The following is a 461,373-nucleotide window of genomic DNA, read 5'->3' as shown; positions in this document are numbered from 1 at the left end:
GGGACGACCCGGATGTCGGCGACCGCACACAACGGCGTCGTCGACGATCGATGCCGGGTCCACGGAACCGACAACCTCTTCGTCATCGGCAGCTCGACGTTCCCGACGGTTGGCTATGCAAATCCGACCCTGACGATCATCGCGTTGGCGCTTCGTCTCGCCGACGATCTCTCGAGGAACTGAGCTCGTACCGAGAAGATCAGGAGTCGTCGAGCGCAGCAAGGAGCAGATCGACGACTCTCTTCGAATTCACATCACCGTCGAAGTGCCGTTCGGCATGACGACGGGCCGCAGCCGACATCTGAGCTCGGAGTTCGTGGTCGTCGACGAGATCGGCAAGCCGACTCGCCAGCGCATCAGCATCGGCGGGGGGCACGACGAATCCGGTTTCCCCCTCGACGATCATCTCCCCCATCGCCCCGACATCGCTGACCACACACGGCAGGCCGGACGCGCTCGCCTCGACGATGACGTTGGGAAATGCCTCGGCCATACTCGCCAACACGAAGATGTCGCATTCGGCATAGAGGCGTCTGAGCTCGGGGCTGTTCGGCCCGAGTCCGCGATGAACCCGCACACCCTCCTGAGGTTCGACTTCCGATCGTGTCACGATGTCCAGTTCCGCTCGACCGCGAAGCTCGTCGAAGGCGTCGATCAACAACGGACCACCCTTGCGCTCGAAGTCGCCGCCCACGAACAAGATCCTCGGCATCGCTCCAGGAACCGCCTCGCCGACGGTCCATTCGTCGAGATCGAGACCGGTGGCGATCACGACGATTCGGTCGTCGGCGACGCCGTAGTCATCGATCAGCGACCGGCGCGCCCAATCAGACATCGGAACGACCGCGTGTGCACCTCGAAGGCCCCGAATGTTGGCGCGGTGCTTCCATGCGGCGATCGGTCCACCGCGATCGGCGTTCTCGCCATAGTGCACCGCCATGTCGTCGTACAAGCGGGGGGTGTCGTCGACCATGACGACGTACGGCCGACGCCGGGCCAGCCGACCACCGAGTGCCACTGGGGTCTGGGTCAGGAAGAGGTGAGCGTCGGCGTCGCTCCGTAGCGATCGGCGCACCTCGGCGCGCCCCCGGAGCGATCCGAGAACCGATTCCGGAACCATACGCAGTCGATCGAAACGCGTCGACCCGACCCGATACTCGATGGGGTGAAACGTCGACTGAATGCGGTCGTCTACGACGACGAACCGTTCGAGATTGTCGGAATACGTCCGCAATCCCACTTGACGCTCGGTGACGAATCCGACCGAGGGGCTCGGTGGTGAGAAGCACAACGAGTCTCGTGACGACTGCCGAGTCAGCCCGATGCCGACGCCTCGTGTCAGATAGACGGCTCGCCCGAGCACTCTCGGGATCTTGCGTCGTCGAAGGCTTCGGCCCACATCGGCGAGGACGAGATTCCAGTACAGGCGACACAGGAACGGAACCATTCGACGAGGCCGACGTCGGGCCAGTTTGCCGGCCATGGCGCCGAGCCCCCGCGCGGCGTGGCGCGTGAGCGTCCGGAACTCCTCTGGCGTACGAGCGCCGTGGTGGTCGACGCCGGTCGAAATCAGACGACGAACCGGATGCCCGGCGAGCAGGATCCGGAGGGCCAGATCGGTGTCTTCGGCGTTGCGCAGCTCACTCCCGGGGCCGAGGTCGACATCGAAGCCGCCGACTTCATGAGCGACGGAGCGGCGCACGGCCATCGATGCTCCGATGCCGACGTTCACGCCGTCGGACGAGGAGCGCCAGTCACGAACATCGCGAAGCAGCACATCGGCATCAGCGACGCTCTCGGGGACGTAGCCCCCGTCAGGATCCGGCATGCCTCGCACGTCGGCGTACACAACGCCCGGACGAGCGTCGTCCTCGAGCGCGCGCACATTCTCCTCGATCCAGTTGGCATCGACTGCGCAGTCGTCGTCGGTCGAGAGGACGAACTCACTCCGGGCCAGTCGGAGTCCGCGGTTTCGTGACCGGCTGACGCCTGCATCGCTCACGCGGACGAAGCGGATCCTGTCGTCGGAGAAGCGGTCGGCGACGACGTGCTGAGTCTCGTCGGACGAACTCTGATCGATGATGATCAGCTCGAAGTTGCGATGCGTGCTCGCGAGGATCGATGCGATCGTTCCGACGATGCTGTCGCCGCGGTCGCGAGTGCACACGATCACCGAAGCAAAGGTTTCGTCGAGTGCGGCACTCACGGGAATATGACCCTAACGCAGATTTTCGCACCGACCGATTCCGACGAGGCGAGGGCGTCGAGCAGCAACTCAGCCGACGTCGCGTGACCAGATGGTGGCGTCACGCACGTGCCAGTCCCCGCCGTACCAGTCCGCACCTCTGACGTCGACTCGCGTCGTGCCGGCCGGGATCGGAGTCCAGTACGAAGCGAAGTGTTCTTCTTTGACCGCGTCTTTCGTCGGTTGTGCGAGGGCCGGCTGCCACGGCCCGCCGTCGTAGCTGACCTCGAGGTCGTGCCCGATGCCAGAGAACCTCAAGTGAGCGTCGGCGGGGGCTGGTGCCGGGAAGTTGAACGACGGCACATTCTCACCGACACCGCGTTCCGCCGCCTTGATGATGGTGAATGGGATGGCCGGTGAGATCGAGATGTTGTCCCAGTGCCATGTCGTCGGCAGACACTCGGTGACCGGCGGAACCGGGTTGTTGGCGACGTTGCAGTCTTTGGTCGGGTTGTACGAGTGATGCCCGAACTGAACGACGCCGACGTTCCAGTCGAGCGTGGGGATCGCTGTGTCGATCCACCAGAAGTCGTAGGCGGGCATCCCGACCCGAAGATGATCGGTCGACAACTCGATGACGAACGTGTCGCGACGCTTGGCGTCCGGCTCGAGGAAGGTCTCGTACCCCGTGAACGTGTCACCCGTGACCTGCCCATTCGGCCAATCGGGAAACTGGACATTCTCGAAGTCGTCGTAGATCTCCGCCAGCATCTGATTCTCACTTCCCAGCCCGACTCGGATGGAATCGCGCGGCGGGCCTGCCAGGTCGGCTGACGCATCGAGATCCAGTGGGAGTTGCGAATGCTCGTCGTACGGCGTGATCCAGACGTCCCACCAGTCGCGCACCGAGGTTCGCAGCGTCGAGATGTCGAGCGAGATGGTCGCCGTACCGTCGGAGAAGTCGACGAGTTGATTGGGCGTGAGATAGATCAAGCCGTAGGCGTCTCCGCGGATCGCTGTCATCATGTGGTTCTTGCACGAGAACACCGTGTGGTCGTAGGCGACCACCGGGTGCGACTCCGGCGGCGGCTCGCAGTTGGGCCCGTGAGCCGCGTCGACCTTGTCGAGCTCGAGCCACGTCTCCGGGTCACGGGAATGCACCGTGACGTCCCAGTTCTCTGCTGACCACGGGGTCGGCACCAGCGGATCGTCGTCGAAGGCGGCGATGAACGTTCGATCGTCGACGACACCCTCGTACGGCCCTGACGGGATTCGCAGGTTGTCCACATCGCCCTCCCCACCGGTTGTCTCGCTGCCGGCTCGCTGATCCTCGCCGGGCGATTGCGGATGAGCCGACGGCGCGGCGTCACCGCCCGGGTTCTCGATTGACGGTTGCTCGGCTCCACCGGCAGGGATCCGGCGGAGGGACACGCTCGCGAGCGCGACTCCAGCGATCAGTGCCACGACCCCCGTGAGGGCGGCCCATCTCGCGGTTCGACCGCTCGGCACCAACGCCATGATGGAAACGTACCGGCTCGACATGTTCGGCGATCGGCAGCGGCGACAAATCTCGCTCGCGACAGTCGCAACGTTTGGATCGTCTCTGCGCCGGTCGCCAACCGCCGCGAGCCAAGTGCGCTGCGCCACCCTCCGCGCTAGTTCTCGGCGGTCGCGCGACGTCGCGTCGGCAAGGAATATTCAAGAAATCGGCGGCTCTACCGATGATAGAGAGTCGCTCGATGGCGAATCGACGATCTAGTTGCGGAGGAGGAGGTTCGATGGCGGAGACGGCAGCACATGGCTCGGAAACACCCAACGAACGCTTCCGACTCGTCCAGACCGAGATCCCAAACGTCGAGAACGGCCAGGCCGAAGGTCTGGAGCGCTCGCCATCGCCGATGACCCCGTCGGTGATCCGGCGGCGCTTGATGCTGGCCGATGCATCGACCCTGCTCTTCGCCATCGCTCTGGCTTTCGTGTTCCAGGCGATCGCCAAACCGGTGCCCTGGTTCATCGTGACCGACCACCTCCTACTCGTCGTCGTCAGTCTGCCCGCCTTCGCACTCGGTGCCGGTTTCAACCACCTGTACCAGGCAAGAGCGAATGAGCGCCGCCTCGAAGAGGCCAGCAACATCTTGAAGGCCCTGGGCTTCGGCATCAGCGTGATTCTGATCATCGCGTTCGGCGTCCAGTTCGGCGAACTCTCCCGGCTGTGGATCGCCGCCCTCGCCGTCAGCGTGACGTCCTGCATGCTGATCGAACGTCGCATCGTCCGTTTCATCTTCCGGCGTCTCCGCCGCGAAGGATCGCTGCTGCGGCGGATCGTGATCGTCGGAACCGACGATCACGCCATCGCGTTGAAGGACTCGTACGAGCGCAATCCGACGCTCGGCTACGAGGTCGTTGGATTCGCCGGCGTCGTCGGCCACGAGCAGGGCGCCGCATCGGTACTCGGCTCGGTCGAAGACCTCATCCACGTTCTCGAGAAGCACGACGCAGTCGGCGTCGTCGTGTCGCTGGCATCCATCGCGTCGGATGCCGTCAACCGCCTCACGAGGCAGCTCACCGACCACGGCTATCACGTTGCGCTCTCGTCCTCCCTGCGTGACATCGACCTCGGTCGTCTTCGCCCGCAAACCCTCGACGGCCAGACGATGATCTACGTCGAACCGACGGTTCGCAACGGTTGGCGATCCAGCGCGAAACGAGTTCTCGATGTCGGGCTCGCGTCCGTGCTGATGCTCGTGACGCTGCCGCTACAGATCATCGCGGCACTCGCGGTAGCTGTGACGTCGAAGGGTCCGGTCTTCTTCAGACAGATCCGCGTCGGCAAGGACGGAGAGCTGTTCGAGTTGTTGAAGTTCCGGACGATGCGCGTCGACGCCGAAGATCGTAAGGCGGGCCTCATGGACCAGAACGAAGCGGATGGTCCGTTGTTCAAGATCCAGGACGATCCGAGAATCACTCCCGTCGGACGTCTGCTGCGCAAGTTCTCCATCGACGAACTTCCGCAACTGTTCTGTGTCTTGATCGGTTCGATGAGCATGGTCGGGCCTCGACCGGCCCTGCCGACAGAGGTCGAACAATGGGACCACGAGGTCCGAGAACGCCTTCGCGTGCTTCCGGGCCTGACCGGCATGTGGCAGGTGAGTGGGCGGTCCGACAGTTCGTTCGAGGTCTACAAACGAATGGACCTGTACTACGTCGACAACTGGTCGCTACTCCACGATCTCAAGATCTGCGCCCGAACGGTCAAGGTCGTTCTGACCGGCCGCGGCGCAGCCTGAGCACGGACGTCGACGCACGTCCGGTCGCGGGCCGCCGACCAAGAGCGCGACGCAGCGCGGTCACGTACGCGCGTAACGCATCGAAATGGAGAAATCTTCGACGCAAACCCATAATTCTCATGACAGCGGCATGCCACAGGTGTAGAACGGTTAGTCAAGGCGAGGGATGGGTATGAAAAGCGGACTACACCGAGCGGACAATCCGACAAGCGGCGATCGAAAACGGTCGAAGCGCGTCGCGATCATCAGGCGACCGGAACGATATGCAAAGTTACCGGCCGGACCGACATCGAGCGCGGATGGTGGCGATGTGCCGTCGGCCACGGGTGACGACGCCCCCACGACGCTGACGTCTCGTCAACTCAAGTCCCGACTCGTGGTTGCCGACGCCGTGGCGATGGCGGTCGGAGTGGTCGCTGCGTTCGCCATCCAGGCGATTCTCAGACCGGTCCCGCGCTTCGTCATGTCGAGCCATCTCATGTTGGTGGTCGCGAGCCTCCCATTCTTCGCGGTCGGTGCGGGTTTCAATCGGCTCTACAAGGGACGTGCCAACGAGCGACGCATGGAGGAAGCCAGCAACATCCTCAAGGCTGTCGGCGTTGGAATGAGCGGATTGTTGCTGATCTCGCTGGCATCGCAGTACAACGAACTCTCGCGACTGTGGGTCTTGCTCCTGGCGTTCAGCATCTCGACGGCGCTGCTGCTGGAGCGCCGATTCGCCCGTTCGCTGTTCGCACGGATGCGCAGCCAGGGTCGCCTGCAACGCCGGATCATCATCGTCGGCACCGACGCCCACGCGATCGGGCTCATGCATGCGTATGAACGCAACCCCTCCCTCGGCTACAAGGTCGTGGGGTTCGCCGGCGACGACGATCTCGGCGAACGCGGCGGCGTTGCCGTGCTCGGCACGATCGACAACATCTGTCACGTGCTCGACGAGCACGACGCTGTCGGAGTCGTCGTCTCTCTGTCGTCGGTAGATTCCGACGAGGTCAACGTCCTCACGCGCCGCCTGACCGATGCGGGATACCACGTCGCGTTGTCGTCGAGCCTTCGTGACATCGACATCGCTCGAATCCGTCCCCAGACGCTCGACGGCCGAACCATGATCTACGTCGAACCCGTGATGCGCAACGGTTGGCAGGAATCGGCCAAGCGAACATTCGACGTGTGCCTTGCGCTGACCATCCTCGTCGTCACGTTGCCGATTCAGATCATCGCCGGGCTGTTGATCGCCTTCACCTCGCGTGGGCCGGTCTTCTTCCGGCAGATCCGAATCGGCAAAGACGGTGAACTGTTCGAGGTACTGAAGTTCCGCACGATGGAACACAACGCAGAGCAACGCAAACACGAATTCTTCGACCAGAACGAGGCCGATGGACCGCTGTTCAAGATTCGCAAGGATCCGCGCATCACGAAGGTCGGCGGCGTGCTTCGAAAGTTGTCGATCGACGAGCTTCCACAGTTGTTCTGTGTACTGATCGGGTCGATGAGCATGGTGGGCCCTCGGCCGGCGCTCCCGAGCGAGTTCGAGCAGTGGGACGATTCGGTTCGGGAACGGCTTCGAGTGCTGCCGGGCCTCACCGGCATGTGGCAGGTGTCGGGCCGCTCCGATGCGTCATTCGAGACCTACAAGCGACTCGACCTCTACTACGTCGACAACTGGTCGCTGCTCCACGATCTGAAGATCTGCGCTCGGACGATCGGCGTCGTCCTCACCGGACGCGGCGCTGCCTGATACACGAGTCGCCCGCCGAACGAAGCGGCGTCAGGTGAGGGCGTTGATGGCGTCGGCGGTGGCGAGGGTGCGGCGGGCGTTGTCGACGTGGAGGTTCTCGATCATGCGACCGTCGACCGTGACGACACCCTTGCCCTCGGCGACCGCTTCGTCGAACGCGGCGATCACGCGTTGCGCGTAGTCGATCTCGTCGGCCGACGGCGCCCACATGTCGTTGGCCGGCTCGACCTGGCTCGGGTGGATCAGCGTCTTGCCGTCGAAGCCCATCTCCATGCCCTGACGACACTCGGCGGCGAACCCGTCGGGGTTCTTCACGTCGTTGTAGACACCGTCGATGGCGACCTTGCTGGCCTCGCGAGCGGCGAGCAGCGCCGTGGCGAGATGCGGCACGAGCGGATGACGGCCCTCGACGAGTGGTGAACGCAGTTCCTTCGCGAGGTCGTTGGTGCCCATGATCAGCACGGCGACGCGAGGATGCGCCGCGATCTCGCGAACGTTGAAGATCGCCGACGGCGTCTCGATCATCGGCCAGATCTTCAGGCCGGCGGGTGCGTGAGCGGCATCGAGCAGGGCCGACACGTCGTCGACCATCGACACCGAGTCGACCTTCGGGATCACCACGGCCGACGGTGCTGCCGCTCCGGCGGCGGCGACATCGGCAGCACCCCACTCGGTGTCGAGTCCGTTGCAACGGATGGTGAGCTCGCGGTTGCCGTACTCCCCCGACCGGACGGCGTCGACCGCACTGTTGCGGGCCGCCGACTTCGCGTCGGGAGCGACGGCGTCTTCGAGGTCGAAGATGATGGCGTCGGCCGGAATCGACTTCGCCTTCTCGAGCGCTCGCTCGTTGGCCGCGGGCATGTAGAGCACCGAGCGGCGGGGACGAAGGTCTTCGGACATGGTGATGGTTCTTTCGTGTGATCGTGCGAACAGGGGGCGGGGCGTTCAGAAGCCGTAGGTGGCGGCGAGTTCGGGGTCGCGTTCGCTGAGACGCTTGGCGAGTTCGACCACGACGTGACACTGCTTGACCGACGCGTCGTCTTCCATCTTGCCGTCGAGCATCAGCGCGCCCGTGCCGTCGCCCATCGCCTCGATCACGCGCTGTGCGTGTGCGACATCGGCGGGATCGGGGCTGAAGACCTTCTTGGCGACGTCGATCTGCACCGGGTGCAGGCTCCAGGCGCCGACACAGCCGAGCAGGTACGCGTTGCGGAACTGGTCTTCACACGCGACCGTGTCCTTGATGTCGCCGAACGGTCCGTAGAACGGGAGGATGCCGTGCGTGACGCAGGCGTCGACCATCCGAGCGATCGTGTAGTGCCACAGGTCCTGTTGGTGCGTCGCGCGGGTCGCGTCGATCACCGTCTCGCCGTCGTCGCCGACGGGCGGGTCTTCTCGCACCAGGTAGCCCGGGTGACCGCCGCCGACGCGGGTGGTCTTCATGCGGCGGTTGGCCGCGAGATCGGCAGGCCCCAGCGAGAGCCCCTGCATGCGCGGAGACGCCGCACAGATCTCCTCCACGTTGGCGACGCCGCGAGCCGTCTCCAAGATCGCGTGCACGAGTAGCGGCCGCGTGCGACCCGACTTGGCTTCGAGTTGCGCCAGCAGTCGGTCGACGTAGTGGATGTCTTCGGGACCCTCGACCTTCGGGATCATGATGACGTCGAGCGCTTCACCGCATTCGAGGACGGCGGCGGTGATGTCGTCGAGCGCCCAGGGCGAATCGAGGCTGTTGACTCGCGTCCAGAACTGCGTCTGACCGAAGTCGACGGTCTGCGCCACCTCGACGAGTCCGGCTCGCGCTGCTTCCTTCTGATCGGCGGGCACGCCGTCTTCGAGGTTGGCGAGCAGGATGTCGACGGTCGGCGCGATCGCCGGCACCTTCGAGCGCATCTTCTCGTTGGCGGCCGGGAAGAAGTGGATCATCCGGCTCGGTGGGAAGGGCACCTCCCTGATGGGTTCGGGCGCACCGACGGCGAGTGGACGGAAGAAGTCTTTTGCTGGACGCATCGGATGAAACGCTAGAGCGAAGTGACGACCGAGAGGTAATCGGCGGGCTCGAAGCGCGAACTCAGTGCGGCAGCCGGAGTCGGTCACCGACCGTCTCGACCAGTCCGTCGGCGAGCAGGCCGTGCACGATGCGCTCGTCGAAGGCGTCGGTCGGTCGTGGCCCGGCGGCGAGCGAGGCCAGCACGCGGCCGCGAGCCTGGCGGTCGCTCCCTTCGAAGCGGGCCTGCTTGGTGCTGACGCCTGCGGATCCGACCGCCGGGTCGGGGCTCGGCTTCCCGGCCTGCTGCCATGCGCACTCCGCTGAAATCGGACAGTCACCGCACGACGGCGTCGGACGGCAGACCATCGCGCCGAGGTCCATCAGGACCTGGTTCCAGATCCACCCGTCGCCTGCCGGGACGAGCGCGTCGGCCGCAGCCTGCGCTCGTTTCGGCGTCAACCGCTCCCCCGTACTGCGCGCGAGGATGCGCGCGATGTTGGTGTCGACGACGGCGACGTCACGCTCGAACGCGAACGCGAGCACCGCTCGCGCCGTGTACGGGCCGATGCCGGGCAACGCCAACAGGTCGTCGAGATCGTCGGGAAGCCGCCCGTCGTGTTCCTCGACCACCTGCTGGGCCGTGCGATGCAGGTTGCGCGCTCGACGCGGATACCCGAGCCCCTGCCAGAGCCGGAGCAGGTCGCCGACGGAGGCGTCGGCGCACACCGACGGCGTCGGGTACGCGTCGAGGAACGCGAGCCACTTCGGGATCACACGCTCCGCTTGGGTCTGCTGCAACATCACCTCCGCGACGAGGATCCGCCACGGATCGCGCTCGGCCCGCCACGGCAGTTCTCGCAGACGGGGGATGCCCCATGCCAGCACCGCGCCCGAGTCGAACGGCGGCTCGTCGGCCGTGACCCCGTTCGGAACGTCGTCAGGCCGCGGTGCGGGCATCGGGCCGTCGACTCACGACGATTCGTCGCTCCACACCTCGACGCCGTCGTATGGGCGCTTCCGGTCGGGTGCGGCATCCTTCTTCCAGATGAGCACCTTGCGCTTGAAGTAGCACACCTCTTTGCCGTCCTGGTTGAAGCCCTTGGTCTCGACGGTGACGATGCCGCGGTCGGGCTTCGACTTCGACTCCTTCACCTCGAGCACGCGCGTCTCGGCGTGGATGGTGTCGCCGTGGAACGTGGGGAACTTGTGCTGCAGGGTCTCGATCTCGAGGTTGGCGATCGCCGCACCCGACACGTCGGGGACGCTCATGCCGAGCACGAGCGAGTAGACGAGGTTGCCGACGACCACGTTGCGGCCTTGCACCGACTCGGCGGCGAACCAGTCGTTGGTGTGCAACGGATGGTGGTTCATCGTGATCATGCAGAACAGATGATCGTCGTACTCGGTGATCGTCTTGCCGGGCCAGTGCCGGAGGATGTCGCCGGGCGTGAAGTCTTCGAGGTATCGCCCGAACGGGCGCTCATGCGTCGTCATGGATCGCAACGTATCCGCGACGCCTGCACCGCTACCAACCCGTCGTGGAGGTGCGACTCGCTCCCGGTCAGGCCTCGTCGGCCCCGTGGCCCATCTCGGCGGCGTCGGCGACCGGCTCGTCGGGGGGTTCGGTGACGCGACGGCCGAATCGCAACGCGAAGTCGATCTTCGACTCGCCGGTGTTCGAGCCGTCGCGGGCGAGCTCTCGGAGGCGCGCCAGCCGATCACGCTTCTCGATCTTCCACGGACCGATCCTGAGCGTGGCGTACGCGATGGCGCCGAGGAAGATCGGGAAGAAGAACTGCGCGAACCGGTACGCCGCGAAGCCGAGCGTTGCGACGTTCTCGGTGAGGCCGAAACCGACCAGCGTCACGACGTACACGGCGTCGACGTAGCCGAGTCCGCCCGGCGTGATCGGAATCGCTGCGAGGAGATTGCCGAGCCCGAACGCCACGATCAACGCGTCGATGTCGAGACTGCCGCCGAACGCACGGATGAACACCCACAGCGCTGCCGCGTCGACCAGCCAGTTGGCCAACGCGAAGAACACGACGCGACGCAGGAGCGCCGGGTCGCTCATGAGCTCTTCGAGACGCGTGCCGATCTGTCGCAGCGCGTTGGCCATCTTGTCTTCGTCGGTTCGCATCTTGCGCGCGATCCACCGCACGAACTTCTCCGCACGCCCCTGCCCTTCCATGATCCCGACGACCAGAAAAGCGGCGATACCGATGACGATGATGCCCATCAGCGCGGCCGACCCGTAGACCGGGTTCACGCCGCGGCGCGGGACCGACACGATCAGTCCGAGCCAGAACACGAGGTTGAGCACCACCGCCGACCCGATGCCGGCGGTGGCGAGTGCGAAGCCCGCGTCGGGGCCACGGATCCCCGACAGCGTGAGCAACCGGTACCCGAGCGCGGAGCCGGCTGCGTTGCCACCGGGCACGACGTTGGTCAGCGCCTTGGTGCTCAGCTGGATGCGGAACATGCGCATCGGCGAGAGCGGGTCGGCGGCCTCGCCGAGCGCTGCGCGAGTGAGCAGGGAGTAGAAGAACAGCGCGACGAGTTCGAGCGCGAAGCCGACGCCGATCAGCACCGGGTTGAGGTCGGTGAGTTCGCTCGCCGCTTCTCGGAACTTCGGAAGCAGCGCGATCGAGTAGTAGACGACGAGCGCGAAGACCGCCATCTTGATGCCGAAACGAACCGGCCGGATCCGTGGCTTGACCGCCGGCGTGACGCGCGGGAGCACCGGGAGTTCCCCCGTCGGGAACTCATCGCGTGCCATCTCGTAGGTGGCGTCGAAGTCATCCCCTTCTGGGGTCGTGCTCACTCCTACTTCCTAGCAAGTTCGTGCACCTTCCCAACGCCATCGGGTCGTCGCGCGGAGTGCCGGCCCGGTGACGGCGAGCGACCGAAACCGGACGCGAACGGCCGAGTCAGAGCAAGGAGTCGATGATGCGCGCCAGTCGCATCCGCAGACCCGGGGCGTGTGCGGTGTCGGTCTTGCCGAGGTGCGTCACGACGAGCTGGGATTGGGGGACGACCACGACGTACTGCCCTTCGTACCCGTGGCACGCGTAGCTGCCGGGAAACGCCGGCCACAGCCACCAGTGGCGGCCGTAGTCGAGGCCAGAGTCGTCGTGGGCAGTCCACTCGCTGGCGTGGTCGACCCAGCCGGTGGGCAGCACCCGTCGGCCGTCGACACTCACGCCGTCACGGGCGTACAACTCGCCGAAGCGGGTGAAGTCGCGAGCCGTGGCGTACACGTACGACGAGCCGACGAAGTCGCCGACCTCGTCGAACTTCGGAATCGCCGAGGTCATGCCGGCCGGCGCGAACACCCGCTCGTGCAGGAAGTCGGTCACCGCGCGCTCGCGCTCCGATGGAGCCGCGTCGACGGCGAGCCCGGCGCGACGACACACGACGTCGCCGACGATGCGCGACACGATGTTGGTCGTGCCCGACGAGTAGTTGAACACGGTGCCCGGGGTGGAGGTGAGCGGCAGATCGGCCGCGTACTGTGCGAAGCTCGGCGCCGTACCGGAGAACAGCATCTCGATGCAGTTCGAGGTCTCGCCGTCGACGTAGTCCTCCACGAACGCGAGCCCCGGACGCATCTCGAGCAGATGGTTCAGCGTGATCTGTTCCTTGTCGGTGCCGGCCCACGACGGCACGGCGGCGGGAGCGTCGACGTCGAGGACGCCGTCGCCGACGAGGACGCCGACGGCTGCGTGTGTGATCGACTTCGCCATGCTCCACGACAGCAGCGTCGACGATGCCGAGATCGTCTGCGCTTCCTGGAACTCGTTGCTCGGTTGCACGCCGTACCGCTCGGCGACGATCGCGCCGTGGCGGGTGGCGACGAGCGCGAGTGACACGCCCTGTTCGCTCGGACGGTGGAACAACTCCTCCAGCAGTTCGTCGGTCGGGACCGGCATGTCAGTGCGCCTCTCCTCGGCGGTCGGCGGGGTCGACGAGCCGATCGCTCAGGCCGACGAGTCCGGGAATGTCGTGGATGTCGACGTCGAGCAGTGGCAGTTCGATCAGTTCGGCATGTCCGCTGAGCCGTTCGAGCTCGGCGATCTGAGATCGTTCGGCCTCCGCGAGTCTGGTCAGTTCGCGGTGCCACTCGAGGTGGTCGACCAGTGGCCCTTCGCCCATGTCGGCGAGTTCGGCTTCGACGGCCTCGCCGAGCGGTTCGGGTAGCGGATGGATCAGGTTGACGACCACGCCGGCCAGCGGGAAGTGCTTCTCGTCGATGGCGTCGAGGAGGTGTTCGGCCTCACCGACAGCTTCGGACCGCGGACTCGACACGACGATGAACGCGGTCGCGTCGGAACGCAGCAGCTTCGACACCTCCTTGGCTCGGTCGCGCAGGCCACCTTCGATGTTCGCGAGCGAGCGGAAGAACTGCACGGTGTCTTCGACGATCTGCGGCCCGGCGAGGCGTTTGACCGCCCAGAGAAACATCGACGATGCCGCATCGGTGATCTTGGCGAACGTGCGCTGACCGACCGTGAGCGCGCGATACACCGGATGGCTGAGGAATCCGACGAGTCGATCGGGTGCGTCGAGCAGGTCGATCGCGTGACGCGACGGCGGCGTGTCGACGATGACGAGATCCCAGTCGCCACTGGTGTGCAACTGATGCAGCCGTTCGATCGCCATGTACTCCTGCGCGCCCGACAACGACCCGGAAATCGCCTGGTAGACGGGGTTGTTGAGGATGGCGTCGGCTTGTTTGCGGCTGCCCGCCTGGTCGCGGACGAGCCGGTCGAAGGTCTGCTCGGCGTCGAGCATCAGCGCGAAGAGTTCGCCGTCGGTCGATCGCTTGGTGACCCCGGCGACCTTGTGTGGCTCGTCGGCAGCTGCCCCGGCTTCGAGCCCGAGGGCGTCGGCGAGCCGGCGAGCCGGGTCGACGGTGACCACCACCGTGCGTCGACCGGCGCGAGCTGCGGCCACGCCCAGCGCTGCGGCGGTGGTGGTCTTGCCCACCCCACCGGGTCCGCAGGTGAGAATCAGCTCGGAGCGGGCGATGGCACCGGCGACGGTGAGTTCGGCTGCGGTGCTCGATCGCTTGCTCATTTCGCCGTCTCCGTCGTGAGATTGACCGGGTCGATCAGCGCATCGGCCAACTCGACGATCTCGTCGAGGCCGAGGGTCGGCGTCGGCAGCCGAGGCAGCGTGATGACCGGTTCGTCGCGAGCTGCCCGCAGCCGATCGAGTTGCTCGTGTTGCTGTTCGAGCCGACTTCGGCCGAACGCCGCAGCCGACTCGAGCGCTCGCTTCGCGTCGCCCGACAGTTTGAGCTTGTGCGTCCGCGCTGCCATCGCCGGCGACTTGGCGAGGCCGGGTCGGTCGGGCCAGCAACCGTTGACGACGAGCGGGTGCAGCGCCAGGCCGAGGTCGTCGCCGAGGTCGCGGGCGAGTTCGATCAGTTCGGTGATCGGTGTCTCTTCGGGGAGCGCGACGAGCAGGGCTCGACAACGTTCGACGTCGGCGAGCATCTCCGACACCTCTCGCGCCTGGTCGAGGACCGGACCGGATTTGACCACGTCGGAGAGCCCCGACGCCGACCGCAGGAACGGTGCCGCGTGGCCGGCGGGTGGGGCGTCGACGACGACGAGGTCTGCCTCACGGTTGCGTTCGATCTCCTTGATCTTTCCGAGCACGAGCAGGTGTTCGAGGCCGGGGGTGGCCGCGGCGATCATCGGGAGCGATGCGGCCGAGGCCGCACGACGAAGGAGCCCGCCGACGCCTTTGAGTTCGAGGTAGTCGCCGAACGCCTGGTCGGCGGGGATCGTGCGGGCTCGGATCTTGCCGCCGCCGTCGAAGCGTTGCAGGGTCTGCTCTCGGTCGTTGATCTCGCGTCCGCCGAGCAGCGTGCCCATGCCGGGTCTCCCGTCGACCGAGATGAACATGACGTCGGCGCCGTCGCGAGCCGCTGCCCACGCAGCGGCTGCCGCCACGGTCGACGATCCGACGCCGCCCTTGCCGGCGACCACCATGACCCGGGCCGCCGTCAACCAATCCGTCCCCGAGTCGCTCATCGGTGCTCACCGTAGCGACGTGGGCCTCGATCTGCGGTCACCCCGACGGTCGGGCCCGGCCGTGGGCGCACCGGGTCAGGCGAACCGTGGGCCGGCGATGCCCACCGCGCTCGCGACCGGACGGCCGACGGCGTCGCAGGCCAAGCGGGCTGCGTCGACCAGTCGGTCGATCGAGAGTCCGGTGTCGATGCCCATGCCGTCGAGGCCGTGAGCGAGGTCTTCGATGGCCACGTTGCCACTCGCACCGGGAGCGAACGGGCAACCGCCGAGTCCGCCGACCGCTGCATCGAGGCGTGTGGCACCGTGTTCGAGCGCGGCGAGTCCGTTGGCGATGGCGAGCCCACGCGTGTCGTGGAGGTGCGCGCCGATCGAGGCGTCGTCGCCGACGGCGTCGGCCACGGCCTGCGTGAGCGCTGCGACCTCGGTCGGAACGGCCACGCCGATGGTGTCGGCGAGTCCGATCGAGGTGGCGCCGGCGGCGGCGACACGACGGGCGACGTCGACGACGCGAGCCGGGTCGATGCGCTGCTCGTACGGGCAGCCGAACGCCGTCGACAGTGTCATCTCGACCGTGGCGCCGGCATCGATGGCCGGGACTGCAGCGGCTTCGAACGCAGCGATCGCGTCGTCGGTGCCGGCGCCGGCGTTGTGCCGGCTGTGGGTGTCGCTGACCGAGATGACGTACTGCAGATGGGTGAGGCCAGCGGCGAGCGCCCGTTCGGCGCCGCGTCGGTTGAGTACGAGCCCCCACCGGATCACGTCGGCGCCGTCGGTCGCCGCGCACAGCGCGTCGGCGTCAGCCATCGCCGGCACCCGATCCGGCCGCACGAAACTCGTGAGCTCGAGCTCACGGATGCCCGCCGCCACCAGCGCCTCGAACAACGCCAACTTCACCTCAGTCGAAACCGGAGCCTCGTCCTGCAACCCATCTCTGAGCGAAACATCCCGAAGCAGCACAGAACGAGGAAACGTCATGGCGACAGTCTGCCCCAGTCAAATGATCAGCGAGAACCAAGCAAGCGGAGCGCTCCAACCAACGGCCTGCCACCGAAGGGTCGAGCCGAAGGCGAGCGCAAGCGAGGAAGGGAGCGAAGCGACCGGCCTCCGAGCGCCCGAAGCCTAGAAGTCTTCGTCGAAGCTGACGTCGCCTTCGATACCGGTCTGGTAGCTCGACACGGTGCGTTCGAAGAAGTTCGACAGGCCCTGCACGTCTTGGAGTTCCATGAAGCTGAACGGGTTCTTCGACCCGAACTCCGAGGCGTAACCGAGGAGGTGCAGACGGGTGTCGGCGACGTACTGGAGGTACTCGCGAGTGTCGGGCAGGCTCATGCCCGGCACGCCTTCGCCGAGGACGTCGGCAGCGAACTGGTACTCGCAGTCGACGGCGTCACGCAACATCTCGCGGATGTCGGCTTCGAGGCGATCGTCGAACAGTTCGGGCTCTTCGGCCCGCACGGTGTTGACGACTTCGAGTGCGAAGTTCATGTGGCACGACTCGTCGCGGAACACCCAGTTGGTGCCGTCGGCGAGACCGTTGAGCAGACCCTTCGAACGCAGGAAGTAGACGTACGCGAACGCCGCGAAGAAGAACAGGCCTTCGATGCACGTCGCGAAGCAGATGAGGTTCATCAGGAACTTGCGACGTTCCTCCTGCGTGGTGATGGCGTCGAGATGATGCACCTCGTCCATCCACTTGAAGCAGAACTCGGCCTTGGCCTTGATCGACGGGATGTTCTCGACCGCGGCGAACGCAGCTTCGCGCTCTTTCATGTCGGGGATGTAGTTGTCGAGCAGCGTCAAGTAGAACTGGACGTGCAACGCCTCTTCGTACAGCTGGCGAGACAGGTACATCCGAGCTTCGGGAGCGTTGATGTGCTGGTACAGGTTGAGCACCAGGTTGTTCGCCACGATCGAGTCACCGGTCGCGAAGAACGCCACCAGTCGTGACACGAGGTGCTTCTCGGCCGGCATCAGCTTGCGGTCGAGGTCGACGAGGTCGTCGGAGAAGTCGATCTCGTCGACGGTCCACGTGTTCTTGATCGCATCGCGGTACATGTCGAAGAACTGCGGGTAGCGCATGGGCCGCAGCGTCAGGTCGAAGCCCGGGTCGAGAATGTGCTTCGGTCGTGCGTTGCCCACCGGAACGGTGGTGGACATGTTCTCCGGGATGTACTCGTCGGGGGTGATCGGGTCGATCAATGCCATCAGTCGCAGGCCTCACATGCTTCGGGGTTCTCCAACGAGCAGGCGATCGCCTCGTCGTCGGTGAACGTCTTCTTCTCGGTCGGGGCGGGAGCACCGCCATCGGTGGGTGCCGTCGGCGTCGGTGCAGCTCCGCCGGTCGTGCTCTTGTTGATCTTGGTGGCCGCACGGCTGCGCAGGTAGTAGGTGGTCTTGAGACCGGCCTTCCACGCATGCAGGTACATCGACGACAGCTTGCCGATCGTCGGGGTCTCCATGAAGAGGTTGAGCGACTGGCTCTGGTCGATGAAGGCGCCACGGTCGGCGGCCATGTCGATCAGCTGACGCTGCGGGATCTCCCACGCGGTGCGGTAGATCTCCTGCAGTTCGGCCGGGATACGGTCGACGCCCTGGATCGAGCCTTCGGCCTTCTTGATGTCGGAGATCATCTTCTCGTCCCACAGGCCTCGTGCCTGGAGTTCACGCACGAGGTAGCGGTTGATCTGCATGAACTCGCCGGAGAGCGTCTCACGCTTGAACAGGTTCGACACCTGCGGCTCGATGCACTCGTAGCAACCGGCGATCGACGCGATCGTGGCGGTCGGCGCAATGGCGATGAGCAGCGAGTTGCGCAGACCGTGTTCGGAGATGCGACCACGCAGCTCGGCCCAGTCGAGATCGGTCGGGACGTTGACGGTCTTGCCGTCGCGCATCCACATGTCGAACTGCAGCTCACCCTTGGCCGCACGAGTGCCATCGAAGGCTTCGTGCGGGCCGCTGACTTCGGCGAGTTCGGTCGACGCCCACAGTGCGTGGAAGTAGATGTGTGCCGAGATCTGCTCGCTGAGCGCCTTGGCTTCGTTGGAGTCGAACGCCAAGCCCTTCTTGAAGAAGACGTCTTGCAGACCCATGAGGCCGAGGCCAACCGGGCGCCACTTGTTGTTCGAGAACTCGGCTTCGGGCGTCGGGTAGTAGTTGATGTCGATGACCCGGTCGAGGAACGGCACGACCTGGCGCACGACCCGCCCGAGACGGGCGAAGTCGAACACGGTGTCGCCCTGCGCGTTGGTGTCGACGTACGAGCCGAGGTTGAGCGAGCCCAGGTTGCAGACCGCCGTGTTGTCCTGGTCGGTGACCTCGAGGATCTCGGTGCAGAGGTTCGAGAGGTGCACGACACGGGGCGAACCGTCGTCGTTCGTCGAACCGGTCTGATTGCACTTGGTGTTCGACGCGTCCTTGAAGGTCATCCAGCCGTTGCCGGTCTGCGCGAGCGTGCGCATCATGCGGCTGTAGAGCTGGCGGGCCGGGATCTGCTTCTCGAAGAGCCCGTCGGTCTCGGCCTTCTCGTACTCACGACGGAAGTCGTCGCCGTACAGATCGGTGAGCTGCGGGACCTTCTTCGGATCGAACAGGCTCCACTGCCAGTCCTTCTCGACGCGCTCCATGAAGAGGTCGGGGACCCAGTTGGCGATGTTGAGGTTGTGGGTACGGCGAGCGTGGTCGCCGGTGTTGTCGCGCAGTTCGAGAAAGTCTTCGATGTCGGCGTGCCACGACTCGAGGTACACACAGGCGGCACCCTTGCGGCGCCCGCCCTGGTTGACGGCGGCGACCGACGAGTCGAGCGTGCGCAGCCACGGCACGATGCCGTTGGAGAGGCCGTTGGTGCCCGTGATGAGGCTGCCCTTCGAACGGATGCGGTGCCAGGCGACACCGATGCCGCCGGCGAACTTCGACAGCTTGGCGATGTCGGTGTAGCGCTTGTAGATGCCTTCGAGGCTGTCGGGCGGCGAGTCGAGCAGGTAGCAGCTCGACATCTGGCTGTGCGTGGTGCCGGAGTTGAACAGCGTCGGGCTCGACGGCAGGTACGCCAGCGACGACATGAGGTCGTAGAACTTCACCGCTTCGGTGACGTCGCCGGTGAACTCGCCGCGGTCGTTGCCGGCCACGAGGCCGCAGGCGACGCGCAGGAAGAAGTACTGCGGCGTCTCGATGACGTCGCGTCGCTCCGGGTGACGCAGGAGGTAGCGGTCGTACACCGTGCGGAGACCGAAGAACTCGAAGTGACGGTCGCGGTCGGAGTTGATGGCGGCGTTGAGTTCGGGAGCGTTCGCTTCGACGAAGTCGTACACCTCCTGCGACACGATGCCTTCGTCGTAGCCGACCTTGACCGACTCGGAGAACCACGGGATGTTCTGGTTGCGGACCTCTTTGTCGATGATCGTGGCGAGCAGCCGCGACGCGAGCTTCGAGTAGTTCGGCTCGTCGACGATGAGCCCTGCCGCCGTGCGGATCGAGAGTTCGTCGAGCTCACGGGTGGTGGCACCGTCGGCGAGCGCCGAGATGGTGCGGGTGGCCACACGCATCGGGTCGACACCGAGCAGCCCTTCGGAGGCACGGGCGATGGCGTTGACGATCTTGTTCAGGTCGACCGGTTCGACACCGCCGTTGCGCTTGGTGACACGCATTCCGGTCGGGCCTGCGTCGACCGACCCGTCGTTGACCGGCGTACGTGCCGCATCGGTCAGGGTCGGCGCTGCGGGCGTTCCGGGTTCGATTCCGTCTTCGATCAGTGTCACTGTCACTCCTCGTGCTTCTTCTTCGTTGTGTCGTGCAGACGTGGTGTCGAGACTCGACATCCACTGCGCACATGTGCCCTGAGCAACAGTTCGAACCATCTGGCCCCAACCACCACATCTGGTGTTCGCTTCGGTCGTTTCCCCCGTGCCGACACCACATGCTGTGATGACGGAGGAGTAATTACAGCAGCGTCATTCGACGCGCGCAAGCCTATCTGTCGACTTTCGGGCGATATTTTTTCGACCTTCGCGAAAGAGCAGGTCACAGCCTCGCGAGACCATTTCGGCGCGGCGCTCGCCGCATCATCGGACCGTCGCGATGCATCCGCACCTCGGCCAGATCGGCCTCGGCACGCAGCCGCGACCACGCCTTTGCGAGGGTCGAACCGCTCGCTGCGACCACCTGGGTGACCCCGTCGCGGCCGACACGCTCGGCCTCGGCCCGCCACACGACGTGGAGCTGTTCGAGCCGGCCGTCGCGACCCCGGACGTGATTCTCCTGGTAGTCGAGCGTCGTGCGCCATCCGGATCGCTCGAGCTCACACCGATCGAACTGTTGCACGCTGCCGTGCTGACGACGACGAAAACCGGTCACGCCGAACGTCTGACGGCGCGCCACCGGCCGGGAAGCGCTGTTCCGGGGTGAGTTGGTGTCGGCGGGCATGACCCCATCGTGAACGACCCACCCTGTGGGGCGCTAGTGCCGCAACCATGTGAATTGCGCGGTGACCAGCTGTGCGCGTCCTGTGGACAACCCGCGCCGACTGTGGACGAACCGTGATGTTTAGAGCGAACCTTGCAGCTCGAGGAGGACGTCGGTGCAGGCGAGGGCGGCTGCGGCGAACGCCGGGTCGGTCGGGTCGAGGCTCTCGGCCAACAACTCCCCCGCCGGGTCGGCGAGCACGTCGGCCGTCGAGATCTCGGGAACGTCGGCCCCGTTGTCTCGCAGACAGTCGAACAGCGAGATCACCAACCCCACCTCCGACTCCGCCATCGGCACGAAGAAGTCGGCGTCGGCGTTGTCGGAACACGACGAGCCGTCGTCGGGAACCACCAGATCGACGAGATATGCGGTGACGTCGGCCTCGACACACTCGATCGTGCCGTAGGCCGTGTGGCCCTCGGCCTCGACCGTGTACAACGTGGCCGACGACAGCACCTCGGCCAACTCGACCGACCACTCGTACGGCGTCGCCGGGTCACCCGTGTTGCCGATCACCAGGATCGGTGCGGCACCGTCGGCCGACCCGAGCGCGAGCGGCTCGGCCGACTCGGGGAATCCGAGACATCCCGTCGACGCACGAAGCGCATCGGCGAAGAACTCCGACTGCGCGGCGACCTCGGCGGCCCCGGCCACGATCGCGTCCCGATCGATCCGGTCGGCGTCGTCGGCACAGTTGATGAACGTGTTCGCCACCTGCGAGTTGTCGTAGGTGCCGTCGGGTCGCCGACCCGAGTAGGCGTCGGCGAGTACCTGCAGGATGGTGCCGTCCTGTTCGGCCTCGGCGGTGAACAGTCCCTGCGCGAGGAACGGCCACGTGTCTTTGCTGTACAGCGACGCGATGACGGCGAGGTCGAACTCGCCGGCGGTGAGCATCCGATCGGGATCGTCGACCGGGAACGAGCCGACCTCGGCGATCTCGGAGCGCAGGCCGTCGAGCACCTCGAGGGTCGGGCCGACGTCGTGCAGCAGGCAGTCGGTGTCGGCGTCGCAGGCCGCGGCGAAGTTGCGCAGCGCCTGGTCGAACCCGGCGGCCTGACCGAGTGCCAGCTCCTGCGGATCGGTGGACGGTTTGACCGCGGCGTCGAGCACGAGCGCCCGGACGTTGTCGGGGAACAGTTCGGCGTACACCGCGCCGAGGCGAGTGCCGTACGAGTACCCGACGTAGGTGAGTCCGTCGTCGCCGAGCGCAGCGCGCAGGAGGTCGAGGTCGCGGGCTGCGTTGAGCGTGCCGAGGTGCGGGGCGAGTGCCATGGTCTGCTCGGTGCAGCTCGCGAGGTCGGCAGCTTGCGTCGCGAACAGCTCGTCGACGGCCGCCATGTCTACCTCGGCGATCAGCACCACGCTGTCGTCGACCTCGACGTCGCACTCGACCGCCGTGCTCGCCCCCACACCTCGCGGGTCGAAGCCGACCAGGTCGAACGCCGACGACACCTCGGTCGGCATGATCGCTGCCGCCTGCAGCAAGAAGTCGACGCCCGAGCCGCCGGGACCGCCCGGGTTGAACACGATCGAACCGATCTGCTCGGCATCGCCGGCCGTGTCGGCGCGCGACACGGCGATCTCGATCTGCTCCCCGTCGGGGTCGGCGTGGTCGAGTGGCACGACGAGCGTGGCGCACTCGGTCTCGACCAGCGGGTTGGGTGTGTCGCACGGCCCCCAGTCGAGCGCCGACGCGTCGCCGTCCGTCTCGGTCGGCACGGAGCCGGAGACCGGCGCGGTGTCGGAGACCGTCACGGTGTCGGAGACCGACTCGTCGGAGTTCGCCACGTCGGGCGAGGCCGAGTCGGAACCGCTGCACGACGCGACGACGATCGCCATGGCGACGACCACAGAGAGGTGTTTCATGGGCACGACGCTAACCAGGCCGGGCGCCGTCGGTCAGTCGACCCACTTCGGCGAGTAGGCGGTCGGCGGCGAAGTGGCGAGCGCGACCGCTGCGGCCGGATCGACGGTGCGCTGCGCGAGTCCGCCGTGCTCGGGCTTCATGAACCCGGCGTCGACCACGCGACCGACGAAGTCGAACAACGACTCGAAGTACCCGTCGACGTCGAGGAACACCACCGGCAACGAGACGATGCCGAGCTGGTTCCACGTGAGGATCTCGAACGTCTCGTCGAGGGTCCCGAAGCCGCCGGGCAACACGATGACGCCGTCGGCCAACTCCGCCATGCGGGCCTTGCGGGTGTGCATCGTCGCCTCGACCTCGAGCAGGCTGAGCGTCGAGTGCGCGACCTCCAACGACTTCAACTGTTCGGTGATCACACCCGTGACCTCTCCGCCGGCGCTCAGCACACCGTCGGCGACCGCCCCCATCAGACCGACGTGCCCGCCGCCGTACACGAGCCGGTGTCGGGCATTCGCGATCTCGGTGCCCAGGCGCTCCGCCATCTGGCGGAAGGCCCCGTCGCCGCCCGAACTCGACCCGCAGAAGACCGTGATGTTTGCCATGAGTCACATGGTGCCAGGGAGAGCCAGATATCACTCGCCCGGATACCGATCGGTAATCTCGCCAGTCATGACTGCCCCAGACCTTCCCGCAGCCGCCGACGTCATCGATCTGGCCGACCGAGTCGTCGGCAAGGCGGTACGCCGACTCGCATCGCTCGACGGCGGTCCCGACGAGCACCAGGTGCTCGCGTACGACATCGCTCACGCTGCATCGGCGGTCGCCACGGCGAAGTCGCTCGTCGACTACGGCAACAAGGGTGACGTCGAAGCGAAGATCACGTGCGCCTACGCCGCCGACATGGCGCACGATCTCACCTCGAAGATCCTGGGCCGCGAGGCCGACTGGGGCGTCGAACGAGACGCGATGGCCGATGCGCACGCCTTCATGGCGACGTACCGCGCTCCCGAGTTCCTCGCTTCGCTGGCCGACACGCCCGGCCCGTCGCACCTCAGCAGCGACATGGAGATGGTCGCCGACACGTTCGACTCCTTCGCGCAGAACGTCATTGCGCCGCACGCCGAGCACGTGCACCGAACCAACGCCGACGTGCCCGAGGAGATCGTCAGCGGCATGGCCGAACTCGGCGCGTTCGGGCTGAGCGTCCCGGCCGAGTACGGCGGCTACAGCGAGGGCGGCGACGAGGAGTACATCGCGATGGTCGCCGCCACCGAGGCGCTGTCGAAGGCGAGCCTCGGCATCGGCGGTTCGCTCATCACGCGTCCCGAGATCCTCACCCGTGCGCTCGTCAAGGGTGGCACCGAGGAGCAGAAGCAGAAGTGGCTGCCGCTCCTCGCCACCGCCGAGGTCATGCCCGCCGTTGCGGTCACCGAGCCCGACTACGGCTCCGACGTCGCCGGCATCAAGGTCACCGCCACCCCGAAGGACGGCCCCAACGGTGAAGCCGGTTGGGTGATCAACGGTGTGAAGACCTGGTGCACGTTCGGTGCCCGCGCCGACGCACTCACCCTGCTCGCCCGCACCGACCCCGACCGGACGAAGACGCACCGCGGGCTCAGCCTGTTCATCGTCCCCAAGCCGCGCGGCGACGCGCACGGTTTCGATCTGCGTCAGGAGATCGACGGACCCGACGGCCCGGTGTCGACCGGCGGTCGCATGGAGGGCAGCCCGATCGACACGATCGGCTACCGCGGCATGCACAGCTACGAGATCTCCCTCGAGGACTGGTGGGTCCCCGCCGAGAACCAGGTCGGCGGCGAAGAAGGACTCGGCAAGGGCTTCTACTACCAGATGGCCGGTTTCGAGAACGGCCGTCTGCAAACGGCTGCACGCGCCGTCGGGGTCATGCAGGCTGCGTACGAGCAGGCGCTCGACTACGCCGAGAACCGCAAGGTCTTCGGCACGGCGATCCTCGACTACCAGCTCACCCGCGCCAAGCTCGGCCGTATCGCCGTGCTCACCCAAGCCGGTCGCCAGTTCGCGCTCGCCGTCGCCACGCTCATGGCCAAGGGCCAGGGAGCGATGGAGGCGTCGATGGTGAAGGCGTACGTCTGCAAGGCCGCCGAATGGGTCACCCGTGAAGCGATGCAGATCCACGGCGGCATGGGCTACGCCGAGGAGTTCCCGGTCAGTCGGCTCTTCGTCGACGCTCGCGTGCTGTCGATCTTCGAAGGCGCCGACGAGACGCTGTGTCTCAAGGTGATCGCCCGGCAGCTCATCGCTGCCAGCAACGCCGACTGAGCCGAAACTCCCCATCGTCGACCGCGCGTGACGACCGGCGCACCCCGCCGACCGTGCGTCGAAGTTATGGTTCGACCAGGAGGTTCCCGTGTTGCTCGCAGCGAACGAACTGATGGCGGCCAGATACCAGATGGCCCTGTCACTGGGTTTCCACATCATCCTCTCGTGCTTCGGCGTCGCCCTCCCGGCCCTGATCTACGTCCTGCATCGCCGTGGCCTGAAGCACGACGACCACGACGCGCTCGTCCTCGCGAAGAAGTGGGCGAAGGTGTCGGCCGTGCTGTTCGCGGTCGGAGCCGTGTCGGGCACGATCCTGAGTTTCGAGATGGGCCTGCTCTGGCCCGGCCTCATGTCGACGTACGGCGACGTGATCGGCCTCCCCTTCGCGCTCGAAGGCATCGCGTTCTTCCTCGAAGCGATCTTCATCGGCATCTACCTGTACGGCTGGGACCGGCTCCCGCCTCGGCTCCATCTCAACACGCTGATCCCGATCATCGCGTCGGGCGCGTTCGGGACGTTCTGCATCATCGCGGTCAACGCCTGGATGAACAATCCCGCCGGGTTCTCGATCGACCCGGAGACCGGCGACGTCGTCGACATCGATCCACTCGCCGCGATGTTCAACAATGCGGTGTGGGGGCAGGCGGCGCACATGTTCGTGGCCACGTACGCGGTCACCGGCTTCCTGGTCGCGTCGGTCTACGCGATCGGCATGCTGAAGGGCCGCCGAGACCGTGCGCACCGCCTGGGATTCACCGTGGCGATGGTGTTCGCGTCGATCGCTGCGATCACCCAGCCTGCGATCGGGCACTTCACCGGCCAGCGACTGGCCGAAGACCAGCCGGCGAAGCTCGCCGCGTTCGAACTCAGCGCCGAGGCCGAGGATCGCGCGCCGCTCACCGTGGGCGGCTTGTGGATCGACGGTGAGAAGCGCTTCGCGATCGAGATCCCCTGGCTCGGCTCGATCGCCTCGGGCAACTCGCTCAACCAGGTCGTGCCGGGCCTTGACGACATCCCGCTCGACGAGCAACCGCCGATCAACGTCACCCACCTCGCGTTCCAGGCGATGGTCGCCGCCGGCACGGCGATGGCCGGGATCGTCGCCGTGTACTGGTGGCGTCGACGACGCGTCGGTGACGCCGTGTTCGAGCGGCGTTGGCTCATGTGGTCGGTGGTCGCCGGTGGTGGCCTCTCGGTGCTCGCGCTCGAAGCGGGGTGGACCGCGACCGAGGTCGGCCGCCAGCCGTGGATCGCCTACGGGGTGATGCGCACCGAAGACGCCGTCACCGACAACAGCGGTATCTGGTTCAGTCTCGTCGCGATGATCGTGGTCTACGCCTCGATGGGTGCGCTCGCCACGCGGGTGATCCGCGGCATGACCCGCCGCTGGAGAGAGTCCGACGACGTCGACCTGCCGACGCCGTACGGCCCGAGCCGGGAGCTCGAATCCGTCGGCGCCTCGACAGCGGCGATCGACGGAGGCGACGGAGGTGACGGAGGTGAAGCCTGATGGGCCTGAGTGACATCGTGGCCGGCCTGATGTTCGTCGGCGTGGTCGCCTACGCGCTGTTCGGTGGAGCCGACTTCGGGTCGGGCGTCTGGGACCTCACGGCGGGTGACGCGGAGAGCGGCGCCCCGCTGCGCTCGCAGATCGACCGCAGCATCGGGCCGGTCTGGGAGGCCAACCACGTGTGGCTGATCTACATCCTCGTGTTCCTCTGGACCGGCTTCCCCACCGCGTTCGCCGCGATCATGAACACGCTGTTCATCCCGTGGCTCCTCGTCGGCCTCGGCATCGTCCTGCGCGGCGGTGCGTTCGCGTTCCGAAAGTTCGCGTCGACCCTGCGCGAAGCGCAGATCCACGGAGCCGTCTTCGCCGCGTCGTCGCTGATCACCCCGTTCTTCCTCGGCATGATCGCCGGTGCCATCGCCAGCGGGCGGGTCCCCCTCGACGGATCGGGCGACGTGTGGACGAGCTGGACGGGACCGACCTCGTGGGTCGGCGGAGCGTTGGCCGTGCTGACCTGCACGTTCCTCGCCGGAACCTTCCTGGCCGCCGACGCTCACCGTGCCGGCAACACCGAGCTCGCCGAGCGGGTCGGAACGACCGCGCTGTTCGTCGGCGCGATCACCGGCGGGGCGGCGCTCGTCGCCGCGGTGACGCTCGAGATCGATGCCGAGCATCTCGCCAGTGGGCTGCACGGCCGAGGCCTGCCGCTGATCGCCATCTCCGCCGTCGCCGGGTCGTTCAGTCTGCTGCGTCTCCGTCAGCAGCGCTGGGACCGCGCCCGGGTGGGTGCCACGATCGCCGTCGCCTCCATCGTCGTCGGCTGGGGTGTCGGCCAGTATCCGGCGATCCTCGTCGATCACGCCGACATCGACGACGTGATCGGCGCTCGCCCGACGCAGGTCGGCCTGCTCGTCGTGTTCGGCCTGGCTGCGGTCACCGTCGTCCCGGCGCTCGCCTGGCTCTACGTGCTCGTCAACGGCAAGCGCTGGGCGCGCACCCACTGATCGGCACGGCGGCCTCGCGTCGGCTCAGCCGCAGAGCTCGTCGGCGAGTTCGCCGACCGAGCGAATGCGTTCGAACTCGGCCCCGACGTGATCGTCGTACGGGTCGATCAGGATCGGGTGCAATCCGGCCGCCGACGACGCCGCGATGTCCATCGTGACCGAGTCGCCGACGTACGCGATCCGCGAGCGCTCGAACTCGGCGAACGACGGCAGCGCGAAGTCGAAGATCCGCTGGTCGGGCTTGGCGACACCCACGACGTGACTGTCGACGATCACCCGCATCTCGACATGCGCGCCCGGCCCCACCTGGCAGATCGAGCGGGCCAGCATCGCTTCGATCTGTCCCGATGCGTTCGACACGACCCCCATCGGCACGCCCGCCGCAGCGAGTCGCCCGAGCGCGGTTCGGGACTCGTCGATGACGTAGCGCCACGTCGCGTGATAGCGGGTCCGGTCGAGCACCTCGACCGCCTCGTCGACGTCGGCGGTGTCGACGCCGACCGTGTGTACGTACGCCCGGTTGTAGACCTCCCACGACGTCTCCCCCGACCCGGCGTCGGACTTGGCCTTCATCCCCGCGTAGTGCGCACGGACGTGGTCGGCGACGTCGGCCGATCCGCCGTAGTACGCGAGCAGCGGCCCGAGCACCAGTGGGTCGGGCAGCACCAGCACGCCACCCGCGTCGAACAGAACGGCGTCGAACCGTGCGGCGGTCACCCGAGATGCTCGTGCAGGAACGCCGTGGCGCGTGGCCAGATCTCGTCGTAGAGCGCCTGGTTCTGCGTGCCGAGCGCGTTGTGCGGTGCCATGAATGCGTGTCCGCTGCCGGGGTGCACGGTGAGGGTCACCGACTTGCCGAGGGCCTTGAGCGTGCTCTCGAGCTCGGCCGCCGCGGCGGGCGGGAAGAAGTCGTCGTGCTCGGCCATGTGCCCTTGGATCGCCGCTTCGATCTTCGAGTAGTCGGGCTGGGCGTCGCCCTGTGGGAAGCCGTAGAACGGAACGACCGCCTTGATCTTGTCGGGACGGTCGGCGGCGAGGACGAAGCTGAGCATGCCGCCCATGCAGAATCCCATCACGCCGATCGCGTCGCCGGTCGTGGCCTCGTGGGCGTCGAGGAAGTCGACGGCGCCGCTCATGTCGCGGGCGGCCCGGTCGGCCGGCAACGCCGTCATCAACTCGCCGGCCTTGTCCATCTCGTCGTGGGCGGCGAGTTCGCCGTGGTACAGGTCGGGCGCCAACGCCACGAACCCGGCGGTGGCGAGGCGGTCGGCCATCTCCTTGATGCCCGAGTCGAGTCCCCACCACTCCTGCACCACGATGACACCCGGACCTGATCCGGTGTCGGGAAGTGCCAGGTAGCCCTGGGCATCGATGCCGTTGCTCGCGAATTCGACCATGGTTGCCATGACGTCAAACGTAGTGCGACGCGACGGAGCCCCGAGGATCGTCCTCGGGGCTCCGCTGCATTCACCGGTGGGTGATCTTGTGGATCACTCGCCGTTGGGGTTGAGGGTGACCTCGATCGGTGCGTAGTCGGCACCGACCAGGTCGACCGAGTCGCCGAGGAGCGCCATGGCTTCGGTGGCGATGTCGGTCGTGTAAGCGCCGTCGGTCGGCGGTGCGGTGAGCACCGTCGCGCCGTCGAGGTTCGGCGTGCTCTGGCTGATCTCGACCGTGCGGTCCCAGGCGGCCTGATCGAGCATGCCGGCACCGTTCTCGGCGGGCCAGATGAGCTTGTTGACCTCGTTCATCATCCACTGCTGGTGGCTGGCGCCGAGCGTCGAGCCGGCGTCGGTCACGATGGTGGCGCACTCTTCGACGTTGTCACGGCAGTACGCCCAGCCCTGGAGCGAGGCGGCGACGAAGCGAACGGCTTGGTCGCGGTAGTCCGCGTCGTCGGCGAGCTTGGCCGCATCGGCCCAGATGCTGTCCTGCAGCATGCCGACGCCGACCTCTTCGTAGTTGATGACGTTGAAGTCTTCGGGCTGGTACAGCTCACCGGTGTCGGGGTTGACGGCTTCGAGGACCTGCGCGTACTCGTTGTAGGTCATCGCTTCGGCGGCGTCGATCTCGCCTTCGAGCAGTGCGATCATGTCGAACTGCTGACCGACGAGCGTGACGTCGCTCGCCGGGTCGAGACCGGCCTGGCCGATGGCGGCGAACACTTCGTACTCGTTGCCGAAGCCCCAGTTGCCGATCGTGCGTCCGGCGAAGTCGTCGGGCGACGTGATGCCGCTGTCGGCGAAGCTGACCTGCAGCGTGCCCGAGCGGCCGAAGACCTGTGCGATGTTGACGATGTCGGCACCGGCTTCACGGGTCTGGAGTGCCTTGGGCACCCAGGCGATCGCGAAGTCGGCGTTGCCGTTCGCGAGTTCGGTCTGCGGCACGATCTCGACGGCGCCTTCCTTGATCTCGACGTCGAGGCACTGGTCGGCGTAGAAGCCCTTGTCGACGGCGGCGTAGTAGCCGGCGAACTGCGCCTGCGTGAACCACTGGAGCTGCAAGCTGACCGAGTCGGTCGTCTCACAGTCGCCGTCGGCTGCGGGCTCTTCGGCCGGTGCCTCCTCGTCGGCAGGCTCCTCGGCCGGAGCTTCTTCTTCGGCCGGTGCCGGTTCGGCTGCCGGCTCGTCGTCGCTGCCGCACGCTGCGGCCACGAGCGAGAGTACGGAGACCCCCGCCACGATGGTGCTGAGTCGTTTGTTCATGGTGTTGTGCTCCCCCGGGAAAGCTCCCGATGTGTAGTTGACGGTGATGTCATTGTCTGCCTGGTGTCCTCACTGCTGGCCCGCAGCTCTCGCTGCGTGGCGTCCCCACTGGACCCGTTCGAGTCCGATGGAGATCAAGTAGAACGTCAGCCCCAACGCCGACGCTCCGATCACATACGCCCACGTGACGTCCTTGCTGCCGTTGAGGCTGTTGCGGACGCCCGTGGCGAGCCCGTTCTGCACCCCGCCGAAGTACTCGGCGACGAACGCCGTGATGACGGCGAGCGGCGCCGCGATGCGCAACGCGGTGAACAGGTAGCTCATGGCGTTGGGCACCCGCACCTTCAGCAGGATGTCGGTCGACGATGCCGCGTACGACCGCATCAGCTCGAGGTGCGTCGCCGACACCTGACGAAGCCCCTTGCTGACGTTGACGAACACGACGAAGAACACGATCAGCGCCACCATGAGCCGTCGCGGCACCTGGCTGGTGGTGCCGAACAGCATGTTGTTCAGGATCGGCACGATCACGACGATGGGCACCGCGTTGAGCGCGACGGCCAGCGGCGTCAGCAGCTCTTCGAGCAGGCGGAAGCGAACGGTGACGAGGCTCATGACCACGCCGAAGAGCAGGCCGACCAACAGACCGATCAGCGCGTTGGTGCCGGTGACCATGGTCTGCTCGAACACGTCGTCGAAGCGTTCGATGAATGCCGACCAGATCGCCGTGGGCGCCGGGAGCGTGAACGGTTTGATGTCGAACGCAGCGACCGCAGCCTCCCAGACGGCCAGGATGCCGACGCCGAACGCCAGCGGAGGCCACACGGCCGCGAGCACGCTCTTGCCACGCGACGACGCGCTGGCCGCCGTGCCCGCCGATGCGGTACTCATCGGTCTTCGATCCCCCGAGCGCCGTCGCCGAGTTCGGCGCCGCGCAGGGCTTCACGAACCTCGGTGATCTTCTTGTAGAAGGTGTCGTCTTCGCGAGTGTCTTCGTCTCGGTGCTGGCCCAGGTCGACGTCGATGATGTCGGTGATGCGCCCCGGGCCCGGCGACATGACCACCACCCGGTTCGAGAGGTACACCGCTTCGGGGATCGAGTGCGTCACGAACACCACGGTGGTCGACGTGGCCGCGCAGATCTGGAGGAGTTCGGCCTGCATGTGCTCGCGGGTCATCTCGTCGAGCGCACCGAACGGTTCGTCCATCAGGAGCAGCGGTGGATGCGCGGCGAGCGCTCTGGCGATCGCGATGCGCTGCTGCTGGCCGCCCGACAACTGCCACGGCATGTGGTTGCCACGATCGGGAAGCTTGACGAGTTCGAGCATCTCGGCGGCTCGCTCGGCGCGCCGCTTCTTGTCCCACCCCTTGAGTTCGAGCGGCAGTTCGATGTTCTTCGACACCGTGCGCCAGTCGAACAGCCCCGACTTCTGGAAGGCCATGCCGTAGTCCTGGTCGAGGCGTGCCTGGTCGGCGGGCTTGCCGTTGACCGACACCGTGCCGGCGGTCGGATCGAGCAGGTTGGCGACGAGCCGGAGCAGCGTCGACTTGCCGCAGCCCGACGGGCCGATCAGCGAGACGAACTCGCCGGGGTCGACGGTGAGGTCGACATCGGACAGGGCCGCCACTTCGCTCGTGGTACCGGCGTTGAACACCATCGAGGCGTTGCTCACCTGGACCGCGTGATCGACGTGGGGATTCGTGCTGTTCATCAGATCGCCTCTTTCGGACGCTTGCGCATGACGAGGCTCTCGGAGGCGACCACGAGGCCGAACATCACGAGGCCGAGCGCCGCTGCTGCGAAGACCGCGGCGTAGACGGAGGCCGGTTGGGCGGTGACCTTCTGGCTGTAGTCGATCGTGGCGAACCCGACGCCGCGGAGGCCACCGAGCGTGATCTCGGTGACGATGACGCCGATGACCGCCGCGGTCGCGGCCAGCTTCATGCCGGGCACCATGTACGGCACCGCGACCGGGAAACGCAGCTTGCGCAACGTGGTCCACCATCCGGCCGCGTAACTGTCCATCAACTCGAGCGACGCAGCGGGTGCTGCTTGGAGCCCGCGCAGGGTCGCCACCGTGACGGGGAAGAACGACAGGAACGCAGCGAGCGCCACGGCCGAGGTCCACTGCGGCCAGTCGAGGCTGCCGCGAATGGCCGTGACCTGCGGGGCCAGCGCGATCAGCGGGATCGTCTGCGAGATCACGACGTAGGGCAGCAGGCCGCGTTCGACCACGCGGAAACGCGCCATCAGCACGGCCAGACCGATGCCGATCGCGGCGCCGACCGCCAGGCCGGCGATCGACATCTGGAACGTGTACCAGGCATAACCGAGCAGCACCTGCCAGACCTTCTGGTCACGGCTGCCGATCGCGGGGTCGAACAACTCCGACACCATCTCCCACGTGTGTGGCATCACCCGGTCGTTGGTCTTCGGGATGATGCGCCAGCCGAACACATCGCCGCCTTGCGCAGGCCCGATCCACTTGTAGAACTCCCACGCCGCGACGGCGAGGCCCAGGGCGACGACGAAGAGCAGCGCCCGGCGCAGCGCCTGCGCCAGCCCGTCGTGTCGACTCACCGCTTGGCCAGTTCCTGTTCCGTGAGCGCCGGGATGATGTGCTCGCCGTACTGCTGGAGCGTGTGGTCTTTGCCGTCGTGCTGCAGGTAGATCGCGAACTGGTCGACACCGAGCGCACGGAGCGCCTCGAGTTTCTCCAACTGCGCCTCGACCGGGCCCAGGATGCAGAACCGGTCGACGATCTCGTCGGGGACGAACGTCGTGTGCGTGTTGCCCGACTGACCGTGTTCGTTGTAGTCGTACTCCTGGCGGCCCTTGATGTAGTCGGTGAGCGCCTGGGGCACGGGAGCCGAGTCGCCGTAGCGGGCGACGATGTCGGCGACGTGGTTGCCGACCATGCCACCGAACCAGCGGCACTGATCACGCATGTACGCGATGTCGGATTCGGGTCCGACGTAGGCCGGCGCCGCGATGCACATCGTGATGTCGTCGGGGTTGCGCCCGGCATCGCTCGCCGCTGTGCGCACGGCGTTGATCATCCACTCGGTGATCGACAGGTCGGCCAACTGCAGGATGAAGCCGTCGCAGGTCTCACCGATGAGCTTGAGTGCCTTGGGTCCGTATCCGGCGCCCCACACTTCGAGTTCGCTCTTCGACGCCCACGGCAGCGTGATCGTGGAGCCGTTGTACTCGACGCTTCGACCGTTGCCGAGTTCGCGGATCACGTCGATCGATTCGCGCATGGTGGCGAGCGTGGTCGGCTTGCCGTTGGTGACGCGAACCGCCGAATCACCACGGCCGATGCCGCACACCGTGCGGTTGCCGTACATCTCGTTGAGTGTGGCGTACGTCGAGGCCGTGACCGTCCAGTCGCGCGTGGCCGGGTTGGTCACCATGGGTCCGACGACGACGTTGCGCGTCTCGGCCAGGATCTGGGAGTAGATGACGTACGGCTCTTCCCACAGGATGTGCGAGTCGAACGTCCAGACGTGGCTGAACCCGTAGGTCTCGGCTCGCTTGGCGAGGTCGATCACCCGTGCTGCTGGTGGTGTTGCTTGTAAGACGACGCCGATGTCCATGGCTTCATTTCTCCATTTCAGATTGACGAGGATTCTCGCGCCCGAGGCCCCGACGACCAAAGACGAAACCGGTGGCCGCTAACGCGTTTCGGGGAAGCCGAGGTCGATCGAACTCGTGGCCGGATCGGGCCATCGACTGGTGACGACCTTGGCCTGCGTGTAGAAGTTGATGCCCTCGGGGCCGTACATGTGCGTGTCGCCGAAGAGGCTCGCCTTCCAGCCGCCGAAGCTGTAGTAGCTGACCGGTACGGGCACCGGGACGTTGACGCCGACCATGCCGACCTCGACGTCGAACTGGAACTGGCGCGCGGCCCCGCCGTCACGGGTGAAGATCGCCGTGCCGTTGGCGAACGGGCTCGCGTTGATCGTGTCGAGACCGTCTTGGTATCCGGCGACTCGCTTGATGCTGAGCACGGGGCCGAAGATCTCGTCGTCGTAACAGGCCATGCCCGGTTCGACGTTGTCGAGGAGCGTGGGCTTGAGGAAGTAGCCCTCGCCCGGAGCGCCTTCGCGCCCGTCGACGACCATGGTGGCGCCGTCGGCGGTGGCCCGGTCGATGTAGCCGGCGACCTTGTCGCGGTGCTCGCCGGTGATGAGGGGGCCCATCTCGCTGTCGGGGTCGTCGCCGGCGCCGACCTGGATCGCCGGGATCCGGTTGGCGATCTTGGCGACGAGGTCGTCGGCGATCTCGTCGGCGGCGAGCACGACGCTGATCGCCATGCACCGCTCCCCTGCTGATCCGTAGGCGGCACTCACCGCGGCGTCGGCGGCCATGTCGAGGTCGGCGTCGTTGAGCACGAGCATGTGGTTCTTGGCCCCGCCGAGCGCCTGGACGCGCTTGCCCTGCTTGGTGCCGGTCTCGTAGATGTACTTCGCGATCGGCGTCGAACCGACGAAGCTCACGGCGGCGACGTCGTCGTGTTCGAGGATCGCGTCGACGGCGACCTTGTCGCCCTGCACGATGTTGAAGCAGCCGGCGGGAAGGCCGGCCTGCGCGAGCAGTTCGGCGACGAACATGTTGACCGACGGGTCCTTCTCGCTCGGCTTGAGCACGAAGGTGTTGCCGCACGCGAGCGCGTTGGCGAACATCCACATCGGCACCATGGCCGGGAAGTTGAACGGCGTGATGCCGGCGACGACGCCGAGCGGTTGGCGGATCGAGTACACGTCGACGCCACTCGATGCCTGCTCGGAGTACTCGCCCTTGATGAGCTGCGGAACCCCACAGGCGTACTCGATGTTCTCGAGGCCGCGAGCGACCTCACCGAGCGAGTCGGACAGGACCTTGCCGTGCTCGGCGGTGAGCAGCCGGGCGATCTCCTTGCGGTTGGCGTCGACCAGTTCGCGCAGCCGGAACATGATCTCGGCGCGTCGCGACAGCGACGTGGCCCGCCACTCGGGGAACGCCGCCTTGGCCGCGGCGACCGCCGTGGCGACCTCGTCGACCGACGCGAGGTCGACCGCGCCGGTCTGTTCGCCGGTGGCCGGGTTGTACACCGGTGCCGATCGGCCCGACGTCGACTCGACGACCTGACCATCGATCCAATGAGAGATGCGATTCATGTGTTCGAGACTGCTTTCAGTGGAGGTACTGGTTGAGGCCGCGCTTGACGAACTTGCCGTGGCCCTTGGCGCCGACGTAGGTGTCGTTCTCCACGATGACCCGCCCGCGCGACAGGACCGTGTCGACCTTGCCGTCGACCTGGAATCCCTCGTACGACGAGTGGTCCATCGCCATGTGATGCTTGTCGTCGATGCCGATCTTGGTGGTGCCGTTGGGGTCCCACACGAGCACGTCGGCATCGGCGCCGGGCTCGAGCACCCCTTTCTTCTCCAGGCCGAACATGCGCGCCGGCGTGGTGCAGCAGGTCTCGACCCACCGTTCGAGCGTCATCTCGCCCATCACCACACCCTGGTAGATCAGCTCCATGCGGTGCTCGACACCACCCATCCCGTTCGGGATCTTCGAGAAGTCGCCGAGGCCGAGCTCTTTCTGGTCCTTCATGCAGAACGGGCAGTGGTCGGTCGACACCACGGCGAGTTCGTTCATTCGCAGACCCTTCCAGAGGTCCTTGTGGTGGTGCTCGTGCTTGGAGCGCAGCGGGGTGGAGCACACCCACTTCGCACCTTCGAATCCCGGCTGGGCGAGGTGGTCCTCGATCGAGAGGTAGAGGTACTGCGGGCAGGTCTCGGCGAAGACGTTGAGACCCATGTGCTGAGCGCGAGACACCTCTTCGAGCGCTTCGGACGCCGACATGTGCACGATGTAGAGCGGCACGTTGCCGGCCACGCGAGCGAGCTTGATCGCCCGGTGCGTCGCTTCGGACTCGAGCTCTTCGGGCCGGGTGTACGAGTGGTACTTCGGGTCGGTGTCGCCGTTGGCGAGCGACTGCGCGACCAGCACGTCGATGGCGATGCCGTTCTCGGCGTGCATCATCATCAGCGCGCCCGATTCGGAGGCGTTCTGCATCGCCCGCAGGATCTGCCCGTCGTCGGAGTAGAACACGCCGGGGTAGGCCATGAACATCTTGAAGCTGGTGACGCCTTCGTGCTCGACGAGGTGGGTCATCGCTTCGAGCGAGGTCTCGTTGACGTCACCGATGATCTGGTGGAACGCGTAGTCGACGTGGCACTCGCCTTCGGCTTCGACGTGTCGGGCGGCCAGGGTCTCGCGGACGTCGAGTCCGACCGTCTGCGACGCGAAGTCGACGATGGTGGTGACGCCTCCCCAGGCGGCGGCGCGCGAGCCGGTGTCGAAGTCGTCGGCCGACACCGTGCCACCGAAGGGCAGCGACATGTGCACGTGGGCGTCGACACCGCCGGGCACGACGTACTTGCCGGTGGCGTCGATCACCCGGTCGGCGACGATGCCGTACGCACCGGCGTGACCGGGAGCCAGGATCGCCGCGATCGACTCGCCGTCGATCAGGACATCGGCCTCGCGCCGCCCGATCGCCGAGATGACCGTGCCGCCTTGGATCAGTGTGGTGCTCATGTCGACTCCTCTCAGCCTTCGACCAGTTCGCCGTACGCCTCGGGGCGGCGGTCGCGGTAGAACGCCCAGCCGTCTCGGACTTCCTTGATGAGGTCCATGTCGAGGTCGCGGATGATCAGTTCGGGGTTGTGCGCATCGCCCTTGTCGCCGACGTACTGGCCGCGCGGGTTGACGAAGTAGCTCTGCCCGTAGAAGTCGTTCTCACCGAGTTCTTCGATGCCGGTGCGGTTGATCGCGCCGACGTAGTACATGTTGGCGCAGGCCGCCGCCGGCTGCTCGATGCTCCACAGGTACTCGCTGAGCCCACGGTGCGTCGCCGACGGGTTGAACACGATCTCGGCGCCGTTGAGTCCCAGCGCCCGCCAGCCTTCGGGGAAGTGCCGGTCGTAGCAGATGTACACGCCGACCTTGCCGACGGCCGTGTCGAAGATCGGGTACCCGCCGTTGCCGGGCTTGAAGTAGAACTTCTCCCAGAAGCCCTTGACCTGCGGGATGTGCTGCTTGCGGTACTTGCCGAGGTAGGTGCCGTCGGCGTCGATCACCGCCGCGGTGTTGTAGTACACGCCGGGCTGCTCGATCTCGTACATCGGCAGCACCATCACCATGTTCAGTTCGGCGGCGAGCTTCTGGAACCGCTGCGTGGTGGGGCCGTCGGGGATGTACTCGGTGTACTCGTAGTACTGCGGGTCTTGGACCTGGCAGAAGTACGGGCCGTAGAACAGTTCTTGGAAGCAGATGATCTGAGCGCCTTCGGCTGCCGCGTCACGAGCGGCCTGCTCGTGCTTGACGATCATCGACTCCTTGTCGCCGGTCCAGTCGGTCTGCAGCAGGGCTGCTTTGATGATGTTGCTCATGGTTCCCCCAGATGTCGGTGAATCGGTCGGTCAGTGTGGTGTTCGTTTGTTTCGTGAGCGTCACGGGTTCGTGACGGGATGGCTCGTCAGGCGATCGCCTCGATGGTGGCGACGAGCGCCGCCACGCCTTCGTCGATCTCGCTCTCGGTGCTGTTGAGCATCGGCGCCATGCGGACCACGTTGCCATAGAGGCCGCCCTTGCCCACCAGCAGTCCGCGTGCTTTGCATCCTTCGGCGATGGCGAGGGCCTTCGACGGGTCGGGATGCAGTGAATCGTCGTGCACGGTCTCGATCGCCAGCATCAGGCCGCGGCCGCGCACCTCCCCGATCCAGGGCACGTCGCCGATGCCGGCGTGGAGTCCGTTGCGCAGCCGCTCGCCCATGCGCTTCGCGTTGGTCTGCAGGTCGTTGGCGCGCACGTGTCGGAGTGTGGCGAGCCCGGCTGCTGCGGCGAGCGGGTTGCCACCGAACGTGGAGAACGACGCAACCTTGATCGTGTCCATCACGTCGGCGCGAGCCACCACCCCGGCGAGTCCGGCACCGTTGCCGACGCCCTTGGCGAAGGTGAGGATGTCGGGCGTGACGCCGTGGGCCTGGTAGCCCCAGAAGTGCTCGCCGGTGCGGCCCCAGCCCGTCTGCACCTCGTCGCTGATGAACAGGATGTCGCGGTTCTGCAGGATCTTCTGGAACTGGCCGAAGAACCCGTCGGGCGGGATCGCGAAACCGCCGACGCCCTGGATCGGCTCGGCGATGAGCGCGGCGACCGAGCCGGCGCTGGTCATGTCGAGGATCTGTTCGAGGTCGTCACAGCAGGCCTGGGTGAACGCGTCGTCGTCGAGGTCGCGGAACGGGCTGCGAAGCCGGTAGCCGCCCTGCACGAAGTGCACGTCGAGACCCGACGTGCTCGTCGACGACCACGACGAGTGCGACGTGATCGCCTGCGTGGTGAACGAACGGCCGTGATAGCTGTTGCGCATCGCCAGCACCTGGTTCGACTTGCGGTACGACGTGGCGAGCAGCAGCGCCGTGTCGTTGGCCTCACTGCCCGACGCGGTGAAGAAGACACGAGCGTCGGGGATGCCCGACACCTCGGCGATCTCCTCGGCCAACTCGATCATCGGCTGGTTGAGATACAGCGTCGAGGTGTGCATGACCTTGGCGGCCTGCGCCTGGACGGCGGCGGTCACGTCGGGCTGGTTGTGCCCGATCATGGTGGTGAGCACCCCGCCGAAGAAGTCGAGGTAGCGCTCGCCTTCGAGGTCCCAGACGTAGCTGCCTTCGCCGCGCTCGATCGAGATCGGCTCGGCGTAGAGCGGCGACAGCCACGACGGGAAGACCGAGCGATAGCGCTCGTCGAGATCGTTCGTCATCGTCATACCCGCCCGACAGTATTTGCCCGCATCGAGTCGACACAAGGTCCTCTTTGTTGTATACAAAGAATCCGCATGACCGACGCGTCGATCAGCCCGCCTCCGATTCCGGTCGCTTCGTCGCCGACGTCGAGCGACGCCTGTGCGTTGATCGCCGACGCGTGCGTCGACCGGACCTCGACCGGTGTGGCCGAAGCGATCGGCGGCCTCGTGCGTCGCGGTGCGCTCGCACCCGGCGACCGGCTCCCGACCGTGCGCACGCTGGCCCGGTTCCTCGACGTGAGCTCGAGCACCGTTGCCGAAGCGTGGCGGATCCTCGGCCGCCACGGGCTCATCGACACGGCACGACGCAACGGCACCACCGTCCGGGCGGGGCGCGCCGAGATGAGCGGGCGGTTCTGGAAGGTGCCAGCGTCGGCCGGCACCGCCATCCTCGATCTGAGCACCGGTACGCCCGACACGGCCCTGCTCCCCTCGCTCGACGCGATGCTGCGCACGTTGCCGACCGACATCACCATCTCGTCGTACATGGACCGCCCGGTGCTCGCCGACCTCGAAGATCTCCTGCTCGCCCGGTGGGCGTTCGACGCCGAGGCGCTCACGATCGTCGACGGGGCACTCGACGCCATCGACCGACTGATCTCGGCAACCGTCTCGTTCGGCGACGTGGTCGTGGTCGAGGACCCGACGTTTCCACCGATCCTCGACATGCTCGAACGCGCCGGCGCACGGGTGATCGGCGTCCCCGTCGATGCGCACGGCATCCGCCCCGATCTCCTCGACCACGCGTTGCTGAGCGAACCGGCGATCGCGATCATCCAACCGTTGGCGCACAACCCGACCGGCGTGTCGATGACCCCGGAGCGCGTCGACGAAGTCGCCGACGTGTTCGCTCGGCACGCGCAACACACCTGGGTGATCGAAGACCATCACGCCGGCGACCTCGTCACCCGTCCGGGCATCACGCTCGGCACGCGTCTGCCCGGCCGCGTGGTGCGGGTCCACAGCTATTCGAAGTCGCACGGACCCGACCTGCGCATCGCTGCCATCGGCGGTGCTGCCGACCCGATCGCCGCCGTGGTCGATCGACGCCGCCTCGGTCCGTCGTGGACGAGCCGGCTGGTGCAACACATCCTGTTCACGCTGTTGACCGACACCGCGGTCGACGAGCTCGTCCAACGCGCCGCCGACGTCTATCGCTCGCGTCGGCGGGCACTGGTCGACGGGCTGCGCGCGAACGACATCGAGGTCGTCGACGGCGAAGGCCTCAACATCTGGATTCCCGTCGCCGACGAGCAGCGTGCCGTGGTCGCCCTCGCGCTGCACGGCATCGGCGTGGCGCCGGGCGCACCGTTCGGCGTCGACGTCGGTGATCGCTCCAACCACATCCGGGTGAGTGTCGGCAACGCCCGCGACGACATCGCCGACCTGGTCGACGCGCTCGTCGCCGCCGCCGCACCGGTCTGACCGATTGACTGTGGCGATGGGACTTCGCGACGAATGGAAGGCAGCGGTCGACTGGCTCCTCGGTCGCGACGAGCCCAAACCGCCCGATCCCGATCGGACGGTCGAGGCCGCGTGGCTCCCGCTGTGGCAGTCGCAGATGGTGACCGACGAGCTCGTGGCCCAGGGGGTGCCGGCCGTGGTGACCGACGACTACAGCATCAACCCGATGATGACGACCCGGGAGCCGATGGCCCGCATCTTCGTCACCGAAGACCGGCGCGAGGAAGCCGAGGAGATCATCGCTGCGCTTCTCGGCCACGAGCCGCGCCACCGCGGCCTGTAGCAGGGTTCACATCGGAGGGCGACGGAGCAACTCGGCGGCGAACGTGCACTCGGGCTGCGCGGCAGGCGGGCCCATCGGCATCTTGCCGAGCGGTCCGATCACGTCGGTGACGAGTCGGGTCGGCAGCACTTCGACGTCGATCGTCCAGTCGTCGACCTCGTCGGCCAAGCGGGCACGCTGCTCGACCATCGCGTCGACGAAACCCTCCGGCAGTCGGCGTCCGACCCCGGCGACCAGCCAGACCGGCGTCTCCCAGGCGGCCGCTGCGGCAGCGATCGTCGACGAACCCGACGGGACGATGACTCGCTCGGCGTCCATCGCCAGCGCCTCGACGAGCACGACGTCGGCGACGCGAGTCGCTGCGCCGGCGGCCCCGGCCTCGACCGGTTCGTAGTCGACGTCGTAGCGCTCGAGGAGGCGGACGAACGAGGTCGCCGAGTGGTCGATGTCGAGGGCCAGAACCCGTACATCGCCACGGCGAGCGAGCCCCTGACCGATCACGCTGGGGTCGCCGATCGTGACGACCTGGCCGTCGTCGGGCAACTCCGCCGCCAACTCGGACGCGGTGCGGTCGCTGCGGATCCGGTCGGCGAGTTCCCACACCGCCTCGAACGGTTCGGACGACGTGGCGACGTTGGCACACAACCACCACAGCGGCCCGGTGAACGGGTGTCGCTCGACGATCCGTCGGGCGGCGACCACGAGTCCGGCCGGGTCGAAATGCATCGAGCCGAGCGCGTGAGCGGTCTCCTCGACGAGGGCGGCCGGGTCGACGCCATGGGCTCGGGCCACGTATCGCAGATGTTCGATCGGATGCACAACCGCGAACGTAGCCCGCGTCACGGCGGTGAGATGGGGCGAGCTCGCTGTTGTGACGTATCCTCTCCCTGTGGCCGATACCGAAGTGAAACTGCCAACCGACCTCGTCCTCACGCCGTTGCAGAACGGCGCGCTGGGCAAGGGCCGCCCGGTGATGGAGTGGCTCACCACCTTCCACCTCGCCTCGGTCGTGCTCGACCCGTACACGAACGAGAGCTCGTGGATCCTCCGTACGGCTACCCGGGTGCTCGAGGAGTTCCGCGGTTGCGACGTGCGGATCAACCTGATCGTCACGGCAGGCGCCGCCGACGCCGCGGCGTTCCTCGGTCCGCTCACCGAGAAGTTCCTCGTCTTCTGTGACCCCGACCGCTCGGCGGTCAAGGCGCTCGGACTCACCGAACTGCCGGCCTTCGTCCTCACCCAGGTCGACGGGGTGGTCGGCGCCAAGGCCGAAGGCTGGAACCCCGAAGAATGGGAAAAGGTCGCCGACGCGATCGCTGCCATCACGAAGTGGTCGTCGATCGAGCTTCCCGGGGCCGGTGACCCGGTTCCGTTCCGCGGTTCTCCCGCACTCGGCTGACCCGGCGAGCCGATGGCTCGGCGCCACCCGCTTCCCGACCTCCCGGTCGTCGAGGCCATTCCCGCCGTCGAGGCGGCGCTCGTCGAGCAACGGCGAGCGATCCTGGTCGCGCCGCCCGGCGCCGGCAAGACCACCGTCGTGCCCATCGCGCTGCTCGACGCACCGTGGCTGGGCGACCAACGCATCGTCATGCTCGAACCGCGTCGCCTCGCCACACGAGCGGCGGCTCAGCGCATGGCGTCGATCACCGGAACCCGCGTCGGTGACCTGGTCGGCTATCAGACGCGCGACGAGCGCAAGATCGGCCGAGACACCCGCATCGAGGTCGTGACCGAAGGCATTCTCACCCGCCGCCTGCAGCGCGACCCCGAACTCCCCGGCGTGGGGGCGATCGTGTTCGACGAGGTCCACGAACGGAACCTGCCGACCGACATCGGGCTGGCGTTGGCGCTCGACGTCGCCAACTCGATCCGACCCGACCTGCGCCTCTTGGCCATGTCGGCAACGCCCGACACCGAGGGCCTGGTGCGAGCGCTCGATGCCCCGATCATCACGAGCGAGGGCCGCACGTTCGAGATCGAGATGAACTGGATCGGCACCGCGTCGCGCACGAAGGCACAGGCGCCACGCGGTGGCGGCCGCAAGGGCCGCGCGCCGCAACGGTCGCAGAACGACCGCATCGAACCGCAGGTCGCTGCTGCGGTGATGCAGGCACTCGGCGAGCACGACGGCGACGTGTTGGTGTTCCTGCCGGGGATCGGTGAGATCCGTCGGGTCGAACGCCTGCTGCGAGAATCGCTCGGGCCGGGGATCGCGGTGCATCCGCTCGCCGGAGCCCTGTCGCAGAGCGAGCAGGACGCCGCGCTCGAACCCTCGCCCTCGGGGAGTCGGCGCGTGGTGCTCAGCACCGACATCGCCGAGACCTCGCTCACCGTCGCCGGCGTGAAGATCGTGGTCGACGCCGGCCTCGCACGCGAGCCTCGCTTCGACGCCGGCACCGGCATGACGAGGCTCACGACCGTCGCCACGAGTCGCGCCTCGGCGGAGCAACGAGCGGGGCGAGCCGGCCGCACCGAGCCCGGGGCGGCCTATCGGCTGTGGAGCAAGCTCGAACACGGCACACGCCCGAAGCACCGCACTCCCGAGATCATGCAGGCCGATCTCGCGGGGTTCGCGCTCGAACTGGCGTCGTGGGGTGTCGGCAACGACCCGGAACGACCGACCGGCGACCTCGTCTTCATCGACGAACCGCCGCGCGCGGCGATGCGCCAGGCCCGCGAACTCCTGACCGACCTCCGCGCGCTCGACGCCTCCGGGTCGCTCACCTCGCTCGGTCGAGAGATGTTGAACCTGCCGGTGCACCCGCGACTCGCCCGCATGGTGGCCATCGACAAGTCGCCGCTCGCCTGCGTGATCGCATCGTTGATCGACGAACGAGACATCTTCCGCGGTCGCCCCGACGAACTGCCGGTCGATCTCGCGTTGCGCGTCGCGGTGGTCTCGGGTGCCGCCGGGCACGACCGAGCCGACCGTGGCGCCGTGCACCGGTTGCGCGACCGTTCGGAAGAGCTGGCACGCCGGGTCGGCATCGCCTTCGATCGGCGCCGGGTCGACCACGACCGATGCGGCGAACTGCTCCTGCTCGCGTTTCCCGATCGCCTCGCCGGCAGGCGACGGCCGGGCCAGTTCACGTTGCGCAGCGGCAGTGGTGCGTTCATCACCGACACCGATCCGCTCGCCGACGAGCCGTTCGTGGTCGCCGCCGATCTCGACGGCAGGCGCGACCGAGCACGCATCCGGCTGGCTGCGGCCGTCGACGCCGACGTCGTCGTCGCCGAAGCCGGCGACGAGGTGAAGGAGCAGCGCACGCTCGCGTGGAACACCGATCGCGACGAGTTGATGGAGACCGTCGAACGGCGTCTCGGCGCGATCCGACTCGGCAGCGTCACTCGGCGCCCCATGGCCGGCGACGACACGACCGCCGCGCTGATGCAGCGCGTACGCGACACGGGGCTCGCCGTGCTGGGTTGGTCGAAGGCCGCGATGCAACTGCGTCAACGCGTCGACTTCCTCCACCGTCAGCAGGGCGACCCGTGGCCCGACTGGTCGGTCGAAACGTTGGTGGCGACCGTCGACGACTGGCTCGCTCCGTACCTGCCCGGGGCCACCGGACGTGCCGATCTCGACCGACTCGACGTGGCCATGGTGCTGCGTTCGCAACTGCCGTGGCCCGCGGGTGCCGATCTCGACACGGTGGCTCCGACGTCGCTCGACCTCCCGACCGGGCGAAGCGTCACCGTCGACTACTCCGGCGAGCAGCCGACCGCATCGGTCCGCGTCCAGGATCTGTTCGGGGTGACCGAGCACCCGCTCGCTGGCACCGAGCCCATCCGCCTCGAACTGCTCTCCCCCGCCGACCGTCCGATCCAGGTGACCGCCGACCTCCCCGGGTTCTGGGCCGGCACCTGGGCCGACGTGAAGAAGGACATGGCGGGCCGCTATCCGAAGCACCAGTGGCCCGACGACCCCGCCAACGCCGCGCCCAAGCGCATGAAGGATCGCTAGACGTTCTCTGCACTGATACTCGCCATGACTTCCCGGTGTGTCGGGTGACGTGGCAGCATCTGCGGATGCGCCGACTCACTCCTCTGCTCGTCTCGATCGCCGTCGTCTCGGCGGCATGCGCAGGAAGCGACAGCGCCGAGCCCGCCACCGACGACTCGGTTGCGCCCGTCACCGAGCCGGCCCCAGCGACCGACCAACCCCCCACCGATCCGCCGGCCACCGATCCACCCGCGACCGATCCGCCTGCAACCGATCCGCCGGCGACCGATCCACCCGCGACCGACCCGCCTGCGACCGACCCACCCGTTACCGAGGCCCCTGCTGAAGAACTCGCTGCCTTCACGCCGATCGGCGACGGCCCGTACGCCGTCGGCGTCCAGACGATCACGATCACCGATGTCGAACGCGACCGCCCGCTCACCGTCGACGTGACCTTCCCGCTCGCCGAAGGAGCGACCGGCGAGCCGCAGCGCTACACGTTCATCACCGGCGACTACTACGAATCGCCGCGAGCCGTCGCCGCGACCGCCGACCAGATCTCGCCCGACGGTCCGTTCCCGTTGGTCGTCTACACGCACGGTTCTGGCGGCCTGCGCTACATCCACTCCGACTACACCGAGACGATCGCCAGCCACGGCTACGTCGTGGTCGCCGCCGATCACACCGGCAACACGGCGGTCGATCAGTTCCTCGAACAGCAGGACGACGGCGCGACGATCGCGTACAACCGGCCGCGCGACGTGCAGGTCGTCATCGACGAGATGTTCAACCCGGAGAGCCTCGAAACCGTCGGCTTCGTGGCGTCGGTCGATCCCGAAAAGATCGCCGTCACCGGTCACTCGCTCGGCGGCTACGCCACCTACGCCGTCGCATCGGGCATGTCGAACGCTGCCGGCACCGTCGAGGCCGACCCGCGCATCGACGCGTTGATCCCGCTCGCTCCAGCTCTCGGCAGCGGCGACCCCGACACGTCGCTGCTCACCGACGAGCAACTCGCTCAGGTCGACGTGCCGACGCTGGTGATGGTCGGCACCGACGACACCTCCACCCCGCCGAGCCCGAACGTCGACCGCGCCGTCGAGTTCACGCAGAGCAGCCCGCTGTACCGCGTCGAACTCGTCGCCGCCGAGCACCAGTCCTTCACCGACGTGTGCGACTACCTCGAGTTCTTCCCGACGCTCGAGAACCCGACGCAGGCCGTGCTCGACACGATCGAGGAGTCGGCCGCTGAGGGGTGCAGCGAGGGCGACATGCCGATCGAACGGGTGAAGGACATCACGAACACGTTCGCCGTGTCGTTCCTCGACTCCATCTTCCGAGACGGCGAGATGGTGACCGACGACAACACCGAGATCCCCGACGACGTGATCTTCGCCGCCAAGTAGCGGCGGGAAGCGGCGCTGGCGGGCCGGGTCAGGCCAGGAGGCTGGCGACCGCAGCGAAGTGCAGGGCCGCAGCGACGACCACGAAGCTGTGCCAGATCTCGTGATAGCCGAACACCGTCGGCCACGGATCGGGTCGCTTGCGGACGAGCACCGGGATCCCCATCGTGTACAGCAGGCCGCCGGCCACGACGAGCGAGAACTGCACGCCGGTCAGGCTGTCGAACAGCACCGGGCCGGCGATGACGATCGCCCAGCCCATCGCCGGGTACAGCGCATAGGTGAGCCAGCTGATCCGGTCGAACGCCACCAGTTTGAGCACGACACCGACGACCGCAGCACCGGCGACCACGGCGAGCACGGGAATCCCCCAACTCGACGGCATCGCCACCATCGTCATCGGTACGTAGGTGCCCGCGATCAGCACGTAGATGCCGGCGTGATCGAGCCGCTGCATCCAGCGCCGAGCGCCGTCGGACTTGGCGAGGCGGTGATAGGCCGCCGACATGCCGAACATGATGAGCAGCGACGCCGCGTAGATCGCAGCCGGCGTTCGTGCCGCGGCGCGATCGGCATTGGCGACGAGGAAGATGCCCGCGGGAATCGACACCGCAAAGGCTGCTGCGTGCATACGACCCCGCCAGACGGGGCGGTCACCGGGTTCTGAACTCGACGTCATCACCATCAACAGTACCGCTCGGCGCAGGTCGGGGTTCCCCGCGCCGTGACACATTCGCGCGGAGTTCATCTGACAGGGCTGCCCGCGTAGGCTCGACGCATGGCCGATGACACCAGCAACTCGACGGGCACGGCGCCCGACTTCGACTACACCGAGATGTTCCCGCTCGGACCCGACCCGACCGAGTACCGGCTGGTCTCGACCGACGGCGTCTCGACCTTCGACACCCCCGAGGGCACGTTCCTCAAGGTCGAGCCCGAGGCGATCCGCCACCTGACGGCCACTGCGATGCGCGACATCGCGCACTATCTCCGACCAGGGCATCTGCAGCAGTTGCGCAGCATCCTCGACGACCCCGAAGCGTCCGACAACGACCGGTTCGTCGCGCTCGACCTGCTGAAGAACGCGTCGATCGCGGCCGGCGGCGTGCTGCCGATGTGCCAAGACACGGGCACGGCGATCGTGAAGGGCAAGAAGGGACAGTTCGTGTTCACCGGCGGCGGCGACGAGGAGCAGATCGCGTACGGCATCGCCGACACGTACCACACGTCGAACCTGCGCTACTCCCAGATGGCGCCGCTCGACATGTACACCGAGAAGAACACCGGAACGAACCTGCCCGCCGAGATCAAGATCAGCGCCACCGACGGCGACGCCTACAAGTTCTTGTTCATGGCCAAGGGCGGCGGTTCGGCCAACAAGAGCTTCCTGTTCCAGGAGACCAAGGCCCTGCTCAACGAAGCCACGCTGCTCCCCTGGATCTTCGACAAGATCCAGTCGATCGGTACCTCGGCCTGCCCGCCGTATCACCTCGGCATCGTCATCGGCGGTACGTCGGCCGAACTCGCCGTCGAGACCGCCAAACTCGCCACGGCCCGCTACCTCGACGAACTCCCCACCACCGGGTCGCCCTCGGGCCACGCGTTCCGCGATCTCGAACTCGAGGCAAAGGTGCTCGAACTCGCGCAGAACACCGGCGTCGGCGCCCAGTTCGGCGGCAAGTACTTCTGCCACGACGTCCGGATCATCCGGCTCCCACGTCACGGCGCGTCGTGCCCGGTCGGCATGGCCGTCTCGTGTTCGGCCGATCGCCAGGCGAAAGGCAAGATCACCGCCGACGGGGTGTTCCTCGAGCAACTCGAGACCGATCCGGCTCGCTTCCTTCCGGCGATCGAAGCGAGCGATCTGCTCGACGCCGAGCCCGTGCACATCGACCTCAACCAGCCGATGGACGAGATCCGCTCGACGCTGGCGGCGCTGCCGGTCACGACCCAGGTGATGTTGACCGGCCCGATGATCGTCGCGCGCGACATCGCGCACGCCAAGATCCAAGAGCGTCTCGACGCCGGCGAGGAGATGCCGCAGTACTGGAAGGACCACGCGGTCTACTACGCCGGTCCGGCGAAGACTCCCGAGGGCTACGCGTCCGGTTCGTTCGGGCCGACCACTGCCGGCCGGATGGATTCGTACGTGCCCGAGTTCCAAGCCGCTGGCGGCTCCATGGTGATGCTCGCCAAGGGCAACCGCTCGCAGCAGGTGACCGACTCGTGCAAGGCGAACGGTGGCTTCTACCTCGGCTCGATCGGCGGCCCGGCCGCCCGTCTGGCGCTCGACAACATCACCAAGGTCGATGTGCTCGAATACCCCGAGCTCGGCATGGAGGCGATCTGGAAGATCGAGGTCGAGAACTTCCCGGCGTTCGTCGTCGTCGACGACAAGGGCAACGACTTCTACGCCAAGGTCCGCGCCGAAGCGTCGATGCCCGTCGAGCTCCGCTGAGCCTGCCGACGGACGGTCAACAGCGCGCTTCGGCGGCGGCGAGGGTGACCTCGGCGACGTCGCTCGTGACGTCGAGCACGACGTGCGACACGAGCCGGTCGTCGACTCGATCGTCACCGGGCTCGTCGGCGCCGAGCACACCGTTCGCGAGGCAGCTCACCTCACCGTCGACGCGGCCGTGGAACTCGATCGCGTCTTCGAGCCACGACACCGCTTCGGCCCGGTCGAAACCGAACAGACCGTCGGCGAGTTCGACGTCGTCGGTGATGCCTTCGACCATGGTGCATCGTGTTCCGTCGGGCGGAACGGCCTCGCCGACGAACTGTGCCGTGACCGCGTCGTCGATGCAGTCGGTCCAGCCCGGAAACGCGGTGTGGCCGACGCCGTCCCAGATCATGTGCGACGCCTCGCCGAGCGCTGCGGCGAACTCGGGTGCATGCTTGCCGGGTGTGAGCGGGTCGTACTCGGTGCCGATCACCAGCATCGGACGATCGATGTCGACCGGTGTGACCGGCCCGAGCGCCTCGACGTTGGCGGGCATGGCGTCGCAGAACGACCATCGGGTGATCAGCGGTCCGAAGTCGGCGCAGTAGATCATGTAGTTGGCGTCGGAGAAGTTGTCGGGCAGCGCGCCGTCATCTTCAGGGCCGGCATCTTCAGGGCTGTCGTCATCAGGGCCGTCGGTCGGCTGGTCGCCGTCGAGGAGCGCTGCGTCGTCGGCGATGAGCGCGGCGAGCGCCGAACCGTCGCCGCCGTCGGCGTCATCGAGCGCGGTCGCGAGCAGCTCCCAGTCCCCTGCGTAGGTCAGGCTCGTGTCGACGAACACGCGGAAGTCCTCCTCGTCGACCGTGGTCGGTTCACCCGCGAAGTCGTCGGTGGTCAGCGCGTCGACGCGCGCCGACACGTCGTCGAGCACCGCCGGCGCCGAGCGTCCCGGGAGGCACCGGTCGGTCGCATCACACAACTCGAGCAGTCGATCGAGCGCGGCGGGTCGACCGTCGTCGGCGAACATCGCGAACCCGTCCTCGAACGGACCTTCCGACGAACCGGCGAGCGGGCTCGTGACGCCGTCGAGCACGAACGCTCCGACCGACTCCGGGAACCGCTCGGCGTAGGTGGCTCCGAGCAGCGAGCCGTAGCTGTATCCGAGATAGTCCAGCCGGTCCTCTCCCAGCGCGAGGCGTACCGCTTCCATGTCGGCGGCGCTGTAGGGCGCCGACAGGTAGGCGCTCAGCTCACCGGTCGCCTCCACGCACCGTTCGATGAAATCGTCGGCGAACGAGTCGGCACCGTCGCACGTGATGCGAGGCGTCGACTGACCGATGCCTCGCGGGTCCCACGAGACGATGTCGAACCCCCGCAGCAGTTCGGTCGGCATGCTGGGGCGCACGCCCCAAGCGGTCGGGAGTCCGGCCGCTCCGGGTCCGCCCGGATTGACGACGATGGCGCCCTGTCGATCGCCGGTCGCCCGATGCCGCGTCAGCGCGAGTTCGACCGGTGCGAGACCGTCGGTGCTCGCGTAGCCGTCCATCTCGACGGCGAGTCGTGCGCACTCCCAGCCCGATGTCGACGCCGTCGCCCAGCTCGGAATGCCGTACTCGTCACACGACGCCCAGTCGAGCGACGTCGCTGGCGCCGGCGACCCAGCCGTTCCGGTGTCGGTGTCGGTGTCGGGGAAACTCGCCTGGCCGTCGGGACGTAACGGCCCCGAGCTGGCGTTTGCTTCTTCGACCTCCACCGCCGGCGTCGCAGCGCACGCCGCGCCGATCACGGCGATCGCGACCAGTGCTGCCGATCGGGCGACCCGGTTCATGTGTCGGCGATCTCACCGGCGAGTTCGCCGAGCCGGCGCTCACCTTCGGCGGTCTGGCCGCCCAGTTCGAGAAAGCGCCGCATCGCCTGCTGCGAGCGCTCCTCGCCCAACGTCCGGTTGAAGGCGGCCCCTTCGTCGAGGAGGTCGCGCTCGACGCCCGACTCGGCACGCACCACGCTCGCTTTGGCCTCGGCGACGGCGTGCGCCGGGAAGCCGGCGATGCGATCAGCCAGCCGGTCGACGAACGAGGTGATCTCGTCGGCAGGCAACACCCGGTTGACCCAGCCCCAGTCGGCGGCGGTCCGTGCGTCGATGTCGTCACAGCCGAGAATCGCCTCGAGGGCTCGGCTCCGGCCGATCAGCCGCGGCAGACGGACCGTGCCGCTTCCGCCGGGAATGATGCCGAGCGCCACCTCGGGTTGGTTGAGGATCGCCGACGGCGTGGCGAACCGCATGTCGCAACTGAGCGCGAACTCCGAGCCTCCTCCACCCACGCGCCCGTCGATCTGTGCGATCGTCGGCTTCGGCATGGTTCGCAACATCTCGCACATCGCGTGGAACGTGTTGAGCTCGGTGGGAGTGGGTTGATCGGCCGGGAACCCGAGGATCGCCTCGACGTCGAAGTGAGCGATGAACCAGTCGGGCTGCGCCGAGCGGAACACGACCGCCCGCACTGCCTCGTCGTGCGCGAGGTCGTCGACCAGATCGGCGAGTTCGAGGAACACCGGCACGGTCATCAGGTTGACCGGCTCGTTGCTGATCGTGACGACGGCGACGCCACGCGGCGTCGTGTCGACCGAGAGCGCGGTCACAGGAGCTGCTTGATCGCGTCTCGCGTCGCAGCAGCTTCGTCGGGGTTCCCGGGGAACTCGACGGTCGCGAAGTCGGTGACGCCGATGTCGGCGAGCTTGCCGATCCGGTCGACGACTTGGTCGGCGGTTCCGGTGATGGCGATGTCTTCCGGGCCCGCTGCGCCCTCACGGTCGAGCATCGCCCGGTAGCTCGGCAGGCTGCCGTAGATCTCGAACACCTGGGCGGCCCGTGCCTTGGCGGCTTCGAAGTCGTCGGTGACGCAGACCGGCAGTGCGGCGATGACGCGCGGCGTCGGACGCTCGGCGGCCTCAGCTGCGGCGTTGATCGTCGGGACGATGTGTTCGGCGAGCGTGATCGGGCCGGTACACCACGTGAGCGTGCCGTCGGCCATCTCGCCCGCGACCTTCAACATCTGCGGACCCAGCGCTGCGATGACGGTGCCGAACGGCTTCATGCCGGGCGCCGTGAGCGAGAGATGGGTCGTGTAGTCCTCGCCCGCGTAGTGCGTCGCTTCGAGGCGCGACAGCGGCCCGAGGATGCTCATGTAGTCACGGATGTGGCGGATCGGCTTGCCGTAGCTCATCCCGAGCATGTCTTCGATGACGACCTTGTGGCTCAACCCGATGCCGAGCGTGAGGCGCCCGTCGGAAACTGCGTTGACCGTGTGGCACTGCTGGGCGATCGCCGACGGGTGGCGCGGGTAGGTCGGAACGACGGAGGTGCCCAGCTCGATGCGCGGCACCTCGCGGCCCACGATGGCCAGCGCGGTCAGCGCGTCGTGGCCGAAGATGTTGGGCGCCCAGTAGGAGGCGAAACCGTCGGCCTCGACCTGGCGCGCTTCGGCGACCACGTCGTCGATCGTGCCGTCGTTGACTCTTCCACCGAAGTATCCGATCTGCATACGGCGACCGTAGCCGGACCGTGGGTGACCCGACCGTTCGTGTGGCGGTCAGATCGCCTTGGCGCGGCCGAAGAGCCACCCGGCGCCGGCGATGACCGCGACGACCACGGCGGCCCAGAATGCCAGCTTCAGCACGAAGCCGAGGACGGCGACGGCGACGATGGCGAGCAGGACGAGGAGGGCGATGGCGAACAGTGACATGGTGAGGGAGTACCCAGATTCCGCCAGACGTACCATTCGCGAGACGTGACGCTTGCCCGCCGAGCGATGTGACGTCAGGCCATCTCGACGAGCTCGAGCCACTCTTCGGAGAAGTAGTCGAGGTCGCCGTCGGGCATCAGCAGCACCTTCGTCGGTTCGAGTTCTTTGACGAACTCGGTGTCGTGGCTGACGAAGATGATCGCGCCCGGCCAGTCGATCAGCGCGTTGGCGATCGCCTCGCGTGACGGCGGATCGAGGTTGTTGGTCGGTTCGTCGAGCAGCAGCAGGTTGTTCTTGCCGGTCATCAGCATCGCGAGCGCGAGCTTCGTCTTCTCGCCGCCCGACAGCGTTCCGGAGTCCTGGAACACCTTGTCGCCCGACAGGCCGAACATGCCGAGCAGCCCGCGGAGGTGCGAGTCGTCCATCTCGACGCCTCGGGGCACCGAGTCGCGGATGTTGGTCAGCAGGCTCTCGTTCACCCGCAGGTTGTCGTGCTCCTGGGCGTAGTAGCCCGACTGCACCTGGTATCCGAACTCGAAGTCGCCGAGGTCGGCTTCGGTCTCACCAGCGAGGATGCGCAGCAGGCTCGTCTTGCCGGCGCCGTTGAGTCCGAGCACGAGCAGGCGTTCGCCACGCCCGAGGTCGAAGTCGATGTCTTCGAACACGGCGCGGCCGTTGTATCCCTTGCACAGCGACGTGCCGGTGATGACGGTCTCGCCGCATGGCGGCGGCGGCGGAAAGCGAACGTTGAACGTCTTCTGGTTGCGAGGAGCGTTGACCCGCGTCGTCTCGAGACGAGCGATCTTCTTCTCCATCGAGTGAGCCATCGCGGCCTTGGTGGCCTTGGCGCCGAACCGGTCGACGACGCCCTGCATCCGGGCGATCTCCTTCGACTGCTGTGCGGCCTTCTTGGTGAGGCGTGCTTCGTCTTCGGCGCGGGCTCGCTTGTACTGCGAGTAGGTGCCCTTGTATTCGAAGATCTCGCCGACCGCGTTCTCGTCGGGACGGTCGAGGTGGATGACCCGGGTGATCGCTTCGTCGAGCAGGTCGAGGTCGTGGCTGATCACGAGCATCGCGCCCTTGTACTGGCGCATGTATTGGAGCAGCCAGTTCTTCGCGTCGGCGTCGAGGTGGTTGGTCGGTTCGTCGAGACACAGCACGTCGGTGCCGGCGAACAGGATGCGCGACAGTTCGACACGTCGACGCTCGCCGCCCGACAGGACTTCGAGCGGCAGGTCGAGTCGGTCTTGCGGGAGTCCGAGGCCGACGGCCATCGCCCGCGCCTCGCTCTCGGCGGAGTAACCGCCGGTGGTGCGGAACATCTCCTCGGCCTTGATGTAGCGCGAGACGTTGCGCTCGTCGGGGTTCTCCTCCATGGCGATGCGCAGCTTCTCCATGCGCATCATCTCGTCGTCGATGCCCTTGCCCGAGAGGATGTGGGTGACGCAGGTGCGACCGTCGAGTGCGGTGTCGATCTTCGGGTCCTGCGGGAGGTAGCCGAAGCCGCCCTTGCGCAGCACGTGTCCGGCGGCGGGCTCGTTCTCGCCGCCGAGCACCTTGAACAGGCTCGTCTTGCCGGCGCCGTTTCGCCCGACGATGCCGACCTTGTCACGGGCCATGACGGTGAAGCTGGCGCGCTCGACGAGGAGCTTGCCACCCACTTCCACCGAGATCGCCTGTGCCTGAAGCATCGCAACAGGCTACGAAGCCGTGAGCCGGTTCGATGATGACATGTGACCAGCGTGCTGCCGGTCGAGTGGGCTCGCGATCAGCCCGTCGTGCCGGTGCCGTCGGCGCCGGTGGTACCGGTGGTGCCCGACGTGCCGGTGGTGCCGGTCGTACCCGTGGTGCCGCCGGTGGTACCGGAGGAGCTGGACGTGCCGCCCGTCGTTCCGGTCGTGCCCGTCGTGCCGCCGGTGGAGCCCGACGTGCTGGTGTCGGAGGCACCCGTCGTGCCGCCCGTGGTGCCCGAACCGCTGGTCGACCCCGTCGTCCCGGTGGTGCCCGTGTCGGTGCCGCCACCGGTGGTGCCGCTGCCGCTCGTCGTGCCACCGGTCGTACCCGTCGTGTCGGTGCCACCCGTCGTGCCCGTCGAGTCGGTACCGCCGGTCGTGTCGGTGCCGCCCGTCGTGTCGGTGCCGCCGGTCGTACCGGTCGTGTCGGTGCCGCCGGTCGTGTTGCCGCCGGTGGTGTCGGTCGTGGTGCCGGTGTCACCGCCGGTCGTGTCGCCGCCCGTGGTGTCGGTCGTGCCGCCCGTCCCCCCGGTGGTCGAGGTCCCGCCCGGCAACGTGGTGGTGCCCCCGGTGCCACTGCTCGACGAACCGCCAGACGTCGAACTGCTCGACGAACCACCGGACGAGGAACTGCTCGACGAACCGCCCGACGAAGAACTGCTCGACGAACCGCCCGACGAGGAACTGCTGGACGAGGAACTGCTCGAACTCGAGCCGTTCGGGGTTCCGCCGCCCTGACCGATCGCGGAGTCGTCGGTGAACGACGATCGGAGACACTCGCCATCCGGTCCGTCGAACACGCCGAGTCCGAGCGACGTCAGTCCGACGAGCACGTCTTCCCCGGCGTCGCCCGGGTGCAGTCCGTCACCGCTCAGCACGCCCGGCGAGCGAGCAGCGAACTCCCAGTCGATGAGGGTCACGTTCTCGAACAGTTCGGCCATCTCGCGGATGACCTCGTTGACCTCGCTCCACTGGGCGCGGTACTCGGTGACCGTGAACAGCAGCGTGGGCCGTGGTGCGAGCTGATACAGGATCTGCGTCATCGCTTCGCGGTACTCGTCCTGATCGAGCCGGTAGTTGCTGCCGAGGTGGACGACGGCGGCGTCCCAGTCCTCGTCGGGGTCCGGGTCGAGCCCTTCGGGCAGGCGGCGATCGAGCACCTTCAGCCCGAAGTCGACGAACCGACCTGGTTCGGCATCGACCTCGACGGTCCACCCGTTGGGGTTGAGGGTGTCGCACATCTCGCGGCCGAATCGCGTCGCGGTCGACGCCATGATCGAGTCGCCGATCACCAGGACACGGTTGCCGTCGACGAGATCGGCGACGAGTTCGACCTCGGAGCCGTCTGCCGATTCCAACGGGCGGGTCTCGACCACCAGTGGTTCGGTGGTGGTGCTCGATGTCGGCGCCACCGTGGGCAACGTGTCGGGCAGTTCCCCGACCCCGGCCACGGTCGGCGTGGGCGTCGAGATCGTGTCGGACTCCTGCTCGGCGCCGGCGTCGCTGCCGCAGGCGGCCAGCACGAGGCCCAGAGCAAGGAGCAGCCGACGATTCATCTTGGCCATTGAATCGCGTCAGGCCCTCGCGCGGACGTCAGGCGGCCGATTCCCCCGAATCGGCCGCCTCGACGAACCTCAGTTGTTGGCTTTGAGCTGGTCGCGGATCTCGGTGAGGAGATCGACCTCGCTCGGACCGGACTCCTCTTCCTCTTCTTCCTTGACCATCTTGTTGTAGGCCTTGACGATGAGGAAGCAGACGAAGCCGACGATCACGAACGTGATCAGCGCCGTGATGACCTTGCCGAACTCGAGATAGGTCGCCGGGTCGATCGGCAGCCCGGTGTCGGGGTCGATCGAGATGTCGCCGTCGCCGTCGGAGATCTTGATCCGGGCCACTTCGTCGAAGTTCGGCTTGCCGAAGATCGCCGCGACGAGGTTGAGGATCACGCCGTCGACGATGGCCGTGATGACCGGCGCGAAGAACGTTGCGAGGACGACCGCGATCGCGAGATCGATGAGATTGCCCTTCGTGATGAAGTCTTTGAATTCTTGCAGCACTCGAGTGCCTCCTGAGGTTGTGTATTGAGGTCGTGGGTTTGTGACAGCACGATAGTCAAGCACACCGGCACAAGTTGGGATGACATACCCCGGCTACTCTCGGCCGTGATGAACGACGAGCACGAGGCACTCATCGTCACCGGCGACGTCGACGACCCGCACGCCGGGGTCGACGAGCCGCTCCTGTTCGATCGGATCGACGCCTTGCGCGTGCTGCGTGCATCGTCGAACGAGGAGAAGGGCGCGCTCCTCGAGGAGATCGGCGGGTCGGGCAAGGTCGAGCAGGAGATCGTCGACCAGCTGTCGAAGGTGAAGCCGCTCTGGCAGCCCGACGAGTTCCCGGAAGCACACCGAATGGCCATGCGGTCACTCGAAGTGCTCGACCGCAACGGGTCGCGCAACGCCAAGTTGCCACCGATGGGGCCGCTCAAACCGATCGCCCAGTACATCGTCCAGCAACTGACCCGCTGGATCGTCAAGGGGTACGTCAACGGGCTCGTCACGAACCTGCGCAAGTTGTACGAACGGCGAGAAGCGAACTCGATCTGGGGTTCACCGGCCCAGGTCCTGCTCCGGCGAGCGCGCATCAACGCCGAACAGGTCGAGCAGGGCTTCAAGGGCAATCCGGTCGGTGTCCCGACGTTCCTGCTCGGCGGCGCGATCCTCTCGACCATCCTGTCGACCATCGTCAGCCTGATCAGCGCCGCACTCGACACGACCTTGGGCGTCGTGATCGCCGGTGTCGTGGTGGTGCTGTTGCTCGGCTCGTTGAGCTGGGCAGCGCTCTACGCGGCCGCGGTCGCCAGGCGACGAATCCGGCTGACGACCGATCAGCCGATCCAGGCGCTGTACGACACGATCGGAGCGGCTGGCGACCCGCCGCGCGACCAGTCGTACAACTTCGCGGTCATCGCCATCGTGCTGCTGGTGTTGGCCGTGGTGGTGATCCCGCCGCTCGCGTACCTGGTCTACGACAACGCCACGTCGTGACCCTGCCGGTTCGTCTCAGCGAGCCGTCCAGCCGCCGTCGACGAGGAGGGAATGGCCGGTCATGAAGCCACCCGAGTCGCTCGCGAGCAGCAGCAGCGCCCCGTCGAGTTCGTGAGCGTGGCCCATGCGAGCGAGCGGCGTGTTGGCCTTGACGAAGTTCTGGCTCGCCTCGTCGGTCGCCATGTTGCCCGTCATCTCCGAGCGGAACCAGCCGGGGCTGAGCGCGTTGACGCGCAGGCCCTTGCGGCTCCACTGCAGCGCCAGTTCACGTGTGAGGTTGATGACCGCGCCTTTGCTGGCGCAGTAGTGCGCCTGCTTGACGGGCGTGGCACCGACGTGCCCGAGCATCGAGGCGATGTTGACGATCGACCCGTTGCCGCGTTCGATCATCGACGGCGAGCACAGCTTCGACAGGTGCCAGATGGCGGTGACGTTGACCTCCATGGCGAAGCGGAACTGGTCGAGCGTCTCGTCCTCGACGGAGGTCTTCTGACCGATGCCGGCGTTGTTGACCAAGATGTCGACGCCGCCGAAGTGCTCGAGAGTGGCTGCGACCACTCGCTCGCGGTCGGCCTCGATCGACAGGTCGGCCGGAGCGACCAACGAGTTCTCGAGTTCGGCGCTCAGCGCTTCGAGCCGATCCGCACGCCGGGCCACGAGCACGACCTTCGCCCCGACGGCGTGCAGCACGCGAGCGAAGCGCTCGCCGAGCCCCGACGAGGCACCGGTGACGATCGCGACGCGCCCGTCGAGGCGGAACATCGACAGCGGATCGAGAGCGGTCTGGGCGTCGGTGGGCTGCTCGTTGTCAGGCATGGAACGAGACACTACGAAGCGAGAACCACTGATCGGGAATCCACGCCGCCCGGGCCGCCCAAATGACACGGTCACGAATCAGGCGGGGTTCCGTCATGTGTCCGCAACACCGACACGACATGGTTTCGCGCGATTCCGCGCCAAATGTGACGCATGCATGACAGTTCGCGTGCAAAGTGCAATTCCGACGGTTCGGAATCCTCTGGAAGGGCATGATCGAAAACATGGAAATCAGCCGCCGCACATGGACCGCCGCTCTCAAGCTCGCCGTCGTGCTGTCGGTCGTCGCGGCGTTGGTCGCCGTTGCTGCGAGCACGCTCGCCGACGTACCGCAGGTCGCCATCGTGCTGCCGGTGATCGTCGTCGCCTTCGTCACCAGTTGGATCCAGACCGGCCGAGTGCGCCGCTCCGCCATCCACGACCTCCTCGCCATCCCGACGTCACACTGACCCGGCTGGCCAGACTGGCCGGCATCGACCCGGCCCCGCCGATGTCGGCGGTGTTCGCGTGGCGTGACACGATGGGCCGGTGACCTCGAACAGCGATTCCACTCGCCCTGCCGACGCCGCGCGACCAGCCACGGTCGTTCTCGTGCACGGTGCCTGGCACGGCGCCTGGTGCTGGGCCACGTTCCAAGCCGAACTCGATCGGCGCGGCATACCGTCGCTGGCCATCGACCTTCCCGGCCACGGCGCGTCGACCCAGCCGCTGACCGGTCTGCACGGTGACGCCGCCCTCGTCGGCGACGTCCTCGACCGGCTCGCCGACAGCGGACACGGCGACGTGGTGCTGGTGGGCCACAGCTATGGCGGAGCGGTCGTCACCGAAGCCGCCACCGGCCGGTCCGACATCGCCCACCTCGTCTACGTGACCGCTTTCGCGCTCGACGCCGGCGAATCGGTGATGGGAGCACTCGGATCGTTCGAACGCCACGAGGTCGATCTCGCCGGTGCGATGGTCGTCGCCGACGATGGCCAGTCGAGCACGTTGAACCCCGAGCTCGCCGCCGGAGCGCTGTACGCGTCGTGCTCGCCCGAGGCGATCGCCGCAGCGCTCCCCCGCCTGAGCCCGCAGTCGATGTCGTCGATGCTCGAAGACGCCACCGGTTCCCCGCGCGATCACATCGAGTCGACCTACGTGTTCTGCGCTCGAGACCGTGCGATCCATCCGGTCCACCAGGCCGAACTCGCGAAGCGCTGCACCCATCGAGTCGATCTCGACACCGACCATTCGCCGTTCGTGAGCGCGGTGACCGAGCTCACCGACATCATCGCTCCGCTCGCCGTGACGGCAGCCGAATCGTGAAGGTACGCATCGGCTTCGGGCTCGGCACGCGAACGCGACTGCACGACGAGACCTACGGAGCGGTCGTCGACGCTCTCGAAGCCCACGAGTTCGACTCGCTCTGGTTGTCGGAGAAGATCAGCGGCGAGGCGCCCGACCCGCTCGTGGCAATGGCGTACGGCGCCGGCCGCACGACGAAGCTCAAGTTCGGCATGTCGGTGATGGTGCTGCCCGGCCGGAACCCGGTCGTGCTCGCCAAAGAACTCGCCACGCTCGCAACGATGTCGGGCGGCCGCCTCCTGCCGGCGTTCGGTCTCGGCGCGGTCGACCCGGTCGAACAGCAGGCGTTCGGCGTCGAACGCAAGGAACGAGCGGCGATCTTCGACGAGACGCTCGCGGTGATGCGCAAGTGTTGGACGGGCGAGCCGTTCAGTCATGCCGGCGAAAGGTTCTCCTACGACGGGGTCGTGGTGCAGCCGGCTCCGAAACGCATGGACGTGTGGCTCGGCGGCTATGCACCATCCGAGCTGAAGCGGATCGGCCGGCTCGCCGACGGCTGGCTGCCGTCATTCGTGCTGCCGAGCGATGCCGAGGCCGGGCGAGCGGTCATCGAGCAGGTCGCCGCCGAACACGATCGCGAGATCGAGGACGATCACTACGGCGTGCTGATCCCGTACGCGTTCGGGCCCGTGCCCGACGTGCTCACCAAGCTGCTGCAGAAGCGCCGCCCCGACCTCGACGACGTCACGCAACTCGTGCCCGATTCGTGGGACGCACTGCAGAAGATGGTGCAGCGCTTCGTCGACGTCGGCACGACCAAGTTCGTCGCACTGCCGATCGCCGAGCCCGGCGATGCCGACGCGTGGGTCGCTCATCTGGCCGAGGCCGCCGACGCACTCAAGCCGCTCGAGGTGGGCTGAGCCGTGGGATCATCCGCATCTCCATCCGCATCGCCGGTCCTGTTCCTCCCGGGCCACTCACCCGTCGCCGACGCCGAGCGCTGGACGCCGACCGAGCACACGCGCGGCCCCTGGAACCCCGACCACTGTCACGGCGGACCGCCGTCGGCGCTGCTCGCCCGCGCCTGCGAGCGGGTGTCCGACGAACGATCCGACCCGACCGTCGAGTGGCAGCTCTCGCGTCTCACGGTCGAGTTGACCCGCGCCGTGCCGGTCGGCCAACCGCTCGACGTGATCAGCCGCGTGGTTCGCCCGGGGCGCAAGGTGTCGCTGGTCGAGGCCGAACTGCGGCACGGTGACGTCGAGGTCGCCCGTGCCCGCGCACTCCGCATCCGCCACCAGAGCATTCCCCTGCCCGATCACGCTCGCCTGCCCGACGACTTCGTCGGAGAGCCCGGCGACGGCGAGGTGATCGAGTCGACGTGGTCACTCGACACCAGCGAGATCGCGTTCCATCGGTCGTCGTGCGAACACCGCTTCGTCGAAGGGAGCTGGGACAGTACCGGTCCGTGCAAGGTGTGGATCCGCCTGCTCGTCGACCTGGTTCCCGGCGAATCTCCCACCGGCGTACAACGCGCCGTCACCGCGGCCGACTTCGGCAACGGCGTGAGTTCGGCGATCGCCCCCGAGACGGCGACCTACATCAACCCCGATCTCACCGTGCACATCGCTCGCCCGCCACGCGGCGAGTGGATCGGCCTGGCGAGCCACTCGGTGTACGGCACCGCCACCGAGTCGAGCGGCGCGGGCTTCGCGGAGTCGTCGCTGCACGACGAAGCGGGCCGGTTCGGGCGCAGCGTGCAGTCGCTGTTGATCCAGCCCGGCTGAGTCGTTGTCTCGGCCGTGCCCGCGGGTTCAGGCCGGGAAGAACGCGCGGAGGCTGTCGGCGAAGAACTGGGCGCGGGCGGCGAGCCCGGCGCTGTTGGGGTGGATGCCGTCGGAGGTGAACCAGGCGTTCTGGCTCGCCAGCGAGTCCCAGTCGGCGAGCCCGATGTTGCCGCGACCGGCGAGCAGCGCGGCGAGGTCGTTGTTCCACTGCACGGTGTTGTTGCGCGCCCAGTGTCCGCTGGTGGTGATCGTCGACGCGTTGATCCAGAGCGTGCGACCGCCGCCGGTTGCGTCGACGATGCGGTCGACTCGATTGGCCGCACTCGCGTTCGATCCGGCCGCGATGTTGGCCGCGTCGTTGGTGCCGAGCGCGATGATCCAGCATCCGTCGAAGCCGGTCGAGCGGAGCGCGGTGATCGCCTCGGCGCCGTTGGTCTGCCCGGGCAGGGTCTCGACGATCGAGCGGCCGCCGCTGATGTCGAGTCGGACGTCCGAGACGCCGATCGCGGCGAGTGTGTTCACGATGCCGGCATCGGACGAGATGGCCCCGGTCGACCCGTCGATGCCGACTGCGGTCGAGTCGCCGATCACGGCCACCGACGTGCAGGCGGTCGACTGAGCGCCAGGTGTCGGCGCCGCCACGACGACCGGCTCGACCACCGGCTCGGTCGTCGTGGTCGTGGTCGTGGTCGTGGTGGTGCTGGTGGTCGTGCTGGTGCTGGTCGAGGTGGTGCTGCTGGTCGTGGTGGCGGGCAGCGTCACCGCGGGTTCGATCGCGTCGGTCTCGGGCTCGGTCGCGGTCTCGGCGCCGGACTGGCTCGCGGGTTCGGCGGCGCGGACGTCGGCCGACCCGGTCAGCGGCTCGTCGGGCGCGACTGCCGCGTCGGCGGTCACGGTCGTCGTGACGTCGGGGAGTTGCGTGATGACCGGCCCACTCGCGCCGTCGTCGTCGGTGCCGCATGCCGCACCGACGACCAACAGCAGCGCCACGACCAGCCGCACGATCAGCCCTTGCGTTTCTGGATGTTCGCCCACTCGTCGCGCAGGCCGACGGTGCGATGGAACAGCATCGACTGTTCCGGGTCGTGCGCGAAGTAGCCGAGCCGTTCGAACTGGACGACGTCGCCGGGGGCGGTGTCGGCGAGTGCCGGTTCGACCTTGCAGCCGGTGAGCAGTTCACGTGAGTTCGCGTCGAGGTCGTCCATGACGTCGCCGGTCGCCTCGCCAGGCACTTCGGCGCTGAACAGGCGCTCGTAGAGCGCGACCGACGCATCGACGGCGTGTGCGGTCGACACCCAGTGCATGGTCGACTTCACCTTGCGTCCGTCGGGCGAGTTGCCACCCTTGGTCTCGGGGTCGTAGGTGACGTTGACCTGGGTGACGTTGCCGTCGGCGTCGGTGTCGAAGCTCTCGCAGGTGACGAAGTACGCGCCGCGCAGGCGGACCTCACGGCCCGGGGTGAGGCGGTAGTACTTCGGCGGCGGGTCGGCGTTGAAGTCGTCCTGCTCGATCCAGAACTCGCCGGAGAACGGCACCTGGCGCGTGCCGTCGTCGGCGTTCTCCGGGTTGTTCACCAGCTCCATGTGCTCGACATGCATGCTCCCGTCGTCGTTGCTGGGCCAGTTGGTGATGACGACCTTGAGCGGGCGCAGCACCGCCATCCGTCGTTGCGTGATGGCGTTGAGGCGGCGGCGCACGAACGATTCGAGCAGCTCGATCTCGTTGCGGCTGTTGGTGCGCGACACGCCGATGAACTCGAAGAACTCACGGATCGACTCGGCCGGGTAGCCACGCTTGCGCAGGCCGCGCAGGGTCGGCAGTCTCGGGTCGTCCCAACCGTCGACGATGCCGTCGTCGATCAGCTGCTTGAGCTTGCGCTTCGACGTGACCGTGTGGGTCAGCTCCAAACGGGCGAACTCGGTCTGGCGAGGCTGTTCGTACGGCAGGCCGTCGAGCTCGCGAATGCGATCGAGGTACCAGTCGTAGAGCGCGCGGTGGCTGTCGAACTCGAGCGTGCACAGCGAGTGGGTGACCCCTTCGATCGCGTCGCTCTGGCCGTGGGCCCAGTCGTAGGTCGGGTAGATCTTCCACGCGTCACCGGTGCGGTGGTGCTCGGCGTTGCGGATCCGGTACATGATCGGGTCGCGCAGCTGCATGTTCTCGTGCTGCATGTCGATCTTCGCTCGGAGCACCGGGCCGCCGTCGTCGAAGTCGCCGGCTCGCATGCGGCGGAACAGGTCGAGGCTCTCGGCGACCGGGCGGTTACGGAACGGGCTCTCGATGCCGGGGTTGCCGTAGCCGCCGCGCTGCTCCGAGATGGTGTCGCCGTCTTGTTCGTCGACGTAGGCCAGGTCGTTCTCGATGAACATGACCGCCCAGGTGTAGAGCTGCTCGAAGTAGTCGCTGGCGTAGAGCGCCTTGTCGACCGGGTAGCCGAGCCAGGCGAGGTCGTCGATGATCGCGTCGACGTACGTCGTGTCTTCCGATTCGGGGTTGGTGTCGTCGAAGCGCAGGTTGCACACGCCGTCGAATTCGCGAGCCAGCTCGAAGTCGATCGTGATCGCCTTGCCGTGCCCGATGTGCAAGTAGCCGTTGGGCTCGGGCGGGAAGCGGGTCTGCACACGTCCGCCGAACGTCTGCTGCTCACCATCAGCAATCACGAGTTCGCGAACGAAGTTCGCCGCTGCCGGATGGTCGTCGTTGCCGCTCATAGTCGCCGTCAAGTATGGCGGCAGACTGCCCACACCACGTGGACACGCCGACACGCGAGCGATGTTCGCTCGAGCCGCCGCGAGCCGACAGAATGTGATGCCATGTTTGCGATGAAGCCTGAACGCGTCAGAGAATGGGTGGCAAGCGAGTTCCCGGGCGACACCTTCGAGACCCATCTCAACGCCAGCCTGAACTCGCCGCAGTACTCCGCTCCGGGGAGTCACACGATCTCCTCGGGCGACTTCGGTGACAGCGGCCGAGCCGCGTTCATCGAGTCACTCGAGCTCGACCCCGACAAGCAGGTCGGCTTCATGGTCACGCACACCGTCTACGCGCTCACCGATCGCCGACTGTGCATCGCTACCACCGGAGGTCTGCGCCCACGCCCCAAAGAACTCCTTCATGCCGGGCCACGCGAGGGGCTCACCGTTCACTGGTACGACGGCCGGGCCGAAGCCGGCAATCAGTTTCGACACTTCGTGTTCGTGTTCGCCGACGGCGCGTGGCGCGGCGACCGGACCGGGATCAAGATCCTGGGCCGGACGCCCAAAGCCAACCTCGCCCACCGCTTCATCGAGGCCTTGGGCCCCGCCGCTTTCGAGGTGCGCTGACCCTCCAGCGCTCAAGAGGTCGGGGTGGCGGCGTGCCGGGCAGCCCACGCCTTCGCCTGGCGGGTGAAGGGGGCGAGGCGTGCGGGATGTACGAAGCTCACGTAGTTCATGTCGAGCCGCTCGCAGAGCGGAGGGTGGTACTCGCTCGTCGGCGCAGGTGGCGGGCCCTCCGGGGGCTCGGGTCTCGGCCCGTCGTTCGCCATGTTCACCCCGTGCTGATTGCGGAACACGATGGTGCCGAGGTCGGCGTTTCCGCTGATCTCGAGTCGCCCTCGATGATGTGATCGGTGGTGGTGCGTGCACAACGCCACCAGGTTCCAGGTGTCGGACGGGCCACCGTCTGACCAGTGCACGATGTGATGCACGTCGAGATGGCGAGTCGCCCCGCAGCCGGGAACCGCACAACCACCGTCACGCAGCAGCACCGCCTTGCGGGTACGGGCCGGAACGATGTGCTGAGTACGCCCGACCGAGATCGGCACCCCGTTGCGGTGGAACACCGGCGTGAGCATGCCGTCGCAGGTGATGTGCTCGACGATCGCCGCCGGCAGTGGCGCGCCGAGATGATCGGTCGCGCGCCCGTCGGTGTTCAGCCTCGGACACGAAGTTCGCGGTGTCACGGAAGATGCGGTCCCGAGCCTCGTCGACCGCGTTCTGGATGGTGAGACCGACCTCGGGGGTGGTCTCGAGGCGCAGCCGCCACCGGCCATCGTCGCCGACCCCCATCCAGCACCGATCGGGCACCTCGACCGGCCGTGGCGATGGCGTCTCGGTCGGTTGCGTCTCGTTGCGCTCGGCATCGGAGATGATCAGGTCTTCCGAGATGATCGAGTCGTCGGGCAGTCCCGACCGTTCAAAGTTGTACTTGTTGATGACCGCGTTGATCTGGCCGACCGTGAGCCGCTTCGACAACGACAGCACCTGGTCGTCTGCCCACGCGGGCACACGCCGCACGATCGGCATCAACTGATCGAGCGACAACTCCCCCGACCTGAGCGCGTCGACCGATGCCGGGAGTTCGTCGGCACGCCGCGCCACGTCGACATAGCGGCGACCAGCAGCCACGCCGATACCGAACCGGAACGCCAGGAACTGCTCGGGCTTGTGCAACCCGGTACCACGCCACTCGTCGTGCGTGAGCAACCAAACCGCCACGTCGACGATCCGCCCATCGAGCGCATTGCGAAACCCAGCGATCTCGTTGACCGCAGCCCGCACGTCAGCCAACCCACCGAACCCTTCCTTGGCGTCATCCCTGGCTGACATAGCTTTATCGTACACTTGTTCGATCCAAGACGCAAGAGCAATTCGTCAGCTGCTTCGACCCGCGCTTGCCTCGCAGACGGACTGCATGCATACTGCAAGCATGCCGAATGTGTTGATTCGAGATCTTCCGGCCGATGTTCATGCACGCCTGCAACAACGCGCCGAAGCAGCAGGGCAATCGCTCCAGCAATACCTCACCGGCGAACTCTCACGAATCGCGCACACGCCGACGCTCCCCGACGTGCTCGCACGAATCGAACAGCGCTCAGGCGGTCGAGTCGGCTTCGACGACGCCGTCGACGACCTCGCTGAGGAACGCGCGACGCGGTGATCGTCGTGGACGCTTCGGTGCTGGCCAACGTCGTCGGTGACGACGAGTCGGCCGGCACCCTCGCTCGTCGCCGGCTCCAGATCGCCGGCGCCGCATCGGCCCCCGATCTCGTCGATGTCGAGACGGTGTCGGTACTACGCCGACGCTGGCTGAAGGGCGATCTCACGGACGAACGATTTCGCAGTGCCGTCGACGATCTGCTGGCACTGCCGATCACTCGTTTCCCCACGGCGGTGTTCATGCCGAGAGCGTTCGAACTCCGAGCGAACGTCACCGCCTACGACGCGTGCTACGTCGCGCTCGCCGAGGCCCTGGACTGCACACTCGTCACGGCCGATCGGCGACTGGCGAGCGCGCCGACCATCAGCTGTGCGACCGAGGTCCTTCGAGGACCGGAGTAGATCAGAGCGACGGGAGCAGGTTGACGAGGATGTTGGAGCCGTCGATCTGCACCGCAGCGCCGACGAGCGACGCGTCGGTCGCCGTGAGCATCGAGGAATTCATCTTGATACGAGCTTCGGGCGAGTACAGCGCACCCGACACGTTGATGAGGCTCGCACTGAACTGGATGCCGGACTTGTTGCACCGGTCCTCACCGGCGAACAGTGTCGGCATGTCGGGCGAGTACGGCGACAGGCTGACCGAGTTCGAGTTGATCTTGATGCTGCCGGTCGCCACGATCGTCACGCCGTTGAGGTGCGTCGTGCCCGTGGCGAAGTGCACGTCGCCATCGACGTAGTGCAGCCCGGCCGGGATGTCGGCCGCGTTGCCGGTCACCCGCCAAGTGCCGGAGTGTGACGTGTAGTCGTCGCCGGCTGCGAGCGCCATCGCCCCACCCGGAGCGAAGTCGGCGAGCGACCAGCCGAACGGGTCGGCCTGGACGCCGGCTTCCTGCTCGACGCCGCCGAGCATCTGGGCGCCCCAGCCGATCTGGGCGGAGTCGGCGTACGACACCGCTCCGAGGAAGGTCATGAGGCCACCGTTGACGGAGAAGTCGTCGTTCGAGCGAATCCTGGTGCCGACCACGATCTCGGAGCCGTTGAGCGTCACCTCTCCCCTGCAGCTGTCGTCGGCGATCGCGAACATCGAGTACGACAGGTCCACCGGGCTCGGTCCGGGATCGGGCAGTTCACACAGGTTCTGCGAGCCGGGCGTGCCGAGGTCGCCGTTGCCCTGGTCGGTCACGGCAGCGCACCAGTTGGCGCCCACGGCGTTGTTGAGGTCGGCGGAGCGCAGCGACATCGTCGCACCCGACACCTTCGGGAAACCGTTGGTCGCCGTCCAGGCGACCCGATCGATCACCGCGAGGTCGTCGTCGAGCAGCACGACCTCGTCGGCCGTGTTGAAGTGGATGAACTCGACGCCGTACTGCACGTCGATCTCGATGCCACCGTTGAGTTCTTCGGTGTTGCGACCGGCGACGAGGTAACCGCCCGCCGGCACGACGACCGGGTTGTCGGTGTCGAACACGAACGTGTCGACGTCGTCGTCACGCAACGTCCAGCCGCTGATGTCGATGTCGACATCGCCGGAGTTGTGCAGTTCGATCCACTCACCCTGGGCATCAGGCGTCGCCTTCGGGTCACGGTGGATCTCGTTGATCACGATCGCGTGGTTCGGAGCGACCACACAGTCGTTGGCGGCGCCCGGCGTACCGCGATCGCCGTCGCCGTACTGGGTGCTGGTCGCACACCAGCCGCTGGCGTCGTCACCCGGTGCGAGCGCCGACAGCGAGGCGTCGGTGCGAGCGATGCTTCCGCCGTTCGGGCGGGGGAACAGGTCGCTGTTGGTCCAGCTGAACGAGTCGACGAACTGCCCATACCGGTCGTTGATCACCACGGTGTCGCCGGAGTTGAGCAGCACCATGGCCGAACCGGTGGCGTAGTCGGCGGCGACGCCACCGTTCACGGCCGGGTCGGCGTTGCGGGCGATCACGGCGTAGCCACCGGGCTCGATCTCGATCGACTCGGTGATGACGTGATACTCCGAGCTCTCGTCACCGATGCTCCAGTTGAGGAGGTCGACGGCGTCGGCGGTCGGGTTGTGGATCTCGAGCCATTCGCCGACGATGTCGCTCACCGCTGCCGGGTTGCGCATGATCTCGCTGATGACCAGCGACGGAGCCGGCGCCGGCTCGTCACACGAGCCGGCGGTGCCGGGCGTACCGAAGTCGCCGTCGCCGTACCGGTCGGTGGCAGCGCACCAGTTGGGGCCGAGGAGGTTGTCGACATCAGCGCCGCGCACCTCCATCGAGTGGCCCTTGCCGAACGGGAAGCCGAGGCTCGCCGTCCAGCGAACCCGGTCGAGCAGCGTCCCGTCGGGAGCCACCACTTCGAGCGTCGAGGTCGTGTTGTAGAGCGGAAGATCGCCTCCGACGACGTAATCGGCCGAAACCCCGCCGTTCTCGGCGACATCGCCGTCGGAGGCGACGACGACACGAGCACCAGGCTCGATCGTCAGATCACCGATGGTGTGCTGGGTCGAGTAGGTGCGCAGCACGAAGCCGTCGAGCACCGCCGTCTCGGACCCGTTGTTCATGAGCTCGAACCATTCACCGGCACGTTCGGGCGAGGTGCGCTCCGGATCGAACATCACCTCGGTGATGACGATGTCGGGGTACTCGGTCGGCGTGCAGTTGCCCGCCACACCAGGCGAGCCGAAGTCGCCGGTCGCCCAGCGCCGCGCCGAGGTGCACCAGTTCTCGCCGTTCGAGTTGTCGCTCGCACCGCTCTGGAGGTGCATCGATGCACCGTTCGGGTCGGGGAAGGTGCGGCCGTCGTCCCAGCGGACGGCGTCGACCTCGATGCCGAGCGTGTCGACGATGACGAGTTCGTCGAACGAGTTGTGCAGGCGCATCGCGTCGCCGTAGGCGATGTCGACGTCGACGCCGCCGTTGCGGGCCGGGTCGTCGAGCACGCCGGCGATGGCGCGCTCGCCCGGCTCGACCACGACCGAGTGGTCGACGGTGAACCAGTCGCGATCGTCGTCCTTGATGCCGAACCCGTTCAGGTCGACGGTGGTGTTTCCGGTGTTGTGGATCTCGAACCACTCGCCGGTGAAGTCGGAGGTGCGACCCGGGTTGTTGAGGATCTCGGTGATCTCGAGCGAGGCGCGCGACTGGCCGCACTGGTTGGCAGCACCGGGCGACGCGTGGTCGCCGTTGACGAGCGGCGTGGTCGATACGCACCAGTTGTCACCGTCGGCGTTGTCGGCCGAGATGTCGACCAGCGAGATCGAGCTGCCGACGGGGTCGGGGAACTCGTCGAGGCTGTAGTCGACCACGTCGACGACGAAGCCGAGCGAGTCACGCAGCACGATCTGGTCGCCGACGTTGAAGAGCAGCACCGAGTCGCCGTACACGTAGTCGGCAGCCACGCCGCCGTTGCGGTCGAACTCGCCGAAGCGAGCCAACACGGCGTAGTCGCCCGGGGCGATCGTCAGCGAGCTGATCGTGTGCTTGTCGTAGATCTCGTCGCCGAAGGTCCACCCCGACAGGTCGAGCGGGAGCAGACCGTCGTTGTAGATCTCGAAGAACTCGCCGCGCGAGTCGTAGACCGCCGACGGGTTGTAGTGGACCTCGGTGATGACGACGTCGAACAGCGAGCCGACCGGCAGCGTCGGCAGGAAGTCGGGCGCCGGGGTCGTCGACACGCGGCGAGCCTGAGCCATGTCGTCGTCATCGGCCGGCGGAGCAGCCGGCGGCGTGAACGGCACATCGCTGATCTGCCCGGCGGTCACGATCTCGGTCGGCCGCGGGAACAGCAGCGGTGGAGCGGTCTCGACATCGGTGGCGCCACGATCGGCGGTCGGCGACTCGGTGTCTGGGTCGGGCTCGGGTGCCGGCTCCGCCGGCTTCTCGGTCGACACCTCGTCGTCCGGTGACGGATCGTCGCTCGGCGCGCCGAGTGCGGTGGTCGCGAGGGCCATGACGACCGCGGTCGAGGTCAGCACGGAGAGAGGAAGTCGGGCAGCACGATGCATGAGAGATCGTTTCTGTCTTCGGTCGCGCTGAGCAGGGGCTAAACCGAATTTCTCAACCTTGACCAAGCATTGAGAAACGAAGCGTCCGGACCGCCGATTTCGTCGGCGCGCCTCAAGATTGCCTCTCGACATGTCGAAGAAGGGATGTGCCTCTCATAGTGATCGCTGGCGTTCTCGTCAGTGTCACGCTGATTCTCCGTTGGAGACTCGAAACACTCGCGCATCGTCGACTCGTCGACGGACTCGACTGGCGTATCCACGTCAACGGGATCCGTGGCAAGTCGACCGTCGCCCGCATCATCGCGGGGATGCTCCGTGAACACGGTCTCGTCACCGTCGCCAAGTCGACGGGGACCTTCGCTGCGGTGATCAACCGTGACGGAATCGACGAACCCATCAACCGAAAAGGTCCTCCGACCATCCTCGAGCAGATCGAGATTGCACGCGCCTACGTGACCGAGGACGTCGACGCCCTGGTGATCGAGTGCATGGCACTCAAGCCCGAGTACCAGGAAGTGTCGGAACGGATGATCGTCCGGTCGAACATCGGCGTGCTCACCAACGTCCGCGAAGACCACCAGGACGTCATGGGCGAGACGCTTCCCGAGATCGCCCGCTCACTGCTCAGCACCTGCCCACGCGACGGCATCCTCGTCACCTCCGAGCAGAACCCCGAGATCGTCGAGATCATGCGCGAGGTCGCCGAGAGCAAAGGCACCAAGCTCGTCGTCGCCGACCCCGACGAGGTGACCGACGAGGAGAACAGCGCGTTCGACTTCATCTCCTTCAAGGAGAACGTCACGATCGCGCTCGCCATCGCCGACATCATCGGCATCCCTCGCGACGTGGCCGTGCGCGGCATGGCCAAGGCCGAGCCGGATCCCGGGGTGCTGCGCATGAAAGAACTCCGGATCGGCACGGGTCCGATCGCTCGTGAGCCCGGCGGCACCAAGAAGGTCACGTGGGCGAACCTGTTCGCGGTCAACGACCGCGAGTCGATGATCGCCGCCATGCAGAAGCTCGACCCGTTCATGACCGCCGACACCACCGTCGTCGGCATCTTGAACAACCGCGACGATCGCGAACGCCGGGCGGTGCAGTTCGCCGACGTCGGCGTGAACGACCTCGACTTCGACCGCCTCGTCACGTTCGGCGCCTACGAGGGACTCGTCACCGACCGCCTGAAGCAGAACGGCTACGACCCCGCGAACATCCTCAACCTTGGCGACGAGCACTCGTTCACGCAGACCGAGATCATCGATCAGATGATCAGCCAGCAACCGACCGCCCACGTGCTGGTCGTGGGGTTCGTCAACATCCACACGCACCAAGCCGAGGAGATGCTCGAGTACTTCGAGGAAGAAGCCGAGCCGTGGCTCCCCCACTTCGACGACGAGTTCGACGCCGTCCTCGCCGGTCTCCCGGCCGCCAACGGATCGGAGCAGCCGGCCTGACCGCCGGACCCTGCTCATGCATGACTATCTGCTCTCGGCCGAGTGGATCCGCTTCGCGTTCGTGCTGGGCGTCGCCGTGTCGATGGTCATGTACGAGAAGCGACACCTCACGACCGGCTCGATCGTCGTGCCCGGCTACATCGCCGTCTTCATCATCCACCCACTGGTCATCCTCGCGACCTTCATCAACGCGTTCATCACCTACGCGTTCGTCAACCTGTTCCTCCGGCGCTACTTCCTGCTGTACGGCCGGACGAAGTTCACGATCCTCGCCGTCACCTCCACCACCATCCAGTTCGGCATGCTGCGCATCACCCCGTCGGGCCAATGGCTGTGGGAGCGGGACATTCCGCTCTTCATCGGCGTCGGGTACATCGTCCCGGCGCTGATCGCCCACGACATGGCGCGCCAAGGCGTGTGGAAGACGACCAAGTCGGTCCTCATGGCCGGTTGCATCGTCGCCACGCCGATCGCCGCGGCCCTCATCCTCGACCTCCCCGGCGTCAACGATCTGTCGCCGGTGAGCGGCTTCGGCAACATCGCGATCAGCCTCGAGTGGTTGCCCTTCGCCGTCGCCCTGTCGGTCGGCGCCTCGTGGGCCGTTGCGCACAACTACAACCTGCGCAGCGGCGGGTTCGTCGGCGCCGCGTTCACCGGCATGTTCATGGCCGATCCGTGGCAGGTCGTCGTGGCGCTCACCATCGCCCTCGCCACCTGGCTCATCGTCGCCAAGGTGCTGATGAACCACATGATCCTGTTCGGACGCCGCAAGTTCTCGTCGATGCTCCTCGTGTCCTCGGCGATCGCCTGGTCGGGACTGTGGGTCGGCGACCGATTCCTCGACGCCAACTGGCAGGAGCATCTCGGCGTCGGTTCGCTCGCGCTCACCCCGCTGCTCCTCCCCGGACTGATCGCCAACGACGCGCAGCGGACCTCACCCTTGCGGGTGATGATCGGCCTCGTCCTCGCCGGATCGTTCTCGGTCACCGCCACCTGGTGGGTGCAGTCGGGCGTGATCGGCGAGCCGCTGCATCCGGGATGGAAGCTCGTGGCCACGGTGACGTTCTGCATCATGTTCGCCAAGCAGTTCAGCGGCATCGTGCTCCTCACCGGCTCGCGGCTGCTCGCCGCACCCAAGACCGTCATCGCCTTCGTTCGCTCGATCCCGTCGCAGGCACCGGCTGCGCCCGGACTGGCCCTCGCCCATGCCACCGCCGACACCGGTACCGAGGCCGGAGCGTGGGACACGCCCTGGGACGCCTGGGCTCGCCGCCACCCGGCCTTCGCCGCCGACGCCGAGGAGTGGGTCACGGCACAGATCGCCCGATTCTCGAAGCGTCCCGTGGGCGACACCGCCTCGTCGACCACCGGGTACATCGACGACGTCACCACCTCCGTGCTCGAGACCGCGCTCGAAGAGCAGCGCGGCATGCGACGCGTCCCGCGTCGGCCTGCCGAGCGCCACCAGATCTCAGAGACATCCGATGCAGCAACCAGGGAGGCACAACCCGCTGCATCGGATGTCTCTGGAGCAACCGACCCGACCACCCCCTTGGAGCAGCCACTGATCGACTTCTGAGCGCCACCGCGATTCAAGAACCCGGCAAGCCCTGCCGATTGACCACACGTATGCATCACCGGATCACGCGCCTGCTCGGCTGCGTCACGAGCCTCGCCGTGCTCACCGCCGCCTGCGCTTACGGCCCGCAGGCCGAACCTCGCGACGTCGAGGAACCCGCCGTGATCCCCATGGTGGTCCGCAACGAACAAGGCGCCCCGGTCGCCGATGCGCAGATCGCGATCGCCGACGACGTGATCACCACCGACGCGAACGGTCGAGCCGAGATCAGCATCACCGCGCCGGTCGTCGCGCGCGTGTCGACTCGAGACACCCTGGTCGAACCGGTGGTGCTCGACCCCTCCGACGGCGTGACGACGGTGCACCTCTGGGACCGGCTCGCCGACGACGGAACCGAGCGAGTGTCGATGCACTTCGGCGGCGACGTCATGCTCGGTCGTCGCTACCTCGACCCCGAAGCGAGCGGCCCGCTCGTGACCGACGCCGACTCCGCGCGAGCCGTCGTCGACGACCTCGGCCCGCTGTCGAGCGCGGCCGACTGGACCGTCGTCAACCTCGAGACCGTCGTCGGCGAACTGCCCGACGAGCAAGCCCTCGTCGCGAAACGATTCCTCCTCCAGTCGACGCCGTACATCACCGAGGCGCTCGACGAGATGGGGGTCGACCTCGTCACGCTCGGCAACAACCACGCCTACGACTGGGGCGACGTCGGCACCGAGAGCACGCTCTCGATTCTCGACGACGCCGGGATGGCCCATGTCGGAGCAGGCCACACCCGCGAAGAAGCCGTCCGCGGCACACTGAGTCGCGTCGGCGAGCACACCGTCGGAACCATCTCGTTCACCACCGTCAACGGCAGCTTCGTCAACGACCAGCTCCCCGACGGCGACGACGAGATCCCGATCGATCTGCCCGAATCGGAAGCCTGGCAGTACGAGCTGCGCAGTTTCGGCTACACCGAGACCGCGCTCGAGAACGACGACGGCGACCCCCTCGTCGTCAAGGTCGACGAACGGCGCATCGGCGACGTGTGGACGATCTACGACGAGTGGGAGGACGAGCTCGGCGAGGCCGTCCTCGGCGACTTCTGGAGCGCCGTCATCGGCGTCTATCCGGAGCTGCAGGACTGGGTCGCCCGACGCGACCACGGTGGCGCAGCCCCCTACTCACGCTCGGAGATGGAGTCGGAGATCGCTCGACTCCGCGCCGACGGCGCCGACACCGTCACCGTCCAGGTGCACGGTGGCTACCAGTTCGCCGACGTCCCCAGCTCGTTCGTGCGCACCATCGCCCACCGAGCGATCGACGCCGGCGCCGACATCGTCATCGCCCATCATCCACACGTCCTGCAGGGCGTCGAGTGGTACGACGGCAAGCTCATCGCGTACAGCCTCGGCAACCTCGTCTTCGACCAGGACTTCCTCGCCACCTTCCCGAGCGCCATGCTCCGCATCATCAGCGATGGCACCAGCGTGCTCGAGGCGCGCATCCTGCCCGTGATGCTCGACCGGTATCGCCCGGTTCCCGTCGGCGGTCGCGTCGCACAGCAGATCATCCGCATGATCGACCACCGCTCGGCGATCGACGCGACCAGCAAGCGTGTCGACGGCCTCCGCGTCGGCAGTGTGTTCGAACCCGCCGACCCCGACGCCGACGGCAACGGCAACGTCGATCTGGGCAACAACCGCACGCAGGAAGCAGCATTCATCGTCGAACACAACTCCGGGCTCATCACCACGTCGCGGGTGAGCTCGAACGTGCGCATCATCGACAGCGGAATCGGCCCGACCGCGCTCCCCCCGTGCACGCTCGTCCGCAGCGACCTGCTCCCGGCCGGGACCCAGATCGGTACCGATCTCTTCGACTGGGGGCACTTCGACAATGCGTCGGCCGACGGTCTGCGGCGTCGTCCGATGCACTGGAAGGTCTCGACCGTGCGCGAACGCTGGGATCTCGTCAGCGGAGCGAGTGGCGAGGACTACGACGACGCGTTCTCGCTCTTCACCGACCCGAACGCGCAGACCTCGACGCAGATCGCCGCTCGTTTCGACGTGCGCAGCCACCGCCTCTTCGACGCCGATGCGAAGCCGCTCGACACCGAGGCCCTGTACGAGATCATCCTCGACGTCAAACGGAATCGCGGCGAGATTCCCAGCATCCGCCTCGTCTCGTTCCACTTCGACGACACCAACCCGACGGCTGACCCCGAATCGGCTCGGCTCAACGAGGTCTCGCTCCCGATCGATGCGCCCGCCGACGACGAATGGCACCACGTCACCATCCAGGTGCCCGACGAACTCTTCGCACCCGGCCCCGACGGCACCACACCGAACTCGGCGACACTGCTCGTCGACGTGCCCGCCGCACTTCGTGGTGCACTCACCATCGACAACGTCCAGGTCGTCGAATGGCGCGGCCCCACGCCGTCGGAGTCAGCGGTGTGGGTCGAAGGCGATCTCGCCCGGTCCGAGTCGCCCGGAGCGTTCGACATCGTCACGTCGGGCTGCTGACCCCTCTCTCTCCCCCCCCGGTTCCGCCGGTCCCGGTGCCCATCGTTCGACCGAACGCGACAGGTTTTCTCGCGAGAGCGGTCAAGTTGTCTGCCACATGAGTCGAAGAAGGACCATGAGTTCACGAACCGTGACGCAGCACCACTATGAGGGAGGGCTGTTGACCGGCGTACTCAACAGTTCACACGACGGGATCATGGCCTTCGAAACCGTCCGCGACGATCGCGACCAGATCGTCGACTTCCGATGGAGCGTTCTCAATCCTGCAGCAGCGCAGATCATCGAGCGCACCGCGATCGACGTGATCGGTCGACGGGTACGCGAGGAGATGCCGTGCACCGAGGAGGTGTTCGAGCGCTACGTCGACGTGGTCGAGTCGGGCGAGCCGGCGACCATCGAGTACCACGTCGAGAAGCAGGGTGACGACCACTGGTTCCTCCAGACGTCGGTGAGCCTCGGCGACGGGCTCGCGGTCACGTTCCGCGACATCACCGAGCAACGACGACTCCAGCGCTCGCTCGAACACCAGGCGATGCACGACCAACTCACGTCGCTCCCCAACCGCATCCTGATCGAGCAGCGGATCGCCGACGCGCTGATCGAACTGGCAGCCGAACCCTCGACCGTCACGGTGCTGTTCATCGACATCGACCGGTTCAAGCTGATCAACGACGGTCTGGGGCACGCAGCCGGCGACGCCCTGCTCGTGCAGTTCGCCGAGCGTCTGCGCTCCGTGCTCCGTCCCGCCGACTCGATCGCCCGGCTGAGCGGCGACGAGTTCGTCGTGCTGCTGGGCGACGGCGAGATCGACGCCGACGGCAGCGTGATCGAGCGCGTTCTCGAAGCGTGCCGCGCCCCGTACCGAGTCCTCGATCGAGAGGTCTTCGCCTCGGCCACGATCGGCGTGGCTCGCGCCGACACCCCCGACGTCGTCGCGTCGGACCTGATCGCCACCGCCGACCGGGCGATGTACGGCGCCAAGGTGCTCGGCGGTGATCGCATCGCCTACGCCTGCCGGTCGGAGCACGCCGACTGCGCCAGCCGGATCGCACTCGAAGCCGATCTGCACCACGCGATCGACAACGACGAACTGCGACTCGTGTACCAGCCGATCGTGAGCTGCGAGAGCGGCGACGTCGTCGGCGCCGAGGCACTCATTCGATGGCAGCATCCCGAACGCGGCCTCGTGAACCCCGGCGAGTTCCTGCCGATCGCCGAAGTCACCGGCCTGATCCGTCCGATCGGCGTGTGGGCGCTGGGAGCAGCCACCCGGCAACTCGTCCGTTGGATCGAAGCGTTTCCCGAGACCGCGCCAGACACCGTCAGCGTCAACGTAGCCGCCCAGCAGTTGGTCGAAGCGGGCTTCGCCGACACCGTGCGCGCCGCGCTCACCGAAGCCGGGCTCGCACCCGACCGGCTGTGCATCGAGGTCACCGAGACCGCCCTGATCCACGAGCCCAAGGCGGCGGGCGAAACGCTCAGAGAACTCGCCGACCTCGGCTGCGAGATCGCACTCGACGACTTCGGCACCGGGTACTCGCCGCTGAGCTACCTCCGGCAGTTCCCGGTCGACGCGATCAAGATCGACCGATCGTTCGTCAGCGGCGAGGGCGCGACCACGAGCAACGAGGAACTGCTGCAGGCGCTGATCCAGTTCGCGACGATGCTCGGCAAACAGATCACCGCCGAAGGTGTCGAAGACGCCGCCCAGCTCGCCCTCGTCCGCAACGCTCATCGCTATCAGGGCTTCCACTTCTCACGTCCGCTCGTGCCCGACGACTTCAGTGCGCTCCTCGACCGCTGATCCGTCGATCGAAACATTCCCGAGATTCAGGTCGACCTGAAACGACGCCGAGGTACGACGTCGATACGTTCTGGTCCATGTTGTTGCAGCGGACGGCCGCGGTGCTCGCGGGCCTCACGATCACCGCGACCGCGTGCGCGTCGTCGCAGACGAACAATGCTGCCCTCCCCGTGCCCGGCGACGCCACCGCGCAGGTCGAACCCGACACCAGCACGCGTCCCGGCACCGGCACCGCCGTGACGGCCCCGAGCACCACGCCGTCCACGACCACCGACGACGACACCACGAGCACCGACGACGACGCAACGACCACGTCGACCAGCGCGCCCGCCACCACCAGCACGACGACCACCACGACGGTGCCCGGCCTCGACGTCTACGACCCCGACTGCGTGGTCGAAGTGCAATCCGGCGATTCGCTCGGCCTCATCGCCGACGCCTTCGACGACCCCACGGTCACCATCGCCACCATCAAGGCCGAGAACGAGATCGAGACCGACGTCATCTACGCCGGCCAGGTCCTCGACGTGTGCGTCGACAACGGTCTCGACGACATCACCGGGTCGGAGCGAGCACCGAACCAGGCGCTCGTCGAAGCCGCCCGCACCGACGCCGTGAAACGGCAGCAGGAGAAGCTCAACGAGCTGTTCGACGGGTCCGGCATGCGGGAACTCCTCGTCGACGGGATCTCGGGGCCGGTCACCCAGCAGCGGCTGTGTGCGGCACGCCTCGCCCTCGGCCTCGACGTCACCCGCGCCGACATGGAGGCCGGCAGCGAGGAGGAACAACTGCTGATGGAGACCGACGAACTCCGCCAGCCCTTCACCACGGCGCTCCTCTCCGAGCGATGGATCCTGATCGACCGCACCTGTCAGGTCATGTTCACCGGCGAGGGCGACAACGGCATCACCAACATCTTCTCCACCTCGACCGGATCGGAAGGGTACGAGACCCGCGACCAGGATCGCAGCCGGGCCTTCCGGTTCGACCCGGCACTCGACAACGGCGGCTGGCACAACAGCACCGACTACCCCGTCCCCGAAGACAACCCGCTCAACGGCAACATGTACAAGCCGTTGTACTTCGACGGCGGTCAGGCGATCCACGGTGCCAACAACGTGCCGACCACGCCGCAGAGCAAGGGCTGCGCTCGGCTCCGCGTCGACGACCAGGAGACACTCATCGCGTGGCTCGGTCTCGACGAACTGGGCGGCGCCACCTACAACGAGCGCCTCATCAACGTCACCGTCAACGTGCAGGGTTCGTACGCGACCCCAGACGCGGCCCCGGCCGACGACGCCTGACACGCCGCACGCGACCGACGTCGGGTACAACGGAGCGATGGATCGCACCGACGCCCCGACACCCGAACGCCGTCTGGGCGGAGCCCTCGAACCGGTGATCGGTCAGGTCTTCTTCTCCCCGGAGGCGCACGCGGCGTATGCCGACCTCGGCTTCCAGCCATCGGCGCACGAGGCCAACGGCGTCGCGCTCCCCGACGGTCCGGCGTACTTCACGAGCCGAGGGTCGTTGATGGGCCAGGTCCGCGGTTCGGTGGTCGCCTCCGCCTTCGCCGTGTTCAACCCCACCGCGGTGATCCCCTCGGTCGACTACGGCTGGTCGATCACCGACGCCCCCACGATCTGCGCGGCCCGCGATGCCGGCGCGCTCGGACAACTCGAACGGTTGCTCGGCCCGACACCCACCGGTCACGAGCGGGTCGCCGAACTGCTCGTCCGTGCGACCGACGATCTCTCGGTCGAAGGGCGACCCCTCGCCGCCGGCGTGGCCGGGCTGCCCGACCCCGACGCACCGCTCGGCACGATCTTCCGCCGCGGCGAGATCCTGCGCGAGTACCGAGGCGACAACCACACGGCGGCATGGATCGGCGCCGGGCTCGACGCGGTCGAGATCAGCCTGCTGACCGAGCAGTACTGGGGCCTCGCACCACGAACTTATGCACGCACGCGAGCCTGGTCCGACGACGACTTCGATCGCGCCGCCGAGTCGCTGCGCAGCCGCGGACTCGTCGACGCCGATGGCGGCTTCACGCCCGACGGCCGAGCGTTCCGCGAACAGATCGAAGTCGACACCGACGCGATGACGGCCCCGGTGATGGCACGCCTCGGCGACGACCTCGACGAGCTGATCGAGTTGCTCACCCCGTGGGGCGCCACGGTCCGGGCCGGCAAGGGGTACCTGTCGTCCGGCCCGCACGATCTCGCCGGCTGAGGGTTCTCGTCGCAGCGACTCGGAATGCGAGAGTAGGACCATGAGCGACGTTGACCTGGTCCTGAGATCCGATGCCGACGGAGTTGCCACGCTGACGCTCAATCGTCCCGACAAGCTCAACGCGCTCACGCCGGGCTCGTTCGTCGCGCTGCGCGCCCACCTCGATGCGTTGGCCGACGACACCAATGTCAAGTGTGTCGTGCTCGCCGGGGCGGGGCGGTCGTTCTGCGCCGGGCACGATCTCCAGGCGATCGCCACCGGTGAGCACGCCCCCAGCAAGCACTACGAACCCGAGACGGTCGATGCGCTCGAGCGCCTTCCGCAGCCGACGATCGCTCGGCTGCACGGCCACTGCTTCACCGGTGGCCTCGAACTCGCGTTGGCGTGCGATCTCCTGGTCGCCGCCGAATCCACGAAGCTCGGCGACACCCACGGGCAGTGGGGGCTCGTCCCGATCTGGGGCATGTCGGTCCGGCTCCCCGAACGTGTCGGACGATCGACGGCAAAAGAACTCATGTACACCAGCCGCCGGATCACCGGGACGGAAGCCGCCGAGATCGGACTCGTCGACCGAGTCGTCGCCGACGACGAACTCGGACAAGCGGTCACCGACCTCGCGAACGAGATCTGCCAGAACTCGGCGGGCACCAACCGCCGTGTGAAGAAGCTGATCGCCGCGCACGACGACATGACGCGCACCATGGCGCTCGTCCACGAACGCGAGCTGCCGTTCGGCATGCCCGAAGACATGCGGGAGCGAATGGGGTCGTGACCGCAGCGCCGCTCAGCGCGGGCTCTGCCCGTCGTCGACCTTGATCACCGTGCCCGTGACCGCATCGGAGGCCGGTGAGCAGAGATAGAGCAGCGTCGAGTCGAGCTGGTCGGGGCGACCCAACCGCTTGCGTGGCATCGCGCCCGAGAAGTCACCCATCCGTTCGAGCATGCCGTCCATCATCTCGGAGTGGAATCCGCCGGGGGCGATGCCGGTGACGTTGATGTGGTTGCGTGACCACTCGACGGCGAGCACCTCGGTCATGCGGATGATGCCCGCCTTGGTGATCGAGTAGAGCGCCGCACCGTGACCGTCGTAGTGCGTCGCCGAGATCGAGGCGATGTTGACCTGGCGACCGGGCAGCTTCTGCTCGATGAGTCGGCGCGCCATCTCGACCGACAGCACGTAGGGCCCGCGCAGGTTGGTGTCGAACACGTTGTCGATCAACTCGATCGACATCTTGTGGGCTCGCTCTGCGTCGGGGATGCCGGCGTTGTTGACCAGGATCGTGATCGTGCCGAACGCCGCCTCGGCCTCGTCGAAGCCGCTCAGGATGCTGGCGGTATCGGTCATGTCCATCACGACGCCGATCGCCGTGCCGCCGTCGGCGGTGATCTCGGCGACCATCTCGTCGAGACGTTCCTTTCGACGCCCGGTCCCGATGACCTTGGCACCGGCCGCGGCGAGGACACGGGCGAACCGTCGCCCCAGACCGGAGGTGGCTCCGGTGACCAGTGCGACCTGCCCCGTCAGGTCGTGGGAGACGTTGGGCAGCGGTCGCTCGTCAGACATCGTTCTCTCCGTCGTTGCGCACGACCCCGACGTTACCCTCGGTCCACATCACCTCGAGGTCTCGATGCGAGATGCGCCAGCCGTCGTCGGTTCGAACCAGACGATCGACGTAGCGGCCGGCGACCACGTAGTGCGGGCCACCCTGAGCAGCGCGACGAATGTGCTGAGCGTGCAGATAGCACCGGTGCGTCGCCGAGTCACCGTCGATGGTGACCTGATGGTTCGACACGATGTGCTGACTGTCGTCGAGCGGCGTCAACGCCGAGGTGACGCGTGCGACGATCGCCTCGCGCCCCTCGAGCAGATCGGGGTTGCCGAGGCGCGCGGTCGCGTCGGGGAGGAACACCTCGTCGAGACGACCCCAGTCGTTCTCGTCGAGTGCCCAGCAGTACCGGATGGCCACGTCGGAGATCGCCTGCTGGTCGATCACGTCGTGGAGGCGGTCGGGTTGGATCGTCATGCTTCGTACTCCTTCATGAACCGGAGCGTCGCCGCGAACAGCGTCCGTGCGCGCTCCGTGGGATCGGGGTGATCGTCTCGCAGCGCCTTCGATCGCACTTCCATCGACAGCGGCGTGTCGTCGGGCAGCGCGTCGAGCACCTCGGCGACCGGGAGCCCACCCTCGCCAGGGGCGAGCCGGCCGTCGAGCGCTTCGGTCACCACGTCGGCGATCGAGTCGGCCGCGAGGTCAGCAGGCGCATCACACAGCTGCGCATAGGGCAACCACGCCGGGTCGAGCGCCCGCAACTCGTCGGGGGCCGAACCGGTCCGAGCAAGATGCAGATTGTCGACGAGGATGCCCGCGTTGGGCCGGTCGATCGATCCCACGACGTCCACGGCCGAGGCGAGATCGGTGGTCGACATGAAGGCCATGAACTCGATCACGCAGTTGATGCCCGCCGGCGCCGCCCGGTCGCACAGCTGCGCGAGTCGTTCGGCGAACGGACCCGGCTCGGCACCTCTGGCGACCACGAGCACGTTACGCGCTCCGATCTCGGCGGCCGCGTCGATGACTCGGTCGCCCACGTCGACAGTGCTCCCGTCGTCGCCGACGGAGACGAACACCGGCTCGATGTCGAGCGCGACGAGGCCGGTGTCGTCGAGGCGCCGACGCACGTCGGCAGCGACCGCGTCGCTCCAGGTGTCGGGGTCGAACCAGATGCCGCACGCGGGCCAACCGGCCGCCGCAGCAGACGTGACGAAGTCGGCCGGCCCCACGTCGGGGCTCACTCCCGCGGCGATCGACAGGAGTCGACTCATCGACCGAGCACGACGATCAGACGACGGTCCAGCCGCCGTCGACGGCGATGTTCTGGCCGGTCACGTAGCTCGCCGCCGAGCTGGCGAGGAAGAGCACGACGTTGGCGATCTCGTCGGGCGTGCCCTTGCGGCCGAGTGGGACGTTGTCGGAACGCTGCGTGGTGATCGGGCCCATGAGCCCACTCGTCGATGCGTCCTTCGGCCAGAAGTGCTCGATCTCCCCCGCCGCCATGCGGGCCAGCGTCGGAACCGGCACCACGCCGGGGCTCACCGAGTTGACCCGGATCTCGTGCGGTCCGACGTCGAGCGCCAGGCTCTTGGTGAAGTGGATGACTCCGGCCTTCGCCGTGTCGTAGCCGGTGCCGAGGCAGGGCAGCATCCCGTCGACCGATGCGATGTTGACGATCGCTCCCCCGTCGCCCTGGGCGACCATGCGCGTCGCGGCCGGCTTCGAACAGTTGAAGACGCTCGCCAGGTTGATGTCGATCGACCGCTGCCACGACTCGACCGACTGGTCGAGAATGCTGCCGGCATCGTGGTACGAACCGGCGTTGTTGACGAGGATGTCGAGGCGATCGCCGATCGACGAGAGCACGTCGTGGCACAGCGCGGGATTGGTGACATCGAGATGCACCGCCTCGCCGCCGATGTCGGCCGCGACCCGTTCGGCGCCCTCGACGTCGATGTCGCCGACGACGACGTGTGCGCCGGCCGCAGCCAGCGTGCGAGCGATGCCTTCACCGATGCCGGTGGCGGCGCCGGTGACGACCGCGGTCTTGCCGGTCAGGTCGAGCAACTGCGTCGGGTGGATGGCGGGAGTGTTGGTCATGCTGGTCACACCTCGATGAACTGCTGGGCGTCGTGGTCGAAGATCGCGTCCTGGATTCGGTCGATGACCGTGTTCCAGAGTGCCATCGCACGCTCGCTCGACGAGTCGAGCGAGCCGACGGCGAACACCGGGATGACCCAGCCGTAGACCACCGCGAGTCGGTAGTCGTCGAAGAACTGGTCGTACTCGTAGCCGGTGACGCCATTGGCGACGAGCGTCTCGTGGTAGCGATGGAGCAGGTCGGCTTCGTGTGCTCGCCGGTCGTCGGTCGAGAGGTTCTGCCCGAGGAAGTACCCGACATCGGCGGCGCCTCCGCCGACCGAGATCGACTGCCAGTCGATGACGACGACGTCGCCGGTCGAGCCGTCGGCAGCGGTCTCGAAGAACAGGTTGTCGGCGCGGAAGTCGAAGTGGACGAGCGTGTGCGGCATCGCCGCGAACCGATCGAGCATCTTCGGATGGTTGCGGCCATACGCGTCGGCAACGGGCACCATCTCGGGTCGCAGGACGCTGCCGAACACCTCCTTGAAGCCCGGGAGCGAGGCGTCGTAGATCGACTGACCCGCCTTGTTGAGCGGACCGTTGATCACCGGGATGTACGGAGCGTTTTCGAGACCCGCCCCGTTCCAGAAGCGAGCGTGGTGCGCCGCCAACCCCACGAGCGCCGCCTCGGCCTGCTCGGGTGACACCCCGGCAAGCTGGTCGCCGAGTGTGAGCTCGCCGAGGTCTTCCATGAGGAGCATGTAGCACTCGTCATTCGGCTCAGCGGCCACGTCGCACGTGACGTGATAGATGTCGGGTGTCCGCACCGGGGAGTCGCTGCTGATGTTCGCGTAGAAGCGGTGCTCACGTTCGAACACACGCGTCGGATGCATCATCGCCTTGATCTCGGGCGACTGCGTGGCGAACTTCGCGACCATCGACGTGGGCGCCGAGCCGGCCTCGCCCTCGTACGTGAGGGTCAACTCGCCGACCTCGCCCATGAACCCGACGCCGCCGGCCTGCGGGTCGACCGAGACACTCGCGACCGTGACGTCCGGACCGATGGTCGACGACTCACGAAGCGCTTCGGTGAGCCACTCGCTGGTGATCTCCGATGTGGTGGTGGGCAATCGGTCTGTCATGACGAGAACCGTACGAATGCGGTGGTCGGCGGCACGAACCGGAGCTCGACCAGGGCCGACGGGTCAGCGGGTGCGGAGCATGCCGCCGCCACCGAGGTCGTCTCGATCGTCGACCGTGGTGCTCGCCAAGCGAACGCTGACGCCGGTTTCGGACTCGTCGACCTCGTAGTGCGGCACGCCTTCCCACGCTGGTGGTCCCGAGTGCGAGCCGTCGGTGACGTCGAACTGCGCGCCGTGGAGCGGACACGTGATCTTCGTGCCCCGAAACCGTCCCTCGCTCAGCGGCGTGTCGGCGTGACTGCAGTTGTCTTCGAGCGCATGCAGTTGCCCGGCAACGCGACACACGACGATGCCGTACTTGCCGACGTCTTCGAAGCAGCGCATCTCACCATCGGAGAGATCGCTCAGGTCACCCAGGTCGGCCGTTTCGACGGCGTCGCTCATGTGAGCGGACCCATGGCGAGGTGGCGGTCGATCTGATCGTGGAAGAACTTGATACGACGCTCCTGCCACGGCATGTACTCGCCGCGGAAGCCGCGCGATCGCAGCCCTTGCTGCTGCGTCGACCAGATCGAGACGTCTTGATCGATGCCGGGACCACACGACACTTCGCCGGCGACGCCGGTCTGGTGCTCGGCCTGATGGTCGATCGACACCCAGTCACGCATCGAGTTCGACCAGTACTCCTTCGAACCCTTCGGGAACAGCGTGAGGTACCACATGTCGAAGATGCACTTCTGCGGATCGGTCGGGTGCGGCGTGCCGCGCAGCCAGATGCAGCCGTCGGGCTTCATCGAGAACGAGATGCTCGGGAACACCGTGTAGTGGTAGTTGTCGGTGAGTTGCTCGTCGGAGTAGGCCGAGAAGTCGAATCCCTTCGACTCGCCGAGTTTGCGCTTCGCCTGCTGCAACGCGATCCGCAGTTGGCTCGGATCGTCGGCGTACGGCTCCGGGTCGACCTTCCAGAACTCGAGGTCGGGCTTGAGCGACTGGAAGGCGCGCTCCGGACGGCCGGAGTAGTGCGGCCCCGGGCCGCCGCCCGGCATGATCATGCGAGCGTGCCCCGAGTCGTACATGTCGAACTGGGAACCGGAGTGGTGCTCGTTCATCGCCGGCAGGGTCTGCGGGTGCACGAACGGGAGGTGGTAGCTCTCGTTGAAGTTGTCTTGCACGCACTTCCAGTTCCAGTCACCGACGATGGTGACCCAGTGGGTGCGCCGCATGTTCTCCATCTGGTACACGTCGAGGTGCTCGGCGACCGGCGACAACCACTCGCGCAGCGGTGCCGCGTTGTCGTCCATGTTGAACCAGATGAACCCGGCCCACGTGTCGCTCTTGATCTCGATGAGGTTGCGCTTGCCGCACGGCGAGTCGCCCTGGAAGTCGGCATGGAAGTCGTCTTCGTCGGGGACCCAGTTGAGGCGGCCGTCGTCGCCGAAGCGCCACCCGTGGTAGGCGCAGGCGAATTCGCCGCCGGCCAGCGACCCGACCTCGGCGGTCACCAATCGGTTGCCGCGGTGCTGACACACGTTGTAGAAGACGCGGATCTTCTCGTCTTCGCCGCGCACCGCGAGCACCGAATCGCGGCCGATGTCGTAGGTGACGTAGTCGCCGGGCTCGGGAATCTGCTCGACGCGTCCGGCCACCTGCCACACGCGCGGGAAGAGCGCCTCCCACTCCTGGCGAGCGAACTCGGGGGTCCAATAGCGGTCACCGTTGTTCCGGGTGCTCGAGAACTCGGGCTCGGGAGCCTTGTCTCGCGGCGTTCCGGCAACGTTGACTCGGGTCGTCTCGATCGTCGTCATGTGCCTAACATAATCCGCGTTCAGTAAGTCGGTCGTGCCGGACCGGCCCACCGTCCAGATTCATCGATTCGACCAGGGGGCAACATGTCGCACATCGGCCAGCGAGCACGGTTCATCACGAGCGGGCCGAGCGCCACATGATCCGCGGCATCCACCACGTCGCGATCTCCACTCCCGACATCGATCGGCTCGCCGCCTTCTACCGCGACGGGCTCGGGTTCGAGGAGGTCATGTCGACGAGTTGGGCCGACCGTCCGATGATCGACCAGCTCATCAACGTGCCTGGTTCGGCGGCTCGCCAACTCATGCTGCGCGCCGCCAACTGCTACATCGAACTGTTCGAGTACAGCGCGCCGACGCCGGTGCCGCAGGACCCGGCGTACCCGCCGAGCAATCACGGCATCACTCACTTCTGCTTCGACATCGTCGACATCGACGCCGAGTACGAACGACTCACCGGACTCGGCATGACCTTCCACCGGGCACCGCCGACGAGCGAAGAACTCGGGTCGGCGAGCCCGCTCCGGGCGATCTACGGACGCGATCCCGACGGCAACATCATCGAACTGCAAGAGGTGCTCGACCCGTCGATCCCCTTCTCGCTCGAGCAGACCGAACTGGCCGGACCCACGCTCCGCGATCGGAGCTGACGGGCGGCTACCGTCGGCACCATGCCGAAGCTCACCGTTCACCCGCCCGAATGGATCGATTCCGCGCCCGCCGTGGCCGAGTCGAGCGTCGCCATCGATGCTCCTCCCGCGGCGGTCTGGGCGCGCATCGCCGACCACGAGTCGTGGCCCGAGTGGTTCACCGATCTCAAAAAGGTCGAACGGGTCGGCACCGGCGTGGGTGTCGGCAGCGGCCGCAAGGTCGGCATCGCGCTCATCACCATCGACGAGGAGTTCACGGCCTGGACCGAGAACGAGCACTTCGCGTTCGCCGTCACCAAGACACCGGTGCCGGTGCTGACCGCACTGGTCGAGTCGGTACGCATCGAGGAGACCGAGGCCGGCTGCACCGTCACCTACCGACAAGGAGTCGCCGGTCGCACCGGGTTCGGCTGGCTGGCCAAGCGGATCGCGGCGCAACTGCAGGGGCAGACGGGCGACGCCCTGCAGAACCTGAAGCGACTCGTCGAGGCCTGAGCGATGGCCGACGAAGCGAACCTCGCGCTGCTGTTCCTCCGAGTCGTGATCGGACTCACGATGGCGGCCCACGGCTACAACAAGGCGAAGAACCTCGCCGGCACCGCGGGCTGGTTCGACAGCATCGGCATGAAGCCGGGCAAGCTGCACGCTCGCTTCGCGTCGGGCGGCGAGATGCTTGCCGGACTCTTCCTCGCAGCCGGTCTGCTCACGTCGTTCGCGGCCCTCGGTTTCGTCGGGCTGATGACCGTCGCCTGGTACACGTCGCATCGTGACAGCGGCTTCTTCATCATCAAGGAGGGCTGGGAGTACGTGATGGTCCTCGGCGTCGTCGCCGTCACCATCGCCATGCTCGGGCCGGGCGACTGGTCGGTCGACGAGGCGATCGGCATCGCCACCGACCTCGACGGCTACGTCGGCCTCGCCATCTCCGCGGGCGGAGGCCTGGCCGCCGCGGGCGCCTTGCTGGCCGTGTTCTTCCGGCCACCCTCATGACAGTGATGTGACGCTTGACACGTCCTGCCGCGGAACGTGGCAGGATGGACACATGTCGATCTCGGCCGACTCGATCATGTTCGACCTCTGGTCGGCGTCGTACGACCGCCCCGGCCTGCAACAGACCACGTACCGGCCGGTCCACGACGCAATCCTCGAACGCATCTCGGGGCTCGACCCGGCGGTCGTCGTCGACCTCGGATGCGGCACCGGCCAACTCACCCGACGTCTGGTCGACGCGTTCCCGTCGGCCACCATCGTCGGTGCCGACCTGTCGGCCGGGATGCTCGAACGGGCACTGGCAGCCGAGACCGACGCCGGCCAGCCCCTCGTCGCCAACTACACCCGCGCGAACGCCGAACGGCTTCCGCTCGCCGAAGCATCGGCAGACATCGTGGTCTGCACCGAGTCGTTTCACTGGTACGACGACCAGCCCGCGGCGCTCGCAGGCCTCCACCGCATCATCCGCCCGGGTGGCCGACTCCTGATCGCGTCGGTGGCAGCGCTCACCGGGCTCGGCGAGGACGCACTCCGCCAGACCTCGTCGCTCGCCGGGCGACCCATCAGAGCGGTGCCGAAACGCAAGATGAAGCGGATGATCGAAGACGCTGGCTTCGAGGTCACCGATCAGGGTCGGATACTACGACTGGGGTTCGTACCGTGGCCCGTGCTCACCGAAGCCGTTCGGCACTGACACGGCCTCCACGGTCACCTCCGCTGCCGGCTCCTCGTCGATCAGCTCTTCCTCCTGCACCGCCAGCAGCACCATCGCTCCGACGTAGAGGGCGAGGAGCACCACACCGCGCGGCCGGTCGATCGAACCACCGATCGAGAGCAGGAACGACACCGCCGCCACCGCCAGCATCGCCGCCAGGCCGTACGTGGTGAGCGAATCGTCGCCGATGAGACCCGGGCCGATCAGGCCCATGCCACCGCCGACCGCCAGGGCGTTGAAGATGTTCGAGCCGAACAGGTTGCCGACGATCAGGCCGGTCTCGCCTCGACGCGCGGCAGCGACCGTGGTGACCAGTTCGGGAAGCGAGGTGCCGAGCGCCACCAGCGAGAAGCCGATGAACCCGCCGGTCACGCCGAGCTCTTCGGCGATGTCGGTCGCGCCCCACACGACGAGTTGCGCCCCGAGCACGGTGCCGATCAGGCCGATGATGGTACGACCGGCCTCGCGGCCCTTCGACAGTGGTTCGACCTCGTCGCCGATGATGTCGTCGAGCACTTCGGCCCGTCCCGAACGGATCAGCAGCAGGATCACACCGATCAGCAAGCCGACGAGGACCGCACCCTCCCACCGGGCGATGCGACCATCGACGACGAACGCCGAGAACACCAGTGCGGCACCGATGGCCAGCGGCGCCTCGCGCCGGAGCACCGCTCGCTGAATCGGCATGCGGGTGACGAACGCCGCCGTGCCGAGCACCAGTGTGAGGTTGGCGACGTTGGAGCCGACGATGTTGCCGACACCGAGATCGCGATCTCCGCTCGCCGCGGCCAGCGACGACACCAGCAGCTCGGGCGCCGAGGTGCCGAAGCCCATCACGACCGCACCGATCACCACCGGCGGGAGCGACAGCAACAGACCGAGCCTCGACGAACCGAGCACGAATTGGTCGGCCGACCAGACGAGCGCGGTGAGTCCCGCGATCAGAAAGACGATGTCGAGCAACACAGTGTCGGGAGGCTACCGAGCATCGACCACCGAGCCTTCGCCAGCGACGATCAGTCGTCGAGTCGCCTGACCGTTGCCGGGAGGCCGGTCGTGCCGTGTGCCATCCCGGTCATGCGGTGCAGGTTCTGTGTGCCGCTGAGCTTGCCGAACAGTCGGGTGCCCGCGGCGGTGATCGCTCCGTCGACGGTGATCGACTCGCCGCTGACGAACCGACTGTCGGGTCCCGCCAGCCACAACGCCGCACCGGCGATGTCGGACCCCTCGCCGCGCTCGGGCCACGGCTGCAGCTCGCGCATCAGCCCTTCGGCGTGCGCTTCGTCGCCCGCATGCATCAGCGGCGTGAAGATCAGCCCCGGGCAGATCGCGTTGACCCGGATGTGATGCGCAGCGAGTTCGAGCGCCGTGGTCTGCGAGAGGTTGATGACGGCTGCCTTGGCCGCTGAGTAGGCCTGCGGGCCGTTGCCGCCACTCTGTCCGGCGACCGACGCCGTGTTGATGATCGAGCCGCCGTCGCCCTGTTCGATCATGACCCGCGCGGCGTACTTCGTGCCGAGGAAGACACTGCGGACGAGCACACCGAACGTGGCGTCCCAGTCGTCGACGTCGATCTCGGTGATCGGACCGAACGCTCCCCCGATCCCGGCGTTGTTGAACATCACGTCGAGACGACCGAACGCCTCGACCGCGAGCGACACCGTGGACGCGACGTCGGCTTCGACCGACACGTCGCAGCGGATGAACCGGGCCGCCGAGCCGAGTTCGGCGACCGCTCGCTCCCCCGCCTCGACATTGAGGTCGGCGATCACCACGCGCGCGTCCTCTGCGACGAAGCGCTGCGCCGAGGCGAGCCCCATTCCGCTCGCTCCACCGGTGATCACGGCGACGGTGCCGTCGAGTTGTCCCATCACGCCATCCTGGCAGTGCGTCAGAGGTCGGCGAGAAACCCGTCGACGCGCGACGTCCACGTGGCGAGTTCGTCCATCGTCGACGCAATCGAGACCTCGGTGTTCGGCATCACGTCGGCGAGCCGGTCGGCGGTCGACACCGGGTGACCCGGGTCGCCCGACCACGCGAGGATCAGCGTCGGGACCGCGATCGCCGCGACCGCATCCTCGGGAGGAAAGTCGGCGCCCGTCGCTCCACGGAACACGGCGGCGAGGCGAGTCGGGTCGGTGGCTCGCAACGACTCGGCACGCCGCGCCTTGAACGTGGCTGTGTCGGCGACGAACGGGTCGGGCGGCGCGATGCTCGCCGACCCGGCGATCAACGGTTCGACGCCCTTCGTCTCGACGATCGCCGCCATCGTCTCGTACATCCGGGCCTGTTCCTGGCGCGTCTCCCAGGCGGTGGGAGGAATCACCAGGACGAGTCCGGCGAGTCGGTCACCGAGCAGCGCCGCCGAGTGCAACGCCGTGGCGGTTCCCATCGACGCCCCGCCGACCGCCACCCGGTCGAGACCGAGCGCATCGATCAACTCGACCTGGTCGAGGGCGAGGCGATCCCAGCGCCCGTCGTCGGACGACTCGAGGTCGCCCGACCGTCCGTGGCCACGAGCGTCGTAGCGGACCACCCGGCGTGCGCTTCGCAGCACGCTCGTGTCGACCAGCGGGAACTCGTCTTCCGAGGCCATGCTCGACGACAGCCCGTGCCCCCACACGAACGGCACCGGCCCGTCGGGCCCCGCATCGTCATACGCGAGCTCGCAGTTCCGAATCGTCATGGTCGCCATCGCGCCAGTCTGGCGCAGACGAGGTGACGGAAGGGCGGTGGAGCCAGCCGAGCGCTTCGGTCGCTGCGCCGAGCATGGCAACGGTGACGAGGATGATCGCAGGATCGTGGATCACCTCGGCGGGATGCACGGTGTCGACGAACGGCAGCATCGCGATCGCCACACCGACCTTGGCGCCGACACTGGACGGGTTCGGCCGACGCGGTCGACCGCCGATCACCCCGAGCGCCAGCGCTGCGAGCAGCGACAGTTCGATCACGAGGTAGAACACCGACGGATCGACCGCCCCCATCGCGACGAACACCACGTTGAGCGTGATCGCAGCCCAGAGCGCCGGCCGCAACCATCGCGTGGTGACGAAGCAGACGCCGATCGCCAGTTGGCCGATCATCACCGCCACCGCGATCACCCCGGCGAGAGGAGCGAACAGGTCGTCGATCAACGGCCCCATGAACGGCAGCGCCGTCTCCCGCTGCACGTCGAGGAACTGTCGGAGCTTGTCACCGGTCCACCAGTCGGCGTCGATGAACTTCTCGATACCCGCTCGCAACCAACCGAAACCGAGGAAGATGCGAATCGGGAAGAGCAGGATCGCTCCGCGTAGTGCGTCGGATGCGCGGTGCAGAACGGGACGTTCGAGGAGTTGTTGAACCATGGCCCGATGCTGCGGACCGCAGGTGAAGGCGCCGATCAGGCCGCCACAGGATCAGCGAAAGAAGCCAGCCCCAAACCGGTGCGTCAGCGGTTGCCGCCGTTGACCAGCAGCGTCTGACCGGTGACCCACGAAGCCGCGTCTGATGCGAGGTACACGACGGCGTTGGCGACGTCTTCGGGTCTGCCGAGGCGACCGAGCGGAATCCCGAGCTTCTTGCCGAGGCCCGGGATGTCTTCCTCGGAAGCACCGAAGAACTCCATGAACACCTCGGTCGGCACCGGGCCCGGGGCCACGCCGTTGACCCGGATGCCACGCGACGCGAGCTCCGACGACATCGTGCGGGTCAGGCTGTCGACGCCCGCCTTCGCGACGGCGTACGGACCGTTGTTGGGCGACGGCTTGAGCGCCGCACCCGACGAGATGTTGATGATCGATCCGCCTTCTTCGAGCACGGCTGCTGCGGCTCGCGCTCCGGTGAACACGGCGCGCAGGTTGAGATCCATCTGGTAGTCCCACTGGCGGTCGGGCATGTCGGCCAGGTGGCGCGGCGTGCGGTCGTCGGCGCCGCCGGCGTTGCTCACCCAGAGCGTGACCTTCCCCATCTCATCCTTGGCCTGCTTGGCGAGCGACTCGACGAACTCACCGTCGGTGATGTCGCCCGGAATCGCGAGCGCCCGGCGCCCGAGCGCCCGCACCTTGTCGGCGACCGCGTTGATCTCGTTCTCGCGTCGAGCGGTGAGGACGACGTCACATCCCGCCTCGGCGAGTCCGATCGCGATCCCCTCTCCGATGCCACGGCCGGCGCCGGTGACCACGGCGACGCCGTCGGTGAGTGCGAATCGGTCGAGGATGCTGTCTGCCATCCTCCGAGCCTGTCAGCCACCCCCGGACGCGAACGAGCCGGACGCTTTGTCTCTGAGACAAAGCGTCCGGCTGGTGCGGATCAGTAGATCTCGATGAGGCCGGCAGCGCCCTGGCCGCCACCGATGCACATCGTGACGACGCCCCACTTGGCGCCGCGACGCTTGCCCTCTTGCAGGATGTGCCCGGCGCAACGCGTGCCGGTCATGCCGAAGGGGTGGCCGATGGCGATCGAGCCACCGTTGACGTTGTACTTCTCGGGGTCGATGCCGAGCGTGTCGCGCGAGTAGAGGCACTGGCTGGCGAACGCCTCGTTGAGCTCCCACAGATCGATGTCGTCGACGGTGAGACCGTGGCGCTTGAGCAGCTTCGGCACGGCGTAGATCGGGCCGATGCCCATCTCGTCGGGCTCGCAACCGGCGACGGCCCAGCCCTTGAAGGCGCCCATCGGCTCGATGTCACGCCGCGACGCTTCTTCGTCGGACATCATCACCACGGCGGCCGCACCGTCGGAGAGCTGCGACGCGTTGCCGGCGGTGATGTAGTTGCCTTCACCGCGGACCGGGCCGAGCTTGGCGAGGCCTTCGAGGGTGGTCTGCGGGCGGTTGCACTCGTCGCGGTCGACGACGTAGTCGACGATCGACTCTTCCTTCGTCTCGCGGTCGACGAGCTTCATCTTCGTCTCCATCGGGACGATCTCGTCGACGAACAGTTCGTTCTCCTGGGCACGCGCCATGCGCTGCTGTGACTCGAGCGAGTACTCGTCCTGGTACTCACGCGACACGTTGTAGCGCTCGGCCACGATGTCGGCGGTCTCGATCATCGCCATGAAGATGGCCGGGTACTGGTCGGTCAGCGCCGGGTCGACGCCACCGAGGCTGTCGATGCCGCCACCCGGCATCGTGATCGATTCGACGCCACCGGCCACGGCGACGTCGACGCCGTCGAGCTTGATGTGGTTGGCGGCGACAGCGATCGAGTTGAGACCCGACGAGCAGTGACGCTGAATGGTGTTGCCACCGGTCGTGACGGGCAGGCCGGCGAGCAGACCGGCGAGGCGACCGAGGTTGCCGGCACCGTGCGCACCGTTGCCGAGGGCGACGTCTTCGACGGCTTCGGGCTCGACGCCCGACTTGGCCACGGCGTGCTTGATGGCATGCGCTGCCATCGACATCGCCGGGGTCATGTTGAATCCGCCTCGGCCAGCTTTGGCGAGACCGGTACGGGCGTAGGAAACGAAGACTGCTTCGCGCATGGGAACTCCTGTTGGATCGGGTGCCGGACGGCGACCGCCAGACGATGGATAGCACGGTCACGCTACTCCTCATTCGGATCGTCCTCCCAGACGCCGGCCGCCGACAGCGCCCGTTCGATCGCGGCAGGTGGTCGAAAATCTGGGAACCTGAGCCGATGAGGTACACCAAATTCGGCAACACCGGCCTCGACGTCTCGGAGATCTGCCTCGGCTGCATGAGCTACGGAGCGTCGGATCAGGGGACGCATCCGTGGTCGCTCGACGAGGAGACGTCGCGTGGATTCATCCGCGATGCGCTCGACGCGGGCATCAACTTCTTCGACACGGCGAACGTCTACTCGGCGGGCACCAGCGAGGAATACGTCGGCCGGGCGCTCGCCGACATGGGCAACCGCGACGAACTGGTGATCGCCACGAAGGTCTTCGGCCCGATGCGCAAGGGTCGCAACGCCGCCGGGCTGTCACGCAAGGCGATCATGACCGAGGTCGACGCGAGCCTGCGCCGCCTCGGCACCGACTACATCGACCTCTATCAGATCCATCGGTTCGACCCGCGGACGCCGATCGAGGAGACCATGGAGGCGCTCCACGACGTCGTGAAGGCGGGCAAGGTCCGCTACATCGGCGCGTCGTCGATGTGGGCCTGGCAGTTCCTGAAGATGCTCCACGTCGCCGACACGCACGGCTGGACCAGGTTCGTCAGCATGCAGAACCACTACAACCTGCTCAACCGCGAGGAGGAGCGCGAGATGCTCCCGCTCTGCGACGACCAGAACATCGCCGTGATCCCGTGGAGCCCGATGGCGCGCGGCAAGTTGACCCGCGAATGGGACACCGAGACGAACCGCACCGAGACCGACGAGTTCGGCAAGCTGCTCTACGACACGTCGGCATCCGACCGGGTCATCGTCGACCGCGTCGGCGAGGTCGCCGAACGCCACGGCGTCTCGCGGGCGCAGGTCGCGCTGGCCTGGATGCTGCGCAAGCCGAACATCACCGCGCCGATCATCGGCGCGACGAAGCCGCACCACCTCACCGATGCGGTGGCCGCACTCGATCTCGAACTGACCGACGACGACGTCACCTCGCTCGAAGAGCCCTACACGCCGCATCCCGTGGTCGGGTTCGCCTGATGGGTCGCCTCGAGAACAAGATCGCGCTCATCACGGGCGGCGCCCGTGGCCAGGGCGCTGCCGAAGCCGAACGCTTCGCCGCGGAAGGCGCCACCGTCTACATCACCGACGTCCGCGACGACGAAGGCCAGGCGACCGCCGAACGACTCGGTGAACAGGTCCGCTTCATGCACCACGACGTCACCTCCGAGTCGGATTGGATCGCCGTCACCACGAGCATCGTCGAGCAGGAAGGCCGCATCGACGTGCTCGTCAACAACGCCGGCATCTTCCAGATCGCCCGCTCGCTCGACACCTCACTCGACGACTGGAACCGCATGGTCGCCATCAACCAGACCGGGGTGTTCCTCGGCATCCGTGAAGCCGGGCGGATCATGAAGGCCCAGGGCAGCGGCAGCATCGTCAACATCTCGTCGGTCGCCGGTCTCGGCGGCGTCGGCGTCTCGCACGCCTACTCGGCGACCAAGTGGGCGGTGCGGGGCATGACCAAGTCGGCGGCGCTCGAGTTCGCCAGGTCGGGAGTCCGGGTCAACTCCGTTCATCCGGGGATCATCGCGACCGACATGATGCACGAGGCCGACACCGACATCGACGCGATGACCGCGGGCATCCCGATGGGGCGCACCGCGACCGCCGACGAGGTCGCCAACGTCGTGCTGTTCGTCGCCTCCGACGAGGCGTCGTACTGCACCGGCCACGAGTTCGTCGTCGACGGGGCGATGAAGGCATGAGCTTGCTTCCGAGCGAACTCCTCGACATCGGCGCCGAGTGCGGCCGTCTCCTGAAAGCGCGTGGCGAGACCGTCGCCACCGGCGAAGGCAGCTGTGGCGGCTTGGCCTCCACCGCGTTGCTCGCGGTGCCCGGTGCGTCGGCGTACTACCTCGGCGGCAGCGTCGTCTACACCCGCAACGCGCTCGACGGCATGCTCACCGGCCCGGTCGAGCGGCCGCGCAAGCTGCGCGGCGCGTCCGAGCCGTGGGCCACACACCTGGCGCGGGCATCACGGACGCATCTGCGGGCGACGTGGGGCATCGGCGAAGGCGGCGCGACCGGCCCGACCGGCAACCCGTACGGCGATCCGGCCGGCCACGCCTGGGTCGCGGTGTCGGGCCCGAGCGAGGCGGCGCGTCACGTGCTCACCGGCAGCGACGACCGCCTCGCCAACATGGTGGCGTTCGCGACCGCGGCCCTCGAACTGTTCGCCGAGGAACTCGCTCGCTAGCCCGCGAGTTCGTCGTAGAGCTCGGCGAGGCTCAGCGCGGCGCCGCGTCCGGCGAGTCGTCCGTACTCGGCGGGGCCCAACCGCTCGCGCGTCTCCGCTTCGACGCGCGCAGCCATCTCGCGAGTCGCCACCACCGGCAGCTGGCCGGTCCGGTCGAGATAGTCGAGGTACCACCCCAGCGCGAGCGCCGCTCGTTTCGGATCATCGCGTTCGAGTGCAATGGCGGCGACGATCGTCGGCGCCGCTCGCTGAGTGAACAGGTCGAAGGGGCGAAGCGTCGACCGGATGGCGTCGAGGGCATACTGCTCGGCGAGGTCGAGTGCGTCGGAACGATGGGCGACGACCGCAGCGGCGACCTCCGCCTGGCACACACTCGACGGGTCACCCAACCGAGTCGCCGCCGCGAGCCCCCGCTCCACCAGGCGCCAGGCACGATCGAGCTCGCCCGTCTCGGCGTGCACCATGGCCTCGAAGCGCAGCGACAGCGCGACGCTGTTCGAGCTGCCGACCGATTCGGCGGTGCGACGCAGATCGCGGTACGCCTCGATGGACTCGTCGAACTGCCCGGCATACCAGAGCGCATTTCCGAAGAGCCACATGACGAGCAGCTTCGGGCCGGTCGGCTCGGGATGATGCGTGATGAGTTCGCGATAGGCCGCCACCGCGTCGTCGTACCGGCCCGAGTTGAAGGCGGCCGAGCCTTCGATGTTGAGCCGGACGTTGGGCACCAGCTCGGCCATGCCTTCGCTGCCCATCTCGTCGAGCAGTGCGCTGGTCTTGCGCACGTCACCGGCCGCGTAGCTGACGAACGATGCCACGCCGGCGACGAGTCGATACAGCACGGGCGGCGCCGTCGCCTTGTGCGTGCGCAGAGCTCGCTCGATCAACTCGAGCCCTTCGACGTTGCGACCCTGTGTGGGCCACCACAGTGCGGCGCATCCGGCGAGCACCAGTTCGCGACCGTCGCCCGCTGCATGAAGAATGTCGTGCGCCCGAGCCAGTTCGCCCGCCACCTGCCCCACCCGGAGTACCGACGGCGAGTTGAACATCTCGGCCTGCGCGGTTTCGAGCACCGCCTCGGCGAGCCACATCTCGTGCTCGGCGACCGACTCACCCGGATCGCTCGCGTCACCGAGTATCGCCGAACGAACGGTGTCGAGCACGCGGTACTCGCTGCGATCGTCGAGGTCGACGCGTACGACGAGCGATCGGCTGACGAGGTCGGCGAGCCCCTGCTCCACCGCGGTGTCGTCGAGTGGCGCAGACGACCAGATGTGGCAGGCCGTGGCGAGATCGAAGGCACCGCGATGCGTCGCCAACCGTCGCAGCAGCACGCGGGTCGTCGAATCGAGCTGCGCGATGCTCCACGCAGCCGCGGCAGCCGTACTGCGGTGGCGAAGCGGTCGACCGTCGTCGGGGGCGAGCAACTCGCCGCGTCGTTCGAGCGAGGCGAGCGTGTCGGTCACGCCGAGATCGCCGACTCGCGCCGCCGCGATCTCGAGCGCGAGCGGAATCCCGTCGAGCCGGTCGACGAGACGCTCGAGCTGTTCGGGGTCGTGGCGACCTGGTTGTTCGAGCTGCGACGTCACCATCGCCGAGGCATCGGCTGCCTGCAACGGTCCGAGCCGCATCACCGACGCCTCCGCGACGTCGAGTCCGACCTGTGAGGTCACGAGGCACGTGCCACGCCGATCGGCGGCGAGCCGGCCGACCACGGCACCGACAGCACCGATCGCCACCTCGGCGGTGTCGATGACGACGGTGGCATCGGTGCGGCGAACGTTGTCGACGACGCTCGCCGCCAGATCGACGTGTGGTTGCTCGCCGACGCCGAGCTCGTCGGCGAGCGCGCGCCAGATCGATGGTTCGTCGGCCACTGCGAGTTCGGCGACGTCGACGGCGGCCACCGTGTCGACGCCGACCTGGTCGACGAACGCCAACGCGAGCGCGGTCTTGCCGACACCGCTCGGCCCCACGATCGTGACGGCGGGGCTCGACTCGACGGCATCGCGGAGTCGGGCGAGGTCGTCGGCCCGGCCGACGAGGTCGACGCGGGATCGCCGAACCCGAGCCGGCGCCGACGACGGAGCAGCCGCTCCACCCGCCAGCGCCCCACCCGCCAGCACGTCGATCTCGTCCTCGGCGTGTTCGAGCACCGCGTGCTCGAGGGCCGTGATCGACGGGCCGGGCTCGAGTCCGAGGTCGGCACGCATGCGCGTCGTGTACTCGCGGCACGCGCTCAGTGCGCCGCGCTGGTCGCCCGACCGGTACAGCGCGATCACGAGCTGCTCGACGAGACGCTCTCGATACGGATGCGTCGACACCGCGTCACGCAACAGGTCGACGAGTCGCGCTCCCCCGCCCTGTGCCAACTCGATGTCGGCCCGACGTTCGACGACACGGGCGTGCGCCTCGCGCACGCGCACCGAGGCGGCGACGAGATCGGGATGGTCACCGAGTTCGGCGAACGGTTCACCCCACCCGTCGAGCAGTCGATCGAGCGTCGCCGCACCGACATCGGCCGCCGACGCAGCCTGTTCGAGATCGAGCGAGTCGAGACGCCAGCCGGCACCGACTCGCAACCGGTACCCGGTGGATTCGGTGGCGATCACCGAACCCGTCGATCGCCGCGGGCGATCGGGCTCGAAGAGGTCGCGCAGCTCCGACACATAGGTCTGCAGCGCGGTACGAGCCGACTTGGGTGGGTCGTTCGGCCAGATCGCCTCGATCAGCGCATCCTCGGCGATCGTGCGCCCGGCACGAGCCGCCAACAGCGCCAGGATCAGCCGGTGTCGACCGCCGCCGACTGGGCGTGCGTGCGACACCGTGTCGTGGGAGACCGCAACGTCGCCGAGCACCTGGATACGCACACCGCCGATAGTACGTGACCAGGCGTAACGGCGCATCGGCGACGCGTTGCCAACTCGACCGCTCGGGTCGGAACGGTCGCGGCGTATCCTCGGAGACATGCCCCAGTCGTCCGGTTCCGCTCACGTCGCGCTCGTGCCGGCGTGATGCCGACCACGACACCACCGATCCTCGGCGGCGCCACCATCATCGGAGGTTGGCGCGGCGTCGACTCCCCCGCGTTCGCCGACGCCGAGATCACCAGCGCGATCGAAGCGTTTCGTTCGCCGTCGTTCGTGGTGATCGATCCGCAGACCGGTCGGCGCGGCATCGCCACCGGCGGCTCTCTGGTCGACGCCGACACGCCAGGAGCGTGGCCGGTGAGCGCCGCGCTCCCCGCCATGTACCCCGAGTGGCTCGGCGATCGGAGTTTCAACGAGACACACGGCGCCCGGTTCCCGTACGTCACCGGGGCCATGGCCAACGGCATCGCCACCACCCGACTCGTGATCGAGATCGCTCGCGCCGGCGGCCTCGGATTCTTCGGTGCTGCCGGGCTGAGCCGTGACGTGGTGAGCACAGCGATCGACGAGCTCGTCGCCGCGCTCGGCCACGACGACCTCCCGTGGGGCTGCAACCTCATCCACTCGCCACAGGAACCGGCACTCGAGGCGGCGGTCGCCGACCTCTACATCACTCGCGGTGTGCGCCGCGTCTCCGCGGCCGCCTACATGTCGCTCACGCCTGCGATCGTGCGCTACGCCTACCACGGCGTGCACGTCGACGCCGCCGGCGTCGTCCGCCGCCCCAACGCCGTGTTCGCGAAGATCTCGCGGCCGGAGGTGGCCCGCCACTTCGTGCACCCGGCGCCGCCGGCCATGCTCGACGCGCTCGTCGCCGAGGGGTTGCTGACCCGCGACGAGGCGCAACTCGCCGCCCGCCTGCCGGTCGCCGAAGACATCACCGTCGAGAGCGACAGCGGCGGCCACACCGACAACCGACCCCTCGGACCGTTGTTCTCGTCGATCCAGGCCGTCCGTGACGAAGCCGTCGCCGCGCACGGCTACACCCGCCCGATCCGCCTGGGTGCCGCCGGCGGCATCGGGACCCCACAGGCGGCGGCCGCCGCGTTCGGTCTCGGCGCGGCATACGTACTCACCGGCACGGTCAACGAAGCGTGCGTCGAATCGGGCCTCTCGACCGAGGGCAAGCAGATGCTCGCCGCCGCCGACATCGCCGACGTCGCCATGGCGCCCGCGGCCGACATGTTCGAACTCGGCGTCGACCTCCAGGTCCTGAAGCGCGGCACGATGTTCGCACCGAGAGCCCGCCGGCTGCACGACCTGTACACCACCTACGCATCGCTCGACGAGATCCCCCGCCACGAACTCGACGAACTCGAACAGAAGATCCTCGGTGCCTCGGTCGACGAGTCGTGGCGGACCACGCGCGAGTTCTGGAACGAGCGAGACCCCGAGCAGGTCGCCGAGGCCGAACGAAACCCGCGCCACAAGATGGCGCTCACGTTCCGCAGCTACCTGGGCCTGTCGAGCCGATGGTCGATCGACGGTGCGACCGAGCGCCGCCTCGACTTCCAGATCTGGTGCGGCCCGGCGATGGGCGCGTTCAACGCCTGGGTGTCGGGCTCGTTCCTCGACGACCCCGCCAACCGGACGGTCGCCCAGGTCGCGAAGAACCTGCTCGAAGGGGCCGCCGTCACGACCCGCGCCCACCAGTTCCGCACCTACGGCGTGCCGGTTCCCGCACCGGCGTTCCGCTACCACCCACGCCCGCTCGACTGAACGACCGCCTCCGAAGGACCCGATGACCATCACTTCGACCGTCACCTCGCAAACGACTCGACCGCCCATCGCGGTGGTCGGCGTGTCGGCGCTGTTCCCCGGCTCGATCGACTCCACCGGCTTCTGGAACGACATCCTCTCGGGTGCCGACCGGATGACCGACGTGCCCTCGACGCACTGGCTGATCGACGATCACTACGATCCCGACCCGTCGGTCCCCGACAAGACCTACGGTCGGCGTGGCGGCTTCCTCGACCCCATCGACTTCGACGCGCTGGGATTCGGTGTGCCGCCGAGCGTCATGCCGTCCACCGACACGGCGCAGTTGCTGGCGCTCATCGTCGCCCAGCGCGTGCTCGATGACGCAACCCGCGGCCAGTTCAGCGAACTCGACCGCAGCCGCGCGTCGGTGATCCTCGGTGTCACCTCGGGTCAAGAGTTGTTCGGTGCGATGGCCAGCCGGATGAACCGCCCCATGTGGCTCCAGGGCATGCGCCGAGCCGGCATCCCCGAAAACGCCGCGCAGGCGGCGTGCGATCAGATCCTGGCGCTGCACCCCGAGTGGACCGAGAGCACGTTCCCCGGGCTGCTCGGCAACGTGGTCGCCGGCCGGATCGCCAACCGGCTCGACTTCGGCGGCACCAACTGCGTCACCGACGCCGCGTGCGCATCGTCGTTCTCGGCGATCTCGATGGGCGTCAACGAGCTGTACCTCGGCGACAGCGACCTCGTCATCGCCGGCGGCGTCGACACCATGAACGACATCTTCATGTACATGTGCTTCTCGAAGACACCGGCGCTGTCGAAGTCCGAAGACATCCGTCCGTTCTCCGACCAGGCCGACGGCACCATGCTCGGCGAGGGCATCGGGATGGTCGCACTGAAGCGCCTCGACGACGCCGAACGCGACGGCAACGACATCTACTGCGTGGTCAACGGCGTGGGCGCGAGCTCCGACGGCAAGTCGAAGAGCGTGTACGCCCCCGTGTCGTCGGGTCAGGCCCGAGCGCTCACCAACGCCTACTCCAAAGCGGACTACGGGCCCGACACCGTCGAACTGGTCGAAGCGCACGGCACCGGCACCGTCGCCGGCGATGCCGCCGAGTTCGGCGGCCTCGAGCTCGCGTTCGACGCGAGCGGTCGCACCGATCGTCAGTGGTGCGCGCTCGGCTCGGTGAAGAGCCAGATCGGTCACACCAAAGCCGCTGCAGGCGCCGCCGGGTTGTTCAAGGTCGTCATGGCGCTGCACCACAAGGTCCTGCCGCAGACCGCCAAGATCGATGCTCCGAACCCGATTCTCGACCTCGAGAACTCCCCGTTCCACCTCAACACCACCACCCGTCCGTGGGTGCGCAGCTCCGATCACGAGCGACGCGGCTCGGTCAGCTCGTTCGGCTTCGGCGGATCGAACTTCCACATCACCCTGTCGGAGTACACCGGTGATGGGCCGCGCGCCCCGCGGCTGCGCACGGCCGACGTCGAACTCGTCGTGCTGTGCGGAAACGACCCGGCCGACCTGATGCACCAGGCACGCGAGCATGCCGACGCCGCCACCCTCGGCGGCTACCTCGCTCATCTCGCGCAGACCAGCCAACGCGCGTATCGCGCCGAGGCGGCCGTCCGCCTCGCCATCACCGCCACCGACGAGGCCGACCTCGCCGCCAAGCTCGATCAGGCGATCGCCTGGATCGCGAGCGACCCGGCGCAGTCGATGTCGACCCCGGCCGGCATCCACTACGGCACCGGGCAAGCGACCGGCGACGTCGCGTTCGTCTTCCCCGGCCAGGGAAGCCAGTACCTGCACATGGGGTCCGGCCTCGCGATCAACTCCGGGGCAGCGATCAGCGCCTGGGACCTCGCCGCCGACATGGACTGGGACGACCGGTCACTGCACGAGGTGGTTTTTCCGATCACGTCGTTCGAGTCGGGTGCCGACACCGCAAACCAGTCGTTGCTCACCGCCACACACTGGGCGCAACCAGCGATCGGCGCGACGAGTCTCGCCATGCTCCGAGTCCTCGAGTCGATCGGCCTTCGAGCCGATCACGTCGGCGGACACAGCTTCGGTGAGATCACCGCGCTGCACGCGTCGGGTGCGTTGACGGCCGCCGACATGCTCCGCGTCGCCAAGCAACGCGGCGTGCTCATGGCCGAGGCCGCACAGATCTCGGGGTCGATGACCGCCGTGACCGGCACGATCGACGCGGTTCGCTCCATCGTCGACCAGTCGAGTGCCGAGGTCGTCGTGGCCAACCACAACAGCCACCGCCAGGTGGTGTTGTCGGGGCCGACCGACGCGATCGAACAGATCGAGGCCGAACTCGCTGCCGCCGGTGTGGCGGCCAAGCGTCTTCCGGTCGCCACCGCCTTCCATTCGCCGGTCGTGAGCGGTGCGAGCGATGCGTTCGCGTCGTTCCTCGACGGCGTCGACTTCGCTGCGCCCACCGTGCCGGTGCACGCCAACGAGACCGCTGCGCCGTATCCGGCCGACACGGGTGAGATCAGAGCTCAGCTCGCCCGACAGTTGTCGAACCCGGTGCGCTTCGTCGAGATGATCGAGTCGATGTACGAGCGGGGTGCCCGGACCTTCGTCGAGGTGGGCCCGTCGACGATCCTGACCGGTCTCATCGGCAACATCCTCGACGGACGCGAGCACCAGGCGATCCCGCTCGACAAGAAGGGTCGCGGCGGACTCGCCGCCTTCTCCAACGGCCTCGGCCGACTCGCGGCGGCAGGCATCGACATGGATTTCGGTGCGCTGTGGGACGAGTACGGCGACCTGCCGAACCCGCACGACGCCGAGGCCCCGAAGTTGGCCATCGCCATCGCCGGTTCCAACCACGACAGCCCCTATCCGCCCCACGATCTCACCGAACTCGCCGAGGCCAACCCCGTGACCGCTCCCGTCCCACCCACACCCGCACCCGCCACGCCGGCACCAGCGACGGCTGCACCAGCCCCGGCACCGGCACCGGCACCGGCACCGGCGGCTCCCGACGCCGCCGTGCTCGCGGCGTATCAGAACGCGCAGCAACAGACCGCTGCCGCGCACACGGCGTACCTGAACACGATGGCGCAGGCCCACAGCGCGTTCCTCGACGCCGCCCAACAGGGCATCGCCGTCCTCGGCCAACTCGCGGGAGCCGAGGTGAGCGACATCGCGCCACCAGCACCCGCAGCACCCGTACCGGCGCCACGCGTCGCCGCACCAGCTCCAGCGCCCGCGCCAGCCCCGGCACCCGCACCAGCCCCAGCCCCAGCCCCGGCACCGGCACCGGCACCGGTGGCAGCAGCGGCCGACGCACCCGACATGACCGCACTACTCCTCGGCGTCGTCTCCGACCGCACCGGCTACCCCACCGACATGCTCGACCGCGACATGGAACTCGAATCCGACCTCGGCATCGACTCCATCAAACGCGTCGAGATCCTCAGCGCCATGCAAGACCTCGTCCCCGACCTCCCCGACGTCGACCTCAGCGTCATGGCCGGACTCGCCACCCTCGGCCAGATCACCGACTACCTCACCGACCAACTCGACACCGCACCGACACCCGCACCAGCCCCCGCACCCGCACCCGCACCCGCACCCGCACCGGTGGCAGCAGCGCCCGCCGCGCCCGACATGACCGCACTGCTCCTCGGCGTCGTCTCCGACCGCACCGGCTACCCCACCGACATGCTCGACCGCGACATGGAACTCGAATCCGACCTCGGCATCGACTCCATCAAACGCGTCGAGATCCTCAGCGCCATGCAAGACCTCATCCCCGACCTCCCCGACGTCGACCTCAGCGTCATGGCCGGACTCGCCACCCTCGGCCAGATCACCGACTACCTCACCGACCAACTCGACACCGCGCCGGCACCGGCACCGGTGGCAGCAGCGGCCGACGCGCCCGACATGACCGCACTGCTCCTCGGCGTCGTCTCCGACCGCACCGGCTACCCCACCGACATGCTCGACCGCGACATGGAACTCGAATCCGACCTCGGCATCGACTCCATCAAACGCGTCGAGATCCTCAGCGCCATGCAAGACCTCGTCCCCGACCTCCCCGACGTCGACCTCAGCGTCATGGCCGGACTCGCCACCCTCGGCCAGATCACCGACTACCTCACCGACCAACTCGACACCGCGCCAACACCGTCGTTCGGGCGATTCGTCGTGCGCGCTGAGGCGGCCCCGATGGCCAACGCCCCGACACCCGGCCTGTCCGACGGCACGATCGCCATCACCGACGACGGCGGCGGGGTCGCACCCGCGCTGGCCTCCCTGCTCGGTGACCAGGGCGTGCGAACCGTCGTCGTCCCGACCGACGACCCGCTCACGCACAGCGGTGTGATCCACCTCGGCAATCTCCGGCCCGTCGACGACGCCGCCGCAGCCGCCACCCGCAACCGCGAGGCGTTCCAGACCGCGCAGGCGTTCGCAGCGAACGCCGCCGACGGTGGACTCCTCGTCCTCGTCGACGGCCAGGACGGCGCCTTCGGCACGTCCGCCGCCGCACACCCGACCGACGTCTGGTCGAGCGGCCTCGCCGCGCTGGCCAGAACCGCAGCCCTCGAGTGGCCGGACGTGACGGTGCGAGCGATCGACATCGAGCGCGGCCAGCGGAGCCCGGAAGCCATCGCCGCATCGATCGCCGTCGAACTCCTCGGTGGCGGACCCACGCCCGAGGTCGGCATCGCCGCCGACGGCAGCCGAGCGGTGCTCAGCGCAGTACCGATCGACGTCGAGCCCGGCACGCTGCCGCTCGACTCGTCCGACGTGGTGGTCGTGTCGGGCGGTGGGCGCGGCGTCACCGCGGCCACCATGATCGAGCTGGCCCGGAGTTCCTCGGCCACCTTCGTGCTGCTGGGCCGCTCACGACTCGGCGACGAACCCGAGCACTTCCGTGCCGCCATCGACGACGCCGAACTCAAGCGGGCGGCGCTCGACGCGGCGACCGCTGCCGGCGACACCGTGACCCCTGCAGAACTCGACCGAGTGGTCGGCCAGGTGACGGCCAACCGTGAGATCCGAGCGACGATCGCAGCGATCGAACACGCCGGTGGCGCCGCGCACTACCGCGCCGTCGACATCACCGACCTCGCCGCCGTGGAGCAGACGCTGGCAGCGATCCGCAACGAGATCGGGGCGATCACCGCGGTGGTCCACGGTGCCGGTGTGCTCGCCGACAAGTTGATCGTCGAGAAGACGACCGACCAGTTCGACCGCGTGTTCGACACGAAGGTGGTCGGGCTCCGCAACCTGCTCTCGGCGACCGCTGCCGACGACCTGAAGGTGTTGTGCCTCTTCTCGTCGGTCGCAGCGCGGACCGGCAACGTCGGACAGGCCGACTACGCGATGGCCAACGACGTGCTCAACAAGGTCGCCATCAGCGAACGAGCGCGACGGGGCGACCGATGCCTCGTCAAGTCGCTCGGCTGGGGCCCCTGGGCCGGAGGCATGGTCACGCCCACACTGAAGCGGCACTTCGAGGCGCTGGGCGTCGAACTGATCGACCTGCAGGTCGGAGCGCAGATGCTCGTCGACGAGTTGTCGAGCCCGCAGTCCGACCAGGTCGAGGTGGTACTCGGTGGCGGGGTGCTCACCACCTCGGTGACCACTGCGGCGCCGCTCGCCCAGGTCAGTGCATGACCTCGGTCTGCCGGTGAGGGCTCACCGATGAGCCGATTCGCGCCGATCGCAATTGTCGGTCGCGCCTGCGTGCTGCCCGGTGCGCTGTCGCCGACCGCGCTCTGGGATCGTGTGGCCGCCGGCGACGATCTGATCTCACGCGTCCCCGCCGACCGGTGGAAAATGGACCCCGCCGACGTCATGTGCGACGCCACCGGTACCGACAGCACCGACCGGACCTGGTCGGATCGAGGCGGCTACGTCCACGACTTCGACGCGGTCTTCGATCCCACCGGATTCGAGATCCCGGCCGACGAGATCCGCTCGCTCGACCCCGTGTTCCAGTGGACGTTCCACACAGCGCGCGAAGCGCTGCGCGACGCGGGGCACGACGGGCTCGATCCGGCTCGCTTCGGCGCGATCTTCGGCAACCTGTCGTTCCCGTCGGCGGGCATGGCCGACTTCGTCGAAGCCGTGACGCTCCGCGACCTCGGCGTCGCATCGCGCGATGGCGCCATCGACCTCGCCGGTGCCCGGAATCGCTTCACGTCGGGCCTGCCCGCCCTGTTGCTCGAACGAGCCCTCGGATTGGGGCGAGGCGCGTTCGCCCTGGATGCGGCATGTGCGAGCAGCCTGTACGCGATCAAGCTGGCCTGTGACCGCCTCCACCACGGCACCGCTGATCTCATGCTCGCCGGAGCGGTCAACTGCGCCGACGACCTGTTCATCCACGAGGGATTCACGGCGCTCAACGCGTTGAGCCGCACCGGTCGGTCGCGGCCGTTCCATCCCGATGCCGACGGGCTCGTCCCCGCCGAAGGCTGCGGATTCGTCACGCTGCGCCGCCTCGACGACGCCGTCGCCGACGGTGACACGATCCACGGCATCATCCGCGGTGTCGGCTTGTCGAACGACGGGCGAGGCCGCGGGATGTTGGTGCCGTCGAGCGACGGCCAGGTCCGAGCGATGAGCGAAGCGTTCGAGGTGGCCGGCCTCGACCCGACCGATGTGACGCTGCTCGAATGTCACGCCACAGGCACCCCGATCGGTGACGCCACCGAACTCGAGTCGAGCGCACAGGTCTACGGCGAGTGCCGCGACGTGCCGATCGGATCGCTGAAGTCGAACACCGGACACCTCATCACCGCCGCAGGTGTCGCCGGCGTGATCAAGGTGATCGAGGCGATGCGCCACCAGGTTCGGCCACCGACGCTGCACGTCGAGCAGACCATCGACGCGCTCGACCGATCGCCGTTCCGCGTGCTCCGCGACGCCGAGCCCTGGAACCGCGACGACAGCCCCGACGGCGTGTTGCGGGCCGGCGTGTCGGCGTTCGGCTTCGGCGGCAACAACGCGCACCTCGTCATCGAAGAACCCGCGTCGGCGGCGGCGCTCGTCGGACGAGTCGCCGACGAACCCCGGGCTGCGTGCCCGATCGCGATCGTCGGCATCGGCATCACTGCCGCATCGGCCGTCGGACGCGAGGCGTTCACCGACGCGATCATCGATGCCACATCGTGCCTCGACGACGACGGGCTCGGCCGCATGCCCGACATCGAACTGCGCCTCGCCGCACAGAAGTTCCCGCCCAACGACCTGAAGGCTGCGCTCGCGCAGCAGCTCGCGATGCTCCAGGTCGCCGACGAGGCGCTCGACGAGTCGGGGACGCTCCCCCGCGACCGGACCGGGGTGTACGTCGGCATGGGCACCGACCCGCAAGCGGCGCGCTTCGGAATCCGCTGGCGTGTCGCCACGCTGGCTCGGAAGCTCGGTCACGACGCCGACTGGGTCGCCGAGGCGCGCGACGCGATCGGACCCGCGCTCGGCGCTCCCGGCGTGCTCGGCACGATGCCGAACCTCGTGGCCAACCGGCTCAACAGTCAGTTCGACGTCGCCGGCCCCAGCTTCACGGTCAGCGCCGAGGAGCACAGCGGACTCGACGCGCTCGGGCTCGCCGTCCGGTCCCTTCGAGTCGGCGACATCGACGCGGCACTCGTCGGCGCAGTCGACCTCTCCTGCGACCCCGCCCATCGCGCCGCTACCGACCTGATCGACGACGTGTCCCGACCTCCCGGTGACGCTGCCGTGATGCTGGTCGTCAAACGACTCGACGATGCCGAACGCGACGGCAACACGATCCATGCCGTGATCTGCGACGACCAGGTCGACACCACCGGCGACCTGCGCCTCGACGCCCACGTGACCGATCTGTTCGGACACGCGCACGCAGCGTCGGGCCTGGTACACGTCGCTGCCGCTGCCGTGGCGCTTCGACATCGGACCACCGTCGGAGGCGCACCGTTGCTCGCCTCGAACCCGGAATCGGGCAGCGGGCTCCCCGACGGTGCCGGACCGAGAACCGTGTCGGTCGAGACCGCCGCCATCGACGGGATCGTGCCGCGCTCGATCCTGCTGGCCGAGGCGAGCGACCACCGTGCGCCCAGCCGCACCGCACCACCGAAGCTGCACGTGTTCTCCGGAACCGATGCTGCGTCCGTGCTGGCGGCACTCGACAGCGGCCGAGCATCCGATGTGGGCCCCGCTCGACTCGTGATCGTCGCCGACAGCGAGGAGCAGTTCGCCGAGCGTGCCGAGCGTGCCCGCCGGCACATCGCCGACGGCCGTCCCGCCGGCTCGGGGATCAGCTACCGCTCGACTCCGCTCGACGGCGAGATGGCGTTCGTGTTCACCGCCGGCGGAGCGGCCTATCACGGCATGGGCACACAGCTGCTCCGTGCGCTTCCCGAGTTGGCCACGCCGATCTCCACGCACTTCCCGCTCGGCGACGTGTCGCGGTGGGTCCACGACCCCGCCCACGAGCCGCTCCCCGCCGACTACCTGTGGGGCACCGCACTGCTCAGCCAGGCGCACGCTCAGCTGACGCTCGGGCTGCTCGGGCTGCGTCCGACGGCCGCCATCGGCTACTCGTCGGGCGAGACCAACTCGCTGTACGCATTCGGTGTCTGGACCGACATGGACGCCATGCGTCGCGAAATCGTCGACACCGGCATGCTCGACCGCGAGATCGGTGTCGAGTTCGCGGCCGTCGCCCGAGCGTGGGAGGTCGACCACGTCGACTGGGCGGTGTGGAACATCCTCGCGCCGGTCGACGACGTGCGCGCCGCGATCGCCGACGAGCCGCACGTGCACCTGATGCTCATCAACACGGCACGCGACGTCGTGATCAGCGGCGACGCCGGGTTGTGTCGACGACTCGTCGAGGAGTTCGGAACGCAGCGCTGCCGACCGGTCGGCTACAACCTGGCCTGCCACGTTCCGGAGGTGCGCGCCGCGTTCCACGAACCCTGGCTCGCGGTACACACCCGGCAGGTCACGCCTGCCGAGGGCGTCCGGTTCTACTCGAACGGCGTCGGCGGCGCCTACGACGTGAGCACCGAGGCCTGCGCCGAGGCGATCACGGCACAAGCGGAGAACACCGTCGACTTCCCTGCGACCATTCGCGCCGCGTACGACGACGGAGTCCGGGTCTTCGTCGAACACGGCCCGTCGAGCGCCTGCAGCAACTTCATCAACGAGATCCTCGACGGCCACGACGTGCTGGCCGTACATCTCGACCGACGCGACAGCGACATCGAGCAGATCTTCGAAGTGTGTGCCGCCCTCGTCGCCGCCGGCATCGCTGTCGACCACGAGGCGCTCACCGAACGTCTTCGACCCGCCGAGCCGTCGGAGGTCACGCACGACGGCCCGGTGATGTCGTTCCCGGCCCATCCCGAACCGGCCCGCCTCCCGGCGCCACCCGCGCAGCAGCTGCAGCCGATGCCACCGGCGCCCACGCTCCCGTCGGTCTTCGCCACGGTCACACCGCCGCCGACCGCCGAGCCGACCGGTGCGGCAGCGACACTCCTCGCGCAGATCACGGCGATGACCGAACTGCACGATGCGTTCGTGGCCCAGCAAGCGGCGATGCACGAGCGCTTCCTGGCCACCCGCGGCAACTCGCTCGCCCTCCTCACGCACAACGGCCTGAGGATCGCGGTCGACGAGCCGCCCCCACCAGCCGCGCCACCTCCGCCAGCCGTGCCGACGCTGCCCGGACCGAAGTGGGACAAAACCCAGCTGCAGATCCACTCGTCGGGCCGGATCTCCGAGCTGTTCGGACCGATGTTCGAGCCGCAGGACCAGTACGCCATCCAGTGCCGCATGCCGGAACCGCCGCTGCTCCTCGCCGACCGGGTCACCGGCCTCGATGCCGAGCCGGGCGTGCTCGGCACTGGCACCATCTGGACCGAGACCGACGTCGAACGCGATGCCTGGTATCTCAACGGCGGCTACATGCCCGCCGGGTTCATGATCGAATCGGGCCAAGCCGACCTGCTGCTGATCAGCTACATGGGCATCGACTTGCTCAATCAGGGCGAGCGCGCCTACCGACTCCTCGGTTGCACCCTCGTGTACCACGGCGACCTGCCGACGGCCGGCGACACGCTCGAGTACGAGATCCGCATCACCGGGCACGCGAAGCACGGCGACATCCGGCTCTTCTTCTTCGAGTACGACTGCATCGTCGACGGGGCACGACGGCTGACCGTCCGCGACGCGCAGGCCGGGTTCTTCACCGGCCAGGAACTCCGAGACGCCCAGGGCGCGCTCTGGACTCCCGAGTCCGGGGCGTCAGCACTTCGAGCCGATGCTCGCGTCGATCCTCCGGTCATCGACGGCACGAAGCGGTCGTTCGGGCGCGACGAGGTGCGTGCCTTCAGCGAAGGCCGCGTCGTCGACTGCTTCGGACCGGGTTTCGAATGGGCCCACACCCACACCCGCACCCCCACCATCCAGGCCGGCGACCAACTGTTCATCGACGAGGTCACCGAGTTCGATCCGCGAGGCGGGCCGTGGGGGCGTGGGTTCATGCGCTGCGAGACCACCGTGGCCGACGACGCCTGGTTCTTCGATGGACACTTCAAGAACGACCCGTGCATGCCCGGCAACTTCATGGTCGAAGCGTGCATCGAGGCGATGTCGTTCTATCTCGCAGCAACCGGCCACACCGCCCGCGCCGACGGGTGGCGCTTCCAGCCGTTGCCCGAGCAGCCCTTCGAGCTGAAGTGTCGTGGTGAGATCAACCCGCAGACCGAGCAGATGGCGTACGAGCTGTACGTCGAGGAGATCTGGGACGGGCCGCATCCGACGATCATCTGCGACGTGCTCGGTTTCGTCGATGGCAAGCCGGCGTTCCACGCGCATCGGATCGGCGTCGAGCTCGTTCCGGGCTGGCCGCTCACCACGATGCCCGAGGTCGCCGAACGACCTGTCGCCGCGCCCGCCACCGAGGTGGTCGTCGCCACCGACGCCCACGGCTTCCCGTTCGACTGGAAGGCGATGATCTCGTGTGCGTGGGGCAAGCCGTCGGACGCGTTCGGGTCGATGTATGCCGACTTCGACCCGACCAGGCGCTCGCCGCGCCTGCCGGGCGAGCCGTACCACTTCATCAGTCGCGTGACGAGCATCGACGGCGAACTCGACGACTGCAGAGCCGGCATGAAGATCGTCTGCGACTACGACATCCCCGACGACGCCTGGTACTTCGACGAGAACGGTGCGGAAGTCATGCCGTACGCGGTGCTGCTCGAAGCCGCGTTGCAACCGTGTGGCTGGGTGGCGTCGGCCGTCGGGTCGGTCACCGACAGCACCGACGACATGCTGTTCCGCAACCTCGACGGCACCGGCACGCTCGTGAGCGAACTCACCCGCACCTCCGGCACTCTCACCACCCGAGTCGAACTCACCAGCGTGTCACGCGCCGGCGGCATGATCGTCGAAGGATTCGAGGTGGAGTGCTCGCTCGGCGATCGCGTCGTCTACACGATGTCCACGGTGTTCGGGTTCTTCCCGCCTGCAGCGTTCGAAGACCAGGTCGGCCTGCCGATCACCGACGCTCACCGAGCCACGCTCGCGCTGGCCGATGGCAGCGACAGCACCACGACCGATCTGACGTTGCGACCGGAACGGTACTGCTCGGGTTCTGCTCGCCTCGCCGGCGACATGCTGCTGATGCTCGATCGCGCCACGCATCTCCGAGGTGCTGGGGCAGATGGTCTGGGTGTGGTCGTCGGCGAGAAGGACGTCGACGTCTCCGAGTGGTTCTTCAAGGCCCACTTCTTCCAGGATCCGGTGCAGCCCGGCTCGCTCGGCATCGAAGCGCTGCTCCAGCTGCTGCAGTTCTTCATGCTCGACACCGACATGGACGCGGGCCTCACCGACGCCCGTTTCGAGCCGATCCTGCTCGGCGCACCGATGACGTGGACCTACCGCGGCCAGGTCACCCCGAAGAACTCGGCGATCACCACGGTGATGGAGATCACCGAGGTCGGCGTCGACGACCATGGTCCGTTCGTGATCGGCGCCGGATCGCTGTGGTGCGACGGCCTGCGCATCTACGAGGTGTCGAACATGGGCATGCGGCTGGTCACCGACACGCTCGAGATCCCGCTCGCGATCACGGTCGACCGTGAGCGGTACCCGCAGCTCGTCGACCACGCGATCGACGGCACGCCCGTCGTACCGGTGGTGCTGGTGCTCGAATGGTTCACCCGGTTGGCGAACGCACAGGCCAGCGGGCTGCATCTCGCACGGTTGACCGACCTCCGAGTCCTCAGCGGCCTCGTCGTCGACGGGTATGACACCGGCGGCCACCTCGACCTCGGGGCATCGGTCCGAACGTCGACCGAGACCGCCGACGGCCGCACGCTCGCGCTCGAACTCACCGACGCGGCGACCGGCCGAGTCCACTACCGGTGCAACGCCGAACTCACCCCCGAGCCGCCTCGCCATGCCGCGTTCGAGCCGGCGGCGGAGTCCGAGCCCGGTGAGACCTGGACCGGTGAGATCTATGGCGGCGAGATCCTGTTCCACGGTCCGGCCTTCCAGGTCATCGAGAACGTCTCGTCGGTCTCGGCAACCGGCCTCGACGCCGAACTCTCCGGACTCCACGAAGCCGGGTGGCCCGACGAGCCGTGGGCGACCGATCCGGCCCTCCTCGACGGCGCGCTGCAACTCGCCCTGCTCTGGACCGACCGGCAACTCGGTGGCCCTTCGCTCCCCACTGCCATCGGTAGCGTCCGCGTGTTCGATGCCCCCGGCCGGGGTCCGTACGCCGCCACGGTCACCGGACGGCGTGCCACCGCCACCATGGTCGCCTGCGACATCTCGATCCGATCGGCAACCGGCTCACTTGTCGCACTGCTCGAAGGCGTCGAAACGCACAAGCTCCCGCCGACGGCATAGCGAGCTATCGCTCCGAGGCGACCAGACGGAGCCGGTTGCGGGCGGCTTCTTCCATGACTCGGGTCTCTTCCGCGTCGCAACTCGTACCGGCGTCGTCGGGATCGTCGTCAGATGGAAACGTGGGCGGCCGGCATCCGACGGGCAAGATGATGGTGCCGTCTGGTCGTGAGGTGTGCATGAGCCCGCGCCGGTCGCGTCGGGTTCTTCGTTTCGAACGACTCTTCTCCCGATTGTGGAAACCACATCGGAGCCCGGCATTCGCCTGATCGGTCGAGCCGAGCAGCTGCCATTCGACCGAGTGATCGACCTGACACAGCGCGGCCGGAAGGTCGCAGCCAGGGTGTTCGCACCACGGCACCAGCAGCTTCGCCGCCGCCCGGGCCGGCCCGGCGAAGACCCGCCTCGACCGACCGAGATCGACCGGAACACGATCACCGTCGAGCACCATGCGTCGCATGTGACCGGACATCACGGCACGGAGCACATCGGCCGGCTTCAACATGATGCCGGTGTCGGTTTCGCAGCGCCGATCGAGCAGCGTGTCGACATCGCCGAGCAGATCGTCGAGGAACTCGGAGGGTCGAGCGAGGCCGGTGAACGGATCGATCGACTCACCGCTCAGCGAGGTCGATGCACCAAGACCGGAGTGGGCGATGATCCACGCCATGGTCTGCTGATCGACGAGGACCGACACGAGCGGCTCGGCGGGGTTGATCATGCCCTCGTGTGCCGCGCCGGCTCGAGCCATGGCGAGGAGGGCGTCGTGCGTTCGCTGAGCGCGTGAACGAAGCGGCGGGAACACGACGTCGCCGTTGGCGACCGCCTCCTCCATGTCGTGACGGACCTGCTGGTCGTGGCGGAATTCGGCCTCGACGAATCGCTCGACGATGGCAATGAACTCGGCGGCTTCGAGCGGGTCGCCGCCGTTCGCCCGCACGTGCAGGCATCCGGCGACGTCGGTGACGGTCGCACTCCGTTGCTCGACGTCTGGACGGGTGTCGAACGCTCCGTCCTGGTCGGCCAGAGTGGCGAACCTGGCGGCGACGACCTCGAAGTCGGCGAGCGGGAGCGTCTCGGCATGCACCACCAGTTGATCGATGGCCTCGCCGAGTCGTTCGTTGACACGTCGGTTCCGGTGGAGCTTCGACAGCGTGCTCACCTGAATCTCACCGATGCGCCCGTGGATCCACGCATCACCGACCACCGAGTGGGTGTTGACGAGGTGTGCGGCCGAGCGGAACCGGGCAGCCTGTGCCTTCGACCAGTTGCACGTTGCTCGCAGATAGGCGCTCATCGAACGGTGACCATCGACAGCGTTGAGCGTGCGATGTTCGGCGACCGCAATCGTCGCAGCCATCTCCGCGTCGAGGCGACGGCGCTGCGACTCGAGTTCACGAATCTGCGCATCCAAACCCGAATCATCCAGCTCCAAGAGCTCCGCGATCCGGTGGTCGAACATGATTTCATCCTACTCGAACATATGTTCGATCACAAGTTCTACTCTCTGGATTCAATGAGCTTCTCGCCGGGCACTGGAGCGGTTGTCCGGGTTTCTCACGACAGCGGGTTCTAAGCGACCGCTACTGTCGGCGGCCATGAGGACCGGACGCTGCCGACACGCGCCGGGCCGACGGTTGCTGCGCCATGCCGCCCCGCTGGCGGTCGCGCTCCTCGCCGCCTCGTGTGGCGGCAGCGGCGATCCGGCAACACTCGACACCACCACTGAGCCCGAATCGACGACGACCACGGCCGAGTCCACCACCACGACGACAGCCCCACCGGTCGGAACAGTCGACGACGTCGCTCCTGCGACCGTGAAGCTGATCACGGAGGGCTCGCCCCTCGAACCGTTCTCGACCGATGCCGAACTGGTTGGCAAGATCGGCTCGGGTTTCATCGTGCACTCCGACGGTCTCGTCGTCGCCACGCTGCACTCCATGGCGCAGTACGACAACGTCACCGCCTACCTCCTCGACTCCGACGAGCCGATCGATGCCACGGTCGTCGGCGTCTCCGAATGCAACGATCTCGTGCTGCTCGACCTCGCCGGGGACGGGTACTCGGCTCTCGACTGGCGGACTGAGCCGTTCAACCCTGGGCTGAAGGTGTTCGCAGCCGGTTACCCGCTCAACCTCGACACCGACCCGCTCGACGCCGACTACACGCTCACGGCCGGCATCGTGAACACCGCCGGGCGAACGGCCAGCGACGTGTGGGTCGCCGTCGACGGCGTGATCGAGCACGACGCACGGATCCGAGGCGGAAGCTCGGGTGGACCGCTGGTCGACGAGCAGGGTGACGTGGTCGGCGTCAACTTCGCGGGCGACGACGACAACGACATCAACTCAGCGATCGCCGCGTCGGTGGCCGCCGACATCGTCGATCGACTCATGGACGGTGATGTCGAGTCGATCGGCATCGACGGCGAGGCGGCGTCAGACGACACGGTCGGTGGCGTCTGGGTCTCCGGTGTGCGGCCAGGCACGCCGGCCGAGTCGGCGGGCGTGCAGGCAGGCGATCTGATCACGTCGCTCGGCGGCGAGGCCCTGGGCCTCGACCCGACGCTGCAGACCTACTGCGACGTGCTGCGTTCAGCCGGTTCAGCCGACGGACTCGATCTCGAGGTGCTGCGGACCGCCACCGGCGAGGTGCTCACCGGTGCACTCGGCGGCGAAGCGCTCAGCGTCGATCCGACGGCGACAGGCGACGATGCTGCTGGCGGCGAGGCCTACGAGTTCGTCGCCGACGACTCGGAGTCGATCGGGGTCGAGATCCCGGCCAGCTGGGAAGAGCGGGACGGCAGCCCGAATCAACGCCTCGGCCCGAACCTCGCGGTCTCCCCCGACCTCGATGGATTTCTGACGACGTGGGACGTTCCCGGGTTGATCCTCGACCTCGACCCCGACCGCGGCATCGACCACCTCGACACCGCGCTCGACGACCTGCTGAGCGATCAGTGCTCGTCGCTGGGCCGGGTCGACTTCGCTACCGACGACGGCGCATTCATCGGCCGTTCCGAGACGCTCGGCGAGTGCGGTGGCACCACCACCCAACTGCTCAACATCGCGGCGACCCGTCCCGACGGACGGTCGCTGGTCCTGCTCCAGATCCAAGTGGTCGACGACGCCGACTTCGTGATCGCCGAGCGAGCGATCGCCACCTTCGACGCGGCGCTCCCCGACTGACTGCGAATGGCTTCAGCCCGACAGCCAGCGGATCACCTGTTCCGGCGGGCGTCGTCCGACAGGAATCGCAGGGACGCCGGGTGGCGGGTCGCCGGGCCAGCCGATCGCGACCGCTGTTCGAGTACTCACGGTGTCGGGCGCGCCGACGATCCGTTGCACGGCTTGTTCGGCCGTCGCCGGAAAGAAGGTGACCGGGCAAGAACCGAGCCCCCGGTCAGCGCACGACCGCAGCAGTGTCTGCACGAGTCGTCCACCGTCGAGTTCGGTGTCGGCGCCGCCGCGGTGATGATCGAGGCCTACCACGACCACGACGGGAGCGTTGGCGAGATGCGCCCCATACGGAGCGTGGGAGGCGAGCGCCGAGCGCATGTCCGGTGCCGTGACGACGAAGAGTTGCCACGGTTGGCGATTGCGAGCAGACCCACACCACCGAGCCTCGTCGAGGAGCTCCGCCACCAAACTCCTCGACGGCGATTCAGCCGAGAACGTTCGTGTCGCTTGGAGACGAAGATCCGACATGCTCCGGATTCTTGCAGCTCGACCGGGTGATATTGCCGAGCACGATCTGCGGCGGTCTCCTACGGTGCGCACATGACCTCACGAACTCGTCCCGCCCTCGCGCTCGTCGCCCTCCTCGCATCGACCGGCTCGATCGCCGCCTGTGCGGGAAGCGACGACGCCGGATCCGACGACTCGATCGGCGCCGAGGCCCCTGCCGCCGAGCCTGCCGAGGAGCCTGCCGAGGAGAGCGGCGGTGCCGAGCAGGAAGCCGACGAGGTCCGCGACATCATCACCAACATTCGTGAGAGCTTCGACAACGTCGTCGAGGCCACCTCCGATGATGGCGTGCTCGTCGCAGCTGGGCTCAGCTGCCCCGAAGGCGGCGACCCGTTCATGCTCATCGGAGCACGCGGCCTGACCGGCGATGCCGACTACGTCGCCGAGGTCGTACCCCCACTGAGCTACGAACTCCGCTCGGTCGCGCAACCCGACGGCACCTTCAGGATGCAGTCGGACGCCGACCCGGCCGTCAGCGCCTACACGATCACGTTGCCCACCATCGGCAGCGGCGTCACCCTCGAAGTCCCGGGCTGCGCGAGCTGACGCTTCGCCACGACGCCGTTGGCACGGCGAAAACTGCAAGACAGTGTCGTGCGGACCCTCTGGACTGATGTCGGGGGAATCCGCTCCCTCGCACTGAGAGGATCATCATGTTCAACAAGTTCGTTCTCGCAACCGCACTCGTCGGCTCCGTGCTCGCCACCGGGGCGAGCGCTTCGGCAGCCGAGTTCTCATCGACCCCGCCCACATCACCGCCGGAGCGGGTCACCCCGATCGGCGACTTCTCCGGCAAAGAAGCTCCCGGCTACTCCGCCTACACACTCGTCTGTTCTGGTCGAGTGGTGTGCGAGAGCCTCCAACGATTCTGCGCCAAGGAAGGTGGCAACTACTACGACGTCTCCGATCGCAATGGTGGCGTCGGAGTGTGCATCAACAACTGATCGTCAGGCGTGGAGGGCTGAGTCGTCGACCCAGGTGCCGTGGAAACCGAAGGGCACACGCTGCGGGAGATGGATTCGAGCGACCGGCTCGCTGCCGGGAGCTGACGCATCGAGGATGACGAGATCGGAGGAGTCATCGGACGCGTTGTACACGAACCCGATCGCCCAGCCCTCGTCTTCGGCGGCAGCGTCATCGTCTTGCACGAAGACGAACTCACTCGGGAACGCGTCGGGTCCGAGGTCGTAGTTGGCTTGGGTCCCGGTGACGACATCCCACCTCACGACGACTCCGGGTTCACGAAGCGTCGTTTCGCTGCCGTCGCGGTGGCTCACACCCCAGCCGTACCGATGCTTCAGGCCGACGACTCGGTCATCGACACGCGAGAAGGCGTGCGTCAACTCGTCGAGCCGCTGTTCGTTGACGGCACCCGTCGTCAGGTCGAACGTCCAACGGTGCAGGTGTGCCGGAGGGGTGTAGACCTCCGGTTGCATCGACATCGACGCGTGGCGACCCACATCGCAGACGACCACATCGTCCTCCACGTAGGCGTTGAGCGGGTGGAACACGTAGCACGGGTCGATCTCGAACCAACGGATGTCGGCGTTGGTGCCCATGCGCGGCATGATGCCGATGCGCGCGCCGTAGGTGTCGTCCCAGCCGATCGGCGACTCCATGTTCGTGAGATCGAACACGATCGGCAGATCCATGAAGATGGCGTGGTCGCGCGTGATCATGAAGTCGTGCATCATCGTGCCCTTCGGCACCTCGATCTCGGTGGAATGCACGAGCGCTCCGTTGGCATCGAGCACGTGATAGGTCAGGAAGGGCGGCAGCGGGGAGTAGCCGAAGAAGTGCAGCTCGCCGGTCTCGGGACACAGTTTGGGGTGGGCGGTGAACGCCGTGGTGAGCTTGCCGCCGAAGTCGTCGCTGCCGATCGTGTCGAGTTCGGGGCTCAACTCGTACGGAAGGTGCAGTTCTTCGAGCGCCCAGATCCGTCCGGCATGCGCCTGCACGCTCGTGTTCGCCGAACTCGCTGTCGGGTCGAGCATCACCTCCGGATCGCTCGCATCCAACCCCCGCTGGAGCTTGGTGGTCTGCACGTACCGGTTGCGATACCAGACGGCCTTGCCGGCCTCGATACGCACGCCGTGCACCATGCCGTCGCCGGCGAACCAGTGGCTCGACATCCCCGAGGGCGGGTTGGACCCGGTGCGCAGGTAACGCCCCGACAACGATGGCGGGATCGAACCCGTGACTCGCAGGTCGAGGTCGGTGACCTCGTCGAAGACGGGCCCGAAGTTCCCGTCGACGTACCACGGAACATGCCCCTGCTCCGGACGGGCGTCGATGTCGGTGTCTGTCATTTCCACATCCTGACAGAACGCCATCCGAGCGGGCGGCCCGGAAGGAGCGGACCGGCCGGGCCCGAAAACCAGCAGAGCCACTCTTCCAGCGGAAGAGTGGCTCTGATTGCTTGGCATCCCGTACGGGATTCGAACCCGTGCTGCCACCTTGAGAGGGTGGAGTCCTAGGCCTCTAGACGAACGGGACCTGCTGCGGGGAACGACGATATCGCCCGGTCGACACGTTCGCACGCGCCGAATCCGACGTTGCTACTGCAGCAGCGGTCGGTAACATTGAGCGTCGCACCGGTCACCGGTTCGTGAGAGCGAACCAGCGTCCACAGCACCTTGGGGTGTGGTGTAATTGGCAACACGACAGTTTCTGGTTCTGTTATTAGGGGTTCGATTCCCTTCACCCCAACCATCGAACGGCCGACCTCCGGGTCGGCCGTTTGGGTTTTCAGTCGACGAGATCGGCGAGCCGTTCGAAGCCGATGATCCGGCCGATCGCCACGCCCGCCGCTTCCTCGAGATGCCGTCCGACCGCATCGCTGCCTCCCACCACCGAGGTGTCGGTCGACGACACCCGTGCGGTCAGTCCCAGCTCCTCGGCGGTCTCTCGGCTGCGCAGTGCGTGGTACGGGTCGGTCACGATCAACACTTCGTCGAGGCCTCGCTCGGCCAGCATCGCTGCGGTCGCCTCCAGTGACTCGAAGGAGTTCGAACCCTCGTCTTCACGCAGGATCGACGCGTCGGGCACGCCCCGTTCGATCAGGTACGCCGCAGACGCGGACGCTTCGGTGAACCGGTCGCCGGGAATGTTGCCCCCGGTCACCACGACGAGCGGGGCGAGCCCCTCGGGCCACAGCTCGACCACGTGATCGAGTCGCGCCGCCAACTGCGGCGACGGACGACCGTCGTACTGCGCGGCCCCCATGACCACGATGGCGTCGACCGGTTGCTGCTGATCGGCGCGGCCCACCGACCACACCTGGTACAGCGAGATCAGGTAGTAGACGACCGACAGAGCGAACAGGGCGAAGCCCGCCTGCAGCACCCGCAGCCACACACGCCGTCGCACCACGGCGAGCGAACCCGACGGCGTGTGATCGTAGGAACCATCGCCACGATGCGCATCGGCGTCGAGCACCTCGTGGGGAATCCCGGGTGGGTGCGACGGCGTCGGATCGACGGTCGACACCTCGCCGATCGTGCGATGCGACTCGACCTCGTCGTGGAGCTCGGCCGAACCGCGATCACCGGGTCGGCGCTGCGCTCCCGATTCCGACGGCGATGACATGGCTCATCATTCTGCTTCGGGTGGAGCGACCGCGCGTGTCACCGCGCCCCGCATTCTCCGAATCGTCTCCGACTTGCCCAGGACCTCGAGCGCTTCGAACAACGGCGGCCCGACCGAGCGCCCGGTCGTGGCGACACGAACCGGAGCCTGCGCCTTGCCAAGCTTGATCTCGTAGCGCTCCATGATCGACTCGATCGTCGACTTGAGCGCGTCGGTGGTCCAGTCCGACTCGTCGAGCGCGTCGTACGCCTCGGTCACGTCGCTCAAGAGCGCCGCCGCCCACTCGGGTTTCATCGCCTTGGCCCACGAGTCGGCGTCGAGTTCGGGATCGACGCCGTCGCCCAGGAACAAGAAGTCGACGACGCCAGGAGCGTCGCCGAGACGTTCGAGGCGCTCCATGATGTGCGGCGCGATCTGGCGGAATCGAGCCCGGTCCCAGTCGGCGGGCAGGTCGGCGTCGACCGCCTCGCAGAACGCGTCGACGCCCATGTTCTTGATGTAGTTCTTGTTGAACGAGATCAGCTTCTTCACGTCGAAGAACGCCGGCGACAGCGTCACGTCGTCGAGCCGGAACGCCGCCTCCATCTCGCTCCACGGGAAGATCTCGGACCCGGCCTCCTCCGAGCCCGGCATCGTCCAACCGAGCGTCATCAGGTAGTTGACCATCGCATCGGCCAGGATGCCTTCGTCTCGGTACTGCTCGAGGGCGACCTTGTCACGCCGCTTCGACAGCTTCTTGCGCTGTTCGTTGACCAGCACCGGGATGTGCGCCCACACCGGCGGGTCGACGCCGAGGGCATTCCACAGCATCTGCTGTTTGGGCGTGTTCGGAAGGTGCTCCTCGCCGCGCACGACGTTGGTGATCTTCATCTCGATGTCGTCGACGACGTTGGCGAGCAGGAACATCGGCGACCCGTTGCCGCGCAGCAGCACGAAGTCCTCGATCGTCGAGTTGTCGAAGGTGACCTGTCCGCGGACGGCGTCGTCGACGACGGTCGACCCCTCGGGAACCCTGAATCGCAGCACGCGCCCGGGTGCGGGCTCGAGGCCGCGATCACGCGAGTAGCCGTCGTAGCCGGTGATGCCGAGCTCCTTCGCCCGGTCTTGGACCTCCTGGCCGGTGAGGTCGCAGTAGTAGGCGGCCCCCGACTCGTACAGGCGCTGCGCGGCCGCGACGTGCAACTCGGCGTTGGCGCTCTGGAAGTGAGGGCCTTCGAAGTGTGGATCGTCGGCCGAGATGCCGAGCCAGGCGAGCGCGTCGATGATGCCCTGGGTCCACTCCGGGTTGTTCCGCGCTTCGTCGGTGTCTTCGATCCGGAGGACGAACGTGCCGCCGCTCTGGCGGGCCAGCGCCCAGTTGTGCAGTGCCGAGCGGGCACCGCCGACGTGGAACATGCCGGTGGGTGACGGGGCGAATCGGAAGCGCGGGCCAGTAGTCATCGTGCTCAGACGCTATCCGTCGGCCCGGCTCGACGGCCGCGGAGCGCAGCGGACTTCCTCAAGAACCCTTCAACCTTTTCCCTGTGGGTCAAGCGCCTCCGAATCGGGACCGATGCGGTGTGAGTACCGATTATGGCCATCGTCTTCCGCACTCTGATCGTTGGCTTCTCGACAGCCTGCGCCACCCTCACCTCCGTCTCGACCACTGTGGCGAGCGTCACGCCACCCAACGTGATCGAAATCGACGTCCCGTGGGTCGACTCGTTGCTCCCGACCGACGCCGAGATCGAACTCCTCCTGTCGGACGACGACTTCGAATTCGTGAAGGGTGCCGTGCTCGTCAGCGAGCCCCCGGCGGCACCCCGCCTCCTCCCCGACATCGACATCGACATCGGCGACGGACCGTCACGCGGCGACGCCGGCTCGACGATCGACCGAGAGCACGCCTTCAGCCTCCACTCCAACCCGGGCGCCGAGAAGGTCATCTTCCTCGACTTCGACGGTCACGTCGCCCAGGGCACCGCCTGGAACGACGAGCCCGGCTCGACCCTCGTACTCGGCGAGTACTCGCGTGAGATCGTCGGCCACGAGATCGACGGGTTCACCCAGCGCGAACTCGACGGGATCTTCGAGATCTGGCAGCGCGTCGCCGACGACTTCGCTCCCTGGCCGGTCGACGTCACCACCGAAGATCCCGGCGACGCCGCCCTCTACTCGGTCGACCGATCGGTCGACACGCGATACGGCGCCCACGTCGTCATCACCCACGACAGCGACTGGTACGGCGGATCGGGCGGGGTCGCCTACATCGGTACCATCGGCCAGCGCTACTACTCGCCGGCCTTCGTGTTCTCCGACAATCTGCCCGAGTACGCCGGCCTCGTGTACGGCGGCTCCCCGAAGCTCGTCGCCGAAGCCGCGTCCCACGAGGTCGGCCACAACCTGGGGCTCAGTCACGACGGAGCGCACGACTCCGACCCGCACGACAGCACCAACGACGGCACCCCGTACTTCGGCGGCCATCGCGACAGCGAGTGGGCTCCGATCATGGGCGTCGGCTACGACAAGGCGATCACCCAGTGGTCGAAGGGTGACTACCCCAACGCCAACCAGCCCGAAGACGACATCGCCGTCATCGATGCCCACCTCCACGGGCGCGGGACCGGATCGACCACCTCGTCGGCGAGTCTCGGCCCCGGCGACACGACCGTGGTGGCAACGCTGTCGGATGGCGGGGCGGTCGACTCGTACCAGCTCGTGGTCACCGAAGGCCCCGTCGACGTCGCCCTCTCGAAGACACACGCGTGGGGCAACCTGCTCGCCGAGCTCGTCGTCACCGACGTCGGCGCCGGCACGTCGACGCTCGTCACCCCCGACGACCCGACCGAGTGGGCTCATCACGTCGACGGACTCGCCCCCGGGACGTACACCGTCGACGTCCGCAGCATCGGCTGGGACGACCCCGCGGTCGATGGCGACGACTTCCCGGCCTACGGCTCGATGGGCCAGTACGTGCTCAGTGTCGATGCACCCGACGACGTGCCGGCCGTCACCCCCACCACCACCGCACCGACGACCACCACCCCGACGACGACCCCCACGACGGTCGCTCCGACGACGACGGTGCCGACGACACCCCCGCCGCCGGCCGAAGCCGACGCCAACCGGCTCGCGGCGATCGATCCGGTCCGCCTGCTCGACACGCGTTCGCCCGGCGCGGTGAGCGACCGCATCGAGGCGGGCGAGAACATCCGCATTCCGCTCGCCGGCGTGAACGGCATCTCGTCCGACACTCGCGCCGCCGTCGTCAACGTCGTCGCCGTGCGCCCGAGTGGCAACGGCTACCTCAGCGTCACCCCGTGCACCGACGTGTCGGTGGACGAGCGGACCTCGTCGCTCAACTACGTCGCCGGCAGCAACATCGCCAACTCGACGATCGCGACGCTGTCGGACGACGGCAGCATCTGCATCTACTCGTCGGCGTCGACGCACGTGGTGCTCGACGTGACCGGAGCGATCGGGCCGTCGGGTGCAGCCGAGCTGAGCGACACCACGGTCCGGCGCATCGTCGACACCCGCATCGGTGACGACATCCCACGTCGGCTCGACGCCGGTGAGATCGCCGTCGTCTCGCTCGATGGCGACGTCGCCCACGACACCACGGCGATCTCGGTCAACGTCACCGCCGTCGGACCGGCGACCGGTGGCTACCTGAGCATCGACAACTGCGCAGCCCGCGACGTCACAGCGTCGCTGAACTTCTCCACCGGCGAGACCCGCGGCAACAACGGGATCTTCGCACTCGGCGCCGACCAGACCCTGTGCGTCCAGGCGAGCACCGCTGTCGACGTCATCATCGACCTGACCGGCGAGTTCGGCGACGACGGGTACACCTACCTCCCGGCCGAGCCGGTGCGCCTCCTCGACACGCGAGCCTCCGCCGCGCTCACGCCTGGTTCGAGCACCAGCTTCGAAGTACCCACCCCCGCCGACGGGGTCACCCCGGTCGCGGCGAGCATCAACATCGCGTCGGCCGGACACCCCCGAAGTGGCTTCATCACGTCGTGGAACTGCGGATCGCTGAGCACGAGTTCGGCACTCAACCCGGTCGCCGGGCAGGTCACGGCGAACGGAGCGCTCGCACCGCTCAACCCGGGCCAACGCTCGTGCCTCTTCCACCAGGCGGGCGGCAACCTCGTCGTCGACCTCAACGGTTGGTGGGTCTGAGTGGCATCATGACGCCATGCAGCAGATGAACGTCCTCCGCGAAGACCTCATGCCGTGCTCGTACGACCCGATGACCGGCTACTACCGCACCGGTTGCTGCGAGAACCGTGGCGACGACCCCGGCATGCACACCGTGTGTTGTCGAGTGACCGACGAGTTCCTGGCGTTCTCGAAGGAGCACGGCAACGACCTGTCGACGCCGATGCCGCAGTACGGATTCGCCGGGCTGCAGGCTGGCGACCAGTGGTGCCTGTGTGCGATGCGTTGGAAAGAAGCGTTCGACGCCGGCCACGCGTGCGACGTGATCCTCGAGTCGACGCACGTGTCGACGCTCGAGTACGTCGACCTCGCCGACCTACGCCGTCACGCCGTCAACCGCTGACGGCCCACGCCACCGCGTTGCCGAGCACGGTGCGGAAGGTCGGGTCGGCATAGGTGACCGGTCCGTCGCCGAACTGCAGATATGCCAACCGGCCGCCCTCGACGTCGCGGGTCCACGCGACGAGATCGCTGCCCGGCGGATGCGACCAGCCGCGATCGCTGTTGCGCTCACCACGGATCGCCAGGTCGGCGGAGTAGAAGCCGGGTCCGTCGACGTCGTACGTGGTGCGCATGAGCGGCGTGACCGAGTCGTCGAACACCGGGAAGCGATACAGCTCGTCGGTCAGTTCGAACGACGCCGGTAGACCGGCACAGATCGGATGCTCGGCGTCGAGCACCTCGACGGTGTGGGTGATGTCGAACGCGTAGCCCGAGTCGGGGTACGCCGTGCCGCGCAGCGAGCCCGGCTGATAGTGGAACCGTCCGCCCACGAGTTCGGCGAACTCCTCGCTCGCCGGCCAACTCGCCACCGCGTGGTGCATGAACACCATGCCGATGCCGTCGCGCAACATCTGGCGCAGACCGTCGAGAAAGCCGCCGGGTGGCGCCGTGAGTTCGAGCGGCGCCGACGGGTCGCCGGTGAAGGTCAGCCCCGGCATGTCGTAGAACACGACGGCATCGATGTGCTCTGCGCCGGGCGTGATCCGGTCGAGTGCGTCGGGCTGCGGAACGTGCTCGACGTCGAAACCCCCGTCGGCCGCCACCGCGTCCCACAGTTCGACCCACGGGCCCGCCTGGAACGGATGCCCGCCAGTGACCACCAGGACGCTCATCAGATCGGCAGGTCGCCCGTGGCGCGGCGAGTCGACTTGTGGTCGGTGTACGCGGCGATCGTGCGCTGCGCGATGCGCATCTGGTGCACCTCGTCGGCGCCGTCGGCGAAGCGAGCCCAGCGAGCGTGCTGGTACATGTGGGCGAGCGGCGTGTCGGTCGAGTAGCCGAGCGCTCCGTGGACTTGGATCGCCCGGTCGATCACGCGTCCGAGCATGTTCGCCACGAAGTGCTTCGCCATCGACACCTCGCCCTTGAAGTCGACCCTCTCGTCGGCCGGGGTGTCGTCACCCTGCTTGTGGGCGGCGTCGATCTTCGACGCCGCGTGCAACACCATCAGCTTCGCCTGGTACAGCTCCATCGACGAGTCGGCGATCATCCACTGGATACCCTGCTTCTCGGCGAGGAGTGAGCCGTGCGAGAACCGGTTGAGCGAGCGGTCGACCATCATGTCGAGTGCCGTCTCGGCCTGCGCGATCCAGCGCATGCAGTGCGCCAGTCGGGCGGGTCCGAGCCGGTACTGGCCGAGCAGGTGGCCCTGTCCACGGCCGCCGAGCATCTGGTCGTTGTGCACGCGGAGGTCTTCGATCAGGATCTCGGAGTGGCCGGTGCCGCCGTGCATCGTCTCGACCTCGCGCACGTCGTTCCACCCTTCCGAGGGCAGGTCGATGATGAACGCGGAGTTCGCCGCCTGCGGAATGTCGGGGTTGTCCTCGGTGCGGCAGACGAGAATCGCGAACTCGGCGCGCCGGGCGCCCGAGATGAACCACTTGTGACCGTTGATCACCCATTCATCACCGTCTTGGTAGGCGCGAGTCTGGATGAGCGTCGGATCGGACCCGGCGACCTCCGGCTCGGTCATGGCGAAGCACGACCCGCGGGTGTTGCCTTCGCACAGCGGCTTCAGGTACTTCTCCTTCTGCGCGTCGGTCCCCCAGTGCAACAGCGTGTGCATGTTGCCCTCGTCGGGCGCCTGGCAGTTGAAGACCCACGGCCCGTAGTACGACTTGGCCGCCTCGGCCTGCACCATCGCCAACTCCACGTGACCGAGGCCCATGCCGCCCCACTCCTCGGGCATGTGCGGCAACCAGATCCCTGCCTCCTTCGCCTGCTTGCGCATTCCGAAGAGCGCACGCAGCCGATCGCGACCGGCAAGCGGTTCACCGTCTCCCCCGCCTTCCAACTCGCGTTCGCCCGGTTTGATCACGTCGTCGACGAACGCGCGAATCCGCATCCGCAACGCTTCGAGTTCGGGAGACAGGGTGAAGTCGATGGCCATGCCCCACTTTCTCAGATTCCGTCGCGCTCAGACGAAGCCCCCGCACCCCGAGCGATGCCAGACTGGCCGAGTGCGTCGACGACACCTCGGACTGATGACGGTGACGCTGCTCGTGTCGGGGTGCGCGTCAGCGGGTGACGGCGACGCGATCAGCACCCCGACCGTCGAGTCGTCGGCGGCCACCACGCCCGCAACCACGACCGGCGAGGTCTTCGCCCCCGCCCCGAGCGAAGGCCGCGCCAGCCTCCCCGCGCCGGCCACCACCACGACCGTCCCACCGACCACCACCATCACCACGACGACCACCACCACGACGACCACGACCACGATCCCACCGACGACGACCACCACCACCACGACGGTCGCGCCGCAGCCCGGTCCGGCGGCGGGGACGTTCGACTTCACCGCCACCGACGTCCTGGTCGGCACGTCGGTCGAAGGGCGCCCGATCATCGCCGAGCGCCACGGCACCATCGGCGGGCGCCGAGTGCTGGTGATCGGTGTGATCCACGGCAACGAGGACGCCGGCGTGGCCGTGATCGACGAACTCCGCCGCCGGTCGATCCTCGGCACCGTCCCCGACGACGTCGAACTGTGGCTGGTGGAGTCGATGAACCCCGATGGCCAGGCGGCGCAGATCCGGCAGAACGCGAACCAGGTCGATCTCAATCGCAACTTCCCGCACGAATGGGGACCCATCGGTCAGCCCGGCGTGAGCCAGTACGCCGGTACCGGCCCCGCCAGCGAACCCGAGACCCAGGCGATGGTCGCGTTCATCTCGCAACTCGCGCCCGACATCGCGATCTGGTATCACCAAGACGCCAACCTGATCATTCCGTCGACCGGTCGACAGGGTCGCATCCGCAGTCGCTACGCCGAGCTCACCGGGCTGCCGCTCGCCGAGTGCTGCTCGGGTGGCGGTGTGTTCACCGGCATCGCTGCCACCTGGGCACGGGTCGAGCTGAGCGAGCAGGAGGCCGTGCCGTTCATCGTCGAGCTTCCCGGTGGTGACCTCTCCCCCGAGCAGGTCGAGCAGCACAGCACCGCCGTGCTGACCATCGCCACCGAAGGCTGAGCGCCGTCAGGCGCGAGTGGCGACGTAGATCGTGCTGCTGGTGTCGATGCCGGTCAGCACGTTGGGAAACGTCACGACCTCGGCGACCGCCGTGTCGAACGCCGACGTGAGCACGGCGAGGTACTCGTCGTCGGGCGGGTCGTTCGACCAGAGCGAGTACACGCCGCCCGGCCTGATGCTCTGCACCAGCAGTTCAGTGCCGGCCGGTTCGTAGAACGCCGCGTTCTTCGGGTCGAGCAGATGCCGAGGCGAATGGTCGATGTCGAGCAGCACGGCATCGAACGTGGCCGGAGCTCCGTCGTCGAGCGGGAATCCTCGGGCGGCGAGATCGAAGAAGTCACCGAGCACGAACTCGCACCGGTCGTCGGTGTCGAGCGACTCGCTGAGCGGCGCGAGGTGACGGTTGTGCCAGTCGATCACCGGCGCCAGCGCGTCGACGACGCGCAGCGAACGCACGCGGGTGTCGAGCAGCGCCGTGTGCGCGGTGTAGCCGAGGCCGAGACCGCCGACGAGTACATCGAGGTCGTCGTTCGACGTGGCGGCCAGGCCCAGCGTCGACACCGCCTCCTCGCCGTCGGTGATGAGGCTCGACATGAGTCCGTCCTCGCCGATCTTCACCTCGAACACATCGATCTGCAGCGTCGGTTCGAGCCGACGGCGAAGACTGATCTCGCCGATCGCCGTCGCCTGTCGGTCGAGTTCTTCGAACAGTCGGCTCATCAGGCCACGCACACTACGCCGACCCGGCGCGCGTCAGTAACTGCGCGGGAGGCCGAGCACCTTCTGGGCGATGAAGTTGCAGGTCATCTCCTGGCTCACGGGAGCGAGACGCTGCAGCCTGGCCTCACGCCAGTACCGCTCGACGTGGTACTCCTCGGCGTAGCCCAAGCCGCCGAGCGTCTGCATCGCCTGGTCGGCCGCTCGGAAGCTCGCCTCTGCTGCGAGGTACTTGGCGGTGTTCGCCTGCTCGGCGCAGTCGAGGCCGTTGTCGTAGCGCCACGCCGCGTGCATCATCATCGTCTTCGCCGCCGCCAGCTCCATGTGCGCCTGCGCCAACGGGTGCGCGATGGCCTGGTTCGCGCCGATCGGGCGACCGAACACCTCACGCTCCTTCGCGTAGCGAACCGCTCGGTCGACCGCGACTTCACCGAGGCCACACGCCATACCGGCGAGCAGGATGCGCTCGGGGTTGAGACCGTGGAGGATGTGGCGAAAGCCATTCCCGCGTTCGCCGACCAGGCGCCAGCCTTCGACCGGGAGGCCGTCGTAGGCGACCTCGCACGAGGCGACCGCGTTCCGGCCGACCTTCGGAATCGGCGCGATGTCGACGTAACGCTCGTCGAGATCGACGAGGAAGAGCGACAGCCCCTCGAACGAACCGGGCTCACCGTCGGTCCGAGCGAGCAGCAGGCACACCTCCGATTCGAGGGCCTTGGTGGTCCAGATCTTGCGACCGGTCACGACGAAGCCGCCGCGGCCATCGTCGGCGGCGCGGGTTGCGATGCGGCTCGTGTCGGTGCCCGCATCGGGCTCGGTCACGCCGAACGCGACGTGCAGGTCGCCGACGGCTGCTCGGGGCAGAAACGCATCCTTGAGCTGGTCGCTGCCGAACTTGACGACCGGGTTGAGTCCGAACATGGTGAGGTGCACTGCCGACGAGCCGTTCATCCCGGCGCCGGACGCGGCGATGCGATTCAGGACGAGCGCCGCTTCGGTGATGCCCTGCCCTCCCCCGCCGTACTGCTCCGGGATGGCGATGCCGACCCAGCCACCCGCGGCCATCTCTTCGTAGAACTCCCACGGAAACCGGTGCTCGCGGTCGCAGGCCAACCAGTAGTTGTCGTCGAACTGGGCGCACACGGCGTCAACAGCCTCGACGATTGCCTCGTGGTCGGGGTTCGCCGAGAACTCCATCACGCCCAGAACTTCATCAGTCGGCGTGCGGGTCTTGATCTTCGGCGTTGGTGTAGTCGCGCCATGTCTCGGCGACGTTGCCGCCGACCGGGAACCCGCCCTGCTCCTTGAGCATCTTCGCCGTGTGCATCAGGTTCCAGGTCATGATCGTGGCGTTCTTGTTCGTGAACTCACTGTCGAACCCGGCGGGCACGTCGGCCCCGTCGGGCGTGTCGCCGTAGCTCGGACCCGGACCGATCTCGCCGAGCCAGCCACAATCGGCCTGCGGCGGGATCGTGTAACCGATGTGGCTCAGGGCGTACAGCGTCTCCATCGAGCACGCCTTCACCCCGTCTTCGTTGCCGGTCACCACACAGCCACCGACCTTGCCGTAGTAGAGGTACTGGCCGTGCTCGTTGGTCTCGCCGCTGTAGGCGTAGAGGCGCTCGATCGCGAGGGTTGCCACGCTCGACTTCACGCCCAACCAGATCGGCGTGCCGATCACGAGGATGTCGGCGTCCATGATCTTGGCGTGGATGCCGGGCCAGTCGTCGCGTTCGTCGCCGAGGCTCGTCGTGTCGGTGACCATGCCGAACCCGACGCGATGCTCGAGCATGTGGATGATCTCGACCTCGACGCCTTCGGTGCGCATGATGCCCGCGACGCGGTTGAGCAGGAGTCGCGTGTGCGATTCCTTCGCCTCGTGCTGCAGCGAGCAGTTGAGAATGACGGCTGTGAGTCCTGAGAATTGAGCCATGACCGCAACGTAGTGGCTACGAGATCACCGTGTTGCCGCGCACCCAGACCTCCGCGATGTCGGTCGGTCCGGCGAGTCGGACGATCTTCTCGAAGGTTCGGGCGTCGTCGTCGACGCCCTCCCATCGGCGCAAGCCCGACGTCCCCGCGTCGAGATCGACCGCCACCGCGTCGAACTGCCGACCGACTTCGAGCAGGCCGCACGGGACGCCCAGCAGGTCGGCACCGCCGAGGGTGGCCATCCAGAACGCTTCGGTGATCGAGATCCGTGAACCGGTCACGCCGCGCTCGCTCGGCTCGACGCGAGCGTCGACACCTTCGTCGAGCATCCGCGACATGGTCACGGCGTCGCCGCACTGGCTCAACACACCGGGCCGTGCCCCGCCGGCGACGTCGGTGCCGAGCCCGAGCCGCACCCCGGCATCGAGCGCTCGGCGGGCCGGGAACACGGCGTTGGCGAAGTACGCGTTCGACAGCGGGCAGTGCGCCACGCCGGCACCGCGCCGCGTGATCAACTCGAAGTCGGCGTCGCCGAGATGGTCGCCGTGTGCCAGCACCGAATGGTCGGCGATCAGCCCGAACCCGTCGAGAGCCTCGGTGTCGGAGCGACCGAACCGCTCGAACGCGTAGCCGTGCTCCCAGTCGCTCTCCGAGCAGTGGGTCTGGCTGATCGTCGACGTCGAGCGTGCGAGTTCGCCGAGGCCTTCGAGCAGCGCGTCGGTGCACGCCGGGGCGAAGCGAGGGGTCACGATCGGTCGGACGAGTGGCGAACCGAGCTGTGAGATCTGCTCGATCGAGGCCATCGATGCATCGACACCCGCCACCGCGGACGCGTCTCGATACCACTCGGGTGTTCCATCCGGATGGTCCATGCCGACGCGGCCGACGAAGGCTCGCTGGCCGAGTTCGGCGCAGACCGCGGCGAGCATCGTGGTCGTCTCGACGCTGATCGTCGCGTAGTAGACGGCCGTGGTCGTCCCGTGGCGGAGCAACGTGTCGACCATGTCGGGCCACACGACCGCGGCGAAGGCCGGGTCGGTCAGCTTCGCTTCGAGCGGGAACGTGTTGTCGAACAGCCACTGTTCGAGCGGCAGGTCGAGACCCGTGCCCAACTGCGGCCATTGCGGCGCGTGGATGTGCGCATCGATGAGCCCCGGGACCACGACCACCGACGAGCCGAGATCGCGGTCGACGGCGATGCCGGCGTCGCCGTCGTCGATCGCAGTGATCGTGCCGCTCTCGTCGATCGTGATGACGACGTCACGCAGCACCTCCAGGGTGTCGGGGGACGGCGTCTGCATGACGGTGCAACGAATCGTGGTCACCCCGGCACAGTAGGTTGACGAGGTGAGCGACGAGCAGTTCTTTCCGTATCGGCGCGATCGACGCTGGGCTCCGATGTTCACGGTGCTGCGACTGAGCGACGACGACGGCGTCACCGTCACCGACGACACGTTCCGCGCCACGTTCGGACGCTGGAAGGTCGAGACACCGCGGTCCAACGTGGTGGGCACCGAGGTGACCGGACCGCATCGTTGGTGGACCGCGGTGGGACTGCGCCTCAGCTTCGCCGACGACGGCATCACGTTCGGCACCAACCACGAACGCGGGGTGTGCATCGAGTTCGCCGAGAAGGTCCCGAAGGTCATCGGCTTCCGACCTCACTCGAGCCTCTGGGTGAGCGTCGCCGACCCCGACGCGCTCGCTGCCGCGCTCGCCTGAGCGACGCTCCAATCACCGAGAGCGTTCACCACGCCGAAACACAGCGAAAACACGTGATCTCTACCTTGAGGTCATGGGAAACCGGCCTCGATGGGGGCGACCGCGACGATGATCGACCTGGTCGATCCGTTCATCGGCAGCGCGCCGGCCGACCTGCCGCCGCCCGAAGGACTCGCGTCGACCTGGTGGTGGCCGAAACCGCCCATCGGCAACACCCATCCCGGGGCGACCCACCCGTTCGGCATGGTGTCGGCGTGCTCGTTCTCGGGCGCCTACCCGACCGGGTACGGCGTCTACGACCGCTCGACCGAGGGGGTGCCGACCGCCCTCTTCGATCGCCTGCAAGCGTCGGGTTTCACGCACTTCCAGCAGTCGGGCACGGGCGCGATCCGGAAGTACTACAACTACCTCCGGGTGACCCCGATGATGTCGCCGCTCGACGACCTCGGCGAGTCGTGGACCCTGAGCGACGAGGTCGCCGAGCCCGGCTACTACGCCGCCACGCTGGGCAACGGCGTGCGCTGCGAGATCACGGTCGGCCCGAAGAGCGCCGTGCACCGCTACACGTTCCCCGAGCATCGAGACGCGCGCATCGTCATCGACGCCTCCCACGGCGGGCTGGCAATCGACCGAGGTGAGACCGTGCCATTGCGTGCGTCGCTCGACTCGATCGCTCCCGGTGTCGCCGCCGGCCACGTGGTGATGGAGGGCGTGCCGGTCAGCTTCCACGTCGAGTGCGACACCCCCGACTGGCGCCAGATGCTCTGGTACGACCGACGCCTCATGGCAGGCGGCAGCACGCTGCGTTTCGACTCGATCCGGCCGACCACCCTCCGCCCGTTCGGCTTTCTCTGGGCGGGCCCGGTCCAGACGGGCGGTGTCGTCGAAGTGCGCATCGGGTTCTCGCTGCGCAGTACCGAGCAGGCCCGCCGCAATCTCCACGACGACGTCGCGGTCTCGTCGCTCGCCGACGACGCCATCGCCAGCCTCGTGGCGCCGACCACGCACGCGTTCGAACGGCGGCGGGGCGCCACCCGATCGACCTGGGCCGACCACGTCGGCGCGATCCGCGTCGAGTCCGACGACTCGGAGCGCAAGCAGGTGTTCGCCACGGCGCTCTACCACTCGCTGATCAAGCCGTGCTTCGCTCCCGACGAGAGCCCGTTCTGGCCGATCGACGGCCCCTTCGTCTTCGACCTGTGCACGATGTGGGACGTCTATCGCACGCAACTTCCGCTGGTCACGGCCCTGTTCCCCGATCGTGCCGTGGAGTTGGCGAACGCGCTGCTCCACATCGCCGAGGAGGAAGGAAACCTGCCGATCGGCTACCGCATGGCGCGTGGCGCCGACCGGTTCTCGCGCCAGGGCAGCGCGCTGGCGCACACGTTCCTCGCCGACGTGTGCGCACTCGGTCTGCCCGGCGTCGACTGGGACTGGGCGCTGTGCCACATGGACGCCGACCTCCGGCGCCAGTACGGCGAGGAGTTCGTCGAGCACGGCGTGGCGCATCCGATCACCCATACGCTCGACCTGGCATTCGGCTATCACTGCACAGCGCTCGTGGCTCGCCACGTCGGCGACGACACGCTCGCCGACCAGTTCGACGGGTTCGCCTCGCGTTGGGTCAACGCCTACGACCCGGCCACGGGCCTGATCCTCGATTCGAGCTTCTACGAAGGCGGCAAGTGGAACTACTCGTTCCGCCTCGGTCACGACATGGCCGGGCGGATCGCGCTCGCCGGCGGCGACGACGCCTACATCGCTCTGCTCGACCGGTTCTTCGGCGTCGACGCCGACCCGGTGAAACAACTCGGCGAGTCACCCTCGATCGGTGAGATCGCCGCCGGGTACGAACTCGATCGGTTCGAAGGGCTCAACAACGAGCCCGACATGGAAGCTCCGTGGTCGTATCACTGGGTCGGCCGACCCGACCGCACCGCCGAGATCGTGCACGCGATCGTGATGAACCAGTTCGGCACCGGACCGGGCGGCCTGCCCGGCAACGACGACTCGGGCGGGATCAGCTCGTGGTACGTCTGGGCATCGCTCGGCCTGTTCCCCGTCGCCGGGCAGCAGATCGTGCTGCTCAACGCACCGTCGTTCGCACGCTCGCGGCTGCGCCTCGGCGACCGCCACCTCGTCATCGACACCACCGGCTTCGTCGAGCCGTCTGCCGACGCACCGGCCCAGTACGTCCAAGGCGTGACGGTCGACGGCCGTCCGCTCGACCGGTCGTGGATGCCGATGGCCGACCTCGTCACGAGTTCTCGGATCACGATCGACCTCGGGCCCGAACCATCGGCCTGGGCCACTGCGACCGTTCACCGACCCCCGTCCCACCCAGAGCCGGAGCACACACCATGACCATGCTGTACGAGCACATCGAAACGACCGAGCCGGGGCACCCGTCGCTCGAGTCGGAGCCGCCGCCGAGCAATCCCACGAAGCGGCTCGTCATCGTGGTCCGCGCCGATCCGGTGATCTGCGGTCACTCGGGAGAGGCCCGCAACCTCGCCGAGGCGGCACTCACTCGCGGCTACGACGACGTCCGCATCGTCACCTGGACCATTCCGACGCTGCAGGCGGCCGGCCTCCCACTCAAGCCGCTCGACTCGGTGCTGCCCTACTCCCCTGGCATCACCGTCGAGCGCCCGGAGCCGGTCGGCGACTACAAGGTGCCCGACGGCCGCGACCTCTCCGGCATCGTCGGCCGTCTCGTCGAACTGTTCACCGAAGGCGTTCCGACCACGGCCATGTCGCTGTATCTCACTCCGCACGACACCGCGATCGCGACGGCGGCGACGATCGCCCGCTCGACCGGGATGTGTGCCCCGTTGACGACGATCGCCGAGGCCGTGGGTTCCGACATCACGAACGTGGTCCGCACCGCCGTCGACGAGGGTCGGTTCGGCGCCGCTGCGCAGGTGCTGTCGACGTATCTCGGCAACGACCTCTGCGTCGCCGTGTCGGACTACACCAAGAAGCTGATCGTCGATGCGGCAAGCGAAGTCGACGAGCGGTGGGGCACGTCGTTCGCCCCGGCGTGTCGCGACCGGGTGAAGATCTCCTACCCGGCGATCGACGCCTCGACCTACACGACGCTCGACCCGGCGGTGACCGATCAGGTACTCGCCGACCGCGGGCTGGAACGCGACGGGTACGTGATGTTCCTGTCGCGGCTCACGAAGGCGAAGGGTGTCGACGATCTGATCAACGGCTTCACGATGAGCGCCGCGTCGGCGCGCACGAAGCTGGTGATCTGCGGCAACGGACCCGAGGCTCGCAATCTCCGGGCGCTCGCGGCGTCGACGCCGTGCGCCGATCGGATCGTGTTCTTCGACGACATCGACGACGCCGTGAAGCCACACCTGATGGCGGGCTCTGCCGCCTACGCGCTGCCGAGCAAACCTCGTCCGGAGTTCGTCGAGACGTTCGGCATCGCGCTGGTCGAGAAGATGCTCGCCGGGGGCGGCCCGATCATCACGTGTGACACCGGCGGTATCAGCGAAGCGGTGGGACCCCACGCGAAGATCGTGCCGACGTCGTATCCGTATGCGATCGCCAACGCGCTCAACGAGATCGTCCTCGGCCTGTCGCCGGGCGAACGCACCCGCTGGGGCGCCGCTGCACGCGACTACGCGATGCAGTTCGACCGCGCCAACGTGTTCGATCGCCTCTTCGACCGCCTCGACGCCCGTGAGGAAGTCGCAGCAGCCTGAATCAGCGCACGGGGCATCACCCGACGGGGTGACCGTCGGCATCGAGGACGACCCAGTCGCCGGCGGCGTCTCGGTGGGTGGAGAATCGGGCGTTCTCCTTGAGCAGATTGTGCCGTTTGCACATCGGCCCGCCGTTGCCCGGGTCGGTCGCCCCGTGCTGTCGCCAGGTGACCGCGTGGTCGACTTCGCAGTTGCGGCTCGGCCGATCGCACCCTGGCCACAGGCAACGCATCGAGAGCAACAGTGCCGCTTCTCGCGCTGAGCCGGTGAACAACCGTCGGCGGCGCCCGAGATCGATGACGACGCCGGCACCATCGTGCACCACCCGCCGGACGTCGGCCCACAGCGCCATGGCCGCCGCCTCGGTGATGTCGACCGGATCGCCGGCCTGCGTCCGACACACCATGCTGGCGTATGCGGCCGGATCGGGATCGTGGCCGAGAATTGCACCTCGCAGTGTCGACTCGTCGATGAGGACGTTGAGCGAGGGGAGCGGCGGCTTGCCTGGCCCGGGCGCAGCAGCAGCGGCTTGCAGCGCAGCCGACAGTGCATCGGCACGGCGCTGCGATTCGGATCGGCGAAGATCACGGGTACCCGGCTCGCCGCCACCTTCGGCGGCAGCGCGCTCACGGGCTTCGGCGAGATCGGACTGCCACTCGGCCTCGATGAAGTGGGCGAAGATCTCGTTGAGTCGCGCACCTTCGAGCGAGCCAAATCGCGCCGCGAGCCGCCACGACCCGTCGATCTGGATCTTCATGGTGGCGTCACGACGCTCGTTCGCCGCCTCGGCCGATGCTCGGGCGTCGGCGGGGTCGGCTGCCCGCTCGAAGTTGCGGAGCAGACGCTCGAACTCGTCGAAGGGCAGCCGAATCGCGTCGTGGAGGAGGGCGTCGATGTTCGCGATCAGGTCGAGCGCGATCCGTGGGTTGGCGGCGACCCGCGCCATCAACAGCGTCTGATCGCTCCCCACTCGGCCCGCTCGGGCTGCGGTGGCCCAGCTTGGCAGCAGTGCGAACATCCGCATGGTCTGCGTGCGGGCGAGCGCCGTCGGACCGGACAACTGCAACCGATGCTTGATGCACGACCGCGTGGAGAAGAACCCGGCGGCCCGCTCGTGACCGCGCCCGTCGACCAGTGCTGCTGCATCGACATCGAGCGCAGCGGCGCGCCGTGCGAGCTCGTCGACCGACGAGACCAGCGGCATCGCCGCCGGCTCGGGGACCGACGACAAGCCGACCGCGTTCAGCTTGTCGATGACGGCATGGCCGAGCGCCAGCAACTCGAACGGATCATCAGGCAACCATGACTCGACCAACTCGGGCGCAGGGCTCCCCGAAGCGTCGACCGGCACATCCACCGGACCACCCCACGCCTCGATCAGAGTCATGCCCCCATCATGACGAAGGGGTGCTACACAGTTACGAGAACCCCGCCGCCCGCCAGAGATTCAGATCTCCGACAGCCGGGTCGTAGTGGCGGTTGTTGAGGTAACCGATACTCGTGGCCGCCTGGTTCGTCGCTCAGTGAGTCGTGATCGTGTCACGGTTGATCTCGACGAAGTCGGCCTGCTCGAACGCTTTCGCTATCGACTGTTCCGTCACCACGAACAGAGCGAGCAAGTCATCATTCTGAATGTTCCCGGTTGAAACCAGCAGAAGCTTCGCTGGCGACTCGGCGAGCAGATGCCCGTCGACGAAGTCCTGGTCCTTGGTGATCACGATCCGTCTCTCGCCATCAGCGAACGACGAAATCACGGAATCAGGCGTCCGGTTGCCGAGCGGCAACGAGGAAGTGTGGATGACGTCGTGGCCCATGTCGCCGAGCAACTCAGCGAGACGAACCGGCAATTGTGCGTCGACGAGGAGCTTCACGCAGCCGAGATCGGAACCGATGACCGTGTGCGGGTGACAAGCGCCGCGTACTCCAACGCAGCGAGGACGTCGTTGCGCTCGAGATCGGCGTAGTCAGCAAGCACCTCATCGACGCTCATCCCCGACGCCAACAGCCCAACGAGCATCTCGACCGGGTAACGCAAACCGCGAACTGTCGGAGCGCCATGACAGACGTCAGGGTCGACGGTGATCCGTTCCAACAAGCTCACACCCGAAACATATCATTCGCCTTCTCACCGTGAGCTTGAGGCGACGAGTTCGCTCAATCCATCCCGGGCCCGCCTCAGACCGGCGTGACGTCGACCGTCAGCGGGTGAGGTCGGCCCAGGTGAGGAAGTTGCGGATCAGTTGCTCGCCGTCGGGGTGCTCGTCAGTCCAGTACTCGGGGTGGAACTGGGTGCCGACGATTCGTCGCTGCTCGTTCACCGCCATCTGCACCTTCGTGATCGACGTGGACGCGAGGAGATCGAAGCCGGCCGGCGGCTGTTTCACCTCGAGGTAGTGAGCGTGGCGCATGATCGGCTCGGCGTCGAGACCGGCGAGCAGCGGATGGTCGGCGAGGAGCTCGACCGGCCCGTAACCGATCTCGCCGAGACGGCCGTCGGGAAACGGGCGCAACCGCTCGGCGTCGGGCGAGTCGGCGGCGACGTCGAGCGGCGACACTTCGGCACCGAGCGCATCGGCGAGAAACTGGAAGCCGCCACAGAACCCGAAGATCGGACGCCGACCACTGCGGACGATCTCGGCGAGCGGTTCGAGGCTCGCCGGGTCGTAGCGCGACGGGTCGGTGCCGTTGCCGCTGATGAACACCGCTCGAGCATCGAGGCGATCGAGGAGCTCGGGGGTGACGTGGTCGTAGCGGACGAGCATGCAGTTGTCGCCCGACAGGTCTTCGAGCCGGTACGTGATGCGGGCGCGTGCAGCGAGCATCTTCTCGCCCCACGAGCTGGCATGGCCCTCGGCGTGCTCGTAGTCGACGAAGACGATCATGTAGCAGCAGTTCTAGACGAACTTGGCGAACACGTCGAGCGGTTCGCGCTCGGACTCGACGCTGTTGATGGGATGGTCGGTGTCGGCCTTGCCGATCGCCATGCCGCAGAAGATCCGCTCTTCGTCCGGCGCGCCGACGAACTCGCTCACCGCTTCTTCGTGAACAGCCCACGCTTCCTGGGCACAGGTGTCGAGTCCGGCTTCCTGGGCGAGCAGCATGAACGTCTGCAGGAACATGCCGAGGTCGGACCACTGCGGCGGGCCCATCTTGCGGTCGATGAAACAGAAGAACGCGGCGGGAGCTCCGAAGAAGTCGAGGTTCTTCGCGAACTGGCCGAGGCGGCCGGCCTTGTCGTCGCGCTCGATGCCGATGGACGCGTACATCTGCTCGCCGATCTTGAACCGGGACGACCGGTACGGCTCGTGCAGGCTCGGTGGGTAGATGTCGTACGCGGGCGCGCCGGGCTGACGTTGGGAGATGAAGTCGCGGAACCGGGTCATCGACTCGCCGTTGACCACGTAGATGCGCCATGGCTGCACGTTGCCGCCCGACGGTGAGCGTGACGCCGTGCTGAGCAGGGTGCGCAGCGTGTCGTCGCTGACGGGTTCGTCGGTGAACGCTCGGATCGACTTACGACGGTTGACAGCTTCGGTGACGTTCATGTCGACGAGTCTTGCGAATGGCCTCCCCCACTCACCAATCCGCAGAGCCGAACACTCCCCGTCCCTCGCACCACACGACCGCCCCGAACGCCCGCGCCGGGAGCGCCAGCGACCAAGCATGGCTCGACGCTCGCACCTCCCGATCGCAGTCGCACGTGCCAGCGGGCGTCGAAAAGCGTTACGGCGTGATGAGGGCTTTGTCGCCGGTGGCCATCTTGGCGTAGCGCTTGGCTTGTTCGGGGTCGACGGCGTCGTCGAGGGTGAGGCGCATGCCGTACTGGCTGGCGAAGGTGGTGGTGATCTCGTCGGCGACGCGCGTGCGGAGTTCGTCGGACTTGGCCTGGCCGGCCTTCATGAGGAACGGGGTGAGCAGCCAGCCGCCGATAGACCACGACATGCCGAAGTTGCGGTTGAGCGTGGTGGGGCTGCGGTCGAGCCCGCCGTAGATGTAGACCTGCTTGTGGGTGTCGGATCCGTAGCGGCTGAACTCGTCTCCTTCGCTGGCGACCTTCTCCATCGCGGCGAGGATCGTCCCGGCGAGTTCGCCGCCGCCGATCGCGTCGAAGGCGATGGTGGCGCCGGTGGCGCGGAGCGCGTCGACGAGGTCGTCGTTGAAGCTGTCGGCACTGGAGTCGACGACGTGCTTTGCTCCCTGGCCCGTCAACAGTTCGACGTGGGCGGCTTTGCGGACGATGTTGACGAGCGGGACGTCGTCGGCGAGGCAGATCCGGTTGAGCATCTGGCCGAGGTTGGAGGCGCCGACGGTGTGGACGAGCCCGGTGTGGCCTTCGGCGCGCATCGTCTCGACCATGCCGAGTGCGGTGAGCGGGTTGACGAAGCAGGCGGCGGCGTCTTCGGGGTCGGTGCCGTCGTGCATCGGCAGGCAACTGGCGACGTTGAGGGTGCGGTACTCGGCGTACGAGCTGCCCGAGATGAAGCCGACGACCTTGCCGAGCAGCGCCTGCGCCGCCTCGGACTCACCGGCGGCGACGACGGTGCCGCCACCCTCGTTGCCGGTCGGCATCGGGATGCCGACGCGACCGCCGAGGCCGGCGGTGCCGCTCGGAATCGTGGCGGTGACGGCCGGAAGCTCGGCCGTTCCGGATGCGGTTGCCGTCGACATGTCGGCGCCGGCGAACAGCATGCCGAGGTCGGACGGGTTGATCGGTGCGGCCTGAATGCGCACGACGACCTCGTCGGGGCCGGGTGCGGCGACCTCGGCTTCGGAGACGGCGAGCGTGACAGCACCGTCGTCGGTCACGGTGGATCGAAGCTCTCTGGTGGTCGAGGGGACAGCGGTGGAGTCGTTGGACATGCGTTCATCTTTGCCGATCGCGGCGGATGGGCCATCATGAGGGGGTGTCCACCACCGACGTCGAGTTGATGCACCACGCAATCGGGGCCGCGGCGGCCGTTCGCGCGTCGACCGCGCCCAACCCCTGGGTCGGCGCTGCCGTGCTCACGCCCGACGGCGAGGTGCACACGGGCGCCACGAGCCCTCCGGGTGGGCCGCATGCCGAGGTCAACGCGATCGCGGCGGCCGGCGACGTGCGCGGTGCCGTTCTGGCCACGACGTTGGAGCCGTGCAACCACACCGGCCGAACAGGCCCGTGCGCCGAAGCGATCATCGAGGCGGGGATCCGTCGAGTGCTCGTCGGCATCCAGGACCCTGACGAGCAGGTCGCAGGGTGCGGAATCCAGCGGTTGCGCGACGCGGGCATCGACGTGGAGGTCGGGGTCTGCGCCGACGAGATCACTGCGCAGCTCGCCCCGTATCTGCACCACCGCCGGACGGGTCGCCCGTACGTGCTGGTCAAGATCGCCATGACGGCCGACGGTCGTACGGCGGCGCCCGATCTGTCGAGTCAGTGGATCACCGACGAGCCGGCTCGCACCGATTCACACACGTTGCGCGCCGAGAGCCAGGCGATCCTGGTGGGGGCGGGCACGATTCGCGCCGACGATCCGTCGCTCACGACTCGCTTCGTCGAGGGCCCGAGCCCGCAGCGCGTCGTGCTGGGCTCGGCTCCGGTCGGCGCGAAGGTTCATCCGTGCCTCGAGTGGCGTGGTGAGCTCGGCGACCTCCTCGACCACCTGGGTGGCGAAGGGGTGCTGCAGTTGATGGTCGAAGGCGGATCGAGCACGATCGCCCAGTTCTACGCCGAGGGGCTCATCGACCAGTTCGCGATCTACGTCGCACCGGCGATGTTCGGCGGCGACGACGGGCATCCGGTGTTCGTCGGATCGGGAGCGCCGACGATGGCTGATCTGCGTCGCGGGCGCTTCGTCGGCGTCCGCCAGGTGGGCCGCGACGTCCGCCTCGACATCGTCCTCGACTGACAGCGCCGCCCGTTCAGAGAACGTGGCCGAGCCGCTCGCCCTTGGTGCGCAGGTACGCCTCGCTCTCGGGGTGGAGCGGCACGATCACCGGCACCAACTCGTCGACGGCCACGCCGTGCTCGACGAGTCCCGCCGCCTTGGCGGGGTTGTTCGACATGAGCCGCACCGATTCGACGCCGAGGTCGACGAGGATCGCCGCCGCCACGTCGTACTGGCGAGCGTCGACGGGCAGCCCCTGTGCGGTGTTGGCGTCGACCGTGTCGAGCCCGGCGTCTTGGAGTTCGTACGCCTTGATCTTGTTGGCCAAGCCGATGCCGCGACCTTCGTGGCCCCGCAAGTACACGACCACGCCACGACCCGCGTTGCTGATCTCGTCGAGCGCATGTGCGAGTTGATCGCCGCAGTCGCACTTGCGCGAGCCGAGCACATCGCCGGTGAGACACTCGCTGTGCAGCCTGCCGAGCACGCCGCGCCCGGCGGGATCACCTTCGACGATGGCCACGTGCTCGTGACCGTCGACGGCCCGATACGACACGATTCGGAAGTCGCCATGTGCCGTCGGCAGCCGAGCATCGCCGACGCGTTCGACGAGCGGCGTGGAGGTGGCGGTCACACCGCCTCCACCCGGCCGTAGCTGGTGGTGCGCTGCTCGATCGGGCGACCGACCGACTCGGCGAAGTCGTGGAAGCTCTGGATCGTCATCGACTGGCCGTGGCTGGCGCCGGCGGCCCGCGAGATATTCTCGTCCATCAGCGTGCCGCCGAGGTCGTTGCAACCGGCGTTGATCATCTGCGACGTGCCGACGAGGCCGACCTTCACCCAGCTGGCCTGGATGTTCGGGATCAACTCGCCATAGGCGAGGCGGGCGATCGAGTGGATCATCAGGTTCTCGCGGAACGTCGGGCCACGGCGGGCTCGACGCTGCAGGTAGATCGGCGACGCCATGTGCACGAACGGCAGACCGACGAACTCGGTGAACCCGACCTGGCCGAGCTTCACGTTCTCCTTCTGCAGATCGCGCGTCTTGACGAGGTGCCGCGCCCAGTGGATCGGCTCTTCGACGGCGCCGTACATCATCGTGACGTTGGAGTGCAGCCCGACCGCATGAGCAGCCCGGTGCGCTTCGAGCCACTCTTCGGTGTTGACCTTGTCGGGGCAGAGGATGGCGCGGACCTCGTCGTCGAGGATCTCGGCGGCGGTGCCGGGCAGCGAGGCGAGACCGGCTTCCTTCAGCCGCAGGAGGTAGGTCTGCAGGTCTTCGCCGAGCCGCTTGGCACCCTCGGTCACCTCGAGCGCGGTGAAGCCGTGAACGTGCATGTCGGGGACCGCGTCCTTCACGGCCCGTGTGACGTCGATGTAGTAGTCGCCGTCGAAGTCGGGATGGATCCCGCCCTGCAGCGTGACCTCGGTGGCGCCGAGGTCCCACCCTTCCTTCGCCCGCTGGGCGATGTCGTCGAGGGTCAGCAGGTACGGCGTGCCACGCAGGTTGAGCGACAGCGGGCCCTTGGAGAAGCCGCAGAACTTGCACTTGAACGTGCACACGTTGGTGTAGTTGATGTTGCGGTTGTTGACCCAGGTCAACGTGTCGCCGACCAACTCGCGGCGCATCTCGTCGGCTGCCGCAGCCACGGCCACCACTTCGGGGCCGCGAGCGTGGAACAGCGTCTCGATCTGGTCGACGTCGGGTTCTTGCCCGTCGGCGATGCCATCGAGCACTTCGGCCACGGCTCCGCGGATCGGCTTCGGTTCGGCGGGAACGAGGGTGGGCGGAGCGCTGTCGGCACCGGAGTACCAGGTGGTCGAGCGATGGCCCACGAGCACGAACTCGGCGCCGTCGGCGACGGTGTCGGCGGCCGTGGTCTTCTCGGGCCAGATCTGGCCCGGGTCGTCGCGGCCCAACCATTCGGAGTCGGCGCGGTCGATCACCGGGAAGTGCAGCGCCGGGTCGAGCCAGCGCTCACGATCGCGGACGAACTCCGGGTACACGGTGAGGCGGGGCGCCAACGTGTGCCCACGTGCCTCGGTCACCTCGCGCAACCGATCGAGGTCGGGCCACGGGCGTTCGGGGTTGACGTGATCGGCCGTGACCGGCGAGACGCCGCCCCAGTCGTCGATGCCTGCATCGAGCAGCGCACCGAAATCGTCGGACAGATTCGGCGGCGCCTGGAGGTGGACCTCGGGCGGCAGGATCAGGCGAGCAGCCGCCAGGATCCACAGGTAGTCGTCGCTCGGGCAGGCGCGCACGCCCTTCATGGCGGTGCGCAGCTTCGGCAGGAAGTTCTGCACGATCACTTCCTGCACATGGCCGTGCTGCTGGTGACTGGCGGCGATGGCTTCGAGGCCCGCCAACTGGTCGGCCCGTGTGTCACCGATGCCGATCAGGATCCCCGTGGTGAACGGGATCTGCAGCTCACCGGCGGCGTCGAGGGTGGCGAGGCGACGAGCCGGCACCTTGTCGGGCGCGCCCCGATGCGCTTCGAGGTCGGGAGCGATCGACTCGATCATCATCCCCTGGCTCGGGCTGACCGGCCGGAGTTGCGCCAACTCGTCGAGCGACAGCGCCCCGGCGTTGGCGTGCGGCAGCAGACCGGTCTCGCGCAGCACCAGTTCGGCCATGGCGGCGACGTAGTGCACCGTCGAGTCGTAGCCCCGCTCGCGCAGCCACTCGCGAGCCACCTCGTAGCGGTCTTCGGGCCGCTCGCCGAGCGTGAACAACGCTTCGTGGCACCCGTTGCGAGCGCCCTGCTTGGCGATCTTGAGCACGTCTTCGGGGTCGAGGTACGGCTTCTCGACCCGCGCCGGCGGCTGCGCGAAGGTGCAGTAGCCGCACGAGTCGTTGCACAGGAACGTCAACGGGATGAAGACCTTCGGGCTGTACGTGATGCGAGTTCCGAAGGTCTCGTCACGGCGAGCCGTTGCGAGCGCCATCAGGTCGGCGAGCGACTCGCCGAGCAGCGGATGGTCAGGTGTGTGGTCGGTGGTCATGAGTGCTCCCCGTGCGCTCGAAGTTGGATTCAGTGTGCGATCGCGCCAGGGCCGGGTCGGCTGGCGATGTCGTGTGGCGTGAAGGTCTCGTCGCAGTGCCAGCAGACGAACTGCTGGTCGATCGGTTGTCCGCAGGTGTCGTGGACGAGCACGGTCGGTGCGCCGTCGGCCGACAGCCACTGATCGCCCCAGCGCATCAGCGCCACGAGCGCCGGCGACAGCGCCATGCCCATCTCGGTGAGGCGGTACTCGTAGCGCGGCGGGCGCTCGCAGTAGAGATGCCGGGCGAGCACACCGCGCTCGACCAACCGCTTGAGCCGATCGGTGAGCACCGGGCGGGCGATGTCGAGATCCTTGCGGAAGTCGTCGAATCGCCGAACCCCTCGGAACGCGTCTCGCAGGATCAGGATCGTCCACCGATCACCGAGGATGTCGAGGCTCGCCTGGATCGAGCAGGTCGGGGCCGCCTGGGCCTCGTCGCTGGTCTCGATGGCGTCGCTCACGGCCACCACCATAGGTGAGTTCGGAATCAGAACCAAGTCGGTGAGAAAAACGAACCGACTCCCCCAGGGCTCATCACACGGCGGGCTGTACCGTGTCGGCCATGTCCGACGGGGCGATCGAGCACGATCACGACCACAGCCACTCCCACCGCCAGCCGTACATGGTGCACCGCCACCGCGACGTCACCGGCGGCACGGCCCGCGCTGCGGTCTTCGGCGTCAGCGACGGCCTCGTGTCGAACGTGGCGCTGATCCTGGGCGTCGCCGCCGCAGCAGCCGAGCGCGAGAGCGTGCTCGTGGCCGGGGCAGCGGGTCTCCTCGCGGGCGCCGCATCCATGGCAGCGGGCGAGTACGTATCGATGAAGGCCCAGGCCGAACTCATCGAGCGCGAACTCAAGATCGAGCGCATCTCACTCGAGCAGCAACCGGCCGCCGAAACGAACGAACTCGCTGCGATCTACCAGCACCGCGGCCTCGATGCCGACCAGGCACACACGATGGCCGAAGCCGTCATGGAAGACCCGGAGGTCGCACTCGAGGTCCACGCCCGCGAAGAACTCGGCGTCGACCCCGACGAGACCGGCAACCCGACCGCCGCGGCGATCAGCTCGTTCATCGCCTTCGCGGTCGGCGCGCTGATCCCCCTGTTCCCGTGGTTCTTCGCCGAGGGCAACGGAGCCGTCATCGCCTCCGCCCTGCTGGGCCTCGTCGCGGCAACGGGCGTCGGCATCGCACTGGCCACCTTCACCGAGCGTTCGAAGGTCCGCACCGCCGCCCGCCAGGTCGGTTGGGCGGTGGCCGCATGCACGGCCACCTGGCTCATCGGCACCTGGCTCGGCGAGGTCGTCTAGCGGCGACGAGCGCTCAGTCGGGGAGCATCGGCACCCCGAAATCGGCGTCGTGGCCCAGCGTCACCGCCCGCGTCAGGCTGGCGGCGCCGAAGCGGTCGCGCACCGCGTCGAGTGCGTCGTCGAGCTGATCGGCCTCGGCCCGTTCGAACGGCAACGCCAACTGCACCGCGTCGACACCGTCGAGGTTGCCGATCGACAGCCCGAGCAGGGTCAACCCCTTCTCGTCGAGCATCCCCCAGTTCGCGTCGAGCAGCGCCGAGCCGGTCGCGTACAGCGGCGCGGTGGCGGCGGTCGGCGACGGCAGCGAGGCCGACCTGGTGGCGCGCGTGAAGTCGTCGAAGCGGAAACGAAGCGTCACGGTGCGGCCCACGCGGTCGGCCGCACGCATGCGCCGCGTCACTCGGTCGACGAGACCGCGCAGGATCACATCGAGATCCGCCCGAGTGCGGCGCTGACGTCGCATCGCCTGCTGCGAGCCGATCGACCCGCGCCGCTTGCCGACCTCGACACGACGCACGTCGACGTTGTGCGCCAGCGCATGCAACTGCCGGCCACCGGCCTTCCCGACGATCGCCGTGAGCGCCGCCGCGTCGAGCCCGGCGACATCGCCCACGGTGAAGATGCCACGCGCTTCGAGCTTGGCGGCGGTGACCCGCCCCACACCCCACAACCTGTCGACCGCGAGCGGATGCAGAAACTCGAGTTCTCGATCGGGCGCCACCACGAGCAATCCGTCGGGCTTGCCGACTCCGCTCGCGACCTTGGCGAGGAACTTGGTGCGGGCGACCCCCACGGTGATCGGCAGGCCGACCTCGTCGCGCACCCGGGCGCGCAGCGCCACGGCGATCTCGGTGGGCGACCCGGCGATGCGACGCAGGCCCGACACGTCGATGAACGCCTCGTCGATCGAGATGCCCTCGACGATCGGCGACACGTCGTGGAAGATCTCGAACACCGCCTTGCTGGCCGCGCTGTACTCACCGAACCGCGCTGGAACGACGACGAGATCGGGACACAGGCGTCGCGCCATCGCCTCGGGCATCGCCGTCCGCACGCCGAAGCGCTTCGCTTCGTAGGTCGCCGCGAGCACGACGCCCATCCCGGCCACCACCGGCCGGCCGCGGAGCGACGGGTCGTCGCGCACCTCGACCGACGCATAGAACGAGTCGAGGTCGGCATGGAGGATCGTCGCCTCCCCCACCACAGCCCTGCTCCCCACGCTCGTCACGAACACATGTTCGCAGTCGCGCACCGGATGCGCAAGAGCTCAGCTGCGGCGCTGAGCGATCCAAGCGGCGACGCCGTCGAGGCTCGACGGGTCGGCGAGCGAGTCTCGACTCGCGGCGTCGTCGGCTGCCACGCCCGAGAGCATCCGCTTCACGGGCACTTCCAGCTTCTTGCCCGACAGCGTGCGCGGCACCGCGGGCACGACGTCGATCACGTCGGGCACGTGGCGCGGGCTCAGCTCGGTACGCAGCGACCGCTCGATGGCCGCGCGCAGATCGTCGTCGAACGTCGCCGCAGCCGCCAACTGGAGCAGCAGGATCAGCTCCCCCGGCCCGCCCTCGTCGTCGTCGAGATGCACGACGAGCGAGTCGGCCACCTCGGCGAACCCCTCGACCACCGTGTAGAAGTCACTCGTTCCGAGCCGCACTCCCCCGCGGTTGAGCGTGGCGTCGGAGCGACCGGTGATCACGCAACTGCCGCGCTCGTCGAACGTGATCCAGTCGCCGTGATGCCACACCCCCGGGAACTCGGCGAAGTACGCATCGCGGTATCGCGATCCGTCGTCGCCCCAGAAGCCCACCGGCATCGACGGCATCGGCTGCACGATGACCAGTTCGCCGGTCTCGCCCGGATCGCAACGCGACCCGTCGGGGCGGACGGCCTGCACGTCGCAGCCCAGCATGCACGACGAGATCTCGCCCGTGCGCGTCGGCAGGGTCGGAGCGGTGCCGACGAACGCGCTGCACACGTCGGTGCCACCGCTCATCGAGCCGATCTGGACGTGCTCGCCGACGGCGGCGTGGATCCACTCGAAGCCCTCGGGCGGCAGGGGCGCCCCCGTCGACCCGAGATGGCGCAGGCGCGACAAGTCGAGATCGTCAGCCGGCCGAAGCCCCGCCTTGCGGCAGGCCATGACGAACGGCGCGCTCACCCCGAACACATCGACGTCTTCGTCGGCGGCGAGTCGCCACAGTGTCGACAGGTCGGGTGCACCCGGATCACCGTCGAACAACACGGCGGTCGCTCCCACCAACGTCGCCGACGCGAGGAAGTTCCACATCATCCAGCCGGTGGTGGTGAACCAACTGAAGCGATCACCCGGCCGCAGGTCGTAGTGCAACGCGAGCGCCTTGCCGTGCTCGAGCGTGATGCCGCCGTGGCCATGGACGATCGGCTTCGGGAGCCCGGTGGTACCCGACGAGAACAGCACGTAGAGCGGGTGGTCGAAGGGAATCGACTCGAACTCGAGGTCGCGCTCGGGGGCCGCCAGCAGCGCCGACCATCCGTCCTCCCCCGCCGGATCGAGGTACGGCAGCCGGACCACGTGCTGCAGCGTCGGCAGCGCGGCGATGATCTCGTCGACGTGGCCGCTCCGGCTGATCGCCTTGTCGCCGTACACGTAGCCGTCGACCGTGAGCAGCACGCTGGGTTCGATCTGCTGCCACCGGTCGGTCACGGCGCGAACGCCGAACTCCGGCGCGCACGACGACCAGATCGCACCGAGGCTCGCCGTGGCGAGGAACGCAACGATCGTCTCGGGGATGTTCGGCAGGAACGCCACCACTCGGTCGCCCCGCCCGACACCGCGTTCGATCAGACCTGAGCGGCAACGGGCGACCTGGTCGCGCAACTCGGCCCACGTCAGTTCGATCCGGTCACGGGTCTGCGAGACGCCGACCAGCGCCACCGCCTCGGGGGTGAGCGTCGCCTGCCGCAGTGCCGCCTCGGCATGATTGAGCGTGCCGTCGGGAAACCAGCGCGCCCCCGGCATCGACCGCGACGCCAGCACGCTCGTCGGCGGCGTGTGCCACGCGATGTCGAGCCAGTCGGCAACACCGCCCCAGAAGGCGGCGGGTTCGTCGAGTGACCAGGCGAGCAACGACTCGTAGTCACCACAGCTCGGACCCGCCCCAGCAGCCTCGACGTGTGCGGCGAAGTCGGCGAGCCGACTGGCCTGCCACGCGTCGGCGGGCGGCTCCCAGATGATCCGTGCCACCTCGGCGTTCGCTGCGTCGTTCACCGCGGCAATGGTGCCAGACTCCGAACATGACCGGAAGGCCCCGACCCGCAATCACCGATCTCCCCGCCTACAAGCCCGGGCGCTCCGCCGCCGCCGCCGAAGCCGACCACGGCATCCGCGACGCCATCAAACTCGCCTCCAACGAGCTTCCGTTCGGCCCGCTGCCGACCGTTGCCGGAGCCATCAGCAGCGGCATCGAACAGATCCACCTCTACGCCGACCACGGCGCCGGACAACTGCGCAGCGACCTCGCTCGGTTCCTCGACGTCGACGTCGCGCAGGTCACCGTCGGCGCCGGTTCGGCGGGCATCCTGCAGCAGATCTGCCTGTCGTACTGCTCACCCGGCGACGAGATCGCGATGTGCTGGCCCTCGTTCGAGGCCTATCCGGTGTTCGCCCTGCTCGTCGAAGCCGAGCAGATCCGCGTGCCGCTCCGCGACGAGACCTTCGACCTCTCGGCCCTCGCCGCCGCGATCACGCCTGCGACGAAGGTCGCCTTCGTCACCAACCCCAACAACCCGACCGGCACGGTCGTCGGCACCGACGAGATCGTCGCCTTCCTCGATGCCGTGCCGTCGACCTGTCTCGTCGTCCTCGACGAGGCCTACAACGAGTTCGTCGACGACCCTCGCGTCACCGACTCGACCCGCCTGCTCGACGACCACTCCAACCTGGTCATCACCCGCACGTTCAGCAAGGCGCACGGGCTCGCCGGACTCCGCGTGGGCTACGCGGTCGGCCATCCCGACGTCATCTCGATGATCGATCGCACCCTCGTCCCGTTCGCGGTCAACGCTCTCGCCCAGCGGGCGGCGGTCGCGTCGCTGGCCGCGGTCGACGAGATGCGCGAGCGAGTGGCCACGGTCGTCGCCGAACGCGCCCGCGTCCGCGACGCACTCCGCACTCGCGGTTGGACCACGCCCGACCCGCAGGCGAACTTCGTGTGGCTCCCGGTGACCGACGCAGCCGCCGAACTCGGCGTGGCCCTCGAACGTCAGGGCGTGGTGACGCGAGCGTTCCCCGACGTCGGCGTCCGCGTCACCATCTCCGACACCGCCGGCAACGACCGATTGCTCGCCGCGCTCGACGCCAGCGGCGTCACGCCCCGCTGACGCGGCGACGCACACCCCTCAGAGCAACTGCGTCGCGTCGAGCGCGTACAGCCGATCGCTGGTGGAGAGCACTGCCGGGAGCAACCCGTTGACCGTCGGCAGGATCTGCTCGCCGAAGAACGCGGCGCTCTCGCGCTTCGCCGCGAGGAAGCCGGCGTCGTAGCCCTCGGCGTCGGTCGTGGCGATCGCCGCCTTGGCGAGGAGCCCGGCGCACACGGTCGTGCCGATCAGGCGCAGGTACGGGGTCGAGGATCCGAGCAGCGACCGCGGATCGGTGCCGGCGATCGAGAGCAGATGCTCGGTGGCCGTGCGAGCGGTGGCAACCGCTGCGCTGAGCTGCGTCGAGAAGCCGCCGAGCCCGTCGATGTCGGCGAGCGTTGCAGCCCGCTGGTCGAAGGTGTCGAGCAATTCGGTGAGCACAGCGCCGTTGCGCATCGCCAGCTTGCGACCGACGAGGTCGGCGGCCTGAATGCCGTTGGTTCCCTCGTAGATCGCCGCGATGCGAGCATCGCGGTAGTGCTGTGCCGCACCCGTCTCTTCGACGAACCCCATGCCACCGTGGATCTGCAGTGCCAGCGAGGTCATCTCGTTGCACACGTCGGTGCAGATGCCCTTCGACAGCGGGATCATCAGGTCTGCCAGCTCGCGCCAGGCACGACTCTCGTCGGCGTCGGCGGCGGCATCGGAGCGGTCGAGGGCCGCGGCGTTGGTGTAGACGAGACACCGCATCGCGTCGATCCAGGCCCGCTGCGTCATGAGCATGCGCCGGACGTCGGGATGCTCGATGATCGGGCTCGACGTGCCCTTCGGTGCACCGATCGCCGAACCCTGCTCACGATCCTGCGCGTACTGGAGCGAGCGCTGATACGCCCGATCGCTCACGGACAGGCCTTGCAGTCCGACGCTGAGGCGTGCGTTGTTCATCATCGTGAACATGTTGCGCATGCCGTCGTGTTCGTTGCCGACGAGCCACCCGGTGGCCTCCTCGAACTGCATCACACACGTGGGCGAGCCGTGAATGCCGAGCTTGTGCTCGATCGACGAACAGGTCGCCGCGTTGCGCTCGCCAGGGTTGCCGTCGGCGTCGAGCACGAACTTCGGCACGAGGAACATCGAGATGCCCTTGGTGCCGGGAGGCGACCCCGGGGTGCGGGCGAGGACGAGGTGGATGATCTGCTCGGCCAGATCGTGCTCACCGAAGGTGATGAAGATCTTGGAGCCGGTGATCTTCCACGAGCCGTCACCGTTGGGCTCGGCCTTGGTGGTGACCGCGCCGACGTCGGAGCCGGCGTGCGGCTCGGTCAGGTTCATGGTCCCGGTCCACTCGGACGTGAGCATCTTCGGCAGGTACGTGGCCCGCTGCTCGTCGGAGCCGTGTGCGTGGATGGCGTCGATGGCCCCCTGGGTCAGCAGCGGGCACAGCGACAGCGCCATGTTCGACGTGGTGAACAGCTCTTGCACTGCGATCGCCGAGATCCACGGGAAGTCGGCGCCGCCGAACTCGCTGTCGAACGGCATCGCACCGAAGCCCGAGGCGACCCAGCCCTGGAACGCGGTGTGGAAGCTCTCGGGCATCGTGACCGACCCGTCGTCGTGCCACTGCGCGCCGATCCGGTCGCCGTCGACGTTGGTGGGAGCGACGACGTCGACCATGAACCGCCCGACCTCGGCGACGATGTCGTGGATCGTGTCGGCGTCGACGTGCCCGAAGCGCTCGGTCGCGAGCAGGTCGCCGAGGTCGGCCACCTCGTTCATCACGAATCGAATGTCGTCCACGGGCGGTGTGTAGTCACTCATCGCCGTCAAGGTTACCGCTCGACGTTTGGGGCGAGTCTGGGTCGCGTGGCACGCCACGCAGGTGTTCAGACGGCGAGCAACGAGCGCCAGTCGGCGCGGTAGGCCTGCTCGACGGCAGCCGGGGTCATCTCGAGCGTCGAGGCCGGCACGGCGTCGACCACCTGGCGCGACTCGGTGTAGTGATGGCCGACGTGACGCAGTCCTTCGAACATCGCCGAACGAATCGCGACCAGTTCGTCGGCGGGCGCCTCGTCGTAGAAACCCCACACGGTGAACGCGATCGTCAGGTCGTGCACCACGGGCGCACGGGAGAACATCGAAGCGCGTCGCAGCGCCACCCCGAGGCACCCGCGAACGACGTCGTCGGCGTTCTCGCCCGCCTGCAGGTGCAGCTTCGGACGCAGCGAGTTGGCGATCTTGATGGCGAACCCCTGATCGGGGCCCGGCGCGCCGAGGCGATCGCCCTTGGGCTGGAATCCGGTGATGTCACCGGGTCGGGTCGGCACCCAGGCGTCGGGCACGTGATCGGGAGACTCGTAGTAGCGAATCGCGTCGCGAGGGGCGACAGGACTGAACTTCGGCGCGGCCATGGCGGGAGCCTACTGACCTGCAGCTCAGTCAGCCGAGCGAGCGCGAAAACGACCGAGATTGAGCGTGAGCTGATCGATCAACACCGCACGAACGTCATCGTGGCGACCGTGCAGCGACGTGTGCAGGAACTCGAAGGCCTCGAACTGGAACGCGAGCGTCGCGATCGTGGTCGCTCGGGTCCGATCGAGTGGCGAGAGGTCACCCAGCTCGGCGTCGAAGTGATCGACGAACTGCTGGCGCAACATCATCGAACCGATCTCGAAGAGTTCGGCGACGACCGGGTCGGAGGCGGCACCGCGCGCCGCCGTGAGCGCCACCGAACCGAACTCCTCGTAGAGGGCGAGGCGGTGGTCGACGAACCGTTCGACACGCTCGGCGAACGGGCCGATACCGAGCGTGGTGAACTCGAGGAGTGGTGCCGCGTGCTCGATGAGTCGGGTGATGCCCGCTCGGATGAGCGCGTCTCGATCCTCGAAGTATCGATAGATCGAGCGAACCGACAGACCGGCATGCGCGGCCACCTCGTCGACGGTCGGCACGCCGGCCCCGGCCGCGAAGAGATCGATCAGCGAATCGAGCGCCGCGTCACGGTTGCGGACGCGTCGCTGCGACCGCCCGTCGGAAGCGGCCGCAGGCGTCGCGTTCACGACACGGTCGTACGGAAGCGCCCGATGCTGAGCGTGAGCTGGTCGATCAGGAGATTGCGCATCTCCTCGCGGACACCGTTGGTCGAGGCGGCGAGGAACTCGAACGACTCGAACTGGAACGGCAACTCGGCTGCGATCACGGCCGCGGTCTGCTCGTTCGGCGCAAGCGGCCCGAGTTCGGGGCCGAAATGGTTGAGGAACTGCTGTCGCAGCATCAAACGCGCCATCTCGAACTGCTCGGCGATCAGCGGTTCGGTCGCCGATGCCAGTTTGGCCGCTCGCGTGATCGATGCCGTGCGGTCGTAGATCGACAACCGATGGTCGACGAACCGGCGAACCCGCTCGTCGAACGAGTCGCTGGTGTTGACCTCGAGCATCAGATCGGGGCCGAGCCGCGCCATGGAATGGCTCATCGCCGTACGGATCAGGTGGTCTCGATCGGTGAAGTACCGATAGATCGACCGGTTCGAGACGCCGGCGCGCATCGCGACGTCGTCGATCGACGGGTCGAGGGTCCCCTCGTCGAAAATCGCCAGCACGGCATCGAGGACCGCCTCTCGATTTCGCGTACGGCGCATCGTGCGCCCGTCGGTCTGATTGTGTCCTGCCATCGCTCCCATCAGAACATCCTTACACTTCTGAGGGGTCGAAAAGGCTCCTCACGAAGAAAAAGTCGGGAGTACCGCCACAACCAGGGGCGCGGCTCCGACGGATCAGGACTCGCGAGGCAACAATCCGTAGACGAGGCTGTCTTCGAGCGCTCGCCACGAGGCTTCGATGATGTTCGGGCTCACGCCGATGGTGGTCCAGTCACGGGTGCCGTCGGTCGCCGACAGCAGCACGCGTGTGGTGGCACCGGTGGCGCTCCCGCCGTCGAGGATCCGGACCTTGTAGTCGGTGAGGTGGATACCGGCGACCCGCGGGACCGCCCGCTCGATGGCCTTGCGCAGCGCACCGTCGATCGCGTTGACCGGACCGTTGCCCTCGGCGATCGACACGTGCCGCTCGGCGTCGTCGCCGTCGGGACCGTTGGGGCCGACCCACACCTTGACCGTGGCCTCGGTGCTGAACGCTCCCCCAGCGATACCTCCGGGCAGTTCGTCGGTGATGACCCGCATCGACTCGACGCGGAAGAACTCGGGCACCGAGCCGACCGCTCGCCGCATGAGCAACTCGAGCGACGCGTCGGCGGCTTCGAACTGGTAGCCCTCGTGTTCGAGTCGCTTGAGGTCGTCGATGACCTGGTTGATCTGCTGTCCGTCGATGTCGATGCCGATCTCGTCGGCCTTCATCTGGATGGTCGCTCGGCCGGCCATCTCCGACACCACGAACCGGGTGCCGTTGCCGACCGCCTCGGGCGCGACGTGCTCGTAGGCGTCTTTGGCCCGGGCGATCGCCGACACGTGCAGCCCCGCCTTGTGGGCGAACGCCGACGACCCGACGTACGGGGCCTGCGGGTCGACCGCTCGATTGAGCGTCTCGGCGACGTGATGGCTCACGGCGGTGAGCCGCTCGATGCGACCATCGGGCAGGCACGTGTAGCCCATCTTGAGCTGCAGGTTCGGGATGACGGTGGTGAGGTTCGTGTTGCCGGTGCGCTCACCCAACCCGTTGAGGGTGCCCTGGATGTGACCGGCCCCGGCCTCGACCGCGGCGATCGAGTTGGCCACGGCGCACCCGGTGTCGTCGTGACAGTGGATGCCGATGATCGCGTCGTCGCCCACGTGCGACTTGACGTCGGCCACGATCCGGGCGACCTCGTGCGGGAGCGTGCCACCGTTGGTGTCGCACAGCACGAGGTGACTCGCGCCCTGGACGACGGCGGCCTCGATCGCCCGCAGCGAGAACTCGGGATTCTGCTTGTAGCCGTCGAAGAAGTGCTCCATGTCGACCAGCACCGTGCGTCCGGCCGATCGGAGGAACTCGACGGAGTCGGCGATCATCGCCGCGCCTTCGTCGAGGGTGGTCTGCAACGCTTCGACCACGTGGTACTCGGCGCTCTTCGCCACGATGCAGACCGCCGAGGTGTTGGCCTCGAGCAGGTTGCGAAGCGTGGCGTCGTCGTCGGTCTTGCCCCGTGGCCGGCGGGTCGAACCGAAGGCCACCAACGTCGACGTCGAGAGCGACAGCTCGGTCTGCGCTCGGGCGAAGAACTCGATGTCTTTCGGATTCGCTCCGGGCCAACCACCTTCGATGTAGTGCACACCGAGGTGGTCGAGCTGCTCGGCGATCCGCAGCTTGTCGTCGACCGTGGCGGTCACGCCTTCGACCTGCAGGCCGTCGCGGAGGGTCGTGTCGAACACTTCGACGAGTCGCATGACGTCAAGTCTGCCCGAAACGACCCCGTTCCGAACCGTCGAAACGCCCGCCGGCGCTAATCACACGCTTGCAAGATGTGCACGACCCTGTGTGCAGTGGGCTCGACGTGGTGGACAGTCGGTGGACGACAGGTGTACTCCTGGGGAGAACCAAAAAGTTCTGTGGAGAACCCTGTGTCTTGCGAGATACCTCTTGACCTGGGCTTTTGTGGGGAGTTGACTGGTTCTTGTTCCGAAGAGCGCACGGCTGGTTCGCCAGCCGCAGCGGAGTCGGAGCAGGGACGAAGAAGCCAGAAACGAAGCAACCGATGCCACCCCAACTGGCTGACGAAGCGACGTTTCGGGTCGGCGCCAGGAGCAACGACACGGGCAACCGGGTCAGCGTGAACCAGTGCCGACAAACGGACATCGCCCGCCGCGCGACCCCTTGGGGAAGCGAGACGGGCGATGTGAACAGGTCGAGATGAAGGCTAACGCCCGAAGAACGATCGATGGTGGATACGTCCCACCTGAGAGCCCCGGAATGGTGCGCCGACCTCGGTCTGGCAGCGCCGCCGGGGCTCTCCTCGTTTTCAGACGGCCAGTTCGTTCCAGTGCTTGTAGCGATCGTCCTTGCCGGTGACGGTGTTCATGTACGTCTCGGCGATGGCCTTGGTCATCGGACCGGGGCACGGGATCGAGCGGTCGTCGACCGAATTGACCGAACTCACCTCGGCCGCGGTGCCACACACGAAGGCCTCCTCGGCGATGTACAGGTCGCTGCGCGCGATGTTGTCGACGACGGCTTCGAAACCGAGATCCTTCGCGATCGTCATCACGGTGTTCTGGGTGATGCCTTCGAGCGCACCGGCCGACAGCGGCGGCGTGATGAGTTGACCCTTGCGAGCCACGAAGATGTTCTCACCCGAGCACTCGGCGATGAGGCCGTTCGGCGCGAGCATGATCGCCTCGTCGTAGCCGGCCTTGAGCGCTTCGACCTTGGCGAGCGACGAGTTGACGTAGTTGCCGGTGGTCTTGGCAGCGGGCGGCATCGTGTTGTGGTCGTGGCGCGTCCACGACGAGATCTTCATTCGCACGCCCTTGGTGACGGCGTCGTCGCCGAGGTAGGCGCCCCACGGCCAGCAGGCGATCGACACGTCGACCTTGCACGGCAGCGTGTTGAGCCCCATCTCGCCGTATCCGAGATAGGCGAGCGGCCGGATGTAGCACGACGGCAGTCCGTTGACGGCCACGACTTCCTTGGTCGCGTCGATGAGTTCCTGCACCGTGTACGGGATCTCCATGCCGAGGATCTTCGCCGAGTTGAAGAGCCGTTCGATGTGTTCGGTGAGCCGGAAGATCGCCGGCCCCTCGGCGGTCTCGTAGGCACGGATGCCTTCGAAGACGCCACTGCCGTAGTGCAGGCCGTGCGTGAGGACGTGGACCTGCGCCTTGTCCCAGTCGACGAGCTCGCCGTTCATCCAGATCTTGTCGGTGGGTGTGATGGGCATGGATCTATCCTCGCACGCGGGCAGCGATGGCGTCACCAACGTCTGTGGTGCTGCCAGTGACAGGTTCGGCGCACGCCGCGCGAATGCGGGCGGCGGCGTCGGTCTCGCCGAGGAAGTCGAGCATCAGCGCTGCCGACAGGATGGCTGCGGTCGGGTTGGCCTTGTTCTGCCCGGCGATGTCGGGGGCCGAGCCGTGGACCGGTTCGAACATCGACGGCGCGGTGCGGTCGGGGTTGAGGTTGGCCGACGACGCCAAGCCGATCCCGCCCGACACGGCACCGCCGAGGTCGGTGAGGATGTCGCCGAACAGGTTGTCGGTGACGATGACGTCGTAGCGATGCGGGTCGGTGACGAAGAAGATGCAGGCTGCGTCGACGTGGTTGTAGGCGGTGTCGACGTCGGGGAACTCGGCGGCGACCTCGTTGAAGGTGCGCTCCCACAGGCTCCCGGCGAACTGCAGGACGTTGGTCTTGTGCACGAGCGTGAGGTGCTTGCGGGGGCGGCTCTGCGCCAGTTCGAACGCGTAGCGGATGCACCGCTCGACGCCGTGACGGGTGTTGAACGATCCCTGCGTGGCGACCTCGTGCGGCGTGCCGGTGCGCAACGACCCGCCTTCGCCCACGTACGGACCCTCGGTGTTCTCGCGGATCACGACGAAGTCGTGGGGCTCGGAACCACCGGGGGCCGTGCCGACGAAGGGCCGCTGGTTGATGTAGAGGTCGAGGTCGAAGCGCATCTTGAGCAGCAGGCCGCGCTCGATCACGCCGGGTGGCACGTCGGGCGTGCCGACGGCGCCGAGGAGGATGCAGTCGAACGCACGGAGCTGATCGAGTGTCTCGTCGGAGAGGATCTCACCGTCGCGGAGGTACCGCTGTCCGCCGAGGTCGAAGTCGGTCGTCGAGATCTCGACTCCGGCGGCCTCGATGACCTTGATTGCTTCCGCTGTCACGTCGGGGCCGATTCCGTCGCCACCGATCACTGCAATGTTGTGCGCCATAGGTTCGACAGCCTAGGGAGCGCAGTCGGCCGCGACGAAGTGCGTCGGGTCAGGGGTCGTCGACCGCGTCGAGCGGCGCCGCCGTGGTGCTCGGAGCGACGGTGGTCGGCGCCACGGTACTGGTCGTACTGGTCGTGCTGGTCGCCGTCGTGGTGGTGGGCGCGACGGTCGTCGTCGCAGCCACGGTCGTCGGTGCCGCGGTCGTCGGCGGCACCGTCGTGGTCGTGCTGGTCGTCGTGGTCGTCGACGGACGGGTCGTGGTCGGCGGCAGCGTCGTGGTCGACGTGGTCGTGGTCGTCGTCGTAGTGGTCGTGGTGGTGGTCGTGGTCGGCGGCGGCGGTGTCTGGAACAGCGAGGTGAAGACGACGGGCCGGTAGCGCGCCGGGTTGGGCCACGCGTCGCGCAACATGTCGCGGGCGTTGTTCGACACCGACACGACGAAGTTGCCGAACTCGTCGAGCGACGGGTGCAAGTGGGCGTGATATGTGTTCATCTTCGGGTCGAAACCGCGCGGGAGCAGCGCTCGCCGCTCGACGGTGGTCCAGGGGCCCCATGGCGCGGGCGCGACGTCGACTTCGTACTCCTCTCCCCAGTACCCGTTGACCGCCGTCGTCGCCGCCCACTGTCCGCCGATGTACCGCGGCTGCATCGGGAACTCGGCCCAGTGCCGTTTGAGGAACGGTTGGGCTCCGGCGGGGTTGCGATCCCACCCTTCGACGCGCCAGTACTCGGGAGCGCTGAACAGCTGTCCGCGTGGCACCCGCGCCAGGAACATCAACGTGGCGCTGTGTGGGCCGTTGAACCAGCCGCCTTCGCGCGTCATGTTCTGCTCGAACGTGTTGCCGAACAGGTAGGTGTGGGTGTCGTCGCTCGCCACGGCGTAGCCGTAGATGGGCGTGGCTCCCGAGTTGGGCGCGCGGCGGAAGTCGAGACGGGCGAGGGTGACCGGGTCGTACGTGGCGATGTGTGTCGCGACCGGATGCCAACCCAGTCCGTCGGGCGGGAGCGGGTCGACGACGTCTTTGACCATCTCGGCCCAGAAGACGTACAGCTGCCCGTTGTGCATCTCGCCGCCCATCGGCCAGAACCACGTCTGCAACGTCGTGGTCCCCGTGCCCAACTCGAACGGGGTCGGCCGACTCGGGGTGCCGCGGTGGAGCAGCCGGAAGCAGGCGCCGTCCTGCACCATGGCCGAGTTGTGCACGAAGCTGGCCTTGTCGAGCGTCTGTGCCGTGCCCGACTGGTCGACGAAGGTGTCTTGGAACAGCCAGAGTTGACGACCGCCGCCGAGGTCGTACACGTGCTGGTAGTCCCAGCCCAGCACGGGCCCCACCCGCTGAGCGAGGAACGCGTCGATCGCTGCCGCCGACGTGTCGGTGGCGCACCCGACGTCGGTCGACACGTGCCCGCCGACCGTGGTCGTACGCGTCGCCGCCCACGGGGGTGGCGGCGCTTCCGGCGGCGGGTCGGGCGGCTCGACCGGCACGGGGCGTGCCACGACAGCCGGGTCGGCGTCGCTCTGTTCGGGCGCTGCGGCCTCGGAGCCGTCGTCGTCGGCCACGTCGGCGATCTCGTCGGCGGCCGCCGATTCGTCGATCACCTCGGTGGTGGTCGGACGGGTCGTCGACGTGCTCGTGGACGTGGCCACGACCGGCGACAGCACCGACGTCTCCGTCTCGGTCTCGGCGGTGGTGCTGGTGGTGATCGCCGCCGAGGTGGCCGCATCAGGTGCGGTCGACTCGTCGCCCAGCCCGAGCAAGCCGTACGCCGCCACACCGACCAGCACGGCGGCAGCGGTCGCGACGCCGATGCCGGCCAGGAGCCGACCGCGAGTGGGCGTCGCGGCGAGTTCGGGGCCGTCGATCGGGTCGCCGGTGGGAGGCTCCCAACCGTTGGTCGACGACGCGGAACCGCCGACTTCACCCGCATCGTTCACGACACCAGCCTAGAAGTCGGTCGACGCACCCTCGGCTCATCCGACGGGTCCCGATGACTGTTGAGTATCCTCCCGACTCATGGCGAACCCGCAGCTCTCCCAGTCGGCCTACGACAAATTGCAGGCCGAGTTCACCGACCTCACGACCCGTGGCCGCATCGAAGTGGCCAACAAGATCGAAGTCGCCCGAGAAGAAGGCGACCTCAAGGAGAACGCCGGCTATCACGCGGCGAAAGACGAGCAGGGCCACATGGAAGGTCGCATCCGGCAACTCGAGCACCTGCTCGAGAACGCCGAGATCGTCGAGGCCAGCCTGATCTACACCATCGTGTACGACGGCGATTCCGACGACATGGCCGAGCGCTACATGATCGGCAACATGGAGGAAGACGCTCCCGACGCCGACGTCATCAGCTCGACCTCGCCGCTCGGCGCCGCACTCGACGGCGCATCCGAAGGTGATGTCGTCACCTACGACGCACCCAACGGATCGCTCACCGTCAAGGTCCTGAAGGTCGAAACACACTGAACGCACACGTCGACGACGCCGGCACGGCCGATTCCGACCTCGACGATCCGGTCACGCCCGACGACGAGGTCGTCACCCCCGACCTCCCGCTCGGGCAACTGGTCGAGATCGGCGACCTCGGCACGATCGGCGTGCGCGACTTCGGTCGTCGAGACGGCCCGGTCGTCATCCTCCTCCACGGGTGGACCGCCACCGCCGACCTCAACTGGTTCAAGTGCTACGACGCGCTCGCCGAGCACTATCGGGTCATCGCGTACGACCACCGGGGGCACGGTGGCGGCCTGCGCACGAAGAAGCGGTTCCGGCTCGAGGACTGCGCCGACGATGCGGTGCTGGTCGCCGATGCGCTCGGCGTCGAGCGGTTCATCGCCGTCGGGTACTCGATGGGCGGCCCGATCGCCCAGCTCACCTGGCGACGCCATCCCGAGCGCGTCGACGGGCTCGTGCTGTGCGCCACCGCTCCCGTGTTCAACGGTGAACGCGTCGAGCGCTGGGGGTTCGCCGGGCTCACCGGGCTCGCCGCGCTCGCTCGCGTCACCCCCGAGCAGGCCCGTTCGTGGCTCACCGACCAGCTGTACCTGAACCGCAAGGCCGATCAGTGGGAGCCGTGGGCGATCCGTGAGGCCTCCCGCCACGACTGGCGGATGCTGCTCGAAGCGGGCAAGGCGATCGGCAGTTTCACGTCCGAAGACTGGATCGGTTCGCTCGACGTGCCGGCATCGCTCGTCGTCACCATGCACGACCGGGTCGTGAGCCGTCGGCGCCAGACCCGCCTGTTCGAGCTGATCTCCGATGCCGACGTGTACCGCATCGACGGCGACCACGACGCCTGTGTCGCCGAAGCCGACCAGTTCGTTCCGTCACTCCTGCGCTCGTTGCAGTCGGTTCGGGCGAGACTCTCGTGATGCGCGGCGCGATGACGAAGACCTTGATCGTCGGCGGCGTGGCGATCGGTGCCGGTCTGGTGGCCCGTCGGCTCGCCACCTCGGAGCAGGTGCAACGCACGTGGTTCGCGCGCAGCGCCAAGCTGGCACGGATGGGCGCAAGGGTCGGCGGCACCTACGCCTCCACCGCGGCCCGCAAGACGTTCGCGTCGGCGGAGCGGCGTGACGAACTCGACCGCGAGCGCGAGTTCCGCACCGCCGAGCAGGTCGCCGCCGAGCTCGGCCAGATGAAGGGCGCGCTGATGAAGCTCGGCCAGATGGCCAGCTACCTCGACGACGGACTGCCCGAACCGTTGCGTCTCGCACTCGCACAGTTGCAGTCCGACGCACCCCCGATGTCGACCGACCTCGCCCGTGCCACGGTCGAAGCCGAACTGGGCAGGCCGATCGACGAACTGTTCGTCGAGTTCGACGACGAGCCGATCGCCGCCGCATCGATCGGCCAGGTGCACCGGGCGATCATCCGCAGCCGTGACGCCGACGGCGACGCGGTCGAGCGGGCCGTGGCGGTCAAGGTCCAGTACCCCGGCGTGGGTGACGCGATCGCCTCCGATCTGCGCAACGCCGACATGCTCGGTGTGCTGCTCAAACAGAGCTTCGGCGGGCTCGACCCGTCGGAGATGGTCGACGAGATCAAGATCCGCCTCGCCGACGAGGTCGACTACGAACTCGAGGCCACCAACCAGCAACTGTTCGCCGACTTCTATCGCGATCATCCCTTCATCCGCATCCCCGAGGTTGTCCCCCACTACTCGACCAAGCGCGTGCTCACCACCGAACTGGCGCACGGGCACCGCTGGGCCGACATGTTGCAGTGGGATCAGGCTGCACGCGATCGGGTCGGCGAGATCATCTTCCGGTTCGTGTTCCGGTCGCTGTACCGCTTCGGCGCGTTCAACGGCGATCCGCATCCGGGCAACTATCTCTTCCACGACGACGGCACCGTCACGTTCCTCGACTTCGGACTGGTGAAGCACTTCACCGACGACGAACTCGACACGTTCGGGTCGATGGTCAAGGCGGCCGCCGTCGATCACGACGCTCCCGAGTTCCGTCGCATCCTCGAGCAGATCGGCATGCTGCAACCCGGCGCGCCGGTCGACACCGACGAGGTCGGCGAGTACTTCTCGCTCTTCTACGACACGGTCCGCACCGACGCCGAGATGACCTGGACACGCGAGTACGCCAACTCGGTGGTGCGCCACACGTTCGACCGGTCGAGCCCGATCAGCCAGTACGCGACCGTTCCCCGAGCGTTCGTGTTCATCCAGCGGATCAACCTCGGGCTCTACGCGCTGCTCGGCGAGCTCGGTGCGACCGGCAACTATCGCCGCATCGCCTCCGAACTCTGGACGTGGATCGACGGACCACCCAGCACCGAGCTCGGCCGCGCCGAAGCGGAGTGGCTCGCGTCACGCCCCGTTTCCGTCGCCGACTGACGCCGCACGCCGCGAGGCCCGCTGTAGCGTCGGAGCAATGCGTCGGACAGCAATGATCACCACCGCCGGACTTCTCGTGCTCAGCGCCTGTGGCAGCGGAAGCTCCGGCGACACCGCCGAGTCACCCTCGACCGACCCGGTCACCACCGAGGCCGACGCCGACACGACCGACGAGACCACGAGCACCGACCCGGCCGACGACGCGACGACCGACGAACCGGCCGACGTCGACACCACGCCGACCAACCCCGACAAGCCCGTCGTCGAGATTCCCGACGAGGCCCCGACCGAACTCGTCCGCACCGTGCTCGACGAGGGCACCGGCGAGCCGGCCGTCGTCGGCGACACGCTGATCGTCGACTACGTCGGCGTCCGCACCGTCGACGGCGTCGAGTTCGACAACAGCTACGACCGTGAGCCGTTCCCGATCACCCTCGGCGCCGGCAGCGTCATCCAGGGCTGGGAAGACGGCCTGCTCGGCACCAAGCAGGGCGAGCGTGTGCAGCTCGACATCCCCAGCGAACTCGGCTACGGGGAGGCCGCACGCTCCGAGGTCATCCGCGAGAACGAAGACCTCACGTTCGTGATCGACGTGCTCGCGCTCGTCACCGCCGCCGACCCGGCCGATGCCCCCACCGAGCCCGGCGTGCCGCTGTCGGAAGGTGCCGAGGCCACCACGTTCGACGACCTCGTCGTGGGTGAGGGTGATCCGCTCGAACCCGGCATGACCGCACTCATCCGCTACGTCAACTTCCGTGGCGACAACGGGGTCGCCATCGAGTCGAACTGGACGGCCGATCCGCTGCAGATTCCGTACAGCGCCGATCAGCTCTTCCCCGGCCTGTTCCTCGGCATGGAGGGCATGAACATCGGCGGTCGGCGTGCGATCACGATCCCGCCGGACGACGGCTTCGGTCCCGACGGCAACCCGCAGGGTGGGCTGCCGGCCGGCACCGACATGATCTTCGTCATCGAACTGCTCGGCGCCTACTGACGCCGGCGGCGTCAGCCGTCGAGTACTTCGCGCAGATCGAGGCCGAGGTCGAGCACCCGCGCCGAGTGGGTCAGTTCGCCGACGGCGATCAGGTCGACCCCGGTCTCACCGACGGCGCGGGCGGTGTCGAGTGTGAGCCCGCCGCTCGCCTCCAGGCGCACAGCAGGGTTCATCTCGTTGCGGATGGCGACCGCCTCGCGCATCTGGTCGGGAGCGAAGTTGTCGATCAGCACCTCGTCGGCGCCGGCGGTGATCGCGGCTCGCAGACCGTCGAGCGTGTCGACTTCGATCTCGACGGGGATGGTGGCGGCGAGCGCACGCACACGCTCGTAGGCCTCGGCGACGCCACCTGCCGCAGCGACGTGGTTGTCTTTGACGAGCGCCATGTCGGAGAGGCCCATCCGGTGGTTGGCTCCCCCGCCGCAGCGCACGGCGTACTTCTCGACCGCCCGCAGACCGGGCGTGGTCTTGCGGGTGTCGCGCACCGTCGCCGGTGTTCCGTCGAGCGCGTCTGCCCAACGCCGAGTGAGCGACGCCACACCCGACAGATGGCAGAGCAGGTTGAGCCCTGTGCGTTCGGCGGTGAGCAGGAGCCGCGTCGGCGCGGTGACGCGGGCGACGTCGGTTCCGGGCTCGACGCGCGACCCGTCGGCGACGAGGTACTCGAACTCGCTCGCCGCGCCACCGCACACGGTGTCGATGACGGCGGCGACGATCGGCAGCCCGGCCACCACGCCCTGCTCGCGCGCTCCGAATGTGGCGACGCTGCGCTGATCGGCCGGGATGGTGGCGGTCGAGGTGACGTCGATGCCACCCATGAGGTCTTCTTGCACCGCATGGCGCACGAGCGCCGAAAGCGCATCGGGGTCGAGGCCCGCACCGATCAGTCGATCGCGTGTGGCCGTCGAGAGCGGGTGGAACACGAACATGCGTCGAGCCTACGAGGCGGGTGCGCCGTGGATCATCGTTCGGGTCGCACGTCGATGGCGCCGACGGCGTCGAGCACGGTTTCGAGGTGGCGCACCCACGCGTCGTCCTGCTCGGGGTGATCGGAGCGTCGATGCGCCCCTCGGCTCTCGGTGCGAGCGAGCGCCGACGACACGACCGCCGACGCGATCGTGAGCAGGTTGGTCGCCTCCCACGAACGCCGACTCGGCTCGACGCCACCGTCGGTCCGCTGCTGCATGTGGCGAGCGAGCGAACCGAGTGCGCCGAGCGCCGAACTGAGCGACGACGCCGACCGCACCACGCCGACGTGGCGTGACATCGCGGCCTTCACCTCGCGCAGGCGTACGGGGTCGAACAGTGGCGGTGCGAGCGGGTCGTCGGTCGGGTCGACGACGACCCGGGCCGGGCCGGGCAACTCCCACGCGAGGTCGCGCCCGACGCGCGTCCCGGCGACGATCGACTCCGTCAGGCTGTTCGAGGCGAGACGGTTGGCGCCGTGCACGCCGGTCGAACTGACCTCACCGACGGCGTACAGACCGCGCAGCGCGGTCGATCCGTCGAGCGCTGCGGTGATCCCGCCACACGAGTAGTGCGCTGCGGGTGCGACGGGGATGCGCTCGGTGGCCGGGTCGAGTCCGATCTCTCGGCAGGCGGCCGTGATCGACGGGAACCGTTCGTAGAAGCGCTCGCCCAGATGCGTCGCATCGAGGTACACGTGGTCGTCGACGCCGCCCGGCGCTTCGGCCATGCGACGGCTCACGGCAGCCGACACGACGTCGCGCGGTGCGAGGTCCTCCTGCGGGTGCACGCCCAGCATGATCCGTTCACCGGCGGCGTCGTAGAGCTTGGCGCCTTCGCCGCGCACCGCTTCCGACACGAGCGCCTGCTGACCTCGGGCGTCGGGGCCACGCCACATCACGGTGGGGTGGAACTGCACGAACTCCATGTCACGCACCGGCAGTCCGGCACGCAGTGCCATCGCGATGCCGTCGCCGGTGACGGCCGGCGGATTGGAGGTGGAGGCGAACACCTGGCCGTAGCCGCCACACGCGATGACCACGGCGCGAGCGTTGACGGTGCCGACCGACTGGACCACGCCGTTGCGATCGGTGCGCGCCACGCTCACCCCGGCGCACTGTTCGGCGCCGTCGACGCCCACGCCCATGACGAGGTCGAGGGCGAACGTGTGGTTCATCACGTCGACGCCCGCCCCCAGCGCCGATTCGTCGAGGGTGCGCTGCACCTCGGCACCCGAACGGTCGCCGCCGGAGTGGACGATGCGGTCGTGGCTGTGCCCGCCTTCGCGAGTGAGGGCGATGTCGAGGTCGAACCCCGGCCGCGGTTCGGGGTCGTGACTCGGGTCGAACGCCGCGCCGAGACGCATCAGGTAGCGGATCGACTTCGGCGCTTCGTCGACCAACTCACGCACCACGGCTTCGTCGCAGAGCCCGGCACCGGCGGCGAGCGTGTCGCGAACGTGGTTCTCGGCCGAGTCGGCAGGGTCGAGCACGCCGGCCAGGCCGCCTTGCGCCCACTGCGTCGATCCGGCTTCGAGCACGTCCTTGGTCACGACGAGCACGCTGCGCACCGGGCGCAGCGCGAGTGCTGCCGAGAGCCCGGCGGCACCCGATCCGAGCACCACGACGTCGACGTCGCGCTCCCAGGTCGGTGCGGGAGCGCGGAGACGGCGAGGGAGCGACATCAGCTGCGAACCGTCCGGGTCACTCGGCGGTCGCCGACGGGGTGCCGATGGCGACCATCCGCTCGACCGACTGACGAGCAGCGTCGGCGATGTCGCGATCGAGCGTCACCTCGTCGGTGCCGGTCTTCAGCGAGCGAAGCAGCTTCGACGGGGTGATCATCTTCATGTACTTGCACACCGCCGCCCGGTTGACCGGTTCGAAGTTGACCTCGGGTGCGGCTTTCTCGAGCTGGTGGATCATGCCGGTCTCGGTCGCCACCAGCACGGTGCTCGCCGACGTCTCCCGTGCCGCGGCGATCATGCCGCCGGTGGAGAGGATCTTGGTGCGGGCCTCGGGAACCACACCGGCACCGACGAGGTAGAGGGCACTCGTGGCACAGCCGCACTCGGGGTGGACGAACAGCTCGGCGTCGGGTTCGGCCTCGACACGATCTTTGAGGTCGGCGCCGTTGATCCCGGCGTGGACGTGACACTCCCCCATCCAGATGTGCATGTTCTCGCGACCGGTGAGGCGCTGCACGTGCGCACCGAGGAACTGGTCGGGGCAGAACAGGATCTCCTGGTCGGCCGGGATCGACTGCACCACCTCGACCGCGTTCGACGAGGTGCAACAGATGTCGGTCTCGGCCTTGACCGCGGCGGTGGTGTTGACGTACGACACGACCGCGGCGCCCGGGTGTTCGGCCTTCCACGCTCGGAGCTGGTCGGCCGTGATCGTTTCGGCGAGCGAGCATCCGGCCCGCTCGTCGGGGATCAGGATCGTCTTGTCGTAGCTGAGGATCTTGGCCGACTCGGCCATGAAGTGCACGCCGCAGAACACGATCGTCGAGGCGTCGACCTCGGCAGCGACACGCGACAGACCGAGCGAATCGCCGGTGTGGTGCGCGATGTCTTGGATTTCGGGGAGCTGGTAGTTGTGCGCCAGGATGACCGCGTCCTTCTCCTCGGCGAGCTGGAGGACCTGCTCGCGCCAGTCGGAGGGGAGCACGTCGATGTCGACCGGATCAGCCATGGAGGCAGCGTAGACCGGTGCACCCTGAGCCACCCACGCACGATCTGAGTAGTTGTTACTCATGCGCCGAGTGGCGCTCTCTTGAGACGATCGAGCCATGTCTGCACGCATGCTCGCTCTGATGCTCGCCGCCACCTCGATCACCGTGGTCTCCACGTCGTCCCCGGCGCAGGCGACCACCTTGACGGCATCGAACGGCGCCGGGTTGCGCGCCGCGATCGACCAGGCCAACTCCGATTCGACCGTCGACCTCATCGAGGTCACCGCGACCAATGTCGTCCTCGGTGCCGGCGGCGATGTCTGCAACGACCCGCCGTTCGGTATCGACCTCGACGATGCCAACGCCAGTGGCGACCTCGACTTCACCGGCTCCCAAGACCTCACGATCCGCGGCACGGCGTCCGACCGCTCGTACCTCATCCAGAACTGTGCCGATCGTGTGATCGACCACCACGGGAGCGGCACGTTGACGCTCGAGCACCTTCGCATGGAAGGGACGATTCCCTCGGTTCCGATCGGGTCGGGCGCCGACCCGGCCGACTACTCCGGTGGCAGTGTGCGCAGCGTCGGCGGTTCGCTCGACATCGTCGACTCGCTGTTCCAGAACAGCGCTGCCGGGTCGGCGGACGCCTCCATCTCCGGCTTCGGCAGCGCGCAGACACCTGGCAGCGGCGGTGCGATCCACGCCGAGGGTGACATCACCGTCTCCGACTCCGAGTTCATCGACAACGTCGCCGGACGCGGCGGAGACGGCGACGCGAGCATTGCGGCAACTCACGGCGGCAGTGGTGGGGCGATCCACGCTCCCGTCGGCACGCTGACCGTGACCGACACGTCGTTCTCGGGCAACCAAGCGGGCAACGGCGGCAACTCCGACGACCTACCGGCCGCGCACGGAGGACCCGGTGGGGCCATCCACGGCAACATCGTGATGCTGGACGGCGTGTCGTTCTACTTGGAACGGGCGGGAACGGGCGGCGACTCCGACGACAACCGTGGCGGCGACGGCGGTGGCGGCGGTGCCGTTCGCGCCGAGACTTCCGTCTCGGCGACCCGCACGAGCTTCAACACGGTGCTCGCCGGATACGGCGGAACCGGCAACGCCGACGGTGGAGCGGTCACCCCCGGGTCACAGGGCGTCGGCGGGCCCGGTGGCAACGGTGGCGCGATCAGCGCACCCCATGTCGACCTCGACGCGTCGTTCATCACCGAGGGGTACGCGGGTTTTGGTGGAACCAGCACCAGCGACCAAGGGGGCGAAGGCGGCGACGGCGGTGGGATCTTCGCGGTCTCGGTGTCGGTGACCGACTCCGAGATCGAGGGGAGCTTCGCGGGAGACGGCGGCTACAACGCTCCTGCCTCACCGACCGCCAACGGCGGCAATGGGGGCGATGGCGGTGCCGTCGCCGCCCAGGTGAGCATCGCGTCGTCGGGTTCGTACTTCGAGTCGAACGAGGCAGGCATCGGCGGTACGGGCACCAGCGGTGGTCTCGGCGGCGACGGCGGCGCCTTCGCCGGCGCCTCGGGGAGCACGGTCACGATGACGATCGTCGACTCGGTGTTCGACGACAACGGGAGCGGAAGCGGAGGTGTCGGTTCGGGTGATGTGCGCAACGCTGCCGGCCGCGGCGGCGCCGTGTTCAACAACAACAACGCGAATCGAGCGGTCGACGTGACCAACTCGACCTTCGTCCGCAACCGGATCGGCGACGGGCCCGACAGCGTGTCGACCGGCAGTGCGATCGCGGCGAACAACATGACGCTGACGCTGACGACGGTCACCGACAACGTCGGAACGCACGCGCTGGAGTGGACCGGCACGGGGCTCGCCGGCTTCGACTTCATCACGGCCAGCGTCATCGGCGACAACGTCGGGGGCAACTGTGCGCCGTCGACGGCACCTCGACAGTTCTTCACCCAGTCGGGCGGCTACAACGTCGAAGACGGCGACTCGTGCGGGTTCGACGCGGCGACCGATCTCGTCGACCAGGCCGACCTCGGTCTCGACCCGATCTCCGCCGGTCCGTCGCCGATCGTCGATCCCGGCCTCGATCCCGACGGGGTCGGCCGCGTTCCCACGGTCGACGGCCTCCTCGACGGCCTCATCCCCGTAGCGACGTGCATCTCGGGGTTCCGCCTCGACGTCGTCACCACCGATCAATGGGCGAATCTGCGACCGGGCGGCGCTGGCTGCGAGCCAGGAGCGCTGGAGATCGGCGTGCCGGCCGACCCAGACCCAGACCCCGACCCGGATCCCGCCGGTCAACTCGACGACGCGGCGCGGTTCGTCCCCGTGGCACCGGTCCGCTTGTTCGACACCCGCGACGACGAGCCTGCGGCTGGTCCGAAGGGTCTCGTCGCTCCCGACTCGTCGATCGATGTTCAGATCACCGGCGTCGGCGGCGTGCCGAACGACGCGGTCGCCGTCGTGATGAACGTCGCGGCGATCAACGCCACCAACGGCGGCTTCGTGACGATCTGGGCGACCGGACAGCCGCAGCCGCTCGCGGCCACACACAATCTCACCGCCCCGGGCCAGACGAGACCGAACCTCGTGACGGTGCCGATCGGTGCCGGCGGCAAGGTCTCGATCTACACCCAGCGCGGAGCTCACTTCGCGGGTGACGTGGCCGGGTACTACGACGACGTCGACGTCGCGACCTCCGCTGGTCGCGTCGTGTCGGTCCAGCCGGCCCGATTGTTCGACACCCGACCGACCGAGACCGAGTCGCCGGGCCCGAAGGGCGTGCTCGGCGCCGGCGACACGATCGACGTGCAGGTGACCGGCGTGGCGGGTGTGCCGCCGACCGGCGTGTCGGCCGTCGTGATGAACCTCGCCGGCATCAACGCCACCGGCAAGGGCTTCGTCACGGCATTCCCCGCCGGTGATGACCGTCCGCTCGCCGCCGTGCTCAACCTCAACGCGGCCGGCGAGACCAACTCCAACCTCGTCATGCTCCCCGTCGGCGCCGATGGCAAGGTCAGCCTGTACTCCAGCGGCGGCACCCACCTGTCGGGCGACGTGACGGCCTACGTCACCGACAGCTCAGCGGGTGCCGGAACGCTCGGCCTGTTCGTGCCGCTCGATCCGACTCGGGCGTTCGACACCCGCCCGTCCGAGACCGACTCGGCGGGACCGAAGGGGTTCGTGGCCGCCGACTCCTCGATCGACGGCGGGCTCGGGATCGAGGTCGGTATCCCGTCGACGGCGAGTGGCGCCGTGCTCAACGTCGCCGGCGTCGCTGCCGCCGGGAAGGGCTTCGTCACCGGCTACCCGGCCGGGACCGAGCGACCGTTGAGTGCCACACTCAACCTCGCCGGCGCCGGCGACGTCCGCCCGAATGCGGCGATCCTGCCGATCGGAACGGGCGACGACATCTCGTTCTACTCGCAGTCGGGCACGCACCTCGTCGTCGACACGTCCGGCTACTTCCTGGGCTGATTCTGCTTGACTGGGCCGATGGCTCGCCGATCGACACTCGCCGCCGCAGCGTTCTTCACGGGGGCCGGAACGATGCACTTCGTGCGTCCCGACTTCTTCGAGTCGGTGGTGCCCGACTGGTTTCCCGACAAGAAGCTCGCGAACCTCGGCAGCGGTGCCGTCGAGGTCGTGCTGGGCGTGGGGCTGCTGTCGCCTCGGACGCGCAAGTTGTCGGCGCTCGGGCTGATCGCGCTGCTGATCGGCGTCTTCCCGGCCAACGTCGATTCGGCGCTCAACGACGTCCAGATCAAGCCCGGCGACGACGGCAGGATGACGCGCTCGGTCGGCACTGCCGCGGGCCCGGCCCGCATCGCCAACTGGGTTCGCCTCCCGTTGCAGCTCCCGCTGATCTGGTGGATGTGGCGCGTGGCCAAGACCGCCGATCCACGCTCCGGGTCGAAGGTGTCGAACGACTCGACCGCCTGACAGAACGTCTCGGCGACGACGGCGTCGGCGAGGTCACCCCTTCTGCAACCGACCCGACCATGGGACCGCTGTGACCGGAATTGACAACCTGGGTTGTCGGGTCGACAACCCAAGTTGTCAACTACGTGGATCAGGCCATCGGGCCCTGTTGCCGAGCGCGTGGCGATCAGCTGGCGTTGTTCGGCGCGTTGTGCTGGGCGGCGAGGTTCGTGAGCAGTTCGCGGGTCTGGGCGCGGGCGTCGGCGTCGAGGCCGAACTCGGATGCGGCGAAGTCGGTGACGCCGCACTCGGCGAGGTGCGCGATCCGTTCGGTCACCTCGTCGGCCGAGCCGAAGAGTCCGAGCTCACCGGTCGACGACACGCCTTCGCGTTCGAACATCGCCTGATACGACGGAAGCTCCATGTACATCTGTGTGTTGGCGGTCAGCACCTCGCGAGCGGCCGCCGGATCGTCGGTGACGCCGACGGGCAGCGTGGCGATCACGCGAGGGGACGGCCGGTCGGCCTGTTCGGCTGCGTCGGTGATCGTCGGGACGATGTGGTCGCGGATCGTCAACGGCCCGACCCACGCCAGGTTCGTTCCCGACGCCAGCCGACCGGCGACGCGCAGCGCCTGCGGGCCGAGTGCGGCCACGACGACCTCGACCGGTTCGGTCACCGGATAGATCGCCGCCGCTCGGCCGGTGAGGGTTTCGCCGTCGGCGTCGACACGCCCGTCGGTGACCAGCGGCATCAGCACCTCGAGGTACTCACGAAGGTGGCGGATCGGCTTGTCGTCGGCGAGACCGAGTTCGGCCATCATCACCTGGTGCGACAGCCCGATGCCGAGTGACAGCTTCGAGCGGATCGAGCCCTGCACGGTGAGTGCCTGGCCGGCGAGCATCACCGGATGCCGGGGGAACGTCGGCACGACCGCGGTACCGATCTCCATCTGTTCGACCGACTGACCGATGACCGCGAGCGCCGTCAGCGCGTCGAACCCGCCGGTCGGCAGCTCAGCGAGCCACCAGCCCGAGAAGCCTGCCGATTCTGCTGCGGCGGCATGCGCCGCCATGTCGGCGACGGAGGCTCGACCGAGCAGCGTGGTTGCGTTGAGACCGATCTTCATCGCACCGAACCTACAAGTCGGTAGTTCCCCGCCGGGAGCCGACGGTCGGCCGCGTCAGCGAGCGACGACGCGTGCCAGGTCGGCCGCGGCCGCGAGGACGGCGGTGCCGAATCGAGCGCCCGGCTGCTCGGTGAGTCGTTCGATCGGGCCGCTCACCGAGAGCGCGGCGATGATCGTCCCGTCGGGCGCCGCCACCTTGGCGCTGACCGAGGCCACGCCGGCTTCGCGCTCGCCGACACTCTCGATCCAGCCGGTGTCGGAGGTCTCGCCCGTGAGCACCCGTCCGGCAGAGCCGGCTTCGAGCGGAAACACCGACCCTTCCGGCACGATCCAGCGGAGTCCGTGCGGCGTCTCGAGCGACACGACGCAGCGGCGATGACTACCCTCCTGCACGAACAATTGCGTGCTCTCACCGGTCTCGTCACGCAACGTCGACAGGATCGGACGCGCGAGATCGTCGAGCGGGAAGCGTTCGTCCGCCGCCTGACCCAGCGAGATCAGCGCATGACCGAGTTCGAAGCGGCCGTCGCCGTCGCGGCGCAGGATCGCATGCGCTTCGAGCGCCGCCGCCAACCGATGCGCCGTCGCTCTCGGGAGGCCGGTCGACTCCTGCAGCTCGTTGAGCGACCGAGCTTCGACCGCGACGGAGCGCAACACCGTCATCGCCTTGTCGAGCACGCCCACACCCGTTACGATGTCCATATTCAGAGAATCGTATCCCAAAGTATGGGACATAGACAACAGGAGCGTCCGCGCTGATGAGCGAGACACCGAGCCGACCGAAGACACTGCCAGAGAAGGTGTGGGAGCGCCACCTCGTGCAATCGGGCGACGGCGAACCCGATCTGCTCTACATCGACCTGCACCTCGTCCACGAAGTGACGAGCCCACAGGCGTTCGACGGGCTGCGGCTCAGCGGCCGCTCCGTGCGCCGTCCCGAACTGACGATCGCCACCGAAGACCACAACGTCCCGACCGCCGACATCGACCAGCCGATCGCCGACCCGATCTCGGCCAAGCAGGTCGACACCCTGCGCGCCAACACCGCCGAGTTCGGCATCACCAACTTCCCGATGGGCGACCCCAATCAGGGCATCGTCCACGTGATCGGTCCCGAACAGGGTCGCACCATGCCGGGCATGACCATCGTCTGCGGCGACTCGCACACGGCCACGCACGGAGCGTTCGGCGCGCTCGCATTCGGCATCGGCACGAGCGAGGTCGAGCACGTGCTCGCCACGCAGACACTCCCCCAAGAGCGCCCGAAGTGGATGTCGGTCACCGTCGACGGTGACCTGCAACCCGGTGTCACCGCCAAGGACGTGATCCTCGCGATCCTCGGCGAGATCGGCACGTCGGGCGGCATCGGCCACGTCATCGAGTACCGCGGTTCGGCGATCACCTCGCTGTCGATGGAAGGCCGCATGACGGTCTGCAACATGTCGATCGAGGCCGGCGCCAAGGCCGGACTCATCGCCCCCGACCAGACGACGTTCGACTACCTCGAAGGCCGCGAGCAAGCACCGAAGGGCGCCGACTGGGACGCCGCCGTCGCCGACTGGAAGACCCTCTACACCGACGAGGGCGCCGTGTGGGACAAGGAGGTCGTGCTCGACGCGGCATCGATCGCGCCGCACGTCAGTTGGGGCACCAACCCGGGCCAGGTCATCTCGATCGACTCGCTCATCCCCGACCCGGCGAGCTTCGACAACCCGACCACGCGCGAAACCGTCGAACGGGCGCTCGAGTACATGGGCCTCGAAGGCGGCACCTCGATGCGTGACGTCTCGGTCGACACCGTCTTCATCGGCTCGTGCACCAACAGCCGCATCGAAGACCTGCGGGCCGCCGCAGCGGTCATGGAAGGTCGCACCGTCACCGTGCCGCGCGTGATGATCGTGCCCGGCAGTCACGCCGTGAAACAGCAGGCGCTCGAAGAGGGACTCGACCAGGTGTTCATCGCCGCCGGCGCCGACTGGCGCGAGCCCGGCTGCTCGATGTGCCTCGCCATGAACCCCGACAAGCTCCAGCCCCGCGAGCGGGCGGCGAGCACGTCCAACCGCAACTTCGAAGGCCGTCAGGGCCCCGGCGGGCGCACCCACCTCGTCTCCCCGGCCATCGCCGCCGCCACAGCGGTCAACGGCACGTTCTGTACACCCGCCGACCTGGAGGTGCGGTCATGAAGGAAGTCCACGTCATCACCGGAACCGGCGTGCCGCTCAAGCGCAGCGACGTCGACACCGACCAGATCATCCCGGCGGTCTGGCTCAAGCAGGTCGAGCGCACCGGCTTCGAGAAGGGCCTCTTCTCGGCCTGGCGCGACGAGCAGGACTTCGTCCTGAACGACGAGCGCTACGCCGGTGCCAACATCCTCGTGGCCGGCCCGGCGTTCGGCGTCGGCTCGTCGCGTGAGCACGCCGTGTGGGCGATCCAGCAGTACGGCTTCGACGCCGTCATCGCGCCGAGCTACTCCGACATCTTCTTCAACAACTGCACGAAGAACGGCCTGGTGCCGGTCACGCTTCCCGAGACGACCGTCGAAGCGATCTGGGCGGCCATCGAAGCCGACCCGCAGACGTCGATCGTCGTCGACGTCGAGCGACTCGCCGTCGAGGTTCCCGCAGCAGGGATCGATGCCGGGTTCCCGATGCCGTCCGACGTCCAACACCGTTTCCTCAACGGGCTCGACGACATCGGCATCACCCTCGGCAAAGCCGCCGCGATCGACTCGTATGAAGCGAACCGTCCCGCCTACCTCCGCTGACGCAAACCCTGCGGTACGGTGCGACCATGCCGTTGAGTGGAGAGTACGAACCGAGCACGTGGGACTGGGTCGCCGAACAGGTCGAGACCTATGAACGAACCGGAGGCGCCGAGGCCAACACCCTCCGCGACACCGGCATCCCGATCATCATCGTCACCTGCCTGGGCGCCAGCTCGGGCAAGCTCCGCAAGTTCGCGCTGATGCGCGTCGAGCACGACGGCGAGTACGCACTCATCGCGTCGAAGGGCGGCGCCCCGGAACATCCCGGTTGGTACAACAACCTCGTCGCCGAGCCGATGGTCGAGATCCAAGACGGTCCCGAGCCACACGACTACACGACCGAGATCATCACCGGCGATGAGCGTCAGACCTGGTGGGATCGCGGCGTGGCCGTCTACCCGCCGTATGCCGAGTACCAGGAGAAGACCGACCGCGAGATTCCGGTCTTCCTCGCTCGTCGCATCGACTGACCGACGCGCTCAGCAGGTGAACGCCGTGACCAGCTGCTTCACCAGCAGCGGGACGAGCTGTTGGCGACGCTCCCCGAACCGGGTCATGAGATCGTCGATCGCGAGATCGGACACGAGGGTGTTGACCATCGCCAGGCGCACCACCCGCTCGTCGGGCTCCATGGCGTCGAGTTCGGGAGCGAACCGCTCGGGAACCTGGGCCTCGACGACCGCACGACCGAACTCGTAGCTCTTCGCATCACGCTCGCTGAACGCTCGGCGCGCCGACGTGGCGCGAACCAAGCCGCCGACCTGGTCGTAGAGGGCCAGTCGCGCCATGACGAGACTGAGACAGCGCTCCTCGAGCGACGCACCATCGAGCACGCGACCCGACGCGTTCGACACGAGTCCGGCGACGTAGCGCTCCGTCTCGACCGCCCACTCCTCGCGAGCTTCCTCCACCGTGCCGAAGTGGCGGTACACCGAGCGGGTCGACACCCCCGCTTCGTCGGCGACCTCCTCGAGCGACGGACTGGCCACGCCCCGCTGCAGCAGGCTGCCGAGCGCGTCGAGGATGGCCTTGCGGTTGCGCAGACGCCGCCTGATCCGGCCGTCGCCTTCGCATGAGCAGGACGATTCCTCGACCCCGGCGCACGTCTGACCGCGCGAGGGGCGTTCGGTCGTCGGTTCTCTCACGTCATGAGTCATCATGCAGCCTTCCGTTGCTGAGCACAGGCACCACCTCTGACACATCCGACCGTAGTCGGCGACACCGGCGCCGCCCGTGTCGGTCAGCGTCGAGCGTGCGCGTCGAGGACGTGAGCGATCGCCATCGTCAGCCGACGGGCGGTCGGAACGTGGAGATACTCGTTCGGGCCGTGCGCGTTGGCGTCGGGTCCGAGCACGCCGGTGATGACGAACTGAGCCTCGGGGAACTTCTCCCCGAGCATGCCCATGAACGGGATCGTGCCGCCTTCACCGAACGTGCGCGCCGGTGCACCGAACGACGCCAACGACGCTGCCTCGAGCGCTTCGTCGAGCCACGGTGCGGTGGCCGGTGCGTTCCAGCCGGGAACCGCGTCGGCGTCGTGGAACGACACGCGAGCCCCGTAGGGCGGGTCGGACTCGAGTGCAGCGGCGATGGCGGCGTGCGCGGCTGCGGGGTCGGCCGTCGGCGGCAGGCGGAACGAGAGCTTGAGCGACGTCGACGGCCGCAGGACGTTGCCGGCCCGCGAGGTCGGCGGGAGCCCGTCGGCACCCACCACGCTCAGCGTGGTCTTCCACGTGCGCGCCAGCAGTTGCTCGGCCGGGTCGGCGGTGGTCGGCCCGGCGCCGTCGACGAAGGGATAGTGATCGGCGATCGCGCCGATCTCGGCTGCGGTGGCCGACGCCTCGGCGAGTCGACCTTCCGGGATCTCGACGACGAGTTCTGGAAGCAACGCCTCGCCCGTGACCGCATCTTCGACGCGATCGAGGAGTTGACGGGCGATGCGGAACGACGACGGCACCATGCCAGATGCGTCGCCCGAGTGGAGCCCTTCGGTGACGATGTCGACCGTGAGGGTGCCGAACACGCCGCCGCGAAGCGACGTGGTGACCCACATGCGGTCGTAGTCGATGCATCCCGAGTCGAGGCACACCACGAGGTTCGGCGTACCGATGCGATCGGACAGTGCCTCGACGTAGGCCGGCAGGTCGATCGACCCCGATTCCTCGCTCGCTTCGATCAGCACCACGCAACGAGCGTGGGCGAGCCCGGCGGCGTGCACCGCCTCGATCGCGGTGAGGCTGGCGAACGCCGAATAGCCGTCGTCGGCGCCGCCTCGGCCGTACAGGCGGTCACCTTCGAGGACCGGCTTCCACGGCCCGAGATCGTCGCGCCAGCCTTCCATCTCCGGCTGTTTGTCGAGGTGTCCGTACAGCACGACGGTGTCGTCGCCGGTCGCGTCGGGGTCGGTCGCCGGGATCTCCATCAGGATCACCGGCGTGCGGCCGGGCAGTTCGACGACCTCGACGGTGAGCCCGGGAATGGGCCGATCGCGGCACCATCCGGCGATCAGGTCGACGGCTTGCTGCATGTAGCCGTGCTCACGCCACTGCGGGTCGAACACGACCGACACATTGGGGATGGCGATGTAGTCGTGGAGGACCGGGACGATGCCGTCCCACACCTCGTCGCACCGCTCGCGGATCACATCGGCAGCTGAAGATTCGGTCGTCGTCACCTCGGCAACGGTACCCGTTCAGGTCAGGAGCAGCCGCTCGATACGCCGCGCCGCGATCACCGTCCCGACGATCGTCAACGCCACGAGCACGCCGGCGTGCGCCAGGATCGACACGTCCCACTCCCCCAGGTTCGCGGCACGCACGAGTTCGACGCCGTGGTACAGCGGGCTGAACTGCACCGCCCAGGCGAAGTCGCCGTATTGCGACAGCGGGTAGAACGTCGCCGAGAACAAGAACAGTGGCAGCGTGAGCGCTGGGACGTACTCGAAGTCCTCCCACGAGCGCATGTACGTGGTGAGCGCCATGCCGAGCGAGGCGAAGGCGAAGCCGATGAGCACGCACGCCGGCACCGAGAGCACGATCCACGGTGAGCTGACCATGCCGAGCGCCCACATCGTGAGCATGAACGCGGTGGAGTAGAGCGCGCCGCGGATCACGGCGAACGTGATCTCGCCGACGGCGACATCGCCAGCCGACAGCGGCGTGGCCAACACGGCGTCGTAGAGCCGAGAATGCTTGATCTTGAAGAAGACGTTCATCGTCGAGTCGAACACCGCACCGTTCATCGCCGAGGCGGCCATGAGGCCGGGGGCGACGAACTCGTCGTAGGGCACGAGCCGCCCGCCCGTCTCCACGTCGCCGATGAGTGCCGACAGACCGATGCGGATCGACAACAGGTAGAACAGCGGCTCGAAGAACCCGCTGACCAGGATCATCCACGACCGGCGATAGACGAACGCGCTGCGCTCGATCATCCGCTGCGGGCGCTTGACGTCGAACACGACCGCCGGAACGATGCGGGTGACCGCCGCCGGATTGGTGAGCACGCTCATACGCGCAACCGTTTCGTGAAGGTCACCGAGGCGGCGACGAGTCCGGCCGTGACGAAGCCGATGAGCGCAGCGAGGTGGACGACCGCCATGCCGCCGCCGAGCCCGCCGAGCACCGCCCCGCGGCACAGTTCGATGCCGTGCCACAGCGGGGTGATCCAGGCGACCGGTTCGAGCCAGTCGGGCAACTGCTCGACCGGATAGAACGCTCCGCCGAAGAGGAACATCGGGATGATCCCGAAGCGCATGATCGCCGGGAACGACGAGTCGGTCTCGCGCGTCGCCGTCCACGCCGCGAACGGCATCGCGAAGGCCCAACCGGTCAACACGCCCACCGGCAGGGTGAGGAGCAGACCGGGGTTTCTCGTGTCGGCGAAGAAGGTCAACACCACGACCACCCCCGCCGTCGACAGCAGCGACCGGAGGCCGTAGTGCAGCATCAGGCCGAGCGCGACATCGGTGGGTTCGATGGGCGTGGACGTCTGCGCTCGGTAGGCGTACGACCACGAGAATCCGTCCATGGTTGGCCAGAGCGCTTCCTGTCCCGCCACGAACATCGCCGTGGTGGCGATGACCGCCGTGGCGTAGAAGGCGGCGTACGACACACCGCCCAGCAGTTCGGCCGAATCGGCGCCACGGTCGACGAGGCTGCCCACGCCGAGCCCGACGCCGAGCAGGTACATCATGGGTTGCAGCACGGAGCCGATCAGCACCGACTTCCAGATGCGCTTGAAGTAGGTCCAGTCACGTGCGAACACGCGAATCGCCGCGGGCGTGCTCACTCGACGAGCGTCCTTCCCGTGAGCTTCAGGAACACGTCCTCGAGGCTGCTGCGCCGGACGAGTGCGCTCTCGGGCACCACTTCTCGACGGTGCAGTTCGTTGAGCGCACCGTCGCCGTCGTCGTCGTAGATCAGCAGGCGGTCGGGCAGCACCTCGATGCGGGCCCCGACGCCGTCGAGACGAGGGAGTTGCTCCTCGTTGCGGCCGTACCCGAAACGAACTTCGAGCACTTCGCGTCGAACGTGTTCGGCGATGAGCCCTTGCGGCGATCCTTCGGCGACGATCACCCCGCCGTCCATCACCACGAGGCGATCGCACAACTGCTCGGCCTCGTCCATGAAGTGCGTGGTGATGACCTGCGTGGCTCCGAGTTCCTTGAGCTGATAGAGCCGGTCCCAGAGGACGTGACGGGCCTGCGGGTCGAGCCCGGTCGTCGGCTCGTCGAGCAGGAGCAGGTCGGGATCGTTGATGAGCGACCGGGCGATCGACACGCGCCGCTTCTGGCCGCCCGAGAGCGGCTCGACCTTGCTGTCGGACTTCTCGGTGAGCTGCACGAACTCGAGCAGGTCGCGGGCCTTCGCCGCCGCTGCCTTGCGCGACAGGTCGAAGTACCGGCCGTAGATGACGAGGTTCTCGAGCACGGTCAGTTCGTTGTCGAGCTGGTCGAGTTGCGGGACGACGCCCATGCGGGCACGGATCTTGCGACCCTCGGTGGCGGCGTCGAGGCCGAAGATCCGCAGCTCGCCGTCGCTCACCGGGGACACGCACCCGATCATCCGCATCGTGGAGGTTTTGCCGGCGCCGTTGGGGCCGAGGAAGCCGAACGCCTCCCCCGGTGCGACCTCGATGTCGATGCCGTTGACCGCCGTGAACGCCTCGGGGCCCGAACCGAACCGTTTGACGAGCGAACGCGCCGAGATGAGGGGTGCACCGGACATCGTCGCAGTTTCACACAGCACGACCGCCCGACGACGGTTCGATTTCGGCGTCAATGCGATCGGTCGCCGACTCCGCTCGTCAGCCGAGCAGTGTGCGGCGGAGGTGGTCGCCGATGGCGCCCATGGTGGGATTGTCGGCTGAGTGCAGCGTGTAGATCACCGCGAAGTGCAGTGCCCACGCCTCGGCCCGCTGCCAGGTGGCGTCGTCGACGGCGTGTTCGCCCCGGCTCGCCGCCTCCCTGAACACGTCGCGATCGCGCTCACCGAACAGCGACCAGGCGATCGACAGGTCGGTGGCCGGGTCGCCGGCGCACACGTCACCGAAGTCGATCACACCGCTGATCTCACCGTCGTCGACCAGCAGGTTCGCCCCGTGCAGGTCTCCGTGGATCCACGTCGGCTCGTGCGGCCACGGCTCCACGTCGACGAGTTCGCCCCATCGCTCCAGCATCGAGTCGCCCCAGTCGAGCTGCGCGGCGCGTTCGACGTTGATGTCGGTGTTCCGCCCGACGAAGTGGCCCCGGTGGGGATTCGACGGCGCGTCGACGGGTGCGGTGGTATGCAGCGCCGCCATGAACGCACCGAGGCGTTGCGCCTCTCGACTCGGGTCGGCGAACGGGGTGACCGCCGCGATGGTGCCGGGGATCCACGGATTGATGCTCCACGACCATGGGTAGTCGAACTCGGGCCGGCCGATGCGCACCGGCACCGGGATCGCGATCGGTAGTCGTGCACCGAGTGCGGGCAGCACCGCCTGCTCGTGTTCGACCAGACGCGCCGCCATCGCGCGGCGCGGCAGCCGGATGCTCAGCGCGTCGCCGAGCCGGAAGATCACATTGTCCCAACCGTTCGCCGCCTCGCGCAGCGGCAGCGAGGCGAGATCGGGATGTTGGGATTCGAGTAGCGCCCGCACGAGCGACGCCGACGTGTCGACCTCCGCTGCTGGCATGTTGGACGTCATCGTCCGAGTCTGTCAGCGACGAGTCAGACCTTCATGTTGCTGGGGTGCTGCGCCGACGTCTTGACGTCGTCGCCGAACTCCTCGAGGCGGAGCAGGCGTTGGTCGTTGGAGAACACTTCGACCGGCTTGCTCGGCTCCATGCTGAGCATGCGCTGCAGGATGCGGACCTGCGTGGTCTGGTTGTACTCGGCGAACGTGATCGCCCAGCCGTCGCGCCCGGCGCGAGCCGTGCGGCCCGAGCGGTGCAGGTAGTCCTTGACGTCCTTGGCCGGCTCGTAGTGGATGACCGCACCGATGTCGTCGATGTCGATCCCGCGGGCGGCCACGTCGGTGGCCACCAGGATCTGCAGCTTGCTCTCGGCGAACATCCGCATCACACGCTCACGCGTCTTCTGCTGGAGGTCGCCGTGGATGGCCATGGCGTCGAGACCGAGGTCTTGCAGCTTCTCGGTGGCCCGGTCGCACTGCCGTTTCGTCTGGCAGAACACGATGATCTTCGGGATGCCCTTGGCGATCGAGCCGATGACCTTGTCACGGTCCATGTGGTGGATGCCGAGGAACAGGTGGCTCATGTTGCCGACCGTGTCGGTCGCTTCGTCGATCGCCACGGTCTCGGGGTCGGTCTGATACGCCCGGATGAGGTGGCCGACATCGCCGTCGAGCGTTGCCGAGAACAGCATCGTCTGGTTGCGGTTGCCGGTGTGGCGCAGGATCCACTCGACCTGGGGCGTGAAGCCGTCGTCGGCCATGCGGTCGGCCTCGTCGAGGGTGACGATCTGGATGTCGTCGAGGTTGATCTCGTCGGACTTGATGAGGTCGATGAGGCGCAGCGGGGTGGCCACGACGATCTCGACGCCCTTGGCCATCTCGTCGACCTGATGGTGACGCGAGGCGCCGCCGTAGACGGGCAGCACCTTCATGCCGGCATGGTTGGCAACGGGTTGCAGCACTTCGGCGACCTGCACGGCCAGCTCACGCGTCGGCACGAGCACGAGCCCGAGCGGGCGCATCGGCTTGGCTTCGTCGGTGATGCGGGCGAGCATCGGCACGCCGAACGCAAGCGTCTTGCCCGAGCCGGTCTTGGCGCGGCCGCAGACGTCTTTGCCCTGCATGGCGACCGGAATCGCCTCGGTCTGGATGTTGAACGGTTGTGCGAAGCCGCATGCGGCGAGCCCGTCGTCGATGCGGGCCGGAACGCCGAGGTCGAAGAACCCCGTCGGCGCTTCGACTGCCGGAAGCGCGTTGATGGAAGTGAGGTTCGACGTGTTCACGTGGTCGCGATCGTTGGCCTCCGAAGGTCGCGTACGTCGACGGCGGGGCGCTCCCCGTCGGGAATTGTCATGTGTCATGTGGCGCCAAGCGTACCGTCACCACGGCTGCGACGACGGGAACCCAGCAGCAGAGCGAGTCCGACGACGAGCGCTCCGATCGAGATCGGGACGATCCGCTCGATGGTGGAGGTGCCCGTGAGGGGCAGATCGGGTGAGATCGCGAGCAGCACTGCCTCGGCCGAGTTGTTGTCGGGGCTGCGGTCTTCGATGTCGGAGCTCACCGTGACCTCGTTGATGAAGTTGCCCTCGACCAGCACGACGACCCGGAGATCCATCGTGGCGGTGGCACCGTCGGCGAGGTCACCGATGTTCCACACACCGGTGCCCGGGTCGTAGGTGCCGACCGACGGCGACGACGAGACGTAGCGGAGCCCGTTGGGCAGTTGCTCTCGCAACACGGTTCCGATCGCCGTGTCGGGGCCGTCGTTGGTGACGGTGATCGTGTAGGTCACGGCGAAGCCCGGCTTGGTGATGGCCCGGAACACGGTCTTGGTCACGCCCAGGTCGGCGTGACGGTCGACGTCGACCACGGCAGGGTCGCTGGTGATGGTGGCGACGATGCACTCGCACTCGAGCGTCGCCGTGTTCGTGACCGTTCCGTCGCCGGTGGCGTCGGCGACGATCGTGATCGTGACGGTGCCGCCGTCGGCCGCGACCGTCAGCGGTTCACACACCACCTGCGATCCATCGGCCGACACTGTGCACGAACCGTCGGTGCTCGACGCCGCGGTGGCTTCGAGGCCGGCGGGCAGGTCGTCGGTGACGGTGGCGCCGATCGCCGGGGTGCGACCGTCGTTGGTGACCGTGATCGTGAAGGTGACCTCGTCGCCGAATGCGACGACCTGGGCGCTCGCCTCCTTGACGATCGAGAGGTCGACGTCGTTGATCACGTCGATCGACAGCGTTGCGGCGTCGTTGCTCGTGTCGTTCTGCGTGGTGGCCGTGGAGCCCGTGGCGGTGATCGGGAGCGGCCCGGCCGGCTGGTCGATCGAGACGTCGCCGTCGAAGGTGATCGTGACCGGCGTGCCCGGCGGAAGGTCACCGATGTCGACGGTGATGACGCCGTCGACGACCGTGACGGTCGCCCCCGGGAACCCGACCACGGTCGGGGTGCCGACGATGGTCATCGACGCCGGGATCGGGATGGTGACGACGGTGTCGGCGGCGTCGGACGGACCGTTGTTGACGATCTCGAACTCGTACCCGGTCGTGGTCCCGGCCGGAACGCTCGTCGGGGTGACCGTTCCGGTGACGACGATGTCGGCGAGCGGGGCGTTGTCGTTGGTGGCCGAGTCGGAGTTGTTCGAGGTGTCGGGGTCGGCCGTGCTCGAGGCGACGGTGGCGACGTTGTCGAGGGACGCACCGGTGAAGTCGGTGCGCAGCGTGCCGTCGATCGTGATCGTCGCGGTGGCGCCGTCGGCCATGGTGCTCAGGTCGCACGAGAGCGACAGCCCGGTGAGGGTGCACGTCGCTCCCCCGTCGCCGATGACGATCGACGCCGGATCGAGCGCCGCCGGGAGGTCGTCGGTGACGATGACGTCGGCAGCATCGGACGGCCCGTCGTTGACCACGATGAGCGTCCACGACACGGCGGTGCCGGCCACGACGTCACTGGTCGGCCCGACCTTGGTGATGCGCACATCGGCCGCCGGGGCGATCGGGTTCGTCGCGGTGGACGAGTCGTCGGTGTTGTCGTCGTCGGGCGTCGACGAGGTCGTCGTGGCCGTGTTCGAGATCGACGTGGCGGTCACGTCGGCCGGGAGGTCGGCGTCGATCGTGATCGTGGCCGACCCGCCTGCCGGGATCGTCCCGAGGAGACAGGAGAAGGCGGTGCAACCACCCTGGCTCGACGAGATCGTGGTGTTGGTGACGGCTGCCGGGACCGTGTCGGCGACCGACACGTCTCGGGCGTCGGACGGGCCGGCGTTGGTGACGGTGATCGTCCAGCGCAGCGGCCCACCGGGCACCGCGGTCGGCGTCGAGAGTTCCTTCACGGTGGTCAGACGGGCGAGCGTGTCGAGCGCGACGTCCTCCGTCGATTCGTTGTTGCCGGGCGTGCTGTCGGGCGTGTCGGCGGTGACGTCGGCGGTGTTGGTGCCGACGGCGAGCAGGTCGGAGCCGACGAGCGCCTCGACGGTGACCGTGGCCGACCCGCCGTCGGGGATCGTGTTCAGCGAGCACGGAAGCGACGAACACGCGCCCTGCGACGAGAACACGTTGACGGCGGTGAGGCCGGCGGGCAGCGTGTCGGTGACCACCACGCCGGTCGCGTCGGACGGGCCTGCGTTGGAGACCGTGATCAGGTACGTGACCACCTCGCCGGCGATGACCGGGTCGGGCGTCGCGTCCTTGGTGCTCGACAGGTCGGCGTCGGGCTCGGCCGGGGCGGTTGCGGTGGCGGTGTTCGGAGCGGCGTCGGGGCCTTGCGACGTCGACGTCGACACGTTGACGACGTTGCTGAACGAGCCCGTGTACGACGAGGCCAGGTCGCCGGTGACCACGATCGACACCGCGTTGCCCGCACCGGGAGCCAGTGTGTCGATCGAGCAACCGAGCAGTTGGCCGCTGATCGAGCAGTCGGGTGCGGTGGTCGCCAACCCGGTCATCGACGCGTCGATGTTGTCGCTGACCAGGACGTTCGCTGCGTCGGACGGCCCGTTGTTGGTGACGGTGATCGTGAACTGCATCGGCTCACCGGGGACGAGCGGGGTCGTGTCGATCACCTTGGTGACCGTGATGTCGGCCTCGGGGGCAACCGGCGTGAAGGCGCTGCCGGTGTCGTTGGTGGCGTCGGGGTCGTCGGTGGTCGTGCTGACGGTCGCCGAGTTGACGAGCGTCGTGGTCTGATCGGCGGGCACGGTTCCGGTGATGGTGATGGTCGCCGTACCGACGGGGAGATCGCCGATGGCGCAGTTGATCGTGGCGTCGCAGGAGCCACTGGCCGCGCCGTTGACCCACGTTCCCGACGCGCCGGTGAGGATGCTCGGCGCGTCGTCGTCGGTCAGTTCGACGGCACGGGCGACCGACGGGCCGGCGTTGGTGACGACGATGGTGTAGGTGATCGGTTGGCCGGGCACGGCGGGTGACGGGTCGGCCGTCTTGACGACCGAGAGGTCGGCCGACGTGTCGACCGGGGTCACGACGCCGTTGGTGTTCGGACTCGGGTCGACCGCCGGTTCGGGCGTGTTGCTCGAGACCTCAGCCGTGTTGTTGATCGGCCCGAGTTGATCGGCGTCGACGGTGACGGTGAACGTGATGGTCCGCTCGGCGGTGGGCGCCAGGTCGCCGAGTTCGCACTCGACGTCGCCGGAAGCCAACGTGCACCCGGTGGGCAGGGAGGCCACCAAGACGGTGAGGCCGGTGGGGATGTCGTCGGACACCAGCACGTCACGAGCCACCGACGGGCCGTTGTTGCGGACGAGGATCGAGTACTCGAGGTCGGAGCCTGCCACTGCGGTGGTCGGGTCGGCGATCTTCGACACCAGTTCGAGGTCGGCTTCGGTGTCGACCCCGACGGTTTCGCTGTCGGTGACCGGACCGTTGTTCGGCGTGGGCGAGTCGGCCGACGCGTTGTTCGTGACCGTTGTGCCGGTGAAGCCGGCGTCGACGGTGACCGTGTACGTGACGGTGGCGTCGTCGCCGGGGAGGATCTCACCGAACGAGCAGGTGAGGATGCCGCCCGGCGTGGTGCACGAACCCTGGCTCGCCGTGATGGAGGCGACGTCGATCGTCACCCCGGCCGGGAGGGCGTCGCCGACGACCGAACCCTCGGCCGAGGACGGGCCGGCGTTGTCGACGGTGATCTCGTAGTCGATCTCCTCACCGGCGACCACGTCGGCGGGCGGCGTGGGCGACACGACGACCTTGTCCAGGTCGAGCGTGGCGAAGCGTTCGACGGCGATCTGGTCGGTGGCGGTGTTGCTCGACGGGTTGCGGTCGGGGGTCGACGAGGTGACCGTGGCCGTGTTGGTGACCGGGCCGGCGCCGAGCGACGGGTCGACGTCTGCGGTCACGGTGATGGTGACCGACGCCCCGTTGGCGATCGTGCCCATGGTGCAGGTGGTCGTGTCGTCGGCGGCGTTGGTGGTGGAGGTGACGCACGTGCCGTCGGCGCTGACCGCCGACACGATCTCGAATCCGGCCGGCAGCACGTCGGTGACGCTGACGGCGAGCGCATCGGACGGACCGGCGTTGCTGACGATCAGGTCGAACACGGTGTCGTCGCCGGCGACGACCGAATCGTCGTCGAACACCTTGACGAGCGACAGGTCGGCGTTGGTCGCGAGGTCGCTCTCGGCCGTGGCGCTGTTGTTGGCGAGGTCGGGGTCTTCGTCGCCGGTGGCGACGGTGGCCGTGTTGTCATCGAATGCAGCGGCTCCCGAGTCGACGGTGCCGGCGACGGTGACGGTGATCGTCTCGCCCACGGCGAGGTCGTCGGTGATGTCACAGTCGACGGTCGCGCTCGGCGCCCCCGGCGTGACCGCGCACGACCCGCTGCCACCCGACGAGATGACGTAGTCGGCCGTGATCGGCAGCGCTTGGTCGACCTGTGGCGGCAGCACGTCGTCGATGTCGATCTGTGCGAGTGCGTCGGACGGGCCGTTGTTCTTCACGACGATCTGGTACGTGAACGGATCACCGGCGACGAGTTCACTCTGCACGAGCGTCTTGGTGATCTGGAGGTCGGGGACGATCCGGATCGTGTCGCTCGTGGAGCTGGTGTCGTTGGCGGCGACCGGGTCGGTGATCGGGCTGCTGACCGAGGCCGAGTTGGCGAGTTGACCAGACGTGTCGTCGACGATGTCGATGTCGATCGTGATCGTCACCGATGCCTGGTCGGGCAGGGTGCCGAGGTCGCAGTCGACGACGCCGCCGGTGGCCGAGCCGTCGTGGACGCACGCGCCGACGGGCGTGGAGGTCGACACGAACACGGTGCCTGCCGGCAGGGTGTCGAGCACCTCGACGAGCGTGGCGGGCGCGGGGCCGTCGTTGGTGACGACCAGCTGGTAGCGCACCTGCTGTCCGGCGACCACGTCGGCGGCCGGCGTGAGCAGCGTCTTGGCGACGCCGAGGTCGGCGAACGGGGTGACGTCGGTGGTCTCGGTGACCGTGTTGTCGGATGGGTCGGGGTCGGTGGTGTCGCTCGCAACCGTGGCGACGTTGTCGAACGAGCCGAGCGCCCGGTCGCTGACCGTGCCGGTGACGGTGACCTCGACGGAGGTTCCGGCCGCGACGGTCGGGAACGTGCAGGTGACCGCACCCTGGTCGCAGGTGGCGCCGACCACGGCGGTCGAGATCGCAGTGAGCGTGATCTCGGTGGGCAGCGTGTCGCCGACCACCACGTTCTGGGCGTCGGACGGGCCGGCGTTGGCCACGGTGATCGTGTAGCTGATCGGAGCGCTCGGGTCGATCGGTTCGGTGAACCCGGTCGTGAGCGCCTTCGTCACGCTGAGGTCGGCCGACGCGGTGACGTCGGTGGTCGAGGTCGAGGAGTTGTCCGACCCGTCCGGGTCGGGCGTGTCGGAGGTGACCACGGCGGTGTTGTCGACCGAGGCGTCGGTGACGTCGGCGAGCACGGTGCCGGTGATCTCGACGACGTAGGAGTCGCCGTCGAGCAGCGTCGCTTGCCGGCAGGTGACGAGGCTGCCGGCCACCGGATCACAGGTGGCGGCGCCGCTGGTGACGTTGGTGGTGATCGTGGCCGGGTCGATCGAGGCGGGCACCGTGTCGGTGAACTCGACGTTCTGCGCATCGGACGGTCCGTCGTTGGTGACGGTCACGACGAACGTGGCGGGCTGACCCGGCACGAGGTCAGAGGTGGGGCCGACCTTCTCGATGCTGACGTCGGCCGACGGCACGATCGGGTTCGAGGCCGTGCCGGTGTCGTTGGTGAGGTCGTCGTCGGGCGTCGTCGAGGTGGTGACCGCGACGTTGTCGAGCGTTCCGGCCGGCGTGTCGGCGGGCAGGTCGCCCTCGATCGTGATGGTGGCGGAGCCGCCGGGTTCGACGGTGCCGAGTAGGCAGTCGAACGCCGAACAGGCCCCTTGCGACGATGTGACGGTGACGCCGGTGAGTACTGCCGGCACGGTGTCGGCCACCGACACGTCGAGCGCGTCGGAGGGTCCGTCGTTGTCGACCGTGATGGTCCACGACACTCGGGTGCCGGGCACAGCGGTCGGAGTGGAGAGTTCTTTCGTGGTGCTCAGGCGGGCGAGCGTGTCGACGACCGGATCTGCGGTGTCGTTGTTGTTCGAGAGGTCGGAGTCGGGTGTGGTCGACGAGGTGGTCGCACTGTTCGGGGCGAGATCGGTCACGTCCGCGTCGACCTGCGCCACGACGGTGACGGTCGCGGACGCGCCGTCGACCAGGTCGCCGAGGTCGCACGGGAGGCTGGTGCAACCGCCCTGCGACGAGCTGACGTCGTCGACGGTGAGCCCGGCCGGCAATGCGTCGTCGACCTGCACGCCGATCGCGGTCGACGGCCCGTCGTTGCGCACGGTGATCGTGTAGGTGACGAGTTCACCGGCGATGACGGGGTCGGGAGCGGCGGTCTTGGTCAGGACGAGGTCGGCGTCGGGAGCAGCCGTCTCGTCGACCGATGCCGTGTCGGGGCTGGTGTTCGCACCCTGATCGGTCGTCGTGGTGACCGTTGCGGAGTTGGCCAGGTCGCCGGTGAACCCTTCGTCGAGCACGCCGGTGACGACGATGACGAAGTCGCCGGGCGGCAACGTGCCGACGGCACAGGCGAGGTCTTGCCCGGTGAACTGACACTGCGCCTGATCGACCAGGAGGCCGGTGACCGCAGGGTCGATCGAGTCGACGACGGCGACCGACTGGGCGTCGGACGGCCCCGGGTTGGTGACGGTGATCGTGTACTGCACCGGGCCGCCGGGAACGAGCGGGCTGGTGTCGAGCGTCTTGGTGATCGAGAGGTCGGTGACCGGAGCGACCGGCGTGATGATCGTGACCTCGTCGGGTGTCGGGTCGGTCGGCGAGGTCACGCCAGCCGTGTTGGAGATGTCGGTGGTGAGATCGGCGGCCACCGTGCCGGTGATGGTGACGGTCACCGCGTTGGCGGCACCCGGTGCGACCGTGCCGACGGCACACGACACGGTGAGGTCGCAGTTCCCCTGGCTCGCCGAGGACGAGATGGTGCCGGCCTGGAACATCGAGAGCGTCGTGTCGTCGACGACGACGGAGGCGGCGTCGGATGGTCCGTCGTTGGTGACGGTGATCGTGTACGTCAGCGACTCGCCCGGCACCGCCGGGTCGGGGCCAGCGACCTTGGTGATGGAGAGGGCGGCGACCGTGTCGACGGTGACCGGCACCGACGCCGTGTCGTTGCCGGCGTTCGGGTCGGGCTCGGTTGCGCTGATCGACGCATCGTTGGTGATCGCCGATCCGTCGGGTTCGTCGGCATCGACTCGCGCGGTGAACGTGATGGTCTCGACCTGGCCGACGGTCAGCGTGCCGAGGTCACACGACAGGTCACCGGCCACGTCGCTGCATCCGGCGGGCAACGGCGCCTCGAGGGTCAGCCCGGCCGGGAGCTCGTCGATCACCGTGGTGTTCGTCGAGATCGACGGGCCGTTGTTGCGTGCGGTGATGGTGTATTCGACCGTTTCACCGGCAATGACCGGGTCGGGGGTGACCGTCTTCGACACCAGCTCGACGTCGGCGGTGCGGACGACGTCGACGTCGGTGTCGGCGGTGGCCGGGCCGCCGGTGAGCGGGGTGATCGAATCGGCCTGCGCTGCGTTGTTGATCGTGGTTCCGTCGACGATCGCCGGGTCGAAGGTGACCGTGTACTCGATCTGCACCGGAGCGGCGCCGGGCAGGATCTCGCCGAGGTCGCACGTGAGCACGTTGCCGGGCGCCGTACAGGTGCCCTGGGTGGTGGTGATCGACGGCTCGACGATGGTGAGCGCGGGGTCGAGCGGGTCACCGACGACGGTGGCTTCGGCCGACGATGGGCCGGTGTTGCCGACGGTGAGGGTGTAGGTGATCTGGTTGCCGGCGACGACCGTCGGCGACGACGAGGTCTTGGCGATCGTGAGGTCGGCGAGCCGGGTCACCGTGATCCCGTCGGTGGAGGTGTTGTTCGACGGGTTGCGATCATCGGTGGTCGACGTGACGCCGGCGGTGTTGTTGACGGGGTTCGCCGGTTGGCTCGCGTCGACGAGGGCGGTGACGTCGACCGAGATGGTGGCGCCCACCGGCAGCGAGGTGTTCGAACAGGTCACGGTGGTTGCGGTGTTGGAGCACAGACCTCCGGTGGCGTTCGCCAACGAGAGCACGGTGAAGCCCGCCGGGAGTGCGTCGGTCAACTCGACGTCGGCGGCGTCGGACGGGCCGTTGTTGGTGACCGAGATCGTGAACGTGGTGTCTTGCCCGGCGATGACGCTGGAGTCGGCGAACGACTTCGCGACCTGCAGGTCGGCGTTGGTGACGAGCGTGGCCTCGGCAGTGCCCGAGCTGTTGGCCGGGTTCGGATCGGCGTCGGTGGTCGTGACCGTGGCGGTGTTGTCGGCGACGCCGATCAGCGCATCGGTGCGGATGAACCCGCTCACCGTGAGTTGGATCGAGTCACCCACGGCCAGATCGTCGGAGAAGGTGCAGTCGATCTGGTTCGTGGCGTCGTCGTAGGTGCAGTCGGCCGGATTCGCGATGCCGCTCAGCGTCACGACGCGCGGGGTGACTTCGGCGGGCACGGCATCGCTCACCTCGGGTGGCAGCGTGTCGGCGAGTGTGATGTCGGCGACTGCCGTCGACGGGCCGTCGTTGAAGATCTCGATCAGGTACTCGAACGGTTCACCGGCGACGAGATCGGGATCGGCCGGATCGGCCGAGACGAGCGACTTCTGCACGCGCAGGTCGGGGGCGGTGACCATCGGGTCGGAGGTGGCGCCGTTCGGATTGGTGGCGTCGTTGTTCGTGGCGTCGGGATCATCGGTCGTGCTCGTGGCCGTGACCGAGTTGTCGAGGGTGCCCGAGGCGTCGGGCTCGACGATGACGTCGACGTCGATCTGGATGCTGGTGGTCGCGCCGAGCGTGCCCAGTTCACAGGTGAGCGTGCCGCCGAGTGCCGGTCCGGTCTTGGTGCAGGTGCCGACCGGAGTGCTCGCGTTGACGAACGTGGCGTTGGCCGGAAGGAGGTCGACGACGTCGACGTTCTCGGCGGGGGCCGGGCCGTTGTTGACGATCACGACGGCGTAGCGCACGGTCGTGCCGGCGACGACCGGGTCGGTGATGGTGGTCTTGGTGACCTGGATGTCGGCTTCGGGGACGACGTCGGTCTCGATCGTCGTCGAGTCGTTGCCGGCGACGGGGTCGGGGGTGTCGGTGGCGGTGATGGTCGCCGTGTTCTCGATCGTGTCGACAGCGGACGTGGCAACCGTGCCGTCGATCTCGATCGTGGCGCTGCCACCGGCAGCGATGGCCGGGACGAGGCACACCGCCGTCGCCTGGTTGCACTGCGCGAGCGGGCGCACTTCGTCGATCGTGAGTTCGGCCGGGACGAGATCGGTGACCTCGACGTTGACGGCGTCGGACGGTCCGGCGTTGCTGACGGTGATCGTGTACGTGATCGGCTCGCCGGGCTCGACCGGGTCGGGGCTGGCCGACTTGGCGATCGAGAGGTCGGCCGACGGGGCGACCGGCGTGTCGAGGTCGTCGCTGTTGCCCAGCACGTCGGCGCCCTGGTTCGACGTGGTGCTGATGGTGGCCGAGTTGGCGAGGTCGGCGGTGGCGTCGGCGAGGACGGTGCCGGTGATCTCGACGTCGAAGGTGCCCACCGGGAAGTCGGCGAGCGTGCAGTTGACGGTGGCATCACAGGCCACGCCGCCGGGTGCACCCACGAGCGCGGTCGACACGGACCCGGGCTCGAAGATGGAGGAGATGTCGTCGTCGATCACGACGGTGGACGCCGACGACGGGCCGGCGTTGACGACGGTGAGCGTGTAGGTCAGCGGCTCACCGGGCACGGCGGTGGCGAGATCGGCCGTCTTGGTGATGCCGACGTCGGCGACCACGGCGACCAGCGTCGTCTCGGGCGGGTTGCTGTCGTTGCCCGGCGTGCCGTCGGGCGTGTCGCTTCCCGCCGTCGCCGTGTTCTCGATGACGGTGCCATCGGGGGTGGCCGGGTCGACGATGACGTCGAACGAGATCGTCTCGTTCTGTCCCGCGGTCATGAGTCCGAGATCGCAGGTGATGGTCTCGCCGGCGGCGACGCCGGTGAACGAACATCCGAGCGGCAGCGAACTCGGCACCAGCGTGGTGTTGACCGGAACGGTGTCGGTCAACTCGGCGTTGCGGGCGGTGGAGGGGCCGTCGTTGGCCACGACGATCGTGTAGGTGATCGTCGCTCCGGCCGACACCGGGTCGGGAGCCGAGTCCTTCGACACGATCCGCATGTCGGCGTCACGGGTGACCGGCGTGGTGATCGTCGAGGAGTCGTTGCCCGGGGTCTTGTCGTCGGCGTTCGAGACCGTTGCGGTGTTCTCGATCGACGCGATGTCGCTGTCGGCGCCGACGGTCGCGTCGATCGTGACCGTGACGGTGTCACCCGCCGCGATCGACGCGATCGAGCACGGCAGTGCGACGCAGCCGGCGGTGCCTGCGACCGCTCCGAACGTCACCCCGGCGGGGGCGACGTCGTCGACGTCGGTGGCGACGGCATCTGACGGACCGTTGTTGGTGATCGAGAGGGTGTACGTGCCGGTCTCGCCGGCGACGAAGCCGGTGGGTCCGGATTTGACCACTGCGACGTCGCTCTCACGAGTCACGTCGGTCGATGCCGACGACGTGTCGTTGGCCGGAGTCGGGTCGGCGGTGGCGGAGTCGATCGTGGCGGTGTTCGACAAGGCGGCCGCGCCGACCGTCGCGTCGGGCAGGGCGTCGACCTGGACGACGACGGTGATCAACGCACCGACGGGGAGATCGCCGAAGGAGCAGTCGATCGTGCCGCTGTTGTTGGCACAGGCCGGCGACGGCGTGACCGTGGCGTTGGCGGCGTCGAGTTGTGCTGCGTCGAGCACGTCGGTGAGCGTCACCGCTTCGGCGACCGACGGGCCGGCGTTCTGGACGGCGATGTTGTACTGCACCGCGTCACCCGCATTGACGGTGACGGGTCCGGACTTGGCCACCGACACGTCGGCCGACGTGGTGATCGCGACGTCGGCGGTGGCGACACTCGGCCCGCCCGGATCGGTCGGCGAGGTCACGGTCGCTTCGTTCGTGACCGTGCCCGCCGCGGCGGTGCTCGGGAAGTAACCGACATAGGTGATGGTGGCCGGGGCGGCACCCGCCACGACGGTGCCGAGCTCACAACTCGTGTCGGACGAGCACGAACCCTGGCTCGGCGTGACCGAGTCGACGACGAAGCCGGCGGGCAGCGAGTCGGTGACCACCGTCGACATCGCATCGGAGGGCCCGTTGTTCGACACGGCGACCACGAAGGTGACGTTGCCGCCACCTGCGGCGATCGTCGTGGGGCTCGCCGACTTCGAGATCTGCAGGTCGGCAGCGGGCGCGGTGGCGACGGTGACCGTGCCGACGTCGTCGCCAGTGTTGATCAACGTGGTGGTCGACGCGACGGCGCCGGTGGTGTTGGTGAGGTTGCCCGTGATGCCGGAGGCCACGTCGCCGGTGATCGTGATGACCGCGGTGGCGCCGGCTTCGAGCGTGCCGATCGTGCAGTCGACGGTGAGGTCGCAGGAGCCGATCGTCGAGGCCGCCGAGGTCGGGGTGAACCCGACAGGCGGCGGGTCGGCAATCGTGACGCCCTGAGCGTCGGACGGCCCGTCGTTGTCGACCGTGATCGTGTAGGTGAGGGTGCCGCCGGGCGTGGCCGGATCGGCCGACGCCGTCTTCGTGACGATCAGGTCGGCCTCGGCGGCCACCGTGACGACTTCGTCGACGGTCGCCGGCGTGGGGTCGGGGTCGGGCGACGAGGCGGTCGCCGTGTTGGTCAGCGGAGTGCCGTCGGCGACGCTCGGGTCGATCACGGCGGTGTAGACGATGGTGACAGCGTTCGCGGCGCCCGGCTGCACGACCCCCAGGTCGCACGAGAGCGACCCGGCGTTGTCGGAACACAGCGGGCTCGGGAACGTGCTCAACGTCATGCCGACCGGCAGCGCGTCGCCGACGAACGTGGCGTTGGCGGTCGAGGGACCGTCGTTGGTGACGACCACGGTGAACTCGACGCTCTCGCCGGCAACCGGCGACGTGTCGGTGGCGACCTTGGTGACCCCGAGGTCGGCGAGACGGACGATGTCGATGCCATCGACGTCGGTGTTGTTCGACGGGTTGCGGTCGTTGGCGGTGCTCGCCACGGTCGCGGTGTTGTTGAGTTGCCCCGCAGCGAGATCGGCGGGCACGTCGACGTCGACGGTGATCGTGAGCGAGGCGCCGGGGGCCATCGGAAGATCGGCGGAACACGACACCGAACCGGTGCCCGGTGGGTTGCAGGAGACCCCGGTGCCGGATGCGTCCGTCACGGTCATCCCGCCCGGCAGGACGTCGGTGATGCTGACGTCGGGTGCGATCGACGGGCCGGAGTTGGTGACGACGAGGGTGAAGGTCGCTGGGCCGCCGGCTGTCGCCGTGGCGGTGGTCCACTCCTTGTCGATGCGCACGTCGGCTTCGAGTGCGAGTTCGGTGGTGGCGTCGGCGTCGTTGTTCGCCGGGTCGGGGTCGGTCGGGTACGAGACCGACGCATCGTTGACCGCGAGTCCGGGAGGCGAGCCGGCCGGCGCTGTACCGGAGATCGTGAGCGGCGCGGTCCCGCCGACCGGGATCGGCGTGGTGCGGGTGCAGGTGACGTCCTGCCCGGAGATGTTGCACGTCCAACCGCTGCCTGCTGCTGCAGTCGGTGTGCCGAGGACCACCGGGATCGTGTCGGTGACGGTGACCGTGCCGCTGGTCTCGGACGGGCCGTCGTTGATGGTCGTGAGCGTGTACGTGTACGCCGCGCCTGCCGCCAGCGTCGACTCGTCGATCTCCTTGTTGAGGCGGAGGTCGGCCGAGTTGAGCACGGTGTCGTTGGCGGTGCTCTCGTTGTTGCCAGGCGTCGTGTCGGTCGGGCTCGCAACCGTTGCGGTGTTGGCGAGTGCTGCACCGGTCGCGGTGTCGGCCACGTCGGCGACGACGGTCACCGTGACGGAGCCGCCGGCGCCGATCGACCCGAAGTTGCAGGTGACCGGCCCGGTACCGGGACACGCCCCCTGGGTGGTGGCGGCACTGACGAAGCTGAGGCCGGCCGGGAGCGGGTCGGACAACGTGACGTTTGCGGCTGCCGACGGCCCGGCGTTCGACACGACGATGCTGTAGGTCACCTGTTCACCGGCGACGACCGGCGCGTCGACGGTCGTCTTGACCACCGAGACGTCGGCGACCGGGGTGACGGTGGTCGTTTCGAGGTCGGTGTTGTCGCCGGGGGTCGGGTCGGTGGTCGACGAGGTGACCGTGCCGCGGTTCTCGATCGTGGCGGAGGCGTCACCGTCGACGGTGGCCGACACGTTCATCGTGACCGAGTCGCCGGGAGCGAGCGGGTCGTCGAGTGCACACGATCGCGTGGCGACCGAGCAGGTGCCGGCAACGCCCCCGGCCAACGACACCGAGGTGACCGCGAACTGGCCGTCGGTCTGGTCGGAGATCACGACGTCGGCGGCATCGGACGGGCCGGCGTTCGTGACCGTCAACGTGTAGTCGACGGTTGCACCAGCTGCGACCGGGTCGGCGACGTCGGCCTTGACGATCGTGAGGTCGGCTTCGGTGTCGATGGCGACCTGTGCCGACGCCGAGTTGTCGCTGAGATCGTCGTCGTCCTGCGCGGCGTCGACCGTGACGGTGTCGGACGCGCTCGAACCGGGAGCGAGCGCCGGGTCGGTCGCAGCCACGAGCGTGACCGTGCTGCTCGAGCCCGCCGGGATGTCGGCGAGTGTGCAACCGAGCGTGGTGTCGCCTGCGCTCGCCCCGGCGCAGGTCGCGCCGCTGACCGAGACGAACGTGTTCCCGACGAGCACGTCGTCGAGGGTGACGCCGGTGGCCGTGTTCGGGCCCGCGTTGGCCACCTCGATCGTCCAGGTGACGTTCTCACCGGCGACGACGGGGTCGGGTGACCCCGACTTCGTCACGCTGAGCCGCGCCCGCGGCGGCACCGGCGTGTCGACCTGGTTGCTGTCGAACTGGAAGTCCTGCCCGATCGTGCGAGCCCGATAGTCGAGCGTCGCCACGTTCTCGATCGTGGTCCCCGATGCGGCGTCGTCGATCGTGACCTGGAACGAGACCTCGACCGAGTCGCCCGGAGCGATCGTTCCACCGAAGAGCGGAGTGGCGCCGGTTCCGACGCGGGCGACGACCTCGGAGCCGGTGAACTCGGCTTCGTCGTTGCCCGGCGTGTCGGACTTGGCCACGCCACCGATCTGGATCGAGCCGGGCACGTAGGTGGTGCCGGCCGGTATGACATCGCTGACGACGCTGTTGTCGGCGAAGTCGTTGCCGGTGTTCTCGAACACGACGTCGTACTCGAGCACGTCGCCCGGCACCGCGTCGCCGCCGTTGAGGTCGACGACCGTCTTGTTGACCTCGGGGAACTGTGGGACGAACAGGTCGATCGCGGTGGTGAGCACACCGGGGTACCACCAGTCGCCGACCGTCTGGAAGCGGATGGTCGTGTCGGTCTGCGAATTCGCGAGGGTGTTGACCGTGGCGAACTCGTCGATGTCGACGTTGAGGTTGTTGACGTCGACCGGGAGGCCGGTGGCGGTGGGAATGCCGGCATCGGTGATGGTGCCGTTGCCGAAGTTCGTCGTCGGGTTCGACGCGTCGGTCAGGTTGGCGAACGTGGTGACCGGGCCGGGGTTGGTGTCGATGAGCACCTGGTCGCCGGTGATGTTGCGGTCGCCTTCGTACGCGACGATGCCGATCTCGGCGTTGACGGCACCGAGCGGCGGCGTGAGGAACCCGCTGATCGGCACGTCGAGCACGTTGTCGTTGGTCTGACTGGTGACACGCCCGAAGCCGTCGAACACGGTGAGGTTGCGCACCGGCAACCCACCGTTCTCGTAGACGACGACCATCGACCAGCCGGCGTACTGTCCACCGCCCTGCGTTCGCTGGATGTTGCCGGCCCAGTAGTCGCCCGGTCCGGCCGCTTGCACGATCGAGGTGATGTCGGCCGAGGTCTGGTACAGGCTGCCGAGGTTGGCCACGGTGCCCGTGATCGTCTGATAATTCGTCGCACCGGGTGGCAACAGACTGAGCCGGTTGCGCGCCGAACTGTTGGAGTTCGCACTCCAGTGGAGACTGGCGTAGAGCACGGTGCTGCCGGCCGGGGGCGCGTAGACGGCCATCGACGAGTTCGTGGTCTGTCCGGACTGCGCTGCGGTGAGCACACCGTCGTCGGCGTCGAGGTCGATCATGGTGAACGATCCGTTGCCGCTGTTGCGCGTACCGTTGAGGGTGTTGATGCAGTTGGTGCTGGTGCCACAGGTCATCAGCCCGTTGCCGATGATGTCGATCGCACCCGTCGTGTTGGTCGTGTACGCCGGCGGGGTGAAGCTCTGGATCAACGCCGCGTCGGCGTCACTTCCTCTGAACCCGCCATCGACCCCCACCTGCAGCATCGTCAACGTGAGCAGGAACGCCCCGGCCACCCGGCCGAGACGATGACGGGCGCGACGTTCAGACATCATCAGTGACGAGTATTCCACGCTCCGTGACCCGATCCGTCGTCATTCTGCGTTCCTTCACCCAGACATGACGCTCCGGTGACATGAAAGGTCGCGGCGGAAACCGAACCTGGTGCTACCCTGGAGCTCGTGATCGATCTCGCACCGACGCTGCTTCTCCTTATGTAGGGCGAACGCCGTCTTTTTGCGTTCGCCCGTTTGCCCCCGCCGCCCAGGTCGGGGGCTCTTTCATTTTTCACCCGCCGTACGTCCCAACCCCGCTCGAAGAATCCGGAGAATCCGATGCCCCCGCAACCCGCTCAACCGACCCCGATGCCGTTCGACAAGTACGCACCGTTCGTGCCGATCGTGCTCGACGACCGCACGTGGCCCAACGTCACGATCGATGCAGCACCGATCTGGTGCTCGGTCGACCTCCGCGACGGCAACCAGGCCCTCATCGACCCGATGGACCCTGCCCGCAAGCTGCGGATGTTCACCGAACTCGTCGCCATGGGCTTCAAGGAGATCGAGATCGGCTTCCCGTCGGCCAGCCAGCCCGACTTCGACTTCCTGCGCCAGCTCATCGACGACGACCTGATCCCCGACGACGTCTGGATCCAGGTGCTGGTCCAGTGCCGCCCCGAACTCATCGAACGCACCTACGAAGGGCTCGCCGGCGCCCCACGGGCGATCGTCCACTTCTACAACTCGACCAACCCGCTGCAGCGCGAGGTCGTGTTCAACCTCGACAAGGCCGGTATCAAGGACGTCGCCGTCAACGGGGCGACGATGTGCAAGGCCGCCGAGGCCGACCTGCCGGTACTCCCCGACGGCAGCCGCACGCAGATCCGCTACGAGTACAGCCCCGAGAGCTTCACGTTGACCGAGCCGGAGTACGCCATCGAGGTGTGCGAAGCCGTCATGGGCGTCATCGCCCCCACTCCCGACGAGCCGATCATCCTGAACCTTCCAGCAACGGTCGAGTGTTACTCCCCCAACGTCTACGGCGACGTGATCGAGTGGTTCGGCCGCACGATTCCGCAGCGTGACGCGGTGATCGTGTCGCTGCACCCGCACAATGATCGAGGCTGCGCCGTCGCCGCAGCGGAGTTCGGCGTGATGGCGGGCGCCGATCGCGTGGAGGGCACCTTGTTCGGCAACGGCGAGCGCACCGGCAACGTCGACGTCGTCAACCTCGCCATGAACCTGTTCATGAACGGCGTCGACCCACGCTTGGACGTGTCGGACATCGACAAACTGCGTCGTGTCGCCGAGTACTGCAACCGCCTGCCCGTCTCGCCACGCCATCCGTACGTCGGCGACCTCGTCTACACGGCGTTCTCCGGCAGCCACCAGGACGCGATCAAGAAGGGTCTCGACGCGCTCGATGCCAAGCGTGACCCCGCCACCGGCGAGTACGACATGTTCGCCGTGCCGTACCTGCCGATCGATCCGAAGCACGTCGGACGCAGCTACGAGGCCGTGATCCGGGTCAACAGCCAGTCGGGCAAGGGCGGCGTCGCCTACGTGATGAAGACCGAGCACGGGTTCGACCTGCCGCGCCGCCTCCAGATCGAGTTCTCGAAGACGATCCAGCACATCACCGAAGACACCGGCACCGAGATCAGCCCGGGACTCATGTGGGACCAGTTCCAGAGTGAGTACCTGCCGTCGGAGCCGCGATTCGTCTTGAAGTCGCACGAGCTCAACACCAGCTCGTCCGAACACAGTGGTCGGACCGTGATTCAAGCTCAAGTCGAGGTCGATGGTGCGCCACGGTCGATCCGTGGAGAAGGCGACGGGCCGGTCGAAGCATTCGTCGCCGCGCTGTTGCTCGAGTTCGGTGAGCGGGTGAGCGGTGAGTTCGACGTGCTCGACTACTCGGAGCACGCGATCGGGCAGGGTGCCAACACCAGCGCGGTCGCCTACATCGAGACGGTGCGCGGCGGTGGAGACATCCGTTGGGGTGTCGGCAAGAGTGCGAACATCACCACGGCGTCGCTGCGAGCGGTTCTCGCAGCGTTCGAACGCCAGCTGTAACCTGCACACATGACGCTGCTCGTTGCGATGGTCCGCCGCTCGCTCTGGGTCGTGCTGATCGCCGCAGCGGGCGGTGCGGCGTACTCGTGGTGGCGCGACCAGCGCGACGTCGATGCGCTCGACCCGCCCGAGTGGCCGCCACTCGCGCCGGTGACGCCGGCCAGCCCCACGGCTGACGCACCGGCACCCACGGGTTGGGTCGACGCGCTCGACGACGGATCGTGTCCGATCTCGCATCCGATCAAGGCCAACGACAAGTCCGGCATCTTCCACGTACCCGGCGGCCGCTTCTACGACCGCACCAAGCCGGAGCGTTGCTACACCGATGCCGAGGCGGCCACCGCCGACGGCTACCGTCAGGCCAAGAACTGAACACACCGTCACCGATCACCAGCCTCTTGGGGGAAACATCATGAAGGTCTCTGTCGACTTCGATCTCTGCGCATCCACCGGCGCCTGCATGCAGGTCTGCCCCGAGGTCTTCGAGGTCCGCAGTGACGGCTACCTCTACGTGCTCCAGGAGGAGCCGGGTGCCGAGTTGGCCGACAAGGTCAACGAGGCGGCCGACATGTGTCCGACCGCCGCGATCACGGTCACCTGAGCACCTGCCGGGGAACCCGGCGCCCGGTTCGAACGTCTGAACCGACATGAAGCGTGTCATCTCGATCGTCGTGGGCCTGGCGCTGCTCGCCGCGGCGTGCACCGGGTCTGGCGAGTCGACCGCCCCGTCGACGACCACGTCGCTCGCTCCGAGCACGACCACCGCACCGACGACCGTGCCCGACGGTGCGCCGCTCGTCGACCCCGCCTCGCGCACCGCCGACCGGCTTCGTACCGTCGCCGACTACGACGCGCTCGCCCGTGACGGCCTCGGCGACCAGTCGGTCGTGAAGTTCTCGATCACCGAGTTCAGCACCGACCCCGGGATCGTCTGGCTCGACAGCGGCTTCTACACCCTCCACGACGAGTGGTACTGGTTCCAGCTCGTCAACGGCCTGACCGTCCGCGGCTTCGACACCGCGCCCGTCGACGGCCTGTCGTTCGACTCCGTCGCCGAGCTCTACGCGTGGGCCGACGAACACCGCGACCGGCTCCCACTCGACCTCCGGTTCACCACGCTCGATCGCCTCTACTCCCCCGCCTTCTACGCCAGCGCGCTCGACGCGTCAGCCGATCGCCGGATCGGTCTCGGTGCGCTCATCCGCACCCCCGACCCCGACACCGGCACGGACCGCTGGGTGATCGAACTCGAGTACAGCGACGAGGTCACGCTCGAGCAGATGGAGACCTACTTCGACGTCATCGGCGCATCGGTGCCCGACGAGATCGCCGAACGGCTCCAATGGGTCCCGCGTTCGCGTCCACAGGAGATCACCGCTGCGGCGATCGAACGCGCCGACGGCCCCGATCGAGATCGCATCGTCGGCTACGACGAGCTCTCGAATCCCGGCGACACTCAGGTCTACTCGTCAGGCGTCGCCGCCGGACGGCTCCTCGTGGTGACCGACGGCGGCCGATGGTCGCTCGGCGACGCCGGGCCCGACGACATCGTCGCGATCGACGTCGCCCCCGACGACCTCCCGCCCGGCAACGGGCTCATCACCGGCACACCGCAGACCCCACTCGCCCACGTCAACGTCCTCGCCCTCAACCGAGGGATTCCCAACGCGTTCCTCGCCGGGCTCGCCGACGACCCGACCCTCGATCAACTCGGCCGCGTCCGGGCACCCGTACTCGTCAGCGCGACCGACGACGGCACCCTCGAGATCATCCCGCTCACCGACGACGAGTACGCCGGCTGGCAGGCCGCTCAGGGCCTCGCTCCGATCTCGGTACCGGCGGTCGACCTGACGACCGCCCCGTACACGCGACGCATCGACGACATCGACACCACGCTCGACGCCGCCACGCTCGGATCGCTCCGCCCCCTGATCGGCGGAAAGGCGGTCGGGTTCGTCGAGTTGGCCACACCCGGCACCGTCACGATGCCCACCGATGCGCTGGCGATCACCGTTCGTTCGTACCGCGAGCACGAAGCGCAGTTCGCCGACGAGATCGACGCCGTGCTCCAGCACGCAGCGGGCGACTCGTCGGTGCGCAGCCGGTTCCTCCTCCTCGAAGGACGCGACGAGTACGACGAGCGCTTCCCGTCCGATGCCGATGCGTCGTTCGCCGACGACTTCACCGACGCCAACGCCGACACACCGCTCGGGGACGTGTTGGCCGGCGACGGCTTGGTCCGGCTCGTTCGAAGCCGCCCGATCGACCCGACCACGCTGTCGCTGCTGACCGCCGAGATCCGGGCCGGCTTCGCCGACCTCTCCCCGACCCAGGGGCTGCGCTTTCGATCTTCGAGCAGCGTCGAAGACATCGAGGGATTCAACGGTGCGGGCCTCTACGACTCGAACACCGGCTTCGTCGACCCCGAACTGCTCGCCGACAGCGACGACCACCATCGCACCATCGAACGAGCGATCCTGCGCACCTGGAGTTCGTACTGGAGCTCGATCGCCTTCGAGGAGCGTCGCCGCGAGAACGTCGACCACGCCAGCGGGGCGATGGCCGTGTTGGTCCACCCTCGCTTCGACGACGAACTCGAACTGAACAACGGCGTCGCGACGCTCACGATCCGCCCCGAGCCGGGCACCGCTGCGGTGATGGAGGTCAACGTCCAGGCCGGCGCGGTGAGCGTGACCAACGCGACGGTCGACGACGACGCGTCGCCCGAGATCGTCCGCGTGGTCCGACAGACCGCCGGCGGCGACCTCGCCATCGAGCGCGTCGCCACGTCGTCGATCGCCGACTCCGACGAAGTGCTCGACGACAAAGCGCTCACCGAGCTGTTCGATCAGTTGCTCGACGTCGCCACGACCTGGCTCGCACGGGCCAACGAGGCGCTCACCGTCGAGCAGCGGAGCAGCTCGATCACCCTCGACTTCGAGTTCCGGACGATGGACGCCGGCTGGCCGGCGCGCCTCGACGGCACCGTCGAGCCGACGCGGCTCGTGGTGAAGCAAGCCCGCTCGCTCGACCCCGGTATCCGCCACGTGCCGGCGTCGCTGCTCGACCGACCGATCCCGCGCGACGTGCTGGCCCATGCGGTCCGCATCGTCGAACTGAGCTGTCCGGACGACGTGCGTGGCGTGAGTGTCACCACCGATCCGTTGGCGCGAGTCGACCTCGGCCACAGCGACCGGCCACTGGTCGTGTGGGCCGACGGCGCTGCGCCCGCCGACGCCGACGCCTGCGCCGCCTCCGAACTGCTCACGACGCCTCGCCAGTATCTGCTCGACCTGCTCGGCGACCGGTAGGTTCGGCGGCGTGGGATTCCATGCGCAACTCGAACGTTCCTGGACCGCTGCCGGATCGATGCTCTGCGTCGGTCTCGACCCCGACCCGGCCCGCTATCCATCGGTGTTCGACGGTGCTCCCGATGCGACCGAGCGCTTCTGCCGGGCGATCATCGACGCCACCGCCGACATCGCCTGCGCATTCAAACCGCAGATCGCCTACTTCGCCAGCCAGCGTGGTGAGCAGGCGCTCGAGAACATCTGCACGTACATCCGCGAGAACCACCCCGATGTCACGCTGATCCTCGACGCGAAACGCGGCGACATCGGTTCCACCGCCGATCACTATGCGCACGAGGCGTTCGGCCGATACGGAGCGCACGCCGTCACGGTCAACCCGTACCTCGGCACCGACTCGATCGAACCGTTCTTCTCCGAGAAGAACAACAGCGACGGGTCGGGCATCATCCTGCTCTGCCGTACCAGCAACCCGGGTGGCGACGACTTCCAGTCGATCGTGTCGTCGGCCGAGCACGGCGGCAAGCCGCTGTACGTGCACGTCGCCGAACGCGTCGCCGACCAGTGGTCGCAGCTCGGCGAGTGTGGGCTCGTGGTGGGCGCGACGTATCCGACCGAACTCGCCGACGTGCGCACGATCGTCGGCGATCTCCCGCTGCTCGTCCCCGGTGTCGGCGCGCAGGGGGGCGACGCCGCCACCGTGATGGAACACGGGGCGTCCGCTGCGGGACGCGGCCTGATCGTGAGCTCGTCGCGAGCGATCCTCTACGCCAGCGCGGGCGACGACTTCGCCGAAGCGGCCCGCGCCGAAGCCGAGAAGACCGCCGCCAGCCTCAGGTCGAGAGCGTGATGACGCTGATGATGCCGGGGGCCTGACGCAGGTCGTCGAGCACCTCGGCCGGCACCGTCTTGGTCGGTGCGATCAGCATCACGGCCGTCGAGTCGTCGGTGCGGCTCACGTCCATGTCGGCGATGTTGACCTCGGCCGAACCGAGCAACGTTCCCACGGTGCCGATGACGCCGGGGCGGTCGTCGTTGGTGATGACGACCATGTTGTCGACCGGCGGCACGTCGAACGGCACGTCGTCGATGTTGACGACGCGCTGCTCGGCCTTCGGGCCGCTCAGCGTGCCGCTGATCTTGTGGCCGCCGCCCTGGATCGTGAGCAGGTTGACGTAGTCGGCCGACGTGGCGCAGTTGACCTCACGCACTTCGAGCCCGCGGTCCTTCGCCAGCTGCGGAGCGTTGACGTAGGTGACCGGGTCGGAGGTGATCGAGCCGAAGTAGCCCTTCAGCACGGCGAGCTCGAGGATGCGGGTGTCGTATCCGGCGATCTCGCCTTCGACACAGACCTCGAGCACGTCGGGGGTGGCACCGACGAGCGACTGGAACAGGCTGCCGAGACGCTCGGCGAGCGGCAGGTACGGCCGGATGGTCTCGTTGGCCTCGGCGGCGTTGACGTTGACCGCGAACGGCACGAAGTCTCCGGCGAGCGCCAGCTCGACCATCGTGGCGATCGTGTCGCCGGCCTTGTCCTGTGCTTCACGGGTGCTGGCACCGAGGTGCGGGGTGACCACCACGGACGGGATCGAGAAGAGCGGCGACTCGGTCATCGGCTCGGTCGAGAACACGTCGAGTGCCGCACCGGCGACGATGCCGTCGTTGAGGCACTCGGCGAGGTCGGCCTCGTCGACGATGCCACCGCGAGCCACGTTGATGATGCGCAGCGACGGCTTGGCCTTGACGAGCAGGTCACGGTTGATGAGGCCCAACGTCTCGGGGGTCTTCGGCAGGTGCACGGTGAGGAAATCGGACTCCGCAACGAGCTGATCGAGTTCGAGCAGCTCGACGCCCATCTGACGGGCGCGGTCTTCGGAGACGAAGGGGTCGTAGGCGACGAGGCGCATGCCGAAGCCCTTGGCTCGGTCGGCGACGAGCTTGCCGATGCGGCCGAGGCCGACGACGCCGAGCGTCTTGTCGACGAGTTCGACGCCTTCCCACTTGCTGCGCTCCCAGCGGCCCTCGACGAGTGCGGCGTGGGCCTGGGGCACGTTGCGCGCCGAAGCGAGCAGGAGCGCCATCGTGTGTTCGGCAGCCGACACGATGTTCGACTGCGGGGCGTTGACCACCATGACGCCGCGAGCGGTCGCCGACGGGACGTCGACGTTGTCGAGCCCGATACCGGCGCGACCGACGACCATCAGGTCGGTTGCGGCGGCGAGCACCTCGTCGGTGACCTGGGTCGCCGAGCGAATGATCAGCGCCGAGGCACCGGGAATGGTCGAGACCAGCTCGTCAGGCGACAGCCCGACCTGGACGTCGACGTCGTGACCGATCGCTCGGAGGCGGTCGAGGCCGCCTTCTGCGATTTCTTCCGTGACGAGAATGCGTGCCATACGACGACATGCCTATCGGCGCAACGGCCACCGTGCACCCAATTTGACGAACCGTTCAGTGTGAATGATGGCGAGTAGGTTCAGCAGCGTGACCGACCCAGCGGAACGCGCGACCGACGCGGTCGACCACGACCTGATCGAGATCGAGCGATGGTTCGTCGGTCGCGGCGTGCCGCACTTCGTCGAGCGCAAGACCGACGGCTCGATTCTCGATGCGTGGACCCGCGCGCTGCCGCTGCTGGTGGTCGCCTATCTGCTGCTCGGATTCAACGCGCTCGACCTCTACGAATGGTCGCTCGCCGAGAACCTCGCCGCCGCGGCGCTGGTCGTGGTGATGCTCGCCGCGGCGTGGGCGATCAGCAACCGGCTGCGCGGCGTGGCCACGTTCGCCCGACCGACCGACATCGACCCGCCCGAGCTGGCGCTGTTCGTGCTCGGGCCGCCGCTCCCGGTGTTGCTGTTCGGCCAGGTCGAAGATGCCATCGAGAACGTCGTCGTCGCGCTCGTCCTGCTCGCCGTCATCTATCTCTGGTCGGCCTACGGCGTCGGTCCGCTGCTCAAGTGGGCCTCCCGACGAGGCGCGCAGCAGCTCTCGAGCCTCGGCTCCCTCGTCGCCAGGGCGCTTCCGTTGCTGCTGCTGTTCAACACGTTCTTGTTCATCAACGCGGAGGTGTGGGAGCTGGCCGGCACCCTCTACGGGCTGCCGTACCTGGTGGTGATCTTCACGTTCTTCGGGTTGGGAGCGACGTTCGCGCTGAGCCGGGTGCCGAGCGTGATCCGAGACGTGAACACGTTCGCGAGCTGGGACGACGTTCGGGCTCACCTCGACGACACGCCCGCCGCTCACCTCGCCGTCCCCGACAGCGACGCACATCCCACCGACCCGCTCCGGATCCGACAGCGCCTCAACATCGGCCTCGTCGTGCTGTTCGGACAGGCGCTGCAGATCACCCTGGTCACGTTGGCGCTCACCGTGTTCTTCGTCGGCTTCGGCTTCTTCTCGGTCACCGAGCCGACCGCACTGGCCTGGACTCGCCTCGACGACATCAACGTGCTCGTCTCCACCGGGCTCGGCGGGCGCACGTTGATCCTCTCCGAAGCACTCCTGCGGGTGTCGATCTTCCTCGGCGCGTTCTCCGGCATGTACTTCACCGTCGTGCTCACCACCGACGACACGTATCGCTCCGAGTTCAGCGACGACGTCGGCCCCGAGATTCGTGAGGCGCTGGCGGTGCGCAGCGCGTACCGTATTGCCCGCGGCACGTTCGACGCTGCGCCGCACCAGCACACGACCACCGCCAGCGACAACGGAGTTGCATGAGCACCATCGAGACATCAGGAACCGACGACACGATCGACGACGGCGGTCTGCATCCGCCCGACGGCATCGAGATCCGCACACTGCACCGCGCCGACGAGATGGTCGGCCTCGTCGAGGTCTTCCGCCAGGTGTGGGGCTCGGTCACCGAGCTCGTCACGATCGAGATGCTGATGGCCGTGTCGCACTCGAACGGCTACGTCAGCGCCGCCTACGACTCCCGCGGAGGCGAAGAGCGCATCCTGGGAGCGTCGGTCGCGATCCTGGCGCGCCACCTCGACCAGCCGGCGCTGCACAGCCACATCACCGGCTTGCTGCCGGGCGCCCGCAAGACCGGGCTCGGGCGGGCGATGAAGCTCCACCAGCAGGCGTGGGCCGCCGACCAGGGCATCGACTGGATCGTGTGGACGTACGACCCGCTCGTGCGGCGCAACGCGTGGTTCAACATCGCCGTGCTCGGCGCCGAGGTCCACGAGTACCTGCCGTCGTTCTACGGCGAGATGAGCGACGCGATCAACCAGGGCGACGAGTCCGACCGACTGCTCGTCGCATGGAGCGTCGCGACCGACCCGAACGCGCCGCTCCGCGACGGTTCGGAGCTGATCGCCTCGGGCGCCGACCACCTGCTGGTTCCGACGCCCGACGACATCGTCACGCTGCGCCGCACCGACCCGAACGACGTGAAGCAGTGGCGTCAGCGATCGCGCGCCGCGCTGAGCGAGGCGATCGAGCGCGGCGACCGCATCGTCGGCTTCACCCGCAACGGCGAGTACGTCATCGAGGTGGGCTCGTGAGCGGCTTGGAGCCGGGTCGCGTCGAGCGGGTCGAACTGCGCCGGATCGCGCTGCCGCTGGTGTCGCCGTTCCGGACCAGTTTCGGCGTCGAGCGCGAGCGCGACATTCTGCTGGTGCGGGTCGACTGGCGCTCGACCGACGGCAGCTCCACCGAAGGGTGGGGTGAGTGCGTGGCGCTGACCGAACCGACCTACTCCCCCGAGTACGTCGACGGGGCGCAGCACGTCATCACCGAGCATCTGCTCGGTCGGCTGCTTACCGGCGACGACCTCCACGCGTCCGACGTGGCCACCCGGCTCGCCACGCTGCACGGCCATCCCATGGCCAAGGGAGCGCTCGAGATGGCGCTGCTCGACGCACAGCTCCGGGCGGCCGGCGTGTCGTTCGGTGACCACATCGGCGCCACGGCCACCACCATCCCCAGCGGCGTGAGCGTCGGGATCCACGACGACGTCGACGATCTGCTCGCCACCGTCCAGCGGTACGTCGACGACGGCTACGTCCGCATCAAGCTCAAGATCGAACCGGGAGCCGACATCGAGCACGTCGCTGCCGTGCGCGAGCTGATCGGCCCCGACATGCCGCTGCAGGTCGACGCCAACACGGCGTACACCCGCACCGACGGACGCCACCTGGCGAGGCTCGACGAGTTCGACATGTTGCTCATCGAGCAGCCACTGCCCGAACACGACATCATCGGCCACGCCCGTCTCGCCGACGAGGTCGAGACGCCGATCTGCCTCGACGAGTCACTGGTCTCGGCGAGCGGCACGGCCGACGCCATCGAGCTCGGCGCCTGCGAGATCGCCAACATCAAGCCGGGCCGCGTCGGCGGCTACCTGGAGGCGGTTCGCATCCACGATCTGTGCGTCGACCGCGGCGTGCCGGTCTGGTGCGGCGGCATGCTCGAGACCGGCATCGGCCGCGCCGCCAACGCCATGCTCGCGGCGCTTCCCGGCTTCACGTTGCCCGGCGACATCAGCGCGTCGACCCGATTCTACGAGCGTGACATCGTCGTCGACCCGATCACCATCACCGACGGCCACGTGACCGTGCCGCGCTCGCCGGGGTTCGGGTTCGAGATCGACCACGCGTTCCTCGACTCGGTCACCACATCGACCGCGACGATCACGCGCGACTGAACTCGCGTCAGCCGCAGACGTCGAAGTTGTTCGGCAGACCCGACAGACCCGCCGCCTCGGCGTTGCGCTGGATCTCGACGAACTCGGGGTAGTCGTCGAAGAACGCCATCTTCTCGCCGAGGCTGTCGGGAACGTCGATGTCGAACACGTAGGCCGAGAACGACTCGGCGAAGTCCTCTTCGGGATGGGTTGCCGCATACGAGCCGAGGAAGGTCGGTTCGGCGTCGCACAGGTCGGCGGCCGTGTCGTCGTCGTTGGGCGCACCGTCGGCCGGGAGTTCGTCGAGCAGGTCGTCGGACCAGAACTCCTCGATCCACGCAGCCATGTACGAGTCGTCGGTGAAGCAGCCCGTGCCGTTGAAGTACGTGTCGCACGAGTCGGGGTCGACGTCGAGATCGAGTTGGGAACCGGGCTTCTGGTTGAACACGTGGGTGAGCTCGTGTTGCATCGTGAGCAGGAGTTCGTTCGGGTCGTCGTCGCCCGACACGACGTCGACCGCCATGAGGAAGAACGACGACTCCTCGTCGAGTGCGGAGACGAACGCGAGCGTGTCGCAGTCGCTGCAGGGTTCGAACCCGGCGAGGAGGCTCACGTCGGAGACGAGTTCGCTCGGGGTGATCGAGGTGAGCCCGTCCCACGCGGCGAGCAGCCGCTGGTCGTCGAGCCCACCGTCGGCATAGCACGGCGCCTGGATCTGGCCCTGCACGACGAAGTGCATGGCGGTGACCAGGCCGAGGTCGTCGACGTCGGCGGGGTCGCAGAATCCGGCGTCGGTCAGCTCGGCGAGGATCTCGTCGACCTCGTCGATGTCGAGCCCGACCGGTGACTCCAGCGGTTCGACGTCGTCGGAGCCACAGGATGCGAGCACGAGTGCTCCCACGATGCCGACGGCCAGACGGCGATGCAGCGCAGCGGTCACCCTTCGGTGATGTCCTTGATCTCCTGAGCGATCTTCTCGGAGAACTCGTTGGACGGGAGCGCCGTCTGCATGGCCATGAGCTTCATCATGTCGCCCTGGACCTTGACCTTGCCGTTCATGAACGCTTGCATGGCGATCGCCGGGTCCTGGTCGACGAAGAGCGCTCGAGCGGTGTCGTAGTCGGTGGTGATCGTCACGTCGGGTTCGTCGAGCGAGCCGAGTTCCATCACGACCTTGCCCGACGAGGTGTCGAGGTAGCTCTCGACCTCACCGTCGCCGAACGGAACCTCTTGGATCACCTGGTTGATGCGCAGGTCGGCCTCGACCTCGGGCACCTGGTCGGCGTACTTCTCACGGATGGCGCGTGCTGCGCTCATCCATTCTTCGGAGAGAAACGGGTAGGACATGGCGATGACGATAGTGCCTGCTCAGCTGGCATTCGCGGCGTCGGGATCGGCGAGCGGGGCCAACGCCTCGGCCAGCCCTTCGACCGTCCATCGTTCGGACTGCTCGACCGAATCCGACATCATCCACGACTCGACTCGCTTGACGGCGCCACCCTGGACGAAGAACGTCTCGCCGTTGAACGCACACTGCTCGGTGCTCAGGTAGGCGACGAGCGGCGAGATGTTGGCCGGGTCCCACACGTCGAAGCCGGGACCGTCGGGCGACATGATCTCTTCGAGTCCTGGGGTGGCCAGGGTGAGCCGGGTGCGAGCGCCGGGAGCGATGCAGTTGCTCACCACGCCGTAGCGCTCGAGTTCTTTTGCCGCGATCTGGCTGAACGTGGCGATGCCCGACTTCGCAGCCCCGTAGTTGGCCTGGCCCGGGTTGGAGAACAGACCCGACGTGCTCGACGTGTTGACGAGGTTGCGGCGCTTCGAACGTCCGGCCTTGTGCTCGGCGCGCCAGTAGACGGCCGCGTGACGGGTCGGAACGAAGTGGCCTTTCATGTGGACGGCGACGACGTCGTCCCACTCGGCCTCGGTCATGTTGACGATCGTGCGATCGCGCAGGATCCCGGCGTTGTTGACGAGGATGTCGAGGTCGCCGTACGCGTCGATGGCCGTCTGCACCATCTGCTCCGCACCGGTCCAGTCGGCGACGTTGTCGTGGTTGGCGATCGCTTCGCCGCCGGCGGCGCGGATCTCGGCCGCGACCTCCTCGGCGGGAGTGTCGTCGGACCCGGCGCCGTCGTTGGCGCCACCGAGGTCGTTGACGACGACGCGAGCTCCCTGCGACGCGAAGTAGAGCGCGTGCTCTCGTCCGATCCCCCGGCCAGCGCCGGTGATGATTGCGACTCGGCCATCGAGTGACGTCATTCCAGAACCGTAGTGAACGACGAGTCGTCGGGGCGAAAGGACGGTTACAGGAAGATGACGTCGACGACCTGGCCGCGGCGGTACTCGGTACCGACCGCCACCTCCTCGCCGTCGATCGTCAACTGCACGAACGTGCCGTCGGTGGTGCCGAGCAGCGTTCCGATCTCGAAGCCGGTCGAGAGCAGGAGCTCCTCGGCTTCTCGATAGCCGAGGCCATCGAGGTCGGGCAGCGCGATGAAGTCGGGGCCCTTCGAGACCTGCACGGTGACGACGCCGCCCCGTTCGATCTGCTCGCCCACGGCGGGTGACTGCGCCACGATGCGGCCGATCTCGACCTCGTCACTGAACACTTCGTCGCCGACGGCGATCTCGAGTTGCAGCTCGGCGAGTGCCGCGGTGGCCTCGTCGAGCGTCGACCCCGCCACATCGGGCGTTTGTCGTGGCTCCGGGCCCTTCGACACGGTGAGCTCCACCGCGTCGCCGGGCAGCACGTTGGCACCCGCTTCGAGGGTGGCGTTGCCGACGACCTGCCATGCGATGACCGTCCCGGCGGGTACGTCTTCGGAGAACTCCCGTTCGGGTGCCTCGGTGACGACCAGCAGCAGATCTTCGAGCTGCGCTCGCGCCGCCTCGGCCGTGAGGTTCGTGACATCGGGAAGCGCCCGGAACTCGAACCCGTCGGACAGCACCAGCGTGATCGCCTCGCCTTCTTCGAGGTCGACCCCGGGACCGGGCTCGGTGCGGATGACCGTGCCGGGCTCGGGGAACGTGTCGCTGCGCTCGCGTTCGATCGAGATCTCCCAACCGTTGCCTTCGATCTGGTTGCGGGCAGGGCCTTCGGCGGTGCCGGCGAGGACGGGGACCTCGAACGACTTGGTCTGGAGCAGCAACGATCCGGCGTAGGCCAGCCCACCGAGGCCGGCGAGCAGGAGCAGCACGAGCAGGACGATCGGACCTTTGCGTCGTCGGCGAGGCCGGTCGTCGTAGATCTCGCCGGTGCCGTCGCGCGGTTCGACGAAGTCGGGATCGTCGAAGATCGGTGACGCTGCCGGTGCCGGAATCGCCGGCTCGACGATCTCGTCGGGTTCGGTGATGCCAAGCGCTGTGGTCGGCGACGTGGCGGCCAGCGCGGAGTCGGCGACCGCGGCGGGCATCTGTTCGGTGCCGTTCGGGCCGGTGTCGGAGATCAGCCGCAGGTCGTCGGCAGGTGCGGCATCATCGGTCGGCTCGGCATCATCGGTCGGCTCGGCATCATCGGCAGGTGCGGCATCGTCGGGCGTTTCGGCATCGTCGGTCGGGGGCGCGTCCGCGGCATCGTCGGCGGCGGGCGATTCCGGCTCGGGCACCGCGACCGGCTCGGGCACGGTGTCGGGCTCGGGCGTCTCGGGCTCCGGCGTGTCGGACTCGGTCTCGGGCTCGGGCGCCTCGGGCGGGCGTTCGACGCCGCCGGTGGGGTCGGACGGGCGACGCATCGTGGTCGTGTCGAACAGGCCGGTGGCGATGATCGGGATCGGTTCGGGCTTGGGCAGCTTGCCGGCGGCCTGCACCAGTGCACGACCGAACTCCGCAGCCGTGAACCGGTCGGCGGATTCGGGGCGACCGGCGCGTTCGAGCACCGCAGCGAGCGAACCGAGGTCGGCCGACACCGGGAGCAGCTTGTCGATCCGGCTGGCGAGCGTGGCCTGGGTGGAGTCGCCGGCGAACGGCACAGCTCCCGTGACCGACTCGACGAGCACCAGCGACAGGGCGTAGACGTCGGTCTTCGCGTCGATGTTGAGGCCGAGCGCCTGCTCGGGTGAGGCGTAGCGAGCCACGTGGGTGGGCACGTTGGCCACGTCGCTCCACACGGTCTCGCCGAGCAGTCGGGCCATGCCGAAATCGATCACGCGCAAGCGGCGGTCGGCGCCGAACACCATCTTCGACGGGGTGAGTTCGGTGTGGAACATGCCCTTCTGGTGGGCGGCGTCGAGCGCTCGGCACGCCTCGAGGCCGACGACCAACGCCTGGCCCGGTTCGAGCAGCCGGCCACGATCGAGCAGATCGCGGAGGCTTCCTCCACCGAGGGCCTCGACGGTCCAGAACACGGTCGACTCGCCCTCGTACTCGACTTCGCCCCAGTCGAGCACTGAGGCGATGTTCGGATGCGTCAGCGCGTTCGACAGCTCGGCGAGGCGTCGGAACTTGCGGCGGAACTCGTCGTCGGCGGCGAACTCCGGCAGCACGATCTTGACCGTGACCGGGCGATCGGCCTGCAGGTCGATGGCATCGGCGATGACCGAGTTCGCACCGGGTCGACCGGCGCGAACGACCTGGTACCGGTCGGCCAGTACGCGGCCGTCGAGGCCATTGTCAGCTTGTTCAGATCCCATGTTCGCCACCAGACGCAAAACGCTACCGCCTGCGCGATCGGCGACGGTGCCAGGCACACTGGTTGTGTGAGTGACGCTCCCGACGACCTCGACGTCGCCGCCGAGATCGAGCCGATCGAGTCGGCCGACGACGGCGACACCGGTGCCGCCGCGCCCCGAAAGCGCGTCGACAAGGGCCTGCTCGCAGCATGTTTCGTCATCGCTGCCGGGCTGGCGCTCATCGCCTGGGGAGTCGGGTCAGCACTGACCGGCACCGACGGCATCGACCGACCCGACGAGATCGAGGAGATCTCACCGGTCGAGAACGCGATCCAGGTGCTCCAGCAGGGGAACATCATGGTCGACCTCGAGTTCGGCTACGAGGCCGTGCTCGTCATCGACGGGATCGAACTCGAGACGAGTCGCCTCGGCGAGGTGCGCGACGACATCGAGCCCGGCCAGCAGCAGACCACAGACCCGACCACGGCGGTGTTCGATCCGGGCAACGCACGGATCAGCTTCCAACCGTCGGAGGGCGCCCCCATCGAAGAGTTCACCGAAGGGCGCCACAACGCGCAGGTGATCTACTGGCGGATCGAAGACGGTCGCGAGAACGGCGCTCGCTCGTACCGCTGGTCGTTCGACGTCATCTGACCGGCTACCTCCGACCGGCTACTTGCCGGCCGCCTGCGCCGCCCGGCGCTTGTCGCCCTGCGCCATGAGGAACGCCCGGTTCTCGTCGGTCACCGGCATGAACGCGTCCCGCCAGTCGTCGTTGCCCCAGTGCACCGGAGCCTGCACCGTCGTGCGCGGCAGGATCGCCGATTCGAGCACGTCGAGCGCGGTCGACACGATGAACCGGTGGTCGTCGGCGTCGTCGGGCTTGCCCGTCGGGTTGCCCAACGGGTAGTCGACGAACAGGAAGCGAGCGACCCCGCACTCTTCGACGATGTCACGGGCGCTGCCGACGACGATCGTGGCGATGCCCTGCGCTTCGAGATGGCGTGCGACCAGACTCACGGTCTGGTGACAGACCGGTCAAAGCGGGACGAGCAGCGCGACGTCGACACCGTCGTCGGCGCACCACTCGCCGATCTGTTCGGCGTCGAGACCCGTCTTGCGCTGGCTGTACTCGGTCGGCACGCCGAAGAACCGGTCGTTGACGCGGCCGATCCGGCCGTCGTCGGCGAGGCGCTGCAGCGTCCGGAGCGGGAGGAACGACTCGGTGTCGTTCGTGTGGGTCTCGCCCTTGTCCCACGACAGGTCGTCGGTGAACATCCGGTCGGGGACGTCGGCGACCGGGTACGAGTAGACCTGCTTGTCGGTTGCCGGCGCGCCGAAGTGGGAGTCGTGGTGATGGAGGAACGACGTGGTGACGACCGCGACGTTCGACTCGGCGAGCGGTCTGGTCAGCGGAGCGAACGGCACCTCGTCGAAGGCGGCCCACCGGTAGGGCTGCTCGTAGCCGTGCGCTGCGTAGTACTCGCGCGACTTGTCGATGTAGGAGACGAAGCTCCGATGCGACACCTGACGATCCGACCGTTCAGCCATCGTCCGAACCTAGTTCGCCGGTGGCGAGCAGGTGCTCGAAGCCGGCTTCGTCGATGATCGGGACGCCGAGCGATTCGGCCTTGGTGAGTTTGCTGGCACCCGCCGATTCGCCGACCACCAGCGCGAAGGTCTTCTTGCTGACGCTGCCGGGGTTCTTGCCCCCACGCGACGTGATCGCCTCGCCGGCCTCCTCGCGGTTGTAGGCGGCGAGCGTGCCGGTGACGACGACCGCCTTGCCCTCGAGCGTCTGCGGCACGCTTGCCTTCGCCTCGGCGGCGAGGCGAGCGGCGTCGGGGTCGCCGAAGTCGACGCCTGCGGCGCGGAACTTCTCGATGTAGGCCCGGTTGGCCTCCTGTTCGAACCAGGTCTTGACCGTGTTGGCGATGACCTCGCCGACACCGTCGACGGCGGCGAGTTCTTCGACCGACTTCGACATGATCTCGTCGACGGTGTGGAACTCCGCGACGAGCGCCTTGGTGGCGGCGGGGCCGAAGTGGCGCACGCCGAGTGCGGTGAGGAACTTCGGGAGCGGGCGAGTCTTCGACTTCTCGATCTCGTCGACCAGGTTCTGTGCGCTGGTCTGGCCGATCCGGTCGAGTTCGATCAACTGCTCGACGGTGATGCTGTAGAGGTCGGCAGGGTCTCTGATCAGCTCGGCGTCGGTGAGCTTCTCGACCATCTGCTCGCCGAGTCCTTCGATGTCCATCGCCCCGCGCGAGGCGAAGTAGGCGATCTTCTGGTTGCGCTGCGCCGGGCAGTCGGGCGCGACACAGCGAGTGTCGGCTTCGCCTTCGGGGCGGACGAGCGGCGTGTCGCAGACCGGGCAGTTGGTCGGGAACACCCACGGCTCGGGGCGCTCGACGCCCTCGGTGATGACCGGGCCGACGACCTCGGGGATGACGTCGCCGGCCTTGCGAACGATGACCGTGTCGCCCGGGCGGACGTCTTTGACGGCGACCTGGTCTTGGTTGTGCAACGTGGCCATGCTCACCGTCGACCCGCCGACGAAGACCGGGTCGAGCACGGCGAAGGGTGTGGCTCGACCGGTGCGTCCGACCGACACCTGGATGTCGAGCAGCGTGGTGGTGCGTTCTTCGGGCGGGAACTTGTACGCGATCGCCCAGCGAGGAGCGCGGGAGGTGAAGCCGAGCAGTTCGCGCTGCTTGGCGTCGTCGACCTTGACGACCACGCCGTCGATCTCGAAGTCGAGGTCGTGGCGATGCTCCTGCCAGTGCAGACACGTCGCGGCCACCGCGTCGATCGAATCGACGGACGACGAATGCGAGTCGACCGGGAATCCGAGCGACTCGATGTAGCGCAGCTCGTCGGAGTGGCTGTGCAACTCGGGCACCGGTCCGTCGCCGTGGCGGAGTTCGCCGAGCTGATAGCTCCAGAACGAGAGCTCGCGTTCGGCCGTCTTGGCGGCGTCTTTCTGCCGCAGGCTGCCCGCCGCCGAGTTGCGCGGGTTGACGAAGGGCTTGTCGCCGGCTGCGGCTGCTCGCTCGTTGAGTCGCTCGAACGCCGACGTGCTCATGTAGACCTCGCCGCGCACTTCGATCACTGCCGGCGCGGGTGTCGACGCCGAACCGATCGTGTCGGGCACATCGGCGATCGTGGCCACGTTGGCCGTGACGTCTTCGCCGACGCGACCGTCGCCACGCGTCGCCGCTCGGACGAACCGGCCGTCTTCGTAGCGCAGGCTCATGGCGAGGCCGTCGAACTTCAACTCGCACACGAACGTCGGCACCTGACCGTCGAGCCCCTTGACCACACGATCGGCCCACGCGACGAGCTCGTCGCGGTCCATCGCGTTGTCGAGGCTCATCATCGGCACGGCGTGTTCGACCGGCTCGAAACTGGCGTTGATGGCACCGCCGACCTGCTGCGTCGGCGAATCGGGGGTGATCAGGTCGGGATGCTCCGCTTCGAGCGCCCGGAGTTCGCGGGCCAGCGCGTCGAAGTCGGCGTCGCTGATCTCCGGGTCGTCGAGGCTGTGATAGCGCTCGTTGTGATGAGCGACCAGCTCGCGGAGTTCGGACAACCGCTCCGCTGGGTCACGATCGGGGGCGGTCGTCTCGGCCATCGGAACAGACCGTAGCGAAGCCGTACCTCAGTCGCCTACGACCGGGTTCGACACGCCACGCGGCCGACTTCGCCGCTGACGCGCACGAGGCGGCGCGCCACCGACACCTGATGGCCGACGAGCCCGCAGACCGGAGACACGAGGCTCTGTTCTCGAAGGGCATCGGCATCGACGCCGCGCTCGACCAGTTCGGTCCACAGCGCCTCGAGGATGCGCGTCTGACGGCTCGCCGAGGTGATCGCCGGGCCGTCGGTCGGGACGACGCCCCACGCGATGATGCCGCCGTCGCGGAGGAACCGAGCGAGGTAGCCGGCGTAGTCGAGGAGCTGATCGGTGACCGCGACCGAGATCACACACGGCCCCGTGGCCAACATCGTCGCCACGTCGCACGGGCCGCAGCAGTGCAGCCCGACCGTCGACGTGCTCTCGACCGCGGCCATCGCGGTGGAGATGAGGTCGACGGCCTCGCCGGGCGGAATCGGGAAGTCGGGCGACATCAGCTCGACGAGCCACGGTTCGTCGAGCATCACCAGTTGCGGGCTCGTCGGGAGCACGTCGGTGATCATCTCGGAGATGTGCTGGACGTGTTGACGGACGGCGGCGGCGGCGATCGAGAACGCCGCCGTGGTCCGCAGCCCCGCTCGTTGGAGGGCCACGCCGAGCGTGACCGGACCGACGAACTGCCACTTGATCGGGCGACCGTCGAGCTTGATGGCCGTGGCGAGGTCGAGGAAGGCCCGCAGGCCGACGTAGGCGTCGCCAGAGAGGTCGGTCTCGATCGGCACGTCGTCGGCGAGCCGGGTCGGGTCGACCGCGAGGCTGCCGTACTGTCCGAGCGACACGCCCGGGAGCCCGACGATCGCCTGGGCCACCATCCCCTCGGCGGGCGACCGCTTGGGCAGGGTGGGGACGGTCGCGATGTCGAACTCACCGATCGAGAACGCAGCAGCTGCCTTCTCGTCGCGGTGCGGCAGGCTGCCGATCCCGATGAGCTGGCCCTTCGAGAACGGTGACTCGGGTCGTGGCGCGTTCACGTCGTCGGCCGGAGGCGGCGACGTGATGAGCTCCATCGACGTACGTTGGTCGGTGGTCGCCCTCGTCGGCAAATCGGTCGGACGCAGCGATACTGGACGACGATGGCTGACACCGACCCGACAACCGCGCTGAGCCGGGCGTTTCCGTGGATCGCTCGCATCGCCTGGCTGGCCGTGCCGGCGGGTGGTGGTGCGATCGACGCAGCGGTCGACGGCCGCTCGAGCGGCGTCAGCTGGGTCGCTGCGGTCGGCGGCTGGACGGTGTGGGGGTCGGTCGTCGCGGCACTGCTCATCCCGTCGACGCTGTCGTTGGCCTGGATCCGCGTGGTCGGACCGCTGTCGCTGGTGGCCGTGGTCGCCACGATCGTCGGCGGTGCACCGGCGACCGACGTGGCGTTGCTCGCCGTGCCGTCGCTCGTCGCCGTCGCGGTGTTCATGACCCCCGACGTCGGACGCTGGATGGTGCAGCAGTCGGCCTACGGCGACGAGGACCGTCTGCTCCTGCGAGCTCCGGTGGCCGCAGGGGCCGCAGCGATCGTCACGTGGGTGGTCTGGGCGGCAGCGATCGTGATCGGCCCGTTGGCGCTCGGTGCGTCGAACCTCGCCGTCGGTCTCCCGCTCACCGTCATCGCGATCGCACTCACGGCGTACGTCGGCCCTCGCTGGCTGCTGATGGCGCAGCGGTGGCTCGTCCTGGTGCCCGCCGGTCTGGTCGTGCACGACCCGATCGTCCTGGCCGACACGCTGATGGTCAAGACCAACCAGCTCGGCTCGATCCGGCTCGCGCCGGCCGACACGCAGGCCGCCGACCTCACCGGGCCGGCGAGTGGCTACGCGATCGAGATCTCGACGACCGAGAGCGTGTCGACGGTGTTCTCGTTCACACCGCAGGAACCCAACGGCAAGGCGATCCACATGACGGCGTTCCTGGTGGCCCCAAGCCGCCCCGGCGCCGCCCTCCTCCGAGCCAACGCCCGAGGCCTCCCCGTCCGCTAGCCCGTTGCGACGCCTCCGCCCAAGACGCGGAGGTTGGCGAGGTCGTAGAAGACGACGCTCTGCCCGGGGGCGATGCGGCGTTGGGGGTCGTGCCACACCACCGACACGTCGGTGCCGGCGGTGGCGATGGTGGCGGGCATCGGGGTGCCGTGGGCGCTGCACTGAACGAGCACGTCACCGTCGACCGGTGCGTCGATCCAGGTCGTGGCCACCACGTCGACACCGGCTCGGAGCAGGTCGGCGTCGTCGCCGACCGTGACCACCTGGTTGGGGACGTTGACGTCGACGACGTACCGCTTCGGCCCGCCGCCCGGGAGTCCGAGCCCCTTGCGCTGGCCGACGGTGACCATCTCGACCGATTCGACGCGTCCGACCGTGGCACCGGTCGTGTCGACGACCGTGGCCGGCCGGAACTCGATGCGGTCGCCGAGGAACGTCGTGCGTCCGCCCGTGGAGGTGATGAAGCACACGTCTTGGCTGTCGGGCTTGTCGGCGGTGCGCAGGTCGATCTCGGCGGCGCGAGCGCGGACGTCGGTCTTGTCCATGCCACCGACCGGGAACATGGTGCGAGCGAGCTGCGCCTGGTCGAGCATGTGCACGACGTAGCTCTGGTCCTTCTTGTCGTCGTGTCCGCGCTCGAGCGTGAGGCGGCCGTCGGCGGTGCGACCGATGTTGGCGTGGTGCCCGGTGGCGACGGCGTCGAACCCGAGCAGGTCGGCGCGCTCGGCGAGGCGGGCGAACTTGACCGACCGGTTGCACTCGATGCACGGGTTGGGCGTGACCCCTGCCGCGTGAGCCTGCACGTACGGGTCGACGACGTGCTCGTTGAAGTCGTCACCGAAGTTGAACACGAGGTGGTCGATGTCGAGTTGCTGTGCGACACGGCGTGCGTCGTCGACGTCCGACACCGAGCAGCATCCGGTGTCGGAGTCACCGCCCCACAGCTTCATCGTGACGCCGACGACCTCGTGGCCGGCTTCCTTCAGCAGGAGCGCGGCGACGGAGGAGTCGACTCCACCCGACATCGCGCACATCACCTTCACGCCCGCAAGGCTATGACAGTTCAGCGACGGAGACGCGTGACCGAGGCAATGATCACATCGAGCGCGCGGTCGACGTCGGCGTCGGTGGTCTCGTGGCCGAGGCTGAGACGGAGCGCGCCGACGGCGAGTCGCGGGTCGACGCCCATCGCAGCGAGGACGTGCGACGGCTCCATCGCTCCACTCGCGCACGCGGATGCCGCCGAGGCACACAGCTCGGCTTCGTCGAGGAGGAACAGCAGCGACTCGGACTCGATGCCGCCGATGCAGACATGGGCGCTGCCCGCGACCTTGTCGGCTCGGGGCACGGTCTCGATGATGTCGTCGAGACCCGCGAGCAAGCCGTCGAGGAGCCGGTCGCGCAGCGCCGAGATCCGGGTGAGTTCGCCATCGCGGTCGCGGTCGGTCGCCTCGAGCGCCGTGGCGAGCGCCACGATGCCGGCCACGTTGTGGGTGCCGCTGCGCCGCTCGCGTTCTTGCCCGCCGCCGATGATGAGTGGGTCGACCTTCGGTCCGCCTCGTTCGACGAGCACACCGACACCTTTCGGTCCACCGAACTTGTGCCCCGACAGGGCAAGGAGGTCGACGTGCGGGGTGACCGTGCGCAGGTCGAGCCACGAGGCTGCCTGCACCGCGTCGGTGTGGAGCAGCGCGCCCGTCGCGTGCCGCCGGACGATCCGGGCGACGGCGTCGAGATCGTTGACCGAGCCGACCTCGTTGTTGACGGTCATGACGCTCACGATCGCCACACCGGTGCTGTCGGCCGCGAGTTCGTCGAGGGTGGCGGCGAGCTCGTCGAGGTCGACCCGCCCCACCGCGTCGACGCCGACCACACGGCCGCCCGAATGCTCGACGACTTCGAGCACGGCGTGGTGTTCGACCGCCGAACAGACCGCCGTGCCACCCGAGCGGGCCAAGGCGCCGGTGATGGCCATGTTGTCGCTCTCGGTTCCGCAGCCGGTGAACACGACCTCGTTGGGCTTGCAGCCGAGCACGGCGGCGACACGGTCTCGCGACTCGTCGATCGCTCGTCGCGCCTGACGAGCGAAACGGTGCGACCCCGACGGGTTGGCGTAGACCTCGGAGTAGAACGGCAGCATCGCCTCGATCGCTTCGGGGCGCATCGGCGTCGAGGCCGCGTGGTCGAGGTAGGTGATGCTCACGGCGCTCAGGATACGGCGACGCTGTTGGCACGCCCGGGGCCGAACCTTCGCTGGTAACGAGCCATGGCACAGATCAGGAAGTACTCGGGCTGGACGGCGCGATGGTTCTGGTGGCGGATCGTGGCGGCCAACCGGTCGGCGAAGTCGGTGGCGAGCGCGTAGCGGATCTCGGGAGACAGCGTCGCTCCCCGAGTGAGGAACGAGCGGATCACCGTGTACTGCTCGACGGTGATCGCGGTCGGGTCGATCGACTCGGCGAACGTCTCCAGGCCGGCGGGTGCGCTGAACCAGAGTGCGGGTGACGGCACGAACTTCACCGGGTCGCGGATGACGATCGTGCCGGCGATGAGATCACCGACGCGCTGGTTGCGCGGGGTGATCGTGACGAAGATCGCGCCGGTGATCCCGCCGGGAGGGAGCAGTCGGTCGACGATGCCGCCCATCGCCCGCAGCGTGGCTTCGCGGAGGCGGATCGGTGCCCCGTCGATCGTGACGGCGCGCAGCCCGAGTGCCACCTTGCCGGGGGTTCGGCCGCGCATGAACGTCTCGAACAGGATCGGATAGCCGAAGATCAACGCGAAGAAGGTGAAGGCGAACACGGTCTGCGACGTCGAATCGCCGCCGCCGAGGATGATCGAGACGATGCCACCGACGAGTGCCATCGAGATGACGATCGCCGCCATGTCGATCACCCCGGCGAGGATCCGTGACGCGAAGCCCGCCGTCTCGACATCGAGGACCACCGCCTCGGGCGTGATGATCCCGGTGTGTTCGGTGGTTGTCATCGCACACCCGATGTCGAGCTCATGTGGCGTCTACCGTAGAGGACCGATGGACATCGATGCGTTCGTTGCGACGCACCAGTACTCGTGGGCCCGCCTCGGCGACCTCACCGAGCGGGCCCGCAAGTTGAAGCAGATGTCTCCGCACGAGCTCGACGAGTTGGTCGGGCTGTACCAGCGCACCGGCAGCCACCTCGCGCACGCCCGGGTCGCGTACGGCGGCGACGAGGCGATCGTCGGTCGGCTCACGTTCCTCGTCGCCGAGGCGCACGGCATCCTGTACGCGCAGCGCGAGACCGACGTTCGGCGGGCGGTCACCCGGTTCCTGGTCGTGACGTTCCCGGCCGCCACGTGGTCGATCCGGCGGTTCATCCTCGTGTCGGCCTTGCTGACGCTGGTCCCGTGGCTCGTGTTCCAGGTGTGGATCGGGGTGTCGCCCGACGCGTTCGACCTGACCGGCGACGAAGCGGTCACACAGGCGTACATCGACAACGACTTCGAGAGCTACTACTCGAGTCAGCCGGCTCAGAACTTCGCGAGTCAGGTGTTCTTGAACAACGTGCGCGTCGCCGTACTCGCCTTCGCCGCGGGAATCCTGCTCTGCGTGTTCACCGTGTTCATCCTGGCGTACAACGGCGCCAACGTCGGCGTGGCGGGCGGCCTGTTCACCCACGTCGGCGAGTGGGAGCGGTTCTGGGGGTTGATCCTGCCGCACGGGCTGCTCGAGATCTCGGCGGTGATCGTGGCGGGGGCTGCCGGACTCCGGCTCGGATGGTCGGTCATCGCGCCCGGCGACATGACCCGATGGGACGCGGTCACCGCGCAGGGCCGGGCGGTCGGCAACGTCGTGATCGGACTCGTCATCGCTTTCGCGGTCGCCGGACTCATCGAAGGCTTCGTCACTGGCCGACCGTGGCCGACGTCGCTGCGGGTCGGCATCGGTGTGATCGCGTTCGTCGCGTTCTGGGGGTGGACCCTCGTCTACGGCAAACGCGCTGCGGCCGTCCTCGACGCCGAGATGAGATGATGAACCGATGACCGAGCGCAAGCCGACCGGCGCGAGTTGGCGATCGTGGATCGAACACCAGATCACCGAAGGTCAGAGGGGTGGAGCGTTCGACGACCTCGTCGGAGCGGGCAAGCCGATCGCCGACATCGGCGTCGTGCACGACGAGATGTGGTGGGTGAAGGCCAAACTTCGAGACGAAGAGATCGACTGGCTGCCGCCCACCATCGCAATCCGGGCTGAACGCGAGGCGGCGATCGATGCCGCTCTGGCCGCCCCCGACGAGACCACCGTCCGTCTCGTGATCGACGATCTCAATCGCCGGATCCGCTACGTCAACAGTCATGCGACAGCCGGCCCGCCGTCGTCGGTGGTCGTCGTCGACGTCGAGACGATCCTCGAACGCTGGCGAGTCGCCCACCCGGCACCCGAGCCGACACCTCCCTCTCCCAGTCCAGCGTCCGCCCCTGAGCCCGCGCCGCGCCGACGCTGGTGGCGTCGCACCCGCCGAGCCTGAGCCACGCGCTGACGCTCCCCCGCCATCCGCGACAATGCGGGTCATGAGCGAACGTCGCATCCTGATCACCGGAGTGGGCCGCGGGCTCGGTCTCGAACTCGCAACACGCTTCGTCGAGCGCGGGCACACGGTCCACGGCACGACGCGAAGCGGTGAGGCACCGATCGATCTCGCTGGCTGCGTGCGCCTCGACCTGCGCGACGAGTCGAGCATCGTCGACGCCCTCGCGACGTTGGGCTCGACGGTCGACGGCATCGACCTGCTGGTCAACTGTGCCGGCGCCGACGCTCGGATGTTCGGCGCCGGTGACGATGCTCGGGGGCCGTTCGACTTCGACGCCGAGACGTTCAACGCCGTGCTCGACGCCAACGTGACCGGACCGATGGTGGTGACGCGCGAGGCGCTGCCGCTGCTCCGGCGCGGTCGGCGTCCGATGATCGTCAACGTCAGCTCGCAGCTCGGCTCGATGCAGGTCGCGGCGCGGAAGGGACGCGACACGGCCTACTGCGTGTCGAAGGCCGCGCTGAACATGCTCGGCGTGAAGTCAGCCGCGGCGCTCGAACCCGATGGCATCGGCGTGGTGATGATGCATCCCGGTTGGGTCGCGACCGACATGGGCGGGCCGGCAGCAGACCTCTCGGTCGACGAGGCAGGCGCGGCGATCGTGGCCACGATCGAGTCGCTCACCTTCGCCGACACCGGCCGATTCATCCGCTGGGACGGCCACGACCACCCCTGGTGAGCTCAGGCGTCGTGAGCGCCTTTCTGCGACGACATGCAGCGATCAGATTGCCGGTTCTGCTCGCCAGGAGCGCCGTACTGGCGATGTCAATACCGGGTGCACAGCGGCGACGTGGCCAGTCCTCTCCTCGGCATGGTCGGTCTGGTCCGTCTCATTGATCGCTCTCGCCCGGCAGTCCAGGGGCGGTGTGTCGGTCGATGACGTCTCTCTCGTGGATCAGGGGTCGAGGTCGAAGAGGATGCTCTGGAGCTGATCGGGTGTGGGCAGTGGTCCGTCGTCAGCTCCTCGCTCGGCGGTGACTTCGAATAGCCATCCGTTATTGCTGAGGATCTGTCCCTGGACCATCTGATCGGTCTGCTCCAAGAGGGTGATTGGAACCCGTGAGTGGTCCTCGGGCTGGATGAGCTCGCCCGGCGTCATGCGGACCGTGATCACTCGGTTGTCGGTCGTCGATCCGATCGTCACGGTCGCCGGTCCACCGATGGGCATGTCCGTGCCGGTGATCTCGTACCCAAGCGCCTCGAGCGTTCCCTCTCCAGCAAGGAAGTCGATGCGATACTCGAACCACGCCGTCAGCTCGTCAGGCGCCGTTGATGGTGGATCCGATGTCGTCTGAGCCTGAGAAGTGTCGTCGAAGAACTGTTCCCATTCGTTGCTGGTGGCGGGTCGAAGCAGGTTGGCGTACTCGATGATGGTGTCGTCGTCGAAGCCGTTGCTGCCGAGGAGATAGGTGATGCCGTTCTCGGACCAGGTGACACCTCGGTATTCGGGTTGGTAGTCGCCGAGGGAGGTGAGATAGGCGGGTTGGCCGTGCACGGTGGTGTCGGTGACGGTGGCGTAGCCGAGCCGCTGGAGCGGCAGCAACGCGGGGTCTTCGGTGAGGGCCGACACCCAGACGTTCGTGTCGGCGGTGTCCCAGTGGGTTTGGGGGATGGGGTGTTCGAATGCTTGGCGGCTGATGAAGAACGTCTCGATCATCGTGCCCGCTCCGCGCTCGGTCAGTCCGTCGGCGAGTCCGGCCGGGTCGATGACGGCGCCGTAGCCGTCGTCGGCAAGTCGGACGTGCTCGGCGGCCAAGAGCAAGTCGCCGTCGGTCAGGTGGCCGGCGGTGAGGACGTAGGTGGCCTCATCGACCGCGAACTCGAGAGACGTCCCTGTCGTGACGGGTGTGGAGTAGATGTGGCCGTCGACGCCCTGCACGGTGATCTGTTCGGCGTCAGGCGGGACGTCGGGTGACATCTGATCGGCGGGGTACGAGTCGACGGCGATCCACGGGGACAACTCGGGCTGTGCTGCGTCGCCGGTGTACCAGCGGCGGACCAGTTCGGGCACGTCGGTGGTGCCTGCGAGGTCCCCCGCTGTTGCCGGTTCGAACCGATTGCCCGCGGAGAACGTGGCGTTCTGCAGCGCGGCGGGTGTCTCGTCGAACACGAGCGGGCTGCCAGGTGCGAGGTCGGCGACCGCGGCCGGAGGTTGTGTCGCCGGCGCAACGTCGGGGGTATCTGGTCCCGGGCGTTGGACAGCGACGAGTGCGCCTACGCCGACCACGACGATCGCCGCGGCGGCGACCGCGAGCCAGCGGCGGCCCTGATGGGAAGGACCGGGGTCGAGGTGCACGACGTCGCCGGTCGGCGTCGGTCCGATGTCTGGGGTGTGGGCGACGATGTCGTCGAACACAGCCTTGACGTGGGGATCGAGTTGCATGTTCATGTCAATGCCTTTCGGAGCGCGATGCGGGCTCGTGCGAGTGTTCGGTGGACGGTGCTGCGAGCGATGTCGAGTGTCTCGGCGATCTCGGCTTCGGTCATGTCGTGCCAGTAGGCGAGGAACACGACCGATCGTTGCTGCACGCTGAGCGACGCGACCGCTCGGAGCAGATCGACATCAGGGAGCGGATCGGTGGTCGCCTCGGGTCGTACCGCGAGGAGGTCTCGTTGCCAGCGTCGTCGGCGTTGCCGGTAGAGGTCTTGTGCTTGGTTGCGGACGGCGCGGATCAGGTAGCGGTCGAAGTGTTCGATGTCGGTCCAATCGGGCTGCTGGGTGACGCGCAGGAACGCGGTCGTGGTCACGTCGTGGGCGTCGATCGGTCCGACGACCGCGGTGGCGAACCGCATCGCTGCTGGCGCGTGGGTGCGCCAGGCGACGTCGAGTTGTTCGTCGGCGGCGTCTTGCTCGGGGGTTCGGTGTTGATGCATCAGATCCATCTCGACAGGTAGACGCCGCCGAGGCCCCGTGTGCGCGACTGTCGGACCAAGAAAGGCTGGCACACCCTTGATCGTTGAGGCCGCCGACGCGGCCGCGGTCATGGACGCTGCAACAGGCGCGTGCGGTTCGGGCAAGTATCTGTTGTGAGGTCGCCGATTGGCATCGAGGAGCCGCGTGTGAACAACATCAGTGACGCGCCGAACGGGCTCCGGTGGCGAGTCGTGTACTCGGAGCACGCTGATGGCCTGTTCGTCTATTTGGCTCGGCGGGTGGGCCGGGACCTCGCCGAGGACCTGCTGGCAGACACGTTCGTCGAGGCGATGGCGTCCGTAAGCTCGTTCGATCCCGAGCGCGGTTCGATGCGTACGTGGTTGTTCGGCATCGCCTCGAACCTGGTTCGGCGCCATTGGCGCACCGAAGAACGCAGAATTCGCGCACTTGCCCGCGACGCGGCCTCGCCTGTCACCGGCATCGATCCGCTGTTGACGATGACCGGAGTTGTCGACCGCGTCGACGCAGCGACCGAGGCCGAAGCGTTGATCGACGAATTGGGTCGCCTCGAGGAGATCGACCGGGAATTGCTGGCTTTGACCGGTTGGGAATCGATGAGTAGCGCCGAGGCGGGCGCCGTTATCGGGATGAACGCAGCCACGGTCAGGTCGCGGGTACGCCGAGCACGTGCCCGACTCCGGGCGGCCACCGAACAGGAACGAGGAGGACCATCATGAACGATCTCTACGACCGAATCCGTCCCGCCGACGAGCACCTCGACCCGGCGACCGCGCAGCGGGTATGGGCACGGATCAGCAACGAACCCGCCGGCCCACCGATGGCCGACCCACACCTGGCGGCCAGTCCGGACCTTAAACTCGCGACCGCACCCGAACGCGAACACCCCAGACGTGTTCAACGTGCGGCGACATGGGCCGCAGCAGCCGCAGCGGTCGTTGGACTCGCAGGAATCGCGATCGTCGCAGGACGCCCGGGTTCGGAGACGCCCGCCGACACGCCAGCCCAGTCCAATCCCACCAACACGACCCAGAACACGGAACCCGATCTTCAGGTCCCAGCGGACGAGAACGTCGATGCCACCGACGGTTCGGGTCCTTTCATCATCGCAAATGGGACCCGGTTCGCGGTGGTCGACGTGGTTCCTGAGGGATGGAACGTCGTCGGGGTCGACGCGGGCCCTGGCGGTTCGCTGTTCGGGTCTCAACAGTGGGCGCTGCTCGACGAGGCTGGAGAGGTCAATGGTGTGGTGGACGTCCGACCGCCTCGGCCCGTCCCGGCCGACGAAGCCAACCTCGCCGACGACGAGTTCGATTCGACAGTGCGTGGGGTGCCGGCCGATGAGTGGACCGACGATCCGGCGGCCAGCGGTTCCCCCACCCCGCGAGCCGGGATCACGTGGTTCGAGAACTCGTATCAGATGCAGGTGTCCGCCACCGGTGCTGCCCAGGAGTTGGTGCGGCCGATAGCGGAGTCCCTCGTCGTCGACGTCCAAGCGCGCACGGTCACGATCCCCGACGACTTTGGGCTCATCCCGACCGGCGAGCTCGGCCTGACCGATCCCGCAGCGGTGACCACCTCGATCCGCCTGGCGCCGTCGTGGACCGGCCCCGGGCTGATCGTGTACAGCGAACCGAACCGGTTCGGCTACGACCTCGACCAGCTCGTCGGCACCGGCTACGACTGGGAACCGATCCAGATCGACGGCCGCTCGGCAGTCGCCACCCGCAACACCAGCGGCGCAATCGCGATCATCTCCTGGCTGGACGACGACAGGCAGGTCACGATGAGCTCCACGCTCGCCATGGCCAGCGACGCCAGCGCATTGTCAGACGAGGAGCTGCTGGATGTCGCCCGCGGGGTCCGGTTCGCCGACTCGGCCGAGTTCATCGACGTTTCCGCCACGGTCGCCAAGGGAGTCAACAACGAGGTGGCCGGATGGGCGGTCTACGACCAGGCGAGCATGAGCGACGGCATCGAGGCGTCGGTGCGTACGAGCCCCGACCACGACGACGGCCACGCCCTGTGTCTTGACGCGCCCGTCTTCGACTGCATCCTGGTCGACGACGACGGTGGCTTCGACGAGGCGCACGCCGCGAAGGGCTTCGATCTCGGCGACCGCCGGATCGGGGTCGTGTGGATCTCCACGAGCATCGACGCCCAGACCGGCGACCCGACGTTGCGCCCCTCGGACCATCTCAACCCGGCCGACGGCTACACAGACGGAACCACCGCCACGATCATCTCCGACACCACGACCGACCACGGCAGGTTCGTCATCGTGACCATCCCCGATGGTGAGCGCCCACCCACGGTCGGGTTCATTTCCGACGATGGGCCGAGCCCCCGCGTCGAGCTCACCCCGAACCTCGACCAGCAGACAGACCTCGTCGAGCTGTAGGCCGCTCGGGCCGTCCGTTCGAGCTGTTCGACAGGTTCGTGTGAACAGGGTGGCCGTCGGCGGGCAAGTGTTGGTGTGATGCCTGACGTGGACGTGCCCGCCATGCGATCCGACCCCGCCACTGAGGTGGTGGCGGACTGGTTCGACCAGCATGCCCGCGCGCTCGCCGGCTACGCCACGCGACGAGTCGGCGCGAACCTGGCCCGCGACATCGTGGCGGACACGTTCCGCATCGCGTTGCAGCAACTCGACGGCTACGAACCCGGCCGGGGCGGCGAACGGGCATGGCTGTTCGGGATCGCCTCGAACCTGATCCGTCGGCACTGGCGCACCGAGGAACGACGGCTCCGGATCCAAGCACGCTCCGCACGCGCCGACGTCCAGCCAGTCGACCCGCTGCTGCGCGTCGACGAACGCCTCGACGCCAGCGCCCACTACCAACGCGTCGTCGACGCCGTCGCCACCCTCGACCCCGACGACCGCGACCTGCTGATCCTGATCGCCTGGGAACAGTTCACCAGCCGAGAGGCCGCCGCCGCGCTCGGAATACCGCCAGGCACGGTTCGATCCCGCCTGACGCGGATCCGCGCCCAACTCGCACAGATCGTCCGACAAGGAGAGACCGATGGATGAGATCACCATGTTCGCCGAGCTTCGACCCAGCGACGCAATGACCGACGCCGAGCTCGCCGACATCCGCGCCGAGTTGTTCCCCCACCTTGAACCCCAACCCGATGCGCGTCCCGCAGCCGCCCGGCAGGAGGAAGTCGACCTGACGGTGCGCACGCTCCCCATCGGCGACGCCGAGTCCCAGCGACCCCAACGAAGGAGCCGAACCGTCGCCAGCGCAGCTGCGGCGGTCGCCGTGCTCGGGCTCGGTGGGCTCTGGGCCGCCGCCAACCGCGACGACGGGGCCGCACCCGCGCCGGCGGCCCAACCCGCTGGCGCCACGACAGCGCCAGACGTCTCGCGTCCGCCCGACAACAGCGCAGCGTCGACCTCCTCGTCGTTGCCGCTGTGCACCGACGCCGGCTGCGACGGCTTCGACCCGCTCCCAGTCAACGACGGTGCCACCGACTTCTACCTCGGCCCCGAAAGCCTCGGTGAGCCCGTCGTGCACACCGACTGGTTCGACACCCTGACCCGCTGTGTCACCCTCTCCGCCGATCTCGGGTCGTGCGACAAGATCGAAGGCATCGCCGGCGTCAACCTCGTCAGCTATCCCCTCGACACCGGTGAACCAGCGGCCACCGACGACGCCCAATCGGGCCCCGAGATCTCCATCGGCACCACCTTCACCGACCTCGACCCCGCCACCTACGCCACCCGCTGGGGCCCAACCCAAGGCGACGGCCCACAAACCAACACCACCGTGCGCGGCCACCCCGCCATCAACTACCTCAACGAAACCGACCCCGCCGTCATCTGGCAAGAACGCCCCGGCGTCCTCGTATGGGTCGCCGTCCCCCCCGCACGGGAAGACGATCTGATGGACATCGCCGAAGCCATACGCGTCACGGACGGACCGGCGACCATCCCCAACCGGGTCATCATCACCGACCTCGCCGAACCCTGGGACGCATGGGACAACGACGGTGACGGACTCATCGTCGCCACCTCGGACGGACAAGAATGCGTCGGCCTCAACTACATCGACACCTGCGGCAGCGACATCAGCCAACGAACCATCGTCAGAATCCACTCCGACGGCACCGCCACCATCGCCGGCTCGACGACCGCCAACGCGACAAGCATTCGCATCACCACCACCGGCAACGACCCGATCGAGATCAACACGATCCCCTTCGCCAACTACCCCAGCCGCTACTACTCCACCACCGTCCCCGCCGGCGTCGTTGAGACCATCATCTGGCTCGATAGCACCGGCACCGAACTCGACCGCTACACCCCACAGCTCACCGCCCCGGACTCATCCGACGGCGTTCAGCTCTACACCACGATCGACGGTGACACCCTCGCAACGATTGCCGAGCAGTTCGGGTTCTCGCCCGACGACACAGCACCAATCGCCGCCCACAACGGCTGGACCGGCATCGGACCAGACGACCCCCTCGACGCCGGCACCGTCGTCATGATTCCCCCAACCACAATCCGTCCGACGACGACCATGGTGCCTGAGCCGACCTGCGCCGATGGCGACCAGACAGCAATCCCGAGTGTCGCAGGCATGGCATACCCCGCAGCAGTCGACAAGCTGCTCGCCAGCGGGCTCAGCTTCGAAGTCATGCGCGAGGCACCGCCCGAGGGTGAGACCGCCACCGACAACGACTATGCGGTCGTGGACCAAGGCACCACACCGGGGGACACCGTTGCCTGTGGTGCCGAGGTGCGGATCACGGCCGCCTGGCGGCCCGGCAAGCTCCACCCCATCGAACCCGGCGAGACGTGGGAGTCGATCGCCGCTACCCAAGACATCCCGGTCGTAGAACTCCTCGGATTCAACGGCTTCACCGTCGCCGAACTCGAAGCCGCGGGTGAATCCACCACATCGCCGCTCGAGGTCGGGCGAGCGATCTCGCTCAGCATCCGCCAGCCCACGCTCAACACCGTCCCAGCACCGACCGGCTGACGACCTGACAGCCGCCCATAACACTCCAACCCACGCTCTGCCCCGACCGCACAATCCGGCACGTCGGTGCTCGGTCGGGTGCGCGATATCAGCGGTCGCCAGCCACGCACGTCCGGGCCCATGGCCCGTTGAGAGGCGATCAGGCGCTGCGCGTTCTCGCTCCACCGGTCGCCGTACCTGGCTTGAAGCTCTTGAAGGCGCCAGTCGTTGCCGGTCACCACGCCACGGCAGTGTTTCGTGCCACAACGGCATCGCATCGACCACTCGTGCAGCGTGGAGAAGGTTGCGTAGTCAACCGTGATCTCATCGCCGCCCGTCAGGGTGTCGGCGTGCGACGAGCGAGAAGGAGACATCGAGCCACACCGTTGGGTCGCAGGAGTGGTTGCCGAAACGTGCGAGGGAATCGTCGAGCACAAGGTGTTGGTCGGCGCTCACTCCACTGGAGTCGACGTAGCCGTCAGTTGAGACGGCCTGAGCGAGCAGATGATGGAGTTCGTCGTCGGTACGACGTTCCCGCCGAAGTGAACAACGACGTCGCCGATGTCGAGGTCGGTGGTGGCGAACAAGCCACGGCCCTCGATCGATGATTCGGCGACAACGACTCTCGCACTCACCCACGACGACTGTGGCGGACGATCCGACATCCATCCATCCTGGCCGCTCGTACGAACCCCTCGCAGCACACCGACGCGGATGTGGCTCTGACGCGCTCGGAAACGCGCCCCGCAGAACGCCGTCTACCTGCGTGCGATCGGATCCAACTGCGCGTTGCTACACCGGCTACATGCATGGTGCTGGACTCAGGAACGGCGTCGTTGTCTGCGCAGGAGGGAGCGGAGTGTCTCGGCATTTGCGTAGCCGACCCGCAGGGCGATCTCGGCGGAGTTGAGGTCGGTGGTTGCCGAGAGATGCCGAGCCCGTTCGATGCGTAGACGTTGGACGAAGCCGAGCGGAGTGAGGTTGAGCGCCGAACGGAGTCGTCGTTCGAGGGTGCGCCGGCTCGTGCCGAGCGACTGCGCGACGAACGCGACGTCGAGCGGTTCGTCGAGGCGGGCGCGCACGAAGCGTTCGAACTCGACGACGATCGGGTCATCGTGCCGGAGGTGTTCGTAGGCGACGAAGGCCGCCTGCGACGGGCGCTCGTCGATGAGGAGCAGCTTGGCGACGTGCTGGGCCAGGTCGGGGCTGACCGATCGCACGATTGAGAGTGCGAGGTCGATGTGGGCGAAGGCGGCGCCGGCGGTGACGAGGTTTCCGTCGACCACGACCATGGTGTCGAGATCGAGGTCGACGGTCGGATAGCGCTTTCGGAACTCCGGCCCCAGGAACCAGCTGGTCGTTGCCCGCCGGTGGTGCATCCGTCCGGTCTCGGCGACGGTGAACACACCGGTGCACGCTGCTGCGATCTGGGTGGTCGCGTCGTCGAGACGCGCGAGTGACTCGATGACCAAACGGGCACCTCGGCTCTGCAGCGCGTCGTTGGTGGCGGCGGCAGTGAGGGTCCCAAGCGCAGGGACGACGACCACGTCGAAGTCGCCGGACTCCGACAGAGGATGGTCCACCGACAGGGTCATTGATGTCGTCGTGGTCACCCGCCGCTTTGGTCCGACGATGGCGAGCTCGATCGGGTCGATACGCGGGTCGACATCGCTGCGGGCTCCGTCCGCCACCCGCAAGATGTCGATCACCGATGCGACCGCCGAGCCGAAGCAACCGTCGAGCGCGATCAGTCCGATACGCATGGCGTGAACGGTAGCAATGCTGCCGCATGCGCCACTCGTCATCGACCCTCGCTCGTCGTAGGTTGGACTTCTCACACGAACAACCCCAATCAAGGAGACCACCATGTCGACACCCGCGTCACTCCCGTATGCCTTCGTCGCCAAGATCGTCGCGGCCGATGGACAGCACGACGCGCTCGGCGATCTGCTCGCCAGCGCTGTCGAACTCGCCAACGAAGAGGAAGGAACGATCGTCTGGTTCGCGGTCAGGACCCACCCCGACACCTTCTGGATCTTCGACGCGTTTCCCGACGAGGCCGCTCGCGACGCCCACGCCAACGGCGCAATCGTCGAAGCCCTGATGGCGAACCAGCATCTCCTCGGCGCAGCGCCCGAGATCCTGCCCGCCGACGTCCTCGCTTCCAAACTCCCGTAGTTCGCCACCACTCGAGAGGGTCGAGCCCCGCCGAGCGGCAGGGTCCAATCGCCGACCTGCTCGTGAATGTTCGGTTTGACCAGCGAGGCAGCCTTTGTTGGTGCCCCTCCGTTGCGGGCCGCATGATGCGAGACTCGTTGCATGAGTCCGCCACAGCGGTTGGCCGATCTTCAGCCGTCATCGGAGCGCCTCGGTCTGACCGAACGTCTGGACGAAGAACGTCGAGCGGTCGTCTCCCAAGCGTCCGACCTGACACCCGATGAGCTGCACACTCGCCGCTCCCGGCAACGAACCTTACGACCGGCCGGTTGGTCAAGCACCTCTCGTTCACCGAGGATCGATGGTTCCAGCACAAGCTGCTCGGTCTCGAGCTCCCCGTACCGAGGCGTTCGGTCGACGACAGAGATGCGCACGAGTGGTCGTTCCACTCAGCCGACAACGACAGCGCCGAGGAACTCCTCGGCCTGTACGTCGCAGCGCGCGAGCTGAGCCGAACCGCCACGGCAGCGTGCGCGTCGATGGACACGCTGGCGGCGTTGCTGTCGTTCGACAAGAAGCCGGTCAATCTCCGTTGGCTCCTTGCAGACATGATCGATGAGACCGCACGGCACTCCGGGCACGCCGACCTGATTCGAGACGCGCTCGGGCGGCCTCCAGTTCGCTGAAGCACTGGCGACAAAGGCGCTCGATATCACCGGGCTGCCCGAGCGGCATGCAGCGTCCGGGAACGGCACATGAGTGCGGTGGAAACCGATCAGATCATGCAGACGAGGCCACGGGGTTCCGCCGGGCGCCAGCGCGCCGCGGAGGTAGTTTTGGCCGTGTCATGGAGTCGTCGTTGATTGTTGCGGGGTGCGTGTTTCCAATACCCGACCCAGAGATGCAGCGACAGTGGCTCGCAGCGGTCCACACCGCAGCCCGTTGTTGTTCTGCCGAGGTCGTCGGAGCAGTTGCTCCGGTCACGGTCGGCCGCAGTTTTGCTCGGGTCCTGGTGAGGGGTTCTGGCGGCGATTCGACCACGGTCATGCTCAACCCAGCCATCAGGCTTGTCGGAGCGGTGAGTGGCGATCATTCCCTTGTCGCGACTGCTGAATTCGTGACCGTGGCTGGAGCCGAGGTGTTTCTGGCCAACGGGTTCGCGATTGCTGACCCGCTCGATCTGGCTACTTCGCTCACCGAAGGTCACCTGCTGCCATTGAAGGACGAGGAAGCCGAGCAGGTCCGATATCACCAACCCGACCGTGTCGGTGATGTGGTCTTCAATTGGTTCGACTGACGAGAAGAACGCTCAGAACAACACCGCACGCAACTACCCCAACCTGCGCGAGAACGGCACATCCGATCGGACGACCCCGTCCAGATCGTGCGGGTGCTCGCCGCTGGTCAAGATGTTGCGAGGCCGAGGAACACGACGACCGATCGTGCGAGTCTGGCCATGTCGTCGTCGGATAGTCGGCCGATCCGTTCGCCAAGTTTCGCACGAGGAACGGTCGTGATCTTGTCGATCATGAGCCGGCTCGGTTGGCGGATTCCGGTCGCCTCGTCGGCGGCGACAGGTATTCGAAACAGTGGAGCATCGGTGTCGTCAGTGGTGAACGCGCAGACCGTGACCGACGCAGTCGCGTCGAAAAGATCGTCTTGGATGATGACGACCGGTCGCGGTTTGCCGGCGTACCCGCTCCCGGCGGCAGCGGTCCAGATCTCGCCGCGCCTCACTCTTCGTCGCCGAGGGCGTCGATGAACGCTTGATCATCAGACTCCTGGCCGCTCGTGGCAACGGCGAGCGATTGATCGTGGGCTTGCTGTGCGAACTGGGGTGATCGGACGTCGGGCACCCAGAATTGAACTGGCCGCAAGCCCTGCGCGCGGAGCCGGTCGCGATGAGCGCGCACGCGGACCGCACTTGCCGAAGTCGAACGTTGACGAGCCATACCAGGACGTTACATGTAACGCTCCTCTCAACGCAACAGGTCGCATGACATCTTCAAAGAGCGCGCCCAGAATGTCCCGGGCCGCAACCGCCTCACGCCGCTCCTGATCGGCACATACGATCGGCCGAGGCCACCCAGGAATGCGTCGCCTCACACTCGATGCAACGATTGGACGGGTAGATCATCACCCGTCTCGTTGCTGTAGTCCGCGGCACACACCGCGAACGCGACCGTCTTGCCGGAGACCCAACTCGCCGGTTCATGTCGAAATACGCCTCCGGGCCACATCGAAACCTGGGCGGACCCACTCTGGGGGCTTGGCCGAGCGACTCGAACAAGACTGCAAGAGCACCGACGACGGCCGCGAGTTCCGATGGGCCGATCGTGCCGACACGGTTCGCTGGATGTCGTTCGTGTCGTTCGCTGCACTGAAATCGACACTCCTCATCTCGGGGCTGGTCGCCGACTCCACAACAACGCGAATCCTTGCAGCAATCGCTTTGATCGTTGCGTTCATCGCAGAGGAGCTCAGCGCCAACCGTGTGGTCGTTGCCGCGAAATCAGCGAACGGCCGAACCTGCCAGTGACCAGCCGCTAACGACCACTACGCCGACCCTGAGCTCATCGCGTCGCCGGCGCGCTCTTCGGGCTGCCTCGACCCGACGGCGCGCTCTCGCCCACCTCCAACGAGGGCGGCCACGCCACGGCTCGGCCGCCGCGTTCGACGCGGTTCGTGCTCGGCGGCACCCACCGACTGGACCGCGAGATCCACGACGGCCAACACGCCGTCACTGCGCTCCGCGTCGACCAGGCCCGTCGCTGAACACTGAATAACCTGCTGACAACAGGTTGCGTATCGAACACTTGTTCGGTACAGTGGTTCCCATGTTGGCCACCGAAGTCGAAGCACGCCAGGTCGTGGCGAGGCTCGCGGAGGCCATCGACGCACTCGATCGGCTCGACCTGGATGCGGTCGACCCGGCGACCGCATCGACAGTGCTGGTCGAACTCAGCACGCAGTCCGACCGACTGCGCGGCGAGATCGCGCGGGTCGCTGCCGTCGTCGCCGACTCCGAGGCGTGGCGCGCCTCGGGAGCCGCGTCCATGGCCGCGTTCTTCTCGAACGCAACCGGTGTCGCTTGGGGGCAGGCGCGAGCCACCGTCGAGCTCGGCGAGGTCATGGCACAGCACGAGGCCATCGACCGCGCTGTCCGCAGCGGCGACCTGTCGCCTGCGGCAGCGCTCCAACTCGCGGTCGCTGTGGACGATGTCGGTTTCGACGCGGTCGAAGGCGAACTCGTCGACGAACTGGCCGGGCTCACGCCGACCAAGGCCGCACAGGCGGTCAAGACGTGGCGCGCCGTCGCCAATCCGGTCGACGACGCAGCGCGCCGGACGACCGCCAACGCTGCTCGGTGCCTGTCGTTCCGGCCGGCGGGCGATGGCATGACTCAGGTCGACGGGATGCTCCCGAATCGAATCGCTCAGAGTCTTCGACGCACGCTCAGCCACCTGGCCGAACAACAACGAACCGACAACTCCGGGCGCAGCGCCACGCAGCGCCGGGTCGATGCTCTGGGCGACCTGTGTGCCGCATACGAGCGCGGCGAGGTCACCGGCGGGCGCAACCTGCCTCGCGTGATCGCCACGATGACGATCGCCGACCTCGAGCAACGCTCGGGCGTTGCCACCGGCACGTTCGGAGAAACGCTCACGTCCGACGAGGTCGATGAGATCTGCTGCGACGCAGTGATCCACCGCTACGTCGCAGATCAGACCGGCGCCACGATCAACTTCGGCCGTGGCCGGCGAACGATCTCACCGCAGCAATACCTGGCCCTCGTCGCACGAGACGGCGGGTGCCGACACCCTGGCTGCGATCGGCCACCGGAGTGGTGCGAAGGCCATCACATCAACGAATTCGCAGCCCGGGGCGGGCTCACCGATCTCGACGAACTGGTCTTGCTCTGCCATCACCACCATCACGACATCCACGACCGATCGTGGCGATTGACCGGAACGGCACAACACCTCTGCTTCATCGGCCCTGACGGCCGACGGCTGCCCTCATCGCTCGACACCGTTCACCAGCAGGTGGCGTGACCCACGAACTCCCCCGACCGGCCACGACGAACGCCCGACGTTCCACTCACGGCCGGCCGCCGAACCGACAGCTCCTTGACAACCGAACGGCCCGGGCCTCTGGATCAGAGGCGACCCTTGGCCTTGAGTTCGAGGTACTGGTCGACCACGGCGGTGGCCAGTTCACCGGGTCGGGCGTCGACGACGATCGCTCCGGCGGCCGACAGTTTCGCCACGGCCCGGTCACGGGCGGTGAGCGATGCGACCGCCGCGGCCGATCGGTACGCCTCGGCCGGGCCGTCGTCGGGCCGCTCCCCTGCCCCGGTCGCCCAGTCGGCCACGTCGGGGTCGCGGACGGCGGCGATCATCACCAGGTGGGTCTTCGTCAGCGCAGCCATGGCGGGGAGCAGCGACTCGACCACGACGGTCTCGACGAGGTCGGTGTAGACGACGAACAGCGATCGTCGCCGGAATCTCGACGCCGCCGTGGTGAACGCCACTCGGTAGGCGCTCTCGCCGTACGACGTGTCGAGCAGGTACATCGCCTCGGCGATCCGGCTGAACTGCGCCTTGCTGTTGGAGACGGGCACGATGCCGCGCACCTGCTGATCGAAGGTGACCAGGCCGACGTTGTCGCCGAGCTTCGACGCCACCTGCGTCAGGCCGAGCACGGCGTCCATCGCATGCTCGACTCGTGGCACTCCGCCGACCGTGCCGGCCATCACCCGACCGTTGTCGAGCAGCGACACGACGTGCTGGTTGCGTTCGGCCCGGTACTCGCGGACGATCGCCTTCTGCTGACGAGCCGTGGCCGCCCAGTCGACGCGGCGGATGTCGTCACCCGGCCGGTACTCACGGAGTTGGTCGAAGTCGGTGCCGGTCCCGCGCTGGCGAACGCTGCGCAGTCCCGACTCGAGCGGAATGCGCATCCGGGTCGCCATCAGGTCGCGAGACGGGTACGCCGGGAGCACGGCAAGCGTTCCGGGAACGTGTCGGGTCTGCTGACGATGCATCATCCGCAACGGCCCCGTGGTGCGAATCGTGATCGCGCCGAACGGGAACCGACCGCGACGGCTCGGTTCGATGGTCGCACCGAAGCGGTGCTGGCGGCGTCCGGGGAGATCGAACGTCGACGAACGTCGTGTTGCGGCGAGGCTCGGCCAGATCGCGTCGGCGACCGCCACCGGTGTCGATCGCTCCGAGCGATTCTTCACGATCCACGCGAGTCGGGCCTGCTCGCCGACGGTGAGCAGCGACGGGAACTCCCGCTCCACCTCGATCTCGTTCGGCGACAGCGCCGCGAAGAAGTCGATCATCGCGGCCACGGCGACCAGCGCGAGCGCCACCACGACGAGCGCCCACCGGTCGGAGCGAACGACCGCGAGCGGCACAGCGACGAGCAAGACGACGAGCGCGAGCCATCCCGTCGGGATGGGAGCGCTGCGTCGGGTGGCCATGATGCGGGTCGTCGAGCGTGTGTCAGCGCGGCGTCGGGACGGTGGCGAGCAACCCGTCGATCACCGTGTCGGCAGCCGTGCCTTCGAGTTCGAGTTCGGGCCGCACGAGCACCCGGTGCCGTAGTGTCGGCTTCGCGACGGCCTTCACCTCGTCGGGGGTCACGAACGCCCGACCCGACATCCACGCCCACGCCTTCGACGCGTGCAGGAGCCACGTCATACCGCGCGGCGACACACCGAGCTGCAGCGACGGCGACTCGCGAGTCGACCGGCACAGCTGCACGATGTAGTGGAGCACGGCCGGCTCCACGGTGATCTGACCGATCTCGCGTCGGGCCTGTGCGAGGTCGGCGGCTGACGCGACCGCTCGGACGAGGCCCGGCGCGTGCGGGTCCATACCGGCGTGGTGGCGCACGAGCATGTCGTGTTCCTGCCGCTCGGTCGGATATCCGACGACCAGCTTGAACAGGAAGCGGTCGAGCTGTGCCTCAGGCAGCGGGAACGTGCCTTCGTACTCGATCGGGTTCTGCGTGGCGATCACCAGAAACGGTTCGGGGAGTCGATGGGTGGTGCCCTCGATCGACACCTGACGCTCCTCCATCGCCTCGAGCAGCGCAGCTTGTGTCTTGGGCGGCGTGCGGTTGATCTCGTCGGCGAGCAGCAGGTTGGTGAACACCGGCCCTTCCCGGAACCGGAAGGTCGGAGTCTGCCCCGGCGCCTGATCGAGCACCGACAGGCCCACCACATCCGACGGCATCAGGTCGGGGGTGAACTGGACCCGGGTGAACTCCATGTCGAACGCCGCAGCGAGGGTCTTGGCGAGGAGCGTCTTGGCCACGCCCGGCACCCCTTCGAGCAAGACGTGCCCGTTGACGAGCAGCGCCGAGATCACCCCGCTGAGCACACCCTCCTGTCCGACGATCACCTTGCCGACCTCGTCGCGCACGTTCATGATCGCCTGGCGGGCACTCGACGACGCCGGGTCGGTGGCCGGTGGAGCGGGCTGCGATGTCGGTGATCCGATGGGCTGATCGAACGGTTGGGTCATGTCGGCACGCTTTCTGGTTCGGGTTCGCGCTCGGCTTCGAGCACTCGTCGGCGGAGACGGTTGGCGGATCGGGAGATGTCGAGCAGCGACGCGTCGTCGGTCGCAGACCGACCGAGCAACTGTGCCACCTCGCCGGGCGCGGTTCCGGCACCGTCGCTGACGGCGTGGTCGAGCACGTCGAGCGGGGCGGACTGGTCGACGTTGAACGCATGGCTGAGGTCGCGGTGGAGTCGGCTCAGCACACGCCAGCCGGCTCGCTGGGCATGACCGGCCCGCGCCATGAGATTGCCGGTCGCCGACACGAGTTCGCTGCCGGCGATCGGCACCGCGACCGGCTCCGAGACGATGCGCCCGAGGCGCGCACTCCGGGAGATGGCGAACACGACGAACGACAGCGCGCCCAGCGCGAGGGCCATCCACACCCATGTCGGCACCAGATCGAACAACGTGTCGTCGCCCGAACCGAGGTCGGCCACGGTCGGCGACGCGCCGTTGCCGACGAGGACGGTCACCGAGCCTCCGGGATCGGGGATCAACAGCGCAGCAGCCAACGCCGCGTTGTCGGCCCGCCGGAGGTGTCGATTGACGAAGACCTCGTTGTCGCCGAGACCGATGATCGTCCCCTCGCCGATCGAGCGTTCGACGATGAACGAGTTGCTGCCGCGGGTGAAGCACTGCGGCTCGGTGGGTCCGACCGGGAAGAGCACGCCCTCGGGCACCAGGATCCCCCGCGAGCCGAGCAGTGTCGGATACGTGCAGGTACCGACCGTGAGGTTGGCCTCCCGAGCGGCGTCGAACCGCTGCTCGGGAAGATCGGGCCCGACGATCTCCACCGCTCCCCCGTCGAGTCCGGCGCCGCCGTGCAACGAACTCATCGGATCGGCGACGACCACCACGCCGCCCGCCTCGGCGAACTCGACGAGACGCACTCGCTGCTCGTCGTCGAGTCGGTCGTCGAGGACGATCACCGTCGTGTCGGATCCGTCGACCGGCACGTCACGCGTGTCGTCGACCACTGCGCCGAGACGCTCGAGGGTCAACACCAGGCCGCGCGCGCCGTCGGGTCGACCCGAGCGCGGATCGAACGGCTCCGGCGCCGGGCGAGCACGCACGAGGAGCAGCACCACCACCGCCATGACCAGCACGAACAGCATCGAGCCGACCACCTTCACCCCGGAGGAGGTGCCCTCGGCTCGGACCGCAGTGCGACTCATCGGACGCGCACCGATCCGAGGACGGCCGTCGACGCGGTCACGAAGCGTTCGTCGTGCTCGGCGACCACGGCGTCGTCGTTGAACCACGCCTGGTCGAACAGGTCGGCGGCCGTACCGAAGTCGTGGAGCACGTGCGGTGCGAGCTCGGCGATCTGGGCTCGCTCCTCTCCCGAGGTTCGCCCCGGGATCTCGTCGACGAACCCGGCGCGGGCCAGATCGCCGACGAGACCGCGGTACTCGCAGCGGATGGCGTCGCGAAACCGCCCGGCTGCCCGATGCTCGGCGGCCGAACGGCGCCACCGGTCGGGCGGCGTCTCGTGGTCGATGATCCGCTCCGCCACCTCCTCGTCGAGATCCTCGTCGAGATCGTCATGGCCGGAATCACCGTCGTCGTTCGCCGTCGACCGCCCGGCAAACCACGCCCTGACGAGCCAGACGAGCCCCGCGACGACCACCGCGACCAGCAGCACGACGAGCACGATCCCGCCACCTCCACCTCCACCGCCGCCGACGCTCGGCGGGTCGAAGTCGACCGGCTCGATGTCGCGCGGCGCGGCCGTTTCGCACACGTCGCTCCCCGCGGTGACCGAGCATGCGACGTCACGCACCTCGTCGGGGTCGAGACTCACCGAACCGCTCCGAACGCGGCGTCGGCCTCGATCACCAGGTCGAGCCCTTCGGCGTCGAGACGCACCTCGACGTACATCTGCGCGGTGGCCAGCGCGACCAGCGGCACCACCGCGAGCACCCCGATCTGCACCAACACACCCTGGACGAGCCAGGTCAGGCCACCGAAGCGGACGAAACCGCTCACTTCGAGCAGCGGCGCGAGCGTGGCGAGGCCGACGAGGAACGCCGACGCCAACAGCGTGGCCAACACGACGAACATCATGCACGCGCCGAACCGGAGCCGAGCCAGTCGGAACGCCCGTTTCGCTGCGGCGAACGCGCCGATGCGTTCGCCGACCATGGCCGGCACGGCGAGCAGCGTGAACGTCGACGCGAAGAGCGCGAACACCGCGTACATGAAGATCAGGCCGCCCACGTCGGCATCCTGCGAGCTGACGATCACGAGCGTGAACACCGGCACCCACCAGTGCGTGAGCAGCCACAACCACGCCACTGCCGGAAATCGCTTGAGGGTCTGGGTCATCGCCCGCCGCATCGTCACGACCGTGCCGAATCGCTGCCCGAGGAGGATCTGCGCAGCGAAGGCCCCGACGAGGGTCGTCACGAACGACACGAACCAGATCGCCATCCACGCCGACACGTCCTCGACGCCCGAGCCGGTCGTGCCGCCCGCGAACGACGGCAGCAGCGCGTCGTCGGAATCGAACCGGTCGAACGCCACCACGGTCATCCACAGATTGAGCGCGATCGCCGGGACAAGAATGATCGCCGAGCCGACCAGCACGTCGCGCAGACGCGCTTGCAGCAACGCACCCCCTCGATCGAGCGCTCCGACGGCCGGGTGACGGCTGCGACGCAACGTCGACGGTGCGCGGCGGTCGCTCATCGCTGCCATCCTGCCACGACGGCGCCGTATCGTGGCGGCGATGCGCGGCTACGACTCGACCTCCTACGGGGACGGATTCGCCGACGTGTACGACGACTGGTACGCCGAGGTCACCGACGTCGACGCCACGACCGCACGGGTCGTCGCCACGCTGGGCAGCGACGCCGGCCGAGTGCTCGAACTCGGCGTCGGCACCGGCAGGCTCGCCCTCCCCCTCGCCGACCGCAACATCGACGTCGTCGGTGTCGATTCGAGCCAGGCGATGCTCGACCGTCTCGCCGACCGGCAGCGAGATCGACCGCATCGGGTCACGGCGGTCTGCGGCGACATGGCCACCGAACTCCCCGACGGCCCGTTCGACGTGGCGCTCGTCGCGTACAACACGCTGTTCAACCTCCTCGGCGACGGTGAGCAGCAAGCGTGCTTCCATGCGGTGGCCGAGCGGCTCGCCCCCGGCGGCGCGTTCATCGTCGAAGCGGTCGTTCCCGACGAGACCGCGCAGGCCGGCAGCGACGTGTCGGTGCGGTCGATGGCCGTCGACCGGGTGGTGCTGTCGGTGTCGGATCATCGCCCCGACCAACGTCGCACCAGCGGTCAGTTCGTCGAGTTCACCGAGTCGGGCGGCGTACGACTGCGTCCGTGGTCGATCAGGTGGGCCTCGGTCGACGACCTCGACGCCATGGCGGCCAGCGCCGGTCTGGCCCTCGACACCCGCTTCGCCAACATGGCCGGCGACGAGTTCGACGAGCACAGCACCCAGCACGTTTCGGTGTATCGCGCGCCCCGCTGAACCCCGGTCGCCGAATCGGGATAGCGTCCCAAGCGTGCTGTTGGAGAGTGTTCGAGGACCAGAGGACCTGCGGGGCCTCTCCTACGACCAACTGAACGACCTCGGAGGCGAGATCCGCGATTTCATCGTCTCGGCGGTGTCGGAAGTGGGCGGTCACCTCGGCTCCAACCTCGGCGCCGTCGAACTGACGCTCGCCCTCCACCGCGTGTTCGACTCGCCGACCGACGCGATCCTCTGGGACACCGGCCACCAGGCCTACGTCCACAAGATCGTCACCGGCCGGCAGAAGGCGTTCGAGACGCTGCGCCAGGCCGGCGGCCTCTCGGGCTATCCGTCGCGCGAGGAGTCCGAGCACGACGTCATCGAGAACAGCCACGCCTCGACGGTGCTGTCGTACGCCGACGGGCTCGCCGTCGCCCGCGAACTGGGCACCAACGACCGCCGCCACATCGTCGCCGTGATCGGCGACGGCGCGATGACCGGTGGCATGGCCTACGAAGCGCTCAACAACCTCGGACACCATTCACGACGCGTCATCGTCGTACTCAACGACAACGGCCGCTCGTACGCACCCACGATCTCCAACCTGTCGGCCAACTCCCAGGGCACCGACGAGCGCTCCCATCACCCGTCGGTCACCGATCGCATCACCGGTCGCCTCTCGCACGCGCTCACCGACATCCGCCAGAATCCCGTGTACGTCCGACGCCAGCGCCGCATCGAGGAGTTCCTCGGCGGTCTGCCCGTCGTCGGCAACCAGGCGGGTTCGGCCATGGATGCGTTCAAGGCCGGCGTCCGCGAGTTCTTGCAACCGCCCTCGTTCTTCGAGGCGCTCGGTGCTCGCTACATCGGCCCGTTCGACGGTCACAACATCGAAGAGATGGAGCACGCGCTCCTCAACGCGATCGAACTCTCCGACGAAGGCCCGATCGTGGTGCACATGCTCACGCAGAAGGGCCGCGGCTACTCGCCGGCCGAAGACGACGACGAGAAGAACCTGCACGACGCTCCGGTGTTCGACTTGGCCGTCGGCCCACCCAAAGCCGTCACCACCGGCTACACACAGGCCTTCGCCGACTCGATCATCAAGGAGGCCGAGGCCGACCCGCGCCTGTGCACGATCACCGCGGCCATGCCCGGCCCGACCGGGCTCCTGCCGTTCCAGGCTCGATTCCCCGATCGCTGCTTCGACGTCGGCATCGCCGAGCAGCACGCCGTCACGTTGGCCGCCGGCATGGCGATGGGCGGGCTCCGCCCCGTGGTCGCCGTGTACGCCACCTTCCTCAACCGAGCGTGGGACCAGGTCGTGTACGACGTCGCCATGCACCGCCTTCCGGTCATCTTCTGCCTCGACCGCGCCGGGGTCACCGGCCCCGACGGCGCGAGTCACCACGGTGTGTACGACATGGCGCTGCTGTCGAAGGTGCCCGGCATGCGCGTGTTCGCCCCCTCGTCGGCGCAAGACCTCGCACAGATGCTGCACGACGCGACCTCCCTCACCGACGCCGGGCCCGTCGCCATCCGCTACGCCCGCGGTGCCGCCCGCCAGGTGAGCGAACACGAGGTCGGCGTCGGGATGCACGCACGCAAGGTCGTCGAGGCCGACGACCCGTCCGCGTCGGTGTGTGTCATCGCGGTCGGCAAGATGCTCGAGACCGCGGAGAAGGCCGCCGCGAAGCTGGCCGACTCCAACACGAACGTGGCGGTGTGGGATGCGCGCTGTGTGGCACCGCTCGACCCCGACATGATCGCCGACGCGGCCCGCCACGCTCGCGTCGTCACCATCGAAGACGGCATCCGCGCCGGCGGCATCGGCATGACGATCGCCGACCAGATCACCGACATCGATCCGACCAGACAGGTCGACGTGCTCGGTCTTCCCACGACCTTCATGCCGCACGATCCGAAGCCGGGCAACATCCACGCTCGTTTCGGCCTCGACGTCGCGTCGCTGGTCGACGTCATCCGCGGCTGACGACTCTCAAGTCTCTGTCAAAGGCGCGCCGCTGACCTTGAGTTGTGTCTGGCCCCAGCCGAATACGTTCGTGTGAAGGTGTTGTCAAGCGAGGAACTTCTCGCACGAGCTCGAAGCAAGGCCTTCGGCCACGATTCGGAGCTCAACGACCTCATCACCGCGGCGCTCGACGCGACCGACGACTCCCACGAGATCGGGCGACTCCTCGTCGCCCGGGCGCTCTCGCTCCAGGGACGCGGTGACGCGACCGAGCCGGCCCTCGCCGCGCAGGCCGCAGCGACGCACAGCCGGGCCGCCGGCGACCTCCCCATCGCCGCGTTCGCCTCGTCGATGGCCGCCGTCTTCCTCGATCAGACCGGCGAGCTCCACAATGCGATGGAGCACGCGGTCGACGCGCTGATCATGCTCAGCGACGTCGAGGTCGACGAAGTCGAAGCGGTTCGCGCCTCGCTCGCGGTCTCGGGTTTCTTCATGCGTCTCGGCGCCTTCGACCTGGCGGTGGAGGTCGGCCGCCGCGCCTTCGACGGCGCCTGCCTGGTCGAGGGTGTCCCGGCCGATCTGGTCGCCTTCTCGTTCGGGTACATCGCCGCCGAAGGCGGGCATGTCACCACCGACGAACAGGTGCGCCGCTTCCGTCTCGATCACGCCACCGACGCAGCCAGCCACCTCCGCGACCGCGGCTGCGATCCCGTCGCCCGCGACCTACTCGCCAGTGGCCTGTTCGGCGAGATCGACCTCGCCAACGGCGTGCTCCCCGACTCGGCGGGCCTCGCCGCGTCCGAACCGCTCTACGACGATGCCGCACCCGACCTCGTCGCCTGGCACCGCTCCGTGCGCGGGATGGCCGCCTTGAGCAACGGCGACCCGATGCTCGCCATCGAACTCCTCGACGTCGCGATTCCCGGGCTCGAGGCCAGCTCCGACAATCACTGTCTCGTCCGGGCGATCGAACAGCGAGGCCGGGCGCACGCCGCGCTGGGCGCGTTCGACGATGCATACGCCGACGCGTCGCGACTCGCGACGATGACGCGCCATTGGCACCTCGACCAGATCGGTGAACTCGCCGGCCAGGTGGCTCGCCGCGCCGAACTCGAACGGGCCAGCTCGGCATGGCAGCACACCGCTCAGAAGCTCGCCGACGACATCGACTCCGATCCGACGACCGGTGTCCGGTCGCGCCGCTGGCTCGACCGAGTGCTCGACGAGATCGAGCGCGAGGACGGCACCGCCTGGGCGCTCATGTTCGACCTCGACCGGTTCAAGATCATCAACGACACCTACGGTCATCACGTCGGCGACGAGGTCCTCGCGCGTTTCGGCACGTTGCTCCATGCCGCTGCCGGCACGTCGACCGCCATCGCCAGGTTCGGCGGCGAAGAGTTCGTCGTCATCATCCGGTCGGTCGCCGGCGACGTCGAGGCCGGCACCAACTTCGCCGAACAGATCCGGCTCAGCACCGCGACGCACGACTGGGAGAGCATCGCCCCCGGCATCGACCTCACCGTGAGCTGCGGCGTGGCGAGCGGGCCGCGCTCCGAGATCAAACAACTGCTCGTGAGCGCCGACGATGCGCTCCTCGATGCGAAGCGACTCGGCCGCAACCGCGTGTCACACGCAGCCGACACGCTCGACCGCGCCGAGATCCGCTGGCCGGCACCCGCGCCGACGTGACATGTGCGACGTGTCGCGATTTCGCTGAGATCCTCACCTACCGTGGTTTTGCTGCCGATACGTGATGTCGAACAGCTGAATTCGTGGCCCACCCATCGCAGACGGTGGTCCGGAACGTCCGAGACCTCTGGAAGATGACGGTGGAACGAACATGACTGATGCGGCAACGCTCACTCGCCCCTCGCGTAGCGAGTCCCTCAAGATGGCCTGGTGGTCGAACCCGAAGACCGACCTGCTGTCGGGCCTCGTCGTCGCACTCGCACTGATCCCGGAAGCGATCTCGTTCTCGATCATCGCCGGCGTCGATCCGAAGGTCGGCCTGTACGCGTCGTTCTCGATCGCCATCATCATCTCGATGGCCGGCGGCCGCATGGGCATGATCTCGGCGGCAACCGGTGCGATGGCACTCGTCATCGTCGACCTCGTCGAGGAATACGGCGTCGGCTACCTGTTCGCCGCCACGATCCTCGCCGGTCTGCTGCAGATCGGTTTCGGCTATCTCGGCGTCGGCGCACTGATGCGGTTCGTCCCACGCACCGTGATGCTCGGCTTCGTCAACGCGCTGGCCATCCTCATCTTCCTGGCACAGGTGCCGCACATCCTCCTCTCCGACGAGACCTCGGCCGTGCGCGACAGCCAGTTGATGCTGAACCTGCTGTTCATCGCCATCGGCCTGGCCGTGATCTACGGACTCCCGCGCATCACGAAGGCGATTCCGTCGCCGCTGGTCGCCATCGCAGCGATCGCCGCGTACGCCATCGCCTTCGACCTGCAGCTCCCGACCGTCGGTGACATGGGCGAACTGCCCGACACGCTGCCGTTCCTGGCGCTGCCCGACGTCCCGTTCACCTTCGAGATGCTCGGCATCATCCTCCCCTACTCGCTCACGCTGGCATTCGTCGGCCTGCTCGAATCGCTGCTCACCGCGCAGCTGCTCGACGACCTGACCGACACCGATTCCGACAAGAACCGCGAGTCGCGCGGTCAGGGCATCGCCAACGTCGCCACCGGGTTCCTCGGCGGCATGGCCGGTTGCGCCATGATCGGCCAGTCGATGATCAACCACCGATCGGGGGGCCGCACTCGCCTGTCGACGCTGGCGTCGGGCGTGTTCCTGCTCATCTTGATCCTCACGCTCGGCGACCTCGTCGCCCAGATCCCGATGGCCGCGCTGGTCGCGGTGATGATCATGGTCTCGGTCGGCACGTTCAGCTGGAGCTCGATCAAGCCGTCGACGCTGAAGCTCATGCCGAAGACCGAGACGGCCGTGATGATCACGACCGTGGCGATCGTCGTGGTCACCCACAACCTCGCCTACGGCGTCGCCGCCGGCGTGCTCCTCTCGGCGGTGTTCTTCGTGCGCCACGTGTCGCACCTCGTCAACGTCACCAGCGTCGTCGACCCCGACAACCACGCACGGCTCTACGCGGTCACGGGGCAGCTGTTCTTCGCCTCGACCAACGACCTCGTCCACGCGTTCGACTACGACGCCGTCAAGGTGCCCCGGGTCGAGATCGACTGCACCGACGCCCGCATCTGGGACACCTCCGCGATCGTCGCGCTCGACACCGTCGTCGCGAAGTTCGCGGAGCGCGGCATCGAAGCCGAGTTGATCGGCCTGAACCGCCACGCCGAGAAGCTGCACAGCGACACCTCCGGCCGCGTCGGCGCAGGGCACTGAGCTGCCGCCGGCCTGGCGGTTAGTCTCGGCTCGGTGAGCGACGACCGATACCGAGAGTACGACCGCCTGCGATTCGAGCGTCCCGACGGCACCGACGGTGTGCTGCTCATCAAGCTCGACGACCCCGACAAGATGAATGCAACGGGTGCCGACATGCACCTGCAGCTGTCACGGGTGTTCCGCACGATCGGCGACGACGATTCGGTGCGCGCCGTCGTGGTCACCGGCGCCGGGCGAGCGTTCTCGGCCGGTGGCGACCTCGACTGGATCGCCGAACAGGTCGGCGACTACGCGCAGACCATGCGGGTGATGAAGGAGGCGGGCGACATCGTGCGCACGATGATCGACTGCGACACGCCCATCGTGTCGGCGATCAACGGCGTCGCCGTGGGTGCCGGACTCGCCGTCGCGCTGATGGCCGACGTCAGCATCATCAACGAAGACGCGAAGCTCACCGACGGTCACATCCGGCTCGGCGTCGGCGCCGGCGACCACGCCGTGGCGATCTGGCCGCTGCTGTGCGGCATGGCCAAAGCGAAGTACTACCTGCTCACCGCCGACTTCCTCGACGGACGCGAGGCCGAACGGATCGGGCTCGTGTCGAAGGCCGTGCCGAAGGACGACGTGCTGTCGACGGCGTTGGGCGTGGCCGAGAAGCTGGCGGCCGGCCCGGTGCACGCCACGCAGATGACGAAGCGGGCGCTCAATCACTGGCTGCGCCAGGCCCTCCCGAACTTCGAGGCATCGCTCGCCTACGAGATGCTCAACTTCCTCGGGCCCGACGCCGCCGAAGGGCTCGCAGCCCTGCAGGAGAAGCGCAGCCCCGACTTCCAGCCGCCCGCATGACCATGTCCGACACGCCGCTCGAACTCGCCGCCGAGCTCGCCCTCGCCCTCGAGGTGGCCGATGCCGCCGACGCCTACACGCTTCCGCACTTCGTCGATCGCGACTTCAGCGTCGACTGGAAGACGAACGCCACCGAAGTGACCGAGATCGATCGAGGCGCCGAGTCGCTCATCGTCGAGGCGCTCGTCGCCGCTCGGCCGGGTCACGGTGTCTTCGGCGAGGAGCACGGACTCGCCGGCGACCACGACGCGCCGTGGCGTTGGGTCATCGATCCGATCGACGGCACCTCCGGGTTCGTACGCGGGATCCCGGTCTGGGCCACGCTGATCGCGCTCACGTACCAGGGCGACGCCGTGATGGGCGTGGTGTCGGCCCCGGCGATCGGCACGCGATGGTGGGGCGGCGTCGGCCTCGGCGCGCACATGCGCTCACCGATCGTCGAGCGCGAACTCGGCGTGTCGACCGTCGACGATCTCGCCGAAGCGCAGGTCAGCGTGACCCACAGTCCCGGATGGGACGACGTGGGCCGCACGCCGAACCTGGTCGCCCTCCAACAGCGCGCCCGCCGCAGCCGCGGCATGGGCGACTTCTGGCAACACATGCTCGTCGCCGAAGGCTCGATGGACGTGGCGGTCGACGCCATCGGCGTCGCGCCGTACGACCTGGCCGCGGTCAAGCCGATCGTCGAAGCAGCGGGCGGCACGTTCACCGATCGGTTCGGCGAGGTGACGCACCAACACGACTCGGCGGTCAGCTCCAACGGTCGCTTGCACCGCACGGTCATCGACCTGCTCGCCTGACACGACCGCAACCCGGTCACACCATCACCGCTGCATCGAACGAGCTTCGGGCAGGTCTCGCAACACGTGATCGGTGGGCGTGGTGAACGGGCGCGGCGGGCGAGCCAGTCGTCGCAGTTGTGCAACGACGCGTCGCGGCGACGGACGCCGTCGCCTGGCAGCGAGGCGTGTGCGCCGTGTGGGTCGTGTGGGGCGGGTGGCGGCGAACTGGATCGTGGTCATGACTCCACCATGCGCCCATCGCGACCATGGCACAAGCAACACAATTCGGTGCTTTTCATGTCGAACCGTCATGCTCGGTCGGTCGGGTTCGGTCTACGGTGGGCTCGTGCTGCACCTCGACGTCGAATCGCTCCGCACACTGATCGCCGTGCTCGACCACGGCGGGATGACCCGCGCTGCCGAGCACCTCCACCTGTCGCAGTCCGCCGTCAGCTGGAAGATCAAACGACTCGAGGAGCGAGTGGGCCGGCCGCTGCTCATCCGCGACGGACACCGCCTGCGACCCACGCGCGACACGCGAGCGCTGCTCGACGACGCGCGGACCATCGTCGACCTCCACGATCGCGCTGCGGCACGGCTCGCCAGCAGCGAACTGACCGGCACGGTCAAGCTCGGGTCCAACGAGGAGGTCGACGCGTCGCGCATGGCGGCCGTGCTCGGCCGGTTCAAGCGCACGCACCCCGGCGCGGTCATCGAATTCGTCATCGACCACTCCGCTCACCTCGACGACGCGCTCGCCTCGGGCGCGATCGACCTCGCGATCATCCAGGTGAGCGATGACCAACTCCTCGACACCGACACGGTCCTCTGGAGTGACCAACTGCGCTGGGTCGCGTGCTGCGAATCGACGTTCTCCACCGACGATGTCGTCCCGCTGATCTCCTTCGGCGAACACTGCTTCTACCGGACGCTGAGCGAACCGCTCCTCGACGACGCCGACATCGGCCACGCCGTCGCCTTCTCCGCATCGTCGATGAACGGCGTACGTGCGGCCGTCGAGGCCGGCCTCGGCGTGGGCGTGCTCGGTTCGCGATACCTCGACGACACGATCATCGCCTGGCTGCCCGGCGACGCCCTCCCCCCACTTCCGATCGTCCACCAGATCGTCCGCACCGTTCCCGGCGAGACCCCCGAGGTGGCCGCTGCACTCATCGACGCGATCACGTCCGAGCTGATCGACCCTGCTGCGACGCAGCACGTGTCGACGTCGTCAAGACGTGCAGAAACACAAACCACGAATTGTTGACCCCTGAGGTCGGGTATCGTGCTGCGTCGTGACCGACGATCAGCACTCCCCTTCGACCCGGGCCATCACCGCCGGCCGCGCCGCCTCCGGACGGTCGCTCGCTCCGGCACTGTGGGCGTCGTCGACCTGGGAGTCGGAATCGCTCGACGATGCCAACCGGCGGGCCACGTCGATCCGGCAGGGCGACTTCTACAGCCGCTACTGCAACCCGACGGTGCGGTCGTTCGAAGAAGCGATCCGCGACCTCGAAGGCGCCGAGGAGTCGCTCGCCTTCGCGTCGGGCATGGGGGCCATCGCCTCGACCGTGCTCGCGTTGTGTTCGTCCGGAAGCCACGTCGTCGCGCAGCGCCAGCTCTACGCCGGCACGCTCGCATTCCTGCAAGGTCCGTGCGCACGCCTGGGCATCGAGACCACGTTCGTCGACGTGGCCGAGCCCGGAGCGTTCGCGGCCGCGGTGCAACCCGGCAGAACGATGGTGGTGCTCGCCGAGACCCCGTCGAACCCGCGGCTCGAACTCGCCGACCTCGACGAACTCGGAGCGATCAAGGGACCCTTCACCGTCGTCGACTCCACGTTCGCCACGCCGCTCGGGCAACGTCCACTCGACCACGGCGTCGACATCTCGCTGCATTCGGCCACCAAGGGCATCGCCGGCCACAACGACGCGACGCTCGGCGTCATCTCGGGCGATGCCGATCTGCTCGCCGAGATCTGGGCGTACTCCGTCCTCCACGGCGCCACGCCGTCACCGTTCGACGCGCTCAACGCGCTCCGCGGCGTGCGCACTCTCGCCGTGCGCACCCGCCAGCAGAACGAGTCGGCCCGTTCGATCGCGGTGCTGCTCGCCGATCACCACGCGGTGAGCGCCACGCACTATCCCGGCCTCAACGAGCACCCGCAGTACGACATCGCCGCGCGTCAACTCCTGCAGTACGGCACCACGTTGTCGTTCGACCTCGGCACACGCGAGGCCGTGTCGGAGTTCTTCGAGCGCGTGACGGTGTGCCGCGTGGCGACCTCGCTCGGCGGACCCGAGACCCTCGTGTGCCATCCGGCCACGTCGACGCACGCCAGCCTCACCGCCGCGGAGATGGATGCGGCAGGCGTGACCGACGGGCTCGTCCGCATGTCGGTCGGGTTGGAGGAGACCACCGACCTCTTGGCCGACATCGAGCAGGCCCTCAGTCGAGACGACTCCCGACGATCGACACGAAGCTGACGCACGACCCGGGCGACCCGCCGAGGTTGTGCGTGAGCGCCTTGGTCTTGCCCGGCGCACCGTCGAGGCCGATCGACGAGATCTGCCGATCGCCCGCCTCACCGCGCAGTTGCAGCCATGCTTCGAACAGCATCCGGAGGCCGGACGCCCCGATCGGGTGACCGAACGACTTGAGACCCCCATCGGGGTTGACGGGCAGTTCGCCGTCGAGGTCGAAGGTGCCGGCGAGCACTTCCTTCCACCCCATGCCGCGTTCGGCGAAACCGAGGTCTTCCATCAGCACGAGTTCGGTCGGGGTGAAGCAGTCGTGCACCTCGGCCATCGCGAGCTCGTCGCGCGGGTGCTCGATCCCGGCCTGGCGGTACGCATCGGTCGCGGAGTGCACCACCTCGGTGAACGACGTGTAGTCGTAGTCGGGGTCGACCGTTCCGGTCGCCGGGCCCGCCACGAACGACAGCGCCTTCACGAAGATCGGATGATCGGTGTAGTCGTAGGCGTCTTCGGCGCGGACGATGATCGCCGCCGCCGACCCGTCGCTCACACCCGAACAGTCGAAGATGCCGAGCGGCCCGGCGATGAGCGGCGCGCACTCGATGGTCTCCTTCGAGACCTCCTTCTGGAACTGCGCTCTCGGGTTGAGCGCACCGTTCTTGTGGTTCTTCCAGGCGATGCGCGTCATCACGTCTTTCATCTCCTGGCTGTCGACCCCGTACTTCTCGCCGTATGCCGGGGCGAGGAAGCTGAACGCAGCGGGGGCCGTGAGCTGGGCCGACGAACCGTCGTGCGCGACGTTGGGGACGACGAGGCCCGAGTATCCCGAGTCCTTCAGCTTCTCGACGCCGATCGCCATCGCCACGTCGTACGCGCCCGACGCCACCGCGTAGCACGCATTGCGGAACGCCTCCGAGCCGGTGGCGCAGTAGTTCTCGACGTGGGTGACCGGCTTGTGGTCGACCTTGAGCGGACGGCTGAGCGTGAGACCCGACAGCCCCGACCCCATGGTGCCGAGCCAGAACGCGTCGACGTCGTCGAGGTCGACGCCCGCCGAGGCCGTGGCCGCCGACGACGATTCGACGAGCATGTCGTCGACGCTCTTGTCCCAGTGCTCGCCGAACGGGGTGCAGCCCATTCCGACGATCGCCACCTGATCTCTGATGCCATGACTTGCCATGATGTGTTCCCTCTCGAATCCTTCGCTGTTCAGGACCTGACCGGTCGCGCTTTCCAGAAGTGGTTGTGGATGCCGTCGACGGTGTAGAGCCGTCGAAAGGTCATCTCGACTCGATCGCCGATCTTCACCTCGGCCGGGTCGACGTCGGTGAGTTCGACCTGCATGCGCCCACCGCCGTCGAAGTCGACGATCGCCGCCACGACGGGCGGAGCGAGGCTGTACGCCAGCCGGTCGATGGTGAACGTCGCGATCGTCGCCCGGCGGTCGGCCATCGGCACCGGCGTCATCTCGTCGATCGCGCCCGATTCGACGCTGACCCGCCCGGGTGGCAGGTGGATGAAGCCACCGTCGTCCTGCCCGCCGACGAAGCCGTACTTCCACGCGTTGCCGCGCAGACTCGGTGGCGATGCGGGCCGGTCGGGCTCGGGGCGTCGCGGCGGCTCGCGCTCGAGAAATCCGCGCCAGGTCATGAACGACGAGTAGTCGAGCTCGGTGGTCGTCGCGGCGAGCTGCTCGGCGGCGGTCGAGCGCTGGCGCTCGCGGAACGCCACGATCTCGTCGGTGACGCGCAGCAACGACGCGTCGCATCCGTCGGCGAGATGCGCGACGAGGACCAGGTCACCGGGTGACGCCTGGTCGAGCACGTTGGCGAGCATGAGCGCCCAGTGCGCGGTGCCGGTGTTGCCGATCGTGTCCAGCAGATCGTCGGCGAGTCGCTCGGGAGCGCACCCCAACTGCTTCGACACCGCCTTGACCGACCGAGTGTGCAGCCCGGCGACGATCGCGTGATCGACATCGCCGATCTGTACATCGGCTTGCTTGAGCACGTCGCCGACCGCCTGGGTCGCGAGCGGAACGTACGCGTGCTCGCCGAAGCGTTCCTCCCACTGCCGCGAGTACGACTCCCCCGGCACGCGCCACCGGTCGACGAACTCGGCGGTGACCGGCGCGTAGCCGACCGGCTCGGCGATGACGGCGTCGTCGCCGAAGATCAGCGCGACCGCGGCGTCCCCACCAGCGGCCTCGTCGGCCGAACCCGGTCGGCCCGTCCGCACGTCGGAGAGCACGGCGATCCCGCCGTTGTGCGCCATGATCGTCGCTGCCGTGCCCGACTTCGCGGCGCCGCCCACGTCGAAGGCCGGTACGCAGTCGTCGAGGCGCAGCGCAGCGTGGATCGCGGTGGCATTGGTCTTGTCGAGGTAGCCGGGCGCAGTGGTGGCGTAGGCCAGGATGCCGGGACCGCCGTAGCCGGGAGCCGCGGCGGCGAGTGCTCGCCGCCCGGCTTCGACGCCCATCGACGTGGCGTCTTCGTCGAACGAGGCGACGCTGCGCGTGCCGCGCCCGCCACCCTGGCCGAGCGTCTGCGTGATCTTCGACCGGTCGAGTCGCCAGTAGGGAAGGTGGACGCCGTACGAAACGATCCCGTTCATCCGTCCAGCGTTGCAGACGGCCCAGCCCGCCGACGCCTCGAAGCCGGACGCTTTGTCTCTGAGACAAACCGTCCGGGGCGGATCAGAGGGGCATCGTGGCGATCACCATGGTGAGCACCACGAGCGCGACGCCGAACAACACCAGTCGTCGTTGCATTTCCCGTGACATCGCCGTCAGCGTAGAGCACCGGCGTCGGCACAGCCGTGCTCACACTCGACCTGCAACGTCAGGTGTTCGATCCCGAGCGTCGTCTCGACCGCGACCGACAGTTCACCGCTGATCTCCTGCGACCGGTGTGCCGACACGGCACCGTCGACCACGACGTGCGCAGACGCGGCATGTCGACCGCCGCCCAACGAGCGGATGTGGACGTGGTGGGCGTCGTCGACATCGGGATGCCCGATCAACAACATCGACAGGTCGGATGCGCCGATGCCGCTCGGTCGACGGTCGAGCAGGACGTCGACGGCGGCACCGAGCAGATGCCAGGTCGACCACAGCACAGCGAGCGACACGAGCAGCGACGCGGTGGGGTCGAGCCATGCCGCATCGGTGACGACCAGCAGCACGCCGGTGACGACCACCACGACCGAGCCGGCGAGATCGGCCAGCAGATGCAGCCGGGCGGCGCGCATCGAGATCGCCTCGTCGCCGTGCGAGTGGCCGACGAGCAGCACCCCCGCGCCGTTGACCGCGATCGCGATGAGTCCGATCAGGACCACACCGCCACCTTCGACCGCTTCGGGTTCGACGAGTCGACGAATCGATTCGACGACGATCCACACGACCGAACCCACGAGGAAGATCCCCGACATGAACCCGCCGAGCGCATCGGCCTTGCCCAGCCCGTACGACCAGTCGTCGGATGCCGGACGACGGGCGATGCGCAGCGCGATCCACGCGGTGATCAGCCCGAGCGCGTCGACGGCCTGGTGCGCGGCATCGGCGAGCACCACGACGGAGCCGATGGCGATGCCGACGACCACTTGCACCACGGCGAACGCGGTGTTGGCGGCCGCAGCGACGCCGAGGCGCGCACCGCTGGACCGGTGCTGATGCTCGCGCTCGCGCTCGCCGTGATTCTCACTCATTGAGAATGAGGGTAGCGGGTTCGGTAGACTGTTGCCATGGCCGATCCAGAACTCACCGTCGTCGACGTCCCGGACGACGGGCGCTACGAACTCCGACTCGACGGCGACACCGTCGGACTCGCGACGTATCGCCTCGCCGACGGCGTCATCACCATCCCCCACGTCGAGACGTCACCCAAACACCGCGGCAAGGGTTTCGCCGACACGTTGATGCGCGGCATCCTCGACGACGTGCGCCAGCGACAACTCCTCGTGCGTCCGCTGTGCCCGTTCGCCGCGGCACACATGGACGCCGACCCGGCACACCACGATCTGCTCGCCGGCTGATCATGTGCCGCAACATCACGACGTTGCGAGGCCTCGAGCCGGCCGCAACGGCAGAAGAGATCGAGGCCGGGGCTCGTCAGTACGTCCGCAAGATCAGCGGTGTGCAGAAGACGTCGGCGGCGACCGAGGAGGCCTTCGAGCGAGCCGTCGCCGAGATCACCGCGATCTCCACACGCCTGCTCGCCGAACTCCCGCCCCGCAAACAACCACCCAAGACCGAACCACCGCTGCGTCGCCTCGCCAAGAGGTGATGTTCGGCCAGCCCAGAATTCGCCCTCGCCGACTCACGCTCGGCTCGTCAGTTCAGCTTGCTGACGGCGATCAGGGGCGTCGCTCGCAAGGCGCGAGAGACTGACTAGCGAACATCTGGGTTCCGGCAGAGAATGACACTGATACCGTTCGATCGTGACCGGCGAGATGTTCGAGTACGACGGGCCAAGGGCGGCGGAGTTGCTCGATCTGTTCGCTATGCAGTCCGACCTGATTGAGAGCCACGGCTGTTTTCGATGGCTGGAGTCATGCGAAGCCCTCGACGCCGAATGGCCCGACGGGCTACCGGGACTCGATCGCGAACTGCTCGTCGGCTCCATCTGGACAAGCGGACTCATTAGATATCGCCGATCGTTCACTTCCGGGAAAGCGGCTACGGGAACGGGACAACGCGCTCGGCTCCACGATCTACTCGACGGCTGGGACTACGGGTCCGATGCGATGCACCAGGAACTCCTTCGCCACGCGAGCAGGCGGATCGCTCACCGTGCCGACCACGATGGCTTCGGCGGAGAGGTGAACATCCTGCTCTCGGGACGGTCAGATTCTGAACCCGTCGTAGTCAGTCTTTCCACCCTCGAAGAGCTCCCGCCGACGGGCATAGCTCTGACCCCCGTCGTCGATCACTTGGAGAGTCTTCTTGAACGCACCGAAGCCAGCCTCGCCGAGAAGGAATCCGAGCTCAAGATCGACTTGCAAAGCCGACTCGATTGGTGTCAGGAGCAGGTCCGTTCCCAAGGTTCGGTCAAGAGGTAAAACCCGGCCGGTCCAGAACTCCCCCTCGACAACTCACCCGCGACGACTCACGCTCGGCGCGTCGGTTCAGCTTGCTGACGGCGATCAGGGGCGTCGCTCGCAAGGAGCGTTGCGAGGGAGAGTGACTGGGCGTCAGCGACGAGCACACGGAACGCAGCGAGCGGCGTTCCTGGTCGTCGTCACGAATAGAAGGGGGATTCGCCGGTGGAGTGATCGGTGAGGTCTTTGACTCGTTCGATCGCTTCGATGGCGTCGACGAGCATGGTCTGCACGCCGTCGAGCATGGTCATCTTGCTCATCGAGCAGCCGTGGCAGCCGCCGCCCATGGTGAGGTAGGCGGTGCCTTCGCCGTCGTGGCCGACGTAGGTGACGAACCCGCCGTGCGCGGCGAGCGCCGGGTTGACCTCGGTCGAGACGAGCGCTTCGACTTCGGCCGAGAGTTCGTCGTCGCTGGTGAGACCTTCGACGCTCGGGGCGGAGGGACGGTTCGGGTTGCGGATGACCAGACCCTGCGCCGTGGAGTAGTCGAGCGTGGCGCCGGTGAGCAGTTCGACGTCGTCACCAGGAATGATGATCTTCATGCCGTCGTGCGTGCGGACCTCGTCGGTGAACGCCGCTTTGAGGAATTCTTCGAACGACAGGTCGTAGCGGAAGTCTTCGCCGGGCTTCGAGGCGATCGCGAGACGCAGGCCGAGCTGGTCGCCGTCGGGCTCGTCGTCACGGAGTTCGCGCAGGTTCTCGATGGCCTCGGGCGTGACCGAGATGATCGGCTCACTCTGGTTGGAGTCACCAGATTCCGCCGCCAATGCTTCGAGAGGACTCATGGTGAAAAGGCTACCGTCGCGAACTGTGAACCCTGATGTGTCCCCCGCCGAGTACGTCGCCGCGCTTCGTGACGACGTCGATCGGCTCGCTGCCTGCGCCGAATCCGGCCCGCTCGATGCACCGATCACGGCGTGCCCCGACTGGGATCTGCGCGCGCTGCTGGTGCACACCGGCGGCGTGCATCGGTGGGCCACGCAGGCGATTCGACACGCTGCTCCCCCGACCTCGCTCGACGGCCCGAAACCGCAACCCGATGCGTCGGGCGACGACCTGGCAGCCTGGCTGCGAGACGGTGCCGACGCCCTGGCCGAGGCGGTCGGGGCGACGAAGCCCGACGACGACACGTGGCATCCGTTCCCCGCCGAACAACAGGCGTGGGTGTGGCCTCGACGTCTGGCCATCGAGACGATGATCCACCGCTGGGACGCCGAAGTCGCCACGGCGGGCGAGTCGTCGCTCGACCCGACGCTCGCCACGGCGGGCCTCGGTGAGTTCTTCGAGATGATGCTGCCGCGGGTGTTGATCCGCGAGCAGGCGACGGTCCCGGACGTCAGCCTGCACCTGCACTGCACCAACGACGACGTCCCGGGTGGCGCCGGTGAGTGGATCGTGTGGGGCGAAGGCGGCGAGTACCGCATGGAGGCGGTGCACCGCCACGGCGACGCCGCACTGCGGGGGACGTCGAGCGATCTGCTGCTCGTGATGATGGGACGCGCCGACGTGTCCACCGTCGACCTGCGCGGCGATCAGGGCGCGGTCGACGCCTGGTTCGCACTCCCCGGCCTTTGAGCCGGTCGAGACCAGCGGCGGGGGCGAGCCCGGCGCCGGTGGGTGTCGTGGCAATCGCCGCGGCCATCGTCAGCTTCGCGTTGAGCACACCGATCGTGAAGTGGTCGGGCGAGCCGGGCGTGGTCATCGCGTTCTGGCGCATGTGGTTCGCGCTCGGACTCTGGTGGGTCGTCATGGTCGCCACGCGGCGCCCGTTTCCCGACGCTCGCACCTGGAAGCTCGTCGCGCCGGCCGGCCTGCTGTTCGGGCTCAACATCTCGACGCTGTTCACCGCGGTCACGCGCACGAGCATCGCTCACCTCGAGTTCATCTCGTCGCTGACGCCGCTCGTCGCGGTGCCCGCGAGTGCCCTGCTGTTCAAGGAGCGGCCCGATTTCGCACCGATGAAGTTCGGGGTGATCTCGCTCGTCGGCGTCGCGCTCGTTTTGTTCTTCGGCCCGTCGTCGGGCACCTCGTCGTTGAGCGGCGACCTGCTCGTCCTCCTCGTCGTCGGCATCTGGACCTGCTACCTCATGTTCACGAAACGCGCTCGTGCCCGAGGCGTCGACACGGTCACGTTCATGGCGTGCATGGTGCCCGCCGGGTTGCTCACCACCGTGCCGATGGCAGTGGTGCTCGAAGGCGATCAGATCTTCTCGCTGCAGCCGCGCGGCTGGATGGTGGCCGCGCTGCTCGCGGTGCTGACCGGCATGGTCGCGCACGGCTGCATCGCGTTCGCCCAGCAACACCTGCCGATCCAGACCATCACCGTCATGCAGACCGCACAACCGGCACTGGCCGTTCTGTTCGCGTTCTTCCTCCTCAGCGAGCAGGTTCGCTGGCCGCAGGTGATCGGCATGGCGCTGGTGACCATCGGCATCACGCTCTTCACGTTGGCGAGCCAACGAAATCGATCGCCTCGTCCGTGACGTCGCCGTGGCACGATGAGCCGATGACGATCGAGATCCGCGATGCGGCGCACGACGACCTCGAGAAGATCACCGACATCTTCAATCAGGCGATCCCGGCGGGCAACGCCGAGTGGACCGAGCAACTGCACTCGGTCGACGAGCGACTCGACTGGTGGCGAGGCCGCGTCGCATCCGGTCGTCCGGTGTTCGTGGCCGTCCGCACCGACGGCACGACGCCCGAGGTGATCGGCGTCGCGAGCTACGGCGACTTCCGCGACAGCACGTGCCGCGAGGGCTTCCGCTTCACGGCCGAGCACTCCGTTTACCTCGACGAGTCGGCGAAGGGATCGGGCGCCGCCGACCTCTTGATGGACGCGTTGGAGGCGCACGCGCGCCACGCGGGGATCCGCATGATGCTCGCCACGATCGACGGCACGAACGAGCCATCGATCCGTTTCCACGCTCGCCGTGGCTATGTGGAAACCGGCCGTTTACCCGCCGTTGGCTACACGTTCAGCCAGTGGCGAGATTTTGTCATCATGCAGCTCGATCTCGGTCACGAACTGTCGATTTGACGCGACGAACTGGCAGGATGCGCTCATGCGGATTCTGGTGACCAACGACGACGGCATCGACTCGGTGGGGCTCCACGTCCTGGTCCGAGCCATGTGCGACCTGCGCGGCGATCACGAGATCGTGGTCGTCGCCCCCGACACCGAGTACTCCGGTGCGGGCGCGGCGCTCGGTGCGCTGTTCCAGATCCAGCCCGAGATCGTGCGGGCCTCGATCCCCGACTGCGACGCCGAAGCGTGGACCGTCAACGGCCCGCCCGGACTCTGCGTCATGTTCTCGCGTCTCGGCGCGTTCGGCGGTCCGTTCGACCTGATCGTGTCGGGTATCAACCCGGGGGCGAACGTGGGCCGAGCGGTGTACCACTCGGGCACGATCGGCGCCTGCCTCACCGGCCGCAACGGTCACGTGTCGGGCATCGCCGTGAGCCAGGCGGTGAGCGGCTGGGGCGTCGAGGGCCAGGCGTGGTCCGACCTCATCTTGAACCAGCAGTGGGAGTCGGCCGCCGAGTGCGCCAAGGTCATGGCGCAGTCGCTGGTCGACGACATGCCGTCCGAGACCGTGATCGTCAACCTCAACGTGCCCGACCTGCCGATCGACGAGATCAAGGGATGGCGTCACGCGGAGATCGGGCTGCAACCGCCGCGCTCGGTCGCCACCGCCGAACTCGAACCGATCGAGGGTCGCGTCGGTGCCTTCAAGGTCACGATGCAGTGGGGCGAGAAGCTCGACCTGCCGTCGGAGACCGACGCCGGGACGGTCGAAGAGGGCTTCGTGTCGGTGAGCTACCTGTCGCGCATCGAGCACGAGGATCGCCCCGACGTCGCCCACGCCGACAAGGCGTTGGCCGCGCTGCTCGACTGATTCAGACGTCCGACTCAGGCGTCGCGATCGTCGTCGTCGACGTCGGTGTCGTGACCGCCGGCTGGTCGGTGCCGCCGGTGCTCACCACGGTGGCTGCGCCGAAGCCCAGCACCGTCAGCAGCCCGACGATCGTCACCAGTCGCCTCCGGCCACGATGATGACCTGCGCCGGCGGCGGCATCGGGCAGGTGATCGTCTCGCCACCATTCGGTGTCGTCGACTTCGGGGTCCCAGTCGGTCGATGTGTCGTCGTGAGTCACAGCACCGCCATTGGAACACACGCGCGGGCACCGGATACGGTCACGATCGATGTACACCCCGATCAACGTCGCCACCGGATACCTCGAAGCGTTCACTCGGAGCGACCCCGACGAGATCGCCGGCTTCGTCGCCGAAGGCTTCCGCAACGAGCACATGAGCGAACTCGGATCGGGCTGCTGCGGACGTGAGGAGTACCGGCGGCGACTCCCCCACTTCATGGCGACGTTCACCGATCGGAAGTACTCGGTGCAAGACATCGTCGAGATGAAGCGCCAGGCCACGACCGAGGTCGTCGTGAAGTACCAGTTCCAGGCGACCCACGCCGACACCGACTGCCGCATCGAGATCCCCGGCACCATGTGGTTCAGCATCGCCGACGGTCAGATTTTGCAGCGCACCGACACCTGGGACTCGCTCACGTTCCTGCGCCAGATCGGCGCCGACCCGACCGCCTGACATCACCTGGCCCCGCCGCCCGGCCCCGGCCGGTCACCGTTCCCACAGGAGCGTGTCGGGATGGAACTGGCTCCACGCGAACCAGAAGGCCTCGTGGGCAGCGATCGGCTCACCGCTGTCGGCGTCGACGGCGACGAGCCCGCCGCCCGATGACCGGAGTGCGACCCCCGCGAGCACGACGTCGTCGCCCTCGTCGAGCGCCGCCTTGGCAGCACTCGACGAGAACGCGAGCGGGGTTCCGTCGGCGGTGATCACGCCGACGACGAGTTCTTGCAGGTCGAGGCGAGCGTCGGCATCGCCGATCGGGAAGATCGGTCCGTCGTCGTCGCGTCCGCCGAGCGGGTCGAGTTGGTAGCTGCGACCGATCCCGCCGTCCTCGGCGATGATGCGCGTGTCGGGATGCTCGGCACGCCAGTCGTCCCAGGTGGTGCGCACCACCGTGGTCTCCTCCAGCATCACGTCGGCCTCTTGCAAGGGGCCAGACACCGCATCTCCGGTGAACGTGTCGAAGACCGACTGGGTGGTGAGTTCGTACATCACCTTGTTCGACCGGACGAGGAGGCCGGAGGTGCGCAGCACCCCCGGCTCGTCGAGCGTGTCGATCGTGTCGGTGAAGTACGCCTGTGCCGACCCGCACAGCGTGCAGTACGGGATGCCGAGTCGACGCCCGCCGAGCGTGAGGTTGAACATCTCGTGGATCTCGGCGATGTTGAGCGGGATCGCGAGCGCGTCACCGTCGAGTTCGATGCCGAAGACGATGCGCTCGCCGGGGTACCAGCTTCCGCCGGCGGCGTCGGTGGTCGCCGGGTCGTCGAGCGCCGGGATGCACCCTCCCGGGCAGTTGTTGTTCGCGCCGAGCGGGCGATCGTCGATGAACACGCCGCCCCAGCTCAGGTGCCGCCAGTCGATCTCGGCGTCGGCATCGTCGAAGAACGGCTCCCAGCCCTCCTCCAGCAGCGTGAACACGCCGCCCTTGTCGGCCTGGTAGCGGGGATAGTCGGGCGTGTCCCAGGCGATGAGATGGTTGGTGACGCTCATCCAGGGGCTGCGGGCAGCGTCGGGGTCGTCGTCGATCGCAACACCGGTCAGGGTCTCGAACGAGTCGACCAGCACCTCGGCGTCGTCACCTCCGAAGAAACGCAGCAGGTCGGCGACGAACCACGCGTACCGCGCATCGCCGACGCCGTTCAGTTCGGTGACGCCACCGGCGTCGAAGAAGCCGTTCTCCACGCCCTCGACGAGGCGAGCGATGGCGGCGTCGGCCTCGGGGTTGGGTTCGGTGGCAACGGGCGTCGCCGGCGGGTCGGGGTAGACGAATCGACTCGGCGCCGCAGCGACCGTCGTGTCGATGGGTTGTACCGCCGTGTCGGTGACGGTGTTGTCGCTGGTGGAGCCGCCTCCCGACGTGCATGCGGTCACGGTCATCGATGCGGCGAGCGTGACGGAAGCAACGGAGCGTCTCATGGCTGCGAGCGTACGAATCGGTCGATAGCCGCCTGCGAACACCCCGCACAACAACCCCGAAACACGAGCGAAGGGCCGTCGACTGCGGCAAGCTGTATCCATGAGTGACACGAGCATCCCCACCGACGCCGAGCTCCGCGAGCGCCTCACCCCCGAGCAGTACGAAGTGACCCAGAACGCCGGCACCGAACGACCGTTCACCGGCATCTACCACGACACCAAAGAGCAGGGGATGTATCACTGCATCGTCTGTGACGAGGTGCTGTTCTCCTCCGACACCAAGTACGACTCGGGTTCGGGTTGGCCGTCGTTCACCGATGCCGTCGACCCCGAGAAGGTCACGGTCCGCGAAGACCGCTCGCACGGCATGGTGCGCACCGAAGCGGTGTGTGCGAACTGCGGCGCGCACCTCGGTCACGTCTTCCCCGACGGGCCCGGTCCGTCGGGAACTCGGTTCTGCATGAACTCAGCGAGCCTCGACCTGAAGCAGGACGACGCCGACGCCTGACCGTGGTGCGGTGGTGGCGTGGCGGCGTGGTGGCGTCGACACCCGATTTCCGCCAGACACGCTGACCGAGCGGGAGTAGACACGGGGGCATGACTCGTGCTTCCGACCTCCGCTCCCGGTTCCTCGAACTGCATCATGCCGACGAGATCCTCGTCATGCCGAACCCGTTCGACGTCGGGTCGGCGAAGTTGCTGGCCGAGGTGGGCGCCCGGGCACTCGCCACGACCAGCTCGGGTCACGCCGCCACGATGGGTCGCCTCGACCAGCACGTCACCCGAGACGAAGTGCTCGCGCACGCCGAGGTGATGGCGGCGGCCACCGGTCTGCCGCTGAACGTCGACAGCGAGGACTGTTTCGCCGACACGCCCGATGGCGTCGCCGACACGGCACGGTTGCTGGCGCACACCGACGCGGCCGGCTTCTCGATCGAGGACTACGACCCGCGCGTGGCTCGCGTTCGTCCGGTCGCCGACGCTGCCGAGCGAGTCGCCGCGGCGAAGTCGGGCGGTGCCGATCTGGTCCTCACCGCGCGTGCCGAGAACCACCTGTACGGGGCCGGCGATCTCGACGACACGATCGCTCGCCTCGTCGCGTATCGCGACGCCGGTGCCGATGTGCTGTACGCCCCCGGCCTGATGACGCCCGGCGAGATCGAGCGGGTGGTCGCGGCGGTCGAGGCGCCGGTCAACGTGCTCGCGTTGCCGGGCACGCCGACGATTCCAGAGCTTGCGGCACTCGGTGTGGCGCGGGTCTCGGTCGGCAGCCTGACGGCGTGGGCGGCCTACGGCGCGGTCGTCGACATGGCGACCGAACTGTTCGGTGCCGGCACGAGCACGTATGCCGAACGAGCCCTGCCGGGGTCGATCCGCGACGCCGCGTTCGGTTGAGCGAACTCAGTTCGCGAGTTCGAGGTCGCCGGTGAGTTCGTCGGTCGTGATTCCCGGCAGCGTGATCGAGACCGCATCGGCCGTTCGACCGCTGGTGAAGATCAGGTCGTAGGGCTCGGCGTCGGTTCCTTCGAGGTTCAACTCGACACCGAACGAGCAGGTGATCGCTGCCACACGGCCCTCGTCATCGAGCACGATCTCGTCGACCACGCCCGGCCCGGTGAGACTCTCGATGAGTTCTTGCTCCTCCCGGAAGAGGTCGACCCGTGAGCTCTCGACGGCGGTGCCGGCGCCCTGGTCGCCGCCGCACAGCGAGCCGACTCGCGTGTCTTCGGTGATGAAGAACGGCGACTCGTTCAGCGTCACGACCATTGTGACGTCGGTGGTTCCGTTCGGGCCAACGGCTTCGACGGCCGGAGGTTCGGTGGTGGCGACGGTCGTGTCGCTGGCGTCGGAACCGCCGCTGCACCCGGCGAGTGCGGCGATCGTGAGCGCGCAGGCGATCGCCGAGCGTCGGCGGGCGCGTGCAGGGGGCGTGGGTTGCATGTCTCGATTATCGGCCGAATCGCGTCGCGACTGAAGGCATGGTCGGAATCGGCGTGTCGTCGCGCTGGCGTTCGGTGCGCCAGACTCGATGGCGTGATCGCAGACTGGGGCGCCGACGAACGCAGACTGACCAATGACATCAGCGTGCTCGTGGGGGCGAACAAGGGCGGGTATCCGTCCGGCAACTCGTTGCTGATCCGTGGGGCCGGCGAAACGGTTCTGATCGACCCGTCGATCGACGTCGTGGCTCGGGGCGGGGCGCCGGTGCCGATCGATGCGGTGATCAACAGCCACAGCCACGAAGACCATGTGGCGGGCAACGGCTTCTTCGCCGACGCTCGGGTGCACGTGCATCACGACGACCTTCCCGGCGTCACGTCGATGGACGGGCTGATGGCGGTCTACGGGCTCGACGGCGAGGCTCGGCGCGTGTTCGAACAGCAGGTCTACGACGAGTTCCACTACACGCCCCGGCCGGATGCCCAGGGCTTCGGTGACGGTCACGTCTTCGATCTCGGTGGCGGGACGACGGTGGAGGCGGTGCATCTGCCGGGTCACACTCGTGGCCACAGCGGGTTCAGGATGAACGGGGTGTTCTTCCTCTCCGACATCGATCTGACCGGGTTCGGCCCGTACTACGGCGACGTGTGGAGCGACCTCGAACAGTTCGAGGAGAGCCTGGTGCGCGTGCGGGAGGAGGAAGCGGAGTTCTACGTCACGTTCCACCACAAGGGTGTGATCGAGGGTCGCGAGACGTTTCTCCAGATGCTCGACGGGTTCCACGCGGTGATCGGTCGGCGCCATGCCGCGATGCTCGATTTCTTGAGCGAACCGCGTTCGATCGCCGAGATGGCCGAGCACCGGTTCATCTACCGTCCGCACGTCGAAATGCCGTTCCTGGTGTCGGTCGAGACCCGCAGCGCCGAGATGCACGTCGCCCGCATGCTCCACCGAGGCGAAGCCCAAGAAGTCGCCCCCGCCCGATACCAAGCCACCTGAACCGCGGTCGATCACATCGCTCCCGGAGCCACCTCACCAACGTCAAAGAGTCAGCTTGCTGAGGCTGCTCAGGGGCGCCGAGGGCAAGGCGCGTGACGAGGACGTGTACTGGGCCGTACACGACGAGTTCACGGAACGCAGCCATCGGCGTTCCTGTGCGGCCTCAGGTGAGGAGGTCGGTGGCGGTGTGGAGCCAGAGGCGGGTGGTGAGGGCGAGCGACTCGACGTCGATGCGTTCGTTGTGGCCGTGGAAGCGGCTGCCGAACTCCCCGGCGTCGAGTGACGGGCTGAACAGCCCGGCCCCGTAGGCCACGGCGCCCATCTCGCGGTAGATGCGCGCGTCGGTGAACCCGACGACCAATTGCGGGGTGAGGCGGGCGGTGGGGAACGGCACGTTGACGGCCTTGGCGATCGAGTCCCACAGCGGCGTGTCGACGCGGCTCGTCGATGCCGGGTCGTCGATGATGATCTCGACCTCGACGTGGTCGGCGAGGTCGCCGAGTGCATCACGCAGGTGGGCGTCGACCTCCTCGGGGCCGTCGCCGGGGAGCGTGCGGATGTCGACGTTGATCTCGACGTGGTCGGGGATCACGTTGGTCTTCATGTGTCCGCCGTCGAGGAGGTTGGGCGAGAACGTGGTGTGCGTGCAGGCGTGCAGGTGCGCGGCAGCGGGCGCCGACGGCAGGTCGTCGAGGAACTGGTCGATGGCCGATTCGTCGAGCAGGAGCTGCTTCATGTCGTCGGGCAGGCCGAGCGTGTCGACCCGAGTTCGCCAGAGTTCGGTGAAGCGCGGTGCCGGGCGGTAGTCGGCGAGACGCTGCACGACGCCTGCTGCCTTGATCAGTGCGTTGTCTTTGCGGAACGGCATGGAGCCGTGGCCGGGTTCGCCGCGCACGGTGAGCTTGCGCCAGGCGACGCCCTTCTCGGCGACGTTGACCCCGACGTACGGGGCGTCGGACGGACCGGAGTGGAGGCCGCCGTTCTCGGTGAGCACGTAGTCGGCGCGGATCGCGTCGGGATGGTTGTCGGCCATCCAGCGGGCCCCGTGCGCGCTCCCCGACTCCTCATCGGCGACACCGAAGTAGACGAGATCGCCGGTCGGTCGGAATCGCCCGGCTGCGGCCTCGCGGGCCAGTTCGCGGAACGCAACGGCCATCGACGCGGTGAGGTTGAGCATGTCGACCGCGCCGCGCCCCCACACCTCACCGTCGATGAGTTCGCCACCGAACGGGTCGTTGACCCATCCCTCCGGGTGGACCGGCACCACGTCGGTGTGCCCCATCAGGCACAGGCTCGGTGCGTCGGGATCGGACCCGGCGATGCGGCCGACGATCGACGCTCGACCCTCGACGGGCTCGAAGCGTTCGACGTCGACGCCGGGCACGGAGATGATCTGCTGCAACACGTCGGCGTTGCGTGATTCGAAGCCGGACTCGCGAGTGCCGTCGTTGACGCACTCGTTGCGGATCATCGTCTGGAGGAGCTCGACGGTCTCGTCGGTGAGTCGACCGAGCTGGGTGTCGTCCATCGACCCAGCTTCGCACAACGGCGTTTTACCCCTGGAAGCGGTCACCGGTGACGGATCTGCGGGGCAAAACGAGTCAGCGGTTGGTGGCGCGGCGGAGTGCCGTGACGTAGCCGGCGATGGCGTGGTCGGAGAAGTGGTCGAACTTGCGTTGCTTCAACCCCGCCCAGAAGCCGGCCGATCGGTCGGCGGCGCGCTTGCTCTTCGACATGCGGTTCACCTCGCCGTGACGGTCGATGTAGTGCAGCACGCCGGTGTGCCGGTACCGCAGCCATCGGGGCGGCACCCGGGTGACGACGTCGTTGTTGTTGACCCAGCGGACGTGGCGGACGTTGGCGTGCTGGATGTAGCGCTTGGTGCCGACTCGTGGGCTCCCGAACGTGGTGACCGAGCGGGGCACGGCGGCGATGTCGGACAGTTGGCACCGTCCGGCACAGATCTGGGCCATGGCCCCGCCGAGCGAGTGGCCGCAGAACCACACGTCACGCGATTCGTCGCGCAGCGTCTCTTCGAGCGTGGGCCAGATGTCGTCGACCTCTCGCTTGAAGCCGCGGTGCACGCGACCGACCGTTTCGGCGAGGTCGGTGAAGGCGTTGGCATCGGCCTTGATGTCGTTCCACTCGTTGGGTTCGGTGCCCCGGCAGGCGACGACCACATCGGTCTCGGTCGAGAGTTCGTAGGCCTGGGAGCCGTCTTTCTCGATGTAGCGAACGTCGGTGAAGCCGACCTTCTCGAAGACGGGCGTCGCCTCGGAATCGGGCAGGTAGGCCAGCATCGAGATCTCGGCAAACAGCAGTGACTGCTCGATGGGGCTCAGCCGATGGATCGCCGAGTCGATCTTCGACGCGATGTCGATCTCGGACGCGACCTTGAGTGAGATCGGATCCGGGTTGCGGACGCCGGTGCGCTTGCTCATCAGGCCCCGATCGTAGCGAGACGTTGGGCGACCTTCTTGGGGCTGACCTTGCCGCGCGTCCCGACCGGTTGGGCGAAGATCTGTACCCGCAGTTCCTCGAGCAGCCAGCGCACTTCGGCGACCTCGGCGGTCGCTGCACCGGGTGGCAATCGGTCGACGAACGAGGCGAATCGTTGCTCCAGCGGCAGGATCTCGAGCATGCGCTGCTGATCGCGCGCCGCGGCGCCGGCGAGGTGTTCGAGGCGATACGAGATCGCCCGGACGTATCGCTCGACGTCGTCGAGGCGGTCGACGCCGTGCGCCGAGACGAAGCCGGGTCGTACGAGGCGACCGACGTGCATGTTGGCATCGTCGACCGACGATCGGACGGCGGGGGCGCGCAGATCGGCGAGTCGCTGGCTCACCGTGTTGGCGGCGGCCACCACGGCGACGGCCTTGCCGAGTGCCACACCGGCGCGGTTGGCCGCCTTGGCCTTGACCTCGGCTCGGAGTTCGCGGAAACCCGACTCGGTGAACGGCACGACGCCGTGCTCGGCCATGAGCTGATCGACGGCCGCGGCGATGCAGTCGTCGACGAGTGTCGACACGTCGATGTCGGCACCGGTGAGCGCGAACCGACCGGCCGTGGTCACGAGCCGTTCGATCGACGCACGGGTCGGCGCTCCGTCGAGCAGCAGGAGTCGTCGGACGCCGCCCTTCATCGCCCGCTCCTGGAGTTCGGGCGTGGTGACGACGCGCAGCGCCACGCTGTCGCCCACGTCGAGCAACGTCGGATAGGCCCGAACGTCGAAGCCGCGGTCGCTCGACTCCACCACCCGAGGGATGTCGCCGACATCCCAGGAGGTGATGCCCCGCCGTTCCTCGATCGGCGCGGCTGCGGCGACCGACTCCCGGGTGGCGCTGACGAGACGGGCCTTGATCGCGGCCAGGTCGGTGCCGACGTCGTGGACCTCGCCGGCGTCGTCGGACACGACGATGTTGAGCCGGAGGTGCGGGTCGAGCACCGTGGGGTCGAAATCGGCACCGCTGACGCGCACGTCGGAGATCTCGCTGACGATCTCGGCGAGCCGATCGACGAGGCGGCCGTTCGGCGCGCCGAGTCGGTCGAGGACCAGGTCGACGGTGTCGTTGAACGGCACCAGTTCGCGTCGGATCGGCTTGGGCAGTGACCGCATGAGCTGTTCGACGACGTCGTCACGATTGCCCGGCACGTGCCAGTCGAAGCCGTCGTCGGTGATCTGGTTGAGCCCGGAGAGTGGCAGGTGCACGGTGACGCCGTCGAGCGGTTCGCCCGGTGCGTACCGGTACGTCAGCGGCAGTTCGATGTCGCCCTGTCGCCACACGTCGGGGAACGACTCGGTCACGCCCAGCGCGCCGCCGGCTCCGCCACTGCCGGAGAGCAGTCGTGCGAGCGCTCGGTCGGTGAGGTCGAGCAGCTTGCCGTCCTTCTGGCGTTCCTGCTTCCACCACCGGTCGAAGTGCTGTGCGCTCGTGACGTCGTCGTCGATGCGTTCGTCGTAGAAGTCGAACAGCGTCTGGTCGTCGAGGAGTTCGACACCGCGCATGCGAGCGCTCATCGAACTGACGCGGCGCCTGACCCCGTCGTTGAACTCGAAGAAGCGATGCTTGTTCGACCAGTGTTCGGCCACGTCACCTTCGACGAACGCCTTCGTGATGAACCAGGCCCGCGCCGCGTCGGGGTCGACGCGATCGAGTCCGATCAGGCGGTCGCTCACGAGCGGCAGCCCGTAGAGCGTCACCTGTTCGGTCACCACCGCTCGGCCGCCCTTCGGGTCCCAACGCGGCTCGCCGTACGAGCGCTTGACGAGGTGCGCGCCTGCTTTCTCGGCCCAGCGCGGATCGATCTCGGCGACTCGGCGGGCGTAGATCTGGTTGGTCTCGACGAGCTCGGCGGCCATCACCCAGTCGGGCGGCTTCTTCGTGAGCACCGAGCCGGGGGCGATGACGAACTCGGCCTGCCGTGCGCCCTTGAACGCCCGGCGGTCGCGGTCTCGCATGCCGACGTGGGAGAGCAGCCCGGCGAGCAGCGCCTGATGGATGTGGTCGGGATGCGCTTCGGCGTTCTTGATCTTCACACCGGCGGCGCGTTTGAGTTGGCTGTGCAGGTCCATCCACTCGCGGAGACGCAGGAAGTGGATGAACTCGCTGCGGCACATCCGCCGGAACTGGTTGCCCGACAGTTCGCGCTGCTTCTCTCGCGTGTAGTCCCAGAGTTTCACCAGCGACAGCAGGTCGGAGCCCTTGACCTTGAAGCGGTTGTGCATCTCGGCGGCCTGTTCGCGCTTGTCGTCGGGGCGCTCGCGGACGTCTTGGATCGACAACGCCGACACGATGATGAGCACCTCGCGAACGCAGTTGAGGCGCTCCGCCTCGATGACCATGCGCGCCAACCGCGGGTCGACGGGGAGCCGAGCGAGCCGCTGCCCGATCTTGGTCAGCCGCACCGTGTTGCCGTCACCGGACGGCGACGGGCGGGTGCGGATCGCGCCGAGTTCGTCGAGCAGCATCTCGCCGTCACGGATCGAACGATGGTCGGGCGGCTCGACGAACGGGAACCGTGCGATGTCGCCGAGGCCGATGTTGGCCATCTGCAAGATGACCGAGCCGAGGTTGGTGCGCAGGATCTCGGGTTCGGTGAAGTCGGGGCGTTCCTCGAAGTTCTCCTCCGAGTAGAGCCGGATGCAGATGCCGGGGGCGACGCGACCGCAACGCCCGGCGCGCTGGTTGGCCGACGCCTTCGACACCTCCTCGATCGGGAGTCGCTGCACCTTGAGGCGCCGCGAGTACCGCGAGATACGTGCGGTGCCGGCATCGATCACGTAGCGCACGCCGGGCACCGTGATCGAGGTCTCGGCGACGTTGGTGGAGAGCACGATGCGTCGACCGGCGTGCGGCTTCCAGATGCGCTGTTGCTCCTGCGACGAGAGCCGGGCGTACAACGGGAGGACTTCGAGGCTCGGCTCGTCGAGACGTTTGAGCGCATCGGCGGCGTCGTGGATCTCCCGCTCCCCCGACAGGAACACGAGCACGTCGCCGTCGCCTTCCGACTTCAGTTCCTTGCACGCGTCGACGATCGCGTCGACCTGGTCGCGCCGGTCGTGCTCGTCGTCGGGGTTGTCGGCGCCGAACGGGCGGTAGCGCGTTTCGACGGGGAAGGTGCGTCCCGACACCGTGACGATGGGGGCGGGTTCACCGTCGTCGCTCGCGAAGTGCTCGGCGAACCGCTCGGTGTCGATGGTCGCCGAGGTCACGATCACCTTGAGGTCGCGCCGGCGCGGCAGCAACTGCTTCAGGTAGCCGAGGATGAAGTCGATGTTGAGGCTGCGCTCGTGCGCCTCGTCGATGATCAAGGTGTCGTAGCGGCTCAACATCCGGTCGCGTTGGATCTCGGCGAGCAGGATGCCGTCGGTCATGACTCTGACGAGCGTGCCGTCGCTGATGTTGTCGTTGAACCGGACGGAGTAGCCGACGTCGGCGCCGAGTTCGGAGCCGATCTCGTCGGCGATGCGTTCGGCGATGGTCCGCGCCGCGACGCGTCGGGGTTGGGTGTGGCCGATCACGCCGTCGGCACCGCGTCCCGCCTCGATGCAGAGCTTCGGGATCTGGGTGCTCTTTCCCGAGCCGGTCTCGCCGGCGACGATCACGACCTGGTGATCTCGGATGATCTCGAGGAGTTCGTCGTGTCGCTCGGTGATCGGAAGCGACTCGGGGTAGCGCAAGCGACCCGTGTCGAGGATCGCCGCAGCAGCGGCAGCGCGTTCGGTGGTCTCCATTCCGCTCAACAGGATGGCGGCCGCCGCGTGGTTTGCGTCAGTCGGTTTCGTTCAACGCGTCACCAGCGCATGTTGCTACGGCGTCGAGCGGCCATCATCGCCCCGGCGCCGAGCACGAGCAGTGCAGCGGCCCACCAGACGACCGATCGGTTCTCGGAACCCGTGGCCGGCAACTGGGTGACCGGCGCCGCGGTCGTCGGCGCAGCGGTCGTCGGCGCAACCGTCGTCGTCGTGGTGGTGGTGGTGGTCGTGGTGGTCGTTGTGGTGGTCGTGGTGGGCGGCGCGGTCTGGGCGGCGATGAGCGTCGCGTTCACGGTGGCTGCCTGCTCGAGCACGAACGACGCGTCGGCGGGATCGAGCGCTTCGCCGGCAACGACGATCGAGATGTCGATCGTGTACTCGTAGCCGTCGGGACCCGACACGCCGAACACGTAGTTGCCAACCGGCAACGTGAACGACGCCGGCGATGCTGCCGACGCCACGAGGGCACCCGGCGTGTCACCGTCGAGTTCGTACACCTCGATGACGAAGTCGCTCGCCTCGGCGTCACCGCCGAACGCGTTGTCGACGGTCAGCGACGCACCGATCGACTGCTCGACATAGGTGAACTCGAGCGCGCAGAGCGTCGCCGGCTCGCTGTAGAGGTCGCTGTCGGGAAGCGGGTGGCTGAGCACGCCGGACCCGTCGATGATCTCGTTGTCGTCGACCTCGATGTCGTAGTCGAGCGGGATGCAATCGACACCGGTCGGGACGTAGCCGTAGTCGGGCACGCTGGCGCCGAGCTGGTAGTCGCCGTCGGGCAGCGCCACGCCGGCGCACGACGACGGGTCGAACGAGAGCAACGGGATGGGGAACGGATCGGGGTACTCGGTCGCGGCCTCGCACAGCGACTCGTCGGGGTCGGTCGCGCTCGCGAGCAGCGATCCGGCGTCGGTGAACACCTCGAGTTCGAAGTCGCTCGGCGATGCGGTGCCGCCGTTGACGATCGCGTCGAGATACAAGGTGGGCGGCGCATCGAGGAAGATGCCGCACCACGCCCCGTACGGATCGCCGAGCTCGGTGGGGGCGACGTCGATCTCGAAGTAGGGGTCGCCTTCGTCGATCACCTCGTCGAAGCCGAACAACACGTTCCAGTTGCGGGGCTGGCAGAACGCTTCGCCGATCTCGTACCCGTCCGGTACCCCGTCGGCTCCGAGGAGATATTCACCCTCGTCGATCTCGCAGTCGAACGACGTGGTCGTCGAGGCGAGTTGCTCGCCACCGAAGAAGAACAACGACCCGCCGACCACGGTCGATCGGTCGGCACAGCTCGCGTCGTCGAGGACGTTCTCGCCGACGATGGTCTCCTCGAACGTGCTCAGGTCCTCCCACGCCTCGATCGACATCTCCGCCTGCGCGTCGAGATGTCCCACTCCGTAGCTGAAGATGTCGACGGTGAGCGGTGCGTCGTCGTACATCTGGACGAAGCAGGTGACCTCCGGATCCTCGCCACTCATCGTGAAATCGGGCTCGGAGAACGGCGACGGCGTCAGGATCTCCGCACCGCCGAACGAGGCGGAACCGGCCAACTCGGCCAACTCGACGCCTCCGCCACCGAACGGACCGAAGAACGGGAAGAACCCGAACTCGTCGGTGCACGCCACCTCGACCTCGACGCCATCGGGGACGCCCGTCAACCCGAGCCGGTACGAGCCGCTGACCAGTTCGCACCCTTCGAACGAGATCGCCAGGGACCCGGACAACGACGAGTCACGCCGGAAGCAGTCGTCGGTCAGCGCCGACCTCATCTCCGAGCCGTACGCATCGGGCGCGACGAGGGGGTACAACTCGAAGTCGACTCCCTCGAGGACGTCGAGCGCGTCGGCCCCGATCATCTGGCTCACCACGATGAACGTGCCCGTGGGCGACTCCTCACCTGCCTCGGCCGGCGAGCCGACACTCAGCGCCACACCGCTCATCGCCATCAACGTCGCGAGTACGACTCGCCTCACCGCTCCACCCATCAACATGCCTCCCGTGCTTGTCGGGACACACCGTAGGCGATCACCAGCGCAGATTCCTGCGATGCCGAACGTAGGCCACGACCGCGGCCACGACCACGACGAGTGACATCGCCGACCACACCAACACCGAACCCGTCATGCGTCCCTCCCAGAACTCGTCGTGATCGACAGTAGCGTCTCGTTAGTGCCGATCGCCTACAAGTACCGCGTCATGGCGGTGTACATCGTCGGACTCGTGATGACCATCATCGACGGCACGATCGTCAACGTGGCCCTGCCCACGCTGGCCCGGGAGTTCGACGTGCCGTCGACCGACATCGAGTGGGTGTCGATCTCGTACCTCCTCGCGCTCGCCTCGGTCATCCCCGTCGCCGGATGGCTCGGCGATCGTTTCGGCACGAAGCGCATGTTCGTGATCTCGCTGGTGTTCTTCGTGTTCGGGTCGCTGCTGTGCGGCATCTCGCAGAGCCTCGAGACGTTGATCGTGTTCCGCGTGGTGCAGGGCATCGGCGGCGGACTCATCACTCCGATCGGCAGCGCGATGCTGTTCCGCGCGTTTCCACTCGAGGAGCGTTCGACGGCGAGCGTCGGCGTGCTCAGCGTGGCGATCGTGGCCCCGGCGGTCGGCCCGGTCCTCGGCGGTGTCATCGTCGACAACATCTCGTGGCACTGGATCTTCCTCGTCAACCTGCCGATCGGCGCCATCGCCCTCCTGCTCGCCCTGCTGTGGCTGAACGAGGAGTCGCAGCCGGCCGCCGGTCGGTTCGACGTCGCCGGTTTCGTCCTGTCGGCGACCGGCGTGTCGCTGCTGATCTACGCGTTGTCGACCGGACCGGAGAAGGGCTGGCTGTCGGGCTCGACGCTGACCGCCGCTGCGATCGGCGCGTGTTCGTTCATCGCGATGGTCGTCGTCGAGCTGCGGGTGCGCGAGCCGATGCTCAAGCTGCGGCTCTACCGCGACCGCCTGTTCCGCTCGGTCAACATCGCGTCGTCGATGATCTACATGGGCTTCTTCGGATGGATCTTCGTCCTGCCGCTCTACATGCAGACGCTGCGCGGGTTCACCGCCACCGAGTCGGGGCTGGCGCAGGCGCCTCAGGCCGCCGCCGTGTTCGTCGTGTCGAACCTGCTCGGCAAGCGGTTGTACCGGGCGGTCGGCCCACGCCGCCTGATGATCGTCGGCTCGGCCGCCACCGCGTTGTTCACGGGGTCGTCGGCACTGTTCGACCTCGACACGCCGATCGGCGTCATCGCCGCCACGGCGTTCATGCGCGGCGCCTCCATCGGCATGGTGTTCGTGTCGATCCAGACCGCCGTCTACGCCACGGTGTCGAACGCCGACACCGGCCGAGCCACCTCGGTGTTCAACACGCAACGCCAGATCTCGTTCGCCACGGGCGTCGCGCTCGCGGCCAGCGTCATCGCCGCCAAGGTGTCGTCGGTCGGGGGTGACGCCGCACCGGCGATCGACCGACTGCCCGCCTACCAGTGGGGCTTCCTGGCGATGGGCATCGTGATGCTGCCCGCCGCGTTCGCCAGCTGGTTCGTCAACGACGACGACGTCGCCGCCACCCGCGGCCTCGCTCCCGCCGCCGGCTAGCCCGACGACGTTCTAGGTCGACTGGCCGGCGAACTGAGCGTTGTGGAGGCGGGCGTATGCGCCGTCGAGCGCGAGCAGTTCGGCGTGGCTGCCCTGCTCGACGATCTTGCCGTCTTCCATCACCAGGATCACGTCGGCGCCACGGATGGTGGAGAGGCGGTGGGCGATGACGAAGCTCGTGCGGTGCGCACGCAGCGCGTTCATCGCCTCCTGGATGAGCACTTCGGTTCGCGTGTCGACCGAGCTCGTCGCTTCGTCGAGGATGAGGATCGACGGGTCGGCGAGGAACGCTCGGGCGATGGTGATGAGCTGCTTCTCCCCCACCGAGATGTTGTCGCCCTCGTCGTTGATGACCGTGTCGTAGCCGTCGGGCAACGAGCGCACGAAACGATCGACGAACGTGACCCGTGCGGCTTCCATGATCTGTTCGTCGGTGGCCGACGGGTTGCCGTAGGCGAGGTTGTCGCGGATGGTGCCGCCGAACAGCCAGGTGTCCTGCAGCACCATGCCGACGCGCCGACGTAGTTCTCGGCGGGGGAACGACGCGATGTCACGACCGTCGAGCAGGATCGCACCCGAATCCAGGTCGTAGAACCGCATGAGCAGGTTGACGAGCGTGGTCTTGCCGGCACCGGTCGGCCCGACGATGGCGATGGTCTGGCCCGGCTCGGCCACCACGTCGAGGCCTTCGATGAGCGGCTTGTCGGGTGAGTACGAGAAGTGGACGTCGTCGAACACGATCCGGCCGCGGATCGGCGGCGGGTCGACGGTGTCGGCCTGTTCGACCGATTCCTCGTCGGCGTCGAGGAGTTCGAGCACCCGTTCGAGCGAGGCGATGCCCGACTGGAACGTGGCGGCCATCGACGCCAGGTGCGTCAACGGGCCGGAGAACTGGCGGGCGTACTGGATCAGTGCCTGCATCTCGCCGATCGACAGTGCTCCACTCGAGATCCGCAGTCCACCGACGACCGCGATGAGCAGGTACTGGATGTTGCCCATGAAGGTCATCATCGGCTGGATGAGACTGGCCATGAACTGCGCTCGGAAGCTCGCCTCGTAGAGGTCGTCGTTCTCGTCGCTGAAGCGCTGCTCGACTTCACGCTGGCGACCGAAGGCCTTGACCACCGCGTGCCCGGTGAACACCTCCTCGGCCTGTGCGTTGAGCGCTCCGGTGTGCCCCCACTGTGCGAGGAACCGCGGCCGCGCCTTGCCGCCGATCAGTTTCATCAGGAACACCGAGGTGGGCACGGTGACGAGCGCAACCGCGGCCATGAGCGGCGAGATGACGAACATCATCACCATCACGCCGATCAGCGTGAGCAGCGACGTGAGGATCTGACTGATCGTCTGTTGGAGGCTCTGCGCCAGGTTGTCGATGTCGTTGGTGACCCGGCTCAGCAGGTCGCCCCGTGGCTGGCTGTCGACGTAGCTGAGCGGCAACCGGTTGAGCTTCTGTTCGACCGACGCGCGCAGGCCGAACATCGAGCGCTGCAGCACGCCGGCGAGCATGTACGCCTGCACGTAGCCGAGCAGCCAGGCCGCAACGTACAAGCCGACGATCAGGAGCAGCTTGGCGTGGAGCGCGCCGAAGTCGATGCCGTCGCCGATCACGCCGCCGACGATCTCGTCGGTGGCCTGGCCGAGCAGGCGCGGTCCGATGACGATCAGCACCACGCTGACGAGCGTGATGGCGAACACGACGAACAGCAGTCGCTTCTCGCGGCCGAGGATCTCGCCGAGGCGCCGAACGCTGTCGCGGAAGTTGTCGCTCCGCTCGGTCGGCATGCCGATGCCACCGCCGGGCCCGAAGCTCGATCGGCGCGCTTCGTTGCCGGTCGTCTTGATCAGTTCGGCTTCGTCGTTGCCCTGGTCTGGCGTGTCGTTGCTCACGAGACCGCTCCTGCGCCCTGCTGCGATTCGACGATCTCGGCGTACGTCGGGCAGTCGGCGATCAACTCGTCGTGGGTGCCCCGCCCGATGATGCGGCCGTCGTCGAGGACCAGGATCTGGTCGGCGTCGGCGATGGTCGACACGCGCTGCGCCACGATCAGCAGCGCCGAATCGACCGTGTGCGGGGCGAGCGCGGCGCGAAGCCGGGCGTCGGTCGAGAGGTCGAGCGCCGAGAACGAGTCGTCGAACACGTAGATCTCGGGTTTCACGACGAGCGCTCGGGCGATCGCCAGGCGTTGGCGTTGCCCGCCCGACACGTTGGAACCGCCCTGCTTGATCTCGCTGTCGAGCTCGTCGGGCATGGCGCGTACGAAGTCGGCTGCCTGCGCGACGTCGAGGGCTTCCCAGAGTTCGTCGTCGGTGGCGTCGGGACGGCCGAAACGCAGGTTGCTCGCCACCGTGCCGGAGAAGAGGTACGACTTCTGCGAGACGTAGCCGATCTTGCCCCACAGCAGATCGAGATCGAGTTCGCGCACGTCGACCCCGTCGATGAGCACGGCGCCGTCGCTGACGTCGAACAGGCGCGGGACGAGGTTGACGAGCGTGGTCTTGCCCGAACCGGTCGACCCGATGATGGCCGTGGTCTGGCCGGCCTCGACGCGGAAGCTGACGTCGGAGAGGACCGCCTTGTCGGCGCCGGCGTACGAGAACCCGACGTTGCGCATCTCGAGCGTGCCCCGCTCGGGCGTGACCGTGACCGGGTTGCTCGGCGCGACGACCGACGATGGCGTGTCGAGCACCTCGACGATGCGGTCGGCTGCGACCGCGGCTCGCGGCACCATCGACGTCATGAAGGTGACCATGACGACGGCGATCAGGATCTGCGCGAGGTAGCTGATGTACGCGATGAGCGACCCGAGTTGCATGTCACCGTCGTCGATCCGGCCGGCACCGATCCACAGGACGCCGATGACCGAGATGTTGATGATCGCGTTGATCGACGGGAACATGAACGCCATGAGGCGGCCGGCTCGCAGAGCCGTGTCGGTCAACTCGTCGTTGGCCTGTTCGAAACGGGCGACCTCTTCGGGTTCACGAACGAACGCGCGAACGACGCGCATGCCGGTGATCTGCTCGCGCAGCACCGAGTTCACCCGGTCGACGCGGATCTGCATGCGCTGGAACGCGGGCACCATGCGGATGACGACCTGACTGAGGATCGCGATGGCGATCGGAATGGCGAACACGAGAACGATCGACAGCCCGACGTCTTCGCGCACGGCCATGATGACGCCGAACGTGAGCATCATCGGCGCGGTGATCATCATCGTGCAGACCGTGACGAGCAGGATCTGCACCTGCTGCACGTCGTTGGTCAGCCGGGTGATCAGCGACGGCGCACCGAACCGGCCGACTTCGCGCGCCGAGTAGCCGGTGACGGTGTGGAAGAGCGCGCCGCGGATGTCACGGCCGAACCCCATCGCGACCTGAGCGCCGAACCAGACCGCTGCGGCGCCGAACACGATCTGCACGATCGAGAAGCCGAGCATGACGGCGCCGGTGGTGAGGATGAACCCGTCGTCGTCGCGCAGCACACCCTTGTCGATGATGTCGGCGTTGAGCGTCGGCAGGATCAGCGAGGCGGCGGTCTGGACCGCCTGCAGCACGACGACCAGCAGCAATCGGTTGCGGTACGGCCCCAGGTGTTGCCGTAACAGTTGCCGCAGATTCACGCTGCGACGCTATCGAGCGCCCCGCTCGAGCAACCAGGCGGGGGCGGAACGGTCAGCTGGTCGGCTGGTCGTCGGCCCAGTCGGCGCCGTCGTTCTTGCCGCCGGTCGGGTCGTGCGTGGCCTGGACCTTGGGGTTCTTGCCACCCTCTTGCTGCGCCTGTGCGATCTGTGCCTGCACCGCGGCGTTGTTCATCATGTTGGTGGCGGCGTTGGCCATGTTGGCGATGGCGTTGGCCGCGGCGGCGCCCGCCGCGTTGGCCTGCGCCTGCGACACCGACGGGTCGACCGGTGCTCCGGCGTGGAAACTCGAGCTGTCGACGGGCACTTGCGTGCTGTAGTTGCTCGTACCGCCGGCCGAGTACTTCTTGGCGGCCTCAGCGGCCTTCGAGGTGACGTTGGCGGTCTTCCCGCCGCTCACCTTGTCGAGCTTGGCCCCGGCCTTCTCGGCGATGTCGCCGACCTTGTGGCGGTTCTTCTCGAGCAGACTCTTGGCTTTGCGCAGGTTTCGAGCGTTGAGCAATCCCATACAGGTCAACTTACCGCGGAACTCTGTGACAGTGCTGGGCGATACTGGGCAGGCATGACGGATTCTGCTCCCGACTCCCCCACCGATCTCCTGGCCGCGCTGCGCGCGTTGACCGGACGCGCCGACGCCGAGTTCCGCGATGGGCAACGCGAGGCGATCGAGGCACTGGCCGATCGACGAGAGCGAGCGCTGGTCGTGCAGCGAACCGGCTGGGGCAAGAGCGCCGTGTACTTCGTCGCGACCAGCGTGTTGCGCTCGCGCGGGCTCGGCCCGACATTGCTCATCTCGCCACTGCTCGCGTTGATGCGCAACCAGATCGACGCCGCCGAACGTCTCGGACTGCGCTGCATGACGGTCAACTCGTCGGCGGCGACCACCGTCGACGAACTCGCCACCGCCGTGCGATCCGACTCGATCGACCTGGTGCTCGTGTCGCCGGAGCGGCTCGCCAACCCGGAGTTCGCTCGCGCGGTCATGCCGATCCTGCGCGAGCGTCCGGGCCTGGTCGTGATCGACGAGGTGCACTGCATCTCCGACTGGGGTCACGACTTCCGCCCCGACTACCGCCGGATCGGCCGCATGATCCAGGAGTTCGGTGACGACGTGCCCGTGCTCGGGTGCACCGCCACGGCGAACGACCGTGTGGTCGCGGACGTCGCCGAGCAACTCGGCACCAACCTCACCGTGGTGCGCGGTCGGCTCGGGCGCGACGGGCTCGGCCTCGGCGTGGTCGACCTCCCGCGCCGCGCGCAGCGGCTCGCCTGGCTGGCGCAGCACCTCGACACGATGCCCGGCTCCGGCATCGTCTACTGCCTCACCATCCGTGACACCGAGATCGTCGCCGACTGGCTCCGCACCAACGGTGTGAGCGCCGAGTCGTACTCGGGCCAGACCGACACCGAAGACCGTGAAGAACTCGAACGCAAGCTGCAGCACAACGAGATCAAGGCACTGGTCGCCACCACCGCGCTCGGCATGGGGTACGACAAGCCCGACCTGGGCTACGTCGTCCACTTCCAGATGCCCGGTTCGCCCATCGGCTACTACCAACAGGTCGGTCGCGCCGGCCGCGCCATCGACGAGAGCCGGGCGATCCTGCTCAGCGGCTCCGAAGACGTGCGCATCCTCGACCACTTCCGCGACAACGCGTTCCCGAGCGAGTCGGCGATCGATCAGATCCTGGCGGCACTCGACGCCGCCGACGACGAGCCACTCACCCTGCGCAAGATCGCCGAGGCCGTCGACCTGTCGTGGGGGCAGATCGAGCTGGCGCTCAAGCAACTCGACGTCGAAGGTGCCGTCGAGCGGGTGAAGGGGCAGACGTACCAGCGCACCGGCACGCCGTGGGCGTATCCGGCCGAGCGGGTGCGCAACGTCACCTCCGCGCGCGAACGCGAGCAACAGTTGATGATCGACTACCTCGCCACCGAGCAGTGTCGCATGCAGTATCTGACCGACCAGCTCGACGACGAGCTCGGTCGACCGTGCGGCGAGTGCGACAACTGCTCAGCCGAACTCGCCGAGCAGATCGCCGCCACCGGCGTCGACCAGGCGCTCGTCGAGCGAGCCGAGCTGTTCTTGAAGCAGCGGCCGATCATCCTCGAACCGAAGAAGCAGGGCGTCGGCAAGAACGAACGCAACGAGGTCGGGCGCATCTTGAGCCGCTGGGGCGACGGGGGCTGGGGCGATGTGGTCATGCGCCAGAAAGAAGCCGGCCAGTTCGGCGACGACATGGTCGACGCGCTGGAGTCGCTGCTCGCCAACTGGAACCCGGTGCCCGCGCCCGAGTGGGTGGCCGCCGTCCCGTCGTGGCGCACCGGTGAGTTGGTGCCGTCGTTGGGCCAGCGTCTCGCGGAGCGCCTGGGCGTCCAGTTCGTCGACGTGCTCGAACGCATCGACGACCGCCCGCCGCAGGCCGACATGCAGAACTTCGCCTATCAGAAGTCGAATGTGCGCGGCGCGTTCATGGCCACCGGCAACACACCGCCGTCGCCCGGCCTCCTCGTCGACGACGCCTCGGCCTCGGGGTGGACGTTCGCAGAGGTCGGCGCTCAACTCCGACGCGCCGGCGCCTCGGCCGTGTATCCCATCGCGCTCGTCCAGACCAGCGGTCGGCCGGGCTAGCGCGACGAGTACATCTCCATCAGGGCGAGGAAGCGGTCGTCCGACTGGACGTCGGCGGTTTCTCGACCGACCACGATCTCACCGAGGCGTTCGAGATGCCAGTGCCATCCCGCGGCGAACTCGGCGTTCGACGGGTCGGGAAGGAAGTGATCGAAGGTGAGCACGGTTCCACCCTCGCCGTCGTCGACGAGTTCGTAGCGGATGTGCCACTGGTCGCTGCCCTCGCCCCACTCGTACTCGAGCAGCGAGTGCTCGACGCAGGCCAGCACGACGCCGTTTCCTTCGCCCTGCTCGCCGTAGTCGAACCTCACCGCGCCGCCGACTCGGAGCTCGATGGTGCCCGGATAGGCCCAACGCGCCATCCGTTCGGGCTCGGTGATGGCCGACCACACCTCGGTCGGCGCTGCGGGGAAGCGTCGCACGAACCGCAGCACGCGCCGCCCGTTCGATTCGGTCACCTCGCCGTTCTGGTCGTCATGCACTGTGTGCACCTCGTTCTTTCTGCTGTCGGGTGGTGGATTGAAAGGGTACGTTCACTCGTCGGCGAGCAGCTCGGCCATGAAGCCCTGCGGGTCGTCGAGGAAGTCTTTGGTGACGTGCACCGTGTCGATCTCCGACCACGCGGCGGGCGCCGGACCGTCGTCGTCGAACTCGTAGATCGTCGCGTCGGGGTAGGCCATCAACAGCGGTGAGTGCGTCGCGATGACGAACTGACACCCCTGCTCGACGAGGTCGTGCAGCCGCACCAGGAACTGGAGTTGGCCGTGCACCGACAGCGCCGCCTCGGGTTCGTCGAGGAGGTACAGGCCGCGAGGCTGGAAGCGCTCGACGAGCAGGTCGATGAACGATTCTCCGTGCGACCGGTCGTGCATCGACGTCCCGCCGTACCACTTCAACGTGCCGTACTCCTCGATCGCCGTCGCCACGTTGAAGAAGCTCTCGGCGCGCAGGAAAAACGCATCTTCTGGGGTGTGATGGCTCTTGCGAACCTTGAGGTGATGACGCAGCGGCGACACGGTGTCGTCACGGTTGGAGAACTGCATGCCTTTCGTGCCGCCCTCGGCGTTCATCCCCTGGTGCACCGCCAGCGCTTCGAGCAGCGTCGACTTCCCCGATCCGTTGTCGCCGACGAAGAACGTGACGTTCGGGTGGAACCGCATCGACATCGACGACTCGAGCATCGACGCGATCGACGGCACGTCGAAGGGATGCTCTCCCAGCTTCGCCCACGGCTTCGGCGCGATCGACAGCGTCTTCAGGAACGGCACACCGCAATCATGCTCTGGAGAATATGGCCCTGCGAGGATGGCCGCATGGCAACACCATCGAGTTTCGCCGGCGGCGACCAGCACTACCTCCGCACCGAGCAGTACGCCGACGCCTCGAAGTTGGCGCTCCGCGCCCGACTCCACGAGCGTTACAGCACGGCCGAGGTCCCGTGGTTCGACTGGGTCGCCGAACGCCTCGACATCCCCGCTGGTGCCAGCGTGTTGGAGGTCGGTTGCGGTGCCGGCTGGTTGTGGGCACAGGGCGACCACACCGTGCCGTCCGGCGTCTCGATCGAGCTCACCGATCTGTCGCAGGGAATGGTTGACGAAGCGGTCGAGCGGGTGTCGTCCACCGGCTTGTTCAGCTCGGTCTCGGGTCGCGTCGCCGACCTGCAACGCCTGCCGTTCGACGACGGCAGCAAGCACCTCGTCGTCGCCAATCACATGCTGTACCACCTTCCTGATCCGTCGGCCGGTGTGGCCGAACTCGGTCGCGTGGTGGCGCCGGACGGTGTGGTGGTCGCTGCGACCAACGGCGTGCGCCACATGCGTGAGGTCCGGGCGATTCGCGCCGAGGTGTTCGGGGAGGCGACGACCGATCTGACGACCGAAGTGTTCGGCGCCGACTCGGGCTTCGCACTGCTGCGGGCCCGGTTCGACGACGTGCGATGGTTGCAGCATCACGACGAGTTGCGCTGCACCGAGCCGCAACACGTCGTCGACTACATGTGCTCGACGCCGCCGGGCGAGAGCGCCGACGCCGAGACGCTCGATGCACTCCGAACGGCGATCGCCGACGTGTTCGCCGCGAACGACGACGTGATGACGATCACCAAGGACACGGGTCTCTTCATCTGCCGATGACCAGATCGATGTGTGTTCGGAACATCGGGATCGCGACCATGTCGTCACCCGCGTCGTCAGCTTCGTCGTCGCTGGTTCGCGGAAACCTGGGGATTCGGCAGCCGACCGGCAGCATCACGGTGCCGTCGTCGCGCAGCGTGTAGTTGCGGCCGTTCGTGGCCCGCCGCACCGGCCATCGTCGACGATGTCGTTCTCGGTTGTGGCTGCCGCATCGGCTTCCGCCGTTGCGCTGATCGGTGCTGCCACCGTCGGCCCATTCGGTCGAGTGGTCGACCTGGCACACGTCGGCTGCGACGAGACAGCCGGGGTGCTCGCAGGAGCGAAGCAGTAGCAACGCCGCATCGCGTGCCGGCCCGGTGAAGAGTCGCTGCTTGCGTCCGAAGTCGACGGTGACGTTCCGGGCGTCGACCACCGCTCGGCGGACGTGGCCGGCGAGTGCTGCTCTGAGGACGTGTTCGGCGCTGACTCGCACGCCGGTCGTGGTTTCGCAGCGCCGGGCGAGCAGCTCGTCGGGGTCGTTCATCAGTTCGGCGAGCAGCCCGCTCGGGTTGGCCAGGCCGGTGAACGGGTCGACCGGTTGACCGTCGATGGCGGTGTCGGCCGAGATGCGTTCGTCGGCGAGCATGCGGGCCCAGGTGGCGTCGTCGATCACGATGTTGACGAGTGGTTCGGGGGATCGGCCCGCCGGCAGGCCTGCGTCGAGTGCTTCGTTCGCGGTGAGGAAGATGGTGCGAATCGCATCGAAGCGCCGTTGCCGACCGGTGCGCGGCAGCTCGCCTCCCTCGGGCGAGCGCTCGACATCGGCACGGAACTCGCGCTCGACGAATCGATCGAGGATGGCGAGCATCTCGGCGGTGCTCATCGCATCGCCGCCGGTCGCCTGCAGGTAGAGCGACCCGTCGACCTCCGCCATCGTTGCGGTGCGCCCGTCGATCGCCTCGGCGTCGTCTCGTTCGGCGCCGTCGGCGTCGGCGAGCCTCACGACGTGTTGCATCACGATCTGGAAGTCGCGGAACGAGAGTTGCTCGGCGTGCTCGATCAGTGACGGTGCGAGTTCGTCGAGCGCGTCGCGCACTCTCTGGTTCGAGTGCGCTTTGGCGAACTCGCTCACCTGTGGTGCTCCGATTCGACCGGTGAGCACAGCGTCGCCGACGCCGGCGATGGCACCGACGGCCCGGGCCTGTGCCCGCCACCGCCCGGCTTCGGTGTTCGACCAGTTGAACGTGGCCCGCAGGTAGGCGTTCATGGTGCGGTGCCCGTCCCGGCCGTAGAGGCCTCGCTGTTCGGCGACGAGGATCGCTGCGATGAGCTCGGCGTCGTGGGCTCGCCGTTCGAGTTCGAGCTCCCGCAGCCGCTGGTCGAGGCCGCCGTCGGACATGCCGACCAAGCACTCGATCCGGGAGGAGAACATGGCCCCATTCTATCGAACACCTGTTCGTTTGTCCAGACATCTTGCTGGCAGATCGGGGATTTCTGCGAGCATCGAGGCCGACACCCCAGACTTCACGCTGGATCGGGCGATCGCCTCTCCGCCGTCGGTTCAGGCCAGGTCTTCGGCGGCGCGATTCAGTCGCTCGACGATCGACGGTGCGCCGTCGACGGTCGGCGGCGCTCCGAGGTGGCGCGTGCGGAGTTCGCTCATGAAGTCGATCCACATCGGTCGGCCACCTTCATAGAGGAGTTGGGCTCGGATTCGCAGGGCGTCGGTCGTCGGGCGGTGCCGGAGACCCCACCAGCCGAGTTCGGCGAGCACCGGGACGAGTTCGATCGCCGGATCGGTCAGGGAGTACGTGACGGCTCGACCTCGGCCGGGGTCGTCGCGGGTGAGCAGTCCGTGGTCGACGAGGTCGCGAAGGCGACTGGCGAGGATGTTCGACGCGATTCCCTCTTCGTTGTTGCGCTGCAACTCTCGGAAGTGTCGGCGGTCGCCGAACATGATGTCGCGGAGCACGATCAGACTCCATCGGTCGCCGATCACTTCGACGGCGGCGTTGATCGCACAGCCCGAACGTGGATCCTTTCTCGTCACACTCACTGCTTGCAAAGTACCACCAGCCTCACTAACTTGAGGTGATTGCAATTCGCAATCAGTCCGGATCGAGAGGAACTCCCACATGATCAGCCTCACGCTGGCCCAGGCGGCGGTGACCGACTTGCCCACCGCGGAGGCGTGGTACGCGCGACTGCTCGCCGCAGCGCCGAGTACCCGACCGATGGACGGCCTGATCGAGTGGCGCTTCGGCCCCACCCACGGCCTCCAGGTGTTCCACGACTCCGATCGAGCGGGTACGTCCACCGTCATTCTCGGGCTCACCGATCTGGACAACGAGGTCGAGCGTCTCGACCGGGAAGCCATCGAACACAGCGGCATCCAGGACGGCGGCGGCGGCCGCTTGGCGATCGCCACCGACCCCGACGGCAACCAGGTCATCCTCCTCGACCCCGACGCTGCCCGGAATCCGGTTGGTGACGGCTCCGTCGTCGGCGCGACCTTCCACATCGAGCGCGTCCTCGACGCCTCACTCGAGCGGGTGTGGGACGCCTACGCCGACGTCGCCCAGCGCTCCGTGTGGTCGGTCCCGAAGGGTGAGGTCGTCGAGTACGGCGCCAACGACTTCGTGGCCGGTGGCATCGACGAGTACCGATGCGGGCCGCCCGACGATCTCGCCAATCGCGTCACGACTCGATACCGCGCAATCCACGCACCTCACTCGTTCGTCACGACGAACGAGATCGACCGCGACGACACGCCCGTGGCGGTCGACACGACCTGCTGGCGCCTCGAGACCGACGGCCTCACGACGACCGTGTCGATCGACGTCCAGGTCACCTCGCTCGTCGGCGCGGCCATGCTCGACGGCTACCGCAACGGCCACGAACGCACCCTCGACCACCTCCAAGAGTTCCTCGCATGACCATCCACACGTCGCGAGTTCCTGCGAGACGTGCTGCGATACAGCGCGTCTCGCGTCCACACCAGATCCTCACCACACGAACAGGAGTACGCCGTGCATGACACGACCCCGCAATCCGCCACCGGCAAGGTGCTGTGGCACTTCTCGATGTCTCTCGACGGCTTCGTCGCCGGCCCGGGTCATCGAATGGACTGGATGCCCGACGCAACCAACCGAGCCGGTCTCATCGCCGAGTACACGTCGACGACCGGAGCGGTGCTCGGTGGGCGAACCGGCTGGGACATGTTCCCGGACCCCGGCGGCGTGTACGGCGGCGAATGGACCGGGCCGATCTTCGTGCTCACACATCATCCCGACGATGCCGAACCTGCGGAAGGGGTGACGTTCCTGGACTGCGACGTCGCCGAGGCCGTCGACATCGCCCGTCGGGCCGCGGACGGAAAGAACGTCGAGGTCCTGTCCCCGACGATCGGCCGCCAGCTTCTCGAACGTGGCCTGCTCGACGAGATCGACCTCCACGTCCTCCCGGTGCTGCTCGGCGACGGCATCCGACTCCACGACAATCCGGCGGGGTCGCCGGTTCCGCTCGAGTTCGTCAACGGCGATCGCGTCGAGGAGATCAACCTCCGCTACCGACCGACCAACCGAGCAGCGACCGCCTGAACACCACGCACAAAACCACCCGACCCAGCCGGAACACCTCTGCGATCTGCCAGCACCATGCGCTCAGTCCCAGTCGCTGATCTGGACGTCGTCTGGCGACGGGGAGCCGGTGCCGGTCTCCGCGTATTGCTTGAGGCTGAGCAGGTACGTCGCCCACTTCGTGCTGCAGTGGGAGAGGAACTCGACGGGCTCGGCCCAACCGGTGTGGGCGAAGTTCACGATGGTGTACCCGTCGCTGCGGGACAGCCGAAACTCGATGTGGGTCCCGATCCACTCCGGTGGTCCGTCGACCACCCGCCAGCGGACGAAGGCTCCTGGCTCGAGCTCGACGACCTCCATGTCGAAGCCGCCGGGCGGAAACCGGAACTCGATCTTCCCGCCGATCGATGCATCGCCGGTGGTGTCGACGGTCCACCAGTTCGCGAGTCCGTCGATGGTGGTCAAGGCCTCGTAGACGGGTTCGGTGCTCTCGGTGAGCGCTCCGATGCGGTGATGAATGGTGTTCATGGGATGTCTCCTTCGTTGGTCTGTTCGTGGTCTGTCGGGGTGTCGGTGTGTTTCTCGCGTTCGACCTGCTCGGCGATCCGTGCGATCCGTCGGAGTCGGCCGTCCCAGGCGTGACCGACGGTGGTGAGCTGGTCGACCGCTCGAGCGAACTGGCGGTCGTCGATTCGGAACCGGCGTTCACGTCCTTCGGCAACACTGCGGACGATGCCGGCGCGGTCGAGCACACCCAGGTGTTTGGCGACCGCTTGGCGAGTGACCGGGAGCCGTTCGCTGAGACTCGTCGCTGTTGCGGAGCCATCGGCGAGCAGGAGGTCGAGCATGCGCCGACGTGTCGGTTCGCCGATCGCCGACCACAGGTCGTCGTCGATGTCGGTGGTCATGCCCTCGCCCCGACCGTGGGGGCATAGTCGACGAGTTGCGGGAGGAAGTGATCCCAGCCCGCGCAGTGGTCGCCGTACTCGGCCTCGGCCACCTCCGGCTCCCAACCCTTGTCGGCAAAGCCGGTCTCGCTCAGGTGCAGGACCGTGCCCGACCCCCGAGGCGACAGCTCGAACGTGACGAGCAGCGAGTTGCCGGGGATCGCAGCCTCACCGTCGGGGTACACCCAGCGGAACGAGAACAGGCGCGGGGCCTCGACGGCGACGATCGTGATCTGCGGGACTTGAGCATCGGGCGACGACGGGTCGCCGAAGACCAGATGGCCGGTGCTTCCCGGCGCAGGCTCGAAGTTCGCGTCGTCGGGCCACCACTGCCGGACGTGCTCGGGGTCGGTGATCACCTCGAACACCGTCTCCGGCGTGGCGTCGATCTCGACGTACCGCTCGATCGTCTCGTGATTCATGCGTGTGCTCCTTTGTGCAACCTTTGGTTGCGTCATTGTCGCACAGGCGACACCCCGATGCAACCTTTAGTTGCGCGTCGATGATGACGATGACGATGACGATGATGATCATGATGCGGCGTGCTGGGCATCCGGGTCGAGCGACCGGATCAGTCGGCGCAGCACCTGTGGAACACCCGCGAGCGACCGAGAATCCGGTGTCGGTGCGCAGATACGGTGAGGAGATGGCGTCACCGGCCGAAGCGAAGCTCGGGCAGCGAGTGCTCGATGCCGTCGACGAGGGCGTCGAGAAGCGTTGGGGGCCGGCGGTCGAGCGGGCCAGCAGAGCGACGGGAGCGACGCCCGACGAACGAGTCGTCGAGGTCACGCAGTCGTTCCGACGAGAACTCGGCCTGGCCGGCGCGGCGGCGGGCGGCACCGCGGCGGTGCCCGGCGTCGGCGTGGCCACGTCGACCGCGGCGTTCGTCGCCGAACTCGGTTGGTCGACGGTTCGCCTGTCCGACCTGATCCTCACGATCGCCGCGCTCCACGGCCACCACGACGCCCCGACCGACGAGCGTCGACTGTGGGTGCTGTCGATCCTCACGTACGGCGACAGCGCGGCGTCGAAGGTCGCACGACTCGCCCGCGACATGGGCGTCAAGGTCAACTCGTCGTCGTCGCAGCGGATCCCGGCCGAGACCGTGCGCCGAATGAACAATCGCCTCGGCTACATGATCCTCTCCCGCTACGGCACACGCCGAGGGGCGCTGGCGCTCGGGCGCATGGTGCCGTTCGGCATCGGCGCCGCGCTCGGCTACGGCCTCAACGCCTACGTCGTGAAGTCGACCGCCCGCCACGCTCACCGCTACTTCGGCGAACTCCCGACGCGCGTGCAAAAGCTTGCGCCCGCAAGTATCATTGAGTCATGACATCGCCGATCCTGCAGACCGTCCCCCTGGGCTTCCAATGGGCGACCGTCGATCCCTTCCTCTTCTGCGTCCACCATCTCGACCACTACCCCGCGTCCGATGGTGAACTCGGACCCGCTGCCGACCTCTCGGGCCGAAGCATCGGCAACGACTTCGAACCCACCGACGGCTGGCGCATGTACCACGGCTCGAAGGTGCCCGGCTTCCCGCAGCACCCGCATCGTGGCTTCGAGACGATCTCGTTCGTCCGCCAGGGTCTGATCGACCACGCCGACTCCCTCGGCGCAGCCGCCCGCTACGGACGTGGTGACGTCCAGTGGATGACGGCCGGTGCCGGCATCCAGCACGCCGAGATGTTCCCGCTCGTCGACCCCGACGGCCCGAACACGATGGAGATGTTCCAGATCTGGATCAACCTTCCCGCCAGCGACAAGATGGTCGAGCCGCACTTCGCGATGCTCTGGGACCACGAGATCCCCCGCGTCGTCGTGCAGAAGGACTCCAACTCACCCGCGGCCACGATCACGGTGATCGCCGGCGAGCTCGACGGGCACACACCGCCGTCGCCGCCGCCCTCGTCGTGGGCGTCGCGCCCCGAGGCCGACGTGGCACTCTGGCACGTGGTGCTCGAGCCCGGCTCGGAGTGGACGATGCCCGCAGCCGCCGGTGCCGACACCGTGCGTGTGCTCTACGTGTTCGACGGCGACGGACTCACCATCGACGACGAATCGGTCGACGGGTCGACCGGCGCCGTCGTCGACGCACAGCGAGCCATCTCGCTGCGGTCGACCGGTCACGTCGAACTGCTGATGATGCAGGGCCGACCGATCGGTGAGCCCGTGGCGCAACAGGGTCCGTTCGTGATGAACGACGAGGCCGAGATCCGCCAAGCCTTCGCCGACTACCGGGCGACGCAGTTCGGTGGTTGGCCGTGGGATCGGCCCGACCCGACGCACGGCCACGACGGCGAACGCTTCGCCCGCCACGCCGACGGCCGGGTCGAGAAGGCCGTCACCGTCTGACGGTTCAGCGAACCAGGAAGGGCGAGTCGCCCGGCTTGCGGTTGGCGTGGGCGGTGCGCCACGCCGCGAAGGCGTCGATGATGCGCGGCGGCGTGCCGTGGAACTCGGTGAAGCCCCCGTTGACGGAGCGCGTGTCGACGTAGGCCGCGTCGACACCGTCGGCGTGGAGGAAGGTACCGCACTCGAAACCGGCGGCCCCGAGGCGATCGACCTCCGCCCGCACATCGGTGCAGAGAATGCCGAGATGGTGGTAGCCGGTCTCGCCCGCCGCGTACATGTCGCGGTAGATCGACGGGGTGTCGTCGTGCTGCACGATGAACTGGATCATCATGTCGCCGAGGTAACCGAACGCGTACGACACGTCGGCCTCGTGGGTGGTGCCGCGGTAGTCGAACGTGTCGGTCTTGTGATGCTCGGTGATGACGAACGGGCCGGCACCGAACAGCGCGTCCCACTCCTCGATCGTGGCGCGCAGGTCGTTGACCAGATACGCGTACTGGAAGATCACGCCGTGTTCGAACACGATGTCTCCCCGTTGCAGTGGATTGTCGTGAAGTCCCTCGTCAGCGGCCATTCCGCAACCCTGTCACAGGGCTCTGCGCATCATCGAGCCATGCGAGTCCTCATTGCCACCAACGAACTGCAGTCCACCGCCGACGGCGACTACTCCTTCACCGTCGAAGGCGAACTGGTCACCCCGATCGTGGCGCAGTGCCACACTCCCGACGACTGCGGATGCAGCCGCGGCTTTCCCGGTCTGGCGAGCAGCCGTGCCACCACCACGGCCATGGTCGTCGATCGCCCGTTCATCACGCTCGACGATCTGCGCGACGTCGTTCGCGACTCGCTCGAGCGCGACGGATGGCTCGACCTCCTCGGCCCCGATGCCGCCGAGATCGACGAGATCATCGACGAGCACGTCGAGGCGATCGACGAGATCTGTCGCACGTTCACCGTCGGCACGATCGTCGAGCGTCATGGCACGCTGGTCCGCTCCCGGTCGTACCGCACGGCGGCCTGAGACCCCTCGGCGGTCTGCTAACCAGTTCGCATGTCAGAGATTGCGAACGAGACCCGATGGATGGACGCGACCGAGCAGGCTCGGCTCGTCGCCGATGGAGAAGTGAGCGCCATCGAGTTGGTCGACGCGGCGATCGAGCGCATCGAGCAACTCGACGGCCCGCTCAACGCGGTCAACATCCGATGGTTCGACGATGCTCGCTCGGCCGCCGCCGGCGAACTCTCCGGACCGTTCGCCGGGGTGCCGACCCTGCTCAAGGATCTGTGGGCCCACTCCGAAGGGCACCCGATGACCAACGGCAACGCCGCACTGCGCGAGGCGATGCCGATCTCCGATCACGACACCGAACTCGTCGCCCGGTTCCGTGATGCCGGGCTCGTCACGCTCGGCCGCACCAACAGCCCCGAACTCGGCTCGCTCCCGGTGACCGAGCCGGTCGCGTGGGGGCCGAGCCGCAACCCCTGGTCGACCGACCACACGCCCGGAGGTTCGAGCGGCGGTGCCGCGGCTGCCGTGGCATCGGGCATGGTGCCGGTCGCCAACGCGTCCGACGGCGGCGGGTCGATCCGCATCCCGGCATCGTGCTGCGGCCTCGTCGGCCTCAAGCCGTCGGCCGGGCGCATCACGATGGGTCCCGAGCGCGACGAATCCGGGCTGAGCGTGCACTTCGCCGTCAGCCGGTCGGTCCGCGACTCGGCTCGACTGCTCGACGCCGTGGCCGGCCCGGGCGTCGGCGACAACGTCATCGCCCCGGCTCCCACCCGCCCGTACGCCGACGAGGTCGGCAACGACGTTCCGAAGCTCCGCATCGGGCTGCTCGACACCCACCCGCTCGGGCAGCCGCTGCACGCCGACTGCATCGACGCGGTCCGGTCCGCGGCCACGATGCTCGACGGCCTCGGCCATCACGTCGAGCCGGGGTTCCCCGACGCGCTGTCCGACGCGTCGTTCTCGGCGCGCTTCATGGCGATGTGGGCGACCAACATGGCGCTCGGCATCGCCCGTCTCGGCGACGCACTCGGCCGAGAGCTCACCGCCGACGAGGTCGAGCCCGTCAACTGGGTGCAGGCCGAGTACGCCGCACGGGTGTCGGGCGTCGAGTACGGCGCCGCGCTCGGAGCCGTCGCGCAGTACCGCCGCACGATCCAGTCGTGGTGGGCCGACGGCTGGGACCTCCTGCTCACGCCGACGCTGTCCGAACCCCCGGTCCGCATCGGCGAACACGATGCCCAGCCCGGCGATCCGCTCGCCGGCATGCGACGAGCTGGAGCGTTCGTGTCGTTCACGCCGCCGTTCAATGCCAGCGGACAACCGGCCATCAGCCTGCCCCTGCACTGGAACGACTCCGGCCTGCCGATCGGCGTCCAACTCGTCGCCGCCTACGGCCGAGAAGACCTCCTCCTCAACGTGGCGGCCCAACTCGAACACGCCCACCCCTGGGCGCACCGCACCCCACCCGCCTGACCGACCTGGTTATTTCCATCCCGGATGGAAATAACCAGGTTGCGTTCACTGGTCGAACTCCGAGGCCCACGCCGGGATGACGGGCGCGGCGGTGCGGATGTAGCGCGAGTGGGCGACGATCGAGTCGGGGCGCACGTCGATCAGCTGGTACCCGACCGGGTTGTCGATCACCGCGACCGGCGCGTCGGGACGCAGATCGAGCGCGACGTGCTGCACTGTCGACATGCCGACCTGCGCCGGCGCACCGGCGAACGTCGACGCCATCGGTCGATGCAGATGCCCACAGAGGATTCGGTCGACCGGATGCGCCGTGAGCACCTCGTCGAGCAGGTCGAGGCCCGGGAAGCCGTGCATGTCCATCCACCGGATGCCCGATGCGAACGGTGGATGATGCATCGCCAACAAGGTCGGGCCGTCGAACGGGGCACGCAACACGCCGTCGAGCCAGTCGCAACGCTCCTCGTCGAGACGGCCCCCGTGCTCACCGGGCGTCGTCGAGTCGAGCCCGACGAGCCGCACACCGGCGACGACGGTCGACCAACTGGCGTGTTCGGCGTCGACCCACGGCGTGCCGGGGAACGACGACCGGAGGAGTTCGCGCACGTCGTGGTTGCCGCCGAGCGCGAGAAACGGCACGTCGAGCGGCTCGAGCAACTCCAACAGCGCCTCGTACTCGGCCGGATGGCCGCTGTTGGCCAGATCACCTGTTCCGATCAGCACATCGACCGGTGTCGTCTCGGCGCGAATCGACGCCACCGCGTCGACGAGCCGAGCGTTGTTGTCGACGAACACCTCCGTTTCCTGGTCGTCGCGCGCAAGCACGTGCGTGTCGGTCAGCTGTCCGATCAGAGCCACGAAACGAGTGTCGCACAGCAACATCAACACGTCGTGAACGAGCGGCCCTACGCTGCCGCCGATGACCGGAACGGAACTGGCGATCGTGCTCGCCGCGGTGGTCGTCGGCTCGACCGTGAAGGCGATCACCGGCATGGGGCTCCCGCTGATCTCGATTCCGATCGCCGCCCTCTTCGTCGACCTCGACGACGCGGTGGTGACGATCGCCTTGGCCAACATGCTCGCGAACGGAGTCCTCGCCGTCCGCGAACGCGAACACCTCCCCGAGACGAGAGACCTCCCGATCCTGGCGGTGGCGGGAGTCGGCGGCGCGATCGTCGGCGCCATCGCGTTCATCAGACTGCCCGACGAACCGCTCGTGATCATGTTGATCGTGGCGACGGTCGCCTACATCGTCAACTTCTTCGCCCGTCCCGACTTCCGAATCGAACCGGCTCGATCGAAACGCTTCGCTCCCATCGCGGGAGGCGTCGCCGGCATCTTCCAAGGCGCGATCGGCATCTCGGGCCCGATCGTCGGGTCGTGGATCCACAGCTACCGGCTGAGCCGCGGAGCGCACATCGTGTCGGTCACCTCACTGTTCCTCGTCAGCGGCTCCGCCCAGTTCGCCGTGCTCGTGGCGAGTGGCGAACTGTCCGGCCGAGTCGCACCCTCACTCCTCGCGTGCATTCCCGTGCTCGCCGCGATCCCCCTCGGCACCCGCATCCGCGACCGGGTCTCGTCGGCCGGGTTCGACCGTGCGATCATCGCGATGCTCTGCGTCTCGATCGTCGCACTGTCGGTCAAGACGTTCAGCGGGTAGCGTTCAGAGAACCAACCGACGGGGAGTTCGTGGAACGACGAGCTGAGAGGGTGACACGCTGTCACCGACCCGAGAACCTGATCCGGATCATGCCGGCGTAGGAAGTCGAGAAGCACGTGAACGACCACATCGTCATCGTCACCGGGGCCACACCGATCCCCGAGCGCGTCGCCGCACTCGTCCCCGACGCGGCCATCGTGCTCGGTGTCGACAGCGGATTCGACCACGCGCTCGCCGCCGGTCTCCGACCCAACGGACTGATCGGTGACCTCGACTCGGTCAGCGACGACGGTCGGGCGTGGGCCGAGGAGCACGCCACGATCTCCCGCCATCCCGCCGACAAGAACGAGACCGACACCGAACTCGCCGTGGCGTTCGCCGCTGGGATGGCACCCGCCTGGCTGACCATGATCGGTGGCGGCGACCGCCTCGATCACACCATCGCCGCCATCGGCTCACTCGCCGCGCCGGCCGCCACCTCGATCCCCCGGATCGACGCCTGGTGGAACGGCCAGCACATCGAGGTGATGCACGGCCCGAGCCGCCGGACACTCTCGCTCACACCCGAATCGACTCTCTCGCTCCTCGTGCTCGGCCGCCCGTGTGACGGCGTGTCGATCAGTGGCGTCCGCTGGCCCCTCGACGGCATCCGACTCGAACCCGTCGTCGGGCTCGGCGTGAGCAACGAGGTCACCGACGCCGCCGGCGACGTCTCGATCTCCATCTCGAGCGGCGTGCTGAGCGTCTTCGACCATCCCCTGGTCGAGTCCACGACCGACTGAACGCTCTGCCACTCCCATTCCCCCGACCAGCAACAACGACAGGAACACGATGACCCACCTCCCCAGGCTGACCGCAGCGCTCGTCGCCACCGGACTGCTCGCCGCGTCGTGCGGCAGCGACGCCGACGACGCCACCCCCACCACCGACGAGACCGACGAGACCGTCACGACCGACGAGACCGACACCGCCGACGAGACCGTCACGACCGACGCCACCGACGCGAGTGACCCGGCCGGCGTGACCCTCGTCGCCTACGAGTCGTTCCCGACCGAAGGCCCGATCGTCGAACAGTTCGACGCATTCACCGCCGCGACCGGCATCGACGTCGAGATCCTCATCGCCGGCGACACCGGCACGATGCTCTCGAAGGCCGAACTCACCGCCGGCAACCCCGAAGGCGACGTGATGTGGGGCATCGACAACTCGTTCCTGTCACGCGCACTCGACGCCGAGATCTTCGAGCCACACGTGGCGACCGGACTCGATGCGATCCCCGACGAGTTCACGGCGTTGGTTCCGAACGGCGAGGCGACCCCGGTCGACTTCGGCGACGTGTGCGTCAACTACGACATCGGCGCGTTCGAGGCGCTCGGCATCGACCCGCCGACGGCCCTCGCCGATCTCGCCGATCCGACGTACGCGGACCTGCTCGTCGTGCAGAACCCGGCGACCTCGTCGCCTGGCCTCGCCTTCCTGCTCGCCACGATCGACGAGTTCGGCGACGACGGCTGGCAGAGCTACTGGAGCAGCCTGGTCGACAACGGTGTCGCCGTCGTCGACGGCTGGACCTCGGCGTACTACGAGCAGTTCAGCTACGCCGGAGGCGACCGGCCGCTCGTGGTGAGCTACGGCTCGTCGCCGCCGTTCGAAGTGCTGTTCGCCGAGACCGAACTCGACGCTGCCCCGACCGGCGTGATCGACGACACCTGCTTCCGTCAGGTCGAGTTCGCCGGTGTCCTCGCCGGAACCGATGCTCCCGACGAGGCCCGTCAGTTGGTCGACTTCATGATCACCCCCGAGTTCCAGGCCACACTGCCGATGAACGTGTTCGTGTTCCCGACGAACAGCGAGGTCGAACTCGACGCGGCGTTCAACGACTACGCCGTGATCCCCGAATCGAGCCGCAGCGTCGACCCCGACGCCGTCGACGCCAACCGTTCGGCGTGGCTCGACGAGTGGACCGACCTGGTGCTCGGCTAGCCACGTGCCCCGCGGCGGCCGGCTCCACCCACTCGCGCTGGGCATCGTGCCGGCCGCCGCGCTCGCGCTCTTCTACATCTGGCCGTTCGTCGTCCTCATGATCGAGGCGGTCGACGCCGAGTCGATCCGGTCGACGTTCGAGCGCGGCCGCACCTGGCGGATCCTCTGGTTCACCACCTGGCAGGCCGTTGCGTCGACCGTCGTGACCATCGTGCTCGGACTCGCACCGGCGTGGGCCGTGGCGCGCTTCGACTTCCCTGGCCGCCGGGCACTCGTCAGCGTGCTGACCGCCATCTTCGTGATGCCGACGGTCGTGATGGGCGCGGCGTTCCTCGCGTTGTTTCCCGACTCGCTCGACCGAACCGTCTGGGCGGTCCTGGCCGCCCACGTCGTGTTCAACCTCGCCGTCGTCATCCGCACCGTGGGCGCGGTGTGGGAACAACTCCCCGCCGACATGGAGCACGCCGCCGCCACGCTCGGCGCCAGCCCACTCCGAGCGTTTCGCGAGGTCACCCTGCCACTGATCCGCCCCGCCCTCACCGCCGCCGCATCGGTCGTGTTCCTCTTCACGTTCACGTCGTTCGGCGTGGTGAGGATCCTGGCCGCTCCCGGCACTCGCACGATCGAGGTCGAGGTGTGGCGGCGAGCCACCCAGCTCGGCGAGATCGGTGAAGCCGCCGTGCTCGCACTCCTCCAGTTGACGATCCTCGGCTTCCTGGCCGCCTGGTCGACGATCGTGCAGCGTCGGCACAGTCGAGCACTCGACCTCGAATCGCTCTCCGCTCCCACGCGCCCTCGGCATCGTTGGCAGCGGCGAGCGGTCGCCCTCATCGCCACCACCACCGCGATCGTGGCCGTCGTCCCCCTCCTCGCGCTCGTCGTGAAGTCGGTGTCAACACCGACCGGCTGGACCTTCGAAGCGTGGCGCACGCTGGGCTCCGCCGAGATCCGACCCGGGATCAGCCTCGGCCTCGACCCGATCGGTTCGCTGGTCAACTCGCTGCGCACCGCTGCCTGGGCCACCGGGTTCGCCGTGGTGATCGGAGCGCTCGCGAGTCTCTCGATCGCGGCGTCGGGGCGGGCAGGGCGCTTCCTCGACGCGGGTTTGATGTTGCCGTTGGGCACCTCAGCGGTCACCATCGGGTTCGGCATGCTGATCACGTTCGACACCGACCCCGTCGACTGGCGGGCATCGTGGTGGCTGGTGCCGATCGGCCATGCGCTCGTCGCCACGCCGTTCGTCGTCCGCACCACGCTCGGGGTCCTGCGGTCGGTCGATCCCGAACTCTCCCACGCTGCGGCAACGCTCGGCGCGGCGCCCATCACGGCGTGGCGCGAGATCGTGGTGCCACATCTGTGGCGTCCGCTCGCCGTCGCGGCCGCGCTGGCCGCCGCGATCTCACTCGGCGAGTTCGGCGCCACCAGCTTCCTGTCACGCAGCGGTGGCGAGACACTGCCGATCGCCATCGAACGCCTGCTCGGACGCACCGGATCGCTGCTCCAGGCCAAGGGCTACGCCTTGGCGACGCTGCTCGCTGCGATCACGGTCGTCATCGTGCTCGTCGTCGACCGCAGTCACGAGATCACGACCGGGCGGCGCAAGTGATCGAGGTCGATCGCGTGTCCGTGTCGTTCGACGGCGTCCAGGTCCTCGACGAGGTCTCCCTCACGGCGGACCGTTCCGAGGTGATCGCCATGCTCGGCCGATCAGGCAGCGGCAAGAGCACCCTGCTGCGGGTGATCGCGGGCATCGTGCCGCCCGACAGCGGGCGCGTCCTGATCGACGGCGCCGACGTCACCCGGGTCCCGACGCATCGGCGAGGTGTCGGGATGGTCTTTCAGGACAACCAACTGTTCCCGCACCGCGACGTGGCGACCAACGTCGCGTTCGGTCTCAAGATGGCCGGCATCGCTCCCGCCGAGCAGCGAGCGCGCACCGCCGACTGGCTCGAACGCGTCGGCCTGCCCGGCTTCGAACGGCGGCGGGTCACCGAACTCTCGGGCGGCGAGGCGAAACGCATCGCACTGGCCCGCACGCTCGTCACCGAGCCGAGCGTCGTGCTCCTCGACGAACCGCTCACCGGACTCGACCGCGAACTCCACGACGAACTCGTGGTCGATCTCCATCGCCTGCTGCACGAGTCGGAGACCACGGCGATCCTCGTGACGCACGACGTCGACGAAGCCGATGCGATCGCCGACCGCGTCGTCTCCATCGACGAGCTGACGGGAGGCCAGCGGTGAAGGTGGTCGCCGTGAGTTCCGACCGGACCCACGACCTGCGGCGGCGAGTACTGCGGGCCGGCGAGGCGAACCCGACCCTCGACTGGCCGGGCGACCACGAGCCGACCACGACGCACTTCGCTGCGATCGCCGACGGCAACGTCATCGGTGTGTCGACGTGGCTCCTCGTCGACGGTCGTGTGCAGTTGCGCGGCATGGCCACCGACCCCGACGAGGCCGGACGCGGCGTGGGGTCCGCGCTGCTCGAGGCCGGGATCGAACACGCTCGACGAATCGGGGCCACCGACGTCTGGGCCAACGCTCGGGTCACGGCACTCGGCTTCTACCGGAAGCACGGCTTCGTCATCTCGGGGCCCGAGTTCGTCACCGGAGCGACCGGCCTCCCCCACCGTCTGGCGACCTTCGACCTCGCCTGATTTCCCTTCTCGACGTCCGACGACCCACTGGATGGCTGCACCCGTCCGCCACGCCGATCCGTCCAGGGAGTCCGATGACGCACCACCAGTCGACCGCACTGCGCCAACGAGCGCACCGCCTCCGCCGCTTCGCCGAGCAGATCGAATGCACACCGGCGATGTCGCTCGAACGCCACGCGACCGTCGACACCTGGCGCGGACCGAGACCCGAGGAATGCCTGCAGCTCCTGCACCAGGCACAGCACCGCATCCACGAGACCGCCGAGGAACTGCGTCGCCATGCCTGGCTGCTCGACCAGCAGGCCGACGAACTCGAACTGGCTGCAGCGGCGGTCCTCTCGTGAGCGGCGCACTGTCGTACGACCCGGCGCGGATCGAACGACTCCGGTGCGAGACCCTCTGGGCCGTCGGAGCACTCCTCGGACTCCGGTCTCCCGATCCGGCCGCCGACGGAGCGGCGGGTGCCATCGGGGCGTTGCACCGCGTCCTCGACGCGCACTGGCTGCCCGCCATCGCCACCGTCCAGCGGCTCGACCCGTTGTCGGGCGGCCTCCGCACCCCCACTGTCACCGTCGACCGGGTCCGCCACCCCAACGACCGCGGCGGCGGCCCCGCTGCTCCCGGCCCCTACGACGACTGGTCGATCGCCGAACTCCTCGCCGAGTTCGATCGCCTCGACAGGAAGCTCCCTCACGACGACGACCTCCGCCCCGATCTCGACGACCCGTTCTGGATCGAGTTCGCCGCGCTCGCCGACGAACTCGCGTCGCGTGTCACCGCCGACCCGGCGCTCGCCGACGAGATCGTCGCGGGTGCCCCCGCCAACCCGCTCCTCGCCATCGCGGCCGGGTGCGCGGCGTTCCCACCGCCGATGATCCAGGCGATGGCGATCGAGCTGCTCCAGGCCACCTCCCACGTCGACGACCTCGAGTCGCGCTACGCCGCCCACGCTGCGGAACTGCTGTTGCGCTCGCTCCTGCCCCACCCCGATCTGGCACTCGGCGTGGTCGTCGACCGCGCCGCACTCCGCGAGCTGATCCAGTGGCCGTTGATCGACGCCGACCTCGCCGCCGAGTTCATCGACATCGCCATGAGGCATCCCGTCGACGACCCGTCGCGACTCGACGACGGCCTCACGGCGCTGGAGCACTTCGTCGCCTTCGCCAACCAACGCCTGTTCGAACAGGGCTTTCCACCTCCCTTCTCCGTCGTCATCGCCGCCGGTGTCGCTCGGTATCTGCCGACGTTCGTCGACTCGCTCGAACCCGGTGACGACGTGGCGATCCGGCCCCCGCACCGGGTCACGTCCGAGGAGTTCATCGACCTGCTCGGCGCGTTGCTCTACGACCCGGACGCCGCCGAGGTCCTGGTCGGAGCGGTCCGCTCGATGGCGATCCTCAGCCAGTTGCCCGGCTCCCCGTTCGACCTGTCCGATGTCGGCGACTTCGCCCTCGCGCTCACCGACGGAGCGGAGAACGAACGTCTCGAAGCCGAAGTCCGAGCAGCAGCGAGCCGGACGCTGGTGCAGCAGCTCACCGTGGTCCTCGGCTTCGTTGCCGGGTCGATGGCGGCGGCGCAAGGGTGGAGCTCGGCCACCCGGTCGATCGTGTCGCGCATCGTCAACGGAGGCGGCGACGTGGCCGAGCGGCTCATCCGCGCCGACGACACCGGCATCGGCGACCCGTCGGCCACGCTCGAATCGCTGATCGAGCTCACCGTGTGCGAGACCTTCCTCGCCGACCCCGACCTCCATCGAGACCCGACCGTCCCGCTCGACCACGCCGTGTTGAGCGAGGCGCGGGCTGCCGCGACCGAGATCGCCGACCTCGTCGCCGCCGGCGCTCCACCAGCCCTCGTCGACGATCGGTTGCGTGAACTCCAGCGCCTCGTCAAGTCGATGGGCGGCGCCGACCACCTCGAAGCCCTCGACACCGGATCGATTCGCGAACTCGACCGTCGAGAGTCCGAACCCGACACCTGATCGGCGTCCAGAGCACGCCGGTGGCGCCGCGGGAAACCGACGAGCACCGAGAGCCGACACGCCTCCGTTCGTGGCAGGCTGTGCCCATGCAACTGGGCATGATCGGACTCGGCCGGATGGGCGCCAACATGGTGCGACGACTCGCGGGAGGAGGCCACGACTGCGTCGTGTTCGACGTGAACCACGACGCCGTCACGGCACTCGAAGCCGAGGGATTCACCGGCGCACACTCACTCGAAGAACTCGTCGCCTCGCTCGACGCGCCGCGCTCGATCTGGGTGATGATCCCCGCGGCCTACGTCGAGGGCACCCTCGAGCAGCTGATTCCGCTGCTCGACCCCGACGACACCGTCATCGACGGCGGCAACTCGTGGTACCACCTCGACGTCGACCGGTCGAAGAAGTACGCCGGCGACGGCATCCACTACGTCGACGTCGGCACCAGTGGTGGTGTCGCCGGACTCGAGCGCGGCTACTGCCTGATGATCGGCGGCGACGACACTGCGGTCGAGCGCCTGGAACCGGTCTTCGACACCCTCGCACCCGGCGTCGAGGCAGCCGAGCGCACCCCCGGCCGCACCGGCGACATCGCCCCCGAGGAGCAGGGTTGGCTCCATTGCGGCCCGAGTGGCTCGGGCCACTTCGTGAAGATGGTGCACAACGGCATCGAGTACGGCCTCATGGCCGCCCTGGGCGAAGGCCTCAACGTGCTCGCCAAGGCCAACATCGGCAAGGAGGACCACGAGATCGACGCCGAGACCGCGCCGCTCGACGCTGCCGAGTACTACCAGTACGACATCGACCTGGCGAAGGTCACCGAAGTGTGGCGACGCGGGTCGGTGATCACGTCGTGGCTGCTCGACCTCACCGCCGAGGCCTACCTCGACGACCCGAACCTCGACGCCTACTCCGGCCACGTCAGCGACTCGGGCGAAGGCCGCTGGACCATCGACGCCGCCATCGACGAAGGCGTGCCGGTGCCCGTGCTGTCGGCGGCACTGTTCCAACGGTTCAGCTCGCGCGGTCGATCCGACGTGGCCGACAAGGCGCTGTCGGCGATGCGCGCCGGGTTCGGCGGCCACAAGGAGAAGAAGGAGTCCAGCCGATGAGCGAGCAGCCCATCACGACCGACGTTCCGTACGTCGACACCGCGCAGATCGACCCGAACCAGCCCGAAGCCGACGCGCTCGTGCTGTTCGGCGCAACCGGCGACCTCGCCAAGCGCAAGCTGTTCCCGTCGCTCTACAAACTCGAACGCTCCAACACACTCGACGTCCCCGTCATCGGCGTCGCCCGCAGCGACTGGACCGACGACGACTTCCGCACGCACGCACGCGAATCGATCGAGGCCCACGTCGACGACGCCGACGACGAGATCATCAGCTCGCTGTCGGACCGGCTCGACCTCATCCAGGGCGACTACGCCGACGAAGCCACCTGGGAAGAACTGCGCGACACGCTCGACCGCCATGGCTCGGAGACCGCGGTGTTCTACATGGCGATACCGCCGTCGATCTTCCCGATGGTGGCCGAGAAGCTGGCGTCGGTCGGCCTCAACGAACGCGGCCGCATCGTGGTCGAGAAGCCGTTCGGACGCGATCTCGATTCGGCCGTCGAACTCAACCAGACGCTGCACTCGGTGTTTCCCGAAGACCACATCTTCCGCATCGACCACTACCTCGGCAAGGAAGCCGTCGAAGACCTCCTCGTGTTCCGCTTCGCGAACACGTTGCTCGAACCCGTCTGGAACCGCAACTACGTCCGCAGCGTGCAGGTCACCATGTCGGAGACGATCGGCGTCGAGGGTCGCGGCAGCTTCTACGAAGGCGTCGGCGCCATCCGCGACGTGTTGCAGAACCACCTGCTCCAGGTGATCGCGCTCCTCGCGATGGAGCCCCCGGCGGGCCCTGATGCCCGCTTCCTCCAAGACGAGAAGGCCAAGGTCATCAGCGCCATGCGCCCGATCGAGTGCTCGCAGATGGTGCGCGGTCAGTACGTCGGGTATCGAGACGAAGACGGCGTGGCCGACGACTCGTCGGTCGAGACCTTCGCCGCCGTGCGCCTCGAGATCGACTCGTGGCGCTGGGCCGGTGTGCCCTGGTACGTCCGCGTCGGCAAGGGGCTCGCCGAGAACGCGACCGAAGCGGTGATCGAACTGCGCGAGCCGCCGCGCATGCTGTTCGACGAGGCCGGCAGCCCGCCGCCCGAACGCAACCTGATCCGGCTGCGGCTCGGCAAGAACGACGGGGTCACCTTCGCGCTCCAGGCCAAGACGCCCGGTCCCAGCCTCGACAGCCAGGAGGTCGACGTCGACGTCGACTTCGCCGCGGCGCTCGGCGAACGGCAGGACGCGTACGAGCGCCTGCTCGGTGACGCGCTCGTCGGCTCGCTGCGTCGATTCGCCCGCCAAGACGTCGTCGAAGGCACGTGGGCGATCGTGCAGCCGGCGCTCGACGAGCCCGGCGAGATCTTCCCGTACTTCCGCGATTCGTGGGGCCCCTCGGAGGCCGACAACATCCTCGAGCCCGGCGACCACTGGTACCCGCCCTCCCCCGCACGCTGACCCGATAGGGTTGTCTCAACTTGCGGGACCCACATCCCACAGGTTGAGACACCATGTGGATTCCGGTCACGCTCCTCGCCGCCACGTTCCAGATCCTGCGGACGGCTCGACAGCACGAACTCCGTCGCGTGCTCGCGGTCAATCCAGCGGGCTTCGTCCGCTACGCCTACGGGTTCCCGCTCGCGGCGATCGCGTCGATCATCACGTTCGGCATCGTCGGCGCCGAACTGCCGACACCTCCAGCCCGCTTCTGGCCGATCATCGCCGGTGCGGGCGTCGCCCAGATCCTCGGCACCGTGGCGCTGCTCGAATCGTTCCGGCTCCGCGACTTCGCGATCGGCACGGTGTACGTCAAGACCGAGATCATCCTCGTCGCCGTCATCTCCGCCGTCGCCCTGGGTGAACCACTCGCCCCGCTCGGCTGGATCGGTGCCGTGGTGTGCATGCTCGGCGTCGCCTGGCTCGCAGCGCCGGGCAAGATCACCGATGCGCTGCGCCTGGCCGGCGACCGGGCGGCGCTCATGGGCATCCTCGCCGCGCTCGGTTTCGCGCTCGCCGCCGCCGGCATCCGCGGCGCGTCGAACTCGTTGGGCGACGCGCCCACCTGGAACCGTGCGCTGCTCACCCTGACCGCGATGCTCGCGATCCAGACCCTCGTCAACGGCACACAGCTCGCCGTGACCGACCGGCCGGGCCTCCGTTCGGTGGCGACCAACTGGCGTGCCGCCATGCCCGTCGGCATCCTCAGCCTCTCGGGTTCGGCGTGCTGGGCCATCGCCGTCACCCTCACCTCCGCGGCGAAGGTGCGCACCCTCGGGCAGGTGGAGCTGCTGCTGGCGTTCGTGATCTCCGCGGTGTGGCTGCGCGAGCAGCACACCCGAGCCGAGTACGCGGCGAGTGCGCTGGTACTGGCCGGTGTGCTCGGCGTGGTGGCGTTCGGCTGAGTCAGTCGACGACGGTCGGGTCGGGAACCAACGACCGCTGCAGCCACTGGAAGATCCGCCAGCCGGCGTGCTCGGGACTCAGGGTCGTGGCGGCGATGCGCGCCGCGGCGTCGCTGATCGCCTTGCCGTCGGGCGCCTTGACGTGCACTTCGGCGACCCGTTCGGCCATGACGAACCACCCGACCGCCGCCTCGACCGTCTGCCCGACGGTGAGGAGCCCGTGATTGCGCAGGATGCACAGCTTGTTGTCGCCGAGCGCGGCAGCGATCCGCTTGCCGCCGTCGAACGACAGCACCTCGACTTCCTCGTCGTCGAACATCGCCTGATCGAACACGAACGCACACGACTCCTGGCTGAGCGCCCGGAACGGTTCGACGTTGGCCGACCACGGTGTGCCGAACTGGGTGTGAGTGTGAGCCGCCGACACCGCGTCGGAACGCGCGTCGAGGATCGGTGCGTGGATGTTGTAGCCGGCGGTGTTCACCGACTCGACGCCGTCGCCCGGCCCGACGAGCACCAGACGGTCGACGGTCGCCTCGCTGAACGGCACGCCCCAGTCGAGCAACCAGAAGTGGTCGGTCTGCTCCGGATCTCGCGCCGACACGTGCCCGTCACCGAGCTGTCCCCATCGCATCGCGCCGAAGATGCGGTAGCCGAGCGCACACATGCGTTTGCGATGGGCCCGCTCCGCGTCGACATCGCGTGCGGTGCCGTACGGCTCCACGCCGTCGAACCCGGGATAGTCGCTCTCGCTCATGGTGTCCAGGTTACGGAACCGTTCACGCTGCGTTCAGTTGCGATCACTACCGTTGCCGACGTGTCGACTCCTCGAGGTTCCGTCATCGCCGTCCATCGAAGCCACGAGCACGGCTTCTCGAAGCAGACGGTCGACGAGATCGCGTTGCTCCCCGGCCTCGGCGTCGACGGCGACGCCCACATGGGCGCGCAAGTGAAACACCGCTCTCGCGTCGCCCGCGATCCGAACCAACCCAACCTGCGCCAAGTGCACCTGGTCGCGTCCGAACTGCTCGACGAGGTGAACGCCGCCGACTTCAGCGTCGCTCCCGGCGATCTCGGCGAGAACATCACCACCTCCGGACTCGACCTCATCACCCTGCCGGTCGGCACCACGCTGCGCATCGGCGACTGCCTGCTCTCGCTCACCGGCCTGCGCAACCCGTGTGTGCAGATCGACGCGTTCCAGGAAGGTCTGCAGGGCGCCATGCTCGGTCGTGACGACGACGGTCGACTCGTGCGCAAGACCGGGGTGATGTCGGTGGTCGTCCACGGCGGCACGATCCGGCCGGGCGACGCGATCGACGTGTCGTTTCCGCCGGGCGATCCGATCGCGATGGAGAAGATCTGACGGGACGTCGCTCGCTCAGCGAGCGACGAGCGCCTGCAGCAGATCGGTGTCGAGGTGTGCGTCGACGGCGTCGGCCAGGCGCTCGTACGTCGCCTCCAGCACCGGGGTGACCACCACGCCGAGCATCGCTTCGATGAACGCCGGGTGCTCGAACAACCCGTGGACCGTCGTGGCCGAGACGTTGCCGTCGACGAGGTGGCGCACACCGCCGTCGAGTTCGCCGTACCGGATCTCGTAGCCGCGGAACGTCTGCCCGAACACCTCGAGATCGACCAGTTCGGTTCGCTTCGTCGGTTGCATCGTCGTGGTCGTGTCGAGGAGACCGAGCCCGTCGATGCGTCGCGGCGTGCCACCTTCGACACCGACCGGGTCGATGATCTCGTGGCCGAGCATCATCGCGCCGCCACAGACTCCGAGGACGCGAACGCCGTGGCGCGCCGCCGACCGGACCGCGACGTCGAGCTTGCGTTCGCGCATCCAGTCGAGGTCGGCACCGACGTGTTTCGACCCCGGCAGGATGACCAGGTCGCGGTCGGGGTCGAGCCCGTCGAACGCGCCGGGGTCGGTGATCCAGCGCACGCGGGCGGCGTGGCCCAGCAGGTCGAACTCGTCGAGGTTCGACCCGAACGGAAATCGCGGGATCACGACCCTGGGTGCACCGATCGGTGCGCGTGGGCGTTCGGTGGCACCTTCCTCGCGCGGCAGGTCGTGGTCGAGCATCGGCATCACGCCGGCGCACGCCATCGACGTCCGCTCGGTCAACATCGACGGCCCCGGTTCGAGCAGCGTCGCGTCGCCGCGGAAGCGGTTGAGCACGAACGCATCGAGCCGAGCGCGAGTGGCCTCGGGGACGAGCGCCCAGGTGCCGTACAGATGCGCGAACGAACCACCGCGGTCGATGTCGGAGGCCAGCAGCCCGCTCGCGTCGGCGTACTCGATCATCCGATTGTTGACCTGATCGCGCAGGTTGATCTCGGCCGGGCTTCCTGCGCCTTCGATCACGACGAGGTCGTACTGCGCGGCGAGTTCGTCGTACGACTCCGCCATGGGCGTCCAGAGCGCGTCGTGGCGATCGTTCCACGGCATGGCGCTCAATGCGCGGTCGACGACGCCGCGCACCACGACCTGGCTCTGCGTGTCGGCTTCCGGTTTGAGCAGCACGGGGTTCATGCGAACGTCCGGTTCCACGCCGGCCGCTCCGGCCTGCAACCACTGGGCCACACCGATCTCGCCGCCGGCGACCACCCGAGCGTTGTTCGACATGTTCTGCGCCTTGAACGGCGCAACCCGTACCCCGTTGCGGGAGAACCATCGGCACAGCGCCGTGACGAGCAGCGACTTGCCGGCATCGGAGGTGCATCCCAGCACCATCAACGAACGCATCGCCACACCGCCTTCACCGCAACCGAGCCTGCCAACACCATGGCGGCGCTCGTCACCGCCACGTCGCGAGCGAGCCGCGTGGCCCGCTCGATGTCGGAACCGACCGGGTCTCGCCCGGTTCCGAGACGACCGCGATCCTCCACCACGTCGCCGTAGCGGTTCACGCCGCCGAGTCGCACGTCGAGCGCCGCAGCGAACGCGGCTTCGATGACCCCACCGTTCGGCGACGGGTGCTGCTCGGCGTCGCGACGAACCGTGCTGATGATGTGGCTCGCGGCGCGAGGCCGAGCGAGTACGACCGCGGCCACGCCCAGCCGTGCGGGCACGAGATTCATCGCGTCGTCGAGCCGTGCCGACGCCCAGCCGTATCGCCGATACCGGGCACTCCGATGCCCGACCATCGCATCCATCGTGTTGGCCGCGCGGTGTGCGAGCACACCGGGAGCCCCGGCCGCCGCGGCCCACCACACCGAACCGAGCACGGCGTCGACGGTGTTCTCGGCCACCGTTTCGATCGTCGCCCTGGCGACCGCCGTCTCGTCGAGGTCGCCGGTCTCGCGACCGACCAGACGCGACAGTGCAGCCCTGGCGGTGTCGAGGTCGCCCGCAGCGAGCGGTTCACCCACGCCGAGCGCCTCGCGTTCGAGCATCCGACCGGCGACGCAGACGGTGCCGGCGACCAGCGTCGACACCCCCGTTCCCGCCGCTCGGCGAAGGAGCAGGCCGGTACCCGCGCCGAGCAGCACGCCGACGCCGGCGTGGAGCACGCCCGCTCGGCGCGTGTCGGCGTAGACCGTCGCCTCGACCCGTTGCATCGCCGACCCGAACCACACCACCGGATGCAACGGCACCGGCGGCTCGCCGAGGAGTCGGTCTGCCACGACCGCTCCGACCGACGCGAGCGCGACGCTCATGACCGAGCGAACGCGTCGACGACGACGTCGAGATCGTGCGGGTTCGGCACCGCTACACGACAGGTGTCGGCCATCCCGAAGCTGGTGCAGTCGCGGACGAGGACGCGCTGTTCGATGAGACGCCGGCGCAGGTCGGCCGCATCGACCCCCTCGACGAGCACCCAGTTCGCAGCGGTGGGACGTGCCGCCACACCAACGTCGTGCAGGCGCCCACAGAACTCTGCTCGCAGCGCCTCGATCTGCGATGCCCAGCCGGGCAGATCGGTCACGGCCAGCATCGGTTCGACGATGCTCAGCGCCAGCCCGTTCACCGACCACCGCGGCTGTCGACGTGCGATGCGTGCCGCAGCATCGGCATCGGGAGCGATGGCGTAGCCGAGCCGGAGCCCCGGGCACGCCCACACCTTCGTGAGCGAACCCAGTCGCCACGCGCCTCGACCGTTGGTCCAGCGACCCGTCGCGAGGGGCAGGAACGCTTCGTCCCACACGTGCGCCTCGTCGGTGTCGTCGGCCAGCACCCCGAGCGGATTCGACGGGTTCGACCGCCACCGCGGTGCGTCGGAGTCGACCCGGGCGAGGTGCCGTCGGTACAGCGAGAATTCCGGCTCGACCACGCTGCCCGCACCCAGCTCGGCGGCGACCAGCGCGATCGCTTCGGCCCCGCCGTTGGTCAGCACGAGACGGTCCCGGTCGACGTCGAGCACCTCAGCGAGAGCCGCATGTGCTCGAGTGGCATCGGGATAGTCCACCACGACATCGAGTGCATCGGCGAGCAGGGGTCGTATGTCGGGAGCGAACGGATTCATGCTCGCCGACAGGTCGATCAAGCGACGTCGATCGAGTCCGGCCGCCCGTGCGACCGCCGCCACGTCGCCGCCGTGTGCGCTCACGACTCGGCCACCGGGAAGCCGCGGCGCGGGACGACGATCACCGTGCCGTCGTCGTCATCGATGTCGACGGTGACGCACACGTGGTACACCTCGCCGAGGCGCTCGGCGGTGAGGACCTCACCCGCCTGGCCGCTGGCGACGACCCGGCCCTCGTGGAGCATCACGAGTCGGTCGGTGTAGGTGCCGGCGAGCGTCAGATCGTGCAGTGCCGAGATGACGGTGAGCTGTTCGGTCGTGCGCAGTTCGGTGACCAACTCGAGCGCCTGCTGCTGGTGCCCGATGTCGAGTGCCGACGTCGGCTCGTCGAGCAGGAGGATCGGAGCTTCCTGGGCCAGCGCCCTGGCGAGCACCACCCGCTGCCGCTCTCCCCCGCTGAGCTCACCGAGCAGTCGGTCGGCGAACTCGGCCAGTCGCAACCGTTCGAGCACGTCGGCGGCGACCTGATGATCGCGTCGACTCGGCGCACCGAAATACCCGATGTGCGGCGTCCGTCCGAGGAGCACGTAGTCGAGTGCCGACATGTCGCGCGGGATCAGCGGATCCTGCGGAACGTAGGCGACCTGTCGCGCTCGCTCCCGGTCGCCCATGTCGGCGAGCGACACGCCGTCGACCTGCACCGTGCCGGTGTACGCCGTGAGGTTCGCGATCGCCCGCAGCAGCGACGACTTCCCGGCGCCGTTCGGGCCGATGAGGCCGACCCATTCACCGGCCTCGACGTGGTCGGAGAACGGTGCCAGCGCGCAGCGGGTCTCGCGTCCGGCCGGGTACGACACGGCGACGTCGGTCAGCCCGAGCGAGCTCATGCACCGAACCGCCGCGAGCGGAGCAGGAAGATGAAGAACGGCGCACCGAGGAACGCGGTGACCACGCCGATCGGCGTCTCGGCCGGGTTGCTGAGCATGCGGCCGGGAACGTCGGCGAGGATCAGGAATCCGGCTCCAGCCATGAGCGACAGCGGGAGCAGACGTCGGTGACCGGCACCGGCCACGATGCGGACGATGTGCGGGACGATGAGCCCGACGAAGCCGATCAGGCCGCTGACCGACACGACCGCAGCGGTCCCGAGTGTGGCCGCCACCACGATGATCAGCCGGGTGCGGGCGACGTCGATGCCGAGCGTTGCCGCCTCGTCGCCACCCACCCGGAACACGTCGAGATGGCGTCGGTGGACGAGCAGCACCACAGCGCTCACGACGGCGTACGGGAGCACGAGTCGCACGTCGGCCCAACTCGCGCTGGCGAGGCTGCCGGTGATCCAGCGGAACACCTCGCGGAAGACGTCGAGGTTGCGCTGCAGGATGAAGGTCTGCACCGCGGACGTGAACGACACGACCGCCACGCCGGCGAGGACCAGCGTGACGCCGCTTCGATCACCACCGAACGCGGCGCCGACGGTGTAGGTCACGAGCACCGAACCGACGGCGAAGAGGAAGGCGGCCGTCGGCACCGGGTCGATCGGCCACGTCGAGGTGACGCCACGGCCGATCGTGAGCGCGAGCGTCGCCCCGAGGCCGGCGCCTGCGGCCGCGCCGAGCAGGTACGGGTCGACGAGCGGATTGCGAAACACGCCCTGATAGCTCGCTCCGGCGATCGACAACATGCCGCCGACCAGTCCACCGAGCACCACGCGGGGCATGCGGATCTTCCAGATGATCGCCCATTCGGCGTCGCTGACACCGGTGTCGAACGAGATCAACGGCAGGCGGTTGACCAACTCGGGCCCGACGCGCCACCAGTCGGGTCCGGCGGGGCCGATCGAGACCCCGACGACGACGGCGACGACGACGAACGCGATGCCACCCAGGAACCAGGTGGCATCGCGTCGGTCGGTCATCGTTCAGGTGCCGATCAGGCGGCGACGGCAGCCGATTCGATGGCGGTGGCGACCGCCTGGATGTAGTCGACGATGCGCGGTCCCCAGCGGGAGGCGATGTCGTCGTCCATCTCGACGACGTTGCCGTTCTGCACGGCAGCGATGGCGTCCCAACCGGGGCGGGCCGACACCGTCTCGGCGTTCTCGCCACAGCACTTCGTGTCGGCGAGGAAGATCAGGTCGGGGTTCGACTCGATGATCACCTCGGCGTTGAGCTGCGGGTACCCGAAGCTCTCCGACTCGTCGGCGTCCGCGATGTTCTCCAAGCCGAACAGCGCGTAGATCTGGCCGATGAACGTCGACGTGTCGGCGCTGTAGAACCCGGGATCGAGCTCGTGGTAGAAGCTCAGCGGCGTGTCGGGCTGCGGCGCGGCCTCGACGGCTGCGGCGATGTCGGTCTGCATCGACGAGACCAGTTCGGCGGCTTCGGCGATGTGTCCGGTCGCTGCGCCGAGCTGTTCGATCTGCGCGTACGTGTCGTCGAAGGAGGTGGCGGCGGGGCCGTCCCACGAGGCGATGTCGAGTTCGGCGAGCTGGTCACCGAGGCCGGTGAAGTCGCCACCGATCAGCACGAGGTCGGGTTCGTACGAAGCGATCGCCTCGACGTTGGGCTCGAAGCCCGACAGCTCGTTCGGCAGCTCGAGCGCTGCTTCGGGGTGGTTCGAGAACGAGTCGACGGCGACGAGCAGGTCGCCTGCGCCGATCGCGAACATGATCTCGGTGTGCGTCGGGCTGAGCGACACGACCCGCTCGGGCACGGCGTCGGCGTCGGCCGGCTCCTCGGCGGGAGCTTCCTCCATCGCCTCCTCGGCGGGTGCTTCCTCCATCGCCTCCTCGGCGGGTGCTTCCTCCATCGCCTCGTCGTCCGTGGCGTCGACCGGGGCTTCGTCGGTCGTCACTTCGGTCGTGTCGTCGGCGACGGCGGGCTCACCGGCTTCGTTGCTGTCGCTTCCGCAGGCGGCGGTCACGAGCGCGAGGCTCGCGATCACACCGAGGAGTTGGTGGCGTTTGGACATGTGGGGGTTCCTCCGAGTGGAGTTGGAGACCGGGCACCGTCCACCCGAGGGCGAACCGCCCCTTGCCTCGAGGGATGGTTGTCGCGACATCGGAGCAGGCGACCGGGCTGACCGCGACGCTGGCTACACCAACCTCGCGACATCACCGTTGCGGGACAGCGTCGGAATCTCACCGAACTTCGCTGCTTCCAATGACAGTTCGGCATCGTAGCCGTCGCCCGCCTAGCCTCCCTCATCGCATGACTGACGACACCACGGCCGACCACGACGCTGCTTCCGACGACGCCGCTCCCACCGACGACCCCCGTCCCGACGGGCTCCGTCGCGCCGACTCGCTGGTGGTGATCAACACCGGCAACGGCAAGGGCAAGTCGTCGTCGGCGTTCGGGATGATGGTCCGCGGTGTCGCACGCGGCTGGAACGTCGCCGTCGTGCAGTTCATCAAGTCGGGCAACTGGAAGGTCGGCGAGGAGAAGATCGGCCGCCAGCTCGGCGTCGAGTGGCACGCCTTCGGCGACGGGTTCACCTGGGACTCCGACGACCTCTCGAACGACAAGGCGCACGCTGCCGAAGGGTGGGCGAAGGCCGTCGAGATCATGAACGCCGGCGAGCACCAACTCGTGATCTTCGACGAGCTGACCTACCTGTCGTCGTTCGGCTGGCTCCCGGCCGCCGACATCGCCGGGCCGATCCGCGATCGGCCCCGTCACGTCAACGTCATCATCACCGGCCGCGACGCCGCCCCGGAGCTGATCGAGGTGGCCGACACCGTCACCGAGATGACCGAGATCAAGCACGCGTACTCGCAGGGCATCCGCGCCATGCGCGGCCTCGACTACTGACGCGGGCCGGCCGAACATGAGCCTCACGCTGCTCCTCGGAGGAGCTCGCAGCGGCAAGAGTTCGCTCGCCGTCGAGATCGGCCGGCGCTTCGACGGCCCGGTCACCTACGTCGCCACCGCGCCGGTCGTCGACGACGACATGGCCGACCGCATCGAGCGCCACCGCGACGAACGTCCGGCGTCGTGGCGCACCATCGAAGAGGAGGTCGACCTCGACGGCGCGGTCCGATCGGTCGACGAAGGCCTCGTGATCGTCGACTGCGTGACGCTGTGGACCTCGAACCTGATGTGGCGCGAGATCGACGACGACGAGATCCGTCGGAGAGCCGTGGATGCGGCCGCCACGTGCGCCGCGCGCTCCGAGCGTGTGGTGGTCATCTCGAACGAAGTCGGCCTCGGCGTCCACCCCGAAGCCGAACTCGGACGCCGCTACCGAGACCTGCTCGGGTGGGTCAACCAGTCGTTCGCTGCCGTGGCCGACCCGGCGCTGCTCCTCGTCGCCGGGAAAGCGGTGGTGCTGAGCGACCCCTGGCAGACTCTCGACCCATGAGCCTGCTCGCCCAACGTCTCGCCGATCTGCCCGGGCCCGATCTCGCCGCCAGCGCCGCCGTCGAGGAGCGGACCGCACAGGTCCTCCGGCCCAGTGGAGCGTTGCAGTGGCTCGACGACGTCGCCGCCTGGAAAGCGGGGTGGCAACGTTCCCATCGCCCCACGGTCGAACGACCAGCGGCACTCGTGTTCGCCGCCGACCACGGCGTCGCCGCCGCCGGGGTGAGCAACTATCCCGCCGAGATCACCGCGTCGATGCTCGCGGCGACCCAGCAGTCGAAGGCCACGATCAACGCGTTCGCCCACACGATCGGTGCGACCGTCACCGCGGTCGACGTCGGGGTCGGCGAGCCGACCAACGACATGCGCCACGAAGCGGCGCTGTCTCCCGAGCGATTCGACGAGATCACCCAGGTCGCCTTCGACGCCGTCGATGCACTCGACACCGACCTCCTCGTGTTGGGCGAACTCGGCATCGGCAACACCACCGCCGCGGCCGCCATCGCCGCGGCCTTCGCCGGTGGAGAAGCCGCGGTGTGGGTCGGACGTGGCACCGGCATCGACGACGCCGGCCTCGAACGCAAGAAGACCGCCGTGCAGGAGTCGGTGCGCCGCATCGCCGGTGTGGTCGACCCGCTCGAGATCCTCCGCGAAGTCGGCGGTTCCGAACTGGTCGCCATGGCCGCCGCCACGGTCGCCGCTCGCCACCGCTCGATCCCGATCGTCCTCGACGGCTACATCTGCACGTCGTCGGTGCTGCCCCTCCACCGCGCCGACCCGGCGGCGCTCGATCACTGCATCGTCGGACACTGCTCGGCAGAGCCGGGTCACCGCAAGTTGCTCGACGCGATGGGCAAGAAGCCGCTGCTCGACCTCGACATGCGACTCGGCGAGGGCACCGGGGCGATGGCGGCCGTGCCGATCGTGAAGATGGCGTGCGCCGGCGTGGTCGAGGTCGCCACGTTCGACGAGTGGTTCGGTTCGGAGTAGTCGCATGCGCGGACTCCTCGGCGCCGCTCAGTTCCTGACCCGCATCCCGATCCGTCTGAAGGCGGCACCCGACCTGACCGCGTCGGTGTCGTGGTTCCCGGTGGTCGGCGCCCTGCTCGGCGCGCTGCTCGGCGGCGTGGCAGCCGGCCTGTTCGAACTCGTGCCGGGCTCGGTCGCCGCTGCGGTGGTGGTGCTGCTCGGCGTCGCGATCACCGGAGCGTTCCACGAAGACGGCCTGGCCGACACCGCCGACGCCATGGGCGGGTGGACGCCTGAACGCCGCCGCGAGATTCTGAAGGACTCGCGGCACGGCAGCTATGGCGTCGCCGCGATGTGCGGCACGATCGTGCTGCGGATCGTGTGCGTCGCGTCGCTCGCTCCCGCTGCTGCATTCGGCGGGCTCGTCGGCGCGCACTGTCTGGGCCGCGGTGCCGCGGTCGCCACCATGGCCCTCGCGCCTCCCGTACCGACCGAGGGGCTCGGCGCCGACTACTCGCGCTCGCTGTCACCCGGGCGCGCCGCTGCCGGTGTGCTGGCTGCGTTGACGATCGGCGCCGTCGCCGTCGGTTGGTGGGTCGCACCGCTCGCCGGTGCGGTGGCCGTGGGAGCGCTGCTCGTGTCGGTCATCGCGGTCCGGGCGTTCGGCGGGGTCAGTGGCGACATCCTCGGCGCCGTCGAGCAGGTCGGCGAGTGCCTCGTCCTGGTGATCGTGTCGGGCCTGGCCATGCATCACGCGCTCTGGTGGACCTGAACCACGTCGCTAGCCTCGTCACTCGTGCCCGACAGCGACAAGACCCCCTCGACTCCCGGTTCGGCCACCGGGCCGCTCGCCCACGTGGCTCAACTCGCCCGAGGCTTCGCCATGGGTACCGCCGACATCGTGCCCGGGGTGTCGGGCGGCACCGTCGCCCTGGTGCTCGGCATCTACGACCGACTGATCGGCAACATCCGCCTCGGCGCCCGGGCGCTGAAGCGACTGCTCACCGGCGACTTCGACGGGGCCAAGCAGACGATCGGCGAGATCGAATGGGTGTGGCTGCTCACGCTCCTCGCCGGCATCCTGATCGCCGTCGCCGCGCTGTCGTCGGTACTGGAGAAGCTGCTCGACGAGCAACCGATCGTCATGGCCGGCCTGTTCCTGGGCCTGGTCGTGGGCACGATCTGGATCGCCTGGAACCTGCTCGAACGTGTCGACGCCGTCACGGTCGCGATCATCGTCGGGGTCGGCGTCGCACTGTTCGCACTGCTCGGCCTGCGCTCCGACACCGAGGTGGCGGAAGGAACCGCCGAGGTGGTGACGCAGCCGATCTGGATCTTCTTCCTGTCGGGGGCGCTGGCGATCTGCGCCATGATCCTTCCCGGCATCTCCGGGTCGTTCATCCTGGTGATGATCGGGATGTACACCGAGGTCCTCGGCGCGGTCAACGACCGAGACATCCCCGCGCTCGGCGCGACTGCGCTCGGCTGCATCGTCGGACTGGCGATCTTCTCGACGCTGCTCAACTGGCTGCTCGAGCACTACCGCAACCACGTGATCGCCGCGATGATCGGCCTCATGGTCGGCTCCACGCGTGTGTTGTGGCCGTGGCCGAACGGCACGCACACGACGACGCTCTCGGCACCCGCCGATGACGTCGTGTTGCCGATCGCGCTGTTCTTCGTCGGGGCGATCGTCGTGATCGCGGTCGAGCGCCTCAGCTCGAACGTCGGCGAGATGCCCGACTCGCTCAGCTGACCGCGCCGGCTCGCGTCAGGAGACGAGGGCGGCGAAGCGGGTGATGCCTTCGACCAGGTCGTCGTCGCCGAGGGCGAAGCTGAACCGGCCGTAGCCCGGCAGTCCGAACGCCTCGCCCGGCACGAACGCCACCTTGGCCTCTTCGAGCACGATGTCGGCGAGTTCGATGGTGCTGTTGGCCACCTTGCCGTTGATGTCACGGCCGAGCAGACCGGTCAGGTCGGGGTACGCGTAGAACGCACCCTGCGGTTCGGGGCACGACACACCGTCGATGGCGTTGAGCATCTCGTGCATGATCGACGCACGACGGGCGAACGCCTCGCGCATCTCGACGACCGCATCGAGCGGACCCGACACGGCGGCGATCGCCGCGCGCTGCGCGACGTTCGAGACGTTGGACGTGGCGTGACTCTGGAAGTTGGACGCCGCCTTGATGACGTCGGCCGGGCCGATCATCCAGCCCACACGCCAACCGGTCATGGCGTAGGTCTTGGCGACGCCGTTGACGATGAGGCACTGGTCGGCGAGGTCGGGCACCAACACCGGCATCGACGAGAACTCGTGGTTGCCGTAGGTGAGGTGCTCGTAGATCTCGTCGGTGATGACCCAGATGCCGTTGGCCACGGCCCACTCGCCGATCGCCTTCACGGCGGCGGGCGGGTACACGGCACCCGACGGGTTGTCGGGGCTGACGAACAGCAGCACCTTGGTCTTGTCGGTCTTGGCCGCTTCGAGTTGCTCGACGGTGACCTGGAAACCGGACTCGGCGTCGGTGTCGATGACCACCGGAACGCCACCGGCCAGCGTGATCGCCTCCGGGTAGGTGGTCCAGTACGGCGCCGGGCAGATGACCTCGTCGCCGGGATCGCACAGCGCGGCGAAGGCGGTGTAGACGGCGTGCTTGCCACCGCACGTGACGAGCACCTGCGAGGGCTCGCAGACGAATCCGGAATCGCGCTGCGTCTTGTCGGCGATCGCCTGTTTCAGCTCCGGAAGACCGCCAGCCGGGCTGTACTTGTGGTTCTTCGGGTCGGAGCACGCCGCGATCGCAGCGTCGACGATGTGCTGCGGGGTGGCGAAGTCAGGCTCGCCTGCTCCGAATCCGATGACGTTTTCGCCGGCGGCCTTCATGGCCTTCGCCTTGCTGTCGACGGCCAGGGTGGCCGAGGGGGCGATGGCAGACAGTCGTTTCGAGGTGCGCTTCACGGCAGCGAGGCTATCTGTGCCGGTGGCGTGCGGTGAGCGAGGTTTCTCGACGGATTGAACGCAAACGGGCTGGGATTTCGAGGCGACGGACGCCATGCTGGTGTCGTGAGCTTCGATCCCTCCTCGATCAGTGTCCCGTCCGACCTCCTTCCTGCCGACGGGAGGTTCTGCTGCGGGCCGTCGAAGGTCCGCCACGAGCAGGTCGACGCCATCGTCGCCGCCCGCGACACCCTGCTCGGCACCTCGCACCGCAAGCCGCCGGTGAAGAACCTGGTCGGCGCTGTGCGAAGCAAGCTGAGCGACCTGTTCGCGCTGCCCGACGGCTGGGAGATCGTCCTCGGCAACGGCGGCTCCACGGTGTTCTGGGACGTCGCCACGTTCGGCCTCGTTCGCGAGCGCAGCCAGCACGCGGTGTTCGGCGAGTTCTCGTCGAAGTTCGCCGAAGCCTGCGCCTCGGCGCCGCACCTCGGTACGCCGTCGGTCGTCAAGAGCGACGTCGGCACGCACCCCTCCCTGCACGCGGAAGACGGCATCGACGCCTACGCGCTCACGCACAACGAGACCTCGACCGGCGTGGCGATGCAGCTCACGCGACCCGCCGGCACGTCGGCCGACTCGTCGCTCGTCCTGGTCGATGCCACGTCTGCCGCCGGCGGCCTCACGTGGTCACCGAGCGAGGTCGATGTCTACTACTTCGCCCCGCAGAAGTGCTTCGCCGCCGACGGCGGTCTCTGGCTCGCCGCGTGCTCGCCTGCGGCGATCGAACGCATCAACGAGATCGGCGGGTCCGAGCGCTGGCGGCCCGCGTCGCTCGACCTGGCGATTGCGCTCGACAACTCCACCAAGAACCAGACCTACAACACGCCGGCGGTGGCGACCCTGGTGATGCTCGACGCACAACTCGACTGGATGCTCGGCAACGGCGGGCTCGACTGGGCGGCCGGCCGCAGCGCCACATCAGCCGCGACGCTCTACGGCTGGGCTGAAGCACGCGACTGGGCGAGCCCGTTCGTGGCGAACCCGGACGAGCGCTCCAACGTCGTCGGCACCATCGACCTCGACGACTCGATCGACGCCAACGACGTCTGTGCCGTGCTCCGCCAGCACGGCGTGCTCGACACCGATGCGTACCGCAAGCTCGGCCGCAACCAGTTGCGCGTCGGCATGTTCCCGGCCATCGAGCCGTCCGACATCGAGGCGCTCACGGCGACGGTCGATCACGTCGTCGCCCAGATGAGCTGATGTCACGATGACCGGGGCTGCACGATGACCAGCGTCGACGACGTCCTCGACTTCTCGGCCGACGAGGTCGGCCCGCTCGATCGACCGGTGATGCTCGTCGGGCTCGAAGGCTGGTTCGACGTCGGCACGGCGGCCACACAGGCCGTCGAAGCGTTCACGAGCAGCGACCAGGCGATCGTCGTCGGCATGGTCGACGCCGACCCGTTCTACGACTTCACACAGCAGCGCCCCCAGGTGACCATCGACGACGGGATCCGTGAGATCACGTGGCCCGCCAACGAGTTCATCGTCCAACGCAACGCCGACCATCGCGACGTCGTGGCGCTCGTGGGTGTCGAGCCGCACTTCCACTGGACCACCTACGTCGACACGATCACGACGGTGGCGAGAGCACTGCGCTGCGAAGCGGTCGTCACGGTCGGCTCGGCCGCCGAGGCGATTCCTCACACGCGCACGCCTCCCGTCACCGGCAGCACGGCGAACCCCGAGCTGGCTCGCGCACTCGGGTTGGTCGCCCCGTCGTACCAGGGCATCACCGGCGTCGCCGGAGTGCTCCAGGCGACCCTCGAGTCGATCGGCGTGCCGGCGGTGTCGCTACGAGTGGGCATTCCGCACTATCTGATGAACGCCGAGCACCCGCAGGCGACGGCGGCGCTCGCACGCCACCTGAGCCACGTGCTCGGTGTCCCCGTCGACGGCGACATCAGCGATCAGATGGCCGAGCAGATCGCCTCGTGGCGCGAGGTGCACGACGAGGTCATCGCCAGCGACGAACAACTCAAGATGTACGTGCGCATGCTCGAGGCCGAGTTCGACCGCCGCGCCGAGGCGGCGATCCCGTCGGCCGACGACCTCGCCAGCGACTTCGAACAGTTCCTCCGCGACCAGCGCGACGATTAGTCGACAGAACTGCCACATTCGGTCATAGCCTGCGACGTCGTGAAACGCACCGCTGCCCTGCTCGCCGCATTCTCGATCACGCTCGCCGCCTGCGGCGACGGCGAGACCGACGTGTCGCCCGAACTCTTCGAGGAGGCGCTGATCGCTCAGGGGCTCGACGAAGCCACGTCGAAGTGCGTCACCGACAGCCTCGCCGAACAGCTGACCGAGGACGAGTTCTCGAAGGTCGCGCTCGCGCAGGACCTCGCCGATCTCGATCCGGCGCTCGAAGCCACGGCGACCGACGCGATCACCGCCTGCGTCCTGGGCGAATAGTCACGAACTGATCGAGCGGGGCCGTCGCATCGCGCCGGCCCCGCTCGCAGATCGATTCAGCTCGCGGCTGCGAAGCCTTCCTTGAGGTCGGCGAGGATGTCGTCGATCGACTCCAGGCCGACCGACAGTCGGATCAGACCCGGCGTCACGTCGGATGCGGCCTGCTCCTCGGGGGTCAGCTGGCTGTGCGTGGTCGATCCCGGGTGGATGACCAGGCTGCGAGCGTCACCGATGTTGGCCACGTGGCTGTGCAGCGTGAGGCCCTCGACGAACTTCTTGCCGGCTTCGAGGCCGCCCTCGATCTCGAACGCGAGCACCGAGCCGTAGCCCTTGCCGCCGCCGAGTTCGGTGGCCCGCTCGTGCCAGGGGCTCGACGGGAGTCCGGCGTAGTTGACCGACGTGACCTGCGGGTGCGCATCGAGGAACTCGGCGACCGCTTGAGCGTTCGACCAGTGACGCTCCATGCGCAGGCTCAGGGTCTCGAGGCCCTGGAGGAACATGAAGGCGTTGAACGGCGAGATCGCCATGCCGATGTCACGCAGCAACTGCACGCGCGCCTTGAGGATGAAGGCACCGTGGCCGAGGCCGGGCCAGTACGGCAGGCCGTGGTAGCTCGGGTCGGGCTCGTTGAAGTTCGGGAACCGCTCGGCGTCGCCGTAGTCGAAGGTGCCGCCGTCGATGATGGCGCCACCGATCGAGGTGCCGTGTCCGCCGATGAACTTCGTGAGGCTGTGCACGACGACGTCGGCACCGTGTTCGAGCGGGCGGATGAGGTAGGGCGTGGCGACCGTGTTGTCGACGATCAGCGGCACGCCGACCTCGTGGGCGACCGTGCTGATGCCCTTGATGTCGAGCACGTCGTTCTTCGGGTTCGGCAGCACTTCGCCGTAGAAGCACTTCGTCTTCGGGGTCGACGCCGCGCGCCAGGCCTCGGGGTCGTGCGGGTCGTCGACGAACGTGACGCTGATGCCCATCTTCGGCAGCGTGTAGTGCAGCAGGTTGTAGCTACCGCCGTAGAGCGAGGGGGACGCCACGACGTGGTCGCCGGTCTCGGCGACGTTCATGACGGCGAGCGTCGACGCGGCCTGTCCGGACGCGACGGCCAGGGCACCCGGCAGCCCGATGGCGGTGATGCAGCCACCCTCCAGCGCGTTGAGGCGTGCTTCGAGCGCACCCTGCGTCGGGTTCATGATGCGGGTGTAGATGTTGCCGACTTCACTCAGCGAGAACAGGTTGGCCGCATGGTCGGCGCTGTTGAACTCGAACGAGGTCGTCTGGTAGATCGGCACGGCCCGTGCGCCGGTCGTCGGATCGGGCTCGCCTCCGACGTGAATCTGCTTGGTCTCGAATCCCCATTGGTCGCTCATAGGCGAGTCAATGTAGCCGCACGAATCCCGACCTTCCAAGTCGGGAATCAGTCGGCCGTTCGACACGGTCCGGAAAACAGCTGAGGGACGCCCGAAGGCGTCCCTCAGTGCCGGTCGTCTCGACTTCGATCACACGGGAGGGATGGTGACGGGGAAGTCGGCGACGGCGGTTGTGATGTTACAACAGTTCGGGCGATTGTTGAGCTCGCCGTCATGTTGTCGCAACATGTTGTTGTAGAGAGGACGATAGCGGCTCCAGAAAGTCGCGAAACTTCTCAAAGAAAATTTTGACGTCGCTGCGCCAGGTTTTACCGCTGGATCTCGCCGGCCGCGTCAGCGGGCTCCGGACGATCGCGTTCGACGATCGAATCGAGCAGCCGAGAGTTCGGAATGAACACGGTGGTGCCGAGCGAATCGACCTCGACCGCCGTCGGGTGCACGTCGACCACGACGCCTTCGACGATCGGCTCCGGCCCGGACGTCGACTGGCGAATCGAGGCGCGGATCCGGTCGCCCGAGCGCAGCGAGTTGCGCCACGCCCGACCAGCCGCCAGCTCCCCGGCCACCTGGCGACCACCGAGGCCGGTGAGCAGCGCGAGCGAGCCGGCCACGCCGAACAGCAGCGCCGCGACGGCGATGTTGACCACGGCGGTGTCGACCTTCGTCTGACCGGCCGCCACGATCGCTCCGCCACCGAGAATCGCAAACTTCGTGATCATCGGAGCGAACCGCGCCGCTGCTCCGGTGCCCGCCAGCGACTTGGCGACCGCTGCCGCGGCGAAGGTCGAGGCCACGTTGGCGCCGATCACGATCACCAACGCCGAGATGGCGCGCGGCAAGAAGGCGATGGCGTCGTTGCCGAGCTGCTCGAGCTCGTCGGGCGCCACGAACCCGAGCGCCACGAGCAGACCGACGATGAACGCAGCCGACAGCGCCAATCCGGCCAGCGCCGGAGCGGCATCGCGAAGCGCCTGGATCGGGCTCTTGGCGAGCAGCTTCGCCACCACCCGCGACGCGATGGTGCCGATGATCAGTGCGGCGACGATGGCGATCGAAGCGCCGATCCATGGGTTCATGTGTCTTCTCCGTCCGAGGGCATCATCAGTTCTGCAGCATCCTTGCCGATGGCGAACAGGCCGAGGAACAGGCTCAGCTCACGATCGGCACGTTCACGTTCGTCGATCTTCTCGAGCACACGCGTGTTCAGATCCTCCGGCGGCACGTAGACCTCGCGGATCGCGTTGGCCAGATCGTCGTCGACGACGTCGTCGCCACCGGCGAGCTCGGTGAGTCGACGTTCGCACTTCTCGCACTGGTCGAGGTGCATCGTGATCACCGAGTCGTCGACGGAGGACCCGTTCAGCCAGGCGAGGAGTTGCTCGCGGCTCGGGTGTTTGAAACTGAGGCGGCTCACGACATCGCTCCGTCCGGCCGCCACTCGTCGAGCATCGTCGCGAGCCGTCGGCGAGCGCGCAACAAGCGGGTCTTGACCGTCGGGATCGGCACGTCGAGCGTGCTGGCGATGTCGTCGTACGACATGCCCTCCACCTCGCGAAGCACGACGATCGACCGCGTCAGCTCGTCGAGTTCCTCCAGCGCATCACGGAGTTCGTCGGCGGCGATCCGCCCCTCGACCACTCGTGTCGTGCCGATCGGGTCGCTCACCTCCGGCAGTTTTGCCGGGTCGGTCGCGCTGTCTCGAATCTTGCGCAGCGTCGAGACCGCCGTGTTGTGAGCGATCCGGAGGATCCAACTGCGCAGCGAACTCTCGCCACGGAAGCTGTCGAGGTGCTTCCACACCTTGATGAACGTGTCTTGCGTGACGTCGTCGGCGAGCGCCGGATCACGAACGACCGAACGCGCCAGCCGGTAGACGGCGGCGCTGTGCTCCTCGACGATGAGAGCGAACGCTCCCTCGTCGGACGACGCCGGGGTGGCGTCGATGTCGGCGTCGGTGGTCACTGGGGACAGATCGTACGGGATCGACCCCCGAACGCGGAACGCCGCCTCTCGACGACGTTGTCGAGAGGCGGCGTTTCCGTCCGCAGGAGCATCGTTGGCCGCAGCAGCCCAGTCCGCCGTCCCGAGGTCGACGGCCAACGATGCGAGCATGATCAGCTGTCGGTGCTGGCAGCGGCACCCTTGGCGGTCGCCGCTTCGCTGGTGACCTGGTCGTACACGGCCGGCCAGAAGCGGTCACGGGCGGCCCAGATGCCACCGACACCGAACTTGATCACGATGATGAAGCCGAGGCTGTAGACGATCGTCTGGAACAGCGTGTCGACGACGTCCTTGGCGACCTGGAGCTGATCGAGCGCCGCGAAGCCACCGATGAGCCAGATGCCGACGACGGCGGCCTTCTTCAGCAGGTCACCCGACGAGAGGTGCGCAACGGCCGGAGCGATGAGCTCGCGGACGGCGTTGGCGATGACGCCGGTGATGATGACGATGACGATCGCAACGACCAGCTTCGGGATGAAGGCGACCATGTCGTCGATGGCGTCGGAGATGTCGGAGTCGCCGAACACGCCGACGGCGAGCTGGAGCACCAAGAGCATCAAGCCGAAGTAGATGATCTTGCCGATCAGGTCGACGGAGTTCGGATAGCCGGCACGTTCGAGCGGTGCGCCGATGCCGGCCTTGTCGACGTACTTGTCGAGATCGACCTTGTTCAACACCTTGACGATCGCCTTGCGAATGATCTTCGCGACGATCCAACCGATGATGAAGACGGCCACTGCCGCCGCGAACTTCGGAATGAACGTCGCAACGTCGTTCCAGGCGTCTTCGAAGCCCTGTGTCCAGTCAATAGCAACCATGAGTTCCCTTTCGTCGGTACCGCGGGTGGCACCTGTTGTAAGAGACGCCTGACACGACGAAAGGTCGCGAAGAACACGAGAAAACGACGACGGCCGACCCGTGAGGGTCGGCCGCCGAACGGAATTCAGTTGTCGATCAGGTGATCAGACGTCGGCGCCGCCCGAGGCCTCGGCGACCTTCTGCTTGCCGGCGTTGATGAACGGCATCGCCGCACGCAGCTCGGCACCGATCTCTTCGATCGGGTGGTGCTTGCCCGCTTCTTGCAGGCGGTGGTAGTTCTCGCGACCCGACTCCGACTCGGCGATCCACTCGCGGGCGAACTCGCCCGACTGGATCTCGGAGAGGATCTTCTTCATCTCGGCCTTGGTGTCGTCGGTGACGACACGCGGGCCACGGGTGAGGTCGCCGTACTCGGCGGTGTCGGAGATGCTGTAACGCATCCCGGCGATGCCCTCTTCGTACATGAGGTCGACGATGAGCTTCACTTCGTGGAGGCACTCGAAGTACGCCATCTCGGGGGCGTAGCCCGCCTCGGTGAGCGTCTCGAAGCCGGCGCGAACCAGCTGGGTGACGCCGCCACACAGCACGGCCTGCTCACCGAACAGGTCGGACTCGGTCTCTTCCTTGAACGTGGTCTCGATGACACCGGCGCGGGTGCCGCCGATCGCGTCGGCGTACGACATGGCGACCGCGCGAGCGTTGCCCGTTGCGTCTTGCGCGACGGCGATGAGCGCCGGAACGCCGCCGCCCTCGGTGAAGGTGCGGCGCACCAGATGGCCCGGACCCTTCGGGGCGATCATGATGACGTCGACGCCCTCGGGCGCCTTGATGAGGTCGAAGTGCACGTTGAAGCCGTGCGCGAAGGCGATGGCATCGCCGTCGTCGAGGTTCGGAGCGATGTGCTCGTCGTAGATCTTCTTCTGCTCGGTGTCGGGAGCCAGGATCATGATGACCTGGGCAGCCTTGGTCGCGTCGGCGATCGACATGACCGTGAGGCCGGCTTCTTCGGCCTTGGCCTTCGACGACGAACCCTCACGAAGCCCGACGACGACGTCGACGCCCGATTCCTTCATGTTGAGCGCGTGCGCGTGACCCTGCGAGCCGTAGCCGATGACGGCGACCTTCTTGCCTCGAATGATCGAGGAGTCTGCGTCCTCTGCGTAGTAGAGCGTGACGGCCATGGTCAGCCTGCCTTTCCAGATGTTGTTGCGGAGTTTGCGATGGAGCGCAGGCGCGCACCTCGGTCGAGTTTCGGCAACGCGACACGGCCGGTGCGTTGCAGCTCAACGATGCCATAACCATCGAGCAATTCCTCAAAATCGTCGAGCTTGTCGGGGTGACCCTCGAGGCTCACGGTGAGGACTTCCTCGGCGACGGCGATGATCTTGCCCTCGAAGATGTCGACGACGCTCTGCACCTCGCTGCGCTGCTCGGGCGGCGCCTTGACCGTGGCGATGAGCAACTCGCGCTCGACCGAGCGACGCGGATCGAGCTCGGAGATCTTGATGACGTCGATCAGCTTGAACAGCTGTTTGGTGATCTGCTCGAGCGGCGCCGACTCGAGGTCGACGACGATCGTGATCCGGCTCATGCCCGGATCTTCGGCCGGCGCGACGGCGAGACTGAAGATGTTGTAGCCACGGCGAGCGAACAGGCTCGACACACGAGCCAAGACGCCCGGGCGGTTCTGCACGAGGACCGACAAGATGTGATGGTTCACCGCTTGCCCGGAGTATTGGTTGATCGTGGTCATTTCAGCTGGTCTTTCCGGTCTTGCTGGCTCGGGTGGAGGATGAGGTCGTCGTTGCTGGCGCCGGCGGGCACCATCGGGAACACGCCTTCGGAGGCTTCGGTGCGGAACTCGACGACGACGGGTCGGTCGTTGATCGAGTTCGCCTTCTCGATGGCCGGGCCGACCTCTTCGGGCGACTCGACACGGATGCCGACGCACCCCATCGACTCGGCCATCATCACGAAGTCGGGCACTTCGGCGGAGTCGAGGAACACCGACGAGTACCGCTCGTCGTAGAACATCTCCTGCCACTGACGGACCATGCCGAGGTACCGGTTGTTGAGCAGCGCCACCTTGATCGGCAGCTTCTCGAGCGTGGCGGTGACGAGCTCCTGGGCGGTCATCTGGAAGCAGCCGTCGCCGTCGATCGCCCACACGGTGGCGTCGGGGAAGGCGGCCTTCGCGCCGATCGCCGCGGGGATCGAGAAGCCCATCGTGCCGAGGCCACCCGAGTTGACCCAGGTGTAGGGCTCGTTGAACTTCCAGTACTGCGAGGCGTACATCTGGTGCTGACCGACGCCCGACGTGAGGATGGTGCGCTCGGGCGCGAGGTCGCGGAGCTGCTCGATGCAGAACTGCGGCTTGAGGGCCTGGCCCGGCTCCGACGGCTCGTACATCATCGGGAACTGTTCTTGCCAGCCCGACACCTTCGACTTCCAGGCGCTCGTGTCGGCCTGGACCGTGCCGGTCTCGAGCAGCTTCTCGATCTCGATGATGATCTCCTCGATCACCTGACGTGCGTCGCCGACGATCGGCACGTCGGGGCGTCGCACCTTGCCCTGCTCGGCGGGGTCGATGTCGACGTGGATGATCTTGGCCTCTTCGGCGAAGGCGTCGACCTTGCCGGTGATGCGGTCGTCGAAACGCGAGCCGAGCGCGACGAGCAAGTCGGACTTCTGCATGGCGGTGACCGCCGTCGCGTTGCCGTGCATGCCGGGCATGCCGAGGTTGAGTTCGTGGTCGTCGGGGAACACACCGCGGGCCATCAGCGTCGTGACGACGTGGATCCCGGTGAGCTCGACGAGTCGCGCGAGCGCTTCGGCCGCACGCGCCTTGAGGATGCCGCCGCCGGCGTAGATGACCGGCCGCTCCGACGACAGGATCAGCTTCGCCGCTTCCTTGATCATGCGCGGGTGGCCCTTGACGTTCGGGCGGTAGCCCGGGAGGCTCGCCAGCACTTCTTCGTCGGTTGGCCAGTACCAGTCCATCTCGTTGACCAGCACGTCCTTCGGGACGTCGATCAGCGTCGGGCCGGGGCGACCCGTCGTGGCGATGTGGAACGCCTGGCGGACGGCCATCGGCAGGTCCTGGCTCGTCATGACGAGTTCGTTGTGCTTGGTGCAGCTCCGAGTGATGCCCACGGTGTCGCACTCCTGGAACGCATCGGAACCGATGGCGTTGGTGGCGACCTGGCCGGTGATGGCGACCATCGGCACCGAGTCCATGTAGGCGTCCATCAGCGGGGTGACGAGGTTGGTCGCCGCCGGGCCGGAGGTGACCATGGCGACGCCGGGCTTGCCACTGACGTGCGCGTACCCCTCGGCCATGTGGCCGGCGCCCTGCTCGTGACGAACGAGGACGTGACGAATCGACGAGTCGAGCAGCGGGTCGTACGCCGGGAGGATGCAGCCGCCCGGGTAGCCGAACATCGTCTCGACCCCTTCCATCTCGAGCGCCCGGATCAGTGCTTGCGCGCCGGTGATCCGGTCGGGTGTCTGGCTTTGGACGTGGTCAGCTTGGTCAGCCATTGGTCTTGCCTTTGCTGGTTTTCTGGTGCTTGTGCGTGTGGAGAGTGTTGGCGAGAAGTGATTGCGGAACGTGTTGCTGCAGCCCGGAACGAGTCCGAAAAAGCAAATGGCCTCCCAACTTGGGAGGCCAGGGCACGCGCAGAGAGATCTGTGCGTGCTACGGGATAAGTACTACGAGGAAGCTCGGGGCTGCGCTCACGGGATTCATACAACCATCATCGTACCGCCGAACGCAAGTCTTGAGCCCGACCCGTTTCGTCGGGCTCACGACACCAGGTCGGTGGCGGTTCGTCGTCGCCAACTCTCGAGCGACAGCGTGCCGTAGGCCAGCGCGCCGAGGACGATCGGGAAGAGCAGCTGAGCGATGCGGTAGGTGGTGACCGCCAGGGTGGCCTGGTCGAAGCCGGCGCCGAACGTGACGAGGATCGGGATGTAGGCCCACTCGACGATGCCGATGCCCCCGGGACTGATCGGCACGGCGGCGAGCACGTTGGCGACGCCGAAGGCGACGAGCAGTCCGATCGGGTTCATGGTGACACCGAAGGCCCGGAGGAACACCCACAGCGACGCCGCGTCGAGCACCCAGTTCATGACCGCCCAGAACGAGAGCCGAGCCATGAGTGGCCGGTCGGCCAGGAGGGCCGCGACCTGCTCGCCGAACGCGCGCAGCGAGCCGACCACCCGGTCGCCGTCGAAGCGCACCCGGTCGGCGACGAAGTGCACCGCCCGGTCGATGAGCGGGCTGCGGTCGACGATCGCCAGCAGCGTGGCGGCGACCAGCAGCATCACCACGATGCCGACGACCGCGGCGATGGCGTAGAGAGCGTTGAAGCCGTAGAGCGGGATCGAGATGACGAGCGCGACCCACAGCATGAGGTTGAGTGCGACCGCCGACACCACCGACCCCGAGGCGAGGGACGCGCTCGCGTGCGCGCCGCGAACGCCCGCGGCGGTCATGAGGCGGTAGCCGAGCGCCGGCCCGGCCGCCGCACCACCGGGCACCGTCGAGGCCAGCGCCCGCGTGACGAGTTGGATGCGGAACAGGCGCTCCAGACGCAGTGTGCGCGAGGCGGCGCCGAGCGCCGACCTGGTCATGATCGAGTAGCACAGCAGCGCGACGACCTGCAGGGCGAACCCGGCGACGGTGAGTCGCAGGTCGAGCGAGCGCAACCGATCGGCCGCCGTCTCGACGTTCGCGAGCAGCGGGATCACGAGGTAGTAGCCGACCGCGGCGAGGATGCTGAATCGCAGCCAGAAGCCCGGTCGGCGCAGCACGCGTCCGATCCGGCTCGTCGCGTCACGAACCTGTCTCACATCGGACATGTTCTCACACCGTGTCGCGATCGGGCGTCGGATTGCCGCATCACGCGTACGAGGCGACGAAGCGCTCGGCTGCCGCTGCGGCGAGGCCCTCGACACGGTCGTGCTCGCCGAGGATCGCGGCGAAGAACATCGGGCCGAACAGGAGCTTCTCGACGTCGAGCGGATCGAGATCGGCGGGGATCGCACCTTCGGCGACCCCGACCTCGAGAATCCGGCTCAGCGTCTCGGTCTTGGCCGAACGGTCGGCGTCGACCACGGCCGACAGTTCGGGCATGGTCGCCCGCAGCGACATCAGCGTGGGGATGATCCGCGACCACTCGGGATCGCTCAGTGCGGCCGCCGCGCTCGCCAGGAACGCCGACAGAGCGTCGACGAACCCGACGCTCAGGTCGGGTTCGGTGAGTTGCGGGACGTTGCAGCGCACGACGTCGACGAGCATCTCGTCGCGCGACGACCAGTGCCGGTACAGCGTCGACTTGGCGACGCCCGAGGCCTCGGCGACCGCGTCGACCGTGACCGCGCGTGGACCCGACTCGACGATGAGCTCGGTGGCGGCTCGCAACATCTTGTCGCGGCTGCGCGCCGCGCGCGGCGACATCGACGCAGTCATTCGACGTGATCCTGCGAATCGGCCATCGGTCACAGTCTGACCCCTGTGGAGTTCCTCATGCGAACGCTACGATACAGTCTCGTTGCGTTGTTACACCACGTGACGACTCGACCACTCAGCGAACCAACACACTCCCCGAGGAACCACGTGCAGACCCACCCCCACTCCCCCGCCGAACCGGCGACTGCGTCCGATCCGGCGACGCAACGAAACATCTTGATCGCCGTGTGCTCGGCGCTGATCGCGGTCATCGCATCGGTGTCGGGCCTCAACGTCGCCCAGCAAGACCTGGCGATCGATCTCGAAGCCTCACAGAGCGCCGTGCTCTGGATCATCAACGCCTACACCGTCGCGCTCGCAGCGCTGCTGCTCCCGATCGGCGCCGTCGGTGACCGATGGGGGCGCAAGCCGGTGCTGCTCGCCGGCCTTGCCGTGTTCGGTGCGGCCAGCCTCGGCGCCGCCGTCGCACCGACGGTGGCGATCATGATCGTCGCTCGCATCATCGCCGGCATCGGCGCCGCGATGATCATGCCCGTCACCTTGTCGGTCATCACCTCCACCTTCCCGCCCGAAGACCGGGCCCGAGCGATCGGCATCTGGGCCGGATTCGCCGGCAGTGGCGGCATCCTCGGCCTGTTCGTCTCGGCGTTCATGGTCGACGTGGTCACGTGGCGCTGGTCGTTCGTCCTGCCGATCGTGCTGGTCGCCGTGTCGGCTGCAGCGACGGTGGCGTTCGTCCCCAACTCCCGCGAGCGCAGCGAACACCGCTTCGACATCGGCGGGTCGCTGCTCTCGGCGATCGCGATCGGCGGCATCGTCCTCGGTATCCACGAGGGCCCCGAGCGCGGTTGGGCCGACTCGATCACCCTCGCCGGCATCGTCGTCGGCGTGGCGGCACTCGTCGCCTTCGTCCTCTGGGAACAGCGTCAGGCCGACCCACTGCTCGACATGGCGGCCTTCCGCGACCGCGGCCTCTCGTCCGGGTCGAGCACACTGCTCATCGTCTTCGCCGTGATGTTCGGCATCTTCCTCGTGTTGTTCCCGTACCTCCAGGCCGTCGTCGGCTGGACGGCGCTCCAGTCGGCTGCCGGGCTCCTGCCGATGGCCGGGATGATGATGCCGATGTCGACCCTCGCACCGCGCATCGCGGCCAGAGTCGGCTCGCGCACGACGATGATCGCCGGTGTGTCGATCTTCGGTGCCGGCCTCGTCACGCTCGCCCTGCGAGCCTCGGTCGAGGGCGGCTACTTCTCGATCCTTCCCGGCCTCATCCTCATCGGACTCGGCATGGGCTTGACGATGACGCCGGCGACCGAAGCGATCACCGCCACCCTCCCAGCCGAGAAGCAGGGCGTCGCCTCGGCGCTCAACGACACGTCACGTGAAGTCGGCGGCGCCCTCGGCGTGGCCCTGCTCGGCTCGATCCTCAGCTCGGGCTACCGCTCGGCGATCGAACCCTCCCTCGACGGCCTGTCGCCTGAACTGTCGGAGTTGGCCAGCGAGGGCATCGGCAGCGCCTACGCGGTCGCCGCCGAAGCCGGCGCCGACGGGCCACGCATCATCGACGCTGCGCAGCACGCGTTCGTCGACGGTTGGGTGTCGTCGATGTGGGTCGGCGTCGTGATGGCCGCCGTCGCCCTGGCCATCCTCGTGGTCCGCGGACCCGGTACCACCGAGGCCGCCGAACCGGCCGAGGCCGACGCCTCCCTCGAAGGCGCATTCGGCTGACCTGACGACTGGCCTGGCGTTGCTCAGTCGATGCGACCGAGCAACGCCACCCAGTCGGTCAGGAGTCGGGTGACGCGCTGGTCGATGGGCCGGCGTGCTTGCCGCTTGTAGGTGCGAACCGTGGCGTCACCCGTCTCGGAGCGCAGCAGGTGGGTCACGTCGTCGACGACATGACCGTCGAACGGCGAGCTCACGACCTGACGCATCCGGTCGACGTCGTCGGGGTCGACCTGGATGTCTTTCGAGCCGGTGATCGCGAGGATCGGCACGACGGCCTGGCGGAGGGCATCGGTCGGTTCGAACGCCATGAACTCGCGGAACCACTTGGCGTTCATCTTCACCAGCTGGATCCGGACGACGTCGTCGGTCGACGATTCGAGTCGCTCGAGGCGCTTGGCCTGCGTCGCCACGACGTCTTGCCGCAGGAGCTTCATCAGCCATTTCACCGGCGTCGGCAGGGTCGGCGCGATCTGCTCGGCTTGCCAGCGCAGCACTCGTTTGCCGTTGACCGCCGAACCCGCCAGCAACACGGCACCGGCGAGTCGTGGGTCGGATGCGAGCACACCGGCGATGAGCGCTCCTTCACTGTGGCCGATCACCACGACACGGTCACCATCGACCTCGGGGCGCGATCGGAGCGAGGCGAGCGCGGCGCGAGCGTCGTCGACGTTGTCGTGAAACCCGGTCGACAGGTACTCGCCGTCACTCTCGCCGACGCCGCGCTTGTCGTAGCGGAGTGAGGCGATGCCGTTCTGGCCGAGATGCTCTGCGATCTGGCGCATGACGTCGATCGACATGCGCTTGGCGTTGGAGTCGCGGTCGATGGGGCCGGATCCGCTGACGAGCAGCGCGGCCGGCGCCGGCGTGGCGCCGCTCGTTGTCAGCGTCCCCTGCAGCGTGAAGCCGCCCGATGGAATGGAGATGGTTGTTTCGGTCACGGTCGTTGTCCTCTGCGACGGGGGAGACTATTCTCAACAGTGAGAATGATATCACTTCTGAGAACAATTGGCGCCGAGTTCCGTTCCGGTGCTGGCACCACGACACGATGACCGAGACCCGCGACCTCCTCCTCCACCCGATCAGGCTGCGCATCGTGCAGGCGCTGGTCGGTTCGCCGATGACTCCCCTACAGCTCAAGGACCGACTCGGCGACGTTCCGCAGGCCACGCTCTACCGACACATCAATCAGCTCGCCGACGGCGGACTGCTCGACGTGGTCAGCGAGCGCCCCAGTCGCGGCGGCGTCGAACGCACCTACGGGGTGGTGGCCGACGCGGTGTCGCTGAGCGGTGTCGATCTCGACACGGCGACCGCAGACGAGCACTTCCGCTACTTCGCCACGTTCGTCGGCACGCTGCTCACCGACTTCGCCGCCTACCTCGACCACGGTCGGCCGGACCTCGGCACCGACCGCGTCGGCTACCGGCAGGTGCCGCTCTGGCTCACCGACGACGAGCTCGACGAGGTCGTGGCGAAGATGGCCGCCGTCGCCCAGGAGCATCTCGACAACGAGCCCGCGCCCGGACGCAGGCGGCGGCTCCTCAGCACGATCGTCATGCCCGACGACCGCGCCTGAGCATCGCTCGGTGTCGGGTCAGGCCCCGGTGTGAGTGCAGGTCGCGCCGAGGAACGTGATGTAGTCGTCCGGCATGCGGAGTTCGAGCGACGTGAAGGCGTCGAGCATGTCGACGACCGCCGGATCGACCAGCACCGTCCGCAACGTGGCCTCGTCGAGCTGTCCGCGACTCACCGGAAGGAAGGGCCCGGCGTACGTGGCGGAGTGATCGGCGATGAAGCCTTGCCATTCAGCGAGCGCACCGGCGAAGTTCGCCGGCACGTCGCCGGCCGCCGCTTCGAGGCTCGCGAGCATCGAGGCGGCATCGACCCCGTCGCGAGCGGCGGTGAACGACGACAGATTCGTCACCGCCGCGTTGCACTCCGGTTCGACGTAGAAGATGTCGCCGCCCACGGCGTCGCCCGAGAACGGGTTGTAGAGAATCCCCTGATCGAGGAAGAGGTCGAGGTACGTGGTGTCCGCGGCAGCGTCGCCCGCGGATGCCGACGTCGAGTCGACGCCAGCCTCGACGGTCGAGCCTGCCGGAGCAACCGCAGCCCCCTGCGGGAGCAGGATCACGTCACCCGGCTGGAGCAGGTGATCGATACCGTCGGCCCAATCGTTGGCTGCGACGAGGTCGCCGAGCGTGATGCCGGCGCGTTCGGCGATACCGCTCAGGGTGTCGCCCGCGACGATCGTGTAGGTCGGCAGATCGACGACGACAGCCTCGACCACCTCGGCGCTCTCGGTGGCGTCATCGCCAGCCGCAGCGAGATCGTCCGCCGCGTCGCCGACCACTGCGACGGTGTCGAGGCTGGTCGACCCGTCGCTGCCGCACGAGGCGAGCAGGGCCAGTCCGACGGCGAATGCCGCGACCTGACCAGCGTGCAGGCGGGTGGTGTTCATCGTTGCTCCAAGCGTCCCGGCCAGGCGATCTGCCCGCTCGGATGGTGCGGCATCGTGACCGCACGGCACGAAGCTATCGAGCGCTCGATCCATCCGCAATAGCTATTGCGGCAATACTCATTGCGATCTCGTGACCGTGTCTCAGCGAGCCGCGATGGCCGACCCCGCGTGGAACCCGTTGGTCCACGCGTTCTGGAAGTTGTAGCCACCGGTGATCCCGTCGACGTCGATCACCTCGCCCGCGAAGTAGAGGCCGTCGACGAGCTTGCTCTCCATGGTCTTGAAGTCGATCTCGTCGCGAGCGACGCCGCCACACGTGACGAACTCGTCCTTGTTGGTCGCCTTGCCGGTGACCTCGAACGTGGCCGCCGAGAGCTGCCCGATCAGCTGCTTCGCGTGCGCCTTCGACAGGTTCGACCACGTCGTGGCCTCGGGCACACCGGCGGTCTCGAGCAGGCGCAGCCAGAACCGTTTCGGGATCGAGGCGAACGGGCTCCGGCTCGCGAGTTGACGCTTGCCCTCCGTCGCCCGCTTCTCGGCAATGACGGTGGCCGGGTCGATGCCCGGCAGCCAGTTCACCGTGATGTCGAACCGGTAGCCGCGCTCCGCGAGCTCGCGGGCTCCCCACGCGGAGATCTTGAGGATGCCCGGCCCGCTCAGACCCCAGTGCGTGATCAGAACCGGACCGCTGCTGCGAAGCTTGCTCTGCTGGATCTTGACCTCTGCCGGGTTCACCGAGAGTCCGAGCAATCCGTCGAGACGCGGATCCTTGATCCGGAAGGTGAACAGCGACGGTGTCGCCGGCTGCAGCTCGTGGCCGAGGCTCGCGGCGAGTTTCGCTCCGGCCGCCATTCGGGTACCGCCCGTCGCGATGAGCACGTTGACAGCCCTGTACGAGTTGCCCGCGTCGGTGGTCAGTTCGAAGTGGTCATCGCGCTTGTCGATGCACGTCACGCCTTCCGACGTGTGGACGGCGACGCCCGCATCGTGTGCCGCGTCGAGCAGCGCATCGATGACGGTCTGCGAATCGTCGGTGACCGGGAACATCCGCCCGTCGGACTCCGTCTTCAACGTCACACCCCGGCCGGCGAACCACTCGACCGTGTCGGTCGGGCCGAATCGATGGAACGGACCGATCAGTGACTTCTCACCGCGGGGATAGCTCCGGCTCAGTTCGCGAGGTTCGAAGCAGGCATGCGTGACGTTGCAGCGCCCGCCGCCGGAGATCTTCACCTTCTGCAGCACCTGCGAGCTCTTCTCGAGGATCAGCACCGACTTCGTCGAGTGCTCGGCACACGTGATCGCCGAGAAGAATCCGGCGGCCCCGCCGCCGATGACGACGAGGTCGACCAACATGCGCGATCACTGTAGGGACGAATCGGCCGAGTCACGGCGAGCCGTCGTAGCGCCACGTTCAGCTGCCGTAGTCGATGAAGGGCTCGTCCGCTTCGGGAGATTCGCTCGTCGGATCGAAGAACCTGATCTCGTTCGCCTGCATCCACTCGTCGACGGCCGAGGACGCGGCTGCCACGCACGCCGCCCAGACCGAGTCCGGGTCGAGGCCTGCGTCACCATCGCCGAGTCGCCCGACCGTCCCCGAGCCGAACGTGGCACCGGCGTCGGTGAGACACGACATGGCGGCGGCGTTCATCACCTCGACGACTTCGGTTGCCTGCTCCCGTTCGAGGTCGGCAGCGAGCGGCTGCGACTCGATGTACTGGTCCTGCGACGCAGCGACGATGCTCGGATCGACTCTCCCCACTTCGACACCGGCACTGTCGTAGGCCACTGCCACCGAGTCGAACCAGTCGACGTTCGGGAACGCGGCCACACCGGAGATCGGTGCCTGCCATCGAGCATCCGGTCCGTCGCCGTAGACGACGTAGTCCGCGTCGGTGGGCACGTTGCTCCACGTCCAGAGATCGAACTCGGCCGCTCGGTTGTCGATCGACGACGTCACGCTGAGGTCGGGGCCAGCGAATCCGACCGGCGAGCACCCTGCGCCACCACCCGACGACAGGCACCGCCACTCGACGAGCGATTGTTCTCCGACGTACCCGATGCTGCTGTACACGGTGAGCGGGGGGTGATCGACGACACCGATCTGACGCGTGAGCTCGGCCAGAGCGACGGCATCACCACCGACGCTCTCTACCGGCCCGAGATCTTCGAGCGGAAACTCCTCGCCGGGTGGCGCCCACACCGCGGGAAGCGACTCGACGACCGGTGCCGGTTCGTCGACAGGAGGATTCGGATCGTCTGCGGTCGCCGGAGCATCGACCGGCGCCGGATCACGGCCGGCGACCACCAGCACGCCGATCACCGACGCGGCAACGGCGGCGATACCCGTCGCGTAGAGCCAGATCGATCGCGAACGGTGACCGCCGTTGCCCGCGGAGCCAACCGATCGCGCCAGCGAGTACGACGGTGACCAGGGCGGCGCATCGGGCGCGCGCTCGGCTTCGGCATCGAGGGTGGACTTGACCAATTGTGCGAGGTCGCTCATGGTTCGATTTCCTTTCGGAGCTGTGCGTTGGCTCGCGAGAGCCAGGACTTGACCGTGCCGGGGCGAGCGCTCATCGCTTCCGCGATGTCGTCGACGGGGAGGTCGACCCAGTACCGGAGAACGACTGCGGTTCGCTGACGGATCGGCAGTCGGGAGATGGCGTCCATCATCCCGCCCGACGCGTGCTCGACCTGCGTCGACTCCCCCGCCGACACCAGTCGCAGGCGTCGCTCCTCCCGGCCCGTTCGACGCGACCGTTCGTAGACCGCATTGGTGAGCGTCGATCGGAGATAGGCCGACGGGTTCGTCAACGTGTCGAAGCGCTCGAACACTCGCGTGAAGGCATCGTGCGAGATGTCTTCGGCTGCGGCCGCCTCGCGGACCATCAGCCACGCGAACCGGATGGCCCACGTCTTGTGCTGTTCGTAGAACGCTTCGAACGTGGCCGGCGCGTCGGCCTGGGTTGCGTTCTGCATCGTCACACCATTCAAGATGCCGCCGGCCCGCCAAACGTTGCATCGGGTCGAAGAAACGCGGCGGCGGGTAGAAAGGCGACGTGATCGACCTCTCGCGAATCGCCACGACTCTGGAATCGCTGCCCGACGTGCTGCGCACGCTGCTGGCCCCGATCGACCCCGACGTGTTGCGTTCGCGGCCCGAGCCGGGCGAGTGGTCGGTCCACGAGATCATCGGCCACCTGATCGCCACCGACGCCGACGCGTTTCAGGGCCGCATCGACTCCATCATCGCCGGCGAACCCGAGATCGCCGGGTTCGACCCGTGGGCGGCGATCGATGCCCGAACGTTCGCCGACGAGTCGCTCGACACACTGCTCACCGAGCTGGCCGCCGGACGTGCCGGTTGCGTCGCGTTCCTGCGTGCGCTCGATCCCGACGCGCTGTCGTCGACCGCCACACACTCGGGCGACCGCGTCTTCACCGCGGGCGACTTCGTGCTCGAATGGCCGTTCCACGACCAGGAGCACCTCCAGCAGATCCTCGCCAATTTGCAGGTCCAGTACCTGCCGCACATGTCGGCGACGATGCGTACCGCCCTCACCACCGACTGAGCGACCAGCTCATCCCGGCGGTTCACCACTCGATTCGCCCGAGGTTGACCCTCTATAGAAAACGAGTATTCTTTTTGGTATGCCTCGCATGACACCCGAATCCCGTGCCGCTCGACGACACGAGATCCTCGATGCCGCTCACCGGTGCTTCGCGCGCAAGGGGTTCTCCGCCACGACCATCGCCGACCTCTGCGAGGAGTCGGGCATCAGTGCCGGCGGCATCTACACCCACTTCGAGAACAAACACGCCATCGCCGCGGCCATCGGCAACGACGCCACCGATGCGCCCGACGAACCGCTCGACCTGGCGGCGATGGGACGACGGTTGTGGCATGCCGACGGCGAGGAAGACGCCCGACTCGACCTGCAACTCTGGGCGGAGTCGCTGCACGATCCGGTGCTCCACGCGATGGTGTCGGAGGCCATGGACCGCTTCCGCAGCGCAGTGCTCGACAACCACGCCGGCACTGCGGCCGACGATGGCACGGCCGGCGTGATCGAAGCGCTCGTCCTCGGCGCCGAAGTGCAGCGAGCCCTGGGCCGAGCGATGGATCCGACGGCGATGGCCTCGGCGATCGAACGGTTGACCGCTCCCGACGACACGACTCCGACTCCGTGATGACGACGCCGATCCTCGTCTTCCTGATCCTCACGGTCGCCATGTCGGTCGTGGCGGGGCTCGCCGCGTTCGCCATCGGGGGTGCCGACACGTTCGAGACGCCTCGCGCGCTTCCCCTGCTCCTCGTGACCATCTGGTCGCCGAACATCGCGGCCGTGATCGTCACGCTCGGCGCCGGCGAGTCCGTCAGCGCGCTGCTCGACCCGCTCGCACGCAACGCTCCGCTCGCCGTGTGGGTGGCGGCGCTGTCTCCTCTCGTGGTGGCTGCCGTCGTCGGCTGGCGACGCGGCATGGGGCTGCCCTCACTCTCGCCGACGCTCGCCGTGACGCTCGTGGGGATGAACCTGATGATGGGCCCGCTCGGCGAGGAGATCGGATGGCGCGGGTTCATGCTGCCGCGCGTCGCCGACGCCGGCTTGGTCGTGGCCGCGGCGGCGGTCGGCGTCGTCTGGGCGCTGTGGCATCTTCCGCTCTGGTGGCTTCCCTCACCGCACCGCGAGATCCCGTACCCCCTGTTCTTCGTGACGGTCGTGTGCTTCTCGATGACGATGACGGCGCTGTGGGCTGCCGGCGACGGTGCGTTGGGGCCGATCGTGGTGTTCCACCTGTGCGCCAACGTCGGCGTCGGCTGGCTCGAGGTGAGCGAACGCACCGACGCTCCAACCGCCTACCGACGCGGCCTCCCCCTCCACGGAGCCATCGCTGTCGCGGCGACCACATGGCTCGCACTCGGCGCCACCGCCCCCGCCTGACGCGCAAGTCGATGACATCGCTCCGGGAGCGACGTCATCAACGTTGTCCGATCAGTACGATCCGCCGATGCACATCGTCGGCGCGGCCGGGGTGAATCGGGACGTCAGTTCCATCGCTGCGACCGAAGCCTGGCCAGCGTTGCTCGCGCTCGTCGCCGTGTCGGGTCTGGTGGCCTTCTTCGCCACCCGCCGCTGGCCTGGCCGATCTGCGTTCGAGTGGTTCGTCGCTTTTTCGACCGGTGCACTGATCGTGGCGGTCACCCTGTTGCGCGGCGAGGTGAGCCCGAGGTTCGATGTCGGTCGACTGGCCGACTGGTCGAGCGGAGGTGTGGCGAGCATCAGCCGCGATCCGCTGAGCAGCAGTCAGTTCGTGTTGAACGTCGCACTGTTCGTACCCGCCGGCGCAGCGTGGACCTGGATCACTCGACGACCTGGTCGCACCGTGGCAGCGCTCGTCGCGACGTCGTTCCTCATCGAGTGCGTCCAGGCGGTCACCGGGATCGGCGCGAACGACGCGGTCGACCTGGTCAGCAACATTCTCGGCGCGCTCATCGGAACCGGCGCAGCGTTCGCGATCTCCAGCCTGGTCAGCGGTGAGCGGAGGGAACTCTCGACCCGCGATCGACTCCGGCTGCTCGGTGGCCTCTCCGTCGCCGTCGTCGTGATCGGATTGCTCTGGTTCGGCGGCGCATCTCGCCGTCAGGCTCATGTACGTTCCGTCGTCGAAGAACGGTTCGCCGGCACCGACCTCGTCACGATCCAGACGATGATCGAGGCCGACTTCGAGTCGGTGTTCAGCGCCGTCGACGGTGCACGCGCCGACGGCTTCAGCAGCGAGAATCGAGTCGAGCTGCGCTTCCCGGCGACATTCTTCGGCCTGCACCGCTGCGTCTACGCCACCTGGACCGCCGGGTCGATGGACGTCAGAAACGCATCCGGCAACGAGTGCACTCGCCTCCTCGGCTGACGAAGTTGATGACATCGCTCCGGGAGCGATGTAACCAACTTCGAGCCCCCAACTCTGTGACACCCCTGTGCGCATGATGGAGGCATGGACACCGCAGCTGTGTGTGATCGAGTCGGGCGCATCGGTGCGACTCGGGCTGCGGTCAGCGCCGGAACGGCGGCGGTCGTCGATGTCGAAGGCGGGCTGCACGACATCCGCATGATCCGGTCGCACCTCGCTCGAGTCGAAGCGGAGTTCGTCACCGCACTCGCGCCGGCGGTGTCGTTTCCCGAGTCGACGATCGCCGACACCAGCCGGGGTTCGCTCGGTGACGCCACGAAGACCATCGACCGTGCCGGCACGCTGGCCGACGCTCCGGCGCTCGCCGACGCGCTCGACAACGCGGCCATCACCGCCGAGCACATCGACGCGCTCACCCGAGCGACCAAAGGTCTCGACGAACAGCAGCGAGTCGAGTTGATCGACATCGCCGATGCCCTCACCGATGTCGCCAGTCATGCCACGGTCGAGCAGTTCAACCGACGACTTCGCAACGAACGCCGACGGCTCCTCGCTGCCGAGGGTGTCGCCCGGCTCGAACAGCAACGGCGCAACACGTCGATGCGCACATGGGTCGACGACGACGGGATGTGGAACGTGCGCGGCCGCTACGACCCGGTCACCGGCGTCGAGCTCGCCGCTGCCCTCGACCAGGCGATCGAGACACTCTTCGCCGAGACCACTCCCGAGCACTGCCCCACCGACCCGATGCTCAAGCAGAGCTTCCTACGCGCTCATGCGTTCGCTCGCCTCGTCGAGGGCACCGCAGGCCGTCGCCGTTCTGGCCGTCCGGAGTTCGTGGTGGTCATCGATGCCGACGCTGATGTCGAGGGCGAGCCCACCGTCGATTGGTCGATCCCGGTCGAGATCCCACCGTCGGTACTGACCGAACTGCTCGACGACGGCGTCGAACCGATCGGCATCGTCGTGCGCAACGGCGTCGTGCTCCACGCCCCCGGCGTGCTCGACCTCGGTCGACAGTCCCGACTGGCGAACCGAGCACAGCGACGGGCGCTCAACGCGCTCTACGACTCCTGCGCCATCCCTGGCTGCTCCACTCGCTACGCGACCACCAAGTTGCACCACATCGTGTGGTGGCGCCACGGCGGCCGAACCGACCTCAGCAATCTTCTCCCGCTCTGTTCGCATCACCACGGCAAGGTGCACCACGACGATTGGCAGATCACGCTGGGGCCGAGCCGTGAACTGACGGTTCGCTTTCCCGACGGATCCGTGCAGACCACCGGGCCACCTCGCCGACGAGCCGCCGCCTGACGGAGCGATCCGTCGGGCAGCGGCCGCAACTCGTGAACCTCCGTCCCGACAGCGGCGTTACATTGGCCGTCGATGCTGGACCATGTGTTCACCGATGCCATCAGCGCATTGCGGGATGCGTTCGAAGCCGCCTTCCTCGAACGGCAGCCCTTCGAAGAGCACTTCCAATCCGACGTGTTGCTCGGCGACCTCACCTGGGAGACCAGCTATGGCCTGCCCGGCGAAGGCGAGCCGCCCCGCGTCGTGGCGCACATCACGTTCGACTGGCCGGCCTGGAGCCAGGCCGAGTATCGAAAGTGGTACGTCGAAGACGAACTCGACGTGCGCCCGGCCATCGAGATGGAGATCGTGCTGCGGGTGCAGCAGCTCGCCGAGCCGGTCGACCCGGCTCGGGTGTTCGCAGCGATGCCCGAGTACAGCCCCGACATCGGCGACGACCGTCTCGACCGAGCCGGGTTGACCACCGAGGTCTCTCATCCCGACACCGACGTCGACCCGCTCGATCTCCAGACCGAGTACGCCGCCGAGATCACCTACGAAGGGCTCTACGAACTCGCCGAGGAGACCGTCGCCGACGGACGCAGCACGCTGCTCGACGAACACTTCGGCGCCCTCGGCGGCTGGATCGCCGCCACGCTCGTCAAGCTCGGCGACCTCAACCTCACGTATCTCCCCGCCGACTAGCTGTGACGACCGGGGAGGTCGTCAGGTCAGCGGCGTACCGACGAGGACGAGTTGTTTGCGGGTGTCGTCGGGGTGCCGCTCGTTCAACGTCACCGCCACCACCACCGTCGTGCCGTCGGTGGAGATGCGCGACACGCCGCTGATGTCGGCGTCGGCCAGACCGAGGAGTTCGGCGATCGGCTCGGAGCTGAACGTACGGCCATCGGCGGTCGTGAGCAGCTGATACGCCGAGCTGACCCGCGAGTCGGGGAACTCCACGACCCCGTCGAGTCGCTGGTACAGCTCCTCACCGGAGAAGGTCGCCATCTCGTCACCGTTCTCGTCGAGCACGGTCACCGAGCCGTCGTAGTCATTGGTGATCAGCCGTGGCAGGCCGATCTGGTCGCCCGTCGCCTCGTCGAAGTACTGGATGCGAGACGTCGCCCGTTCCTTGCGAGCGGTCACCCCGTCGACGGTGAACTCGACGCCACCGAGTTCGGCGATGACGTCCGGGTACTGCTGCACCGCCGTCACCAGCCGTCCGCCGGCGTCGACGAGCGGCTGCAACGGGTTGACGATCACCTCGTCGTTCGGCAGCAGCGGCCGCACATCGACCAGGGTCGTGACCCCAGCTGCGTCGACCGTGGCGAACGTGGCGTCGTTCCAGTCGTACCGGAACCCGGCCGTCACGTCGCCGAGGGTGACGGTCGGGCCGGCCCAGTTGGCGTTGGGGATCGCCACCGTGCTCCACGTCGTGCCGTCGTACTCGTACACCTCGAGTGACGCCGGCATCTCCTCGCCGACGTATCGGTCGAAGGCACCCACGTCGACGAACCGGGCCGACTGATGGTCGAAGGGTTGCAGCCTGACACCGGGCGCCGGCAGTTCGTTCTCGACGACGTTCAGATCGGCGTCGATCGTGAAGATCCGTGTCACTCGTGTGTCGATCGCGTCGAGCGTCTCCGTCGGCACTCCGAGCTCCTCGTACGTGTACTCCGTCGACGGACACTCGCTCGGGTCACCCGACGGAACCGCCGTGCCGGCGCCTGGGCTCACCGCCCCGTCGACGACCGTCGTCACCGGGACGGCGTCGACGGTCACCGGGACGGCGTCGACGGTCACCGGCGGAGCGTCGACGATCGTCGAGGTCGGCACCGCGCCGGGGATCGTGGTCTGCGTGAACTGCGGATCGACGCACGCGGCGTCGTGCACGCTGATGCCGCCGTCGATCAACGTCCAGAAACGAGACGCTTCGGTGTCCATGCCGTTGGCACGCATCGCCGCGTCGACGTCGACATCGACCCGGGGTGTCACCGACACCATCAGCCGGTCACCGAGCGCAACGCGCCCGATGTCGAGGCCGGTCCACGCCATCGGCAACGAGTCGTACTCGTTCGTGTCGATCGGCAGCTCGGCCATCGTCCAGGCGTCATCAGCCGGCGCGTCGCTCGAACTGACGCCGACGAGGAGTGGGTTCTCGGTGTTCTCGGCGACGCCCGGCGCAGTGCCCACGGCGAAGACCGTCCCGTCGACGAACTGAGGTTGCCAGAAGTTCTGTTGGAACGGGGACGTCAGATCGGTCTGGTCCCACTCGATGCCGTCGTCGGACTCCCACACGACGAGTTCGATGTTGTCGTAGTCGTTCGAACGGCCGGGAGCCGTCGAGAGCGCGAGCGCCGGGAACGTGCCGCCCGTCCCGTCGGCGAACGTCCCGCTGATCGCCCGGTCCTTGTCGGGCTCGACGACCTTCCAGACGAATGCCGGATCGCCGAGTTGCGCGTCGACGTAGGCGAGACCGTCGGGTGGCACGACCGTGGTCGTCGGCGCGAGCGGAGCGGCGGAGGGTGTCGACGTCGACGCTGCCGCCGTCGAGTCGTCGGTGTCGACCGTCGGCGTGTCGAAGGTCTGGATGGTCGACGGCTCCGGCTCGGAGAGCACGCGGACACCGGCGACGACGCCGACCACCGAGGCAGCGGCGAGACCGCCGGCAACGGCGCGACGACGACGGACGGTGCGCTCGTGGGCTCGCCGCTTGGCAGCGACGACCGACGAGGCGGGCACCGTCGTGGTCTCGGCCACACGGCGCAGGTGCCGTTCGAGACGGCGTTCGGTGGGGTTGGTTCGATCGTTCATGAGTCCTCCGGACGGAGATGGTCGAGGCGACGCTCGAGTTTCGACAGTGCGCGGCTCAGACGGCTCTTGACCGTGCCGGGCCGAATGGACAGTGCGTCGGCGGTCTGTTGCTCCGACCAACCGAGCAGGAATCGGCACACGACCACCGCTCGGTGATCGTGCGAGAGGGTGGAGAGGGCAGCGGCGATCGCCGGATCGGCGACCGACGCGTCGGCGGCCGGAGCCGTCGTCTGGTGTGGTGGCTGTTGCCGTCGACGCAACATCGAGCGAACGCCGTTGCGGGCGTGGTTGAGCCCGACTCGATAGACCCAGCCGGCCGGGTTGTCGAGTCGGCCGACGTGATTCCACCGTTGATAGGCCCGTGCGAGCGCTTCGTCGGTGGCGTCGGCGGCCGCTTCGGCAGACCCGAGCGTGGCGCTGAGTGCTCGAACGAGACCTGGCCGAGCCTCGGCGTAGAACCGGTCGAAGTCGAGCACCACAGCGACGGTCACGATCGGGAGTTCGCCGCTGATCGGCGTTTCGGTGACAGACACACCACGTACACACCCAGCACGCCCGTTCCGTTCCGACTTTTTCGCGGTCCGCTCATCACGATTCGAACTGGGGCAGCAGGCGGGTCGCCTCGGGGTCGCCGAGTTCGCGGGCCCGAACGAGTGAGTCTTCGGCGGCGTCGACGTCGCCGCGTTCTGCCGCCGCGAGTCCGGCGCCTCGATGGCAACGGGCGCACGACGGCGCGTCGGCGACGAGGTCGGCCCACGCCCGTCGGGCCGCCGACCGGTCGGAGTCGGTGCCGGTCACCGCGGCACGCAGGGCGAGCACTCGCGCCTGCTCGATGCGCACCGCCGGATCGCGTGGCGAGATCTCGACCGCCCGCTCGATCGCCGCGAGTGCGTCGTCGACCCCGGCGAGCGAACCGCGCGCTGCCGAGACCTGGGCGGCGAGCAGGCGATGCCGAACGTCGACGGGTGCCAGGTCGGCGGCCCGAGCGGCGAGATCGTGGGCAGCCTCGGGGTCTGTCGCCGTCACCGCCTGCTGGGCGAGTCGATCGGCCGCCACCTCCCGAACGCCGACGACGGCAGCGGCGAGCGCACCCAGCCCGAACACGACGGCGATCACGATGCTCGGCACGCGCTGGCGACGGGGCATCGGCTCGGGAACGAGCGGCGATCCGTCATCCACCACGACCGTCACCTCCACTTCCACCTCCGCGGTCTCGGCCCGCACCGCACGGGCCCGCACCGCGCCGACACCGACCAGCAGCCAGAACACGGGGTCGATCTCGGCGATGGGGAACACGAACTGCTGACCGATGGCGAACGCGAGCAGGCCCGCGCCGAGACCGACGTCGCTCGCTCCCCCACGACCGATCAACCGCACGGCCGTGACCCCGACGGCGAGCATCAGCGCGGCGTAGAGCAGCGCTGCGACGAGCCCCGATGCCACCGCCACGTCGAGCACGCCGCTGTGCGCACGGTCGACCATCACCCGTTCACCGAACCGGCGGACGTAGTCGTCGTCGACCAATTCGAACGCGGCGATCCGGTAGCCCTCGGGTCCCGCGCCGAGCAGCGGTCGCTCGGCGATCGCACGCAGCGCCAAACCCCACTCGTCGAAGCGTGTGCCGAACCCGGCCGACCGTTCGAACACGCCCCGCCCGACCGCCACAGCGACTCCCCCGGCGACACCGACCACCGCGGCGACGATGCCGACCACCCGCCAACCGGCGAAGCGCCGAACACCGGCAGCGATCGTGCCGCGCCGGACCACCGCCACCACGACGGCGGTCGCGAGCAACCCGACGAACGCGGCTCGGCTCCCCGAACCGACGGTGGCGAACACCAGACCGACACCGACGGCGGAGGCGACTCCCCGTCGTGTCGGCGACAGCTCGCGATCGGCCGCCAGACCGATCGCCACCGGGACGAGCACGCAGCACGCCGCGCCGAGATACGCGGGTGAGCCGTACGTGCCGCCGAGACGGTCGGACGAGACGTCGATGTCGATGGGCCGCCCGAACACCAACTCCCACATCGCGTACGCGGCGAGCACCGCCCCGGCGAGCACCACACCCCACTGGACCTGTCGAGCGTCGCCTCGGTGTCGAGCGACCGCCGACCCGACGCACAATGCGACGGCGAACAGCCACCATGCGGCGACGCCGAGGTGCCGAATCGGCGTGCCGATCCACGCGGTTCGACCGTCGAGCGCAGCGAACCCCGACACCGTCGTCACGCTCACGAGCACCAGCAGCGCACCGTGCATCCGACCGAACCCAGCACACGACGCACGCGCTCCCCCCGACCAGGCGACTGCGCTGGCGACGCCGAGCACGGCGACCACGACGAGCCACCACTTCGCGACCGAGAACGGGTACCAACCATCCGGATCGAGCCCGACGATCGACGCCCCAGCGATCGCGCCACCGGCAACCATCGGCAACCACGATCCGCCGGCAACGTCGACCGACCGAGCGGCGGGGCCCGTGGTCACGGCGACGTCATCGATCACCGCTCCAGCATGGTCGGTCACCTCCGACGTTTGGCTTCATCCGGCTCGCGGTCGAGGCGCAGTGCGAGCGCGCCCGACCGACTCGGCCAGACTGGGCCGATGGCTGAAGACGTGGTCCTGCTCGACGTGTCCGACCGAATCGCGACCATCACGATCAATCGACCCGAGGCGCGCAACGCCCTGTCGAGCGAGGTGCTCCGACTGATCCCCGAGCACATGAACGCCGCCGAGCGAAACGACGACGTCGACGTCATCATCCTCACCGGCGCCGATCCGGCGTTCACCGCGGGCCTCGATCTGAAAGAACTGGGCTCGACCGGCGGCAACCTCGGCGCCGGCAACGACGGGGGCGACGGCTCGCGCGGCCCGTTCCCGAAACTCACCAAGCCGCTGATCGGTGCGATCAACGGTGTCGCCATCACCGGTGGGTTCGAACTCGCACTCAACTGTGACTTCCTGATCGCCAGCGAACGCGCTAAGTTCGGCGACACCCACTCGCGTGTGGGGGTCATGCCCGGTTGGGGGCTCACCGTGCTGCTGCCCGAGGCGATCGGCATCCGTCGCGCCCGAGAGATGAGCTTCACCGGCAACTTCATGGACGCCGACGAAGCCCTGCGATTCGGCCTCGTCAACCACGTCGTGGCCCACGACGACCTGATCCCGTTCACCCGCCAGATCGCCGCCGACATCATCGGCAACGAGCAAGATGGCGTGCGCCAGATCCGCGAGACCTACGCCTCGATCGCCAAGAACGACGACGGTTGGGAAACCGAGGCTCGTGACGGCCGCGCCTGGAGCCGAGCACAGTTCGACCCGGCGAAGGTCGCCGCCCGACGCGAAGCGATCAGAGCACGCGGCAAGTCACAGTGACCAGCTGAGCGCGAACGCGTCGAAGTTCAGCGCAGAGAAGAACGGCGCGTCAGATGTTGGCGCCGAGCTCGCGCAGTGCTTCCTGCACCTCGACGGCGATGTCGATGGCGAGGATCTCGGCGCCGTTGGTGTTGAGATGGAAGCCGTCGTCGGCCCGCACGTCTTTGCCGACGTTGTCCCGCGGGTCGACGACGAACTCGGCCCAGCCGCCATCCCGACCCGAGAACCGCTTCCACGTGTCGACGAACACGACGTCGGGGCGATCCGCGGCAGCCGCCTTGGCTGCGCGGTCCTGGATCGCCAGGCGTTCGGTCACCTCCGGGCTGTCGTCGTTCGGGATACCCACCCAGATCACGTGCTCGGTCTGCTCGAGCAGGATGTCCATCACCTCGCCGGCACGGCGCTGGTACTCCTCCGACCACTCGGCCTCGTTCGTCACCGGGTCACCGATGATGAACTCCAACTCGTCCTGCGGCAGCGAGAGCCCCTGCGAATCGTTGCCGCCGAACGTGACGACGATGATGTCGGGATCGACCTCGGGCACCTTGGCGGTGAGTTCGTTCGGCCAGTTGAAGAAGTCGGGGCGAGCGAGGCCCGACGACACGACGTAGTTGAGTTCGGTGTCGACGATGAGCGTGCCGTCGAGCAACTTCTCGAGATACGGGCCGAACGTGCCGGCGTCGGAGTCGCCGACGATGTAGACCTTCGCCTTGTTGTCGGGGGCGGGCGGGCCGGTGTTCTCCGGTTGCGGCTCGGTGGTCGTGGTCGTCGAGGTCGCGACCGGATCGACCGCGTCGTCGAAGGGGTCGACGACGGTCGAACCCGCCGCCAACGTTTCGGCCTCGTCACCGATCGGTGAACAGTCGGCGTCACCGTCGGTGCAGGTGACCACGCCAGCGGGCTCGGGAGCTCCGACGACCAGACGCTCGTCGTCGCCGCCGAACGACGATGCGATCGCCTGGACGAGCGCGTAGCAGACGATCCCGACCACGCCGAGCGCGCCGAGTCGGCGCACCCAGAACCGTTGCTGGCTCACGGGTTTGCGGCGCGTTGGGGGGCGTGACGACGAAGCCATCCGGGACCACGATAGGAGTCGGTGAGCGCCGAGCGACGGCATCGTCGCTCGGCGGGGCATCTCGTGTCAGCGAAACCGGCACCATTTTCGTACCTCGCCCACGCTCTCCGCCGGTCGACGATGGTCACATCGCGCCCCACAGCTCACTTACCAGCGGGTAGCTTTGTGGGTTCACGTGAACATCCGGTGCAAACCGGAGCACAACTCTGAAGGGGAGAACATGAACAAGAGCAAGAACCTGCTTGCATTCGGTGTTGTCGCCGCTCTCGGATTCGCAGCCTGTGGCAGCGACGACGAGCCGGCAGACGAGCCCGCCGAAACCGAAGACGAAGCGCCTGCTGAAGAAGCACCCGCCGAAGAAGAAGCGATGGAAGAAGAGCCGAGCGAAGAAGTCGCCTCGGGCGACTTCGGCGTCGGCCTCACCTACGACATCGGTGGCCGCGGCGACCAGTCGTTCAACGACTCGGCTGCCGAAGGCATCGAGCGTGCGGCCGCCGAGATCGGCATCACCGCTTCCGAGCTCGTCCCGAACGCCGACGGCTCCGACCGTCCGGAGCTCCTGCAGCTCCAGGCCGACTCGAACGACCTCGTCATCGGCGTCGGCTTCCTGTTCGCGGACGACACCGTCGCCGCTGCTGCCGACAACCCCGACGTCAACTTCGCCGTCATCGACGATGCGATGCTCGACTTCGACAACGGTGGCGTTCCCCGCTGTGACAACTGCGCAGGCCTGACCTTCGCTGAAGAGCAGGGTTCGTTCCTCGTGGGTGCCGCTGCGGCACTCAAGAGCGAGAGCGGCAACATCGGCTTCATCGGTGGCGTTGCTGGCTTCGGTCTCATCGAGAAGTTCGAAGCAGGTTTCGAGGCTGGCGCCAAGGCCGTCAACCCCGACATCGTCATCCAGAGCCAGTACATCACCGAAGCTCCTGACTTCGACGGCTTCTTCGCACCTGACCGTGCCAAGGAGATCGCCCTGTCGTTCTACGACGGTGGCGCCGACATCATCTACCACGCAGCTGGTGGTTCGGGTGCCGGTCTGTTCGAAGCCGCCAAGGAAGCCTCCGAAGCCAGTGGCTCGAAGGTCTGGGGCATCGGCGTCGACTCCGATCAGTACAACACCGTTGACGCGGCCGTGCAGGAATACGTCCTCACGTCCATGATCAAGCGTGTCGACACCGCAGTGTTCGAGATCGTCAACACCCAGGCCAAGGGCGAGTTCGCCGCTGGCAACGTGGTGTACGACCTCTCGCTCGACGGCGTCGGCTACTCGACCACGGGTGGCTTCATCGACGACATCGTCGATCAGCTCGAAGACTTCAAGGCACAGATCGTCGCCGGCGACATCGTCGTCCCGACGACGCCCGAAGCCTGATCACCCGCACACGGTGAGTCCGGGCCTCATCGAGTAACACCAAGGTCCGAAGATTCACTACTGTCCGTTGAGAGCGGGGCCGGTCCTCCGGTCCCGCTCTCGTCGTTTTCTGTCGAGTTCTCATCGAGTAACGGAGCCCACCACGTGAGTGCAGCCATCGAGCTGATCGGAATCACCAAGCGCTTTCCCGGCGTCATCGCCAACGACAACGTCAACCTCACCGTCGAGCGTGGAGAGATCCACGCCATCTGCGGCGAGAACGGCGCCGGCAAGTCGACGTTGATGAAGATGCTGTACGGCATGCAGGCGCCCGACGAGGGCCGCATGCTCGTCGACGGCAAGGAAGTCCACCTCGATTCGCCGAGCGAGGCGATCGAACTGGGCATCGGCATGGTGCACCAGCACTTCATGCTCGCCGAACAGCTCACGGTGCTCGAGAACGTCATCCTCGGCTCCGAGCCGGTCAAGTCGGGCGGCGTCATCGACTTCAAGGAAGCCCGCTCGCACTTCGACGAGGTCGGCGAGGCGTACGGCCTCACCATCGACCCCGACGACCTGGTCGAGACCCTCGAGGTCGGCGAGCGCCAGCGCGTCGAGATCATCAAGGTGCTGTTCCGCGGTGCCGAGATCCTGATCCTCGACGAACCGACCGCCGTGCTCGTGCCACAGGAGGTCGAAGAACTGTTCCGCAACATGCGCGAGCTCAAGGCCAACGGCGCCACGATCCTCTTCATCGACCACAAGCTCGACGAAGTCCTCGAGATCGCCGACTCGATCACCGTGCTGCGCCAGGGTCGCACCATCGCCACGGTCGACCCGAACGACGTCACCGCCGGCGATCTCGCCGAACTGATGGTCGGCTCCGAACTCCCCACCCCCGACACCACCGACTCGACCGTCACCGACGAGGTCATGCTGTCGGTCAGCGACGTCACGGTGCTCGATGCCGACGAACGCCCGGTCGTCGACAACGTGTCGCTCGACATCCGCCGCGGCGAGATCGTCGGCATCGCCGGTGTCGAAGGCAACGGCCAACACGAACTCGTGTCGGCGATCATGGGCATGCTCGAACCGGCCCGTGGAACGGTGTCGCTCGGTGGCGAGCGCATCGACGACTGGTCGGTCCGCGAGCGCCGCGAAGCCGGGGTGGCGTACGTGCCGCAAGACCGACACTCCGAGGGACTCCTCCTCAACGCCCCGCTGTGGGAGAACGCCGCGCTCGGCCACCAGACGCAGCCGCCGTACGCGAAGGGGATCTGGATCGACCGGGAGGGTTCACGATCGAACACCGAACGCATCCGCGAGATCTACGACGTGCGCACGCCAAACGTCGACGTGTCGGCCCATGCGCTGTCGGGCGGCAACCAGCAGAAGCTGATCCTCGGACGCGAGATCATGTCCGATCCGAGGTTGCTCATCGCCTCGCATCCGACCCGAGGTATCGACGTCGGCGCACAAGCGGCGGTGTGGGAACACCTCCGCAACGCCCGAGCCGCCGGCCTCGCCACGCTGCTCATCTCCGCCGACCTCGACGAGTTGATCGGCCTGTCCGACACGATCGTGGTGATGTTCCGCGGTCGCCTCGTCGCCACCCTCGACCCCAACGACGTCACGCCCCGTGACCTCGGCGCCCACATGACCGGCTCGCACAGCGAAGGAGCCGACGCATGAACACCCTGTCCCTGCCGACGACGACCAGAAGAGCCACATCATGAACAATCCACGACTTCGCCGAATTCTGCTGTCGATCGGAGCGCCGGTGGCGGCGGTGTTCTTCGCCGTGTTGCTGTCGTCGATCGTCCTGGTCGTCTCCGGAAACAACCCGTTCGCCGCGTACTTCGACATGCTCGAGAACGCGAGCCGTCTCGAGACCTTCGTCGACATCCTCAACTCGGCGACCCCGCTCTACATCTCCGGTATCGCCGCGGCGATCGGCTTCCGGATGAACCTGTTCAACATCGGCGTCGAGGGTCAGTACCTGCTGGCTTCGTTCTTCGCTGCGGCAGCGGGCGGCTACTTCGCCGGGCTTCCGGCACCGCTCCACGTCGCACTCATCTTGTTCGTCGGCATGTTCGTCGGATCGGCCTGGGCCGGGCTGGCCGGTGCGCTCAAGGTCAGCCGCGGGATCAACGAGGTCATCTCGACGATCATGCTCAACTTCATCGCGGTCGGTGGCATCATCGCCTGGCTGATCCGCGAATGGGCCGACGACACCGGAGCCACCAACTCGGGCACGACCCCGATCGACGAGTCGGGCCACCTCCCGAACCTCAACGGCATCCTTGAGATCTTCACCCGTGACGTGAGCAAGGGCCGCGAACTGACCGGCGTGTTGCTCATCGCCGCCATCGTCGGCGTCGGCTATCACCTGTTCATCAACCGCACGCGCGTGGGCTACGACTTCCGTGCCAGCGGATTCAACCCGCTCGCGGCTCGCGCCGGTGGTGTGCCGCCCAAGCGCATGGTCATGTACGCCATGCTGCTGTCGGGTGCGATCGCCGGACTCGTCGGCATGGTCGAGGTCCTCAGCGAACGCTTCAAGTACGACCAGAGCTTCATCCAGGGGCTGGGCTTCAACGGCATCGCGGTCGCCCTGCTCGGACGCAACAACCCTGCCGGGATCGCCGTCGGAGCGCTGCTGTTCGGCTTCCTCAACTCGTCGTCGGGCATCTTGCAGATCACCGGCAACGCCACACCCGAGATCGTCGAGATCATGAAGGGCATCATCGTGCTCAGCGCCGTGGTCGCCTACGAGGTCGTCCGCCGGATCAAGGAACGTGACGAAGCGCAGTCGGCCGCCGAGGCGACCGAACGAATGCCCACCGTCGCGGCGATGGCAGGAGGCGAATCATGACCGACGTGCTCACCACTCCGTCGGCGAGCGACACGCCCGAGCCGACGAAGTCGACGCTGCTCGCCAAGTACGTCGCCCTCCCCGCTGCGTTCCGCTGGATGATTTTGGCGGCCTTCGGTGTGCTGCTGCTCTCCACCGTCCAGACCTTCGGCGGCGACGACACGACCGTCCTGACCGACCCGGGCACCTCGGGCGCCATGCTCCGCTTCGCGGTGCCGATCCTGCTCGCCGGCCTCGGCGGCCTGTTCTCCGAGCGTGCCGGCATCGTCAACATCGGCCTCGAAGGAATGATGGTCCTCGGCACCTGGTTCGGTGCGTGGGGCACGGTCAACTTCGGGTCGCCGTGGGCCGGCATTCTGTGCGCCGCCGCCGGTGGCGCCCTCGGTGGACTCCTCCATGCGGTCGCCACCGTGAGCTTCGGCGTCGATCACATCATCTCCGGTGTGGCGATCAACATCCTGGCGCCCGGTATGGCCCGGTTCATGTCCGACCAGGTGTTCAGCGACTGGCAGGGTGGCTCGATCACCCAGTCGCCTCGCGCCGGCGGTCTGCCGAAGATCAACGTCCCGGTGCTGTCGGGAAACGACGGACTGCTCGCCAACATCGACGACGCCGACATCTTCTTCATCTCCGACCTCGCCGGAGTGCTCGAAGGCTTCGTCACCCAACTGTCGCTGTACACGGTGATCGCGTTCGCACTCGTCCCGCTGAGCGGTTGGATGCTGTGGCGCACACGCATCGGTCTGCGTATCCGCATCTGCGGTGAGCGTCCCGAAGCCGGTGAGAGCCTCGGCGTCGACATCTACAAGCACAAGTACATCGGTGTCATCATCAGCGGCGCCATGGCCGGCCTCGCCGGCGGCTTCATCGCCATGGAGCTCTCCAACGTGTTCCGCGAAGGACAGACACAGGGGCGCGGCTTCATCGGCCTCGCTGCCCTGATCTTCGGCAACTGGCGTCCGGCCGGCCTCGCGGTCGGCTCGCTCCTGTTCGGCTATCCGTTCGTGCTCGCGTTGCGCGACTCCGAAGGCCTCGGCACGCACTCGCTGCTGCTCGTCATCGCCATCGCGCTGTTCGGCATGCTGGCCTGGTCGATCAAGCAGCAGAAGCGGACCGACGCGATCATCGCCGGTGTGCTGGCGAGCGGCACGTTGATCTGGTGGCTCATGACCGATCGGGCACCCAACTGGTTGCCCAACACGATGCCGTACGCCACGGTGCTCCTCGTGCTGTTGTTCATGAGCCAGAACCTGCGGATGCCCGCCGCCGACGGCCAGATCTACCGCAAGGGCGGCGCGTGACCCCAGCTGTGGCCATCGCCCTCCCGAAGGTGCTGCTGCACGACCACCTCGACGGAGGTCTGCGGCCGTCCACGCTCGTCGAGCTCGCGGGTGAGATCGGGTGGATGCTGCCGTCGACCGACGTCGACGAGTTGCAACAGATCATCACCGACGCGGTCGACTCCAACGACCTCATGCAGTACCTGGCCACGTTCGAGCACACGCTCGCAGTGATGCAACAGGTCGATGCAATCGAACGGGTGGCCGCCGAGGCTGCCGTCGACCTCGCCGCCGACGGGGTCGTGTACGCCGAGGTGCGGTTCGCTCCCGAACTCCACCAGCAGCTGGGACTCGACCTGACCGATGTGGTCTCGGCGGTCACCGCCGGATTCCGACGCGGCGAACTCGCCGCGGCCGACGCCGGCAACACGATCACGGTCAACGCGATCCTGTGCGCCATGCGGACCGAACACCGGTCGCTCGAGATCGCTCAGCTCGTCGACCGGATGCGCGACTGGGACGACAAGGTCGTCGCCTTCGATCTCGCCGGTGCCGAAACCGGGTTCCCACCGTCGCTGCACGCTGAAGCACTGGCGTTCGCCCGGCGCACGCAGCAGAACATCACGATCCATGCCAGCGAGCCGCCCGATCTCGAGCTGATCGCCAACGCGCTCGAACACGGCGCTCACCGCATCGGCCACGGAGTCCGCCTGCAGGCCGACATCGACTTCTCGGCGGGCACGATGGGCCATCTCGCTCGCCATGTGCTCGACCGGCAGATCCACCTCGAGATGGCGCCGACCTGCCACGTGCACGTGGGCGCGGTCGAGTCGATCGACGCGCACCCGCTGGTGCCGATGCTGCGAGCCGGGTTCAACGTCGGGATCAACACCGACAACCGCTTGATGAGCGGTGTGATGCCGTCGAGCGAACTCGCCGTGGTCGCGACTGCGCACGATCTCACGCGAGCCGAGATGTGCCAGATCGCCGAGAACGCGGCGATGGCGTCGTTTGCTCCGATCGAGCAGCGACGGGCCCTCGTCGCCGACGTCATCCGCCCGGCCTACGCCTGAGGCGGCGAGGCCGCCGGGAGTGCGCTCTCGGCGTGTGGGCTCAGCGGGTGAGGTGGCTGACGGCGCGCACTTCGATGCCGCCGCGTGGGCGCTGCGTGAGCGTGACGGTGACCTCGGTCGGCTTCGCCGTGTTCATGACTTCGCCGGCGATCTCGGCCGCCAGCGCTTCGGCGAACACGGCGCGGTCACGGAACCCCCACAGGTAGAGCTTGAGGCTCTTCGACTCGATGCACCACTCGTCGGGTGTGTATTCGATGACGACCGTCGACAGGTCGGGTTGCTCGGTGACGGGGCACATCGAGTTGAGCTCGTCGTTGGTGAACGTCACCGTCGAGATCCCGTCGGGCGCGGGGAACACCTCGACGTGATCGATCGCGTGACGAACGGTGGCTCCGAGAACGGTCAACTCCATGCGGTGGAGGCTATCGACGCCCTGCCTGCCGGAACCTCAGATCGACGATCGCGGCTATCGTCGGAGACGCACGACACGTGCTGATCTGGGGGATCCACACCATGGGCAAACGAACAGCGGCCGTTCTGGTCGTGGGCGCGCTCGTCGCAGCAGCCTGCGCAGGCTCCGACGACGCCACCACCGAGACCACGGCCGAGACCGCTCCGGCCACCGCCGTGCCGACGAGTGCGCCCGCTTCGCCCACCACCGACGCCCCGCCGCCGGTCACCGATGCGCCCGACACGACCATCGTCGAGACCACGACGACGATCGACCCGTCGGAGGCGAAGACGCTCGAGCAGATCAACGCCTACATCGAGCAGGCCGCCGCCTTCGACCAGGCGGGAGCCGACGCGCAGTTCCCCGAGGGGCTGACGTTCGCCGCCGGCGGTGCGCCCGGCTACTCCCGCTACGTGTTCCGCGAGAACTCGTTCGGCGTCGTCCCCACGCTCGTCGAGGGTCCGCTCGACGACACCGTGCGCTGCCAAGACGTGGAGCTGCCGTGCTCGTACCTCGAACTCAAGGAACTGCACGAGTCCGGTGCCGACATCCCCGACGAACTCCAGATGGACGCCGCCGAGCTCGCCGAACTGGTGAGCCAACTCGACGAGTTGAGTGCGTTCGCCGTCGCCCACGCCGACATCGACACCGCCTGCGCCGAGGGGTTCGTCTCCGACCGCATCCAGACCGCCAACATGGGCACCCACCTCTACAAGGTCGACTGGATCGTCGACGGTTTCGATCCGTCGAAGCCCGAGATCCTGCTCTACGCCCTCGCCGACGACACGGTGCCCGACGGACCGGTCGGACAGTGCCGCGACGGCGTGTGGGACGGCGAACCGATGCAGCTCATCGGCACGTCGTTCATCATCCCGCCCCAGGTCATCGGCAACGAGCACCCCGAGACCTTCGCGGGTCCGCTCGACAACTGGCACATCCACTACAACCTCTGCCGCGGCGCCGCCGAGGGGCGCGACTCGTTCCTGCCCAAGTCGGAATGCGACGCGGCGGGCGGCAACTTCAGCGCCTCGCTCGGCTGGATGATCCACGCCTGGGTCGACCCGGCGCACGACAACGATCTCGGTGTGTTCTCGATGTGGAACTCCACGGTGGCCCCGATCAGCGACCCGACCGCGATCCGCGAAACCCGCCAGGTGCGAGGTTCCGACTTCCCCGACGGCGCGGAGCAGTCGCTCATCAGCGACTTCGCCTACTCGGGCGAACTCGAACTCACGGTCGGACAGTCGCTGTTCTTCAACAACGTCGATGCGGTGCCACACACCGTGAGCGCCGGCACGTTCGAAGATCCTCAGCTCGACTCGTTCGACTCGGGGCTGCTGTCACCGGGCACGAACTTCGAGCTCACCTTCGACGAACCCGGCGTCTACAGCCTGTTCTGCACGCTGCACCCCGACATGGTCGCCACGGTCAGCGTCGACGGCTGAGCGGGCTCCGGATCAGAACTGGCGGTCGCCTGCGTCGCCGAGGCCGGGGACGATGTACGCGTTCTCGTTGAGGTGATCGTCGATCGACGCCGTGTAGAGCACCACGTCGATACCCGACTGCTCGACGGCCTCGATGCCCTCGGGCGCACACAACGCACACACGACGGTCAACGGCTGCTCGGCGCCGCTCTCGATGAGCAACTCGAGCGTGTGGATCAACGACCCACCGGTGGCGAGCATCGGATCGACCACGATGACGGGGCGGCCGGCCATGGTGTCGGGCAGCTTGTTGACGTACGGCTCGGGCTGATGCGTCTCCTCGTTGCGAGCGATGCCGATGAAGCCGACGTCGGCGTTCGGCAGCAACTGCTGTGCCGGAGCGAGGAATCCGAGCCCGGCGCGCAGGATCGGCACGATGATCGGTTGCACGGCGAGGCGCGTCGCCGAGGTCTCGGTGAGCGGCGTGGTGACCACACCGACGACGGTGGGCAGCGACTGCGTCGCCTCGGCGATGAGCAGCATGCCGATGCGCTCGAGGTTCTGGCGGAACAGCGCGTTCGGGGTGTCGACGTTGCGAATGGTCGCCAGCGCGTCGAGCACCAGCGGATGGTCGACGACAACGGTGTGAACGGTCATGGCAGCAGTCTCTCAGACGCCGAGTTGCTGCTCGGCCTTGAGCATCGCGTAACGCGGCTTGACGATGCCGTCGATGATCTTGATGCGTTCGGGGAACGGGGCGAACGCCGACTTGACGGCGTTGACGGTGAGCCACTGGAGGTCGTCGAGTCCCCAGCCGAACGCCTCGCAGCACTCGACCATCTCATTGGTCATCGACGTGTCGCTCATGAGGCGGTTGTCGGTGTTGAGCGTGACGCGGAATCGGAGCCGGCGCAGCAGCCCGATCGGGTGCTCGGCGATGGTGGGCGCGACCCCGGTGTTGACGTTGGAGGTCGGGCACACCTCGAGCGGGATGCGGCGGTCACGGATGTAGGTGGCGAGCTGGCCGAGCGTGGCTTCACCGTCGTCGTCGACCGTGATGTCGTCGATCAGGCGGACGCCGTGCCCGAGCCGCTCGGCGCCACAGAACTGCACCGCTTCCCAGATCGACGGCAGCCCGAAGGCTTCCCCGGCGTGGATCGTGGCATGGAAGTTCTCCCGGTTGACCAACTGGAACGCGTCGAGGTGGCGGGTGGGCGGGAAACCGGCCTCGGGACCGGCGATGTCGAACCCGACGACGCCCTTGTCACGATGGCGGATCGCCAGCTCGGCGATCTCGAAGCTGCGCGCCGCCTGACGCATCGCGCTCAGGATGCCGTAGATCGTGAGGTCGGTGCCCTCCGAACCGCGGCGAAATCCTGCCGTGACCGTTTCGACGACCTCGTCGAGCGTGAGCCCCGCTTCGAGATGCAGTTCAGGAGCGAACCGGATCTCGGCGTAGACCACACCATCGGCCGCGAGGTCTTGCGCACACTCGTAGGCGACCCGCTCGATCGCGTCGCGGTGCTGCATGACGGCCCCGGTGTGGGCGAACGTCTCGAGGTAGAGCACGAGATCGTTGCGCTTCGCGCCCTTGTTGAACCACTGCCCGAGCTCGGTCACATCGGTGGTCGGCAGACCGTCGTAGCCGTATTCGGCGGCCAGCTCGACGACCGTCTCGGGGCGGAGCCCACCGTCGAGGTGGTCGTGGAGGAGCGCCTTGGGAGCTCGTTTGATCAGTTCAGCCGACGTCATCCTCTCAGGCTACCGATGCCAGCTCGGTGCGATTCCCCGATCAGCGGGCGAGTGGTCGCAACGGCATGTCGTCGGGTCGTTGCAACCAGTTCCAGTCGGGGTAGTCGGCTGCATCGGAGATGCAGTGGAGGCTGTAGGCGTGGCGGCTCGTCGCCGAGCGGTTCGGTCCGCTCCAGTGCGGGAGCAGCCCGTGGAGGGCGACGAGTGTTCCCGCCGGCACTTCGAGCGGGACGAGTCGACCCGACGAGGGGTCGCCGACGTCGGTCGGTGGACTCGGGAGCGGCGACGGGTCGAGCACGTCGAAGACCGTGCCGTCGGCAGCGGCCGGATCGTCGAGATCGTTGCGCTTGAAGAGCTGCCGCAGCGGCGATCGATGCTCGCCGGGCGCGGCCCACAGACAGCCGTTGTCGATCGTGGCGTCTTCGATCGCGAACCAGAATCCGGTCACGGTGATCGGATCGGTGTACAGGAAGGTGGCGTCCTGGTGGCAGGTGACCTCACCGCCGATGCGCGGCTGCTTGAAGATGTACATCGACTGGAGCGCCATGGCGTCGGCCAGCCCGAGATCGGCGGCGACCTCGGCGAGATCGGGGTCGTAGGCGAACTGCTCGAACACGTCGTCGAGGTCGTGTTGCGCGTGACCGATCTTGTTGATGCTGAGTTCTTTGGGTTGGGCGAGCGCGCCGTCGGCGTCGAAGGCGCCTTCTTCGAAGAAGCACCAGGTCGTCGCTCCGGAGTTCAAGAACTCGTCGTTCGACTCCCGCTCCTGCTCGTTGGTGGTGAAGACCGAGCGGTGCTCGGTCGGCTCCCAGTCGTCGACGATCTCGAGCGCCCGCTCACGCAGACGGGCGCAGGCGTCGCCCGACACGAAGTCGGGTACCACGAGGAATCCGTCCCGCTCGAAACTCGCCACCTGCTCGGTCGTCAGCACCCACGCGACCGTACCGCCATCGGCGGTCAGGGAGCGGACGAAGCGAGTGCTGCGAGGAGATCGTGGAGCACGTCGGCGTCGACATCGACGGCCTCGCCGTACAACTTCACCTTCGGCTCGGTGCCGCTCGGGCGGATCTGCAGGCGAACACCGCCGTCGAGCATCAATCGAACGAGGTTCGCCTCGGGGTACGTGGCCACCGACGTGACCGCCCGGTCGCCCACGTCGCTCGGAGGTGCCGCTTCGATCGACGCGACCCAGCGCGCTCCGACCTTCGGGTCGAGACGAACCGACAACTCGGCGGTGACGTACTGGCCGTACTGCGCGGCGATCGCATCCAGACGCCCCTGCACGGTGGTGCCATCGGCCTCGGCGCACGCCGCGATCTCAGCCATCATCACCGCGGCCGTGATGCCGTCCTTGTCGAGCGGTCGCGGCGCGACGAGGTAGCCGAGCGCCTGCTCGTACCCGAAGACGAACCGCTGGCCCACCTTCACCCGTTCGGTCGCGATCTTGCCGATCCACTTGAAGCCGGTGAACGTCTCCTCCGAGTGCACGCCGTAGGCGGCAGCCATGCGTGCCAGCAGTGACGACGAGACGAGGGTGGTCACCACGAGGCGATCGTCGCCCGACGTGTTGGCGAGGATGTGATCGGCGAACAACCACCCGATCTCGTCGCCACTCAGCTTGCGCCACGAACCGTCGGGCTGCGGGATCGCCACACCCAGGCGGTCGGCATCGGGATCGTTCGCGAGCGCGATCGCGGCGCCCGATTCGCTGGCCGTGGCGAGCAGCAGGTCCATCGCCCCGGGCTCTTCGGGGTTCGGGAACGACACGGTCGGGAACGTCCCGTCGGGCACGTGCTGTTCGACGACCGGGATGGGCGTGTCGAACCCCGCCGCCGTGAAGGCCATCTCGATCGTCTCGGCCCCCACGCCGTGCATGGCGGTGTACGCCACGGGCACACCGGGCACCTCCGGGCGGAGACGCACGTCGGGCACGCTGGCGACGTACGCCTCCTGCCACGAGTGGTCGAGGCGTTGGATCAGATGGTCGTCTTCGGGAGCGAGTGCGATCGACAGCGGGTCGACCGTCTCGATGCACGCCGAGATCTCTTCGTCGATCGGACTCACGATCTGCGAACCGGTGTCGAGGAACACCTTGTAGCCGTTGTCGGCCGGCGGGTTGTGCGACGCCGTGACCACCACGCCCGCTGCCGCATCGAGACCGGTGATCGACCAGGCGAGCACCGGGGTGGGCTGCACCCCGGGATGCAACATCGACCGGATGCCCATCGCCGCCAGCACACGTGCCGTGTCGAGTGCGAACAGATCGCTCTTGCGGCGGGCGTCGTGAGCGATCACCACACCGCGTTCGGCAGCGCGTTCCACCACACCCGCCGACTCCTGCTCCTGCAGCCATCGTCCGAGTCCTGCAGCCGCCTGGCGGACCACCAGACGGTTCATCCGCATCGAGCCCGCCGCGACGGCGGCACGGAGCCCGGCGGTGCCGAACTGGAGGCGACCGGCGAAGCGTGCGATCAGGTCGTCGCCGGCCGCGGCATCTCCGGCGCGAGCGGCGCTGATGAGCTCATCGAGCTCTCGACGGATGTCGTCGTCGGGCTCGGCGTCGAGCCACGCACCGGCGGTGCGAAGGGCGGCGGTGAGTTGCGGCGTTTCGACCATCAGGCCAGAGTATGCAACTCGACGAGCGGCCGCGGCCCAACGTGGCTGATCACTTCGGCTGCGGCGACCGAGCCGAGGCGACCGCACTCACGGAGGTCGGCTCCCGACGTGAACCCGTAGAGGAACCCCGAGGCGAACAGATCGCCTGCGCCGGTCGTGTCGAGCACCTGTTGCACCGGGACCGCGTCGACCTCGATCACTTCGTCGGCCGTGATGATGACGCAGCCGTCGGCGCCGCGAGTGATCGCAGCGAGCCGGCACTCGGCCCGCAGGGCTGCGACGGCCTCGTCGAACGATTCGACCTCGTACAGCGAGAGCAGTTCGTCTTCGTTGCCGAAGAGCAGGTCGACCTCGTCGGCGACGAGCGCTCGGAAGTCGGCGCGGTGACGATCGACGCAGAACGAGTCCGACAGGGTGAGCGACACCGTGCGGCCGTTGTCGTGCGCGATGCGGGCTGCGTGTCGGAACGCCGCCTTGGCGTCGTCACGGTCGAACAGGTAGCCCTCCATGTACAGCACGGTCGAATCGGCGACAGTCTCGTCGTCGACATCGCCGGGTTGCAGGAAGCTCGACACACCGAGGTAGGTGTTCATCGTCCGTTCGGCATCGGGGGTGACCACGATGACGCAGCGACCGGTCGGCGTGCCGTGGTCACGGCCGCCTCCACGAAACGCCACGCCGACCGCGCGCATGTCGTGCCCGAACACGTCGCCGAGGTCGTCGGAGTTGACCTTGCCGATGTACGCAGCTCGCCCGCCGAAGCTGGCGACGCCACACATCGTGTTGGCCGCAGATCCGCCGCTCATCTCGACCGCTCCGTCGAGCGCCGCGTAGAGCTCGACGGCACGCTCGGTCTCGACGAGGGTCATCGAACCCTTGACGAGTTCGTGAGCTGCGAGGAACTCGTCGTCGGCGTGGGCGATCACGTCGACGAGAGCGTTTCCGATGCCCGCGACGTCGAACCGCGCGGGTCGAGGAGTTGCTGATGACGACGTTTCCGGCACGGCCAGACACGCTACCCGTCCGGCCTCGGCGCCGATACTCTCAGCCCATGGCCGACGCTACGTCACCCGACCCGTACCGACTTCCCACCCACGTCCGTCCGACGCGCTACGACGTGCGCCTTCGCCCGTCGCTCGACGACTCGAGCTTCGTCGGCTCGGTGCGCATCCACGTCGAGGCGGAGGCCCCGACCGACACGTTCGTCCTCAACGCTGCCGAGCTCGACATCACCGCGTGCACCTTCGACGGCGCTCCGGCCTCGTTCACGCTCGACGAGGCGAACGAACAGCTCACGATCACCGCCTCCAACGCGATGACGCTCACCACCGGCACGCTCAACATCGAGTTCACCGGCAGCCTGAACGACAAGCTGCGCGGGTTCTACCGCAGCACCTACGTCGACGGCGACGGCAACGAGCAGGTCATCGCCACCACTCAGATGCAGGCCACCGACTGTCGGCGGGCGTTCCCGTGCTGGGACGAGCCCGAGTACAAGGCGGTCTTCGGCATCACGCTCGACGTCGACGACGACCTGACCGCCATCTCCAACGGGCGCGAGATCGAGCGCACCAGCAGCGACGGTCGCACCGTCATCCGCTTCGCCGACACGATGGTGATGAGTTCGTATCTCGTCGCGTTCGTGGTCGGACGCCTCGAAGCGACCGAGCCGGTCGACGTCGACGGCATCCCACTGCGCATCGTGCACGTCCCGGGCAAGAGTGCACTGACCGACTTCGGCCTCGACGTGGGAGCTTTCTGCCTCCGCTGGTTCCAGGAGTACTACGGCATCGCGTATCCCAGCGACAAGGTCGACCTGGTCGCCCTCCCCGACTTCGCTGCCGGTGCGATGGAGAACCTCGGTTGCATCACCTTCCGCGAATCGGTGCTCCTCGTCGACCCCGCCACGAGCACGCAGGACGAACAGCAGCGGGTCGCCGACGTCGTGGCGCACGAACTCGCCCACATGTGGTTCGGTGACCTCGTCACGATGCGCTGGTGGAACGGCATCTGGTTGAACGAGGCGTTCGCCACGTTCATGGAGATCGCCGCATGCGACGCCTACCGCCCCGATTGGCAGCGGTGGACCAGCTTCGGTCTCGAACGCAGCGCCGCCTTCGACGTCGACTCACTGGCGAGCACCCGCCCGGTCGAGTTCGAGGTCCGCTCCCCCGCCGACTGCGAAGGCATGTTCGACGTGCTCACGTATCAGAAGGGTGGGGCGCTGCTGCGCATGCTCGAGCAGTACCTGTCGCCCGAGAGCTTCCGCGAGGGCGTCAACCACTACCTGCGCACCCACTCGTACGCGAACACCGAGACCAACGACCTCTGGGACGCGATCGAGGCGACCTCGGGCGAGCCGGTCCGTCGCATCATGGACTCGTGGATCTGGCAGCCCGGCTACCCGATCCTCACCGCCTCGCTGGTCGACGGCGCACTCGAGCTCAGCCAGCAGCGCTTCGGGTTCACGACGTCCGACGACGACACGATCTGGGCGATCCCGGTGCACGTCCGCAACGGCGACGACACGACCCGCCTGCTGCTCGATGCCGCAGGACCCGTTTCGGTCCCGCTCGCCGATCCCGACGGAGCGGTCGTGGTCAACGCCGGCGGCCACGGGTTCTTCCGGGTCGCGTACGACAGCGAACTGCGCTCGCGCCTCTCGGGCGACGTGTTGGCGTCGATGAGCACCCTCGAGCGCTACAGCCTCGTCGACGACGCCTGGTCGGCGACCGTCGCCGGTCAGATGTCGGCCGCCGACCTGCTCGACATGCTCATGGGGTTCGGCGACGAACGCGAGCTCGCGGTGTGGCAGGCGATCACGGTGGCGCTGCGCGGCCTGTCGCGACTGCTCGACGACGAGCCGCTCGAGCGGTTCCGTGAGATGGTGCGCTCACTCGTCGGCCCGGCGTTGACAGCGCTCGGCGATCCGACCGACGACGAGAGCGACCTCACCAGCACGCTGCGCGGCCTGCTCACCTCGACGCTCGGCGTGCTCGGCAACGACGCCGACACGATCGCACGTTGCCGCGAGATGTTCGCTGCGGCCACCGACGATCCACGCTCGGTCGATCCCGAGCTCACGTCGGCAGCCACCTCGGTGGTGGCGGCGACGGGCAGCGTGGCCGACTACGAGCTCATGATCGCCGGGTTCGAGACACCGTCGACCCCGCAGAACCAGTTGCGTCACCTCTACGCGTTGACGAGTTTCGACGACGCCGACTTGATGCAGCGGACGTGCGACTACGCGATGAGCGATGCGGTCAAGACGCAGAACGCGCCGTTCGTGCTGCGGATGGCCATCGCCAACCGCCATCACGGTGCTCAGGCGTGGCGCTTCCTGCGCGATCACTGGGCCGACGCCGTCGACCGGTTCCCGTCCAACACGATCAGCCGGATGATCGATTCGGTGAAGCTGCTCACCGATCCCGAGCTGGTCGACGAGGTGCAGCAGTTCTTCGCCGAGCATCCCATCGAACAGGCGCTCAAGACGCAGGAACAGATCCTCGAACGCCAACGGGTCAACGCCGCGCTCCACGCCCGCGAATCAGCCGCCCTCGCATCCCACGTCCGCTGACCCCACGCGACCACATCTGGCCTGGGCAAAAATCACCCCCACGCGACCACATCTGGCCTGGGCAAAAACCACCCTCACGCGACCACATTTGGCCTGGCCAAAAATCACCCCCACGCGACCACACTTGGCCTGGGCAGAAATCACCCTCTGGCGACGGGGTGTGGCCTGGATCGGATCAACCGTGGTGGGGCGCGACGAACCCGCCGGAGGGAGGGGTTCGAGCGGTGCCGCTCGGGTCGCCGGCCGCAGTGGCCGGGTGCCGTACCGGTCGACGCTGGGTCGACCTGGTTCTCGGAGTGGAGCTAAGGAGAATTGAACTCCTGACCTCGTCATTGCGAACGACGCGCTCTACCAACTGAGCTATAGCCCCGAGGGATGCGCAGTGTATCGGTGAGAACCGATCACGCGCTGCTGGAAAATCAGTACGTGTCGATCCAGCCGTCGTACCCGGCGTTCGACCGCTCGCGCAGCTGAGCGAGGAGGTAGACGTAGCCGCACAGCCCGAGGAACGAGAGTGCGAACAGGTACAGCATGACCGTCGACGACGTGGTCGCGGCCAGGAACAGGGTGCACGCCGTGGTGACGACGAGCACGAACAAGACGTTGCTGCGGCGCCGGCGGGCGTCGGCTGCGGCGCCCGAGGCACGCACGGGGCGCTCCGTCGGACGAGTCGGTGCACCATGCCCACGATGCGATGCGCCGTGGCGGGGAGCAGCGGGGCGACGCTGGCCGCCGGTGGGGTCGCCGTGCGACCGGTAGCGAGGCTGCTCACCGGTGCGGTCGGCGGTGCGGCGCGGCGCGGGAGCGGTCGGCGACATGGCCGGCGCTGCGGTACGCGCGGCGATCTCCGACGGCGCTGCGTGGCGCGTGACGCCGGAGCGGAGCACGGGCTGGTTCGGACGGCCGGCGGCAGCGGGGCGGTGCAGCGGCGACTGTGCCAACGGCCGGCCCATCGCGCGAACGGCGCCGCGAGGTGGCGTCGCCGTGTTCTGCAACTTGGTGAGCTGGCGGCGGAAGTCGGTGACCGAGGAGTTCGGCCGATTCTCGACCCGAGACCGAAGCATCGGGGGAATCAAGACTGCGAGCCATGCGGCGGCGACGACGAGAAGAATGAGTTGAGCCATGTGAGTTCCGTGTCAGACGATGAAGTTCCGGGGTTGATCCACAACCGCTTCGTCGTATGTGACGATTCTATGGCGATTATGACAGGGAGAGCAACGATCGCGGTGATCGCGATGCAAGTTGTCAGACCTCTGACGATCGCCGGTAGGTGCCGGACTTGCCTCCGGTCTTCTCCCAGAGGGCGAGTTCACCGATGGTCATCCCGCGATCGGCCGACTTGCACATGTCGTAGACGGTGAGTGCCGCGGTGCTGCACGCGTGCAGCGCTTCCATCTCGACGCCGGTCCGCTCGACGCAGTCGACGTGCGCTTCGATCGCCACGTAGTCATCGCCGATCTCGAAGTTGACCGAGACGGCGCCGATCAGCAACGGGTGGCACAGCGGGATCATGTCGGAGGTGCGCTTGGCGGCTTGGATGCCGGCCACTCGGGCGACCGACAACACGTCGCCCTTCTTCACTTCTCGGTTGGCGATCGCTGCCGTCGTCTCGGGCTTCATGAAGACCTTGCATCGGGCCACGGCGCGACGGTGGGTCGGCTCCTTCGGCGTGACGTCGACCATGCGCGCGCGGCCGTGGGGGTCGAGGTGGGTGAACTCGAGATCGCTCATCGGCACGCACGGTAGTCGGCGTCCGCAGGGTTAGTTTCGGTGTATGGATTTGCCCTACGACGCACTCGACGTTCTGCAGACGAACGGCGTGGCATTCATCGACCTCGTCTCGTCGGCCGACCCCGACCTCATGATCTCGGCCTGCCCGGGCTGGCGAGTCAGCGACCTGGCCAACCATCAGGCCGAGGTGTGGAACTTCTGGGCCCACATCGTCGCCGACGGCATCACCGAGCGCACCGCTCTCCGGGCGATCCAGACGCCGGCGAGGGTCGACGGGCCGGAACTGGTCGACTGGCTCGCCGCCACACACAACGCGTTGTTCTCGGCACTCGTCGATGCGCCGCTCGATCAACCGGCGTGGACCTGGACGGGCGCGACGCTCGACGCTGCCTGGGTCCGTCGGCGGATGGCGCTGGAGTCGGCGATGCACCGCCACGACCTCGCGACGACCGTTCGCGTTCCCTACGACGTGCCGACGGTCGTCGCCGCCGACGGCATCGACGAGTTCCTCACCTACTTCTGCGGCCGCGAGCGCCGGGAGGGAGAGATGAAGGTCGGCGGCACGGTGCATCTCCACTGCACCGACATGCCGGAGGGACAGCAGGATCGCGGCGAGTGGTACATCTCGAACGTGAAGGAGCCGAGCTGCACGTTCACGCGCGAGCACCGCAAGGGTGATGCAGCCGTTCGTGGCCCGGCCCAGAGCTTGTGGCTGTGGCTGTGGCGCCGGGACAAGCGCGGCGACGACTCGATCGAAGTGATCGGCAAGGAAGAAGTCGCCCGACGCTTCCGCGCCTACACCGACCTCGACTGACCGCCCCGTCAACCCGCGACGACATCGAGCCTGGGCAGAAATCACCCTCAGTCGGTGATGATCGGGCCGGTGTCGACCACCTCGAACGCTGTGCCGGGGATCGACTTCAACTGGCCGAGGTCGTCGTCGTCCCAGCCGGGGTCGGGTGCTCCTTGGAAGAACCAGTTCGATCCGTTGTCGGCGACGATCAATCCGTAGTCCTTCATCGCCTGGGCGATCACGCGGGCTTGGCCGGTGAGACGGCTGATGTCGTGATCGGCACGCATGCGCAGCCGCAGCCCCATCGGCGGAAGATCGGGGTCGGTGCGACTCGATGCGAAGTGCGTCGCCGGGAGGATGTAGCCCCGCTGTGTTCGGCTGAACGTGACTCGGATGGCGTGGCGGATCACGCCGGCCTCGACCTCGTCGTACCGAACCAGGCCCGGCAGGATGGGCAGTCCGGCGGCGTCGGCGCTCGTCCAGCCGAGCGGCCGGAGGTCGTTCGAGCTCAGATCGAAGCGTGCTCCCGAGGCGGCGGTCCATCCGGTCGAATCGGGTCGTGCCACGTAGAGCTCGAAGAGTTCGCACGTTCCCTGTCGTAGTGCGATCGCATGGCGGTCGCCGGTCGTCGCTCCCGGCACGCCTTCGATCGGGGCGTCGAGTGGCAATGGAAACGGTCCGGGGTCGCTCTCGTCGCCGTAGGCGTCGTAGGTGATCGGCACGGTCGGCTGGTCGGCGGGTACGACGATGTACGGGATGCCGTAGTTCGGGTGCTCGCCGAAGTCGGGATGCAGCCGGTTGCCGCCACTCGCTTGGATCGACGCTATGAACGCATCGCTGCGCGGGTGCAGCGGCGCATCGGCGATGTTCGTGTTCCAGGCGTTGTCGGACGGAAAGACCGGGCATCCGCCGATCGACGGTCCGCCTGAGTCGACGCGACCCACGCGCTCGGCGGGTTCGGATGCCTGCGCGCCGGAGTCGATTCGACTCGGCCCAGCTGCGGCGACGAGGCCCGCGCCGACGAGCACCGCACCGATCGTCAGTCCCAGCGTTCGCCTCACCCCTCCACTATCGACCAATCGACCCATCGTCTGGAGACACCAAGCGAACAACCCGCCAAGTTGGTGACGACGCTCCGGGAGCGATGTAACCAACTTCGGCCAGGTCGCCCCGCCCGAGATCCGGTCGAGCGAGGCCCGTCGACATCGACCGCAAGCCACCAGAGACAACGCCCGTGCGCCTCCCAGCCGAACACCCACCAGCGGCCCGACCAAAGTTGATGACGACGCTCCGGGAGCAACGTAACCAACTTCGACCCGCGTGCTTGGCCCCTACCGCTGGCCGAGCGCGGCCCGATCGCAACAAGTTGATTACATCGCTCCGGGAGCAACGTAATCAAATTTTCCCGCCCAGGGTCTCGGACGAGCGACAGCGAGGTGCAGCCCCGCTGCACGACTCGCAGATGCCGACGAAGTCGGCGAGGCCACGAAGTGGCCCGGCGGTGTCGACCGTGAAACGGTTCCACCCAGGGTCTCGGACGAGCGACAGCGAGGTGGGCCGAAGGCACACGACTCGCAGATGCCGACGAAGTCGGCGAGGCCACGAAGTGGCCCGGCGGCGTCAGCCGCCGATCTGCGACATGGACTTCCCGGGACGGATGAAGTTGACCTGGTTGATCTGGTGACCGGCCCACTTCGTGGCGACGGCGGCTTCGATCCGTGCGGCGATCTGGTCATCGGTCTCGCCGGCGCGGAGGGCCGTGAGCAGATCGAACTCGTCGGTGGCGAACAGGCAGGTGCGGAAGTCGCCTTCGGCGGTGAGCCGAACGCGGTCGCAGTCACCGCAGAACGGCTTGGTGACCGTGGGGATGATGCCGATCATCGAGCCGGGACTGGTGCCGTCGCCGTCGAGATAGCGGAACCGATCGGCGGGAGCGGCGCCTCGCGCCGGCATCTGTTCGATCGGGTAGACCGCGCTGATCGCTTCGACGATCTCGTCTTGCCCGACGACCTTGTCGTTGAGCCAGTGGCCGGTGGCGTCGAGCGGCATGAACTCGATGAAGCGGACTTCGACGTTCTGTTCGCGGCCGTAGGTGGCGAGGTCGACGATCTCGTCGTCGTTGACGCCACGCTCGATGACGGCGTTGATCTTGACCCGTTCGAAGCCGGCCTCCTGCGACGCGACGATGCCGTCGAGCACGTTGGTCAGTTCATCCCGCCGGGTCATCTGGTGGAACTTCTCGGCGATCAGCGTGTCGAGGCTGATGTTGACCCGCTTGAGACCGGCTTCACGCAGACCCTCGGCGACGAGGCGCATGGTGGCGCCGTTGGTGGTCATCGACAGGTCGATGGCGCCGTGCTGGTTCTCGAGCGCCGCGAGTTTGCGGACCAGGACCGGCAGGTGAGCGCGAACCGTCGGCTCGCCGCCGGTGAGGCGGATGCCGCGCACGCCGTAGCGCTCGACGAAGATGCGGGCGAGTCGCTCGATCTCTTCGAACGACATGACCTCGGAGCGGTGCAGCCACTTCATGCCTTCCTCGGGCATGCAGTACGTGCAACGGAAGTTGCAGCGGTCGGTGATCGAGATGCGCAGATCCTCGATGACGCGGCCGAACGGGTCGACGAGTGCTTGATGTGCTCCCCGGGCCATGCGCCCAGGCTACGCGTCCAGGGCCCGATTCTCCGTCAGCGGACCCCGAAGTCGCTTCAGCCGCGGAGCATGAGCACGGCGACTTCGCCGTTGCGTTCGACGCCCTCGCCATCGGGGATGACGGCCATCGCGTCGGCCGACGCGGTGGCCGCGAGCTGATGACTCCCCTGCGCGCTGACCGGGACGACGTGATAGCGGCCGTCGTCGGCGAACACGCCGTTGACGCGAGCGAAGTGGACCTTCCCGTCGGGTTGGCGTCGGAAATCGGCGTCGGCGATCGCGACGAGGCTCGTCCGAGTGAGCCGGCGATGGCCCATCATCCGGCGCAGCGCCGGACGAGCCATGAGCTCGTAGCTCACCAGCGAACTGACGGGGTTGCCCGGGAGCCCGAAGATCGGCACACGCGTGCCGTCGTCACGAGTGAGCGTGCCGAACGCGAACGGTTTCGCCGGTTTGATCGCCATCTGCATCCACGTCATGTCGGCGATCTCACCGAGCACCGCCTTGACCACGTCGTAGTCACCCATCGAGACGCCACCGCTCGACACGATCGCGTCGCACTCGAGCGCAGCCGACCGCAGCACCCGTTCGAGTTCGGCCTCGTCGTCACGCACCACACCGAGATCGACGACGTCGCAGCCCGACTCGGCGAGCATTCCGGCCAGCATCGTCTTGTTCGACTCGCGGATCTGTCCGAGTTCGAGCGGCGACCCGTCATCGATGAGTTCGTCACCGGTCGACAGCACCGCCACCTTCAGGCGCGGGTGAACCGACACCGTCTGCGCGTTGACGCTCGCGAGCACCGCTTCGACCGCCGGCGTGATGACGACGCCGGCCGAGAAGATCTCGTCGCCGACCTGCACGTCGTCGCCCGCACCGCGGACGGCAGCGCCCGCGCTCACGCTCGCGCTCAGGCGAACGCGCTCGTTGCCATCGGCATCGGTGCCGAGGTGCTCGGAGTCCTCGACCATCACGACGGCGTCGGCGCCGTCGGGCATCGGTGCTCCGGTCATGATCCGCACCGTCTCGCCCGGACCGACCGGGCGGTCGGGTGCTGCACCCGCAGCGATCTCGCCGACAACCGTCAACTCGACAGGCACCTCTGCCACGTCCACGGACCGAACGGCATAGCCATCGACCGCCGTGTTGTCGAACGGCGGCACGACCTCGGCCGACACCACGGCAGCAGCCAACACCAGGCCCGACGCATCGGCACGAGCAACCTCGACCGGCGGCTTCGGCGGGCACGACCCGAGTACGAATTCCTGTGCATCCTCCAGCGGCCTCATGGCGCCGAGGGTAACGGTCGCGGTCACGCCGCAGAGCCGTCCTGCGACCGAATCCGACCGCTCCTAGCCTGAACGCCATGACGACCCCACTCACCGCGTTTCCCGCCGACGGCTACACCGCTCGCTGGCAGACCTGGGACGGCGACGGCGACGAGACCGTCACGTTGCGCTGGGAGAACGAAGGATGGACGGCGCTCGGCGAGGTGACCCGTGAGCGCGTGTCGTACGTCCTGCGCCTCACCGCCACCTGGCAGGTCACCCAGTTCCTGTTGTTCCGCGACCAAGACGAGCCCGACCTCTGGCTCGGCACCGACGGCGCCGGACGCTGGGGCGAGGTCAACGGCGCCCACCGCCCCGACCTCGACGGCTGCTCCGTCCTCGACCTCGGCTGCACACCCTTCACCAACACACTGCCCATCCGCCGACTCACACTCGACGTGGGCGACGGCGCCGACATCACCGCTGCGGTCGTCGACGTCGAAACACTCGGCGTCGCCCCCGTCAAACAGCGCTACGAACACCTGGCCCCGCAACGCTGGCGCTACTCCAACCTCGACTCGGGCTTCAGCACCGAGATCGCCGTCGACGAATACGGCCTCGTCCACGACTACCCCGAAGAATTCCGCCGAGTCTGAAACGCGATGCCCTGTGGCGGCTCACCGCAAACCGCCAGCCGACCACACACGATCGCCGCCACGCCAGACTTGGTCGCTGGCGCTCCCGGCATCGGCCGATACACCCTGTGGCGGCTCACCGCAAACCGCCAGCCGACCACACACGATCGCCGCCACGCCAGACTTGGTCGCTGGCGCTCCCGGCATCGGCCGCGACCCTGCCCTGTGGCGGCTCACCGCAAACCGCCAGCCGACCACACACGATCGCCGCCACGCCAGACTTGGTCGCTGGCGCTCCCGGCATCGGCCGCGACCCTGCCCTGTGGCGGCTCACCGCAAACCGCCAGCCGACCACACACGATCGCCGCCACGCCAGACTTGGTCGCCGGCGCTTGTTGCGTGCTGATCAGACGTCGAGGTTGCGGAGGAACTCGCGGAGCGGGGCGGCGAGTTCGGGGTTCGACAGGCCGAGCTGGATCGACGCGGTGAGGAACCCGAGCGGGTTCCCGGTGTCGTACCGACCCACATCGCTCGCCACTGCGTGGAACGGTGCCCGAGCAGCTTGGGCGCGCAGCGCGTCGGTCAACTGGAGTTCGCCACCACGACCCGGCTGCAGGGCCTCGATCTCGCCCCACGCATCAGCGGTCAACACGTAGCGACCCGTCACGATGAAGTTCGACGGTGCCTCGTTGACCGACGGCTTCTCGACCAGATCCTTCACCGGGATGACGCCGTCGGGAGACAACTCGCCCGACGGATCGATGACCCCGTACGACGACACCTGATCACGCGGCACTTCGGTGACGGCCACGACACTGCCGCCCGTCGACGCACACACTCCGTTCATCTGCGCCAGCAGGCTCGACGACGCCATGAGCTCGTCGGGAAGCAGCACGGCGAACGGTTCGTCGCCCACCGCATCACGCGCGCAGCCGACCGCATGGCCCAGACCCTTCGGGTCGTCTTGGTACACGATGCTCACGCGCCAGTCACGGCCGATCGAGCGCAAACGCGCCGCCGTGTCGGACTTGCCCTTCTCCTCCAACGCCTCGACGAGCTCGTCGTTCGGCTCGAAATACGCCTCGACGGCGGGCTTCGAACGACTCGACACGATCACGATGTGATCGATGCCGGCACCGAGTGCCTCGTCGATCACATTCTGGATGGCCGGCTGGTCACCGATGGGGAACAACTCCTTCGGCACCGCCTTCGTCGCCGGAAGAAATCGGGTACCCAGACCTGCTGCTGGGATCACTGCACTGCGGACCTGCATGTGCCGGACGATATCTTTTCAAGCGCTATGCCCACGTACGTCTACAAATTCGTCGAAACCGGAGAAACGATCGAGGTGCAGCAGTCGTTCACCGACGACTCGCTGACCGAGTACGCGCATCCCGACTCTGGCAAGGTGCTCGCCGTCAAGAAGGTGTTCCAACCCGTCGGGGTCACCTTCAAGGGCACCGGCTTCTTCAAGAACGACAACCGCGGCAAGACCTCCTCCTCGACCGCACCCGGCTCCACGTCGGATTCGTCGTCGACCTCCACCTCGAGTTCCACGTCCGATTCGTCGACCTCGAGCGCGTCGACCACGTCGTCGACGTCGGACTCTTCGTCGTCCACGTCCACGTCGACCAGCACGTCCGACTGAGCAATTCCGTGCTGATCCGCCTCGACGACCGAGCGGCGGATCTCGGCGCGGAGGTCGGCGTGTTCGGCGGGTCGGGGTTCTACGAGTTCCTCGACGACGCCGTCGACGTCGAGATCACCACCCCGTACGGAGCGCCCGCCTCGAAGGTCAGCGTCGGCACGATGGCCGGTCGACGCGTCGCGTTCATCGCCCGGCACGGCGATGCCCACCAGTTCGTCGCTCACCGGGTGCCGTTCCGCGCCAACGTGTGGGCCATGGCGTCGCTCGGCGTGCGCTCGATCGTGGCCCCGTGCTCGGTCGGGACGCTGCAGCCAGAACTCGCAGTCGGCGACTTCGTGGTGGTCGACCAACTCGTCGACCGCACCAACGGCCGCTCCGACACGTTCTACGACGTCGGTTCGGGCAACTCGATGCCCGGCTCGCACGGCCCGGTCCACCATCAGCCGTTCGCCGACCCGTACGCCGAATCGGTGCGACGGCCGCTGATCGAGGCCGGCGCTCACGTCGAGGGGCTCACCGTGCACGACGGCGGCACGATGGTCGTCATCAACGGACCGCGTTTCTCGACTCGCGCCGAGTCGCAGTGGTTCTCGGCGATGGGATGGAGCGTCGTCAACATGACCGGCTATCCCGAAGCGGTGCTCGCTGCCGAAGCCGGGATCCCCTACGCGTCGGTGGCGCTCGTGACCGACCGCGATGCCGGCGTCGCCGATGGCACCGACGAGCACGGACCCGTCACCATGGAGATGGTGATGGAGGTCGTCGGACAGAACGTCGACACCGTGAAACAGCTCATCGAGCACGCGCTCCCGCACCTCCCCGAGTAGCCGCTGCGCGCCGCGCGGCTGTCTCGGTTCTCGGAGGCGGTCGGTACCCTCCGCATCACCGACTCCCTCCTGTGATCGTGATCAGAGGAGTGCTCATGAACTTGTTGCGTCCGGTGCGCCTGGCGCTCGCCAAACGGCCTTGGATCCACTGGCTCGTGGTGTCGGCGCTCGCCGCCGCCGTCGGCCTCGGCGTCCACACTCGGCTCGCGGCGGTCGACCGTGCCCGGGAGGAGTGGGGCGACCGCCGCGCCGTGTGGGTCGCCGCCCACGATGTCGCGCCCGGCGAGCCCCTCGACGTGGTTCGCCGCGCCCTCCCGCTCGGGGCTGTGCCGCCTCGGGCGGTCGACGACGTCGAGCCGGGCACCATCGCTCGCCAGCACGTCACGGCCGGTGAGCCGATCACCGCTGTCGACCTCGTGCTGGGCGTGGGGCCGGCGGCTGCGGCCGACGAGGGGTCGGTCGTCGTGCCGGTCAGCGACCCGTTCGTGTCGTCGGCTCCGGTGGGCGTGCGCGTCGCCATCTACGCCGAGGGGCTCGTGCTCGCTCCGTCGGCGCGCATCGTCGCGGTCGACGGAGATGTGGTGTTCGTCGCCGTCGACGAAGCCGACGGTCCGATCGTCGCGGCCGCCGCGCAGCTCCGGACGGCGTCGATCGTGTTCACCCGATGACCCGGTGGCCGACAGGGAGCCGACGGGTCAGGCCGAGCCGTCGCGCACGCCGGTCGCGATGAGTGCCAGTACCAGCACTCCGGCGGCCACCCGGTACACGACGAACGGTGTGAAGCTCCGGGTGCGGATGAGTCGCAGGGTGCCCCACACCGCCGCCAGCCCCGAGATTCCCGAGGTCACGATGCCCACGACCATCGGCCAGTAGAGCCCCGACGGGATTCCGTCGGTGATCGCCCCGTACGTCTTGAACAGCACCGCTCCGGCGATGACCGGTAGCGACATCACGAAGCTGATGCGTGCGGCGGAGTCGCGATCGAACCCGAGTGCGCGGGCTCCGGTCATCGTGATGCCCGACCGCGACGTGCCGGGGTTGAGCGCCAACGCCTGCGCCGCGCCGACGACCAAGGCGTCACGCGCGCCGAACTGTTCGAGCTGGCGCTTTCCGACCATGCGGTCGGCCCAACCCAAAAGCAGTCCGAACACGATCAGCGAGATCGCGATGATCGTGGGCGTGCCCAGTCGCTCGTCGATCGCGTCTTCGAAGAACGCCCCCACGAGCGCTGCCGGAACGGTCGAGAGCACGAAGAACCAGGCGAGTTTGCCGTCGGTCGTGGTCGGCCGCTTCCGGTTGACGAGCAACAGCGTTCCTTCGCGGACATAGGTGATCACGTCGCGTCGGAAGTAACCGAGCACCGCCACGAAGGTGCCCAGGTGGAGCGCGACGTCGAACGTCTTCTTGATCGCGTCGCCGTCCGGACCGCCGAAGTCGTCCCAGCCGAACAGCCACGGCACGAGCAGCAGGTGCCCGCTCGACGAGATCGGAAGGAACTCCGACAGCCCCTGGACGAGCCCGAGAACGATCGCGTGGATGATCGGCACGCCCACTGTTTACTGCCCGACCACCCCGATTGCGCGTGACCACTGGCCTACGGTCGAGAGATGCGGCTTCATCGACGTCGGCGGGTCATGCTCGTGACCGGAGCGACGGGCTTCCTCGGCAAACACCTCGTCAACGGTGCGGCGACCGCCGACTGGGAGTTGATCGCGCCGGGCTCCGGGTCGATGGACATCCGGGCTCGCGACTCCACGATCACGACGATCCGCGACTGGAAACCGAACGTCGTGGTCCACCTCGCCTACCGCAAGGACCGGCCGACGATCGTCGACGGCTCCCGCCACGTCGCCGAGGGAGCCGCAGCCGCCGGGGCGCATCTGGTGCACATGTCGACCGACGTGGTGTTCGGTGGCCGCGCCGCGCCGTACACGGAGGCCGATCAACCGTTTCCGATCATCCCCTACGGCGAGCACAAACTCGACGCCGAACGGGCGGTCGCGTCGGCGCATCCCACTGCGGCGATCGTGCGGACCTCGCTGCTGTACGGAACCGACCGCCCGTCGCCCGCACAAGTCGAACTCGCCGCGGCCCTCCGCTCCCCTGCCGCCCGCCGAGGGATGACCTTCTTCACCGACGAGTTCCGGTGCCCGGCCCACGCCGACGACGTGGCCCGAGCGGTCGCCGATCTCGCCGGTCGGCCCGATGTCGTCGGTCCGATCCACGTGGCGGGACCCGAACGGGTGTCACGCGCCCAGTTCGCGTCGTTGATGGCACGACACCTCGGCGCCGACGCTCACCTGATCCCCACCGGCACGATCGCCGAATCGGGTCAGGTCCGTCCGGCCAACGTGGTGCTCGACGTGTCGAAGGCCGCCCGGCTCGGCATCACGTGCCGGCCGGTGACAGCGGTGCTCGGTTCGACGGTCTGACGACGTTGCCCCACTCGGAGTGACGGCGTCGGAGCAACCAGCCGATGTAGCCGGCGTCGAGGATCGACACGATCACGGCGAGGGTCACCACGAGTTCGTGGGAGCGGTAGACGAGGAACACGAACACGGTCACGCCGCCGGTGCCCAACCCCTTGAACACCGCGGCGATCATCGACAACTCGCCGAGCGGACGGGTGATACCGAACCAGAGGTAGGCGAGCGACATCACGAGGTTGACCGTGTAGGCCGTGACACTGCCGAGCGGCAGGTCGTCGCCACGCTCGATGAAGCCGACGTAGTACGCCGTCCACACCGTGAGCAGCACGATCACGATGCCCGGCCAGTACGGGCGCGCTCGCTCGTCGGCGATCTGTTTTCGGCCGAATCGGAAGACGCCGTACAGGATCGCCAGGTCCATCAGGAACGCACCCATGTAGATGAGCTGCAGGCCCCAGCCCATGTCTTGCGGGTACACGTACCCCCAGAGGAACTCCCAGGTGATGTTGCCGCACGCCGCGATCGCCGGGATCTCGAGGTAGCCGTGCCGGAGTCGGGCGATGACGACCCAGTAGACCGGGATCCACAGGATCCACCCGCCGAAGTACCAGAGCAGTTCGGCGGTGTCGTACAGCTCGGTGTTGAGAAACGGGCCGCTGAAGACGTCGAAGACGCCGCCGGGATCGACCGCATGGTCGACGGTGAGATCACGCAGGTTCGACATGGAGCTTCCAGTGGTTGGCGAGTACGTCGGGGATGTCGAACGCGGTGCGGTGTTCGCCTTGCCGTTCGATGTCGAACAGACCGTTGAGGATCCACCATCCGACGTGATCGGAGAGGCGTTGCAGGATCCGGTCGTTCTCGACTTCGTGCGTGGTGAACCGGACGAGCACCTTCAACAGGGTGAGCAGTCCGAAGTGGCGGGCGCGTGGCGGGAGGCCGATCAGCTCGGCGACCTCGTCACCCGACAGCATGCGGATCAGATCGGGCACCACCGAGTCGAGGATGTGCGTGGGCGTCATCTCCTGCAGCAAGCCGACCAGGGCGTCGGTCATGGCGATCCCGTCCGCCGACTCGGCGAACTGGCGTCGGCGGATGAGATTCACCAGCTCGGTCGACTCGGCGATGTCGGTGGCCACCACCCTCGCGTCGACCCCCATCATCTCGCCGACCACGCGCCACACGTAGAGGAAGTCCTCGACTTCGTCGTCGGCGAGGGTCATGCCGAGACGCGGCAACGGCTCCACGAGTGTGTAGCTGAACGAGAGCAGGGTGCCGGCAAGGTCTTCCTGGTTGATCGGCAGGCCGAGCTCGGCGGAGTCCCAACCGTGAGCGAGGATCAGGTGCCGAATCGCCGCGTGCATCAGTCGCACTCGCTGGATCGCCATGATCCCCTTGCCGCCTGGAGCCATGCCGCCGGGGCCGAGCACGTCGATCAGGAACTGACCGGTCTCCATGATGCGGCGGCGCGTGTCGGTCTCGAGCCGTGCGGTCTGAGCGAGCACCGACACACCCTTCGCGCAGGCGTAGGCGCTCGGGAGCGACGCGCAGAACAACGCCACCGAGATGGCGACGCCCCAGCGTTCGAACACGATCTCACCGCGGCGCATCCGCTCCGGATCGGCCCAGTCGGGCAGCGCCGCCGTCTGGTCGAGATACTCACGGACGTGGTCGGGCAGCTCGGCTCGGTGCACGTCGTCGTGATCGAGCAACTGCTGGAGGAGATGACGAACTGCCTCCACCTGCCCCTCGTCGAGCACACGCGCCGCCACCGCATCGGCGAAGGGGTCGCCCACCTGCCGCATCGAATCCAAGAACTCGTCGTCCCACTCCCTCACCTTCGAATTGTCGCCGGTCGCCGAGCTCGCGTCGCGGACCATCGGCGATCTCGGCAACTCTGAGGTACCCCCGTGCGCATCAGGAGGCATGGCAGTGGCCGAAGTGTTCGACTTCGAGGAGGCGTGGGGTGCCGAACCGCCGCTGTCCGAGGTGTCGCTCCCGGCCGACCCGTTCGAGCTGCTCGCGTTGGGGCACGCGGTGATCGACCGGCTGAACGAGGCCGACCTGTCCGCCCTGTCTGACGTCGGCGCCCGCAACCATGAGTGCGAGGTGAGCGAGTTGTCGGCTCGGGTCGCTGCGCTCGAGGTCGACGCAACCGGTGCGATCGACGAACGTGGCCACGACCAGTCGCTCGGGTTCGGCTCGACGCGGTCGCGTATTCGCCACCACCGCAAGCTGTCGGGCCCGACCGCCTTGGCTCGAACCAGACCATGCGCATGTTCGCGCTGCTGCCCACCTGGGCCCAGGCCGCACGAGCCGGCGGTGTCGGCACCGATCAGACGGTGCTGATGGGTCGAGTGGCGTCCAACCCGCGGATCCAGCTCGACCTGGTCGCCAACGTCGAGCGGTTGCTGGCCGATGAGCGCCGGTTGCCCTACGACCAGTTCGAACGGCGGCTGCGCAATTTCGAGCGATCGGCCGACGGCGAACGAGCCCGGCGCGATGCCGAAGCGGTTCGGGAGCGGCGCGATGCCTCGATGCGGTTGCGTCCTGACGGATCGTGGCGACTCACGGCGACCTTCGGGTCGCTCGACGGCGCCGAAGTCAACGAGGTGTTCGCTCACTTCATCGACGCCGAATGGAAGTCCGATCTCGCCGCGAGCGGCGATGCTCCGCTGTCGCGCTGCGAGGCTCAGCGGCGTGCCGATGCCGTGCTCGCCATGGCTCGCGCAGCGGCGCGGGCGCCGGGCCGTGGCAAGGCGCCGCTTCCCACGCTCGACGTGTGCGGCAGATCATCTCGTCGTAGCGGCCGGGGTCGAGTTGCTCCACCGGCGACTGGATCGTCACCGACCCCGACGGCAACCCAGTCGGTTGAACCTTGGCTGGCGCCCCTCAGCAGTCCGACGTGCTCGACGCCGGCACGCTCGGCTGCACGTTCAACTCCCAGACCACTCCACCATCGGCGACGCGGAGGTAGGCGTGGTTGACGCCGGTGAGCAGTTCGAACAACGGCGCGACCTCGTCACCCCGGAGGCAGAAGTCGAGCGTCGGTTCGTCGTACGCGTTGCTGCCGACGCTCGTCGACATCTCCTCGATCGACCGCTCGTACGGCCACTCCGGAGTGTCGCTCAGTGCGGGCTCGGGCAGCCCGCTGCGATCGGCCACGCCGGCGCGAGCGGCGACGGACATCGATTCAGGGACCCACGGACCCAGGGGTTCGGCGATGTCGTCAGGCTCCAACCACGACAGGTCGACGAACAGGTCGATGGCGTCTTCGGCGGCGGTGCGCCGACCGTCGCTCAGGTCGGCAACATCAGGCCTCGGCGGGCGCCGGTAGTCGTTGAGCCGGAAGATGGCGGCACCGTTGATCGTCATGCTGGCATAGGCCTCGTCGGGCCCCACTTTGCCGCTGTCCGACGGAAGCCGGCCGAGGTGTTCGTAGATGCCGGTCTCGCGCAGACGGTCGGCGAGCCGTCGGTGGCCGTGCTCGCTCAGGCGCAGCGCGTTGAAGTCCCGCACCGAGCTGTAGACCGAACGGTCGGTCACCACCGTCATCAGACCGGTCTCGTCGACCGACACGAGCAGTTCGTCGTCGCGCTCCCAGGCGCCGATGATCTTCATCTCGACGATCGGGCGTTCGGAAGACGGTTCGAGAGGGGTGTCGGGTTCCACGACGATGGTCGGTTCGACGTCGGGGGACGGCAGAGGTTGCGGGTCGATGGGTTCGGCAATCGCGTCGACGTCGCCCGGGTAGCGCAGCTGAACGACGACGCTCACACTGCCTGAAGCCCCGGCGCCGGTCATCGAGTCGTCGGCGAACGCACCCTCCAGCCGGACGGAGTGCACCCGCCCCTGGGCGTCGTGTACTGCTTCGATGCTCACGTCGCCGGTGGCTCCTCTGACGAGGTCGAGGATCGATACGTCGTCGTACGACGCCGTTCGCGCCGCGTCCATCACCGCGTCGGAGCGCCGCAGCCCGTCGTCGACTTCGGTCGTCGAGATTGGTTCGATGGACGCCGCTTCCCACAGTTCGTCGATCGTCAGCGTCCGCTCGACCATGAACACTGCGGCGCTCTCGATCGTGTCCTCTTCGATGTCCCACCAGATCGGAGACCCGGCCTCAGCGCCGACCGGGCTGATTCCGAGCACGGCCTGTCGATCGCTGACGGCGTCTTGCACCCAGACGACGCGTTCGACGTCGGGATGGATCGGCACGAAGTCGTTGCCCGACGACTCGAGATCGTCGGCGGAGATACTCCACTGCCCGACGCCGCCGACCCGGTCGACCGTGCCGTCGATCGCGATCCAGCTCGTGACCAATTCGCCGCGCTCGTCGATGCCGTCCATGCCGAACTCGATCGTGTAGCCGTACGACGCGATCAGCGACGTGTCGACGTCGGCGCTGAGGCGAATCGGATCGTCGTACCCCTCTGGCAACTCGATCACGTCGGGTTGCAACACCTCCGGGATCTCGTACTCACGGGGCAGTTCGATCGGTTCGGGAAGCGTGTCGGAACGCTGCGACGCCACCTCTGACGGTGGCGAGCCGCAGGCGGCCACACTCAGGACCGCAGCTGCCAGGGTTGCGGTTCGGTGGAGCCTCACCCGCCCACATCGGCAGGTTTGGGCGGGACCTTGACCCGAGTTCAGTTGCCCGACATGGTGATGTCGGAGATGACGAGGCTCATCCCGGCGCTGCGCATCGGCAACCAGTCGATGTCGCCGCCGACCTCGACGATGTCGAGGAGCATGCGCTGCAGCGTGGAGGCGATGGTGAACTCGCGCACCGGCGCGCCGACCTCGCCGTTGTTGATCAACAGGCCGGCCGCTCCCGTGGAGAAGTCGCCGCTGATCGGGTTGACGCCCGAGTGCAGGCCCTGCATCTGCTGCACGAGCAGTCCGTCGTCGATGTCGGCGATGATCTCGGCCTGGCTGCGCGTGCCGGGCTCCAGCGAGAGCGCGAGACAACCCACGCCCGGCGTGCCGGCGAACCCGCCACGTGTTGCGTTGCCGGTCGACACCGTGCCGGCTCGTCGCGCCGAGTAGGCGTTGTGCACGAACTGCTGGAGCCGACCGTTCTCGATCAGGACGTTGCGACGTGCGGCGAGCCCTTCGCCGTCGACGTCGGTGGAGGTGTAGGCCTTCGGGTTGGTCGGGTCGTCGACCAGGGTGACCCCGGCTGCGGCGACCTGGTCGCCGATGCGATCCTTGAAGAGGGAGCGCCCCTTGACGACGGCCTCGCCGTTGAGGGTGGACGAGATGACACCGAGGAACTGCGCCGTGACGAACGGGTCGAGCACCACGGTGACCCGCTTCGACGACGGCTTGGTCGCGCCGAGGAGCCGGGTGGCCCGGTCGTTCGCTTCGGTCGCGGCGCGTTCGAGGTCGAACTCGCTCGGCTCGTTGCCGACCGAGAACCCGAAACCGGTCTGGGTCTCGGCGTCGTCGCCCTCGCCGTCGTCGGCGAGTGTCGAGACCGACACGTAGCAGCCGTTCTCCCGGCCGGCCTGACGGATGCCCGCGGTCGAGGCGACCGCAGCTTCTCCCCAGGCGTCGGCGTAGTTCGCATCGTCGACACGGACCCGGCTGTCTTTGCCCGCTGCGAGCTTCTCGAGTTCTTTCGCGATCTCGATCTTGCGGTCGGTGGCGAAGTCGGCGAGCGCGTCGTTCCACAACGACTGCTCGGTCGGCGCGACACCGTCGGGCTCGGCGAGCGAGGCGTACTCGTCGGCATTGCCGAACTGCACGTTGTCGCGTGCTTCGTCGAGCACTTCACCGATCGCCGACTCGTCGAGCGTGCCGGCATAGGCGAATCCGGTTCGACCGTCGCTGATCACGCGGATGCCGATGCCTTCGGCCTGCGCGGCGACGAAGTGTTCGACCTCGCCTTCGTAGATGCGGACTTCGGTCTCGCCACCGCGAGACACGAACGCTTCGATCTGCTCACCGGCGCGGGCTCGTTCGACGACCCGATCGGCGATCTGTTGGAGTTCGGACGTGGTGTCGCTCATCGTCAGGCCGCCGTTCCGCCGACGGTGAGCGCCTTGACGCGCAGGGTCGGCTGACCGTCGCCGACCGGAACGCCCTGACCGTCTTTGCCACACGTGCCGGGACTGCCCATCGAGAAGTCGTTCGCGAGCATGTCGATGTCTTGCAGCACCTTCGGACCGTTGCCGATGAGGTTGCCGTCACGCAGCGGCTCGGTGATCTTGCCGTCTTCGATCAGGTACGCCTCGGTCATGCCGAACACGAAGTCACCCGACGCCGTGTTGACCGACCCGCCGCCGAGCTTGGCGACGTACACGCCGTTGGGCGTGGACGAGACGATATCGTCGGGGTTGTCGGGGCCGTTCATCACGAACGTGTTGGTCATCCGCACCATCGGCAGGTGCTGGTAGCTCTGGCGGCGCCCGTTGCCCGACTGTGGCCGTCCGTCTTTGCGAGCTCGGAGGAAGTCCCACATGTAGTCGGTGAGGATGCCGTCTTCGATCAGGACGTTGCGCTGGGTGCGCTGCCCCTCGTCGTCGATGCCGAGCGTGCCCCATTCACCGGGCATCGTGCCGTCGTCGACGAGCGTGACGAGCGGGTTGGCGACGAGTTCGCCGACCTTGCCGGCGTAGACGCTCGCGCCCTTCTGGATGTGGTCGGCTTCGAGACCGTGACCGCACGCTTCGTGGAACAGCACGCCACCGGTGCCGTGCTTGATGACGACCGGCATCTCACCCGAGGGTGCCGGGCGAGCCTGGAGCTTGGTGATCGCCTGACGAGCGGCTTCGCGAGCCATCTCCTCGACGTCGACCGTGTCGAAGATCTCGAAACCGACGGTGTGGCCCATCGACTGGTAGCCGGTCTGCATGCCGCCGTCGCCGTCGGCGACCGCGTTGATGCGCAGGAGCGTGCGGACGATCTCGTCGTCGGCGAGCACGCCATCAGTGTTGGCGACGAGCACACGCTTGCGACTGTCGCCGTAGCCGGCCGAGACCTGGACGATCTGCTCGCCGTAGGCGCGGGCAGCGTCGTTCATCCGGTTGAGCAGTTCGACCTTGCGGGCCTTCTCGATCGAGTCGGGGTCGTGGATGATCGTGTTGGGCCGATGCGCTGCGGCCTTGGTGAGGCCGACCGTCTTGACGCCGCCACCGCCGCCGCGTGCTGCGGCCGACGCCGCCCCGGCCGCAGCGAGGAGTCCGGCCTCGGACAGGTCGGAGGTGTATGCGAATCCCGTCGTGTCGCCGGCGATGACGCGAATGCCCGCGCCGCGATCACGACCACTCGTCACCTGCTCGACCAGACCGTCGTCGAGCCCCGCCGACGTCGATCGCTTGTCTTCGGCGTACACCTCGGCGAAGTCGGCACCGGTCTTCGTGGCACTGCTCAGCACTCGTTCCAGGACGTCCTGTTCGATCACGAGAACCAGCCTACGAGTCGACGGCTGTCGGTCGTCGGGGACAGCCGTCGTTGCGGAAAGGTTCAGCATCGCGACCGCGGCCCATGGAGCCGCGGTCCAGTCGAGCGAATCGCCTCGTTCGAATCGCGTCGGCTCGACCGAGGGAGTCGACACGCAGCGCGTTAGCGTCGTCTCCCGTGACTGTCGAGACGGGCATGCGAGGAGAGGCGACACTGGTCGTCACGGAGGCCGACACGGCGTGCGCGCTCGGCTCCGGTGACATCGACGTGCTCGGAACACCGCGGCTGATCGCGCTGTGCGAAGAGGCGACCATGGCCGCTCTCGTCGGCTCCCTCGAAGCGAACTCCAGCAGCGTCGGCATGCGCATCCGCGTCGATCACCTCCAGCCCACTCCGGTCGGCGCCCAGGTGTCGGCCGAGGCGACGCTCGAGAAGATCGACGGTCGTCGTCTCACCTTCACGGTGTCGGTGTCCGACAGCGGAGGACTGGTCGCCGCGGGCAAGATCACCCGGGTGCTCATCGACCGCGACAAGTTCATGGGCAAGTGCTGCTCGACGAACTGATCTGAACACTCGCTCGTCGAGCGAGACCGAACACGCCGCAACCTCACGGTCGGCGCGACTCCGTCAATCAGATGTCATGGCGGCTCGATACGCGAATAGGGTGGACCGTTCATGGAGGGGAGCACGACCGTCCCTGCGAGGCAGCATCGCCTCCACTGGTGGAAGGAAGCGCTCATCGTCGCGGCCTTCTACGTCGTGTACTCCTGGATCCGCAACCAGTTCGGCTCGAACACGATCGCCGCCGACGGCGTGCCGGAAGCAGCGTTCCACAACGCCGAGCTGGTCATCCGCTTCGAGCGTGCGGTCGGCCTCTATCACGAGGAGAGCATCCAGGAACTCTTCCTCAGCCACCGCTGGTTCATCCAGTTCTGGAACGTCTACTACGGCACCGCGCACTTCTTCGTCACGCTCGCCGTGTTCATCCTGCTGTTCTTCAAGCGTGCCGACGTGTTCCCCCAGTGGCGCAACACGCTCGCAGCGATGACCGCGCTCGCCATCGTCGGCTTCGCGTTCTTCCCACTCATGCCGCCGCGGCTGCTCGACGCACCGTGCCCGATCGCCACCGCGCCACCCGAGGATCCCAACGACATCCTCGAGGGCAACGCGTCGCCGGTCGTGCACGAAGGCGCACGCAACACCGACTACGGCGGCGCGTGTGTACCCAGCGACCTGCGTCCCGGCAAGGACCGGACCTTCAACGGATCCAACGGTTTCGGCTTCGTCGACACGGTCAAGCGTGACGGTGGACCGTGGGCGTTCGACTCGGAGGAGGTCGCCGCCATCTCCAACCAGTACGCGGCGATGCCGAGCATGCACATCGGCTGGTCGACGTGGTGCGCGATCGCGGTCTGGCCGCTGCTACGCCGCCGTCGCTACAAGGCGCTCGTCCTGCTGTACCCGGCGTTCACGCTGTTCTGCATCATCGTCACCGCGAACCACTTCTGGCTCGACGGCATCGGTGGCCTGATCGCGTTCGGGCTCGGCTCGATCATCGGCTGGGGCATCCATCGATGGAACCAGAACCGGCTCGATCGCAAACACGGGATCGTGCCGACCGACGACATGAAGCTCTCGTCGGTCGCCTCCGAGATCTTCGACGACGTGTCGGGCCACGACGACCGTGACGACATGCACGATGTGATGGCCGACGCGACGCTCGACGACCCGCCTGACGAAGATCATGGCGATGTCACCCGGACTGCCCCCGAAGCGACATAGATTGGGCTCCTGATGAGTCAGATGCGGCTGAATCCTCTCAATGGGCGATGGGTGACCATCGTTCCCGATCGTGCCGAACGTCCGAGCGATTTCGCCAAGCGCGATCGTTCGAACGAACTCGAGGTCGACCGACCCTGTCCGTTCTGTCCGGGCAACGAGGAAGAGACCCCTCCCGCGCTCGAGACGCGTGGCACCGACGGCGCCTGGTCGATGCGCGTCATCCCCAACCGCTACCCCGCATTCGACGGTGACGAGGCGTTCGCCGTGCACAACCTCGGGCCGGTCCACGTCAAGGCCGACGCCAGCGGCATCCACGAGGTGTTCGTGTACTCACCCGAACACAGCGACGGGCTGCACGACCTCGACGACGAGCACGCGGCCGAGTTCATGATGGTGCTCAAGCGACGCCTCCTCGAACACGCTGCGCTGCCGTTCGTCCGCTACACGCAGGTCATCGTCAACCACGGCCGCGAAGCCGGTGCGTCGGTCGCCCACCCGCACGGCCAGATCCTCGGCCTGCCGTTCGTGCCGGGCGAAGTGCTCGACGAAGAGCGGGCGTTCGCCCGATTCGCCGGCGGGTCGCTGCTCGAGACCACGATCGAGGCCGAACTCGCCGCCGACCAGCGCATCGTCATCGCCAACGACGACGTGGTCGTCATGTGCCCGTTCGCCAGCGGCGTGCCGTACGAGATGTTGATCCTGCCCCGTGAGCAGCACGGCCACCTGCAAGACGCATCCGACGAGTCACTCGCTGCCGTCGGTGTCGCTATTCGCGATGCGATCGGCCACCTGCAGGCGACGCTGGGCGACGTTGCGTACAACCTCGGCATCCACACCGCTCCGCATCAGCACACCGGCGACTACCACTGGCACGTGCACATCTGGCCGCAGGTCACCACGCAGGCCGGGTTCGAGCGTGGCACCGGCGTGATGATCAACATCGTCGCCCCCGAAGTCGCTGCGGCCACGTTGCGTTCCGCCAGCGCCAACGTCTGACGTCACGTTCGTCACCCACGTCGACTCGCCGCTGGAGTGGCCGGTCGCCCCGATCTCGCGTCATGCTGCACTCATGAGCGACGTCACCGTTTCGATCGACATCGACGCGACCCCCGGTCGTGTGTGGGAGGTCATCGAGCCGATCGAGCGCCACGTCGACTGGATGGCCGACGCGGTCGCGATCCGTTTCGAGACCGAGCAGACCCGCGGCGTCGGCACCGCGTTCCTGTGCGACACGAAGATCGGGCCGATCCGCCTGACCGACGCGATGGAGATCACCGAGTGGACCCCGGCGGTCGACGCCGGCGACGGCGCGGTCGCTCGAGACGGTGCCATGGGTGTGAAGCACACCGGCATCGTCACCGGTTCCGGCGTCCTGCACGTCGAACGATTGGCCGGCGGTCAACGCACCCGGTTCACGTGGAAGGAAGACCTCGACTTCCCGTGGTTCTTCGGCGGTCGTCTCGGCGAGATCGTCGGCGGCAAGTTGGTGCTCGGCCCGATCTGGCGGCGCAACCTCAAGAAGCTGAAGCAGCTGGTCGAATCGAGCTGAACGCTCGCCCTCACACGTCGTCGAACGGCGCCCGCACGAGGTCGGCGGCCACGGCCTCGACGAGATCGGCAGGGCCGACCACCGCGACGAATTCTCCGTCGGTGCCGACGTCGATGCCGGCGAGGTCACTCGGCTCGGTGGTTTCGAGCAACACCGGATTGTCCCGGACGCTCGGATCGGGCGCACACCCGAACAGTTCGCTGACGTGGACGTACTCGGCCTCACCAGCGTCGGCGAGGACGTATCGAGTGCGAACCTCGACGCACTCGCCGAAGCGCTCGACATCGACGCCGTCGTCGTTGCGGATGTCGTCGGGGAAGAAGTCGAGCGTCATCCCGACCATCTGGTGACCGGGCGCGATGTGAAGACGGTCGAATCCCACGAGCACGTCGCGTTGCACGAAGTTCGCGAACGGCGCGAGGTTCGCGTCGGGATCGGTGACATCGACACGTTGGGCGTACCACTCGGCCGTGCCCTCCGGTGCGGTCAGCGCCGGCTGGACCAGATCGTCGGTCGCGGCGAACCGCAGGAACTCGCTCGGCGAGTCGGCAGTGCAGGCACCGATCGATCCGCCCGAGAAGCCATCGGCGTAGACGTCGACATCACCGAAGTTGCCGTTCTCGATGCGCTGCAGGTCGCCGTTCCACAGCGGCGTGCGGTGCAGATCCAGCGTGACGCTGAACGGTCCGGGCGCGTCGAGCGTGACCAGCGACGGAACCCCGCTGCCGGTGTCGGACTCGAGACTCGCCGCGTACCCGAGCCACAGCGCCGCTGGCCCGTCTGTGGCCGCATCGGCGACGAAGTCGAAGGTCATGATTCCGGCGCGGCGGCGCCGGCACCCGGTGAGCGTGGCGTCGGCGATCGGTTGCTCCGTCGGCAACTCGTCGTACCAACTGAGCTGCTGAAACTCGCCCGCGACACCGGTGGGCGGAAACGGATCGGGCTCCGTCCGCGCCGGCACGTCGATGAGCGGCCGATACGGCAACGCATCATCGATGACAGCGACCGAGGTGGTGGTCGCAGCGGTCGTAGTGACCGCGATGCTCGCAACGGGTGGTGGTGCAGCGTCGGTCGACGCCGATGTCGCTGCCGTCGAATCGTTCGGCGTCGACCCGCACGCCGTTGCACCGAGGAGGCACGCGGTGAGCAGCGCGAGACGTCGCATCGGGGTCTACTCGCCTCGGCGTGCGGCCAGCCAGACCATCGACATCGGGCCGATGTCGAGGAGGGCGCTCGCCGGTTGTCCTTGCCAGACTTCGTCGTCGGTGGCGAGGATCTGATTCGCACCGCGGTGGCCGCTCCCCCACCACGCCGCCGCGTCGGTGTCGAGAATCGGCTCCCACTCGCCCACCCACGGCAGGCCGACGCGGTAACCGGGACGCGCGACCGGCGTGAAGTTGGCGATGCACGCCACGGCCGCGGCGCCGTGATCGTCCCAACGCAGGAACGAGTACATGCTGTGCAGCGCATCGTCGGCGTCGAGCCATTGGAAACCAGCCGGTTCGCGATCGCGGCGCCACAGCGCCGGGAACTCGTCGGTGACGCGATTCATCTCGGCCAACAGGTCGTGGACCCCACGGTGCGGAGCGTGCTCGATGAGATGCCACGGGAGTTCGGAGGCGTCGTTCCACTCCTGCCACGGAGCGAGCTCGGATCCCATGAACAACAACGGTGCGCCAGGCATCGACCACTGCCACGCGAACAGTGCGCGGAGACCGGCGAAGCGCTGCCAGTCGTCGCCACCGATCTTGTTGACCAGGCTGCCCTTGCCGTGCACGACCTCGTCGTGGCTCAACGGGAGCACGAACCGCTCGTTGTAGGCGTAGAGCTGGGCGAAGGTCATCTCGTTGTGGTGATGACGTCGGTGCACCGGATCGTGCTCGAGGTAGCCGAGCGTGTCGTGCATCCACCCGAGGTTCCACTTGTGGCTGAACCCGAGGCCGCCATCGGACACGGGCTGGGTCACACCGGGCCACGCGGTCGACTCCTCGGCGATCATCAACACGTCGGGGAACTCTTCGCCGACGACCGTGTTGGTCTCCTGCAGCATGCGAATCGCTTCGAGGTGTTCACGTCCACCGAACTCGTTGGCCGACCATTCGCCCGGACCTCGCGAGTAGTCGAGGTAGAGCATCGATGCGACCGCGTCGACGCGCAGACCGTCGACGTGGAACTCGTCGAGCCAGTACAGCGCGTTGGCCACGAGGAAGTTCCGCACTTCGTTGCGACCGAAGGCGAACACGTAGGTGCCCCAGTCGGGGTGCTCGCCGCGCTTCGGATCGGGGTGCTCGTACAGGGCCGTCCCGTCGAAGCGTCCCAGGCTCCAGTCGTCTTTCGGAAAGTGCGCCGGCACCCAGTCGACGATCACGCCGATGCCGCGTCGGTGCATCGCGTCGACGAAACGTCGGCAGCCGTCGGGGTCGCCGAAACGCGCGGTCGGTGCGTAGTACCCCGACACCTGGTAGCCCCACGATCCGCCGAACGGGTGCTCGGCGATCGGCAGCAACTCGACGTGGGTGAAGCCAAGGCGAGCGACGTGTTCGCCGACCTGTTCGGCGAGTGCGTCCCAGTCGTCGACGCCGCGACGCCACGAACCGAGATGGACTTCGTAGATCCGCATCGGCGCCGCACCTGCGAGCACGTCGGCCCGATCCGCCATCCAGTCGTCGTCGCTCCACTCGTGCGTACTGGGGGGTGGCACGACGCTCGCGTCGCTCGGCGGCAGTTCGGTCTGGCGAGCCATCGGATCGGCCTTGCGAATGGTGCGACCCTCGCTCGTGACGATCTCGAACTTGTAGCAGTCGCCGCTGCTCGCCGCTGCGGTGACGGTCCAGATGCCCGGTCCCTGGTCGAGCTTGCGCATGGGGTCGGCTCGCCAGCCGTTCCAGTCGCCGACGACGGCGACCGAGGCAGCGTTGGGCGCCCACACGGCGAATTGCACGCCATCGTCGACGTGCTGCGGGCCGAGCACTTCCCACAGTCGACGATGTGTGCCTTCAGCGAGCAGGTGAAGATCGAGTTCACCGATGGAGGTCGACGGATCCGGCATCGATGAGCACCGTATCGGGTACGGTCCTGGCGTGCGTGTGCTGATGTTGTCGTGGGACTTTCCCCCGCAGGCCGTCGGCGGTACCGCCGCCCACGTGTTCGGGTTGAGCAACGCGCTCGCCGAGGCCGGTCACGAGGTCGTCGTGCTCACGATCGCCGACCGTCGAGCCGACCTGGCCGCCGAACGCGTCGGCCCCGTGCGCGTGTTCCGCGCCGATCCGCTCATGCCCTGGATCCCGGAGGAACGACCGCTCGCGCTGACCGCATCGGCCAACCATGCGATCGTCAAACTGGCCGATCGCGTCGAGACCGAACTCGACGGCTGGACGCCCGACGTCGTCCACGGCCACGACTGGCGCGTCGGCTGGGCCTCCGACACGCTCGCCACGCTGTACGGCGTGCCGTTCGTGCTCACCATGCACGGAACCGAACGGGTGCGTCACGGCGACAACCTGCCGCCCGGCGAACCGACCGACATCTCGTCGATCGAGTGGTGGCTGGCGTTCCGCGCCGACCGACTCATCAGCCCGACTCGGTTCATCGTCGACCAACTCGTCGAAGGCTTCGAACTGTCACCCGAGCAGGTGGTTCGTATTCCCAACGGCATCGACCCGTCGCAGTGGGACGGCCACGACCGGCCCACCGAACGCGGTCCGCTGATCGTGTCGTGGGGAAGAGTCCAGTACGAGAAGGGCTTCCAGGTGCTGGCTCGAGCCATGACGACGTTGCGCGGTCGAGTGCCCGACGTGACCTGCACGATCGCCGGGCGCGGCTCGTACCTTCCCGAACTCCAGACGCAGATCGACGTCGAGGGGGTCAGCGACCTGATCGACCTGCCCGGCTTCCTGCGTGACGACGACCTCCGCGCCCTCGTGCATCGCGCCGGCTGCGTCGTCATTCCCTCGCTGTACGAACCCTTCGGCATCGTGGCCCTCGAAGCACTCGCCGCCGGAGCCCCGCTGATCGTGGCCCGCACCGGCGGGCTCGCCGAACTCATCGCCGGCACCGACGCCGGCCTCACCTTCGAACCGGGCAACCCCGACGATCTCGCGCACTGCGTCGAAACGGTGCTGCGCGACCCGCGACTCGCCGAGCAGCTCACGACGTCGGCGCGAGAACTGATCGAGAAGAAGTACGCCTGGGAGGCGATCGCTGCCACCACGGCCCAGGTGTACGAAACCGCAGCCGTAGGCCACAGGGGCTGATTCGTCGTTACCCTCAGCGAACGATGCTCCCGACACATCAATTCACCGTCGTCAGCGAGATTCCGACCGAGCTCGAGGCCTTGCCGCGACTGGCCGCGAACCTCCACTGGGCCTGGGACCGCGAACTCGCCGCGGTGTTCGACCGCGTCGACGAACAACACGCCGACGACAGCTGGCGACGCACCGGCCAACACCCGACCGATCTGATCCGCCGCACCACGCCTCAGCGCTGGAACGAGCTCGCCGCCGACGCGGGCTTCGTCCGCCAGGTCGGTGCTGCGGTCGAGCGACTCGACCAGGCGATCGACGGCCCGTCGTGGTTCGGTGACCGCGCCGACGAATCCGCGCTGCGCAGCGTCGCCTACTTCTCACCGGAGTTCGGCATCACCGAGGCGCTTCCGCAGTACTCGGGTGGGCTCGGCGTCCTGGCCGGCGACCACCTCAAGGCGTCGTCCGACCTCGGCGTGCCGCTCATCGGTGTGGGGCTCCTCTACGCGGAGGGATACTTCCGCCAGCGCCTCAACAGCGACGGGTGGCAGGAGGAGCGCAACGATCGCATCGATCCGAACGCGCTCGGCCTCGTCGACACCGGCGTGACCGTGCACGTCGATCTGGCCGGGGTCACCGCCGCCGTTCGTGTGTGGCGGGTCGACGTCGGTCGCATCGCGCTCTACATGCTCGACACCAACCTCGCCGAGAACAGCCCCGAGATCGTGTCGATCACCAACCGCCTGTACGGCGGCGACGAACAACACCGGCTCCGCCAGGAGATCATCCTCGGCATCGGAGGCGTCCGAGCGCTCCGTGCGCTGGGGCTCGAGCCGCAGGTGTTCCACATGAACGAAGGCCACGCCGGATTCCTCGGTCTCGAACGAGTCCGCGAGTGGGTCGAGCGTGGGCTCACGTTCGCCGAGGCGATCGAAGCCGTGCGCGCCGGAGGCGTGTTCACCACGCACACCCCGGTACCTGCCGGAATCGACCGCTTCCCTCGTGAGCTGTTCGAGCAGTACTTCGCCGACTTCGCACCGTCGCTCGGCATCACGTTCGACGAACTGTTCGAGCTCGGCCGCCGGGCCGACGAGCCCGACGGCAAGTTCAACATGGCGGTCATGGGGCTTCGCCTCGCCTCGCGTCGCAATGGTGTGGCTGCGCTCCACGGCGCAGTCGCCCGCGACATGTTCAGCGGCATGTGGCCCGCACTCGACGCACAGGAGACGCCGATCGGCCACATCACCAACGGTGTCCACGCCCGATCGTGGGTGAGCGACCGCATCGACGAACTGCTCTCCGACGCAGTCGGCGACGACTGGCATCTGGCCGACGCCGAGAACTTTGCACGGGTGCGTGACGTCGACAACGCGGCCATCTGGTCGGTGCGCCGGCAAGGACGCCAAGAACTGGTCGACCTCGTCCGCGACCGCCTGGGCTCCGACCTCCTCGACCCCGACGTGCTCACCATCGGGTTCGCTCGCCGCTTCGCCACCTACAAGCGGGCCAACCTGCTCCTCGGGCAACTCGACCGGCTCAAGGCGCTCCTGTTGTCGGCCGATCGGCCCGTGCAGTTCGTCTTCGCCGGCAAGGCACACCCTGCCGATCACCCCGGCAAGTCGCTCATCCAGAACATCCACGAGATCACGCAGCAGGCCGACGTGCGCCACCGCTTCGTGTTCCTCCCCGACTACGACATCGGCATCGCCCGCACGATGTACCACGGCTGCGACGTCTGGCTCAACACACCGCGGCGTCCGATGGAAGCGTGTGGCACGAGCGGTATGAAGGCCGCCCTCAACGGTGTGCTCAACTGCTCGATCCTCGACGGCTGGTGGGACGAGATGTCCGACGGCACGAACGGCTTCGACATTCCGTCGTTCGACGACGACCACGACGACGCACGCCGCGACCGGCGAGAGGCGTCGGCCACCTTCGACGTGCTCGAGCAACAACTGATCCCGCTGTACTACGCAACGGGTGACGACGGGCTGCCGCACGGCTGGATCGACCGCGTCAAAGACAACTGGGCCACGCTCGGCTGGAACGTCATTGCGGGCCGCATGGTCCGTGACTACACCACGAAGCTCTACGAACCGGCTGCCGAAGCCGGCGATCAGGCAGTGGCCTCCGACGGCGAATGCGCCCGCGAACTCGCCGCTTGGCGCTCGGGCGTCACCTCGGTGTGGGACTCGGTGTCGGTGTCGATCGCCGAGGCCGACTTCGGCGACGGCGTCGCTGGAGCCCCACGACGGGTCACGGCCACGGTCGAGCCCGGCCAACTGCGTCTCGACGAACTGGTCGTCCAGATCGTGCACGGCCCGATCGGTGCCGACGGGTCGATCGACCCTCGCCATCACGAGGTCATCGCGATGCAGCACGACGGTTCGGGCACGTTCACCGGCGAGTTCAGCGCCACCCTCGGCGGCCGTTGGGGAGCCAGCGTTCGTGCGCTCCCGACGCATCGGGCGTTGAGCAGCATCTACGAGACCGGGCTCGTCGCCATCGCCTGATCAGATCGGTGGGCGGTGCCGGGTGACCGGTGTCGACCGAAACCGAGGGCATCGCGACGCCTCGCGTCAGTAGCCTCCAACGATGCCCGCAGCCCCCGTCGCAACGACGGCCGTCCCCGACGTCGCCCCACCGTCCCCGCTGCGGATGCTGTTCGCCTTCGGCGGGCTGATGGCCACGCTCGCGGCCGGGTACGGCGTGCTCTTCACGATCGTCGACGACTACAAGACCGAGTACGGCATCAGCGAGTCGTCGATCGGCATCGTCATCGGGCTCGGCTTCCTCTCGGGCTTCCTGAGCCAGGTGCTCATCGCCCCGTACGCCGACCGCGGCCACGCGCGCACGATCGTGCTCGTCGGCGTCGGCGTCAACGTCGTGGGTCTGCTGCTGATGGCATTGGGCACGACCCTCACACCCATCCTGATCGGCCGGTTCATCTCCGGTCTCGGAATCGGCGCGGCCAGCCCTGCGGTGCGACGGATCGTGATCCTCGCCGACCCCGACAACCTCGGCAGCAACCTCGGTCGCCTGCTGTCGGCCGACGTGTTCGGCTTCGCCATGGGTCCGGCGATCTCGGCCGCGCTCGTCGGACCGTTCGGCATCGCCGCACCCTTCATCGTCATCAGCGTCGTCGCCGTCGTGCTCCTCCCGTTCGTCGCACGTGTCCCGGTCGACGAGACCGCCGTCGAGGCCCGACCGCGCAAGCGGTTGGCGTTCGACCTCCTTCGCAGCCGACCGTTCGCCGGTGCCACCGTGCTCGCCGGGGTCACGTTCGTGATGATCGGTGGGTTCGACGCACTCTGGGCGCTCGTACACGACGAACTCGGCACCGCCGAGTGGATCGCCAACCTCGGCATCACCCTCTTCGCGATTCCGCTCGTGATCCTCGGCCCGTTCGCCGGGAGAACGGCGCAGACCTTCGGTCCGTTCCGGTTGAGCGCGATCGGGCTCTTCGCCGGCGCCGGATTCCTCCTCGGCTACGGCTTGCTCCCCACCGGTGGCCTCATCTTCGCGCTGGCGATGATGCATGCGGTCAGCGACGGCATGACGATCAGCGGCCCCGGCGTGGCCGCCGGCATGTTGGTGCCCGCCGACCGCCAGGCGGGCGCCCAGGGCATGCTCGGGGCCACCCAGGCGATCATGGCCGGGATCATGGCGGTGGTGACCGGCTTCGTGTACGAACACGCCGGCCGCACCGTCGCGTACGGCGTGGTCGCCGGGGTGATGGTGGTGCTGACCTGCGTCGGGCTGTGGCTCGCCGGCGATGCACGGTCGCTCCGACGCCCGCTCTATGACGGTGACGGTGACGCGAGCGTGGTCGCCGATGTCGCGCCCCTGCGGCGGCGCGGGCGCCGGACGCTCAGCGGCCGGTGAACTCGGCCTTGCCCGGCCCGTTCTCGAGGAAGCTCTTCACGCCGATCTGCGAGTCGTCGGTACCGAACACCTCGGTGAAGGCATCGAGTTCGATCTGGAGGCCGTCGGCGAGCGAGGTCGACAGGCCCTGATCGATCGCCTGCTTGGCGATGCCTTGCGCGACGAGCGCACCCTTGGCCAGCTCAGCGCCGAGCGCGAGCGCACGGTCGTGGAGATCATCGGGCGCCACCACTTCGTCGGCGAGGCCGATCCGCAGCGCTTCGTCGGCCTTGACCTGACGGCCCGTGAGGCACAGTTCCTTGGCCTTGCTCGGGCCGACGACGCGGGCCAGCCGCTGCGTTCCGCCGCCGCCGGGGATGATGCCGAGGAGGATCTCGGGCTGGCCGAACACGGCCTTCTCCGAGGCGATGCGGTAGTCGCACGCCAGCGCCAGTTCGCATCCACCACCGAGCGCGTAGCCGCTCACGGCGGCGATGACGAGCCGGGGCAGTGCCGCGAGTGTGTTGAACGCCTCGTGGATCGCCGGACCGATGGTGCGTGCTTCTTCCTGTCCACCGAACTGCGAGATGTCGGCACCTGCGGCGAAGATCCGGTCGCCGCCGGTCACGACGACCGCGCCGGGCAGATCGTCGGCGAGTTCGTTCGCTGCGGCACCGATCTCGGCGACGAGTTCGCCCGAGAGGGCATTGACCTTGCCGTTCGCGAGCGTGATGACCGCCACCCCGTCGTCGCGCCGTTCCAAGGTGAGGAGTTCGTAATCAGCCATGGCGCCGAGCTTGCCAGACGCAGCGCCCTCGCACGAACTCCACTCCCCGTCATCCGGTGTCAGACACCATTTGACGGGCGGGTCAGGCGAGGCCGACGAGCATTTCGTCGGCGGCGGTCCACGGGTCGGTGGACCGAGCGACGACTTCCTCGGTGAGCTCGTCCCAGCGGTCGCCGGTGCAGATCTCACGGGCACGACGGCCGAGGCGCTGCGCGATGATCTCGCGGAGCTCTTCACGAAGCCGGAACGTTCGACGCTCGGCGAGCACACCCGACGACTCGACGTGCGCTCGGTGTTCGAGCACGGTGTCCCACAACTCGACGATCCCCTCGCCCGTGGTGCCGACCGTCGACACGATCGGTGGACGCCAGGTGTCGTGGTCGAGGTCGGAGAGATCGAGCATCTGCATGAGATCTCGCCGGGTCTCGTCGGCACCCTTGCGGTCGGCCTTGTTGATGACGAAGACGTCGGCGATCTCCATCAGACCGGCCTTGTTCGCCTGCACGCTGTCGCCCCAGCCGGGGTTGACGACGACGACGGTCGTGTCGGCCTTGCCGGCCACCTCGACCTCGACCTGGCCCACGCCCACGGTCTCGACCAGGATCCAGTGGCGCCCGATCGCATCGAGCGCGCGCACGGCCTCGGGAGTGGCGAGCGAAAGACCACCGAGATGACCTCTTGTCGCCATCGAACGGATGAACACGCCGGGGTCGGTCGCATGGTCTTGCATGCGGACTCGATCGCCGAGGATCGCGCCACCGGTGAACGGCGACGACGGGTCGATCGCGAGGACGGCGATCTCGAGCTCGAGCGATCGCAGGTGGCCGATGATCGAGCTGGTCAACGTCGACTTGCCGGCACCGGGGGCACCGGTGAGGCCGACGGTGTAGCCCGCACCCGAGCGGGGATACGCCAGCCGACCGATCTCGCGGGCTTCGTCGTCGCCGCGCTCGATGAGCGACAACAACCTGGCCAGCGACGATCGATCACCGTCGAGAGCAGCTTGGAAGAGTTCGGGGACCGGGAGACGTTGACGCGCCATGAGCACACAGTCTCACCGACCGGCGGTGCCAGAACCCAATCAGGCGTCGATCGCCTCGGCAGCGGCGTCGTCGGCGATGTTGATCACTTCGGTGACCCCGTCGATGCGGTCCCGCATGATGCGTTCGATACCGGCTTTGAGCGTGTGCGACGACGCCGGACAGCCGACGCAGGCGCCCGTGAGTTCGACCTCGATGATGCCGGTGTCTTCGTTGACCTTGTGCAGGACGATGTCGCCGCCGTCGGCTTGGAGCGCCGGACGGATCACTTCGATGGTGGCTTCAACCTGTTCCTGCATGTGTGCATCCTGTTCGTCGACGTCCATTCAATCAACCGCGGCCGGTCGATCCTGATTCCCCCGTACCCTTCGTGACGTGCCCATCGTCGTTGCGTCGCTCCTCGCTCACCAGGGTGGCTGGGACGAGGCGCTGCTCATCGGTGGACCCATGGCGGTCATCGCCGCGTTGCTGGTCGTCGCCAAGCGCCGTGTCGACAAGATGACACCGCCCTCCAACGACTGACCCGTTCACTCCCCGCCGGCGTCTCCCTGGGACCTGTCAGTCGCGTTCGATGTCGGCGCCCACGGCCTGGAGACGGCCGACGAGATCGTCGTAGCCCCGGTCGATGTGGTGGATCCCCGAGATCGTGGTCTCCCCTTCGGCGGCGAGACCGGCCACCACCATCGCTGCGCCGGCGCGGATGTCGTGGGCCTTCACCGGGGCACCCGACAGTCGCGGCACGCCGCGGATGACCGCGTGGTGGCCGCTCGTGCGCACGTCGGCGCCGAGGCGCTGCAGTTCTTCGACGTAGCGGAAGCGACCCGGGTAGAGGTTCTCGGTGACGATCCCGACGCCGTCGGCGACCGCCAGCATCGTGATGATCAGCGGCTTGTAGTCGGTGGCGATGCCGGGGTACGGCAGCGTCGCGACGTCGATCGACCGCGGGCGTTCGTCGGACGCGACGACGATGCCGGTGTCGGTCGGGGTGAGGTCGAGACCCATGTTGGCGAAGCGGTCGAGCAGCATCGTCATGTGGTCGGCGCGGGCGCCGACGATGTCGAGTCGGCCGCCGGCGACCGAACAGGCGGCGAGATACGTGGCGGCCTGGATGCGATCGGGAACGGTCTGGTGGCGGACCGGGCGCAACGTCGACTGCTCGACGCCTTCGATGACGAGCGTCGGCGTGCCGATGCCGTCGATCTTGGCGCCCATCGACACCAGGAACTCGCAGAGGTCGGTGATCTCGGGTTCGCGCGCGGCGTTGTCGATCGTGGTGACGCCGTCGGCGAGCACGGCCGCCGTCATGAGGTTCTCGGTGGCACCGACCGACGGGAAGTCGAACGTGATGTCGGCGCCGTGGAGGCGATCGGCGCGCGCTTCGAGGTAGCCGTGGCTGAACTTGAACTCGGCGCCCATCGCTTCGAGCCCGGCGATGTGCATGTCGATCGGTCGCGCCCCGAAGTCGTCGCCGCCCGGCATCGAGAGGCGAACCTCGCCACAGCGCGTCAGCAGCGGGCCGAGCACGTTGATCGACGCCCGGATCCGCTCGACGAGTTCGTACGGGGCGACCGGCGTGATCTTGCCCGTGTTGACGAGCACCAGTTCGCCCGGGCCCGGCCGCGTCATCTCGACACCGATCGCCGCGAGCAGGTCACCCATGATGGCGACGTCGGCGATGTCGGGGACGTTGCTCAGCTCGAATGCTCCGTCGCACAGAATGGTGGTGGCCATCAGTTTGAGCACGGAGTTCTTCGCCCCGGGCACGTGCACGGTGCCTTCGAGTGGACCGTTCCCGCGCACGCGGATCGTCTCGAGTTGCTCGTCTGGCTCAAGCAGTGCGTTCACAGCGCACCAGTATGCTCGCCCGGTGACGTCTGGCGGGAGCACCCTCACCCGACGCTGGCCGAACGACGCCGAGCACCGCAACCTGATCCTCGTCGCTCGGGACGATCTTGTCGCCGAATCCGGCCCGTCGACCAGTGACGACGGGGCCGCCGTGTACGCCCAGCAGCACGGTCCGTTCTCGTCGTATCTCCGGACGGTCGACACCACCGACACCGAGATCGTCGAGACGACGACCTACCGACTGCAGATTCCGTGGTTCGGCTGGCTGTTCAAGCGGCCGGCTCGCGGCGTGCTCGCTCGGCGTCTCTCGTCGACCGGATGGTGGCTCCCGCCCGATCGGCTCGACGCCACGCAACTCCTCGTCCTCGGGCTGCTCGCCGCCGCGTCGATGTCGGCAGCATTCGTCAACACCTTGTTCACGCAGACCGCCGAATTCGCGGCCGATGACTTCGGCGTCGGTAACACCGGTGTCGGCGTGGCGGGTGCCGTGGTTCGCGCCGGCATCGTGGTCGCACTCCCGGCGGCAGTGCTCGCCGATCGGATCGGACGACGACGCGTCGTGGTCGTCGTCGCCTGGCTCGGCCCGCTGTTGTGCCTGCTCAGCGCCATTGCTCCGTCGTTCGAGATCCTCGTGATCACGCAGGCGTTCGGTCGCCCCATGGGTATCGCTCTCGCCTTCCTCGTGGGCGTGATCGCCTCGGAGGAGATGCCGAAGAACAGCCGCGCGTACGCGGTGAGCGTGCTCGCCATGGCGTCCGGGTTCGGTGCAGGCATCGCCGTGATGTCGTTGCGACTCGCCGACACGGGCGAGAGCGGATGGCGCCTCGTCTACGTCGTGTCGGCGATCTGGTGCATCGTCGCCCTCGACCTCGTCCGCCGACTGCCCGAGACGCGTCGATTCACCGCCGAGGCCGCCCGCGTCGACCGACCCTCGCGAGCCCCGCGCCTCGACCGCAAGCGTTTCGCCCTCCTCGCGGCCGTCGCCTTCATGGGCAACATCTTCATCTCGCCCGCCAGCTTCTTCCAGAACAGCTACCTCGAGGACGTGCGCAACTTCTCGGCCGGCGACATCGGCCTCTTCTCGATCCTTGTCGGTACGCCGGCCGGCATCGGGCTGATCGTCGGCGGACGGATCGCCGATCAGCGCGGACGGCGCCGGTTGATCTCGATCGCACTGCCGGCATCGGTCATTGCGATCGTGGCCGCGTTCAGCGTCGGCGGCCTCGGGCTGTGGGCGTTCTCGCTCGTCGGCGGGATCCTGGGCAGCTCCGTGTTCCCGGCCATGGCGGTGTACCGCACCGAACTGTTCCCCACCGGCAACCGCACGCGGGCGGCCGGGTTCATCACGGCGTTCGCCCTGGTCGGGGGCATCGGCGGCCTGCTGGCCACCGGCCAACTCCTCGACCGCGACTGGTCGTACGGCTCGGTGATGGCGCTCATGGCCGTCGGCCAGTTGGTCGTGACCGTCCTCGTGGTCGCGGCGTATCCCGAGACCGCCCACACCGAACTCGAAGACCTCAACCCCGAAGACGGTCGGCTCGACATCGGCGGCGACCGAGCCGTACCCCTCGACTGACCGGACGGTTTGTCTCTGAGACAAACCGTCCGGGTTCAGGACTTGGCGTTGAGGATGCGACGGGCTTCGCTCAGGTCGCTCATCGCTTTGGCCGCGTCGATCTCGGCACCGCCGTGATCGGGGTGCACCCCACGCATCCGCTCGCGAAACGCCTTGGTCACCTCTCGCTTCGACGGCCGTTTGCCGGTCACTTCGAATCCCATGATCTGCATCGCCCAGCCGCGCGGATCGGCCAGCGCTTCGAGCGTCGTGGTCTGCGAACCGGCGAAGTGCGCGATCATCGTCGGCCCGATCGGGCCGCGCCAACGCGCCGCCTTCTCGAGCAGGGGCATGAGCTGGCGACGGTGTTCCATCGCCAACCGCTCGACGGCGTAGATCGCCCCGAGCACCTGTGCCAGATCGGACCCGGTGGTGGCGAAGTCGAACGAGATGTCGTCGCCTTCACCCACGAGTTGATGCGTGCTGTGCGACAGCCCGTGGCGGTCGATCTGGAACCGGTGACGGAGCCTCGGCTGGACGATCCGTTCACCCGAACCGACCTGCTTGATCAGGTGATGGATGTCAGGAACGAGATCGTCGTCGACGCCGTCGAGGTGCTGGGCGATGATCGCCCCGATCAGGAGCCCGCCGAAACCCGGAGCCGGGTCGACCGGCAGCACCATGTGCCCGAGCGCGACACGGCGCGTCGGCTGCACCGGCCGACTGTGATGGATCTCGAGCTCGGCGAGCAGCATCGGGCTCAGACGAAGGGCCGAACGAGTTCGCGCAGCGACTGCGCGAGCCCGATGACGTCCGATGACTCGTCGAGCCGGTCGGAACCGTCGTCGTCGACGCGGTCGCCGGAGGCGTCGGCCATGATCCGGTCGACGATCTTGCCGACGCCGTCGACCACCTGCGACCACGTGCGTGGGGCGAAGGCGTAGGGCGGATGCTTCGGGTCGATCTGCTCGTTCAGGTCGATGAGCAGTGTGCGTGACTTGGCGTCGAACGGGTCCTTGGCCAACTTGTTCGCTGCGAGGAACACATCGGACAGCACACCATCGGGGGCGCTCGCCTCCGAGCTCGGATCGGCCGACATCAGCTCGCCGGACTCGATCGCGTCGAGGAGGTCATCGACGGCGTCTTCGGCGTCTTGCGCGACGATCACGGTGGCTCCGGTCCAGCGGTGCGGAATCTCGGATTCGACGAGCGACTCCGTCAGCACCTTGCGGTCGGCATCGGTCCACTCGTCGAGGTTGAACTCCGTCGACTCGGCGTCGTCGTCGAGACCGATCGGAAACGGCCCGATCTCGGCTTCGAGCTTGTCGAACATGGCGTCGGTGGCGTCTTCGACCGATTCGGGAACGAGCAACTCCTCGCCGTCCCAGGCATGCGGCAGATCGGCGTCGGCGAGCGCTTCGCTCAGCTCGGCGCGCTGGTCGAAGGTCCACGCCGAGAGGTCGTAGTGCACCTTGACGGTCGCGGGGTCGGACGGGTCGAAGTCGATGTCGAGCCCGGCGCCGGCCTGCGTCTCGTGCTTCTCGGCGCCACCTTGCTTGTTCACGAATGCCACGGCTGCACGCTACCGCCGCACGGATTCGCTGTGCTTCGCGGGCGATTTGCGCTCCGATGACGCCGAGCTGCCAGATTGATGCACATGACGACGCAGAACTCCCCCGCCCCACGCCTCGCTCGATCTCGTTGGGCTGCATTCGGCGCCGCTGTCGCGGTCGCCCTCGGCGCCGGGGGCGGCTTCGGACTCGCCAACGCCGTGCAAGACTCCGGGGAGCGCTCGACCTACACACCGATCAGCCCGTGCCGACTGGCCGACACCCGCTCGAACAACCAGATCGGACCGCGCAACGTTCCGATCGGACCCGACGAGGTCTACACCATCGCCGCCCGTGGCGAGCAGGGTCAGTGCGTGGCCGCCGATCTTCCCGACGATGCCACCGCGCTCGTGCTCAACGTCACGGCGCTCGGCGCGACCAGCCAGACGTTCCTCACCTTCTGGCCCGACGGCGATCGCCCCGAGGCGGCGAGTCTGAACCCGTCGGTCGGTGCTCCGCCGATCCCCAACGCCGTCACGACGGCACTCGCCTCCGACGGCAGTTTCAAGATCTACAACGAACGAGGTGACGTCAACGTCGTGATCGACGTCGCCGGGTTCTACACCGACCACAACCACGACGACCGCTACTACACCAAGACCGAGATCGACGACCGCAACTACACCAAGTCCGAGAGCGACGAGCGCTACTACGACCGGGCCACGACCGAGGCGCTCATCGCGATCGCCGGTCTGCGCATCGGCACCATCGCAGTCGCTGCTCCGGAGTTCAGCCATCGGGCGAGCCCGGCAGAGTACGAGATGACCGGCGGTGGGGTCTGGATCCCGAACGGCGAGGATGGGTATCAGCTCGAAGCCGGCGTGTCACTCCCCGACGGTGCCCAACTGGGCGAACTCCGGGCGACCGTGTTCGACAACACCGGCCCCGACGACCTTCGAGTCGAGCTCGTCAGGTACGACGACGCCGGCGTGCGCACGATCATCGGTGTGGCGAACTCGTCGGGGACGAGCGGCGACTACCTCGAATGGGTGTCGAAGACGCTGATCGATGAGCAGGTCGACAACGACAACTACTCGTACGTGCTCGAGGCGAGCGCCAGGCTGTCGTCGAACAGCAACGTCACTGCGTGGCCGCACGACAACATCCGGCTCCTCAAGGTCGAAGTCCAGTACGCCGACTGAACGTTCACCCGCCGACGATTCGGTCGAGGAATACCTCGGTGCGGGCGTACTCGTCGGCGACGTTGACCGGGTCGCGGAATCCGTGGCCTTCGCCGTCGTACACGACGTAGTCGATGTCGCCGCCCACTGCTCGGATCCGTTCGACGAGCGCGGTGCTCTGCTCGATCGGCACGACCGGATCGTCGGTGCCGTGGAACACCAGCACCGGTTGCACGATTCGGTCGGCACGGTGGATCGGCGACAGCTCGGTGTATCGGTCGGCGGACTCGGGCAACGGTCCGACCAGGGTGTCGGTGTAGTGCGCCTCGAAGCGATGGGTCACCTCCGTCAGCGCCAACAGGTCGCTCACCGGATACGACGCGACGCCCCCGGCGACGAGGTGGCCGTGGTCGGCGAGCACGCCGAGCACCGTCAACCCACCCGACGACCCACCCATCATCACCGTGCGGTCGGGACTCGACCAGCCCTGCGAGTGCGAGCAAGCGAGCAGGTCGGCGGTGTCGTCGACGTCGAGGCGACCCCAACCACCGTGTAGCGCCTGTTGGTACTCGCGACCGTGCCCGGTCGTGCCACGGGGATCGACCACGAGGATGTCCCACCCGCGGCTCAGCCAGTACGAGAACCTCGGACGCCACTCGACCTGCCACTGATCGGTCGGTCCGCCGTGCACCCAGCAGATCGTTCGGCCTTCGCCCGCGACGAACCGTCGAGCGTGCAACGTGGCGCTCGCGTCCGACGACTCACACGCGACGAGTTCTGGTTCGGGCAGATCCCGGCTGCTCCACGCCTCGTTCGGACCGACTGCGAGCGGGCGGCGAGTCGCTTCGCCGCCTCCGACCTCGTAGATCACGACCTGTGTCGGAGTGCGAGCGCCGCTGCGCAACGCCACCACCGATTCGCCGTCGGGGAGCCACATCACGTGACCGTGCACGCCGCGGCCGAGTCGTTCCACCTCACCGCTCGACAGATCGACCACGTTCAGGCTTCCGTGACCGGCTTCGTTGCGCGTGAACGCGACTCGAGCGCCGTCGGGCGACACGTCGTACGAGCGGTTGCCCATCCCCCACGTCGGCCCGGCATGCTCCAGCGACTCGGCGACGACAGTGTCGCCGCCGAGGTACACGTTGAGCCACCCCGAGCCGTCGTGGACGTGCATCGGGCGGCCGTCGGGAGCGAAGCGCGGCTGTTGGATCGCTGCGTCGTCGATGCCCGTGATGCTGATCGCTCCGGTCGCCAACGAGCAGTCGACACGCACCGCGCCGTCCCACGGCATGTCGGGTGGGCTCCAACCGGCCCACGACACCATCGTTCCGTCCGGAGACACGCACGGATCGAAACAGAACTCGTGGCGACCATCGTCGAGGCGCTGCGTCTCCCCCGACGACAACGATGTCGACATCACGCGAGCCTCGTCGACCACGTAGACGACGAACTCGCTCGTGCCGCCGGCGGTCATCGAATCGACCGCCGGGGCCCGACACGATCCCTCGATCGAGGTGACCATGCGCCCTGCCGAACCATCACTCGGTTGCAGCCACAGCGACCCCTCCGACGTCACGTACACCAGCTCGGCACCCCCGCCGGTCCACGTGTAACAGGCGCCGCCGAGGCCACGCCCCGGGGCAGGGTCGGGTCCGTGGCTCAGCAGACGTGGCGGCCGACGATCGAGGTGTTGGATCACGATCGCCGACTGCCGGCCCCACCGCTGCACCCAGCTCACCGCACCGCCACCGGGCACCGGTTTCGGTTCGGTCAGGTCGATTCCCGACTGGACGAGCGACAACGGAATCGGATCGAGCACGCCCGAATCGTAGGGCGACGCGAAACCCACTTGATCGACCGCTGCCGTTTCGCCGACACTGTGCCTCGACCCACGAGAGGAGGTGCCCCGATGATCAACCCAACCGACACGCCGAACATGCCGAATCCCGGCAACGACACGACCCGCGTCGCCATCGGAGCGGCACCCCTCGTGCTCTGCCGCCTCGGCTGACGATCCGGCCATCGCGCCCCGTCCACCGGTCAGGCGACCTTTCCACCGAAGGGCGATCTTGCGCCCAGTGGCCGAGCCGCGCCCGTCCCCACTCGCTGCGCACACGCGCACCGGTTCCCCAACAACAACCACCAACAGAAAGCAGCACCGCCATGTACGGCATCAGCACACACCACGACCTGCTCATCATCCGACAGATCCACTCGGACCTGCGTCGACACACGAGCGTCTCGAAAGAGTTCCGTGAGGCCAGCGGCCATCACCGATATCGCTCGCGACACCGACGCCGAGTCAGGTCGTAGCCGAAACCAGCTCCGTTTCCGGCCGAATCCGATCGGCCGGAAACGGAGAGTTCGGGCCGCATTGGTTACGTTGAAGACATGACATCGTCGTCACGCCAGCAACCAGACCGAAACCTCGCCATGGAGCTCGTCCGAGCGACCGAAGCAGCATGCATGGCCGCCGCCCGATGGGTCGGCCGAGGCGAGAAGGAAGCCGCCGACGGGGCAGCCGTCGAGGCGATGCGCCTCTCGCTCTCGACGGTGTCGATGACCGGCACCGTCATCATCGGCGAAGGCGAGAAGGACGATGCCCCGATGCTGTTCAACGGCGAGGAGGTCGGCGACGGTTCACTGCCGCTCGTCGACGTCGCCGTCGACCCGATCGACGGCACCACCCTCACAGCACACGGCAAGACCAACGCACTCTCGGTCATCGCGGTGGCCGACCGCGGCTCGATGCTCGACCCGGGCCCGTCGTTCTACATGCAGAAGATCTGCGTCGGCCCCGAGTCGGTCGGCGCGATCGACATCACCGCCAGCGCCACACAGAACCTGCGATGGATCGCCAAGTCGAAGCGCAACGACGTCCGCGACCTCACTGCGGTGATCCTCGACCGCCCGCGCCACGAAGACCTCATCCGCGAGGTGCGTGCGGCCGGCTGTCGTATCCGGCTCATCAGCGACGGCGACGTCTACGGCTCGGTGGCCACGTCGTGGCCCGACGCCGGCGTCGACGTGCTGTTCGGCATCGGCGGCACCCCCGAGGGCGTCATCTCCGCCGCCGCCATGAAGGCGATGGGCGGTGAGATGCAGGTGCGCTTCGCCCCGCAGAGCGACGACGAGAAGAACGCGATGCTCGACGCCGGCTACGACCTCGACCGCGTCATGACCCAAGACGACCTCATCACCAGCGACAACGCGTTCTTCGCCGCCACGGGCCTCACCGACGGGGCGCTGCTCCGCGGCGTCCGCTTCGACGCTCGCGGGGCCCGCACGCAGAGCCTCGTGATGCGCTCACGATCGGGCACGGTCCGGTTCATCGACGCTCGCCACCGGGTCAAGAAGCTTCGCGAGTTCGCGGCCATCGACTACTGATCACGATCGTGCAGACATGAGACTGTACTCTCATGTCTGATGACGACGTATCACCTGGCACAACTCAACCTCGGCCTGCTGCGCGCGCCGCTCGACACCGACGAGATGGCGGAGTTTCGTGCCGCGCTCGACCCGATCAACGCGATAGCCGAAGCGACGCCAGGGTTCGTGTGGAGGCTGCAAGACGACTCGGGCCAGTCATCGACCCACGTGGAGGTGCCGGGTGCCACCGACCCGCTGTGGGCGCCCAACATGTCGGTGTGGGAGTCGCTCGAGTCGCTCCAGCACTTCATGTACAAGAGCGGGCACGCGAGCTACCTGCGGCGACGCGCGGAGTGGTTCCAACGCCCCGAGGGGCTGATCAACGTGCTGTGGTGGCTTCCGGCCGGTGAGATCCCGACGCTCGACGACGGCGTGCGACGCCTCCGCCACCTGGAAGCGAACGGGCCGAGCGACGAAGGTTGGGACCTCCGCCGTCGGCTCGATCCGCCGGACGCGTTCAGCCGAAGCCGTTGACGAGCACGGCGAAGTGCTTCGACGTGGCGTCGTGGCGCTTGCCGACGACCGCCTGGTACTCGCCCGACTCGTAGATCTCCTTGGCCTTCTCCATCGACTCGAACTCGAGCACCACGGTCTGCTTGCCGGCGCCTTCCCCCTCGACCTGAGTGGAGTCACCGTCGAGCACCAACAGCTTGCAATCGGTACCGATCTTCAGGGCCGGGCCGGCGCCTTGCTGGTACTCGCCGTACAGCTCCGGATTGTCGACGTCGTAGTTCACGATGAGGTAAGCGGTCATGGACAGATCCTGCCAGACGCTCGGCCCCCGTGACGCAGCGAAGCGGCCCCGAGGGGCCGCTTCGTGTCGATGACATGTGGCTCCGTCGAGACGGAGCGCTCGCCCGAATCAGGCGGTGAAGGAGGTGCCGGTGGTGGTGAGACGAGCTCGTGCTCGGGCCTTGCCGGCGACGGCGTCGGCGATGTTCGCCTCGACCGTCTCGGTCTTGAGCGTCATCTCGTGGCGCTCGAGCGCTTGCTTGGCCCGGGCGACATCGATCTCGTCGGCCAGTTCGGCGACGTCGGACAGGATCGACACCGTGTTGCCGCTCACCTCGACGAAGCCGCGGTGTACGGCGACGTCCTGGATCTTGCCGTCGGTGAGGAAGATCCGCGTGTGGTTCTCGACGAGCGCTCCCAGGAACGGCGCGTGGCCGGCCTGGAAGGCGATCTCGCCGCCACCGTTGGTGCGCGTGATGACCATGTTGGCCTCACCCGAGAAGAGGACCTTCTCGGGTGACACGATGTCGACTCGCATCGAGTCGGCCATGATCAGCTCTCCGCCAGGGCCTTGGCCTTGGCCTGGACCTGGTCGATGTTGCCGACGTTCAAGAACGCCTGCTCGGGCAGATCGTCGAGCTGACCGTCGATGAGCGCTTCGAACGACTCGACGGTCTCGGCGACGGGCACGTACTCACCGTCGAGACCGGTGAAGGTCTTGGCGACGTAGAACGGCTGCGACAGGAAGCGCTCGACCTTACGAGCACGCGACACCGTGAGACGGTCTTCCTCCGACAGTTCGTCGAGACCGAGGATGGCGATGATGTCTTGCAGTTCCTTGTAGCGCTGCAGCGTCTCCTGCACACGACGGGCCACGTTGTAGTGGTGGTCGCCGACGACCTCGGGGCTGAGGATCGTCGAGGTCGATGCGAGCGGGTCGACCGCCGGGTAGATACCGAGCGCCGCCACCTGGCGGGAGAGCTCGGTCGTGGCATCGAGGTGCGTGAAGGTCGTGAACGGCGCCGGGTCGGTGTAGTCGTCAGCAGGGACGTACACGGCCTGCAGCGAGGTGATCGAGCGGCCCTTCGTCGAGGTGATGCGCTCCTGGAGCTGCCCCATCTCGTCGGCGAGCGTCGGCTGGTAACCCACGGCGGAAGGCATACGACCGAGGAGCGTCGACACCTCGGAACCGGCCTGCACGAAGCGGAAGATGTTGTCGACGAACAGGAGGACGTCCTGGTTGGCGACGTCACGGAAGTACTCCGCCATCGTCAGCGCCGACAGGGCGACACGGAGGCGCACGCCCGGCGGCTCGTCCATCTGGCCGAACACGAGGGCAGCTTTTTCGTACACCTCGGACTCGATCATCTCGAGGCGGAGGTCGGTGCCCTCACGGGTGCGCTCACCGACGCCGGCGAACACCGACACACCACCGTGCTGCGAGGCAACACGGTTGATCATCTCGGTGATGAGCACGGTCTTGCCCACGCCGGCACCGCCGAACAGGCCGATCTTGCCGCCCGAGACGTACGGGGTGAGCAGGTCGACGACCTTGATGCCCGTTTCGAACATGCGAGCCGAGGGCTCGAGTGCGTCGAAGGTCGGTGCGTCGCGGTGGATGTCCCAGCGCTCGACCGACTCGATGCCGTCGGGCTGCGTGTCGAGGGCTTCGCCCCACACGTTCCAGACGTTGCCGAGTACCTTCTCGCCGACCGGCACCTGGATGCCGTGGCCGGTGTTGCGCACTTCGGCGCCACGCACGAGACCGTCGGTCGGCTTCATGCAGACGGCGCGGACACGTCCGTTGCCGAGCTGCTGTGCGACCTCGGCGAGGACGACGATCGTCTCACCTTCGAGGGTCACGTCGAATTCGAGGGCCGTGTTGATCTCGGGAAGAGCGCCGCGGGGGAACTCGACGTCGATCACGGGGCCAGCAATACCGACGACTCGGCCGCTCTGGAGTTCGTTTTCTGTCATGGTCATTTCGATGGTCTCCTGTGTGAGATCAGATCTGGTCGTCGGGGTACTTCTCGTTGTGGAACTGGCGGGCCTGTCCTTGCCAGTCGTCACGTTGGATGCGGCCTTCGAAGCCGAGGTGATCGTCGATGCGATCCATGTCTTCGTCGTTCCACGTGGTGATTTCTTTGAAGGTGAAGATCCCCATCTCGTGGAGACGTCCTTCGAGAACCGAGGCGACACCCTTGATGCGCTTCAGGTCGTCTGGCTCCACATCGCCGGCAGGGGCTGCGTCGGATGCGGGCTCAGGAGCTTCTTCTCGCTCCAACGTCGCCACACCGGCCGGTGCGCTCGACGCTGCGGAGGAGGTGTTGTCGCCCATCGGAGCGGCCGGGGCGATGGTGGCAGCGGGGTTGATGCCGCTGAACATCGAGCCGTCGTCACCGAGGTCGAGGTAGGCACCGTCGACGACGTCGCCTTCGAGGGCTGCGGCACCGCCGACGATCTCCATGATCTCGGCCGTGATCGACGCCTGTCGGGCACGGTTCATGACGATGCTGAGGCTCTTGATGAGCTCTTCGGCGTTGTCGGTCGCCGACTTCATCGCCCGTTGACGGAATGCGTGCTCGGAGGCAGCGGCGTTGAGCAGCGCAGCGTAGATACGCGCTTCGACGTAGCGAGGAAGCAGCGAATCGAGGATCGTCAGCGGATCGGGTTCGAACTCGAAGTCGGCACCCGTTCCGTCGTCGGAGCCGGCCTTGCCGTCGCCTCCGGCCACCGTGTCACCGCTGAGCGGGACGAGCGGACGCAGCACGACTTCCTGGCTACCTGCCGTGATGAAGCGGGTGTAGACGAGTTCGACCTTGTCGACCTTGCCCGAGGCGTAGAGGTCGACGACGTACTCACCGATGCGACGCGCATCGTCGTACGACGGCTGATCGCTGAAGCCCTGGAACGACTGGCCGAGCTGGTAGTTGCGGAAGCGGAAGTACCCCTCCGCCTTCTTGCCCACCGGCACGATGAGGTAGTCGAGACCCTTGAGGACGTCGGCCTTGACCTCGCCCTCGGTCGCACGCTGGATGCCGGCGTTGTAGCCGCCACACAGTCCGCGGTCGGCGGTGATCGCCACGTAGCACGTGGTCTTCAACTCGTCGCGGCCCTTGAGCAGCGGCGAGTCGGACGTGCCACCCGCAGCAGCGAGGTCCTTGACGACCTCGGTGATCTGCTCGGAGTACGGCACGGCGGCTTGCACACGCTGCTGCGCCTTGACGATGCGCGAACCGGCGATGAGTTCCATCGCTCGCGTGATCTTCTTCGTCGACTGCATCGCCTTGACGCGTCCACGGAGAATTCGCTCTTGTCCACCTGCCATTACGATTCTCCTCGGCTCAGCACAGGACTCTGCGACAGAGCGGGATCGCCGAGGAGGCCAGCCTCGTCGCTGGCGCTTCCCTCGGCGGCATTCGCCGCTGTGTACTGCTGTGGCATTCGTTCAGTTCCCTTTGAAGTTCGTGGTCGGTGGTCGAACGGGGTCCGACTATTCGGTGGCGAGCGTCTTGTTCGACGCGGCGTCGCCCAGTTCGTCGGCATCGACGGCGGTCGGGTCGACGGCGTTGGTCGTCTCGTCGCTCGTCGTGAAGGTCGCCTTGAACGCAGCGATCGCGTCGCCGAGCGAGTCGGGCAGACCCGACGACTTGATCTCTTCGAGGAGACCAGCGTTGCTGGTGCGCATGTGCTCGATGAGCTCGCGCTCGAAGCGGACCACGTCGACGACGGGCAGGTCGTCGAGGTAGCCGTTGGTGCCGGCGTAGATCGACACGACCTGCTCCTCGACGGGCATCGGCGAGTTGAGCGGCTGCTTGAGCAGCTCGACGAGGCGGTAACCACGAGCGAGCTGAGCGGCGGAGATGGCGTCGAGCTCGGAACCGAACGTGGCGAACGCTTCGAGCTCACGGAACTGCGCGAGGTCGAGCTTCAACGTACCGGCGACCTTCTTCATCGACTTGATCTGTGCGTCACCACCGACACGAGACACCGAGATGCCCACGTCGACGGCGGGACGAACACCCGACTTGAACAGGGCGTCCTGGAGGAAGACCTGGCCGTCGGTGATCGAGATGACGTTGGTCGGGATGAACGCCGACACGTCGCCGGCCTTCGTCTCGATGATCGGGAGTGCGGTGAGCGAACCTGCGCCGTTCTCGTCGGAGAGCTTGGCGGCACGTTCGAGCAGACGCGAGTGCAAGTAGAACACGTCGCCCGGGTACGCCTCACGGCCCGGCGGGCGGCGGAGGAGCAGCGAGATCTGACGGTAGGCGTCGGCCTGCTTCGAGAGGTCGTCGTACACGACGAGAGCGTGCTCGCCGTTGTCCATCCAGTGCTGCCCGATGGCGCAACCGGCGTACGGAGCGAGGTACTTGAACGGTGCCGAGTCGGCAGCCGGAGCGGTCACGACGACCGTGTACTCCATCGCACCAGCGGCACGCAGGGTGGCGACGGTCTGGGCGACCGTGGAACCCTTCTGGCCGATCGCGACGTAGATGCACTTCACGCCGAGACCCTTCTGGTTGAGGATCGTGTCGATCGCGACGGCGGTCTTGCCCGTCTTGCGGTCACCGATGATCAGCTCGCGCTGGCCACGGCCGATCGGGGTCATGGCGTCGATCGCCTTGATGCCGGTCTGGAGCGGCTCGTGCACCGGCTTGCGGCCGAGGATGCCCGGTGCCTGGATCTCCATGCGGCGCTGGATCGCACCGACGAGGTCGCCGGCGCCGTCGACGGGCTCGCCGAGCGCGTTGACGACACGGCCGAGCAGCGCGTCACCGACGGGCATCGAGAGAATGCCGCCGGTCGACTTGACCGTCTGGCCTTCTTCGATGTTGTCGACGTCGCCGAGCACGACGGCACCGATCGAGTCCTCGTCGAGGTTGAGGGCCAGGCCCACGGAACCGTCTTCGAACTCGAGCAGTTCGTTCACCGCGGCGTCGGGGAGGCCCGAGACGCGGGCGATGCCGTCACCGACTTCGGCGACGCGCCCGACGGTGCGAGCTTCGAGCGACGGTTCGAAACCGTCGAGGTTCTTCTTGAGAGCGGAAGCGATGTCCGCTGCGGAGATGGTGAGTTCAGCCATGATGCTTTTCCCTGACGGCCTTAGAGGCGGCTCTTGAGTTGATCGATGCGAGTGCGGACGGAATCGTCGATGACATCGTCACCCACGACGGCAACGACGCCCCCAACCACGGAGGGGTCGACGGTTGCCTTGAGGTTCAGGCTCTTGCCTGTGGCGTTCTCGAGCGCCGCCTTGAGGCGAGCTTCCTGATCGGCCGTGAGCGCAACCGCGGTGCGCACCTGCGCCACGTCGAGCTGCTTCGCGTTGCTGGCCCGGTGGACCAGCTGGTCGACGATGGCCGGGAGGTCACGTCCGCGGCCGGAGCCGACGACCATGCCGAGGAGTTGCGACGTGGTCGCCGTGGCCTTGCCACCGAGGAGGTCCTCGATGATCGCCTGGCGCTTGTCGGCCGGGATCTGCTCGTCGGTCAGCGCACTGCGGAGTTCGTCGCTGGACTCGTACGACCGGGCGAACCGGAACAACTCGTCTTCGACCTCGTCGAGGGTTCCTTCGGCGCGGGCGACTTCGAAGAGTGCCCGGGCGTAGCCCTGGATGCGTGCGTCGCTCATGATTGTGCTCCCACTCGTGAGATGAAGCCTTCGATGAGTTCCTGCTGGGTCGCGTCGTCGAGCGACGTGGTGACAGCGGACTCGATCGCCTGCGACGAGAAGCGTGCGATGTCGGCCCGGAGGTCGTCGGCGCCACGTCCGGCAGCAGCTGCGATGTCGGCTTCGGCCTTCGCTTCGAGCTCGGCGACTTCGGCGGCGAGACGTGCCCGCCCGTCTTCGAGGAGTGCGGCGGCTTGCTGGTCGGCTTCGGCGAACAGGCGAGTGCGCTCACCTTCGACGTCACCGAGGTTGGTGCGGATCTGCGCTGCGTCGGCCTCGGCCTTGGCGCGGGCTGCGGCCGACTCGTCGAGATCGGCTTGGATCCGAGCGGTGCGGTCCTTCATGCCCTTCGCGATGGCCGGCCAGGCCAGCTTGTAGAGCAGACCGAAGACGATCAGGGTGGCGAGGCCACCGATGACGACTTCCTTCATCGGCGCGAAGTACGGGCTCAGCGAGGTGGAGCCCTTGCCGTCGTTCGGCACCGACTCGGCCTGCAGGACACCGACGACGCTCTGGAGCGCTGCCATGTTCATGATGAAACTCCGGTTCCCATGGAGGAGCGGACGGCACTGGCGACCTTGCCGGAATCGGCGGGCTTGCCCGTGGCGATCTCGGCGGCGCGGGTGACGACTGCGGTCACGGCCGACTCGACGTCGCCGAGCGCTGCCTGACGTGCCGCTTCGACCTCGGCCGCAGCTGCTGCACGCTTCTCGGCGATGCGAGCGTTGACCTCGCTCAGCTTCTCGGTGCGTTCCGCTTCGAGCGTGGCTCGGGCGGCGTCGACCTTCTGCTGGGCTTCGGCGCGCACCGAGGTGAGGCGAGCCTCGTACTCGGAGACATCAGCCCGAGCGGCAGCGGTGAGCGTCTCGGCGCTCTCGCGATCGCTCTGGATGCTGTCGTAGCGGGCCTGCATGCCTTCCCGAACCTTCGGGAAGAGCCAGTACCGCATACACACGGCGAGGACGACGAACGCTCCGAATCCCCAGAGCATCTCCTTGCCCTCGGGGGCGATCGGATTGAGCTCAGGACACTCTTCGCTCCCGACCGCGAATTCCTCGTCGTTGAGGTCGGTGCGCACACATGTTTCGGCTTCGAGCAGCGTGAACTGCATCGTCCCCGAGGCATGTGAACTTGTGACGACGGCTGTCAGCACGTCAACTCCATTCATGGATTGCTATGACGAATACGGCTTCTCAGTCGTCGCTCGAGTCGAGCGACGACACGGCACGCCGAATCAGGCGAACTTGAGAAGAATGAAGACAACGAAGCCGATGAGTGCGAGAGCTTCGGTGAAGGCGATGCCGAGGAACATGGTCGTACGGACCATGCCGGCAGCCTCCGGCTGACGCGCCATTGCTTCAACGGACTTACCGACGAGGTAGCCGATGCCGATACCCGGGCCGATGGCGGCGAGGCCGTAGGCGTAGCCAGCCGACGCTGCGGCTGCGGTGTTCTTGGCATCTGCCGGATCGACGCCTGCTTCTTCAGCAGCGGCGACCAGTGCGGTGAATGCTTCCATTGGGGTGTTTCTCCTGTTGTGGTTTGAAGAGGTGAGGGAGATCTGTGCTGAACCCGTGCGGGATCGGGCTCAGTGCTCGTCGCCGTGACCGGCGGTGGAGTTGCTGATGTAGACCGCCGCCAGGATGGCGAAGATGTACGCCTGCAAGAAGGCGACGAGAATCTCGAACGCCGTCAAGAAGACGAGCATCAGGAACGGCAGGATGCTCGTCGGAACGAGCAGCGCCTGACTGGTTTCAGCCGTTGCCAGCGCGTGCGTGAGCAGTGCGAAGGTGACGAGCAGAATGTGACCGGCGAGCATGTTCGCCATGAGTCGCACCGTGAGGCTGAACGGCGTGACGATGATCGTCGAGATGAACTCGATGGCGCCCACCAGCGGCTTGAGGGCCGTTGGGACTCCCGGAGGCCACAGCAGGTGGCCGAAGTACGCAGCGCCCTGGTGCTTGAGGCCGGTGCCGATGTAGACGACCCAGACCAGCAGCGACAGCGCCAGCGGGATGGCGATGCGAGCGGTGGCCGGCATCTGGAAGAACGGCAGGATGCCCGGGATGTTGCAGAGGAAGATGAAGATGAAGAGGCTCAGCAGGAAGGGGGTCCACTTGAGACCGTCCTTGCCGAGCGTCTGCATGACGATGCCTTCTTCGACGAACTCGATGGCCTGCTCGGCGAGGTTGCGAGGGCCCGTCGGAGCGAGCTTGGCGTCAGCGCGACTGGCGAGCAGGAAGAGCCCGATGCCGAGCAGCGACGCGAGGCACGCGATGAGCGCGATCTTGTTGAACGTCGGGAAGATGTCTTGCCAACGCAACAGTTCGTTGATCGGCGGGAAGACGAGTCCTTTGGCAGCGAGCACGTGTGTTTCCGTTTCGGTGTTGAGGGCGAATTGAGGAGAACGATGGGAGAGACTAGAGGGTTACGAGCCGTTTGCGGCCCGTGTCGGTTTGAGCCCCGGATGAGCGAGCGACAGGGCGACGAATTTCATCTCCCAGAAGAGCAGTCCGAGGTGCGTCACGATGATTGTCGATCCGAGTGCCGGAAGTGAAATCCATGACGCATCTTTCACCATCCAGACGGCGAGAAAGATCAAGCCGAGCCGGATGAGGTAACCGAACAGGGTGGCGCCCATCATCAGCGCGACCGAGATGCGAGCTGCGGTGGCGATGAGAGCGGCCGAGAGAGCGAAGTTGCCGAGGACGATGGCGATGCCGTACATCGACGACCAGACGCCGTCGCCACCCCAGATGACGGCGCACACGGCGACGAGCAGCGGCGCGACGAACAGCCCGCGCTTGATCATGTCGGTCGACACGCTCACTTCGGGGGCCGGGCCGTCGAAGCGGGTGGTGATCAGGTCGGGTGATTCGGCCACGGTCATCACGCCGCCTCGTCGTTCGAGATCGAGGCGGGCCCCTGCAGCTTGGCGAGGCGCTCGGCGTCGTGCTGGTTCATGCGCAGCTCGTAGCTGTAATAGAACTTCGCGAAGAGGCCGATGGCGCCGAGCACGGTGAGCACGATCATGAAGATCGGGGTGGTGTCGAAGAGGCGGTCGAGTCCGTAGCCGGCTCCGAGGAACAGCACGAGCACGATGACGGCGTCCATGCCGTGGCCGAGGGAATCCTCGGTGTTGACGCGTGCGTCGGTGCGTACTTTCGGAAGGAATCTCATGGAGTCGAGTGTCTCGGTCTGCGGCGTCGTGGTCGTTGCCCGCTCATGGTGCCGGAGTGGCCGGCGAGGGCGTTCGACGAGCGGCGCTGCGGCGCTTGTGAAACTTTGCACAACCTAGTGCACGGCCACCGGCTCGGCAACCCTGCAACGCAAGTGTCACGCGATCCGCTGGAATAATTCAGTGGTCGTCGACACCAGTCGTGAGACCGGTGTCGGCATCGTCGAACAGCGTCGGTTGATCCGGGTCGTCGGGTGGCGTCTCGAGCTCGATGCCGTGAGGTGGCGTGTTGTTGTCGCGGCGCTGCTGGATGACGCTCGGATGCAGCATCGTGAAGAGCGCGATGCCGAGCGCGGCAACACCGAACGGCAGGTACGTCGGGTTCTGGTCGGTGAGCGTCGGGTACAACACGAACCCCGAGAGGAGCGCGGTCCACGACCACAGGATCAGCACGCTGCGACGGTGCCCGTGGCCGAGGTTGATGAGGCGGTGATGCAGGTGGCCCTTGTCGGCCGACGCCAACGACTTGCGGCTCGTCGCCCGCCGGAGGATCGCGAACATCGTGTCGAAGATCGGCACGCCCAGGATGAGCAGCGGAATGGCGATCGGCGCGAGGAAGAAGTAGGTCGTGCCGACGAACTGCGTCTGGAACGGGTCGGCGCGCCCACCGACCACGCTCGTCGACACCGCGAGCAGCAGGCCGAGCAGCAACGCTCCCCCGTCGCCCATGATGATGCGCGCCGGGTTGAAGTTGTGCGGCAGGAAGCCGAGGCACACGCCGACGGCGATGATCGCGAACAGCGGGCCGATGTTGCCGCCGCCGATGAAGCCTCGATCGGTGAGCTCCTGGCTGTAGAGGAAGAACGCCCCGGCACCGATGGCCACCACGCCGGCGGCCAGTCCGTCGAGACCGTCGATGAGGTTGATCGCCTGCGTCATGCCGACCAACCACAGGACGGTGATGAGCGGTTTGAGGTCGTCGGAGAGGATGACCGCGTCGAGGTACGGCACGCGGAAGTAGAACATCACGACGCCGAACCACACCAGCGCGAGTCCGGCCATGACGGTGAAGAAGATCTTGGCGGGGGCGCTCACCTCGCGCACGTCGTCGACGAGTCCGACGCCGAACACGATCGCCGCGGCGATCAGCACGCCGAGCGGCTCGGAGTTCGATTCGAAGAGCAGCGAGAAGTCGGAGATCGCCCACGCGACGCCGAGCGCGACGGCGAAGCCGATGAACATCGCGAGACCACCGACGTCGGGAAGCGGCTCGGTGTGCACGCTTCGAGCGTTGGGCATCGCCACCCAGCCCAACCGGTTGGCGAGTTTCGTGACGAGTGGTGTCGCGACGAAGGTGACGACGGCGGCGATGATCCCGATGATGAGATACGAACCGACGTCAGGCACGGGACGAGACTGTACCCGTCAGGGCGCGCGCCGACCGAGCGCTCGGCGATGGTCGATGCAGCCGGGTGAACCGGTGCTCAGCCGACCCGGAACGTCTCAGTAGGCCGGGAACTTCGAGCAGAGGTCGGCGACCTCGGTGCGCACCTGCGCGATCGCCTCGGGGTTCTCGCGTTCGCGGAGCGCCGTGGCGATGAGCTTGGCGATGACCGGCATCTCGGCCTCGGTCATGCCCTGCGTCGTGACCGACGGCGTGCCGATGCGGACGCCGCTCGTGACGAACGGGCTGCGCGGGTCGTCGGGAATCGTGTTCTTGTTGAGCGTGATCCCGGCCTCGTCGAGGGTGGCCTGTGCGACTTTGCCGGTCAGCTCGGCATCGAACGGGGTGAGGTCGACGACCATCATGTGGTTGTCGGTGCCGCCCGAGACGAGACGGAAGCCCTCGTCGGCGAGCGCCGATGCCAGCGCCGATGCGTTGGCGACGATCTGCGCGGCGTACTCCTTGAACGACGGGTCCATGGCCTCACGGAAGGCGATGGCCTTGCCGGCGATGGCGTGCTCGAGCGGTCCGCCCTGCCAGCCGGGGAACACGGCCTTGTCGATGGCCTTCTGGTGTTCCTGCTTGGAGAGGATGCAACCGCCGCGCGGGCCGCGCAGCGTCTTGTGCGTGGTGAAGGTGACGATGTCGGCGTACGGCACCGGGTTGGGATGAGCGCCGCCGGCGACGAGTCCGGCCAGGTGGGCGATGTCGAACATGAGCAGTGCGCCCACTTCGTCGGCGATCTTCTTGAACGGCTCGGGATCGAGGCGACGCGGGTAGGAGGTGGTCCCGGCGACGATCATCTTGGGTCGGTGCTCGAGCGCGAGTTCACGGACGTTGTCCATGTCGATGCGATCCTCGGCGCCGGTGCCGTAGGCCACGAAGTTGTAGAGCAGCCCGCTGGCGTTGACCGGCGAGCCGTGCGTGAGGTGACCGCCGTGGTCGAGGCTGAGCCCGAGGATGGTGTCGCCCGGCTCGAGCAGCGCTTGGTACACGCACATGTTCGCGTTGGCGCCGGAGTGCGGCTGCACGTTCGCGTGTTCGGCTCCGAAGAGTTCTTTCACGCGATCGATCGCGAGCTGTTCGATCGAGTCGACGATCTGGTTGCCGCCGTAGTACCGCTTGCCGGGGTAGCCCTCGGAGTACTTGTTGGTCAGCACCGAACCCGTGGCGGCCATGACGGCCGGCGAGGTGAAGTTCTCGCTGGCGATGAGCTGGAGTCCGGTGGTCTGGCGCTCGATTTCGCGTTCGATCAGCTCCGACACCTCGGTGTCGGGGTTCGTCGTCGTGGGGAAGGGCATCGCGGGTCCTTACGGGTGGGGTCGGAGAACGGTCTGGAGTCGGAGGACGGGGTTCAGGGGTCGGTGCGTGGGTGAGTGTTGGCGTGGGCCGTGATCAGAAGTCGTCTTCGAGCGCCATGATCTGGTCGACGCGCCGCTGATGGCGGCCGCCTTCGAACTCGGTCTCGGCGAACGTCGTGACGATCTCTTCGGCGAGCCCGGTGCCGACCACGCGGCCACCCATCGACAGCACGTTGGCGTCGTTGTGTTCGCGAGCCATGCGTGCGGTGTAGAGGCAGTTGCAGAGGGCGGCACGGATGCCGCGCACCTTGTTGGCGGCGAGTTGTTCGCCTTGGCCGCTGCCGCCGATCACGATGCCCCAGTCGGCGTCGCCGTCGCGGACGGTGCGGGCGACACCGGCGCAGATCTCGGGGTAGTCGACCGACTCGGTCGAGTGGGTCCCCTGGTCGTCGACCTCGTGGCCGTGCTGTCGGAGAAACCCGACGAGGTGCTGCTTCAGTTCGAAGCCGGCGTGGTCGGAGCCAATCGCAATGCGTGCCATCGGGATCGCAGTGTACGAGCCGCAGCCGCCCGCATCCGAAAGACTTACAAGAAGTACGCCACCGACCTGGGTCGTTCATGGTGGTGGCGTGGATGTCACGCGACGGCGAATCGTCGGCGCGACAACGTGCTTCGTAGGGTTGGCGATCGTGGCACTCGATCCTCGCACCCCCGTCATCGTCGGCGTCGGCCAGTACCTGCACCGCGCCGAGTCGCTCGACGACGCACTCGAACCCGCGGCGCTCATGGAGCGCGCCGTCCTCGAGGCCGTGTCCGACGCCGGGCTCGACGGCCCGCCCCCGGCCGACTCGGTGCGCGTCGTCAACATCATCGGCTGGCGCTACCGCAACGCGCCGCGCTTCCTCGCCGAGCGACTCGGCATCACCGACTGCGAACTCGCCGAGTCGACCCCCGGCGGCAACAGCCCGCAGGCCCTCGTCAACCAGACCGCGCTCGACATCGCCGGCGGCTCGACCGACATGGCGATCCTCTCGGGTGCCGAAGCGTTCCGCACCTACATGCGGGCGCGCAAGCAGGGCATCAAGCTCGACTGGCCGAAAGCCGACGACGGCGACGTCCCGGTGTTCATCGGCAAACCGCTCGACATGAACCACGAGCACGAGCGCGAGCTCGGCTTGATGATGCCGGTGCAGATCTACCCGATGTTCGAGACCGCGCTGCGCGCCGAATCCGGCCGCACCGTCGGCGAGCACCAGGCGTTCCTCGGGAAGCTGTGGTCGGATCTGAGCCACGTGGCCGCCGGCAACCCGAACGCGTGGATCCGCGAACCCAAGACGCCCGACGAGATCACGACGGTGAGCGCGAAGAACCGCATGATCGGTTTCCCGTACCCGAAGCTGATGAACTCGAACAGCGACGTCGACATGGGTGCCGCGCTCATCATGTGCTCGGTCGAAGCCGCCGAGCGGATGGGCATCGACCGCGACCTGTGGGTGTTCCCGCTGTCGGGTGCCGACTGCCACGAACACAACTACGTGTCGAACCGCGACACGTTCTCGCGCACTCCGGCGATCGAACTCGGCGGCAAGCGGGCGCTGGAGTTGGCCGGCGTCACGATCGACGACGTCGGCCTCGTCGACCTGTACTCGTGCTTCCCCGCGGCGGTACAGCTCGGAGCGAAGTCGCTCGGCGTCGACCTCGACCAGCAGTGGTCGCGCACCGGCGGACTGCCGTTCGGCGGTGGCCCCTGGAACAACTACCCGATGCACGCGATCGCCACGATCGTCGGCGAGTTGCGCGAGCAACGCGACGAGACCGGGCTCGTGTGGGCCAACGGCGGCTACGCCACGAAGCACGCATTCGGCGTGTACGCCACCACTCCCCCGGCCGACGGGTTCCGCCACACGTCACCGCAGGCCGAGATCGACGCGCTGCCCAAACGCGAACTCGCGGTCGGTGCCGACGCAGCGGGTGCCGTCGACATCGAGGCCTACACGGTCATGTTCGACCGTGACAACGAGCCCGAGACCGCGCTCGCGGCATGCCTCCTTCCCGACGGTCGCCGCGCCTGGGGCAAGAGCTCCGACCTCGCGGTGGCCACGGCGATGTGCGACGGCGAATGGGTCGGCGTCAGCGCCACACTCGCCGACGACGCCACGTTGACGATCGACTGACCGCGACACTCGCGACGAGTCGCGCCGCTGTCTACTGATCGATGCGGTCGTTCCCCGACAGCACACCTCGATCGGGGCAGTTCTCGAAGAGGTGGTTCTCGGTCGCCGAGATGTCGACGTCGACGATCAGACTCGGGTCCTCGATGATCGGCGGCAACTGCTCGAGCAGTGCCCGCGCTGCTTCGTCGACCATCTCGTCGAGTGCAGGGTCGTCGATCGTCACCGCGAGCGTCTCCGACTCGAGACCGGCCTCGGTCACCGCGGCGAGCCACATGTCGCCGAGCGCGACGATCGTGGGCTCGTCGACCCCGGCATCGGCGAGCAGGGCACGAGCACGTTCGGCGCGTCGGAGCAACGGGGTCGGCAAGTCGACCGTGAGCGCCTGCCGATCGGATTCGATCGCCGCCGGAAGATGCTCGCCCATCGCCGCCACGGCGCGGCTCAACACGTCGGTCGCGACCACTTCGAGCCGTGCCGCGGCCTCGCCGCCCTGGATCGCCCAGCCGAACGTCAGCGCCTGATACGAACCGGCGAACTCGCTCCACGAGCGACAGAACTCGTCGTCGCTGTCGATTCCCGGCACCCCCGTCTCGGACACCGGCTCGATGGGTTCGAGTACCGAGTCGGACACGGCGACGTCGCCGGGTGGCTGCGGCGGCACGGGTCCGAGGTCGTCGGTTTCGGTGAACACCGCCGTGTCGGGGCCGCCGGTGTCGGTCGCTTCCGTGACCGCGGTCTCGACCGCGGCGTCGACCTCGGTGCCGTTCTCCACACCCCGTTGGTCGTCCGACGACGAGCACGCGGTGGCCATCGACACGAGTACTGCCGCCATCGCGAACGGCCTGCGCAGCTTCATTGCTCCAGTGTGCACCGCGACCTGCCAAGCTCGGCGGTATGCCCGAGATGTCCACCCGTCCGAAGATGATCATCGACTGCGATCCCGGCCACGACGACGCCGTGGCGATCGTGACCGCTGCCCATTTCGCCGACGTCCGAGGCATCGTCACGGTCGCCGGCAACGCCCCGCTCGACCGGACGACACACAACGCGTTGGTCATGCGCGATCTGCTCGAACTCGACACCCCGGTCCACTCCGGCGCCGCCCGCCCGTTGATCGCTCCGGCCCGCGATGCCGGTTTCGTGCACGGTGAATCCGGGCTCGACGGAGCCGAACTCCCCGAGCCGACCACCCCGCTCGACTCGACCGACGGCGTCGACTTCATCATCGACACGTGCCGTGCCGAGGACGACGTCTGGTTGGTGCCGATGGGCCCGCTCACCAACATCGCGTTGGCGCTTCGCCAGGCGCCCGACCTCGTCGACCGGGTCGCCGGCATCTCGCTCATGGGCGGCGGGACGTTCGGCAACCGAACCGCTGCCGCCGAGTTCAACATCTGGGCCGACCCCGAAGCCGCGGCGATCGTGTTCGGTTCGCAGGTCCGCCCGCTGATCATGGCCGGGCTCGACGTGACCCACCAGTTCCAGGTCACCCGCGACCGCATCGAACAGACCCGGGCACTGCCCGGACGGGTCGCGTCGATTCTCGCCGACCTCTTCGACTTCTTCTCGGGCACGTACCTCCGACGCCACGACGACGGATCGATCGGCGGTGCGGCGCTCCACGACCCGTTGGCGGTCCTGGCCGTCACCCATCCGGCGCTCTTCGACCGCGAGCAACGCCACGTCGTGGTCGAGACCAAGGGTGAGCACACGGCCGGAATGACGGTGATCGACGGCCGAGCGCTGATCGAGCGCGATACTGCCAACTGTGACGTGCTCACCCAAGTCGACCATCACGCCGCCTTCACGCTCGTGCTCGAAGCCATCGAGGCAACGGCATGACTGACTCGTTCCCGCGCCAACACGCTCGCACGCAACGGTTCTCGCTCGGCGACCCACGCAACGTGTCGGTGTCACCCGACGGCAACCGCGTGGTCTTCCTCCGCAGTTCGGCCGGTGACGACCCGGTCAACGCACTGTGGGTGATGGACCTGCCGTCCGGCGAGGAGCGCCTCGTCGCCGATCCGCGCAAACTGCTCGGTCTCGCCGACCCGGCCGCCGGCGAACTCACCGACGAGGAGCGTGCCCGCCGCGAGCGGACCCGCGACGGGTCGAGCGGCATCACCGCCTACGCGACCGACGCCGACTGCAAGGTCGTGTCGTTCGCCCTCAACGGCCGACTGTTCGCGGCCGGGCTCCTGAGCGGGCAGGCGCGGCCGATCCCGGTCGACGGCCCCGTGTTCGACCCGCGGCCCGACCCGACGGCGTCACGACTCGCCTACGTGAGCGGACGCGAACTGCGCATCGGAGAACTCGACGGCAGCTCGCGGGTCCTCGCAGGCAACGACCCGAAAGAGGCCAGCACGGTCTCGTGGGGGTCGGCCGACTTCATCGCCGCCGAGGAGATGCATCGATTCCGCGGCTTCTGGTGGAGCCCCGACGGGCGCACCATCGCGGCGTGCCGCGTCGACGACGCTCCCGTCGCCGAGTGGACGATCGCCAACCCTGGCGATCCGTCGGCGGCGGCGCGCACGGTGCGCTACCCGGCGGCCGGCACCGACAACCCGATCGTCACGCTCCACCTCCTCGGTCTCGACGGCTCGCGCATCGACGTCGACTGGGACCGCGAGTTCTTCCCGTACATCGCCCGCGTCGAGTGGACCGAGCACGGCCTCGTGTTCTCGGCGCAGTCCCGCGACCAGCGCGGGTCGATGGTCGTTCGGGTCGACACCACCACCGGCGAAGGCGAGGTGATCGCCAGCGACTACGACGACGCCTGGATCGAGAACGTCCCCGGTGTCCCGACGATGCTCCCCACGGGTCAACTCCTCACCGCCTCCGACCGAGACGGCATGCGGCAACTGTTCGTCGACGACGAACCGGTCACTCCCGGCGACCTCCAGGTCCGTTCGGTGATCGCCGCCACCCCCGCCACCCCCGCCGACGACGACGACTGTGACATCTTCTTCCTGGCCAACGACCCCGACGAACCGACCGAACTCCACGTCTGGTCGACCACGCTCAGCGGCGAGGCCGGACGACTCACCGAAGCGGCCGGTGTACACGCCGCCGCGATCGGCGGATCGACGATCGTGGTCCGAAGCGCCACGCTCGAACGGCCCGGAGCCACCACGACCGTGCTCGTCGACGGGTTGTTCGACGGCCCCGTCATCGCCTCACACGCCGAGACTCCCGACATCGACGTCAACGTCACGCTGCTCCGAGCCGGCGAACGCGACCTCGCCACCGCGCTCCTGCTGCCTCACGGTTTCGATCCCGAGCGCGGCGAGAAGCTCCCCGTCCTGATGGACCCGTACGGCGGGCCGCACGCACAACGCGTCACGAGCGCCCACAACGCCTATCTCACGTCGCAGTGGTTCGCCGACCAGGGTTTCGCCGTCATCGTCTCCGACGGTCGGGGCACGCCAGGACGCGGCCCGGCGTGGGAGCGCGACGTGCGACACGACCTCGCGAACCCGCCGCTCGCCGACCAGGTCGACGCGCTGCACGCCGTCGCCGAACAGCACGACGTCGTCGACCTCGACCGGGTCGCGATCCGAGGCTGGAGCTTCGGTGGCTACCTGGCTGCGCTCGCCGTCCTCGATCGCCCCGACGTGTTCCACGCCGCCATCGCCGGCGCACCCGTCACCGAGTGGCGCCTGTACGACACCCACTACACCGAGCGATACCTCGGCGACCCCACGCTCACCGGTCCCGACGAGGGCGCCGCCGTGTACGACGCCAACTCGCTCCTCCCGCGAGCGGCGAAACTCACCCGCCCGCTCCTCCTCGTCCACGGCCTCGCCGACGACAACGTCGTCGCGGCCCACACCCTGCAACTCTCGTCGGCCCTGCTCGCAGCCGGGCGTCCGCACGAGGTGCTGCCACTCGTCGGAGTGACCCACATGACCCCGCAAGAAGTGGTCGCCGAGAACCTGCTTCTGCATCAACTCGACTTCCTGTCGCGATCTCTCGGCCTCGATCTGGGAGGATCACAGACATGAACGACCGACTCGCCGAGCTCTACCGCGGCGTCGCAACACACGCCACCGCAAACGCCGAGCATCTCGCGGCACTGCAACTGCTCACGCTCGTGATGCTGGCCGACAACGAGATCAACGACACCGAGGTCGATGCCGTCCGCGAGATCAGCGAGGAATGGCGCGGTGACGAGTTCCCGTTCGAGGAATATCTCCGCCCGGCGATCGAAGACGCGCGCCTCGCGATCGAGCGTGACCGGGTCGTCGAGTTCCTCGACCAGATCGATGCCACCATCAGCAGCCGCGTGCTGCGCTCGGCGCTGTTCTCGGCCGCCCGTGACGTCGCCGGCGCCGACCACGAGGTCACGCCCGAAGAGGGCAGCATTCTCGCCGAAGTCGCCGTCCGCTTCGACTGATTCGGGCTGGATCGCCCGATCTCTGCGTCAGCCCTCATCGCTCGTTGCCCAGAGGCAACTCGGACTCATGCTTCCTTGACCTCGAACGATCCATTCCCGAATCAGCAAGCTGACTCTTGAATTCCAGCCAACCTGCGCTATGGGCGGCGTCCGGCGGTGATTCGGTCGAGGTCGGCGAGGTCACGCTTGGTCTCGACGTCGACGAAGCCGGCGACCTCGAGCAGCGCACGAACCGAATCGCCTTGATCGTGGCCGTGCTCGAGCAACAACCAGCCACCGGGGCGCAGCCGGGCCGGGGCACCCGCCACGATCACCTCGATGTCGTCGAGTCCGTCGGATCCGCTCAACAGCGCTGAAGTCGGCTCCCAGTCGGCGACGATCGGTTCGAGTTCGACCGAACCGTCGGCGACGTACGGCGGATTCGACACGATCACGTCGAACATCACGTCGTCGGGCAGCGCGTCGAACCACGAGCCGTGGGCGATCCGCACGTTGATCGCAGCTCGGCCCAGCCCCGCGAGGTTCGCCTGTGCGACCGCAAGTGCGTCGTCGCTCGCGTCGGTCAACCAGACCGTCGTTCCCTCGATCGGGAGCTCGTCGGCGATCGACAGGCCGATGGCTCCCGAACCGGTGCCGAGATCGGCGACGGTTCGAGTGGGGCCGAACGTCGCCGCCTTCTCGATCGCCATCTCCGCGAGCTGCTCGGTCTCGGGTCGCGGGATCAGCACCCGTCGATCGACGGCCAGGTCGAGGCGCCGGAAACCCCACGAGCCGAGCACGTACTGGATCGGCTCCCCCGTCCGGTAGCGAGCGACCATCGCGTCGAGGTGGCCGACTGCGCGTTCACCCGCCGGTTGATCGAGCATGGCCCGGAACTCGTCGGGGGTCGACGACGTCGCCGTCTCGCAGATCCAACGCGCGTGAGCGCGGTCGCCGATGATCGCCTCGGTCTCGCGCAGCAGCTCGCTCCACGAGATCGTCTGGTCAGCATCACGCATCGACGTCGTTCGTCCCGTTCAGTCGGCGCCGCCCTCGGCGAGCAGCCGGGACCGTTCGTCGGCCGACAGGGCGTCGACGACCATCTGGAGATCGCCGGCGAGGATGTCGGCGAGGCGATACACGGTGAAGCCGATGCGATGGTCGGTGACCCGGTTCTCCTTGTAGTTGTATGTGCGGATCTTCTCGCTCCGGCCGCCACCACCGACCTGGGCCTTGCGCTCGGCCGAGAGTTCGGCCGAACGTTCGGCTTCGGCGAGGTCGTACAGGCGGGCCCGCAACACCTGCATCGCCCGCGCCTTGTTCTGGAGTTGCGATCGCTCGTCTTGCATGGTGACCACCACGCCCGTCGGCACGTGGGTGATGCGGACCGCCGAGTCGGTGGTGTTGACGTGCTGGCCACCGGCCCCACTCGACCGGTACACGTCGATCTCGAGATCGTGGTCGTTGATGTCGACGTCGACCTCGTCGACCTCGGCCAACACCGTCACCGTCGCCGACGACGTGTGGATGCGGCCCTGGCTCTCGGTCACCGGCACCCGCTGCACACGGTGCGGGCCGCCTTCGAACTTGAGGTTGCGCCATGCGGTGTCGCCACTCACCTGGAAGGTGATGTCGTTGTAGCCGCCCATGTCGCTCGTCGACGCCGACAGCGTCTCGACCTTCCACTTGTTGGCCGAGGCGTAGGCCGCGTACATCTCGTACAGGTCGCGGGCGAACAGGTTGGCTTCCTCGCCGCCTTCGGCCCCGCGGATCTCGATGAGCACGTTGCGCCCGTCGTTCGGGTCCTTCGGAATCATCAACTCACGGAGTTCGGCTTCCATCACCGGGAGTTCGGCGGCGACCTCGTCGAGTTCGCTCTGCAGCAGTTCGCGCTCGTCACCGGACGAACCGTCGATCATCTCGCGCGCTGCTTCGGCATCACCGCGGCGCGCTTCGTAGCGGCGGAACGTCTCGACCACCGGGCCGAGGTCGTTGTAGCGCTTCGACACGTTGCGGAGCTGAGTCGGGTCGGACAGCACCTCGGGATCGGAGAGCTGGTGTTCGAGCGTTTCGTACTCATCGACGATCTGCTTCAGCCGCTCCATCATGCGTAGCCGAGGCTAACGCTGAGATCTCGACAGAGGAGATCGATCGGCGCGTCAGTTCAACGTCGAACAGCGAACGGTGACCGCCGCGTGCTCGGCGAGATCGCGGGTGATCGAGACGAGGTCGTTGTCTCGCAGGTGCAGCGTGATCTCCGACGCGAGTTCGGTGTCGCCCCACGCTGCGAGCGCAGCGTGCGCGTCGAGGGCGAACGGCACGAGGTCGAGGTCGACACCGGACGAGAACACGAGCACGTTGCGCCGGCCGCCATCGTCGACACCCACCGCAACCGCCGGCGCCTGGTCTTTCATGCTCGGTCGAGGTACCGGTGCCGAGGCCGGTTCGACCGACACCATGTCGACGCGAGCCGGATCGTTGACCGCTTCCCACCGCAGGAATCGTTCGGGCGCCATCCGGTTGAGCGGGTGCTGTGGCGCGTCGGCCGATCGGTGGCTCCGGACCGCTTCGACCACGCCCGACAGCGCGTCGACGGTCGGCAGGTCGCCGTGGAGCAGTTGGAACGCTTCGCGGTCGTTGACGCCGACGCCGACTTCGAGTCGCACACCCGGTTCACCGAGCTGACCGCTGAGTTCGATCTCGCCGATGTCGATGAGGCGTCCGATCGTGGGTTCGTCGACCACGCGACACACTTCAAGTCCGCGGACTTCACCCGTGACGACGCCGTGTTCGATGCACGGCTCGGCTCCACCGGCTTCGATCGTGGCGATGAGGTCGGTGTGTTCGTCTCGCGCCGCTGGCAGCGGTGCGTGTGGTTCGGCCACCACGGGGAGCAGCAGGCGATCTTCCGCGAACCAGACCGAGATCGGGAACGAGAAGTATCCCGCGCGGCGAGCGAGCAGGCCGGTGGCCGTCTCGGCGATCAGATCGAGCGACTCGGCGTCGTGACGGATCGCCCAGGCGATCGCGGGACCCAACGATCGTGAGGCGTCGCCGTCGATCAGCACCCAGGCGCGGCCGTCGACGACCAGGCCCGACCCCGACCGAAATCCGCTCGGCTCCGCATCGACAGCGGTGCCGAGGTGGTCGCCCACCAGCGCTTTGAGCTTCACGCCGAGCAGTCGCTGCCGGAGCTCCGTGTTGTCGGTCGGCCGGTTCACCCCGCCGAACCTACCGTGCCGGTACGGGTAGCCGTAGCTCGTGTGGTGGGGCACCAGGATGTTCGGCGATCGACGAGATCCGTACCGTCGGCGAGGAGGCAGACACCACCGGCCACGACCCCACGGGAGCTCACCATGATCGCCATCTCACGCAACCTCGGCAGCGGCCAGCGCGCTGCCGTCTTCGTCGCAGCAGCGGCTCTCGCACTCGCCGCAACTGCGTGCGGGGGCAGCTCGGGCGACGACGGCTCCTCGCCCGGCGCCGAGGCGAACGCACCAGCGGTCGCGTCGATCGACGACGTGGCGATCTGCTTGGCCGACACCGGATTCGAGGTGACGAGAGAAGCCGACCAGGACCCGGCCCTCGTCCTCCCCGACGAGTACAAGGAGAGCGTCGGGCTCGTCGAGAGCGTCTCGCTCGGATCGGTGGGCGACGCGAAGGGCATCGGCTCGGTCGCGTTCTACGACGACGAGGACGCCGCAGAGACCGACTTCGAGGCCGGGGCCGGGTTCCGATCCGACGACGTCCAGGCCGGAACCATCGGCGCGACGACCTGGGACTACATCGTGACGGCCGGAGACGATCCGGGTGTGGCGAACTCGATCGAGCGCTGCCTCGGCTCCACGCCGGTGACCAGCGACGCCGACGCGGTGTCGTCGGACGACGACGGCGGCGACGCCAACGGCGATGGCGGCGAGGTGGTCGACGCAGCGGGTCTCGACGAGCTTCCCGAGCTGCTTGCGGCGTTCGAGGACGCGATGCTCGACGAAGGCGACCCGCTCCCCGTCGCACGACGCCTGGGATTTCCGTACGAGATCGAGCCACCTACCGGATCGGTGCTCCGCGACATCGAGGTGGGCTTCTCGAACCAGACGGGCACCGGCACCGGCGGTCCGACCGACTTCTTCTACTTCTCGGTCGTCGCTCCCGGCGGCACGATCCCGCCGATCGATGCGGAGGCCGACGACAACGGCCCAGGGGCGGCACACGTCGCCGACGTCTTCGGTGACGCCCTCGGCGAACTCGGCTACGAGCGCGCCGACGAGAGCTACGCGAACGGCCCGCGAGAAGCGGGTGGGCCGAGTTCGGTGACCTGGTACTTTCGCCGCGCCGGCGCCGGCGACGAGGTGTCCGTCCGAGGTGTCGAAGACCTCACCCGCGCGTTCGACGACGACCGCCCCGACGACATGGTCGCCGGCTACTCGATCAACGTCTCTCGCTCGACCGACGCCCCCGGCACGACGTCGGTCGCATTCTTCAGCGATCTGATCGAGCTCGTGCCGCTTCCACCGGGCGCGGCGTTGGACAAGGGATCACTTCGGACCACGGTTCGTGACGCCGACTCGACGCAGCTCGACCTGGGCCGGGTCGAGTTCGGCATACAGCTCGACTGGGTGACTCCCGACCTGACCGGTGACGACCTGGTCGACTTCTACTCGACGGCGACGTTCACCGACGGCCGGTTGATCGCCGCCGAGCGCACGTCGGCCGACAGCGACACCTACGCGCCGAGCGAGATGATGCCGCTGGGCGACGACCACCGGCTGCCGGTGCTGCTGTCGAGCAGCTACGGCGGCGTCGTGACGACCCGGCCCGCCGAAGACGACGAACCCGCACGCATCCATCTCGACATCTCGCTCTCGCCGGTCGACATCGAGCTCCGACCAGCCGACGCCGAGAACTGACGCAGAGATCGGGCGATCTGGCCCGAATCAGATGAAGTAGGCGGTGACGTCGGCAGTGAGGTTGAGTGAGCCGGCGTTGTTGTAGATGGTGACCTTGCCGCTGGAGCCGACCTTGGCCACGACCAGGTTGCCGGCGATCTTGCCCGCATCGGGGTTGAGACTGGCCGCCACCGGCCGATCTTCGCCTGTCGGGTAGATGGTGAGATACGTCCGCTGGCTCGGGCGGATGGCCGTGACGTTGAGCACCACGGCCTTCGCCGCCGACGGCACGCCGCCGCGTCCGGTCACCTGCAGCTCGACCTCGCCCTGCGTACCCACGAGGGCTTGCGGCGCACCGGTGCCGTCGCGAGTGTCGAGCAGGCGTGACGGTGCGACGGGCGACAACATCGCACCAGACGACGTGAAGCAACCGACGACGTCGGCGATGAGGTCGAGACTGCCCGCGCTGGCTTCGAGATTGATCTTGCCGCCTGCGCCGACCTTGCACATCACCATGTTCGGGATGAGGTCGCCGGCGATGTACGACAGGTTGGCCACGAGCGGCTTGTCTTCGCCGGCCGGCCATGCCGTGATCCAACCGTTGGCCGAGGGGCGTGCCGAGGTGAGGTTGAGCACGACGGCCTCGACCCCGGAGGTCGGGATCTCGCCGACGCCGGTGATCTGCAACGCCAGTGGCGTTCCGGCGCGCACCTTGGCAACCGGGGCTCCGATGCCTTCGCGCGTATCGAGGATGCGGTCGGGTGTGAGCGGCTGGATGCGGGCGGCGACGTCCTTGCGGAAGTAGCCCATCAAGTCGACGGTGACATCGACCTCGCCGGAGAAGTTGTAGATGCTGATCGTGCCGTCGGAGCCGACGCCGACCACCGACATGTTGGGCACCACGGCGCCCTGCCGTGGGTTGAGCGTCGCGGTGCCGGGACGGGCCTGACCGGTGGGGAACGCCGTGAGATAGGTGTTGGTGGCCGACGGGCGGATCGAACTGATGTTGACCGCGACGGCGCGCACGTCGGACGGCGGCACGCCGTTGGCACCGTTGATCTGCACCTTGACGGTCTGGCCCGCTCCGATGCGAACCCGACCGCCCGATGCTTCACGGGTGTCGAAGATGCGGGTGGGGTTGAGCGCGACGTACTGGCCGAGCACCTGACCGGGGAAGGTCGGTTCGGGCGACGGGCCACCCGTGAACAGGTCGAGGTCGTGGTAGCCGGGGACGATCGCGTCGGCGTCGCCGCCCAGCCACCCGTCGATGAGCGACCCGTAGTAGTCCTTCGTCGTGACGTGGGTCTCCATGCGGTCCCAGTCCTTCAACGGCTCGCCGTTGGGCTTGCGCAGCGAGGGCCGCTGTCCGTGGAAGCCGCCCTTGACATTGGCGCCCAGGACGAAGTGCGGGGCCGACGAGCCGTGATCGCTGCCTTCACCGTCGTTGGCGTGCGGCGTGCGACCGAACTCGGAGAACGTCATGACGGTGACACGGTTGCCCCAGTCGGGGTGCAGCCGAGCGAAGAAGCGGGTGAGCGCGGCGTTGAGCTCGACCATGCGTGCGCCGTGAGCCGGTGGCTGGCCGGCGTGATGGTCGAAGTCGCCCCAACCGACGCTGATGACGCGCATGCCGAGGTTGGCGTTGATGAGGCGAGCGGCGATCTCGAGCTTGGCGACGATCTCGGGTGACGGGAGGTCGTCGCTCTCGGGGATGATCGGGTTGAGCGTGGCCGCGATGTCGAGTTGGTCGGTCTGAGCACGTCCGACGCGTCCGAGCCAGTCGTTGCCACCGGTCGAGAGATCTCGGATCGCGTCGAGGAACTTGCGTTCTTCGGCCGTCGTGGCGACACCGAACGACGGTTTGCCGACGGGCACGGTGGTGCCGACGCTGCTCTGGCCGATCATGTGCAGCGGCAGCGACGACCCGATCTCGGCGGTGGCGTAGAGGTCGCGACTGCCCGACAGGTAGCCGTCGAGCCAGCGGCCGACCCAGCCGGTGTCGGGGATGTCGGGGGTAGCGCGACCCGACATCCACCAGGCCATCGACGAGAAGTGACTGAACTCGTCGAGCGTGTGCCCGACGCCTTCGACGATCGCGAGCTGCCCTGCGTCCCAGAACTGCTTGAGGATCGGGAGGTGCTGGTTGAGCCCGGAGTTCGCGTCGAGCGACAGCGTGTCGGCCGGCGCGATCGCGATCGGCGCGTGCATGTCGTAGTAGAGGCCGTCGTTGATCGGCACGACGGTGTTGAGGCCGTCGTTGCCGCCGAACATGCCGATGACGACGAGAATGCCGTCGTTCGGCCCGATCGGTCCCGCGGCCCAGGCCGACGGGTCGTGACCGGGGATCGCGAGGTCGAGCAGCGACGTGCCCGGCCCGGAGACCAGTCCGGCGCCCATGCCCATGCCGACGAGCTGCAGAAAGCGGCGACGGTCGATCTGGAACGGGTTGGTGGGCAGCGGCTCGGCAGGCCGATGGAGATGGCGGAGCGCTGCGGCGGTGGAGATGTCGGGATCGAGCATGGCAGGCCTCAGTTGATGTGCATCTCGGGAGCGAGCAGAGCGAGTAGGACGACGTCACGGCGTTCGTACTGGTTGCCACTGCCGGGTGGATTGGCCGAACTGCCGGGCGAGTCGGTCCAGTGCGATGCGCAGAAGTTGATGAGCGATTGCCGGGTGTCGTTGCTGTAGTGGACGTCCATCGCGTCGAGCAGTCGATCGACGAGCTGTTCGTTGGTCAGGAACGGATGCCACGGCGCTGGCGGGTTGTACGGGTCGTCGTCGGAGTCGAGCGACGCACCGACGATCTGGTCTTGGTAGATCTTCGTCCCGTTGATCTGGATGAAGTTCTTGTAGCGCTCCTCCCACGGGATGGTCTCGGACCAGTAGTCGTCGAAGATCTCCCAGATGCAGCCGAGGGCGATCCGGTTGCGGGCTTCGAAGGCGCTGGCGTTGACCCAGTAGCCGTTCGGTTTCCAGCCGCTCACGTTGGGTGGGTAGAGCAGCACCTGGCCGGCTTGGTCCATCAGCCACAGCGATGCGACCTGCGACGAGTTACGGCCGGTCGCCTCCATCAGCGCGACCATGTACTCGACGGGCTGGCGGACGAGCCCGCCCTCCACCGCCGGGTTGGTGTCGGGATAGAAGTCGTCGTGCACAAGCATGGCGCGCACCCATGGGCGGATGTCGAAGTCGTTGTCGAGCAGTGCGTCGACCATGTCGCCGAGCACACCGTCCGGCACGGTTCCGGTGTTGGCTTCGCCGAACTCCTGCCACAGCTTCTTCGACAGGAACTCGGCTGCGACGCTGCGAGTCGAGCGGTTGAGATTCGCACCGACCGGCACCGTGCCGCCGCCCGCGTAGTCGCCGAGGCCGAGCATCACGTCGATGGTCTGGAAACCCGCGTCTTTGAACGGCTTCGTGTTCTGATTGATCACGCGACCGAGAAACGTCTGAGCCTGGTACTCGTGACGCTCGACGACGAAGCTGTACGCACCGGTCTCCCAGTGGGCTGTGTGCCCGGTCCACGCCGCCGTGGAGGCTTCGACATCGGCTTCGACGTAGTTGCCGACGCCCAACACGAAGAGCTCCATCAGTTCGCGAGCGAAGTTCTGGTTCGGGGATTCGGCGAAGTTCCGATCGTTGTCGAGGTAGCGGAGCATCGCCACTTGGAGCGACATGTCCTTGAGGAGTTGCCCGACGTTGCCGTTGACGCCGTCGGAGCGCCACAGTTCGATCTGTTCGGCCATGAACGGCGCCGAGTTGACCTTGCCGAGCTCGGACGGGATGTGGCCGTGCCAGAAGAACGCCATGCGCTCGCGGAACGGTCGTGACGTGCCGGCCATCTGGTCGAGCCAGGCGCGTACGAAGTTCTGGCCTCGTTCCCAGTCGCTGCCCGACCCGAGCGACAGGGCGCTGGGCGCGCTGATCGCCATCACGTTGTCGACGGCGGCTTCGATCGACGCGAGGCCGGTCAGTTGATCGACGCGGGCCTGCCGGTCGACGAACTCCGTCCGACGAAGCAGGTGTCGGACTCTCTCTTCACTGATCGGCACGGGCGGTCTCCGGTCTCACATCTCGGACAGGTCTTCATACTCATGATCGGTCCGCCACACACAGAAGTTGAATCAACATCCGCCGACACGACTGTAACACGACCGTAATGTCACGCGGCGCGTGCTCGCCAGTGTTTTCACCCGGTGTCTCACCCGAAAACGACACACGCCGCCCCTGCCGGAGCAGGAGCGGCGTGATGCCGGACGATCGTGTGGATCAGTCTTCGGAGATGTTGGTCGGCTTGCCTTCGCGGCGGCCGTACCGCTTGTTGAAGCGCTCGACGCGTCCACCGGAGTCGACGAGCTTCTGCTTGCCCGTGAAGAACGGGTGGCACTCGTTGCACAGTTCGACGGTGAGGTCACCCTCGACGGTCGACTTGGTGACGAAGTTGTTACCGCACGAGCACTTGACCGTGGTGTCGGTGTACGAGGGGTGGATGTCGGTCTTCATGATGGTTCCTTTTCGATCTGGGTGGTGACGGCTGAGGTGCCCGATCGCCGCACTGGATGTGCGTGTCGCCCTCGTCGTCGAAGATCAGCGCTGAGTAACGCTATCCGTCTACAACCCGCTCACCCACCCGTTGTTCCCGATCGAGGTGCAGCGTGCGCGCCGTGAACGTCAGGATCGCCCGACTTCTTGTGCAGGAAGGCACGAGTGGAGACGCGGCGAGGCGCTGAGGTCGAAGGCGAACGACTCGGGCGCGGCCCCGGTCGTGCCGGGGTCGAGCGTGCCGACGAGACGTGTGGAACCCGATTCGGCGACCTCGAAGGCCCCGTCGACGACCTCGCTCACCCCGTCCTCGTGAGTGAGCGTGCCGGTGAACGTCGTCTCCCCCATCGAGACGTCACCGTCGATCGCCAACGACTGACCGGACTGGAACGTGTACACCAGGTCGGTGGCCAGATCGTCCGACACCGAGCACACGTCGACCAGGCCCAGCGCCGTGAAGTCGAACTCACCGGCGCCTTGAGCGATCAGCGTGGCGCAGATGTCGCCCGAGGTGGTGGTGGGGCCGACCTCGACGACCACATCGTCACCGTCGATCGGCACGATGTACGGCTCGACCTGGTTGATGTCGAACGTCTCGACCATGCCCGTGGGGCCACCGATGCGCGAGATGCCGATCGCCCCGCCGAAGTCGTACGACCACCGCTCGAGCGAGATCCGGTCGCCGCTGCCCGATTCCATCAGGTGCATGCTGACTCGGATGCCGGCGTCGCCGATCCCGGCATCGGGGTTCGAGTTCGGAAACGCGATACACGAGTACGTCTCGATGAACGTCTCGCCGTCGACGCGCAGCGTCCGTTCGGCAGGTGGCCCCGTCGGCAGCGTCGTGCCGGTGTCGGCGGCCGTGGTCTCCGGTCCGGCCATCGTGGTCGTCGACTCGACGGCGCTGGTCGTCGTGGAGCTGTCGGCAGTGGAGCCCGTGTCGGCAATCGTGGAGGTGGTCGACTGCGGGTCGCCGGCGCCGACGGTGTCGCCACCGCGACCCGTGATGCCGAGCGCGAGCGCGGCACCGACCGGCAGTGCGGCGAGCCCCACCACCACGGGCGCGAGCCACGGGGGGCGTCGGCGCCGTTCGGTGCGGATGTCGAAGTCGTTGGTCATGGCACTCCTCAGATCATGGCGGAGACGCGGCTCGGATTCCGTCACCATGATCGGCGCGGCTCGACTCGGCAATGGGGAGATTTCCCCATAGGAGCGAAACGCAGCGAGACGAATCGAATACGGTGACGCGAGGATGCAGCTGGAAATCGACTTCTGTGGGGAGGCCATCGCCGTCGATCGGTTGCCGTTCACCATCGGCCGTGACGCCGATTTCGTCATCGACGACAACCCGTATCTCCATCGTCGGTTCCTCCAGTTGTTCGTCGACGGCAACGGCGTTCCGATGATCGGCAACACCGGTTCGCAGCTCGTGGCCACCCTGTCCGACGCCGACGGGCGGATGGAAGCCATGCTCGGTCCGGGCGCGGTGATGCCCATCGTGCACGCCGACACGCTCGTTCGGTTCCAGGCCGGGTCGACGCAGTACGAGTTCGTCGTCGAGCGGGCCGACGTGGGCGAGCTCCCCGAGTTGGCGGACCCCGACGACGACGGCACCGCCACCATGGGCCGCATCGAGCTCACCCGTGATCAGAAGCTGCTCGTCTTGTCGATCGCGGAGTCGGCGCTGCGCGTCGGCAGCAACGCCGCCGCGCACATCCCGACGACCGCCGAGGCGGCGCGGCGCATCGGGTGGAAGACCACGAAGTACAACCGCAAGCTCGACAACGTGTGCGAGAAGTTGGCGCGCCTCGGCATCCGCGGGTTGCACGGCGACTCGGGGTCGCACGCCTCCAACCGCAAGGCCCGCCTGGTCGAGTACGTCCTCTCGTCGCGCATCGTGACCAGAGACGACCTGTGGTTGCTCGACGACGAACTCACGTCGACCGAGTCGTGAGAGTCGACGGATTCTCCGACATCGAACAGGTCGGCAGCGGCGGACTCGGCGACGTCTACCGGGCCGTGCGATCGTCGACCGGCACGGTCGTCGCCATCAAAGCGCTGCGGTCGACCGGAAGCCTCGACGCCCGCCTCCGGCGCGCCAACCGCGAACTCACCGCACTCGCCAGTCTGCGGGGACACCCGAACGTGATCAACCTCGAGGAGGTCGTGCAGACGCGAGACGACGAACTCGTCCTCGTGATGGAGTTCTCGCCGGGCGGCTCATTGGAAGATCGAGCGGCCGCAGCCGGCGGCATGCTGCCACTCAACGAGGTGATCGTGGTCGCGCAACACGCGGCGAGCGCGCTCGTCGCCGCGCACGAGGCCGGCATCGTGCACCGCGACATCAAGCCACAGAACCTGCTCGCCGGGTCGTTCGGTCAGGTGAAGGTGTGCGATTTCGGGATCGCGTCGATCGCGTCCTCCGACGACTTCTCGACGAAGACCAACGCCGTGTCGTACCGCTACGCGAGCCCCGAAGAGCTGCGCGGTGACGCCGTCGTCACCGCTGCGACCGACGTGTACTCCCTCGCCGTGTCGCTCGCCAAGCTGCTCACCAACCGCTACTTCACGCACGAGACCGCCGTTCATCTCCTCGACCCCGTGGCCACGCCGGGCACCGACGGCGATCGACCGTCCGATGCCGAGCAGGAGCTGCGAGCGCTCCTCGTGCGCTGCCTCAAGCACCGTGCCGCCGCTCGCCCCACCGCCGCCGAGTTCTCGGCGGCGGTCGACGAGCTCGCCGCCGGGCTCGGTGACGACCGTCTGACCGCGCTCGAGCGAGTCGAGCTCCCGACATCATCGGCCCCGACCGGTCTGACACCGTCGTCGACCGCCGATCGATCACGCTCCCGGTCGACGCTGGTGCTCTGGGCGGTGGCGATCGGATTGTGGCTGGCGGTCGCGGTGCTCGCCGCGATCTACCTCACCGGATCCGACAGCGCAGACGCGAGCGACGGCCGGGCAGTCCGCCCGGCCGTCGCTGTGTCGTCATCGTTGGCGTGAGGTCATCGACGTCTCACGCCGTCATGTCTCACACTTCGGGGCAGAGACGCACCTCGCCGTCGAGGATCGTCACCTCGAGCTGACGGGACTGCCCGGCGTAGGCGCCGCCGTCGTTGCCGACCACGTTGGCGCTGATGACCATGCGGTCGCTGCCGGTGACACTGGTGGCCGCGTCGTCGTAGCCACCGAAGCTCGAGTTGGGTGCGGTGTAGTCGACGGCGAACATCTCACCGTTGGCCAGCGGCAGTGCTGTGAAGGTCCCGTACTCCGCCGTGTTCGCCTTGTAGCCGTACGCTTCAGCGACGTCGAACGAGCCGTCGTCCTGCTGGACCGGGGTGTACACGGTGCCGAGGCACACGTCGACGATCGAGTGCGTGATCGGGAACTCGGGGTTCGTCGGGTCGGTGGCGGTGACCGAACCACACTGGTCGGGCTCGGCGTCGAAGACCGGGTTGACCGACACGGGGAACCCGCCGTCGCCCTGGAAGACGATCATGCCGAAGCCCTCTTCGCCGAATTCCCCGAACTCCTCGATCTCGTAGCCATCGCCCCCGAAACCGCCGCCCTGGCTTCCTTCGTCGTTGTACCGCTCGACGTAGTCGATGAACCCGTCCACTTCCTCGTAGGCGTAGCTGGTGACGGAGAAGCCGGCCATCGGGTTCGACTGACAGACACGGAGGATCGGGTATTCCTGGTCGAGAATCCGAACGAAGCCTTCGGTGGCCACCGGGATGCCGTTCGGCGACAGCGTGGTCGGCGGAGCCGATGCCACCGTCGTCTCCGGCGCAGTCGTCGTGTCGGGCGCAGCCGTGGTCTCCGGCGCCACTGTGGTCTCGGGAGTTGCGACCGTGTCGGCGACCGACTCGACGGTGGTGTCGGCCGCCGGCTCGATCGTGGTCTCGGCGGCCGGTTCGATCGTCGTCTCGGGAGCGATCGTGGTCGTGAACCCGGTGGCGACCGGTGCATCGGCGTCGTCGCCACCGAACAGCGCCAGCGCGCCGAGCGCCACGACCAGACCGGCGACGAGGCCACCCGCTGCCGGGATCAACCAGCTGGGGCGACCCGATCCGCGGTCGTCGGATCCGCCACCCATCGGCGGCTCTCCACCCGATGGCGGAATCGCCGCTCCGCCACCGGCACCGGTGCCGGTCGCTGTGGCCGGGGTGACCGGCTGGACGAGCGTGGCGTCGGATCCGGCCGGGCCGGCCAGCGTGGGGTCGCTCTGCCCGCCCGGGAGGGTGATGTCGTCGTCACCGCTCGCAAGCGGTGGGACGGGCGGCTGGTCCGCTCCCGTGGAATCGTGGTCGTCGCCCTGGTTGGTCATGGCGTGAGCTTGCCAGATGGAGCGCGACATCGAAGTGTTCGAGATGTTCGTGGTGTTCATGGGAGTGCCTCGTTTCGGTCGGACCCGGCCCATCGCCCGGTCGCTGATGGCCATCGTGACGGAGCATCCCGAGCGGCGGAATGGGGAGACTTCCCCCGCCGCGCCCCTGTCAGGCGTAGGCGAACGACGTGTACATGTCCTGGTCGCGGTCGTACGCGAAGCGACGCGTGAGGCCCAGCGATTCGATCGTGGCGATCTGATGGTCGAGATGCTCGTTGGTGACGATCACCGGTGACTCGAGCGACCAGTCGTCGCGCAGCCACGCCAGCAACGAGTCGAGCAGCGTGCGTTCGAATCCATCGCTCCACGTCGACGGGCGCACCCAGAATGCGACCGTGGCGTCGACGGTCGACAGGTCGGTGCCGTCGTGCGACGTCACCACGGCCGATCGGAACATGCGGTCGTCGCCGGGAATGACGTAGACGCAACCGAGTACCTGGCTCTCGTCAGCGTTCATCACCGTGTACGTGTCGCGAGTGCCGCCTCGGTGCTCGCCGTCCATCTGCACGAGGTCGGCGAGGTTGTCGTCGACCGAGAAATCTTCGGGCGGATACGGGGGATCCTGCTCCCAGTGGAACAGGAAGTCGCGACTGGCCATCACCGCATCGTGGTCGAGCACCACGTCGGCCGGCACGAGTGGCCGCACGACGAAGCCGTTCGCTGTGTAGCCATCGGCGGGTTCGACCCCGCGCTCGCGGAAGCTCATGAGGGCATCATCCCTCCGGGGTCACTCGACACCCGGAGGTGACGCATCACATTCCCGGTTGCTTGGCGATCTCGGTGAGGAAGTCGCTGTTGGTCTTGAAGGTCTTCAACCGGTCCATGAGCAACTCCAGGCCGGCGGCAGCGTTGCCATCGGCGGCGAGGCCGCTGAGGACTCGACGGAGCTTCCAGACCATCTGGAGTTCACGACGATCGAAGAGCAGTTCTTCGTGACGAGTCGACGACGCATCGACGTCGATGGCCGGGTAGATACGGCGCTCGGCGACCTTGCGGTCGAGGCGCAGCTCCATGTTGCCCGTGCCCTTGAACTCCTCGAAGATCGCTTCGTCCATCTTGCTGTTCGTGTCGACCAGCGCGGTGGCGAGGATGGTGAGCGAGCCGCCTTCTTCGACGTTGCGAGCCGAACCGAAGAACTTCTTCGGCGGGTACAGCGCACCGGCGTCGATACCACCCGAGAGGATCTTGCCGCTCGACGGTGCCGCCAGGTTGTACGCACGGCTGAGACGGGTGATGCCGTCGAGCATGATGACGACGTCCTTGCCCGCTTCGACCATGCGACGGGCCTTGGCGATCGTCATCTCGGCGATGGCCGCGTGCTCGTCGCTCGGACGGTCGAAGGTCGACGAGATGACCTCGCCGCGCACCGTGCGCTGGATGTCGGTGACCTCTTCGGGCCGCTCGTCGATGAGCAGCACGATGAGCTCGACCTCGGGGTTGTTCTTCTCGATCATCTTGGCGATGGTCTTGAGGATCGTGGTCTTGCCGGCCTTCGGCGGCGACACGAGGATGCCGCGCTGCCCCTTGCCGATCGGCGAGATGAGGTCGATGATGCGCGCCGTCATGTTCGTCGGGTCGGACGGGTCTTCGAGCTGGAGCTTCTCGTCGGGGAACAGCGCCGTCAGGTCTTCGAAACGCGGACGCTTCTTCGCTGCCTCGGGGTCACCGTCGTTGATCGTGTGGACTTCGAGCAGCGCGGGGTTCTTCTCGTTGCCGCGTGCCGGGCGCATCTTGCCGGTGAGGCGGTCGCCCTTGCGCAGGCCGTACTGGCGAGCGAGCTTGACCGGGATGTACGCGTCTTCCTTGCTCGGCAGGTACCCGTTGATGCGCAGGAAGCCGTAGCCCTCGTCACGCATGTCGAGGTAGCCCGACACGTCGATCGGCTCGTTCGACTGCGGCTGGCCGTCGTCGTCGAGCAGATCGATGTCTTCGCCCTGCGGACCCTCTTGGTTGCGGTTGCCACCCTTGCGGCGACGGCGGCGACGCTTGTTGTTGCCCTCACCGTCGTTGTTGTTGCGGTTGCCGCCACCCTGGTTGTTGTTGCGGTTACGGCCCTGGTTGTTGCCGCCCTGGTTGCCCTGGCCGCCGTCGCGATTCTGGCCGCCGTCCTTGCCCTGACCGCCGTCCTTGCCCTGACCGCCCTGGTTGTCGCCGTTGTTGCGGTTGCGGTTCTGGCCGCCCTGGCGATCGTCGCCGTCGTTGCGGCTGCGGCCGCCCTGGTTGTCGCCGTTGTTGCGGTTGCGGTTCTGACCACCCTGGCGGTCGTCCCGCTTGGCGTCGTCGTTCGACGTGGCCGACTCGCTGTCGGTCGGGCCGCTGGTGTCGGTCGACACGCCCTGTGCACGCAGTTCGATCTCCCAGTCGGCGAGCGGTTCGCCGTCGTCGCCGAGCACGACCGCAGGTTCGTCCCCGCCACCGTTCTTGGCGTCACCGTTCTTGGCGTCATCGTTCTTCGAGTCGCGGTTTCGCTCGGTGTCTGCGCCCTTCGACGACGAACCGTTGGCCGATGCGCTGGCGCCGTTGCTGCTCGGCGACTCGGTGCTCGGCTCGTCGGTGCGGGCCGGAGCCGAGTCGGCTGCGGGGGCCGCCGGCTGGGCCGGGCCACCCGCGGTGTCGATGATCTTCTCGACGAGGTCGGACTTCTTCAGCTTGGAGATGCCTTTGATCCCCAACGCTTTCGCGATCTGAGTGAGTTGGTCTTTGTCCTTGCCATCCAGCGCGGACTTCTCGAGTGCCTCTGCGGCCATCGTTGCCTCTCTTTCACCGCTGTGTGGAGACGAGCGGCGAGGTGAACTCAGAGGAAGGGGTCGAGTCGAGCCACGCGAACGCGGCACGCGTCATCAAGTCCCCTGAGGAAATTCGCAGGAAGCGGAGAGTTCCGATCTGCGGTTCGGTGAGAACCGAACGACAACGACGTTAGTTGCTCGACACGAGGTATTGCAACGTTGGCCGAGATCGAGGCCGTCAGCGAGTGAGCGATTCGACGAGGCGTTGCACGGCGCCGAGGTCGTTGGCGACCGTCTGTGTGCGCTCGTCGCGTTCGAAGAGATCGGCAAGATGGGCCGGCAGCGCGGGGCGGATTCCGGTGGCCTGCTCGACCGCGTCGGGGAACTTCGCCGGGTGTGCGGTGCCGAGGGTGATGAGTGGACCGTCGTTGCCGTCGGGCCCGGAGAACAGCTTCGACGCGGCCGTTCCGGTTGCCGTGTGCGGGTCGAGCAGCATGCCGGTGGCGGCGTACACCCGCCCGATCTCGGCGAGCGTCGCGTCGTCGTCGAACGCTGCTGCGCGGAACGACCCCGTGATGTAGCGCTCGCGCTGGTCGGCTTCGATGTCGAGGCGGCCGCTCGTGCGGAACCTGGTGAGTTGCTCGTCGGTCATGCCGCCGTCGCGGTCGTTCATCTCGAACAGCAGTCGCTCGAAGTTCGACGAGACCTGGATGTCCATCGACGGGCTGAGGCTCGGCACGACCGGGCGCGCCGTCATGTCGGCGTCGTTGACGAAGCGGGTGAGGATGTCGTTGGAGTTCGACGCCAGGACGAAGTCGTTGATCGGAGCGCCCATCTCGCGGGCGATCCATCCGGCGAGCACGTTGCCGAAGTTGCCGGTCGGGACGCTGAACGTGGCGGGTCGGGCGAACGTCTCGGCGGCGACGACGTAGTAGACGGTCTGCGCCATGACCCGGGCCCAGTTGATCGAGTTGACCGCCGAGAGGTTGTTGCGGGTGCGGAAGTCGACGTCGTTGAACATCGCCTTCACCAGGTCTTGGCAGTCGTCGAACGTGCCTTCGACCGCCACCGCGTGAGCGTTCGGTGCATCGACCGTGGTCATCTGGCGACGCTGCACGTCGCTGGTACGGCCGAGCGGGTACAGGATGACGATGTCGACGTTGTCGCAGCCGGCGACGCCGTCGATGGCCGCCGAGCCGGTGTCACCCGACGTGGCGCCGACGATGGTGACGCGCTGGTTGCGCTGCTCGAGCACGTGGTCGAACATGCGACCGACGAGTTGGAGTGCGACGTCCTTGAACGCCAGCGTCGGGCCGTGGAACAGCTCTTGGACCCATTCACCCTGGCTGGTCTGGACGAGCGGGACGACCGCGTCGTGACGGAAGGTCTCGTACGCCTCGGTGCAGAGGTGGGTGAGCGTGATCTCGTCGATGTCGGGCTCGACGAACGGGAGCATCACCTCGACCGCCCGGTCGACGTAGGTGCGACCTCGCGACGGGGCGAGCGTCGGCCAGCTCTGCGGAACGTAGAGGCCCCCGTCGGTGGCGAGGCCGGCGAGGAGGACATCGGCGAACCCGAGCTCGTCGGCCCGACCGCGTGTTGAGACGTACTTCATGTGTCGACTCCCGCCTCAGTCGCCGATGACTCGGAGCAGCCCGCCGACGTTGCGAACGACGTCGAGGCCGCGCAGTTCGCGGACGGTGGCCTGCACGTCGGCTTCGCGTGCCGAGTGCGTGATGAACACGAGGCGGGCTTCGGGGCCGTTGCCCTCCTGTTCGGCGACACGGATGCTGACGCCGTGCGAGGCGAACACGCCGGTGACCGCGTGGAGCACGCCGGGTTCGTCGACGACATCGAGACCGAGGAGGTACTCGGCTTCGGTCTCGTCGATCGGGCGGAGCTTGGCCTCGTGCAGCACACCGAGTGAGCCGTGGGTCTCGCGCCGCAGGTTGATGGCGGCGTCGAGCACGTCGCCGAACACGGCGCTGGCGGTGGGTGCGCCACCGGCACCGCGACCGAAGAACATCAGCGAGTCGGCGAAGTCGCCTTCGACGAACACGGCGTTGAAGCTGTCGCGGACGCTTGCCAGCGGGTGCTCTTTGGGCACCATCGTCGGGTGGACGCGAACGCTGACTTCGTGCGACTCCGCGTCACGTTCGACGATGCCGAGCAGCTTGATGCAGTATCCGAGGCGGTCGGCGATCGAGATCTCGGAGCCCGAGACTCGGCTGATGCCTTCGTGGTAGACGTCCCCGGCCACGACCTTGGCCCCGAACGCAACGGTGGCGATGATGGCCGCCTTGGCGCCGGCGTCGTACCCTTCGACGTCTGCCGTGGGGTCACGCTCGGCGTAGCCCAGTGCTTGCGCTTCGGCGAGTGTGGCGGCGTAGTCGCCGTCTCCCCCGCCGAGAACGGCGTCGGTCATCTTCGTGAGGATGAAGTTGGTCGTGCCGTTGATGATGCCCATCACCCGGGTGATCGGCTCGCCGTGGAGCGATTCGCGCAACGCCCGGACGATCGGGATGCCGCCCGCCACGGCCGCTTCGAACAACAGGTCGCGCTCGGCGGCGTCGGCGGCGGCGTAGAGCTCGGCACCACAGTTGGCGAGGAGTTCTTTGTTCGCGGTGACGACGGGCTTTCCGTGCTTCAGCGCATCGAGGATGTAGCCCCGTGCCGGTTCGATGCCACCGATGGCTTCGACGACGAGGTCGATGTTCGGGTCGGTGACGAGTGATTGGGCGTCGCGGGTGAGCACGCCGTCGGCGAGGTCGACGTCACGCTGAGCCGACATGTTGCGAACGGCGACCTGGGCGATCTCGAGGCGGAGTCCGGTCCGCTGTTCCACGGTGTCGGCCTGGGTTCGGACGAGGTCGACGAGCGCCGCTCCCACGTTGCCGCAGCCGAGCACACCGATTCGGATGACCTGTACGCCGTTGTCGTCAATCACGCCGTCGAGGCTACGGCATCGAAGCGCGCCACCACGGGTGCATTGAGATCAGCGTGTGGCGACACCGCTCCGACCGCTCCGACGCCGTTCGTCAGCCGTCGCCGAGGTGAGCGTGTGCTTTCGCGTAGTAGCCGATCGAGTTCTCTTCGAGCATCCCTCGGGCGACCTCGGCGGTCCACTCGTTCGGGTTGAGGAACCCGCCGGCCGACTGGACTTCCTTCAGCTTCACCTTGAGCAGTTCGAGTCGTTTCAACGCTGCGGTGATCTCGCCGGGTGACAGCAGTGCACCGAGCGCCCATCGGAGATCGTTCGGGTCGAGACGCAGGATCCGCTCCGCCATGTCTTTGTCGACGTACTTCTGCAGCGGGTTGAACTCTTGGCGGCCCTTGTCGATGGCGGTCCGCTTGCCGAACGACAGGTCGTTGTCGATGCCGGTGAGCCCGACGACTCGGCCACTCTCGACGTGGAGCATGAAGTTGCCGGCGTGGCGATCGGCCTGCATCGCGATGATGTCGATCATCTGCATGCGCGACATCAGGCGCTGCAGCTCGGGGTCGTCGGCCTGCACCTGGCCTTTCACGTCGGCCGCTTTCTTGCCGGTGCTCCAGTCCATGATGCTGCCGGACTTGACGCCCTTGAAGGCGAGTTCGGCACGAGCGATCACGCCGCCTCGGAGGAGTTGGTCGAGACGAGCCATCGCCACGTCTCGTTTGGCCATCTCCGGGTCGCGGTCGAAGGGCATGTCGAAGTCTTCGAACGCGTAAGTGGTGGCACCTTCGGTCATCTGCTCGATCTCGGTCATCTCGCTCGACCGCTTGGGAGCGCCTTGCTGCTCCTTGAAGCCACTCATGACGCCGCTCTTCGTGTACTGCGTGACCTGGTTGATGCCGCCGCCGAAACTGTCGCCTTCGGTCGCGTGGCGGAGATCGACGGCTGCCGGGGCCGCCAGTTCGGCCCCCGAGCTCGCGTTCATCACGACGCCCATCCAGGTCGCTCCCATGTCGATGCCGCGCTGGTAGCTGCGACTCGATTCGGCTGCCACGACGCGCTCGCGACCGATCTGGCCGAGCAGGCTCTGCATGTAGGCGAGCTTCTTCTTGATGTCGTGCGACGGGCGTCGCTGCTTCCCCTTGTGCGTGATGAAGGCGAGCAACGCCTTCTCCAGATCGTCGAGGAAGAAGTTGTACGTCGCGAGTTGCTTGTCGGCAGCGGCCGGGTCGTCGTGCGCGAACTTGGTTCGGCGAAGCCAGTTGTCGACCGCTTGGAGCCGAGCCAGGATCGGTTTGTAGAGCTTGCTCTTCTCCTTGAGGCCACCGAAGAGCGTCTTCTTGTCGTCGATGGCCGGGCCGACCGCGTTCTCGACCCACTTCTTCGTCGGCATCAACCGCTGGACCGTCGTGTCAGCGGTGCGGCGGACGTCGGCGGCGCCGTCGGTGTCTCGCCGTTGCGACACGCTCCCCTGCTGGATCGTGTGTGTGAGTTCGTGGGCGAGGAGGTGCTGGCCGGAGGCGGTGCCGACGTCGGGCATGCCGTCGCGGAAGTAGACGTCTCGGCCGACGGTGAACGCTTTGGCCTGGATGCGGTCGCTCAGCTCGGCGGCTCGGGCACCCTGGTGGACTCTGATCTGGCCGAAGTCGGCGCCGAACGCGTGCTCCATCTTCGCTCGTGCTTCGACAGGGAGTGCGCTGCCGCCACCACGGCTGGACTGGATGGCGCGATCGGTGTCGTTGTCGACCGTGCCGCCGGCTGCTCCGATCGTGGCCGATCGCTGGACTCGTGTGGGCCGGGCCGGGTGGTCGACGGCGTCGGGCGCGGTCGTGGCCGCGCTCGAACCTCCGGACAGTCGCCGCACGACGCTGTCGGCGACGGCGTCTGCTTCGCGTTCGAACGGGTCGGACGCCGGTCCGACGGCGAGTTTCGCTTGCGCGATCGCTCCGGTCAGACCGAGCGGAGCCGTGGGACGTCGCGGAAGGTCCTGCTGTTCGGTGTCGTCGCTGCGACGTTCACGCTGTGGCGCGGTCTTCGACGGCGCTGGCCGTCGCATTCGGGTCGACATCGTCCCCATCGGATCACCATCCCTCTGCTCGAACGGTAGCTCAGGCAGCGGGGGTGTTCAATCGTGGGTCGGTCAGGTGCGTACCAGGTCGTGGTACTTGGCGAGGTTGCCGATGACCTCGTCGAATCGGTTCTTGGCGAGGACGGCACCTTCTCGTCGCACGTCGTCGGCGTCGATGGTCAGTAGGCGGTCGACCTTGGCCCAGCTGTCGCGTCCCTTGGGGTCCCAGGCTCCGGTGCCGACCGGCACGTGGTCGGCGCGGCCTTTGTTCTTCGAGGTGAGCGGCACGCCGGCGAGGTCGCCTGCGGTGCGTCCGATGATGACGACGGGGCGGTCTTTGCCGCGGGTGGCGTCTTCCTCGTACGGCACCCAGGCCCAGACGACTTCGCCGGGGTCGGCATCACCGTCGAGGTCGGGTGTGTATTCGACGCGAACGCCGTGTTCGACGATCTTGTTGCGCGGTGCTTCACGCTTGGTGGTCTTGCCGGCGAGCGGATCACGTTCTTGCTGAGCCGCCTGGATCTGCTTGACCAGCTTGAGGACGATGTTGATCCACTTCATGGGCAGGAGCGTACGCCGCCCAGAACTCCTGTTTCTTTTCGACCCGGTCCAAGGGAAACATCCGCTTGTTTCTTTTCGACCGGGTCCAAAGGAAACAAGCCAGCCACGCGCCGGCGCCGGGAGCGCCAGCGACCAAGCCTGGCAGGCGCCCGATCGTACGTGTTCGCCGGTCGGCCTGCGGTGAGGGCGCCGAGAGATGACGGTGAGGGCGCCTAAGGATAGATATCGGTGGCGAGGAGGTCGTCGAAGGTTTCGCGGCGGACGACGAGTTTGGCGTCGCCGTCGGCGCAGAACACGACGGGGGGTCGGGTGATCTTGTTGTAGTTGGATCCCATCGACTGGCCGTAGGCGCCGGTGACCGGCATGGCGAGGAGGTCGCCGACGGCGATGTCGGTGGGGAGTCTTGCTTCGAACGAGAGCACATCGCCGGATTCGCAGTGTTTGCCGACGAGGCGGGCGGTGAGGTCGCGTGGCGCGTCGACGGCACGGGGCAGGAACGATTCGTAGCCGGAGCCGTAGAGCACGGGGCGGGGGTTGTCGCTCATGCCGCCGTCGACCGAGACGTAGGTGCGCACGCCGGGGATCGTCTTGATGGTGCCGACGGTGTAGATCGTCATGGCAGCGGCGGCGGCGATGGAGCGTCCGGGTTCGACGCTGACTCGGGAGCGGACGCCGAGCGCGTCGCAGGCGTCGAGGAGGACGTTGCCCCACTGAGTGATGGTCGGGGCTTCTTCGCCTGCGACGTAGGCCACGCCGAGCCCGCCGCCGAGGACGAGTTCGGGAAGGTCGAGTGGCACGGCGAAGTTCGCCATGACCTCGGCGGCCTTGGCGAACGACGATGCTTCGAACACGTTGGAACCGATGTGGCAGTGCACGCCGACGAGGTCGACCGAGGTGGAGCGGCGGGCGCGGTCGACCGCTTTGACGGCGTCGCCGTTGCCGAGGTTGAAGCCGAACTTGGAGTCGTCTTGACCGGTGGCGATGAACTCGTGCGTGTGCGCCGAGACGCCGGGGGTGATGCGCAGCACGACCTGCGGGGTGGGCCCGCAGCCTTCGGCGGCGAGCATGTCGAGGCGGTCGAGTTCGTCGAACGAGTCGACGATGATGTGGCGCACTCCGGCGGTGATGGCTTGACGGAGTTCGGCGACCGACTTGTTGTTGCCGTGCAGCGTGCACGCCGACGCCGGGACGCCTGCCGACATGGCGACGTGGAGTTCGCCGCCGGAGGCGACGTCGAGCAGCAGCCCTTCGTCGTAAGCGAGTCGGGCCATCGCTCGGCAGAGGAACGCTTTGGTCGCGTAGATGACGCGTTCGGGGCCGAATGCACCGACCGCTTCGCGGCAGCGTGATCGGAGGTGTGCTTCGTCGTAGACGAAGACCGGGGTGCCGTACTCGGCGGCGACGTCGGCGACCGAGCAGCCGCCGACGGTGAGCATTCCGTCGGCCCCGACCGCGGTGTTGTCGGAGAGCAGATGACGTTCGACGGCAGTCACTGGTCGACGCTCACATCTCTTCCGGCGCGCCCATGCCGAGCAGGCCGAGGGTGCGTTCGAGCACGCGTCCGGTGAGGTCGGCGAGCGCGAGTCGGCTGGAGCGAACCGGTTCGTCGGACGACAGGATCGGGCAGTGCTCGTAGAACACGCTGAACACCGAGGCGAGTTCGTAGAGGTACGTGCAGAGCTTGTGCGGACTGTACGACTCCATCGTGGCGCCGATGGCGGTCGGCAGGGCCAGGATCTGCAGCGCCAGTTCCTTCTCGTGCGGTTCGTCGATCGAGATGGGCAGCCCGCGCACCGACTCGCGTGACACGCCGGCCTTGTCGAACACGCGGTTGATCCGAGCGTGGGCGTACTGGCAGTAGGGGCCGGTGTTGCCTTCGAATGCGAGCATCCGATCGAAGTCGAACACGTAGTCCTTGACCCGGTCGGTCGAGAGGTCGGCGTACTTCACGGCGCCGATGCCGACCATCTGTGCGACCGATTCGCGCGTGGCGGGATCAAGGGTGGGGTTCTTCTCGCCGATGGCGGCGTCGGCGCGTTCGATCGCCTCGTCGAGGAGTTGGACGAGCTTGACCGAGTCGCCCGAGCGGCTGCGCATGATCTTGCGGTCGTCGCCGAGGATGTTGCCGAACGCCACGTGGACGGCTTCGGTCGGTTCGACGAGCCAGCCGGCCATCTTGCAGACCTCGAACACCATCTGGAGGTGTTGTGCCTGCGGTGCGCCGACCACGTAGAGCATGAGATCGGCGTGGAGGCGTTCGACTCGGTCGATGATGCACGCGAGGTCGCTGGTGGCATACATGAACGCGCCGGCGCTCGACTTGGCGATGAGCGGGAGCGGATCGCCGTCGCGGTTGGTGAAGCCGGGCACGGTCACGACCATGGCGCCGTCGTCGGGGTGGACGAGATCGGCGGCTTCGAGACGCTGGTAGGCGCCTTCCATGAGGGGCTGATAGTTGGATTCGCCGGCGAGGTCGTCGTCGGTGAGGAGCACGTCGAGCTTGGTGTACACCTTGTTGAAGTAGGCGTTCGACATCTCGACGAGGCGACGCCAGAGCACGAGGGTCTCCTCGTCGCCGCCCTGCAGCTTGACGACTCGGTCGCGGGAACGCTCTTGGAACGCTTCGTCGTCGTTGAACTTGGCGTTGGCCTGTTTGTAGAAGCCGTCGAGGTCGCCCTGGCTGAGCCCTTCGGCCGCGACGTCTTCGCCGAGATCGAGGAGATGTTCGATGAGCATGCCGAACGGGCGTCCCCAGTCGCCGATGTGGTTCTCTCTGATGACCTCGTGACCGAGGAACTCGAAGAGTCGGACGAAGCAGTCGCCGATGACGGTGGAGCGCAGGTGACCGACGTGCATCTCCTTCGCGACGTTGGGAGCGGAGTAGTCGATGACGACGGTCTTCGACCGAGCGTCGGGGGCGACGCCGAGTCGATCGTCGCCGGCCACGGTGGCGAGTTGCTCCGCCAGGAACTCGGCGGAGAACGTGACGTTGATGAATCCGGGTCCGGCGATCTCGACGTCGTCGGCGACCGAGGCGAGCACCCCCGAGTCGACGACCTGCTGAGCGAGCTCTCGCGGGTTGGCACCGACCTTCTTGGCGAGCGGAAGCGCGCCGTTGATCTGGGCGTCGGCTCGATCGGACGGACGGACGGTCGGGTCGGCGGTGTCACCCCCGGCGAGTTCGGTGAAGACGGGTTCGAGCAGAGCAGCGAGGGTGGCGACGGGATCCGACATGCGTCGTCAAGTCTGCCGGATCGAGGCGGCTGCCACCCACAACATTCGCCACACGACCGCCGACGGGCGACGGGTTCGGGATCGAAGTGTTGCCCGACGGCGCAGCGGCAGTACATTGCACGGTGCCCCGCCTTCGTAGCTCAGGGGATAGAGCACTGGTTTCCGGAACCAGGTGTCGCAGGTTCGAATCCTGCCGAGGGCGCCATTCGATCTCGACGCGTCGGCAGCCGCCGGCGTCTCAGAGCGACTTGAGCGCGTCGCTGATCGCCTCGTCGGCATACGCCAGCAACTGGAGGCGGGTCATCTCGACGCCGCGTTGACGCCACTGCTCGGCGCGGCGATGCAGAGCGATCTCACCGGCGGCGGCTTCGCGACGCGGCTTCGACGAGGCGATCCGTCGCGGGTCCTGATCGAGGTTGCCGAGGATGACGCCGGCCGATTCGAGTCGACCGATCTCGGCGAGGTTGATCGCCGCCGCTTCGAGCACGACGAACTCGTTGCCGACGTCTTGGTGCCGCTGCCAGTACGCGAGCGCCCCCTGCGCTGCTGCGAGCCCGGAGTACCCGGGTGCGTACACCTGCGACACGAGCACGTACCCGGTGAGGTTCGCGATCTGTTCGGAGCGGGCGATCTCGAGTGCTTCGGCGAAGCGCGCACGGGCGTACTCGACATCGCCGCGGGTGTAGGCGACGAGCCCCTGGTTGTAGGTGACGTGACCGAGGGCGACCGGGCTTCCCGACTCGCGGGCGATGTCGGCGGCGCGATCGTTCGACTCGACGGCGTCGTCGTAGGAGATGTGTTGGGCGTAGAGCTTGAAGACCGCTCCGGCCGAGAGTTGCATCGCTTGTTCGACCGGCCGCGGCGGAACGTCGATCATCATTGCGTCGGCGAGCTGCGCTGCTTCGGCGGTTCGTCCCTGATACAGCAGTTCGACGGCGCCGTAGTGGCGAGCCCATCCACGATCGGACGGCGTGGGCCGACGCGTGAGTGCGTCCTGGTTGGCGGCGAGCGCTCCTTCGTGGTCACCGGCGAGGAAGCGGGCGAACGCCAGGTGGAGATGTGCCGGCGCTCCGACGGGCAGGTCGGTCGCCTCGCCGCGTTCGATCGCTCGGATCGACCACGCGGCGGGTTCGGTCTCGACCGTCCAGCGACTCATGAAGAACAGGTCGCGCAGCAGACGGTCGACGTCGCCCGTGCGTTGGAGGTCGATCGCCCAGTTCATGGCGGCTCGGATGTTGTCCCACTCGACGGTGAATCGCTCGACGCCGCGCCGCCAGTCGCTGCCGTGACAGCGCGCGCTGGCCTCGCCGACGAGCGACACGACGTGGTCGAGGTGGGCGCTGCGGGCCGACGATCGCTCGCCGCGGTCGGCGAGCTGTCGATCACCGAAGTGACGCAGCGATTCGAGCACCTCGTAGCGCCCGCGATGTCGTTTCGACCGGGCGACCATCGACCGGTCGGCGAGGAGTTCGAGCATGTGTCCGACTTCGAGGTCTCGATCGCTCGGATCGAGGACGTCGCGAGCCGCCACCGCGTCGAAGCCACCGTGGAACACCGAGAGGCGGTCGAACAGCCGCCGTTCGGCGGCGCCGAGCAGGTCGTACGACCAGCGGACGGTTGCGCCGAGCGTCGCTTGTCGGTCGGTGCGTTCGCTGTCGCGCAGGATGCGGAATCGTTGGTCGAGGCGACCGGCGAGATCGGTCACCGACATCGTCGCGAGCTGGGCGGCGGCGAGTTCGAGCGCGAGCGGAAGACCATCGAGCGCCGTGCAGACGTGATCGATCTGGTCGACGTGTTTCACCGGATCGAACTCGGGGTCGACGAGCAGCGCTCGCCGAGCGAAGAGCTCGCGGGCCTCGCCGTCGAGGTTGAGCGGATCGAGCGTCCAGACCTGCTCGCCCACCACTCGCAGCAACTCGCGACTCGTCGCGACGATGCACAGGTCGGGGCAGGCGGCGAGCAGTTTGGTGCAGAGCCGGGCGGTCGCCCCCACGACCTGTTCGACGTTGTCGAGCACGAGCAGCGCCGACCGTCCGCGCAACACCGAGATCAACGCGTCGATCGAGGTGCCGTCTTCGTGCGGCAACGCACCGATGGTGTCTTCGATCGCCGACTCGACCGAGTCCGCGTCGAAGACCGCGGCCAGCTCACACATCCAGCGGTCGTCGAATCGGTCGGCGACCGCCGCCATGAGCACTTCGGCGATGGCGGTCTTGCCGACGCCGCCGACGCCAGAGATCGTGGTGATGGTGCCGGGTCGGACGATCGCGAGCAGGCCCGCGAGGTCGTCGTCGCGGCCGATCAACTCGTCGAGATGTTCGCCAGAATCGGTCACTTCGATCGAACCTAGCGAACCCCGGCCTCGCAACTCACCCCTGTCCACACAGCGACAGGAATCGGTGCCTCGGCGACCGACACGAACCCGCCTTGTGAAAGCGCTTACACTCGTGGCCCGGGAGTCACCGATGAGCACGCAACCAACGAATTCGCCGCCTGTCGGGCAGCACGACGCCGACACGAGCGCGGCAGTGCCCGACCCGTCGTCGACGGCCGCGGCGCATGTCCCGTCCGATGTCTCGTCGGGGCCGCGGGCCACGATCGAAGACGTCGCCACGGCAGCGCGGGTGTCGGTGGCCACGGTGAGTCGGGCGATGCGCGGGCTGCCCAACGTGGCCGCGGCGACACGCCAACGCGTCGTCGACGTCGCGCAGTCGCTGAACTACCGCCCCGACCCCGCCGCCTCTCGCCTCGCGGCCGGAAAGACGAAGACGATCACCGTCGGCGTGCCGTCGCTGAACGGCTGGTACTTCTCGACGGTCGTCGCCGGGGCCGAAGCCGTGTGCAACGAGGCCGGCTACGAGTTCCAGGTCATCGGCGTCGGCAGCCATGACGCCCGAGACCGTCTCCTCGACGACCGCTACCACCTCGAGCGCCGCACCGACGGCCTGATCCTCGTCGACGTCGAACCGAGCGACGAACAAGCGAGTGCCCTCGCGCGCCGCGGCGTGTCGCTCACCACGATCGGCGCGCGGATCGTCGGATGCCCGTCGGTGCAGATCGACGACGAACACGTCGGTCGTCTCGCCGCCGACCACCTCATCGGGTTCGGCCACCGCGACCTCGGCGTGATCAGCGGTCTCGACGACGACCCGATGAACTTCGCCGTACCGATGGCCCGTCGGAGCGGCTTCTTCGGCGGAGCCGCCGCGCACGGCATCACGCTCGGCGACGAGCACGTCCGCAACGGCAACTTCGGCGTCGATGGCGGTCGCGTGGCCACCGCCGAGCTTCTCGACGCTCCCCGACCGCCGACCGCGATCTTCGCGATGTCGGACGAGATGGCGTTCGGCGCGCTGATGGAACTCGAGCACCGCGCGCTCCGGCCGGGCGTCGACGTGTCGATCATCGGCGTCGACGACCACGAGTTCGCCCGCGTGGTCAAGCTCACCACGATTCGCCAGACCATCGCCGAACACGGCGCCGTGGCGGCTCGACTCCTGATCGAGGCGATGACGGTGCGGGCGACCGATGCGGGCGTCGACTACGTGCCGCCGGCGCACCAGCCGACCGTCGAGCTCGTCCAGCGAACCACCACCGGTCCGGCGCCGACGTCGTGACCGAACACACCGGGCCAGGTGGTCCGGTGACGGTGTGACGCTGTGAACAACCGATGAACAGCGCGCGACGTGCGCGTTGCGCTTGACGAAACCTTCCCGATATGTAAGCGTTTACATTGCCGGTACCGTTCCGGCACCTACATCCACATCACTGGGGGAGGACCCAATGAAGAAGCGCAGCTTGAAGCTGATTGCTGTTCCCGTTGCGTTGTCGTTCGTTGCCGCTGCGTGCGGTAGCGATGACGACGGCGCCGCGGAGGACACTCCGAACACCGAAGTCGAATCCGAAGAGCCCGCCGAGGAAGAGGCTCCGGCCGAAGAGGAAGCGGAAGAAGAGGCTCCGGCCGAAGAAGACACCCCGCCGCCCGTCGTGGTCGAGCGCACCGGCGACGAGATCATCGTGACCGGACCCGAGCGTGACGAGTCCGAAGCCGGCGCACTGCAGCAGGTGCTCGGCGCCTGGGGCGACGAGAACGGTGTCGAGGTCACGTACCTCGGCGACGCCGACTGGGAAGCCAACATCAACGTCCAGGTCGAAGGCGGCAACCCGCCCGACATCTCGATCTTCCCCCAGCCGGGCAAGCTCGCCGATTTCGCCCGCGCCGGATCCATCGTTCCGCTCGCCGACGACGCCGTCGCCGCCACCACCGAGAACTGGTCGGAAGCGTTCAACAGCTTCGCCAACGTCGACGGTGTGCAGTACGGCGTGCCCGTCAAGGCCGACCTCAAGTCCCTCGTCTGGTACCAGCCGGCCCGCTTCGAAGCCGACGGCTACACGGTACCGACGACGTTCGACGAGTTCACCGCACTGGTCGACGAGATCACCGCTGCAGGCGGCACCAAGGCCCTCTGCGTCGGCATCGAGTCCGGTCAGGCAACGGGTTGGACCTTCACCGACTGGGTCGAAGACATGGTCCTGCGTCAGCACGGCGCAGACGTCTACGACCAGTGGGTCAACCACGAGATCCCGTTCAACGATCCGCAGATCGTCGAGTCGATGCAGACCGTGCTCGACCTCTTCTCGGAAGACAACGTCTACGCCAACTCCGGCACGATCGCCGCAACGGCGTTCCAGGACAACGGCCAGCCGCTGGTCGACGGTGACTGCTACATGCACCGTCAGGCCTCGTTCTACTCGGCATTCATCCCCGAAGGCACCGCCTTCGCCGATGGCTCCGAGGGTGCGGTCGACGTGTTCTACTTCCCCGACATCAACGGTGACGCCCCGGTTCTCGGTGCTGGCACGTTCGCCTCGGCGTTCAACGACCGCCCCGAGGTCCACGAGCTCCTCGCCTACATGTCGAGCCCCGACTACGCCGAAGCACGTCAGGTGGCGCAGCAGGAACTGAAGGGTGGCGGCGACGCCCTCTCCGGCTTCCTCTCGGCTGCCATCGGTCAGGACCCGAGCGTCTACCAGCCGCTCGAGCAGTCGTTCCTCGACATCCTGGCCTCGGCTGAGATCGTGCGCTTCGACGCCTCCGACCTGATGCCCGCCGACGTCGGTGCCGGTTCGTTCTGGACCGAAGGCACCGCCGCCGTCAACGGCGACAAGACCGCTCAGGAAGCTGCCGACGCCATCGAAGCGTCGTGGCCGAGCTGAGCAACTGAACACCCGTCGATCCCCTTCGGGGGTGAGACAACCGTGAGCGATGAGGGGCGCCGACACCAGGTGTCGGCGCCCTTCGTCGTTCCGACGCAGCGCGACATGGAAGTATCGGGGAATGGGGAGTTCCACATGACGGTGATCGACGACCTCGCCGAACAGGACGAGGACATCATCAAAGGGGTCGTCGGAGACCGGCCCGACGAGATCTCGACCGCGGCCGTGATCGGCCGCTGGTTCAAACGTGTGTTGCTGGCCATCGTTGCGGTCTTCGTGATCGCCATGCTGGTGACGCAACCCAAGGCGCAGAAGACCGCGATCGTCGCGCTCGCCTCCATCGGCTTGAGCCTGGCGGTCTGGATCGGCGCCAACCTGGTGTTCAACCAGGCACGCAGCCGATGGATGCGGTTCAGAGCACTCGTCTTCGGCATCGTCGGCTTCGCGTTCGGCGCCGTGGTCAGCGGCAACCGACTCCTCGACGGCGCTGGTTCCGGGTTCTTCTCGTGGGTCTGGTTCCCGCTCGTGACCGCGGCGATCGCCGCCGCCGTCGGCGCTGCGCTCGCCACCACCGATGAGCCCACCACTCGGCTGGCACTCGGCATCGGCGGCGTGGGTGCGATCGGGCTGCTCACCGGCGTCCTGCTCGACGAGAGCGCCCGTCCCGAGTTCGAGGTCGTCCCGCTCATCATCGCCACCGTCGTCACGGCGGGAATCGGCGCAGCGGTCTCCACCCTCCGCCGTCTGCCCGTACTGCACGGCGCGCTCTGGGGCGCCGCAGCCGGTTGGGGCATCGGTGCGTTCGCATTCCCCGATCTCGGTGACGGACCGGCCGGCTGGGCGATCATCGCCGCGACCGTCCCGATGGCCATCGTCGGGCTGCGTCTCGGTCTGGCCACCAATCCCGATGCCCCTGGCCGAGCCCGGATCGACACGCGGTCACGGAGCTTCATCTTCCTCGCGCCGGCCCTGTTGTTCATCGGCGGGACCCTCGTCGCGCCGGCACTGCGAACGCTCTACCTGTCGTTCTACGGCGACGATTCGGTCGAGCGGGTCTGGTTCGGCAACTACGTCGACATCTGGCAGGACCCGAACTCGCGCGACTTCGACGACTGGACGAACATGTTCACCAGCGTCCCGTTCATCATCGGGGTGGTGCTGCTCGTCGTCTTCGCCGTGGTCGGCACCCAGATGAAGAAGACGACCGGTCGCGTCGTCGAACTCGGCAGCCCGAGCTTCGGGCCACTCGTCGCCGGCCTGCTGTTCTTGGCCTTCGGTGTCTTCACCGCACTGCGCGGCACGATCATCAACAACCTC

At 67.6% G+C, this 461,373-nt stretch carries 404 protein-coding genes, 4 tRNA genes, 3 pseudogenes and 1 riboswitch (2 of these 412 only partly in view); of the genes and pseudogenes, 177 read left to right on the top strand and 234 right to left on the bottom strand.

Annotation, left to right across the window (positions count from 1 at the left end; genetic code table 11):
- Positions 1 to 183, top strand: the final stretch of a protein-coding gene (locus YM304_RS07190; protein WP_015440994.1) for an FAD-dependent oxidoreductase. It extends 1,455 nt beyond the left edge of the window; only the last 183 of its 1,638 coding nucleotides appear in the window; its start codon lies beyond the left edge, outside the window; the stop codon is at positions 181 to 183.
- Between the two features lie 16 nt (positions 184 to 199).
- On the opposite strand, the gene YM304_RS23865 is transcribed toward YM304_RS07190, so the two are convergent.
- On the bottom strand, positions 200 to 2,206 hold the full coding sequence (locus YM304_RS23865; RefSeq protein ID WP_015440993.1) for a glycosyltransferase: 2,007 nt from the start codon (positions 2,204 to 2,206) through the stop codon (positions 200 to 202).
- Between the two features lie 69 nt (positions 2,207 to 2,275).
- Entirely contained in the window at positions 2,276 to 3,832 is a 1,557-nt protein-coding gene (locus YM304_RS07180) for a hypothetical protein (RefSeq protein ID WP_154723348.1), read from the bottom strand.
- Positions 3,833 to 3,924: 92 nt separating this feature from the next.
- Here YM304_RS07180 and YM304_RS07170 point away from each other — a divergent pair, with 92 nt between their 5' ends.
- A complete protein-coding gene (locus tag YM304_RS07170; protein ID WP_231897635.1) occupies positions 3,925 to 5,472 on the top strand; it encodes a sugar transferase in 1,548 nt (515 codons plus the stop codon).
- Positions 5,473 to 5,782: 310 nt separating this feature from the next.
- Entirely contained in the window at positions 5,783 to 7,210 is a 1,428-nt protein-coding gene (locus YM304_RS07165) for a sugar transferase (RefSeq protein WP_015440990.1), read from the top strand.
- A gap of 30 nt (positions 7,211 to 7,240) precedes the next feature.
- Here the strand turns inward: YM304_RS07165 and YM304_RS07160 are convergent, their stop codons facing one another.
- From YM304_RS07160 to YM304_RS07110, 11 genes are all read right to left on the bottom strand, one after another.
- On the bottom strand, positions 7,241 to 8,110 hold the full coding sequence (locus YM304_RS07160) for an HpcH/HpaI aldolase/citrate lyase family protein (RefSeq protein ID WP_015440989.1): 870 nt from the start codon (positions 8,108 to 8,110) through the stop codon (positions 7,241 to 7,243).
- Positions 8,111 to 8,155: 45 nt separating this feature from the next.
- Positions 8,156 to 9,220, bottom strand: coding sequence for an HpcH/HpaI aldolase/citrate lyase family protein (locus tag YM304_RS07155; RefSeq protein ID WP_015440988.1), 1,065 nt, complete (start codon positions 9,218 to 9,220; stop codon positions 8,156 to 8,158).
- Between the two features lie 61 nt (positions 9,221 to 9,281).
- Positions 9,282 to 10,157 carry an HhH-GPD family protein gene (locus tag YM304_RS07150; protein ID WP_015440987.1) on the bottom strand — a complete coding sequence of 292 codons (876 nt, stop codon included), beginning with the start codon at positions 10,155 to 10,157 and terminating at the stop codon, positions 9,282 to 9,284.
- 12 nt (positions 10,158 to 10,169) lie between these two features.
- Positions 10,170 to 10,694 carry a MaoC family dehydratase gene (locus tag YM304_RS07145; protein ID WP_015440986.1) on the bottom strand — a complete coding sequence of 175 codons (525 nt, stop codon included), beginning with the start codon at positions 10,692 to 10,694 and terminating at the stop codon, positions 10,170 to 10,172.
- Between the two features lie 67 nt (positions 10,695 to 10,761).
- Positions 10,762 to 12,024: a lysylphosphatidylglycerol synthase transmembrane domain-containing protein gene (locus tag YM304_RS07140; RefSeq protein ID WP_154723346.1), complete on the bottom strand. Its 1,263-nt coding sequence runs from the start codon at positions 12,022 to 12,024 to the stop codon at positions 10,762 to 10,764.
- 106 nt (positions 12,025 to 12,130) lie between these two features.
- Positions 12,131 to 13,132, bottom strand: coding sequence for a serine hydrolase domain-containing protein (locus tag YM304_RS07135; protein ID WP_015440984.1), 1,002 nt, complete (start codon positions 13,130 to 13,132; stop codon positions 12,131 to 12,133).
- Position 13,133: 1 nt separating this feature from the next.
- A complete protein-coding gene (locus YM304_RS07130) occupies positions 13,134 to 14,279 on the bottom strand; it encodes an ArsA family ATPase (protein ID WP_015440983.1) in 1,146 nt (381 codons plus the stop codon).
- Positions 14,276 to 15,244 carry an ArsA family ATPase gene (locus tag YM304_RS07125; RefSeq protein WP_015440982.1) on the bottom strand — a complete coding sequence of 323 codons (969 nt, stop codon included), beginning with the start codon at positions 15,242 to 15,244 and terminating at the stop codon, positions 14,276 to 14,278. The genes YM304_RS07130 and YM304_RS07125 overlap by 4 nt, the downstream gene beginning before the upstream one ends.
- Positions 15,245 to 15,319: 75 nt before the next feature.
- On the bottom strand, positions 15,320 to 16,219 hold the full coding sequence (locus YM304_RS07120; RefSeq protein ID WP_015440981.1) for a hydroxymethylglutaryl-CoA lyase: 900 nt from the start codon (positions 16,217 to 16,219) through the stop codon (positions 15,320 to 15,322).
- A gap of 144 nt (positions 16,220 to 16,363) precedes the next feature.
- Positions 16,364 to 17,401, bottom strand: coding sequence for a ribonucleotide-diphosphate reductase subunit beta (locus YM304_RS07115; RefSeq protein ID WP_051071563.1), 1,038 nt, complete (start codon positions 17,399 to 17,401; stop codon positions 16,364 to 16,366).
- 47 nt (positions 17,402 to 17,448) lie between these two features.
- Positions 17,449 to 20,061, bottom strand: coding sequence for a ribonucleoside-diphosphate reductase subunit alpha (locus YM304_RS07110; RefSeq protein WP_015440979.1), 2,613 nt, complete (start codon positions 20,059 to 20,061; stop codon positions 17,449 to 17,451).
- A gap of 259 nt (positions 20,062 to 20,320) precedes the next feature.
- Between YM304_RS07110 and YM304_RS24650 the strand changes: the two genes are divergently transcribed.
- Positions 20,321 to 20,647 carry a hypothetical protein gene (locus YM304_RS24650; protein ID WP_154723345.1) on the top strand — a complete coding sequence of 109 codons (327 nt, stop codon included), beginning with the start codon at positions 20,321 to 20,323 and terminating at the stop codon, positions 20,645 to 20,647.
- A gap of 138 nt (positions 20,648 to 20,785) precedes the next feature.
- Here YM304_RS24650 and YM304_RS07100 read toward each other — a convergent pair whose 3' ends face one another.
- Both YM304_RS07100 and YM304_RS07095 read right to left on the bottom strand, forming a co-directional pair.
- A complete protein-coding gene (locus YM304_RS07100; RefSeq protein WP_051071346.1) occupies positions 20,786 to 22,570 on the bottom strand; it encodes an alpha/beta hydrolase in 1,785 nt (594 codons plus the stop codon).
- A gap of 33 nt (positions 22,571 to 22,603) precedes the next feature.
- The gene (locus YM304_RS07095) at positions 22,604 to 23,173 is read right to left on the bottom strand and encodes an LOG family protein (RefSeq protein ID WP_015440976.1); all 570 of its coding nucleotides are present in this window, start codon (positions 23,171 to 23,173) and stop codon (positions 22,604 to 22,606) included.
- Positions 23,174 to 23,240: 67 nt separating this feature from the next.
- Between YM304_RS07095 and YM304_RS07090 the strand changes: the two genes are divergently transcribed.
- The 3 genes from YM304_RS07090 (at position 23,241) to YM304_RS07080 (ending at position 27,386) form a co-directional block, all read left to right on the top strand.
- Positions 23,241 to 24,872: an acyl-CoA dehydrogenase family protein gene (locus YM304_RS07090; RefSeq protein ID WP_041298090.1), complete on the top strand. Its 1,632-nt coding sequence runs from the start codon at positions 23,241 to 23,243 to the stop codon at positions 24,870 to 24,872.
- A gap of 88 nt (positions 24,873 to 24,960) precedes the next feature.
- On the top strand, positions 24,961 to 26,382 hold the full coding sequence (locus YM304_RS07085) for a cytochrome ubiquinol oxidase subunit I (protein WP_015440974.1): 1,422 nt from the start codon (positions 24,961 to 24,963) through the stop codon (positions 26,380 to 26,382).
- Positions 26,382 to 27,386 carry a cytochrome d ubiquinol oxidase subunit II gene (locus YM304_RS07080; protein WP_015440973.1) on the top strand — a complete coding sequence of 335 codons (1,005 nt, stop codon included), beginning with the start codon at positions 26,382 to 26,384 and terminating at the stop codon, positions 27,384 to 27,386. Before YM304_RS07085 ends, YM304_RS07080 begins: the two co-directional genes overlap by 1 nt.
- 24 nt (positions 27,387 to 27,410) lie before the next feature.
- Here the strand turns inward: YM304_RS07080 and YM304_RS07075 are convergent, their stop codons facing one another.
- The 11 genes from YM304_RS07075 to YM304_RS07025 all read right to left on the bottom strand — a co-directional run bounded on the left by YM304_RS07075 (position 27,411) and on the right by YM304_RS07025 (position 38,916).
- Positions 27,411 to 28,103 carry an HAD family hydrolase gene (locus YM304_RS07075; RefSeq protein WP_015440972.1) on the bottom strand — a complete coding sequence of 231 codons (693 nt, stop codon included), beginning with the start codon at positions 28,101 to 28,103 and terminating at the stop codon, positions 27,411 to 27,413.
- A complete protein-coding gene (locus YM304_RS07070; RefSeq protein WP_015440971.1) occupies positions 28,100 to 28,792 on the bottom strand; it encodes a dienelactone hydrolase family protein in 693 nt (230 codons plus the stop codon). The genes YM304_RS07075 and YM304_RS07070 overlap by 4 nt, the downstream gene beginning before the upstream one ends.
- Before the next feature lie 84 nt (positions 28,793 to 28,876).
- Positions 28,877 to 30,091: an ABC transporter substrate-binding protein gene (locus YM304_RS07065; RefSeq protein WP_015440970.1), complete on the bottom strand. Its 1,215-nt coding sequence runs from the start codon at positions 30,089 to 30,091 to the stop codon at positions 28,877 to 28,879.
- Between the two features lie 69 nt (positions 30,092 to 30,160).
- Entirely contained in the window at positions 30,161 to 30,982 is an 822-nt protein-coding gene (locus YM304_RS07060) for an ABC transporter permease (RefSeq protein ID WP_015440969.1), read from the bottom strand.
- Positions 30,979 to 31,803 (bottom strand): ABC transporter ATP-binding protein, encoded by an 825-nt coding sequence (locus YM304_RS07055; RefSeq protein WP_015440968.1) that lies wholly within the window; start codon positions 31,801 to 31,803, stop codon positions 30,979 to 30,981. The genes YM304_RS07060 and YM304_RS07055 overlap by 4 nt, the downstream gene beginning before the upstream one ends.
- The gene (locus YM304_RS07050) at positions 31,803 to 32,672 is read right to left on the bottom strand and encodes an ABC transporter permease (protein ID WP_015440967.1); all 870 of its coding nucleotides are present in this window, start codon (positions 32,670 to 32,672) and stop codon (positions 31,803 to 31,805) included. Before YM304_RS07050 ends, YM304_RS07055 begins: the two co-directional genes overlap by 1 nt.
- A complete protein-coding gene (locus tag YM304_RS07045; RefSeq protein ID WP_015440966.1) occupies positions 32,669 to 33,691 on the bottom strand; it encodes a TIGR03842 family LLM class F420-dependent oxidoreductase in 1,023 nt (340 codons plus the stop codon). Before YM304_RS07045 ends, YM304_RS07050 begins: the two co-directional genes overlap by 4 nt.
- A 78-nt stretch (positions 33,692 to 33,769) precedes the next feature.
- On the bottom strand, positions 33,770 to 35,254 hold the full coding sequence (locus YM304_RS07040) for a CoA-acylating methylmalonate-semialdehyde dehydrogenase (protein WP_015440965.1): 1,485 nt from the start codon (positions 35,252 to 35,254) through the stop codon (positions 33,770 to 33,772).
- Positions 35,255 to 35,270: 16 nt separating this feature from the next.
- The gene (gene hydA, locus YM304_RS07035; RefSeq protein ID WP_015440964.1) at positions 35,271 to 36,686 is read right to left on the bottom strand and encodes a dihydropyrimidinase; all 1,416 of its coding nucleotides are present in this window, start codon (positions 36,684 to 36,686) and stop codon (positions 35,271 to 35,273) included.
- 11 nt (positions 36,687 to 36,697) lie between these two features.
- Positions 36,698 to 37,540 carry a nitrilase-related carbon-nitrogen hydrolase gene (locus tag YM304_RS07030; RefSeq protein WP_015440963.1) on the bottom strand — a complete coding sequence of 281 codons (843 nt, stop codon included), beginning with the start codon at positions 37,538 to 37,540 and terminating at the stop codon, positions 36,698 to 36,700.
- 86 nt (positions 37,541 to 37,626) lie between these two features.
- Entirely contained in the window at positions 37,627 to 38,916 is a 1,290-nt protein-coding gene (locus YM304_RS07025; RefSeq protein WP_015440962.1) for an aspartate aminotransferase family protein, read from the bottom strand.
- 69 nt (positions 38,917 to 38,985) lie between these two features.
- On the opposite strand from YM304_RS07025, the gene YM304_RS07020 reads away from it, so the two are divergent.
- Both YM304_RS07020 and YM304_RS07015 read left to right on the top strand, forming a co-directional pair.
- Complete coding sequence (locus tag YM304_RS07020) at positions 38,986 to 40,377, top strand: aminotransferase-like domain-containing protein (protein ID WP_015440961.1); 1,392 nt, start codon at positions 38,986 to 38,988, stop codon at positions 40,375 to 40,377.
- Positions 40,378 to 40,393: 16 nt separating this feature from the next.
- On the top strand, positions 40,394 to 40,699 hold the full coding sequence (locus YM304_RS07015; protein WP_015440960.1) for a hypothetical protein: 306 nt from the start codon (positions 40,394 to 40,396) through the stop codon (positions 40,697 to 40,699).
- A 6-nt stretch (positions 40,700 to 40,705) separates the two neighbouring features.
- Here YM304_RS07015 and YM304_RS07010 read toward each other — a convergent pair whose 3' ends face one another.
- On the bottom strand, positions 40,706 to 41,518 hold the full coding sequence (locus YM304_RS07010) for a hypothetical protein (protein WP_015440959.1): 813 nt from the start codon (positions 41,516 to 41,518) through the stop codon (positions 40,706 to 40,708).
- 85 nt (positions 41,519 to 41,603) lie between these two features.
- On the opposite strand from YM304_RS07010, the gene YM304_RS07005 reads away from it, so the two are divergent.
- The 3 genes from YM304_RS07005 to YM304_RS06995 all read left to right on the top strand — a co-directional run bounded on the left by YM304_RS07005 (position 41,604) and on the right by YM304_RS06995 (position 46,048).
- Positions 41,604 to 42,098, top strand: coding sequence for a hypothetical protein (locus YM304_RS07005; RefSeq protein ID WP_041298088.1), 495 nt, complete (start codon positions 41,604 to 41,606; stop codon positions 42,096 to 42,098).
- Positions 42,099 to 42,110: 12 nt separating this feature from the next.
- Positions 42,111 to 44,663: an ATP-dependent helicase HrpB gene (gene hrpB / locus YM304_RS07000; protein ID WP_015440957.1), complete on the top strand. Its 2,553-nt coding sequence runs from the start codon at positions 42,111 to 42,113 to the stop codon at positions 44,661 to 44,663.
- A gap of 65 nt (positions 44,664 to 44,728) precedes the next feature.
- Positions 44,729 to 46,048, top strand: coding sequence for an alpha/beta hydrolase family protein (locus tag YM304_RS06995; protein ID WP_041298087.1), 1,320 nt, complete (start codon positions 44,729 to 44,731; stop codon positions 46,046 to 46,048).
- Between the two features lie 28 nt (positions 46,049 to 46,076).
- On the opposite strand, the gene trhA is transcribed toward YM304_RS06995, so the two are convergent.
- On the bottom strand, positions 46,077 to 46,724 hold the full coding sequence (gene trhA / locus YM304_RS06990; RefSeq protein ID WP_041299174.1) for a PAQR family membrane homeostasis protein TrhA: 648 nt from the start codon (positions 46,722 to 46,724) through the stop codon (positions 46,077 to 46,079).
- Between the two features lie 99 nt (positions 46,725 to 46,823).
- Here trhA and YM304_RS06985 point away from each other — a divergent pair, with 99 nt between their 5' ends.
- Positions 46,824 to 48,503, top strand: coding sequence for a fumarate hydratase (locus tag YM304_RS06985; RefSeq protein ID WP_015440954.1), 1,680 nt, complete (start codon positions 46,824 to 46,826; stop codon positions 48,501 to 48,503).
- Positions 48,504 to 48,519: 16 nt separating this feature from the next.
- Here the strand turns inward: YM304_RS06985 and YM304_RS06980 are convergent, their stop codons facing one another.
- The 7 genes from YM304_RS06980 to mscL form a co-directional block, all read right to left on the bottom strand.
- Complete coding sequence (locus YM304_RS06980; protein WP_015440953.1) at positions 48,520 to 50,316, bottom strand: alpha/beta fold hydrolase; 1,797 nt, start codon at positions 50,314 to 50,316, stop codon at positions 48,520 to 48,522.
- Positions 50,313 to 51,128, bottom strand: a complete 816-nt coding sequence (locus YM304_RS06975; protein ID WP_015440952.1) for an enoyl-CoA hydratase/isomerase family protein — start codon at positions 51,126 to 51,128, stop codon at positions 50,313 to 50,315. Before YM304_RS06975 ends, YM304_RS06980 begins: the two co-directional genes overlap by 4 nt.
- Positions 51,125 to 52,030 (bottom strand): TIGR03564 family F420-dependent LLM class oxidoreductase, encoded by a 906-nt coding sequence (locus tag YM304_RS06970; RefSeq protein WP_015440951.1) that lies wholly within the window; start codon positions 52,028 to 52,030, stop codon positions 51,125 to 51,127. The genes YM304_RS06975 and YM304_RS06970 overlap by 4 nt, the downstream gene beginning before the upstream one ends.
- A 48-nt stretch (positions 52,031 to 52,078) precedes the next feature.
- A complete protein-coding gene (locus YM304_RS24645) occupies positions 52,079 to 52,231 on the bottom strand; it encodes a hypothetical protein (protein ID WP_015440950.1) in 153 nt (50 codons plus the stop codon).
- A gap of 74 nt (positions 52,232 to 52,305) precedes the next feature.
- Entirely contained in the window at positions 52,306 to 53,922 is a 1,617-nt protein-coding gene (locus tag YM304_RS06965) for an ABC-F family ATP-binding cassette domain-containing protein (RefSeq protein ID WP_015440949.1), read from the bottom strand.
- 77 nt (positions 53,923 to 53,999) lie between these two features.
- Positions 54,000 to 55,520 carry an SGNH/GDSL hydrolase family protein gene (locus tag YM304_RS22170; RefSeq protein ID WP_154723343.1) on the bottom strand — a complete coding sequence of 507 codons (1,521 nt, stop codon included), beginning with the start codon at positions 55,518 to 55,520 and terminating at the stop codon, positions 54,000 to 54,002.
- 78 nt (positions 55,521 to 55,598) lie between these two features.
- The gene (gene mscL, locus YM304_RS06950; protein WP_015440947.1) at positions 55,599 to 56,021 is read right to left on the bottom strand and encodes a large conductance mechanosensitive channel protein MscL; all 423 of its coding nucleotides are present in this window, start codon (positions 56,019 to 56,021) and stop codon (positions 55,599 to 55,601) included.
- Positions 56,022 to 56,129: 108 nt separating this feature from the next.
- On the opposite strand from mscL, the gene YM304_RS06945 reads away from it, so the two are divergent.
- A complete protein-coding gene (locus YM304_RS06945) occupies positions 56,130 to 57,011 on the top strand; it encodes a DUF4199 domain-containing protein (RefSeq protein ID WP_015440946.1) in 882 nt (293 codons plus the stop codon).
- A gap of 15 nt (positions 57,012 to 57,026) precedes the next feature.
- On the opposite strand, the gene YM304_RS06940 is transcribed toward YM304_RS06945, so the two are convergent.
- Positions 57,027 to 57,827 carry an SDR family NAD(P)-dependent oxidoreductase gene (locus YM304_RS06940; protein WP_173401478.1) on the bottom strand — a complete coding sequence of 267 codons (801 nt, stop codon included), beginning with the start codon at positions 57,825 to 57,827 and terminating at the stop codon, positions 57,027 to 57,029.
- A gap of 224 nt (positions 57,828 to 58,051) precedes the next feature.
- Here YM304_RS06940 and YM304_RS06935 point away from each other — a divergent pair, with 224 nt between their 5' ends.
- The 4 genes from YM304_RS06935 to YM304_RS06920 all read left to right on the top strand — a co-directional run bounded on the left by YM304_RS06935 (position 58,052) and on the right by YM304_RS06920 (position 60,898).
- Positions 58,052 to 58,276 (top strand): hypothetical protein, encoded by a 225-nt coding sequence (locus tag YM304_RS06935; RefSeq protein WP_041298085.1) that lies wholly within the window; start codon positions 58,052 to 58,054, stop codon positions 58,274 to 58,276.
- Positions 58,277 to 58,355: 79 nt separating this feature from the next.
- On the top strand, positions 58,356 to 59,132 hold the full coding sequence (locus tag YM304_RS22165; RefSeq protein ID WP_015440943.1) for an alpha/beta fold hydrolase: 777 nt from the start codon (positions 58,356 to 58,358) through the stop codon (positions 59,130 to 59,132).
- Complete coding sequence (locus YM304_RS06925; RefSeq protein WP_015440942.1) at positions 59,129 to 60,031, top strand: LLM class flavin-dependent oxidoreductase; 903 nt, start codon at positions 59,129 to 59,131, stop codon at positions 60,029 to 60,031. The genes YM304_RS22165 and YM304_RS06925 overlap by 4 nt, the downstream gene beginning before the upstream one ends.
- Positions 60,032 to 60,034: 3 nt before the next feature.
- A complete protein-coding gene (locus YM304_RS06920; RefSeq protein WP_015440941.1) occupies positions 60,035 to 60,898 on the top strand; it encodes a thioesterase family protein in 864 nt (287 codons plus the stop codon).
- A 27-nt stretch (positions 60,899 to 60,925) separates the two neighbouring features.
- Here the strand turns inward: YM304_RS06920 and YM304_RS25210 are convergent, their stop codons facing one another.
- Together YM304_RS25210 and YM304_RS06910 are read right to left on the bottom strand one after the other, a co-directional pair.
- Positions 60,926 to 61,900 (bottom strand): SGNH/GDSL hydrolase family protein, encoded by a 975-nt coding sequence (locus YM304_RS25210; RefSeq protein ID WP_015440940.1) that lies wholly within the window; start codon positions 61,898 to 61,900, stop codon positions 60,926 to 60,928.
- Between the two features lie 2 nt (positions 61,901 to 61,902).
- Positions 61,903 to 63,609: a glutamine--tRNA ligase/YqeY domain fusion protein gene (locus tag YM304_RS06910; RefSeq protein WP_015440939.1), complete on the bottom strand. Its 1,707-nt coding sequence runs from the start codon at positions 63,607 to 63,609 to the stop codon at positions 61,903 to 61,905.
- 111 nt (positions 63,610 to 63,720) lie between these two features.
- Between YM304_RS06910 and YM304_RS06905 the strand changes: the two genes are divergently transcribed.
- A complete protein-coding gene (locus YM304_RS06905; RefSeq protein WP_154723342.1) occupies positions 63,721 to 64,221 on the top strand; it encodes a hypothetical protein in 501 nt (166 codons plus the stop codon).
- Positions 64,222 to 64,232: 11 nt separating this feature from the next.
- Here the strand turns inward: YM304_RS06905 and YM304_RS22155 are convergent, their stop codons facing one another.
- Both YM304_RS22155 and YM304_RS06895 read right to left on the bottom strand, forming a co-directional pair.
- The gene (locus YM304_RS22155) at positions 64,233 to 64,646 is read right to left on the bottom strand and encodes an HNH endonuclease signature motif containing protein (RefSeq protein ID WP_051071343.1); all 414 of its coding nucleotides are present in this window, start codon (positions 64,644 to 64,646) and stop codon (positions 64,233 to 64,235) included.
- Positions 64,633 to 65,487: a DUF222 domain-containing protein gene (locus YM304_RS06895; RefSeq protein WP_015440936.1), complete on the bottom strand. Its 855-nt coding sequence runs from the start codon at positions 65,485 to 65,487 to the stop codon at positions 64,633 to 64,635. Before YM304_RS06895 ends, YM304_RS22155 begins: the two co-directional genes overlap by 14 nt.
- Before the next feature lie 100 nt (positions 65,488 to 65,587).
- On the opposite strand from YM304_RS06895, the gene YM304_RS06890 reads away from it, so the two are divergent.
- Both YM304_RS06890 and YM304_RS06885 read left to right on the top strand, forming a co-directional pair.
- Positions 65,588 to 65,818: a FitA-like ribbon-helix-helix domain-containing protein gene (locus YM304_RS06890; RefSeq protein ID WP_041298083.1), complete on the top strand. Its 231-nt coding sequence runs from the start codon at positions 65,588 to 65,590 to the stop codon at positions 65,816 to 65,818.
- Positions 65,815 to 66,219 carry a type II toxin-antitoxin system VapC family toxin gene (locus YM304_RS06885; RefSeq protein WP_015440934.1) on the top strand — a complete coding sequence of 135 codons (405 nt, stop codon included), beginning with the start codon at positions 65,815 to 65,817 and terminating at the stop codon, positions 66,217 to 66,219. The genes YM304_RS06890 and YM304_RS06885 overlap by 4 nt, the downstream gene beginning before the upstream one ends.
- 1 nt (position 66,220) lies before the next feature.
- Here the strand turns inward: YM304_RS06885 and YM304_RS06880 are convergent, their stop codons facing one another.
- Positions 66,221 to 69,799: a lamin tail domain-containing protein gene (locus YM304_RS06880; RefSeq protein WP_015440933.1), complete on the bottom strand. Its 3,579-nt coding sequence runs from the start codon at positions 69,797 to 69,799 to the stop codon at positions 66,221 to 66,223.
- A 158-nt stretch (positions 69,800 to 69,957) separates the two neighbouring features.
- Here YM304_RS06880 and pgsB point away from each other — a divergent pair, with 158 nt between their 5' ends.
- The 7 genes from pgsB to YM304_RS06845 all read left to right on the top strand — a co-directional run bounded on the left by pgsB (position 69,958) and on the right by YM304_RS06845 (position 80,150).
- A complete protein-coding gene (gene pgsB / locus YM304_RS06875; RefSeq protein ID WP_015440932.1) occupies positions 69,958 to 71,253 on the top strand; it encodes a poly-gamma-glutamate synthase PgsB in 1,296 nt (431 codons plus the stop codon).
- Positions 71,254 to 71,269: 16 nt separating this feature from the next.
- Complete coding sequence (locus YM304_RS06870; RefSeq protein WP_015440931.1) at positions 71,270 to 72,832, top strand: poly-gamma-glutamate biosynthesis protein PgsC/CapC; 1,563 nt, start codon at positions 71,270 to 71,272, stop codon at positions 72,830 to 72,832.
- A gap of 50 nt (positions 72,833 to 72,882) precedes the next feature.
- Positions 72,883 to 75,342, top strand: a complete 2,460-nt coding sequence (locus YM304_RS06865; RefSeq protein WP_015440930.1) for a CapA family protein — start codon at positions 72,883 to 72,885, stop codon at positions 75,340 to 75,342.
- A 115-nt stretch (positions 75,343 to 75,457) separates the two neighbouring features.
- Entirely contained in the window at positions 75,458 to 77,146 is a 1,689-nt protein-coding gene (locus YM304_RS06860; protein WP_051071342.1) for a putative bifunctional diguanylate cyclase/phosphodiesterase, read from the top strand.
- A 77-nt stretch (positions 77,147 to 77,223) separates the two neighbouring features.
- Positions 77,224 to 78,450, top strand: a complete 1,227-nt coding sequence (locus tag YM304_RS06855; protein WP_015440928.1) for a LysM peptidoglycan-binding domain-containing protein — start codon at positions 77,224 to 77,226, stop codon at positions 78,448 to 78,450.
- A 37-nt stretch (positions 78,451 to 78,487) separates the two neighbouring features.
- The gene (locus tag YM304_RS06850; RefSeq protein WP_015440927.1) at positions 78,488 to 79,378 is read left to right on the top strand and encodes an SCO6745 family protein; all 891 of its coding nucleotides are present in this window, start codon (positions 78,488 to 78,490) and stop codon (positions 79,376 to 79,378) included.
- 40 nt (positions 79,379 to 79,418) lie between these two features.
- On the top strand, positions 79,419 to 80,150 hold the full coding sequence (locus tag YM304_RS06845) for an enoyl-CoA hydratase/isomerase family protein (RefSeq protein WP_015440926.1): 732 nt from the start codon (positions 79,419 to 79,421) through the stop codon (positions 80,148 to 80,150).
- 12 nt (positions 80,151 to 80,162) lie between these two features.
- Here the strand turns inward: YM304_RS06845 and YM304_RS06840 are convergent, their stop codons facing one another.
- The 7 genes from YM304_RS06840 to YM304_RS06810 form a co-directional block, all read right to left on the bottom strand.
- Positions 80,163 to 80,942 (bottom strand): SDR family NAD(P)-dependent oxidoreductase, encoded by a 780-nt coding sequence (locus YM304_RS06840; RefSeq protein ID WP_015440925.1) that lies wholly within the window; start codon positions 80,940 to 80,942, stop codon positions 80,163 to 80,165.
- Positions 80,935 to 81,402, bottom strand: a complete 468-nt coding sequence (locus YM304_RS06835; RefSeq protein WP_015440924.1) for a nuclear transport factor 2 family protein — start codon at positions 81,400 to 81,402, stop codon at positions 80,935 to 80,937. The genes YM304_RS06840 and YM304_RS06835 overlap by 8 nt, the downstream gene beginning before the upstream one ends.
- The gene (locus YM304_RS06830) at positions 81,399 to 82,202 is read right to left on the bottom strand and encodes a sugar phosphate isomerase/epimerase family protein (RefSeq protein WP_015440923.1); all 804 of its coding nucleotides are present in this window, start codon (positions 82,200 to 82,202) and stop codon (positions 81,399 to 81,401) included. Before YM304_RS06830 ends, YM304_RS06835 begins: the two co-directional genes overlap by 4 nt.
- A 16-nt stretch (positions 82,203 to 82,218) precedes the next feature.
- Positions 82,219 to 83,031 (bottom strand): SDR family NAD(P)-dependent oxidoreductase, encoded by an 813-nt coding sequence (locus tag YM304_RS06825; protein WP_015440922.1) that lies wholly within the window; start codon positions 83,029 to 83,031, stop codon positions 82,219 to 82,221.
- Positions 83,032 to 83,036: 5 nt separating this feature from the next.
- A complete protein-coding gene (locus tag YM304_RS06820; RefSeq protein ID WP_015440921.1) occupies positions 83,037 to 84,155 on the bottom strand; it encodes an oxidoreductase family protein in 1,119 nt (372 codons plus the stop codon).
- Between the two features lie 63 nt (positions 84,156 to 84,218).
- The gene (locus YM304_RS06815; protein ID WP_015440920.1) at positions 84,219 to 84,599 is read right to left on the bottom strand and encodes a Rieske (2Fe-2S) protein; all 381 of its coding nucleotides are present in this window, start codon (positions 84,597 to 84,599) and stop codon (positions 84,219 to 84,221) included.
- The gene (locus YM304_RS06810) at positions 84,596 to 85,960 is read right to left on the bottom strand and encodes an aromatic ring-hydroxylating oxygenase subunit alpha (protein ID WP_015440919.1); all 1,365 of its coding nucleotides are present in this window, start codon (positions 85,958 to 85,960) and stop codon (positions 84,596 to 84,598) included. The genes YM304_RS06815 and YM304_RS06810 overlap by 4 nt, the downstream gene beginning before the upstream one ends.
- A gap of 137 nt (positions 85,961 to 86,097) precedes the next feature.
- Here YM304_RS06810 and YM304_RS06805 point away from each other — a divergent pair, with 137 nt between their 5' ends.
- From YM304_RS06805 to YM304_RS06790, 4 genes are read left to right on the top strand one after another with little or no spacing between them, the layout of a single operon-like run.
- Positions 86,098 to 86,610, top strand: a complete 513-nt coding sequence (locus tag YM304_RS06805) for a VOC family protein (RefSeq protein ID WP_015440918.1) — start codon at positions 86,098 to 86,100, stop codon at positions 86,608 to 86,610.
- A 21-nt stretch (positions 86,611 to 86,631) separates the two neighbouring features.
- The gene (locus tag YM304_RS06800; protein ID WP_015440917.1) at positions 86,632 to 87,105 is read left to right on the top strand and encodes an SRPBCC family protein; all 474 of its coding nucleotides are present in this window, start codon (positions 86,632 to 86,634) and stop codon (positions 87,103 to 87,105) included.
- Between the two features lie 3 nt (positions 87,106 to 87,108).
- Entirely contained in the window at positions 87,109 to 87,600 is a 492-nt protein-coding gene (locus tag YM304_RS06795; RefSeq protein WP_015440916.1) for a DoxX family protein, read from the top strand.
- A 52-nt stretch (positions 87,601 to 87,652) separates the two neighbouring features.
- Positions 87,653 to 88,294, top strand: a complete 642-nt coding sequence (locus YM304_RS06790; protein ID WP_041298082.1) for a class I SAM-dependent methyltransferase — start codon at positions 87,653 to 87,655, stop codon at positions 88,292 to 88,294.
- On the opposite strand, the gene YM304_RS06785 is transcribed toward YM304_RS06790, so the two are convergent.
- From YM304_RS06785 to YM304_RS06760, 6 genes are all read right to left on the bottom strand, one after another.
- Positions 88,241 to 89,281 (bottom strand): calcium/sodium antiporter, encoded by a 1,041-nt coding sequence (locus YM304_RS06785; protein WP_015440914.1) that lies wholly within the window; start codon positions 89,279 to 89,281, stop codon positions 88,241 to 88,243. The genes YM304_RS06790 and YM304_RS06785 overlap by 54 nt on opposite strands.
- Positions 89,282 to 89,331: 50 nt before the next feature.
- Positions 89,332 to 90,186 carry an SDR family NAD(P)-dependent oxidoreductase gene (locus YM304_RS06780; protein WP_015440913.1) on the bottom strand — a complete coding sequence of 285 codons (855 nt, stop codon included), beginning with the start codon at positions 90,184 to 90,186 and terminating at the stop codon, positions 89,332 to 89,334.
- 20 nt (positions 90,187 to 90,206) lie between these two features.
- Positions 90,207 to 91,001 carry an alpha/beta fold hydrolase gene (locus YM304_RS06775; protein WP_015440912.1) on the bottom strand — a complete coding sequence of 265 codons (795 nt, stop codon included), beginning with the start codon at positions 90,999 to 91,001 and terminating at the stop codon, positions 90,207 to 90,209.
- Positions 90,970 to 91,665 carry a hypothetical protein gene (locus YM304_RS24635; RefSeq protein ID WP_015440911.1) on the bottom strand — a complete coding sequence of 232 codons (696 nt, stop codon included), beginning with the start codon at positions 91,663 to 91,665 and terminating at the stop codon, positions 90,970 to 90,972. Before YM304_RS24635 ends, YM304_RS06775 begins: the two co-directional genes overlap by 32 nt.
- Before the next feature lie 83 nt (positions 91,666 to 91,748).
- Positions 91,749 to 92,528, bottom strand: coding sequence for an SDR family NAD(P)-dependent oxidoreductase (locus tag YM304_RS06765; protein WP_015440910.1), 780 nt, complete (start codon positions 92,526 to 92,528; stop codon positions 91,749 to 91,751).
- Positions 92,529 to 92,608: 80 nt separating this feature from the next.
- The gene (locus YM304_RS06760; protein ID WP_015440909.1) at positions 92,609 to 93,781 is read right to left on the bottom strand and encodes a thiolase family protein; all 1,173 of its coding nucleotides are present in this window, start codon (positions 93,779 to 93,781) and stop codon (positions 92,609 to 92,611) included.
- A 155-nt stretch (positions 93,782 to 93,936) separates the two neighbouring features.
- On the opposite strand from YM304_RS06760, the gene YM304_RS06755 reads away from it, so the two are divergent.
- The 3 genes from YM304_RS06755 to YM304_RS06745 are packed head-to-tail and all read left to right on the top strand — an operon-like array spanning position 93,937 to position 96,136.
- On the top strand, positions 93,937 to 94,914 hold the full coding sequence (locus YM304_RS06755) for an aldo/keto reductase (RefSeq protein ID WP_015440908.1): 978 nt from the start codon (positions 93,937 to 93,939) through the stop codon (positions 94,912 to 94,914).
- A complete protein-coding gene (locus YM304_RS06750) occupies positions 94,914 to 95,645 on the top strand; it encodes a glucose 1-dehydrogenase (protein WP_015440907.1) in 732 nt (243 codons plus the stop codon). The genes YM304_RS06755 and YM304_RS06750 overlap by 1 nt, the downstream gene beginning before the upstream one ends.
- Complete coding sequence (locus YM304_RS06745; RefSeq protein ID WP_015440906.1) at positions 95,642 to 96,136, top strand: CinA family protein; 495 nt, start codon at positions 95,642 to 95,644, stop codon at positions 96,134 to 96,136. Before YM304_RS06750 ends, YM304_RS06745 begins: the two co-directional genes overlap by 4 nt.
- Here the strand turns inward: YM304_RS06745 and YM304_RS06740 are convergent.
- On the bottom strand, positions 96,133 to 99,042 hold the full coding sequence (locus tag YM304_RS06740; protein ID WP_162142045.1) for an AfsR/SARP family transcriptional regulator: 2,910 nt from the start codon (positions 99,040 to 99,042) through the stop codon (positions 96,133 to 96,135). The genes YM304_RS06745 and YM304_RS06740 overlap by 4 nt on opposite strands.
- Positions 99,043 to 99,150: 108 nt before the next feature.
- Between YM304_RS06740 and YM304_RS06735 the strand changes: the two genes are divergently transcribed.
- The 3 genes from YM304_RS06735 to YM304_RS06725 are packed head-to-tail and all read left to right on the top strand — an operon-like array spanning position 99,151 to position 113,656.
- On the top strand, positions 99,151 to 100,785 hold the full coding sequence (locus tag YM304_RS06735; protein ID WP_015440904.1) for a PfaD family polyunsaturated fatty acid/polyketide biosynthesis protein: 1,635 nt from the start codon (positions 99,151 to 99,153) through the stop codon (positions 100,783 to 100,785).
- 22 nt (positions 100,786 to 100,807) lie between these two features.
- On the top strand, positions 100,808 to 106,429 hold the full coding sequence (locus tag YM304_RS06730) for a type I polyketide synthase (protein WP_015440903.1): 5,622 nt from the start codon (positions 100,808 to 100,810) through the stop codon (positions 106,427 to 106,429).
- Positions 106,430 to 106,456: 27 nt separating this feature from the next.
- The gene (locus YM304_RS06725; protein WP_015440902.1) at positions 106,457 to 113,656 is read left to right on the top strand and encodes a type I polyketide synthase; all 7,200 of its coding nucleotides are present in this window, start codon (positions 106,457 to 106,459) and stop codon (positions 113,654 to 113,656) included.
- Between the two features lie 4 nt (positions 113,657 to 113,660).
- Here the strand turns inward: YM304_RS06725 and YM304_RS06720 are convergent, their stop codons facing one another.
- Complete coding sequence (locus tag YM304_RS06720; RefSeq protein ID WP_231897652.1) at positions 113,661 to 115,013, bottom strand: HNH endonuclease signature motif containing protein; 1,353 nt, start codon at positions 115,011 to 115,013, stop codon at positions 113,661 to 113,663.
- Between YM304_RS06720 and YM304_RS25555 the strand changes: the two genes are divergently transcribed.
- On the top strand, positions 114,957 to 115,229 hold the full coding sequence (locus YM304_RS25555; RefSeq protein ID WP_231897665.1) for a hypothetical protein: 273 nt from the start codon (positions 114,957 to 114,959) through the stop codon (positions 115,227 to 115,229). The two genes, YM304_RS06720 and YM304_RS25555, sit on opposite strands and share 57 nt — an antisense overlap.
- Positions 115,230 to 115,251: 22 nt before the next feature.
- Positions 115,252 to 116,841 carry a trypsin-like peptidase domain-containing protein gene (locus YM304_RS06715; protein WP_083908245.1) on the top strand — a complete coding sequence of 530 codons (1,590 nt, stop codon included), beginning with the start codon at positions 115,252 to 115,254 and terminating at the stop codon, positions 116,839 to 116,841.
- A 12-nt stretch (positions 116,842 to 116,853) separates the two neighbouring features.
- Here the strand turns inward: YM304_RS06715 and YM304_RS06710 are convergent, their stop codons facing one another.
- Positions 116,854 to 117,360 (bottom strand): nitroreductase family protein, encoded by a 507-nt coding sequence (locus YM304_RS06710; protein ID WP_015440899.1) that lies wholly within the window; start codon positions 117,358 to 117,360, stop codon positions 116,854 to 116,856.
- 72 nt (positions 117,361 to 117,432) lie between these two features.
- Between YM304_RS06710 and YM304_RS06705 the strand changes: the two genes are divergently transcribed.
- Positions 117,433 to 117,945, top strand: coding sequence for a hypothetical protein (locus tag YM304_RS06705; RefSeq protein WP_015440898.1), 513 nt, complete (start codon positions 117,433 to 117,435; stop codon positions 117,943 to 117,945).
- Positions 117,946 to 118,052: 107 nt separating this feature from the next.
- A complete protein-coding gene (locus YM304_RS06700; protein WP_015440897.1) occupies positions 118,053 to 118,343 on the top strand; it encodes a hypothetical protein in 291 nt (96 codons plus the stop codon).
- A gap of 3 nt (positions 118,344 to 118,346) precedes the next feature.
- On the opposite strand, the gene YM304_RS06695 is transcribed toward YM304_RS06700, so the two are convergent.
- Together YM304_RS06695 and YM304_RS06690 are read right to left on the bottom strand one after the other, a co-directional pair.
- Entirely contained in the window at positions 118,347 to 119,708 is a 1,362-nt protein-coding gene (locus YM304_RS06695; RefSeq protein WP_015440896.1) for a carotenoid oxygenase family protein, read from the bottom strand.
- Positions 119,709 to 119,819: 111 nt separating this feature from the next.
- A tRNA-Glu gene (locus YM304_RS06690) sits at positions 119,820 to 119,895 on the bottom strand.
- 141 nt (positions 119,896 to 120,036) lie between these two features.
- Here YM304_RS06690 and YM304_RS06685 point away from each other — a divergent pair.
- Positions 120,037 to 120,111: transfer RNA gene (locus YM304_RS06685), tRNA-Gln, on the top strand.
- A 36-nt stretch (positions 120,112 to 120,147) separates the two neighbouring features.
- On the opposite strand, the gene YM304_RS22145 is transcribed toward YM304_RS06685, so the two are convergent.
- Together YM304_RS22145 and gltX are read right to left on the bottom strand one after the other, a co-directional pair.
- Positions 120,148 to 120,987: a YdcF family protein gene (locus tag YM304_RS22145; RefSeq protein WP_015440895.1), complete on the bottom strand. Its 840-nt coding sequence runs from the start codon at positions 120,985 to 120,987 to the stop codon at positions 120,148 to 120,150.
- A gap of 6 nt (positions 120,988 to 120,993) precedes the next feature.
- Entirely contained in the window at positions 120,994 to 122,427 is a 1,434-nt protein-coding gene (gltX, locus tag YM304_RS06675) for a glutamate--tRNA ligase (protein WP_015440894.1), read from the bottom strand.
- Between the two features lie 231 nt (positions 122,428 to 122,658).
- Here gltX and YM304_RS22140 point away from each other — a divergent pair, with 231 nt between their 5' ends.
- Together YM304_RS22140 and YM304_RS06660 are read left to right on the top strand one after the other, a co-directional pair.
- Entirely contained in the window at positions 122,659 to 125,154 is a 2,496-nt protein-coding gene (locus YM304_RS22140) for a zinc-dependent metalloprotease family protein (RefSeq protein WP_162142044.1), read from the top strand.
- A 16-nt stretch (positions 125,155 to 125,170) separates the two neighbouring features.
- Complete coding sequence (locus YM304_RS06660) at positions 125,171 to 125,536, top strand: DUF2237 family protein (RefSeq protein WP_015440892.1); 366 nt, start codon at positions 125,171 to 125,173, stop codon at positions 125,534 to 125,536.
- Here the strand turns inward: YM304_RS06660 and YM304_RS06655 are convergent.
- Entirely contained in the window at positions 125,526 to 126,308 is a 783-nt protein-coding gene (locus YM304_RS06655; RefSeq protein WP_015440891.1) for a ThuA domain-containing protein, read from the bottom strand. The two genes, YM304_RS06660 and YM304_RS06655, sit on opposite strands and share 11 nt — an antisense overlap.
- Positions 126,308 to 127,585: an acyl-CoA dehydrogenase family protein gene (locus YM304_RS06650; protein ID WP_015440890.1), complete on the bottom strand. Its 1,278-nt coding sequence runs from the start codon at positions 127,583 to 127,585 to the stop codon at positions 126,308 to 126,310. Before YM304_RS06650 ends, YM304_RS06655 begins: the two co-directional genes overlap by 1 nt.
- Before the next feature lie 70 nt (positions 127,586 to 127,655).
- Between YM304_RS06650 and YM304_RS06645 the strand changes: the two genes are divergently transcribed.
- A complete protein-coding gene (locus tag YM304_RS06645; RefSeq protein ID WP_015440889.1) occupies positions 127,656 to 128,660 on the top strand; it encodes a DUF2817 domain-containing protein in 1,005 nt (334 codons plus the stop codon).
- Between the two features lie 6 nt (positions 128,661 to 128,666).
- On the opposite strand, the gene YM304_RS06640 is transcribed toward YM304_RS06645, so the two are convergent.
- From YM304_RS06640 to YM304_RS06625, 4 genes are read right to left on the bottom strand one after another with little or no spacing between them, the layout of a single operon-like run.
- Positions 128,667 to 129,380 carry a spermidine synthase family protein gene (locus tag YM304_RS06640; RefSeq protein WP_015440888.1) on the bottom strand — a complete coding sequence of 238 codons (714 nt, stop codon included), beginning with the start codon at positions 129,378 to 129,380 and terminating at the stop codon, positions 128,667 to 128,669.
- Between the two features lie 33 nt (positions 129,381 to 129,413).
- Entirely contained in the window at positions 129,414 to 130,574 is a 1,161-nt protein-coding gene (locus tag YM304_RS06635) for an acyl-CoA dehydrogenase family protein (RefSeq protein ID WP_015440887.1), read from the bottom strand.
- Positions 130,575 to 130,590: 16 nt separating this feature from the next.
- The gene (locus YM304_RS06630; protein WP_015440886.1) at positions 130,591 to 131,310 is read right to left on the bottom strand and encodes a flavodoxin family protein; all 720 of its coding nucleotides are present in this window, start codon (positions 131,308 to 131,310) and stop codon (positions 130,591 to 130,593) included.
- Positions 131,311 to 131,326: 16 nt separating this feature from the next.
- A complete protein-coding gene (locus YM304_RS06625; protein WP_015440885.1) occupies positions 131,327 to 132,634 on the bottom strand; it encodes an amidohydrolase family protein in 1,308 nt (435 codons plus the stop codon).
- 73 nt (positions 132,635 to 132,707) lie between these two features.
- Between YM304_RS06625 and YM304_RS06620 the strand changes: the two genes are divergently transcribed.
- From YM304_RS06620 to YM304_RS06610, 3 genes are all read left to right on the top strand, one after another.
- Entirely contained in the window at positions 132,708 to 133,031 is a 324-nt protein-coding gene (locus YM304_RS06620; protein WP_051071560.1) for a hypothetical protein, read from the top strand.
- 90 nt (positions 133,032 to 133,121) lie between these two features.
- Complete coding sequence (locus YM304_RS06615) at positions 133,122 to 135,395, top strand: glycoside hydrolase domain-containing protein (protein ID WP_015440883.1); 2,274 nt, start codon at positions 133,122 to 133,124, stop codon at positions 135,393 to 135,395.
- Entirely contained in the window at positions 135,392 to 136,750 is a 1,359-nt protein-coding gene (locus YM304_RS06610; RefSeq protein ID WP_015440882.1) for a glycosyltransferase, read from the top strand. Before YM304_RS06615 ends, YM304_RS06610 begins: the two co-directional genes overlap by 4 nt.
- A 16-nt stretch (positions 136,751 to 136,766) precedes the next feature.
- Here YM304_RS06610 and YM304_RS06605 read toward each other — a convergent pair whose 3' ends face one another.
- The 6 genes from YM304_RS06605 to YM304_RS06580 all read right to left on the bottom strand — a co-directional run bounded on the left by YM304_RS06605 (position 136,767) and on the right by YM304_RS06580 (position 141,610).
- Positions 136,767 to 138,137 carry an HNH endonuclease signature motif containing protein gene (locus YM304_RS06605; RefSeq protein ID WP_015440881.1) on the bottom strand — a complete coding sequence of 457 codons (1,371 nt, stop codon included), beginning with the start codon at positions 138,135 to 138,137 and terminating at the stop codon, positions 136,767 to 136,769.
- A 133-nt stretch (positions 138,138 to 138,270) separates the two neighbouring features.
- A complete protein-coding gene (locus YM304_RS06600; protein ID WP_015440880.1) occupies positions 138,271 to 138,621 on the bottom strand; it encodes a DUF5615 family PIN-like protein in 351 nt (116 codons plus the stop codon).
- Complete coding sequence (locus tag YM304_RS06595; RefSeq protein ID WP_015440879.1) at positions 138,618 to 138,851, bottom strand: DUF433 domain-containing protein; 234 nt, start codon at positions 138,849 to 138,851, stop codon at positions 138,618 to 138,620. The genes YM304_RS06600 and YM304_RS06595 overlap by 4 nt, the downstream gene beginning before the upstream one ends.
- A gap of 97 nt (positions 138,852 to 138,948) precedes the next feature.
- Complete coding sequence (locus tag YM304_RS06590) at positions 138,949 to 139,632, bottom strand: type 1 glutamine amidotransferase (protein WP_015440878.1); 684 nt, start codon at positions 139,630 to 139,632, stop codon at positions 138,949 to 138,951.
- A 12-nt stretch (positions 139,633 to 139,644) separates the two neighbouring features.
- Positions 139,645 to 140,295: a nitroreductase gene (locus YM304_RS06585; RefSeq protein ID WP_015440877.1), complete on the bottom strand. Its 651-nt coding sequence runs from the start codon at positions 140,293 to 140,295 to the stop codon at positions 139,645 to 139,647.
- A 178-nt stretch (positions 140,296 to 140,473) separates the two neighbouring features.
- Positions 140,474 to 141,610 carry a zinc-binding dehydrogenase gene (locus YM304_RS06580; protein ID WP_015440876.1) on the bottom strand — a complete coding sequence of 379 codons (1,137 nt, stop codon included), beginning with the start codon at positions 141,608 to 141,610 and terminating at the stop codon, positions 140,474 to 140,476.
- 44 nt (positions 141,611 to 141,654) lie between these two features.
- Here YM304_RS06580 and ribD point away from each other — a divergent pair, with 44 nt between their 5' ends.
- The gene (gene ribD, locus YM304_RS06575) at positions 141,655 to 142,635 is read left to right on the top strand and encodes a bifunctional diaminohydroxyphosphoribosylaminopyrimidine deaminase/5-amino-6-(5-phosphoribosylamino)uracil reductase RibD (RefSeq protein ID WP_015440875.1); all 981 of its coding nucleotides are present in this window, start codon (positions 141,655 to 141,657) and stop codon (positions 142,633 to 142,635) included.
- A 13-nt stretch (positions 142,636 to 142,648) separates the two neighbouring features.
- Here ribD and ribA read toward each other — a convergent pair.
- From ribA to YM304_RS06560, 3 genes and pseudogenes are all read right to left on the bottom strand, one after another.
- A pseudogene (gene ribA / locus YM304_RS24630) lies at positions 142,649 to 143,224 on the bottom strand (GTP cyclohydrolase II); the annotation flags it as partial.
- A gap of 20 nt (positions 143,225 to 143,244) precedes the next feature.
- Entirely contained in the window at positions 143,245 to 145,620 is a 2,376-nt protein-coding gene (gene cofH / locus YM304_RS06565; protein ID WP_015440873.1) for a 5-amino-6-(D-ribitylamino)uracil--L-tyrosine 4-hydroxyphenyl transferase CofH, read from the bottom strand.
- A gap of 29 nt (positions 145,621 to 145,649) precedes the next feature.
- Complete coding sequence (locus YM304_RS06560; protein WP_015440872.1) at positions 145,650 to 146,135, bottom strand: winged helix-turn-helix transcriptional regulator; 486 nt, start codon at positions 146,133 to 146,135, stop codon at positions 145,650 to 145,652.
- Positions 146,136 to 146,224: 89 nt separating this feature from the next.
- Here YM304_RS06560 and YM304_RS06555 point away from each other — a divergent pair, with 89 nt between their 5' ends.
- Positions 146,225 to 146,974: a VIT1/CCC1 transporter family protein gene (locus YM304_RS06555; protein WP_083908564.1), complete on the top strand. Its 750-nt coding sequence runs from the start codon at positions 146,225 to 146,227 to the stop codon at positions 146,972 to 146,974.
- Positions 146,975 to 146,987: 13 nt separating this feature from the next.
- Here YM304_RS06555 and dinB read toward each other — a convergent pair whose 3' ends face one another.
- Positions 146,988 to 148,178: a DNA polymerase IV gene (dinB, locus tag YM304_RS06550; protein WP_041298073.1), complete on the bottom strand. Its 1,191-nt coding sequence runs from the start codon at positions 148,176 to 148,178 to the stop codon at positions 146,988 to 146,990.
- A 63-nt stretch (positions 148,179 to 148,241) separates the two neighbouring features.
- Entirely contained in the window at positions 148,242 to 150,197 is a 1,956-nt protein-coding gene (locus YM304_RS06545) for an acetoacetate--CoA ligase (protein WP_041299131.1), read from the bottom strand.
- 50 nt (positions 150,198 to 150,247) lie between these two features.
- On the opposite strand from YM304_RS06545, the gene hisC reads away from it, so the two are divergent.
- Positions 150,248 to 151,333 carry a histidinol-phosphate transaminase gene (hisC, locus tag YM304_RS06540; protein WP_015440868.1) on the top strand — a complete coding sequence of 362 codons (1,086 nt, stop codon included), beginning with the start codon at positions 150,248 to 150,250 and terminating at the stop codon, positions 151,331 to 151,333.
- An 18-nt stretch (positions 151,334 to 151,351) separates the two neighbouring features.
- Here hisC and YM304_RS06535 read toward each other — a convergent pair whose 3' ends face one another.
- The 8 genes from YM304_RS06535 to YM304_RS25285 all read right to left on the bottom strand — a co-directional run bounded on the left by YM304_RS06535 (position 151,352) and on the right by YM304_RS25285 (position 161,109).
- Complete coding sequence (locus tag YM304_RS06535) at positions 151,352 to 153,130, bottom strand: acyl-CoA dehydrogenase (protein WP_015440867.1); 1,779 nt, start codon at positions 153,128 to 153,130, stop codon at positions 151,352 to 151,354.
- A gap of 65 nt (positions 153,131 to 153,195) precedes the next feature.
- Entirely contained in the window at positions 153,196 to 153,720 is a 525-nt protein-coding gene (locus YM304_RS06530) for a hypothetical protein (protein WP_015440866.1), read from the bottom strand.
- 24 nt (positions 153,721 to 153,744) lie between these two features.
- Positions 153,745 to 154,368: a TetR/AcrR family transcriptional regulator gene (locus YM304_RS06525; RefSeq protein WP_015440865.1), complete on the bottom strand. Its 624-nt coding sequence runs from the start codon at positions 154,366 to 154,368 to the stop codon at positions 153,745 to 153,747.
- Positions 154,365 to 154,988 (bottom strand): TetR/AcrR family transcriptional regulator, encoded by a 624-nt coding sequence (locus tag YM304_RS22135; RefSeq protein ID WP_015440864.1) that lies wholly within the window; start codon positions 154,986 to 154,988, stop codon positions 154,365 to 154,367. Before YM304_RS22135 ends, YM304_RS06525 begins: the two co-directional genes overlap by 4 nt.
- Positions 154,989 to 155,081: 93 nt before the next feature.
- Positions 155,082 to 156,686: a citramalate synthase gene (gene cimA / locus YM304_RS06515; protein ID WP_015440863.1), complete on the bottom strand. Its 1,605-nt coding sequence runs from the start codon at positions 156,684 to 156,686 to the stop codon at positions 155,082 to 155,084.
- Positions 156,687 to 157,258: 572 nt separating this feature from the next.
- Complete coding sequence (locus YM304_RS06510; RefSeq protein ID WP_015440861.1) at positions 157,259 to 158,176, bottom strand: branched-chain amino acid transaminase; 918 nt, start codon at positions 158,174 to 158,176, stop codon at positions 157,259 to 157,261.
- Positions 158,177 to 158,180: 4 nt separating this feature from the next.
- Positions 158,181 to 159,173, bottom strand: coding sequence for a 3-isopropylmalate dehydrogenase (locus tag YM304_RS06505; RefSeq protein WP_015440860.1), 993 nt, complete (start codon positions 159,171 to 159,173; stop codon positions 158,181 to 158,183).
- Between the two features lie 49 nt (positions 159,174 to 159,222).
- Entirely contained in the window at positions 159,223 to 161,109 is a 1,887-nt protein-coding gene (locus YM304_RS25285) for a hypothetical protein (RefSeq protein ID WP_015440859.1), read from the bottom strand.
- Between the two features lie 79 nt (positions 161,110 to 161,188).
- Between YM304_RS25285 and greA the strand changes: the two genes are divergently transcribed.
- The 4 genes from greA (at position 161,189) to YM304_RS06475 (ending at position 165,015) form a co-directional block, all read left to right on the top strand.
- Positions 161,189 to 161,638, top strand: coding sequence for a transcription elongation factor GreA (gene greA / locus YM304_RS06495; protein ID WP_015440858.1), 450 nt, complete (start codon positions 161,189 to 161,191; stop codon positions 161,636 to 161,638).
- A gap of 131 nt (positions 161,639 to 161,769) precedes the next feature.
- Entirely contained in the window at positions 161,770 to 162,543 is a 774-nt protein-coding gene (locus tag YM304_RS06485; RefSeq protein ID WP_015440857.1) for an alpha/beta fold hydrolase, read from the top strand.
- An 11-nt stretch (positions 162,544 to 162,554) separates the two neighbouring features.
- A complete protein-coding gene (locus YM304_RS06480) occupies positions 162,555 to 164,021 on the top strand; it encodes an ABC1 kinase family protein (protein ID WP_162142043.1) in 1,467 nt (488 codons plus the stop codon).
- 37 nt (positions 164,022 to 164,058) lie between these two features.
- Entirely contained in the window at positions 164,059 to 165,015 is a 957-nt protein-coding gene (locus YM304_RS06475) for an FKBP-type peptidyl-prolyl cis-trans isomerase (RefSeq protein ID WP_154723339.1), read from the top strand.
- An 11-nt stretch (positions 165,016 to 165,026) separates the two neighbouring features.
- Here the strand turns inward: YM304_RS06475 and nadC are convergent, their stop codons facing one another.
- From nadC to nadA, 3 genes are read right to left on the bottom strand one after another with little or no spacing between them, the layout of a single operon-like run.
- Positions 165,027 to 165,944: a carboxylating nicotinate-nucleotide diphosphorylase gene (gene nadC, locus YM304_RS06470; protein WP_015440854.1), complete on the bottom strand. Its 918-nt coding sequence runs from the start codon at positions 165,942 to 165,944 to the stop codon at positions 165,027 to 165,029.
- A 32-nt stretch (positions 165,945 to 165,976) separates the two neighbouring features.
- Positions 165,977 to 167,665, bottom strand: coding sequence for an L-aspartate oxidase (locus YM304_RS06465; RefSeq protein ID WP_015440853.1), 1,689 nt, complete (start codon positions 167,663 to 167,665; stop codon positions 165,977 to 165,979).
- A gap of 19 nt (positions 167,666 to 167,684) precedes the next feature.
- The gene (nadA, locus tag YM304_RS06460) at positions 167,685 to 168,677 is read right to left on the bottom strand and encodes a quinolinate synthase NadA (RefSeq protein ID WP_041299121.1); all 993 of its coding nucleotides are present in this window, start codon (positions 168,675 to 168,677) and stop codon (positions 167,685 to 167,687) included.
- Between the two features lie 97 nt (positions 168,678 to 168,774).
- Between nadA and YM304_RS06455 the strand changes: the two genes are divergently transcribed.
- Together YM304_RS06455 and YM304_RS06450 are read left to right on the top strand one after the other, a co-directional pair.
- On the top strand, positions 168,775 to 172,119 hold the full coding sequence (locus YM304_RS06455) for a hypothetical protein (RefSeq protein ID WP_154723338.1): 3,345 nt from the start codon (positions 168,775 to 168,777) through the stop codon (positions 172,117 to 172,119).
- 18 nt (positions 172,120 to 172,137) lie between these two features.
- Entirely contained in the window at positions 172,138 to 172,584 is a 447-nt protein-coding gene (locus tag YM304_RS06450; protein ID WP_015440850.1) for a DoxX family protein, read from the top strand.
- A 166-nt stretch (positions 172,585 to 172,750) separates the two neighbouring features.
- Here the strand turns inward: YM304_RS06450 and YM304_RS06445 are convergent, their stop codons facing one another.
- Both YM304_RS06445 and YM304_RS06440 read right to left on the bottom strand, forming a co-directional pair.
- Positions 172,751 to 173,692, bottom strand: a complete 942-nt coding sequence (locus YM304_RS06445) for a TIGR03564 family F420-dependent LLM class oxidoreductase (protein WP_015440849.1) — start codon at positions 173,690 to 173,692, stop codon at positions 172,751 to 172,753.
- 54 nt (positions 173,693 to 173,746) lie between these two features.
- A complete protein-coding gene (locus tag YM304_RS06440) occupies positions 173,747 to 174,394 on the bottom strand; it encodes an IclR family transcriptional regulator (protein WP_015440848.1) in 648 nt (215 codons plus the stop codon).
- 56 nt (positions 174,395 to 174,450) lie between these two features.
- Between YM304_RS06440 and leuC the strand changes: the two genes are divergently transcribed.
- From leuC to YM304_RS06425, 3 genes are read left to right on the top strand one after another with little or no spacing between them, the layout of a single operon-like run.
- Complete coding sequence (gene leuC / locus YM304_RS06435; RefSeq protein ID WP_015440847.1) at positions 174,451 to 175,875, top strand: 3-isopropylmalate dehydratase large subunit; 1,425 nt, start codon at positions 174,451 to 174,453, stop codon at positions 175,873 to 175,875.
- Complete coding sequence (leuD, locus tag YM304_RS06430; RefSeq protein WP_015440846.1) at positions 175,872 to 176,456, top strand: 3-isopropylmalate dehydratase small subunit; 585 nt, start codon at positions 175,872 to 175,874, stop codon at positions 176,454 to 176,456. The genes leuC and leuD overlap by 4 nt, the downstream gene beginning before the upstream one ends.
- 26 nt (positions 176,457 to 176,482) lie before the next feature.
- Positions 176,483 to 176,926: a nitroreductase family deazaflavin-dependent oxidoreductase gene (locus YM304_RS06425; protein WP_015440845.1), complete on the top strand. Its 444-nt coding sequence runs from the start codon at positions 176,483 to 176,485 to the stop codon at positions 176,924 to 176,926.
- A 9-nt stretch (positions 176,927 to 176,935) separates the two neighbouring features.
- Here YM304_RS06425 and YM304_RS06420 read toward each other — a convergent pair whose 3' ends face one another.
- The 8 genes from YM304_RS06420 to YM304_RS24620 form a co-directional block, all read right to left on the bottom strand.
- Positions 176,936 to 177,616, bottom strand: coding sequence for a TetR/AcrR family transcriptional regulator (locus tag YM304_RS06420; RefSeq protein WP_015440844.1), 681 nt, complete (start codon positions 177,614 to 177,616; stop codon positions 176,936 to 176,938).
- Between the two features lie 80 nt (positions 177,617 to 177,696).
- The gene (locus YM304_RS06415) at positions 177,697 to 179,130 is read right to left on the bottom strand and encodes a M20/M25/M40 family metallo-hydrolase (RefSeq protein WP_015440843.1); all 1,434 of its coding nucleotides are present in this window, start codon (positions 179,128 to 179,130) and stop codon (positions 177,697 to 177,699) included.
- Between the two features lie 18 nt (positions 179,131 to 179,148).
- Positions 179,149 to 179,964: an ABC transporter permease gene (locus tag YM304_RS06410; protein WP_015440842.1), complete on the bottom strand. Its 816-nt coding sequence runs from the start codon at positions 179,962 to 179,964 to the stop codon at positions 179,149 to 179,151.
- Entirely contained in the window at positions 179,961 to 180,743 is a 783-nt protein-coding gene (locus tag YM304_RS06405; protein WP_015440841.1) for an ABC transporter permease, read from the bottom strand. The genes YM304_RS06410 and YM304_RS06405 overlap by 4 nt, the downstream gene beginning before the upstream one ends.
- Positions 180,740 to 181,681 (bottom strand): ABC transporter ATP-binding protein, encoded by a 942-nt coding sequence (locus YM304_RS06400; RefSeq protein ID WP_041298069.1) that lies wholly within the window; start codon positions 181,679 to 181,681, stop codon positions 180,740 to 180,742. The genes YM304_RS06405 and YM304_RS06400 overlap by 4 nt, the downstream gene beginning before the upstream one ends.
- 79 nt (positions 181,682 to 181,760) lie before the next feature.
- Positions 181,761 to 182,642 (bottom strand): aminoglycoside phosphotransferase family protein, encoded by an 882-nt coding sequence (locus YM304_RS06395; protein ID WP_197536936.1) that lies wholly within the window; start codon positions 182,640 to 182,642, stop codon positions 181,761 to 181,763.
- A gap of 23 nt (positions 182,643 to 182,665) precedes the next feature.
- Positions 182,666 to 183,913 (bottom strand): DEAD/DEAH box helicase, encoded by a 1,248-nt coding sequence (locus tag YM304_RS06390; RefSeq protein ID WP_015440838.1) that lies wholly within the window; start codon positions 183,911 to 183,913, stop codon positions 182,666 to 182,668.
- 74 nt (positions 183,914 to 183,987) lie between these two features.
- Positions 183,988 to 199,668, bottom strand: coding sequence for a DUF7933 domain-containing protein (locus YM304_RS24620; RefSeq protein WP_154723337.1), 15,681 nt, complete (start codon positions 199,666 to 199,668; stop codon positions 183,988 to 183,990).
- A 309-nt stretch (positions 199,669 to 199,977) separates the two neighbouring features.
- Between YM304_RS24620 and leuA the strand changes: the two genes are divergently transcribed.
- From leuA to pyrF, 5 genes are read left to right on the top strand one after another with little or no spacing between them, the layout of a single operon-like run.
- Complete coding sequence (gene leuA, locus YM304_RS06380) at positions 199,978 to 201,687, top strand: 2-isopropylmalate synthase (protein ID WP_154723336.1); 1,710 nt, start codon at positions 199,978 to 199,980, stop codon at positions 201,685 to 201,687.
- A 9-nt stretch (positions 201,688 to 201,696) separates the two neighbouring features.
- Positions 201,697 to 202,059: a sunset domain-containing protein gene (locus YM304_RS06375; RefSeq protein WP_015440835.1), complete on the top strand. Its 363-nt coding sequence runs from the start codon at positions 201,697 to 201,699 to the stop codon at positions 202,057 to 202,059.
- A 40-nt stretch (positions 202,060 to 202,099) separates the two neighbouring features.
- Positions 202,100 to 202,288: a ferredoxin gene (locus YM304_RS06370; RefSeq protein ID WP_015440834.1), complete on the top strand. Its 189-nt coding sequence runs from the start codon at positions 202,100 to 202,102 to the stop codon at positions 202,286 to 202,288.
- A 46-nt stretch (positions 202,289 to 202,334) separates the two neighbouring features.
- A complete protein-coding gene (locus YM304_RS06365) occupies positions 202,335 to 204,998 on the top strand; it encodes a PEP/pyruvate-binding domain-containing protein (RefSeq protein ID WP_015440833.1) in 2,664 nt (887 codons plus the stop codon).
- Between the two features lie 10 nt (positions 204,999 to 205,008).
- The gene (pyrF, locus tag YM304_RS06360) at positions 205,009 to 205,845 is read left to right on the top strand and encodes an orotidine-5'-phosphate decarboxylase (RefSeq protein WP_015440832.1); all 837 of its coding nucleotides are present in this window, start codon (positions 205,009 to 205,011) and stop codon (positions 205,843 to 205,845) included.
- On the opposite strand, the gene serA is transcribed toward pyrF, so the two are convergent.
- Entirely contained in the window at positions 205,829 to 207,391 is a 1,563-nt protein-coding gene (gene serA / locus YM304_RS06355; protein ID WP_015440831.1) for a phosphoglycerate dehydrogenase, read from the bottom strand. The genes pyrF and serA overlap by 17 nt on opposite strands.
- An 88-nt stretch (positions 207,392 to 207,479) precedes the next feature.
- Between serA and YM304_RS06350 the strand changes: the two genes are divergently transcribed.
- The 3 genes from YM304_RS06350 to menC are packed head-to-tail and all read left to right on the top strand — an operon-like array spanning position 207,480 to position 210,645.
- On the top strand, positions 207,480 to 208,712 hold the full coding sequence (locus YM304_RS06350; RefSeq protein ID WP_015440830.1) for a hypothetical protein: 1,233 nt from the start codon (positions 207,480 to 207,482) through the stop codon (positions 208,710 to 208,712).
- On the top strand, positions 208,709 to 209,503 hold the full coding sequence (locus tag YM304_RS25375) for a hypothetical protein (protein WP_015440829.1): 795 nt from the start codon (positions 208,709 to 208,711) through the stop codon (positions 209,501 to 209,503). Before YM304_RS06350 ends, YM304_RS25375 begins: the two co-directional genes overlap by 4 nt.
- Positions 209,500 to 210,645 (top strand): o-succinylbenzoate synthase, encoded by a 1,146-nt coding sequence (gene menC, locus YM304_RS06340; RefSeq protein WP_015440828.1) that lies wholly within the window; start codon positions 209,500 to 209,502, stop codon positions 210,643 to 210,645. Before YM304_RS25375 ends, menC begins: the two co-directional genes overlap by 4 nt.
- Before the next feature lie 7 nt (positions 210,646 to 210,652).
- On the opposite strand, the gene YM304_RS06335 is transcribed toward menC, so the two are convergent.
- The 4 genes from YM304_RS06335 to YM304_RS06320 are packed head-to-tail and all read right to left on the bottom strand — an operon-like array spanning position 210,653 to position 215,255.
- Positions 210,653 to 211,564, bottom strand: a complete 912-nt coding sequence (locus YM304_RS06335; RefSeq protein WP_015440827.1) for a hypothetical protein — start codon at positions 211,562 to 211,564, stop codon at positions 210,653 to 210,655.
- Entirely contained in the window at positions 211,561 to 211,971 is a 411-nt protein-coding gene (locus YM304_RS06330; RefSeq protein ID WP_015440826.1) for an SCP2 sterol-binding domain-containing protein, read from the bottom strand. The genes YM304_RS06335 and YM304_RS06330 overlap by 4 nt, the downstream gene beginning before the upstream one ends.
- Positions 211,972 to 211,992: 21 nt before the next feature.
- On the bottom strand, positions 211,993 to 212,886 hold the full coding sequence (locus YM304_RS06325) for an SDR family oxidoreductase (protein WP_015440825.1): 894 nt from the start codon (positions 212,884 to 212,886) through the stop codon (positions 211,993 to 211,995).
- A gap of 44 nt (positions 212,887 to 212,930) precedes the next feature.
- Complete coding sequence (locus YM304_RS06320) at positions 212,931 to 215,255, bottom strand: PASTA domain-containing protein (protein WP_015440824.1); 2,325 nt, start codon at positions 215,253 to 215,255, stop codon at positions 212,931 to 212,933.
- Positions 215,256 to 215,321: 66 nt separating this feature from the next.
- Here YM304_RS06320 and YM304_RS06315 point away from each other — a divergent pair, with 66 nt between their 5' ends.
- Positions 215,322 to 215,888 (top strand): hypothetical protein, encoded by a 567-nt coding sequence (locus tag YM304_RS06315; protein ID WP_015440823.1) that lies wholly within the window; start codon positions 215,322 to 215,324, stop codon positions 215,886 to 215,888.
- 18 nt (positions 215,889 to 215,906) lie between these two features.
- Here the strand turns inward: YM304_RS06315 and YM304_RS23755 are convergent, their stop codons facing one another.
- The 4 genes from YM304_RS23755 to YM304_RS06300 are packed head-to-tail and all read right to left on the bottom strand — an operon-like array spanning position 215,907 to position 219,938.
- Positions 215,907 to 216,254, bottom strand: coding sequence for a hypothetical protein (locus YM304_RS23755; protein ID WP_015440822.1), 348 nt, complete (start codon positions 216,252 to 216,254; stop codon positions 215,907 to 215,909).
- An 18-nt stretch (positions 216,255 to 216,272) separates the two neighbouring features.
- Entirely contained in the window at positions 216,273 to 216,785 is a 513-nt protein-coding gene (locus YM304_RS23750; protein WP_015440821.1) for a glycine/sarcosine/betaine reductase selenoprotein B family protein, read from the bottom strand.
- Positions 216,778 to 218,868 (bottom strand): NAD-dependent DNA ligase LigA, encoded by a 2,091-nt coding sequence (gene ligA / locus YM304_RS06305; RefSeq protein WP_015440820.1) that lies wholly within the window; start codon positions 218,866 to 218,868, stop codon positions 216,778 to 216,780. Before ligA ends, YM304_RS23750 begins: the two co-directional genes overlap by 8 nt.
- A gap of 35 nt (positions 218,869 to 218,903) precedes the next feature.
- The gene (locus tag YM304_RS06300) at positions 218,904 to 219,938 is read right to left on the bottom strand and encodes a uroporphyrinogen decarboxylase/cobalamine-independent methonine synthase family protein (RefSeq protein WP_015440819.1); all 1,035 of its coding nucleotides are present in this window, start codon (positions 219,936 to 219,938) and stop codon (positions 218,904 to 218,906) included.
- Positions 219,939 to 220,004: 66 nt separating this feature from the next.
- On the opposite strand from YM304_RS06300, the gene YM304_RS06295 reads away from it, so the two are divergent.
- Positions 220,005 to 220,898, top strand: coding sequence for a hypothetical protein (locus YM304_RS06295; RefSeq protein ID WP_015440818.1), 894 nt, complete (start codon positions 220,005 to 220,007; stop codon positions 220,896 to 220,898).
- Here YM304_RS06295 and mnmA read toward each other — a convergent pair.
- The 3 genes from mnmA to YM304_RS06280 are packed head-to-tail and all read right to left on the bottom strand — an operon-like array spanning position 220,895 to position 223,886.
- Positions 220,895 to 221,965, bottom strand: coding sequence for a tRNA 2-thiouridine(34) synthase MnmA (gene mnmA, locus YM304_RS06290; RefSeq protein ID WP_269448372.1), 1,071 nt, complete (start codon positions 221,963 to 221,965; stop codon positions 220,895 to 220,897). The two genes, YM304_RS06295 and mnmA, sit on opposite strands and share 4 nt — an antisense overlap.
- Positions 221,962 to 223,101: a cysteine desulfurase family protein gene (locus YM304_RS06285; protein ID WP_015440816.1), complete on the bottom strand. Its 1,140-nt coding sequence runs from the start codon at positions 223,099 to 223,101 to the stop codon at positions 221,962 to 221,964. Before YM304_RS06285 ends, mnmA begins: the two co-directional genes overlap by 4 nt.
- Positions 223,102 to 223,106: 5 nt before the next feature.
- Positions 223,107 to 223,886: an RDD family protein gene (locus tag YM304_RS06280; protein ID WP_015440815.1), complete on the bottom strand. Its 780-nt coding sequence runs from the start codon at positions 223,884 to 223,886 to the stop codon at positions 223,107 to 223,109.
- A gap of 46 nt (positions 223,887 to 223,932) precedes the next feature.
- Between YM304_RS06280 and YM304_RS06275 the strand changes: the two genes are divergently transcribed.
- From YM304_RS06275 to YM304_RS06265, 3 genes are read left to right on the top strand one after another with little or no spacing between them, the layout of a single operon-like run.
- A complete protein-coding gene (locus YM304_RS06275) occupies positions 223,933 to 224,910 on the top strand; it encodes a stage II sporulation protein M (RefSeq protein WP_015440814.1) in 978 nt (325 codons plus the stop codon).
- Between the two features lie 7 nt (positions 224,911 to 224,917).
- Positions 224,918 to 225,406 (top strand): DnaJ family domain-containing protein, encoded by a 489-nt coding sequence (locus YM304_RS06270; protein ID WP_015440813.1) that lies wholly within the window; start codon positions 224,918 to 224,920, stop codon positions 225,404 to 225,406.
- A gap of 43 nt (positions 225,407 to 225,449) precedes the next feature.
- The gene (locus tag YM304_RS06265; RefSeq protein WP_231897633.1) at positions 225,450 to 226,148 is read left to right on the top strand and encodes an SDR family oxidoreductase; all 699 of its coding nucleotides are present in this window, start codon (positions 225,450 to 225,452) and stop codon (positions 226,146 to 226,148) included.
- Positions 226,149 to 226,364: 216 nt separating this feature from the next.
- Here YM304_RS06265 and YM304_RS06260 read toward each other — a convergent pair whose 3' ends face one another.
- Both YM304_RS06260 and YM304_RS06255 read right to left on the bottom strand, forming a co-directional pair.
- Positions 226,365 to 227,858, bottom strand: a complete 1,494-nt coding sequence (locus YM304_RS06260; RefSeq protein ID WP_015440811.1) for a hypothetical protein — start codon at positions 227,856 to 227,858, stop codon at positions 226,365 to 226,367.
- Entirely contained in the window at positions 227,855 to 228,343 is a 489-nt protein-coding gene (locus YM304_RS06255) for an RNA polymerase sigma factor (protein WP_015440810.1), read from the bottom strand. The genes YM304_RS06260 and YM304_RS06255 overlap by 4 nt, the downstream gene beginning before the upstream one ends.
- A gap of 186 nt (positions 228,344 to 228,529) precedes the next feature.
- Here YM304_RS06255 and YM304_RS06250 point away from each other — a divergent pair, with 186 nt between their 5' ends.
- From YM304_RS06250 to YM304_RS06235, 4 genes are all read left to right on the top strand, one after another.
- The gene (locus YM304_RS06250) at positions 228,530 to 229,081 is read left to right on the top strand and encodes an RNA polymerase sigma factor (RefSeq protein ID WP_015440809.1); all 552 of its coding nucleotides are present in this window, start codon (positions 228,530 to 228,532) and stop codon (positions 229,079 to 229,081) included.
- Positions 229,078 to 230,763 (top strand): hypothetical protein, encoded by a 1,686-nt coding sequence (locus YM304_RS06245; RefSeq protein ID WP_015440808.1) that lies wholly within the window; start codon positions 229,078 to 229,080, stop codon positions 230,761 to 230,763. The genes YM304_RS06250 and YM304_RS06245 overlap by 4 nt, the downstream gene beginning before the upstream one ends.
- 78 nt (positions 230,764 to 230,841) lie before the next feature.
- Positions 230,842 to 231,396: an RNA polymerase sigma factor gene (locus YM304_RS06240; RefSeq protein WP_070105281.1), complete on the top strand. Its 555-nt coding sequence runs from the start codon at positions 230,842 to 230,844 to the stop codon at positions 231,394 to 231,396.
- Positions 231,389 to 233,353, top strand: a complete 1,965-nt coding sequence (locus YM304_RS06235; RefSeq protein WP_015440806.1) for a PASTA domain-containing protein — start codon at positions 231,389 to 231,391, stop codon at positions 233,351 to 233,353. Before YM304_RS06240 ends, YM304_RS06235 begins: the two co-directional genes overlap by 8 nt.
- Positions 233,354 to 234,153: 800 nt before the next feature.
- Here the strand turns inward: YM304_RS06235 and YM304_RS06225 are convergent.
- Positions 234,154 to 235,095 (bottom strand): GlxA family transcriptional regulator, encoded by a 942-nt coding sequence (locus YM304_RS06225; RefSeq protein WP_015440804.1) that lies wholly within the window; start codon positions 235,093 to 235,095, stop codon positions 234,154 to 234,156.
- A 103-nt stretch (positions 235,096 to 235,198) separates the two neighbouring features.
- On the opposite strand from YM304_RS06225, the gene YM304_RS06220 reads away from it, so the two are divergent.
- The 3 genes and pseudogenes from YM304_RS06220 (at position 235,199) to YM304_RS24615 (ending at position 236,786) form a co-directional block, all read left to right on the top strand.
- Complete coding sequence (locus YM304_RS06220; RefSeq protein WP_015440803.1) at positions 235,199 to 235,510, top strand: putative quinol monooxygenase; 312 nt, start codon at positions 235,199 to 235,201, stop codon at positions 235,508 to 235,510.
- A 281-nt stretch (positions 235,511 to 235,791) separates the two neighbouring features.
- Positions 235,792 to 236,175: pseudogene (locus YM304_RS06215) on the top strand (mycothiol transferase); the annotation flags it as partial.
- 161 nt (positions 236,176 to 236,336) lie between these two features.
- Positions 236,337 to 236,786, top strand: a complete 450-nt coding sequence (locus YM304_RS24615; protein WP_154723334.1) for a hypothetical protein — start codon at positions 236,337 to 236,339, stop codon at positions 236,784 to 236,786.
- A gap of 107 nt (positions 236,787 to 236,893) precedes the next feature.
- Here YM304_RS24615 and YM304_RS06205 read toward each other — a convergent pair whose 3' ends face one another.
- The gene (locus YM304_RS06205) at positions 236,894 to 237,226 is read right to left on the bottom strand and encodes a type II toxin-antitoxin system PemK/MazF family toxin (RefSeq protein WP_015440800.1); all 333 of its coding nucleotides are present in this window, start codon (positions 237,224 to 237,226) and stop codon (positions 236,894 to 236,896) included.
- The gene (locus tag YM304_RS06200) at positions 237,223 to 237,441 is read right to left on the bottom strand and encodes an antitoxin MazE family protein (protein WP_015440799.1); all 219 of its coding nucleotides are present in this window, start codon (positions 237,439 to 237,441) and stop codon (positions 237,223 to 237,225) included. Before YM304_RS06200 ends, YM304_RS06205 begins: the two co-directional genes overlap by 4 nt.
- Before the next feature lie 404 nt (positions 237,442 to 237,845).
- Between YM304_RS06200 and YM304_RS06195 the strand changes: the two genes are divergently transcribed.
- Together YM304_RS06195 and YM304_RS22120 are read left to right on the top strand one after the other, a co-directional pair.
- Complete coding sequence (locus YM304_RS06195; protein ID WP_154723333.1) at positions 237,846 to 238,028, top strand: hypothetical protein; 183 nt, start codon at positions 237,846 to 237,848, stop codon at positions 238,026 to 238,028.
- Between the two features lie 262 nt (positions 238,029 to 238,290).
- Positions 238,291 to 239,544 (top strand): HNH endonuclease signature motif containing protein, encoded by a 1,254-nt coding sequence (locus tag YM304_RS22120; protein WP_015440796.1) that lies wholly within the window; start codon positions 238,291 to 238,293, stop codon positions 239,542 to 239,544.
- Positions 239,545 to 239,648: 104 nt separating this feature from the next.
- Here the strand turns inward: YM304_RS22120 and YM304_RS06185 are convergent, their stop codons facing one another.
- From YM304_RS06185 to YM304_RS06165, 5 genes are read right to left on the bottom strand one after another with little or no spacing between them, the layout of a single operon-like run.
- Positions 239,649 to 240,980, bottom strand: a complete 1,332-nt coding sequence (locus YM304_RS06185) for a DUF58 domain-containing protein (RefSeq protein WP_015440795.1) — start codon at positions 240,978 to 240,980, stop codon at positions 239,649 to 239,651.
- A 22-nt stretch (positions 240,981 to 241,002) separates the two neighbouring features.
- Positions 241,003 to 242,028, bottom strand: a complete 1,026-nt coding sequence (locus YM304_RS06180; RefSeq protein ID WP_015440794.1) for an AAA family ATPase — start codon at positions 242,026 to 242,028, stop codon at positions 241,003 to 241,005.
- Positions 242,025 to 243,242: a DUF4350 domain-containing protein gene (locus YM304_RS06175; RefSeq protein WP_015440793.1), complete on the bottom strand. Its 1,218-nt coding sequence runs from the start codon at positions 243,240 to 243,242 to the stop codon at positions 242,025 to 242,027. Before YM304_RS06175 ends, YM304_RS06180 begins: the two co-directional genes overlap by 4 nt.
- Positions 243,239 to 243,871 (bottom strand): DUF4129 domain-containing protein, encoded by a 633-nt coding sequence (locus tag YM304_RS22115; RefSeq protein ID WP_015440792.1) that lies wholly within the window; start codon positions 243,869 to 243,871, stop codon positions 243,239 to 243,241. Before YM304_RS22115 ends, YM304_RS06175 begins: the two co-directional genes overlap by 4 nt.
- Positions 243,868 to 244,758, bottom strand: a complete 891-nt coding sequence (locus YM304_RS06165; protein WP_154723332.1) for a hypothetical protein — start codon at positions 244,756 to 244,758, stop codon at positions 243,868 to 243,870. The genes YM304_RS22115 and YM304_RS06165 overlap by 4 nt, the downstream gene beginning before the upstream one ends.
- A 40-nt stretch (positions 244,759 to 244,798) precedes the next feature.
- On the opposite strand from YM304_RS06165, the gene YM304_RS25550 reads away from it, so the two are divergent.
- The 6 genes from YM304_RS25550 to YM304_RS06135 all read left to right on the top strand — a co-directional run bounded on the left by YM304_RS25550 (position 244,799) and on the right by YM304_RS06135 (position 252,521).
- Complete coding sequence (locus tag YM304_RS25550; RefSeq protein ID WP_041299093.1) at positions 244,799 to 245,548, top strand: class I SAM-dependent methyltransferase; 750 nt, start codon at positions 244,799 to 244,801, stop codon at positions 245,546 to 245,548.
- A 34-nt stretch (positions 245,549 to 245,582) separates the two neighbouring features.
- Positions 245,583 to 247,523, top strand: a complete 1,941-nt coding sequence (locus YM304_RS06155) for a 1-deoxy-D-xylulose-5-phosphate synthase (RefSeq protein ID WP_015440789.1) — start codon at positions 245,583 to 245,585, stop codon at positions 247,521 to 247,523.
- Positions 247,524 to 247,601: 78 nt separating this feature from the next.
- Positions 247,602 to 249,194 carry a GGDEF domain-containing protein gene (locus YM304_RS22110; RefSeq protein WP_154723331.1) on the top strand — a complete coding sequence of 531 codons (1,593 nt, stop codon included), beginning with the start codon at positions 247,602 to 247,604 and terminating at the stop codon, positions 249,192 to 249,194.
- Between the two features lie 151 nt (positions 249,195 to 249,345).
- A complete protein-coding gene (locus tag YM304_RS06145; protein WP_015440787.1) occupies positions 249,346 to 250,875 on the top strand; it encodes a SulP family inorganic anion transporter in 1,530 nt (509 codons plus the stop codon).
- Between the two features lie 33 nt (positions 250,876 to 250,908).
- Positions 250,909 to 251,721, top strand: coding sequence for an enoyl-CoA hydratase/isomerase family protein (locus tag YM304_RS06140; RefSeq protein WP_015440786.1), 813 nt, complete (start codon positions 250,909 to 250,911; stop codon positions 251,719 to 251,721).
- Positions 251,718 to 252,521, top strand: coding sequence for an inositol monophosphatase family protein (locus YM304_RS06135; protein ID WP_015440785.1), 804 nt, complete (start codon positions 251,718 to 251,720; stop codon positions 252,519 to 252,521). Before YM304_RS06140 ends, YM304_RS06135 begins: the two co-directional genes overlap by 4 nt.
- A 24-nt stretch (positions 252,522 to 252,545) precedes the next feature.
- Here the strand turns inward: YM304_RS06135 and YM304_RS24610 are convergent, their stop codons facing one another.
- Complete coding sequence (locus YM304_RS24610; RefSeq protein ID WP_041298061.1) at positions 252,546 to 252,743, bottom strand: hypothetical protein; 198 nt, start codon at positions 252,741 to 252,743, stop codon at positions 252,546 to 252,548.
- 106 nt (positions 252,744 to 252,849) lie between these two features.
- Here YM304_RS24610 and YM304_RS06125 point away from each other — a divergent pair, with 106 nt between their 5' ends.
- Positions 252,850 to 253,770, top strand: a complete 921-nt coding sequence (locus YM304_RS06125; RefSeq protein ID WP_162142042.1) for a LysR family transcriptional regulator — start codon at positions 252,850 to 252,852, stop codon at positions 253,768 to 253,770.
- 28 nt (positions 253,771 to 253,798) lie between these two features.
- Entirely contained in the window at positions 253,799 to 254,989 is a 1,191-nt protein-coding gene (locus tag YM304_RS06120) for a trans-sulfuration enzyme family protein (protein WP_015440783.1), read from the top strand.
- Here the strand turns inward: YM304_RS06120 and YM304_RS06115 are convergent.
- The 3 genes from YM304_RS06115 to YM304_RS06105 all read right to left on the bottom strand — a co-directional run bounded on the left by YM304_RS06115 (position 254,952) and on the right by YM304_RS06105 (position 258,682).
- Positions 254,952 to 256,160: an acetyl-CoA acetyltransferase gene (locus YM304_RS06115; RefSeq protein ID WP_015440782.1), complete on the bottom strand. Its 1,209-nt coding sequence runs from the start codon at positions 256,158 to 256,160 to the stop codon at positions 254,952 to 254,954. The two genes, YM304_RS06120 and YM304_RS06115, sit on opposite strands and share 38 nt — an antisense overlap.
- A 29-nt stretch (positions 256,161 to 256,189) precedes the next feature.
- Positions 256,190 to 257,590 carry an OB-fold domain-containing protein gene (locus YM304_RS06110; RefSeq protein ID WP_015440781.1) on the bottom strand — a complete coding sequence of 467 codons (1,401 nt, stop codon included), beginning with the start codon at positions 257,588 to 257,590 and terminating at the stop codon, positions 256,190 to 256,192.
- A 174-nt stretch (positions 257,591 to 257,764) separates the two neighbouring features.
- On the bottom strand, positions 257,765 to 258,682 hold the full coding sequence (locus tag YM304_RS06105) for a cation diffusion facilitator family transporter (RefSeq protein ID WP_015440780.1): 918 nt from the start codon (positions 258,680 to 258,682) through the stop codon (positions 257,765 to 257,767).
- A 36-nt stretch (positions 258,683 to 258,718) separates the two neighbouring features.
- On the opposite strand from YM304_RS06105, the gene YM304_RS06100 reads away from it, so the two are divergent.
- From YM304_RS06100 to YM304_RS06090, 3 genes are all read left to right on the top strand, one after another.
- The gene (locus tag YM304_RS06100) at positions 258,719 to 259,009 is read left to right on the top strand and encodes a GNAT family N-acetyltransferase (protein WP_015440779.1); all 291 of its coding nucleotides are present in this window, start codon (positions 258,719 to 258,721) and stop codon (positions 259,007 to 259,009) included.
- A gap of 2 nt (positions 259,010 to 259,011) precedes the next feature.
- Entirely contained in the window at positions 259,012 to 259,260 is a 249-nt protein-coding gene (locus YM304_RS06095) for a DUF2277 domain-containing protein (RefSeq protein WP_015440778.1), read from the top strand.
- 154 nt (positions 259,261 to 259,414) lie between these two features.
- A complete protein-coding gene (locus YM304_RS06090) occupies positions 259,415 to 260,035 on the top strand; it encodes a hypothetical protein (protein WP_015440777.1) in 621 nt (206 codons plus the stop codon).
- Between the two features lie 179 nt (positions 260,036 to 260,214).
- On the opposite strand, the gene YM304_RS22105 is transcribed toward YM304_RS06090, so the two are convergent.
- Complete coding sequence (locus YM304_RS22105) at positions 260,215 to 260,859, bottom strand: NifU family protein (protein ID WP_015440776.1); 645 nt, start codon at positions 260,857 to 260,859, stop codon at positions 260,215 to 260,217.
- A 25-nt stretch (positions 260,860 to 260,884) separates the two neighbouring features.
- Between YM304_RS22105 and YM304_RS06080 the strand changes: the two genes are divergently transcribed.
- The 4 genes from YM304_RS06080 to surE are packed head-to-tail and all read left to right on the top strand — an operon-like array spanning position 260,885 to position 263,973.
- Complete coding sequence (locus YM304_RS06080; RefSeq protein ID WP_015440775.1) at positions 260,885 to 261,649, top strand: maleylpyruvate isomerase family mycothiol-dependent enzyme; 765 nt, start codon at positions 260,885 to 260,887, stop codon at positions 261,647 to 261,649.
- 47 nt (positions 261,650 to 261,696) lie between these two features.
- Positions 261,697 to 262,557, top strand: a complete 861-nt coding sequence (locus YM304_RS06075) for a DMT family transporter (protein ID WP_162142041.1) — start codon at positions 261,697 to 261,699, stop codon at positions 262,555 to 262,557.
- Positions 262,558 to 262,580: 23 nt separating this feature from the next.
- Positions 262,581 to 263,114: a GNAT family N-acetyltransferase gene (locus YM304_RS06070; RefSeq protein WP_015440773.1), complete on the top strand. Its 534-nt coding sequence runs from the start codon at positions 262,581 to 262,583 to the stop codon at positions 263,112 to 263,114.
- A gap of 25 nt (positions 263,115 to 263,139) precedes the next feature.
- Positions 263,140 to 263,973 (top strand): 5'/3'-nucleotidase SurE, encoded by an 834-nt coding sequence (surE, locus tag YM304_RS06065; RefSeq protein WP_015440772.1) that lies wholly within the window; start codon positions 263,140 to 263,142, stop codon positions 263,971 to 263,973.
- 1 nt (position 263,974) lies between these two features.
- On the opposite strand, the gene YM304_RS06060 is transcribed toward surE, so the two are convergent.
- Positions 263,975 to 264,232, bottom strand: a complete 258-nt coding sequence (locus tag YM304_RS06060) for a hypothetical protein (protein WP_154723327.1) — start codon at positions 264,230 to 264,232, stop codon at positions 263,975 to 263,977.
- A gap of 49 nt (positions 264,233 to 264,281) precedes the next feature.
- Here YM304_RS06060 and YM304_RS06055 point away from each other — a divergent pair, with 49 nt between their 5' ends.
- Positions 264,282 to 264,689 (top strand): ester cyclase, encoded by a 408-nt coding sequence (locus tag YM304_RS06055; RefSeq protein WP_015440770.1) that lies wholly within the window; start codon positions 264,282 to 264,284, stop codon positions 264,687 to 264,689.
- 33 nt (positions 264,690 to 264,722) lie between these two features.
- On the opposite strand, the gene YM304_RS06050 is transcribed toward YM304_RS06055, so the two are convergent.
- Entirely contained in the window at positions 264,723 to 266,153 is a 1,431-nt protein-coding gene (locus YM304_RS06050) for a DUF3179 domain-containing (seleno)protein (protein WP_015440769.1), read from the bottom strand.
- A gap of 100 nt (positions 266,154 to 266,253) precedes the next feature.
- Between YM304_RS06050 and msrB the strand changes: the two genes are divergently transcribed.
- On the top strand, positions 266,254 to 266,661 hold the full coding sequence (msrB, locus tag YM304_RS06045; protein WP_015440768.1) for a peptide-methionine (R)-S-oxide reductase MsrB: 408 nt from the start codon (positions 266,254 to 266,256) through the stop codon (positions 266,659 to 266,661).
- Positions 266,662 to 266,750: 89 nt separating this feature from the next.
- The gene (locus tag YM304_RS06040; protein WP_015440767.1) at positions 266,751 to 267,548 is read left to right on the top strand and encodes an isocitrate lyase/PEP mutase family protein; all 798 of its coding nucleotides are present in this window, start codon (positions 266,751 to 266,753) and stop codon (positions 267,546 to 267,548) included.
- Positions 267,549 to 267,554: 6 nt separating this feature from the next.
- Here YM304_RS06040 and YM304_RS06035 read toward each other — a convergent pair whose 3' ends face one another.
- Positions 267,555 to 268,094, bottom strand: a complete 540-nt coding sequence (locus tag YM304_RS06035) for a hypothetical protein (RefSeq protein ID WP_015440766.1) — start codon at positions 268,092 to 268,094, stop codon at positions 267,555 to 267,557.
- A gap of 93 nt (positions 268,095 to 268,187) precedes the next feature.
- Between YM304_RS06035 and YM304_RS06030 the strand changes: the two genes are divergently transcribed.
- Entirely contained in the window at positions 268,188 to 269,093 is a 906-nt protein-coding gene (locus tag YM304_RS06030) for an MBL fold metallo-hydrolase (RefSeq protein WP_015440765.1), read from the top strand.
- A 163-nt stretch (positions 269,094 to 269,256) separates the two neighbouring features.
- On the opposite strand, the gene YM304_RS06025 is transcribed toward YM304_RS06030, so the two are convergent.
- The 4 genes from YM304_RS06025 to YM304_RS25280 all read right to left on the bottom strand — a co-directional run bounded on the left by YM304_RS06025 (position 269,257) and on the right by YM304_RS25280 (position 277,319).
- Positions 269,257 to 270,621, bottom strand: coding sequence for a M20/M25/M40 family metallo-hydrolase (locus YM304_RS06025; protein ID WP_015440764.1), 1,365 nt, complete (start codon positions 270,619 to 270,621; stop codon positions 269,257 to 269,259).
- A 73-nt stretch (positions 270,622 to 270,694) separates the two neighbouring features.
- The gene (locus tag YM304_RS06020) at positions 270,695 to 271,534 is read right to left on the bottom strand and encodes a lipase family protein (RefSeq protein WP_015440763.1); all 840 of its coding nucleotides are present in this window, start codon (positions 271,532 to 271,534) and stop codon (positions 270,695 to 270,697) included.
- The gene (hrpA, locus tag YM304_RS06015) at positions 271,534 to 275,328 is read right to left on the bottom strand and encodes an ATP-dependent RNA helicase HrpA (protein ID WP_015440762.1); all 3,795 of its coding nucleotides are present in this window, start codon (positions 275,326 to 275,328) and stop codon (positions 271,534 to 271,536) included. Before hrpA ends, YM304_RS06020 begins: the two co-directional genes overlap by 1 nt.
- Positions 275,329 to 275,387: 59 nt before the next feature.
- Entirely contained in the window at positions 275,388 to 277,319 is a 1,932-nt protein-coding gene (locus YM304_RS25280; RefSeq protein WP_154723326.1) for an LPXTG cell wall anchor domain-containing protein, read from the bottom strand.
- 172 nt (positions 277,320 to 277,491) lie between these two features.
- Between YM304_RS25280 and YM304_RS06005 the strand changes: the two genes are divergently transcribed.
- Entirely contained in the window at positions 277,492 to 278,931 is a 1,440-nt protein-coding gene (locus YM304_RS06005; protein WP_041298055.1) for a DHA2 family efflux MFS transporter permease subunit, read from the top strand.
- Positions 278,932 to 278,943: 12 nt separating this feature from the next.
- On the opposite strand, the gene YM304_RS06000 is transcribed toward YM304_RS06005, so the two are convergent.
- The 3 genes from YM304_RS06000 to YM304_RS05990 are packed head-to-tail and all read right to left on the bottom strand — an operon-like array spanning position 278,944 to position 283,080.
- Positions 278,944 to 280,821, bottom strand: a complete 1,878-nt coding sequence (locus YM304_RS06000; protein WP_015440759.1) for an ABC transporter ATP-binding protein — start codon at positions 280,819 to 280,821, stop codon at positions 278,944 to 278,946.
- Positions 280,818 to 282,554: an ABC transporter ATP-binding protein gene (locus YM304_RS05995; protein ID WP_015440758.1), complete on the bottom strand. Its 1,737-nt coding sequence runs from the start codon at positions 282,552 to 282,554 to the stop codon at positions 280,818 to 280,820. The genes YM304_RS06000 and YM304_RS05995 overlap by 4 nt, the downstream gene beginning before the upstream one ends.
- A 52-nt stretch (positions 282,555 to 282,606) precedes the next feature.
- Positions 282,607 to 283,080, bottom strand: a complete 474-nt coding sequence (locus tag YM304_RS05990) for an antitoxin (RefSeq protein ID WP_015440757.1) — start codon at positions 283,078 to 283,080, stop codon at positions 282,607 to 282,609.
- A 54-nt stretch (positions 283,081 to 283,134) separates the two neighbouring features.
- On the opposite strand from YM304_RS05990, the gene YM304_RS05985 reads away from it, so the two are divergent.
- On the top strand, positions 283,135 to 285,204 hold the full coding sequence (locus tag YM304_RS05985; protein WP_015440756.1) for a RecQ family ATP-dependent DNA helicase: 2,070 nt from the start codon (positions 283,135 to 283,137) through the stop codon (positions 285,202 to 285,204).
- Here YM304_RS05985 and YM304_RS05980 read toward each other — a convergent pair.
- Together YM304_RS05980 and YM304_RS05975 are read right to left on the bottom strand one after the other, a co-directional pair.
- A complete protein-coding gene (locus tag YM304_RS05980) occupies positions 285,201 to 285,686 on the bottom strand; it encodes an SRPBCC family protein (protein WP_015440755.1) in 486 nt (161 codons plus the stop codon). The two genes, YM304_RS05985 and YM304_RS05980, sit on opposite strands and share 4 nt — an antisense overlap.
- A gap of 51 nt (positions 285,687 to 285,737) precedes the next feature.
- Positions 285,738 to 286,472 (bottom strand): AAA family ATPase, encoded by a 735-nt coding sequence (locus YM304_RS05975; protein WP_015440754.1) that lies wholly within the window; start codon positions 286,470 to 286,472, stop codon positions 285,738 to 285,740.
- Between the two features lie 45 nt (positions 286,473 to 286,517).
- Here YM304_RS05975 and YM304_RS05970 point away from each other — a divergent pair, with 45 nt between their 5' ends.
- Entirely contained in the window at positions 286,518 to 287,336 is an 819-nt protein-coding gene (locus YM304_RS05970) for a class I SAM-dependent methyltransferase (protein ID WP_015440753.1), read from the top strand.
- On the opposite strand, the gene YM304_RS05965 is transcribed toward YM304_RS05970, so the two are convergent.
- Positions 287,323 to 288,747 carry an HNH endonuclease signature motif containing protein gene (locus YM304_RS05965; protein ID WP_015440752.1) on the bottom strand — a complete coding sequence of 475 codons (1,425 nt, stop codon included), beginning with the start codon at positions 288,745 to 288,747 and terminating at the stop codon, positions 287,323 to 287,325. The two genes, YM304_RS05970 and YM304_RS05965, sit on opposite strands and share 14 nt — an antisense overlap.
- A 129-nt stretch (positions 288,748 to 288,876) precedes the next feature.
- On the bottom strand, positions 288,877 to 289,365 hold the full coding sequence (locus YM304_RS05960) for a winged helix-turn-helix transcriptional regulator (protein ID WP_015440751.1): 489 nt from the start codon (positions 289,363 to 289,365) through the stop codon (positions 288,877 to 288,879).
- An 85-nt stretch (positions 289,366 to 289,450) separates the two neighbouring features.
- Between YM304_RS05960 and YM304_RS23405 the strand changes: the two genes are divergently transcribed.
- A complete protein-coding gene (locus YM304_RS23405) occupies positions 289,451 to 290,251 on the top strand; it encodes an SRPBCC domain-containing protein (RefSeq protein ID WP_015440750.1) in 801 nt (266 codons plus the stop codon).
- 93 nt (positions 290,252 to 290,344) lie between these two features.
- Entirely contained in the window at positions 290,345 to 290,914 is a 570-nt protein-coding gene (locus tag YM304_RS05950) for a dihydrofolate reductase family protein (RefSeq protein WP_015440749.1), read from the top strand.
- 63 nt (positions 290,915 to 290,977) lie between these two features.
- Here the strand turns inward: YM304_RS05950 and YM304_RS05945 are convergent, their stop codons facing one another.
- Genes YM304_RS05945 through YM304_RS05935 form a run of 3 tightly spaced genes read right to left on the bottom strand, consistent with a single transcriptional unit; the run spans position 290,978 to position 292,262 of the window.
- Complete coding sequence (locus YM304_RS05945) at positions 290,978 to 291,421, bottom strand: SRPBCC family protein (RefSeq protein WP_015440748.1); 444 nt, start codon at positions 291,419 to 291,421, stop codon at positions 290,978 to 290,980.
- Positions 291,418 to 291,801 (bottom strand): ArsR/SmtB family transcription factor, encoded by a 384-nt coding sequence (locus tag YM304_RS05940; RefSeq protein ID WP_015440747.1) that lies wholly within the window; start codon positions 291,799 to 291,801, stop codon positions 291,418 to 291,420. Before YM304_RS05940 ends, YM304_RS05945 begins: the two co-directional genes overlap by 4 nt.
- Positions 291,798 to 292,262, bottom strand: a complete 465-nt coding sequence (locus YM304_RS05935) for an SRPBCC family protein (protein ID WP_015440746.1) — start codon at positions 292,260 to 292,262, stop codon at positions 291,798 to 291,800. The genes YM304_RS05940 and YM304_RS05935 overlap by 4 nt, the downstream gene beginning before the upstream one ends.
- A 224-nt stretch (positions 292,263 to 292,486) precedes the next feature.
- On the opposite strand from YM304_RS05935, the gene YM304_RS05930 reads away from it, so the two are divergent.
- The gene (locus YM304_RS05930) at positions 292,487 to 293,173 is read left to right on the top strand and encodes a hypothetical protein (protein WP_154723324.1); all 687 of its coding nucleotides are present in this window, start codon (positions 292,487 to 292,489) and stop codon (positions 293,171 to 293,173) included.
- Entirely contained in the window at positions 293,170 to 294,195 is a 1,026-nt protein-coding gene (locus YM304_RS05925; RefSeq protein WP_015440744.1) for a pirin family protein, read from the top strand. The genes YM304_RS05930 and YM304_RS05925 overlap by 4 nt, the downstream gene beginning before the upstream one ends.
- Before the next feature lie 4 nt (positions 294,196 to 294,199).
- On the opposite strand, the gene YM304_RS05920 is transcribed toward YM304_RS05925, so the two are convergent.
- The gene (locus tag YM304_RS05920; protein WP_015440743.1) at positions 294,200 to 294,769 is read right to left on the bottom strand and encodes a VOC family protein; all 570 of its coding nucleotides are present in this window, start codon (positions 294,767 to 294,769) and stop codon (positions 294,200 to 294,202) included.
- 39 nt (positions 294,770 to 294,808) lie between these two features.
- Between YM304_RS05920 and YM304_RS22100 the strand changes: the two genes are divergently transcribed.
- Positions 294,809 to 295,216, top strand: coding sequence for a DUF7715 family protein (locus tag YM304_RS22100; protein ID WP_015440742.1), 408 nt, complete (start codon positions 294,809 to 294,811; stop codon positions 295,214 to 295,216).
- Positions 295,217 to 295,246: 30 nt separating this feature from the next.
- The gene (locus tag YM304_RS05910) at positions 295,247 to 296,680 is read left to right on the top strand and encodes an amidase (protein ID WP_041298052.1); all 1,434 of its coding nucleotides are present in this window, start codon (positions 295,247 to 295,249) and stop codon (positions 296,678 to 296,680) included.
- 45 nt (positions 296,681 to 296,725) lie between these two features.
- Here the strand turns inward: YM304_RS05910 and YM304_RS05905 are convergent, their stop codons facing one another.
- Positions 296,726 to 297,670 (bottom strand): metallophosphoesterase, encoded by a 945-nt coding sequence (locus tag YM304_RS05905; protein ID WP_051071332.1) that lies wholly within the window; start codon positions 297,668 to 297,670, stop codon positions 296,726 to 296,728.
- On the opposite strand from YM304_RS05905, the gene YM304_RS05900 reads away from it, so the two are divergent.
- The 11 genes from YM304_RS05900 (at position 297,597) to YM304_RS05850 (ending at position 308,468) form a co-directional block, all read left to right on the top strand.
- A complete protein-coding gene (locus YM304_RS05900; protein ID WP_015440739.1) occupies positions 297,597 to 298,337 on the top strand; it encodes a sulfite exporter TauE/SafE family protein in 741 nt (246 codons plus the stop codon). The genes YM304_RS05905 and YM304_RS05900 overlap by 74 nt on opposite strands.
- A gap of 10 nt (positions 298,338 to 298,347) precedes the next feature.
- A riboswitch (TPP riboswitch) is annotated at positions 298,348 to 298,458 on the top strand.
- Positions 298,454 to 299,119, top strand: a complete 666-nt coding sequence (locus YM304_RS05895) for a thiamine diphosphokinase (protein WP_015440738.1) — start codon at positions 298,454 to 298,456, stop codon at positions 299,117 to 299,119. It overlaps the preceding riboswitch by 5 nt.
- Before the next feature lie 49 nt (positions 299,120 to 299,168).
- Positions 299,169 to 300,320, top strand: coding sequence for a thiamine ABC transporter substrate-binding protein (locus tag YM304_RS05890; protein ID WP_015440737.1), 1,152 nt, complete (start codon positions 299,169 to 299,171; stop codon positions 300,318 to 300,320).
- A 4-nt stretch (positions 300,321 to 300,324) separates the two neighbouring features.
- Positions 300,325 to 301,926 carry an ABC transporter permease gene (locus YM304_RS05885; RefSeq protein WP_015440736.1) on the top strand — a complete coding sequence of 534 codons (1,602 nt, stop codon included), beginning with the start codon at positions 300,325 to 300,327 and terminating at the stop codon, positions 301,924 to 301,926.
- A 14-nt stretch (positions 301,927 to 301,940) separates the two neighbouring features.
- A complete protein-coding gene (locus tag YM304_RS05880) occupies positions 301,941 to 302,564 on the top strand; it encodes an ABC transporter ATP-binding protein (RefSeq protein WP_197536934.1) in 624 nt (207 codons plus the stop codon).
- 11 nt (positions 302,565 to 302,575) lie between these two features.
- Positions 302,576 to 302,980 carry a GNAT family N-acetyltransferase gene (locus tag YM304_RS22095; protein ID WP_197536933.1) on the top strand — a complete coding sequence of 135 codons (405 nt, stop codon included), beginning with the start codon at positions 302,576 to 302,578 and terminating at the stop codon, positions 302,978 to 302,980.
- 74 nt (positions 302,981 to 303,054) lie between these two features.
- Complete coding sequence (locus tag YM304_RS05870) at positions 303,055 to 303,324, top strand: hypothetical protein (protein WP_015440733.1); 270 nt, start codon at positions 303,055 to 303,057, stop codon at positions 303,322 to 303,324.
- Entirely contained in the window at positions 303,321 to 304,961 is a 1,641-nt protein-coding gene (locus tag YM304_RS05865; protein WP_015440732.1) for a hypothetical protein, read from the top strand. The genes YM304_RS05870 and YM304_RS05865 overlap by 4 nt, the downstream gene beginning before the upstream one ends.
- Positions 304,962 to 305,047: 86 nt before the next feature.
- Entirely contained in the window at positions 305,048 to 306,070 is a 1,023-nt protein-coding gene (gnd, locus tag YM304_RS05860; protein ID WP_015440731.1) for a phosphogluconate dehydrogenase (NAD(+)-dependent, decarboxylating), read from the top strand.
- Complete coding sequence (gene zwf / locus YM304_RS05855; RefSeq protein ID WP_015440730.1) at positions 306,067 to 307,524, top strand: glucose-6-phosphate dehydrogenase; 1,458 nt, start codon at positions 306,067 to 306,069, stop codon at positions 307,522 to 307,524. Before gnd ends, zwf begins: the two co-directional genes overlap by 4 nt.
- A 53-nt stretch (positions 307,525 to 307,577) precedes the next feature.
- Positions 307,578 to 308,468 carry a DMT family transporter gene (locus YM304_RS05850; protein WP_015440729.1) on the top strand — a complete coding sequence of 297 codons (891 nt, stop codon included), beginning with the start codon at positions 307,578 to 307,580 and terminating at the stop codon, positions 308,466 to 308,468.
- 1 nt (position 308,469) lies between these two features.
- Here the strand turns inward: YM304_RS05850 and YM304_RS05845 are convergent, their stop codons facing one another.
- Positions 308,470 to 309,225 carry a class II aldolase/adducin family protein gene (locus YM304_RS05845; protein WP_015440728.1) on the bottom strand — a complete coding sequence of 252 codons (756 nt, stop codon included), beginning with the start codon at positions 309,223 to 309,225 and terminating at the stop codon, positions 308,470 to 308,472.
- A gap of 60 nt (positions 309,226 to 309,285) precedes the next feature.
- Between YM304_RS05845 and YM304_RS05840 the strand changes: the two genes are divergently transcribed.
- Positions 309,286 to 309,834 carry an MOSC domain-containing protein gene (locus YM304_RS05840; RefSeq protein WP_015440727.1) on the top strand — a complete coding sequence of 183 codons (549 nt, stop codon included), beginning with the start codon at positions 309,286 to 309,288 and terminating at the stop codon, positions 309,832 to 309,834.
- A 15-nt stretch (positions 309,835 to 309,849) separates the two neighbouring features.
- Here YM304_RS05840 and YM304_RS05835 read toward each other — a convergent pair whose 3' ends face one another.
- From YM304_RS05835 to YM304_RS05810, 6 genes are read right to left on the bottom strand one after another with little or no spacing between them, the layout of a single operon-like run.
- Positions 309,850 to 311,223, bottom strand: coding sequence for a cobyric acid synthase (locus tag YM304_RS05835; protein ID WP_015440726.1), 1,374 nt, complete (start codon positions 311,221 to 311,223; stop codon positions 309,850 to 309,852).
- The gene (gene cbiB, locus YM304_RS05830; RefSeq protein ID WP_015440725.1) at positions 311,205 to 312,131 is read right to left on the bottom strand and encodes an adenosylcobinamide-phosphate synthase CbiB; all 927 of its coding nucleotides are present in this window, start codon (positions 312,129 to 312,131) and stop codon (positions 311,205 to 311,207) included. Before cbiB ends, YM304_RS05835 begins: the two co-directional genes overlap by 19 nt.
- Positions 312,128 to 313,021 (bottom strand): aminotransferase class I/II-fold pyridoxal phosphate-dependent enzyme, encoded by an 894-nt coding sequence (locus YM304_RS05825; RefSeq protein WP_015440724.1) that lies wholly within the window; start codon positions 313,019 to 313,021, stop codon positions 312,128 to 312,130. Before YM304_RS05825 ends, cbiB begins: the two co-directional genes overlap by 4 nt.
- Complete coding sequence (locus YM304_RS05820; protein WP_015440723.1) at positions 313,018 to 313,824, bottom strand: ABC transporter ATP-binding protein; 807 nt, start codon at positions 313,822 to 313,824, stop codon at positions 313,018 to 313,020. The genes YM304_RS05825 and YM304_RS05820 overlap by 4 nt, the downstream gene beginning before the upstream one ends.
- Positions 313,821 to 314,855 (bottom strand): FecCD family ABC transporter permease, encoded by a 1,035-nt coding sequence (locus YM304_RS05815; RefSeq protein ID WP_015440722.1) that lies wholly within the window; start codon positions 314,853 to 314,855, stop codon positions 313,821 to 313,823. The genes YM304_RS05820 and YM304_RS05815 overlap by 4 nt, the downstream gene beginning before the upstream one ends.
- Before the next feature lie 14 nt (positions 314,856 to 314,869).
- Positions 314,870 to 315,910: an ABC transporter substrate-binding protein gene (locus tag YM304_RS05810; RefSeq protein WP_015440721.1), complete on the bottom strand. Its 1,041-nt coding sequence runs from the start codon at positions 315,908 to 315,910 to the stop codon at positions 314,870 to 314,872.
- Positions 315,911 to 316,149: 239 nt separating this feature from the next.
- Between YM304_RS05810 and cobO the strand changes: the two genes are divergently transcribed.
- Genes cobO through YM304_RS05785 form a run of 5 tightly spaced genes read left to right on the top strand, consistent with a single transcriptional unit; the run spans position 316,150 to position 320,026 of the window.
- Positions 316,150 to 316,752 carry a cob(I)yrinic acid a,c-diamide adenosyltransferase gene (gene cobO, locus YM304_RS05805; protein WP_015440720.1) on the top strand — a complete coding sequence of 201 codons (603 nt, stop codon included), beginning with the start codon at positions 316,150 to 316,152 and terminating at the stop codon, positions 316,750 to 316,752.
- A gap of 16 nt (positions 316,753 to 316,768) precedes the next feature.
- Complete coding sequence (gene cobU, locus YM304_RS05800) at positions 316,769 to 317,302, top strand: bifunctional adenosylcobinamide kinase/adenosylcobinamide-phosphate guanylyltransferase (RefSeq protein WP_015440719.1); 534 nt, start codon at positions 316,769 to 316,771, stop codon at positions 317,300 to 317,302.
- Positions 317,299 to 318,291, top strand: a complete 993-nt coding sequence (gene cobT, locus YM304_RS05795) for a nicotinate-nucleotide--dimethylbenzimidazole phosphoribosyltransferase (protein ID WP_015440718.1) — start codon at positions 317,299 to 317,301, stop codon at positions 318,289 to 318,291. Before cobU ends, cobT begins: the two co-directional genes overlap by 4 nt.
- A gap of 4 nt (positions 318,292 to 318,295) precedes the next feature.
- Complete coding sequence (gene cobS, locus YM304_RS05790; RefSeq protein WP_015440717.1) at positions 318,296 to 319,042, top strand: adenosylcobinamide-GDP ribazoletransferase; 747 nt, start codon at positions 318,296 to 318,298, stop codon at positions 319,040 to 319,042.
- Positions 319,043 to 319,066: 24 nt separating this feature from the next.
- Positions 319,067 to 320,026 (top strand): DUF368 domain-containing protein, encoded by a 960-nt coding sequence (locus YM304_RS05785; protein ID WP_015440716.1) that lies wholly within the window; start codon positions 319,067 to 319,069, stop codon positions 320,024 to 320,026.
- 15 nt (positions 320,027 to 320,041) lie between these two features.
- Here YM304_RS05785 and YM304_RS05780 read toward each other — a convergent pair whose 3' ends face one another.
- Entirely contained in the window at positions 320,042 to 321,232 is a 1,191-nt protein-coding gene (locus tag YM304_RS05780; protein ID WP_015440715.1) for a pyridoxal phosphate-dependent aminotransferase, read from the bottom strand.
- 105 nt (positions 321,233 to 321,337) lie between these two features.
- On the opposite strand from YM304_RS05780, the gene serC reads away from it, so the two are divergent.
- The 3 genes from serC to YM304_RS05765 are packed head-to-tail and all read left to right on the top strand — an operon-like array spanning position 321,338 to position 323,689.
- Complete coding sequence (gene serC, locus YM304_RS05775; protein WP_015440714.1) at positions 321,338 to 322,474, top strand: phosphoserine transaminase; 1,137 nt, start codon at positions 321,338 to 321,340, stop codon at positions 322,472 to 322,474.
- Positions 322,475 to 322,498: 24 nt separating this feature from the next.
- Positions 322,499 to 323,374 (top strand): PAC2 family protein, encoded by an 876-nt coding sequence (locus tag YM304_RS05770; RefSeq protein ID WP_015440713.1) that lies wholly within the window; start codon positions 322,499 to 322,501, stop codon positions 323,372 to 323,374.
- Positions 323,375 to 323,413: 39 nt separating this feature from the next.
- A complete protein-coding gene (locus tag YM304_RS05765; RefSeq protein WP_015440712.1) occupies positions 323,414 to 323,689 on the top strand; it encodes a hypothetical protein in 276 nt (91 codons plus the stop codon).
- A 56-nt stretch (positions 323,690 to 323,745) separates the two neighbouring features.
- Here the strand turns inward: YM304_RS05765 and YM304_RS05760 are convergent, their stop codons facing one another.
- The 10 genes from YM304_RS05760 to YM304_RS22090 form a co-directional block, all read right to left on the bottom strand.
- Positions 323,746 to 325,056 carry a bifunctional o-acetylhomoserine/o-acetylserine sulfhydrylase gene (locus YM304_RS05760; RefSeq protein ID WP_015440711.1) on the bottom strand — a complete coding sequence of 437 codons (1,311 nt, stop codon included), beginning with the start codon at positions 325,054 to 325,056 and terminating at the stop codon, positions 323,746 to 323,748.
- Positions 325,057 to 325,364: 308 nt separating this feature from the next.
- Positions 325,365 to 326,132 (bottom strand): mechanosensitive ion channel family protein, encoded by a 768-nt coding sequence (locus tag YM304_RS05755; protein ID WP_015440710.1) that lies wholly within the window; start codon positions 326,130 to 326,132, stop codon positions 325,365 to 325,367.
- Positions 326,129 to 326,470: a hypothetical protein gene (locus YM304_RS05750; RefSeq protein WP_015440709.1), complete on the bottom strand. Its 342-nt coding sequence runs from the start codon at positions 326,468 to 326,470 to the stop codon at positions 326,129 to 326,131. Before YM304_RS05750 ends, YM304_RS05755 begins: the two co-directional genes overlap by 4 nt.
- A complete protein-coding gene (locus YM304_RS05745; RefSeq protein ID WP_015440708.1) occupies positions 326,467 to 327,018 on the bottom strand; it encodes an RNA polymerase sigma factor in 552 nt (183 codons plus the stop codon). The genes YM304_RS05750 and YM304_RS05745 overlap by 4 nt, the downstream gene beginning before the upstream one ends.
- 152 nt (positions 327,019 to 327,170) lie before the next feature.
- Complete coding sequence (locus tag YM304_RS05740; RefSeq protein ID WP_015440707.1) at positions 327,171 to 327,875, bottom strand: mechanosensitive ion channel family protein; 705 nt, start codon at positions 327,873 to 327,875, stop codon at positions 327,171 to 327,173.
- A 144-nt stretch (positions 327,876 to 328,019) separates the two neighbouring features.
- Positions 328,020 to 329,057 (bottom strand): ketol-acid reductoisomerase, encoded by a 1,038-nt coding sequence (gene ilvC / locus YM304_RS05735; protein WP_015440706.1) that lies wholly within the window; start codon positions 329,055 to 329,057, stop codon positions 328,020 to 328,022.
- Positions 329,058 to 329,059: 2 nt separating this feature from the next.
- Positions 329,060 to 329,629 (bottom strand): acetolactate synthase small subunit, encoded by a 570-nt coding sequence (gene ilvN / locus YM304_RS05730; RefSeq protein WP_051071329.1) that lies wholly within the window; start codon positions 329,627 to 329,629, stop codon positions 329,060 to 329,062.
- Positions 329,626 to 331,524: an acetolactate synthase large subunit gene (locus YM304_RS05725; protein WP_269448371.1), complete on the bottom strand. Its 1,899-nt coding sequence runs from the start codon at positions 331,522 to 331,524 to the stop codon at positions 329,626 to 329,628. Before YM304_RS05725 ends, ilvN begins: the two co-directional genes overlap by 4 nt.
- 156 nt (positions 331,525 to 331,680) lie before the next feature.
- Complete coding sequence (locus YM304_RS05720) at positions 331,681 to 332,739, bottom strand: lysylphosphatidylglycerol synthase transmembrane domain-containing protein (protein WP_015440703.1); 1,059 nt, start codon at positions 332,737 to 332,739, stop codon at positions 331,681 to 331,683.
- A 40-nt stretch (positions 332,740 to 332,779) separates the two neighbouring features.
- The gene (locus YM304_RS22090) at positions 332,780 to 333,349 is read right to left on the bottom strand and encodes a TetR/AcrR family transcriptional regulator (RefSeq protein ID WP_051071328.1); all 570 of its coding nucleotides are present in this window, start codon (positions 333,347 to 333,349) and stop codon (positions 332,780 to 332,782) included.
- Between the two features lie 147 nt (positions 333,350 to 333,496).
- On the opposite strand from YM304_RS22090, the gene YM304_RS05710 reads away from it, so the two are divergent.
- Entirely contained in the window at positions 333,497 to 335,077 is a 1,581-nt protein-coding gene (locus YM304_RS05710; protein WP_015440701.1) for an MFS transporter, read from the top strand.
- Positions 335,078 to 335,100: 23 nt separating this feature from the next.
- On the opposite strand, the gene YM304_RS05705 is transcribed toward YM304_RS05710, so the two are convergent.
- Entirely contained in the window at positions 335,101 to 336,015 is a 915-nt protein-coding gene (locus YM304_RS05705; protein WP_015440700.1) for an alpha/beta hydrolase, read from the bottom strand.
- A 107-nt stretch (positions 336,016 to 336,122) separates the two neighbouring features.
- On the opposite strand from YM304_RS05705, the gene YM304_RS05700 reads away from it, so the two are divergent.
- Positions 336,123 to 336,653, top strand: a complete 531-nt coding sequence (locus YM304_RS05700; RefSeq protein WP_015440699.1) for a helix-turn-helix domain-containing protein — start codon at positions 336,123 to 336,125, stop codon at positions 336,651 to 336,653.
- Between the two features lie 18 nt (positions 336,654 to 336,671).
- Here YM304_RS05700 and YM304_RS05695 read toward each other — a convergent pair whose 3' ends face one another.
- Genes YM304_RS05695 through YM304_RS05680 form a run of 4 tightly spaced genes read right to left on the bottom strand, consistent with a single transcriptional unit; the run spans position 336,672 to position 340,520 of the window.
- Entirely contained in the window at positions 336,672 to 337,631 is a 960-nt protein-coding gene (locus tag YM304_RS05695; RefSeq protein ID WP_015440698.1) for a LysM peptidoglycan-binding domain-containing protein, read from the bottom strand.
- 48 nt (positions 337,632 to 337,679) lie between these two features.
- Entirely contained in the window at positions 337,680 to 338,894 is a 1,215-nt protein-coding gene (locus YM304_RS05690; protein ID WP_015440697.1) for a BaiN/RdsA family NAD(P)/FAD-dependent oxidoreductase, read from the bottom strand.
- A gap of 58 nt (positions 338,895 to 338,952) precedes the next feature.
- Positions 338,953 to 340,044, bottom strand: a complete 1,092-nt coding sequence (locus tag YM304_RS05685; RefSeq protein ID WP_015440696.1) for a hypothetical protein — start codon at positions 340,042 to 340,044, stop codon at positions 338,953 to 338,955.
- Entirely contained in the window at positions 340,041 to 340,520 is a 480-nt protein-coding gene (locus YM304_RS05680) for an RNA polymerase sigma factor (RefSeq protein ID WP_154723323.1), read from the bottom strand. Before YM304_RS05680 ends, YM304_RS05685 begins: the two co-directional genes overlap by 4 nt.
- 80 nt (positions 340,521 to 340,600) lie before the next feature.
- Here YM304_RS05680 and YM304_RS05675 point away from each other — a divergent pair, with 80 nt between their 5' ends.
- The 6 genes from YM304_RS05675 to YM304_RS05650 all read left to right on the top strand — a co-directional run bounded on the left by YM304_RS05675 (position 340,601) and on the right by YM304_RS05650 (position 345,449).
- Positions 340,601 to 341,113, top strand: coding sequence for a DinB family protein (locus YM304_RS05675; RefSeq protein WP_015440694.1), 513 nt, complete (start codon positions 340,601 to 340,603; stop codon positions 341,111 to 341,113).
- A 79-nt stretch (positions 341,114 to 341,192) separates the two neighbouring features.
- Positions 341,193 to 341,732, top strand: coding sequence for a TetR/AcrR family transcriptional regulator (locus tag YM304_RS22080; RefSeq protein ID WP_015440693.1), 540 nt, complete (start codon positions 341,193 to 341,195; stop codon positions 341,730 to 341,732).
- Positions 341,732 to 342,484 (top strand): CPBP family glutamic-type intramembrane protease, encoded by a 753-nt coding sequence (locus YM304_RS05665; protein ID WP_015440692.1) that lies wholly within the window; start codon positions 341,732 to 341,734, stop codon positions 342,482 to 342,484. The genes YM304_RS22080 and YM304_RS05665 overlap by 1 nt, the downstream gene beginning before the upstream one ends.
- Before the next feature lie 67 nt (positions 342,485 to 342,551).
- Positions 342,552 to 343,451: a VanZ family protein gene (locus YM304_RS05660; protein ID WP_015440691.1), complete on the top strand. Its 900-nt coding sequence runs from the start codon at positions 342,552 to 342,554 to the stop codon at positions 343,449 to 343,451.
- Between the two features lie 84 nt (positions 343,452 to 343,535).
- Positions 343,536 to 344,765 (top strand): HNH endonuclease signature motif containing protein, encoded by a 1,230-nt coding sequence (locus YM304_RS05655; RefSeq protein ID WP_015440690.1) that lies wholly within the window; start codon positions 343,536 to 343,538, stop codon positions 344,763 to 344,765.
- Between the two features lie 72 nt (positions 344,766 to 344,837).
- Positions 344,838 to 345,449, top strand: a complete 612-nt coding sequence (locus YM304_RS05650; RefSeq protein ID WP_015440689.1) for a hypothetical protein — start codon at positions 344,838 to 344,840, stop codon at positions 345,447 to 345,449.
- Between the two features lie 21 nt (positions 345,450 to 345,470).
- On the opposite strand, the gene YM304_RS05645 is transcribed toward YM304_RS05650, so the two are convergent.
- The 3 genes from YM304_RS05645 to YM304_RS05635 are packed head-to-tail and all read right to left on the bottom strand — an operon-like array spanning position 345,471 to position 350,069.
- Positions 345,471 to 347,561, bottom strand: coding sequence for a hypothetical protein (locus tag YM304_RS05645; protein WP_015440688.1), 2,091 nt, complete (start codon positions 347,559 to 347,561; stop codon positions 345,471 to 345,473).
- Positions 347,558 to 348,094 (bottom strand): RNA polymerase sigma factor, encoded by a 537-nt coding sequence (locus YM304_RS05640; protein WP_015440687.1) that lies wholly within the window; start codon positions 348,092 to 348,094, stop codon positions 347,558 to 347,560. The genes YM304_RS05645 and YM304_RS05640 overlap by 4 nt, the downstream gene beginning before the upstream one ends.
- A gap of 55 nt (positions 348,095 to 348,149) precedes the next feature.
- Positions 348,150 to 350,069 (bottom strand): O-antigen ligase family protein, encoded by a 1,920-nt coding sequence (locus YM304_RS05635; protein WP_154723322.1) that lies wholly within the window; start codon positions 350,067 to 350,069, stop codon positions 348,150 to 348,152.
- Between the two features lie 99 nt (positions 350,070 to 350,168).
- Between YM304_RS05635 and YM304_RS05630 the strand changes: the two genes are divergently transcribed.
- The gene (locus tag YM304_RS05630; protein ID WP_015440685.1) at positions 350,169 to 350,939 is read left to right on the top strand and encodes an enoyl-CoA hydratase; all 771 of its coding nucleotides are present in this window, start codon (positions 350,169 to 350,171) and stop codon (positions 350,937 to 350,939) included.
- A gap of 49 nt (positions 350,940 to 350,988) precedes the next feature.
- Here the strand turns inward: YM304_RS05630 and YM304_RS22075 are convergent, their stop codons facing one another.
- On the bottom strand, positions 350,989 to 351,975 hold the full coding sequence (locus YM304_RS22075) for an SGNH/GDSL hydrolase family protein (protein ID WP_051071324.1): 987 nt from the start codon (positions 351,973 to 351,975) through the stop codon (positions 350,989 to 350,991).
- 259 nt (positions 351,976 to 352,234) lie between these two features.
- On the opposite strand from YM304_RS22075, the gene YM304_RS05620 reads away from it, so the two are divergent.
- From YM304_RS05620 to YM304_RS05600, 5 genes are all read left to right on the top strand, one after another.
- The gene (locus tag YM304_RS05620) at positions 352,235 to 353,386 is read left to right on the top strand and encodes a BMP family lipoprotein (RefSeq protein ID WP_015440683.1); all 1,152 of its coding nucleotides are present in this window, start codon (positions 352,235 to 352,237) and stop codon (positions 353,384 to 353,386) included.
- Between the two features lie 144 nt (positions 353,387 to 353,530).
- On the top strand, positions 353,531 to 355,057 hold the full coding sequence (locus tag YM304_RS05615; protein ID WP_015440682.1) for an ABC transporter ATP-binding protein: 1,527 nt from the start codon (positions 353,531 to 353,533) through the stop codon (positions 355,055 to 355,057).
- A gap of 40 nt (positions 355,058 to 355,097) precedes the next feature.
- On the top strand, positions 355,098 to 356,240 hold the full coding sequence (locus YM304_RS05610) for an ABC transporter permease (protein ID WP_015440681.1): 1,143 nt from the start codon (positions 355,098 to 355,100) through the stop codon (positions 356,238 to 356,240).
- Positions 356,237 to 357,541, top strand: coding sequence for an ABC transporter permease (locus YM304_RS05605; RefSeq protein WP_015440680.1), 1,305 nt, complete (start codon positions 356,237 to 356,239; stop codon positions 357,539 to 357,541). The genes YM304_RS05610 and YM304_RS05605 overlap by 4 nt, the downstream gene beginning before the upstream one ends.
- Positions 357,538 to 358,593 carry an adenosine deaminase gene (locus tag YM304_RS05600; protein WP_015440679.1) on the top strand — a complete coding sequence of 352 codons (1,056 nt, stop codon included), beginning with the start codon at positions 357,538 to 357,540 and terminating at the stop codon, positions 358,591 to 358,593. Before YM304_RS05605 ends, YM304_RS05600 begins: the two co-directional genes overlap by 4 nt.
- Positions 358,594 to 358,633: 40 nt before the next feature.
- On the opposite strand, the gene queF is transcribed toward YM304_RS05600, so the two are convergent.
- Positions 358,634 to 359,005 (bottom strand): preQ(1) synthase, encoded by a 372-nt coding sequence (queF, locus tag YM304_RS05595; protein WP_015440678.1) that lies wholly within the window; start codon positions 359,003 to 359,005, stop codon positions 358,634 to 358,636.
- Positions 359,006 to 359,106: 101 nt separating this feature from the next.
- Between queF and YM304_RS22070 the strand changes: the two genes are divergently transcribed.
- Complete coding sequence (locus tag YM304_RS22070; protein WP_154723321.1) at positions 359,107 to 360,489, top strand: cupredoxin domain-containing protein; 1,383 nt, start codon at positions 359,107 to 359,109, stop codon at positions 360,487 to 360,489.
- Between the two features lie 12 nt (positions 360,490 to 360,501).
- Here YM304_RS22070 and upp read toward each other — a convergent pair whose 3' ends face one another.
- From upp to YM304_RS05565, 5 genes are read right to left on the bottom strand one after another with little or no spacing between them, the layout of a single operon-like run.
- A complete protein-coding gene (upp, locus tag YM304_RS05585; RefSeq protein WP_015440676.1) occupies positions 360,502 to 361,125 on the bottom strand; it encodes a uracil phosphoribosyltransferase in 624 nt (207 codons plus the stop codon).
- A 12-nt stretch (positions 361,126 to 361,137) separates the two neighbouring features.
- Positions 361,138 to 362,220 carry an adenosine deaminase gene (locus YM304_RS05580; RefSeq protein WP_015440675.1) on the bottom strand — a complete coding sequence of 361 codons (1,083 nt, stop codon included), beginning with the start codon at positions 362,218 to 362,220 and terminating at the stop codon, positions 361,138 to 361,140.
- A 40-nt stretch (positions 362,221 to 362,260) separates the two neighbouring features.
- Positions 362,261 to 363,151 (bottom strand): phytanoyl-CoA dioxygenase family protein, encoded by an 891-nt coding sequence (locus YM304_RS05575; RefSeq protein WP_015440674.1) that lies wholly within the window; start codon positions 363,149 to 363,151, stop codon positions 362,261 to 362,263.
- Positions 363,152 to 363,177: 26 nt separating this feature from the next.
- The gene (locus tag YM304_RS05570; protein ID WP_015440673.1) at positions 363,178 to 364,836 is read right to left on the bottom strand and encodes a phospho-sugar mutase; all 1,659 of its coding nucleotides are present in this window, start codon (positions 364,834 to 364,836) and stop codon (positions 363,178 to 363,180) included.
- A complete protein-coding gene (locus YM304_RS05565) occupies positions 364,836 to 365,840 on the bottom strand; it encodes an adenosine kinase (RefSeq protein WP_015440672.1) in 1,005 nt (334 codons plus the stop codon). The genes YM304_RS05570 and YM304_RS05565 overlap by 1 nt, the downstream gene beginning before the upstream one ends.
- Before the next feature lie 47 nt (positions 365,841 to 365,887).
- Between YM304_RS05565 and YM304_RS05560 the strand changes: the two genes are divergently transcribed.
- Complete coding sequence (locus tag YM304_RS05560; protein WP_015440671.1) at positions 365,888 to 368,413, top strand: M1 family metallopeptidase; 2,526 nt, start codon at positions 365,888 to 365,890, stop codon at positions 368,411 to 368,413.
- Positions 368,414 to 368,710: 297 nt separating this feature from the next.
- Here the strand turns inward: YM304_RS05560 and YM304_RS05555 are convergent.
- From YM304_RS05555 to moaC, 3 genes are all read right to left on the bottom strand, one after another.
- Positions 368,711 to 368,783: transfer RNA gene (locus YM304_RS05555), tRNA-Ala, on the bottom strand.
- A gap of 49 nt (positions 368,784 to 368,832) precedes the next feature.
- The gene (locus tag YM304_RS05550; RefSeq protein ID WP_015440670.1) at positions 368,833 to 369,537 is read right to left on the bottom strand and encodes a hypothetical protein; all 705 of its coding nucleotides are present in this window, start codon (positions 369,535 to 369,537) and stop codon (positions 368,833 to 368,835) included.
- Positions 369,538 to 369,658: 121 nt separating this feature from the next.
- On the bottom strand, positions 369,659 to 370,144 hold the full coding sequence (moaC, locus tag YM304_RS05545) for a cyclic pyranopterin monophosphate synthase MoaC (protein WP_041298046.1): 486 nt from the start codon (positions 370,142 to 370,144) through the stop codon (positions 369,659 to 369,661).
- Between the two features lie 43 nt (positions 370,145 to 370,187).
- On the opposite strand from moaC, the gene YM304_RS22065 reads away from it, so the two are divergent.
- A complete protein-coding gene (locus YM304_RS22065) occupies positions 370,188 to 370,958 on the top strand; it encodes a maleylpyruvate isomerase family mycothiol-dependent enzyme (protein WP_015440668.1) in 771 nt (256 codons plus the stop codon).
- Between the two features lie 47 nt (positions 370,959 to 371,005).
- On the opposite strand, the gene YM304_RS05535 is transcribed toward YM304_RS22065, so the two are convergent.
- The 3 genes from YM304_RS05535 to YM304_RS05525 form a co-directional block, all read right to left on the bottom strand.
- Positions 371,006 to 371,998: a hypothetical protein gene (locus YM304_RS05535; RefSeq protein ID WP_015440667.1), complete on the bottom strand. Its 993-nt coding sequence runs from the start codon at positions 371,996 to 371,998 to the stop codon at positions 371,006 to 371,008.
- A 559-nt stretch (positions 371,999 to 372,557) separates the two neighbouring features.
- On the bottom strand, positions 372,558 to 373,586 hold the full coding sequence (gene moaA, locus YM304_RS05530) for a GTP 3',8-cyclase MoaA (protein WP_015440665.1): 1,029 nt from the start codon (positions 373,584 to 373,586) through the stop codon (positions 372,558 to 372,560).
- Positions 373,587 to 373,642: 56 nt separating this feature from the next.
- A complete protein-coding gene (locus tag YM304_RS05525; protein ID WP_041298045.1) occupies positions 373,643 to 374,875 on the bottom strand; it encodes a molybdopterin molybdotransferase MoeA in 1,233 nt (410 codons plus the stop codon).
- A gap of 77 nt (positions 374,876 to 374,952) precedes the next feature.
- On the opposite strand from YM304_RS05525, the gene YM304_RS05520 reads away from it, so the two are divergent.
- Complete coding sequence (locus YM304_RS05520; RefSeq protein WP_015440663.1) at positions 374,953 to 375,510, top strand: putative glycolipid-binding domain-containing protein; 558 nt, start codon at positions 374,953 to 374,955, stop codon at positions 375,508 to 375,510.
- Positions 375,511 to 375,895: 385 nt separating this feature from the next.
- Here YM304_RS05520 and YM304_RS05515 read toward each other — a convergent pair whose 3' ends face one another.
- Entirely contained in the window at positions 375,896 to 376,762 is an 867-nt protein-coding gene (locus tag YM304_RS05515) for a UTP--glucose-1-phosphate uridylyltransferase (protein WP_015440662.1), read from the bottom strand.
- Between the two features lie 27 nt (positions 376,763 to 376,789).
- Between YM304_RS05515 and YM304_RS05510 the strand changes: the two genes are divergently transcribed.
- The 3 genes from YM304_RS05510 to YM304_RS05500 all read left to right on the top strand — a co-directional run bounded on the left by YM304_RS05510 (position 376,790) and on the right by YM304_RS05500 (position 378,632).
- Positions 376,790 to 377,137 carry an FmdB family zinc ribbon protein gene (locus YM304_RS05510; protein WP_015440661.1) on the top strand — a complete coding sequence of 116 codons (348 nt, stop codon included), beginning with the start codon at positions 376,790 to 376,792 and terminating at the stop codon, positions 377,135 to 377,137.
- An 8-nt stretch (positions 377,138 to 377,145) separates the two neighbouring features.
- Positions 377,146 to 377,964 carry an S-methyl-5'-thioadenosine phosphorylase gene (locus YM304_RS05505; protein WP_015440660.1) on the top strand — a complete coding sequence of 273 codons (819 nt, stop codon included), beginning with the start codon at positions 377,146 to 377,148 and terminating at the stop codon, positions 377,962 to 377,964.
- Positions 377,965 to 378,059: 95 nt separating this feature from the next.
- A complete protein-coding gene (locus YM304_RS05500; RefSeq protein ID WP_154723320.1) occupies positions 378,060 to 378,632 on the top strand; it encodes a CpaB family protein in 573 nt (190 codons plus the stop codon).
- Between the two features lie 27 nt (positions 378,633 to 378,659).
- On the opposite strand, the gene YM304_RS05495 is transcribed toward YM304_RS05500, so the two are convergent.
- A complete protein-coding gene (locus YM304_RS05495; protein WP_015440658.1) occupies positions 378,660 to 379,511 on the bottom strand; it encodes an undecaprenyl-diphosphate phosphatase in 852 nt (283 codons plus the stop codon).
- A gap of 60 nt (positions 379,512 to 379,571) precedes the next feature.
- On the opposite strand from YM304_RS05495, the gene YM304_RS05490 reads away from it, so the two are divergent.
- Positions 379,572 to 380,396, top strand: a complete 825-nt coding sequence (locus tag YM304_RS05490) for an SDR family oxidoreductase (RefSeq protein ID WP_041298043.1) — start codon at positions 379,572 to 379,574, stop codon at positions 380,394 to 380,396.
- Here the strand turns inward: YM304_RS05490 and YM304_RS05485 are convergent.
- The 3 genes from YM304_RS05485 to YM304_RS24595 form a co-directional block, all read right to left on the bottom strand.
- Complete coding sequence (locus tag YM304_RS05485) at positions 380,353 to 381,117, bottom strand: transmembrane-type terpene cyclase (RefSeq protein ID WP_015440656.1); 765 nt, start codon at positions 381,115 to 381,117, stop codon at positions 380,353 to 380,355. The two genes, YM304_RS05490 and YM304_RS05485, sit on opposite strands and share 44 nt — an antisense overlap.
- Complete coding sequence (locus YM304_RS24600) at positions 381,101 to 382,231, bottom strand: oxygenase MpaB family protein (RefSeq protein ID WP_162142040.1); 1,131 nt, start codon at positions 382,229 to 382,231, stop codon at positions 381,101 to 381,103. The genes YM304_RS05485 and YM304_RS24600 overlap by 17 nt, the downstream gene beginning before the upstream one ends.
- Before the next feature lie 79 nt (positions 382,232 to 382,310).
- Entirely contained in the window at positions 382,311 to 382,574 is a 264-nt protein-coding gene (locus tag YM304_RS24595; protein ID WP_154723318.1) for a hypothetical protein, read from the bottom strand.
- 95 nt (positions 382,575 to 382,669) lie between these two features.
- Here YM304_RS24595 and YM304_RS24590 point away from each other — a divergent pair, with 95 nt between their 5' ends.
- The gene (locus tag YM304_RS24590; RefSeq protein ID WP_154723317.1) at positions 382,670 to 383,380 is read left to right on the top strand and encodes a hypothetical protein; all 711 of its coding nucleotides are present in this window, start codon (positions 382,670 to 382,672) and stop codon (positions 383,378 to 383,380) included.
- On the opposite strand, the gene YM304_RS05475 is transcribed toward YM304_RS24590, so the two are convergent.
- The 3 genes from YM304_RS05475 to YM304_RS05465 form a co-directional block, all read right to left on the bottom strand.
- Positions 383,286 to 384,923, bottom strand: coding sequence for a hypothetical protein (locus YM304_RS05475; protein WP_041298041.1), 1,638 nt, complete (start codon positions 384,921 to 384,923; stop codon positions 383,286 to 383,288). The genes YM304_RS24590 and YM304_RS05475 overlap by 95 nt on opposite strands.
- Positions 384,924 to 385,039: 116 nt before the next feature.
- Positions 385,040 to 386,404 carry a TldD/PmbA family protein gene (locus tag YM304_RS05470; RefSeq protein ID WP_015440651.1) on the bottom strand — a complete coding sequence of 455 codons (1,365 nt, stop codon included), beginning with the start codon at positions 386,402 to 386,404 and terminating at the stop codon, positions 385,040 to 385,042.
- Between the two features lie 2 nt (positions 386,405 to 386,406).
- The gene (locus tag YM304_RS05465; protein WP_015440650.1) at positions 386,407 to 387,798 is read right to left on the bottom strand and encodes a TldD/PmbA family protein; all 1,392 of its coding nucleotides are present in this window, start codon (positions 387,796 to 387,798) and stop codon (positions 386,407 to 386,409) included.
- Positions 387,799 to 387,974: 176 nt separating this feature from the next.
- On the opposite strand from YM304_RS05465, the gene YM304_RS05460 reads away from it, so the two are divergent.
- From YM304_RS05460 to YM304_RS05440, 4 genes are all read left to right on the top strand, one after another.
- Entirely contained in the window at positions 387,975 to 388,361 is a 387-nt protein-coding gene (locus tag YM304_RS05460; RefSeq protein ID WP_015440649.1) for a thioesterase family protein, read from the top strand.
- A gap of 111 nt (positions 388,362 to 388,472) precedes the next feature.
- Positions 388,473 to 389,579: a phosphatase PAP2 family protein gene (locus YM304_RS22055; protein WP_015440648.1), complete on the top strand. Its 1,107-nt coding sequence runs from the start codon at positions 388,473 to 388,475 to the stop codon at positions 389,577 to 389,579.
- Positions 389,580 to 389,591: 12 nt separating this feature from the next.
- The gene (galT, locus tag YM304_RS05445) at positions 389,592 to 390,575 is read left to right on the top strand and encodes a galactose-1-phosphate uridylyltransferase (protein ID WP_015440647.1); all 984 of its coding nucleotides are present in this window, start codon (positions 389,592 to 389,594) and stop codon (positions 390,573 to 390,575) included.
- A gap of 73 nt (positions 390,576 to 390,648) precedes the next feature.
- Entirely contained in the window at positions 390,649 to 391,128 is a 480-nt protein-coding gene (locus YM304_RS05440) for an SRPBCC family protein (RefSeq protein WP_015440646.1), read from the top strand.
- A 10-nt stretch (positions 391,129 to 391,138) separates the two neighbouring features.
- Here the strand turns inward: YM304_RS05440 and YM304_RS05435 are convergent, their stop codons facing one another.
- Both YM304_RS05435 and glgB read right to left on the bottom strand, forming a co-directional pair.
- Positions 391,139 to 392,293, bottom strand: a complete 1,155-nt coding sequence (locus YM304_RS05435) for a hypothetical protein (RefSeq protein ID WP_015440645.1) — start codon at positions 392,291 to 392,293, stop codon at positions 391,139 to 391,141.
- Between the two features lie 6 nt (positions 392,294 to 392,299).
- A complete protein-coding gene (gene glgB, locus YM304_RS05430; protein WP_015440644.1) occupies positions 392,300 to 394,177 on the bottom strand; it encodes a 1,4-alpha-glucan branching protein GlgB in 1,878 nt (625 codons plus the stop codon).
- A 31-nt stretch (positions 394,178 to 394,208) separates the two neighbouring features.
- Between glgB and YM304_RS24585 the strand changes: the two genes are divergently transcribed.
- From YM304_RS24585 to YM304_RS05415, 3 genes are all read left to right on the top strand, one after another.
- Entirely contained in the window at positions 394,209 to 395,381 is a 1,173-nt protein-coding gene (locus YM304_RS24585) for a glycosyltransferase family 4 protein (protein ID WP_015440643.1), read from the top strand.
- A 23-nt stretch (positions 395,382 to 395,404) separates the two neighbouring features.
- The gene (gene glgP / locus YM304_RS05420) at positions 395,405 to 397,882 is read left to right on the top strand and encodes an alpha-glucan family phosphorylase (RefSeq protein ID WP_015440642.1); all 2,478 of its coding nucleotides are present in this window, start codon (positions 395,405 to 395,407) and stop codon (positions 397,880 to 397,882) included.
- A gap of 82 nt (positions 397,883 to 397,964) precedes the next feature.
- Positions 397,965 to 399,254 (top strand): MFS transporter, encoded by a 1,290-nt coding sequence (locus tag YM304_RS05415; RefSeq protein ID WP_015440641.1) that lies wholly within the window; start codon positions 397,965 to 397,967, stop codon positions 399,252 to 399,254.
- Here the strand turns inward: YM304_RS05415 and YM304_RS05410 are convergent.
- The 3 genes from YM304_RS05410 to YM304_RS05400 form a co-directional block, all read right to left on the bottom strand.
- Complete coding sequence (locus YM304_RS05410; RefSeq protein WP_015440640.1) at positions 399,241 to 400,020, bottom strand: enoyl-CoA hydratase/isomerase family protein; 780 nt, start codon at positions 400,018 to 400,020, stop codon at positions 399,241 to 399,243. The genes YM304_RS05415 and YM304_RS05410 overlap by 14 nt on opposite strands.
- A gap of 82 nt (positions 400,021 to 400,102) precedes the next feature.
- On the bottom strand, positions 400,103 to 401,062 hold the full coding sequence (gene meaB / locus YM304_RS05405) for a methylmalonyl Co-A mutase-associated GTPase MeaB (RefSeq protein WP_041298039.1): 960 nt from the start codon (positions 401,060 to 401,062) through the stop codon (positions 400,103 to 400,105).
- A 39-nt stretch (positions 401,063 to 401,101) separates the two neighbouring features.
- Entirely contained in the window at positions 401,102 to 401,359 is a 258-nt protein-coding gene (locus tag YM304_RS05400) for a NifU family protein (protein WP_015440638.1), read from the bottom strand.
- A gap of 76 nt (positions 401,360 to 401,435) precedes the next feature.
- Between YM304_RS05400 and YM304_RS24580 the strand changes: the two genes are divergently transcribed.
- Positions 401,436 to 401,582, top strand: a complete 147-nt coding sequence (locus YM304_RS24580; RefSeq protein WP_154723315.1) for a hypothetical protein — start codon at positions 401,436 to 401,438, stop codon at positions 401,580 to 401,582.
- Positions 401,583 to 401,618: 36 nt separating this feature from the next.
- On the opposite strand, the gene murA is transcribed toward YM304_RS24580, so the two are convergent.
- Positions 401,619 to 402,905 (bottom strand): UDP-N-acetylglucosamine 1-carboxyvinyltransferase, encoded by a 1,287-nt coding sequence (murA, locus tag YM304_RS05395; protein WP_015440637.1) that lies wholly within the window; start codon positions 402,903 to 402,905, stop codon positions 401,619 to 401,621.
- Between the two features lie 22 nt (positions 402,906 to 402,927).
- Here murA and YM304_RS05390 point away from each other — a divergent pair, with 22 nt between their 5' ends.
- Positions 402,928 to 404,481: an MFS transporter gene (locus tag YM304_RS05390; protein WP_015440636.1), complete on the top strand. Its 1,554-nt coding sequence runs from the start codon at positions 402,928 to 402,930 to the stop codon at positions 404,479 to 404,481.
- Positions 404,482 to 404,516: 35 nt separating this feature from the next.
- Here YM304_RS05390 and YM304_RS05385 read toward each other — a convergent pair whose 3' ends face one another.
- Both YM304_RS05385 and YM304_RS05380 read right to left on the bottom strand, forming a co-directional pair.
- Positions 404,517 to 405,215, bottom strand: coding sequence for a J domain-containing protein (locus YM304_RS05385; RefSeq protein WP_015440635.1), 699 nt, complete (start codon positions 405,213 to 405,215; stop codon positions 404,517 to 404,519).
- 5 nt (positions 405,216 to 405,220) lie between these two features.
- The gene (locus YM304_RS05380) at positions 405,221 to 406,033 is read right to left on the bottom strand and encodes a hypothetical protein (RefSeq protein WP_041298038.1); all 813 of its coding nucleotides are present in this window, start codon (positions 406,031 to 406,033) and stop codon (positions 405,221 to 405,223) included.
- A gap of 84 nt (positions 406,034 to 406,117) precedes the next feature.
- Here YM304_RS05380 and YM304_RS05375 point away from each other — a divergent pair, with 84 nt between their 5' ends.
- The gene (locus YM304_RS05375) at positions 406,118 to 407,212 is read left to right on the top strand and encodes a hypothetical protein (RefSeq protein ID WP_015440633.1); all 1,095 of its coding nucleotides are present in this window, start codon (positions 406,118 to 406,120) and stop codon (positions 407,210 to 407,212) included.
- Positions 407,213 to 407,216: 4 nt separating this feature from the next.
- Here YM304_RS05375 and YM304_RS05370 read toward each other — a convergent pair whose 3' ends face one another.
- Positions 407,217 to 409,013, bottom strand: coding sequence for a S9 family peptidase (locus tag YM304_RS05370; RefSeq protein ID WP_162142039.1), 1,797 nt, complete (start codon positions 409,011 to 409,013; stop codon positions 407,217 to 407,219).
- Between the two features lie 572 nt (positions 409,014 to 409,585).
- Here YM304_RS05370 and glpX point away from each other — a divergent pair.
- Both glpX and YM304_RS05360 read left to right on the top strand, forming a co-directional pair.
- Positions 409,586 to 410,581 (top strand): class II fructose-bisphosphatase, encoded by a 996-nt coding sequence (gene glpX, locus YM304_RS05365; protein ID WP_015440631.1) that lies wholly within the window; start codon positions 409,586 to 409,588, stop codon positions 410,579 to 410,581.
- A gap of 39 nt (positions 410,582 to 410,620) precedes the next feature.
- Positions 410,621 to 411,097: a DUF3291 domain-containing protein gene (locus YM304_RS05360; protein WP_015440630.1), complete on the top strand. Its 477-nt coding sequence runs from the start codon at positions 410,621 to 410,623 to the stop codon at positions 411,095 to 411,097.
- Here the strand turns inward: YM304_RS05360 and YM304_RS05355 are convergent.
- The 15 genes and pseudogenes from YM304_RS05355 to rpiB form a co-directional block, all read right to left on the bottom strand.
- Positions 411,081 to 411,377, bottom strand: coding sequence for a DUF1330 domain-containing protein (locus YM304_RS05355; RefSeq protein ID WP_015440629.1), 297 nt, complete (start codon positions 411,375 to 411,377; stop codon positions 411,081 to 411,083). The two genes, YM304_RS05360 and YM304_RS05355, sit on opposite strands and share 17 nt — an antisense overlap.
- Positions 411,378 to 411,485: 108 nt before the next feature.
- Positions 411,486 to 411,905 carry an ATP synthase F1 subunit epsilon gene (gene atpC, locus YM304_RS05350; protein WP_015440628.1) on the bottom strand — a complete coding sequence of 140 codons (420 nt, stop codon included), beginning with the start codon at positions 411,903 to 411,905 and terminating at the stop codon, positions 411,486 to 411,488.
- Between the two features lie 2 nt (positions 411,906 to 411,907).
- On the bottom strand, positions 411,908 to 413,332 hold the full coding sequence (gene atpD, locus YM304_RS05345; RefSeq protein ID WP_041299023.1) for a F0F1 ATP synthase subunit beta: 1,425 nt from the start codon (positions 413,330 to 413,332) through the stop codon (positions 411,908 to 411,910).
- Positions 413,333 to 413,792: 460 nt separating this feature from the next.
- Positions 413,793 to 414,683 (bottom strand): annotated as a pseudogene (locus YM304_RS05340) (F0F1 ATP synthase subunit gamma); the annotation flags it as partial.
- 165 nt (positions 414,684 to 414,848) lie between these two features.
- On the bottom strand, positions 414,849 to 416,441 hold the full coding sequence (gene atpA / locus YM304_RS05335) for a F0F1 ATP synthase subunit alpha (RefSeq protein WP_015440625.1): 1,593 nt from the start codon (positions 416,439 to 416,441) through the stop codon (positions 414,849 to 414,851).
- A gap of 20 nt (positions 416,442 to 416,461) precedes the next feature.
- Positions 416,462 to 416,989, bottom strand: coding sequence for an ATP synthase F1 subunit delta (atpH, locus tag YM304_RS05330; RefSeq protein ID WP_015440624.1), 528 nt, complete (start codon positions 416,987 to 416,989; stop codon positions 416,462 to 416,464).
- Positions 416,986 to 417,555 (bottom strand): F0F1 ATP synthase subunit B family protein, encoded by a 570-nt coding sequence (locus YM304_RS05325; RefSeq protein WP_162142038.1) that lies wholly within the window; start codon positions 417,553 to 417,555, stop codon positions 416,986 to 416,988. Before YM304_RS05325 ends, atpH begins: the two co-directional genes overlap by 4 nt.
- 2 nt (positions 417,556 to 417,557) lie before the next feature.
- On the bottom strand, positions 417,558 to 418,139 hold the full coding sequence (locus YM304_RS05320; RefSeq protein ID WP_041298036.1) for a F0F1 ATP synthase subunit B family protein: 582 nt from the start codon (positions 418,137 to 418,139) through the stop codon (positions 417,558 to 417,560).
- Between the two features lie 123 nt (positions 418,140 to 418,262).
- A complete protein-coding gene (gene atpE, locus YM304_RS25545) occupies positions 418,263 to 418,547 on the bottom strand; it encodes an ATP synthase F0 subunit C (protein WP_015440621.1) in 285 nt (94 codons plus the stop codon).
- A gap of 69 nt (positions 418,548 to 418,616) precedes the next feature.
- Positions 418,617 to 419,396: a F0F1 ATP synthase subunit A gene (atpB, locus tag YM304_RS05310; RefSeq protein WP_015440620.1), complete on the bottom strand. Its 780-nt coding sequence runs from the start codon at positions 419,394 to 419,396 to the stop codon at positions 418,617 to 418,619.
- A 60-nt stretch (positions 419,397 to 419,456) separates the two neighbouring features.
- Positions 419,457 to 419,918 (bottom strand): ATP synthase subunit I, encoded by a 462-nt coding sequence (locus YM304_RS05305; protein ID WP_154723313.1) that lies wholly within the window; start codon positions 419,916 to 419,918, stop codon positions 419,457 to 419,459.
- Positions 419,918 to 420,208 carry an AtpZ/AtpI family protein gene (locus YM304_RS05300; RefSeq protein WP_015440618.1) on the bottom strand — a complete coding sequence of 97 codons (291 nt, stop codon included), beginning with the start codon at positions 420,206 to 420,208 and terminating at the stop codon, positions 419,918 to 419,920. Before YM304_RS05300 ends, YM304_RS05305 begins: the two co-directional genes overlap by 1 nt.
- A 178-nt stretch (positions 420,209 to 420,386) precedes the next feature.
- The gene (locus tag YM304_RS05295; RefSeq protein ID WP_015440617.1) at positions 420,387 to 421,613 is read right to left on the bottom strand and encodes a glycosyltransferase family 4 protein; all 1,227 of its coding nucleotides are present in this window, start codon (positions 421,611 to 421,613) and stop codon (positions 420,387 to 420,389) included.
- 96 nt (positions 421,614 to 421,709) lie between these two features.
- Positions 421,710 to 422,951, bottom strand: coding sequence for a serine hydroxymethyltransferase (locus YM304_RS05290; protein ID WP_015440616.1), 1,242 nt, complete (start codon positions 422,949 to 422,951; stop codon positions 421,710 to 421,712).
- A gap of 94 nt (positions 422,952 to 423,045) precedes the next feature.
- The gene (gene rpiB / locus YM304_RS05285) at positions 423,046 to 423,492 is read right to left on the bottom strand and encodes a ribose 5-phosphate isomerase B (RefSeq protein ID WP_015440615.1); all 447 of its coding nucleotides are present in this window, start codon (positions 423,490 to 423,492) and stop codon (positions 423,046 to 423,048) included.
- Positions 423,493 to 423,640: 148 nt separating this feature from the next.
- On the opposite strand from rpiB, the gene YM304_RS05280 reads away from it, so the two are divergent.
- Positions 423,641 to 425,125 (top strand): acetyl-CoA acetyltransferase, encoded by a 1,485-nt coding sequence (locus YM304_RS05280; RefSeq protein ID WP_154723312.1) that lies wholly within the window; start codon positions 423,641 to 423,643, stop codon positions 425,123 to 425,125.
- A 31-nt stretch (positions 425,126 to 425,156) separates the two neighbouring features.
- On the opposite strand, the gene YM304_RS05275 is transcribed toward YM304_RS05280, so the two are convergent.
- On the bottom strand, positions 425,157 to 425,981 hold the full coding sequence (locus tag YM304_RS05275) for a hypothetical protein (RefSeq protein WP_015440613.1): 825 nt from the start codon (positions 425,979 to 425,981) through the stop codon (positions 425,157 to 425,159).
- Between the two features lie 38 nt (positions 425,982 to 426,019).
- Between YM304_RS05275 and YM304_RS05270 the strand changes: the two genes are divergently transcribed.
- The 3 genes from YM304_RS05270 to YM304_RS05260 are packed head-to-tail and all read left to right on the top strand — an operon-like array spanning position 426,020 to position 429,521.
- Positions 426,020 to 426,967 carry a nucleoside hydrolase gene (locus tag YM304_RS05270; protein WP_015440612.1) on the top strand — a complete coding sequence of 316 codons (948 nt, stop codon included), beginning with the start codon at positions 426,020 to 426,022 and terminating at the stop codon, positions 426,965 to 426,967.
- Entirely contained in the window at positions 426,964 to 429,129 is a 2,166-nt protein-coding gene (locus YM304_RS05265; RefSeq protein WP_015440611.1) for a S9 family peptidase, read from the top strand. The genes YM304_RS05270 and YM304_RS05265 overlap by 4 nt, the downstream gene beginning before the upstream one ends.
- Entirely contained in the window at positions 429,126 to 429,521 is a 396-nt protein-coding gene (locus YM304_RS05260; RefSeq protein WP_015440610.1) for a tellurite resistance TerB family protein, read from the top strand. The genes YM304_RS05265 and YM304_RS05260 overlap by 4 nt, the downstream gene beginning before the upstream one ends.
- Positions 429,522 to 429,658: 137 nt before the next feature.
- Here YM304_RS05260 and prmC read toward each other — a convergent pair whose 3' ends face one another.
- Genes prmC through YM304_RS05245 form a run of 3 tightly spaced genes read right to left on the bottom strand, consistent with a single transcriptional unit; the run spans position 429,659 to position 432,721 of the window.
- Positions 429,659 to 430,519, bottom strand: a complete 861-nt coding sequence (gene prmC / locus YM304_RS05255) for a peptide chain release factor N(5)-glutamine methyltransferase (protein ID WP_015440609.1) — start codon at positions 430,517 to 430,519, stop codon at positions 429,659 to 429,661.
- Between the two features lie 18 nt (positions 430,520 to 430,537).
- Positions 430,538 to 431,608, bottom strand: a complete 1,071-nt coding sequence (gene prfA / locus YM304_RS05250) for a peptide chain release factor 1 (RefSeq protein ID WP_015440608.1) — start codon at positions 431,606 to 431,608, stop codon at positions 430,538 to 430,540.
- Between the two features lie 51 nt (positions 431,609 to 431,659).
- Entirely contained in the window at positions 431,660 to 432,721 is a 1,062-nt protein-coding gene (locus tag YM304_RS05245) for a hypothetical protein (protein ID WP_154723311.1), read from the bottom strand.
- 135 nt (positions 432,722 to 432,856) lie between these two features.
- Here YM304_RS05245 and YM304_RS05240 point away from each other — a divergent pair, with 135 nt between their 5' ends.
- A complete protein-coding gene (locus YM304_RS05240) occupies positions 432,857 to 434,407 on the top strand; it encodes a hypothetical protein (RefSeq protein ID WP_015440606.1) in 1,551 nt (516 codons plus the stop codon).
- 27 nt (positions 434,408 to 434,434) lie between these two features.
- On the opposite strand, the gene YM304_RS05235 is transcribed toward YM304_RS05240, so the two are convergent.
- From YM304_RS05235 to YM304_RS05220, 4 genes are all read right to left on the bottom strand, one after another.
- Positions 434,435 to 436,906 carry a DUF1501 domain-containing protein gene (locus tag YM304_RS05235; RefSeq protein ID WP_015440605.1) on the bottom strand — a complete coding sequence of 824 codons (2,472 nt, stop codon included), beginning with the start codon at positions 436,904 to 436,906 and terminating at the stop codon, positions 434,435 to 434,437.
- 8 nt (positions 436,907 to 436,914) lie between these two features.
- Positions 436,915 to 438,438 carry a DUF1800 family protein gene (locus YM304_RS05230; protein WP_015440604.1) on the bottom strand — a complete coding sequence of 508 codons (1,524 nt, stop codon included), beginning with the start codon at positions 438,436 to 438,438 and terminating at the stop codon, positions 436,915 to 436,917.
- A gap of 217 nt (positions 438,439 to 438,655) precedes the next feature.
- Positions 438,656 to 438,889: a 50S ribosomal protein L31 gene (rpmE, locus tag YM304_RS05225; RefSeq protein WP_015440603.1), complete on the bottom strand. Its 234-nt coding sequence runs from the start codon at positions 438,887 to 438,889 to the stop codon at positions 438,656 to 438,658.
- A 168-nt stretch (positions 438,890 to 439,057) separates the two neighbouring features.
- Complete coding sequence (locus YM304_RS05220) at positions 439,058 to 440,047, bottom strand: hypothetical protein (RefSeq protein WP_041298035.1); 990 nt, start codon at positions 440,045 to 440,047, stop codon at positions 439,058 to 439,060.
- 133 nt (positions 440,048 to 440,180) lie between these two features.
- Here YM304_RS05220 and YM304_RS05215 point away from each other — a divergent pair, with 133 nt between their 5' ends.
- Together YM304_RS05215 and YM304_RS05210 are read left to right on the top strand one after the other, a co-directional pair.
- Complete coding sequence (locus tag YM304_RS05215) at positions 440,181 to 440,882, top strand: FHA domain-containing protein (protein WP_015440601.1); 702 nt, start codon at positions 440,181 to 440,183, stop codon at positions 440,880 to 440,882.
- Positions 440,879 to 441,931 (top strand): serine/threonine-protein kinase, encoded by a 1,053-nt coding sequence (locus YM304_RS05210; RefSeq protein ID WP_041298034.1) that lies wholly within the window; start codon positions 440,879 to 440,881, stop codon positions 441,929 to 441,931. Before YM304_RS05215 ends, YM304_RS05210 begins: the two co-directional genes overlap by 4 nt.
- Before the next feature lie 28 nt (positions 441,932 to 441,959).
- Here the strand turns inward: YM304_RS05210 and YM304_RS05205 are convergent, their stop codons facing one another.
- From YM304_RS05205 to argS, 9 genes are all read right to left on the bottom strand, one after another.
- A complete protein-coding gene (locus tag YM304_RS05205) occupies positions 441,960 to 443,255 on the bottom strand; it encodes a hypothetical protein (protein WP_162142037.1) in 1,296 nt (431 codons plus the stop codon).
- A gap of 169 nt (positions 443,256 to 443,424) precedes the next feature.
- Positions 443,425 to 444,021: a hypothetical protein gene (locus YM304_RS05200; protein WP_015440598.1), complete on the bottom strand. Its 597-nt coding sequence runs from the start codon at positions 444,019 to 444,021 to the stop codon at positions 443,425 to 443,427.
- Positions 444,022 to 444,067: 46 nt separating this feature from the next.
- Positions 444,068 to 446,062 carry a transcription termination factor Rho gene (gene rho, locus YM304_RS05195; protein ID WP_051071321.1) on the bottom strand — a complete coding sequence of 665 codons (1,995 nt, stop codon included), beginning with the start codon at positions 446,060 to 446,062 and terminating at the stop codon, positions 444,068 to 444,070.
- Between the two features lie 217 nt (positions 446,063 to 446,279).
- Positions 446,280 to 447,656, bottom strand: a complete 1,377-nt coding sequence (gene thrC, locus YM304_RS05190) for a threonine synthase (RefSeq protein ID WP_015440596.1) — start codon at positions 447,654 to 447,656, stop codon at positions 446,280 to 446,282.
- A gap of 15 nt (positions 447,657 to 447,671) precedes the next feature.
- Positions 447,672 to 448,988 carry a homoserine dehydrogenase gene (locus tag YM304_RS05185; RefSeq protein WP_015440595.1) on the bottom strand — a complete coding sequence of 439 codons (1,317 nt, stop codon included), beginning with the start codon at positions 448,986 to 448,988 and terminating at the stop codon, positions 447,672 to 447,674.
- A 91-nt stretch (positions 448,989 to 449,079) separates the two neighbouring features.
- A complete protein-coding gene (locus tag YM304_RS05180; RefSeq protein WP_015440594.1) occupies positions 449,080 to 451,053 on the bottom strand; it encodes an eCIS core domain-containing protein in 1,974 nt (657 codons plus the stop codon).
- 63 nt (positions 451,054 to 451,116) lie between these two features.
- A complete protein-coding gene (locus YM304_RS05175; RefSeq protein WP_015440593.1) occupies positions 451,117 to 451,605 on the bottom strand; it encodes a type II toxin-antitoxin system PemK/MazF family toxin in 489 nt (162 codons plus the stop codon).
- Positions 451,606 to 451,817: 212 nt separating this feature from the next.
- The gene (lysA, locus tag YM304_RS05170) at positions 451,818 to 453,098 is read right to left on the bottom strand and encodes a diaminopimelate decarboxylase (protein ID WP_015440592.1); all 1,281 of its coding nucleotides are present in this window, start codon (positions 453,096 to 453,098) and stop codon (positions 451,818 to 451,820) included.
- A 10-nt stretch (positions 453,099 to 453,108) separates the two neighbouring features.
- The gene (gene argS, locus YM304_RS05165; RefSeq protein WP_015440591.1) at positions 453,109 to 454,839 is read right to left on the bottom strand and encodes an arginine--tRNA ligase; all 1,731 of its coding nucleotides are present in this window, start codon (positions 454,837 to 454,839) and stop codon (positions 453,109 to 453,111) included.
- 129 nt (positions 454,840 to 454,968) lie between these two features.
- Here argS and YM304_RS05160 point away from each other — a divergent pair.
- Positions 454,969 to 455,044, top strand: a tRNA-Arg gene (locus YM304_RS05160).
- A 33-nt stretch (positions 455,045 to 455,077) separates the two neighbouring features.
- Here the strand turns inward: YM304_RS05160 and YM304_RS22050 are convergent.
- Complete coding sequence (locus YM304_RS22050) at positions 455,078 to 457,174, bottom strand: ATP-binding protein (protein ID WP_015440590.1); 2,097 nt, start codon at positions 457,172 to 457,174, stop codon at positions 455,078 to 455,080.
- A 130-nt stretch (positions 457,175 to 457,304) separates the two neighbouring features.
- Between YM304_RS22050 and YM304_RS05150 the strand changes: the two genes are divergently transcribed.
- From YM304_RS05150 to YM304_RS25370, 3 genes are all read left to right on the top strand, one after another.
- Positions 457,305 to 458,456 carry a LacI family DNA-binding transcriptional regulator gene (locus YM304_RS05150; protein WP_051071320.1) on the top strand — a complete coding sequence of 384 codons (1,152 nt, stop codon included), beginning with the start codon at positions 457,305 to 457,307 and terminating at the stop codon, positions 458,454 to 458,456.
- A 166-nt stretch (positions 458,457 to 458,622) separates the two neighbouring features.
- Positions 458,623 to 460,056 (top strand): ABC transporter substrate-binding protein, encoded by a 1,434-nt coding sequence (locus YM304_RS05145; protein ID WP_015440588.1) that lies wholly within the window; start codon positions 458,623 to 458,625, stop codon positions 460,054 to 460,056.
- A 42-nt stretch (positions 460,057 to 460,098) separates the two neighbouring features.
- Positions 460,099 to 461,373, top strand: the 5' portion of a protein-coding gene (locus YM304_RS25370; protein WP_015440587.1) for a carbohydrate ABC transporter permease. 1,053 nt of this gene lie beyond the right edge of the window; 1,275 of the gene's 2,328 nt are visible here — the first part of the coding sequence; it begins with the start codon at positions 460,099 to 460,101; its stop codon lies off the right edge, out of view.

Source organism: Ilumatobacter coccineus YM16-304 (assembly GCF_000348785.1).
Taxonomy (GTDB): Bacteria; Actinomycetota; Acidimicrobiia; order Acidimicrobiales; family Ilumatobacteraceae; genus Ilumatobacter_A; species Ilumatobacter_A coccineus.
Note: the sequence above shows the minus strand (reverse complement) of the source record. Positions and strands in the feature narration are given on the sequence as shown.

Bases quoted from the DNA above. Each gene is read 5' to 3' on its own strand.
- YM304_RS05270 (WP_015440612.1), top strand. From the start codon at position 426,020: ATGCCCGAGATGTCCACCCGTCCGAAGATGATCATCGACTGCGATCCC.
- prfA (WP_015440608.1), bottom strand. From the start codon at position 431,608: ATGATGGAGCGGCTGAAGCAGATCGTCGATGAGTACGAAACGCTCGAA.
- YM304_RS06375 (WP_015440835.1), top strand. From the start codon at position 201,697: ATGACGCTGCTCGTTGCGATGGTCCGCCGCTCGCTCTGGGTCGTGCTG.
- YM304_RS22135 (WP_015440864.1), bottom strand. From the start codon at position 154,988: ATGGGAGCGATGGCAGGACACAATCAGACCGACGGGCGCACGATGCGC.
- leuA (WP_154723336.1), top strand. From the start codon at position 199,978: ATGCCGTTCGACAAGTACGCACCGTTCGTGCCGATCGTGCTCGACGAC.
- YM304_RS06795 (WP_015440916.1), top strand. From the start codon at position 87,109: ATGGCCGACGAAGCGAACCTCGCGCTGCTGTTCCTCCGAGTCGTGATC.
- YM304_RS07070 (WP_015440971.1), bottom strand. From the start codon at position 28,792: ATGGCAACCATGGTCGAATTCGCGAGCAACGGCATCGATGCCCAGGGC.
- ilvN (WP_051071329.1), bottom strand. From the start codon at position 329,629: ATGACCACGATCAACCAATACTCCGGGCAAGCGGTGAACCATCACATC.
- meaB (WP_041298039.1), bottom strand. From the start codon at position 401,062: ATGGCGCGTCAACGTCTCCCGGTCCCCGAACTCTTCCAAGCTGCTCTC.
- YM304_RS05525 (WP_041298045.1), bottom strand. From the start codon at position 374,875: ATGAGGCCGCTGGAGGATGCACAGGAATTCGTACTCGGGTCGTGCCCG.
- YM304_RS06235 (WP_015440806.1), top strand. From the start codon at position 231,389: ATGGATGAGATCACCATGTTCGCCGAGCTTCGACCCAGCGACGCAATG.
- YM304_RS06450 (WP_015440850.1), top strand. From the start codon at position 172,138: ATGGCTCGCCGATCGACACTCGCCGCCGCAGCGTTCTTCACGGGGGCC.
- YM304_RS06610 (WP_015440882.1), top strand. From the start codon at position 135,392: ATGACCATGCTGTACGAGCACATCGAAACGACCGAGCCGGGGCACCCG.
- hisC (WP_015440868.1), top strand. From the start codon at position 150,248: ATGACCGGAAGGCCCCGACCCGCAATCACCGATCTCCCCGCCTACAAG.
- YM304_RS06270 (WP_015440813.1), top strand. From the start codon at position 224,918: ATGACCGAGCGCAAGCCGACCGGCGCGAGTTGGCGATCGTGGATCGAA.
- YM304_RS06760 (WP_015440909.1), bottom strand. From the start codon at position 93,781: ATGCGCGAAGCAGTCTTCGTTTCCTACGCCCGTACCGGTCTCGCCAAA.
- YM304_RS07130 (WP_015440983.1), bottom strand. From the start codon at position 14,279: ATGAGCAAGCGATCGAGCACCGCAGCCGAACTCACCGTCGCCGGTGCC.
- YM304_RS06165 (WP_154723332.1), bottom strand. From the start codon at position 244,758: ATGAGCGACCGCCGCGCACCGTCGACGTTGCGTCGCAGCCGTCACCCG.
- YM304_RS07080 (WP_015440973.1), top strand. From the start codon at position 26,382: ATGGGCCTGAGTGACATCGTGGCCGGCCTGATGTTCGTCGGCGTGGTC.
- YM304_RS06830 (WP_015440923.1), bottom strand. From the start codon at position 82,202: ATGAGTCGACTCCTGTCGATCGCCGCGGGAGTGAGCCCCGACGTGGGG.
- YM304_RS05970 (WP_015440753.1), top strand. From the start codon at position 286,518: ATGGCAACACCATCGAGTTTCGCCGGCGGCGACCAGCACTACCTCCGC.
- YM304_RS06440 (WP_015440848.1), bottom strand. From the start codon at position 174,394: ATGGACATCGTAACGGGTGTGGGCGTGCTCGACAAGGCGATGACGGTG.
- YM304_RS06945 (WP_015440946.1), top strand. From the start codon at position 56,130: ATGAACGACGAGCACGAGGCACTCATCGTCACCGGCGACGTCGACGAC.
- YM304_RS06195 (WP_154723333.1), top strand. From the start codon at position 237,846: ATGTCGTTCGTGTCGTTCGCTGCACTGAAATCGACACTCCTCATCTCG.
- YM304_RS07060 (WP_015440969.1), bottom strand. From the start codon at position 30,982: ATGAGTACCGCATCGGCGGGCACGGCGGCCAGCGCGTCGTCGCGTGGC.
- argS (WP_015440591.1), bottom strand. From the start codon at position 454,839: ATGTCGGATCCCGTCGCCACCCTCGCTGCTCTGCTCGAACCCGTCTTC.
- ligA (WP_015440820.1), bottom strand. From the start codon at position 218,868: ATGGCCGAGACGACCGCCCCCGATCGTGACCCAGCGGAGCGGTTGTCC.
- YM304_RS06825 (WP_015440922.1), bottom strand. From the start codon at position 83,031: ATGACCAACACTCCCGCCATCCACCCGACGCAGTTGCTCGACCTGACC.
- YM304_RS06615 (WP_015440883.1), top strand. From the start codon at position 133,122: ATGGGGGCGACCGCGACGATGATCGACCTGGTCGATCCGTTCATCGGC.
- YM304_RS05650 (WP_015440689.1), top strand. From the start codon at position 344,838: ATGCTGGACCATGTGTTCACCGATGCCATCAGCGCATTGCGGGATGCG.
- YM304_RS05900 (WP_015440739.1), top strand. From the start codon at position 297,597: ATGACCGGAACGGAACTGGCGATCGTGCTCGCCGCGGTGGTCGTCGGC.
- YM304_RS07020 (WP_015440961.1), top strand. From the start codon at position 38,986: ATGACCGACGCGTCGATCAGCCCGCCTCCGATTCCGGTCGCTTCGTCG.
- YM304_RS05630 (WP_015440685.1), top strand. From the start codon at position 350,169: ATGGCTGAAGACGTGGTCCTGCTCGACGTGTCCGACCGAATCGCGACC.
- YM304_RS24615 (WP_154723334.1), top strand. From the start codon at position 236,337: ATGGAGTCGTCGTTGATTGTTGCGGGGTGCGTGTTTCCAATACCCGAC.
- hrpB (WP_015440957.1), top strand. From the start codon at position 42,111: ATGGCTCGGCGCCACCCGCTTCCCGACCTCCCGGTCGTCGAGGCCATT.
- YM304_RS05510 (WP_015440661.1), top strand. From the start codon at position 376,790: ATGCCCACGTACGTCTACAAATTCGTCGAAACCGGAGAAACGATCGAG.
- moaC (WP_041298046.1), bottom strand. From the start codon at position 370,144: ATGAGCGATCTCGAGTTCACCCACCTCGACCCCCACGGCCGCGCGCGC.
- YM304_RS22100 (WP_015440742.1), top strand. From the start codon at position 294,809: ATGCGAGTCCTCATTGCCACCAACGAACTGCAGTCCACCGCCGACGGC.
- YM304_RS07150 (WP_015440987.1), bottom strand. From the start codon at position 10,157: ATGCCCGCACCGCGGCCTGACGACGTTCCGAACGGGGTCACGGCCGAC.
- YM304_RS06035 (WP_015440766.1), bottom strand. From the start codon at position 268,094: ATGCAACCCACGCCCCCTGCACGCGCCCGCCGACGCTCGGCGATCGCC.
- YM304_RS06870 (WP_015440931.1), top strand. From the start codon at position 71,270: ATGCATGACTATCTGCTCTCGGCCGAGTGGATCCGCTTCGCGTTCGTG.
- YM304_RS05415 (WP_015440641.1), top strand. From the start codon at position 397,965: ATGCCCGCAGCCCCCGTCGCAACGACGGCCGTCCCCGACGTCGCCCCA.
- YM304_RS05985 (WP_015440756.1), top strand. From the start codon at position 283,135: ATGACGGATTCTGCTCCCGACTCCCCCACCGATCTCCTGGCCGCGCTG.
- YM304_RS06320 (WP_015440824.1), bottom strand. From the start codon at position 215,255: ATGGGATCTGAACAAGCTGACAATGGCCTCGACGGCCGCGTACTGGCC.
- YM304_RS05570 (WP_015440673.1), bottom strand. From the start codon at position 364,836: ATGGTCGAAACGCCGCAACTCACCGCCGCCCTTCGCACCGCCGGTGCG.
- YM304_RS07065 (WP_015440970.1), bottom strand. From the start codon at position 30,091: ATGAACAAACGACTCAGCACCATCGTGGCGGGGGTCTCCGTACTCTCG.
- hydA (WP_015440964.1), bottom strand. From the start codon at position 36,686: ATGAGCACCACACTGATCCAAGGCGGCACGGTCATCTCGGCGATCGGG.
- rho (WP_051071321.1), bottom strand. From the start codon at position 446,062: ATGGCCGCAGAGGCACTCGAGAAGTCCGCGCTGGATGGCAAGGACAAA.
- YM304_RS06220 (WP_015440803.1), top strand. From the start codon at position 235,199: ATGTCGACACCCGCGTCACTCCCGTATGCCTTCGTCGCCAAGATCGTC.
- YM304_RS24590 (WP_154723317.1), top strand. From the start codon at position 382,670: ATGTTCGCGCTGCTGCCCACCTGGGCCCAGGCCGCACGAGCCGGCGGT.
- cobT (WP_015440718.1), top strand. From the start codon at position 317,299: ATGAGCCTGCTCGCCCAACGTCTCGCCGATCTGCCCGGGCCCGATCTC.
- YM304_RS05925 (WP_015440744.1), top strand. From the start codon at position 293,170: ATGACATCGCCGATCCTGCAGACCGTCCCCCTGGGCTTCCAATGGGCG.
- YM304_RS07030 (WP_015440963.1), bottom strand. From the start codon at position 37,540: ATGAGCAACATCATCAAAGCAGCCCTGCTGCAGACCGACTGGACCGGC.
- YM304_RS06790 (WP_041298082.1), top strand. From the start codon at position 87,653: ATGTCGATCTCGGCCGACTCGATCATGTTCGACCTCTGGTCGGCGTCG.
- YM304_RS06100 (WP_015440779.1), top strand. From the start codon at position 258,719: ATGGCCGATCCAGAACTCACCGTCGTCGACGTCCCGGACGACGGGCGC.
- atpA (WP_015440625.1), bottom strand. From the start codon at position 416,441: ATGGCTGAACTCACCATCTCCGCAGCGGACATCGCTTCCGCTCTCAAG.
- YM304_RS05550 (WP_015440670.1), bottom strand. From the start codon at position 369,537: ATGGCTCAACTCATTCTTCTCGTCGTCGCCGCCGCATGGCTCGCAGTC.
- cobO (WP_015440720.1), top strand. From the start codon at position 316,150: ATGACTGACGACACCACGGCCGACCACGACGCTGCTTCCGACGACGCC.
- queF (WP_015440678.1), bottom strand. From the start codon at position 359,005: ATGGAGTTGACCGTTCTCGGAGCCACCGTTCGTCACGCGATCGATCAC.
- YM304_RS05935 (WP_015440746.1), bottom strand. From the start codon at position 292,262: ATGAATCACGAGACGATCGAGCGGTACGTCGAGATCGACGCCACGCCG.
- greA (WP_015440858.1), top strand. From the start codon at position 161,189: ATGGCGAACCCGCAGCTCTCCCAGTCGGCCTACGACAAATTGCAGGCC.
- YM304_RS06985 (WP_015440954.1), top strand. From the start codon at position 46,824: ATGGCCGATGACACCAGCAACTCGACGGGCACGGCGCCCGACTTCGAC.
- YM304_RS05400 (WP_015440638.1), bottom strand. From the start codon at position 401,359: ATGCAGGAACAGGTTGAAGCCACCATCGAAGTGATCCGTCCGGCGCTC.
- YM304_RS05660 (WP_015440691.1), top strand. From the start codon at position 342,552: ATGCACATCGTCGGCGCGGCCGGGGTGAATCGGGACGTCAGTTCCATC.
- YM304_RS05700 (WP_015440699.1), top strand. From the start codon at position 336,123: ATGACCGAGACCCGCGACCTCCTCCTCCACCCGATCAGGCTGCGCATC.
- YM304_RS05810 (WP_015440721.1), bottom strand. From the start codon at position 315,910: ATGTCCAAACGCCACCAACTCCTCGGTGTGATCGCGAGCCTCGCGCTC.
- prmC (WP_015440609.1), bottom strand. From the start codon at position 430,519: ATGCGTGATGCTGACCAGACGATCTCGTGGAGCGAGCTGCTGCGCGAG.
- YM304_RS06840 (WP_015440925.1), bottom strand. From the start codon at position 80,942: ATGTCTGACGAGCGACCGCTGCCCAACGTCTCCCACGACCTGACGGGG.
- YM304_RS06425 (WP_015440845.1), top strand. From the start codon at position 176,483: ATGCCGTTGAGTGGAGAGTACGAACCGAGCACGTGGGACTGGGTCGCC.
- YM304_RS06580 (WP_015440876.1), bottom strand. From the start codon at position 141,610: ATGTCCAACGACTCCACCGCTGTCCCCTCGACCACCAGAGAGCTTCGA.
- YM304_RS05320 (WP_041298036.1), bottom strand. From the start codon at position 418,139: ATGCAGTTCACGCTGCTCGAAGCCGAAACATGTGTGCGCACCGACCTC.
- YM304_RS07135 (WP_015440984.1), bottom strand. From the start codon at position 13,132: ATGCCGGTCCCGACCGACGAACTGCTGGAGGAGTTGTTCCACCGTCCG.
- YM304_RS05240 (WP_015440606.1), top strand. From the start codon at position 432,857: ATGATCGCCATCTCACGCAACCTCGGCAGCGGCCAGCGCGCTGCCGTC.
- YM304_RS07015 (WP_015440960.1), top strand. From the start codon at position 40,394: ATGGGACTTCGCGACGAATGGAAGGCAGCGGTCGACTGGCTCCTCGGT.
- YM304_RS06110 (WP_015440781.1), bottom strand. From the start codon at position 257,590: ATGAACGGGATCGTTTCGTACGGCGTCCACCTTCCCTACTGGCGACTC.
- YM304_RS06730 (WP_015440903.1), top strand. From the start codon at position 100,808: ATGACCATCACTTCGACCGTCACCTCGCAAACGACTCGACCGCCCATC.
- YM304_RS06040 (WP_015440767.1), top strand. From the start codon at position 266,751: ATGACTCGTGCTTCCGACCTCCGCTCCCGGTTCCTCGAACTGCATCAT.
- YM304_RS05815 (WP_015440722.1), bottom strand. From the start codon at position 314,855: ATGACCGACCGACGCGATGCCACCTGGTTCCTGGGTGGCATCGCGTTC.
- gnd (WP_015440731.1), top strand. From the start codon at position 305,048: ATGCAACTGGGCATGATCGGACTCGGCCGGATGGGCGCCAACATGGTG.
- YM304_RS05820 (WP_015440723.1), bottom strand. From the start codon at position 313,824: ATGAGCTCGCTCGGGCTGACCGACGTCGCCGTGTCGTACCCGGCCGGA.
- YM304_RS06820 (WP_015440921.1), bottom strand. From the start codon at position 84,155: ATGACAGACCGATTGCCCACCACCACATCGGAGATCACCAGCGAGTGG.
- YM304_RS06445 (WP_015440849.1), bottom strand. From the start codon at position 173,692: ATGAAGATCGGTCTCAACGCAACCACGCTGCTCGGTCGAGCCTCCGTC.
- cbiB (WP_015440725.1), bottom strand. From the start codon at position 312,131: ATGAGCGTCGCGCTCGCGTCGGTCGGAGCGGTCGTGGCAGACCGACTC.
- nadA (WP_041299121.1), bottom strand. From the start codon at position 168,677: ATGGCTGATCCGGTCGACATCGACGTGCTCCCCTCCGACTGGCGCGAG.
- cobU (WP_015440719.1), top strand. From the start codon at position 316,769: ATGAGCCTCACGCTGCTCCTCGGAGGAGCTCGCAGCGGCAAGAGTTCG.
- YM304_RS06660 (WP_015440892.1), top strand. From the start codon at position 125,171: ATGCAGCAGATGAACGTCCTCCGCGAAGACCTCATGCCGTGCTCGTAC.
- YM304_RS07160 (WP_015440989.1), bottom strand. From the start codon at position 8,110: ATGTCCGAAGACCTTCGTCCCCGCCGCTCGGTGCTCTACATGCCCGCG.
- YM304_RS06605 (WP_015440881.1), bottom strand. From the start codon at position 138,137: ATGACTCTGATCGAGGCGTGGGGTGGTCCGGTGGATGTGCCGGTCGAC.
- YM304_RS06890 (WP_041298083.1), top strand. From the start codon at position 65,588: ATGCCGAATGTGTTGATTCGAGATCTTCCGGCCGATGTTCATGCACGC.
- YM304_RS06655 (WP_015440891.1), bottom strand. From the start codon at position 126,308: ATGAGCGTCCTGGTGGTCACTGGCGGGCATCCGTTCCAGGCGGGCCCG.
- YM304_RS06300 (WP_015440819.1), bottom strand. From the start codon at position 219,938: ATGGAGCTCATCACGTCGCCGCCTCCGGCCGACGACGTGAACGCGCCA.
- YM304_RS22170 (WP_154723343.1), bottom strand. From the start codon at position 55,520: ATGAATCGTCGGCTGCTCCTTGCTCTGGGCCTCGTGCTGGCCGCCTGC.
- YM304_RS06395 (WP_197536936.1), bottom strand. From the start codon at position 182,642: ATGACGTCCAACATGCCAGCAGCGGAGGTCGACACGTCGGCGTCGCTC.
- YM304_RS06265 (WP_231897633.1), top strand. From the start codon at position 225,450: ATGAGCGAACGTCGCATCCTGATCACCGGAGTGGGCCGCGGGCTCGGT.
- YM304_RS06295 (WP_015440818.1), top strand. From the start codon at position 220,005: ATGGCTGACACCGACCCGACAACCGCGCTGAGCCGGGCGTTTCCGTGG.
- YM304_RS06970 (WP_015440951.1), bottom strand. From the start codon at position 52,030: ATGCAGATCGGATACTTCGGTGGAAGAGTCAACGACGGCACGATCGAC.
- YM304_RS06740 (WP_162142045.1), bottom strand. From the start codon at position 99,042: ATGCGCCGTTACGCCTGGTCACGTACTATCGGCGGTGTGCGTATCCAG.
- msrB (WP_015440768.1), top strand. From the start codon at position 266,254: ATGAGTGACACGAGCATCCCCACCGACGCCGAGCTCCGCGAGCGCCTC.
- YM304_RS05305 (WP_154723313.1), bottom strand. From the start codon at position 419,918: ATGACCGTGGCCGAATCACCCGACCTGATCACCACCCGCTTCGACGGC.
- YM304_RS05435 (WP_015440645.1), bottom strand. From the start codon at position 392,293: ATGCGACGTCTCGCGCTGCTCACCGCGTGCCTCCTCGGTGCAACGGCG.
- YM304_RS05690 (WP_015440697.1), bottom strand. From the start codon at position 338,894: ATGTTGGTCGACCTCGTCGTCATCGGCGGCGGGGCCGCCGGATTCTTC.
- YM304_RS05920 (WP_015440743.1), bottom strand. From the start codon at position 294,769: ATGGCCGCTGACGAGGGACTTCACGACAATCCACTGCAACGGGGAGAC.
- YM304_RS22055 (WP_015440648.1), top strand. From the start codon at position 388,473: ATGGAGGGGAGCACGACCGTCCCTGCGAGGCAGCATCGCCTCCACTGG.
- YM304_RS06020 (WP_015440763.1), bottom strand. From the start codon at position 271,534: ATGAGCAAGCGCACCGGCGTCCGCAACCCGGATCCGATCTCACTCAAG.
- YM304_RS05470 (WP_015440651.1), bottom strand. From the start codon at position 386,404: ATGAGCGACACCACGTCCGAACTCCAACAGATCGCCGATCGGGTCGTC.
- YM304_RS07120 (WP_015440981.1), bottom strand. From the start codon at position 16,219: ATGACGTTTCCTCGTTCTGTGCTGCTTCGGGATGTTTCGCTCAGAGAT.
- YM304_RS05490 (WP_041298043.1), top strand. From the start codon at position 379,572: ATGCGGCTTCATCGACGTCGGCGGGTCATGCTCGTGACCGGAGCGACG.
- YM304_RS06590 (WP_015440878.1), bottom strand. From the start codon at position 139,632: ATGATCGTCTTCGTCGACTACGAGCACGCCGAGGGCCATGCCAGCTCG.
- atpC (WP_015440628.1), bottom strand. From the start codon at position 411,905: ATGGCCGACTCGATGCGAGTCGACATCGTGTCACCCGAGAAGGTCCTC.
- YM304_RS07155 (WP_015440988.1), bottom strand. From the start codon at position 9,220: ATGCGTCCAGCAAAAGACTTCTTCCGTCCACTCGCCGTCGGTGCGCCC.
- YM304_RS06585 (WP_015440877.1), bottom strand. From the start codon at position 140,295: ATGAACGTCACCGAAGCTGTCAACCGTCGTAAGTCGATCCGAGCGTTC.
- YM304_RS06105 (WP_015440780.1), bottom strand. From the start codon at position 258,682: ATGAGTGAGAATCACGGCGAGCGCGAGCGCGAGCATCAGCACCGGTCC.
- YM304_RS22065 (WP_015440668.1), top strand. From the start codon at position 370,188: ATGGATTTGCCCTACGACGCACTCGACGTTCTGCAGACGAACGGCGTG.
- leuC (WP_015440847.1), top strand. From the start codon at position 174,451: ATGAGCGAGACACCGAGCCGACCGAAGACACTGCCAGAGAAGGTGTGG.
- YM304_RS05990 (WP_015440757.1), bottom strand. From the start codon at position 283,080: ATGGGATTGCTCAACGCTCGAAACCTGCGCAAAGCCAAGAGTCTGCTC.
- YM304_RS06850 (WP_015440927.1), top strand. From the start codon at position 78,488: ATGGATCGCACCGACGCCCCGACACCCGAACGCCGTCTGGGCGGAGCC.
- YM304_RS06135 (WP_015440785.1), top strand. From the start codon at position 251,718: ATGACCATGTCCGACACGCCGCTCGAACTCGCCGCCGAGCTCGCCCTC.
- YM304_RS06330 (WP_015440826.1), bottom strand. From the start codon at position 211,971: ATGTCCTACCCGTTTCTCTCCGAAGAATGGATGAGCGCAGCACGCGCC.
- moaA (WP_015440665.1), bottom strand. From the start codon at position 373,586: ATGGCCCGGGGAGCACATCAAGCACTCGTCGACCCGTTCGGCCGCGTC.
- YM304_RS06530 (WP_015440866.1), bottom strand. From the start codon at position 153,720: ATGGCCGCGCCGAAGTTCAGTCCTGTCGCCCCTCGCGACGCGATTCGC.
- nadC (WP_015440854.1), bottom strand. From the start codon at position 165,944: ATGTTCGTGTTCCACCCGCTCTCGACGGCCACACGCGATCGACTGATC.
- glgP (WP_015440642.1), top strand. From the start codon at position 395,405: ATGCTCCCGACACATCAATTCACCGTCGTCAGCGAGATTCCGACCGAG.
- YM304_RS05755 (WP_015440710.1), bottom strand. From the start codon at position 326,132: ATGAACCCATGGATCGGCGCTTCGATCGCCATCGTCGCCGCACTGATC.
- YM304_RS06070 (WP_015440773.1), top strand. From the start codon at position 262,581: ATGACGATCGAGATCCGCGATGCGGCGCACGACGACCTCGAGAAGATC.
- YM304_RS22080 (WP_015440693.1), top strand. From the start codon at position 341,193: ATGCCTCGCATGACACCCGAATCCCGTGCCGCTCGACGACACGAGATC.
- YM304_RS06895 (WP_015440936.1), bottom strand. From the start codon at position 65,487: ATGTCAGCCAGGGATGACGCCAAGGAAGGGTTCGGTGGGTTGGCTGAC.
- YM304_RS06710 (WP_015440899.1), bottom strand. From the start codon at position 117,360: ATGTCGGATCTTCGTCTCCAAGCGACACGAACGTTCTCGGCTGAATCG.
- YM304_RS06755 (WP_015440908.1), top strand. From the start codon at position 93,937: ATGAGGTACACCAAATTCGGCAACACCGGCCTCGACGTCTCGGAGATC.
- YM304_RS06055 (WP_015440770.1), top strand. From the start codon at position 264,282: ATGTACACCCCGATCAACGTCGCCACCGGATACCTCGAAGCGTTCACT.
- YM304_RS05500 (WP_154723320.1), top strand. From the start codon at position 378,060: ATGAACTTGTTGCGTCCGGTGCGCCTGGCGCTCGCCAAACGGCCTTGG.
- YM304_RS05645 (WP_015440688.1), bottom strand. From the start codon at position 347,561: ATGAACGATCGAACCAACCCCACCGAACGCCGTCTCGAACGGCACCTG.
- YM304_RS06225 (WP_015440804.1), bottom strand. From the start codon at position 235,095: ATGCGTATCGGACTGATCGCGCTCGACGGTTGCTTCGGCTCGGCGGTC.
- YM304_RS06715 (WP_083908245.1), top strand. From the start codon at position 115,252: ATGAGGACCGGACGCTGCCGACACGCGCCGGGCCGACGGTTGCTGCGC.
- YM304_RS07025 (WP_015440962.1), bottom strand. From the start codon at position 38,916: ATGACGATGACGAACGATCTCGACGAGCGCTATCGCTCGGTCTTCCCG.
- YM304_RS25375 (WP_015440829.1), top strand. From the start codon at position 208,709: ATGAGCACCATCGAGACATCAGGAACCGACGACACGATCGACGACGGC.
- cobS (WP_015440717.1), top strand. From the start codon at position 318,296: ATGCGCGGACTCCTCGGCGCCGCTCAGTTCCTGACCCGCATCCCGATC.
- YM304_RS07100 (WP_051071346.1), bottom strand. From the start codon at position 22,570: ATGAAACACCTCTCTGTGGTCGTCGCCATGGCGATCGTCGTCGCGTCG.
- YM304_RS05655 (WP_015440690.1), top strand. From the start codon at position 343,536: ATGGACACCGCAGCTGTGTGTGATCGAGTCGGGCGCATCGGTGCGACT.
- YM304_RS06620 (WP_051071560.1), top strand. From the start codon at position 132,708: ATGTTCACGGTGCTGCGACTGAGCGACGACGACGGCGTCACCGTCACC.
- YM304_RS05720 (WP_015440703.1), bottom strand. From the start codon at position 332,739: ATGTCCGATGTGAGACAGGTTCGTGACGCGACGAGCCGGATCGGACGC.
- YM304_RS06855 (WP_015440928.1), top strand. From the start codon at position 77,224: ATGTTGTTGCAGCGGACGGCCGCGGTGCTCGCGGGCCTCACGATCACC.
- YM304_RS06905 (WP_154723342.1), top strand. From the start codon at position 63,721: ATGAAGCCTGAACGCGTCAGAGAATGGGTGGCAAGCGAGTTCCCGGGC.
- YM304_RS06420 (WP_015440844.1), bottom strand. From the start codon at position 177,616: ATGATGACTCATGACGTGAGAGAACCGACGACCGAACGCCCCTCGCGC.
- YM304_RS05760 (WP_015440711.1), bottom strand. From the start codon at position 325,056: ATGAGCGACCAATGGGGATTCGAGACCAAGCAGATTCACGTCGGAGGC.
- YM304_RS06465 (WP_015440853.1), bottom strand. From the start codon at position 167,665: ATGTCGCTCCCTCGCCGTCTCCGCGCTCCCGCACCGACCTGGGAGCGC.
- YM304_RS06240 (WP_070105281.1), top strand. From the start codon at position 230,842: ATGCCTGACGTGGACGTGCCCGCCATGCGATCCGACCCCGCCACTGAG.
- YM304_RS05685 (WP_015440696.1), bottom strand. From the start codon at position 340,044: ATGAGCGACCTCGCACAATTGGTCAAGTCCACCCTCGATGCCGAAGCC.
- YM304_RS07145 (WP_015440986.1), bottom strand. From the start codon at position 10,694: ATGACGACGCATGAGCGCCCGTTCGGGCGATACCTCGAAGACTTCACG.
- YM304_RS05205 (WP_162142037.1), bottom strand. From the start codon at position 443,255: ATGACCAACCAGGGCGACGACCACGATTCCACGGGAGCGGACCAGCCG.
- YM304_RS05620 (WP_015440683.1), top strand. From the start codon at position 352,235: ATGAACAAGAGCAAGAACCTGCTTGCATTCGGTGTTGTCGCCGCTCTC.
- YM304_RS06720 (WP_231897652.1), bottom strand. From the start codon at position 115,013: ATGGCTGCGACGATTGCGGTCGCCGAACATCGCACGCTCAACGCTGTC.
- YM304_RS23405 (WP_015440750.1), top strand. From the start codon at position 289,451: ATGATCAGCCTCACGCTGGCCCAGGCGGCGGTGACCGACTTGCCCACC.
- YM304_RS05930 (WP_154723324.1), top strand. From the start codon at position 292,487: ATGGCGTCACCGGCCGAAGCGAAGCTCGGGCAGCGAGTGCTCGATGCC.
- YM304_RS05945 (WP_015440748.1), bottom strand. From the start codon at position 291,421: ATGAACACCATTCATCACCGCATCGGAGCGCTCACCGAGAGCACCGAA.
- YM304_RS06815 (WP_015440920.1), bottom strand. From the start codon at position 84,599: ATGAGCGACGCCGTCGAAACGGCCGACCTGGGTGACCTGAGCGATCTC.
- YM304_RS05850 (WP_015440729.1), top strand. From the start codon at position 307,578: ATGTGGATTCCGGTCACGCTCCTCGCCGCCACGTTCCAGATCCTGCGG.
- YM304_RS05940 (WP_015440747.1), bottom strand. From the start codon at position 291,801: ATGACCACCGACATCGACGACGACCTGTGGTCGGCGATCGGCGAACCG.
- YM304_RS06475 (WP_154723339.1), top strand. From the start codon at position 164,059: ATGCGTCGGACAGCAATGATCACCACCGCCGGACTTCTCGTGCTCAGC.
- YM304_RS05515 (WP_015440662.1), bottom strand. From the start codon at position 376,762: ATGCAGGTCCGCAGTGCAGTGATCCCAGCAGCAGGTCTGGGTACCCGA.
- YM304_RS05485 (WP_015440656.1), bottom strand. From the start codon at position 381,117: ATGTCGAACCTGCGTGATCTCACCGTCGACCATGCGGTCGATCCCGGC.
- YM304_RS07040 (WP_015440965.1), bottom strand. From the start codon at position 35,254: ATGAATCGCATCTCTCATTGGATCGATGGTCAGGTCGTCGAGTCGACG.
- YM304_RS06725 (WP_015440902.1), top strand. From the start codon at position 106,457: ATGAGCCGATTCGCGCCGATCGCAATTGTCGGTCGCGCCTGCGTGCTG.
- YM304_RS05290 (WP_015440616.1), bottom strand. From the start codon at position 422,951: ATGCCCTTCCCCACGACGACGAACCCCGACACCGAGGTGTCGGAGCTG.
- YM304_RS06280 (WP_015440815.1), bottom strand. From the start codon at position 223,886: ATGACAACCACCGAACACACCGGGATCATCACGCCCGAGGCGGTGGTC.
- YM304_RS06800 (WP_015440917.1), top strand. From the start codon at position 86,632: ATGCCGAAGCTCACCGTTCACCCGCCCGAATGGATCGATTCCGCGCCC.
- YM304_RS07170 (WP_231897635.1), top strand. From the start codon at position 3,925: ATGGCGAATCGACGATCTAGTTGCGGAGGAGGAGGTTCGATGGCGGAG.
- YM304_RS05410 (WP_015440640.1), bottom strand. From the start codon at position 400,020: ATGGCTGATTACGAACTCCTCACCTTGGAACGGCGCGACGACGGGGTG.
- leuD (WP_015440846.1), top strand. From the start codon at position 175,872: ATGAAGGAAGTCCACGTCATCACCGGAACCGGCGTGCCGCTCAAGCGC.
- gltX (WP_015440894.1), bottom strand. From the start codon at position 122,427: ATGACTACTGGCCCGCGCTTCCGATTCGCCCCGTCACCCACCGGCATG.
- YM304_RS06735 (WP_015440904.1), top strand. From the start codon at position 99,151: ATGCCGACCACGACACCACCGATCCTCGGCGGCGCCACCATCATCGGA.
- YM304_RS06805 (WP_015440918.1), top strand. From the start codon at position 86,098: ATGATCCGCGGCATCCACCACGTCGCGATCTCCACTCCCGACATCGAT.
- YM304_RS06635 (WP_015440887.1), bottom strand. From the start codon at position 130,574: ATGGAGTTCTCGGCGAACCCCGACCACGAGGCAATCGTCGAGGCTGTT.
- YM304_RS06745 (WP_015440906.1), top strand. From the start codon at position 95,642: ATGAGCTTGCTTCCGAGCGAACTCCTCGACATCGGCGCCGAGTGCGGC.
- YM304_RS06700 (WP_015440897.1), top strand. From the start codon at position 118,053: ATGTTCAACAAGTTCGTTCTCGCAACCGCACTCGTCGGCTCCGTGCTC.
- atpH (WP_015440624.1), bottom strand. From the start codon at position 416,989: ATGAGCGACGCACGCATCCAGGGCTACGCCCGGGCACTCTTCGAAGTC.
- rpmE (WP_015440603.1), bottom strand. From the start codon at position 438,889: ATGAAGACCGACATCCACCCCTCGTACACCGACACCACGGTCAAGTGC.
- thrC (WP_015440596.1), bottom strand. From the start codon at position 447,656: ATGAAGTACGTCTCAACACGCGGTCGGGCCGACGAGCTCGGGTTCGCC.
- YM304_RS06650 (WP_015440890.1), bottom strand. From the start codon at position 127,585: ATGGCCATCGACTTCACCCTGTCTCCCGAACTCGAAGCGTTGCGGATG.
- YM304_RS06880 (WP_015440933.1), bottom strand. From the start codon at position 69,799: ATGCATCGTGCTGCCCGACTTCCTCTCTCCGTGCTGACCTCGACCGCG.
- YM304_RS07045 (WP_015440966.1), bottom strand. From the start codon at position 33,691: ATGGACATCGGCGTCGTCTTACAAGCAACACCACCAGCAGCACGGGTG.
- YM304_RS05180 (WP_015440594.1), bottom strand. From the start codon at position 451,053: ATGGGGACGATGTCGACCCGAATGCGACGGCCAGCGCCGTCGAAGACC.
- YM304_RS06695 (WP_015440896.1), bottom strand. From the start codon at position 119,708: ATGACAGACACCGACATCGACGCCCGTCCGGAGCAGGGGCATGTTCCG.
- glpX (WP_015440631.1), top strand. From the start codon at position 409,586: ATGACATCGTCGTCACGCCAGCAACCAGACCGAAACCTCGCCATGGAG.
- YM304_RS06510 (WP_015440861.1), bottom strand. From the start codon at position 158,176: ATGCCCATCACACCCACCGACAAGATCTGGATGAACGGCGAGCTCGTC.
- YM304_RS24610 (WP_041298061.1), bottom strand. From the start codon at position 252,743: ATGACCACGATCCAGTTCGCCGCCACCCGCCCCACACGACCCACACGG.
- YM304_RS06810 (WP_015440919.1), bottom strand. From the start codon at position 85,960: ATGACGACGATCGAGACGACCCGAGTCAACGTTGCCGGAACGCCGCGA.
- YM304_RS06480 (WP_162142043.1), top strand. From the start codon at position 162,555: ATGACGAAGACCTTGATCGTCGGCGGCGTGGCGATCGGTGCCGGTCTG.
- YM304_RS06865 (WP_015440930.1), top strand. From the start codon at position 72,883: ATGCATCACCGGATCACGCGCCTGCTCGGCTGCGTCACGAGCCTCGCC.
- YM304_RS06630 (WP_015440886.1), bottom strand. From the start codon at position 131,310: ATGGCTCAATTCTCAGGACTCACAGCCGTCATTCTCAACTGCTCGCTG.
- YM304_RS24650 (WP_154723345.1), top strand. From the start codon at position 20,321: ATGCATCCGCACCTCGGCCAGATCGGCCTCGGCACGCAGCCGCGACCA.
- atpD (WP_041299023.1), bottom strand. From the start codon at position 413,332: ATGACAGAAAACGAACTCCAGAGCGGCCGAGTCGTCGGTATTGCTGGC.
- YM304_RS06705 (WP_015440898.1), top strand. From the start codon at position 117,433: ATGACCTCACGAACTCGTCCCGCCCTCGCGCTCGTCGCCCTCCTCGCA.
- YM304_RS05665 (WP_015440692.1), top strand. From the start codon at position 341,732: ATGACGACGCCGATCCTCGTCTTCCTGATCCTCACGGTCGCCATGTCG.
- surE (WP_015440772.1), top strand. From the start codon at position 263,140: ATGCGGATTCTGGTGACCAACGACGACGGCATCGACTCGGTGGGGCTC.
- YM304_RS05145 (WP_015440588.1), top strand. From the start codon at position 458,623: ATGAAGAAGCGCAGCTTGAAGCTGATTGCTGTTCCCGTTGCGTTGTCG.
- YM304_RS06940 (WP_173401478.1), bottom strand. From the start codon at position 57,827: ATGCCTGACAACGAGCAGCCCACCGACGCCCAGACCGCTCTCGATCCG.
- YM304_RS06980 (WP_015440953.1), bottom strand. From the start codon at position 50,316: ATGAACCGGGTCGCCCGATCGGCAGCACTGGTCGCGATCGCCGTGATC.
- YM304_RS06325 (WP_015440825.1), bottom strand. From the start codon at position 212,886: ATGACGTCACTCGATGGCCGAGTCGCAATCATCACCGGCGCTGGCCGG.
- YM304_RS06910 (WP_015440939.1), bottom strand. From the start codon at position 63,609: ATGAGCGGCAACGACGACCATCCGGCAGCGGCGAACTTCGTTCGCGAA.
- YM304_RS06965 (WP_015440949.1), bottom strand. From the start codon at position 53,922: ATGCTTCAGGCACAGGCGATCTCGGTGGAAGTGGGTGGCAAGCTCCTC.
- YM304_RS05965 (WP_015440752.1), bottom strand. From the start codon at position 288,747: ATGTTCTCCTCCCGGATCGAGTGCTTGGTCGGCATGTCCGACGGCGGC.
- YM304_RS05910 (WP_041298052.1), top strand. From the start codon at position 295,247: ATGTCAGAGATTGCGAACGAGACCCGATGGATGGACGCGACCGAGCAG.
- YM304_RS24620 (WP_154723337.1), bottom strand. From the start codon at position 199,668: ATGATGTCTGAACGTCGCGCCCGTCATCGTCTCGGCCGGGTGGCCGGG.
- glgB (WP_015440644.1), bottom strand. From the start codon at position 394,177: ATGCCGGATCCGTCGACCTCCATCGGTGAACTCGATCTTCACCTGCTC.
- upp (WP_015440676.1), bottom strand. From the start codon at position 361,125: ATGACCGTTCACACCGTTGTCGTCGACCATCCGCTGGTGCTCGACGCG.
- YM304_RS05680 (WP_154723323.1), bottom strand. From the start codon at position 340,520: ATGCAGAACGCAACCCAGGCCGACGCGCCGGCCACGTTCGAAGCGTTC.
- YM304_RS06765 (WP_015440910.1), bottom strand. From the start codon at position 92,528: ATGGCAGACAGCATCCTCGACCGATTCGCACTCACCGACGGCGTCGCC.
- YM304_RS05605 (WP_015440680.1), top strand. From the start codon at position 356,237: ATGACCGACGTGCTCACCACTCCGTCGGCGAGCGACACGCCCGAGCCG.
- galT (WP_015440647.1), top strand. From the start codon at position 389,592: ATGAGTCAGATGCGGCTGAATCCTCTCAATGGGCGATGGGTGACCATC.
- YM304_RS06505 (WP_015440860.1), bottom strand. From the start codon at position 159,173: ATGGCGCACAACATTGCAGTGATCGGTGGCGACGGAATCGGCCCCGAC.
- serA (WP_015440831.1), bottom strand. From the start codon at position 207,391: ATGGCACGCATTCTCGTCACGGAAGAAATCGCAGAAGGCGGCCTCGAC.
- YM304_RS22070 (WP_154723321.1), top strand. From the start codon at position 359,107: ATGGGCAAACGAACAGCGGCCGTTCTGGTCGTGGGCGCGCTCGTCGCA.
- atpE (WP_015440621.1), bottom strand. From the start codon at position 418,547: ATGGAAGCATTCACCGCACTGGTCGCCGCTGCTGAAGAAGCAGGCGTC.
- YM304_RS05275 (WP_015440613.1), bottom strand. From the start codon at position 425,981: ATGAAGCTGCGCAGGCCGTTCGCGATGGCGGCAGTACTCGTGTCGATG.
- YM304_RS05260 (WP_015440610.1), top strand. From the start codon at position 429,126: ATGAACGACCGACTCGCCGAGCTCTACCGCGGCGTCGCAACACACGCC.
- YM304_RS06050 (WP_015440769.1), bottom strand. From the start codon at position 266,153: ATGAGACGCTCCGTTGCTTCCGTCACGCTCGCCGCATCGATGACCGTG.
- YM304_RS05890 (WP_015440737.1), top strand. From the start codon at position 299,169: ATGACCCACCTCCCCAGGCTGACCGCAGCGCTCGTCGCCACCGGACTG.
- YM304_RS06400 (WP_041298069.1), bottom strand. From the start codon at position 181,681: ATGTCCGGTGCACCCCTCATCTCGGCGCGTTCGCTCGTCAAACGGTTC.
- YM304_RS05695 (WP_015440698.1), bottom strand. From the start codon at position 337,631: ATGGATCGAGCGCTCGATAGCTTCGTGCCGTGCGGTCACGATGCCGCA.
- YM304_RS05215 (WP_015440601.1), top strand. From the start codon at position 440,181: ATGCAGCTGGAAATCGACTTCTGTGGGGAGGCCATCGCCGTCGATCGG.
- YM304_RS06560 (WP_015440872.1), bottom strand. From the start codon at position 146,135: ATGGTGGTGGCCGTGAGCGACGCCATCGAGACCAGCGACGAGGCCCAG.
- YM304_RS07090 (WP_041298090.1), top strand. From the start codon at position 23,241: ATGACTGCCCCAGACCTTCCCGCAGCCGCCGACGTCATCGATCTGGCC.
- YM304_RS05150 (WP_051071320.1), top strand. From the start codon at position 457,305: ATGAGCACGCAACCAACGAATTCGCCGCCTGTCGGGCAGCACGACGCC.
- YM304_RS22105 (WP_015440776.1), bottom strand. From the start codon at position 260,859: ATGAGTCCTCTCGAAGCATTGGCGGCGGAATCTGGTGACTCCAACCAG.
- YM304_RS05375 (WP_015440633.1), top strand. From the start codon at position 406,118: ATGACGACGCAGAACTCCCCCGCCCCACGCCTCGCTCGATCTCGTTGG.
- cofH (WP_015440873.1), bottom strand. From the start codon at position 145,620: ATGACCACCGACCACACACCTGACCATCCGCTGCTCGGCGAGTCGCTC.
- YM304_RS06995 (WP_041298087.1), top strand. From the start codon at position 44,729: ATGCGCCGACTCACTCCTCTGCTCGTCTCGATCGCCGTCGTCTCGGCG.
- YM304_RS06260 (WP_015440811.1), bottom strand. From the start codon at position 227,858: ATGAACATGCAACTCGATCCCCACGTCAAGGCTGTGTTCGACGACATC.
- YM304_RS06200 (WP_015440799.1), bottom strand. From the start codon at position 237,441: ATGGCTCGTCAACGTTCGACTTCGGCAAGTGCGGTCCGCGTGCGCGCT.
- YM304_RS06775 (WP_015440912.1), bottom strand. From the start codon at position 91,001: ATGACGATTCGGAACTGCGAGCTCGCGTATGACGATGCGGGGCCCGAC.
- YM304_RS24645 (WP_015440950.1), bottom strand. From the start codon at position 52,231: ATGTCACTGTTCGCCATCGCCCTCCTCGTCCTGCTCGCCATCGTCGCC.
- YM304_RS05770 (WP_015440713.1), top strand. From the start codon at position 322,499: ATGACCAGCGTCGACGACGTCCTCGACTTCTCGGCCGACGAGGTCGGC.
- cimA (WP_015440863.1), bottom strand. From the start codon at position 156,686: ATGCGACTCGTCGAAGTGTTCGACACGACCCTCCGCGACGGCCTGCAG.
- YM304_RS22090 (WP_051071328.1), bottom strand. From the start codon at position 333,349: ATGACTGCGTCGATGTCGCCGCGCGCGGCGCGCAGCCGCGACAAGATG.
- YM304_RS06185 (WP_015440795.1), bottom strand. From the start codon at position 240,980: ATGGCCACCCGACGCAGCGCTCCCATCCCGACGGGATGGCTCGCGCTC.
- YM304_RS24635 (WP_015440911.1), bottom strand. From the start codon at position 91,665: ATGGTTCAACAACTCCTCGAACGTCCCGTTCTGCACCGCGCATCCGAC.
- YM304_RS23750 (WP_015440821.1), bottom strand. From the start codon at position 216,785: ATGGCTGAACGGTCGGATCGTCAGGTGTCGCATCGGAGCTTCGTCTCC.
- YM304_RS06750 (WP_015440907.1), top strand. From the start codon at position 94,914: ATGGGTCGCCTCGAGAACAAGATCGCGCTCATCACGGGCGGCGCCCGT.
- YM304_RS05300 (WP_015440618.1), bottom strand. From the start codon at position 420,208: ATGAGATTCCTTCCGAAAGTACGCACCGACGCACGCGTCAACACCGAG.
- YM304_RS07115 (WP_051071563.1), bottom strand. From the start codon at position 17,401: ATGTCCACCACCGTTCCGGTGGGCAACGCACGACCGAAGCACATTCTC.
- hrpA (WP_015440762.1), bottom strand. From the start codon at position 275,328: ATGGAGACCACCGAACGCGCTGCCGCTGCTGCGGCGATCCTCGACACG.
- YM304_RS06535 (WP_015440867.1), bottom strand. From the start codon at position 153,130: ATGAGTGACTACACACCGCCCGTGGACGACATTCGATTCGTGATGAAC.
- YM304_RS06180 (WP_015440794.1), bottom strand. From the start codon at position 242,028: ATGACCCAACCGTTCGATCAGCCCATCGGATCACCGACATCGCAGCCC.
- YM304_RS06175 (WP_015440793.1), bottom strand. From the start codon at position 243,242: ATGAGTCGCACTGCGGTCCGAGCCGAGGGCACCTCCTCCGGGGTGAAG.
- YM304_RS05325 (WP_162142038.1), bottom strand. From the start codon at position 417,555: ATGGCAGCGCTCCAGAGCGTCGTCGGTGTCCTGCAGGCCGAGTCGGTG.
- YM304_RS06025 (WP_015440764.1), bottom strand. From the start codon at position 270,621: ATGGACGACACCCAGCTCGGTCGACTCACCGACGAGACCGTCGAGCTC.
- YM304_RS05360 (WP_015440630.1), top strand. From the start codon at position 410,621: ATGACGACGTATCACCTGGCACAACTCAACCTCGGCCTGCTGCGCGCG.
- YM304_RS05520 (WP_015440663.1), top strand. From the start codon at position 374,953: ATGACGACCCCACTCACCGCGTTTCCCGCCGACGGCTACACCGCTCGC.
- YM304_RS05740 (WP_015440707.1), bottom strand. From the start codon at position 327,875: ATGGTTGCTATTGACTGGACACAGGGCTTCGAAGACGCCTGGAACGAC.
- YM304_RS06410 (WP_015440842.1), bottom strand. From the start codon at position 179,964: ATGAGCGTGCTCACCAATCCGGCGGCGGTCACCCGCATCGTTCCGGCG.
- YM304_RS25550 (WP_041299093.1), top strand. From the start codon at position 244,799: ATGCGCGGCTACGACTCGACCTCCTACGGGGACGGATTCGCCGACGTG.
- trhA (WP_041299174.1), bottom strand. From the start codon at position 46,724: ATGACGTCGAGTTCAGAACCCGGTGACCGCCCCGTCTGGCGGGGTCGT.
- YM304_RS06780 (WP_015440913.1), bottom strand. From the start codon at position 90,186: ATGGGACAACTCGACGGCACCGTCGCCGTGATCACCGGTGGAGCGAGC.
- YM304_RS05265 (WP_015440611.1), top strand. From the start codon at position 426,964: ATGACTGACTCGTTCCCGCGCCAACACGCTCGCACGCAACGGTTCTCG.
- YM304_RS05355 (WP_015440629.1), bottom strand. From the start codon at position 411,377: ATGACCGCTTACCTCATCGTGAACTACGACGTCGACAATCCGGAGCTG.
- YM304_RS06935 (WP_041298085.1), top strand. From the start codon at position 58,052: ATGGAAATCAGCCGCCGCACATGGACCGCCGCTCTCAAGCTCGCCGTC.
- YM304_RS05385 (WP_015440635.1), bottom strand. From the start codon at position 405,215: ATGCTGCTCGCCGAGCTCGAGATCCATCACAGTCGGCCGGTGCAGCCG.
- YM304_RS05610 (WP_015440681.1), top strand. From the start codon at position 355,098: ATGAACAATCCACGACTTCGCCGAATTCTGCTGTCGATCGGAGCGCCG.
- YM304_RS06835 (WP_015440924.1), bottom strand. From the start codon at position 81,402: ATGACGATCCAACCCGACCGCCTCCACGACGTGATCGACCAGCAGGCG.
- YM304_RS05235 (WP_015440605.1), bottom strand. From the start codon at position 436,906: ATGCTCGATCCCGACATCTCCACCGCCGCAGCGCTCCGCCATCTCCAT.
- YM304_RS05870 (WP_015440733.1), top strand. From the start codon at position 303,055: ATGACGCACCACCAGTCGACCGCACTGCGCCAACGAGCGCACCGCCTC.
- YM304_RS06555 (WP_083908564.1), top strand. From the start codon at position 146,225: ATGTCCGACGGGGCGATCGAGCACGATCACGACCACAGCCACTCCCAC.
- YM304_RS06455 (WP_154723338.1), top strand. From the start codon at position 168,775: ATGTCTGCACGCATGCTCGCTCTGATGCTCGCCGCCACCTCGATCACC.
- YM304_RS07125 (WP_015440982.1), bottom strand. From the start codon at position 15,244: ATGAGCGACTCGGGGACGGATTGGTTGACGGCGGCCCGGGTCATGGTG.
- YM304_RS06115 (WP_015440782.1), bottom strand. From the start codon at position 256,160: ATGGCAAGTCATGGCATCAGAGATCAGGTGGCGATCGTCGGAATGGGC.
- zwf (WP_015440730.1), top strand. From the start codon at position 306,067: ATGAGCGAGCAGCCCATCACGACCGACGTTCCGTACGTCGACACCGCG.
- YM304_RS07110 (WP_015440979.1), bottom strand. From the start codon at position 20,061: ATGTCGAGTCTCGACACCACGTCTGCACGACACAACGAAGAAGAAGCA.
- YM304_RS05845 (WP_015440728.1), bottom strand. From the start codon at position 309,225: ATGAGCGAGAGCGACTATCCCGGGTTCGACGGCGTGGAGCCGTACGGC.
- YM304_RS06095 (WP_015440778.1), top strand. From the start codon at position 259,012: ATGTGCCGCAACATCACGACGTTGCGAGGCCTCGAGCCGGCCGCAACG.
- YM304_RS05580 (WP_015440675.1), bottom strand. From the start codon at position 362,220: ATGACGTCGGCTGAACTGATCAAACGAGCTCCCAAGGCGCTCCTCCAC.
- YM304_RS07095 (WP_015440976.1), bottom strand. From the start codon at position 23,173: ATGGCAAACATCACGGTCTTCTGCGGGTCGAGTTCGGGCGGCGACGGG.
- YM304_RS06370 (WP_015440834.1), top strand. From the start codon at position 202,100: ATGAAGGTCTCTGTCGACTTCGATCTCTGCGCATCCACCGGCGCCTGC.
- ilvC (WP_015440706.1), bottom strand. From the start codon at position 329,057: ATGGCCGTCACGCTCTACTACGCAGAGGACGCAGACTCCTCGATCATT.
- YM304_RS06245 (WP_015440808.1), top strand. From the start codon at position 229,078: ATGAACGATCTCTACGACCGAATCCGTCCCGCCGACGAGCACCTCGAC.
- YM304_RS07055 (WP_015440968.1), bottom strand. From the start codon at position 31,803: ATGAACAGCACGAATCCCCACGTCGATCACGCGGTCCAGGTGAGCAAC.
- YM304_RS06860 (WP_051071342.1), top strand. From the start codon at position 75,458: ATGAGTTCACGAACCGTGACGCAGCACCACTATGAGGGAGGGCTGTTG.
- YM304_RS05200 (WP_015440598.1), bottom strand. From the start codon at position 444,021: ATGAGCTTCCGCGAGCGCGGGGTCGAACCCGCCGATGGCTACACAGCG.
- YM304_RS06255 (WP_015440810.1), bottom strand. From the start codon at position 228,343: ATGCATCAACACCGAACCCCCGAGCAAGACGCCGCCGACGAACAACTC.
- YM304_RS22145 (WP_015440895.1), bottom strand. From the start codon at position 120,987: ATGTCATCGCCGTCGGAATCGGGAGCGCAGCGCCGACCCGGTGATCGC.
- YM304_RS06845 (WP_015440926.1), top strand. From the start codon at position 79,419: ATGAGCGACGTTGACCTGGTCCTGAGATCCGATGCCGACGGAGTTGCC.
- YM304_RS05440 (WP_015440646.1), top strand. From the start codon at position 390,649: ATGAGCGACGTCACCGTTTCGATCGACATCGACGCGACCCCCGGTCGT.
- YM304_RS05175 (WP_015440593.1), bottom strand. From the start codon at position 451,605: ATGAAGTGGATCAACATCGTCCTCAAGCTGGTCAAGCAGATCCAGGCG.
- YM304_RS05905 (WP_051071332.1), bottom strand. From the start codon at position 297,670: ATGCCGGTGATCGCCTTCACGGTCGAGCCGACGACCACCGCGGCGAGC.
- YM304_RS06275 (WP_015440814.1), top strand. From the start codon at position 223,933: ATGGACATCGATGCGTTCGTTGCGACGCACCAGTACTCGTGGGCCCGC.
- YM304_RS05220 (WP_041298035.1), bottom strand. From the start codon at position 440,047: ATGACCAACGACTTCGACATCCGCACCGAACGGCGCCGACGCCCCCCG.
- YM304_RS06365 (WP_015440833.1), top strand. From the start codon at position 202,335: ATGAAGCGTGTCATCTCGATCGTCGTGGGCCTGGCGCTGCTCGCCGCG.
- rpiB (WP_015440615.1), bottom strand. From the start codon at position 423,492: ATGGCACGCATTGCGATTGGCTCCGACCACGCCGGCTTCGAACTGAAG.
- YM304_RS06145 (WP_015440787.1), top strand. From the start codon at position 249,346: ATGACTGATGCGGCAACGCTCACTCGCCCCTCGCGTAGCGAGTCCCTC.
- YM304_RS06640 (WP_015440888.1), bottom strand. From the start codon at position 129,380: ATGAGCCGACTGTTCGAAGAACTCGACCGACAGGCGACGGCGATCGGC.
- YM304_RS05560 (WP_015440671.1), top strand. From the start codon at position 365,888: ATGGCCGACGCTACGTCACCCGACCCGTACCGACTTCCCACCCACGTC.